At 65.3% G+C, this 453,620-nt stretch carries 429 protein-coding genes, 7 tRNA genes, 1 other RNA gene and 2 pseudogenes (1 of these 439 running past the window's edge); 181 read left to right on the forward strand and 258 right to left on the reverse strand.

Annotated features, from left to right (window positions below; all coding sequences use genetic code 11):
• The coding region (locus IP89_RS23695) for a hypothetical protein (protein WP_256203120.1) at positions 1-109 on the forward strand (109 nt) is incomplete at its 5' end.
• Here IP89_RS23695 and IP89_RS06600 read toward each other — a convergent pair.
• A complete protein-coding gene (locus IP89_RS06600) occupies positions 110-301 on the reverse strand; it encodes a hypothetical protein (RefSeq protein WP_043308539.1) in 192 nt (63 codons plus the stop codon).
• A gap of 16 nt (positions 302-317) precedes the next feature.
• Positions 318-1,169: a formyltetrahydrofolate deformylase gene (gene purU, locus IP89_RS06605; protein ID WP_043308541.1), complete on the reverse strand. Its 852-nt coding sequence runs from the start codon at positions 1,167-1,169 to the stop codon at positions 318-320.
• A 305-nt stretch (positions 1,170-1,474) separates the two neighbouring features.
• Between purU and mvaT the strand changes: the two genes are divergently transcribed.
• Entirely contained in the window at positions 1,475-1,852 is a 378-nt protein-coding gene (mvaT, locus tag IP89_RS06610) for a histone-like nucleoid-structuring protein MvaT (protein WP_043308542.1), read from the forward strand.
• Between the two features lie 50 nt (positions 1,853-1,902).
• Here the strand turns inward: mvaT and sbcB are convergent, their stop codons facing one another.
• Positions 1,903-3,333 carry an exodeoxyribonuclease I gene (gene sbcB, locus IP89_RS06615; protein WP_043308544.1) on the reverse strand — a complete coding sequence of 477 codons (1,431 nt, stop codon included), beginning with the start codon at positions 3,331-3,333 and terminating at the stop codon, positions 1,903-1,905.
• Positions 3,334-3,495: 162 nt separating this feature from the next.
• Between sbcB and IP89_RS06620 the strand changes: the two genes are divergently transcribed.
• From IP89_RS06620 to IP89_RS06650, 7 genes are all read left to right on the forward strand, one after another.
• Complete coding sequence (locus IP89_RS06620; RefSeq protein WP_043308545.1) at positions 3,496-4,260, forward strand: integral membrane protein; 765 nt, start codon at positions 3,496-3,498, stop codon at positions 4,258-4,260.
• 92 nt (positions 4,261-4,352) lie between these two features.
• Positions 4,353-5,066, forward strand: a complete 714-nt coding sequence (locus IP89_RS06625; protein ID WP_043308548.1) for an RDD family protein — start codon at positions 4,353-4,355, stop codon at positions 5,064-5,066.
• Positions 5,063-6,043: a stage II sporulation protein M gene (locus IP89_RS06630; RefSeq protein WP_043308549.1), complete on the forward strand. Its 981-nt coding sequence runs from the start codon at positions 5,063-5,065 to the stop codon at positions 6,041-6,043. Before IP89_RS06625 ends, IP89_RS06630 begins: the two co-directional genes overlap by 4 nt.
• Entirely contained in the window at positions 6,030-7,616 is a 1,587-nt protein-coding gene (locus tag IP89_RS06635; protein ID WP_043308551.1) for a DUF4129 domain-containing protein, read from the forward strand. The genes IP89_RS06630 and IP89_RS06635 overlap by 14 nt, the downstream gene beginning before the upstream one ends.
• Positions 7,613-8,899, forward strand: a complete 1,287-nt coding sequence (locus IP89_RS06640) for a DUF4350 domain-containing protein (protein ID WP_043308555.1) — start codon at positions 7,613-7,615, stop codon at positions 8,897-8,899. The genes IP89_RS06635 and IP89_RS06640 overlap by 4 nt, the downstream gene beginning before the upstream one ends.
• Complete coding sequence (locus tag IP89_RS06645; protein ID WP_256203117.1) at positions 8,896-9,972, forward strand: MoxR family ATPase; 1,077 nt, start codon at positions 8,896-8,898, stop codon at positions 9,970-9,972. The genes IP89_RS06640 and IP89_RS06645 overlap by 4 nt, the downstream gene beginning before the upstream one ends.
• Before the next feature lie 10 nt (positions 9,973-9,982).
• A complete protein-coding gene (locus IP89_RS06650; protein ID WP_043308556.1) occupies positions 9,983-11,314 on the forward strand; it encodes a DUF58 domain-containing protein in 1,332 nt (443 codons plus the stop codon).
• Between the two features lie 5 nt (positions 11,315-11,319).
• Here IP89_RS06650 and IP89_RS06655 read toward each other — a convergent pair whose 3' ends face one another.
• Positions 11,320-11,685 carry a diacylglycerol kinase gene (locus IP89_RS06655; RefSeq protein WP_043308557.1) on the reverse strand — a complete coding sequence of 122 codons (366 nt, stop codon included), beginning with the start codon at positions 11,683-11,685 and terminating at the stop codon, positions 11,320-11,322.
• Between the two features lie 68 nt (positions 11,686-11,753).
• A complete protein-coding gene (gene erdR / locus IP89_RS06660) occupies positions 11,754-12,404 on the reverse strand; it encodes a response regulator transcription factor ErdR (protein ID WP_043309017.1) in 651 nt (216 codons plus the stop codon).
• 127 nt (positions 12,405-12,531) lie between these two features.
• On the opposite strand from erdR, the gene IP89_RS06665 reads away from it, so the two are divergent.
• A complete protein-coding gene (locus IP89_RS06665; RefSeq protein ID WP_043308559.1) occupies positions 12,532-13,413 on the forward strand; it encodes a DMT family transporter in 882 nt (293 codons plus the stop codon).
• Between the two features lie 29 nt (positions 13,414-13,442).
• Here IP89_RS06665 and IP89_RS06670 read toward each other — a convergent pair whose 3' ends face one another.
• Positions 13,443-14,156 carry a tRNA-uridine aminocarboxypropyltransferase gene (locus IP89_RS06670; RefSeq protein WP_043308561.1) on the reverse strand — a complete coding sequence of 238 codons (714 nt, stop codon included), beginning with the start codon at positions 14,154-14,156 and terminating at the stop codon, positions 13,443-13,445.
• A 123-nt stretch (positions 14,157-14,279) separates the two neighbouring features.
• On the opposite strand from IP89_RS06670, the gene IP89_RS06675 reads away from it, so the two are divergent.
• Positions 14,280-14,681, forward strand: a complete 402-nt coding sequence (locus IP89_RS06675) for a quorum-sensing-regulated virulence factor family protein (RefSeq protein ID WP_043309019.1) — start codon at positions 14,280-14,282, stop codon at positions 14,679-14,681.
• A gap of 1 nt (position 14,682) precedes the next feature.
• Here IP89_RS06675 and IP89_RS06680 read toward each other — a convergent pair whose 3' ends face one another.
• The gene (locus tag IP89_RS06680) at positions 14,683-14,874 is read right to left on the reverse strand and encodes a hypothetical protein (RefSeq protein ID WP_043308563.1); all 192 of its coding nucleotides are present in this window, start codon (positions 14,872-14,874) and stop codon (positions 14,683-14,685) included.
• 195 nt (positions 14,875-15,069) lie between these two features.
• On the opposite strand from IP89_RS06680, the gene IP89_RS06685 reads away from it, so the two are divergent.
• On the forward strand, positions 15,070-16,149 hold the full coding sequence (locus IP89_RS06685) for an LOG family protein (protein WP_043308565.1): 1,080 nt from the start codon (positions 15,070-15,072) through the stop codon (positions 16,147-16,149).
• A 90-nt stretch (positions 16,150-16,239) separates the two neighbouring features.
• Here the strand turns inward: IP89_RS06685 and recX are convergent, their stop codons facing one another.
• From recX to IP89_RS06700, 3 genes are all read right to left on the reverse strand, one after another.
• Positions 16,240-16,695, reverse strand: coding sequence for a recombination regulator RecX (gene recX, locus IP89_RS06690; protein ID WP_043309020.1), 456 nt, complete (start codon positions 16,693-16,695; stop codon positions 16,240-16,242).
• 37 nt (positions 16,696-16,732) lie between these two features.
• Entirely contained in the window at positions 16,733-17,779 is a 1,047-nt protein-coding gene (recA, locus tag IP89_RS06695) for a recombinase RecA (protein ID WP_043308566.1), read from the reverse strand.
• Between the two features lie 87 nt (positions 17,780-17,866).
• Positions 17,867-18,367: a CinA family protein gene (locus IP89_RS06700; protein ID WP_043308568.1), complete on the reverse strand. Its 501-nt coding sequence runs from the start codon at positions 18,365-18,367 to the stop codon at positions 17,867-17,869.
• A gap of 76 nt (positions 18,368-18,443) precedes the next feature.
• On the opposite strand from IP89_RS06700, the gene mutS reads away from it, so the two are divergent.
• On the forward strand, positions 18,444-21,011 hold the full coding sequence (gene mutS / locus IP89_RS06705; protein WP_043308570.1) for a DNA mismatch repair protein MutS: 2,568 nt from the start codon (positions 18,444-18,446) through the stop codon (positions 21,009-21,011).
• 140 nt (positions 21,012-21,151) lie between these two features.
• Positions 21,152-21,475, forward strand: coding sequence for a ferredoxin FdxA (gene fdxA, locus IP89_RS06710; RefSeq protein ID WP_043308572.1), 324 nt, complete (start codon positions 21,152-21,154; stop codon positions 21,473-21,475).
• 439 nt (positions 21,476-21,914) lie between these two features.
• Here fdxA and rpoS read toward each other — a convergent pair whose 3' ends face one another.
• The 9 genes from rpoS to IP89_RS06755 form a co-directional block, all read right to left on the reverse strand.
• Complete coding sequence (gene rpoS, locus IP89_RS06715) at positions 21,915-22,919, reverse strand: RNA polymerase sigma factor RpoS (protein ID WP_043308573.1); 1,005 nt, start codon at positions 22,917-22,919, stop codon at positions 21,915-21,917.
• Between the two features lie 199 nt (positions 22,920-23,118).
• Entirely contained in the window at positions 23,119-24,024 is a 906-nt protein-coding gene (locus tag IP89_RS22965) for a peptidoglycan DD-metalloendopeptidase family protein (RefSeq protein ID WP_081963192.1), read from the reverse strand.
• Between the two features lie 109 nt (positions 24,025-24,133).
• On the reverse strand, positions 24,134-24,769 hold the full coding sequence (locus IP89_RS06725) for a protein-L-isoaspartate(D-aspartate) O-methyltransferase (protein ID WP_177326852.1): 636 nt from the start codon (positions 24,767-24,769) through the stop codon (positions 24,134-24,136).
• Between the two features lie 38 nt (positions 24,770-24,807).
• The gene (surE, locus tag IP89_RS06730) at positions 24,808-25,557 is read right to left on the reverse strand and encodes a 5'/3'-nucleotidase SurE (protein ID WP_043308578.1); all 750 of its coding nucleotides are present in this window, start codon (positions 25,555-25,557) and stop codon (positions 24,808-24,810) included.
• On the reverse strand, positions 25,545-26,603 hold the full coding sequence (gene truD, locus IP89_RS06735; RefSeq protein WP_043308579.1) for a tRNA pseudouridine(13) synthase TruD: 1,059 nt from the start codon (positions 26,601-26,603) through the stop codon (positions 25,545-25,547). The genes surE and truD overlap by 13 nt, the downstream gene beginning before the upstream one ends.
• A complete protein-coding gene (gene ispF, locus IP89_RS06740) occupies positions 26,600-27,073 on the reverse strand; it encodes a 2-C-methyl-D-erythritol 2,4-cyclodiphosphate synthase (protein ID WP_043308580.1) in 474 nt (157 codons plus the stop codon). Before ispF ends, truD begins: the two co-directional genes overlap by 4 nt.
• Before the next feature lie 89 nt (positions 27,074-27,162).
• Positions 27,163-27,414, reverse strand: coding sequence for a hypothetical protein (locus IP89_RS06745; RefSeq protein ID WP_043308581.1), 252 nt, complete (start codon positions 27,412-27,414; stop codon positions 27,163-27,165).
• A gap of 3 nt (positions 27,415-27,417) precedes the next feature.
• Positions 27,418-28,260 (reverse strand): S-formylglutathione hydrolase, encoded by an 843-nt coding sequence (gene fghA, locus IP89_RS06750; RefSeq protein WP_043308582.1) that lies wholly within the window; start codon positions 28,258-28,260, stop codon positions 27,418-27,420.
• A 42-nt stretch (positions 28,261-28,302) separates the two neighbouring features.
• Positions 28,303-29,415 (reverse strand): S-(hydroxymethyl)glutathione dehydrogenase/class III alcohol dehydrogenase, encoded by a 1,113-nt coding sequence (locus IP89_RS06755; RefSeq protein ID WP_043308583.1) that lies wholly within the window; start codon positions 29,413-29,415, stop codon positions 28,303-28,305.
• 103 nt (positions 29,416-29,518) lie between these two features.
• On the opposite strand from IP89_RS06755, the gene IP89_RS06760 reads away from it, so the two are divergent.
• Positions 29,519-30,418 (forward strand): LysR substrate-binding domain-containing protein, encoded by a 900-nt coding sequence (locus tag IP89_RS06760; RefSeq protein ID WP_043308584.1) that lies wholly within the window; start codon positions 29,519-29,521, stop codon positions 30,416-30,418.
• Here IP89_RS06760 and IP89_RS06765 read toward each other — a convergent pair.
• From IP89_RS06765 to IP89_RS06775, 3 genes are read right to left on the reverse strand one after another with little or no spacing between them, the layout of a single operon-like run.
• Positions 30,415-31,032, reverse strand: coding sequence for an SOS response-associated peptidase (locus IP89_RS06765; protein ID WP_043308585.1), 618 nt, complete (start codon positions 31,030-31,032; stop codon positions 30,415-30,417). The genes IP89_RS06760 and IP89_RS06765 overlap by 4 nt on opposite strands.
• A 45-nt stretch (positions 31,033-31,077) precedes the next feature.
• Positions 31,078-31,338: a putative signal transducing protein gene (locus IP89_RS06770; RefSeq protein ID WP_043308586.1), complete on the reverse strand. Its 261-nt coding sequence runs from the start codon at positions 31,336-31,338 to the stop codon at positions 31,078-31,080.
• A complete protein-coding gene (locus tag IP89_RS06775; RefSeq protein WP_043308587.1) occupies positions 31,338-31,520 on the reverse strand; it encodes a CPXCG motif-containing cysteine-rich protein in 183 nt (60 codons plus the stop codon). Before IP89_RS06775 ends, IP89_RS06770 begins: the two co-directional genes overlap by 1 nt.
• A gap of 86 nt (positions 31,521-31,606) precedes the next feature.
• Between IP89_RS06775 and IP89_RS06780 the strand changes: the two genes are divergently transcribed.
• Positions 31,607-32,773, forward strand: a complete 1,167-nt coding sequence (locus tag IP89_RS06780; protein ID WP_043308588.1) for a 1-acyl-sn-glycerol-3-phosphate acyltransferase — start codon at positions 31,607-31,609, stop codon at positions 32,771-32,773.
• Between the two features lie 58 nt (positions 32,774-32,831).
• Here IP89_RS06780 and IP89_RS06785 read toward each other — a convergent pair whose 3' ends face one another.
• Positions 32,832-33,119, reverse strand: a complete 288-nt coding sequence (locus IP89_RS06785) for a hypothetical protein (protein ID WP_043308589.1) — start codon at positions 33,117-33,119, stop codon at positions 32,832-32,834.
• A 343-nt stretch (positions 33,120-33,462) separates the two neighbouring features.
• On the opposite strand from IP89_RS06785, the gene IP89_RS06790 reads away from it, so the two are divergent.
• The gene (locus IP89_RS06790; protein WP_043308590.1) at positions 33,463-33,669 is read left to right on the forward strand and encodes a hypothetical protein; all 207 of its coding nucleotides are present in this window, start codon (positions 33,463-33,465) and stop codon (positions 33,667-33,669) included.
• 57 nt (positions 33,670-33,726) lie between these two features.
• On the opposite strand, the gene IP89_RS06795 is transcribed toward IP89_RS06790, so the two are convergent.
• Positions 33,727-34,314 (reverse strand): YajG family lipoprotein, encoded by a 588-nt coding sequence (locus IP89_RS06795; protein ID WP_043308591.1) that lies wholly within the window; start codon positions 34,312-34,314, stop codon positions 33,727-33,729.
• Between the two features lie 159 nt (positions 34,315-34,473).
• Here IP89_RS06795 and IP89_RS06800 point away from each other — a divergent pair, with 159 nt between their 5' ends.
• On the forward strand, positions 34,474-34,707 hold the full coding sequence (locus IP89_RS06800; RefSeq protein WP_043308592.1) for a hypothetical protein: 234 nt from the start codon (positions 34,474-34,476) through the stop codon (positions 34,705-34,707).
• Between the two features lie 23 nt (positions 34,708-34,730).
• Here the strand turns inward: IP89_RS06800 and mqo are convergent, their stop codons facing one another.
• From mqo to IP89_RS06820, 4 genes are all read right to left on the reverse strand, one after another.
• Entirely contained in the window at positions 34,731-36,215 is a 1,485-nt protein-coding gene (gene mqo, locus IP89_RS06805) for a malate dehydrogenase (quinone) (RefSeq protein WP_043308593.1), read from the reverse strand.
• 369 nt (positions 36,216-36,584) lie between these two features.
• A complete protein-coding gene (locus IP89_RS06810) occupies positions 36,585-36,872 on the reverse strand; it encodes a PA4642 family protein (protein ID WP_043308594.1) in 288 nt (95 codons plus the stop codon).
• An 83-nt stretch (positions 36,873-36,955) separates the two neighbouring features.
• Positions 36,956-37,432 carry a WbuC family cupin fold metalloprotein gene (locus tag IP89_RS06815; RefSeq protein ID WP_043308595.1) on the reverse strand — a complete coding sequence of 159 codons (477 nt, stop codon included), beginning with the start codon at positions 37,430-37,432 and terminating at the stop codon, positions 36,956-36,958.
• A gap of 143 nt (positions 37,433-37,575) precedes the next feature.
• Positions 37,576-38,133: a hypoxanthine-guanine phosphoribosyltransferase gene (locus tag IP89_RS06820; protein ID WP_043308596.1), complete on the reverse strand. Its 558-nt coding sequence runs from the start codon at positions 38,131-38,133 to the stop codon at positions 37,576-37,578.
• A gap of 196 nt (positions 38,134-38,329) precedes the next feature.
• Between IP89_RS06820 and upp the strand changes: the two genes are divergently transcribed.
• The 3 genes from upp (at position 38,330) to IP89_RS06835 (ending at position 41,888) form a co-directional block, all read left to right on the forward strand.
• Complete coding sequence (upp, locus tag IP89_RS06825; protein ID WP_043308597.1) at positions 38,330-38,968, forward strand: uracil phosphoribosyltransferase; 639 nt, start codon at positions 38,330-38,332, stop codon at positions 38,966-38,968.
• Positions 38,969-38,970: 2 nt separating this feature from the next.
• The gene (locus tag IP89_RS06830; protein ID WP_043308598.1) at positions 38,971-40,233 is read left to right on the forward strand and encodes a uracil-xanthine permease family protein; all 1,263 of its coding nucleotides are present in this window, start codon (positions 38,971-38,973) and stop codon (positions 40,231-40,233) included.
• Between the two features lie 167 nt (positions 40,234-40,400).
• On the forward strand, positions 40,401-41,888 hold the full coding sequence (locus IP89_RS06835; protein WP_043308599.1) for an NAD(P)/FAD-dependent oxidoreductase: 1,488 nt from the start codon (positions 40,401-40,403) through the stop codon (positions 41,886-41,888).
• On the opposite strand, the gene IP89_RS06840 is transcribed toward IP89_RS06835, so the two are convergent.
• From IP89_RS06840 to IP89_RS06860, 5 genes are all read right to left on the reverse strand, one after another.
• Positions 41,885-42,949, reverse strand: coding sequence for an SMP-30/gluconolactonase/LRE family protein (locus IP89_RS06840; RefSeq protein ID WP_052080986.1), 1,065 nt, complete (start codon positions 42,947-42,949; stop codon positions 41,885-41,887). The two genes, IP89_RS06835 and IP89_RS06840, sit on opposite strands and share 4 nt — an antisense overlap.
• 96 nt (positions 42,950-43,045) lie before the next feature.
• On the reverse strand, positions 43,046-45,115 hold the full coding sequence (locus IP89_RS06845) for a TonB-dependent receptor (RefSeq protein ID WP_156115002.1): 2,070 nt from the start codon (positions 45,113-45,115) through the stop codon (positions 43,046-43,048).
• Positions 45,116-45,119: 4 nt separating this feature from the next.
• Positions 45,120-46,427 carry a sorbosone dehydrogenase family protein gene (locus tag IP89_RS06850; protein WP_043308600.1) on the reverse strand — a complete coding sequence of 436 codons (1,308 nt, stop codon included), beginning with the start codon at positions 46,425-46,427 and terminating at the stop codon, positions 45,120-45,122.
• A 150-nt stretch (positions 46,428-46,577) separates the two neighbouring features.
• Positions 46,578-47,084 carry a hypothetical protein gene (locus tag IP89_RS06855; protein WP_043308601.1) on the reverse strand — a complete coding sequence of 169 codons (507 nt, stop codon included), beginning with the start codon at positions 47,082-47,084 and terminating at the stop codon, positions 46,578-46,580.
• A 282-nt stretch (positions 47,085-47,366) separates the two neighbouring features.
• Positions 47,367-48,266: a LysR family transcriptional regulator gene (locus IP89_RS06860; protein WP_043308602.1), complete on the reverse strand. Its 900-nt coding sequence runs from the start codon at positions 48,264-48,266 to the stop codon at positions 47,367-47,369.
• A gap of 95 nt (positions 48,267-48,361) precedes the next feature.
• On the opposite strand from IP89_RS06860, the gene IP89_RS06865 reads away from it, so the two are divergent.
• From IP89_RS06865 to IP89_RS06890, 6 genes are all read left to right on the forward strand, one after another.
• Complete coding sequence (locus IP89_RS06865) at positions 48,362-49,600, forward strand: 3-hydroxyacyl-CoA dehydrogenase (protein ID WP_043308603.1); 1,239 nt, start codon at positions 48,362-48,364, stop codon at positions 49,598-49,600.
• A complete protein-coding gene (locus tag IP89_RS06870; RefSeq protein WP_043308604.1) occupies positions 49,597-51,387 on the forward strand; it encodes an acyl-CoA dehydrogenase C-terminal domain-containing protein in 1,791 nt (596 codons plus the stop codon). The genes IP89_RS06865 and IP89_RS06870 overlap by 4 nt, the downstream gene beginning before the upstream one ends.
• Positions 51,388-51,468: 81 nt before the next feature.
• Positions 51,469-52,461, forward strand: coding sequence for a PHB depolymerase family esterase (locus tag IP89_RS06875; RefSeq protein ID WP_043308605.1), 993 nt, complete (start codon positions 51,469-51,471; stop codon positions 52,459-52,461).
• A gap of 17 nt (positions 52,462-52,478) precedes the next feature.
• The gene (locus tag IP89_RS06880) at positions 52,479-53,642 is read left to right on the forward strand and encodes an iron-containing alcohol dehydrogenase (protein ID WP_043308606.1); all 1,164 of its coding nucleotides are present in this window, start codon (positions 52,479-52,481) and stop codon (positions 53,640-53,642) included.
• Between the two features lie 144 nt (positions 53,643-53,786).
• A complete protein-coding gene (locus IP89_RS06885) occupies positions 53,787-54,221 on the forward strand; it encodes a thioesterase family protein (protein WP_043308607.1) in 435 nt (144 codons plus the stop codon).
• A 26-nt stretch (positions 54,222-54,247) separates the two neighbouring features.
• Positions 54,248-55,432 carry an acetyl-CoA C-acyltransferase gene (locus tag IP89_RS06890; protein WP_043308608.1) on the forward strand — a complete coding sequence of 395 codons (1,185 nt, stop codon included), beginning with the start codon at positions 54,248-54,250 and terminating at the stop codon, positions 55,430-55,432.
• Positions 55,433-55,475: 43 nt separating this feature from the next.
• On the opposite strand, the gene IP89_RS22720 is transcribed toward IP89_RS06890, so the two are convergent.
• The 3 genes from IP89_RS22720 to IP89_RS06905 are packed head-to-tail and all read right to left on the reverse strand — an operon-like array spanning position 55,476 to position 58,244.
• Entirely contained in the window at positions 55,476-56,318 is an 843-nt protein-coding gene (locus IP89_RS22720) for an ABC transporter substrate-binding protein (protein WP_052080988.1), read from the reverse strand.
• A gap of 1 nt (position 56,319) precedes the next feature.
• Entirely contained in the window at positions 56,320-57,342 is a 1,023-nt protein-coding gene (gene hemH / locus IP89_RS06900; protein WP_043308609.1) for a ferrochelatase, read from the reverse strand.
• Positions 57,339-58,244, reverse strand: coding sequence for a TIGR01777 family oxidoreductase (locus IP89_RS06905; protein WP_043308610.1), 906 nt, complete (start codon positions 58,242-58,244; stop codon positions 57,339-57,341). The genes hemH and IP89_RS06905 overlap by 4 nt, the downstream gene beginning before the upstream one ends.
• Before the next feature lie 209 nt (positions 58,245-58,453).
• On the opposite strand from IP89_RS06905, the gene IP89_RS06910 reads away from it, so the two are divergent.
• The 4 genes from IP89_RS06910 to IP89_RS06925 are packed head-to-tail and all read left to right on the forward strand — an operon-like array spanning position 58,454 to position 61,260.
• Positions 58,454-59,440, forward strand: coding sequence for an NAD(P)/FAD-dependent oxidoreductase (locus IP89_RS06910; protein ID WP_043308611.1), 987 nt, complete (start codon positions 58,454-58,456; stop codon positions 59,438-59,440).
• Positions 59,437-59,658, forward strand: a complete 222-nt coding sequence (locus IP89_RS06915; RefSeq protein ID WP_043308612.1) for a TIGR02450 family Trp-rich protein — start codon at positions 59,437-59,439, stop codon at positions 59,656-59,658. Before IP89_RS06910 ends, IP89_RS06915 begins: the two co-directional genes overlap by 4 nt.
• A 43-nt stretch (positions 59,659-59,701) precedes the next feature.
• A complete protein-coding gene (gene rlmF, locus IP89_RS06920) occupies positions 59,702-60,676 on the forward strand; it encodes a 23S rRNA (adenine(1618)-N(6))-methyltransferase RlmF (protein ID WP_043309027.1) in 975 nt (324 codons plus the stop codon).
• On the forward strand, positions 60,676-61,260 hold the full coding sequence (locus IP89_RS06925) for a YigZ family protein (protein ID WP_043308613.1): 585 nt from the start codon (positions 60,676-60,678) through the stop codon (positions 61,258-61,260). Before rlmF ends, IP89_RS06925 begins: the two co-directional genes overlap by 1 nt.
• A gap of 18 nt (positions 61,261-61,278) precedes the next feature.
• Here IP89_RS06925 and IP89_RS06930 read toward each other — a convergent pair whose 3' ends face one another.
• Positions 61,279-61,698 carry an Lrp/AsnC family transcriptional regulator gene (locus IP89_RS06930; RefSeq protein ID WP_043308614.1) on the reverse strand — a complete coding sequence of 140 codons (420 nt, stop codon included), beginning with the start codon at positions 61,696-61,698 and terminating at the stop codon, positions 61,279-61,281.
• A gap of 122 nt (positions 61,699-61,820) precedes the next feature.
• Between IP89_RS06930 and yjeH the strand changes: the two genes are divergently transcribed.
• Positions 61,821-63,086: an L-methionine/branched-chain amino acid transporter gene (gene yjeH / locus IP89_RS06935; protein WP_043308615.1), complete on the forward strand. Its 1,266-nt coding sequence runs from the start codon at positions 61,821-61,823 to the stop codon at positions 63,084-63,086.
• 190 nt (positions 63,087-63,276) lie between these two features.
• Positions 63,277-64,608, forward strand: a complete 1,332-nt coding sequence (locus IP89_RS06940; RefSeq protein ID WP_043308616.1) for a TAXI family TRAP transporter solute-binding subunit — start codon at positions 63,277-63,279, stop codon at positions 64,606-64,608.
• Positions 64,609-64,657: 49 nt separating this feature from the next.
• Here the strand turns inward: IP89_RS06940 and IP89_RS06945 are convergent, their stop codons facing one another.
• Positions 64,658-66,259: a M28 family metallopeptidase gene (locus IP89_RS06945; RefSeq protein WP_043308617.1), complete on the reverse strand. Its 1,602-nt coding sequence runs from the start codon at positions 66,257-66,259 to the stop codon at positions 64,658-64,660.
• Positions 66,260-66,536: 277 nt separating this feature from the next.
• Between IP89_RS06945 and yejK the strand changes: the two genes are divergently transcribed.
• Entirely contained in the window at positions 66,537-67,544 is a 1,008-nt protein-coding gene (yejK, locus tag IP89_RS06950; RefSeq protein WP_043308618.1) for a nucleoid-associated protein YejK, read from the forward strand.
• Between the two features lies 1 nt (position 67,545).
• Complete coding sequence (locus IP89_RS06955) at positions 67,546-67,887, forward strand: glutaredoxin family protein (protein ID WP_043308619.1); 342 nt, start codon at positions 67,546-67,548, stop codon at positions 67,885-67,887.
• 18 nt (positions 67,888-67,905) lie between these two features.
• Here IP89_RS06955 and IP89_RS06960 read toward each other — a convergent pair whose 3' ends face one another.
• From IP89_RS06960 to IP89_RS06970, 3 genes are all read right to left on the reverse strand, one after another.
• A complete protein-coding gene (locus tag IP89_RS06960; RefSeq protein WP_043308620.1) occupies positions 67,906-68,841 on the reverse strand; it encodes a glutathione S-transferase family protein in 936 nt (311 codons plus the stop codon).
• A gap of 66 nt (positions 68,842-68,907) precedes the next feature.
• The gene (locus IP89_RS06965; RefSeq protein ID WP_043308621.1) at positions 68,908-69,207 is read right to left on the reverse strand and encodes a GIY-YIG nuclease family protein; all 300 of its coding nucleotides are present in this window, start codon (positions 69,205-69,207) and stop codon (positions 68,908-68,910) included.
• A gap of 40 nt (positions 69,208-69,247) precedes the next feature.
• The gene (locus IP89_RS06970; protein ID WP_043308622.1) at positions 69,248-69,718 is read right to left on the reverse strand and encodes a nuclear transport factor 2 family protein; all 471 of its coding nucleotides are present in this window, start codon (positions 69,716-69,718) and stop codon (positions 69,248-69,250) included.
• Positions 69,719-69,812: 94 nt separating this feature from the next.
• On the opposite strand from IP89_RS06970, the gene IP89_RS06975 reads away from it, so the two are divergent.
• Positions 69,813-70,772, forward strand: a complete 960-nt coding sequence (locus tag IP89_RS06975; RefSeq protein WP_043308623.1) for a GlxA family transcriptional regulator — start codon at positions 69,813-69,815, stop codon at positions 70,770-70,772.
• A gap of 51 nt (positions 70,773-70,823) precedes the next feature.
• Here the strand turns inward: IP89_RS06975 and IP89_RS06980 are convergent, their stop codons facing one another.
• The 4 genes from IP89_RS06980 to IP89_RS06995 all read right to left on the reverse strand — a co-directional run bounded on the left by IP89_RS06980 (position 70,824) and on the right by IP89_RS06995 (position 75,018).
• Entirely contained in the window at positions 70,824-71,585 is a 762-nt protein-coding gene (locus tag IP89_RS06980; protein ID WP_043308624.1) for an amino acid ABC transporter ATP-binding protein, read from the reverse strand.
• Between the two features lie 12 nt (positions 71,586-71,597).
• Positions 71,598-72,695: an amino acid ABC transporter permease gene (locus tag IP89_RS06985; protein ID WP_043308625.1), complete on the reverse strand. Its 1,098-nt coding sequence runs from the start codon at positions 72,693-72,695 to the stop codon at positions 71,598-71,600.
• Between the two features lie 10 nt (positions 72,696-72,705).
• The gene (locus tag IP89_RS06990; protein ID WP_043308626.1) at positions 72,706-73,890 is read right to left on the reverse strand and encodes an amino acid ABC transporter permease; all 1,185 of its coding nucleotides are present in this window, start codon (positions 73,888-73,890) and stop codon (positions 72,706-72,708) included.
• A gap of 99 nt (positions 73,891-73,989) precedes the next feature.
• The gene (locus IP89_RS06995) at positions 73,990-75,018 is read right to left on the reverse strand and encodes an amino acid ABC transporter substrate-binding protein (RefSeq protein WP_043308627.1); all 1,029 of its coding nucleotides are present in this window, start codon (positions 75,016-75,018) and stop codon (positions 73,990-73,992) included.
• A gap of 390 nt (positions 75,019-75,408) precedes the next feature.
• Here IP89_RS06995 and IP89_RS07000 point away from each other — a divergent pair, with 390 nt between their 5' ends.
• From IP89_RS07000 to rhlB, 4 genes are all read left to right on the forward strand, one after another.
• Positions 75,409-76,068 carry an alpha/beta hydrolase gene (locus tag IP89_RS07000; RefSeq protein ID WP_043308628.1) on the forward strand — a complete coding sequence of 220 codons (660 nt, stop codon included), beginning with the start codon at positions 75,409-75,411 and terminating at the stop codon, positions 76,066-76,068.
• A gap of 246 nt (positions 76,069-76,314) precedes the next feature.
• Positions 76,315-77,253, forward strand: a complete 939-nt coding sequence (locus tag IP89_RS07005; protein ID WP_043308629.1) for a GGDEF domain-containing protein — start codon at positions 76,315-76,317, stop codon at positions 77,251-77,253.
• Positions 77,254-77,358: 105 nt separating this feature from the next.
• On the forward strand, positions 77,359-78,519 hold the full coding sequence (locus tag IP89_RS07010; RefSeq protein ID WP_043308630.1) for a dipeptidase: 1,161 nt from the start codon (positions 77,359-77,361) through the stop codon (positions 78,517-78,519).
• Between the two features lie 87 nt (positions 78,520-78,606).
• Positions 78,607-80,028 carry an ATP-dependent RNA helicase RhlB gene (rhlB, locus tag IP89_RS07015; RefSeq protein WP_043308631.1) on the forward strand — a complete coding sequence of 474 codons (1,422 nt, stop codon included), beginning with the start codon at positions 78,607-78,609 and terminating at the stop codon, positions 80,026-80,028.
• Between the two features lie 52 nt (positions 80,029-80,080).
• Here the strand turns inward: rhlB and IP89_RS07020 are convergent, their stop codons facing one another.
• The 6 genes from IP89_RS07020 to xerD all read right to left on the reverse strand — a co-directional run bounded on the left by IP89_RS07020 (position 80,081) and on the right by xerD (position 85,791).
• Positions 80,081-80,383 carry a ribbon-helix-helix domain-containing protein gene (locus tag IP89_RS07020; RefSeq protein WP_043308632.1) on the reverse strand — a complete coding sequence of 101 codons (303 nt, stop codon included), beginning with the start codon at positions 80,381-80,383 and terminating at the stop codon, positions 80,081-80,083.
• A 16-nt stretch (positions 80,384-80,399) separates the two neighbouring features.
• Positions 80,400-80,966, reverse strand: coding sequence for a DJ-1/PfpI family protein (locus IP89_RS07025; RefSeq protein ID WP_043308633.1), 567 nt, complete (start codon positions 80,964-80,966; stop codon positions 80,400-80,402).
• 138 nt (positions 80,967-81,104) lie between these two features.
• Positions 81,105-82,514: a threonine synthase gene (gene thrC, locus IP89_RS07030; protein ID WP_043308634.1), complete on the reverse strand. Its 1,410-nt coding sequence runs from the start codon at positions 82,512-82,514 to the stop codon at positions 81,105-81,107.
• Positions 82,515-82,526: 12 nt separating this feature from the next.
• On the reverse strand, positions 82,527-83,831 hold the full coding sequence (locus tag IP89_RS07035) for a homoserine dehydrogenase (RefSeq protein ID WP_043308635.1): 1,305 nt from the start codon (positions 83,829-83,831) through the stop codon (positions 82,527-82,529).
• A 110-nt stretch (positions 83,832-83,941) separates the two neighbouring features.
• Positions 83,942-84,670 carry a thioredoxin fold domain-containing protein gene (locus tag IP89_RS07040; protein ID WP_043308636.1) on the reverse strand — a complete coding sequence of 243 codons (729 nt, stop codon included), beginning with the start codon at positions 84,668-84,670 and terminating at the stop codon, positions 83,942-83,944.
• A 224-nt stretch (positions 84,671-84,894) separates the two neighbouring features.
• Positions 84,895-85,791 carry a site-specific tyrosine recombinase XerD gene (gene xerD, locus IP89_RS07045; protein ID WP_043308637.1) on the reverse strand — a complete coding sequence of 299 codons (897 nt, stop codon included), beginning with the start codon at positions 85,789-85,791 and terminating at the stop codon, positions 84,895-84,897.
• Positions 85,792-85,868: 77 nt separating this feature from the next.
• Between xerD and IP89_RS07050 the strand changes: the two genes are divergently transcribed.
• Positions 85,869-87,671, forward strand: a complete 1,803-nt coding sequence (locus tag IP89_RS07050) for a sodium:proton antiporter (RefSeq protein ID WP_043308638.1) — start codon at positions 85,869-85,871, stop codon at positions 87,669-87,671.
• Between the two features lie 26 nt (positions 87,672-87,697).
• On the opposite strand, the gene IP89_RS07055 is transcribed toward IP89_RS07050, so the two are convergent.
• The 6 genes from IP89_RS07055 to ffh form a co-directional block, all read right to left on the reverse strand.
• Positions 87,698-88,108: an acyl-CoA thioesterase gene (locus tag IP89_RS07055; protein WP_043308639.1), complete on the reverse strand. Its 411-nt coding sequence runs from the start codon at positions 88,106-88,108 to the stop codon at positions 87,698-87,700.
• 159 nt (positions 88,109-88,267) lie between these two features.
• Positions 88,268-88,618 (reverse strand): 50S ribosomal protein L19, encoded by a 351-nt coding sequence (gene rplS, locus IP89_RS07060; protein WP_043308640.1) that lies wholly within the window; start codon positions 88,616-88,618, stop codon positions 88,268-88,270.
• A gap of 39 nt (positions 88,619-88,657) precedes the next feature.
• The gene (gene trmD, locus IP89_RS07065) at positions 88,658-89,401 is read right to left on the reverse strand and encodes a tRNA (guanosine(37)-N1)-methyltransferase TrmD (protein ID WP_043308641.1); all 744 of its coding nucleotides are present in this window, start codon (positions 89,399-89,401) and stop codon (positions 88,658-88,660) included.
• Between the two features lie 28 nt (positions 89,402-89,429).
• The gene (gene rimM / locus IP89_RS07070) at positions 89,430-89,963 is read right to left on the reverse strand and encodes a ribosome maturation factor RimM (RefSeq protein WP_043308642.1); all 534 of its coding nucleotides are present in this window, start codon (positions 89,961-89,963) and stop codon (positions 89,430-89,432) included.
• Between the two features lie 5 nt (positions 89,964-89,968).
• Positions 89,969-90,220 carry a 30S ribosomal protein S16 gene (gene rpsP, locus IP89_RS07075; protein WP_021700306.1) on the reverse strand — a complete coding sequence of 84 codons (252 nt, stop codon included), beginning with the start codon at positions 90,218-90,220 and terminating at the stop codon, positions 89,969-89,971.
• A gap of 134 nt (positions 90,221-90,354) precedes the next feature.
• Positions 90,355-91,728 carry a signal recognition particle protein gene (ffh, locus tag IP89_RS07080; RefSeq protein WP_043308643.1) on the reverse strand — a complete coding sequence of 458 codons (1,374 nt, stop codon included), beginning with the start codon at positions 91,726-91,728 and terminating at the stop codon, positions 90,355-90,357.
• A gap of 143 nt (positions 91,729-91,871) precedes the next feature.
• On the opposite strand from ffh, the gene IP89_RS07085 reads away from it, so the two are divergent.
• The 3 genes from IP89_RS07085 to IP89_RS07095 all read left to right on the forward strand — a co-directional run bounded on the left by IP89_RS07085 (position 91,872) and on the right by IP89_RS07095 (position 95,116).
• On the forward strand, positions 91,872-92,672 hold the full coding sequence (locus tag IP89_RS07085; protein ID WP_043308644.1) for an inner membrane protein YpjD: 801 nt from the start codon (positions 91,872-91,874) through the stop codon (positions 92,670-92,672).
• A gap of 7 nt (positions 92,673-92,679) precedes the next feature.
• The gene (locus IP89_RS07090) at positions 92,680-93,561 is read left to right on the forward strand and encodes a transporter associated domain-containing protein (protein ID WP_052080989.1); all 882 of its coding nucleotides are present in this window, start codon (positions 92,680-92,682) and stop codon (positions 93,559-93,561) included.
• A gap of 235 nt (positions 93,562-93,796) precedes the next feature.
• Positions 93,797-95,116, forward strand: a complete 1,320-nt coding sequence (locus IP89_RS07095; protein ID WP_043308645.1) for an MFS transporter — start codon at positions 93,797-93,799, stop codon at positions 95,114-95,116.
• On the opposite strand, the gene IP89_RS07100 is transcribed toward IP89_RS07095, so the two are convergent.
• Genes IP89_RS07100 through IP89_RS07120 form a run of 5 tightly spaced genes read right to left on the reverse strand, consistent with a single transcriptional unit; the run spans position 95,100 to position 98,387 of the window.
• Entirely contained in the window at positions 95,100-95,828 is a 729-nt protein-coding gene (locus IP89_RS07100) for an SGNH/GDSL hydrolase family protein (protein ID WP_081963194.1), read from the reverse strand. The two genes, IP89_RS07095 and IP89_RS07100, sit on opposite strands and share 17 nt — an antisense overlap.
• On the reverse strand, positions 95,825-97,006 hold the full coding sequence (gene purT, locus IP89_RS07105) for a formate-dependent phosphoribosylglycinamide formyltransferase (RefSeq protein WP_043308646.1): 1,182 nt from the start codon (positions 97,004-97,006) through the stop codon (positions 95,825-95,827). The genes IP89_RS07100 and purT overlap by 4 nt, the downstream gene beginning before the upstream one ends.
• Before the next feature lie 32 nt (positions 97,007-97,038).
• On the reverse strand, positions 97,039-97,245 hold the full coding sequence (locus IP89_RS07110) for a DUF1289 domain-containing protein (protein WP_043308647.1): 207 nt from the start codon (positions 97,243-97,245) through the stop codon (positions 97,039-97,041).
• Complete coding sequence (locus IP89_RS07115; protein WP_043308648.1) at positions 97,242-97,766, reverse strand: gamma carbonic anhydrase family protein; 525 nt, start codon at positions 97,764-97,766, stop codon at positions 97,242-97,244. The genes IP89_RS07110 and IP89_RS07115 overlap by 4 nt, the downstream gene beginning before the upstream one ends.
• A gap of 12 nt (positions 97,767-97,778) precedes the next feature.
• Positions 97,779-98,387: a CoA pyrophosphatase gene (locus IP89_RS07120; RefSeq protein WP_043308649.1), complete on the reverse strand. Its 609-nt coding sequence runs from the start codon at positions 98,385-98,387 to the stop codon at positions 97,779-97,781.
• 136 nt (positions 98,388-98,523) lie between these two features.
• On the opposite strand from IP89_RS07120, the gene IP89_RS07125 reads away from it, so the two are divergent.
• Both IP89_RS07125 and IP89_RS07130 read left to right on the forward strand, forming a co-directional pair.
• Positions 98,524-99,069, forward strand: a complete 546-nt coding sequence (locus IP89_RS07125) for an NUDIX hydrolase (protein ID WP_043308650.1) — start codon at positions 98,524-98,526, stop codon at positions 99,067-99,069.
• A 197-nt stretch (positions 99,070-99,266) separates the two neighbouring features.
• Positions 99,267-99,497 (forward strand): DUF2789 domain-containing protein, encoded by a 231-nt coding sequence (locus IP89_RS07130; protein WP_043308651.1) that lies wholly within the window; start codon positions 99,267-99,269, stop codon positions 99,495-99,497.
• Position 99,498: 1 nt separating this feature from the next.
• Here the strand turns inward: IP89_RS07130 and IP89_RS07135 are convergent, their stop codons facing one another.
• On the reverse strand, positions 99,499-100,383 hold the full coding sequence (locus tag IP89_RS07135) for a hypothetical protein (RefSeq protein ID WP_052080990.1): 885 nt from the start codon (positions 100,381-100,383) through the stop codon (positions 99,499-99,501).
• A gap of 157 nt (positions 100,384-100,540) precedes the next feature.
• Here IP89_RS07135 and IP89_RS07140 point away from each other — a divergent pair, with 157 nt between their 5' ends.
• From IP89_RS07140 to IP89_RS07160, 5 genes are all read left to right on the forward strand, one after another.
• A complete protein-coding gene (locus tag IP89_RS07140; RefSeq protein ID WP_043308652.1) occupies positions 100,541-101,044 on the forward strand; it encodes a murein L,D-transpeptidase family protein in 504 nt (167 codons plus the stop codon).
• Positions 101,045-101,284: 240 nt separating this feature from the next.
• On the forward strand, positions 101,285-101,734 hold the full coding sequence (locus IP89_RS07145; protein WP_043308653.1) for a MarR family winged helix-turn-helix transcriptional regulator: 450 nt from the start codon (positions 101,285-101,287) through the stop codon (positions 101,732-101,734).
• Between the two features lie 190 nt (positions 101,735-101,924).
• The gene (locus IP89_RS07150) at positions 101,925-102,350 is read left to right on the forward strand and encodes an organic hydroperoxide resistance protein (RefSeq protein ID WP_043308654.1); all 426 of its coding nucleotides are present in this window, start codon (positions 101,925-101,927) and stop codon (positions 102,348-102,350) included.
• A gap of 25 nt (positions 102,351-102,375) precedes the next feature.
• The gene (locus IP89_RS07155; RefSeq protein ID WP_043308655.1) at positions 102,376-102,633 is read left to right on the forward strand and encodes a DUF2790 domain-containing protein; all 258 of its coding nucleotides are present in this window, start codon (positions 102,376-102,378) and stop codon (positions 102,631-102,633) included.
• A gap of 43 nt (positions 102,634-102,676) precedes the next feature.
• Positions 102,677-103,696, forward strand: coding sequence for an alpha/beta hydrolase (locus IP89_RS07160; protein WP_043308656.1), 1,020 nt, complete (start codon positions 102,677-102,679; stop codon positions 103,694-103,696).
• Positions 103,697-103,755: 59 nt separating this feature from the next.
• On the opposite strand, the gene IP89_RS07165 is transcribed toward IP89_RS07160, so the two are convergent.
• The 3 genes from IP89_RS07165 to purL form a co-directional block, all read right to left on the reverse strand.
• Positions 103,756-104,073 carry a YqfO family protein gene (locus IP89_RS07165; protein ID WP_043308657.1) on the reverse strand — a complete coding sequence of 106 codons (318 nt, stop codon included), beginning with the start codon at positions 104,071-104,073 and terminating at the stop codon, positions 103,756-103,758.
• Positions 104,074-104,247: 174 nt separating this feature from the next.
• Positions 104,248-104,511 (reverse strand): CDGSH iron-sulfur domain-containing protein, encoded by a 264-nt coding sequence (locus IP89_RS22970; protein WP_081963195.1) that lies wholly within the window; start codon positions 104,509-104,511, stop codon positions 104,248-104,250.
• Between the two features lie 48 nt (positions 104,512-104,559).
• Entirely contained in the window at positions 104,560-108,456 is a 3,897-nt protein-coding gene (gene purL / locus IP89_RS07170) for a phosphoribosylformylglycinamidine synthase (RefSeq protein WP_043308658.1), read from the reverse strand.
• 146 nt (positions 108,457-108,602) lie between these two features.
• On the opposite strand from purL, the gene mltF reads away from it, so the two are divergent.
• The gene (gene mltF, locus IP89_RS07175) at positions 108,603-110,075 is read left to right on the forward strand and encodes a membrane-bound lytic murein transglycosylase MltF (protein WP_043308659.1); all 1,473 of its coding nucleotides are present in this window, start codon (positions 108,603-108,605) and stop codon (positions 110,073-110,075) included.
• Here the strand turns inward: mltF and IP89_RS07180 are convergent, their stop codons facing one another.
• The 9 genes from IP89_RS07180 to IP89_RS07220 form a co-directional block, all read right to left on the reverse strand.
• A complete protein-coding gene (locus IP89_RS07180) occupies positions 110,076-110,543 on the reverse strand; it encodes a hypothetical protein (protein ID WP_043308660.1) in 468 nt (155 codons plus the stop codon).
• 69 nt (positions 110,544-110,612) lie between these two features.
• Complete coding sequence (gene tadA / locus IP89_RS07185) at positions 110,613-111,089, reverse strand: tRNA adenosine(34) deaminase TadA (protein ID WP_043308661.1); 477 nt, start codon at positions 111,087-111,089, stop codon at positions 110,613-110,615.
• Complete coding sequence (locus tag IP89_RS07190) at positions 111,089-112,459, reverse strand: multicopper oxidase family protein (RefSeq protein ID WP_043308662.1); 1,371 nt, start codon at positions 112,457-112,459, stop codon at positions 111,089-111,091. The genes tadA and IP89_RS07190 overlap by 1 nt, the downstream gene beginning before the upstream one ends.
• A gap of 132 nt (positions 112,460-112,591) precedes the next feature.
• Positions 112,592-114,169, reverse strand: coding sequence for an iron ABC transporter permease (locus tag IP89_RS07195; RefSeq protein ID WP_043308663.1), 1,578 nt, complete (start codon positions 114,167-114,169; stop codon positions 112,592-112,594).
• Between the two features lies 1 nt (position 114,170).
• On the reverse strand, positions 114,171-115,190 hold the full coding sequence (locus tag IP89_RS07200) for an extracellular solute-binding protein (RefSeq protein WP_043308664.1): 1,020 nt from the start codon (positions 115,188-115,190) through the stop codon (positions 114,171-114,173).
• 99 nt (positions 115,191-115,289) lie between these two features.
• Positions 115,290-115,904 carry a LysE family translocator gene (locus IP89_RS07205; RefSeq protein ID WP_043308665.1) on the reverse strand — a complete coding sequence of 205 codons (615 nt, stop codon included), beginning with the start codon at positions 115,902-115,904 and terminating at the stop codon, positions 115,290-115,292.
• Positions 115,905-115,969: 65 nt separating this feature from the next.
• Positions 115,970-117,547: a glutamine-hydrolyzing GMP synthase gene (gene guaA / locus IP89_RS07210; protein WP_043308666.1), complete on the reverse strand. Its 1,578-nt coding sequence runs from the start codon at positions 117,545-117,547 to the stop codon at positions 115,970-115,972.
• A 76-nt stretch (positions 117,548-117,623) separates the two neighbouring features.
• Positions 117,624-119,093, reverse strand: a complete 1,470-nt coding sequence (gene guaB, locus IP89_RS07215) for an IMP dehydrogenase (RefSeq protein ID WP_043308667.1) — start codon at positions 119,091-119,093, stop codon at positions 117,624-117,626.
• A gap of 73 nt (positions 119,094-119,166) precedes the next feature.
• A complete protein-coding gene (locus tag IP89_RS07220) occupies positions 119,167-119,715 on the reverse strand; it encodes a sugar ABC transporter ATPase (RefSeq protein WP_043308668.1) in 549 nt (182 codons plus the stop codon).
• Positions 119,716-119,814: 99 nt separating this feature from the next.
• Between IP89_RS07220 and xseA the strand changes: the two genes are divergently transcribed.
• Together xseA and IP89_RS07230 are read left to right on the forward strand one after the other, a co-directional pair.
• Positions 119,815-121,194 (forward strand): exodeoxyribonuclease VII large subunit, encoded by a 1,380-nt coding sequence (gene xseA / locus IP89_RS07225; protein WP_043308669.1) that lies wholly within the window; start codon positions 119,815-119,817, stop codon positions 121,192-121,194.
• A gap of 3 nt (positions 121,195-121,197) precedes the next feature.
• A complete protein-coding gene (locus tag IP89_RS07230; RefSeq protein ID WP_043308670.1) occupies positions 121,198-122,016 on the forward strand; it encodes a peptidoglycan DD-metalloendopeptidase family protein in 819 nt (272 codons plus the stop codon).
• 105 nt (positions 122,017-122,121) lie between these two features.
• Here IP89_RS07230 and IP89_RS07235 read toward each other — a convergent pair whose 3' ends face one another.
• From IP89_RS07235 to IP89_RS07250, 4 genes are all read right to left on the reverse strand, one after another.
• Positions 122,122-124,539: a TonB-dependent siderophore receptor gene (locus IP89_RS07235; protein WP_177326846.1), complete on the reverse strand. Its 2,418-nt coding sequence runs from the start codon at positions 124,537-124,539 to the stop codon at positions 122,122-122,124.
• Positions 124,540-124,705: 166 nt separating this feature from the next.
• Positions 124,706-125,695, reverse strand: coding sequence for a FecR domain-containing protein (locus IP89_RS07240; protein ID WP_043308671.1), 990 nt, complete (start codon positions 125,693-125,695; stop codon positions 124,706-124,708).
• Positions 125,695-126,249 (reverse strand): sigma-70 family RNA polymerase sigma factor, encoded by a 555-nt coding sequence (locus IP89_RS07245; RefSeq protein ID WP_043308672.1) that lies wholly within the window; start codon positions 126,247-126,249, stop codon positions 125,695-125,697. Before IP89_RS07245 ends, IP89_RS07240 begins: the two co-directional genes overlap by 1 nt.
• 181 nt (positions 126,250-126,430) lie before the next feature.
• Positions 126,431-126,835: a DUF6491 family protein gene (locus IP89_RS07250; protein WP_052080992.1), complete on the reverse strand. Its 405-nt coding sequence runs from the start codon at positions 126,833-126,835 to the stop codon at positions 126,431-126,433.
• Positions 126,836-126,967: 132 nt separating this feature from the next.
• On the opposite strand from IP89_RS07250, the gene IP89_RS07255 reads away from it, so the two are divergent.
• The 4 genes from IP89_RS07255 (at position 126,968) to IP89_RS07270 (ending at position 133,178) form a co-directional block, all read left to right on the forward strand.
• Entirely contained in the window at positions 126,968-128,221 is a 1,254-nt protein-coding gene (locus IP89_RS07255; protein WP_043308673.1) for a mechanosensitive ion channel family protein, read from the forward strand.
• A 74-nt stretch (positions 128,222-128,295) separates the two neighbouring features.
• On the forward strand, positions 128,296-129,981 hold the full coding sequence (locus tag IP89_RS07260) for a flagellinolysin (RefSeq protein ID WP_043308674.1): 1,686 nt from the start codon (positions 128,296-128,298) through the stop codon (positions 129,979-129,981).
• 281 nt (positions 129,982-130,262) lie between these two features.
• The gene (gene leuA, locus IP89_RS07265; protein ID WP_043308675.1) at positions 130,263-131,933 is read left to right on the forward strand and encodes a 2-isopropylmalate synthase; all 1,671 of its coding nucleotides are present in this window, start codon (positions 130,263-130,265) and stop codon (positions 131,931-131,933) included.
• Between the two features lie 195 nt (positions 131,934-132,128).
• Complete coding sequence (locus tag IP89_RS07270; protein WP_043308676.1) at positions 132,129-133,178, forward strand: NAD(P)-dependent alcohol dehydrogenase; 1,050 nt, start codon at positions 132,129-132,131, stop codon at positions 133,176-133,178.
• Between the two features lie 48 nt (positions 133,179-133,226).
• Here IP89_RS07270 and IP89_RS07275 read toward each other — a convergent pair whose 3' ends face one another.
• From IP89_RS07275 to trmJ, 22 genes are all read right to left on the reverse strand, one after another.
• Positions 133,227-133,673, reverse strand: a complete 447-nt coding sequence (locus IP89_RS07275; protein WP_043308677.1) for a hypothetical protein — start codon at positions 133,671-133,673, stop codon at positions 133,227-133,229.
• 15 nt (positions 133,674-133,688) lie between these two features.
• Positions 133,689-134,486, reverse strand: coding sequence for an amidohydrolase (locus tag IP89_RS07280; protein ID WP_177326847.1), 798 nt, complete (start codon positions 134,484-134,486; stop codon positions 133,689-133,691).
• Positions 134,474-135,622 (reverse strand): pyridoxal phosphate-dependent aminotransferase, encoded by a 1,149-nt coding sequence (locus IP89_RS07285; RefSeq protein ID WP_043308678.1) that lies wholly within the window; start codon positions 135,620-135,622, stop codon positions 134,474-134,476. The genes IP89_RS07280 and IP89_RS07285 overlap by 13 nt, the downstream gene beginning before the upstream one ends.
• A gap of 128 nt (positions 135,623-135,750) precedes the next feature.
• Positions 135,751-137,250: a ribosome biogenesis GTPase Der gene (der, locus tag IP89_RS07290; protein ID WP_043308679.1), complete on the reverse strand. Its 1,500-nt coding sequence runs from the start codon at positions 137,248-137,250 to the stop codon at positions 135,751-135,753.
• Positions 137,251-137,317: 67 nt separating this feature from the next.
• Positions 137,318-138,469, reverse strand: a complete 1,152-nt coding sequence (gene bamB / locus IP89_RS07295) for an outer membrane protein assembly factor BamB (RefSeq protein WP_043308680.1) — start codon at positions 138,467-138,469, stop codon at positions 137,318-137,320.
• Complete coding sequence (locus tag IP89_RS07300) at positions 138,462-139,103, reverse strand: tetratricopeptide repeat protein (protein ID WP_043308681.1); 642 nt, start codon at positions 139,101-139,103, stop codon at positions 138,462-138,464. Before IP89_RS07300 ends, bamB begins: the two co-directional genes overlap by 8 nt.
• Positions 139,104-139,131: 28 nt before the next feature.
• Positions 139,132-140,418 (reverse strand): histidine--tRNA ligase, encoded by a 1,287-nt coding sequence (gene hisS / locus IP89_RS07305; protein ID WP_043308682.1) that lies wholly within the window; start codon positions 140,416-140,418, stop codon positions 139,132-139,134.
• A 12-nt stretch (positions 140,419-140,430) separates the two neighbouring features.
• Positions 140,431-141,543, reverse strand: a complete 1,113-nt coding sequence (gene ispG / locus IP89_RS07310) for a flavodoxin-dependent (E)-4-hydroxy-3-methylbut-2-enyl-diphosphate synthase (RefSeq protein ID WP_043308683.1) — start codon at positions 141,541-141,543, stop codon at positions 140,431-140,433.
• Positions 141,544-141,551: 8 nt separating this feature from the next.
• Positions 141,552-142,598: a RodZ family helix-turn-helix domain-containing protein gene (locus IP89_RS07315; protein ID WP_043308684.1), complete on the reverse strand. Its 1,047-nt coding sequence runs from the start codon at positions 142,596-142,598 to the stop codon at positions 141,552-141,554.
• A complete protein-coding gene (gene pilW, locus IP89_RS07320) occupies positions 142,598-143,359 on the reverse strand; it encodes a type IV pilus biogenesis/stability protein PilW (protein ID WP_043308685.1) in 762 nt (253 codons plus the stop codon). The genes IP89_RS07315 and pilW overlap by 1 nt, the downstream gene beginning before the upstream one ends.
• Before the next feature lie 14 nt (positions 143,360-143,373).
• Positions 143,374-144,519, reverse strand: a complete 1,146-nt coding sequence (gene rlmN / locus IP89_RS07325; protein ID WP_043308686.1) for a 23S rRNA (adenine(2503)-C(2))-methyltransferase RlmN — start codon at positions 144,517-144,519, stop codon at positions 143,374-143,376.
• A 24-nt stretch (positions 144,520-144,543) separates the two neighbouring features.
• Positions 144,544-144,975, reverse strand: coding sequence for a nucleoside-diphosphate kinase (gene ndk / locus IP89_RS07330; RefSeq protein ID WP_043308688.1), 432 nt, complete (start codon positions 144,973-144,975; stop codon positions 144,544-144,546).
• A 93-nt stretch (positions 144,976-145,068) separates the two neighbouring features.
• A complete protein-coding gene (iscX, locus tag IP89_RS07335; RefSeq protein ID WP_043308690.1) occupies positions 145,069-145,269 on the reverse strand; it encodes a Fe-S cluster assembly protein IscX in 201 nt (66 codons plus the stop codon).
• Positions 145,270-145,283: 14 nt separating this feature from the next.
• Positions 145,284-145,625: an ISC system 2Fe-2S type ferredoxin gene (fdx, locus tag IP89_RS07340; protein WP_043308692.1), complete on the reverse strand. Its 342-nt coding sequence runs from the start codon at positions 145,623-145,625 to the stop codon at positions 145,284-145,286.
• Positions 145,625-147,493, reverse strand: coding sequence for a Fe-S protein assembly chaperone HscA (gene hscA, locus IP89_RS07345; RefSeq protein ID WP_043308693.1), 1,869 nt, complete (start codon positions 147,491-147,493; stop codon positions 145,625-145,627). The genes fdx and hscA overlap by 1 nt, the downstream gene beginning before the upstream one ends.
• Before the next feature lie 42 nt (positions 147,494-147,535).
• Complete coding sequence (gene hscB / locus IP89_RS07350; protein WP_043308695.1) at positions 147,536-148,057, reverse strand: co-chaperone HscB; 522 nt, start codon at positions 148,055-148,057, stop codon at positions 147,536-147,538.
• An 11-nt stretch (positions 148,058-148,068) separates the two neighbouring features.
• Positions 148,069-148,392: an iron-sulfur cluster assembly protein IscA gene (gene iscA / locus IP89_RS07355; RefSeq protein WP_043308696.1), complete on the reverse strand. Its 324-nt coding sequence runs from the start codon at positions 148,390-148,392 to the stop codon at positions 148,069-148,071.
• A 16-nt stretch (positions 148,393-148,408) separates the two neighbouring features.
• Positions 148,409-148,795 (reverse strand): Fe-S cluster assembly scaffold IscU, encoded by a 387-nt coding sequence (gene iscU / locus IP89_RS07360; RefSeq protein ID WP_043308698.1) that lies wholly within the window; start codon positions 148,793-148,795, stop codon positions 148,409-148,411.
• 48 nt (positions 148,796-148,843) lie between these two features.
• Positions 148,844-150,058 carry an IscS subfamily cysteine desulfurase gene (locus tag IP89_RS07365; RefSeq protein WP_043308701.1) on the reverse strand — a complete coding sequence of 405 codons (1,215 nt, stop codon included), beginning with the start codon at positions 150,056-150,058 and terminating at the stop codon, positions 148,844-148,846.
• A gap of 31 nt (positions 150,059-150,089) precedes the next feature.
• Positions 150,090-150,581, reverse strand: coding sequence for a Fe-S cluster assembly transcriptional regulator IscR (iscR, locus tag IP89_RS07370; protein ID WP_043308703.1), 492 nt, complete (start codon positions 150,579-150,581; stop codon positions 150,090-150,092).
• A gap of 135 nt (positions 150,582-150,716) precedes the next feature.
• Positions 150,717-151,496, reverse strand: coding sequence for a serine O-acetyltransferase (gene cysE, locus IP89_RS07375; RefSeq protein ID WP_043308704.1), 780 nt, complete (start codon positions 151,494-151,496; stop codon positions 150,717-150,719).
• Positions 151,489-152,268 (reverse strand): tRNA (cytosine(32)/uridine(32)-2'-O)-methyltransferase TrmJ, encoded by a 780-nt coding sequence (trmJ, locus tag IP89_RS07380; protein ID WP_043308705.1) that lies wholly within the window; start codon positions 152,266-152,268, stop codon positions 151,489-151,491. The genes cysE and trmJ overlap by 8 nt, the downstream gene beginning before the upstream one ends.
• 150 nt (positions 152,269-152,418) lie before the next feature.
• Here trmJ and suhB point away from each other — a divergent pair, with 150 nt between their 5' ends.
• Positions 152,419-153,234, forward strand: coding sequence for an inositol-phosphate phosphatase (suhB, locus tag IP89_RS07385; RefSeq protein ID WP_043308707.1), 816 nt, complete (start codon positions 152,419-152,421; stop codon positions 153,232-153,234).
• Positions 153,235-153,288: 54 nt separating this feature from the next.
• Here suhB and IP89_RS07390 read toward each other — a convergent pair whose 3' ends face one another.
• The 7 genes from IP89_RS07390 to IP89_RS07420 all read right to left on the reverse strand — a co-directional run bounded on the left by IP89_RS07390 (position 153,289) and on the right by IP89_RS07420 (position 161,340).
• Positions 153,289-153,828, reverse strand: coding sequence for a glycine zipper 2TM domain-containing protein (locus IP89_RS07390; RefSeq protein ID WP_043308709.1), 540 nt, complete (start codon positions 153,826-153,828; stop codon positions 153,289-153,291).
• Between the two features lie 178 nt (positions 153,829-154,006).
• Positions 154,007-154,921 carry a protein translocase subunit SecF gene (gene secF, locus IP89_RS07395; protein ID WP_043308710.1) on the reverse strand — a complete coding sequence of 305 codons (915 nt, stop codon included), beginning with the start codon at positions 154,919-154,921 and terminating at the stop codon, positions 154,007-154,009.
• A 9-nt stretch (positions 154,922-154,930) separates the two neighbouring features.
• Positions 154,931-156,802, reverse strand: a complete 1,872-nt coding sequence (gene secD, locus IP89_RS07400) for a protein translocase subunit SecD (protein WP_043308712.1) — start codon at positions 156,800-156,802, stop codon at positions 154,931-154,933.
• Between the two features lie 60 nt (positions 156,803-156,862).
• Positions 156,863-157,204: a preprotein translocase subunit YajC gene (gene yajC / locus IP89_RS07405; RefSeq protein WP_043308714.1), complete on the reverse strand. Its 342-nt coding sequence runs from the start codon at positions 157,202-157,204 to the stop codon at positions 156,863-156,865.
• Positions 157,205-157,323: 119 nt separating this feature from the next.
• On the reverse strand, positions 157,324-158,442 hold the full coding sequence (gene tgt / locus IP89_RS07410) for a tRNA guanosine(34) transglycosylase Tgt (protein WP_043309036.1): 1,119 nt from the start codon (positions 158,440-158,442) through the stop codon (positions 157,324-157,326).
• A 5-nt stretch (positions 158,443-158,447) separates the two neighbouring features.
• A complete protein-coding gene (queA, locus tag IP89_RS07415) occupies positions 158,448-159,503 on the reverse strand; it encodes a tRNA preQ1(34) S-adenosylmethionine ribosyltransferase-isomerase QueA (protein WP_043308715.1) in 1,056 nt (351 codons plus the stop codon).
• 76 nt (positions 159,504-159,579) lie between these two features.
• Positions 159,580-161,340 carry a cation:proton antiporter gene (locus IP89_RS07420; protein ID WP_043308717.1) on the reverse strand — a complete coding sequence of 587 codons (1,761 nt, stop codon included), beginning with the start codon at positions 161,338-161,340 and terminating at the stop codon, positions 159,580-159,582.
• Positions 161,341-161,531: 191 nt separating this feature from the next.
• Between IP89_RS07420 and IP89_RS07425 the strand changes: the two genes are divergently transcribed.
• The 3 genes from IP89_RS07425 to IP89_RS07435 all read left to right on the forward strand — a co-directional run bounded on the left by IP89_RS07425 (position 161,532) and on the right by IP89_RS07435 (position 162,759).
• Positions 161,532-161,616 (forward strand) — tRNA-Leu (locus tag IP89_RS07425).
• Between the two features lie 257 nt (positions 161,617-161,873).
• Positions 161,874-162,086: a cold-shock protein gene (locus IP89_RS07430; protein WP_021700367.1), complete on the forward strand. Its 213-nt coding sequence runs from the start codon at positions 161,874-161,876 to the stop codon at positions 162,084-162,086.
• Positions 162,087-162,258: 172 nt separating this feature from the next.
• On the forward strand, positions 162,259-162,759 hold the full coding sequence (locus IP89_RS07435) for an RDD family protein (RefSeq protein WP_043308720.1): 501 nt from the start codon (positions 162,259-162,261) through the stop codon (positions 162,757-162,759).
• Between the two features lie 3 nt (positions 162,760-162,762).
• Here IP89_RS07435 and IP89_RS07440 read toward each other — a convergent pair whose 3' ends face one another.
• Positions 162,763-163,680, reverse strand: coding sequence for a GIDE domain-containing protein (locus IP89_RS07440; RefSeq protein ID WP_043308723.1), 918 nt, complete (start codon positions 163,678-163,680; stop codon positions 162,763-162,765).
• 1 nt (position 163,681) lies between these two features.
• Entirely contained in the window at positions 163,682-164,251 is a 570-nt protein-coding gene (locus IP89_RS07445) for a LemA family protein (RefSeq protein WP_043308724.1), read from the reverse strand.
• A 155-nt stretch (positions 164,252-164,406) separates the two neighbouring features.
• On the opposite strand from IP89_RS07445, the gene IP89_RS07450 reads away from it, so the two are divergent.
• From IP89_RS07450 to IP89_RS07480, 7 genes are all read left to right on the forward strand, one after another.
• Positions 164,407-165,744, forward strand: coding sequence for an imelysin family protein (locus IP89_RS07450; RefSeq protein ID WP_043308725.1), 1,338 nt, complete (start codon positions 164,407-164,409; stop codon positions 165,742-165,744).
• Between the two features lie 229 nt (positions 165,745-165,973).
• Entirely contained in the window at positions 165,974-167,386 is a 1,413-nt protein-coding gene (locus IP89_RS07455; RefSeq protein ID WP_043308727.1) for a di-heme oxidoredictase family protein, read from the forward strand.
• An 11-nt stretch (positions 167,387-167,397) separates the two neighbouring features.
• Positions 167,398-168,462, forward strand: a complete 1,065-nt coding sequence (locus IP89_RS07460) for an imelysin family protein (RefSeq protein WP_043308729.1) — start codon at positions 167,398-167,400, stop codon at positions 168,460-168,462.
• Position 168,463: 1 nt separating this feature from the next.
• A complete protein-coding gene (locus IP89_RS07465) occupies positions 168,464-169,558 on the forward strand; it encodes a DUF1513 domain-containing protein (protein ID WP_043308731.1) in 1,095 nt (364 codons plus the stop codon).
• Between the two features lie 300 nt (positions 169,559-169,858).
• Positions 169,859-171,484 carry a methyl-accepting chemotaxis protein gene (locus tag IP89_RS07470; protein ID WP_043308733.1) on the forward strand — a complete coding sequence of 542 codons (1,626 nt, stop codon included), beginning with the start codon at positions 169,859-169,861 and terminating at the stop codon, positions 171,482-171,484.
• Between the two features lie 189 nt (positions 171,485-171,673).
• Positions 171,674-172,822 carry an efflux RND transporter periplasmic adaptor subunit gene (locus IP89_RS07475; protein WP_043308735.1) on the forward strand — a complete coding sequence of 383 codons (1,149 nt, stop codon included), beginning with the start codon at positions 171,674-171,676 and terminating at the stop codon, positions 172,820-172,822.
• A gap of 23 nt (positions 172,823-172,845) precedes the next feature.
• Complete coding sequence (locus tag IP89_RS07480) at positions 172,846-175,899, forward strand: multidrug efflux RND transporter permease subunit (RefSeq protein ID WP_043308737.1); 3,054 nt, start codon at positions 172,846-172,848, stop codon at positions 175,897-175,899.
• A gap of 63 nt (positions 175,900-175,962) precedes the next feature.
• On the opposite strand, the gene IP89_RS07485 is transcribed toward IP89_RS07480, so the two are convergent.
• The 4 genes from IP89_RS07485 to IP89_RS07500 all read right to left on the reverse strand — a co-directional run bounded on the left by IP89_RS07485 (position 175,963) and on the right by IP89_RS07500 (position 179,155).
• Positions 175,963-176,199 (reverse strand): hypothetical protein, encoded by a 237-nt coding sequence (locus IP89_RS07485; RefSeq protein WP_043308739.1) that lies wholly within the window; start codon positions 176,197-176,199, stop codon positions 175,963-175,965.
• A gap of 142 nt (positions 176,200-176,341) precedes the next feature.
• Complete coding sequence (locus IP89_RS07490) at positions 176,342-177,031, reverse strand: lipopolysaccharide kinase InaA family protein (RefSeq protein WP_052081003.1); 690 nt, start codon at positions 177,029-177,031, stop codon at positions 176,342-176,344.
• A gap of 185 nt (positions 177,032-177,216) precedes the next feature.
• Positions 177,217-178,482 carry a HAMP domain-containing sensor histidine kinase gene (locus tag IP89_RS07495; RefSeq protein ID WP_043308741.1) on the reverse strand — a complete coding sequence of 422 codons (1,266 nt, stop codon included), beginning with the start codon at positions 178,480-178,482 and terminating at the stop codon, positions 177,217-177,219.
• Positions 178,472-179,155 carry a response regulator transcription factor gene (locus IP89_RS07500; RefSeq protein ID WP_043308744.1) on the reverse strand — a complete coding sequence of 228 codons (684 nt, stop codon included), beginning with the start codon at positions 179,153-179,155 and terminating at the stop codon, positions 178,472-178,474. Before IP89_RS07500 ends, IP89_RS07495 begins: the two co-directional genes overlap by 11 nt.
• A 164-nt stretch (positions 179,156-179,319) precedes the next feature.
• On the opposite strand from IP89_RS07500, the gene IP89_RS07505 reads away from it, so the two are divergent.
• Entirely contained in the window at positions 179,320-181,266 is a 1,947-nt protein-coding gene (locus IP89_RS07505) for an LTA synthase family protein (protein WP_043308746.1), read from the forward strand.
• Positions 181,263-181,982, forward strand: coding sequence for a phosphatase PAP2 family protein (locus IP89_RS07510; RefSeq protein ID WP_043308748.1), 720 nt, complete (start codon positions 181,263-181,265; stop codon positions 181,980-181,982). Before IP89_RS07505 ends, IP89_RS07510 begins: the two co-directional genes overlap by 4 nt.
• 66 nt (positions 181,983-182,048) lie before the next feature.
• Here IP89_RS07510 and groL read toward each other — a convergent pair whose 3' ends face one another.
• The 4 genes from groL to IP89_RS07530 form a co-directional block, all read right to left on the reverse strand.
• Positions 182,049-183,689, reverse strand: a complete 1,641-nt coding sequence (groL, locus tag IP89_RS07515; RefSeq protein ID WP_043308750.1) for a chaperonin GroEL — start codon at positions 183,687-183,689, stop codon at positions 182,049-182,051.
• 47 nt (positions 183,690-183,736) lie between these two features.
• Positions 183,737-184,030, reverse strand: coding sequence for a co-chaperone GroES (locus IP89_RS07520; RefSeq protein WP_043308752.1), 294 nt, complete (start codon positions 184,028-184,030; stop codon positions 183,737-183,739).
• A 262-nt stretch (positions 184,031-184,292) separates the two neighbouring features.
• Positions 184,293-184,742 (reverse strand): FxsA family protein, encoded by a 450-nt coding sequence (locus IP89_RS07525; protein WP_043308754.1) that lies wholly within the window; start codon positions 184,740-184,742, stop codon positions 184,293-184,295.
• A gap of 64 nt (positions 184,743-184,806) precedes the next feature.
• Positions 184,807-185,538 (reverse strand): HugZ family protein, encoded by a 732-nt coding sequence (locus IP89_RS07530; RefSeq protein WP_043308756.1) that lies wholly within the window; start codon positions 185,536-185,538, stop codon positions 184,807-184,809.
• Between the two features lie 104 nt (positions 185,539-185,642).
• On the opposite strand from IP89_RS07530, the gene IP89_RS07535 reads away from it, so the two are divergent.
• On the forward strand, positions 185,643-186,401 hold the full coding sequence (locus tag IP89_RS07535; RefSeq protein WP_043308758.1) for an SDR family oxidoreductase: 759 nt from the start codon (positions 185,643-185,645) through the stop codon (positions 186,399-186,401).
• A gap of 192 nt (positions 186,402-186,593) precedes the next feature.
• Here the strand turns inward: IP89_RS07535 and IP89_RS07540 are convergent, their stop codons facing one another.
• Genes IP89_RS07540 through IP89_RS07560 form a run of 5 tightly spaced genes read right to left on the reverse strand, consistent with a single transcriptional unit; the run spans position 186,594 to position 191,252 of the window.
• Positions 186,594-187,481 carry a ChaN family lipoprotein gene (locus IP89_RS07540; RefSeq protein WP_043308760.1) on the reverse strand — a complete coding sequence of 296 codons (888 nt, stop codon included), beginning with the start codon at positions 187,479-187,481 and terminating at the stop codon, positions 186,594-186,596.
• A gap of 19 nt (positions 187,482-187,500) precedes the next feature.
• Positions 187,501-188,268 (reverse strand): heme ABC transporter ATP-binding protein, encoded by a 768-nt coding sequence (locus tag IP89_RS07545; protein WP_043308761.1) that lies wholly within the window; start codon positions 188,266-188,268, stop codon positions 187,501-187,503.
• On the reverse strand, positions 188,268-189,251 hold the full coding sequence (locus tag IP89_RS07550; RefSeq protein ID WP_177326855.1) for an iron ABC transporter permease: 984 nt from the start codon (positions 189,249-189,251) through the stop codon (positions 188,268-188,270). The genes IP89_RS07545 and IP89_RS07550 overlap by 1 nt, the downstream gene beginning before the upstream one ends.
• 50 nt (positions 189,252-189,301) lie before the next feature.
• The gene (locus IP89_RS07555; protein WP_043308763.1) at positions 189,302-190,189 is read right to left on the reverse strand and encodes a hemin ABC transporter substrate-binding protein; all 888 of its coding nucleotides are present in this window, start codon (positions 190,187-190,189) and stop codon (positions 189,302-189,304) included.
• Between the two features lies 1 nt (position 190,190).
• Positions 190,191-191,252 (reverse strand): hemin-degrading factor, encoded by a 1,062-nt coding sequence (locus tag IP89_RS07560; protein WP_043308764.1) that lies wholly within the window; start codon positions 191,250-191,252, stop codon positions 190,191-190,193.
• A 210-nt stretch (positions 191,253-191,462) separates the two neighbouring features.
• On the opposite strand from IP89_RS07560, the gene IP89_RS07565 reads away from it, so the two are divergent.
• The 7 genes from IP89_RS07565 to IP89_RS07595 all read left to right on the forward strand — a co-directional run bounded on the left by IP89_RS07565 (position 191,463) and on the right by IP89_RS07595 (position 199,681).
• Positions 191,463-193,679: a TonB-dependent hemoglobin/transferrin/lactoferrin family receptor gene (locus tag IP89_RS07565; RefSeq protein ID WP_043308765.1), complete on the forward strand. Its 2,217-nt coding sequence runs from the start codon at positions 191,463-191,465 to the stop codon at positions 193,677-193,679.
• Between the two features lie 208 nt (positions 193,680-193,887).
• Positions 193,888-194,409: an RNA polymerase sigma factor gene (locus tag IP89_RS07570; RefSeq protein WP_043308766.1), complete on the forward strand. Its 522-nt coding sequence runs from the start codon at positions 193,888-193,890 to the stop codon at positions 194,407-194,409.
• Between the two features lie 61 nt (positions 194,410-194,470).
• Positions 194,471-195,427, forward strand: coding sequence for a FecR family protein (locus tag IP89_RS07575; RefSeq protein WP_052080994.1), 957 nt, complete (start codon positions 194,471-194,473; stop codon positions 195,425-195,427).
• Between the two features lie 127 nt (positions 195,428-195,554).
• Positions 195,555-198,167 carry a TonB-dependent receptor gene (locus IP89_RS07580; RefSeq protein WP_043308767.1) on the forward strand — a complete coding sequence of 871 codons (2,613 nt, stop codon included), beginning with the start codon at positions 195,555-195,557 and terminating at the stop codon, positions 198,165-198,167.
• 130 nt (positions 198,168-198,297) lie between these two features.
• Positions 198,298-198,879 (forward strand): biliverdin-producing heme oxygenase, encoded by a 582-nt coding sequence (locus IP89_RS07585; RefSeq protein ID WP_043308768.1) that lies wholly within the window; start codon positions 198,298-198,300, stop codon positions 198,877-198,879.
• Positions 198,876-199,307 carry a YbaN family protein gene (locus IP89_RS07590; RefSeq protein WP_052080995.1) on the forward strand — a complete coding sequence of 144 codons (432 nt, stop codon included), beginning with the start codon at positions 198,876-198,878 and terminating at the stop codon, positions 199,305-199,307. Before IP89_RS07585 ends, IP89_RS07590 begins: the two co-directional genes overlap by 4 nt.
• 56 nt (positions 199,308-199,363) lie before the next feature.
• Positions 199,364-199,681 carry a Rieske 2Fe-2S domain-containing protein gene (locus IP89_RS07595; protein WP_043308769.1) on the forward strand — a complete coding sequence of 106 codons (318 nt, stop codon included), beginning with the start codon at positions 199,364-199,366 and terminating at the stop codon, positions 199,679-199,681.
• Here IP89_RS07595 and sfsA read toward each other — a convergent pair.
• Positions 199,678-200,385, reverse strand: coding sequence for a DNA/RNA nuclease SfsA (sfsA, locus tag IP89_RS07600; protein ID WP_043308770.1), 708 nt, complete (start codon positions 200,383-200,385; stop codon positions 199,678-199,680). The genes IP89_RS07595 and sfsA overlap by 4 nt on opposite strands.
• Positions 200,375-201,556, reverse strand: a complete 1,182-nt coding sequence (locus tag IP89_RS07605; RefSeq protein WP_043308771.1) for a pyridoxal phosphate-dependent aminotransferase — start codon at positions 201,554-201,556, stop codon at positions 200,375-200,377. The genes sfsA and IP89_RS07605 overlap by 11 nt, the downstream gene beginning before the upstream one ends.
• A gap of 197 nt (positions 201,557-201,753) precedes the next feature.
• On the opposite strand from IP89_RS07605, the gene dksA reads away from it, so the two are divergent.
• From dksA to IP89_RS07695, 18 genes are all read left to right on the forward strand, one after another.
• Entirely contained in the window at positions 201,754-202,197 is a 444-nt protein-coding gene (gene dksA, locus IP89_RS07610) for an RNA polymerase-binding protein DksA (RefSeq protein WP_043308772.1), read from the forward strand.
• A gap of 92 nt (positions 202,198-202,289) precedes the next feature.
• Positions 202,290-203,177, forward strand: a complete 888-nt coding sequence (gene gluQRS / locus IP89_RS07615; protein WP_043308773.1) for a tRNA glutamyl-Q(34) synthetase GluQRS — start codon at positions 202,290-202,292, stop codon at positions 203,175-203,177.
• A gap of 109 nt (positions 203,178-203,286) precedes the next feature.
• On the forward strand, positions 203,287-203,463 hold the full coding sequence (locus tag IP89_RS23300; protein ID WP_043308774.1) for a hypothetical protein: 177 nt from the start codon (positions 203,287-203,289) through the stop codon (positions 203,461-203,463).
• Positions 203,447-206,401 (forward strand): sensor histidine kinase, encoded by a 2,955-nt coding sequence (locus IP89_RS07625; protein ID WP_043308775.1) that lies wholly within the window; start codon positions 203,447-203,449, stop codon positions 206,399-206,401. The genes IP89_RS23300 and IP89_RS07625 overlap by 17 nt, the downstream gene beginning before the upstream one ends.
• Before the next feature lie 55 nt (positions 206,402-206,456).
• Entirely contained in the window at positions 206,457-207,872 is a 1,416-nt protein-coding gene (locus IP89_RS07630; protein WP_043308776.1) for a sigma-54 dependent transcriptional regulator, read from the forward strand.
• Between the two features lie 672 nt (positions 207,873-208,544).
• Positions 208,545-209,960, forward strand: a complete 1,416-nt coding sequence (locus tag IP89_RS07635) for a polynucleotide adenylyltransferase PcnB (RefSeq protein ID WP_043308778.1) — start codon at positions 208,545-208,547, stop codon at positions 209,958-209,960.
• Positions 209,960-210,448 (forward strand): 2-amino-4-hydroxy-6-hydroxymethyldihydropteridine diphosphokinase, encoded by a 489-nt coding sequence (folK, locus tag IP89_RS07640; protein ID WP_043308779.1) that lies wholly within the window; start codon positions 209,960-209,962, stop codon positions 210,446-210,448. Before IP89_RS07635 ends, folK begins: the two co-directional genes overlap by 1 nt.
• A gap of 176 nt (positions 210,449-210,624) precedes the next feature.
• The gene (panB, locus tag IP89_RS07645; protein WP_043308780.1) at positions 210,625-211,425 is read left to right on the forward strand and encodes a 3-methyl-2-oxobutanoate hydroxymethyltransferase; all 801 of its coding nucleotides are present in this window, start codon (positions 210,625-210,627) and stop codon (positions 211,423-211,425) included.
• On the forward strand, positions 211,422-212,270 hold the full coding sequence (gene panC, locus IP89_RS07650; protein WP_043308782.1) for a pantoate--beta-alanine ligase: 849 nt from the start codon (positions 211,422-211,424) through the stop codon (positions 212,268-212,270). The genes panB and panC overlap by 4 nt, the downstream gene beginning before the upstream one ends.
• A 71-nt stretch (positions 212,271-212,341) precedes the next feature.
• Entirely contained in the window at positions 212,342-212,722 is a 381-nt protein-coding gene (gene panD / locus IP89_RS07655; protein WP_021700408.1) for an aspartate 1-decarboxylase, read from the forward strand.
• An 87-nt stretch (positions 212,723-212,809) separates the two neighbouring features.
• The gene (pgi, locus tag IP89_RS07660) at positions 212,810-214,474 is read left to right on the forward strand and encodes a glucose-6-phosphate isomerase (RefSeq protein ID WP_043308783.1); all 1,665 of its coding nucleotides are present in this window, start codon (positions 212,810-212,812) and stop codon (positions 214,472-214,474) included.
• A 150-nt stretch (positions 214,475-214,624) separates the two neighbouring features.
• Positions 214,625-216,562: an acetate--CoA ligase gene (gene acs, locus IP89_RS07665; protein ID WP_043308784.1), complete on the forward strand. Its 1,938-nt coding sequence runs from the start codon at positions 214,625-214,627 to the stop codon at positions 216,560-216,562.
• Positions 216,563-216,619: 57 nt separating this feature from the next.
• A complete protein-coding gene (locus tag IP89_RS07670; protein ID WP_043308786.1) occupies positions 216,620-217,498 on the forward strand; it encodes an oxygenase MpaB family protein in 879 nt (292 codons plus the stop codon).
• 97 nt (positions 217,499-217,595) lie between these two features.
• Complete coding sequence (locus tag IP89_RS07675; RefSeq protein WP_043308788.1) at positions 217,596-218,777, forward strand: acetyl-CoA C-acetyltransferase; 1,182 nt, start codon at positions 217,596-217,598, stop codon at positions 218,775-218,777.
• Positions 218,778-218,862: 85 nt separating this feature from the next.
• Entirely contained in the window at positions 218,863-219,876 is a 1,014-nt protein-coding gene (locus IP89_RS07680) for a class I SAM-dependent rRNA methyltransferase (protein WP_043308790.1), read from the forward strand.
• Between the two features lie 118 nt (positions 219,877-219,994).
• Positions 219,995-223,042, forward strand: coding sequence for a DUF748 domain-containing protein (locus tag IP89_RS07685; RefSeq protein WP_043308792.1), 3,048 nt, complete (start codon positions 219,995-219,997; stop codon positions 223,040-223,042).
• Positions 223,042-223,332 carry a DUF2845 domain-containing protein gene (locus IP89_RS07690; protein WP_043308793.1) on the forward strand — a complete coding sequence of 97 codons (291 nt, stop codon included), beginning with the start codon at positions 223,042-223,044 and terminating at the stop codon, positions 223,330-223,332. Before IP89_RS07685 ends, IP89_RS07690 begins: the two co-directional genes overlap by 1 nt.
• A gap of 55 nt (positions 223,333-223,387) precedes the next feature.
• Complete coding sequence (locus IP89_RS07695; RefSeq protein ID WP_043308794.1) at positions 223,388-223,687, forward strand: DUF2845 domain-containing protein; 300 nt, start codon at positions 223,388-223,390, stop codon at positions 223,685-223,687.
• Positions 223,688-223,777: 90 nt separating this feature from the next.
• On the opposite strand, the gene IP89_RS07700 is transcribed toward IP89_RS07695, so the two are convergent.
• From IP89_RS07700 to ftsH, 16 genes are all read right to left on the reverse strand, one after another.
• Positions 223,778-223,975 (reverse strand): CsbD family protein, encoded by a 198-nt coding sequence (locus IP89_RS07700; protein ID WP_043308795.1) that lies wholly within the window; start codon positions 223,973-223,975, stop codon positions 223,778-223,780.
• 52 nt (positions 223,976-224,027) lie between these two features.
• Complete coding sequence (locus IP89_RS07705) at positions 224,028-224,405, reverse strand: BON domain-containing protein (RefSeq protein WP_043308796.1); 378 nt, start codon at positions 224,403-224,405, stop codon at positions 224,028-224,030.
• Between the two features lie 304 nt (positions 224,406-224,709).
• Entirely contained in the window at positions 224,710-226,815 is a 2,106-nt protein-coding gene (gene pnp / locus IP89_RS07710; RefSeq protein WP_043308797.1) for a polyribonucleotide nucleotidyltransferase, read from the reverse strand.
• A gap of 168 nt (positions 226,816-226,983) precedes the next feature.
• The gene (rpsO, locus tag IP89_RS07715) at positions 226,984-227,253 is read right to left on the reverse strand and encodes a 30S ribosomal protein S15 (protein WP_043308798.1); all 270 of its coding nucleotides are present in this window, start codon (positions 227,251-227,253) and stop codon (positions 226,984-226,986) included.
• 143 nt (positions 227,254-227,396) lie between these two features.
• Positions 227,397-228,317, reverse strand: a complete 921-nt coding sequence (gene truB, locus IP89_RS07720) for a tRNA pseudouridine(55) synthase TruB (protein ID WP_043308799.1) — start codon at positions 228,315-228,317, stop codon at positions 227,397-227,399.
• A 2-nt stretch (positions 228,318-228,319) separates the two neighbouring features.
• The gene (gene rbfA, locus IP89_RS07725; RefSeq protein ID WP_043308800.1) at positions 228,320-228,697 is read right to left on the reverse strand and encodes a 30S ribosome-binding factor RbfA; all 378 of its coding nucleotides are present in this window, start codon (positions 228,695-228,697) and stop codon (positions 228,320-228,322) included.
• A 102-nt stretch (positions 228,698-228,799) separates the two neighbouring features.
• A complete protein-coding gene (gene infB / locus IP89_RS07730) occupies positions 228,800-231,295 on the reverse strand; it encodes a translation initiation factor IF-2 (RefSeq protein ID WP_043308801.1) in 2,496 nt (831 codons plus the stop codon).
• Positions 231,296-231,322: 27 nt separating this feature from the next.
• Positions 231,323-232,804 carry a transcription termination factor NusA gene (nusA, locus tag IP89_RS07735; protein WP_043308802.1) on the reverse strand — a complete coding sequence of 494 codons (1,482 nt, stop codon included), beginning with the start codon at positions 232,802-232,804 and terminating at the stop codon, positions 231,323-231,325.
• Positions 232,805-232,851: 47 nt separating this feature from the next.
• The gene (gene rimP / locus IP89_RS07740; RefSeq protein ID WP_043308803.1) at positions 232,852-233,310 is read right to left on the reverse strand and encodes a ribosome maturation factor RimP; all 459 of its coding nucleotides are present in this window, start codon (positions 233,308-233,310) and stop codon (positions 232,852-232,854) included.
• A gap of 134 nt (positions 233,311-233,444) precedes the next feature.
• Positions 233,445-233,518, reverse strand: a tRNA-OTHER gene (locus IP89_RS07745).
• A 96-nt stretch (positions 233,519-233,614) separates the two neighbouring features.
• A tRNA-Leu gene (locus IP89_RS07750) sits at positions 233,615-233,700 on the reverse strand.
• A gap of 10 nt (positions 233,701-233,710) precedes the next feature.
• A complete protein-coding gene (gene secG / locus IP89_RS07755) occupies positions 233,711-234,091 on the reverse strand; it encodes a preprotein translocase subunit SecG (protein ID WP_043308804.1) in 381 nt (126 codons plus the stop codon).
• Positions 234,092-234,094: 3 nt separating this feature from the next.
• A complete protein-coding gene (tpiA, locus tag IP89_RS07760; protein ID WP_043308805.1) occupies positions 234,095-234,850 on the reverse strand; it encodes a triose-phosphate isomerase in 756 nt (251 codons plus the stop codon).
• A 66-nt stretch (positions 234,851-234,916) separates the two neighbouring features.
• Positions 234,917-236,254 (reverse strand): phosphoglucosamine mutase, encoded by a 1,338-nt coding sequence (glmM, locus tag IP89_RS07765; RefSeq protein WP_043308806.1) that lies wholly within the window; start codon positions 236,252-236,254, stop codon positions 234,917-234,919.
• A gap of 16 nt (positions 236,255-236,270) precedes the next feature.
• A complete protein-coding gene (folP, locus tag IP89_RS07770; RefSeq protein ID WP_043308807.1) occupies positions 236,271-237,122 on the reverse strand; it encodes a dihydropteroate synthase in 852 nt (283 codons plus the stop codon).
• Positions 237,123-237,131: 9 nt separating this feature from the next.
• Entirely contained in the window at positions 237,132-239,036 is a 1,905-nt protein-coding gene (gene ftsH / locus IP89_RS07775) for an ATP-dependent zinc metalloprotease FtsH (protein ID WP_043308808.1), read from the reverse strand.
• Between the two features lie 586 nt (positions 239,037-239,622).
• On the opposite strand from ftsH, the gene yhbY reads away from it, so the two are divergent.
• On the forward strand, positions 239,623-239,934 hold the full coding sequence (yhbY, locus tag IP89_RS07780) for a ribosome assembly RNA-binding protein YhbY (protein WP_043308809.1): 312 nt from the start codon (positions 239,623-239,625) through the stop codon (positions 239,932-239,934).
• 16 nt (positions 239,935-239,950) lie between these two features.
• Here the strand turns inward: yhbY and IP89_RS07785 are convergent, their stop codons facing one another.
• The 8 genes from IP89_RS07785 to grpE all read right to left on the reverse strand — a co-directional run bounded on the left by IP89_RS07785 (position 239,951) and on the right by grpE (position 250,112).
• Positions 239,951-240,349: a hypothetical protein gene (locus IP89_RS07785; protein ID WP_043309042.1), complete on the reverse strand. Its 399-nt coding sequence runs from the start codon at positions 240,347-240,349 to the stop codon at positions 239,951-239,953.
• Positions 240,350-240,359: 10 nt separating this feature from the next.
• Positions 240,360-240,836, reverse strand: coding sequence for a transcription elongation factor GreA (gene greA, locus IP89_RS07790; protein WP_043308810.1), 477 nt, complete (start codon positions 240,834-240,836; stop codon positions 240,360-240,362).
• Positions 240,833-244,054 (reverse strand): carbamoyl-phosphate synthase large subunit, encoded by a 3,222-nt coding sequence (carB, locus tag IP89_RS07795; protein ID WP_043308811.1) that lies wholly within the window; start codon positions 244,052-244,054, stop codon positions 240,833-240,835. Before carB ends, greA begins: the two co-directional genes overlap by 4 nt.
• 36 nt (positions 244,055-244,090) lie before the next feature.
• The gene (gene carA, locus IP89_RS07800) at positions 244,091-245,227 is read right to left on the reverse strand and encodes a glutamine-hydrolyzing carbamoyl-phosphate synthase small subunit (RefSeq protein WP_043308812.1); all 1,137 of its coding nucleotides are present in this window, start codon (positions 245,225-245,227) and stop codon (positions 244,091-244,093) included.
• Between the two features lie 185 nt (positions 245,228-245,412).
• The gene (dapB, locus tag IP89_RS07805; protein ID WP_043308813.1) at positions 245,413-246,216 is read right to left on the reverse strand and encodes a 4-hydroxy-tetrahydrodipicolinate reductase; all 804 of its coding nucleotides are present in this window, start codon (positions 246,214-246,216) and stop codon (positions 245,413-245,415) included.
• A 10-nt stretch (positions 246,217-246,226) separates the two neighbouring features.
• The gene (gene dnaJ / locus IP89_RS07810) at positions 246,227-247,357 is read right to left on the reverse strand and encodes a molecular chaperone DnaJ (protein ID WP_043308814.1); all 1,131 of its coding nucleotides are present in this window, start codon (positions 247,355-247,357) and stop codon (positions 246,227-246,229) included.
• Positions 247,358-247,471: 114 nt separating this feature from the next.
• A complete protein-coding gene (gene dnaK / locus IP89_RS07815) occupies positions 247,472-249,388 on the reverse strand; it encodes a molecular chaperone DnaK (RefSeq protein ID WP_043308815.1) in 1,917 nt (638 codons plus the stop codon).
• Between the two features lie 100 nt (positions 249,389-249,488).
• The gene (grpE, locus tag IP89_RS07820) at positions 249,489-250,112 is read right to left on the reverse strand and encodes a nucleotide exchange factor GrpE (protein WP_256203122.1); all 624 of its coding nucleotides are present in this window, start codon (positions 250,110-250,112) and stop codon (positions 249,489-249,491) included.
• Positions 250,113-250,204: 92 nt separating this feature from the next.
• Here grpE and recN point away from each other — a divergent pair, with 92 nt between their 5' ends.
• A complete protein-coding gene (gene recN / locus IP89_RS07825; RefSeq protein ID WP_043308817.1) occupies positions 250,205-251,875 on the forward strand; it encodes a DNA repair protein RecN in 1,671 nt (556 codons plus the stop codon).
• 63 nt (positions 251,876-251,938) lie between these two features.
• On the opposite strand, the gene fur is transcribed toward recN, so the two are convergent.
• Positions 251,939-252,349, reverse strand: a complete 411-nt coding sequence (gene fur / locus IP89_RS07830; RefSeq protein ID WP_043308818.1) for a ferric iron uptake transcriptional regulator — start codon at positions 252,347-252,349, stop codon at positions 251,939-251,941.
• 97 nt (positions 252,350-252,446) lie between these two features.
• Here fur and IP89_RS07835 point away from each other — a divergent pair, with 97 nt between their 5' ends.
• Positions 252,447-252,965: an outer membrane protein assembly factor BamE gene (locus IP89_RS07835; RefSeq protein WP_043308819.1), complete on the forward strand. Its 519-nt coding sequence runs from the start codon at positions 252,447-252,449 to the stop codon at positions 252,963-252,965.
• Positions 252,966-253,018: 53 nt separating this feature from the next.
• Here IP89_RS07835 and IP89_RS07840 read toward each other — a convergent pair whose 3' ends face one another.
• The gene (locus IP89_RS07840) at positions 253,019-253,324 is read right to left on the reverse strand and encodes an RnfH family protein (RefSeq protein WP_043308820.1); all 306 of its coding nucleotides are present in this window, start codon (positions 253,322-253,324) and stop codon (positions 253,019-253,021) included.
• On the reverse strand, positions 253,317-253,751 hold the full coding sequence (locus IP89_RS07845; RefSeq protein WP_043308821.1) for a type II toxin-antitoxin system RatA family toxin: 435 nt from the start codon (positions 253,749-253,751) through the stop codon (positions 253,317-253,319). The genes IP89_RS07840 and IP89_RS07845 overlap by 8 nt, the downstream gene beginning before the upstream one ends.
• A 129-nt stretch (positions 253,752-253,880) precedes the next feature.
• Here IP89_RS07845 and smpB point away from each other — a divergent pair, with 129 nt between their 5' ends.
• Positions 253,881-254,372 (forward strand): SsrA-binding protein SmpB, encoded by a 492-nt coding sequence (gene smpB, locus IP89_RS07850; protein WP_043308822.1) that lies wholly within the window; start codon positions 253,881-253,883, stop codon positions 254,370-254,372.
• 29 nt (positions 254,373-254,401) lie between these two features.
• Here the strand turns inward: smpB and IP89_RS07855 are convergent, their stop codons facing one another.
• A complete protein-coding gene (locus IP89_RS07855; RefSeq protein ID WP_043308823.1) occupies positions 254,402-255,166 on the reverse strand; it encodes an FCD domain-containing protein in 765 nt (254 codons plus the stop codon).
• Between the two features lie 301 nt (positions 255,167-255,467).
• On the opposite strand from IP89_RS07855, the gene IP89_RS07860 reads away from it, so the two are divergent.
• The 5 genes from IP89_RS07860 (at position 255,468) to IP89_RS07880 (ending at position 262,241) form a co-directional block, all read left to right on the forward strand.
• Positions 255,468-257,153, forward strand: a complete 1,686-nt coding sequence (locus IP89_RS07860) for a lactate permease LctP family transporter (protein ID WP_043308824.1) — start codon at positions 255,468-255,470, stop codon at positions 257,151-257,153.
• 170 nt (positions 257,154-257,323) lie between these two features.
• Positions 257,324-258,469 (forward strand): FMN-dependent L-lactate dehydrogenase LldD, encoded by a 1,146-nt coding sequence (lldD, locus tag IP89_RS07865; RefSeq protein WP_043308825.1) that lies wholly within the window; start codon positions 257,324-257,326, stop codon positions 258,467-258,469.
• A gap of 156 nt (positions 258,470-258,625) precedes the next feature.
• Entirely contained in the window at positions 258,626-261,442 is a 2,817-nt protein-coding gene (locus IP89_RS07870) for an FAD-binding and (Fe-S)-binding domain-containing protein (protein WP_043308826.1), read from the forward strand.
• Between the two features lie 191 nt (positions 261,443-261,633).
• A complete protein-coding gene (locus tag IP89_RS07875; protein WP_043308827.1) occupies positions 261,634-261,909 on the forward strand; it encodes a hypothetical protein in 276 nt (91 codons plus the stop codon).
• A gap of 86 nt (positions 261,910-261,995) precedes the next feature.
• Positions 261,996-262,241: a hypothetical protein gene (locus tag IP89_RS07880; protein WP_043308828.1), complete on the forward strand. Its 246-nt coding sequence runs from the start codon at positions 261,996-261,998 to the stop codon at positions 262,239-262,241.
• Between the two features lie 2 nt (positions 262,242-262,243).
• Here the strand turns inward: IP89_RS07880 and IP89_RS07885 are convergent, their stop codons facing one another.
• A complete protein-coding gene (locus IP89_RS07885) occupies positions 262,244-265,156 on the reverse strand; it encodes an ATP-binding protein (protein WP_043308829.1) in 2,913 nt (970 codons plus the stop codon).
• 145 nt (positions 265,157-265,301) lie between these two features.
• On the opposite strand from IP89_RS07885, the gene ssrA reads away from it, so the two are divergent.
• Positions 265,302-265,658, forward strand: a transfer-messenger RNA (tmRNA) gene (gene ssrA, locus IP89_RS22975).
• Positions 265,659-266,467: 809 nt separating this feature from the next.
• On the opposite strand, the gene IP89_RS07890 is transcribed toward ssrA, so the two are convergent.
• The 3 genes from IP89_RS07890 to IP89_RS07900 form a co-directional block, all read right to left on the reverse strand.
• Complete coding sequence (locus IP89_RS07890; RefSeq protein WP_043308830.1) at positions 266,468-268,828, reverse strand: DNA polymerase II; 2,361 nt, start codon at positions 268,826-268,828, stop codon at positions 266,468-266,470.
• 203 nt (positions 268,829-269,031) lie between these two features.
• Positions 269,032-270,873, reverse strand: coding sequence for a potassium transporter Kup (locus IP89_RS07895; protein WP_081963204.1), 1,842 nt, complete (start codon positions 270,871-270,873; stop codon positions 269,032-269,034).
• 217 nt (positions 270,874-271,090) lie between these two features.
• A complete protein-coding gene (locus tag IP89_RS07900; protein ID WP_052080996.1) occupies positions 271,091-271,618 on the reverse strand; it encodes a methylated-DNA--[protein]-cysteine S-methyltransferase in 528 nt (175 codons plus the stop codon).
• A 173-nt stretch (positions 271,619-271,791) separates the two neighbouring features.
• Here IP89_RS07900 and IP89_RS23870 point away from each other — a divergent pair.
• From IP89_RS23870 to IP89_RS07910, 3 genes and pseudogenes are all read left to right on the forward strand, one after another.
• Positions 271,792-272,862: pseudogene (locus IP89_RS23870) on the forward strand (methyl-accepting chemotaxis protein); the annotation flags it as partial.
• Positions 272,863-273,003: 141 nt separating this feature from the next.
• Positions 273,004-273,717 carry a methyl-accepting chemotaxis protein gene (locus IP89_RS23875; protein WP_371261939.1) on the forward strand — a complete coding sequence of 238 codons (714 nt, stop codon included), beginning with the start codon at positions 273,004-273,006 and terminating at the stop codon, positions 273,715-273,717.
• 70 nt (positions 273,718-273,787) lie between these two features.
• On the forward strand, positions 273,788-275,530 hold the full coding sequence (locus tag IP89_RS07910) for a S8/S53 family peptidase (protein WP_043308832.1): 1,743 nt from the start codon (positions 273,788-273,790) through the stop codon (positions 275,528-275,530).
• 105 nt (positions 275,531-275,635) lie between these two features.
• Here IP89_RS07910 and IP89_RS07915 read toward each other — a convergent pair whose 3' ends face one another.
• Complete coding sequence (locus IP89_RS07915; RefSeq protein WP_043308833.1) at positions 275,636-275,818, reverse strand: hypothetical protein; 183 nt, start codon at positions 275,816-275,818, stop codon at positions 275,636-275,638.
• Positions 275,819-275,925: 107 nt separating this feature from the next.
• Entirely contained in the window at positions 275,926-276,351 is a 426-nt protein-coding gene (locus tag IP89_RS07920) for a group II truncated hemoglobin (RefSeq protein ID WP_043308834.1), read from the reverse strand.
• A gap of 175 nt (positions 276,352-276,526) precedes the next feature.
• On the opposite strand from IP89_RS07920, the gene IP89_RS07925 reads away from it, so the two are divergent.
• Positions 276,527-277,903 carry an L-serine ammonia-lyase gene (locus IP89_RS07925; RefSeq protein WP_043308835.1) on the forward strand — a complete coding sequence of 459 codons (1,377 nt, stop codon included), beginning with the start codon at positions 276,527-276,529 and terminating at the stop codon, positions 277,901-277,903.
• Positions 277,904-277,905: 2 nt separating this feature from the next.
• Here IP89_RS07925 and IP89_RS07930 read toward each other — a convergent pair whose 3' ends face one another.
• Positions 277,906-278,298 (reverse strand): GFA family protein, encoded by a 393-nt coding sequence (locus IP89_RS07930; RefSeq protein ID WP_043308836.1) that lies wholly within the window; start codon positions 278,296-278,298, stop codon positions 277,906-277,908.
• Between the two features lie 312 nt (positions 278,299-278,610).
• Between IP89_RS07930 and IP89_RS07935 the strand changes: the two genes are divergently transcribed.
• The 4 genes from IP89_RS07935 to IP89_RS07950 all read left to right on the forward strand — a co-directional run bounded on the left by IP89_RS07935 (position 278,611) and on the right by IP89_RS07950 (position 283,348).
• Positions 278,611-279,126 (forward strand): sigma-70 family RNA polymerase sigma factor, encoded by a 516-nt coding sequence (locus IP89_RS07935; RefSeq protein ID WP_043308837.1) that lies wholly within the window; start codon positions 278,611-278,613, stop codon positions 279,124-279,126.
• Positions 279,123-280,052, forward strand: coding sequence for a DUF4880 domain-containing protein (locus IP89_RS07940; protein ID WP_043308838.1), 930 nt, complete (start codon positions 279,123-279,125; stop codon positions 280,050-280,052). Before IP89_RS07935 ends, IP89_RS07940 begins: the two co-directional genes overlap by 4 nt.
• Positions 280,053-280,136: 84 nt before the next feature.
• On the forward strand, positions 280,137-282,506 hold the full coding sequence (locus IP89_RS07945) for a TonB-dependent siderophore receptor (protein ID WP_043308839.1): 2,370 nt from the start codon (positions 280,137-280,139) through the stop codon (positions 282,504-282,506).
• Positions 282,503-283,348 (forward strand): alpha/beta hydrolase, encoded by an 846-nt coding sequence (locus IP89_RS07950; protein WP_177326848.1) that lies wholly within the window; start codon positions 282,503-282,505, stop codon positions 283,346-283,348. Before IP89_RS07945 ends, IP89_RS07950 begins: the two co-directional genes overlap by 4 nt.
• Before the next feature lie 46 nt (positions 283,349-283,394).
• Here IP89_RS07950 and IP89_RS07955 read toward each other — a convergent pair whose 3' ends face one another.
• The 8 genes from IP89_RS07955 to IP89_RS07990 all read right to left on the reverse strand — a co-directional run bounded on the left by IP89_RS07955 (position 283,395) and on the right by IP89_RS07990 (position 290,234).
• Entirely contained in the window at positions 283,395-284,156 is a 762-nt protein-coding gene (locus IP89_RS07955; protein WP_043308841.1) for an ABC transporter permease, read from the reverse strand.
• Positions 284,153-285,085, reverse strand: a complete 933-nt coding sequence (locus IP89_RS07960; RefSeq protein ID WP_043308842.1) for an ABC transporter ATP-binding protein — start codon at positions 285,083-285,085, stop codon at positions 284,153-284,155. The genes IP89_RS07955 and IP89_RS07960 overlap by 4 nt, the downstream gene beginning before the upstream one ends.
• A 49-nt stretch (positions 285,086-285,134) precedes the next feature.
• On the reverse strand, positions 285,135-285,659 hold the full coding sequence (locus tag IP89_RS07965) for an SRPBCC family protein (RefSeq protein WP_043308843.1): 525 nt from the start codon (positions 285,657-285,659) through the stop codon (positions 285,135-285,137).
• Between the two features lie 63 nt (positions 285,660-285,722).
• Positions 285,723-286,151 (reverse strand): nuclear transport factor 2 family protein, encoded by a 429-nt coding sequence (locus IP89_RS07970; RefSeq protein WP_043308844.1) that lies wholly within the window; start codon positions 286,149-286,151, stop codon positions 285,723-285,725.
• A gap of 17 nt (positions 286,152-286,168) precedes the next feature.
• Entirely contained in the window at positions 286,169-286,942 is a 774-nt protein-coding gene (locus IP89_RS07975) for a DUF899 domain-containing protein (RefSeq protein ID WP_043308845.1), read from the reverse strand.
• A 57-nt stretch (positions 286,943-286,999) separates the two neighbouring features.
• Positions 287,000-287,344 carry a YciI family protein gene (locus IP89_RS07980; protein WP_043308846.1) on the reverse strand — a complete coding sequence of 115 codons (345 nt, stop codon included), beginning with the start codon at positions 287,342-287,344 and terminating at the stop codon, positions 287,000-287,002.
• Between the two features lie 88 nt (positions 287,345-287,432).
• The gene (locus IP89_RS07985; protein WP_043308847.1) at positions 287,433-288,659 is read right to left on the reverse strand and encodes an RNA polymerase sigma factor; all 1,227 of its coding nucleotides are present in this window, start codon (positions 288,657-288,659) and stop codon (positions 287,433-287,435) included.
• Positions 288,660-288,794: 135 nt separating this feature from the next.
• Positions 288,795-290,234, reverse strand: coding sequence for a sodium:solute symporter family protein (locus IP89_RS07990; RefSeq protein WP_043308848.1), 1,440 nt, complete (start codon positions 290,232-290,234; stop codon positions 288,795-288,797).
• 496 nt (positions 290,235-290,730) lie between these two features.
• Here IP89_RS07990 and IP89_RS07995 point away from each other — a divergent pair, with 496 nt between their 5' ends.
• The 3 genes from IP89_RS07995 (at position 290,731) to IP89_RS08005 (ending at position 292,792) form a co-directional block, all read left to right on the forward strand.
• Positions 290,731-291,672 carry a YbhN family protein gene (locus IP89_RS07995; protein ID WP_043308849.1) on the forward strand — a complete coding sequence of 314 codons (942 nt, stop codon included), beginning with the start codon at positions 290,731-290,733 and terminating at the stop codon, positions 291,670-291,672.
• A 7-nt stretch (positions 291,673-291,679) separates the two neighbouring features.
• Positions 291,680-292,423 (forward strand): bifunctional 2-polyprenyl-6-hydroxyphenol methylase/3-demethylubiquinol 3-O-methyltransferase UbiG, encoded by a 744-nt coding sequence (locus IP89_RS08000; RefSeq protein ID WP_256203123.1) that lies wholly within the window; start codon positions 291,680-291,682, stop codon positions 292,421-292,423.
• Between the two features lie 132 nt (positions 292,424-292,555).
• Positions 292,556-292,792 carry a hypothetical protein gene (locus IP89_RS08005; RefSeq protein ID WP_043308850.1) on the forward strand — a complete coding sequence of 79 codons (237 nt, stop codon included), beginning with the start codon at positions 292,556-292,558 and terminating at the stop codon, positions 292,790-292,792.
• Between the two features lie 40 nt (positions 292,793-292,832).
• On the opposite strand, the gene IP89_RS08010 is transcribed toward IP89_RS08005, so the two are convergent.
• Positions 292,833-293,912 carry a fatty acid desaturase gene (locus IP89_RS08010; protein WP_043308851.1) on the reverse strand — a complete coding sequence of 360 codons (1,080 nt, stop codon included), beginning with the start codon at positions 293,910-293,912 and terminating at the stop codon, positions 292,833-292,835.
• Positions 293,913-293,922: 10 nt separating this feature from the next.
• Entirely contained in the window at positions 293,923-295,011 is a 1,089-nt protein-coding gene (locus IP89_RS08015) for a flavin reductase family protein (RefSeq protein ID WP_043308852.1), read from the reverse strand.
• 138 nt (positions 295,012-295,149) lie between these two features.
• Between IP89_RS08015 and fabR the strand changes: the two genes are divergently transcribed.
• The 7 genes from fabR to IP89_RS08050 all read left to right on the forward strand — a co-directional run bounded on the left by fabR (position 295,150) and on the right by IP89_RS08050 (position 300,111).
• Positions 295,150-295,785 (forward strand): HTH-type transcriptional repressor FabR, encoded by a 636-nt coding sequence (gene fabR, locus IP89_RS08020; protein WP_043308853.1) that lies wholly within the window; start codon positions 295,150-295,152, stop codon positions 295,783-295,785.
• Between the two features lie 152 nt (positions 295,786-295,937).
• Complete coding sequence (ureE, locus tag IP89_RS08025) at positions 295,938-296,438, forward strand: urease accessory protein UreE (RefSeq protein WP_043308854.1); 501 nt, start codon at positions 295,938-295,940, stop codon at positions 296,436-296,438.
• Positions 296,435-297,109: an urease accessory protein UreF gene (locus tag IP89_RS08030; RefSeq protein ID WP_043308855.1), complete on the forward strand. Its 675-nt coding sequence runs from the start codon at positions 296,435-296,437 to the stop codon at positions 297,107-297,109. Before ureE ends, IP89_RS08030 begins: the two co-directional genes overlap by 4 nt.
• Positions 297,110-297,125: 16 nt before the next feature.
• A complete protein-coding gene (gene ureG / locus IP89_RS08035) occupies positions 297,126-297,740 on the forward strand; it encodes an urease accessory protein UreG (protein WP_043308856.1) in 615 nt (204 codons plus the stop codon).
• Between the two features lie 10 nt (positions 297,741-297,750).
• On the forward strand, positions 297,751-298,323 hold the full coding sequence (locus IP89_RS08040; RefSeq protein ID WP_043308857.1) for a HupE/UreJ family protein: 573 nt from the start codon (positions 297,751-297,753) through the stop codon (positions 298,321-298,323).
• A 69-nt stretch (positions 298,324-298,392) separates the two neighbouring features.
• On the forward strand, positions 298,393-299,289 hold the full coding sequence (locus tag IP89_RS08045; RefSeq protein WP_043308858.1) for a hypothetical protein: 897 nt from the start codon (positions 298,393-298,395) through the stop codon (positions 299,287-299,289).
• A 234-nt stretch (positions 299,290-299,523) separates the two neighbouring features.
• Positions 299,524-300,111 (forward strand): TIGR00730 family Rossman fold protein, encoded by a 588-nt coding sequence (locus tag IP89_RS08050; RefSeq protein WP_043308859.1) that lies wholly within the window; start codon positions 299,524-299,526, stop codon positions 300,109-300,111.
• A 9-nt stretch (positions 300,112-300,120) separates the two neighbouring features.
• Here the strand turns inward: IP89_RS08050 and IP89_RS08055 are convergent, their stop codons facing one another.
• The gene (locus IP89_RS08055) at positions 300,121-300,972 is read right to left on the reverse strand and encodes a mechanosensitive ion channel family protein (RefSeq protein WP_043308860.1); all 852 of its coding nucleotides are present in this window, start codon (positions 300,970-300,972) and stop codon (positions 300,121-300,123) included.
• Positions 300,973-301,105: 133 nt separating this feature from the next.
• Between IP89_RS08055 and IP89_RS08060 the strand changes: the two genes are divergently transcribed.
• From IP89_RS08060 to IP89_RS08075, 4 genes are all read left to right on the forward strand, one after another.
• Positions 301,106-302,140: a PotD/PotF family extracellular solute-binding protein gene (locus IP89_RS08060; RefSeq protein ID WP_043308861.1), complete on the forward strand. Its 1,035-nt coding sequence runs from the start codon at positions 301,106-301,108 to the stop codon at positions 302,138-302,140.
• Positions 302,137-303,855, forward strand: coding sequence for a diguanylate cyclase domain-containing protein (locus IP89_RS08065; RefSeq protein ID WP_043308862.1), 1,719 nt, complete (start codon positions 302,137-302,139; stop codon positions 303,853-303,855). The genes IP89_RS08060 and IP89_RS08065 overlap by 4 nt, the downstream gene beginning before the upstream one ends.
• Before the next feature lie 80 nt (positions 303,856-303,935).
• Positions 303,936-304,955 carry a response regulator gene (locus tag IP89_RS08070; RefSeq protein WP_043308863.1) on the forward strand — a complete coding sequence of 340 codons (1,020 nt, stop codon included), beginning with the start codon at positions 303,936-303,938 and terminating at the stop codon, positions 304,953-304,955.
• A 3-nt stretch (positions 304,956-304,958) separates the two neighbouring features.
• Positions 304,959-305,411, forward strand: coding sequence for a PAS domain-containing protein (locus IP89_RS08075; RefSeq protein ID WP_043308864.1), 453 nt, complete (start codon positions 304,959-304,961; stop codon positions 305,409-305,411).
• 36 nt (positions 305,412-305,447) lie between these two features.
• Here IP89_RS08075 and IP89_RS08080 read toward each other — a convergent pair whose 3' ends face one another.
• The 10 genes from IP89_RS08080 to urtA form a co-directional block, all read right to left on the reverse strand.
• On the reverse strand, positions 305,448-306,779 hold the full coding sequence (locus IP89_RS08080; RefSeq protein WP_043308865.1) for a DEAD/DEAH box helicase: 1,332 nt from the start codon (positions 306,777-306,779) through the stop codon (positions 305,448-305,450).
• 188 nt (positions 306,780-306,967) lie between these two features.
• Positions 306,968-307,999: an AAA family ATPase gene (locus IP89_RS08085; RefSeq protein ID WP_043308866.1), complete on the reverse strand. Its 1,032-nt coding sequence runs from the start codon at positions 307,997-307,999 to the stop codon at positions 306,968-306,970.
• A 3-nt stretch (positions 308,000-308,002) separates the two neighbouring features.
• Complete coding sequence (locus tag IP89_RS08090; RefSeq protein ID WP_043308867.1) at positions 308,003-309,046, reverse strand: aliphatic amidase; 1,044 nt, start codon at positions 309,044-309,046, stop codon at positions 308,003-308,005.
• Between the two features lie 28 nt (positions 309,047-309,074).
• Positions 309,075-309,422, reverse strand: coding sequence for a zinc ribbon domain-containing protein (locus IP89_RS08095; RefSeq protein ID WP_043308868.1), 348 nt, complete (start codon positions 309,420-309,422; stop codon positions 309,075-309,077).
• A 55-nt stretch (positions 309,423-309,477) separates the two neighbouring features.
• Positions 309,478-310,707, reverse strand: a complete 1,230-nt coding sequence (gene fmdA, locus IP89_RS08100) for a formamidase (protein WP_043308869.1) — start codon at positions 310,705-310,707, stop codon at positions 309,478-309,480.
• A gap of 239 nt (positions 310,708-310,946) precedes the next feature.
• Complete coding sequence (urtE, locus tag IP89_RS08105) at positions 310,947-311,636, reverse strand: urea ABC transporter ATP-binding subunit UrtE (protein ID WP_043308870.1); 690 nt, start codon at positions 311,634-311,636, stop codon at positions 310,947-310,949.
• Positions 311,637-311,658: 22 nt separating this feature from the next.
• Entirely contained in the window at positions 311,659-312,423 is a 765-nt protein-coding gene (gene urtD / locus IP89_RS08110) for an urea ABC transporter ATP-binding protein UrtD (RefSeq protein WP_043308871.1), read from the reverse strand.
• Positions 312,420-313,592 carry an urea ABC transporter permease subunit UrtC gene (gene urtC, locus IP89_RS08115; RefSeq protein WP_043308872.1) on the reverse strand — a complete coding sequence of 391 codons (1,173 nt, stop codon included), beginning with the start codon at positions 313,590-313,592 and terminating at the stop codon, positions 312,420-312,422. The genes urtD and urtC overlap by 4 nt, the downstream gene beginning before the upstream one ends.
• 10 nt (positions 313,593-313,602) lie before the next feature.
• On the reverse strand, positions 313,603-314,520 hold the full coding sequence (gene urtB / locus IP89_RS08120) for an urea ABC transporter permease subunit UrtB (RefSeq protein ID WP_043308873.1): 918 nt from the start codon (positions 314,518-314,520) through the stop codon (positions 313,603-313,605).
• 69 nt (positions 314,521-314,589) lie between these two features.
• The gene (gene urtA, locus IP89_RS08125) at positions 314,590-315,825 is read right to left on the reverse strand and encodes an urea ABC transporter substrate-binding protein (RefSeq protein WP_043308874.1); all 1,236 of its coding nucleotides are present in this window, start codon (positions 315,823-315,825) and stop codon (positions 314,590-314,592) included.
• 232 nt (positions 315,826-316,057) lie between these two features.
• On the opposite strand from urtA, the gene IP89_RS08130 reads away from it, so the two are divergent.
• A complete protein-coding gene (locus IP89_RS08130; RefSeq protein WP_371261937.1) occupies positions 316,058-319,501 on the forward strand; it encodes an ATP-binding protein in 3,444 nt (1,147 codons plus the stop codon).
• Positions 319,476-320,150 carry a response regulator gene (locus IP89_RS08135; protein WP_043308876.1) on the forward strand — a complete coding sequence of 225 codons (675 nt, stop codon included), beginning with the start codon at positions 319,476-319,478 and terminating at the stop codon, positions 320,148-320,150. Before IP89_RS08130 ends, IP89_RS08135 begins: the two co-directional genes overlap by 26 nt.
• Here IP89_RS08135 and IP89_RS08140 read toward each other — a convergent pair.
• Positions 320,147-322,192 (reverse strand): AsmA family protein, encoded by a 2,046-nt coding sequence (locus IP89_RS08140; protein WP_043308877.1) that lies wholly within the window; start codon positions 322,190-322,192, stop codon positions 320,147-320,149. The two genes, IP89_RS08135 and IP89_RS08140, sit on opposite strands and share 4 nt — an antisense overlap.
• A 139-nt stretch (positions 322,193-322,331) precedes the next feature.
• Here IP89_RS08140 and IP89_RS08145 point away from each other — a divergent pair, with 139 nt between their 5' ends.
• Positions 322,332-323,114 (forward strand): TatD family hydrolase, encoded by a 783-nt coding sequence (locus tag IP89_RS08145; RefSeq protein WP_043309047.1) that lies wholly within the window; start codon positions 322,332-322,334, stop codon positions 323,112-323,114.
• Positions 323,115-323,173: 59 nt separating this feature from the next.
• Here IP89_RS08145 and IP89_RS23880 read toward each other — a convergent pair whose 3' ends face one another.
• Together IP89_RS23880 and IP89_RS23885 are read right to left on the reverse strand one after the other, a co-directional pair.
• On the reverse strand, positions 323,174-323,887 hold the full coding sequence (locus IP89_RS23880) for a methyl-accepting chemotaxis protein (RefSeq protein WP_371261940.1): 714 nt from the start codon (positions 323,885-323,887) through the stop codon (positions 323,174-323,176).
• Between the two features lie 141 nt (positions 323,888-324,028).
• Positions 324,029-325,171, reverse strand: a pseudogene (locus tag IP89_RS23885) (HAMP domain-containing protein); the annotation flags it as partial.
• A gap of 215 nt (positions 325,172-325,386) precedes the next feature.
• On the opposite strand from IP89_RS23885, the gene IP89_RS08155 reads away from it, so the two are divergent.
• Positions 325,387-326,277 carry an ROK family protein gene (locus IP89_RS08155; protein ID WP_043308879.1) on the forward strand — a complete coding sequence of 297 codons (891 nt, stop codon included), beginning with the start codon at positions 325,387-325,389 and terminating at the stop codon, positions 326,275-326,277.
• 1 nt (position 326,278) lies between these two features.
• On the opposite strand, the gene ampE is transcribed toward IP89_RS08155, so the two are convergent.
• The 3 genes from ampE to IP89_RS08170 form a co-directional block, all read right to left on the reverse strand.
• Positions 326,279-327,097 (reverse strand): regulatory signaling modulator protein AmpE, encoded by an 819-nt coding sequence (gene ampE / locus IP89_RS08160; RefSeq protein ID WP_043308880.1) that lies wholly within the window; start codon positions 327,095-327,097, stop codon positions 326,279-326,281.
• Positions 327,094-327,657, reverse strand: a complete 564-nt coding sequence (gene ampD, locus IP89_RS08165; protein WP_043308881.1) for a 1,6-anhydro-N-acetylmuramyl-L-alanine amidase AmpD — start codon at positions 327,655-327,657, stop codon at positions 327,094-327,096. The genes ampE and ampD overlap by 4 nt, the downstream gene beginning before the upstream one ends.
• 92 nt (positions 327,658-327,749) lie before the next feature.
• Positions 327,750-330,071 (reverse strand): DUF1631 domain-containing protein, encoded by a 2,322-nt coding sequence (locus IP89_RS08170; protein WP_043308882.1) that lies wholly within the window; start codon positions 330,069-330,071, stop codon positions 327,750-327,752.
• A gap of 302 nt (positions 330,072-330,373) precedes the next feature.
• Here IP89_RS08170 and nadC point away from each other — a divergent pair, with 302 nt between their 5' ends.
• The gene (gene nadC, locus IP89_RS08175; RefSeq protein WP_043308883.1) at positions 330,374-331,222 is read left to right on the forward strand and encodes a carboxylating nicotinate-nucleotide diphosphorylase; all 849 of its coding nucleotides are present in this window, start codon (positions 330,374-330,376) and stop codon (positions 331,220-331,222) included.
• A 56-nt stretch (positions 331,223-331,278) separates the two neighbouring features.
• Here the strand turns inward: nadC and IP89_RS08180 are convergent.
• The 7 genes from IP89_RS08180 to IP89_RS23820 all read right to left on the reverse strand — a co-directional run bounded on the left by IP89_RS08180 (position 331,279) and on the right by IP89_RS23820 (position 335,640).
• Positions 331,279-331,354 (reverse strand) — tRNA-Thr (locus IP89_RS08180).
• Positions 331,355-331,379: 25 nt separating this feature from the next.
• The gene (locus tag IP89_RS08185; protein WP_043308884.1) at positions 331,380-332,411 is read right to left on the reverse strand and encodes an acyltransferase; all 1,032 of its coding nucleotides are present in this window, start codon (positions 332,409-332,411) and stop codon (positions 331,380-331,382) included.
• A gap of 5 nt (positions 332,412-332,416) precedes the next feature.
• Positions 332,417-333,310: an ABC transporter ATP-binding protein gene (locus IP89_RS08190; protein ID WP_043308885.1), complete on the reverse strand. Its 894-nt coding sequence runs from the start codon at positions 333,308-333,310 to the stop codon at positions 332,417-332,419.
• Entirely contained in the window at positions 333,307-334,140 is an 834-nt protein-coding gene (locus IP89_RS08195; RefSeq protein WP_043308886.1) for a hypothetical protein, read from the reverse strand. The genes IP89_RS08190 and IP89_RS08195 overlap by 4 nt, the downstream gene beginning before the upstream one ends.
• Positions 334,137-334,934: an ABC transporter permease gene (locus IP89_RS08200; protein ID WP_177326850.1), complete on the reverse strand. Its 798-nt coding sequence runs from the start codon at positions 334,932-334,934 to the stop codon at positions 334,137-334,139. Before IP89_RS08200 ends, IP89_RS08195 begins: the two co-directional genes overlap by 4 nt.
• A 75-nt stretch (positions 334,935-335,009) precedes the next feature.
• Positions 335,010-335,441 carry a hypothetical protein gene (locus IP89_RS23305; RefSeq protein WP_156115004.1) on the reverse strand — a complete coding sequence of 144 codons (432 nt, stop codon included), beginning with the start codon at positions 335,439-335,441 and terminating at the stop codon, positions 335,010-335,012.
• Positions 335,442-335,457: 16 nt separating this feature from the next.
• On the reverse strand, positions 335,458-335,640 hold the full coding sequence (locus IP89_RS23820; protein ID WP_043308889.1) for a type IV pilin protein: 183 nt from the start codon (positions 335,638-335,640) through the stop codon (positions 335,458-335,460).
• Positions 335,641-335,880: 240 nt separating this feature from the next.
• Between IP89_RS23820 and pilB the strand changes: the two genes are divergently transcribed.
• The 5 genes from pilB to yacG are packed head-to-tail and all read left to right on the forward strand — an operon-like array spanning position 335,881 to position 340,483.
• Positions 335,881-337,584, forward strand: coding sequence for a type IV-A pilus assembly ATPase PilB (gene pilB / locus IP89_RS08215; protein WP_043308890.1), 1,704 nt, complete (start codon positions 335,881-335,883; stop codon positions 337,582-337,584).
• 4 nt (positions 337,585-337,588) lie between these two features.
• Entirely contained in the window at positions 337,589-338,812 is a 1,224-nt protein-coding gene (locus IP89_RS08220) for a type II secretion system F family protein (protein ID WP_043308891.1), read from the forward strand.
• Positions 338,812-339,684, forward strand: a complete 873-nt coding sequence (locus tag IP89_RS08225) for an A24 family peptidase (protein ID WP_156115005.1) — start codon at positions 338,812-338,814, stop codon at positions 339,682-339,684. Before IP89_RS08220 ends, IP89_RS08225 begins: the two co-directional genes overlap by 1 nt.
• Positions 339,681-340,292, forward strand: a complete 612-nt coding sequence (coaE, locus tag IP89_RS08230) for a dephospho-CoA kinase (RefSeq protein ID WP_043308892.1) — start codon at positions 339,681-339,683, stop codon at positions 340,290-340,292. The genes IP89_RS08225 and coaE overlap by 4 nt, the downstream gene beginning before the upstream one ends.
• Positions 340,289-340,483, forward strand: coding sequence for a DNA gyrase inhibitor YacG (gene yacG / locus IP89_RS08235; protein ID WP_043308893.1), 195 nt, complete (start codon positions 340,289-340,291; stop codon positions 340,481-340,483). The genes coaE and yacG overlap by 4 nt, the downstream gene beginning before the upstream one ends.
• A gap of 1 nt (position 340,484) precedes the next feature.
• Here yacG and IP89_RS08240 read toward each other — a convergent pair whose 3' ends face one another.
• The 4 genes from IP89_RS08240 to IP89_RS08255 all read right to left on the reverse strand — a co-directional run bounded on the left by IP89_RS08240 (position 340,485) and on the right by IP89_RS08255 (position 342,381).
• Positions 340,485-340,700: a hypothetical protein gene (locus IP89_RS08240; protein ID WP_043309051.1), complete on the reverse strand. Its 216-nt coding sequence runs from the start codon at positions 340,698-340,700 to the stop codon at positions 340,485-340,487.
• A 90-nt stretch (positions 340,701-340,790) separates the two neighbouring features.
• Positions 340,791-341,486, reverse strand: coding sequence for an energy-coupling factor ABC transporter permease (locus tag IP89_RS08245; RefSeq protein ID WP_043308894.1), 696 nt, complete (start codon positions 341,484-341,486; stop codon positions 340,791-340,793).
• Entirely contained in the window at positions 341,483-341,959 is a 477-nt protein-coding gene (locus IP89_RS08250) for an FAD/FMN-containing dehydrogenase (protein WP_156115006.1), read from the reverse strand. Before IP89_RS08250 ends, IP89_RS08245 begins: the two co-directional genes overlap by 4 nt.
• Before the next feature lie 2 nt (positions 341,960-341,961).
• Complete coding sequence (locus tag IP89_RS08255) at positions 341,962-342,381, reverse strand: GNAT family N-acetyltransferase (protein ID WP_043308895.1); 420 nt, start codon at positions 342,379-342,381, stop codon at positions 341,962-341,964.
• Positions 342,382-342,452: 71 nt separating this feature from the next.
• Here IP89_RS08255 and IP89_RS08260 point away from each other — a divergent pair, with 71 nt between their 5' ends.
• From IP89_RS08260 to IP89_RS08275, 4 genes are read left to right on the forward strand one after another with little or no spacing between them, the layout of a single operon-like run.
• A complete protein-coding gene (locus tag IP89_RS08260) occupies positions 342,453-343,079 on the forward strand; it encodes a DUF1780 domain-containing protein (RefSeq protein ID WP_043308896.1) in 627 nt (208 codons plus the stop codon).
• Complete coding sequence (locus tag IP89_RS08265) at positions 343,076-343,558, forward strand: MOSC domain-containing protein (RefSeq protein ID WP_043308897.1); 483 nt, start codon at positions 343,076-343,078, stop codon at positions 343,556-343,558. Before IP89_RS08260 ends, IP89_RS08265 begins: the two co-directional genes overlap by 4 nt.
• A gap of 41 nt (positions 343,559-343,599) precedes the next feature.
• On the forward strand, positions 343,600-343,773 hold the full coding sequence (locus IP89_RS08270) for a DUF3094 domain-containing protein (RefSeq protein WP_043309055.1): 174 nt from the start codon (positions 343,600-343,602) through the stop codon (positions 343,771-343,773).
• Between the two features lie 60 nt (positions 343,774-343,833).
• The gene (locus tag IP89_RS08275) at positions 343,834-345,132 is read left to right on the forward strand and encodes an NAD(P)/FAD-dependent oxidoreductase (protein ID WP_043308899.1); all 1,299 of its coding nucleotides are present in this window, start codon (positions 343,834-343,836) and stop codon (positions 345,130-345,132) included.
• A gap of 97 nt (positions 345,133-345,229) precedes the next feature.
• On the opposite strand, the gene IP89_RS08280 is transcribed toward IP89_RS08275, so the two are convergent.
• From IP89_RS08280 to IP89_RS08290, 3 genes are all read right to left on the reverse strand, one after another.
• Positions 345,230-345,305: transfer RNA gene (locus IP89_RS08280), tRNA-Lys, on the reverse strand.
• Between the two features lie 3 nt (positions 345,306-345,308).
• Positions 345,309-345,385 (reverse strand) — tRNA-Pro (locus IP89_RS08285).
• A 9-nt stretch (positions 345,386-345,394) separates the two neighbouring features.
• A tRNA-Asn gene (locus tag IP89_RS08290) sits at positions 345,395-345,470 on the reverse strand.
• A 210-nt stretch (positions 345,471-345,680) separates the two neighbouring features.
• On the opposite strand from IP89_RS08290, the gene IP89_RS08295 reads away from it, so the two are divergent.
• Positions 345,681-348,059, forward strand: a complete 2,379-nt coding sequence (locus tag IP89_RS08295; protein WP_043308900.1) for a DUF1631 domain-containing protein — start codon at positions 345,681-345,683, stop codon at positions 348,057-348,059.
• On the forward strand, positions 348,060-348,398 hold the full coding sequence (locus IP89_RS08300; protein WP_043308901.1) for a PilZ domain-containing protein: 339 nt from the start codon (positions 348,060-348,062) through the stop codon (positions 348,396-348,398). It begins immediately after the preceding gene.
• Positions 348,399-348,450: 52 nt separating this feature from the next.
• On the opposite strand, the gene clpB is transcribed toward IP89_RS08300, so the two are convergent.
• From clpB to rluD, 3 genes are all read right to left on the reverse strand, one after another.
• A complete protein-coding gene (gene clpB / locus IP89_RS08305; RefSeq protein WP_043308902.1) occupies positions 348,451-351,015 on the reverse strand; it encodes an ATP-dependent chaperone ClpB in 2,565 nt (854 codons plus the stop codon).
• A 133-nt stretch (positions 351,016-351,148) separates the two neighbouring features.
• On the reverse strand, positions 351,149-351,883 hold the full coding sequence (gene pgeF, locus IP89_RS08310) for a peptidoglycan editing factor PgeF (protein WP_043308903.1): 735 nt from the start codon (positions 351,881-351,883) through the stop codon (positions 351,149-351,151).
• The gene (gene rluD, locus IP89_RS08315; protein WP_043308905.1) at positions 351,867-352,838 is read right to left on the reverse strand and encodes a 23S rRNA pseudouridine(1911/1915/1917) synthase RluD; all 972 of its coding nucleotides are present in this window, start codon (positions 352,836-352,838) and stop codon (positions 351,867-351,869) included. The genes pgeF and rluD overlap by 17 nt, the downstream gene beginning before the upstream one ends.
• 148 nt (positions 352,839-352,986) lie before the next feature.
• Between rluD and IP89_RS08320 the strand changes: the two genes are divergently transcribed.
• The 4 genes from IP89_RS08320 (at position 352,987) to IP89_RS08335 (ending at position 357,331) form a co-directional block, all read left to right on the forward strand.
• Entirely contained in the window at positions 352,987-354,009 is a 1,023-nt protein-coding gene (locus IP89_RS08320; protein WP_043308906.1) for an outer membrane protein assembly factor BamD, read from the forward strand.
• A 167-nt stretch (positions 354,010-354,176) separates the two neighbouring features.
• Positions 354,177-354,401, forward strand: a complete 225-nt coding sequence (locus tag IP89_RS08325; protein WP_043308907.1) for a PP0621 family protein — start codon at positions 354,177-354,179, stop codon at positions 354,399-354,401.
• A gap of 44 nt (positions 354,402-354,445) precedes the next feature.
• The gene (locus tag IP89_RS08330; protein WP_052081004.1) at positions 354,446-355,987 is read left to right on the forward strand and encodes a PAS domain-containing sensor histidine kinase; all 1,542 of its coding nucleotides are present in this window, start codon (positions 354,446-354,448) and stop codon (positions 355,985-355,987) included.
• A gap of 3 nt (positions 355,988-355,990) precedes the next feature.
• Positions 355,991-357,331, forward strand: a complete 1,341-nt coding sequence (locus IP89_RS08335) for a sigma-54 dependent transcriptional regulator (protein ID WP_043308908.1) — start codon at positions 355,991-355,993, stop codon at positions 357,329-357,331.
• 33 nt (positions 357,332-357,364) lie between these two features.
• On the opposite strand, the gene thiO is transcribed toward IP89_RS08335, so the two are convergent.
• The gene (thiO, locus tag IP89_RS08340) at positions 357,365-358,459 is read right to left on the reverse strand and encodes a glycine oxidase ThiO (RefSeq protein ID WP_043308909.1); all 1,095 of its coding nucleotides are present in this window, start codon (positions 358,457-358,459) and stop codon (positions 357,365-357,367) included.
• Between the two features lie 83 nt (positions 358,460-358,542).
• On the opposite strand from thiO, the gene IP89_RS22980 reads away from it, so the two are divergent.
• The 7 genes from IP89_RS22980 to IP89_RS08370 all read left to right on the forward strand — a co-directional run bounded on the left by IP89_RS22980 (position 358,543) and on the right by IP89_RS08370 (position 365,880).
• A complete protein-coding gene (locus tag IP89_RS22980) occupies positions 358,543-359,049 on the forward strand; it encodes a GspH/FimT family pseudopilin (protein WP_081963198.1) in 507 nt (168 codons plus the stop codon).
• Between the two features lie 111 nt (positions 359,050-359,160).
• The gene (locus IP89_RS08345) at positions 359,161-359,655 is read left to right on the forward strand and encodes a GspH/FimT family pseudopilin (protein WP_043308910.1); all 495 of its coding nucleotides are present in this window, start codon (positions 359,161-359,163) and stop codon (positions 359,653-359,655) included.
• Positions 359,652-360,164, forward strand: a complete 513-nt coding sequence (pilV, locus tag IP89_RS08350; RefSeq protein WP_043308911.1) for a type IV pilus modification protein PilV — start codon at positions 359,652-359,654, stop codon at positions 360,162-360,164. Before IP89_RS08345 ends, pilV begins: the two co-directional genes overlap by 4 nt.
• A 2-nt stretch (positions 360,165-360,166) precedes the next feature.
• A complete protein-coding gene (locus IP89_RS08355) occupies positions 360,167-360,916 on the forward strand; it encodes a PilW family protein (RefSeq protein WP_043308912.1) in 750 nt (249 codons plus the stop codon).
• A complete protein-coding gene (locus IP89_RS08360; RefSeq protein ID WP_043308913.1) occupies positions 360,913-361,473 on the forward strand; it encodes a PilX N-terminal domain-containing pilus assembly protein in 561 nt (186 codons plus the stop codon). Before IP89_RS08355 ends, IP89_RS08360 begins: the two co-directional genes overlap by 4 nt.
• Before the next feature lie 37 nt (positions 361,474-361,510).
• The gene (locus IP89_RS08365) at positions 361,511-365,452 is read left to right on the forward strand and encodes a pilus assembly protein (RefSeq protein ID WP_043308914.1); all 3,942 of its coding nucleotides are present in this window, start codon (positions 361,511-361,513) and stop codon (positions 365,450-365,452) included.
• Complete coding sequence (locus IP89_RS08370; RefSeq protein WP_043308915.1) at positions 365,449-365,880, forward strand: type IV pilin protein; 432 nt, start codon at positions 365,449-365,451, stop codon at positions 365,878-365,880. The genes IP89_RS08365 and IP89_RS08370 overlap by 4 nt, the downstream gene beginning before the upstream one ends.
• Before the next feature lie 122 nt (positions 365,881-366,002).
• Here IP89_RS08370 and ispH read toward each other — a convergent pair whose 3' ends face one another.
• The 6 genes from ispH to murJ form a co-directional block, all read right to left on the reverse strand.
• The gene (gene ispH, locus IP89_RS08375) at positions 366,003-366,947 is read right to left on the reverse strand and encodes a 4-hydroxy-3-methylbut-2-enyl diphosphate reductase (RefSeq protein ID WP_043308916.1); all 945 of its coding nucleotides are present in this window, start codon (positions 366,945-366,947) and stop codon (positions 366,003-366,005) included.
• Positions 366,948-367,012: 65 nt separating this feature from the next.
• Positions 367,013-367,465 (reverse strand): FKBP-type peptidyl-prolyl cis-trans isomerase, encoded by a 453-nt coding sequence (gene fkpB / locus IP89_RS08380; protein ID WP_043308918.1) that lies wholly within the window; start codon positions 367,463-367,465, stop codon positions 367,013-367,015.
• The gene (lspA, locus tag IP89_RS08385; RefSeq protein ID WP_043308919.1) at positions 367,458-367,967 is read right to left on the reverse strand and encodes a signal peptidase II; all 510 of its coding nucleotides are present in this window, start codon (positions 367,965-367,967) and stop codon (positions 367,458-367,460) included. Before lspA ends, fkpB begins: the two co-directional genes overlap by 8 nt.
• On the reverse strand, positions 367,960-370,794 hold the full coding sequence (gene ileS, locus IP89_RS08390) for an isoleucine--tRNA ligase (protein WP_043308921.1): 2,835 nt from the start codon (positions 370,792-370,794) through the stop codon (positions 367,960-367,962). Before ileS ends, lspA begins: the two co-directional genes overlap by 8 nt.
• Positions 370,795-370,808: 14 nt before the next feature.
• Positions 370,809-371,747: a bifunctional riboflavin kinase/FAD synthetase gene (gene ribF, locus IP89_RS08395; RefSeq protein WP_043308922.1), complete on the reverse strand. Its 939-nt coding sequence runs from the start codon at positions 371,745-371,747 to the stop codon at positions 370,809-370,811.
• Positions 371,748-371,820: 73 nt separating this feature from the next.
• On the reverse strand, positions 371,821-373,365 hold the full coding sequence (gene murJ, locus IP89_RS08400) for a murein biosynthesis integral membrane protein MurJ (RefSeq protein WP_043308924.1): 1,545 nt from the start codon (positions 373,363-373,365) through the stop codon (positions 371,821-371,823).
• A gap of 182 nt (positions 373,366-373,547) precedes the next feature.
• On the opposite strand from murJ, the gene rpsT reads away from it, so the two are divergent.
• Positions 373,548-373,820: a 30S ribosomal protein S20 gene (rpsT, locus tag IP89_RS08405; RefSeq protein WP_021702933.1), complete on the forward strand. Its 273-nt coding sequence runs from the start codon at positions 373,548-373,550 to the stop codon at positions 373,818-373,820.
• Positions 373,821-373,933: 113 nt separating this feature from the next.
• Here the strand turns inward: rpsT and IP89_RS08410 are convergent, their stop codons facing one another.
• From IP89_RS08410 to rplU, 5 genes are all read right to left on the reverse strand, one after another.
• A complete protein-coding gene (locus IP89_RS08410) occupies positions 373,934-374,395 on the reverse strand; it encodes a CreA family protein (protein ID WP_043308925.1) in 462 nt (153 codons plus the stop codon).
• A 12-nt stretch (positions 374,396-374,407) separates the two neighbouring features.
• A complete protein-coding gene (proB, locus tag IP89_RS08415; protein ID WP_043309058.1) occupies positions 374,408-375,526 on the reverse strand; it encodes a glutamate 5-kinase in 1,119 nt (372 codons plus the stop codon).
• A gap of 68 nt (positions 375,527-375,594) precedes the next feature.
• Positions 375,595-376,818 (reverse strand): Obg family GTPase CgtA, encoded by a 1,224-nt coding sequence (gene cgtA / locus IP89_RS08420; protein ID WP_043308926.1) that lies wholly within the window; start codon positions 376,816-376,818, stop codon positions 375,595-375,597.
• Between the two features lie 107 nt (positions 376,819-376,925).
• Positions 376,926-377,183, reverse strand: coding sequence for a 50S ribosomal protein L27 (gene rpmA, locus IP89_RS08425; RefSeq protein ID WP_043308927.1), 258 nt, complete (start codon positions 377,181-377,183; stop codon positions 376,926-376,928).
• A 23-nt stretch (positions 377,184-377,206) separates the two neighbouring features.
• On the reverse strand, positions 377,207-377,518 hold the full coding sequence (rplU, locus tag IP89_RS08430; RefSeq protein WP_043308929.1) for a 50S ribosomal protein L21: 312 nt from the start codon (positions 377,516-377,518) through the stop codon (positions 377,207-377,209).
• A gap of 298 nt (positions 377,519-377,816) precedes the next feature.
• On the opposite strand from rplU, the gene IP89_RS08435 reads away from it, so the two are divergent.
• Complete coding sequence (locus tag IP89_RS08435) at positions 377,817-378,785, forward strand: polyprenyl synthetase family protein (protein ID WP_043308930.1); 969 nt, start codon at positions 377,817-377,819, stop codon at positions 378,783-378,785.
• A 129-nt stretch (positions 378,786-378,914) separates the two neighbouring features.
• Positions 378,915-379,157 carry a hypothetical protein gene (locus tag IP89_RS08440; protein ID WP_043308931.1) on the forward strand — a complete coding sequence of 81 codons (243 nt, stop codon included), beginning with the start codon at positions 378,915-378,917 and terminating at the stop codon, positions 379,155-379,157.
• Positions 379,158-379,293: 136 nt separating this feature from the next.
• On the opposite strand, the gene IP89_RS08445 is transcribed toward IP89_RS08440, so the two are convergent.
• From IP89_RS08445 to ettA, 6 genes are all read right to left on the reverse strand, one after another.
• Positions 379,294-379,911 (reverse strand): FKBP-type peptidyl-prolyl cis-trans isomerase, encoded by a 618-nt coding sequence (locus tag IP89_RS08445; protein ID WP_043308932.1) that lies wholly within the window; start codon positions 379,909-379,911, stop codon positions 379,294-379,296.
• Positions 379,912-380,025: 114 nt separating this feature from the next.
• Positions 380,026-380,514, reverse strand: a complete 489-nt coding sequence (locus tag IP89_RS08450; protein ID WP_043308933.1) for a TIGR00645 family protein — start codon at positions 380,512-380,514, stop codon at positions 380,026-380,028.
• A 182-nt stretch (positions 380,515-380,696) separates the two neighbouring features.
• The gene (locus IP89_RS08455; protein WP_043308934.1) at positions 380,697-381,038 is read right to left on the reverse strand and encodes a hypothetical protein; all 342 of its coding nucleotides are present in this window, start codon (positions 381,036-381,038) and stop codon (positions 380,697-380,699) included.
• A 178-nt stretch (positions 381,039-381,216) separates the two neighbouring features.
• Positions 381,217-383,667: a Lon protease family protein gene (locus tag IP89_RS08460; RefSeq protein ID WP_043308936.1), complete on the reverse strand. Its 2,451-nt coding sequence runs from the start codon at positions 383,665-383,667 to the stop codon at positions 381,217-381,219.
• Positions 383,668-383,746: 79 nt separating this feature from the next.
• Positions 383,747-384,073 (reverse strand): TraR/DksA C4-type zinc finger protein, encoded by a 327-nt coding sequence (locus tag IP89_RS08465; RefSeq protein ID WP_043308937.1) that lies wholly within the window; start codon positions 384,071-384,073, stop codon positions 383,747-383,749.
• Between the two features lie 131 nt (positions 384,074-384,204).
• Positions 384,205-385,872 (reverse strand): energy-dependent translational throttle protein EttA, encoded by a 1,668-nt coding sequence (gene ettA / locus IP89_RS08470; RefSeq protein WP_043308938.1) that lies wholly within the window; start codon positions 385,870-385,872, stop codon positions 384,205-384,207.
• Positions 385,873-386,232: 360 nt separating this feature from the next.
• Here ettA and IP89_RS08475 point away from each other — a divergent pair, with 360 nt between their 5' ends.
• The 3 genes from IP89_RS08475 (at position 386,233) to IP89_RS08485 (ending at position 396,805) form a co-directional block, all read left to right on the forward strand.
• On the forward strand, positions 386,233-390,306 hold the full coding sequence (locus IP89_RS08475; RefSeq protein ID WP_256203124.1) for a GGDEF and EAL domain-containing protein: 4,074 nt from the start codon (positions 386,233-386,235) through the stop codon (positions 390,304-390,306).
• Positions 390,307-390,755: 449 nt separating this feature from the next.
• Entirely contained in the window at positions 390,756-392,009 is a 1,254-nt protein-coding gene (gene glyA, locus IP89_RS08480) for a serine hydroxymethyltransferase (protein ID WP_043308939.1), read from the forward strand.
• 254 nt (positions 392,010-392,263) lie between these two features.
• A complete protein-coding gene (locus IP89_RS08485; RefSeq protein WP_043308940.1) occupies positions 392,264-396,805 on the forward strand; it encodes a M10 family metallopeptidase C-terminal domain-containing protein in 4,542 nt (1,513 codons plus the stop codon).
• A gap of 13 nt (positions 396,806-396,818) precedes the next feature.
• Here the strand turns inward: IP89_RS08485 and yjiA are convergent, their stop codons facing one another.
• The 3 genes from yjiA to IP89_RS08500 form a co-directional block, all read right to left on the reverse strand.
• Positions 396,819-397,793, reverse strand: a complete 975-nt coding sequence (gene yjiA, locus IP89_RS08490) for a GTPase (RefSeq protein ID WP_043308941.1) — start codon at positions 397,791-397,793, stop codon at positions 396,819-396,821.
• A gap of 63 nt (positions 397,794-397,856) precedes the next feature.
• The gene (locus IP89_RS08495) at positions 397,857-398,060 is read right to left on the reverse strand and encodes a YbdD/YjiX family protein (protein WP_043308942.1); all 204 of its coding nucleotides are present in this window, start codon (positions 398,058-398,060) and stop codon (positions 397,857-397,859) included.
• Position 398,061: 1 nt separating this feature from the next.
• Positions 398,062-400,128, reverse strand: coding sequence for a carbon starvation CstA family protein (locus tag IP89_RS08500; protein WP_043308944.1), 2,067 nt, complete (start codon positions 400,126-400,128; stop codon positions 398,062-398,064).
• 154 nt (positions 400,129-400,282) lie between these two features.
• On the opposite strand from IP89_RS08500, the gene IP89_RS08505 reads away from it, so the two are divergent.
• Genes IP89_RS08505 through IP89_RS08515 form a run of 3 tightly spaced genes read left to right on the forward strand, consistent with a single transcriptional unit; the run spans position 400,283 to position 404,007 of the window.
• The gene (locus IP89_RS08505) at positions 400,283-401,464 is read left to right on the forward strand and encodes a DUF3142 domain-containing protein (RefSeq protein ID WP_256203118.1); all 1,182 of its coding nucleotides are present in this window, start codon (positions 400,283-400,285) and stop codon (positions 401,462-401,464) included.
• Complete coding sequence (locus IP89_RS08510; protein WP_218185991.1) at positions 401,451-403,643, forward strand: hypothetical protein; 2,193 nt, start codon at positions 401,451-401,453, stop codon at positions 403,641-403,643. Before IP89_RS08505 ends, IP89_RS08510 begins: the two co-directional genes overlap by 14 nt.
• On the forward strand, positions 403,636-404,007 hold the full coding sequence (locus IP89_RS08515) for a PilZ domain-containing protein (protein WP_043308946.1): 372 nt from the start codon (positions 403,636-403,638) through the stop codon (positions 404,005-404,007). Before IP89_RS08510 ends, IP89_RS08515 begins: the two co-directional genes overlap by 8 nt.
• A 50-nt stretch (positions 404,008-404,057) precedes the next feature.
• On the opposite strand, the gene IP89_RS23310 is transcribed toward IP89_RS08515, so the two are convergent.
• Together IP89_RS23310 and radA are read right to left on the reverse strand one after the other, a co-directional pair.
• Positions 404,058-404,204, reverse strand: a complete 147-nt coding sequence (locus IP89_RS23310) for a hypothetical protein (RefSeq protein ID WP_156115007.1) — start codon at positions 404,202-404,204, stop codon at positions 404,058-404,060.
• Between the two features lie 111 nt (positions 404,205-404,315).
• Positions 404,316-405,683, reverse strand: a complete 1,368-nt coding sequence (radA, locus tag IP89_RS08520) for a DNA repair protein RadA (RefSeq protein WP_043308947.1) — start codon at positions 405,681-405,683, stop codon at positions 404,316-404,318.
• Between the two features lie 73 nt (positions 405,684-405,756).
• On the opposite strand from radA, the gene IP89_RS08525 reads away from it, so the two are divergent.
• Complete coding sequence (locus IP89_RS08525) at positions 405,757-406,248, forward strand: GNAT family N-acetyltransferase (protein WP_043308948.1); 492 nt, start codon at positions 405,757-405,759, stop codon at positions 406,246-406,248.
• An 8-nt stretch (positions 406,249-406,256) separates the two neighbouring features.
• Here the strand turns inward: IP89_RS08525 and IP89_RS08530 are convergent, their stop codons facing one another.
• On the reverse strand, positions 406,257-406,538 hold the full coding sequence (locus IP89_RS08530; RefSeq protein WP_043308949.1) for a YdcH family protein: 282 nt from the start codon (positions 406,536-406,538) through the stop codon (positions 406,257-406,259).
• 126 nt (positions 406,539-406,664) lie between these two features.
• On the opposite strand from IP89_RS08530, the gene IP89_RS08535 reads away from it, so the two are divergent.
• Complete coding sequence (locus IP89_RS08535; RefSeq protein WP_043308951.1) at positions 406,665-406,910, forward strand: YdcH family protein; 246 nt, start codon at positions 406,665-406,667, stop codon at positions 406,908-406,910.
• Between the two features lie 65 nt (positions 406,911-406,975).
• On the forward strand, positions 406,976-407,383 hold the full coding sequence (gene mscL, locus IP89_RS08540; RefSeq protein WP_043308952.1) for a large-conductance mechanosensitive channel protein MscL: 408 nt from the start codon (positions 406,976-406,978) through the stop codon (positions 407,381-407,383).
• A gap of 33 nt (positions 407,384-407,416) precedes the next feature.
• Here the strand turns inward: mscL and IP89_RS08545 are convergent, their stop codons facing one another.
• Together IP89_RS08545 and IP89_RS08550 are read right to left on the reverse strand one after the other, a co-directional pair.
• Positions 407,417-408,973 carry a TerC family protein gene (locus tag IP89_RS08545; protein ID WP_043308954.1) on the reverse strand — a complete coding sequence of 519 codons (1,557 nt, stop codon included), beginning with the start codon at positions 408,971-408,973 and terminating at the stop codon, positions 407,417-407,419.
• A gap of 247 nt (positions 408,974-409,220) precedes the next feature.
• A complete protein-coding gene (locus IP89_RS08550; protein ID WP_043308955.1) occupies positions 409,221-409,997 on the reverse strand; it encodes a ferredoxin--NADP reductase in 777 nt (258 codons plus the stop codon).
• A gap of 66 nt (positions 409,998-410,063) precedes the next feature.
• Here IP89_RS08550 and IP89_RS08555 point away from each other — a divergent pair, with 66 nt between their 5' ends.
• Positions 410,064-411,188 (forward strand): class I SAM-dependent methyltransferase, encoded by a 1,125-nt coding sequence (locus tag IP89_RS08555; protein ID WP_043308956.1) that lies wholly within the window; start codon positions 410,064-410,066, stop codon positions 411,186-411,188.
• 60 nt (positions 411,189-411,248) lie between these two features.
• On the opposite strand, the gene IP89_RS08560 is transcribed toward IP89_RS08555, so the two are convergent.
• From IP89_RS08560 to IP89_RS08595, 8 genes are all read right to left on the reverse strand, one after another.
• Positions 411,249-413,639 (reverse strand): TonB-dependent receptor, encoded by a 2,391-nt coding sequence (locus tag IP89_RS08560; RefSeq protein ID WP_043308957.1) that lies wholly within the window; start codon positions 413,637-413,639, stop codon positions 411,249-411,251.
• Between the two features lie 133 nt (positions 413,640-413,772).
• On the reverse strand, positions 413,773-414,699 hold the full coding sequence (locus tag IP89_RS08565) for a FecR family protein (protein ID WP_043308958.1): 927 nt from the start codon (positions 414,697-414,699) through the stop codon (positions 413,773-413,775).
• Positions 414,696-415,202, reverse strand: a complete 507-nt coding sequence (locus IP89_RS08570; RefSeq protein ID WP_043308960.1) for an RNA polymerase sigma factor — start codon at positions 415,200-415,202, stop codon at positions 414,696-414,698. The genes IP89_RS08565 and IP89_RS08570 overlap by 4 nt, the downstream gene beginning before the upstream one ends.
• Positions 415,203-415,328: 126 nt before the next feature.
• Positions 415,329-415,469 (reverse strand): DUF2474 domain-containing protein, encoded by a 141-nt coding sequence (locus IP89_RS08575; protein ID WP_043308962.1) that lies wholly within the window; start codon positions 415,467-415,469, stop codon positions 415,329-415,331.
• A 13-nt stretch (positions 415,470-415,482) separates the two neighbouring features.
• Positions 415,483-416,490, reverse strand: a complete 1,008-nt coding sequence (gene cydB, locus IP89_RS08580; protein WP_043308963.1) for a cytochrome d ubiquinol oxidase subunit II — start codon at positions 416,488-416,490, stop codon at positions 415,483-415,485.
• A 3-nt stretch (positions 416,491-416,493) separates the two neighbouring features.
• The gene (locus IP89_RS08585; RefSeq protein WP_043308964.1) at positions 416,494-417,936 is read right to left on the reverse strand and encodes a cytochrome ubiquinol oxidase subunit I; all 1,443 of its coding nucleotides are present in this window, start codon (positions 417,934-417,936) and stop codon (positions 416,494-416,496) included.
• A 345-nt stretch (positions 417,937-418,281) separates the two neighbouring features.
• Entirely contained in the window at positions 418,282-418,617 is a 336-nt protein-coding gene (locus IP89_RS08590) for a DUF3703 domain-containing protein (RefSeq protein ID WP_043308966.1), read from the reverse strand.
• A complete protein-coding gene (locus tag IP89_RS08595) occupies positions 418,607-419,236 on the reverse strand; it encodes a cation transporter (protein ID WP_043308969.1) in 630 nt (209 codons plus the stop codon). Before IP89_RS08595 ends, IP89_RS08590 begins: the two co-directional genes overlap by 11 nt.
• Positions 419,237-419,297: 61 nt before the next feature.
• Here IP89_RS08595 and IP89_RS08600 point away from each other — a divergent pair, with 61 nt between their 5' ends.
• Together IP89_RS08600 and IP89_RS08605 are read left to right on the forward strand one after the other, a co-directional pair.
• Positions 419,298-419,708, forward strand: a complete 411-nt coding sequence (locus IP89_RS08600) for a MerR family DNA-binding protein (protein WP_043308971.1) — start codon at positions 419,298-419,300, stop codon at positions 419,706-419,708.
• A gap of 150 nt (positions 419,709-419,858) precedes the next feature.
• Complete coding sequence (locus IP89_RS08605; RefSeq protein WP_043308974.1) at positions 419,859-420,554, forward strand: hypothetical protein; 696 nt, start codon at positions 419,859-419,861, stop codon at positions 420,552-420,554.
• 118 nt (positions 420,555-420,672) lie between these two features.
• Here IP89_RS08605 and IP89_RS08610 read toward each other — a convergent pair whose 3' ends face one another.
• Positions 420,673-421,122: a hypothetical protein gene (locus IP89_RS08610; protein WP_156115008.1), complete on the reverse strand. Its 450-nt coding sequence runs from the start codon at positions 421,120-421,122 to the stop codon at positions 420,673-420,675.
• On the reverse strand, positions 421,119-421,676 hold the full coding sequence (locus IP89_RS08615) for a DJ-1 family glyoxalase III (protein WP_043308976.1): 558 nt from the start codon (positions 421,674-421,676) through the stop codon (positions 421,119-421,121). Before IP89_RS08615 ends, IP89_RS08610 begins: the two co-directional genes overlap by 4 nt.
• A gap of 195 nt (positions 421,677-421,871) precedes the next feature.
• Between IP89_RS08615 and IP89_RS08620 the strand changes: the two genes are divergently transcribed.
• Both IP89_RS08620 and trmA read left to right on the forward strand, forming a co-directional pair.
• Entirely contained in the window at positions 421,872-423,170 is a 1,299-nt protein-coding gene (locus IP89_RS08620; protein ID WP_043308978.1) for an NCS2 family permease, read from the forward strand.
• Entirely contained in the window at positions 423,167-424,252 is a 1,086-nt protein-coding gene (gene trmA / locus IP89_RS08625; RefSeq protein WP_043308980.1) for a tRNA (uridine(54)-C5)-methyltransferase TrmA, read from the forward strand. The genes IP89_RS08620 and trmA overlap by 4 nt, the downstream gene beginning before the upstream one ends.
• Before the next feature lie 60 nt (positions 424,253-424,312).
• On the opposite strand, the gene IP89_RS08630 is transcribed toward trmA, so the two are convergent.
• The 3 genes from IP89_RS08630 to IP89_RS08640 are packed head-to-tail and all read right to left on the reverse strand — an operon-like array spanning position 424,313 to position 430,041.
• Positions 424,313-425,755, reverse strand: a complete 1,443-nt coding sequence (locus tag IP89_RS08630) for an AdeC/AdeK/OprM family multidrug efflux complex outer membrane factor (RefSeq protein WP_043308983.1) — start codon at positions 425,753-425,755, stop codon at positions 424,313-424,315.
• A complete protein-coding gene (locus tag IP89_RS08635) occupies positions 425,752-428,889 on the reverse strand; it encodes an efflux RND transporter permease subunit (protein WP_043308985.1) in 3,138 nt (1,045 codons plus the stop codon). Before IP89_RS08635 ends, IP89_RS08630 begins: the two co-directional genes overlap by 4 nt.
• Before the next feature lie 12 nt (positions 428,890-428,901).
• The gene (locus IP89_RS08640) at positions 428,902-430,041 is read right to left on the reverse strand and encodes an efflux RND transporter periplasmic adaptor subunit (RefSeq protein WP_043308987.1); all 1,140 of its coding nucleotides are present in this window, start codon (positions 430,039-430,041) and stop codon (positions 428,902-428,904) included.
• 169 nt (positions 430,042-430,210) lie between these two features.
• Between IP89_RS08640 and IP89_RS08645 the strand changes: the two genes are divergently transcribed.
• The gene (locus IP89_RS08645; protein ID WP_043308989.1) at positions 430,211-430,846 is read left to right on the forward strand and encodes a TetR family transcriptional regulator; all 636 of its coding nucleotides are present in this window, start codon (positions 430,211-430,213) and stop codon (positions 430,844-430,846) included.
• Here the strand turns inward: IP89_RS08645 and IP89_RS08650 are convergent.
• Positions 430,832-431,218 (reverse strand): DUF4345 domain-containing protein, encoded by a 387-nt coding sequence (locus IP89_RS08650; RefSeq protein WP_043308990.1) that lies wholly within the window; start codon positions 431,216-431,218, stop codon positions 430,832-430,834. The two genes, IP89_RS08645 and IP89_RS08650, sit on opposite strands and share 15 nt — an antisense overlap.
• Before the next feature lie 126 nt (positions 431,219-431,344).
• On the opposite strand from IP89_RS08650, the gene IP89_RS08655 reads away from it, so the two are divergent.
• The gene (locus IP89_RS08655; protein WP_043308991.1) at positions 431,345-431,776 is read left to right on the forward strand and encodes a DUF411 domain-containing protein; all 432 of its coding nucleotides are present in this window, start codon (positions 431,345-431,347) and stop codon (positions 431,774-431,776) included.
• A gap of 68 nt (positions 431,777-431,844) precedes the next feature.
• Positions 431,845-432,717 (forward strand): neutral zinc metallopeptidase, encoded by an 873-nt coding sequence (locus IP89_RS08660; RefSeq protein ID WP_043308992.1) that lies wholly within the window; start codon positions 431,845-431,847, stop codon positions 432,715-432,717.
• A gap of 13 nt (positions 432,718-432,730) precedes the next feature.
• On the opposite strand, the gene IP89_RS22725 is transcribed toward IP89_RS08660, so the two are convergent.
• Complete coding sequence (locus IP89_RS22725) at positions 432,731-433,747, reverse strand: AraC family transcriptional regulator (RefSeq protein WP_052081002.1); 1,017 nt, start codon at positions 433,745-433,747, stop codon at positions 432,731-432,733.
• 146 nt (positions 433,748-433,893) lie between these two features.
• Between IP89_RS22725 and IP89_RS08670 the strand changes: the two genes are divergently transcribed.
• Positions 433,894-435,723 carry a long-chain-acyl-CoA synthetase gene (locus IP89_RS08670; RefSeq protein WP_043308993.1) on the forward strand — a complete coding sequence of 610 codons (1,830 nt, stop codon included), beginning with the start codon at positions 433,894-433,896 and terminating at the stop codon, positions 435,721-435,723.
• Between the two features lie 12 nt (positions 435,724-435,735).
• Here IP89_RS08670 and IP89_RS22985 read toward each other — a convergent pair whose 3' ends face one another.
• The 5 genes from IP89_RS22985 to IP89_RS08695 are packed head-to-tail and all read right to left on the reverse strand — an operon-like array spanning position 435,736 to position 439,815.
• Positions 435,736-436,137, reverse strand: a complete 402-nt coding sequence (locus IP89_RS22985) for an endonuclease domain-containing protein (RefSeq protein ID WP_081963200.1) — start codon at positions 436,135-436,137, stop codon at positions 435,736-435,738.
• 43 nt (positions 436,138-436,180) lie between these two features.
• A complete protein-coding gene (locus tag IP89_RS08680; protein ID WP_177326856.1) occupies positions 436,181-436,762 on the reverse strand; it encodes an HAD family hydrolase in 582 nt (193 codons plus the stop codon).
• A gap of 32 nt (positions 436,763-436,794) precedes the next feature.
• Entirely contained in the window at positions 436,795-437,664 is an 870-nt protein-coding gene (gene tesB / locus IP89_RS08685) for an acyl-CoA thioesterase II (RefSeq protein WP_043308997.1), read from the reverse strand.
• Entirely contained in the window at positions 437,661-439,271 is a 1,611-nt protein-coding gene (locus IP89_RS08690) for a SagB/ThcOx family dehydrogenase (RefSeq protein ID WP_043308998.1), read from the reverse strand. Before IP89_RS08690 ends, tesB begins: the two co-directional genes overlap by 4 nt.
• Positions 439,261-439,815: a GNAT family N-acetyltransferase gene (locus IP89_RS08695; protein WP_043308999.1), complete on the reverse strand. Its 555-nt coding sequence runs from the start codon at positions 439,813-439,815 to the stop codon at positions 439,261-439,263. The genes IP89_RS08690 and IP89_RS08695 overlap by 11 nt, the downstream gene beginning before the upstream one ends.
• A gap of 31 nt (positions 439,816-439,846) precedes the next feature.
• On the opposite strand from IP89_RS08695, the gene IP89_RS08700 reads away from it, so the two are divergent.
• Positions 439,847-440,764, forward strand: a complete 918-nt coding sequence (locus IP89_RS08700; RefSeq protein WP_371261938.1) for a histone deacetylase — start codon at positions 439,847-439,849, stop codon at positions 440,762-440,764.
• On the opposite strand, the gene IP89_RS08705 is transcribed toward IP89_RS08700, so the two are convergent.
• Positions 440,761-441,894, reverse strand: coding sequence for an aminotransferase class V-fold PLP-dependent enzyme (locus tag IP89_RS08705; protein ID WP_043309001.1), 1,134 nt, complete (start codon positions 441,892-441,894; stop codon positions 440,761-440,763). The genes IP89_RS08700 and IP89_RS08705 overlap by 4 nt on opposite strands.
• Positions 441,895-442,043: 149 nt before the next feature.
• Between IP89_RS08705 and IP89_RS08710 the strand changes: the two genes are divergently transcribed.
• Positions 442,044-442,652: a hypothetical protein gene (locus IP89_RS08710; RefSeq protein WP_043309002.1), complete on the forward strand. Its 609-nt coding sequence runs from the start codon at positions 442,044-442,046 to the stop codon at positions 442,650-442,652.
• 46 nt (positions 442,653-442,698) lie between these two features.
• Positions 442,699-443,946, forward strand: coding sequence for a TIGR03862 family flavoprotein (locus tag IP89_RS08715; protein ID WP_043309004.1), 1,248 nt, complete (start codon positions 442,699-442,701; stop codon positions 443,944-443,946).
• 26 nt (positions 443,947-443,972) lie between these two features.
• Here IP89_RS08715 and IP89_RS08720 read toward each other — a convergent pair whose 3' ends face one another.
• The 6 genes from IP89_RS08720 to IP89_RS08745 form a co-directional block, all read right to left on the reverse strand.
• The gene (locus tag IP89_RS08720; RefSeq protein ID WP_156115009.1) at positions 443,973-444,479 is read right to left on the reverse strand and encodes a hypothetical protein; all 507 of its coding nucleotides are present in this window, start codon (positions 444,477-444,479) and stop codon (positions 443,973-443,975) included.
• A gap of 14 nt (positions 444,480-444,493) precedes the next feature.
• Positions 444,494-445,207 carry an alpha/beta hydrolase gene (locus tag IP89_RS08725; protein WP_043309007.1) on the reverse strand — a complete coding sequence of 238 codons (714 nt, stop codon included), beginning with the start codon at positions 445,205-445,207 and terminating at the stop codon, positions 444,494-444,496.
• Entirely contained in the window at positions 445,204-445,704 is a 501-nt protein-coding gene (locus IP89_RS08730; protein ID WP_043309008.1) for a PAAR domain-containing protein, read from the reverse strand. The genes IP89_RS08725 and IP89_RS08730 overlap by 4 nt, the downstream gene beginning before the upstream one ends.
• Before the next feature lie 161 nt (positions 445,705-445,865).
• On the reverse strand, positions 445,866-446,780 hold the full coding sequence (locus IP89_RS08735; RefSeq protein WP_043309009.1) for a transglutaminase family protein: 915 nt from the start codon (positions 446,778-446,780) through the stop codon (positions 445,866-445,868).
• The gene (locus IP89_RS08740; protein ID WP_043309010.1) at positions 446,777-449,269 is read right to left on the reverse strand and encodes a circularly permuted type 2 ATP-grasp protein; all 2,493 of its coding nucleotides are present in this window, start codon (positions 449,267-449,269) and stop codon (positions 446,777-446,779) included. The genes IP89_RS08735 and IP89_RS08740 overlap by 4 nt, the downstream gene beginning before the upstream one ends.
• A gap of 32 nt (positions 449,270-449,301) precedes the next feature.
• Entirely contained in the window at positions 449,302-452,613 is a 3,312-nt protein-coding gene (locus tag IP89_RS08745) for a DUF2126 domain-containing protein (RefSeq protein ID WP_043309012.1), read from the reverse strand.
• A gap of 131 nt (positions 452,614-452,744) precedes the next feature.
• Between IP89_RS08745 and IP89_RS08750 the strand changes: the two genes are divergently transcribed.
• On the forward strand, positions 452,745-453,149 hold the full coding sequence (locus tag IP89_RS08750; RefSeq protein ID WP_043309013.1) for a bacteriohemerythrin: 405 nt from the start codon (positions 452,745-452,747) through the stop codon (positions 453,147-453,149).
• Positions 453,150-453,191: 42 nt separating this feature from the next.
• Here the strand turns inward: IP89_RS08750 and IP89_RS08755 are convergent, their stop codons facing one another.
• Positions 453,192-453,620: the 3' end of a YgiQ family radical SAM protein gene (locus IP89_RS08755; protein WP_043309014.1), read on the reverse strand. The gene runs 1,878 nt beyond the window's last position; the window shows 429 of its 2,307 coding nt (coding positions 1,879-2,307); its start codon lies off the right edge, out of view — the gene reads right to left on this strand; the stop codon is at positions 453,192-453,194.

Genomic DNA, 453,620 nt, shown 5'->3' on the forward strand with positions numbered 1-453,620 from the left:
CCTCAACCAGGAAGGCGTGGAGAACCTGCAGGCGACCCTGCGCGCCTGTGGCGACCTGGAACAACAGGCCTCGCGCCTCAAGCAGCTGGTCGACAGCTTCCGCATCTGATCAGGCGGGCGCGGAATCCTCCGCGCCCTGCCCGTCTTCTTCGTTCTCGGCGGCATGGTCTTGCACCTGCCGCCAGAGCTCGGCGGCACCGGGGAACTCGGTGCCATCCGTGTCTTGCAAGGCTTCGGGATCGTAACGCTGCAGGCAACCCTCACCGAGAGTTGGCGGCGGTATGGCCTCGCCTCGTTTCATCCTCGCCTCCCGACGGTCAGTCGAACACCACCGTCTTGTTGTCGTGAATCAGCACGCGGTCTTCCAGGTGGAAGCGCAGGCCGCGCGACAGCGCGATCTTCTCCACGTCCTTGCCCAGACGCACCATGTCCTCGACGCTGTCGCGGTGGCTCACGCGCACCACGTCCTGCTCGATGATAGGGCCGGCATCCAGTTCCTCGGTGACGTAGTGACAAGTGGCGCCGATCAGCTTGACGCCACGCAGCGACGCCTGGTGATAGGGCTTGGCGCCGACGAAGGACGGCAGGAAGCTGTGGTGGATGTTGATGACCCGCCCGGCGTACTCCTGGCACAGCTGCGGCGGCAGGATCTGCATGTAACGCGCGAGCACCACTGCATCGGCCTGATATTCACCGACCAGGCGCGATACCTCGGCGAAGGCCGGGGCCTTGTCCTTGGGGTCGACCGGAACATGGTGGAAGGGAATGCCGTGCCACTCGACCATGCTGCGCAGGTCGTTGTGGTTGGACACCACGCAGGGGATCTCGCAATCCAGCTCATCGCTGTGCCAACGGTGCAGCAGGTCCGCCAGGCAGTGCGATTCGCGACTGGCCATCAGCACCACGCGCTTCTTCACCTCCGAATCGGTGACGCGCCACTCCATGGCGAATTCTTTGGCGATCGGGGCGAACGCCTGACGAAAACCGTCGAGGTCGAACGGCAGCGAGTCTGCGCGAATCTCGTGGCGCATGAAGAACCAGCCACTCTGGTTGTCCGAGTGGTGGCTCGCTTCGGTGATCCAGCCGTTGTAGGTAGCCAGGAAATTACTGACCTTGGCGACAATGCCGACGCGGTCCGGGCAGGCGATCACCAGCCGAAAAGTGCGCATGAGGGAAACTCCAGAAACTTCGCGAGGCGCCATTCTAGCCGCAGCGGGGGAAAACTTCAGTACTTCCCAGCTCCACAGAACCTAGCCTGGCGGCCGCATAATTTAAGGCCGAGCAACTAATTTCGCACTGCTACACCAGTGCAAGAATGCTGCAACAAACTCCCTACCACGGCGACTACTTGGGGATAATCGGAAAAATATGCAACAAACAACAAATAGAAACTTGTCCGATTTGTTTACTTGACCATTTTGCCTGTCTATTATTGCCCCACTTACATCTGCAACTGGCCATTAGGTAGAACAACATGTCCCTGATCACCGAATATCGCGCCACCGAAGAAGCCATCAAAGAGCTGCAAGAGCGCCTGAAGAACCTGTCGCAAGACAACAAGCTGCAGAAAGAACTCGAGTTCGAAGGCAAACTGCGCAGCCTGATGGGTGAATACCAGAAGTCGCTGCGTGACGTTATTGCCCTGCTCGATCCGGATGCAGCCAAGGGCGGTAAAGCTGCTCGTGCGGCCAAGCCTGCCAGCGGCAAGCGCGCGCGCAAGGTCAAGCAATACAAGAACCCGAACACCGGTGAAGTGATCGAGACCAAAGGCGGCAACCACAAGACGCTGAAAGAATGGAAAGCCAAATGGGGCGCTGCCACCGTTGAGAGCTGGGCCACCCTGCTGGGCTAATCCCCAGAGCAATACAAAAATGCCGGCTAAATGCCGGCATTTTTATGTCCTTAGAAATAGCGCTCCTGTAATAGCCCGGCATACTCGCTCCAGGCTCGCAATATATCTTGCTGGCCTTCCCCCGCCAGCGCCCATTCGGCCTGCATGGCCTGCTGGAAACCTTCCAGCGTATTGGGTGCCCCCGCATCAGCACTGCTCAGGCGCAGCCGGCAGAACTCCCGCCAACTCTCCAACTCGCTCGCCGACAATGAATCGGGGAAGTTGCGTGCCCGATAGCGGAACAACAATTCAGGCAAACGCTCATCACTGAATGCCCAATTACCGTGCACAAGTTGCTCGGCAGACGCATGTCGAACCTGCTCGCATAGGCGGCGATCCCGATCGCCGAGGAATCCGGAATAAAGTTGCTGTTCAGGATCGCTCGACCCCTCGAAGTCATCGGACGCATAGAGTTCCTGCAACTTCGCCTGCCATAGCGCCTGGTCGTTACGCAGTTGCTGAGCCCGCCGTTCACACTCATCCAGATCGAGCTGCAGGCGGGCAATATCCTCGCCACGCAGCACCTTGAGCGGCGCCACCACCGGGCACTTGTTGATATGCAGCAACTTGAGCGGCACCGACAACTCGCCGTCGACCAGTTCATCGCGCCGGGTATACAGGCGCCGACGCAGGCTCTCGGCATCCAGCTCCAGCAACGGTCGTGGATCGGATTGCAGATCGCAGACGATCAGCGCATTGCGATTGCGTGGGTGCCAGGCCAGCGGCAGGACCACCGCCAGGTAGTTGCGGCTGCCGGCAAAACGGCCAGAGATGTGCACCAGCGGCTGCAACAAGCGAATCTGCTCCGTCACCTTGGCCTTGCTGCGCAGCTGATAAAGGAAGTCGTAGAGACGCGGCTGGCGCTCCCGGATCAGGCGCGCCAGGCCGATGGTCGCCCGTACATCGGACAGAGCATCGTGGGCCTGCCCATGGTCGATGCCATTGGCCACCGTGAGCCGCTCGAGCTTGAGCGACACGCGCCCCTCCTCGTCCCGCGGCCACTCGATGCCTTCCGGGCGCAGCGCATAGGCCGCCCGCACCAGATCGATCAGATCCCAGCGGCTGTTGCCGCCCTGCCATTCGCGGGCATAAGGGTCATAGAAGTTGCGGTACAGGCTGTAGCGCGTGACCTCATCATCGAAGCGCAGGCTGTTGTAGCCGGCGCCACAGGTACCGGGCAGCGCCAGCTGCTCATGCACGCGCGCCATGAACTCGACCTCGGCCAGCCCTTTCTGCTCCAGCACCTGCGGCGTTATGCCGGTGATCCGGCAAGCGGCCGGGTGCGGCAGGATGTCGTCCGAGAGCCTGCAATAGAGATTGATCGGCTCGCCGATCTCGTTGAGATGCTCGTCGGTACGGATGCCCGCGACCTGCAGCGGTCGGTCGCAGCGCGGATTGATGCCGGTGGTCTCGTAGTCGTACCAGAAGATGCTCGCGGACAAGGTCGTTCCCCATGGAAAAGGCTGCGCCAGTCTAGCATCGCGCGACAGGTCGCCAGCCGCCGCCAAAGCTTGACGTGGCTCACGCGGCCCGACTTGCCGCTGATGGAGGGCGGCTATAGCATGGCGAGATCAGGATTTCCCCACCACAAGGACAGTCAGGCCATGAGTGAATCCACCACTCCCAATCCCTACGCAGCACCCACCAGCAATCTGCAGGAAGCGCCCAGCAACAGCCAGGTGCCGACTATCGAAGAAGCCCTCAGCCGCGGTTATGACTTCAGCATCGGCGACCTGATCGGCGAAGCCTGGCAACGCGTCAAAGGCACCAAGGGCATCATCTTCGGCGGCTTCCTGGTCTTCTATGTGGTGATGCTGGTCGCCACCACCGTCATCGGCGCCATCTTCGGCGTGCTGGGTCTGGCGGCCGAAACCAGCGTCACCGGCATGATCGTCGGCCAGCTGATCGTCTCCGTACTGGCCTCCGCGCTGACCTACCCCTTCCTCGCCGGCATCAACATGGTCGGCATCCGCCGCGCCGCCGACCAGCCCGTCAGCTTCAACGAAGTGTTCAGCGGCCTGAGCCTGTTCGTGCCGCTGCTGATCACCGCGCTGATCATGAGCGTGCTGGTCTATATCGGCACCCTGCTGCTGATCATCCCGGGCATCTACCTCGGCGTCGCCTACATGCTCGCCATGCCGCTGGTGATCGAGCGCGGTCTGACCCCGAGGCAAGCCCTGGAAGCCTCGCGCAAGGCCATCTCCCAGCACTGGTTCAAGGTCTTCGGCCTGTTCCTGCTGCTCGGCATCATCATGGCCATCAGCATGATCCCGCTGGGTATCGGCCTGGTCTGGACCCTGCCGCTGTTCATCATCAGCATGGGCGTCCTGTACCGCACCATCTTCGGCGTGCTGCCTCCGAGCAACTGATACGCCAATAAGTTCGGGCCGCCATGGGCGGCCCGATTGCTTTAGCGCCCTGCTGCTGGCTAGCATCAGGCTTTCCTCGATGCAGTCGACCGATGCAGCCTAACCCCGCCCTGCCCAGCACCGCCCTTCTGGACACCCGCCTGCAGGTGGAAACACCAGAAGGCATCGACCTGATTCTGCGCCCCGCCGGCCTCATGCCGCGCGCCCTGGCCTTCGGTATCGACCTGCTGATCCGCGGTGGCATCCTGATTGCCGCCTTCGTCGTGCTCGCCATCCTCGGCCAGTTCGGCGCAGGCCTCGGCACCATCCTCTACTTCCTGATCAACTGGTGGTACCCGGTGCTCTTCGAGGTCCTGTACCAGGGCCGCACCCCTGGCAAGAAAGCCATGGGCCTGCGCGTGGTACATGACGACGGCACCCCTGTGGGCTGGGCCGCCTCGCTGACCCGCAACCTGCTGCGCGCCGTGGACATGCTGCCGTTCGCCTACTGCGTCGGCGCCATCAGCAGCCTCAGCCACGCCTCCTTCAAGCGCCTCGGCGACCTGGCCGCCGGCACCCTGGTGGTCTATCGCGACGACGAACTGAAACGCCCACAGATTCCCGAAGCGGACGTCGAGCGTCCGCCCTTCACCCTCAACCTGGCCGAGCAGCGCGCCGTGCTGGACTTCGCCGAGCGCGGCACCAGTCTCTCCAGCGCCCGCCGCGCCGAGCTGGCCGGCATCCTCGCCGAGCCACTGGAAAGCCTGCCGGAGCATGCCGAGAAGCGCCTGCACGGCATCGCCCGCGGATTGGTGGGCTCGGCATGAAACAGCACCTGTTCGAACAACGTCACGGCGCCGACTGGCAACGCTTCGAGTCGCGCCTGGCCAGCCTGGAAAACGGCAAGGTGGAGCGCAAGGACTGCGAGAGTTTCGCCGCCGACTACCGGCATATCTGCCAGCATCTGGCCCTGGCCGCAGAGCGCGGCTACAGCAGCCACCTGATCGATCAGCTGCAGCAACTGGCCATGCGCGGCCACCAGCAGTTCTATCGTCACCGCAGCCACCTCGGTGCGCAGATCATCCGCTTCGTCATCGCCGGCTTCCCGCAACTGGTGCGCCGCGAATGGCGCGCCGTGGCGGCCGGCTGCCTGCTGTTCTTCGGCGCCCTGATCGGCATGGGCCTGCTGACCTGGCTGTTCCCCGAGATGATCTACAGCGTGATCGCACCGGAGCAAGTGCGCGAGATGGAGCAGATGTACGACCCGGGCGCCCGGCGCATCGGCCGCTTCTCCGAACGCGACTCCGGCGATGACTGGATGATGTTCGGCTTCTACATCATGAACAACATCGGCATCGCCTTTCAGACCTTTGCCAGCGGCCTGATCTTCGGCCTCGGCAGCCTGTTCTTCCTGCTCTACAACGGTCTGGTGATCGGCGCCGTCGCCGGCCACCTGACGCGCATCGGCTACAGCGAGACCTTCTGGTCCTTCGTCATCGGCCACGGCGCCTTCGAACTCACCGCCATCGGCCTCGCCGGTGCTGCCGGGCTCAAACTCGGCTGGGCCCTGCTCTCGCCGGGCCGCCTGAGCCGTGCCGAAGCGCTGCGCCAGGCCGCTGGCCAGGCCATACAGCTGGTCGCCGGGGTGATCCTGTTCCTGTTGATCGCCGCGTTCATCGAGGCCTACTGGTCGTCGATGACCTACGCCAGTGCCGTGACCAAGTACTGGGTCGGCGCCGGCCTGTGGCTGCTGGTGGTCGCCTACTTCCTGTTCGCTGGACGGAGCCGCCATGCGCCTGACTGACGCCAGCGTCGCCATCCGCCCGCGCACCGCCTGGGAAGCGATCGATCTCGGCGTGCTCCTGGCCCGCAGCCATGCCGGTCTGCTGATGCTCAGCTGGGCCGCCGTGACCCTGCCGCTGTTCGTCCTGCTCACCGCCCTGCTCTGGCAGTACCCGACCATCGTCGCGCTGCTGCTCTGGTGGCTGAAGCCGGCCTGGGAACGCCTGCCGCTGCACATTCTGTCGCGCTCGCTGTTCGGCGACGTGCCGACGCTCAAGGAGGCGCTGCGCGCCCTGCCGCGCCTGCTCAAGCCACAGCTGATCGCCAGCCTGACCTGGCGCCGCCTGAGCCCGACCCGCAGCTTCGACCTGCCGGTACTGCAACTCGAAGGCCTTGGCGGCGAGGCGCGCAGCAAGCGCCTGACCGTGCTCGGCCAGCGCCACGCCGGCGGCGCCACCTGGCTGACCGTGCTCGGCGTGCACTTGGAAATGCTGCTGTGGATGGGCGTGGCCACGCTGATCTGGTTGCTGGTGCCGCAACAGGTGGAGATCCAGCTGGACTGGGACAGCCTGATCGAGGCCAGCAGCGGCAACTGGCTGTGGCTGGAGCACCTGTCCAACCTGATCTACGCGCTGGTGCTGGTGTTCTGGGAGCCGATCTACGTCGCCTGTGGCTTCACCCTCTATCTCAACCGGCGTACCGATCTGGAAGCCTGGGACATCGAGCTGACCTTCCGCCGCCTGCGCCAGCGCCTGGTCGGCAGCGCCTACGCCCTGCTCCTCGCCTGCGCCGTGCTGACTCTGGCCCTGCCGGCCGGTGACGCTCTAGCCGACGAGCCCGTGGGCACCTGCCCGGTGCCGTTCGACGACCCCATCGGCCCCGATGCCGAGCGTCTGCTCAACCAACCGCTGACCAGCAAGGCCGCCCACGACGGCATCACCAAGCTGCTGGACAGCGCGCCCTTCGAGAACCGCGAGACCGTCACCCGCTGGCGCTTCGGCGACAAGGAAAAGGCCGAGGAGCCGAGCGAGGAAGATATCGAGGACTTCGCCGAGCTGCTGGATAAGCTGGCCGCGCTCGGCGACTGGTGGCGCAAGCTCGACCTGCTGGCGGTGGCCTTCGAGGTGCTGCTGTGGACTCTGCTGATCCTCGCCATCGCCCTGCTGCTGTGGCGCTACCGCGAGTGGCTGGAAACCTTCGTCGGCCGCCTCGGCCTGCCGCAGCGCCGCGTACGCGAGATGCCGAGCCAGCTGTTCGGCCTGGAAGTCGCCCCCGAAAGCCTGCCCGACGATGTTGCCGGCGAGGCCGAAAGACTCTGGGCGGAGCAGCCACGCGAGGCTCTCGGCCTGCTCTACCGCGCCCTGCTCAGCAGGCTGCTGCATGACTTCCGCCTGCCGCTCAAAGGCTCGCACACCGAGGGCGAGGTGCTGCGCCTGGTCGAGCGCCTGCAGCGCGACGAACTGAGCCGCTTCAGCCTGGTGCTGACCCGTCACTGGCAGAACCTCGCCTACGGTCATCGCCTGCCGCCTGACAACCTCAAGCGCGGTCTCTGCGAAGGCTGGCGGCGCCTGTTCAGCCAGGGGGCGGCCACATGAACCGCCCGCTGAAGATTGCCCTCGGCGGCCTGCTGCTGATCGTGCTCGGCTGGCTCGGCATGTACATCATGCAGAAGCTGCAGCCCTACGAGGAAACCATCAAGCACGGCCCCTCCCCCGAGGCACGCGCCAACGAATACCTGGCCGCGGAGATGTTCCTGCGCCAACAGAAGCTCAGCGTCAAACACGCTGACGGCCTGGACGTGCTCAACGGCCTGCCCTCCGCCGGCCAGACCCTGATGCTGTTCGCCCCGCGCAACAACATGACGCCGCGCCAGGCCAAGCAGGCGCTGGACTGGGCCGCCCAGGGCGGGCACCTGGTATTCGTCGCCGAAGAGGTGTGGGACGAAGAGGAAGGCCGCAGCGGCGACCTGCTGCTCGACGCCCTCGGCGTGCAGCAATACAGCGCCTACGACGATGAGGAAGAAGACGAGGACGCTGCCGAAGAGGCCGACAGCAGCGAAGAAGCGGCCGCTGAGAGTGACGACGAATCCAGCGACGAAGAAACCGCCACCGCAGACGAACAGGTCGAGAGCGAGCAGGACGCAGAAGCTACCGAGGAAGAAGAGGATCGCTACCCGGAGCTGACCAAGATCTACCTGGAAAACGAAGAAGCGCCGGCCTACGTCGAGTTCGACACCGACTACCACCTGCTGGACAGCGAGAACCGCGCCTACGCCTGGGCCAACAGCAGCGAGTCCACCCACATGCTGCAACTGGAACACGGCAAGGGCCTGGTCACGGTCCTCACCGATGCCTGGCTGTGGCAGAACGGCAGCATCGGCGACTACGACAATGCCTGGCTGCTCTGGTACCTGGGCCAGGACAGCGCCGTGACCCTGGTCTACAACGCCGAGCGCGACGACCTGTTCAGCCAGCTGCGCAAGCATTACCCGGCCGCCCTGGCCGCCCTGGCCCTGCTGATCGCCCTACTGTTGTGGCACGTCGGCATGCGCCACGGCCCGTTGCTGGCGCCGCCCGTACATGCCCGCCGCCAGCTCGAAGAACACCTGCGCGCTGGCGCCGACTTCCTCCTGCGTCGTGCGGGCCAACAGCATCTGCTGGGCAACCTGCAGCGCGACATACTGCGCCGCGCCCGCCATCGCCACCCCGGTTTCGAACGCCTGGCCGTGGCCGAGCAATGGCAGGTACTGGGCCGCCTCACCCGCTTGCCCAGCAGCGCCATCAGCGCGGCCATGCGCCCGCTGCCGGCACAACGTCTTTCCGCCGCCGACTTCACCCGCCAGGTCGCCAACCTGCAAACCCTCAGGAATTCCCTATGAGCGATCAGATCCCGCAGCAACCCGCCACTCCCGAAGAGCCTGTCGCCCCCGTCGCCCCAGTGGCGCAACCCGCAGCGCCTACCGCGCCCGCCGCCTCGGTGAATCCGGCCGTGCAGCAGCGCCAGCGCGCCAGCCAGATGCTCCAGGCCCTGCGCCAGGAACTGCAGAAGGCGGTGGTTGGCCAGCACGAGGTGATCGACGACGTGCTCACGGCCCTGATCGCCGGCGGCCACGTGCTGGTCGAGGGCGTGCCCGGCCTGGGCAAGACCCTGCTGGTACGCGCCCTGGCCAAGTGCTTCGGCGGCGAGTTCACACGCATCCAGTTCACCCCGGACCTGATGCCTAGCGACGTCACCGGCCACGCCGTGTATGACTTGCAGACCGAGCAATTCAAGCTGCGCAAGGGCCCGGCCTTCACCAACCTGCTGCTGGCCGACGAGATCAACCGCGCGCCGGCCAAGACCCAGGCCGCCCTGCTGGAAGTGATGCAGGAGCGCCAGATCACCCTGGAGGGCCGCGCCATGCCGGTGCCGCAGCCGTTCCTGGTGCTGGCCACGCAGAACCCGATCGAGCAGGAAGGCACCTACCCGCTGCCGGAAGCCGAGCTGGACCGCTTCATGCTCAAGCTGCGCATGGACTATCCACAGGCCGACGAGGAGCTGTCGCTGGTGCGCCAGGTGACCCGCTCGGCCAAGGCCGACATGCTCGAGGTGGCGCCGCTGCGCACCCTGCTGCAGGCCAAGGACGTGCTGGTCCTGCAGAAGATCGCCAGCGACCTGCCGATCGACGACCAGGTGCTCGACTACGCCGTGCGCCTGGCCCGCGCCACCCGCAGCTGGCCGGGCCTGGCCATGGGCGCCGGTCCGCGCGCCTCGATCGCCCTGGTCCGCGGCGGCCGTGCCCGCGCCCTGCTGCGCGGCGGCGACTTCGTGCTGCCGGACGACATCAAGAGCTGCGCCCTGGCCGTGCTGCGTCACCGCGTACGCCTGGCGCCGGAACTGGATATCGAGGGGCTGTCGGTAGATCAGGTGCTGCAGCAGCTGCTCGACCAGGTTCCGGCGCCGCGCCTGTGATCGCCCACGCATGAAGCCATCCCGCCTGTTCCTCGGCCTGCTCGGCGCCCTGCTGGCCCTGGCCATCGTCCTCGGCACGCTGCCCCTGCTCGGCATCAAGCTGCCGCAGACTCTGCAGCCGCTGTGGTGGGGCCTGCTGCTGGCCCTGCTGCTGATCGCCGGCCTGGACGCCGCCTGGCTGCGCCGCCTGCCTTCGCCGCGCCTGGAGCGCCAGCTGCCAGGCAACCTGCCGCTGGGGCGCTGGAGCGAGGTGCGCCTGACCCTGCATCACGACTATCGCCTGCCGCTGGCCGTGCAGGCCTTCGATCACCTGCCCGAGCACATGGACTTCGAGTTCCTACCGCAGCAGGTGGAGCTGCATCCGGGCGAGCAGACCGAGTTCGGCTACCGAGTACGCCCGCTCAAGCGCGGCCACTTCCACATCCCGCGCTGCGAGCTGCTGCTGCCCAGCCCGCTGCGCCTGTGGCAGTCGCGCCGCTTCATCGAGCAGGCCAGCGAGACCCGCGTCTACCCGGACTTCGCCCGCCTCTACGGCGCCCAGCTGATGGCGGTGGACGACTGGCTCAGCCAGATGGGTGTGCGCCAGCGCCAGCGCCGCGGCCTCGGCCTGGAGTTCCACCAGCTGCGCGAATTCCGTGACGGCGACACCCTGCGCCAGATCGACTGGAAGGCCACCGCGCGCAAGCGCACGCCGATCGCCCGCGAATACCAGGACGAACGCGACCAGCAGATCGTCTTCCTGATCGACTGCGGCCGCCGTATGCGCAGCCAGGACGACGAGCTGTCGCACTTCGACCACGCCCTCAATGCCTGCCTGCTGCTCAGCTACGTGGCCCTGCGCCAGGGCGATGCGGTGGGCCTGGCGACCTTCGCCGGCGAGCAGGACCAGTACCTCGCCCCGGTCAAGGGCCAGGCGCATATCAGCAACCTGCTCAACGCCGTGTACACCCTCGACAGCACCCGCCGCCCGGCCGACTACGCGGCGGCAATCAATGCCCTGCTCGCCCGCCAACGCCGCCGCGCCCTGGTAGTGCTGGTGACCAACCTGCGCGACGAGGACGACGAGGAACTGCTGGGTGCGGTCAAGCGCCTGGGCCGTCAGCACCGGGTGCTGATCGCCAGCCTGCGCGAGGAGGTGCTGGATCGCCTGCGCCACACCCAGGTGCAGGACTACGAACAGGCGCTGGCCTACTGCGGCACCGTGGATTACCTGAACGCCCGCGCTGGCCTGCACGAGCGCCTGCTGGCGCACGGCGTGCCGGTGCTGGATGCCAGACCCAAGGAGCTGGGGCCGGAGCTGGTCGGCCGTTATCTGGCCTGGAAGAAGGCCGGGGTGCTGTAAGGCCTTCAGCCGATCAGGATGATCGCCCAGACCAGAGCGATCACCGCCAGGGAAGTCAGCTGGGCAGCGCTGCCCATGTCCTTGGCGTTCTTCGACAGCGGGTGGCGCTCCAGCGAGATGCGGTCGATAGCTGCTTCCACCGCCGAATTGAGCAGCTCGACGATCAGCGAGAGCATGCTCACCGCCACCATCAGCGCCCGCTCCACGGGGCTGACATCGAGCCAGAAGGCCAGCGGAATCAGCACCACATTGAGCAGCACCAGTTGGCGGAAGGCGGCTTCGCCGGTGAAGGCCGCGCGCAGACCATCGAAGGAATAGCCGGCGGCGTTGAGGATACGTTTCAGGCCGGTCTGGCCCTTGAATGGCGACATGAGGTACTAGGGTCCTGTGACGGTGACGGCGGCACCTTAGGGCGCGCGCCGTCAAAAATGCGTGAAGGTCACTGCCCGGGAATCGATTCCATCTGCTGCAGCAGCAGCGCTGCCTGGGTGCGCGTGCGCACGCCGAGCTTGCGGAAGATGGCAGTGACGTGAGCCTTGATGGTGGCCTCGGAGACGTTCAGCTCGAAGGCGATCTGCTTGTTCAGCAGGCCCTCGCAGACCATGGTCAGCACACGGAACTGCTGCGGCGTCAGGCTGGCCAGCCCGGCACTGGCGGCCTTAGCCTCGGCCGACACGCTGGCTGTCTCGAAGGCCTGCGCCGGCCACCAGACGTCACCATCGAGCACCTGGCGCACCGCCTGCTGCAGGGTCTCCAGCGGGCTGGATTTGGGGATGAAGCCGCTGGCGCCGAACTCACGCGCGCGCGACACGACAGCCGCTTCTTCCTGCGCCGAGATCATCACCACCGGCACCTGCGGATACTGCCCGCGCAACAGCACTAGGCCGGAGAAGCCGTAGGCGCCTGGCATATTGAGGTCGAGCAGGACCAGATCCCAATCGCCCTTCTCGGCCAACCGCGCCTCCAGCTCGGCAATGCTGGCAGCCTCCACCAGGCGCACGTCCGGACCCAAACCCAGAGTCAGCGCCTGCTGCAGGGCGCTGCGGAACAGCGGGTGGTCGTCGGCGATGAGAATCTCGTATGCGGCCATGGCTTTCCTGTTCTTGTTGTCGAGCGGGCTGGCTGGCGAAGCGGCGCCCAGCATGCCCAGCCATGACGGGGTGGTCAAGCTTCCCGCTTTGCGGCAAAGTCGCCGACTTTTCCTGCCGAGAACCACCATGCGAAGCCAAGCCCTGCGTGCCGACCTGTTGATGTTGCTGACCGCGATGATCTGGGGCTCCGCCTTCGTCGCCCAGCGCCTGGGTATGGATGCGGTGGGGCCCTTCCTCTATACCGGTCTGCGCTTCACTCTCGCCAGCCTGGTGCTGCTGCCCCTGGTGCTGTGGCTCGGCCAGCGCGACAGCGAGCACAAGCCGGCGCCGGTCAACCGCGGCCTGCTGCTCGGCGGCCTGGCCATGGGCCTGGCCCTGTCGCTGGGGATCAATCTGCAGCAGGTCGGCCTGCTGTTCACCAGCGTGACCAACTCCGGCTTCATCACTGGTCTCTACGTCATCGTGGTGCCGCTGCTCGGTCTGCTGATCGGCCAACGCACCGGCATGGGAACCTGGCTGGGCGCCGGCCTGGCGGTGGTCGGCATGTTCCTGCTCAGCGTCGGTGAGGGCTTCCAGGTCGCCTCCGGCGACTGGCTGCAGCTGACCGGAGCCTTCGTCTGGGGCGTGCATGTACTGCTGGTGAGCTTCTTCGCCAGCCGCCATGACCCGCTGCGCCTGGCCCTGCTGCAGTTCGCCACCTGCGCCGTGCTGAGCCTGATCCTGGCGGTGGTATTCGAAGAGATTCGCCTGGACGCCATCCTCGCCGCGGGCCCGGCCATCCTCTATGGCGGCCTGTTCGGCGTGGCGGTCGGCTTCACCCTGCAGGTGGTGGCGCAGAAACACGCCATCGCCTCGCATGCGGCCATCATCCTCTCGCTGGAGGCGGTGTTCGCCGCCATCGCCGGCGCCCTGTTGCTCGGCGAGGCACTGGCATTCAAGGGCTACGTCGGCTGTGCGCTGATGTTCGCCGGCATGCTGCTGGCCCAGCTGTGGCCGAAGAAGGCCTGAAGACCTGCCACGGGACAGGCGTCGAGGCGTTAAAGGAAGGGCTTGAGCGCCTGGTGCGCCGGGCTCTGCTCGTCCAGCACGCGGCGGTGCTTGGCACTCAGGTAGTGCTCGGTGAACAGATCCAGCCAGGCATCCAGCGCCCCCGCGGCCTGCGACTCGCCGGCCAGCTCCAGGCACAGCGCGGCAACCTCGGCAGTACACAGGTGCTCGTCGCGCTTGGAGCGACGCAGGCGGTAGCGCGATAGCTGCTCCGGTCGCAAGCTGAGCACCGGGAAGCGGTTCAGGTACGGGCTCTTGCGGAACATCTTGCGCGCCTCGGTCCAGGTCGCGTCGAGCAGGATGAACAGCGGGAGCTTGCCGGCAACCGGCGCCGGCAGCTCCTCGATCACCCGCTCGGGCTCGGCATATTCGCCGGGGAACACTACGCAGGGCGCGTACTGCGGATCATCCAGCAGCGCCAGCAGGCGCGGGTCGACCGCGGTGCGCTGCCAGCCGAAGGCATGGGTATCGGCCACCAGGTCGGCGATCAGCCAGCCGGTATTGCTCGGCTTGAGCGCCTCCACGTCGTACATGATCAGGCACACGCCAGCCTGCACCTCGACCTTGGGTCGCCAGGCGCACAGGCAATAGCTGGGGATCACCCGGCAGCCGGGGCAGCGTTCGGAGCGCGAACCACGGGAAACGAAGGGCTTCAGGCTGCGCGCCAGGCGTTCGGCGCGCAGACGGGCGACGGCATGGCTCATGATCGACTCCACGGAAAAGGCGCGCAGTCTACCTTCGCCGCGGGCGGGGAGTAAGATGGGGGCCTGCTGAACCCGGGCAAGGAGCGCCGGTCGAAGGCAGCATCGCATTCTATGGAGATCACCATGCCCCGCCTCATCGCCCTGTTCGCCCTCGCCGCCCTCCTGCCTGTCGCGCAGGCCGCTTCGCTGCAGGAGCACGAGCTGACCCGCACACTGGAGCAGGTCGCCAAGGAAAGTAGCGTCGGCACCCCGCGGGCGATCAACGAGGACATTCTCGATCAGGGCTATACGGTGGAAGGCAAGGAGCTGGTCAACCATCTCAGCGTGCGCGCCGCGCATGCCGCGCAGATGCGCGCCAATCCGGACACGGTACGCCAGCAGCTGGCAGCCAGCGTCTGCCGCAACCCTGGCTATGTGCGCCTGCTGGACAGTGGCGCGGTCCTGCGTTACCAGTTCAGCGAATACAAGACCAACCGTCCGGTTACCGTCGAACGCTTCGCCAAGGCCGACTGCGGCCTGCAGTGATTCATCCCTTGCCGCGCTGCTGCTCGCCGTCGGCCCTGAGCTCGGCCAGCAGCGCCTGCATGTAGCTGGCGCGGCGCACACCGCCCTCCAGCCGGCGCAGACACTCTTCCTCCAGGCTAAGACCATTGGTACGCGCGGCCTGCGTCAGCAGGCGGTATAGATCCAGATCCAACTCCAGCGTCAACTTGGGCATACCTGCCCCTCCCTTCCTGCTCTGCACCGCACGCCAGGGCCTGCGGCAAACCTGTCGCTTCCAGCAAGTAAAACAGAGGGTCACGGCCTGTTCAGGCCGGCGGACGAACGGCAAAGATTCATCGGACGGGGCCATACTCAGTACAGGGCCGCCGCCATGTCAGCGGCCCGGCCTCAGTAGTGGAAGGAGATGTACATGCCTTACGAACCGGATGAATACCTGTCCCGCCACTTCCACACCAGCGGCGTCGACCTGACCAGCAAGGTAGAAGAGCTGGCCGCCCTGGTGGTCCCCGCCAACAGCCCCAATCTGCCGCTGTACCAGGAAATGCTCACCACAGTGATCCGCATGGCCCAGGCCGACCGCAATCGCTGGGACGCCAAGATCATGCTGCAGACCTTGCGCGAGATGGAGCAGGCCTTCAGCACCCTCGAACAGTTCAAGCGCCGGCGCAAAGTCACGGTCTTCGGCTCGGCGCGCACCCCGGCTGATCACCCCGTCTATCACCTGGCCCGCGAGCTGGGCCAGACCCTGGCGCGCCTCGACCTGATGGTGATCACCGGTGCCGGCGGCGGGGTGATGGCCGCCGCCCATGCCGGCGCAGGATTGGAGAACAGCCTGGGCTTCAATATCACCCTGCCCTTCGAGCAGAACGCCAATGCCACGGTGCACGGCACCAGCAACCTGCTGTCGTTCCACTTCTTCTTCCTGCGCAAACTGTTCTTCGTCAAGGAAGCCGATGCCCTGGTGCTCTGCCCAGGCGGCTTCGGCACCCTGGACGAGGCGCTGGAGGTGATGACCCTGGTGCAGACCGGCAAGAGCCCACTGGTGCCCATCGTTCTGCTCGACGAGCCGGGCAGTGACTACTGGCACCAGTTCCTCGAAGTGATCCGCGCCCAACTCCAGGAGCGCCGCTACATCCTGCCCAGCGACCTGCATTTGGTGCGACTGGTGCACAGCGCCGAAGAGGCCGGCCAGGAGATTGCCCGCTTCTACCGCAACTACCACTCCTCGCGCTGGCTCAAGGGGCAGTTCGTGATCCGCATGAACCACCCGCTCAGCACAGCAGCCCTGCACACCCTGGACAAGGAATTCGCCGACCTGTGCCTGAGTGGCGGCTACCAGCAGCAACCCGCCCAGGACAAGGAGCGCGATGAACCGGAGCTGTTCGACCTGATCCGCCTGGCCTTCCACTTCAACGCCCGCGACCACGGGCGGCTGCGCGAGCTGGTGGACTTCATCAACCTGCCACAGAACTGGGCAGCCAATAGCTGAACAGGCGAGGCCGGCGGGGCCTCGCCTAATCGGCGCTACAGCAGAAAAAACAGAGCCCGGAGAAGGGAACGCTCCGGGCTCAAGGGGAAATCAGTCCAGACTGGCACCGCGCAACAGGCGGCCGATCTGTTCCTGGGAAAAACCGCGATAGGCGAGAAAGCGCGCTTGTTTGGCCTTCTCACGCATATCCGCCGGCAGCTGACCGGCGAACTTGCGCTGCCACAGCTCGCGCAACTGCTCGCCCCAATCGATCTCGGCCTCACTCAGCGCCTGCTCGATATCCTGTCGGGGCAGGCCACGCTGCGCCAACTCCTCACGGATGCGTAGCGGACCATAGCCGGCACGTCCACGACTGGCGACGAAGCTCTCCAGGTAACGAGCCTCCGACAACAGACCTTCTTGCGTCAGACGGTCGAGGGCGCTGTCGATCAGCTCCTGCGGGGCGCCGCGCTGGCGCAGCTTGCGCACCAGCTCGACCCGACCATGCTCGCGCCGGGCCAGCAGGTCCATGGCAACCCGGCGCACGGCGACCGGGTTGTCGAGCATGCCGTTCACGGAGCCTTCCATGCCTCAGGCGCGCCGATCAGGCGTCCAGATCGGCCGTCTCGTCGGCATCCGCCTCGACCGCACCACGAGCTGCGGAGTCGACCAGCAGCTTCTCGCGGATGATCTTCTCGATGGCGCCGCCCACTTCCGGATTGTCTTCCAGGTACTTGGCGGCATTGGCCTTGCCCTGGCCGATCTTGTTGCCTTGGTAGCTGTACCAGGCACCGGATTTCTCCACCAGACCGAGTTGCACGCCCAGGTCGATGATCTCGCCGGTGCGGTAGATACCCTTGCCGTACATGATCTGGAACTCGGCCTGACGGAACGGCGGGGCCACCTTGTTCTTCACCACCTTGACGCGGGTCTCGCTGCCGACCACCTCGTCGCCTTCCTTCACTGCGCCGGTACGGCGGATGTCCAGGCGTACGGAGGCGTAGAACTTCAGGGCGTTACCACCGGTGGTGGTTTCCGGGTTGCCGAACATCACGCCGATCTTCATGCGGATCTGGTTGATGAAGATGACCAGGCAGTTGGCGTTCTTGATGTTGCCGGTGATCTTGCGCAGCGCCTGGCTCATCAGACGGGCCTGCAGGCCGACGTGGGCATCGCCCATTTCGCCTTCGATCTCGGCCTTGGGCACCAGGGCGGCCACGGAGTCGACGATGATCACGTCAACCGCGTTGGAGCGCACCAGCATGTCGGTGATTTCCAGGGCCTGCTCGCCGGTGTCCGGCTGCGAGACCAGCAGGTCGTCGACGTTGACGCCCAGCTTGCCGGCGTAGTCCGGGTCCAGGGCGTGTTCGGCATCGACGAAGGCGCAGGTGGCGCCGGCCTTCTGGGCTTCGGCAATCACCGACAGAGTCAGAGTGGTCTTACCCGAGGATTCCGGACCGTAGATCTCGACGATACGGCCCTTCGGCAGACCGCCGATGCCGAGCGCGATGTCCAGGCCGAGGGAGCCGGTGGAAATGGCGGGAATCGCCTGACGCTCGTGGTCGCCCATGCGCATCACGGCACCCTTGCCGAACTGCTTCTCGATCTGGCCCAGGGCAGCCGCCAACGCGCGCTTCTTGTTCTCGTCCATTTCCATCCTCACGTGATCAAAGGGAGCCTAGCGCTCACCAACAACTGTATAAGTAGACAGTAGTATTCCATAAGGCAAGTCACTCGCCTACCCCCGCTCGGGATTTTCTCCTGCCGCCAGTCGGAGCAGCCCCTGCAGAGCCCGCTGCACCGTATGCCGCCGCACCGCCTCGCGGTCGCCGGGGAACTGACAGCGCTCGGCGAAGCGCCGCTCGCCATCGCCCCAAGCCAGCCACACGGTGCCGACCGGCTTCTGCGGCGAACCACCACCAGGGCCGGCGACACCGCTGACCGCCACGGTGAACCGCGCACCGCTGCGTTTATGCGCCCCATCCACCATCGCCTCGACCACCTCGCGGCTGACCGCGCCGACGCTCGTGAACAGCTCTGCCGGCACGCCAAGCTGCGCGGTTTTCTGCGTATTGGAATAGGTGATGTAGCCCGCCTCGAACCAGGCCGAGCTGCCGGCGATACGAGTAATCGCCTCGGCGATGCCGCCACCAGTGCAGGACTCGGCGGTGCTGACCTGGGCACCAAGCCTCTGGAGCGCCGAGCCCAACTCTTCAGCCAACTGCGTGATGGAATCCATATGCTCTCCGGGGTGAAACGGGCAAGGGGGATACCCTACACTAGGCGCTTTTGCGATTTCAGCCGGACCGAACAGCATGAGCGATTTGTCAGCCCACACACCGATGATGCAGCAGTACTGGAAGCTGAAGAACCAGCACCCGGACATGCTGATGTTCTACCGCATGGGCGACTTCTATGAGCTGTTCTACGAGGACGCCAAGAAGGCCGCGGCCCTGCTCGACATCACCCTCACCGCCCGCGGCCAGTCGGCTGGCCAGGCCATTCCCATGGCCGGCATCCCCTTCCACTCGGCCGAAGGCTATCTGGCGCGCCTGGTGAAGTTCGGCGAGTCGGTGGCGATCTGCGAACAGATTGGCGACCCGGCCACCAGCAAGGGCCCGGTGGAGCGCCAGGTAGTGCGCATCATCACCCCCGGCACCATCAGCGACGAGGCCTTCCTCGACGAGCGCCGCGACAACCTGATCGGCGCCATCCTCGGTGACGAGAAGCTGTTCGGCCTGGCCGTGCTGGACATCACCAGCGGCCGTTTCAGCGTGCAGGAAATGAAAGGCTGGGAGAACCTGCTGGCCGAACTGGAACGCCTGAGCCCCGCCGAGCTACTGATCCCCGACGACTGGCCACAGGGCCTGCCGATCGAGAAGCGCCGTGGCGTACGCCGCCGTGCGCCCTGGGACTTCGAACGCGACAGCGCGCGCAAGAGCCTGTGCCAGCAGTTCGGCGTGCAGGATCTCAAGGGCTTCGGCTGCGAGGGCCTGACCCTGGCCATCGGCGCCGCCGGCTGCCTGCTGATCTACGCCAAGGAGACCCAGCGCACCGCCCTGCCGCACCTGCGCAACCTGCGCCATGAGCGCCTGGACGACACCGTCATCCTCGACGGCGCCAGCCGCCGCAACCTGGAGCTGGACACCAACCTCGCCGGTGGCCGCGACAACACCCTGCAATCAGTAGTCGACCGCTGCCAGACCGCCATGGGCTCGCGCCTGCTGACCCGCTGGCTGAACCGCCCGCTGCGTGACCGCAATGTGCTGGAGGCGCGTCAGGAGGCCATCGCCTGCCTGCTCGACCGCTACCGCTTCGAACTGCTGCAGCCGCAGCTCAAGGACATCGGCGACGTCGAGCGCATCCTCGCCCGTATCGGCCTGCGCAACGCCCGCCCACGCGATCTGGCGCGCCTGCGTGACGCCCTCGCGGCCCTACCGCAACTGCAAAGCGCGATGGCCGAGCTGGATGCCCCGCACCTGGCCGAGCTGGCGGTGAACATCCGTACCTACCCGGAACTGGCCGACCTGCTGGCCCGTGCCATCATCGACAACCCGCCGGCGGTGATCCGCGACGGTGGTGTGCTCAAGACCGGCTACGACGCCGAGCTAGACGAGCTGCAGTCGATCAGCGAGAACGCCGGCCAGTACCTGATGGACCTGGAGGCGCGCGAGAAGGAGCGCACCGGCCTGGCCAACCTCAAGGTCGGCTACAACCGCGTGCACGGCTACTTCATCGAGCTGCCGAGCAAGCAGGCCGAATCAGCCCCGGCCGACTACATCCGTCGCCAGACCCTGAAGGGCGCCGAGCGCTTCATCACCCCGGAACTGAAGACCTTCGAGGACAAGGCACTGTCGGCCAAGAGCCGCGCCCTGGCCCGCGAGAAACAGCTCTACGAAGAACTGCTGGAGCTGCTAATCGCCCAGCTGGCGCCGCTGCAGGACACCGCCGGCGCGCTGGCCGAGCTGGACGTGCTGGCCAACCTGGCCGAGCGTGCACTGAACCTCGACCTGAACCGCCCGCGCTTCGTCGAAGAGCCTTGCCTGCGCATCGACCAGGGTCGCCACCCGGTGGTCGAGCAGGTACTGGAAACGCCGTTCGTCGCCAACGACCTGGGGCTGGACGACAACACCCGCATGCTGATCATTACCGGCCCGAACATGGGCGGTAAATCGACCTATATGCGCCAGACCGCGCTGATCGTGCTGCTGGCCCATATCGGCAGTTTCGTCCCCGCGGCCGCCTGCGAGCTGTCGCTGGTCGACCGCATCTTCACCCGCATCGGCTCCTCGGACGACCTGGCCGGCGGCCGCTCCACCTTCATGGTGGAAATGAGCGAGACCGCCAACATCCTGCATAACGCCAGCGACCGCAGCCTGGTGCTGATGGACGAAGTGGGCCGCGGCACCAGCACCTTCGACGGCCTGTCGCTGGCCTGGTCGGCCGCAGAACACCTGGCCAAGCTGCGCGCCTGGACCTTGTTCGCCACCCACTACTTCGAGCTGACCGTGCTGCCGGAAAGCGAGCCGGTGGTGGCCAACGTGCACCTCAACGCCACCGAGCACAACGAGCGCATCGTCTTCCTGCACCATGTGCTACCCGGCCCGGCCAGCCAGAGCTACGGCCTGGCGGTGGCCCAGCTGGCCGGCGTTCCCGGCCCGGTGATCCAGCGCGCCCGCGAGCATCTGGCCCGCCTGGAGACCACCAGCCTGCCGCACGATGTGCCACGCAGCGAGCCGGGACAAATAGCCGCACCGATGCAGAGCGACATGTTTGCAGCCCTGCCACACCCGGTGCTGGAGGAGCTCGGCAAGGTCAATCCCGATGATCTGACCCCTCGCCGCGCCCTGGAGCTGTTATATACATGGAAGACACGCATCTGACAGAGAGCCGCTCAAGCTGTTAGAATCGCGCGCATTTTTCAGATCGCCCGGTTTACAGCCTGAGCCGCGGCCTTTATCGCGCACCTGCAAACCCTGCACAGACGGGGCCCAGGCGCCGCCGCCCGAGGAGAGAATCAGAGATGACCTTCGTCGTTACCGACAACTGCATCAAATGCAAATACACCGACTGTGTCGAAGTCTGCCCGGTGGACTGCTTCTACGAAGGTCCGAACTTCCTGGTAATCCACCCGGATGAGTGCATCGACTGCGCACTGTGCGAGCCGGAATGCCCAGCCCAGGCGATCTTCTCCGAAGACGAAGTGCCGGATGGCATGCAGGAGTTCATCGAGCTCAACGCCGAGCTGGCGGAAGTCTGGCCGAACATCACCGAGCGGAAGGACGCGCTGCCGGACGCCGAGGAGTGGGACGGCACCAAGGACAAACTGAAGCACCTGGAGCGCTAAGCGCCCCAAAAGCAAAAGGCCCGCATCTGCGGGCCTTTTCGTTTCTGGCGTTCCTGCGGGCAAAAAAAAGGGGCGGTGTTAGCCGCCCGCTCTTTCTTCCCTACTCCCTGAGAATCCTTTCATCTTCCTGATGAACTGCATCCTGCAGTGGTTCCTCGATCACCGTCCTGGCAACCGCGCCTTATCCCTAGGCACGGCTTCATATTAGCGTTTCGCCGGGACCGAACAAGCCCACCTAGACGCTAGAAAACCAATCACCCGCAACATGTAGACAGATTTAAATTATTTAAAATCAGATAGTTACCTAAAACCCATAGATAAGAATAGATCGCAACCAATGCATTTAGCCTGCGATTTCCTACACACAATGTAAGCAATCGCTTACATTGACCGGCAATAAAAAGCCCGGCGAAGGCCGGGCTTTTTATCTTGGGAGCCGCTACTGGAACAGTGCGTCGCTGGACAGGCCATTCTTCTCGAGTATCTCGCGCAGGCGCTTGAGAGCCTCAACCTGAATCTGCCGTACCCGCTCGCGAGTCAGACCGATCTCCTGGCCAACCTCTTCCAAGGTGCAGCTCTCATGGCCGCGCAGGCCGAAGCGGCGTACCACCACTTCGCGCTGCTTGTCGGTCAGCTCGGATAGCCACTGGTCGATGCTCTCCGAGAGATCATCGTCCTGCAGCAGCTCGCAAGGATCCGTAGGGCGCTCATCGGTCAAGGTATCGAGCAGCGTCTTGTCGGAGTCCGGGCCGAGGGAAACATCCACCGAGGTGACCCGCTCGTTGAGACCGAGCATGCGCTTGACCTCGTCGACCGGCTTCTCCAGCAGGTTGGCGATTTCTTCGGCAGAGGGTTCGTGGTCGAGCTTCTGAGTCAACTCACGAGCCGCGCGCAGATAGACGTTCAGCTCCTTCACCACATGAATCGGCAGGCGAATCGTCCGGGTCTGATTCATGATCGCCCGTTCAATGGTCTGACGGATCCACCAGGTGGCGTAGGTCGAGAAGCGGAAGCCACGCTCTGGATCGAACTTCTCCACCGCGCGGATCAGGCCGAGGTTGCCCTCTTCGATCAGATCCAGCAGGGACAAGCCGCGATTGACGTAGCGTCGGGCGATTTTCACCACCAGGCGCAGGTTGCTTTCGATCATGCGTTTGCGCCCAGCAGGATCGCCCTTCTGCGCCAGGCGCGCGAAGTGCACTTCTTCCTGTGGGGTAAGCAGCGGCGAGAATCCTATCTCGTTGAGATACAACTGGGTCGCGTCGAGCGCCCGGGTGTAGTCAATGTATTTGTGCTGCTTGAGTGTGGTGGTCGAGTTCTTGGATTTGGCGCTGGAAAGTGACAGTTCGGCTTCCTCTGTCAGTTCTTCCAGAACGATGTCCGGCTCCATGAGGAGCACCTCATCGTCGACGTCAAACTCCGGCGCTTCTTTGTTGAGTGCCATTGTTGTTGTCCCATGCTGAGTTCGACAACAAGCCTTGGCTATACCCAACCCAGTTCGACATCAGGGAGAACCGGCCCCCCAAGCCAGTTTGGAAACTGGCCTGCCGCCGATCAATGCGCACCTGATGAATAGCTGGATGACTCCCTGGCAACACCAAAGCCCGCTCCTCCTATGCTGCGAGGGCAGGTTGGCGGCAGAGTCAACGACGTGGCAGATACTGCAGAGGGTCTACCGGTTTACCTTGGCGGCGAATCTCAAAATGGAGCTTCACCCGATCGGCACCCGTGGATCCCATTTCGGCGATATGCTGTCCGACTTTGACCTGCTGTCCCTCCCGCACCAGCAACCTGCGGTTATGTCCGTAGGCGCTTACATAGGCATCGCTGTGCTTGATGATCACCAGTTCACCGTAGCCCCGCAAACCACTTCCGGCGTACACAACGGAACCATCAGCTGCAGCCAAAACAGGCTGGCCCAATTCTCCAGCGATATCAATTCCTTTATTCAAACTCCCGTTTGACGAGAATTTGCCGATCAGCGCACCACTGGCAGGCCAGGCCCAGCCTTGTGCAGAGCGCTGTACGGACTGCACCTTGCCGGCGGTGGCCGTGCCTCCCACCGTGGCCACCGGCGGTTGCGACTGGGCAACCGGCTGCGGCTGAGTTGGCGTCTTGACTGGCGTGGGAGTCTGTACCGGCGGCCGCGAGGCAGTCTGCGGCACGGAGGTCACCGGTACGCTGCTCACCGGCGGCCTATTCGCCTGAGCCACCACGGGGGCGCTGCCCTGCTGTGGCTGATCGAAGCGAATGCGCTGTCCTGGACGGATGGTGTAGGGCGCGGGAATGTTGTTGCGTGCGGCCAGGGCTTTCCAGTCCCAGCCGAAGCGGAAGGCGATCGAGTAGAGGGTATCGCCGCGCTGCACCAGGTATTCACCGGCGGTGGCCTGCGGACGCGCAGGCGTAGCGCTGCCACCGTGGGTGCGATCCACAACCTGTGGCTTCGTGGAAGGCGAGCTGCTGCAGCCCGACAGTATTGCCGCGAAAACCGCCGCCCCCAGGCCTAGGCCCTTCAGGCTCTTTCGCTGCTGTCCGCTCGTGAGACTCACCCCGTGCTCCCCTGCCGGTGTTTCTTGGAAATGTTGTGACGCATTGTGCCGGAATTATCCGGCACCGCCAGCATTGCTCGCCGGCACTGTGAAGCAGGGACGAGCAAACTCAGGCCAACGGGCCGTTGAGCAGCGGCACGAAGCGCACCAGGTCGAGCACATGGCGCGAGTAACCGTCCTCTTCGCGCACGATCAGCAGCAGTTCCTGGGTTTCCCCGGCCCCCACCGGGATCACCAGGCGACCGCCGATGGCCAGCTGGTCCAGCAGCGCCTGCGGCACCTCGGTAGCGGCGGCAGTGACGATGATGCCGTTGTACGGGCCGAGGGCATTCCAGCCTTCCCAGCCATCGCCCCAGCGGAATACCACGTTGCGCAGCTTGAGCTCGACCAGGCGCTCCTTGGCACGATCCTGCAGGGCCTGGATACGTTCCACCGAGAACACCCGCTCCACCAGTTGCGCCAGCACGGCGGTCTGGTAGCCGGAGCCGGTACCGATCTCCAGCACCTTGTCCAACGGGCCGCCAGCCAGCAGCAGCTCAGTCATGCGCCCGACTATATAAGGCTGGGAAATGGTCTGGTTGTGGCCGATGGGCAGCGCGGTGTCTTCGTAGGCGCGATGGGCCAGCGCCTCGTCGACGAACAGGTGACGCGGCGTGCGGCGGATGACTTCGAGCACGTGCGGGTTGGACAGGCCTTCCTCGTACAGGCGCTCGATCAGGCGCTCACGGGTGCGCTGCGAGGTCATGCCGACGCCCTGGCGCTGCAGGTGATCCTGGCCGCGCATCAGAGCAGGCCCTCCAGCCAACCATCGAGACCCTCGAAAGCCTCGTGGAAGGTGCGGTCCAGCTGCAGCGGAGTGATCGATACGTAGCCCTGCATCACCGCATGGAAGTCGGTGCCCGGGCCGCCGTCCTCGGCATCGCCGGAGACGGAGATCCAGTAGCCTTCCTTGCCCCGCGGGTTGACCTGCTTGACCGGCGCGGCTGCGCGCGCGCGATGACCGAGGCGGGTCAGCTGCACGCCACGGATATGCTCCAGCGGCAGGTTGGGCACGTTGACGTTGAGTACGGTGCGCGGCGGCAGATCGAGCCTGTCGTGCGCCTCCACCAGCTTGCGCGCGAAATAGGCGGCGGTAGCCAGGTTGTCGGTGCGGCGTGAGACCAACGAGAAGGCGAAGGCCGGCTTGCTCAGGAAGCGCCCTTCGAGCGCCGCGGCCACGGTGCCGGAATAGAGCACGTCGTCGCCGAGGTTGGCGCCCAGGTTGATGCCCGAGACCACCATGTCCGGTACCGGATCGAGCAAGGCATTAAGGCCCAGGTGCACGCAGTCGGTGGGCGTGCCGTTGAGGGCAATGAAGCCATTGGGCAGCGGCGCCGGGTGCAGCGGGCGGTCCAGGGTCAGCGAACTGCTGGTACCGCTCTTGTCTTCGGTCGGGGCGATGACCACGCACTCGGCATAGTCGTGCAGCGCGTCATGCAGCGCGGCGATGCCGGGTGCCATCACGCCGTCGTCGTTGGAGATCAGAATTCGCATGGAGAGTCCGTCTGCCCTGCCGGCAGCAGATCGACCAGTTCGCGCACCACGGCGGTGGCGAAGCAACCGGCCGGCAGGACGAATTGCAGTTGCACTATCTCAGGCTCCGGATAATGCCACGTCAGCCCGGCGATGGGGAGGCGCAGGATGCGCCGTTCGTGCGCCATGCCCGCCTTCGCCAGCCAGGCGACCAACGCCGGTTCGGCGGCGGCCAGTTTCTGCTCCAACTCCTGCGCGGTGCCCTCGGCCGACGATGCACCGTCGCCCCACAGCGGGCCGGTCGGATGCAGGTCGAGAATCGCCAGGCGTGGGTCGCTGCACTCGCTCTCCCCAGCCATAAAGAAGCTGCGACTGTCGGTGAAGGCCAGCAGGTCGCCGACCCGCGCCTGGTTCCAGCTGCCGTCGGCCACGCGCGCTGCCAGGGCGCGGTTGAACAGATAGCTGCGCGCCGACGAGAGCAGGCGCGAACGGGTATTGCGCTGCTCCGGCAGCTCGCTGCGTTCGGCGAAGGCGCGCGCATCAGCCACGTTGCCCCCCTGCCAGCCGAAGCGCTGCAGGCCGTAGTAGTTCGGCACGCCCTGCTCGCGGATGCTCTGCAGGCGTTGCTCCAGCAGCTCGCGGTCGGCCTTGAGGCCGGTCAGGCGCAGGGTGAAGCCATTGGCCGAATGCGCGCCGCGCTGCAGTTTGCGCGAGTGACGCACGGCCTTGAGGATGGCCAGGGTCTCGCCCTCGGCGGCGGACAGGTCGGGATCGGCCTTGCCCGGCAGATGCAGGCTGAACCACTGGCGGGTCAGCGCCTGGCGATCCTTCAGTCCGGCGTAGCTGATATTGCGCTGCGACACCCCGGCCGCACGAGCCAGGCGGCGCGCCGCCTCCTCGGTGTTGAGGCCGCGCTTCTCCACCCACAGCCACAGGTGCTCGCCATTGCCGGACAGCGGAATATCCAGCACCTCGTCGACCTGAAAGTCCTCGGCAGTGGCCTTGAGCACGGCCTGACCACAGGCCTCGCCATGGGCGCGCGGGCCCAGCAGTTCCAGCTCGGTCATGCTTTAACCAACAGCGCCACGGCGTGAACCGCGATGCCTTCCTCACGGCCGGTGAAACCGAGCTTTTCGGTGGTGGTGGCCTTGACGTTGACCGCGTCCAGTTCGACCTGCAGGTCCTCGGCGATCAGGCCGCGCATGGTCTCGATATGCGGCGCCATCTTCGGCGCCTGGGCGACGATGGTGGCGTCGACGTTGCCGACCACATAGCCCTTGGCATGGATCAGGCCGAGCACATGGCGCAGCAGCGCGCGGCTGTCAGCGCCCTTGAAGGTCGGGTCGGTGTCAGGGAAGTGCTTGCCGATATCGCCCAGGGCGCAGGCGCCGAGCAGCGCATCGCTGAGGGCATGCAGCAGCACGTCGCCATCGGAATGGGCGATCAGGCCGAACTTGTGCGGGATGCGCACGCCGCCGAGGGTAATGAAGTCGCCCTCGCCGAAGCGATGAACGTCGTAGCCGTGACCGATACGCATAGGGCTGCTCATGAAAACCTGGCCTAGAAAAAATCAGGGCGCGATTCTACCGCAGGCCAGCCCCCCGCGAACCCTTCTCATCCAGACCTTCAGTCGTCGGCGGATTCGTCGAAGGCACGGTGCCCGGCAAAGCCCCTGGCCTCACCGAGCACCAGCGGCCCCGAACGATCATCCACCTGCGCCATGCGGCGCGCCCGGCGTGCGCTGAAAAACAACGGCCCGCCGACACACACCAGCATCAGAGCGACGAACAACCAGCCCCGACTCAGCCACCAGGCGAAGGGCGCCAGCGCCACCCCGCCCAGCAGCAGAACCAGCCCGAGGCCCTCGAGCGGGCTCATCGATCAGCGCAGCGCCGCCGCATGGTGGCGCAAGTGATCGTCGATGAAGCTGGCGATGAAGTAGTAGCTGTGGTCGTAGCCCGGTTGCAGGCGCAGGGTCAGCGGATGCTCGGCGGCTTTGGCCGCGGCCTGCAGGGCCTGGGGCTTGAGCTGGATTTCGAGGAAGTCGTCGCGGTCGCCCTGATCGACCAGGATCGGCAGCTTCTCGCTCGCCTCGGCCAGCAGCACACAGGCATCCCACTCGCGCCAGCGCGAACGGTCGTCGCCCAGGTAGTTGGAAAACGCCTTCTCGCCCCAGGGGCAGTTGAGCGGGTTGCTGATCGGCGCAAAGGCCGACACCGACTGATAGCACCCCGGATTCTTCAGCGCGCAGACCAGCGCGCCGTGGCCGCCCATGGAGTGGCCGCTGATACCGCGCTTGTCCGATACCGGGAAGTTGGCCTCGATCAGCGCCGGCAGCTCCTGCACCACGTAGTCGTACATACGGTAGTGGCGCGCCCAGGGCTCCTGGGTGGCGTTGAGGTAGAAGCCGGCGCCGAGACCGAAGTCCCATGCCTTGTTGGCGTCATCTGGCACACCTTCGCCGCGCGGGCTGGTGTCCGGTGCGACGATGATCAAGCCGAGCTCGGCGGCCAGCTTCTGCGCGCCGGCCTTCTGCATGAAATTCTCGTCGGTGCAGGTCAGGCCGCTCAGCCAGTACAGCACCGGCAGCTTGGCGCCCTGCTCCGCCTGCGGCGGCAGGTACACGGCGAACACCATGTCGCAGTTGAGCGCGGTAGAGCGGTGGCGGTAACGCTTGTGCCAGCCGCCACAGCTCTTGTTGCTGGAAACGATCTCAAGAGTCATCACGATCTCCGTAGGGGGCGCCGCAGCGCCCCGCCCATGGATTTAGTAGTGGATAACGGTGCGGATGCTCTTGCCTTCGTGCATCAGGTCGAAGGCGCTGTTGATCTCGTCCAGGCCCATGGTGTGGGTGATGAAGGTGTCCAGCGGGATCTCGCCCTTCTGCGACTTCTCCACATAGCTCGGCAGCTCGGTACGGCCCTTGACACCACCGAAGGCCGAACCGCGCCAGACGCGCCCGGTCACCAGCTGGAACGGACGGGTGCTGATTTCCTCGCCGGCACCGGCCACACCGATAATCACGCTCTCGCCCCAACCCTTGTGCGCGCATTCCAGCGCGGCGCGCATCAGCTGCACGTTGCCGACGCACTCGAAGCTGTAGTCGACGCCACCGTCGGTCATCTCGACGATGACTTCCTGGATCGGCTTGGCGTGGTCCTTCGGATTGACGAAGTCGGTCGCGCCCAGCTCGCGGGCCACGCCGAACTTGGCCGGGTTGATGTCGACGGCGATGATGCGGCTGGCCTTGGCCATCTTGGCGCCGATGATCGCCGCCAGGCCGATGCCGCCGAGGCCAAAGATGGCGACGGTGGCGCCCTCTTCCACCTTGGCGGTGTTGAGCACGGCGCCGATACCGGTGGTGACGCCGCAGCCGAGCAGGCAGACCTTCTCCAGCGGCGCGTCCTTCGGGATCACCGCCAGGGAGATTTCCGGCAGCACGGTGTACTCGGAGAAGGTCGAGCAGCCCATGTAGTGGTAGATCGGCTCGCCGTTGTAGCTGAAGCGGCTGGTGCCGTCCGGCATCAGGCCCTTGCCCTGGGTGGCGCGCACCTTCTGGCACAGGTTGGTCTTGCCGGATTTGCAGAATTTGCACTCGCGGCATTCGGCGGTGTACAGCGGGATCACGTGGTCACCGACCTGCACCGAGGTCACGCCCTCGCCCACCGCCTCGACGATGCCACCACCCTCGTGGCCGAGGATCGACGGGAACACGCCCTCGGAGTCGGCACCGGACAGGGTGTAGGCGTCGGTGTGGCACACGCCGGTAGCGACGATGCGCACCAGCACTTCGCCGGCCTTCGGTGGAGCGACGTCCACTTCGACGATCTTGAGCGGCTGGTTGGGGCCGAACGCGACGGCGGCACGGGACTTGATCATGGACGTTCTCCAGTGGATGAAAAGTGCCGAGAGTGTAGACCTCGGCGTTTTTCTGGATAATCCAGGCAATCAGCAAAACATTATTGCCAACCAGGGATAATCGATGAGCAACTGGGAAGGCCTGGACGAGTTCGTCGCGGTCGCCGAATGCGGCCGCTTCGCCGCCGCCGCGCAGCGCCTGGGACTCTCTACCTCGCAGGTCAGCCGCCAGGTGGCGCGTCTCGAGGAGCGCCTGCAAACCCGCCTGTTCTACCGCAGCACACGCAAGGTGACGCTGACCGAGGCCGGACAGACCTTCCTGCAGCACTGCCAGCGCCTGCAGGACGCCCGCGAGGAAGCCCTGCGTGCCATCGGCGACCTCAACGACGAGCCCAAGGGCCTGCTGCGGATGACCTGTGCGGTGGCCTATGGCGAGCGTTTCATCGTGCCGCTGGTCAACGAATTCATGGCGCGCCATCCGCAGCTGCGCGTGGAGATCGAGCTGAGCAACCAGACCCTCGACCTGCTGCACAGCAGCATGGACCTGGCCATCCGCCTCGGCCGCCTGCAGGACTCACGACTGGTCGCCACCCGCCTGGCCCCGCGGGTCATGCACCTGTGCGCGGCGCCTGCCTATCTGGAACGCTACGGCCGGCCGCACTCGCTGTCCGAGCTGGGTCGGCATAACTGCCTGGTCGGCAGCAGCGATCAGTGGAGCTTCCAGCAGGACGGTCGCGAGCTGAGCCAACGGGTGCAAGGCAACTGGCGCTGCAACAGCGGCGAGGCAGTACTCGACGCCGCCCTGCGCGGCTTCGGCCTGTGCCAGTTGCCGGACTACTACGTGCAGCCGCACCTGCGCAGCGGCGCGCTGGTCGACCTGTTGCCACAACAGCGTCCGCCACACACCGCCGTGTGGGCGCTGTATCCGCAGCAGCGTCACCTCTCGCCCAAGGTGCGCCTGCTGGTGGAACTATTGAAGGAAGGGCTGGCGCGGCGGCCGGAGTATCAGGAAGTGCAAAACTAGGCCGGAGTCAGGCAATCCGGGCCTTCGAAGGCCGGATCGTTGATCAACGTACTCACTGCACGCTCGCGCAGCGGCGGTTGCGGCGCTGTCAGCAGCGCCTGCAGCTGCTCGACCGAGGCCTGCGGGTCGAGCCAGACACGGGTAGCAGCCTGGTCCAGCAGCACGGGCCGACGCAGGTAGCTGGCCGGCGCGGTGATCATCGCCACGCTCAGGTAGGTCTGCCCCGCCGTCGGATAGGCCTCCCACACCCCCGCGAAATACTGCAGCCCCTCGCTGCTCATCCAGTACGGGCGCTTGCGATTGGCCTGGCCGCGCCACTCGTAGAAGCCATTGGCCGGCAGTAGGCAACGGCGCTGGCGGAAGGCCTCGCGAAACATCGGCTGCTCGGCCAGGGTCTCGGCGCGTGCATGGGACGGCGCCTTGGAGAGGTCATCGAGCCAAGCCGGGGTCAGCCCCCAGCGCCCGGCCGCAGCCTGCAGCTCACCTTCGGGCTGGTGGATGAACAGCACCTGGGCACCGGGCGCCAGATTCCAGCGCTGCGGAAAGCCTTCGGGAAAGCCCGGCAGGCTCGACAGGGACTGGGGCCAACGGAACAGGGCGTAGCGTCCACTCATGGGCGGCGGTGTTTCCAGTAACAGAAGAGGCAGCGAAAGAAAGAATCAGCAGAGCAGCACGCCGGGGAAACCCTCGGGCTCTTCGCCCGGCAGCGGCGCGGCGGCATTGTACGCGGCGATCAAGCGCCGCGCGTGCTCGGCATCGTCGTCCTCCACCAGCAAACCGAGCAAGCCCAGCGCCGGCAACTCGCCCACTGCGCCGAGCAGATGCCGTCCGGCCAGGTGCGCCTCCACCCCCTCGCTGGCCAGCACACCCACCAGCAATTCGGCTTCCAACAGGTCCTGCGGCTCATAGATGCGCTGCATCAGTCGTTCTCCCCACGCACGTCCAGCGTCCAGGTTTCACCGTCGGTATGCAGCTCGAAAATGATCGGCCGACAGCACACCGGGCAGTCCTCGACATACTCCTGATCCCCCGCAGAGAGATCGAGCACCGCCTCGGCCTGTTCCCAACAATATGGGCACTGGTACAACTGTGTTTCCAGCATCACGGCCTCCATGTGACTTGCCGGTATAATCGCCGGTCTATTGCAGGCCCGCGCACGGGCATTCCGAGCAGCCTAACCACGAGAACATGATGGGCGAATTCGATTCCATCCGACCCTACGCCGACCACGAGGTCCCCGCCGTACTGGCGCGTCTGTTGAGCGACGACACCTTCCTCGGCGCCCTGACCCGCTTCCGCTTCCCGCGCCTGGCCGGGCCATTCGGTTGGTTGCTCAAACCTCTTATAGCCCATCGGCTGCGCAGCGAGACGGCCGGCATCACTTCGGTGGATGCCCTGCAGGCACGCATCGAGCCCTATATCGACCGTACCGTGGAGCGCGCCACCGATGGCATCAGCTTCTCCGGCATCGAGCAGCTGAAGGCCGGCACGCCCTATCTGTTCCTGGCCAACCACCGCGACATCGTGATGGACCCGGCCTTCGTCAACTACGCGGTGTTCCACGCCAAGCTGCCGACGCCGCGCATCGCCATCGGCGACAACCTGCTGCAGCGCCCCTTCGTCAGCGACCTGATGCGCCTGAACAAGAGTTTCATCGTGCACCGTAGCGTGGCCGGCCGGCGCGAGAAGCTGGCGGCCTTCCAGTTGCTGTCGGCCTACATCAACCACTCGATCCGCGAGGAAGGCCAGTCGATCTGGATCGCCCAGGCCGAGGGGCGGGCCAAGGACGGCGACGACCGTACCGACTCGGCGATCCTCAAGATGTTCCACATGAGCCGCAAGGACGAGCCGTTCGCCGAGGCCCTGGCCGCGCTGAACCTGATCCCGGTGTCGATCAGCTACGAGTACGACCCCTGCGACCAGGCCAAGGCCCACGAGCTGCAGATCCGTGCCAGCACCGGTAGCTACGAGAAGGCGCCGGGCGAGGACGATGCCAGCATCGCCCTCGGCATCACCGGCTACAAGGGCCGCGTCCATGTGCACTTCGGCGAGCCGGTACGCACCGGCTTCGAGGATGCCAAGCAACTGGCCGCCCTGATGGACCAGCGCATCCTTGGCGGCTACCGGCTGTTCCCGGTGCATCTGCTGGCCTACGCCCAGTGGGACGAGCGCGACACTGAGTTGCAGGTGCCGAGCGCCGAGCAGCTGTTCCCCGCCGCCGAAGTGGCCGCTGCTCGCACCGAGTGGCAGCGCCGCCTGGATGCCTGCCCTGCCGAGCAGCGCCCCTGGTTGATCCGCCAATACGCCACGCCGGTGCGCAACCAGTACCGGGTCAAGGCCGGCCTGCCGCTCTGAGCCCAGGCCACAAACGAAAAAGGCAGCCCCAGGGCTGCCTTTTTTCTTGCCGCGCCGTTTACAGGCTGGTGCTGTAGAACGACAGGACCAGCGCCGCCGCCAGGCAAGCGCTGGCGAAGTGGAAGAAGAAGCGGTTGATGCGCAGGGTGCGCTCGTCCAGCAGCGAAGCCTCGCCATCGACGTCGTCCAGTTCGCTGTCCGCAGCCAGACGAGCACCAGCGCGCTGTTCGCGCAGGCGAGTGGCGAGCAACAACCAGCTGCCGGCCAGGGCGAAGAACAGGGCCAGACCATTCACCACGTGCCCGGGATGGTCAGCAAACAGGCTCCAGAGGTACTGCAGGGTCACGCGAATCACCTCGACAACGGTAGCGGTGCACCATCAGCAGGAAATCGCCGGCACCAGCAGCAGGCAGCGACCGTCGGTCGGCTCTGGCTCGCGGCTCGCATCGGTTCGGGGGCGCACCAAAAATAGGCAGGATCGGGCCGCAGGCGGCGGGTGGCCTAGGCTTCGGCGGGCGGCAGTCTACTGAAAACGGGTCAGTTATAAATTCCGTTTCCGACGAACGTTGGTGCTAATCGCGAAATCGTCTGAAAACCGCAATATTCCTGGCCTAGGGTTTGATTCTCCCTTAGTGACTCACCAGTCACTGAAGTGACGGAGCGCCATCAACAATCGCGGAGGAACCGCCATGCTCAACCCGCAACCGGTAGACAAAGACTATCTGATCGATTCGCTGGACGAGGTCGAAGAGGTGATCGACGAGCTCTCCTTCAATGTGCAGGACCACCACTGGCTGGTGTACTGCGCCATGGGCGGCCATGAGCACTACGACCTGCCCGACATCGACGAACACACCGGCCTGTCGCTGCCGGAGCTCTACGCCGAAGCGGCCTGATTCCCCTGAAAAGAAAAAGCCCGGCGATTGCCGGGCTTTTTCATTAACGCACCATCCTCACTGCTGGCCGAGCAGCTGGCCGATGGTCGGGTCCTTGAAGGTGCGGGTCAGGGCGTCGCTGAGCACGTCGCTGATCAGCTTGGTGTTGGTTTCCTGGTTCGGCGCCATGCCGAAGCGCTGGTTCAGCGAGGCGCCGTAGCGGCCGCTGTAGCGACGGCTGCTGTTCTGCACGTCGGCACGGAAGGTGGCGCTGATGTCGGCCTCGGTGACGTACATGCCCTCTTTCGGCGACTGGTACTTCAGCTCGGCCAGGGTCAGGGTCAGCTGCGGCGCGTTGTAGGCATTCGGGCTCGGAGTGAAGCCGAGCAGGCGAACGGCGGCTTCGGCTTCGGTCTGCAGGCGCGGCAGGATGTCCTTGCCTTCGACGCTGATGTTGCTGGTCTCCGGATACAGGCCACCACGGGTGCCGAGCACCGGCGACGGACGACCATCGACCACGCGCACCACGACCGGCTGGCCCTGGCCTACGGCCGCCAGCGGCGCGTTGAGCTTGGGCTGTGGGCGCAGTTGCTGTGGGCTGTGGGCGCAACCGACGAGGGTGACGCCAAATACGGCAAGCAGACCGAACAGCAGGTGTTTCTTCATGGGCGATCTCCGAAAAGGTGGCGGCGGAAAATGGCCGGCAGTATACCCAGCGCTCCGCTGACTGTCTTTCCGACCACCGCAGCTGCTTTGCAGTTCCTGTAACGGCCCTGTCACCGGCCTGTGCGATAAAGCCTGGGCAGTCGTATGAGGAATGCTTCGATGATGAGTCTGTGGTCCCTGCTCACCCCGCGCGCCCGGATGCGCCGCTTCGCCCTGCTGGATGCCAAGGGCAACTGCCGCGCCCTGCGCGAGGCTAGCGAGATGCCCGGCGATGACGGCTGGGTGGAGGTGCACGAGCTGCGCAATCACTGGCTGGGCCAGCGCCTGCCAGCAGAAGCGCGAGTCATCCCGCAGCACCCTGCCAAGCGAGCGCAAAGCGCCCTGGCCGCCTGAATCCCAGGCATGAAAAAGCCGGATCAGGCCAGTTGCAGAGCCTGGGCGCTGCGCTCGGCGACCGAACGGTACAGCTCGGCGTCGTCTTCCAGGGCCTTTTCACGGGCCGGGAAGATTTCCTTGAGCTTGTCCGCCCACTCGCCCTTGGCCTTGTCGGCGAAGCAGCGCTCGATCAGGTTGAGCATGATCGACACGGTCACCGAGGCGCCTGGCGAGGCGCCCAGCAGTGCGGCGATGGAGCCGTCTTCGGCCGCCACCAGCTCGGTACCGAACTGCAGGATGCCGCCCTTCTTAGCGTCCTTCTTGATGATCTGCACGCGCTGACCCGCAATCTCCAGGCGCCAGTCGGCCGGATTCAGGTTCGGGTAGAACTTGCGCAGGGATTCCAGGCGCTGTTCCGGCGACTGCAGCACTTCCTTGATCAGGTAGCGGGTCAGGTCGAAGTTGTCGCGCGCCACGGCCAGCATCGGGCCGATGTTGCTCGGACGTACCGACAGCGGCAGGTCGAGGAACGAGCCGTACTTGAGGAACTTGGTGGTGAAGCCGGCGTAGGGGCCGAACAGCAGCGAGGTCTTACCGTCCACCACGCGGGTGTCCAGGTGCGGCACGGACATGGGCGGCGCGCCCACTTCGGCCTGGCTGTAGACCTTGGCCTGGTGCTGCTTGACCACTTCCGGGTTGTCGCAACGCAGCCACTGACCGCTGACCGGGAAGCCGCCGAAGCCCTTGCCTTCCGGAATGCCGGACATCTGCAGCAGCGGCAGTGCGCCGCCACCGGCGCCGAGGAAGACAAACTTGGCCTTGATTTCGCGCTGCTCGCCACTCTTGGTGTTCTTCACCTGGGCGGTCCAGCCATCACCGCTACGCTCGAGGCCGGTGACCTTCTGGCTGTAGCTGACGTTGATGCCGCCCTGGGTGGCGAGGAACTGCAGCAGTTGGTTGGTCAGCGCGCCGAAGTTGACGTCAGTACCGTTGGCGGAACGGGTCGCGGCGATGCGCTCGTTGGCATCGCGGCCCTGCATCATCAGCGGCATCCACTCGGCCATGGTGGCCTTGTCTTCGGTGTACTCCATGTCCGCGAAGGCATGGTGCTGGCTGATGGTGGCGTGACGGGTCTTGAGGAAGCCCACGTCCTTCTCGCCACGCACGAAGCTCAGGTGCGGCACCGGATTGATGAAGTCACGCGGCGAACCGAAGCCCTGCTTGCCGGCCAGGTGCGACCAGAACTGCTTGGACACTTCGAACTGGGCGTTGATCTGCACGGCCTTCTTGATGTCGATCGAGCCGTCTGCCGCCTGCGGCGTGTAGTTCAGCTCGCAGAGGCCGGCGTGACCGGTACCCGCGTTGTTCCACGGGTTGGAACTCTCGATGGCACCGGAGGAACGCAGTTCAGCGATCTCCAGCTTGAGGTTCGGGTCCAGCTCCTTGAGCAGCACCGCGAGGGTGGCGCTCATGATGCCGGCACCGACCAGCAGCACATCCACAGTTTCGTGATTGACTTGCGTCATTAACGCTTCTCCAAGATCTGCAGTACCAAGCCGCTGACATCGGCCTTTTGAGCCGCGCATCGACGTCTAATCACTGACAGCCAGACGGGTGTCTGGAGCTTCGGAGGGCTGGCACCGTGGCCGATGACTTGGCCTGACAGACACCGAGCAACCTCGTCCGGCACGTGCCGCCTGTGGGCGATCCGTGCGTTCAATTCTTCAATTCGCCGTCACTCCGCAACCGCTCTGCGCCGGCCTGAGGCCATGCGCGCCGAGGCTTTCAGGGCACTCGGGGCGGGAGTTTTCGGCGCGCACAATACCATTAATGCCGCTGACTCAGGCGCAAAAAATGAACGAACCCCGTCAGACGGTCACTTTTTCTACAAAGCCTCAGGCTTTCGCCGCTTTTACTGCCTCGACATAGGGCTCGGCCAGGCGCTGGTCCTGGATCAGGGCGATAAAATCCTGGCCCTGAGCGTCCTTGGCATCCAGGTCGTAACCGGCGTCCTTGAAGAAGGTCAGGAACTTCTCGAAGTCGTCGATGCGCAGGCCGCGGTAGGCCTTGACCAGCTTGTGCAGGGACGGCGGGGTGTCATCGGCCGGCTCGACATCCAAGAAAAGACGGATCGAGTCGTCGCTGATCTCTTCGCCAATCACCTGTTTCTTGTCTTTACGCATCACGCACTCCAGCTAGCGGGCATCACGGGGCCGGCAGTTTACCCCCGCCCAGGCCGCCGCTCAACGCGACTAAAGGTGCGTTTTCAGGCAGCGAAGTGCGACTTCATCCAGACCAGGTAGTCAGCGACGCCGGCTTCGCCCTCGCGCGGCGCCCAGGCGGCCTGCTCGGCCTCGACCAGTTGGCGGTAGGGACCGGCCTTGCATTCGAAGAGGATGCTGTCGTTTTCCAGCACCACCAGGGCGTGGAACTGGCCGGGCGCCAGGTCGACGCCGAGGCAATCACCACCGGCCTCGAGCAGGCGGGTCTGCTCGAGCGTACCGTCCTCGCCGAACAGCAGCAGGCCGATGCGGCCCTGCAGCACCAGCAGGGTCTCGGCCTTGTCGGCGGACAGGTGACGATGCGGCGGTATATAGGTGTCGGGCTGCAGCCCCACCGCCAGGCGGTGGCAGGGCTCACTCATCTCGTGCAGGTTGTGGTGGGCGCGCCGGCGCGGGCTCTCCTGCGCCTGGTCCACCAGGGCGGCGAACAGGGCGCGGTCGAGGAAAGTCGGCTTACTCATGGGTTGATCCTGTTTAGGATCTCGCGAGCTAGAGCCAGGCAAGGCAGAAGCGCGCGAGGACGCGGAGTTTACTGAGTGTAAATGAGCAGTCCGAGCGCGCTTCTAACGCAGCATGGCCGACGCGCAGCAGATCCTATACAGGATCAGAGGCCTTTGACGGCGTAGATGCCGGCGGCGTTGCGCCAGTAACCCTTGTAGTCCATGCCGTAGCCGAAGATGAAGCGGTCCTGGCAGGACAGGCCGACGTAGTCCGCCTTGAGGTCCGGACGGGCCTTGCGGTCGTGGTCCTTGTCGATCAGCACGGCGGTGTGCACGGCGCGGGCGCCGGCGTGCTTGCAGAACTCGATGATGGCCGACAGGGTGTGACCCTCGTCGAGGATGTCGTCGATGATCAGCACTTCACGGTCGATGAAGGAGATTTCCGGCTTGGCCTTCCAGAACAGCTCGCCGCCGGTGGTCTCGCTGCGATAGCGGGTGGCGTGCAGGTAGGACAGCTCCAGCGGGAAGTTCAGCTTGGTCAGCAGCTTGCCGGCAAAGATCAGGCCACCGTTCATCACACAGAACACCACCGGATTGGACTCGGCCAGCTCTGCGCTGATGGTCGCACCGACCTGGTCGATGGCCGCTTCGACCTCGGCCTCGGTGAACAGGCAATCGGCTTCGGCCATGATTTGGCGGATGTGGGCGAGATCGGCGGACATGGCGCGCTCCGGGTAGAAAATAGGGGCTGGTTAAAAAATGGTCGGCAAAGGTACTCAGATGGCTCGCACAGGGCAAGCCCGCGGGTACATTTTCTGACCACTCGCTCAGGTGAGCCGGTAAACTGCGCGGCTTCTAAGTGGCACGACCAGTGCTTTACTCTAGCCAGAATTTTTTGCCCGCCCCGGAGACCCCTGCATGCCCATCCGTGAGATCCGCCATCCGCTGATCCGCCACAAGATCGGTCTGATGCGCCGCGCCGACATCAGCACGAAGAACTTCCGCGAACTGGCCCAGGAAGTGGGCGCCCTGCTCACCTATGAGGCAACCAACGACCTGCCACTGGAAAACTACGAGATCCAGGGCTGGGCCGGGCCGGTGCAAGTGGAGAAGATCGCCGGCAAGAAGATCACCGTGGTGCCGATCCTGCGTGCCGGCATCGGCATGCTCGACGGCGTGCTCAGCCTGGTGCCGGGCGCCAAGGTCAGCGCGGTGGGCATCGCGCGTAACGAAGAGACCCTGCAGGCGCACACCTACCTGGAGAAGCTGGCACCGGAGATCGACGAGCGCCTGGCGCTGATCGTCGACCCGATGCTCGCCACCGGCGGCTCCATGGTCGCCACCATCGACCTGCTGAAGAAGGCCGGCTGCAAGGAAATCCGCGCCATGGTGCTGGTCGCCGCTCCCGAAGGCATCAAGAAGGTCGAGGACGCCCACCCCGACGTGACCATCTATACCGCCTCCATCGACCAGTGCCTCAACGAGCACGGCTACATCATTCCCGGCCTCGGTGATGCCGGCGACAAGATCTTCGGCACCAAGCAGAAGGACGCCTGAGCATGAGCGAGTACAACGATCCGCTACCGCGGCAGATCCTCTCGGGCGCGCAGATGCTGTTCGTCGCCTTCGGCGCCCTGGTGCTGATGCCGCTGATCACCGGCATGGACCCGAACGTGGCGCTGTTCACCGCCGGTATCGGCACCCTGCTGTTCCAGCTGGCTACCGGCCGCCAGGTACCGGTGTTCCTGGCCTCCTCCTTCGCCTTCATCGCGCCGATCATCGCCGCCAAGGGTGAGTTCGGCATGCCGGCGGTGCTCGGCGGCGTGGTCGCCGCCGGCTTCGTCTACACCTTCCTCGGCCTGGCCGTGAAGCTGAAAGGCCCAGGCTTCATCGACCGCGTCCTGCCGCCAGTGGTGATCGGTCCGGTGGTCATCTCCATCGGCCTGGCGCTGTCGCCGGTGGCGGTGAACATGGCCATGGGCAAGACCGGTGACGCCGCCGCGCAGCTGGTGCCCTACCAGACCGCCATGTTCATCTCCATGTCGGCGCTGGTCACCACCGTGCTGGTGGCCGTGCTCGGTCGCGGTCTGTTCCGCCTGGTGCCGATCCTCTCCGGCATCGCCGTGGGCTGCATCCTCTCGGCCTTCTTCGGCGTGATCGACACCACCGGCATCGCCGCCGCGCCCTGGCTGGCGATTCCCAAGTTCATGGCCCCCGAATTCCACCTCGGCGCCATCCTGTACATGGTGCCGGTGGCCCTGGCCCCGGCCATCGAGCACATCGGTGGGGTGATCGCCGTTGGCACCGTCACCGGCAAGGACTTCGTGCGCAAGCCCGGCCTGCACCGCACCCTGCTCGGTGACGGCCTGGCCACCTCGGCCGCCGGCCTGTTCGGTGGCCCGCCCAATACCACCTACGCCGAAGTCACCGGCGCGGTGATGCTGACCAAGAGCTTCAACCCCAAGGTGATGACCTGGGCGGCGATCTTCGCCATCACCCTGGCCTTCATCGGCAAGTTCGGCGCGGCGCTGCAGGCCATCCCGGTACCGGTGATGGGCGGCATCCTCTGCCTGCTGTTCGGCTCCATCGCCGTGGTCGGCCTGAACACCCTGATCCGCCACCAGGTCGACCTGTCCGAGGCGCGCAACCTGGTGATCGTCTCGGTGACCCTGGTATTCGGCATCGGCGGCATGGTCATCGGCGGCAAGGCCTTCGCCCTCTCCGGCATCTCCCTGTGCGCCATCAGCGCCCTGGCGCTGAACCTGCTGCTACCGGGCGGCAACGCCTGGCGCAAGCACCCGCCGATCGATCCCGAGATCTGATCGCCAAGGCCCCGCACTGCGGGGCCTTTTTCATTGCGCCGCAGTCGTCAGTTTGGCGCTTTTACCCTCCTCGCGGTTCGCTCAGAGCACCTTGCTGATGCCATGCTGCGTCCATGCACCCCACCGGGTTGGCTAGGCTTGCTGCACACATGGAATGAGGAGCCCGCATGTCCGTCGAAGAGCTGGATATCCTGATCGTTGGCGCCGGCCTGTCCGGCATCGGCGCCGCCTGCCACCTGCGCCGCGAGTGCCCGGACAAGCGCGTGGCGATCCTCGAAGGGCGCGCCGCCATGGGCGGTACCTGGGACCTGTTCCGCTACCCCGGCATCCGCTCCGACTCGGATATGTACACCCTGGGCTACAGCTTCCGCCCCTGGACCGATCCGCAGACCATCGCCGACGGCCCGTCGATCCGCCGCTATATCGAAGACACCGCCCGCGAGCACGACGTCGACTCGCTGATCCGCTACCAGCATCGCGTGCAGCGCGCACAGTGGGATAGCGAGCAAGCGCTGTGGACCCTCGACGTGCAGCGCGGCGATGCCGGCGAGCCACTGCAATTGCGCTGCCGCATGCTGATGCTGTGCACCGGCTACTACCGCTACGAGGCCGGCTACACCCCGTCCTTCCCCGGCCGCGAGCGCTTTGCTGGCAGCTTCATCCATCCACAACTCTGGCCGCAGGACTTCGACCCCAGCGGCAAGCGCATCCTGGTGATCGGCAGCGGCGCCACCGCCGTGACCTTGGTGCCGGCCCTGGCCGAGCAGGCCGCCAGCGTGACCATGCTGCAGCGCTCGCCGAGCTACGTGATCAACCTGCCGCAGCACGACCGCCTGCTTGCCGCGCTGCGCCGCTGGCTGCCGGCCACCTGGGTGTATCGCCTGGGGCGCACGCGCAACGTGGCCTTCCAGATGCTGTTCTATCGCTTGGCCAAGTCCTGCCCCGGCCTGATCCGCCGCCTGCTGCTCGGCCTTGCGCGCCGCCAGCTCGGCGAGGGCTACGACATGCGCCACTTCAGCCCGCGCTACAACCCGTGGGACCAGCGCGTCTGCGCGGTGCCCGACGGCGACCTGTTCGCCGCCCTGCGCCAGGGCCGCGCCGAGGTGGTCACCGACGAGATCGAAACCTTCACCGAGAGCGGCGTGCAGCTGCGCTCGGGCCGCGAGCTGCCGGCCGATGCCATCGTCAGCGCCACCGGCCTTGAGCTGCAGCTGTTCGGCGGCATGCAGCTGCTGGTCGACGGCCGGCCCTTCGTTGCGGCCGAGAGCATGGGCTATCGCGGCCTGATGCTGCGCGACCTGCCCAATGCCGCGGTGATCCTCGGCTACACCAACGCCAGCTGGACGCTCAAGGCGGACCTTTCCAGCCAGTACCTGTGCCGCCTGATCCAGCACATGGATGCGCTCGGCATGCGCCAGGTGACGCCGCGCCAGCACGGCGAGATCGGCAAGGAGCCGTTCCTCGACCTGCAGTCCGGCTACATCGACCGCGCCGCCCACCTGCTGCCCAGCCAGGGCGACCGCATGCCGTGGAAGCTGTATCAGAACTACCTGCTGGACCTGGCCCTGCTGCGCCACGGCCGCCTCGACGACGGCTGCCTGGAGTTCAGCTCGCCGCAGCCCGAGGCGCGCGACGAACTGGCGCTGACCGACTAGAGAGCAACACGGTAGGCGCGATCGGCATCGATCTCGCCTACGCCACCGGGAGTGCCGAGCAGCAGCTCGTTGCCCACCTGTACCACGCTGCTGAAGCTGGGCAGCTCGCTGTCCGGCGAGGCCTGCAGGCTCTCCAGCACGCGGCCCTCGCCGTCGAAGCGGAACACATGGGGATAGCGGCTGGGCCGCGCCAGCAGCGCCGGCGGCAGGCGCGAGGCGACCTTGCGCAGGAATGGCCAGGGCCCCAGCGCATCGAGCACGGTCTTGCGCGGCGAGAAGAACGAGCACCAGTAGCTGCCGTCCGGGGCGATGGACAGATCGCCGGGGAAGCCCGGCAGGTTGTCCACCAGCACCTCGCGCTGGCCACTGCGCGGGCCCTGTATCCACAGGCGCGTGATGCGATAGGCACCGGTCTCGGCGACCAGCAGGTAGGACTCGTCCGGGCTGAGCACCACGCCGTTGGCGAACTGCAGGCCATCCATCACCCGCTCGATGCGCCCGTCCACATAGCGCACGAACACACCACCGTCGCCGCCGTGTTCCAGCAGGGCGCGCTTGTTGTCGGCCAGGCCCCAGCGGCTGGAGGCCTCGGTGAAGAACAGGCGGCCATCGCGGGCGACGAACACATCGTTGAGGAAGGTAAAGCGCTGCTGGGCATCGCTCTGCACCACGACCTGCGCCTGCCCCTCGGGAGACACGCGCCAGACCTTGGCATTGGCTTCGTCCGCCGCGTACAGGCTGCCGTCCGGCCCGAAGTTCATGCCCACCGGACGCCCGGCCAGGCTGACGAAGGTCTGCGCCGCCTCCCCCGCCTGCCAGCGCAGGATGCGCCCATCGCCGATGCCGCTGTAGCGCCGGCCCTGGCCGTCCACCACCACGGTGTCCGGGCCGTCGAGGCCGGACTGTTCCAGCACCGCGCCATCCAGCCGGCCATTGGCGGCCCACACACCCTCGGCCTTGGGCACCGGGCCCGGCTGCCAGGCCCGTGGCTGCAACTCCGTGGGCCAGAACAGCAGGTGACTGCAGCCGGCGAGCAGGGCCAGTAACAACAGCTTGCGCATGGCGGTCTTCCTTATCGTTATTGTCCCTGCAGCCTAATCCACGGCACGCCACGCGGGGACCTTCCCGCTGTGCCAAAGCACTGGCCTTGCAGCCACTCAGAAGTTGAAGGCGAGATCGGCGCCGAGATACCAGTTACGCCCCGGCGCCGGCTCGTAATAACGACCGTTGCCCTCGGCCACGATGACCGAGCCGATGTAGTCGCGGTCCAGCAGGTTATCCAGGCGCAGGGTTTGGCCGAAGGTCCATTGCTGCAAGCTCTGCTCATGCCGTACGCGCCAGTTGAACACGGCATAGCCCGGTGCCGGGCGTTGCTGGTTGCTGTCCTCGACATACACCTTGCTGCGATACAGGCCCTCGATGGCCGTGGAGAGTGTTTCGCTCGGGCGCCAGAGCAGCTCGCCGTATAGGGTCGTGGTCGGCACGCCGGGCAGTCGATTGCCCGCCTCGATCTGCCGCCCGGCGCTGCTGAAGTCCTGGTCGTAGGTCGCCTGCAGGTAGGTGTAGGCCAGGCTGGCCTGCCACTGCTCGCCCCACTGCTGCTCCAGGCTCAGCTCGACACCACGGCGCAGGGTCTGCGCGGCATTCTGGTAGGTGCTGCGCCCGGAGGATGAGCCAGCCACGACCAGCTCGTCGTCGGTCTCGATCTGGAACAGCGCGGCGTTCAACCGCGTCGCTTCGCCGAGCAGGGCCTTGAGGCCCAGCTCGTACTGCAGGCTGGTCGCCGCATCGAGCTGCAGGTTGAAGCCGCCGGCATCGGGCGAATAGGCCAGCTCGTTCAGGGTCGGGGTCTCGAAACCCTGGCCGACGCTGAAATAGCCGTGCAGCTCGGGCGTGAAGGCGTAGAGCACGCCGAAGGCGGGCGTGCTCTGCTGGTAGGTGCGGCTGCCGCTGTCGTCGCCGTTGCTGCGGAAGTGATCGTCGACCTCCACCTCGACGCGGTTATGCCGCACACCCGCCTGCAGGGTCCAGTCGCCCAGGCGCCAGTTGGCCTGCAGGTAGGGGTCGAGGCTGGTGACCCGGTCGAGCTCGTCGCGGCGCAGCTGCCCCTTCACACCCAGCAGGCTGCCGACGAAGTTCTCGTAGCCTTGGCGGTCGTCCTCGCTATGGTCGTAATCGAGCCCCAGCACCCACTCGAACTCGCCGGGCAAGGCCTCAACCGGTTGCAGCCAGCGCAGGCTGCCGCCGTGGAACTCGCGGGAGAAGTCGATCACCCCGCCAGCATGTTTCGGGTTGCCCTGCACGGCGACGGGAATCGACTGGTACTGCACCACCCGCCGGGTTCCCGCATACAGCGTGCTCTGCAGGCTGGCCGCGCCGAACTGGCGCTCGTAGTTCAGGCCCAGCTGCTGCTGGTCGATGCTCTTGCGCGTATCGAACAGCTCGGCCACCGCCGGCGCCGCACGTGGGTCGGCCTGGTAGGCGTCCCAGGTCAGCCCCAGCGGATCGTCGCTCTGCTGGTTAAAGTCGCTGAAGCTCAGGGCCAGGCGGCTGTCGTCGTCCGGATGCAGGGTGAGCTTGGCGAAGGTCTGCTCGCGCAGGGCCGCGCTGTGGTCACGGTAGCCGTCGGTATCCAGCCGCGAGCTATCGACGAGAAAGCCACCCCACTGATTGCCACCCTCGGCACTGAGCCGCTGTCGGCTCAGCCGGTCGCTGCCCCAGGCCGTGCCGGCGGACACCTGCGGCGGCCCCTCGCCGTCGCGGGAGAACAGCTGGATCACACCGCCCGCGTTGCTGCCGTACATCGTCGCCATCGGCCCGCGCAGTACCTCGATGCGCTCGGCGCTGTCGAGGTCGAAGGTGGCCAGCTGACCCTGACCATCCGGCGTGCTGGCCGGGATACCGTCGGCGATCAGCTTGATGCCGCGCACGCCGAAGGTGGCACGCGAACCGAAGCCACGCGACGACACCTGCAGGTCCTGGGCGTAGTTCTGCCGGTTCTGCACCACCAACCCGGGCACCCGCTGTAGCACCTCGGAGGCATTGATGCCCGGCTGCCCTTCGCTGATGGTGCGCCGATCCAGGCTGTCGACCGAGAACGGCAGATCGAAGCTGCGCTCGGCGCTGCGCGAGCCGCTGATCACCGCGGGATCGAGCTGCACGGCCTCGCCGGCCAGCAACGGGCCGGGCAGTAGCAGCGCGAACAGGGAGGGCAGGCGCCGCGACACCCGCCTACTCACTCGCCTTGGCGCTGACGCGCCAGATCAGGTTGCCGACATCGTCCGCCACCAGCAGCGCGCCCTGCTTGTCGACCACCACGCCCACCGGGCGGCCCATGGCCTGCTCCTCGCCATCGAGGAAGCCGCTCAGCACATCCTGCGGCATGCCATCGGGCTTGCCGCCCTTGAACGGCACGAAGATCACCTTGTAGCCACTGTGCGGCTTGCGGTTCCACGAGCCGTGCTGACCGATGAACATGCCTTCCTTGAACGGCGGCAGCTGCGCCTGGTCGGCAAAGGCAATGCCCAGCGAGGCGGTGTGCGCGCCGAGGGCGTAGTCGGGGACGATGGCCTTGGCCACCAGCTCGGGCTGCTGCGGCTGCACCCGCGCATCGACATGCTGGCCGAAGTAGCTGTAGGGCCAGCCGTAGAAGCCGCCGTCCTGCACCGAGGTGATGTAGTCCGGCACCAGGTCATCGCCGATCTCGTCGCGCTCGTTGACCGAGGTCCACAGCTTGCCGCTCACCGGCTCCCAGGCCAGCCCGTTGGGGTTGCGCAGGCCGCTGGCGAACAGGCGCTTGGCGCCGCTGGCCGGGTCGACCTCCCAGATCGCCGCGCGCCCCTCCTCGATGTCCATGCCGTTCTCGCCGACATTGCTGTTGGAGCCGACGGTGACATACAGCTTGCTGCCATCGCGGCTGGCGATGACGTTCTTGGTCCAGTGGTGATTGATCCCGGCCGGCAGGTCGGTCAGCTTGGCGCCCTCACCTTCGATGTGGGTCTGGCCATCCCGGTAGGTGAAACGCAGCAGGGCATCGGCATTGGCCACATACAGCTGATCGCCAACCAGCACCATGCCGAACGGCGAGTGCAGCTGATCGAGGAACACCGTGCGCATCTCGGCGACGCCATCGCCGTCGGCATCGCGCAGCAGGCTGATGCGATCCGCGCTGGGCACCCCGGCGCCGGCCTTCTCCATCACTTTGCCGGCGATCCAGCCCTTGATCCCGCCACCATCACGCGCCGGCGCATTGCTCTCCGCCACCAGCACATCGCCGTTGGGCAGCACGTACAGCCAGCGCGGATGATCCAGGCCGGAGGCGAAGGCATTGACCTGGGTGCCAGCGGCGGCCACGGGTTTGCCACCGTCGGGCCAACCTACGGCGGGGGCGATATTGACGGTGGGCAGCAGCCCTTCGCTCGGCTTCGGCAATTGCGGCTGCGGGCCGTAGCCCTGCTCGATCGCCTGGTTCGAACCATCGCTGCAACCGGCGAGCGCAATCGCCACCAGCAGACCGGGCAGCAGTGAACGTGCGTGCATGGCGTCCTTCCTTTGTTGTTGTGCTCAGGCGTTGACCACCGCGTGCTGCGGGGATTCCGCTCCTCGTTTCGGCACAACACTACCAGCACACAGCCGCCACCGGCCGCCAAATCACAACAGATCGTGTCTCAGCGGCCCGCGCGGCGAACGTCACGCAATCAGATCACGGGTTTCCTGATAGGTGGTGATCGCCTCGATCGCGGTCCGCGTGGTCACCGTCTGCTGCGGACCGAAGGTCAGCTGGGTAGACGTCTGCTGCTGCACGGCATTCTGCGTCGTCAGTGGGTCGTCCTGTTCGGCGTTCATCTGCAACTGCTCGGCCCGCTGGGCCTCCAGCACCCGCTCAACCTGCTGCTGACGCAGCCGATCCTGCAGGTTGCTGGCGGCTTCATCTGCTGCCTGCCGCGCCTGCTCGGCCAGCTCTTCGCGCAGTAGCTCACGACGTTCCTCGGCCAGTTCCTGCTGCCGCGCGGAACGCTCAGCGGCCCGTTCACGGGCCAGTTCCAGACGATCCTGCAACCGCTCGGCGCTGGTCGGGTTGAGCTCGGTGTCGAAACGGTTACGCACCGGGCCCAGTGCGGTGTCACTGTCATCGATCGCCCGCAGCGGGCGCGATTCGTAGAGGCTGTTGCCAATCGGATTGATGGCGATAGGCATAGGGTTCTCCCTGGTTTCTCGGCCTGGGAGCCCCAGTCTACGGCGCTGCAACCCGCGGCTTTAGGCGGATGGGGCATAAGGCGCGGGAGCAGATGATCTAGCACTTTTTCCCCGGCAAACGGTCACTCCGTTCCGCCCGCGTGGCGCTCACTCCGTGCTATCGCCCATGGCAGAGGCGCTCGGCGCAGATCCCCCGCTGCGCTAGGCAAAACCTCGTCGTAGAGCCTTCGCGCCTCGCTTGCGCGGCGCCTGCGATGGAGAAAACACGACGAATGGTCGCGCTCAGGCCTGATCCAGCGCCTGGATCTGCTCGATCAGCCACTGCAACGGCGTATCGCGACTGCGCAGGTCGAGGCTGACGATCTCCAGATGGAAGGGCCCCAGCTCGAACGGCAGGTCGAACAGCTTCAGCGGCAGCAGACCGGCGAAGTAGCGCGCCAGGCGCGTCGGCAGCACCGCCACCAAATCGCCACCGGCGGCGATGTGCGCGGCCTGCAGGTAGTTCGGCGTGGTGTAGACGATCTCGCGGCTGAGGCCATGTTCGCCCAGCCACTGCTCGACCATGCCGCGGGTCTGCCCGCCGTGCACCCACAGGTGACGCAGACGCAGGAAGCCATCCAGGCTCAGGCCCTCCCGCAACTGTGGATGATCACGGCGCGCCACCAGTTGCAGGGTTTCGCTCATCCAGCGGCGACCGACGAAGCGTGGCGGCAGCGCCTCGAAGCGGCCCAAGGCGAGGTCGATCTCGCCCTTCTCCAGCGCCTCGGCTGGCAGGCGCGGCGACAGGTGACGCACGTCGATGCGGATGCCCGGCGCCAGCTCGGCCAGGCGCGCCAGCAGGCGCGGCATCAGCAGCATCTCGGCGTAGTCGGTCAGGGCGATGGTGAAGCGCTGGCGGCTGCGTGCCGGATCGAAGCGGCTGCCTTCACTGAGGCTCTCCTCGATCTGCCGCAGGGCGGCGCGGATCGGCGCTTCCAGCTCCAGCGCCCGTGGTGTCGGCTGCATGGCGCGGCCCACGCGCACCAGCAGCGGGTCGTCGAGCAGGTCGCGCAGGCGCCCCAGCGCGTTGCTCACCGCCGGCTGGCTGAGCGCCAGATGCTCGGCAGCGCGCGAGACATTGCGCTCGCGCAGCAGGGCATCGAGCACGCGCAGAAGGTTGAGGTCGAAGGTCGATATATTCACGAGAGGAATTCAACTTATCACAAGTCAAAATTTCTCAAATAGTACAGCGGTACTTAAGGTGCGTCAGTTTTCGCTATCGCGTTCGAGGAAAGGCTATGAGCAATAACTACAAGATCGAACAGGCCGCCGTGATCGGCGCCGGCACCATGGGCCGCGGCATCGTCATCAGCCTGGCCAACGCCGGCATCCCGGTCCTGTGGCTGGACAACAACCCGCAGATGGTCGAGGCCGGCCTGAAGATGGCCGAGGATACCTGGGCGCAGAACGTCGCCAAGGGCCGCATCACCACCGGCGAAGCCAGCCTGCGCCTGTCGCGTATCCAGGCGGTGAACGAGTATGCCGACCTGGCCGACGTCGATCTGGTGATCGAAGCCGTCTACGAGAACCTCGAACTCAAGCAGGAAATCTTCCGCACCCTCGACCGCATCGTGAAGCCGGGCGCGATCCTCGCCAGCAACACCTCGGCGCTGGATATCGACGCCATCGCCGCCGTCACCACTCGCCCGCAGGACGTGCTCGGCCTGCACTTCTTCAGCCCGGCGCACATCATGAAGCTGCTGGAGATCGTGCGTGGCGCCGAGACCGCACCGGCCGTGCTCGACGCCGCCGTGGCCCTCGGCCAGCGCATCGGCAAGATCAGCGTGGTGGCCGGCAACTGCGACGGCTTCATCGGCAACCGCATGCTGCACACCTACGTGTTCGAGGCGCGCAGCATGCTGCTGGAAGGCGCCTACCCGCATCAGGTCGACAGCGCCCTGCAGGGCTTCGGCTTCGCCATGGGTCCGTTCCGCATGTACGACGTGGTCGGCATCGACCTGGAGTGGCGTGCTCGCGAGCTGGCCGGCAAGGGCCAGGATGTGGCCCAGGTGCAGGTCGACAACCGCCTGTGCGAACTCGGCCGCTTCGGCCAGAAGTCCGGCAAGGGCTACTACAGCTACGCGCCGGGCAGCCGCCAGGCCGAGCACGATCCGTTGGTGGACGCGCTGGTGCAGCGCGAGGGCGAGCGCCTCGGCTACCAGCGCCGCAACGTCGGCCCGGAGGAGATCCTCGAGCGCTGCCTGCTGGCCCTGGTCAACGAGGGTGCGAAGATTCTCGAGGAGAACATCGCCGCCAACAGCCATGACGTCGACCTGGTCTATCTCAACGGCTACGGCTTCCCCGCCGACAAAGGCGGGCCGATGGCCTGGGCCGACGCCCAGGGCGTGGCCGCGATTCGCGAGCGCCTGCTGAACCTTACCGAGCGCTTCGGCGCGCACTGGCAGCCGGCCGGCCTGATCGACCGCCTGGTGGCAGACGGCAAGCGCTTCGCCGACGTACAGGAGGGCCGCGCATGAGCTACCAAGCCCCCCTGCGCGACATGCGCTTCGTGCTGCACGAACTGTTCGACGTCGCCGGCCACTGCGAGCGCCTGAACAACGGCCTCGACCGCGAGCTGATCGACGGCGTGCTAGAGGAGGCAGCGGCCTTCACCGGCAACGAGATCGCCCCGCTCAACCGCAACAGCGACGAGCAAGGCTGCCAGCTGGAGAACGGCGACGTCACTACGCCCACGGGCTTCCGTTCCGCCTACAAGCAGTACGTCGACAACGGCTGGGCAAGCATGACCGGACCGCTCGACTTCGGCGGCCAGGGCTTCCCGCAGCTGGTGTCCTTCGCCTTCCACGAGATGCTGATGGGCGCCTCGCTGTCGTTCCGTATCTACTCCGGCCTGACCGAGGGCGCCGTGCTGGCGCTCGACAAGCACGGCAGCAACGAGCTCAAGGACGCCTACCTGGCCAAGATGGTCGGCGGTCAGTGGACCGGCACCATGTGCCTGACCGAGCCGCAAGCCGGCACCGACCTGGCCCTGCTACGCACTCGCGCCGAACCGCAGGCCGACGGCAGCTACAAGGTCACCGGTAACAAGATCTTTATCAGCGGCGGCGAGCAGGACCTGTCCGAGAACATCGTCCACCTGGTGCTGGCGCGCCTGCCGGACGCACCGGCCGGCGTGAAGGGCATCAGCCTGCTGCTGGTACCCAAGTTCATCGCCACCGCCGAGGGCGGCCTGGGCCAGCGCAACGCGCTGTCCTGCGGCGCCATTGAGCACAAGATGGGCATCAAGGGCGCTTCCACCTGCGTGATGAACTTCGACGGCGCCACCGGCTGGCTGGTCGGCGAGGCCAACCAGGGCCTGGCCTGCATGTTCACCATGATGAACGACGCGCGCTTCCAGGTCGGCCTGCAGGGCCTGGGCCTGGGCGAGGCGGCGTTCCAGGGCGCGCTGCGCTATGCCCGCGAACGTCTGCAGTCGCGCGGCCTGAATGGCGCCGTGGCGCCGCAGCAGGCGGCCGATCCGATCATCGTGCATCCGGACGTGCGCCGTATGCTGCTGACCCAGAAGACCCTGGTCGAAGGCAGCCGCATGCTCGCCGCCTACACCGCGCGCCAGCTCGACCTGGAGCACGGCGCCGGCGAGGCTGCCGAGCGCAAGGCTGCGGCCAAGCGCGCCGCACTGCTGATCCCGATCGTCAAGGCGTTCTTCACCGACATGGGCCAGGAAGTGGCCAGCCATGCGGTGCAGGTCTATGGCGGCCATGGCTTCATCCGCGAGTGGGGCATGGAGCAGCTGATGCGCGACAGCCGCATCACCCAGCTCTACGAGGGCACCAACGGCATCCAGGCGCTCGACCTGATCCGCCGCAAGCTGCTCGGCGACGGTGGCGCGGAGCTCAACGCGCTGATCGACGAGTTCGCCGCCCTGGCCGACCGCAGCGCCAGCCAACCGGCCCTGGCCGAACTGGCCGGTGTGGTCAGCGCGCGCCTGCAGCAGTGGCGCGAACTGGCGGCGCAGGTGATCAGCCTGAGCCAGGCCGACTCCGAGGAAATCGGCGCCACTTCGGTGGACTTCCTGCAGTACTCGGCCTATGTGTTGCTGGCCGGTTTCTGGCTGCAGGCCGCCGCCACCGCCCAGCAGAAGCTCGACGCCGGCAGCGGCGAAGCGGCGTTCTACCAGGCCAAGCTGCACAGCGCCGCGTTCTACCTGCGCCGCGTGCTGCCGCGTGCCAGCGGCCACCGCGAGGCCCTGCTGGGCGGCGCGGCGTGCCTGATGGCGATGCCGGAGGACAGCTTCGCGTTCTGATTGGCGCTGCGTGCGGCGCTGCCCGATGATCGTTCTCGGGTAGCCCCGCACGCAGCCCCTTCCCCTCACCGAGAGGCACGGATGAAAACAACAAGAACTGTGCTGAAAATCCTGCTGGTGCTGGCCCTGATCCTGACCGGCCTGTATGGCTATTTCCTCTACGCGCCGAAACCGGCTGAACCCAGCCTGAGCGCCAGCCTGCAACAGGGCAGCCTCGAAGTCGGTGGCCGCGCGCGCGACTACGCCTACTACATTCCTGCCAAGCTGCCGGCCAATGCGCCGCTGCTGTTCGTCCTGCACGGCTCGCTGCAGACCATCGACGATATCCGCACCTTCAGCGCCTACGAGTTCGAACGCCTGGCCGACGAACACGGCTTCATCGTCGTCTACCCACAGGGCTACGAACGCAACTGGAACGACTGCCGCAGCACCGCCGACTACCCGGCGCGCCGGCAGAACATCGACGACGTCGGCCTGATCGCCGCGCTGATCCAGCGCTTCGCCACCCTGCACGGCGCCGACCCTCGCCGCGCCTTCCTCGCCGGCTACTCCAACGGCGGCCACCTGGGTCTGCGCATCGCCCTGCAACGCCCGCAGCTGCTGGCCGGCGTCGCCGCCGTGGCGGCCAACCTGCCGACGCCCGACAACCTCGCCTGCCGCCCGGTGGCCGGCGCCACGCCGGTGCTGTTCATGAACGGCACCCGTGACCCGATCAACCCCTACAACGGCGGCCGCGTCACCCTGTTCGGCTTCGGCGACCGCGGCACCGTGCATTCGTCCTACGAGTCGGCGCTGTACTTCGCCGAACGCGCCGGCTTCGCCGCCGCCGACATGCACCGCGAGCAGGCCTGGAGCGATGCCAGCAAGCCGGCGCAACGCGTCGAGTTCGACCACTGGCACGCCGATGGCCGTGCCGAGGTCGCCCTGTTCGCCGTGATCGGCGGCGGCCACCTGCTGCCCCAGGCCGGCTTCCGCGCGCCGCGCCTGCTCGGCCCCACCCTTTCCGGTTTCGACGGCCCACGGGCCATCTGGGACTTCTTCGCCCGCCAGCAGCCCGTGCCGGCGCAGCCCTGACCTTCGGAGGATTCGTCATGCAACCCTTCAGCTTCGCCACCACCGCGCAGATCCTCTGCGAATCCGGCTCCAGCGTGCGCCTCGCCAGCCTGTGCCAGGAGCGCGGCGCCCAGCGCGTGATGCTGGTCACCGACCCCGGCATCACCCGCTTCGGCCTGCTCAACGGCGTGCTGCCCGGCTTCGCCCAGGCCGGCGTGGCCGTGGAAGTGTTCGACCAGGTGATCGCCGACCCGCCCGAGGCCATCGTGCTCAACGCCGTGGAGCGCGCCCGCACCCTCGGCGCCGACCTGGTGATCGGCTTCGGCGGCGGCAGTTCGATGGACGTGGCCAAGCTGGTCGCCCTGCTCGCCCATCCCAACTGCCAGCAGGCGCTGAAAGACATCTACGGCGTGGGCAACGCGCGTGGCCAGCGCCTGCCGCTGATCCAGGTGCCGACCACCGCCGGCACCGGCTCGGAAGTAACCCAGATCGCCATCGTCACCACCGGCGAAACCACCAAGATGGGCGTGGTCTCGCCACTGCTGCTGCCGGACCTGGCGCTGCTCGATGCCGACCTGACCCTCGGCCTGCCTCCGGCGGTGACCGCCGCCACCGGCATCGACGCCATGGTCCACGCCATCGAGGCCTACACCAGCAAGATCAAGAAGAACCCGCTGTCCGACCTGCTGGCTCGCGAGGCCCTGCGCCTGCTCGCCGCCAACCTCGACCAGGCAGTGCACAACGGGCAGAACCGCGAGGCGCGCCAGGCCATGCTGCTCGGCGCCCTGCTCGCCGGCCAGGCCTTCGCCAACGCGCCGGTGGCGGCGGTGCACGCCCTGGCCTATCCGCTGGGCGGGCACTTCCATATTCCCCATGGCCTGTCCAACGCCCTGGTGCTGCCACAGGTGCTGCGCTTCAACGCCCCGGCCGCCATGCCGTTGTATGCCGAATTGACGCCGCTGCTGCTCGGCGAGCGCTTCCAGGGCGGCAGCACGGAACAACGTTGTGCAGCCTTTATCGACGAGCTGGCCGCGCTGAATCAACGTTGCGGCCTGCCCAGCCGCCTGCGCGATGCCGGCGTGCCGGAGGCCATGCTGAGCACCCTGGCCAGCGACGCCATGCTCCAGCAGCGCCTGTTGGTGAACAATCCGCGCGAGGTGAACGAGGCCGACGCCCTGGCCATCTACCAGGCGGCGTACTGATCACCTGCTGCCGGGTAGTTCGATAGCACGCGATCCACCCGGCGAATGCTGGAGCCGGCCAATAGGCCGCAATACAGCCGACGAATCAAAGTATCCCGCGCACCATCCAGGCCTTAGGGTGGTACGCAAGCACGAGGACCGAGCATGAACCCACCGCAGCACCTGCGCGGCGACTACGCCCACTTCCAGCCGATCACCACGCGCTGGCACGACAACGACGTCTACGGTCACGTCAACAACGTCGTGTACTACGGCTTCTTCGACAGCGCGGTGAACACCTACCTGATCGAAGTCGGCGGCCTGGATATCCACGAGGGCGAGGTGATCGGCTTCGTGGTCAGCTCGTCGTGCGACTACTTCGCCTCCATCGCCTTCCCCGAACGCATCGAGGTCGGCCTGCGCGTCGGCAAGCTGGGCAACAGCTCGGTGCAGTACGAGCTGGCCATCTTCAAGGCCGGCGAAGACGAAGCCTGCGCCGCCGGGCGCTTCGTCCACGTCTTCGTCGACCGCACCAGCAACCGCCCGGTGCCGATTCCCGAAACGCTGCGCGCGGCACTCGCCCGCCTGCTGCGCGACTGACACGACAACAACAGGAGCATTTCGCCATGCAAGACGCCGTCATCGTTTCCACCGCCCGTACGCCCATCGCCAAGGCCTTCCGCGGTGCCTTCAACGACCTCAAGTCGCCGTCCATGAGCGCCGTGGCCATTCGCGCCGCCGTCGAGCGCGCCGGCATCGAGCCGGGCGAGATCGAGGACCTGGTGATGGGCACCGCCATGCAGGGCGGCACCGCCGCGATCAACCTGGCGCGCCTGTCCGCCCTGGCCGCCGGCCTGCCGCTGTCGGTCAGCGGCCAGACCATCGACCGCCAGTGCGCCTCCGGCCTGATGGCCATCTCCATCGCCGCCAAGCAGATCATGGTCGACGGCATGGCCGTCACCGTCGGTGCCGGCCAGGAGCAGATCAGCCTGGTACAGAACACCCACATGAAATGGTCCGGCGCCGACTACGACCCGGCCGTGGTGAAGATGGCCGAGCATGCCTACATGCCGATGCTGCAGACCGCCGAGATCGTCGCCAAGCGCTACAACATCAGCCGCGAGGCCCAGGACGAATACGGCTTCCTGTCGCAGCAGCGCACCGCCGCCGCCCAGGCCGCCGGCCTGTTCGCCAACGAGATCGTCCCGGTTACCGCACGCAAGAAACTGGTGGATAAAGAAACCGGCGCGGTCAGCTTCGAAGACGTCACCCTCAGCCTCGACGAAGGCAACCGTCCGCAGACCGTGCTCGGCGACCTGCAGAACCTCAAGCCGGTGATCGAAGGCGGCTGCATCACCGCCGGCAACGCCAGCCAGCTGTCCGACGGCGCCAGCGCCAACGTGCTGATGAGCGGCGCCCTGGCCGCCCAGCGCGGCATTCAGCCGCTGGGCCTGTACCGCGGCATCGCCGTGGCCGGCCTGGCCCCGGAAGAGATGGGCATCGGCCCGGTATTCGCCGTACCCAAACTGCTCAAGCAGCACGGCCTGAGCGTCGACGACATCGGCCTGTGGGAGCTCAACGAAGCCTTCGCCTGCCAGGTGCTGTACAGCGCGCAGAAGCTCGGCATCGACCCGGCCAAGCTCAACGTCAACGGCGGCGCCATCGCCATCGGCCACCCCTACGGCATGAGCGGCGCGCGCATGGTCGGCCACGCCCTGCTGGAAGGTAAGCGGCGCGGCGTGAAGTACGTGGTAGTGACCATGTGCGTCGGCGGCGGCATGGGCGCAGCCGGTCTGTTCGAAGTGCTGTAAGCCTTACCCGCGGCCACGCTCAGTGGCCGCGGTTCCCTCCTGCCTAGCGCTGCAGCCAGAAACGGCTGTCCGCCGCGGGCAAGCCTTCCGGCAGATCGTTGCCGAGAATCAGCAGGCGCCGCTCGTGCAGGCGACTGCGCTCCAGCTCCCTGCCGAAATGGCGGAACAGCAACTGCTGGAAGCTGCCATCGAGCTGGATCAGGCGCAGACCGTCCTCGAAGCGCTCGCGCAGCTCGACATTCTGCCGATTGAAGGCGAAGTACACCGGCAGCGGGTAGACCAGCGCCAGGGTCGGCTCGACCATCAACTGCGGGTACTGTGCCGCCGCGCCATCGAACTCCGCCCAGACTTCGTGCGGTGCCCGGTGGTAGTAGTCGAAGCGGTGGCCAGCGAGCATCGCCAGCAGGTTTTCCGGGCGCGGCGTGCCGACCACCGGCAGGCCGTTGCGGGCAAACACGGAAAAATCGCTCCACTGGCTGACGAAGCCGCCGCGCAACTGGCGCAGGTCATCCAGAGTGCGCACCTGAGCGAAACGCGGTGCGTCTTCGCGGCGAATCAGTAGCAGGCGGTAGCCGAGCATGCCGGCGTGGATGTCGAAGGGCAGCATGTCGAACTGCTGCAGGCGCTCGGCATTGGGTGGCACGTAGGCCAGGTCCACCTCGCCATCGCGCAGCTGCAGCAGGCAGCGCTCCTGCGGCGGGTCTTCGACGAGAGCAGGGGCGATATGCAGCTCACCATGGGTGACCGCCGTACGCGCCAGGATCAGGTTGGCCAGCTCGATGCGATAGGCATAGCGCCCGACATCGTGCTGGCATACGCGCAGCTCTGCAGCCTGCGCGCTGAATGCCAGCGCCAGCAGGGCCAGCGCTGCGGCGACGATGTGCATTTCAGTTCGCCAGCGGCGCCCTCTCGCACAGCACTTTTAGCGCCTCGACCCACTGCGGGTGGTCGTTCAGGCACGGCACCAGCACCAGTTCCTCGCCGCCGGCCTCGCGGAACTGCTCCTGGCCGCGCTGACCAATCTCCTCGAGGGTCTCGATGCAGTCGGCGACGAAGGCCGGGCACATCACCAGTAGCTTCTTCACCCCGGCCTTGCCCAGCTCGTCCAGGCGCGCCTCGGTGTAGGGCTCGATCCACTTGGCGCGGCCCAGGCGCGATTGGAACGACACCGACCACTTGCCCGCCGGCAGCCCGGCGCGCTCGGCGAACAGCTCGGCGCTGCGCAGGCACTGGCTGCGGTAGCACACCGCCAAGGTCTCGTCGCTGACACCGGCGCTGCTGGTCGCGGTCAGGCTGTGATTGGGATCTTTCACCAGCTTGCGGATATGCCGCTCGGGCAGGCCGTGGAAGCTCAGCAGCAGGTGGTCGAAATCCTGCTCCAGATAGGGCTTGGCGCTGGCCACCAGGGCGTCGAGGTATTCTGGCTGGGCGAAGAACGGCGGCAGGCTGGCGAACTGCAGCGGCAGGTTCTGCTCGCGCACCACCCGGCGCACTTCTTCCAGTGCGGTGGTGGTGGTGCTGTCGGCGAACTGCGGGTAGAGCGGCGCCAGGGTCACCTTGCGCACACCCTGGGCCACCAGGCGGTTGAGCGCGCTGGCGATGGACGGCTCGCCGTAGCGCATGCCCAGTTCCACCGGGCCGTGCGGCCAGTGCGGCGCCATCGCCTCCTGCAGGCGGCGGCTGAGCACGATCAGCGGCGAGCCACCTTCCCACCAGATCGACGAGTAGGCATGCGCCGACTCGGCCGGGCGCTTGACCAGGATCAGCGACACCAGCAGCCGGCGCAGCGGCCAGGGCAAGTCGACCACATAGGGGTCCATGAGGAACTGGTCGAGGTAGCGGCGCACATCTGCCACCGAGGTAGAGGCCGGCGAACCCAGATTGAGCAACAGCAGGGCATGATCGGTCATGCGGTGTCCTTGAGCAGGTCGGCCAGGGCCGAGTCGAGATCGGTGAAACGAAATTCGTAGCCGGCGGCCAGAGCCCGCTGCGGCAGGGCCTTCTGCCCGCCGAGCAAGAGCCCGGACAGCTCGCCCAGGCCCAGCTTGAGCAACGGCCCGGGCAGCGGCAACAGCGCCGGGCGCTGCAGCACGCGACCGAGGGAGCGGGCAAACGCCTTGTTCCTGGCCGGCTGCGGCGCGCAGGCATTATAGGGACCGTGGGCGTCTTCCCGCTGCAAGAGAAAATCGATCAGGCCGATTTCATCGCGCAGGTGAATCCACGGCATCCATTGCCGACCGTTGCCGATCGGCCCACCCAGGCCCAGGCGGAACGGTAACAACAGGCGCTGGAGAAAGCCGCCGTCGCCAGCCAGGACCAGCCCGGTGCGCAACAGGACCACACGCAGGCCCAGCTCCTCGGCGCGCAGCGCGGTCTCTTCCCAAGCGCCGCACAGCTGGGCGGCGAAGTCCTCGATCACCGGCGGGCTGTCCTCGTGCAGCTCACGCTCGCCGCCGTCGCCATACCAGCCTACGGCGGAACCGTTGATCAGTACCTGCGGCCGCTGGTCGCGGCTGGCCAGCCAGGCCAGCAACTGCTCGGTGAGGCCGATGCGGCTGGCCCACAGCAGCGCCTTGCGCTTGTGCGTCCAGGGCCGGTCGGCGATGGGCGCGCCGGCCAGGTTGATCAGCGCATCCAGCGGGCCGTCGCCATACTCCTCGAGGCGGCCGATGCCGCGCACCGCAGTGCCACACAGCTCGGCGACGCGCTGCGGCGTGCGGCTCCACACGGTCAGCTGATGGCCCTTGGGCAACCAGTGTTGGCACAGGGCCCGGCCGATCAGACCTGTACCGCCAGTCAGCAAAATGTGCATGGCATCCTCCTCGCATGGCGTTAACCACCCGTCACCACCTAGTCTGAATCATGACGGTGCAACGTGCCTTCTTCCGGCCGGGCCGCCGTCCCAGTTTCAGCAGGCTCACGTACAAATACGTGAGATGGGTACCCCCAAATGCGTGTCCAACTTGTAACCGGCAGTACATCGCTCCGAGAAGCGACCGGTTCAGGGAAACGAGGCCCATCATGAACGCACCCATCGCAATAATCGGTACCGGCCTGGCGGGGCTCTCCGCCGCCCAGGCCCTGCATGCGGCAGGGCTGGAGGTCGAACTGTTCGACAAGGGCCGCGGCAGCGGCGGGCGCATGGCCAGCAAGCGCAGCGACGCCGGCTCGCTGGACCTCGGCGCGCAGTACTTCACCGCCCGCGACCGCCGCTTCGTCGAGGTGGTGCAGCAATGGCAGGCGCGCGGCTGGGTCGCCGAGTGGGACCCGCAGCTCTACCACTACAACGAGAACGGCCTATTGCCCTCGCCCGACGAGCAGGTGCGCTGGGTCGGCACGCCACGCATGAGCGCCGTCAGCCGCGCCCTGCTCGGCGCCCTGCCGGTGCACTTCTCCTGCCGCATCACCGAGGTGTTCCGCGGCGAACAGCACTGGAACCTGCAGGATGCCGACGGCAACAGCCACGGCCCGTACAGCAGCGTGATCATCGCCACCCCGGCGCCGCAGGCGACCAACCTGCTGGCCGCCGCACCCAAGCTGGCCAGTGCCGCCGCCGGGGTGATCATGGAGCCGACCTGGGCCGTGGCCCTGGGCTTCGCAACGCCGCTGGAGACCCGCGTCGAGGCCTGCTTCGTGCAGGGCGGCGCCATCGACTGGCTGGCGCGCAGCCGCAGCAAACCGGGCCGCGACGGCGCCTTCGACACCTGGGTGCTGCACGCCACCAGCGCCTGGAGCAAGCAGCACCTGGACCTGCCCAAGGAGGCGGTGATCGAACAGCTGCACGGCGCCTTCGCCGAGCTGATCGGCTGCGCCCTGCCCGCCCCGGCCTTCAGCCTGGCGCATCGCTGGCTCTACGCGCGGCCGGCCAGCGCCCACGAGTGGGGCGCGCTGGCCGACGCCGACCTGGGCCTGTACGCCTGCGGCGACTGGTGCCTGTCCGGCCGCGTGGAAGGCGCCTGGCTCAGCGGCCAGGAGGCGGCGCGGCGGCTGCTGGAACATCGCCAGTGAGGCCTGGCCGTATCAATCCGCGCAAGCTGCTGCTGTCGAAGTGGACGGCGCGCACGCCGCGTAATCGCGAGCGCCATTTTCTGGTCACCGAACTGCAGCGCAGCGACACCGGCGAGGTGCTGACGATCGACCTGCAGGCCGTGCTGACCGGGCGCAGCGAGCGCCTGGACTGGCACCTGCTGGAAGACACCGAGCGCTGGCAGATGGGCTGGAAGTAGCGTCTGTGGGACAATGCCAGCCCCGCTCGCCGAACAGCCCATCATGCGTCAGAAAGCCCAGCCCCCCCGCCAACCCAAGGCCGTCGCCAAGGGCCAGTTGCACCCGCGCAACCGCCACCAGGGGCGCTACGACTTCCCCAAGCTGATCGCCGCCAGTCCCGAGCTGGGCCGTTTCGTCATCCTCAATCCCTACGGCAAACAGAGCATCGACTTCGCCGATCCCGAGGCGGTACGGGTGTTCAACCGCGCGCTGCTGCGCCAGCTGTACGGCATCGCCCACTGGGACATTCCGGCCGGCTACCTGTGCCCGCCGATCCCCGGCCGCGCCGACTACCTGCACGGCCTGGCCGACCTGCTGAGCGAGACCGCCGGCGGCGAGATTCCTCGTGGCGAGCAGGTCCGCGTGCTGGACGTGGGCACCGGCGCCAACTGCATCTACCCGCTGCTCGGCCATAGCGACTATGGCTGGCGCTTCCTCGGCTCGGACATCGACCCGCAGGCCCTGGCCTCGGCCCAGTCGATCATTCAGGCCAACGGCCTGGACGCAGCCATCGAGCTGCGCCAACAGAACGAACCCAAGCACATCTTCCTCGGCCTGCTGGGCAACGAGGAACGCTTCGCCCTGAGCCTGTGCAACCCGCCCTTCCACGCCTCGTCGGCCGAGGCCGCCAGCGGCAGCACGCGCAAGTGGAAGAACCTCGGCAAGCTTGATCCCAAGCGCAAGCTGCCCAAGCTCAACTTCGGTGGGCAGAGCAACGAGCTGTGGTGCACTGGTGGTGAGGCCGCCTTCCTGCAGCGCATGGCCCGCGAGAGCGCGGCCGTGGCCGGCCAGGTGCTGTGGTTCAGCAGCCTGGTGTCCAAGGCCGGCAACCTGCCGATCCTGCAGAAAGCGCTGCAGCAGGCCGGCGCCGTGGAAGTGCGCCAGGTGGACATGGCCCAAGGCAACAAGCAGAGCCGCTTCCTGGCCTGGACCTTCCACGACGTGAACGCCCGCCGCGCCTGGCTGCAGGCCGGCTGATGGCCTTCACCCTCGGCGCGCCCTGCGAGTACCGCGAGGAAATCCGCAAGAGCCGCTTCATCGCCCTGGCCGCGCCTGTCGACTCGGCGGAGCAGGCGCTGGCCTTTATCGAGCAGCACAAGGACCTCGCCGCCTCGCACAACTGCTGGGCCTTCAAGTGCGGCCAGCAGTACCGCTTCAGCGACGATGGCGAACCCGGCGGCACCGCCGGCCGGCCGATCCTTGCCGCCATCGAGGGCCAGGACTGCGACCGCGTGGTGGTGCTGGTGATCCGCTGGTACGGCGGCATCCAGCTCGGCACCGGCGGCCTGGCCCGCGCCTATGGTGGTAGCGCGGCCAAGTGCCTGCAGAGCGGCGAGCGGGTCGAACTGGTGGCACGCGTGCAGGCGCGCTGCCATGTGCCCTTCGCCGAGCTGGCGCGGGTCAAGGCACGTCTGGGCGACTGGCAGGCGCAGCTGGAGAGCGAGAGTTTCGATGCCGAAGGTGCCGAGCTGCACCTGGCGCTGCCCAAGCAGCAGCTAGCGGTTGCCGCCGAGCAGTTGGCCAACCTGGGTCGCGGGCAGATCAGGCTGGAGTGGGACTGAGCCGTCTAGGTCAGGCGCTCACATGGCCCATTCGGTAACGACCATATGCGTCTTCACCCGCTGCATGCCGGGGAAGCCTTCGATCACGCCACGGATCTCGGCCAGGCGCGCCATGCTCGCCGCCTCCACCTGCACCAGCATGTCGGTCTCGCCGCTGATGCCGCAGCACTGGCGGATCTCCGGGTAGACGCGCATGCGTTCGACATAGTCCTGGCAGCGGCCGTCCTTGTAGAACAGCTCGAGGAAGGCCTTGACCCCACCAGCGCCTGGCTCGGCCACCTGGGCGTGGTAGCCGCGGATCACCCCGCCCTGCTCCAGCTGGCGGATGCGCTCGCTCACCGCCGAACGCGACAGGTTGACCTCGCGGGCGATCTGGCTGACGGAGGTGCGGGCGTCCTGGCGCAGCAGGGCGATGATCTGGCGATCGAACTTGTCCACGGTGGTTCTCGGCGGCAGGCAGTTTGACTACGGATTCCGCCAGTTTGCCGGTGATCGGCGGCGACCTGCGGCAGAGCGGCCGCTTAACATGGCGGGATCGAAAGAAGGAGCGAGCATACATCATGAGCCGGCTGAACAAGGAACTGGGGCTGCTGCAGGGCGTCGCGCTGCTGAGCACCTCGCTGCTCGGCACCGGCATCTTCGTGGTGCCGGCGCTGGCCGCCACCGCCGCCGGCCCCGCCTCGCTCTGGGCCTGGCTGATCCTGATCGCCCTGGTGCTGCCGGTGGCCTTCACCTTCGCCCAGTTGGGCAAGCGCTTCCCGCACGCCGGCGGCGCGCCGCACCTGATCGGCCGCGCCTTCGGCGGGCGCATGGAGCGGTTGATCGCCTTCCTGTTTCTCGCCGTTCTGCCGGTCGGCCTGCCCGCCGCGCTGAACATCGCCACCGGCTTCTGGCAGGCGCTACTGCCGATCGGCGCGGGTGGCGCACTGCTGATCCAGTTCGCCACCCTCGGCGCCATGCTCCTGCTCGGCCAGCGCCCGGCCCGCGCCAGCGGCATGGTGCAAGGTCTGATCGCCCTGGCGATCCTCGGCACCGTCGGCCTGATCTGGTGGGTTGGCGATCTGCCGCGCGCCAGCCAACCGCTGCTGCCGGCGATCGACGATTCCTGGCAACTGATTCCCGGAGCGCTGGGCGTGATGTTCTGGTGCTTCGTCGGCATTGAGGCCTTCACCCACCTGGGTGAGGAGTTCAAGCGTCCCGAGCGCGACTTTCCTCTGGCCCTGCTGCTCGGCGTGCTGCTGGCCGGCCTGGTGTACTGGGCCTTCTCGGTGGCGGTGCTGAGCTTCGGCGTGTACGGCGACGAGCACAGCGACGCCGCCTCGCTGCCGCGGCTAATGCACATGCTGCTCGGCGATGAGGCACGTGCGCTGGTCGCAGTGGTCGGCTACCTGGCCTGCTTCGCCTCGATGAACATCTACGTGCAGGGCTTCGCCCGCCTGATCTGGAGCCTGGCCGACGAAGGCAAGCTGCCGGCTGCCCTGGCTCCGCTCAACCGCCACGGCGTACCGGCGCGCGCGCTGCTGCTGGTGGTGCTGATCTGCTGCCTGTGCGCCAGCCTCGCCAGCGTGCTACAGCTGTCGGTGGACGACCTGATCCGCTACGCCAACGGCAACTTCATCGTCGTCTACCTGCTCAGCATGGCCGCCGGCTGGGTGCTGCTGCGCGGCGTCTGGCGCTGGATCGCCGGTTTCAGCACCCTGCTCTGCGCCCTGGTGCTGCTGGCCCTCGGTGTGGAAGCGCTATACGCCCTGGGCCTGCTCGCCGGCTTCGCGGTGATCGGCTACTGGCTGGAGCGCCAGCAGCGGCCGCAGGTCTCACGCAGCTAAGAACCGGTTTACGATCTCGCGAGCTAGAGATAAACGGCGGCGAAAGTGGCCGAGGAAGCGGAGTTTACGAGTGGTAAATGAGCATTCCGAGGGCGCTTTCAACTCCGTTTAGCCAACGCGCAGCAGATCGTAAACCGGTTCTGACCGGTCAAGGGCTATCCTCTGCCTGAGATAGCCTCAAGGACCGACCATGCGCCGCATTCTCCGCGACCTGAAAATCCTCATCCTCGCCAACCTGTGGATAGTGCCGGTGCTCGCCGGCCTGGTGGGCGCGCTGTTCTACTTCGTTGCCCCGCCGCCACCGATGCACGCACGCATGGCTACCGGCGCCGTGGGCGGTGGCTACCACACCTTCGCCGAGCGCCTGCGCGACGAGCTGGCCGAACAGGGCTTCGAGCTGGAGCTGGTGCAGAGCCTGGGCTCGCGCGACAACCTGGCCAAGCTGGGTGACGGCTCGGTGGAGCTGGCCCTGATCCAGAGCGGCCAGGAACTGACCCTGGACGACGAGGCACGCGGCAAGCTGGCCGGCCTCGGCGTGGTCTATCGCGAGCCGCTGTGGCTGTTCACCACGCGCAAGGTCAAGTTCGAACGCCTGGCCGACCTGCTCAAACTGCGCCTGGCCATCGGCTCGGAAGACAGCGGCACCCAGGCGGTGACCGCCGCGCTGTTCGCCGCCAACCGCATCGAGCCGGGCGCTTATCCCAAACAGTGGCAACAGTTGGGCGGCAGCCGCGCCGCCGACGCTCTGGTGGCTGGCGAACTGGACGCCGCCTTCTTCGTCGGCCCGGCGGAGAACCCGCTGATCCAGCGCCTGGCCGCCGAGCCCAAGCTGCGTCTGGTCAGCCTGCGCCGCACCGAAGCCTACCTGGCGCGCCTGCCCTACCTGAGCCGCCTGGCAGTCGGTGAAGGCATGCTCGACATGGCACAGAACACTCCGGATCGCGACATCGTCACCCTCGGCCCGGTCGCCACCCTAGTGGCCGGCGAGAGCTTCCACCCGTCGCTGACCCCACTGATCCTAGAGGCCGCGCGCGAGGTGCTGAAGAACGGCAGCCTGCTCGACCCCGCCGGCAGCTACCCGGCGCGTCCGCCGCTGTCGCTGCACATTCTGGACGAGGCCGACTACTACTACGAGAAAGGCCTGCCGATCCTGCAGCGCTACCTGCCGTTCCGCATCGCCTCGCTGGCCGACCGCTACATCATCCTCGCCATCCCGCTGCTGGTGCTGCTGTTCCCGCTGTTCAAGGCCATCGGGCCGATCTACCAGTGGCGCATCCGCGCGCGTATCTACCGCTGGTACAAGCACCTGCGCGAGATCGACCAGCAGCTGTACAAGGGCAGCCTCAACGGCGACATCGGCGCCGAGATCGAGCGCCTGGAAAAACTGGAAGACGAGTTGGCGCGGGTCGAGGTGCCGCTGTCCTACTCCAGCGAGCTGTACGAGCTGCACATGCACCTGCGCTACATGATCGAACGCCTGCACGCCGTGCAACGGCGCAAGGCCGCAGAACCAGCCGCATGAAAAAAGCCCCGCCAGGGCGAACCTGGCGGGGCTTCTGCTCAAGCCGGGGTCATTTGACCCAGTGCTTGCCCCAGTGGGTGATGTCGTAAGCCTTGGCCGCACGTTTCAGGCTGGGCGCCGCCTGGCTCGCCGCGATCTCGTCGTCGATGGCCTTGGTCGAGTGCGACAGCCAGCTGGTGACGAAGGCCATGGCATCGCCGTTGATCTCCAGCGCGCGCGCGTCGATGTTGCCCAGGTTGTCACAGGCCGCGTGATAGCAGGGATCGAGGGCGATGCCCGCGGTGCCGCCATAACGCGCCGCCTGCTCCTCGGTCTTCAGCACCTCGGCGCCGGTGAACAGCCCGCCGAAGGCGATGCCATCGGTGAAGAACTGCGCGTAGTCGGAGCGGAAGGTAATCTCGTCACCCTCGAACGGCAGGCCGCGCAGCTTGTAGTACTCCTCGAACAACTTCTCGATGGCGGCCGAGCCGGGCGGACCTTCCAGACCGTAGGCCGAGCCGTCGCCGTCATACACGAAGTAGGCGAAGTTCGGCGAAGCGATCATGTCGAAGTTCAGGTAGGCCTTGATCTTGCTCTTCTGCTCCGGCGGCAGCTGGGTGACGTAGTAGGTCGAGCCCACTAGCCCCGACTCCTCGGCGCCCCACCAGGCGAAGCGCAGCTTGTTGGTCGGCTTGACCTTGCGCAGTTGCACGGCCAGCTCCAGCAACGCGGCGCTGCCCGAACCGTTGTCGTTGATGCCCGCGCCCTCGTACACCGAGTCGAGGTGCGCGCCGGCCATCACCACATTGTTCGGGTTGCCGTGCTTGGACTCGGCCACCAGGTTGTAGGTCTGGGTCCGCTCGCGCACCACATCGGTGACCATGCGCAGGCGCAGCTCGGCGGTCTGCGCCAGGCTCACACCCACGTCATAGGTGGTGAACAGCACCGGAATGCCACCGGCATAGGCATCGCCCAGGGTGGCGCTGAGCAGGCCCTTGCGGTCCTCGCTGTCGCCCTGGTTGAACACCACCACGCCACTGGCGCCGGCATTGGCGGCGTTCTCCGCCTTGATCTGGAAGTTGCACGCACCGCGTTGCAGCAGGGCGATGGCACCGGCGGGGAAGCCGGCGAAGTCTTCCGCCTCGCAGCCACTGGTGGAGGTGTTGCCAGCACCGAGGGCGATGTCCACCGGCACCACGGCGGCGGTCACGTCACCGGCATCGGTCTGCGACAGGTAGGTGAAGTCCACCTCCCACTCGAAGCTGGCGGGTGCCGGAGCCACCGTCTGCAGCACGCCCGGCCCCTGGGGATAGAAGGCGCTGAACGGGAATGGCTGCAGCGTGACGCGGTAGCCGGCGCGCTCCAGGGTTTCCTTCACGTAGTTGAGCGAGCCGTCGTAGCCCGGCAGGCCGGCGGCGCGGTTGCCACCGTTGGCCAGGGCCACGTCGTGCAGCATCTGCAGGTGTTGCTGGGTGTTCTGCGCCTGCATGCAGCGCGGCAGCAGCAGCGGCGAGCTGTTCAGCAGCCCGGCGCGACACTCCAGCGGGCCGAGGCGCGTCGGGCTCCAGAGCTTGTCGAATACCTGCGAGAGATCCTGGGGACCGCCGGCGAGCGCCGGGGTGGCAGTGGCGGTGAGGAGCGAAGCGAACAGCAGCTTTTTCTTGTAATGCATGGGTTTTCTCCAATTCCGTTTTTGGAGCGCATGAATGCGGCGACACTTGTGGCACCACCGCGGGCCGTCCCTTTACTGCGTCGTGTGGACGCTGCAACAGTAGACGGCGGTTTTCCGGCAAGCGAAGCGGTTAGCTACTTTTTCTTCGAAATATTGCTGCAGTTCACCGACGATGGCAGCACATCGCCATCATCAAGAATGACGACCGACCCGCCGCGCGGCGTTGTCGGGTAGACTCCTCGCCCTGTTTCCCGCGAATCACCGAAGACCGATACCCATGCCGATCCGCCACTGCATCGTCCACCTGATCGACAAGAAGCCCGATGGCTCGCCCGCCGTACTGCATGCCCGCGACTCGGAGCTCGCCGCGTCCCAGGCCATGGAGAACCTGCTGGCCGACCTCAACGAGAGCTACAACGCCAAGCAGGGCAAGGCCTGGGGCCTGTTCCACGAGGAATCCGGCGCCTACCCGTTCAGCGGCTGGCTGAAGGCCTACCTGGACGGCGAGCAGGACTTCACCGCCTTCAGCCGTCAGGCCGTCGAGCAGCTGCAGAAGCTGATGGAAGAGTCCAACCTGTCGACTGGCGGCCACGTGCTGCTGGCCCACTACCAGCAAGGCATGACCGACTACCTGGCCATCGCCCTGCTGCACCACAGCGAAGGCGTGGCGGTGACCGAGGCGCTGGACGTGGCGCCAGCCAAGCACCTGGACCTCGGCCAGCTGCACCTGGCGGCACGCATCAACATCTCCGAGTGGCGCAACAACGCCCACTCCAAGCAGTACATTTCCTTTATCAAGGGCAAGAACGGCAAGAAGGTCTCGGACTACTTCCGCGACTTCATCGGCTGCCACGAAGGCGTGGATGCGCCGAGCGAGACGCGCACCCTGCTCAAGGCCTTCAGCGACTTCGTCGAAAGCGAGGACATGGCCGAGGAACAGGCTCGCGCCAAGACCGAGACGCTGGTCGACTACGCCACCAGCCAGGCCAAGATCGGCGAGCCGATCACCCTCGACGAGCTCTCCGGGCTGATCGACGAAGACCGCCCGCGGGCCTTCTTCGAACACATCCGCAACAAGGACTACGGCATGGCCCCGGAATTTCCGGCGGACAAGCGCACCCTCAACCAGTTCCGCCGCTTCACCGGCCGCGCCGAGGGCCTGTCGATTAGCTTCGAGGCCCACCTGCTGGGCTCGAAGATCGAATACGATGAGTCGCGCGACATGCTGATCATTCGCCAGGTACCCACCCAACTGAAGGACCAACTCAAGCGTCGCAAGGAGTGACATGGGTAAACGGATTTTCGTCCTGCTGGCGGCACTCGCCGCCTGGCAAAACTGGGAACGCATCGAGACCTTCACCGGCCTCAAGCCAGCGCCACAGGTAGCCGCCAGCAACGCGGACGCGCCAGTGGTGCTCTACGCCACGACCTGGTGCGGCTACTGCGCCAAGACCCGCAGCTTTCTCGCCGAACAGGGCATTCGCTACACCGAGTTCGACATCGAGAAGTCCAGCGAAGGCCGCCGCGCCTATGATGCGCTGGGTGGCAAGGGCATTCCGCTGATGACCATCGGCGATACCGTGATCCGCGGCTACAACCCGGAAGGGATCAAGGCGGCGCTGCGCTAGCGCCGCCCTGCTATCCGCTTACAGCGCTTCGATACGGAAGCCCAGGCGCGGGAAGTGCACATGCACGACGCCCGCGCGCTCGTCCTCACGGCGCAGGATCAGCTCCTCGGCGCCGGCGAACACCAGCTCACCTTCCACCGGATCGACGCCATAGTCGGTCGCAGCGATCTTCACCCGCTGGCCAGCCTGGAAGCCATTGGGCTCGGCGAAAGACTCGTCAGGTAGTGCTGCCGGGGTGGCCGCACGGGCGATCTCGATGGCCTCGGCGGCGCTCAGCTCGCTCGGCGCGCCATGGCCGAAGCCCAGCACGCGGCCAAGCCAGGCGCTGACATTGGGGTAGGCATCGACCAACGGCGCGGTGACCGGCGTGCCCTTGAGGAACCACAGGCAGTGGGCCAGGGAGAAGTCGGCCACCGACGGCTCGCCGAACAGGAAGTCGCCCTGCTCGCGCGCCAGCTGCTGCTCGACGCGGGCCATGATGCTCGGCCAGTTGTGCTTGGCCACATCGGCCGGAATGCGCGTCGCGGTGCCACCGCTGAACAGTCCGGCGCGGTCGGCAATGAACGCCTTGACCGCTTCCGGCGGCAGCTTGGCGAAGCGCAGCGCCACCGACTCAGGCTGGAACACCAGGCTCACCGCGTGCTGGAACACCACCGAGTCGACCCACTGGGCGAAGCTGGCGACGACGAATTCCTGGCCTTCCGGGAACAGCGCCGGAACGTTCTTCTCGGCCTCCAGGCGACGGGCGATCAGCGCGGTGTCGCAATAGATATCAGCGCCGATCTGCAGCACCGGGGTCTTGCGGTAGCCGCCGGTCAGCGCGGTCAGATCGGGCTTGGGCATCACCGGCGGGATCATCACCGAGCGCCAGGACAGCTGCTTGAAGCCCAGCAGCAGGCGCGCCTTCTCGGCGAACGGTGAAGTCGGGTAATGGTGCAGGATCAACTCGTGCATGACGGGCTCCGCGTCGGTGGCAGTGGAAGGGCAGCTTACCCTTGGGCAGCCACGCAGCCTACCCGTTCAGACTGATAGCGGGCTATCAGTTTTCTCCATGGCAAAAGCCTGCACCAGGCGCTCCTTGGCGACCTTGGCCAGCGCCTTGATCGCCCGCTCGCGGCGCAGCGCGGCGCTCTTGTCCACGCAACTCTCGATGTACACCAGCGCCTGCGCCGGACTGGAGTGGAAGAAGCGCGCGCCCTTGCCGCTGCAGTGCTGGGCGAAACGCCGCTCCGGATCGTCACTGATGCCGCAGTACAGCGCGCCGTTCTCGGCGCGGACCAGGTAGACGGACCAGGGCTTGGCAGGAGGCGTATCGGTCATGGCTCGGCAGCACAATGAAGGGCCGACGAGCTTACGCCAGTCAGCGCCCGCCCTGCCAGGCGCGCAGCCCGGCCATGGCCTGCTTGCGGATGGCGTCCTGTACCGGCGCCAGCCAGCCGAGCAGCACACCCTTGGTGCCCAGGGCCTGGCGCGCCCAGCGCCACAGGTCGAAGCGGTCGTGGTGCTCGACGATCTTGCCGCCGGCGAAGCGGAAGCTGGCCTCGATATGGTTCTCCACCATGCGCCCGGTCTGGCTGAACAGGTAGGTTGCCACCCAGCGCGCGCGGCCCTGCTCGTCGTCCGCCTCCAGCACTTCGTAGGTCAGGGAGAACTGCTTGGCGCGGGCACAGAGCATGCGCCACATATCGCCGGCGTCCGTGCCCTTGAGGTCACGGAACACCGGGTCGGAAAACGCCACATCGGCGGCGTAGCAGGCGGCCATGGTCTCGGCGTCCTGACGCTGGAAGGCCTGGTAGAAGCGGTCGATCAGTTCGGCATTGGGGTGGGCCATGAAGGCTGCTCCGGGTTGGGATGGGCAGAGTATGGTCGCCTAGGCGACGCCCGGCGATTGGCGATAAAGACAACTTTGTGTCAATAATCGCCAGATGATTCGCATCGCCCTCTACACCTGCCCGCAAACCGTGCTCTCCAGCCTGAGCATGGCCGACGACGCCTTTCGCCTGGCCAACCAGTTCGCCGGCGAAACCCTGTTCGAGCTGCAGCGGGTCAGCGCCGATGGCCAACCGGTGCAGCTGGGCTACGCACAGCTGCGAGTGAATGGCGACCTGAGCCTGGCCGAACAGGCCGACCTGCTGCTGATCCCCGCCACCGGCAGCGCCTTCGACCGTACCCTGGAAGGCAATACCGCCCTGCTCGCCTGGCTGGCCGCACGACCGCAGCACCAGCAGTTGGCCAGTCTGTGCAGCAGCGCCTGTCTACTGGCCGCCTCCGGCGTGCTGGACGGCCGCCGCGCCACCACCCACTGGGCCCTGGCGGATAACTTCCGCCAGCGCTTCCCACGGGTGCGCCTGCAGATCGACCAGCTGTTCACCGAGGACGGCAACCGCTTCTGTTCCGGCGGCGCCCAGGCCGGCCTCGACCTGTGCCTACACCTGATCGCCGTGCATGGCGGCGACTGGCTGGCCCAGCGCGTGGCCGGCGCCCTGGTGGTGGAGCGCGAGCGCGGCGGGCAGAGCCGCTTCGCCCCGCTGCTGCCAATGGCCGGGCAGGACGACCCGCTGATCGCCCCGCTGCTGCGCTGGCTGCAACAGCACCACGCCCAGGCCATCGACCTGCCACTGCTGGCCGAGCGCGCCAACTGCTCCACCCGCACCCTGCTACGGCGCTTCAAGGCAGCCACCGGGCTGACGCCCAACGACTATCTGCAGCGCCTGCGCATCAGCGCCGCGCAGAGCGCCCTGCGCAATCCGGCGCGTTCGCTGGAACAGGTGGCCGCGCAGGTGGGCTATGCCGACCGCGCCACCTTCGCCAAGCTGTTCAAGCAGCTCTGCGGCGAAACCCCAGGCGCCTTCCGCAAGCGCCTGCGTCAGCCGGCCACCGAATAACGCGCAAAGAAAAAGGAGCCCGAGGACTCCTTTCTTTTACCGCTGCGCCGATCAGTGCAGGATCTGGCCGAGGAACAGCTTGGTCCGCTCGTTCTGCGGGTTGTCGAAGAACGCGTTGGGCTCGTTCTGTTCGACGATCTCGCCGCGGTCCATGAAGATCACCCGATCCGCCACGGTGCGGGCGAAGCCCATCTCGTGGGTCACGCAGAGCATGGTCATGCCGTCCTGGGCCAGGCCAACCATGGTGTCCAGCACCTCCTTGACCATTTCCGGGTCGAGGGCCGAGGTCGGCTCGTCGAACAGCATGATCTTCGGCTTCATGCACAGGGCACGGGCGATGGCCACACGCTGCTGCTGGCCGCCGGAGAGCTGGCCCGGGTACTTGTGCGCCTGCTCGGGGATGCGCACGCGCTCGAGGAAGTGCATGGCGATCTCTTCGGCCTTGCGCTTGGGCATCTTGCGTACCCACATCGGCGCCAGGGTGCAGTTCTGCAGCACGGTCAGGTGCGGGAACAGGTTGAAGTGCTGGAACACCATGCCCACTTCGCTGCGGATCGCCTCGATGTGCTTGAGGTCACTGGTCAGCTCGGTGCCATCGACGATGATGCGCCCCTGCTGGTGCTCCTCCAGGCGGTTGATGCAGCGAATGGTGGTGGACTTGCCGGAACCCGACGGGCCGCAGAGGACGATGCGCTCGCCCTGCTGCACGTTGAGGTTGATGTCCTTGAGCACGTGGAACTGGCCGTACCACTTGTTCACGCCCTGCAGCTGAATGATCGGCTCGGCCGCGGCTTCTTTCTTAACTTCGGTCATGGTCTATGACTCCTAACGCTTGTGGCCGGTGTCCAGCTTGCGCTCCAGGCGCATGGAATAGCGGGACATGCCGAAACAGAAGATCCAGAACACCAGGGCGGCGAACACGTAGCCCTCGGTAGCCATACCCAGCCAGGCCGGGTCGGTGGTGGCTTGCTTGATGCTGTTGAGCAGGTCGAACAGGCCGATGATGATCACCAGGCTGGTGTCCTTGAACAGGGCGATGAAGGTATTGACGATGCCCGGGATCACCAGCTTGAGCGCCTGCGGCAGGATCACCAGACCCATCATCCGCCAGTAGCCCAGGCCCATGGCCGAAGCCGCCTCGTACTGCCCCTTGGGAATCGCCTGCAGGCCACCACGCACCACCTCAGCGATGTAGGCGGACTGGAACAGGATCACCCCGATCAGGGCACGCAGCAGCTTGTCGAAATGCAGCCCCTCGGGCAGGAACAGCGGCAGCATCACCGAGGACATGAACAGCACGGTGATCAGCGGCACGCCGCGCCAGAACTCGATGAAGGTCACGCAGATCACGCGGATCGCCGGCATCTTCGAGCGTCGGCCCAGCGCCAGCAGGATGCCCAGCGGCAAAGCGCCGGAGATACCGACGGCGGCGATCACCAGGGTCAGCATCAAGCCGCCCCATTGGCTGGTGGAGACCGTGGACAGACCGAGGAAGCCACCGTGCAGCAGCCAGTAGGCCAGCAGCGGGTAGATCACCAGGAACGCCAGACCATAGACGGCCTTGCGCGGCATCGCCGGGACGAACAGGGGCGCCGCGCCGATCACCGCCAGCCACACGGTGAGGTCGACGCGCCAGCGCAGCTCTTCCGGGTAGAAGCCGTACATGAACTGGCTGAAGCGCTCCTTGATGAACACCCAGCAGGCGCCTTCGCTGGTGCAGTCGGCGCGGGTAGTGCCGGTCCAGTCGGCCTCGAAGATCGCCCACTTCAAAAGCGGCGGGATGATCAGCCAGACCAGGTAGATGGCCAGCAGGGTCAACAGGGTGTTGAACCAGCTGGAGAACAGGTTGGATCGCAACCAGCCGACCACGCCCACGCTCATGCGTGGCGGCGGCAGGCTGGGGCGAAATTGATGAACTTCCATGCGCTTCTCCTTACCGCTCGATCAGCGCGATGCGCTTGTTGTACCAGTTCATCAGGATCGAAATGCTGATGCTAATGGCCAGGTACACACTCATGGTGATGGCGATGGCCTCGATGGCCTGGCCGGTCTGGTTCAGGGTCGTGCCGGCGAACAACGAGACCATGTCCGGATAGCCGATGCCGGCGGCCAGCGACGAGTTCTTCGCCAGGTTCAGGTACTGGCTGGTCAGCGGCGGGATGATCACGCGCAGGGCCTGCGGGATGATCACCAGACGCAGGGTCTTGCCGGCCGGCAGGCCGAGCGAACGAGCCGCCTCGGTCTGACCGTGGCTGACCGACTGGATGCCGGAGCGCACGATCTCGGCGATGAAGGCCGCGGTGTACACGGTCAGGGCCAGAGTCAGCGCCATCAGCTCAGGGATCATTACCCAGCCACCACGGAAGTTGAAACCCGTGAGCGCCGGCACCGTCCAGTGGAAGGGATCGCCGAACACCAGCATGGCCAGGCCCGGCAACGCGACGATCAGCAGCAGGCTGCTGATCAGGGTCGGGAAGCCCTGGCCGGTGGATTCGAAGCGCTGGCGCGCCCAGCGGGCGATGAACCAGATCGCCACCAGGGCGATGATCACGGCAATGAAGAACGGCCAGAAACCTTCGGCGATGGTCGGCGACGGCATGTTCAGGCCGCGGTTGCTGAGGAAGAAGGTGTCACCGATGTTGACGCTCTGCCGCGGACCGGGCAGTGGCAGGAACACGGCGAAATACCAGAAGAAGATCTGCAGCAGCGGCGGGATGTTGCGGAAGGTCTCGATATAGATCGTGGCCAACTTGTTGATCATCCAGTTTGGCGACAGCCGCGCCACCCCGAGAATAAAGCCGAGGATCGTCGCGAGCACGATGCCGATCCCAGCCACCAACAAGGTATTGAGCAGACCGATGACGAAGACGCGACCATAGGTGTCGCTCTCCTTGTAATCGATCAGGTGCTGGGAGATACCGAAGCCTGCGCTGTGATCAAGGAAACCGAAACCGGAGATGATCCCGCGCTGGGCGAGGTTGTGCTGGGTGTTGTGGAACAGGTACCAGCCGATCGCCACGACAGCGACCACGGCTATGAGCTGGAATAGCCAGCCGCGCACCTGCGGATCGGTCCAGACCGATGTCCGCGGGCGCGAAGAAATAGGGGGATTTTGCATAACGGCCCTCATGGAAACTCCGCGCCCATGAATTGCGGCGCGGAGTTCGCGAAATCAGGAACACCATCGCCCCTCACACGAGGGGCGATGGCATGGCGGTCAGCGCACCGGCGGTGCGTACTGCAGACCACCCTTGTTCCACAGGGCATTGAGACCACGCTCAATCTTCAGCTCGCTGCCGGCACCGACGTTGCGCTCGAAGATTTCGGCATAGTTACCGACTTGCTTGACGATCTGTACGGCCCAGTCCTTCGGCAGTTTCAGATCCTTGCCGAAATCACCCTCGGCGCCCAGCAGGCGGGCGATGTCCGGGTTCTTGGTGCTCTTGGCCATTTCTTCCACGTTGGCGGAAGTCACGCCCAGTTCCTCGGCGTTGAGCTGCGCGAACAGGCTCCAGCGCACGATATCGAACCACTCCTCGTCACCCTGACGTACGGATGGGCCGAGCGGCTCCTTGGAGATCACTTCCGGCAGAACGACGTAGTCGTCCGGCGCGGCCAGCTTGATGCGCTGGGCGTACAGCTGCGACTGGTCGGAAGTCAGCACGTCGCAACGGCCGGACTCCAGGGACTTGGCGCTCTCGTCGGAGGTGTCGTAAGTGATGGGGGTGTACTTCAGGCCATTGGCGCGGAAGTAGTCAGCCAGGTTCAGCTCGGTGGTGGTACCGGCCTGGATGCACACGGTGGCGCCGTCCAGTTCCTTGGCGCTGGAAACGCCGAGCTTCTTGTTCACCAGGAAGCCTTGACCGTCGTAGTAGGTCACACCGGTGAAGTTCAGGCCCATGGCCGCATCACGCGAGCTGGTCCAGGTGGTGTTGCGCGACAGCATGTCGACTTCGCCGGACTGCAGCGCGGTGAAGCGCTCCTTGGCGGTCAGCGGGCTGTATTTGACCTTGGAGGCGTCGCCGAATACGGCGGCGGCGACGGCGCGGCACACGTCCACGTCGATACCCAGGTAGTTGCCCTTGGCGTCGGCGTAGGAGAAGCCCGGCAGACCGTCACTGATACCGCACTGCACGAAGCCCTTCTTCTTCACCGCATCCAGGGTCGCACCGGCATGAGCGAAGCCGCTCACCCCGAGAACTGCGGCCGTGGTCAGTACTGCCAGGGTGGATTTCACCATCTTCATCAAAACCTCCAAGTGTTCTTGTTTGGTCGAGTCTCGGTCCTGCCGCCGTACCCTTGTGAGGCACGTTCGATCCCGCCACCATGGCGGGGTCAACCGGGGTGCGAACCTGGAGTGAGTCTAGATGCCGTTCTCGAGAGCGGCGAATGACTCATCCATCTCCGTAGGTCTTACGGAAAAGAGACGCAGCAGATTGTCCGGCTTTCCGCTCCATGGCGGCCCCCGCCGGACCCGCTCACTACAGCAAGCCGCGTACCACTTTCGCAGCCATGGCGCATTGACTGCAGGTCAATAGGCAAAGTTTTAGCCGTGCGACATCTTGTTAACGGATTCGCTGACAGAACATCGACGCCGCGCTCGCAAATGACGCGCGCGCACCATTTTGGAGCAAATATGCAAGACGCCCTGATACTCGACCCCGCACAAAGCGCAGACGCCTGCGTCATCTGGTTACACGGCCTGGGCGCCGACCGTTACGACTTCGAGCCCGTCGCGCAGATGTTGCAGCAGCGTCTGCCCACCACCCGCTTCGTCCTGCCGCAAGCGCCGAGCCGCCCGGTGACCATCAATGGCGGCTGGTCCATGCCCAGCTGGTACGACATTCTGGCCATGAGCCCGGCGCGGGCCATCGACAAGGAGCAGATGGAGGTCTCGGCGCAGACGGTGATCGACCTGATCGAGGCGCAGCGCGATGGCGGCATCGACCCGGCGCGCATCATCCTGGCCGGCTTCTCCCAGGGCGGCGCGGTGGTCTTCCATACCGCCTTCCTGCGCTGGCAGGGTCCGCTGGGCGGGCTGATGGCGCTCTCCACCTACGCCCCGACCTTCGCCGATGACCTGCAACTGGACGCGGCCCGGCGCCAGCTGCCGGTGCTCTGCCTGCACGGCAGCCAGGACGAGGTGGTGCCCCATTTCATGGGCCGCGCCGCGCACGATGCGCTGGCCGCACAGGGCGTGCCGGTCGGCTGGCGCGAATACCCGATGGGCCATGAGGTGGTGCTGGAGGAAATCCAGGATATCGGCGACTGGCTGCAACAACGCCTGGGCGCTTGAGCGCCGCGTCAAGCAGCCGTCGCAAGCAACGCGGATCGCTCTAAGTAGAGGCTGAAAGGTCAAGCGAATGGCATTGGTCACAACCCCGTCCATCGCTTGCGACCGCCGGTCGGGAGGCTCTGGGCTGAGCATTGCGTAGCCGATGTGGCCAAGCATATGGTCGCGGCAGGTGTTCGCCCTAAACAGGGAGTGTTACGCGATGCCCAGCTCAACCAGCAGCAGCCGGACAGGTCATTCATTTTCCCGATGAAAAACACCGACTGGCAGCAGGATCTCCAGCAGATCAGCCAATTGCGGCTGTTCCAGAACGTCGCGGCCAGCAATCTGCAACAGCTGCTGGAGGAGTTCCGCGCCTGCGAGCTGGAAGCCAGCGAGATCCTCCTCTCCCCCTTCAACCGCAACCAGCACCTCTACCTGCTGCTGGAAGGCGAGCTGAAGGTCTATCTCGGCTCACTCGACAACCAGCCAGTGAGCACCCTGCTCCCCGGCGACTGCGCCGGCGAAATCAGCTTCATCGACAACGACCGGCCTTCGGCCTATGTGGTCGCCACCCAGCCATCGCTGGTGTTGCGCCTGCACCGTGAGTCGCTGATCAAGCTGTTCAACCAGTCGCCCGAGCTGATGCAGAACCTGCTGGAGCTGCTTTGCGACCGCGTGCGCCAGGGCAATCGGCTGATCCTCGACAGCGAGCAGAGCGCCAACGTCGACATCCTCACCGGCTGCTTCAACCGCCGCTGGCTGGAGCATGTCTACGAGCGCGAGAGCACCCGCTGCGCCTTCAACGGCCAGCCGATGAGCATGCTGATGCTCGATGTCGACCACTTCAAGGCGTACAACGACCAGCACGGCCACCTGGCTGGCGACTATGCCCTGTGCCTGGTGGCGCATACCCTGCGCAACCAGCTGCGCCCCAAGGACAGCCTGGTGCGCTATGGCGGCGAGGAGTTCGTCATCCTCCTGCCGGAGCTGGACGCCATGGCCGCCCGCACCATCGGCGAACGCCTGCGCCAGAGCCTGGAGCAGATCGGCTCGTTCTACTCGCCGGTGGGCATTCTGCCAGGCGTCACCGTGTCCATCGGCATGACCCAGATGCAGGACAAGGACGGCCTCGAAAGCCTGATCGCCCGCGCCGACTCGGCGCTGTACAAGGCCAAGCAACAAGGGCGCAATCGCCTGTTCGGCTGAGCACGACAACCCCGCCAAAATCCCCGGCGAATCCGCCACCCCGGCACTACCGCAGGACTCGCCTTGTTAGAGTCAGGCGCATAACAACAACGACTGGATGTCTCCATGCGCAAGCTGCTGCTCGCCCTGCTGATCCTCGTGCCAGTGGGCGCGGGAATCTTCTTCACCGTGCCCACCCTGCTCGACCGCGCCATGAACGGCGTGACCAACCCCGCGCCCTACCCGGCCAGCGACAAGGCCGAGCAGCTGCACCAGCGCCTGTTCGTCGCCGACCTGCACGACGATGCCCTGCTCTGGCAGCGCGACCTGCTCGAACGCCACGACTACGGCCACTCCGACCTGCCGCGCCTGCTGGAAGGCCACGTCGGCCTGCAGGTGTTCTCCACCGTGACCAAGACCCCGCGCGGCATCAACTACGAGAGCAACCCCAGCGACACCGACAACATCACCATCCTGGCCATGGCCCAACGCTGGCCGAAAGAAACCTGGGGCAGCCTGCTGGCCCGCGCCTTGTACCAGGCCGACAAGCTGAAGCAGGCCGCGGCCGCCAGCGAAGGGAAACTGGTGCTGGTCCGCAACCGCGGCGAACTGGCTCGCTACCTCAAAGACTGGCAACGCGACCCGCAGCGCCTGGCCACCGTACTGGCCACCGAGGGCCTGCAGCCCATCGAGGGCAAGCTGGAGAACATCGACGTCCTGTACGACGCCGGCTTCCGCATCGCCGGCCTGACCCACTTCTTCGATAACGAAATCGGCGGCTCGGCCCACGGTCTGGACAAGGGTGGCCTGACCCCGCTGGGTCGCCAGGTGATCACCCGCCTGGAAGAGAAGCGCATGCTGGTCGACCTGGCCCACGCCTCCAAGCCGCTGATCGACGACGTACTGGCCATGGCCAAGCGCCCCGTGCTGGTCTCCCACACCGGTGTCGCCGGCACCTGCCCCGGCCCGCGCAACCTCACCGACGACCACCTGCAACGCATCGCCGCCACCGGCGGGGTGATTGGTATCGGCTACTGGGACGCCGCGGTCTGCGAGACCTCGGTCGGCGCCATCGTCCGCGCCATCCGCTACGCCGCGGACAAGGTCGGCGTGGCCCACGTGGCCCTGGGCTCGGACTTCAACGGCACGATCACCGCGCCCTTTGACAGCACCGGCCTGGCGCAGATCACCGAGGGGCTGCAGCGCGCCGGCTTCAGCGACGCCGACATCGCCGCGATCATGGGCGGCAACGTGCGCGACCTGCTCTTGGCCAACCTGCCCGATTGACCGGCTGCAGCCCGCGCAGCACTTCGCCGCGCGGGCTTCTTGCTTTACACTGGCGACCGTTCATTCCTTGACCAATACGAGACGGCCGTGCTCAAAGCACTCAAGAAAATCTTCAGCAAGGGCGAAGCCGAACAGCCCGCCAGCAGCATTCCCGCCACGCCTCCCAGCGCTCCCGCCAAACAGGACGGCCAGCGCGATGCCAAGCCAAAGCAGGCCAACGAGCCCCGCCCGGGCAAAGACACCAAGCCACGCACCGACAAGCCGCGCCGCGAACGCCCGGCCAAACCGGTGGATACCTGGAAGCTGGAAGACTTCGTGGTCGAGCCGCAGGAAGGCAAGACGCGCTTCCACGACTTCAAGCTGGCTCCCGAGCTGATGCACGCCATCCACGACCTCGGCTTCCCTTACTGCACGCCGATCCAGGCCCAGGTCCTCGGCCACACCCTGCGGGGCAAGGATGCCATCGGCCGCGCCCAGACCGGCACCGGCAAGACCGCCGCCTTCCTTATCTCGACCATCACCCAGCTGTTGCAGACCCAGGTGCCGAAAGAGCGCTACATGGGCGAGCCGCGCGCGCTGATCATCGCGCCGACCCGTGAGCTGGTGGTGCAGATCGCCAAGGACGCCGAGGCCCTGACCAAGTACACCGGCCTCAACGTCATGCAGTTCGTCGGCGGCATGGACTTCGACAAGCAACTCAAGCAGCTCGAGTCGCGCTACTGCGACATCCTGGTCGCCACTCCCGGCCGCCTGCTGGACTTCAACCAGCGCGGCGAAGTGCACCTGGACATGGTCGAAGTGATGGTGCTGGACGAAGCCGACCGCATGCTCGACATGGGCTTCATCCCGCAGGTGCGCCAGATCATCCGCCAGACCCCGATGAAGGGTGATCGCCAGACCCTGCTGTTCTCCGCCACCTTCACCGAAGACGTGATGAACCTGGCGCGGCAGTGGACGGTGAACCCGGCCATCGTCGAGATCGAGCCGGAAAACGTCGCCAGCGACACCGTCGAGCAGCACGTCTACGCCGTGTCCAGCCAGGACAAGTACAAACTGCTGTACAACCTGGTGACGCAGAACGACTGGCAGCGGGTGATGGTGTTCGCCAACCGCCGCGACGAAGTACGCCGTATCGAGGAGAAGCTGATCCGCGACGGCGTCAGCGCCGCGCAGATGTCCGGCGACGTGCCGCAGCACAAGCGGATCAAGACCCTGGAAGGCTTCCGCGAAGGCAAGATCCGCGTGATGGTCGCCACCGACGTCGCCGGCCGCGGCATCCACGTCGACGGCATCAGCCACGTGATCAACTTCACCCTGCCGGAAGTGCCGGACGACTACGTGCACCGCATCGGCCGTACCGGCCGCGCCGGCGCCAGCGGCACCTCGATCAGCTTCGCCGGCGAGGACGACGCCTTCGCCCTGCCGCCGATCGAAGAACTGCTCGGCCGCAAGATCAATTGCGAGATGCCACCGGAAGAACTGCTCAAACCGGTGCCACGCAAGCACTGATTGGCAGCCATAAAAAAGCCCGCTCGACGCGGGCTTTTTTATGGGCGCTCACTTAGCGCGACTGCACCAGACTGAGCACCTCGGCGCTCGGCTGCGGGCGCTGCGCCAGGAAACGCGTGCAGCTGACGCGCAGGAAGGAGGCGAAGTTGACCACTTCGCCGCGGTAGTCCATGACCTCCTCATACAGCTTGGTGATCAGCTGATTGGTGGTCATGCCGTCGACCTCGGCGATCTCGCGCAGGATGTCCCAGAACTGATTTTCTAAACGCAGGGTGGTGACCACCCCGCGGATGCGCAGGGAGCGCGAGCGCGACTCGTAGAGGATCGGATCGGCCTTTACATACAACTCGCACATTCCCTGCTCTCCTCTCTCAGCCCAGCACTTTCAGGAACGCCGCCAGCCAGGCCGGATGCGCCGGCCAGGCCGGGGCAGTGACCAGGTTGCCGTCGACGTGCACGCCATCCATCGGCACCTCCACGTACTCGCCACCGGCCAGACGCACTTCCGGCGCGCAGGCCGGATAGGCGCTGCAGCCGCGGCCCTTGAGCACATCGGCGGCGGCCAGCAGCTGGGCGCCGTGGCACACCGCGGCAATCGGCTTGCCGGCCTTGGCGAAGGCCTGTACCAGGGCGATCACCTCGCCATTCAGGCGCAGGTATTCGGGGGCGCGGCCACCGGGAATCAGCAGGCCGTCGTAGGCACCTTCCGTGACCTTGGCGAAGTCGAAGTTGAGGGCGAAATTATGCCCCGGTTTCTCGCTGTAGGTCTGGTCGCCCTCGAAGTCGTGGATCGCGGTGCGCACGCTCTGCCCGGCGCTCTTGCCGGGGCAGACCGCATGCACGGTGTGGCCGACCATCTGCAGGGCCTGGAACGGCACCATGGTCTCGTAGTCTTCGACGTAGTCGCCGACCAGCATCAGGATCTTCTTCGCCGTCATGACAGCAGCCTCCTCTGTGAATGTGGCGCCAGTCTGCGCCGCCTCACCCGAGCCAGGGTAACAGCTGGCTACTACAGGGCCATGCGCCGCCCATAAAAAAGCCCCGCACCAGGCGGGGCTCTTCATCACGGTGCAGCCTTACAGCGGCTTGCCGCGATTGCCGTGGGCGGCGACGAACTGCTGTACGGTCTTCAGGTCGTTGGCCAGCACGGTGCAGCGCTCGTCGCGCTGGAACAGGTCGGTCAGGTGCGGCGGCAGGGCCGGAACCGCGTCGATGCCGGCCTTCTCCACCGCTTCCGGGAACTTGACCGGGTGCGCGGTACCCAGGGTGACCATCGGCACCGCCAGGCTGCGACGGCACTCACGCGCGGCACGCACGCCGATGGCGGTGTGCGGGTCGAGCAGCTCGCCGCACTCCTGGTACACCTCGGCGATGGTCTCGCAGGTCTGCTCGTCGTTGACGGCCAGGGAATCGAACAGCTTGCGCGCCTCGGTCCAGCGGTCTTCCTCGACGCTGAAACCGCCGCCCAGCTTGAAGGTGTCCATCAGGTTGGCGATGGCGGCGCCGTTGCGGCCGTGCAGGTCGAACAGCAGGCGCTCGAAGTTGGACGAAACCATGATGTCCATCGACGGCGACAGGGTCGGGTGCAGGGTGTCCTTCACATACTGATTGCCGCTCATGAAGCGGTGCAGGATGTCGTTGCGGTTGGTGGCGACGATCAGCTGGCTGATCGGCAGGCCCATGTTGCGTGCCAGGTAGCCGGCGAAGATGTCGCCGAAGTTGCCAGTCGGCACCGAGAACGCGATGGAGCGCGCCGGGCCACCCAGCTGCAGAGCAGCGTGGAAGTAGTAGACGATCTGGGCCATGATCCGCGCCCAGTTGATCGAGTTGACTGCCACCAGACGGGTGCCCTTGAGGAAGCTCTGGTCGGCGAAGCTGGCCTTGACCATCTCCTGGCAATCATCGAAGTTGCCTTCGATGGCAATGTTGTGGATGTTCTCGCCGAGGATGGTGGTCATCTGCCGGCGCTGCACCTCGGACACACGGTTGTGCGGGTGCATGATGAAGATATCGACGTGCTCGCAGGCCTTGCAGCCTTCGATGGCGGCCGAACCGGTGTCACCGGAGGTGGCGCCCATGATCACCACGCGCTCGCCGCGCTTGCTCAGCACATGGTCGAGCAGGCGGCCGAGCAGCTGCAGGGCGAAGTCCTTGAAGGCCAGGGTCGGGCCGTGGAACAGCTCCAGTACCCACTCGTTGCCGTTGAGCTGGCGCAGCGGCGCCACGGCGTTGTGGGCGAACACGCCGTAGGTTTCTTCGAGGATCTTCTTGAAGTCGGCATCGGCGATCGAGCCGGCGACGAACGGGCGCATCACGCGGAAGGCCAGCTCGTGGTATGGCAGGCCGGCCCAGGAGGCGATCTCCTCCTGGGTGAAGCGCGGCAGGTTTTCCGGAACGTAGAGGCCGCCGTCGCTGGCCAGGCCAGCGAGCAGGACGTCTTCGAAGTTGAGGGCCGGGGCCTGGCCGCGGGTGCTGATATAACGCATGACTTTCTTACCTCAGACCAGTTGCTCGACGCGGATACGCACGACTTTACCGACCACGTCGGCCAGCCCTTCGAGGGCGGCGATGGCGTCGTCGATGCGCGATTCGACGACCCGGTGGGTGACCAGGATCATCGGTACCAGACCGTCTTGCTCTTCGGCCTCTTTCTGCATGATCGATTCAATGTTGATGCCGCGCTCGGACAGGATGCTCGCCACCTGGGCCAGTACGCCCGGATGGTCCTTGGCCTGGATGCGCAGGTAGTAGGCGCTCTCGCTCTCGGCGATCGGCAGGATCGGGTGGTCGCTCAGGGCATCCGGCTGGAAGGCCAGGTGCGGCACGCGGTTGGTCGGATCGCTGGTCAGGGCACGCACCACGTCGACCAGGTCGGCCACCACGGCGGACGCGGTGGCGTCCATGCCGGCGCCGGCGCCGTAGTAGAGGGTCGAACCGGAGGCGTCACCGTTGACCATCACCGCGTTCATCACGCCGTTGACGTTGGCGATCAGGCGGTCGGCCGGGATCAGGGTCGGGTGCACGCGCAACTCGATGCCAGCCTCGGTGCGGCGAGCCACGCCGAGGTGCTTGATGCGGTAGCCCAGGGCCTCGGCGTAGTTCACGTCAGCGCTGGTCAGCTTGCTGATGCCTTCGGTGTAGGCCTTGTCGAACTGCAGCGGGATGCCGAAGGCGATGGACGCGAGGATGGTCAGCTTGTGCGCGGCGTCGATGCCTTCCACGTCGAAGGTCGGATCAGCCTCGGCGTAGCCCAGAGCCTGGGCCTCCTTGAGCACGTCCTCGAAGGCACGGCCTTTCTCGCGCATCTCGGTGAGGATGAAGTTGCCGGTGCCGTTGATGATGCCGGCCAGCCAGTTGATACGGTTGCCGGCCAGGCCCTCGCGGATCGCCTTGATCACCGGGATGCCACCGGCCACGGCGGCTTCGAAGGCGACGATCACGCCCTTCTCGCGGGCCTTGGCGAAGATCTCGTTGCCGTGCACGGCGATCAGCGCCTTGTTGGCGGTGACCACGTGCTTGCCGTTCTCGATGGCCTTGAGCACCAGCTCGTGGGCCAGGGTGTAGCCACCGATCAGCTCGATGACCACGTCGATTTCCGGGTTGTTGGCCACGTCGAAGATGTCGGCGGTGATGGGGGTGGCACCGGTTTCACACTTCGGGTTGGGGCGACGAGCGGCAATCTGCGCGACTTCGATTCCACGCCCGGCACGGCGGGCAATCTCCTCGGCGTTGCGCTTGAGTACGTTGAAGGTACCGCCACCGACGGTACCCAGCCCACAGATGCCCACTTTCACCGGTTTCACGTTGTTTTCCCCATCTGCTACACGAAACGGCCGGGGCACGCCCCGGCCGCACAAAAGAGCCGCACTTTACGAAGCGCCAGTACCTTAGGTCAATCGGCGCGCAGGCCGAATTACTGGGCCTTCAGGGCAATTTCGGCCAGTTGCGGGGCCGGCTGATAGCCCGGAATCATCTCGCCATTGCCGAGAATGATCGAAGGGGTGCCGCTGACGCCGACCATCTGGCCCAATTCGTACTGCTTGGCCACCGGGTTGGTGCAGGTCGCCGCCGGTACATCCTCACGCGACTTGGCCAGGTTCATGGCCGCCTGGCGGTCCTTGGCGCACCAGACGCTGACCAGGGTGTTGTAACCGTGGCTGCCGATACCCTGACGCGGGAAAGCCATGTAACGCACCTCGATGCCACGGCGATTGAGCTCCGGCACTTCGCTGTGCAGCTTCTGGCAGTAGCCGCAGTCGGTATCGGTGAACACGGTGATATGCGCCTTGGCCGGCTCTTTGGGCGAGAACACCACCATCTCGCTGGTAGGAATCGCGTTGATTTCCTTGGCGATGCCTTTGCTCTCGGCCTGGCGAGTCAGGTTGACTGCCTCGTCGCCCTTCATCTGATAGAGATTGCCCTGCATCAGGAACTGGCCATCGGCGCTGGCATACAGCAGGCGACCGCCCTTGAGGTGAACCTGAAACAGACCGGTGAACGGGCTCTCGGCGATGGCCTCGATCGGCATGTCGGGCTGCAGCTTGGTCAGGCTGGCGCGGATGGCCTGATCGGGATCGGCGGCCAGGGCAACGGAAGCAGCGAGGCCGAGAATGGCACCACTCAGTACACGGAAAGCGGACATGAAGTACTCCTGTGACAGTGGCGCCAGACTACCACAGCAGGCCCGCAGCGCCGACCGCAGACGCTGGGCGGCCATCTCAGACGGATGGACGCGTAGAACTCGCACTACGCGGTATTCCGCAACCGTGATGACATCCCTGTCGAGATAGCGTGGCACCACCAATCCCCGGCCCGGCCATCCATGGCCGGTCGTTCGCCTTTGCGACGCAGTGCGTCGCAAGAGGCTCACCCCCTCGGGTGATGCTGAGCGTGCAGTTCCTGCAGGCGCGCACGGGCGATATGGGTGTAGATCTGCGTGGTGGACAGGTCGCTGTGACCCAGCAGCATCTGCACCACGCGCAGGTCGGCGCCATGGTTGAGCAGGTGGGTGGCGAAGGCGTGACGCAGAGTATGCGGCGACAGCGGCTTGAGAATGCCCGCCACCCTGGCCTGGTGCTTGATGCGGTGCCAGAAGGTCTGCCGCGTCATCTGCTCGCCGCGCAGGCTGGGAAACAGCACGTCGCTGGGCTTGCCGTCGAGCAGGAATGGCCGCGCCTCGCGGGTATAGCGCTCGACCCAGGCGATGGCCTCCTCGCCCAGCGGCACCAGGCGCTCCTTGCTGCCCTTGCCGAACACCCGCAGCACGCCCTGGCGCAGGTTGACCTGCTCCAGGGTCAGCGACACCAACTCGGTGACGCGTAGACCGCAGGCATAGAGGACCTCGAGCATGGCGCGGTCGCGCAGGCCGATCGGGTCCTCCAGCTCCGGCGCCGCCAGCAGCGCCTCGACGTCGGCCTCGGACAACGACTTAGGCAGCGGCCTGCCGAGCTGCGGCAACTCCACCTGCAGGGTCGGGTCCTCGCCGATCAGCCCCTCGCGCAGCAGGTAGCGATAGAAGCCGCGCAGCCCCGACAGCAGGCGCGCCGTGGAACGCGCCTTGTAGCCCTGCTCCAGGCGCCAGCCAAGGTGATCGAGGATGCTCTCGCGCCCGGCGTGCTGCAGTTCGCCGCCACGCGCCTGCAGCCAGACGTGGAAGTGGCCGAGATCGCTGCGGTAGGCGGAACGCGTGTGCGGCGACAGGCCCTTCTCCAGCCACAGGGCATCGAGAAAGCGGTCGATCAGGGGGTGGTCTAGGACAGGCATCGAAGCACTTTGAACGGACGAAACTCGGGCTAGTCTTCCATAGCCTCCCCCGCCTTCACCAGAGATAAGGACTCCTGATGAGCGAAACCCACATCCTGCTCGGTCTCGGCGGCATCGGTGCCGCCGCGCTGCTCAGCCAGTGGCTGGCCTGGCGCCTGCGCCTGCCGGCAATCCTCTTCCTGCTGCTCTGCGGTATCGGCGCAGGCCCAGTGCTGGGCTGGCTGCAGCCGGAGCAGCTGTTCGGCCCACTGCTGTTCCCGCTGGTCTCGCTGTCGGTAGCGATCATCCTGTTCGAGGGCAGCCTGACCCTCAAGCTCGCCGAATGGCGCGAAATCGGCAGCGTTGTGCAGCGCATGGTGACCGTGGGTGCCCTCGCCACCTGGATAGTGATCACCCTGAGCACCCACTACCTGCTGAACTTCCCCTGGGACATGGCGGTACTGTTCGGCAGCCTGACCCTGGTCACCGGCCCGACGGTGATCGTGCCCATGCTACGGGTCATGCGCCCCAATGCCGCGGTGGCCAACATCCTGCGCTGGGAAGGCATCGTCATCGATCCTATCGGCGCGCTGCTGGCGGTGGTGGTGTTCAGCTTCATCGTCAGCCAGGACGGCCATGGCGGCGCCGTGAGCGCAGGCCTCTCGACCTTCGCCGCGGTGATTGCCTGCGGCTGCCTGCTGGGTGCAGCCGGTGGCTGGCTGTTCGGCGTTGCCCTGCGCCGCCACTGGCTGCCGGAATATCTGCAGAACCTGGCAGCCCTGGCGGCGGTGCTGGGCATCTTCATCGCCGCCAACCTGCTGGTCAGCGAGTCCGGCCTGCTGGCGGTGACGGTGATGGGCATGTGGCTGGCCAACATGCGTGGCGTCGATGTGCAGCACATCCTGCACTTCAAGGAGAACCTCAGCGTGCTGCTGATCTCCGGCCTGTTCATCCTGCTCGCAGCGCGCCTGGACCTGGACGCGCTGATCGCCCTCGGCCCCGTCACCCTGGCAGTGCTGGCGATCATCCAGCTGATCGCCCGCCCGCTGTGCGTGGCTCTGAGCACAGCCGGCTCGAGCCTGAACTGGCGCGAGCGCGCCCTGCTGTCCTGGATCGCCCCGCGTGGCATTGTCGCGGCGGCGGTCTCGGCCATCTTCGCCGAGCGCCTGGCGCACCACGGCTACAGTCAGGCGCACCTGCTGGTACCGCTGACCTTCCTGGTGATCATCGGCACCGTGGTGCTGCAGAGCGCCACCGCACGCCCGCTGGCCCATTTGCTGAAAGTCTCCGAGCCATCTCCGCGCGGTTTCCTGATCATCGGTGCCAACCCGCTGGCCAGGGCGGTCGGCAAGGCCCTGCAGCAGCGCGAACAGCGCGTGCTGTTGACCGACTCCAGCTGGGAGAACATCAGCGCCGCGCGCATGGACGGCCTGCCGACCTATTTCGGCAACCCGGCCTCGCAGCATGCCGACGCCCACCTGGACATGGTCGGCCTCGGCCAGCTGCTCGCCCTGTCACCCTCCAGCGAACAGAACAGCCTGGCCTGCACGCGCTTTCGCCCGGACTTCGGCAAGGCCAATCTGTACTACCTGCCGAGCCAGCGCGAACAGCGCCTGAGCGAGAAACACAGAACCAGCGACAAACACCGCGGCCAGCCCCTCGGCTACCCGTCGCAGACCTACGGCCAGTTGGCCAGCGCCCTGGCCCGTGGCGCCGAGATCCGCAGCACCACGCTGTCGGAGAGCTTCACCTGGGGGCACTACCGCAGCCTGCACGGAGATGCCGCCACCCTGCTGATGGCCTTCGATACCCGTGGCTGGTTCCACATCGCCAGCGCCACGCTGGACTTCACCCCCGGGCCGGGCTGGACCCTGCTCGCCCTGATCGACGCCGAGGAATGAAAAAGGCGCCTCGCGGCGCCTTCTCCTTACTCGATGCCCGGCAGGACCGGCACCGGCTTCTTGTCGTCGCCGATGGCGACGAAGCTGAACACGCCACTGATAGCCTTCTCGCGATCGCCGCAGTACATGCCCTCGACATACACCTCGACCTCGACCTTGAGGCTGGTGTTGCCCACGGCGATCACCCGGCCGATCAGTTCGACCAGTGAGCCGGCAGGGATCGCATGCTTGAAGTCGATGCGGTCGCTGGACACGGTCACCAGCGGCAAACGGCAGAAACGCGTGGCGGCGATGAAGGACACTTCGTCCATCCAGGCCAGCGCGGTGCCGCCGAACAGGGTGTTGTGGTGATTGGTGGTCGGCGGGAACACCGCCTTGACGACGCGGGTTTCCGACAGCTCGGTACGGCGCTGGATCTCTTGCTCTCTGGGGGTCATGCCACTACTGCTCCAAGGGAATGTGGCCGCCTGTGCCGCGCTCTTGTCTTTGTTGTCACGCTGCCCGTACGGCAGGGCTCTGGACCCGTCGGTCAGCGGGTCCCGAAAACGAAAAAAGCAGCCCGGAGGCTGCTTCTTTCAGGTCGGAAGACCGTCCTATCAGGACAGTTTTTCCTTGATACGAGCTGCCTTGCCGGACAGGTCGCGGAGGTAGTACAGCTTGGCCTTGCGCACGTCGCCGCGACGCTTGACGCTCACGCTGTCGATCAGCGGAGAGTAGGTCTGGAAGGTACGCTCAACGCCAACGCCGTTGGAGATTTTACGCACGGTGAAAGCGCTGTTCAGGCCGCGGTTACGCTTGCCGATTACCACGCCTTCGAAGGCCTGCAGACGCGAACGGTCGCCTTCCTTTACCTTCACCTGAACGATGATGGTGTCACCCGGGGCGAAAGCCGGGATTTCTTTGTTCATCTGCTCGGCTTCGAGCATCTGGATAATTTTGTTGGTCATGCTGCGCTCCTAAGACAGACTCTGTCTGCCATCGATACGTTAACTATCGTCCCGCTGGCGGATGTACTCCTCCAGCAGCTTCTTCTCTTCTCCAGAAAGCGAGCGGCTATCCAGAAGATCGACACGGCGTTCCCAGGTTCGCCCGAGGGCTTGCTGCAGGCGCCAGCGCCGGATGTGTTCATGGTTGCCGCTAAGCAGCACGTCCGGAACACGCTTGCCTTCGTACACCTCAGGTCGGGTGTAGTGCGGGCAATCGAGGAGGCCATCGCTGAACGAGTCCTCCTCGGCGGAATCTGCATGCCCGAGCGCACCCGGGAGCAGCCGCGTAACAGCATCGATCAGCACCATCGCCGGAAGCTCACCGCCGGAGAGGACGTAATCGCCGATCGACCATTCCTCATCGACATGCGTCTCGATGAAACGCTCGTCGATGCCTTCGTAGCGGCCGGCGATGAGAATCAGCGCCTGCTCGCTAGCCAGTTCACGAACCCCCTGCTGAGACAGCTGGCGGCCCTGCGGCGACAGGTAGATGACCTTCGCCGCCTCCCCGGCAGCTGCCTTGGCCGTAGCCAGTGCAAGTTCCAGGGGCTTGATCTTCATCACCATGCCGGGGCCACCGCCGAAGGGGCGATCGTCCACCGTCTGATGACGGTCGTCGGTGAAATCACGCAGCTGGTGGCAGTTCAACTGCAACAAGCCCTGCTTCACTGCACGACTGGTAATACCGTACTGACTGATAGCGGCGAACATCTCCGGGAAGATGCTGATGACTTCGACACGCATGGCACTCGCTCGGGCAAGAGCCTGGGGCTCAGAAATCCGCGTCCCAGTCGACCCGCATCTCGCCGGCGGCCAGGTCGATCTGCTGCACACACTGCTCGGTATAGGGCAGTAGGCGCTCGCGATCATCCAGGCTGCCCGGACAGGGCTTGACCACCATCACATCGTTGGAGCCGGTTTCCAGCAGGTGATCGAGGCGCCCGAGCAGTTGCCCTTGCAGATCGATCACTTTCAGTCCTTCCAGCTGGTGCCAGTAGAACTCGCCATCTTCCAGGTCGGGTAGCAATGCACGCGGCACGCAAATATCGAAACCCGCAAAGGTACGTGCTACCTCGCGGTCATCGAGCCCCTTGAGCTTGGCCACCAGGACTTTGCCCTGGAGGCGGCCGCTGACCAGCTCCACCTGCTTGACCTCACCCTCGCGCTTGAGCGTCCAGGGGCTGTAATCGAGCAGGTTGTCGATCGGGTCGGTGAAGGAATAGATCTTCACTTCCCCACGCACGCCGTGCACCGAAGTGATCTTGCCGAGGACGATCAGGTCCTCAGCGGACGGCGTAGCGTTCATATTGCTTAGGCAGCAGCCTTGGCAGCTTCCTTCAGCAGCTGAGCAACGCGCTCAGACGGCTGGGCGCCCTGGCTCAGCCAGTAGGTAGCGCGCTCTTGGTTCACGGAGAGCTTCACTTCGGCACCAGTGGCGACCGGGTTGAAGAAACCGATGCGCTCAACAAAGCGACCGTCGCGCGCATTGCGGCTGTTGGTCACGGTCAGGTGGTAGAAGGGGCGCTTCTTGGAGCCGCCACGAGCAAGACGGATGGTTACCATTGAACTTCGTTCCTGTAATCGGTGCTAACTTAAAGGCACACACTTTGATGGGCCTAGGCCCGAAAGGCCGCATATTCTAAGGATTATCCGGCCATTTGCAAATCTCTTTTTCGGGCCATCCATCGGCCCCGGGCTCACAGCTTCGGCAGCCCGCCCGGCATCATGCCGCCAAGGCCGCGCATCATCTTGGCCATGCCGCCCTTGGCGGTGAATTTCTTCATCATTTTCTGCATCTGCTTGTGCTGCTTGATCAGCCGCCCGACATCCTGCACCTGAGTGCCGGAGCCAAGGGCGATGCGGCGCTTGCGCGAGCCACTGATGATTTCCGGATCGCGACGCTCGGAAGGCGTCATGGAGTCGATGATCGCCTCCATCTGCTTGAACTGTTTCTCCGCCGCGCCCTGGGCACCGCCCATCTGCGACAGATTGACCCCGCCGATGGACGGCAGCTTGTCCATCAGGCCGCCGAGGCCGCCCATGTTCTTCATCTGCTGCAGCTGATCGCGGAAGTCTTCGAGGTCGAAGCCCTTGCCCTTCTTCAGCTTCTTGGTGAGCTTCTCGGCCTTCTCGCGGTCGAGGGTCTGCTCGGCCTGCTCGATCAGGCTGAGCACGTCGCCCATGCCGAGGATGCGCGAGGCGATACGGTCCGGATGGAACGGCTCCAGCGCCTCGCTCTTCTCACCCATACCGATGAACTTGATCGGTTTGCCGGTGATGTGGCGCACGGACAGCGCGGCACCACCACGGGCGTCGCCGTCGACCTTGGTCAGCACCACGCCGGTCAGCGGCAGCGCATCGCCGAAGGCCTTGGCGGTGTTGGCAGCGTCCTGGCCGGTCATGGCATCCACCACGAACAGGGTCTCTGCCGGGTTGATCGCCGCGTGCACGGCCTGGATCTCGGCCATCATCTCGGCATCGATGGCCAGACGGCCGGCGGTGTCGACGATGACCACGTCGATGAACTTCAGCTTGGCCTCGGCGATCGCCGCCTGGGCGATGGCTACCGGCTTCTGACTGATGTCGGAGGGGAAGAAGGTCACGCCGATGTCGCTGGCCAGGGTTTCCAGCTGCTTGATCGCCGCCGGGCGGTAGACGTCCGCGGACACCACCATCACCGTCTTCTTCTTGCGCTCCTTGAGGAAGCGCGCCAGCTTGCCGGCGGTGGTGGTCTTACCAGCACCCTGCAGGCCCGCCATCAGCACCACGGCCGGCGGCGTCACAGCCAGGCTGAGGTCTTCGTTGGCCGCGCCCATCAGCTCTTCCAGCTCGGCGCGGACGATCTTCACGAAGGCCTGGCCCGGAGTCAGGCTCTTCGACACCTCGGTGCCGACCGCACGCTCCTTGACCTTGTTGACGAAGTCCTTGACCACCGGCAGGGCGACGTCGGCCTCGAGCAGGGCCATGCGCACTTCGCGCAGGGTGTCCTTGATGTTGTCCTCGGTCAGCTTGGCCTTGCCGGTGACATGGCGCAGCGTCTGTGACAGGCGGTCGGTTAGGTTCTCGAACATGCGCGATCCTTTGAGCGGGGTACTTGCAGCAAGCCGCGGAGTATAACGAACTGACCGAGCCGCCGACACCGCCGGCGGTCTTTCGTGAAACGCTTCTTATGTGCCACACTCACGACCTTTCGGGCCCAGCCATACACGGATTTATGCACCCTCTGCTGCCCAGTCTCGCCGCCGCCGGCCTGTATGCCGGTGCCACCCTTTATCACGGGTTGCGCTTCTCCCGCCGCCAGGCGCCGGACAAACGCCTGCTAGGCCTGCTCGGCGGCCTCGCCCTGATCGCCCACATCCTCAGCCTGGGCATCCAGCTGCTGCCGGGCAGCGGCCTCAACCTGGACTTCTTCAACGCCTCCAGCCTGATCGCCTGCGCGGTCATCGCGCTGATCCTGATTGGCACCACGCGCATCCCGGTGGAAAACCTGCTGCTGCCGCTGTTCCCACTTGGCGCGCTGACCGTACTGCTGGCGCAGTTCGCCCCGGCCGGCACCAGCCAGCCGATCAACGAGGCGCCAGGCATCCTCGCGCACATTCTGCTGTCGATCCTCGCCTACGGCCTGCTGACCATCGCCATGGTCCAGGCCCTGCTGCTGTCACTGCAGGACCACCAGCTCAAGCACAAGCACCCGTCCGGACTGATCCGCAACTTCCCGCCGCTGCAGACCATGGAAAGCCTGCTGTTCGGCTTCCTCTGGGCTGGCTGGCTGCTGCTGTCGCTGTCGCTACTGTCCGGCTGGCTGTTCTTCGAGGACCTGTTCGCCCAGCACCTGGTGCACAAGACCGTGCTGTCGTGCATCGCCTGGGTGGTGTTCGCCGTGCTCCTGTGGGGCCGCCACCAGCTCGGCTGGCGCGGGCACAAGGCTATCCGCTGGACCCTGGCCGGCTTCTGCCTGCTGATGCTGGCCTACTTCGGCAGCAAGCTGGTCCGCGAATTCATCCTGCACATCTGACCTCGACATGAACCTCGCCCCCTTCGAGTGGTGGCTCGGCGCCGCAATACTGCTGGCCGGCGCCCTGCTCCTGCTGCGCGAGCGCAATCTGCTGCCCTCCTCCATGCGCCGCACCAGCCGCCAGGACCGCGCCGCCGGTGCGCCGCGCATCGAGCGCCGGCGCACACCGCGCAACGGCACGCCGCAGGAAGGACGCCTGCAACGCCAGCACGCCCTGTTGCAGCTGCTGGAACTGGAGCGGGTTACGGTCGACGACATCATGATCCCGCGCAGCGAGATCGTCGGCATCGACCTGGACGACGAACTGCCACAGCTGATCGAGCAACTGCGCGGCGTCAGCCACACCCGCCTGCCGGTGTACCGCGGCGACATCAACCAGATCGAAGGCATCACCCACATGCGCCGCCTGGCCGCCCTGCTGACACAGAACCGGCTGAGCCACGCGACCCTGCAGGAAAGCTGCATCGCCCCCTACTTCGTGCCCAAGGGCACGCCGCTGGGCACCCAGCTGATGAACTTCCAGAAGGAGAAGCGCCGCCTCGGCCTGGTGGTCGACGAGTATGGCGACGTGCAGGGTGTGGTCACTCTGGAGGACCTGCTGGACGAGATCATCGGCGACTTCAGCCACATCGAGGGCGAAGAGAACCCGGATATCCACACCCAGGAAGATGGCTCGCGCATCATCGACGGCACCGCGAGCATCCGCGAGATCAACAAGGCCCTCGGCTGGCACCTGCCCAGCGAAGGCCCGAAGACGCTCAACGGCCTGGTCACCGAGGCCCTGGAGAGCATTCCGGACAGCCCGGTGTGCCTGAAGATCGGCCCCTACCGCCTGGAAATCCTCGAAGCCAGCGAGAACCGCGTACTGCGCGTACGCGCCTGGCACTAGCGGAAAGTCGTAGCGCGCGGCGGTTGTCCGCGCTTTGCGCCGCTTCCTATAATCGCCGCACCGCTTATCCAGCCTCCCGCCTGCCGATCCGCTACCCGCGGCCATCGCGCCGGCATTTAGGGACCCTGCGCGCGCCTCATCTCGCCACGCGCAGCCTGCATGCCTTTCCCGCCTACCCGGCAGCACTCCCCCGCCGTTTTCCGCTCCTGCGCGAGCGACAGTCCGGGAATACCAGATGACCAGCTCCACCTACGACAGCCCGCTCGAAGCGCCTGCCGCGCCGACCAATTCACCGGCGCGCGTGGCCACCGCCAGCTTCATCGGCACCGCCATCGAGTTCTATGATTTCTACGTCTACGCCACCGCCGCCGCGCTGGTGATCGGCCCGGTGTTCTTTCCGCAGGGTTCGGGCACCGCGCAGATGCTCGCCTCGTTCATCACCTTCGGCATCGCCTTCCTCGCCCGCCCGCTGGGTTCGGTGCTGTTCGGCCACTTCGGCGACCGCATCGGGCGCAAGTCGACGCTGGTCGCCTCACTGCTGCTGATGGGCATCTCCACCACCCTGATCGGCGTGCTGCCCGGCTACGACAGCATCGGCTTCTGGGCCCCCTTGCTGCTCTGTGTGCTGCGCTTCGGCCAGGGCCTGGGCCTGGGTGGCGAATGGGGTGGTGCGGCGCTGCTGGCCACCGAGAACGCGCCGCCGGGCAAGCGCGCCTGGTTCGGCATGTTCCCCCAGCTCGGCCCGTCGATCGGCTTCCTCGCCGCCAACGGCCTGTTCCTCGGTCTGGCCATGGTCCTCGATGACCAGCAGTTCCGCGACTGGGGCTGGCGCATTCCCTTCCTGCTCAGCGCCGCACTGGTGGTGGTCGGCCTCTATGTACGCCTGAAGCTGGAAGAGTCGCCGGTATTCGCCGAGGCGGCCGCGCGCGAGGAGCGCACCAAGCTGCCACTGGTGGAGACCTTCGCCCACTACTGGCTGCCGGTGACTCTCGGCGCCCTGGCGATGGTGGTGTGCTACGCGCTGTTCTACATCTCCACCGTGTTCTCGCTCAGCCACGGCACCAGCGTGCTCGGCTACAGCCGCGAGAGCTTCCTCGGCATGCTGTGCTTCGCCGTGCTGTTCATGGCCCTGGCCACGCCGATTTCGGCCTGGCTCAGCGACCGCTACGGGCGCAAGCCGGTGTTGCTGTTCGGCTGCGTGCTGGCGATCCTCTCCGGTTTCACCATGCAGCCGCTGCTGAGCCACGGCACGCCGGAAGCGGTGGCGCTGTTCCTGGCCATCGAGCTGTTCCTCATGGGCTTCACCTTCGCCCCCATGGGCGCGCTGCTGCCGGAGCTGTTCCCCACCCGCGTGCGCTACACCGGCGCCTCGGCGGCCTACAACCTGGGCGGCATCATCGGCGCCTCGGCGGCGCCCTTCTTCGCCCAGAAGCTGGTGACCCTGGGCGGCCTCGGTTATGTCGGTGGTTATGTATCGGTGGCGGCGGCGCTGAGCCTGGGCGCCGTGCTGTTCATCCGCGAGACCCGCGACCAGTCGCTCAGCGAGATTCGCTGAGGCGCTCGGCCAACTGCTCGGCCCACACGCGATAGCCCAGGGCCGAGGGGTGGTAGCCGTCGCGCGCCAGGTAATCGGGGCTGAAACGCAGCGCCACCGGCGCATAGCTGGCGCGTTCCTCGGCACTGACCCGGCGCAGCTCGGCGTCGAGCAGCGCGGCACGCCGCCCGAGTAGCTGGCGCAGCAGCCAGGGCAAGGCGCTGAAATGCTGGATCGGCGGCACGCCGGTGAACGCCACCCGCTCGCCTCGCGCGCTCAAGGCCCGGCTCAGCGCACGCAGCGACTGCTGCCAGCGCGCCAGCGAGCTGAGATGGGTAGTGTCGTTGACGCCGAATACCAGCAGCACCAGGTCCGCCGACTCGCTCAGGGCCAGCGGCAGCAGGCGCTCGCAAGCCTCGCCTGCGGTAATGCCGTTCTCGCCGCAGGCGCGCCAGGCCACCGGGCGCTGCAGACGTGCAGACAATGCCTGCGCCAGTTGCCCAGCCAGGGCAGCCTCCTGCACTTCGACACCGACACCGGCCACCGTCGACTCACCGATCAGCAGCAGCCGCAGCGGCTCACTCGCTAGCTCGACACCGACCAGACCACTCTGCGCGCCCGCCGCCTCCGGCAGGCGCAGCGCCGTGCGCCGGGTCCACAGGGCCTGCGGCAGGGCAATCGGCGCCAGGGCCAGCAGCAGCCCCCACCACAGCCCTGCGCGCAGGCGGCTCACAGCTCGACCTTGACCGCCTCGGACGCGCGCACGGCCTTGGCCCGCGCCGCCTCGATGCTCTCGTCGCGGGCCAGGGTCACGCCCATGCGCCGTTGGCCGCTGACCTCCGGCTTGCCGAACAGGCGCAGCGCGGTATCTGGCTCGGCCAGAACCGCACCGAGATTGGCGAAGGCCACCTGGCGCGACTCACCCTCGACCAGGATCACCGAGGAGGCGGACGGACCGAACTGGCGAATGCTCGGGATCGGCAGGCCGAGGATGGCCCGCGCATGCAGGGCGAACTCGGACAGGTCCTGGGAGATCAGGGTGACTAGGCCGGTGTCGTGCGGGCGCGGCGAGACTTCGCTGAACCACACCTGATCGCCTTTGACGAACAGCTCCACGCCGAACAGACCGCGGCCACCGAGGGCCTCGGTCACCGCCAGCGCCACGCGCTCGGACTCGGCCAGGGCCTTGGCGCTCATCGCCTGTGGCTGCCAGGACTCGTGGTAGTCGCCCTTGACCTGGCGGTGGCCGACCGGCGCGCAGAACGAGGTGCCGCCAATGTGGCGCACGGTGAGCAGGGTGATCTCGTAATCGAAGTCGATGAAGCCCTCGACTATCACCCGGCCCTTGCCGGCACGACCGCCTTCCTGGGCGTAATCCCAGGAAGCCTGCAGGTCGGCGTCGCTCTTCAGCACGCTCTGGCCCTTGCCGGAGGAGCTCATGATCGGCTTGACCACGCAGGGATAGCCGACCGACTGCACTGCCTCGGCGTAGGCCTCGTAGGTATCGGCAAAGTGGTAAGGCGAGGTCGGAAGACCCAGCTCTTCGGCGGCCAGGCGGCGGATGCCCTCGCGGTTCATGGTCAGCTTGGCGGCGCGCGCGGTGGGCACCACGGTGAAGCCTTCGGCCTCCAGCTCGACCAGGGTGTCGGTGGCGATCGCCTCGATCTCCGGCACGATGTAGTGCGGTTTTTCCGCCTCGATCACCGCGCGCAGGGCGGCGCCGTCGAGCATGCTGATCACGTGACTGCGGTGCGCCACCTGCATGGCCGGAGCATCGGCGTAACGGTCGACGGCGATCACTTCGCAGCCCAGGCGCTGCAGTTCTATCACCACTTCCTTGCCCAGCTCGCCGGAGCCACAGAGCAGGACGCGGGTCGCGGTAGGCGACAAGGGGGTACCGATACGGGGCATGCGGATGTCCTCGGAGAAGGGAGAAAAGGAATTCAGTGGCGCGCAGGCTGCTGCAAAAACTGCCCGGCGGCGCGTGTGCGCTCGATGCAGTGCTGCAGCACTTCACGGCGCTCGTCGTTGCTCATGCGGCCCCAGCGGGTGATCTCGTCCGCCGTGCGCTGGCAGCCGATGCAGATGTCGTGGTCGTCCAGCGCGCAGACGCTGACGCAGGGCGACTTGACCGGGCGTTCGTCGCTCACGCGTCGTCCTCGACCAGGTCGCGAGCGTAGCGCTGAGCGTTGTGCACGTAATGGGCGGCGCTGCCTTCGAGCATCTTCTTCTGCTGCTCGGTGAGTTCGCGCACCACCTTGCCTGGGCTGCCCATCACCAGGCTGCCGTCGGGAATGACCTTGCCTTCGGGGATCAGGCTGTTGGCGCCGATGATGCAGTACTTGCCGATCTTGGCGCCGTTGAGGATCACCGCGTTGATGCCGATCAGGCTGTAATCGTCCACGCTGCAGCCGTGCATCATCACGTTGTGACCAACGGTGACGCCCTTGCCGAGAGTCAGCGGGAAGCCCATGTCGGTGTGCATCACGGTGCCGTCCTGCACGTTGCTGTTCTCACCGATGTGGATCAGCTCGTTGTCGCCACGCAGCACGGCGCCGAACCAGACGTTGGCGCCTTGGTCCAGGCGCACCTTGCCGATCACCGCCGCAGTCGGGGCAATCCAGCTCTCGGGATGGGCTTCGACGCGGACGTCACCCAGGCGATATTTCATCGGGAAATCCTCTCAGACCTTGATGATCCGGACCGAAGGCTGCGGTGGCCGCTCCAGGTCGATGCCGGCGTCGAACGCCAGGTTGACCAGTTCGACGATCATCACCGCCGTCAGGCCCCAGATCTTGTAGTTGTCGTAGTGGTAGCAGGGCACGTACCAGCTGCGCCCCTCGTAATCGATGCGGTGGGTGACCTCGCGCGGACTGTCGAGGAAGAAGCGCAGCGGCACGGAGAACACCGCGGCGATCTCGTCGTCGTTGGGCCGGTACTCGACGTAGTCCGGCACCACGCCGACCCAGGGCGTGACCTGGATACCGAAGCGCGACACCAGCGGGCTGAGCGGGCCGACCATTTCCACCAGGCCGGGCGGCAGGCCCACCTCCTCCTCCGCCTCGCGCAGGGCGGTGAAGGCCAGGTCGGGGTCGGTGGCATCGCGGCGGCCACCGGGGAAGGCCACCTCGCCGCCGTGGGTGGACAAGCCGCTGGCGCGCAGGGTCAGCACCAGTTCCGGCTCGTCACTGCGGGTCAGCGGCACCAGCACGGCCGCCTCGGGATGGCGCTGGTCGGTCTCCAGGATGCGCGGGCTGTGGCCGCGCACACGCTGCAGGAGCTCGTCGAGCATGATCGTTCTCGGTTCTTTTCTTCTGCCCGGCATCATGGCACGAAGGCGCAGCCTGCCCAAGACCCGCAGATCGTCGATGCGCTTGCCGCCGTCCCGACGCGGCGCCAAGATGGGCGACGATCCAGGAGAAATCGACATGAAGTTCTGCAGCCAGTGCGGCGGCCCGGTGGAGCAGCGTATTCCCCAGGGCGACAACCGCCTGCGCTTCGTCTGCCCGCAGTGCCAGACCATCCACTACCAGAACCCGCGCATCGTCGCCGGCTGCCTGCCGGTGTGGGGCGAGCAGGTGCTGCTGTGCCGCCGCGCCATCGAGCCGCGCCGCGGCTACTGGACGCTGCCGGCCGGCTTCATGGAGAACGGCGAGACCATGGCCGAGGCGGCCATGCGCGAGACCGACGAGGAAGCCTGCGCGCGGGTGCGCGACCTGCACCTATATACCCTGTTCGACCTGCCGCACATCAGCCAGCTCTACGTGTTCTTCCGTGCCGAACTGGTCGACCTGGACTTCTGCGCCGGCGAGGAGAGCCTGGAGGTACAGCTGTTCCACGAGCATGAAGTGCCGTGGAAGGAACTGGCCTTCCCCACCGTGGGTCGGACCCTTAAGTGCTACTTCGCCGATCGCCGCGAGCAGCACTATCCGATCCGCAACGAAGGGATGGCAGCGCTGCGCCCAGGCAACTGACGGCGTCTATAGTCCTTTCTGCAGCGTCAGAACCTGTTCAAGGTCTCGCGAGCTAGAGCCAAAGGGTGGCGGAAAGGGCCGAGGAAGCGGAGTTTACGAGTGGTAAATGAGCATTCCGAGGCTGTTTCCAACGCCGTTTAGCCGACGCGCAGCAGACCTTGAGCAGGTTCTCAGATCGACCACACCGGGAGGGACTCATGGACACCAGCAAGCACAACTTCAGCGGCCTGTTCAAACAGCTCGGCCTGCCCAACGGTAAGGCCGATATCGAGACCTTCCTGCGCGAGCACCGCCTGGCCGAGGGTCAGGCCCTGCCCAAGGCGCCGTTCTGGAACAAGGCCCAGTCGCAGTTCCTCAGCGAGGCCCTGGCCAACGACTCGGACTGGGCGGAGGTCGTCGACGAGCTGGCCGTACTGCTCTCGCCCTGAGTCAGAGCTCCAGGGGCAGGCGCAACAGGCTGGCGGCGACCTGCGGGTCGTCGGCGTCGGTGACCAGCAGCAGGCTGCCGTCTTGCGCCAGGGCAATGCCCTCCACCTTCCACTGCCCATCCAGCTGCGCCAGGCATCGCACCTGGCCATCGTGCTCCACCAGGCCGATCATCGCGCCCAGACAGGCGCCATCGTTGTAGCTGTCCGCCGTATTCTCGGCCACCGCACTGAACAGCCAGCGGCCATCGGCCAGTGCCGCACCATCGGTGAAACCCAGAGCTACGCCGTTCAGCTCACCCAGTTGCAGCGGCTGGATGGCTCGCGGCAACGGCGCAGCAGCGCGCCCCAGCAGCCAGTCGCGCAACTCGCTCCAGCCATATTGCACGGCGGCATTGCTCGCCTGGCCCTGGTTACCGCGCTGCAGCAGGAGGAACTCCTCGCCGAGCAGGAAGCCGCCCTCGATATTCAGCTCGCTGAAGTGCGTGTGCAGCGGCTGGTAGAGAGGCGCCAGGTCGATCAGCCGTGACTGGCTACTCGCCTCCAGCCCCAGCAGCACGCCACGCTGGCGCCCCTCCGTGGAGCCAGACCCTAGAGCTAGCAACGCCCCCGCCGCAAAGCCATCCATGGCCGGCAGCAGCGCCAGCACCTCAAGATCCGGCTTGGCCGCCTTGCGCGCCTTCTTCTCCGCGGGCAGCTCGCCCTCGAACAGGCGCAGCAGGCTGCCGCCGTGCATATCGTCGAGGTTGAACTGGCCCAGGTGCAGTTCGTCGTCGGCCACCACGAACAGGTTACGGTCCACACGCACCAGGGCGCTGGCTGCGCTCAGATGATCGCCCTGCGCCCCAGGGGGCAGACGCAGGTGACGCAGCAGTTCGGGTTGGGACATCGCCTACTCCTTGGGCAGATTGCTCTTCGCGGCTGATCCTAACCAGCACACCATCCGACTGGCGAGGATTGAACATCACCGGCGGCATAGGCAGACTCTCGCGCTATAACAACCTGATCCATCAGGGCCAACACTGATACACCCCCGGAACATCGCAATGCGCTGGCTGCTCGCCCTACTCTGCATCACCCTCACCGGCCTGTCCCAGGCCACCCCGGCCCCCGCGCCCAGCGGCAAGCCGGTGGACAAGGTGCTGGTCGTCAAATCCGAACGCAAGCTGCACCTGATGGGGCGCGGCGAGGTGCTCAAGTCCTACCGCATCTCGCTGGGCAAAATCCCCACCGGCGCCAAGGTGCGCGAGGGCGACCTGCGCACGCCGGAAGGCTTCTACTGGATCGACTGGCGCAAGACCAGCGACAAGTACAACCTGTCCATGCACATCTCCTACCCCAACGCCCGCGATGCCGCCAATGCGCGCAAGAAAGGCGTCTCGGCTGGCGGCATGATCATGATCCACGGCACCCCGCTGGACGATGAGTACCCCGAGTGGTTCTTCAACACCTTGGACTGGACCGAGGGCTGCATCGCCATGCGCAACGCCGACATGCGCGAAGTCTGGAGCATGGTGCAGGACGGCACGCTGATCGAGATCCGCCCCTGACGATTTGCTGCGCGTCGGCCGGGCGTTGTTGGGAGAAGGCCTCGGGTGCTCATTTACCCTATGTAAACTCCGCGCCCTCGGCCTCCTCCCGCCTAGCCCGGCTCTAGCTCGCAGAATCGTGTAGTCCCTGCGTCCAGTAACGAATGAGGCGCCTACGGGCGCCTTTTTCATGCGCGGGATTTGCCGGAAGATAATTTGCGCGATAAATTATTGTGCAAATATTGAACAGAGGTACCCGTCATGAAAGCTCCACAGTCCTGTGCAGCCCTGCAGCTGGACAACCAGCTCTGCTTCGCCCTGCACTCCACCTCGCTGCTGATGACCAAGGCCTACAAGCCCTTGTTGCAGAGCATCGGCCTGACCTACCCGCAATACCTGGCCATGCTGGTGCTGTGGGAAGGCGACGGCATCACCGTGGGCGAGATCAGCGCGCGCCTGCTCACCGACCCCGGCTCGCTGACGCCGCTGCTCAAGCGCCTTGAAGCCGAAGGCATGATCACCCGCACCCGCAGCAGCGCCGACGAGCGCGTGGTGGAACTGCGCCTGACCGACAAGGGCCGCAGTCTGCAGCAGGAGGCCGAACGCTTCCCCGCCTGCATCCTCGAAGCCAGTGGCCAGACCCTGGAGCAGATTGGCGCCCTCAAGGACCAGATCGTCGCCCTGCGTAGCGAGCTACAGAAGTCCGTCTGACCCCCGCTGCCGCCCGCTCGGGCGGCACCTGGCGCCCATCGCCGCCTCGCTTATTTCCAATCGATCGAATCTTCAGAGCTAATTCATCTAACAATTAACTTGCGCGCAAAATTAAATCGCACTAGATTTCTCATCACGCACTTACTTGGCGCGCAAAACTTTAGACAGCAAGCTACCAGGAGATACCACCATGCAAACCATCAAAGCTCTCTACACCGCTACCGCTACTGCCACCGGAGGCCGCGACGGCCGTGCCGTTTCCTCCGACGGTTTCCTCGACGTCAAGCTGACCACCCCGCGTGAACTGGGCGGCGCCGGCGGCGAAGCCACCAACCCCGAGCAACTGTTTGCCGCCGGCTACTCGGCCTGCTTCATCGGCGCCCTGAAGTTTGTCGCCAGCCAGAAGAAACAAGCCTTCCCGGCTGACGCCTCGATCACCGGCAAAGTCGGCATCGGCCAGATCCCCGGCGGTTTCGGTCTGGAAGTAGAACTGAACATCAGCCTGCCGGGCATCGAGCGCACCACCGCCGAAGAACTGATCGCCGCAGCCCACCAGGTCTGCCCTTACTCCAACGCCACCCGCGGCAACATCGACGTCCGCCTGGTACTGGTCTGAGCCAGCACTCAATAGGAGAACAGCCATGAACATTCGTCATATCGCCAGCAGCAGCCTCGCCGCACTCGCCCTCGTCGCCAGCTCGCTGACCTTCGCCGGGCAGCCGGCCAGCGAATACCGCTACGGCCAGGCGCTGGATGTCAAAGAAGTGATCAGCCTGCAGGAAGCCGATGCGCGCTACTGCGAAGTGGTTGAGGCGCGCATGGTCTACCTCGATTCCGCCGGTGCCGTGCAAGCCGTGACCTACCTCAAGCAAGCCGACAACTGCCACAACCAGGGCTGAGGCCCTGGTTCACCCCCAAATTCGATTCGCCAGGAGAATGATCATGAACATCAAGCAACTCGTTGGAAGCGGCCTGCTCACCCTGGCCATCACTCAAGCCTTCGCCGCCGGCAGCCCCGGCGTGGAACACAACACCCAGGCCTTCCTCCAGGCCCTGGAAGCCGGCGGCGGCAAGCCGCTGGAAACCCTCAGCCCGCAAGACGCCCGCGCCGTGCTGGTCGGCGCCCAGGCCTCGGTCAAGGTCGATCTGTCCGGCGTGAGCGTGTCGGAGAAGACCGTCCAGGCTGGCGGCCAGTCGATCGCCCTGACCATCGTCCGCCCCGAGGGCGTGAAGGGTGAGCTGCCGGTATTCATGTTCTTCCACGGCGGCGGCTGGGTGCTGGGTGACTATCCGACCCATGCCCGCCTGATCCGCGACCTGGTAGTGAACTCCGGAGCCGTGGCCGTCTACGTCGGCTACACGCCGTCGCCGGAAGCCAAGTACCCGACTGCCATCGACCAGGCCTACGCGGCGACCAAATGGGTCGGCGAACACGGCAAGGAAATCAACGTGGACAGCTCGCGCCTGGCCGTGGCCGGCAACAGCGTCGGCGGCAACATGGCCGCGGTGGTCGCGCTCAAGGCGAAAGAGGCCGGCGTGCCGAAACTGCGCTTCCAGCTGCTGCTGTGGCCGGTGACCGATGCAAGCTTCGAGACGGCGTCCTACAACCAGTTCGCCCAGGGCCACTTCCTGACCAAGCCGATGATGCAATGGTTCTGGGACAGCTACACCACCGACCCAAAACAGCGTGCCGAACGTTTCGCCTCACCGCTGCGCGCCACCCCGGAACAGCTGAAAGGACTTCCGCCGACCCTGATCCAGACCGCCGAGTTCGACGTGCTGCGTGACGAGGGCGAGGCCTACGCGCGCAAACTGGACGCCGCCGGAGTCACCGTCACCGCGGTGCGCTACAACGGCATGATCCACGACTACGGCCTGCTCAACCCGCAGGCCCATGTTCCGGCCGTGCAGGCCGCCATGCGTCAGGCCGGTGTCGAGCTGAAGCAGCACCTGCAGAAGTAATCCACAGGCGCAAAACAAAAGCCCCGGTCATTGGCCGGGGCTTTTTTATGGGCAGCTTGCTAAAACTGCAGGTCGGACAGGCGCCACACATCGAAGGCCGGCGTCTCGTAGGGATGGGCCTTCTTCATGGCCTTGACCGTGTCGTGGATCAGCTCATCGGCCACCACCATCTCCACCTTCCACTCCGCCACTTCCTCGACGCGCTCGAGCTGGCCGAGGAACGGGTTGCTGCCGGCCAGGGCGCGGAACTGGCCCTTGCCCAGGGTCTGCCAGCAGCAGCTGTCGTATTGCCCAATGCGTCCTGCACCCGCCGCGAACACCGCGGCCTTCACTTCATCCAGATGACTTTCCGGTACGTAGAAACAGAACTTGTACATCCAGCCCCTCCGAGCTTCGACGAATACAGCGACACGCAGGCCGCACTGCCAGGGAGATACTGGCATTTTGCCTCAACCCTGTTACACGGCCTAGCTCGTGACTTGTGCTTGGAGTACGGCGCCAGCGATTCGTCCCATGACCGGCTAGAGCCTTTAGCCATAAAACGAAGCGGCTTAATCACCCTTGGAGAAGCGCTGCCAGCGCGCCTTGAGGCCCACTGCAGGCGGATTGTGGCTACCGTCGCAATAGGGCATGCGCGCGGACAAACCACAGCGGCACAGCAGCACGAACTGCTGACGAACGGGCTGCAGGAGCAGACCATCGGTGCAGCCAGCGGAGCAATCGGGAAGGGCGGAAGAGCGTCCGCAGCGGCACAGCAGATGAGTCTCGCCGGGAGAAACCTGGCGGACTTCAGGAAGGAGGGGATCGTCGGCCATCACGCCGCACGGCGTGCCCCTCCCCCGTGCGGGAGAGGGGCGCAGCCATCAGTCGACCCAGACGCGCGCGTTGCGGAACATGCGCATCCAGCCGGCATCTTCCTGCCACTCATCCGGGCGCCAGGAGTTCTGCACGGCGCGGAACACCCGCTCCGGGTGCGGCATCATGATGGTCACGCGGCCGTCGCGGCTGCACAGACCGGTGATACCACGCGGCGAGCCGTTCGGGTTGGCCGGGTAGGTCTCGGTGACCTTGCCGTGGTTGTCGATGAAACGCAGGGCCACGGTGCCGGACAGGTCCGACTCCAGCAGTGCCTCCTCGCTCTCGAACTCGGCATGGCCTTCGCCGTGGGCGATGGCGATCGGCATGCGCGAACCGGCCATGCCCTGCAGGAAGATCGACGCCGACTCCTGCACCTGGACCATGGCTACACGCGCCTCGAACTGCTCCGAGCGGTTGCGCACGAAGTGCGGCCAGAACTCGGTACCCGGAATCAGCTCGTGCAGGTTGCTCATCATCTGGCAGCCGTTGCACACGCCGAGGGCGAAGCTGTCCTTGCGCTCGAAGAAGGCCTGGAAGCCATCACGGGCGCGGCTGTTGAACAGCACCGACTTGGCCCAGCCCTCACCGGCGCCGAGCACGTCGCCGTAGGAGAAGCCACCGCAGGCCACCAGGCCCTTGAAGTCTTCCAGGCTGATGCGGCCGGCGAGGATGTCGCTCATGTGCACGTCGATGGCCGAGAAGCCGGCGCGGTCGAAGGCCGCGGCCATTTCCACCTGGCCGTTGACGCCCTGCTCACGCAGGATCGCAACCTGCGGACGCACACCCTTTTTGATGTAGGGCGCGGCGATGTCCTGGTTGACGTCGAACGACAGCTTGGTCGACAGGCCCGGGTTGTCCTCGTCGAGGATCAGGTCGAATTCCTGGTCGGCGCAGTCGGCGTTGTCGCGCAGGCGCTGGATCTGGTAGCTGGTCTCGGCCCACTGACGCTGCAGCAGACGGCGCTGGCCGCCGAACACCGGCTCGCCATTGAAGCTGATGGCCACGTCGCTGCCGTTGATCGGCTGGCCGATCACCGCCACGCAATCGCCGAGGCCGGCGGCGCTGAACTGGGCGAGGATTTCCGGGGTAGCGTCCTGACGCACCTGGATCACCGCACCCAGCTCCTCGTTGAACAGCACGGCGGCCAGTTCGGAGGCGTCGTCGGCCAGACCGTCGAGGAACAGGTTGAGGCCGCAGTGGCCGGCGAAGGCCATTTCCAGGGCAGTGGTCAGCAGGCCACCGTCGGAGCGGTCGTGGTAGGACAGGATATGGCCGTCGGCATTCAGCCCCTGGATCACGGCGAAGAAGGCCTTGAGGTCTTCGGCGTCGTCGACGTCCGGCACGCTTTGGCCGAGCTGGGCAAAGGTCTGCGCCAGGATCGAGCCGCCCAGGCGGTTCTGCCCGCGGCCGAGGTCGATCAGGATCAGGTCAGTCTCGCCCTTGTCCAGGCGCAGCTGCGGAGTCAGGGTCTGACGAATGTCGGCGACCGGTGCGAAGCCTGTGATCACCAGCGACAGCGGCGAGGTCACGCTCTTCTCTGCGCCCTCCTCGCTCCACTTGGTCTTCATCGACATCGAGTCCTTGCCCACCGGAATGGTGATGCCCAGCGCCGGGCACAGCTCCATGCCGACCGCTTTCACGGTGTCGTACAGGCGCGCGTCTTCGCCCGGGTGGCCGGCGGCGGCCATCCAGTTGGCGGACAGTTTGATGTCGGACAGCTTCTCGATGCGCGAAGCGGCCAGGTTGGTAATGGTCTCGCCGACCGCCATGCGCCCGGAGGCCGGAGCGTCGAGCAGGGCCAGCGGGGTGCGCTCGCCCATGGCCATGGCTTCACCGGTGTAGACGTCGAAGCTGGTGGCGGTCACGGCGCAGTCGGCCACCGGCACCTGCCACGGGCCAACCATCTGGTCGCGGTTGACCAGGCCAGTGATGGTGCGGTCGCCGATGGTGATCAGGAAGCTCTTGCTGGCCACGGCCGGGTGACGCAGCACGCGGGTCGCCGCTTCTTCGATATCGATGGTGGAAGCGTCGAAGTCATCGCCCTGCTCCGCCTCGCGAGCCACGCTGCGGTGCATGCGCGGCGGCTTGCCGAGCAGCACTTCCAGCGGCATGTCCACCGGCTTGTTGCCGAAGTGGCTGTCGGACACGGTCAGGTGCGGCTCGGCGATGGCCTCGCCGACCACGGCGAACGGGCAGCGTTCACGCTCGCAGATGGCCTTGAAGCGCTCGAAGTCCGCGGCGTCCACGCTCATCACGTAGCGTTCCTGCGACTCGTTGCACCAGATCTCGTGCGGGGCCATGCCCGGCTCGTCGTTCGGCACGGCGCGCAGCTCGAAGCGACCACCACGGCCGCCGTCGTTGATCAGCTCCGGCAGGGCGTTGGAGATGCCGCCGGCGCCGACGTCGTGAATGAACTTGATCGGGTTGTCGGCGCCCAGCTGCCAGCAGCGGTCGATCACTTCCTGGCAGCGACGCTCCATTTCCGGGTTGTCGCGCTGTACCGAGGCGAAGTCCAGGTCGGCGGAGCTGGCACCGGTAGCCATCGAGGAAGCGGCGCCGCCGCCCAGGCCGATAAGCATGGCCGGGCCGCCGAGCACGATCAGCTTGGCGCCGACCGAGATCTCACCCTTCTGCACATGATCTTCACGGATGTTACCCATGCCACCGGCCAGCATGATCGGCTTGTGGTAGCCGCGGACTTCTTCGCCACGCGGGCTCTGCACCGCCTGCTCGAAGGTACGGAAGTAGCCGTTCAGCGCCGGGCGACCGAATTCGTTGTTGAACGCGGCGCCGCCCAGCGGGCCCTCGATCATGATGTCCAGCGCGGTAACGATGCGCTCGGGCTTGCCGTAGGGCTTCTCCCAGGGCTGCACGAAACCGGGGATGTTCAGGTTGGACACGGTGAAACCGGTCAGGCCGGCCTTCGGCTTGGCGCCGCGGCCGGTAGCACCTTCGTCGCGAATCTCGCCGCCGGAGCCGGTGGAGGCGCCAGGGAACGGGGCGATGGCGGTCGGGTGGTTGTGGGTTTCCACCTTCATCAGGATGTGCACCGGCTCGACGGTCGCGCCGTATTCGCGGGTGGCCGGGTTGGGGAAGAAACGCCCGGCCTGGTGGCCGACGATCACCGAGGCGTTGTCCTTGTAGGCGGACAGCACGCCGTCGCTGTGCATCTGGTAGGTGTTCTTGATCATGCCGAACAGCGACTTGTCCTGGCTCTCGCCGTCGATGTCCCAGCTGGCATTGAAGATCTTGTGGCGGCAGTGCTCGGAGTTGGCCTGGGCGAACATCATCAGTTCGACGTCGTGCGGGTTGCGGCCCAGGGCGGTGAAGTTCTTCACCAGGTAGTCGATCTCGTCTTCGGCCAGGGCCAGGCCCAGCTGCACGTTGGCCTGCTCCAGGGCGGCGCGGCCGCCACCGAGCACGTCCACCGCGGTCAGCGGCTTGGGCTGGGCATGGCTGAACAGGCCGGCGGCCTCTTCCTGGCTGCCCAGCACCAGCTGGGTCATGCGGTCGTGCAGCACGGCGGCGACGGCCTGGCGGTCGGTTTCGCTCAACTCACCGCTGACGTAATAGGCGATGCCGCGCTCAAGGCGTTCGATCTTGGCCAGGCCGCAGTTACGGGCGATGTCGGTAGCCTTGCTCGACCAGGGCGAAATGGTGCCGAAGCGCGGAATGACCAGGAACAGCTGGCCGCTGGGTTCCTGCACCGGAACACTCGGGCCGTACTTCAGCAGCCGGGCCAGTACCTGCTCTTCGCTGGCGTCGAGCAGGCCGGTCACTTCGGCGAAGTGGGCGAACTCGGCGTACAGCCCGGTCACGGCAGGGACCTTGGTGGTCAGTTGCGAAAGCAGTTTGCCGTGGCGGAAGGCGGAAAGAGCGGGCGTGCCGCGCAGGATCAACATCGTGAACAGCCTCTGGGAAGGGGTGTGCTTAGAGGCCGTGCATTCTAGCCTAAAGCGCCCGCCGACGGCACCCTCGGCGGCATCTAGCAGAGCGCCGCAATACTGTCGAGATATGGCACCCGTTGGGCTTTGCGTATACTGCGCCGATGTTTGCCCACATTGCGTTGCGCATCCGCACGACCGCCGGCTTGTTGGCGACCTCTATCCTCCTGCTGCTCGCGGGCTGCGACGGTTCTGCCGCCAAGCAGCCCAGCACTCTCGAGCGCGTGCAAGAGGAGGGTGTGCTACGCGTGGTCACCCGCAACAGCCCGACCACCTATTTCCAGGATCGCAACGGCGAGACCGGCTTCGAGTACGAACTGGTCAAGCGCTTCGCCGACAACCTGGGCGTCGAGCTGAAGGTCGAGACCGCCGACAACCTCGATGACCTGTTCGCCCGCCTCAACCAGCCGGGCGGCCCGGTGCTGGCCGCCGCCGGCCTGGTCGCCAGCGACGGGCGCAAGGCCCAGGCCAACTTCTCTCGCGCCTACCTGGATGTCACCCCGCAGATCATCTACCGCGACGGCCAACGCCGCCCCAGCCGCCCCGAAGAGCTGATCGGCCGGCGCATCCTGGTGCTCAAGGGCAGCAGCCACGCCGAACAGCTGGCCGAGCTGAAGAAGACCTTGCCAGAGCTGCAGTACGAGGAGTCTTCCGACGTCGAGGTGGTCGATCTGCTGCGCATGGTCGATGAGGGCCAGGTCGACCTGACCCTGGTCGACTCCAACGAACTGGCGATGAACCAGGTATATTTCCCCAACGTGCGCGTCGCCTTCGACCTGGGCGAGCCGCGCAGCCTGGGCTGGGCGGTGGCCGCCGGCGAGGACGACAGCCTGCTGCGCGAGGCCAACCACTTCCTCAACCTGGTCGAGGAAAACGGCAGCCTGCAGCGCCTCAAGGAGCGTTACTACGGCCACGTCGACGTGCTCGGCTACGTCGGTGCCTACACCTTCGCCAAGCATCTGCAGCAGCGCCTGCCGCGCTACGAGCAGCACTTCAAGAAGGCGGCCGAGAAGCACAAGGTGGACTGGCGCCTGCTGGCCGCCATCGGCTACCAGGAATCGCTATGGACCCCCGACGCCACCTCCAAGACCGGCGTACGCGGTCTGATGATGCTGACCCAGAGCACTGCCCAAGCCATGGGCGTGGTCAACCGCCTGGACCCGAAACAGAGCATCGCCGGCGGAGCCAAGTACTTCACCCTGGTGCACGGCGGCCTGACCGAGGACATGAGCGAGCCGGACCGCACCTGGTTCGCCCTCGCCGCCTACAACATCGGCATCGCCCACCTGTCGGACGCACGCAAGATGGCCCAGGCCGAAGGCCTCGACCCGAACAAGTGGCTGGATGTGCAGAAGATGCTGCCACGCCTGTCGCAGAAGCGCTGGTACAGCAAGACCCGCTACGGCTATGCCCGCGGCGGCGAGACCGTGCACTTCGTGCGCAACGTGCGGCGCTACTACGACATTCTCAACTGGGTGACCCAGCCGCAGCTGGAAGGCAGCCGCGTCGCCGAGAGCAACCTGCACGTCCCCGGCGTGGACAAGACCGTGCCGAAGGACGAGCCGAGCCAGCTCTGATCAGCGCACCCGCTGGTTGCCCTTGGTGCAATGCTGACGCGCCTGCTCCGCGGCGGACAGGCTGCGATACGCGCCCATGCAAGCGGCCATGTTGTCCATCGGCTGCACACTCAGGCGCGACTCCGCGTCGACCCCGACCAGATAGGCATGGTCATAGCGCGAGCGCTCGTACCAGGGCTCGATCTCCTGCGCGCTGGTCACGCAGTGGTACTGCATCTGCACGCTGAAGCCCTTCATCTTGTCCTTGCGCAGGATGTGGTGGTACTTCAGCCAGTCGCCATCGCGCTGGCCCTGGCGCAACGCCTCCTGGCAACCCGCCAGGTCGGTGATGTCCGGTTCGTTGAGGAAGATGGTCTGCGCCATGGTGCTGGCATTGAGCCCCGCGGTCGCCAGCAGATAGACCTTGTCCTGCTCGGCCTGCGCCGCAGAACCGAGCAACAGCAGCGACAACCACAATCCCTGTTTCACAGACACGCTCTCCAATAGTCACGATGCGCCGCAGCCTAGCAGCATGGCGGCGCCGAAAGAACAATTGCGCTAGGCGCGGCGCGCCTTGAAGAAGGCGCTGAGCATCTCGCTGCACTCCGCAGCCAGCACACCACCCTCGATCAGCACGCGGTGATTGAGGAAGCTCTGCTCGAAGAACTGGCCGCGACTGATCGCCACCCCGGCCTTGGGCTCAGTGGTGCCGTAGACCACCCGCCCCACTCGCGAGTGCACGATCAAACCCGCGCACATACTGCAGGGCTCCAGGGTCACGTACAGGGTGCTGCCGGGCAGGCGGTAGTTCTGCAGGGCGGCGGCGGCGGCGCGGATCGCCACCATCTCGGCATGGGCGCTGGGATCACTGGTCGAGATCGGGCAGTTGAAGCCGCGCCCTATCACCTCGCCATCCTGCACCAGTACTGCGCCCACCGGCACCTCGCCGCGCTGCGCGCCTTCGGCGGCCAGCGTCAGGGCCTCACGCATGAAGCGCTCATCCTGGCTGCGGTCGATGATCTTCGGTTGGCGCATCAGACCACCTCGATGGCGGCCATCAGGCCGGTCTCCATGTGATCGATCACATGGCAGTGGAACATCCATACCCCGGGATTATCGGCGACCAGCGCGATGCGCGCCGTCTCGTTCTTACCCAGCAGGTAGGTATCGGTGTAGTACGGGATGATCTGCTTGCGATCGGAATCCAGCACCTTGAAGGTCATGCCGTGCAGGTGGATCGGGTGCAGGTACTGCGCCATGTTGCGCAGTTCGAAGATGTAGCTGCCGCCCTTGCGCAGGGTGGCGATGGGCCGCTCCGCGCAGCGCTTGTCGTTGATGTCCCAGGCCTGGCCGTTGATCTGCCAATAGCTCGCCGGCCCCTGCTGCTGCGGGCTGGCCAGCAGCGCCGACCATTCGAAGTTGAAACGCAGGCTTTCCGCAGCAGCCAGATCGGGCTCTGCCACCGGATTGGCGGGCAGCGCGGCCGGCCAGTCTCCAGGCGCCTCGGCGCTGGCCACACTGCGCAGGGTGGCCAGGCGCAGCGGGCCGTTGCGCAGGGCGATCTCCTCGCTCGCGGCCGGCACCTTGATCGCCAGGTCGATGCGCATGCCGGCGCCGAGCAGATACTCCTTACCCAACGGGCGCGGCGCCACCGGATGGCCGTCCAGCGCGTAGATGCGCGCCTCGCCAGCGCCCTTGAGGTTGAGCCGGTAGCTGATGGTGTTGTCCAGGTTGAGCAGGCGCAGACGCACCACCTGCCCCGCCGGCAGATCAAGCACCGGCAGGCTCTGCCCGTTGATGGTCGACAGGCGGCCACGCGTGCCCTCGCGCGCAGCCAGGCGCGGCACCGAGAAGGCGGTGAAGGCGCCCTGTTCGTCCACGTGCCAGGACTTCAGGCTCAGCGTGCGTTCATGGCGAAAGCCCGTAGGCTGGCGCTCCTCGACGATCAGCGGGCCGACCAGGCCGCGGCCGAGCTGCTCGGAACTGGCGGTGTGCGGGTGATACCAGAAGCTGCCGGCGTCATGGCAGACGAACTGGTAGTCGAAGAACTCGCCCGGCTTGACCGGCAATTGCGAAACATAAGGCACGCCGTCCATGTCCAGCGGCAGGCGGATGCCGTGCCAGTGGATGGTGGTCTCCACCTCGAGGCGGTTGATGAAGCGCACGCGCAGCATGTCGCCCTGGCGCACGCGCAGCTCAAGGCCAGGCGCCTGGCCGCCATAGGCCCAGACCGGGGTCTTGTGGCCGGGCACCAGCTCCATGTCGAGCGGCGCGGCGATCAGTTCGTAGTCGTGGGTCGCGACGTTCTCCGGGCGGCCCAGCCAGTAGCGCACGCCACCAGCACCGAGGCCGACCACACCGAGACCGGCGAGGCCGGCGAGAACTTGTCTGCGGGTGAAGCTCATGATTCAGGCTCCTGAAGCGGAAACGGCACGGGCGCTAATCAGGTGGGCGGCGCGCCTCTGCGGGCACTGCCCCGGCGCGCACGATAACGCGTCGGGCCGGCCGCGGCGGCGGACAATTCGTCGCACCGTTTGTCAGGCACCGCGCCGCGCATAGGCGCGGGTGGTCAGCAGGTACACCGGCAGGCCGGACACCAGCACCAGCAGCGCGGCATAGGGCGCCGCCGCGGCATATTCGAGATTGCCGGTGTGCGACCACACAGCGGTGGCCAGGGTATCCAGACCGGTCGGGCCGAGGATCAGCGTGGCGGTCAGCTCCTTCATGCAGTCGAGGAACACCAGCACGAAACCGGCGCCAATGGCCGGGAAGATGATTGGCAGGGTGACCTTGAAGAAGGTCGCCAGCGGCGTGTGGCCGAGAGTGCGTGAGGCCTCCTCCAGCTGCGGCGAAGCCTTTTCCAATGCGGTGCGGATCGAGCCCTGAGCCATCGGCATGAACAGCAGCGCGTAACACACCAGCAGCAACAGGCTGGTCTGGTACAGCGCCGGCACGTAGCCGAGGGCGAAGAACACCAGCGACAGGGCGATCACCAGGCCCGGCAGCGCATGCAGCAGGTACGGCAGGCGATCAGCCAGCCAGGCCATGCGCCCGTAGTAGCGCACCACTACCAGGCACACCGGCAGCGCCAGCAGGCAGCTGAGCAGCGCGCCACCGAAGGACAGCGACAACGACGACCACAGGGCGCTGAGGATGTCCTCCACCGGGAAGCTGGCCGAGCTGCCGTCGACGATCCAGAAGCCGAGCATGCTCAGCGGCGTGCCACAGCCCACCGCCACCAGCACCAGCAGCAGCGCCTGCAGCGGCCAGCCCCAGGCGCCCAGGCGCACGCGCGGCGCCTGGCGTGCCACGCCCTGGCCGGTACGCGCATAGCCGCGGCCACGCAGGCGGAACTCGCCCCACAGCATGATCAGGCACAGGCCCAGCAGCAGCGCCGAAAGCATGGCCGCGTTGGTATTGGAGAACTCCAGCTCGAACTGCTGGTAGATCGCCGTGGTGAAGGTCTGGTAACGCATGATCGACGGCGCGCCGAACTCCACCAACATGTGCACCGCCACCAGCAAGCTGGTGGCCATCAGCACCGGGCGCACCAGCGGCAAGGTCACCTTCCAGAAGATCTGCCGGCGGTTGTAGCCGAGCATGCGTGCCGACTCTTCCAGGGCCGGGTCGAGGCTGCGCAGGGTAGCGGCCACCGGCAGGTACACCAGCGGATACTTCGACAGGATCATCACCAGCACCGTGCCACCCAGGCCCTCGAACATCGGCCCGATGGAGATCCAGGTGAAGCCGGCGACGAAGGACGGAATGGCGAACGGCAGGCACAGCAGCACGTTCCACTGCCGGCGCCAGCGCAGGTCGCTGCGCTCGATCAGCCAGGCCAGCGCCATGCCGATCACCGCGCAGCCGACGGTGACCAGCACCATCAGCTTCATGGTGTTGGCCAGCAGGCCGAATACGAAGGGACGCCAGAGCAGGTGCCAGGCCTCGTGCCAGCCGGCCTGGGCGGTGCGCGCCACCACGTAGAACAGCGGCAGCGCGGCGACCAGCAGCAACGCCAGCACCGGCAGCTGCAGCCACAGCGGCGGCGCCTTGCGCCGGCGGCGGCCGACATACAGCGGCGCCGGCAGCTCCTGCTCGAGCACATCCACCTGCATATCAGTTCATCCCGGCTTCGCGCTGCAGGTCCAGGGCGTCCTCGGCCAGGCCGATTTCGGAGGCGGTGATGGCCGGCGGCTTGAGCTGATCGAGCGGCTTGAGCAGCGGGTCGGCGGCCACGGCCTTGTTCACCGGGTACTCCGGCGACTTGCTCAGCACCACCTTCTGCCCTTCTTCACTGATCATGAAGGCGAGGAACTGCTGGGCTTCCTTGGGATGCTTGGTCGACTTCACCACTGCCGCACCGGAGACGCTGGCCAGGCCGCCGGCATCACCGTCGGCGAAGTAGTGCAACTTGGACTTTAGCTCGCCCTTCTCGCGCTTGAGCGCCATCCAGTAGTAGCTGTTGATCAGCGCCGCACCGACCTCACCGTTTTCCACCGCCTTCATGGCGATGACGTTGTTGGTGTAGGTGGAGCCGAACGCCTTCAGCCCGACCAGCCACTCCTCGGCGGCTTCGCGGCCGTTGAGGCGGATCACCGCAGCCGTCTGGCCGACGAATTCGCCGCTGCTGGGGACGAAGGCGATCTTGCCGTCCCACTCTGGCTCGGCCACTTCCAGCACGCTCTTCGGCAGCTCGGCCTCGCTGACCAGCTCCGGGTTAAAGGCCAGCACCCGCACGCGGGTGGTGATGCCCAGCCAGCGACCCTGGTCATCCGACAGCTTGGGGTCGATCTGCGCAAGAGTGGCCGGGTCGACCTGGGCCAGCAGGCCCTGGCTGGCCAGCTTGACCAGCGGCGGAGCTTCTTCGGTGTAGATCACGTCAGCCGGCGAGCGCTCGCCTTCCTCGGCGATCTGGTTGGCCAGTTGGCCGCCACCGCCCTTGCGGATCAGTACCTTGATCCCGGTCTTCTTCTCGAAGGCCGCCGCCACCGCCTTGCCGGTAGCCTCGTGCTGGCCGTTGTAGAGGGTCAGGGTCACCGGGTCGTCGGCGCGCGCGCCACAGGCGAACAGCATGCCGCAGGACAGAACGGCGGCGCCGATCGCGCGCGCCAACCCGGTTACTCGATGTGCCGACATAAGCCACTTTCCTCTGAAACAAACAGTTACCGGGACGATTATACGGACCAATTGCATCTGATTCTCAAGAAATGGCTGCGACAGATCGCGCAGCCCGGCTCAGCGAGTCAGCGCGAGCTTCAGTCCGAAGCCCACCAGGCACAGCCCAGCCAGGCGTTCCAGCGCCTTGCCCAACTGCGGACGAGCACGCATGCGCTCGATCAGTTGACGGGTCAGCAGGGTCACCACCAGGCCGTAGACGAAGGTCAGCAGGGCCACCGTCAGCGCCATCACGGCGAAGGTCAGCAGCCCCTGGTGCCGCGCCGGGTCGATGAACAGCGGGAAGAAGGCCATGTAGAAGACGATGGCCTTGGGATTGAACAGGGTGATCACCGCCGTCTGGCGCAGATAGTGGCCGGCGCTGATATGCACCGCCGGGGCGCTGCCCGGCTTGGCCAGCAGCATGCGCGCACCGAGCCAGACCAGATAGCCCGCGCCCAGCCACTGCACGGCATGGAAGGCCGTCGGGTAAGCAGCCAGCAGCGCCGCCACGCCGGCCACTGCCAGCCACATCAGCACCTGATCGCCGAGGATGATGCCGAAGGTCGAGGCCAATCCACCGCGCACACCGCCCTTGCCGGTAGAGGTGATCAGCGCCAGATTACCCGGCCCCGGAATCATCAGCAGCACCACGAAGGCGACCACGAAGGCGCCGTAGTCGGTGATCCCGAACATCGCGCTTCTCCTTATCAACTGTCAGATACGAAAAGGGCAGCCATGGCTGCCCTCTGCGTCGCGGATCACTCCCACTCGATGGTGGCAGGCGGCTTGCTCGACACGTCGTAGGTGACGCGGGAGATGCCGGAGATCTCGTTGATGATGCGGTTGGAGACCTTCTCCAGCAGCTCGTAGGGCAGGTGTGCCCAGCGTGCGGTCATGAAGTCGATGGTTTCCACGGCGCGCAGGGCCACGACCCAGGCGTAGCGACGGCCGTCGCCGACCACGCCGACCGATTTCACCGGCTGGAACACCACGAAGGCCTGGCTGGTCTTGTGGTACCAGTCGAAGTTGCGCAGCTCCTCGATGAAGATGTGGTCGGCCAGGCGCAGCAGGTCGGCGTACTCCTTCTTCACCTCGCCGAGGATGCGCACGCCCAGGCCCGGGCCCGGGAAGGGGTGGCGGTAGACCATGTCGTAGGGCAGGCCCAGCTCCAGGCCGATCTTGCGCACCTCGTCCTTGAACAGCTCGCGCAGCGGCTCGACCAGGGAGAACTGCATGTCCTCCGGCAGGCCGCCGACGTTGTGGTGGGACTTGATCACGTGGGCCTTGCCGGTCTTGGCGCCGGCCGACTCGATCACGTCCGGGTAGATGGTGCCCTGGGCGAGGAACTTCACGTCCTTGAGCTTGGTGGCTTCCTCATCGAACACTTCGATGAAGCTGCGGCCGATGATCTTGCGCTTCTCTTCCGGATCGCTGACGCCGGCCAGGCGGCCGAGGAACAGCTCTTCGGCGTTGGCGCGGATCACCTTGACACCCATGTTCTCGGCGAACATGGCCATCACCTGGTCGCCTTCCTTGTGGCGCAGCAGGCCGTTGTCGACGAACACGCAGGTCAGCTGGTCGCCGATGGCCTTGTGCAGCAGGGCTGCGACCACCGAGGAGTCGACGCCGCCGGACAGGCCCAGCAGCACCTTGTTCGAGCCGACCTGGGCACGCACGGTGGCGATGGCGTCTTCGACGATGTTGGCCGGGGTCCACAGGGCTTCGCAGCCGCAGATGTCGAGGATGAAGCGCGAGAGGATGCGACCACCCTGCTTGGTGTGGGTCACTTCCGGGTGGAACTGCACGCCGTAGTAGGCGCGGCTGTCGTCAGCCATGGCGGCGATCGGGCAGCTCGGGGTGCTGGCCAGGATATGGAAGCCGGCAGGCATGGCGGTGACCTTGTCGCCGTGGCTCATCCACACGTCCAGACCCAGTACACCGTCGGTGTCCACGTGGTCTTCGATACCGTCGAGCAGGCGGGCCTTGCCGACCACGTCGACGCGGGCGTAGCCGAACTCACGCAGGTCGGAACCCTCGACCTTGCCGCCGAGCTGCTCGGCCATGGTCTGCATGCCGTAGCAGATGCCGAACAGCGGCACGTTGAGGTCAAACACCGCCTGCGGCGCGCGCGGGCTGTTGGCTTCATGCACCGACTCCGGGCCGCCGGCGAGGATGATGCCGCGCGGGGCGAAGGCGCGGATCGCCTCGTTGTCCATGTCGAACGGGTGGATTTCGCAGTACACACCGATCTCGCGCACGCGGCGGGCGATCAGCTGGGTGTACTGGGAACCGAAGTCGAGGATGAGGATGCGGTGGGCGTGAATGTCGTGGGCCATGGCCGTCTCTCGTAGCGAAGTCACAAATGACACGGGGCTGGTTAGTCAGCCCCGTGTTTACAGCGTCTTTCTGGAATCAGCCAACGCGATAGTTGGGCGCTTCCTTGGTGATCTGTACGTCATGTACGTGCGACTCGGCCATGCCGGCGCCGGTGATGCGCACGAACTGCGGCTTGGTGCGCATGTCCTCGATGGAGGCGCTGCCGGTGTAGCCCATGGAGGCACGCAGGCCGCCCATCAGCTGATGCACGATGGCGCCCATCGCGCCCTTGTACGGCACGCGACCTTCGATGCCTTCCGGCACCAGCTTCTCGGCACCGGCCGAGGAGTCCTGGAAGTAACGGTCCGAGGAGCCCTGGGCCTGGGCCATGGCACCCAGCGAGCCCATGCCGCGGTAGGCCTTGTAGGAACGGCCCTGGAACAGCTCGACCTCGCCCGGCGCCTCTTCGGTACCGGCCAGCATGGAGCCGATCATCACGGCGGAGGCACCAGCGGCGATGGCCTTGGCCAGGTCGCCGGAGAAGCGGATGCCACCGTCGGCGATCAGCGGTACGCCGGTGCCGGCCAGAGCGGCGGCAACGTTGGCGACTGCGGAAATCTGCGGTACGCCGACGCCGGCGACGATACGGGTGGTGCAGATCGAACCCGGACCGATACCGACCTTGACGCCGTCAGCGCCAGCCTCGGCCAGAGCCTTGGCGGCTTCGCCGGTGGCGATGTTGCCGCCGATCACCTGCACCTCGGGGAAGTTCTGCTTGACCCAGCGCACGCGGTCGATCACGCCCTTGGAGTGGCCGTGGGCGGTGTCGACGATGATCACGTCGACGCCGGCGGCGACCAGTGCACCAACGCGGTCACCGGTGTCGGCACCGGTACCGACGGCAGCGCCGACGCGCAGGCGACCCTGGTCGTCCTTGCTGGCCAGCGGGTAGGCCTTGGCCTTCTCGATGTCGGTGACGGTCATCATGCCCTTGAGGGCGAAGGCGTCGTCGACGATCAGCACTTTCTCGATGCGGTTCTTGTGCAGCAGCTCGCGTACGACTTCCTTGGCGGCGCCTTCCTTGACGGTGACCAGGCGCTCTTTCGGCGTCATCACGTCACGCACCAGGGCGTCCAGGCGGTTCTCGAAACGTACGTCGCGGGAGGTGACGATGCCGACCAGGTCGCCGTTGGACAGCACCGGCACGCCGGAGATGTTGTGCTGGCGGGTCAGCTCGAACAGGTCACGCACGGTGGCGTTGGCCTCGATGGTGATCGGGTCCTTGACCACGCCGGCCTCGAATTTCTTGACCTTGCGCACCTCGGCAGCCTGCTGCTCGATGGTCATGTTCTTGTGGATGATGCCGATGCCGCCTTCCTGAGCCATGGCGATGGCCAGACGCGCCTCGGTGACGGTATCCATCGCTGCGGACAGCAGCGGGATGTTCAGCTCGATGCCACGGGTCAGGCGGGTCTTGAGACTGACGTCCTTGGGCAGGACCTCGGAGTAACCGGGGATGAGCAGAACGTCGTCGAAGGTGAGTGCTTCTTGGCTGATGCGCAGCATGGCGGGGCTCCCGGGAGGGAAAAATAAGAAGCGCGGCATTATACCCAGCCGAGCGGCTTCTCTCAATGCGCGCTCAGCGCTTTACCGACACTTGTGCCAAGGGATAACCCAGGCGCTCGACGAATTCATCGATAAAGGCCTGACGGAATCCCGCCCGGCCCCAGCCATTGAAGACGAACCCCAGGTTGGAGAAGGCGCAGGGCTGCAGGAACAGGAAGCCGTTGACGTCGTCCTCGTGGCCGCATTGCGGGCAGGTGAAGTTGTCGGTATCACCCGGCATCCACTCGTCGAGGCCGTCGAACAGTACCTCGCCGATCTCCTGGCGGCACTCGGGGCAACCGGCTTCCTCGAGAAAACCCTCGGTCGGCGTATAGATGCAGCGCTTGCTGACGATCTGCAGGCCATTGAGCGGCTGGTCGAACGGCAGCAGCTCCGGACGCTCGGCGATCCGCCGCGCGCCCGCGCCGATGGCATGGGCCATGCCGTTGCCCAGCGCGCCGCAGGTGCTCGGCAGCTCCGCCACGATGTCGCGCTTGACCAGCCAGCGCAGCAGCAGGCGCGCCCGTGCCTCATGCTCGGGCAAGCTGGAGATACGGGGGACGAGGATGATCTGCTCGCTCATGGGCCTAGCCTGACATGGAAAGGTCGCGCAGCTTAATCGCGCCGACGGAGCGGTCAAGTGCGCCTATGGCCGGCCGGGCAAAGCCTTTATCATGCGGCCATGCTCAACGATCCCTTCCAGCGCCTCGGTCTCGACCGCGAAGCGCTCAGCGTCAGCCAACTGAACAACCGCGCCCGCCTGCTGCTGGAGGACGTGTTCGCCCAGGTCTGGGTCGAAGGCGAGATCTCCAACCTGGCGCGGCCGGCCTCCGGCCACCTCTATTTCACCCTCAAGGACAGCCAGGCCCAGGTGCGCTGTGCGCTGTTCCGGCAGAACGCCGCCCGCGTGCGCCAGGCCCTGCGTGATGGCCTGGCGGTGAAGGTACGCGGCAAGGTTTCGCTGTTCGAGGGCCGTGGCGACTACCAGCTGATCCTCGACACCGTGGAGCCGGCCGGCGACGGCGCCCTGCGCCTGGCCTTCGAGGCGCTCAAGGAGAAGCTCGCCGCCGAGGGCCTGTTCGCCAGCGAGCGCAAGCGCGCCCTGCCCGCCCACCCGCAGCGCATCGGCATCGTCAGCTCGCCGACCGGCGCGGTGATTCGCGACATCATCAGCGTGTTCCGCCGCCGCGCACCGCAGGTGGCGCTGACCCTGATCCCCACTGCCGTGCAGGGCCGCGAGGCCACCGCGCAGATCGTCCGAGGCCTGCAGCTGGCCGACCGCGCCGGCTTCGACGCGATCATCCTGGCTCGCGGCGGCGGCTCGCTGGAAGACCTGTGGTGCTTCAACGAGGAGGCCGTGGCACGCGCGGTGGCCGCCTGCGTCACGCCGTTGGTCAGCGCTGTCGGCCACGAGACCGACGTATCGATCAGCGACTTCGTCGCCGACGTGCGCGCGCCGACGCCCTCGGCCGCCGCCGAGCTGCTGGCCCCGGACAGTTCCGATCTGCAACGCCGCCTGGACGGCCTCACCCGCCGCCTGGCGCTGAGCCTGCAAAGCCGCCTGAGCCGCGAGCAGCTGCGCCTGGGAGGCCTGACCCGGCGCCTGCGCCACCCTGGCGAGCGCCTGCGCCAGCAGGCCCAGCGCCTGGACGACCTGGATATGCGTCTGCGTCGCGCCTTCGCCCAGCAGTCCACCAGCCGTCACGAACGCCTGGCGCGCCTCGACGGCCGCCTGCACGCGCAGCATCCGGGCCGCGCCCTGGCCCTGCTGCGCCAACGCCTGGACAGCCTGGGCGAGCGCCTGCCGCGCGCCATCGAGCTGCAGCTGCGCCAACAGCGCCAGCAACTCGCAGCTCTCGGCCAGCAACTGCACATCGTCAGCCCGCTGGCCACCCTCGGCCGCGGCTACAGCATCCTCCTCGACGAACGCGGCCAAGCCATACGTAACGCCAGCCAGACCCACCCTGGCCAGCGCCTCAAGGCGCGCCTGGGCGAAGGCGAGCTGGATGTGCGCGTCGAAGACAATCACCTCACCCCGGTCACCCTCTCGCTGCTGGACTGACACGTGCGCCCGCTTATCGCCCTGCTGCTCTGCCTCGCCCTCCCCGCTCATGCTGATGGCTTCATCACCCGCCTGCTGAACAAGCCGGTGCCTGGCGGCGTGGCCGTGCTCGACCTGGGTGACGGCCCTGCTGCACCGCAGGCGCGCTACCAGGGCAAGCCGGTGCTGGTGGTCAAGGAGGAAGGCAAGCGCTGGATCGCCATCGTCGGCATCCCGCTGACGGTCAAACCGGGCCAGCAGCAGATCGAGGCGAACGGCCAGACGCTGAGCTTCCAGGTCGGCGCCAAGCACTATCGCGAGCAGCGCATCACCCTGAAGAACCAGGAGCAGGTCAATCCGAGCGCGAAGAACCTGGGGCGCATCGAGCGCGAGCTGGCCGAGCAGACCCGCGCCTACCAGCAGTTCAGCGCCCGCCAGCCGAGCAACCTGCTGTTCGACAAGCCGGTCAACGGCCCGCTGTCCTCGCCCTTCGGCCTGCGCCGCTTCTTCAACGGCGAGGAACGCAATCCGCACTCCGGGCTGGACTTCGCCGTCGGCGCCGGCACACCAATCAAGGCTCCGGCGGCTGGCAAGGTGATTCTGATCGGCGACTATTTCTTCAATGGCAAGACGGTGTTCGTCGACCACGGCCAGGGCCTGATCAGCATGTTCTGCCATATGTCCAAGATCGACGTGCAGCTGGGCCAGGAGCTGCCGCGCGGCGGAGTGGTCGGCAAGGTCGGCGCCACCGGCCGTGCTACCGGGCCGCACATGCACTGGAATGTCAGCCTCAACGACGCGCGGGTCGACCCGGCGATCTTCATCGGCGCGTTCAAGCCCTGAAGGCATACGCCAGCAGAGCCCCAATAAAAAAGACCGCCGGGTTGCCCCAGGCGGTCTTTTCATTTCACGGCATCGCGCGCTACCCGAGGGCAGCGCGTCGCCGGCTTACCAGTTGTAGCTCACCTTGGCCGTGATCTCGCGACCCGGGTTGTAATAGTCCGCGCTACCGCGGCCGACCACATGCTGCTCATCAAACAGGTTGCTGACGTTGATGGCCAGGTCAGTGCCCTTGACGATCTGGTAGTTGAACGCGGCGTCGAACAGCGTGGTGGCATCGCTCTTGCCGGTATTATTGAAGTCGCCGAAGTAGTAGGCGCCGACATAACGGGCGCCCAGGCCGACACTGACATCGGTGCCCGGCACGCTGTAATAGCTCCACAGCGAGGCCGAATGCTTGGGCGCCGAAACCATCTCGTTACCCTTGATAGATACAGCTTCATACGCCAACTTCGTCGGCGACCATGACTGCAGCGCACCACGCAGCACTTCGGTGTCCATGTAGGAGTAGCCGCCGACCAGGATGAGGTTCTCGGTCAGCTCGGCCTTGGCCTCCAGGTCGAGGCCGCGCACGCGCTGCTCGCCCACGGTCTGCTGATCGATCAGTCCGTTCGACTGCACGACAGCAGTGGAGATGTCTTCCTGGGTCAGCTCGTAGATGGCGGCGGAGAACAGCGCATTCATCTCCAGCGGCGAATACTTCACGCCCACTTCGTACTGCTTGCCGCGCTCCGGGGTCACACCGACTTCAGGCGGGGACACCGACTCCACCATGCTGACGTAGGTGGAAACCTCGTCGTTGACGATGTAGGTCAACGCGCCGCGGAAAGAGTTTTCCGAGAAATTATCCGAAGCCTTGGTGCTGTACAGGTGGTCGGTCTCGGAGACGTCCATCGAGTCATGACGCATGCCGGCCGTGACGATGAAACGCTCGTAGAACGACAGGTTCTGCTGCAGGAATACCGATTTGGTGGTGTTATCCCGATCCTTGTCCTCGTAGACGATCGCCGGCGAAACGCCACGGTAGACCGGGTTGGTCACGTCGATGGGATCGGCGTCGCCATAGACCGAGACGTTCTCGGCGGATGCATCGAGATACTCCACGCCGACGATGCTGCTGCTGTCGATATTTTCGAAGCGCGCGTCGTACTGCAGCATCACGTTGCCGTTGAACTGCTCGGCTTCGCTATCGGAGCCCAGGTAGCCACGATTGACCACGTTGCCGACATGCCCGGCAGCATCGCTGATATAGACGTAGCCGTACTCATCGCTCAGATCGCTGTGGCGCATGTTGCTGCGCAGGGTGAAGCCGTTGTCGAAGTCGTGGCTGAAGTTGGCGCTGACGTTGGTGCGCTCGACATCGTGGAAGTTGTAGCTCGGCTCGCCGAAGAACTCGTCGCGGTCGTACTCGCGGTCCATCGGGTAACCGCCGCTGTTGGGCGTGTTGTCCTGTCGCAGGTGGTCCACCACCAGGGTGGCCGAGGTATAGGCCGTCGGCGCCCAGGTCAGGCCGCCCATCAAGAAGTTGTTGTCGTCCTGGGAGTGGTCGTACTCGCGATCGCTGTCCTGGAACTTGCCGGTGAAGCGGTAGGCCAGGGTCTGTTCCTCGTTCGCATCACCGGTATCCAGGCCAGATTCCATGTGGTTGAACGAGCCGTAGGTGGCATAGACCTGGCCGAACTTGCTGAAGCGCGGCTGCTTGGTCACGAAGTTCACCGAGCCGCCCGGGTCGGCCGGGCCGAACAGCGTGGAGTTGGCGCCACGCAGCACTTCGACACGCTCGTAGGCGAACGGCTCCTCGCGCACACCGCGCATCGAGCCCAGGGTCAGGCCGTCACGGTAGGTGGTGGCCTGGAAGCCGCGAATCTGGAAGTAGTCGTTACGGTCATCGGTGCCGTAGTAGTCGGTGATCACACCCGGGGTGTACTGCAGGATCTCCTCGGTGGTGCTGGCGCTGCGCTGCTCGACTTCCTTCTGGGTCACCACGGAAACCGACGCCGGGGTGTTGAGGATGTTGGTCGCCACCTTGCCGCCGACCCACAGCTCCTGGGTCACCACCGAGGCAGCAGGGTCCTCTGCGGCCGCCTGGGAGTTGATCAGGATGGGCGCCAGGCGATAGGTCTCCTCGGCTTGCGCCACCTGCAACCCGTAGCTGCCATCGTCCTGCTGCACCGCCACCAGGCCGGTACCGGACAGCAGCGCGGCCAGGCCGTCCGCTACCGCATAGCTGCCCTGCAGGCCTGGGCTGGTCACGCCCTCGGCCAGGCTGCCGGCGCCAACCAGGTACACGCCCGCCTCGCGGGAGAAGCGCGTCAGCGCGCTGGCCAGCGGACCTGCCGGAATGTCGTAGCTGCGCTCGGCGGCAACTGCGGCGCTGTCTTCGGCCATGGCGAGCGGCGACCAGCTGGCCAGGCTCACGGCACTGCCCAACAGCGCCAGGTGAAGCGCCAGGCTCAGCGGGCGCAGGGCAAAGACGTGTGCGGCGACACCCGGACGGGCAACGCGCTGGTGACAGCGGTGGGACATGGACGGCATTCCTCTGGAGCAAGGGTTGATGAGCGAAGACCCTCAACAGGCAATGCCACGCGGCCGCTCGAGGCGCCGATTCGGCGATGTTTCATGTCTTCTTACTGGGTAAACCAGCGAGCAGACAAAACCCGGAACCCCTTTCCTGAAATTTTTCTGGCCTGGCTCAGCGCCGGGCTTCGATGCTCGCCCACCAAGGCATGGGCTGCTCGATACGGATCGGCAACGCCGAGGCCAGCATGCGCAGCACGCGCTCGGAATCCTGGATGGGGAAGTTGCCGTACACCCGCAGCTCGGCCACCTCGTCGGCCACGCCGAGGTGGCCGTGGCGATAGCGACGCAGCTCCTGCACCACCTCGCGCAGGGAGATGTTGTCGGCCAGCAGCGTGCCCTGGGTCCAGGCTTCGCGGGCCGCATCAGCGGCCAGACTGTCGCCGATGCGCTCGGCGTCGAACTGGGCCTGCTGGCCGGCGCCGACCACGCGGACTTCTCCACTGGCAGTGCGGATTTCCACGGCGCCTTCATAGACGGCCAGCCAGGTGCGTTCACTATCACCGCGTACGTTGAAACGCGTGCCCAGGGCCTGCAGGCGCCCGTGCTCGGTCTCGACATAGAAGGGCCGCGCGTCCTTGGCGGTGGCGATGAACACCTCGCCGCGCAGCAGCGTGACGACACGCGCACGGGCGCTGAAGGTAAGGTCGATGGCGCTGGCGGTGTTGAGCCAGGCGCGCGAGCCATCGGCCAGGGTCATTTCACGCTGCTCGCCAGTGACGGTACGGTGATCCGCGCCCATGGCCATCAGGCTCGACGGCAGCAGCGCTTCGCGCCAGCCCAACCAGCCGCACAGGCTGCCGGTGGTAATGACCGCCATCCCGGTCAGCAAACGGCGCCGCGAGTGCATGCGCCCGGCGGCGATATCCAGCGCATCGGCAGCCAGGCGCGTATCGGGCCGGCCACGCAGCGGTTCGAAATCACGGCTGATGCCTTCGACATAGCGCCAGGCCTGCTCGTGCAGCAGGTCCTCGCCCAACCAGGCCTGCCAGTGGGCACGCTGCTGGGCACTGGCCTGGCCGTCACGCAGGGTGGCGTACCAGTAGGCCGCCTGCTCCAGCACGGCATGCGACGGCAAGCTTGGCTCGTAGGCACGGCTCTCCATCAGCCGAGCGGCTCCTGGCGCAACGCGGCGACCGTTGCACTGGCGCGCAGGGTCAGACAGGCGAGCATGGCCTGGGCCACGTACTTGCGCACCATGCGCCCGGAAACCCCCAGCTCTGCCCCAACCTCGTCGTCGGTCATCTCGCACACCACGGCCAGGATGAAGCCGCGCGCGGCCTTGGCCGACAGCGTCTGCAGCATGCCGCTGATTTCTTCCAGGGCTTGCAGCACCGCAGCCTGGCGCTCGGCGGAGGGGTATTGGTCTTCCGGCAACGCGGCCAGGGTGTCGAGCCAGGCGCGTTCGATCTCCTGGCGCCGCCACAGGTTGATGCACAGGTTCTTAGCGGTGGTGCGCAGGTAGGCGCGGGCCTCGCCCATGCTGGTGAAACGTGGCTGGCTGGCTCCGCCGATCAGGCGCAGGAAGGTGTCCTGGGCCAGGTCCGCGGCATCGCAGGCGTGCCCCAGGCGCCGGCGCAACCAGGCCTGCAACCAACCGTGATGGTCGCAGTACAGGGTCTCCAGCGTTGGAGGGGTGGCATAGGCAGATGAGCTCACAGGCAGTCACCACGCCGCTGGGTGGCGTCCCGCGGGCATCAAGATCTTTAGAGCAAATGAGAATTGCTATTAATCATCACACAACTAGCCATCTGCCAGCAACTCGGCCTCCCCTTGCCGGCGGCGCTACTGGTCCATCAGCTCAAAGCGCGTTGCCAGAAATGACTCGGTGAGATGCCGATCAGGGCGCCGGCTTTTCCACCCGCTCCAGCTTGTACAGCTTGTCGATCTGGCAGATCTGCGGCACGCCGCCCATGCCGTCGAACACCGTCACATGGTCAAGGTGGGTCAGCAGGCCGACGGTCGAGCTGTAGCCGATGGTGCTGCTGAAATTGAGGCGATCGCAGTCGCGGGAGAATTCGAGCAGGTAGCGCCGTCCCGGCGCACGGCCGAGCACGATATGGCGCTTGTCCAAGTAGTCCCAGTCGTCGATCTCGTAGCGACTGATCGACTCCTGCGGCTCGCCCTGGACCAGCCCCAGCTTGGCCAGGTGCTGGTCTAGCGGCAGTTGTGCATCACGCACATGCTCGCTGGAGGCACAGCCGGCCAGCGTCAGCAACGCACACAGCGCCAGGGTCGATTTCATGGGCACCTCCATTCGACAGAAACACCTCAGGACACAAGCATGGCCCACGCCCAGCCGCCAGGTTTGTTAGGGTAATGCGCTGCGCTTACCTTCCGCCGCCTGCGGAAAACCACGAACCGCTCGAGGAGCTCCATGCCCGAACAGTATCGCGAAGCCCTGCAGTGGCTCGAACAGCACCAGCAACTCTACACCCTGATCAGCCTCAGCCTGCTGGCCCTGGCCGCCTGGATCGCCAACTGGCTGGTCAAGCGCATCCTCCTGCGCGCTCTGTACCGCGGCCTGCGCGCCACCCAGCTGGACCGCAGCATCGCCGACTCGCCGGTGATCTCGCGTCTGGCCAACATAGTGCCGGCGCTGATCCTGTCGCTGGGCATCGCCCTGATCCCCAACCTGCCGGGCGAAGTGACGGAGATCGTGCGCAACGTCTGCGGCGCCTTCGTGGTCCTGACCCTGGCGCTGGCCATCAGCGAAGTGCTGAACCTGATCAACACGCTCTACCAGCGCCGCCCGGACGCCAATCTGCGGCCGATCAAGGGCTATGTGCAGGTGCTCAAGATCGCGGTCTTCGCCATCGCCACCATCCTCATCATCGCCGCCCTGGTCGACCGCTCGCCGCTGATCCTGCTGTCGGGACTCGGCGCCATGGCCGCGGTGCTGCTGCTGATCTTCCAGGACACCCTGCTGTCGCTGGTGGCCAGCGTGCAGATCAGCTCCAACGACATCATCCGCGTCGGCGACTGGGTCGAGATGCCCCAGCTCAACGCCGATGGCGACGTGATCGACATCGCCCTGCACACGGTAAAGGTGCAGAACTGGGACAAGACCATCACCACCATCCCGACCAAGCGCTTCATCACCGACTCGTTCAAGAACTGGCGCGGCATGCAGGAATCCGGCGGCCGCCGGATCAAGCGCAGCCTGCATCTGGACCAGAACAGCGTGCGCTTCCTGGATGCCGAAACCCAGGCGCAGTTGCACCGCTTCGACCTGCTCGGCGACTACCTCGACAACAAACAGGCCGAACTGCAGCAATACAACGCCAGCCTCAGCGACCCGCTCAACGGCCGCCAGCTGACCAACCTCGGCACCTTCCGCGCCTACGTCGAACACTACCTGCGCACAAATCCGGAAGTACACCAGCAGATGACCCTGCTGGTGCGCCACCAGCAGCCCAACGAGAACGGCCTGCCGCTGGAGATCTACTGCTTCACCAATACCGTGGCCTGGGCCCAGTACGAGCGCATCCAGGCGGACATCTTCGACCACCTGCTGGCGATCCTGCCGGCCTTCGGCCTGCGTGTGTTTCAGAACCCTAGTGGCGGCGACCTACGCATACTGGCAGGCAACTTCCCTACCGTTCGTCGCCAGGAGCCGGACTCGGTTTAAGTCCGATTAAGCGCAGCCGATCTACACACTGAAGCCAGACTGCCGTTTGGCTGACTTGCGTGTGAGCCGACTAGATGCTGACGGTCAATACCAACATCGCCTCGTCGTTCACGCGTCGCCAACTGGAAAGCAACAGTTCGGGGTTGAATACGGCATTGCAGCGCCTGTCCACAGGGCAGCGCATCAATAGTGCTAAAGACGATGCCGCCGGACTGCAGATATCCAACCGTCTGACCTCGCAAGTGCGAGGGCTGAATGTAGCGACGCGGAATGCCAACGACGGCATATCGCTGCTGCAGGTGGCAGAAGGTGCGCTACAAAGCGTGACCGACGCTCTGCAGCGTGTTCGCGCGCTCGGCCTACAGGCAATGAACGGCTCCAACGGTCCGGAGGAGCGCCAAGCGCTGAACCAAGAGGCTCAGCAGCTGCTGCAGGAAATCAACAGAGTCAACGAGACCACCACCTTCGCCGGCCGCAAGATATTCGACCAGGGCGAGTTTTCCGTACTCGGCGACCTGGACAAGCGAGCAGCCCTCAATTCGCTTAAGGGCTTCTGGATCAGCGAAGGCGAGCAACGCGTGTTCGACGCCTTCGGGCTGCGTGCCGATGGCGCGGAGCTGGAAATCACCTTCAGCGACAATCCCGCGAGCCAAGCCCTTGCATCAGTCTCCTACTCGGGAGCAGACGGCAGCGGCCGCGTCCTGAACCAGGTCATGGACGTCAATCTGGCCTATTTCGATGCCTCTACCCTGCCCAACGGGGGCACCAACTCTGCGCAGTACACCGACCGCGTCATTGCCCACGAGATGGCCCACGCGGTGATGGGCCGCACCATGAATTTCGCAGCGGGCCTGCCCAGCTGGTTCATAGAGGGTGCCGCCGAAGCAGTACACGGTGCCGATGAGCGCCTCGCCGGCGATACGGCTGGCGGCACCAACGTTGCTGGCATTCTGGCTGCCTTCAACGCTGACGATGTCAGCGCCAGCCCCGGCTACTCGGGCGGCTATGCCGCCATTCGCTATATGCATGACCAGGTCAAGGCTGCAGGCGGCAAGGGCATCAAGGACATCATGGGCTATCTGCAGTCCCACGCCGGCTCGACACTCGATCAGGCCCTGACCAATGCCAGCCGCGGCGCCTTCGCCAGCCTCAATGACTTCGAAACCCAGTTCAACGCCGACGCCGCCACCTATGTGGCAGCAATGGATCTGACCAATAGCGATACGGGCGCCATTGGCGGCCTCGATGCCGACGGCGGGCCCGAGTTGTCCGCAGAGGATGTTCTACCCAACCAGGGAACAGGCTCCCCTGGATCGCAAGGGTTCAGCCTGGTCGAACCCGAGCTGTTCAGCGAGAACGGAGTGGGCGGCAATAACCTGACCCAGTTCCAGGTTGGCGCAGAGGCCTACGAAACCATCCAGTTCGGCTTCAGCTCCTTTAGCGCCGACGCCCTCGCATTGAGCCGCCTCGACCTCACGGACACCCCTGGACTGGCAGTCATGGATATCGACGACGCCCTGGCTTATATCGACCGCCAACGTGCTTACATGGGTGCTATCCAGAACCGCCTGCAAAGCACCGTCGAGAACCTGCAAAGCATTGCGGAAAATGCCGCGGCCAGCCGCTCCCGCATTGTGGACACCGACTTCGCCTCCGAAACCGCCACCCTGGTTTCCAAGCAGATCATTCAACAAGCAGCCCAGAGCGTGCTGGCTCAGGCCAACCAGCAACCACAAGCGGTGCTCAGTCTCTTGGCATAATGCCGCGCAAGCTTGAGTCACACCCAATCCAATCCCCGCAATAAAAACTCGCCCAATAGCAAAACCAGCACTTAAATAGCGTTTTACCGACAACCCTTGCCATCATTTACCTTCGGCATTAGGGTTGTCAGCATGAACATCGCCCACACCCTCATTCTGCTGCGTCAACACGCCTGCCTACGCCTGGTCAGCCCGCGACTGCGTGGCTGAATCCCGCCTCCGACGCACACCTTTCGATTTCGCGATTCGCCCGGCCTGCCGCCGACCCAAGGATTAGTTCGATGACCATGCTCAAAGACCCTTCGAAGAAGTACCGCCCGTTCACCCAGGTGCAACTCCCTGACCGCACCTGGCCGGACCAGATCATCGACAAGGCGCCGATCTGGCTGTCCACCGACCTGCGCGACGGTAACCAGTCGCTGATCGAGCCGATGGACGCCGAGAAGAAGATGCGCTTCTTCAAGTGCCTGGTCGCCGTGGGCCTGAAGGAAATCGAAGTGGGCTTCCCGTCCGCCTCGCAGACCGACTTCGACTTCGTTCGCGAGCTGATCGAAGGTGGCCACATTCCTGACGACGTGACCATCCAGGTGCTGACCCAGGCCCGCGAGGACCTGATCACCCGCACCTTCGAGTCGCTCAAGGGCGCCAAGAAAGCCATCGTCCACTACTACAACGCCACCGCGCCGAGCTTCCGCCGCATCGTCTTCAACCAAGACAAGGCCGGCGTGGTCGAGATCGCCACCAGCGCCGCGCGGATCATCAAGCGCCTGGCCGCCACCCAGCCGGAAACCCAGTGGGGCTTCGAGTATTCGCCTGAAGTGTTCAGCTCCACCGAAATCGACTTCGCCGTCGAGGTGTGCAACGCGGTGATCGGCGTGTTCGAGCCGACTCCGGCGCAGAAGCTGATCCTCAACCTGCCGGCCACCATCGAGTGCGCCACGCCGAACAACTATGCCGACCAGATCGAGTGGTTCGGCCGCCACGTCGCCCGCCGCGACAGCGTGCTGATCAGCGTGCACACCCACAACGACCGCGGCACCGGCGTAGCCGCCTCGGAACTGGCGGTGATGGCTGGCGCCGACCGCGTCGAAGGCTGCCTGTTCGGCAATGGCGAGCGCACCGGCAACGTCTGTCTGGTGACCCTGGCGCTCAACCTCTACACCCAGGGTGTCGACCCCGAGCTGGACTTCTCCGACATCGATGCCGTGCGCAAGGTGGTGGAAGAGTGCAACCAGCTGCCGGTGCACCCGCGCCACCCTTACGTTGGAGATCTGGTCCACACCGCCTTCTCCGGCTCGCACCAGGATGCGATCCGCAAGGGCTTCGCCCAGCAGGACCCGGAAGGCGTCTGGGAAGTGCCGTACCTGCCGATCGACCCAGCCGATATCGGTCGCGACTACGAAGCGGTGATTCGGGTGAACAGCCAGTCCGGCAAGGGCGGCATCACCTTCCTGCTCGAGCAGGAATACGGTATCAGCCTGCCGCGCCGCATGCAGATCGAGTTCAGCCAGGTGGTACAGCGCGAGACCGACCGTCTCGGCCTGGAGATGACCGCCCAGCAGATCTACGGCCTGCTGCAGAGCGAATACCTGCAAGCCGACAGCCCGTACGTACTCAAGGGCCATCGCCTGCAGGAAGAGAACGGCATCTGCACCGTCGACGTCGACGTTACCTACGACGGCGAGGCGCGCCGCAAGCACGGCACCGGCAAGGGCCCGCTGGAGGCGCTGGTCGCCGCCCTGCCACAGAACATCGAGATCATGGACTACCACGAGCACGCCATCAGCGCCGGCACCAACGCCCAGGCCGTGGCCTATATCGAGGTACGCCTGAACGGTGGCCGCCCGCTGCACGGCATCGGCATCGACGAGAACCTGACCACCGCGACCTTCCGCGCCCTGTTCAGCGCGCTCAACCGCGCCCTGGAGCAGGCCGAGGCCCAGGCCGCCTGATCGCAGGCCGCCTGATCGGTCAGCCGTGAATGAAAACGCCGGGCACTGCCCGGCGTTTTCGTTTGTGCTCCCAGGCTCAAGCGGCAGGCCCAGTTCCGCACCTCTGGGCATGCATCCGGCAGTATTGGGCAAGCTGCCTGTCACACCCGCGCTCTACTCTCTCCTGCGCTTACTGATCCGCTTCGGGAGAACTCCATGAGCAAGACCCTCGCCTTCGCCGCCCAAGCGCCACATACCCCGCTGGCCCCGGTGGAAATCCAGCGCCGCGCCGTCGGCCCGGACGATGTGGCCATCGACATTCTCTACTGCGGCGTCTGCCACTCCGACCTGCACACCGCGCGCAACGAGTGGAACAACACCCTCTACCCTTCGGTGCCGGGCCACGAGATCGTCGGCAAGGTCACGGCCGTCGGCAGCAACGTCAGCAAGTTCAAGGTCGGCGACGTCGCCGGCGTCGGCTGCATGGTCGACAGCTGCCGGCATTGCGCGTCCTGCGGCGAGAGCCTGGAGCAGTACTGCGATAGCGGTTTCACCGCGACTTACAACGGTCCAGTATTCGGTGGCGAGAACACCTTCGGCGGCTACTCCCAGCACATCGTGGTCGACCAGCGCTTCGTCCTGCGCATCAGCCACACCGACAACTTCGCTGCCGTCGCCCCGCTTCTATGCGCCGGCATCACCACCTACTCGCCGCTGCGCCAGTGGAATGTCGGCCCGGGGCAGAAGGTCGGCATCGTCGGCCTCGGTGGCCTGGGCCACATGGGCGTGAAGATCGCCGCCGCCATGGGTGCTCGCGTGGTGCTGTTCACCACCTCGCCGAACAAGCGCGAGGACGCCCTGCGCCTGGGCGCCAGCGAAGTGGTGGTCTCGAAGAATGCCGAAGAGATGGGCGCCCATGCCGGTAGCTTTGACTTCATCCTCAACACCGTGGCCGCGCCGCACGACCTCAACCCCTTCCTCAACCTGCTCAAGCGCGACGCCACCCTGTGCCTGGTCGGTGCACCGGACTCGCCGCATCCGCCGGCGGATGTGTTCGGCCTGATCTTCAAGCGTCGGCGTATCGCCGGCTCGCTGATCGGTGGTATCGCCGAGACCCAGGAGATGCTCGACTTCTGCGCCGCGCACAACATCGTCTCGGATATCGAGATGATCCCCATGCAGGCGATCAATCAAGCCTACGAACGCATGCTCAAGAGCGATGTGAAGTACCGCTTCGTGATCGATATGGCCACGCTCGGACAATAACCCCCGCGCATGAAAAAGCCCGCCGATTGGCGGGCTTTTTCTGGCTGCTCAGACCAGCAGCAGGCCGATGGGGATCAACGCCACTATCACGGCGATCAGGAACAGCAGCGAGATGCCAAAGGCCCGCCAGTTGGACAGAAACGGACCACCGTGCCCCGCCACCGCATCGCCGAACAGGTTCTTGGCGTAGTAGTGCATGGTGAATACCTGCGCGACGGTCATGCCGACGCCGCCGGCGCCCTCCGGCAGCCAGTAACCGACCAGCATGAACGCCACGAAGATGCCGAGGCCCATGCCCCAGGCGCTGCGCACCTGCTCGCCACGGCCGAAGGCGCGCAGGTTGTGGGCGATGATGTAGGCGCCGGCCAGTGGCGTACCGAAGAAGGTCGCGATACCGACGGCGCTCATCCGATAGAGCGCGCCGACGACGAGGTTCTCGCCAGCGAGCAGCTCGGCATCGGGGGCGCGATAAGGATTGTCGTGATTGGCTTCCATGCACAGAGCTCCGGATCAGTGGGGGTCGAGGTGAAACGTATCGGCGTCGAGGTTGGCCGGGAAGCGCTGCCGATAAGCCGCCAGCTCGCTGGCCGAGAGGCGCACGCGGAACACGCCGGCGGCATCGCCCGGTGCCAGCAGGGTCTCACCCTGGAAATCCAGCACCTGCGAGTCGCCGCTGTAAGGATGGCCGTTGCCGTCGCTGCCGATGCGGTTCACCGCGGCGACGTAGCACAGGTTCTCGATGGCCCGCGCCGGCAGCAGGCGGTTCCAGTGATGGCGGCGCGCGCCCGGCCAGTTGGCGGTGTAGAGCAGCAGGTCGGTGTTGTGCGGGTCACGGCTCCACACCGGGAAGCGCAGGTCATAGCAGATCAGCGGGCGCACCTGCCAACCCTTGAGCTCCAGCAGCACCTGTTCCTCGCCGGCGCTGTAGTGCTTGTGTTCGCCGGCCATGCGGAACAGGTGACGCTTGTCGTAATGCGCCAGCGAACCGTCCGGGCGCGCCCACAGCAGACGGTTGCGGTAACTGCCATCGGCGGCCTGGATGATCAGGCTGCCGGTGACCACCGCGCCGATGCGCTGGGCCTGCTCGCGCAGCCAGGCCGTGGTCGGGCCGTCCTCCGCCTCGGCTAGCTCGGCCGAGTGCATGGAGAAGCCGGTGCTGAACATCTCCGGCAGCACCACCAGGTCGGCGCCACGCGCCTGCTCCAACAGCGGCTCGAAACGCGCGCGGTTGGCGGCTGCGTCATGCCAGTCCAGTTCGCTCTGGATCAGCGCCAGTTCGAGGTCGGGCAGTTGGCTCAGATCGCGCATAGTTTTTCCGCTGCCAGGCGCAGCGTCTCCTCGCGTTTGGCGAAGCAGAAGCGCACCAGGCGCAGTTCGGCCGGTGCCTGCTGGTAGAACACCGACACCGGGATGGCCGCCACGCCATGTTCGCGGGTCAGCCATTCGGCCATGGCCACGTCATCCAGATCCGGGCGGATCGCCGAATAGTCGGCCAACTGGAAATAGGTGCCGGGCGCGCGGGTGAAGCGGAAGCGCGAGCCGGCCAGCAGGTCGCAGAATAGGTCGCGCTTGGCCTGGTAGAAAGCCGGCAGCTCCTCGACGTGTTCGGGACTCGATGCCATGAAATCGGCCAGCGCATGCTGCAACGGAGTCACGCCGCAGAAGTTCACGTACTGGTGGATCTTGCGCAGCTCGGCGGTGAGTGCCGGCGGCGCCACCACGTAGCCGGTCTTCCAGCCGGTGACGTGGTAGGTCTTGCCGAATGAGCTGACCACGAAGGCCCTGGCATACAGCTCCTCGTGGGCCAGCACGCTGGCGTGGCGGACGCCGTCGAAGATCAGGTGCTCGTAGACCTCGTCGCTGATGATGTGGATGTCGCGGCCGCGGATCAGCGTCGCCAGCTGGTCGAGATCGGCGCGAGTGAGCAGCGCGCCGCTGGGGTTGTGCGGCGAGTTGAGGAAGATCAGGCGGGTGCGCAGGGTGATGGCGTCACTCAGGCGCTGCCAGTCCACGGCGAAGTCCGGCAGGGCCAGCGGCACATGCACGCAGCGACCGCCGGCCAGCTCCACCGAGGGCTCGTAGCTGTCGTAGCAAGGGTCGAGGACGATGGCCTCGTCGCCCGGATGGATCAGCGCCTGCACCGCGCAGAAAATCGCCTCGGTGGCGCCGGGGGTGATGGTGATCTCGCTGTCGGCATCGCGCTGCACGCCATAACTGCGCGCGATCTTGGCCGCCACCTGCTGACGCAGGGCCGGCAGACCGGTCATCGGGCAGTACTGGTTGCGCCCCTCCAGCACATGGCGGGCTACCGCCTCGCGCAGGGCCTGCGGGCCGTCGAAGTCGGGAAAACCCTGGGACAGGTTGATGGCGCCGACTTCCGCGGCGAGCTGGGACATGCGGGTGAAGATGGTGGTGCCGACATTGGGCAGCTTGCTGGCGAGCATCGGGACTTCCTGCTGGCGTGGTGCGAGCCGCGAGAATAGCCGATGGCCCGCTCAGGATGCAGCAGCGGCACCAATGAAAAAGGCGCAGAAGCTGTTGCTCCTGCGCCTTCGGGTAGAACGGCGGTGAATCAGCGCTTCTTGTCCTTGCGCTTCTTCTCGGCCTTCTTGTGGTGGCTCATCAGGCGCTTCTTGCGGTTCACCTGGCGCTCGGTGAGCTTGTTCTTCTTGCCCTCGTAGGGGTTGTCGCCGCCCTTGTACTCGATGCGGATCGGCGTGCCGACCAGCTTGAGCACGCGGCGGTAGGTGTTTTCCAGGTAGCGCGTGTAGGTCTTCGGTACCGAGTCGACCTGGTTGCCGTGGATCACGATCAGCGGCGGGTTGGCGCCACCGAGGTGGGCATAGCGCAGCTTGATGCGGCGGCCGTTGACGGTCGGCGGCTGGTGCTCCTGCACGCAGTCTTCGAGGATCTGCGTCAGGCGGTTGGTCGGCCAACGGGTGACGGCGGCCTTGAAGGCGGTCTGCACCGACTTGTACAGGTGGCCGACGCCGGTGCCGTGCTTGGCGGAGATGAAGTGGATGTCGGCCCAGTCGACGAACATCAACCGGCGCTCCAGCTCGGTCTTCACGTAGTCCTTCTCGCCCTGCTCCATGCCGTCCCACTTGTTCAGGGCGATGACCAGCGCGCGGCCGGTCTCCAGCACGAAGCCGAGCAGGTTGAGGTCGTGCTCGACCACGCCCTCGCGGGCGTCCATCACGAAGATCACCACGTTGGCGTCCTGGATGGCCTGCAGGGTCTTGACCACCGAGAACTTCTCGACGGCCTCGAAGATCTTGCCGCGGCGACGCACGCCGGCGGTGTCGATCAGGGTGTACTTCTCTTCGTCACGCTCGAAGGGAATGTAGATGCTGTCACGGGTGGTGCCGGCCTGGTCATAGACGATCACCCGCTCTTCACCGAGCATGCGGTTGACCAGGGTCGACTTGCCGACGTTGGGACGGCCGATGATGGCGATCTTGATGCCATCCTTCTCGCTCGGACCGGGAATGCGCTTGGCTTCCTGGCCCTCGGCGACCACTTCCTCGGCCGGGGCTTCTACGCCCTCCTCGCCTTCGACCGGCTCAGGCTCGCCATCGTCACGCGGGAAGATGCCCAGCGCGGCTTCCAGCATCTGGCTGACGCCACGACCGTGGGCGGCGGCGATCGGCAGGGCGTCGCCCAGGCCCAGCGGGCTGAACTCGGCACGGGCGATGTCCGGATCGACGGTGTCGACCTTGTTGGCGATCAGGAAGCTGCGCTTGTTCCGCTTGCGCAGGTGCTCGGCGATCATCTGGTCGGAGGCGGTCATGCCCGCGCGCGAGTCGACCAGGAACAGCACGGCATCGGCTTCCTCGATGGCCTGCAGCGACTGCTCGGCCATCTTCGCATCGATGCCCTCCTCGTCGCCGGAGATGCCGCCGGTATCGATGACGATGTAGGTACGCCCCTGCCACTTGGCCTCGCCGTACTGGCGATCGCGGGTCAGGCCCGCGTATTCGGCCACGATGGCGTCACGGGTCTTGGTCAAGCGGTTGAACAGCGTCGACTTGCCGACGTTGGGGCGGCCCACAAGGGCGATTACCGGAACCATTGGCTCCTCCTCAAAAACACAAAGGCCGCTGCCGTCGAACGGCAGCGGCCGGACATTGCAGAACAGCTTAGCGGATGGTCAGACCAACCAGCTTGCCGCTGTTGCCGTAGGCGTAGATCCAGTCACCGATCACCAGCGGGCGAACACGCACGCCGTCGCCGTCGATCTTCTCGCGACCGACGAAGTGACCGTCCACCTGGCTGAGCAGGTGCAGGTAACCCTCGAAGTCACCGACCGCCACGTAGCTGGAGAACACCTCCGGCGCGGACAGCTGGCGACGCAGCAGGGCATCGTTGTTCCACAGTGCGGAGTTGGAACGCTCGTCGACGCTTTCCACGGCACCGTTGGCCTGGCTCACGTAGACGTTGCCGAAGCCCTGGGCCAGGCCCACGTAGCTGGAGGCATCGCGGTTCCACAGCGGGCGGCCGCTTTCTGCGTCGATAGCGGCGACCTTACCCTGGTAGCTGACCACGTACAGGGTGCCACCGGAGAGCAGCAGGTTGCCGTCGATGTCGACCACGCGCTCCAGCTCGGAACGGCCTTGCGGCACGGCCACGCGCTGTTCCCAGACCGGGATGCCGCGGCTGGCGTCCAGCGCCAGGACCTTGCCGGAGGACAGGCCAGCCATCACCAGGCGATTGGTCATCACCGGGCTGCTGGTGCCACGCAGGGTCAGCACGGCCGGGCTGTTCTCGTAGATCCAGCGCTGCGCGCCGGTCACGGCGTCGAAGCCGATCAGACGGTCATCCTGGGTCTGCACCACCACCACGTCACCGTTGGTGGCCGGGGCGGACAGCACTTCGCTGGTGACGCGGGCGCGCCACTTTTCTTCGCCAGTGCTGGCGTCGAGGGCAATCACTTCACCTTTCAGGGTGCCGACCAGCACCAGGCCGTAGCCGGCGCCGACACCACCGGAAACCGGCAGGTCGAGGTCCACTTCCCAGAACTTGTCGCCGGTCAGACGATCGACGGCCACCACCTCGCCATCGGCGGCGGCGGCATACAGGCGATCACCATCGGCGGCGGGGGTCAGCAGGTTGTACAGCTCACCCTGGCCATCACCGACGGAAACGCTCCACTGCTTGTCCAGGGTCAGTTCTTCCTGGATGTCCGGCAGCTCGTTCGGCGGCAGTTCCTTCTTGCTGTTGCTGCTGCAACCCACGGCCATCACGGCCAGGGCCAGCACGGCGGCATTCTTCCAACGCATCACGTCAGGCATCCCCTTTCGCCAGGTCGTCGAGTTTCATCTGCAGGCCACCGACAGCGGCAGCTTCGTCCAGAGAATCCTTGGCCTTCTGATAGGCCGCGTGGGCCTCGTCGGCACGGCCGAGCTGCACCAGCAGGTCGCCCTTGAGTTCTTCGCGGCTGGCTACCCAGGCCTTGTCGGTCTTGCCGTCGAGCAGCTTGAGGCCATCTTCGGCCTTGCCCTGCGCAGCCAGAACACGGGCCAGACGCTGACGAGCCAGCTCACCAACGGTGCTGTCGGCTGGCTTGTCCACCAGCGGCTTGAGCTCGGCGACCGCGTCGTCCAGCTTGCCGCTGTCGACCGCGACCTTGGCCACGAACAGGCTGCCGTACTGGGCGTAGGCGCTGCCCGGGAACTCGCTGTTCAGCTTGTCGGCCAGCTCGGTGACCTTGCCGGCATCCGGCTGGCCAGTCGGCGTCAGCGTGGTTTCCAGCAGCGCCTGGTACAGCGCGCCGCCACCCTGGGCCTGATTCTTTTCATAGTGCTGCCAGGCCTGCCAGCCGAACACCAGGGCCAGCGCCAGCGCGCCGCCGGTCAGCAGGGGTTTGCCATTGCGCTGCCACCAGTCCTTCAGCTGCGCAATCTGTTCTTCTTCGGTCATGCTCACCCCAATAACTCCTTAATTCTCTTTGTTCTCAGGCCTGCAGGCAGGCGGCCAGATGCGCCGGCAGCGCATCCCAGCCAATGGTCTCTTGCTGTGCGTCGTCGCGCAGGGGCTTGCAACCTACCACGCGGGCGGTCAGTTCGTCCTCACCCAGAATCAGGGCGTAGCGCGCGCCGCTCTTGTCAGCCTTCTTGAACTGGCTCTTGAAGCTGCCGCCACCGGAGTTCACTAGCAGGCGTACACCGGGAATGGCGTCACGCAGGCGCTCGGCCAGGCCCAGGCCAGCCAGCTCGGCGGCCTCGCCGAAGGCGCACAGGTACAGGTCCGCCGGGCTGTGCAGCTCTTCCGGCAGCAGTTCGAGGGTTTCCAGCAGCAGCACCAGGCGCTCGACGCCCATGGCGAAGCCGACACCCGGAGTAGCCTTGCCGCCCAGCTGGGTGACCAAACCGTCGTAACGGCCGCCGGCACACACGGTGCCCTGGGCACCGAGCTTGTCGGTGACCCACTCGAACACGGTGCGGTTGTAGTAGTCGAGGCCACGGACCAGCTTGTTGTTGATCTCGTAGCGGATGCCCACGGCGTCCAGGCGTGCCTTGACGCCTTCGAAGTGAATGCGGGACTCCTCGTCCAGGTAATCGGCCAGGGTCGGCGCGCCGACCAGCAGGGCCTGGGTTTCGGCGTTCTTGCTGTCGAGGATGCGCAGCGGGTTGGTGGTCATGCGCCGCTGGCTGTCTTCGTCGAGACGCTCGAAGCGCTCCTGCAGGTAGGCGACCAGAGCGTCACGATAGGCAGCACGCGCCTCGGACGAGCCTAGGCTGTTGAGCTGCAGGGTCACCGCATCGGCCAGGCCGAGCTTCTGCCACAGGCGCCAGGTCAGCACGATCAGCTCGGCATCGACGTCAGGACCGGGCAGGTTGAAGGCTTCCACACCGACCTGATGGAACTGGCGGTAGCGCCCCTTCTGCGGCTTCTCGTAGCGGAACATGGGGCCAGCGTACCACAGCTTCTGCACCTGGCCGCCACCGGACAGGCCATGCTCGAGCACGGCGCGCACGCAGCCGGCGGTACCTTCCGGACGCAGGGTCAGGGACTCTTCGTTGCGGTCGAGGAAGGTGTACATCTCCTTGTCGACCACGTCGGTGCCCTCGCCGATACCGCGCGCGAACAGCTCGGTGTATTCGACGATGGGCAGGCGGATTTCCTTGTAGCCATAGCCGTCGAGCAGGCTGGCCAGGGTGCCTTCCAGGTAGCGCCAGGCAGGCGTCTGCTCCGGCAGGATGTCGTTCATGCCACGAATGGCTTGCAGGGACTTGCTCACGAATATTCCTTGTCAGCCGCGGGCGATCACGGCCGCTTCGGCCTCGACCTTCTCGGCCGCCTTGCGGCGGATGAGCTTCTCCAGCTCGTCCACCAGATTGTCGTTGGTCAGTTTCGAGGCAGGCGCGCCGTCGATATAGACCAGGTTGTTGGGGGTGCCGCCGGTGAGGCCGATATGCGCCTCCTTGGCTTCACCCGGGCCATTGACCACGCAGCCGATCACGGCGACGTCGAGCGGCACCAACAGGTCTTCGACCCGCGCCTCCAGCTCGTTCATGGTCTTGACCACATCGAAGTTCTGCCGCGAGCAGCTCGGGCAGGCGATGAAGTTGATGCCGCGCGAGCGCAGGCGCAGCGACTTGAGGATGTCGAAACCGACCTTGATCTCCTCCACCGGATCGGCGGCCAGGGAGATGCGGATGGTGTCGCCGATGCCATCGGCCAGCAGCATGCCCAAACCCACCGCCGACTTCACAGTGCCGGAGCGCAGGCCACCGGCCTCGGTGATGCCCAAGTGCAGCGGCTGCTCGATCTGCTTGGCCAGCAGACGGTAGGCCTCGACGGCCATGAACACGTCGGAAGCCTTCACGCTGACTTTGAAGTCAGGGAAGTTCAGCCGATCCAAGTGTTCGACATGGCGCAGCGCGGACTCGACCAGCGCCTCGGGTGTCGGCTCGCCGTACTTCTTCTGCAGGTCCTTCTCCAGCGAACCGGCGTTGACGCCGATGCGGATCGGGATGCCCTTGTCGCGCGCCGCCTCGACCACCGCCTTGACGCGATCTTCGCGACCGATATTGCCGGGATTGATGCGCAGGCAGTCGACACCCAGCTCGGCCACACGCAGGGCGATCTGGTAGTCGAAGTGAATGTCGGCCACCAGCGGCAAGTTGACCTGGCGCTTGATCTGACCGAAGGCCTCGGCGGCCTCCATGGACGGTACCGAGACACGCACGATATCGGCGCCGGCGGCTTCGAGACGCTGGATCTGGCCGACGGTAGCGGCAACATCACAGGTCTCGGTGTTGGTCATGCTCTGCACGGCGATCGGCGCATCGCCGCCGACCGGAACCGAGCCGACCCAGATCTTGCGGGACAGGCGACGCTTGATGGGGGATTCGCAATGCATGTTCTGGCTCACTGCCCCAGCTTGAGGCGGGCGGTCTCACCGTGGGTGGAGGAAGCGACATCGACTGGCTGACCATTGACCAGCACTACCGCGCCGCGGGCATAGCCCAGGCGTAGCTCCAGCGGAGCCTTGCCGACCAGCTCGACACTGTCGCCACGGCGCTTGAGGGCGCTGAGCAGCACCTTGCCGTTGGCATCGGTCAACTGCGTCCAGCAATCGGCAGTGAACTGCAGATTGACCAGCGCCTCGCCCGCCGCCGGAGCGACTGGAGCGGCGGCTGCCGGTGCAGTAGGAGCGGTAGTCTCTGTGGCCGGCGCGACAGGCGGAACCTGGGCCGTGGCCGGTGCGGGAGTCACAGGCGCTGTCGGTGCGGTCGGAGCGGTCGGTGCTACGGGCTGCTCGCTGGCAGCAGGTGCCTGAGGCGCCTCGGCCTGAGCGGTAGACTCAACAGCTGCGCCCTCTTCTTCGGGCTGCTGCGCGGGATCGACCACCGGAGGCACCTCTTCGAGCGGCGCTTCGGCCTGAGCCTCGGCTACGGCCTGATCTTCCGGCTCGGCCAGCGGGTGAATCTCGGTAGTGCCATCGGCACCTTCAACCTCGACGTGCTCGATACCCGCACCTGCGGTATCGGCGCCCAGGCGCTGGCTCTGACCTTGCCACCAGACGAAGCCGACACCACCCAGCGCGACCAGTGCAACCACGCTGAACAGCTTCACCAGGCTCTGCGATACACGAGCCGGCTCCTCAATGCGGGCCAAACTGGAAACACTGCTGCCAGTAGCATCGGTGCCGGTGTACTGATCGAACTCGGTGACCAGTTGATCCGACTCCATCCCCATTAGCTTGGCGTAGGCACGCACATAGCCGCGAGCGAAGGTGTGCCCCGGCAGCTGATCGAAGGCACCAGCCTCGAGATTACGCAGGGCCTGCGCCGTCAGATTGAGCTGCACGGCCACATCACTGAGCCCCAGGCCCTTGCTTTCGCGTACCTTGCGCAGCGTCTCCCCAGGGTTGGCCCGGTGCGCGGCTACAACTTCAGGATGCGAGGCTTTCATCACTGCTCCGACAGGTATTGCTGGTATTCCGGGGTACCCGGATAGAGGCGTTTCATCTGCAAGCCGAGGCTGGCGGCCTGGTCACGGTCTTCGAAGACCTTGGCAAGGCGGATGCCCAGCAGCAGGCTTTGTGGAGTCTGCTTGGCATGTTTGCCATATTCCACGTAATAGCTACGCGCAGGCACATACTGCCCGCTATCGAATGACAGCTGCGCCATCTGCAGGAGTGCAGTGGGGCGATTGCTGTTCATGCGCAAAGCTCGTTCGAAATAGGCTTTGGCCTGATCGCGCTTACCCATCTGCAGTGAGGTCAGTCCAAGGTTTTCAAATACTCGGGAACGCTCAGGGTAGAGAGTATCCTGAGAGGCGATGGTGAACTGCTCCAAGGCGTCTGCGTAGCGCTTCTGCTCATAGAGGAAGCCGCCATAGTTGTTGTGCAGGCGGGCCTCGCCCCGGCTCAGAGAAATAGCCTTCTTGTAGTGCTGGTCGGCAAGCCCCGGCTCCATCTCCTGCTGGAAGACCAGTGCCAGCATCGCATGAGCATCGGAACTGGACGGGTCCAGTTCAAGCGCCTTTTTCAGGGGTTCCTTGGCCTTCTCCGTGGCGCCTTGCTGGAGGTGCCCCAGAGCGAGTTGGATATAGGCATCACGCGCCGCATCCCGTCCTTTGTCCGTGGTTAGCGGATCAACCGCCCCGCCGATTCTCACACACCCTGCCAGCAGGCAGACAAGAGACAGATAGAGCGCAGCGCGCAAGGTCATGGAGTTCCTCCCCTTCAGTTTCGGTTGGCAGCATCGCGAGGCTCTGCGGCCTCGCTGCCCAGCTGACGTACGGCGATGTAACGCTCGCTGCGCCGGGTGCGGTCCTGCACCTGGCCGACCAGCTGACCGCAGGCGGCGTCGATATCGTCACCGCGCGTGGTACGCACGGTGACGTTGAAGCCGGCCTTGTGCAGCAGGTCCTGGAAGCGACGGATAGCGTTGTTGCTCGGCCGTTCGTAACCGGAGAAGGGGAAGGGATTAAACGGAATCAGATTGATCTTGCAAGGAAAATCCTTGAGAAGTGCGATCATCTGCGCAGCGTGTTCCGGCTGGTCGTTGACGTCCTTGAGCAGGGTGTACTCGATGGTCAGGAAGCGTTTCTCGCCCAGACCCTCGATGTAGCGGCGGCAAGCCGCCAGCAACACTTCCAGCGGATATTTCTTGTTGAGCGGCACCAACTGGTTGCGCAGCTCGTCGTTCGGTGCGTGCAGCGACAGGGCCAGAGACACGTCGGTGACGGTCGCCAGCTTGTCGATCATGGGCACCACACCAGAGGTGGACAGGGTCACCTTGCGCTTGGAAATGCCGTAGCCCAGATCATCCATCATGATCTGCATGGCCGGTACGACATTGTCGAAATTCAGTAGAGGCTCGCCCATGCCCATCATCACCACGTTGGTGATGGCACGGTCGATCTTGGCCGGCACGGTGCCGAAGGATTTGTTGGCGATCCACACCTGGCCGATGATTTCCGCGGCAGTCAGGTCGCTGTTGAAGCCCTGCTTACCGGTGGAACAGAAACTGCAATCCAGCGCACAGCCGGCCTGGGACGACACGCAGAGGGTGCCACGGCCGCCTTGCGGGATATACACGGTCTCGACGCAGCTGCCGGACGCCACGCGCACCACCCACTTGCGGGTGCCGTCGCTGGAGATGTCCTGGCTGACGATCTCGGGACCGCGAATCTCGGCGCAGGCACTGAGCTTTTCGCGCAGAGCCTTGCCGAGATTGCTCATGGCGTCGAAGTCCTCGACGCCAAAATGGTGAATCCATTTCATGACCTGACCGGCGCGGAAGCGCTTCTCTCCGATACTCTCGAAGAAGCTTTCCATCTCGGACTGGGTCAGCCCCAGCAGATTGGTCTTGGCTACATCAGTCATGGATTCACCCTCGCTGGTTCGCGCTTAGCGAATGCGAGCGCACACCTCGGTGGCGGAGAAGAAGTACGCGATCTCGCGAGCGGCGGAAGCCTCGGAGTCGGAACCGTGTACGGCGTTCTCGTCGATGGAAACGGCGAAGTCGGCGCGGATGGTGCCGGCAGCAGCTTCTTTCGGGTTGGTGGCGCCCATCAGTTCACGGTTTTTCAGGACGGCGTCTTCGCCTTCCAGAACCTGGACGATGACCGGACCGGAGGTCATGAAGGCAACCAGATCCTTGAAGAAGCCACGCTCGCTGTGCTCGGCGTAGAAGCCAGCAGCTTCGCGCTCGGACAGCTGAACCATTTTGGAAGCGACGACGCGCAGGCCGGCCTTCTCGAAACGGGTGGTGATTTCACCGATGACGTTCTTGGCAACGGCATCCGGCTTGATGATGGAGAAAGTACGTTGAACAGCCATTTGAAGCTCCAGAGTTAAAGCGAAAAATTAAACCCGCGAATTATACGCGGGTTAGAGGGAAATGCGTAGGGCAGCGCCCTGAGGCGGTGCGACTCAGTCGAGTTCGTCGATCCAGGCCGCCTGGATGGCTTCCAGCACCTTCTCGCCGCCACGCTGCGGGTCGTCGCTGAAATCCGGCAGGGCCAGCACCCAGCGATGCAGATCGACGAAATTGACATAACGCGGATCGGTATCCGGACGGCTTTCCGCCAGTTCGATGGCGATATCCAGCACATCAGCCCATTTCAGACTCATGACAGCTCCTTGGATCAGTGCGGCGCCTCAGCGGCGTGGTTGAGCGAGTATTTCGGGATTTCCACAGTCAGGTCTTCCGTGCCGACTATCGCCTGGCAGGCCAGGCGCGACTGAGCCTCAAGACCCCAGGCGCGATCGAGGAAGTCCTCTTCCAGCTCGTCCGCCTCCTCCAGCGAAGCGAACCCTTCGCGGATGATGCAGTGACAGGTGGTGCAGGCGCAGACGCCGCCACAGGCGCTCTCCATCTCGATATGGTGTTCATGCGCCAGTTCGAGAATGGAAGTACCCGGCTCGGCCTCTACGACCATGCCCTCAGGGCAGAACTTCTCGTGGGGCAGAAAAATGACCTGCGGCATCAGTTGTCCTCGATTTCATTGAGTCGACGCCCGGACAGGGCCGCCTTGACGGTGGCATCCATCCGCCGGGCGGCGAAGGCATCGGTGATCTGCGACAGACGCTTGGTCTGCTGCTCGATGGCATGGGTTTCGGCACCCACAGCCAGGCTGCGCAGCTCGTCCATGGCAGACAGGATAGCGATCCGCTCATCCTCGCCGAGCAGGCGCTCGCCATCAGCGTCCAGCGCCGCCTGCACGGCTTCGAGCAGGCGCTCGGCCTCGACCTGCTGCTCACGCAGTGCGCGGGCAGCCTTGTCGCCACCGGCATTGCTGAACGAATCCTGCAGCATGCGGGCGATCTCGCCATCGGTCAGGCCATACGACGGCTTGACCTGAATACTAGCCTCCACGCCCGAGCCCAGCTCGCGCGCCGCGACGCTGAGCAGGCCGTCGGCGTCGACCTGGAAGGTCACGCGAATCTTCGCTGCGCCGGCGACCATCGGTGGAATACCGCGCAGCTCGAAGCGCGCCAGGGAGCGGCAGTCCTTGACCAGCTCACGCTCGCCCTGCAGCACCTGGATGGCCATGGCAGTCTGGCCGTCTTTGTAAGTCGTGAAGTCCTGAGCCCGCGCAACCGGAATGGTGGTGTTGCGCGGAATCACCTTTTCCATCAGGCCGCCCATGGTCTCCAGCCCCAGGGACAGCGGAATCACGTCGAGCAGCAACAGCTCCTCACCATTGCCGCGCTGATTACCAGCCAGGGTATCGGCCTGGATGGCGGCACCGATGGCCACGACTTGGTCCGGATCGATATCGGTCAGCGGCGCACGGCCAAACAGCTCGCCCACCGCCTCGCGCACACGCGGCACGCGGGTGGAACCGCCGACCATGACCACCGCCTCGACCTCATCGATCTCGATGCCCGCGTCGCGCACAGCGCGGCGGCAAGCCTTGAGGCTGCGCGCGATCATCGGCTCGATCAGCGCCTCGAACTGGCTGCGAGTCAGCTCGCCGGACCAGCCATCATGGGCCACGGCAACCTGATCGACGTCGGTCAGCGCCTCTTTCGCCGCACAGGCGGCCTGCAACAAGCGGCGCTGCGCTGCCGGGTCGAGGTCATGGGACAAGCCTGCCTGCTCAATGATCCAGCCAGCGATGGCATGGTCGAAGTCGTCGCCACCCAAAGCGCTATCACCACCGGTCGCCAGCACCTCGAACACACCGCGAGACAGACGCAACACGGAAATATCGAAAGTACCGCCACCCAGGTCGTAGATCGCGACCACGCCCTCGGCGCCCTTGTCCAGGCCATAGGCCACGGCGGCAGCGGTGGGCTCGTTGAGCAGGCGCAACACACTCAGGCCGGCGAGGCGCGCCGCATCCTTGGTCGCCTGACGCTGAGCGTCATCAAAATAGGCCGGCACGGTGATCACCGCCCCGACCAGCTCGCCACCCAGACTGGCTTCGGCGCGCAGGCGCAGGGCCTTGAGAATCTCGGCCGAAATCTCCACCGGGCTCTTGGCCCCCTGCACCGTCTCGATGAACGGCATGTGCGACTCGCCTTCGGCGAAGCGGTAGGGCAGCTGATCACCGAGCTGCTTGACGTCCTCGACGCCCCGCCCCATCAGGCGCTTGACCGACAGCACGGTATTCAGCGGATCCTGCGCGGCAGCGGACTTGGCAATCGCGCCAACCTCGACGCGATCGGCGTGATAGCGCACAGCGGAAGGCAGAATGACCTGCCCCTCGGCATCGGCCAGCGGCGCAGAGAGACCGCTGCGCACCGCAGCGACCAGCGAATTGGTAGTACCCAGGTCGATGCCCACGGCCAGGCGACGCTGGTGGGGTTGCGGGCTCTGCCCGGGCTCGGCGATCTGCAATAGGGCCATGGTGCTCTATGTATTCAGGCGCGCAGCGCGGGCTGCGCCGGGTTAGTCGTCGAGGCGCTCTTCCAGATCGCGCACTTCGTGGGCCAGCTTGTCGAGAAACTGCATGCGGCGCACCAGGCGCTCGGCGTCTTCGCGGCGCGCGGCATCGTTCCAGCAAGCGGCAAAATCTTCGTCCAGCTCATCCTGAGCAGCCTTCAGGCGCTTCTTGAACAGCGCCACGCCTGCCAGGTCGGCACTGTCCTGCAGATCCTCCAGCTCCTCGCGCCAGCGCATCTGCTGCAAGAGGAACTCGGGGTCCTGCACCGTCACTTCCAGCGGCAACTCACGACCGCCCAGCGCCAGCAGGTAGAGCGCACGCCGCGGCGCACTCTTCAGGGTCTGATAGGCCTCATTGAGGCGCGCCGACTGCTCCAGCGCCAGGCGCTGCTCGCGCTCGCTGGCGTCGGCGAAACGGTCCGGATGCACGGCCTTGGCCAGCTCGCGATAGCGAGAGGACAGCTGCGCCTGATCCAGGCGGAACGCCGGCTGCAGTTCGAACAGGGCGAAATGACAGGGACTACCCACAACAACCAGCCTCAGACGTTGAAGCTCTCGCCGCAGCCGCATTCGCCGCGCACGTTGGGGTTGTTGAACTTGAAGCCCTCGTTGAGGCCTTCACGGACGAAGTCCAGCTCGGTGCCGTCCAGGTAGCTCAGGCTCTTCGGATCGATGATCACCTTGACGCCGAAGCTTTCGAAGACCTGATCCTCGCCCGCTACTTCGTCGACGAACTCCAGCACATAGGCCAGGCCGGAGCAGCCGGTGGTGCGCACGCCGAGGCGAATGCCCTCGCCCTTGCCGCGCCCATCGATGGAACGCTGCACGTGGCGGGCGGCGGCTTCAGTCATGGTGATGGCCATAGCGACTCCTTAAGACTCAGAGCAGACCTTTCTTCTGCTTGTAGTCGCGCACGGCCGCCTTGATGGCGTCCTCGGCGAGCACGGAGCAGTGGATCTTCACCGGCGGCAGGGCCAGTTCTTCGGCCAGCTGGGTGTTCTTGATCGACTCGGCCTCATCCAGGGTCTTGCCCTTCATCCACTCGGTAGCGAGGGAGCTGGAGGCGATGGCCGAACCGCAGCCATAGGTCTTGAACTTGGCGTCTTCGATCACGCCCTGCTCGTTGACCTTGATCTGCAGACGCATCACGTCGCCGCAGGCCGGTGCACCGACCATGCCGGTGCCAACGTCCGGGTCCTCGGAATCCATCTTGCCGACGTTCCGCGGGTTTTCGTAATGGTCGATGACCTTTTCACTGTATGCCATGTTGCAAATCCTCTCTCATCAGGTGCCGCTCTACAGGCGACTCGAAAATCAGTGTGCCTGCCATTCGACCTTGGAGATGTCGACACCCTCTTTGAACATGTCCCACAGCGGCGATAGCTCACGCAGCTTGCTCACCGCATCGGCCACTTTGCTGGCCGCGTAATCGACTTCTTCCTCGGTGGTGAAGCGACCGAAGGTGAAACGGATCGAGCTGTGCGCCAGCTCGTCGTTGCGCCCCAGTGCACGCAGCACGTAGGACGGCTCCAGCGAGGCGGAGGTACAGGCGGAACCGGAGGAAACCGCCAGGTCCTTGAGCGCCATGATCAGCGACTCGCCCTCGACGTAGTTGAAGCTGAGGTTCAGGTTGTGCGGCACGCGCTGAGTCAGGCTGCCGTTGACGTACAGCTCTTCCATGCCTTCGAGCTGCTTGTAGAAGCGATCGCGCAGCGCCAGAACACGCTGGTTTTCCTGCGCCATCTCTTGCTTGGCAATACGGAACGCCTCACCCATGCCGACGCACTGGTGGGTCGCCAGGGTACCGGAGCGCATGCCGCGCTCGTGACCGCCACCATGGGTCTGGGCTTCCAGACGCACGCGCGGCTTGCGGCGCACATACAGGGCGCCAACGCCTTTCGGGCCGTAGGTCTTGTGCGCGGAGAAGGACATCAGGTCGACCTTCATCTTCTCCAGGTCGATCTCCACCTTGCCGGTGGACTGCGCCGCATCGACGTGGAACAGCACGCCACGCGAGCGGGTCAGCTCGCCGATGGCAGTGATGTCATTGATGGTGCCGATCTCGTTGTTGACGTGCATCACCGACACCAGAATGGTGTCCTCGCGCAGCGCCGCCTCGATCATTGCCGGAGTGATCAGGCCGTCTTCGCCCGGCTCGATATAGGTCACTTCGAAGCCTTCGCGCTCCAGCTGGCGGGTGGTGTCCAGCACCGCCTTGTGCTCGATCTTCGAGGTGATGATGTGCTTGCCCTTGGTGCTGTAGAAGTGCGCGACACCCTTGATGGCCAGGTTGTCGGACTCGGTGGCACCGGAGGTCCAGACGATCTCGCGCGGGTCGGCATTGACCAGCTCGGCCACCTGGCGACGAGCATTCTCCACCGCCTCTTCGGCCTTCCAGCCAAATACGTGGGAACGCGATGCCGGGTTGCCAAAGTTGCCATCCACCAGCAGGCACTCACTCATCTTCTGCGCCACGCGCGGGTCGACCGGAGTGGTGGCGGAATAGTCGAGGTAAATCGGCAATCTCATCAGGTATCTCCTATTCAGGCAGGCGCCCTGCTCACTCGATGGCGGACGCTTCGATCTTGTCCAGCTGCGGCATCCTGCCGTTGCGGCGGCGCTGATCCTGACGCTGTGCAACTTCCTGCACTTCGCGCCGGGTCACCAAATCAGCCAGGCTGATGCCGCTGAGGAATTCGTGAATCTGCTGACTGAGGTCGCACCACAGATGGTGGGTCAGACAGGTGTCGCCGGAGTGGCAATCGCCCATGCCCTGGCAACGGGTGGCATCGACCGACTCGTTGACCGCGTCGATCACCTGGGCCACCTGGATCACTCGCATGTCGCGCGACAGCTGATAGCCACCACCCGGGCCACGCACGCTGCTGACCAGGTTGCCACGGCGCAACTTGGCGAACAGCTGCTCCAGATAGGACAGGGAAATACCCTGCCGCTCGGAGATGTCCGCCAGCGACACAGGCCCGCTCTGGGCATGCAGCGCCAGGTCGAGCATGGCAGTGACGGCGTAGCGACCTTTGGTGGTCAGACGCATGGCATTCGCACCACGAGTTAGCTGAGTTGCCGCAAGTATCGCCTTTTCCGACTATTTAGGTCAACTATAAGACCGATTAAAACAGTCGGATTTAGGCGCAGTTCGGGGCGCGAATGATAGCAGACTATTTAGTAGTCAGGCAGCCGGCTTGTCGCCCTGCTCCTTGCAGACATCGGCGAAGTCTTCGTCGCGCAGCGCCGGCAGATCCTTGGCGCAGTAGTCGCTACCCAGCTCCTTCAGCGCCGAGCACATGCCTTCCAAGCGCCCATCCACCGCATGCAGGTGGTCGAGTAACTGGCCAATGGCGCGCGCCACCGGGTCCGGCATGTCCTGGCCGACGCCGTAGGCATCGAAACCGAGCTTCTCGGCCATGGCCTGGCGCTTGGCTTCCTGCTCGTCGTCGCTCTTGGCGATGATGCGTCCCGGAATACCGACCACGGTCGCACCTGGCGGCACCTCCTTGGTCACCACTGCATTGGAGCCGACCTTGGCACCGGCGCCGACCGTGAACGGACCGAGCACCTTGGCACCAGCACCGACCACCACGCCATCACCTAGGGTCGGGTGGCGCTTGCCCTTGTTCCAGCTAGTGCCACCCAGGGTCACACCCTGGTAGAGAGTGACGTCATCACCGATCTCGGCAGTTTCGCCTATGACGATGCCCATGCCGTGGTCAATGAAGAAGCGCCGACCGATCTTCGCGCCCGGATGGATTTCGATACCGGTCATCCAGCGCCCGAAGTTCGACACCAGGCGCGCCAACCACTTCCAGCCACGCACCCACAGCGCGTGAGCGACACGGTGCAACCAGACGGCGTGCAGCCCCGGGTAGCAGGTGACCACTTCGAAGGCATTACGCGCCGCCGGATCGCGATGGAATACGCTCTGGATATCTTCGCGCACACGCTCAAACATCGTCTTTTCTCCGCTTGGGGGACTCGCCACGCACCGCCTTCTGGGTTTCGGTCAGGATGCCGCGCAGGATGTTCATTTCCAGCTTGCTCACTTCGGCGCGACCATACAGGCGACGCAGACGAGACATCAGATGACGCGGACTGGCGGGATCGAGGAAGCCGATCTCGACCAGAGTACCCTCCAGATGACCGTAGAACAGCTCGAGCTCATCCGTGGTCACCGGCTGAGTATTGAGCATCGCCGTGGTTTCCAGCTTGTTCATCTTGGTCGGCTGCCCCTCAGCAGCCAGCCAGGCCATACGCACCTCGTAGGCCAGCACCTGCACCGCAGCCGCTAGATTCAGCGAACTGAACTCCGGATTGGACGGAATGTGCACATGGAACTGGCAACGCTGCAGCTCGTCATTGGTAAGGCCGGCATATTCGCGACCGAACACCAGCGCCACTTCGCCGCCCTGCGCCACGTGTTGCAACGAGGTGGTCGCGCACTCGCGCGGGTCGAGCAGCGGCCAAGGAATGCGCCGATCGCGCGCGCTGGTGCCGAGAGCCACGCTGCAGCCGACCAGCGCCTCCTCCAGCGTTTTGACCACCACGGCATTGTCGAGAATATCGGTAGCACCAGAGGCGCGGGCAACCGCCTCGCTACTGGGAAAGTCTTCCGGATCGACCAGCACGAGACGCGACAGGCCCATGTTCTTCATGGCCCGCGCGGCACCGCCAATATTGCCGGGGTGACTGGTGTTAACCAGGACGACGCGAATGTTCTGCAGCAACGCCAGCTCCGCTTGAAAATGCGAAAAGGGCCATGAATGTTACAGAATGCCTCCGCACTGCGCCATGCACGGAAACACCCTGGCTGCACAGAAAAAGCTAGTCTGCTAGAATGGCCGGCTTTCCTCTTTAACGACCCCAGGTAACCTTCCATGCAGCCCATGCTGAATATCGCGCTGCGCGCTGCGCGCAGTGCCGGCGAACTGATCATCCGCTCCGTCGAACGCCTGGACGTCATCTCGGTCAACGAGAAGGATGCCCACGACTACGTCAGCGAAGTCGATCGTGCCGCCGAGCAGACCATCATCCAGGCGCTGCAGAAGGCCTACCCGACCCACGGCTTCCTCGGCGAGGAAGGCGGCAGCATCGCCGGCACCGGCGAAGGCGCCGACTACCAGTGGATCATCGACCCGCTGGACGGCACCACCAACTTCCTGCGCGGCGTACCGCACTTCGCCGTGAGCATCGCCTGCAAATATCGCGGCCGCCTGGAGCACGCGGTGGTGCTCGACCCGGTCCGCCAGGAAGAGTTCACCGCCAGCCGCGGCCGTGGCGCCGCCGTTAACGGCCGCCGCATTCGTGTCAGCAACCGCAAGAGCCTGGACGGCGCGCTGCTCGGCACCGGCTTCCCCTTCCGTAACGACCAGGTCGACAACCTGGACAACTACCTGGGCATGTTCCGCAGCCTGGTCGGCCAGACCGCCGGCATCCGCCGCGCCGGCGCCGCCAGCCTGGACCTGGCCTATGTCGCCTCCGGTCGTTACGACGCTTTCTGGGAGTTCGGCCTGTCCGAATGGGACATGGCGGCCGGCGCCCTGCTGATCCAGGAAGCAGGCGGCTTGGTCAGCGACTTCAATGGCGGCCACGACTTCCTCGACAAGGGCCAGATCGTCGCCGGCAACACCAAGTGCTTCAAGGCCGTGCTGACCGCTATCCAGCCGCACCTGGCGCCATCGATGAAGCGCTGATCGCCAGCCAATGAAAAAGCCGCCCGAGGGCGGCTTTTTTGTTTCTGCCAGAACTTACTGGGCAGCCTGCGTCAGCACCAGTTGACCCTCCTTGTTGACCGGGATCTGCGAGCCCGGATCACGATCCATGCGCACCTGGCCAACCTTGCCGTCCAGCTGATACTTCACGTCGTAGCCCACCAGCTTCTGACTGGTATCGGTCACGGTGTGGCAGCGGGTTTCGGTAGTGGTGTAGGTGTCGCGTTCCTGCATGCCTTCCTGCACTTTGTTACCGGCATAGCCGCCACCCACAGCGCCCGCCACGGTGGCGATCTTCTTGCCGTTGCCGCCGCCGATCTGGTTACCCAGCAGGCCGCCAGCCACGGCACCGAGCACGGTACCGGCGATCTGATGCTGATCCTTGACCGGCGCCTGGCGAGTCACCGCCACGTCCTGGCAGACTTCGCGCGGGGTCTTGATGGTTTCATTGATCGGCTGCACGGCCAGCACCTCGGCGTACTGGGGGCCGCCCACCAGGCTATAGGTGGCCACTGCGCCGCCGGCGGTCACGCCCACTGCACCCAGCACTGCACCTACGATCATCGACTTATTCATGGGGTCCTCCACAGACTTCGGTTGCCGGGCTTTCATGCCCTACTCCCTGCCTTGGATCGACTCGATCAAGGCGAGTTCCCGGCTCGCTGCAGCACAGCGCGACAACTGCGACGAAGCGCACACCAGTAAAGCACGAAGCCCGGCACTGGGCCGGGCTTCGGATATACGGGAGAGCGACTCAGGGACGCTCGTCCACCTCTTCGGCAACCGCCGGCGGGATCAGATCCTCGCTGGTCAGGTTCAGCCAGATCAGCACCACGTTGGCGATGTAGATCGACGAGTAGGTACCGGCCAGCACACCGACGAACAGGGCGATGGAGAAGCCCCATAGGTTGTCGCCGGCGAACACCAGCAGAGCGACGATCGCCAGCAGGGTGGACACCGAGGTAGCGATGGTGCGCAGCAGGGTCTGGGTGGTCGAGATGTTGATGTTCTCGATCAGCGTCGCCTTGCGCAGCACGCGGAAGTTCTCGCGCACCCGGTCGAATACCACAATGGTGTCGTTCAGCGAGTAACCGATGATCGCCAACACCGCCGCCAGCACCGTCAGGTCGAAGGTGATCTGGAAGAACGACAGAATGCCCATGGTCACGACCACGTCGTGCACCAGCGAGAGGATGGCGCCGACGGCGAACTTCCACTGGAAGCGGAAGGCCACGTAGATGAGGATGCCGCCGAGAGCCAGCAGCATGCCCAGGCCGCCCTGGTCACGCAGCTCTTCACCGACTGCCGGGCCTACGAACTCGACCTTCTTCACCTGCAGCGAGCTGTCACCGCTAGCCGCTTGCAGGGCCGAAGCCACCTTGTTGCCGAGCTGCGGGTCATCGCCCTGCAGACGCACCACTACATCGGTGGTGGCGCCGAAGTTCTGCACTACCGCATCAGCAAAGCCGGCAGCAGCCAGCTGCTCGCGCACCTGACCGAGGTCGGCAGGCTTGTCGTAGCTCAGTTCGATCTGGCTACCGCCAGTGAAGTCGAGACCGAAGTTGAGCCCCTTGAAGAACCAGCTACCAAGGGCGACAAGGGTCAGGATCATGGTCAGGGCAAACGCAAGGTTGCGGATGCCCATGAAGTTGATAGTTCCGAGTTTCATGGCTGCCCCTTAGATCCACAGCTTCTTGAAGTCACGACCACCGAAGATCAGGTTGACCATCGCGCGGGTCACCATGATGGCGGTGAACATCGAAGTGACGATACCCAGCGACATGGTCACGGCGAAGCCCTTGACCGGGCCGCTGCCCATGGCGAACAGGATGCCGCCGACCAGCAGAGTGGTCAGGTTGGCGTCGAGAATCGCCGAGTAGGCACGATCGAAGCCTTCGTGGATGGCGCGCTGCACCGACATGCCATTGGCGATCTCTTCGCGTATCCGCGAGAAGATCAGCACGTTGGCGTCTACCGCCATACCCATGGTCAACACGATACCGGCGATACCCGGAAGGGTCAGGGTCGCGCTCAGCGCCGACATCAGTGCCAGCAGCAGGACCATGTTGAAGCCCAGGGCCACGGTCGCCAGCACGCCGAAGAAGCGGTAGATGGCGATGATGAAGATGGACACGAAGATCATGCCCCAGATCGACGCATCGATACCCTTGGCGATGTTGTCGGCACCCAGGCTCGGGCCGATGGTACGTTCTTCGGCGAAGTACATCGGCGCCGCCAGGCCACCGGCACGCAGCAGCAGGGCCAGTTCGGAGGATTCGCCCTGGCCGTTCAGGCCGGTGATGCGGAACTGGCTACCCAGCGCGGACTGAATGGTGGCCAGGCTGATGATCTTCTTCTCTTCCTTGAAGGAGGGCACCGCCACTTCCTTCTCGACGCCGTCGACCATCTGCTTGACGTAGCGGGTCATCGGCTTCTGCTCGATGAAGATCACCGCCATGCTGCGCCCGACGTTGTTGCGGGTGGCGCGGTTCATCAGCTCGCCGCCATGGCCATCGAGGCGAATGTTCACCTGCGGTCGGCCATTCTCGTCATAACTGGCCTGGGCATCGGTGACCTGGTCACCGGTGATGATCAGGCTGCGCTCCAGCGCCACGGCCGGACGGCCCGACTCGCGGAACTCGAAGGGCTCGGTGGACGCGCGCGCGGCATCAGGCTCTGCCTGCAGACGGAACTCCAGGTTGGCGGTCTTGCCGAGAATACGCTTGGCCTCGGCAGTGTCCTGCACGCCCGGCAGCTCGACCACGATGCGGTTGGCACCCTGGCGCTGTACCAGCGGCTCGGCCACGCCCAGCTCGTTGACCCGGTTACGTACGGTGGTCAGGTTCTGCTTGATCGAGTATTCGCGGATTTCCGCGCGCTTGGCCTCGGTCAGCGCCAGACGCAGCACCTGCTGACCATTACGCTCTACGGCGGTCAGCGCAAAGTCATTGAAGCTCTTGCGGATCAGGGCTTGCGCCTGCTCCAGCGTCTCGCTGTCGGCGAAGCCCAGCTGAACGGCGCCATCCTGTTGCGGCAGGCTGCGGTAACGGATCCGCTCCTTGCGCAGCAGGCTCTTGAGCTCGCTCTCGTAGACCTTCATGCGCGCGTCCATGGCCTTGTCCATGTCCACTTCCAGCAGGAAGTGCACACCACCGGACAGGTCCAGACCGAGCTTCATCGGGCCTGCGCCCAGGTTACGCAGCCACTGCGGAGTGGTCGGCGCCAGGTTGAGGGCGACCACGTAGTCGTCACCCAGCAGCTTGCGCACCAGCTCTTTGGCCGGCAGCTGGTCTTCCTGCTTGGTCAGACGCAGCAGCGCACCCTGGCCCTGCTTCTCGCCGAGGCTGGCGGACTTCACGGCGAGGCCGCCATCGGCCAGCGCCTGGCTGACGCGATCCAGGTCGGCCTGGCCGATCTCCAGCGCCGAGCTGGCACCGGTGATCTGGATGGCCGGATCGTCCGGATACAGGTTGGGTGCGGAATAGATGAAGCCGACCGCCAGTACAGCCAGGATCAGCAGGTACTTCCACAGAGGATATTTGTTGAGCATGACGCCGCCCGTTATGACACGGGGCGCCTTAGGCGCCCCGTAATGGTGAACGAAGAATCGTTAGATGGACTTCAGAGTGCCCTTGGGCAGGGTCGCTGCGATGGCCTGCTTCTGGAACTTCAGCTCGACGTTGTCGGCGATCTCGACCACCACGAAGTCATCGGTGACCTTGGTGACCTTGCCAACGATGCCGCCGCTGGTCACTACCTCGTCGCCCTTCTGCAGGCCGCCGAGCAGGTTCTTGTGCTCCTTGGCGCGCTTGGCCTGGGGACGCCAGATCATCAGATAGAAGATGACCAGGAAGCCGATCAGGAACACCCACTCGAAACCGGTGCCAGCAGGGCCGGCGGCAGCAGCCGGAGCGGCGGCGTCAGCGTAGGCGGCGGGAATCAGAAAGCTCATGCAAAACTCCTAGTTACGAGGTCTTGAAACTGTTGTTGTCGGCGCCCGCTCGTGAGGCGGGCGTTGGCGGAAACTGGATCACCCTCTAGATGGGGTGCGTCCGGCCGTTTTCAATCCCGTCAGGGCTCCAGCGGCGGCGTCGGCAGGCCGCGCCGGGCGTAGAAGGCATCGACAAAGGCGGCCAATGTACCCTGTTGAATTGCCTCGCGCAAACCAGCCATCAGGCGCTGGTAATGGCGCAAGTTGTGGATGGTATTCAGCATGCTTCCCAGCATTTCGCCGCATTTATCCAGGTGATGCAGATAGGCGCGGGAGAAGTGCTTGCAGGTGTAGCAGTCGCAGGCCGGATCCAGTGGCGAGTCGTCGAGCTTGTGCACGGCATTGCGAATCTTGATCACGCCGCTGTCGATGAACAGGTGGCCGTTGCGCGCGTTGCGGGTCGGCATCACGCAGTCGAACATGTCCACGCCACGGCGCACGCCCTCGACCAGGTCTTCCGGCTTGCCCACGCCCATCAGGTAGCGCGGCTTGTCGCTCGGCATATGCGGCGGCAGGAAGTCCAGCACGCGGATCATCTCTTCCTTCGGCTCGCCCACCGACAGGCCGCCGATGGCCAGGCCGTCGAAGCCGATTTCCATCAGCCCTTCCAGCGAGCGCAGGCGCAGCTCTTCGTGCATGCCACCCTGGACGATGCCGAACAGCGCCGAGGGGTTACCCTCGTGGGCGTTCTTCGAGCGCTTGGCCCAGCGCAGCGACAGCTCCATGGAGCGCCTGGCGGTATCGACATCGGCCGGGTACGGGGTGCACTCGTCGAAGATCATCACGATGTCCGAGCCCAGGTCGCGCTGTACCTGCATCGACTCTTCCGGGCCCATGAACACCTTGGCGCCATCCACCGGCGAGGAGAAGTACACGCCCTCCTCCTTGATCTTGCGCATGGCGCCCAGGCTGAACACCTGGAAGCCGCCGGAGTCGGTGAGGATCGGCCCCTGCCACTGCATGAAGTCGTGCAGGTCACCGTGCTTCTTGATCACCTCGGTGCCCGGACGCAGCCACAGGTGGAAGGTGTTGCCGAGGATGATCTGCGCGCCGATGTCGCCGACATCGCGCGGCAGCATGCCCTTGACCGTGCCGTAGGTACCCACCGGCATGAACGCCGGGGTCTCCACCACGCCACGCGGGAAGGTCAGGCGGCCGCGACGGGCACGGCCGTCGGTGGCCAGCAGCTCGAAGGACATATGGCTCATGGGGTCTCCTCGGGACCGCGCGGGTCGGGATTGCGGGTGATGAACATGGCATCACCGTAGCTGAAGAAGCGGTACTGCTGCTCCACGGCTGCGGCATAGGCGGCCATGGTCTGCGGGTAACCGGCGAAGGCCGAGACCAGCATCAGCAGGGTCGACTCCGGCAGGTGGAAGTTGGTGACCAGGGCATCGACCACATGGAAGCGCTTGCCCGGGTAGAGAAAGATGTCGGTGTCGCCACTGAAGGCCTTCAGCTCGCCATCGCGGGCCGCGCTCTCCAGCGAACGCACACTGGTGGTGCCGACGGCGATCACCCGGCCTCCGCGCGCACGGCAGGCCGCCACCGCATCGACCACGTCCTGGCCGACCTGCAGCCACTCGCGATGCATGTGGTGGTCTTCGATGCGCTCCACGCGCACCGGCTGGAAGGTGCCGGCGCCGACATGCAGGGTGACGAAGGCACTCTCCACGCCCTTGGCACGCACCGCCGCCAGCAAGGCCTCGTCGAAGTGCAGACCGGCGGTGGGCGCAGCCACGGCACCGGCCTTGTCGCGGTCGGAATAGACGGTCTGGTAACGCTCGCGATCGTCGGCCTCGTCGGCGCGATCGATATAGGGCGGCAGCGGCATGTGACCGACACGATCGAGCAGCGGCAGCACTTCTTCGCCAAAGCGCAGCTCGAACAGCGCATCATGACGGGCGACCATCTCAGCCTCGCCGCCACCTTCTATATGGATCAGCGAGCCCGGCTTGGGCGACTTGCTCGAACGCACGTGAGCCAGCACGCGATGGCTGTCCAGTACGCGCTCGACGAGGATTTCCAGCTTGCCGCCGGAGGCCTTCTGGCCGAACAGGCGCGCCGGGATCACTCGGGTGTCGTTGAACACCATCAGGTCACCGGGGCGCAGGTACTCCAGCAGGTCGGCGAACTGCCGGTGCGCCAGCTCGCCACTCACCCCATCCAGCACCAGCAGGCGGCTGGCGCTGCGCTCGGCCAGCGGGTGGCGGGCAATCAGGGCATCGGGCAGGTCGAAGTGGAAATCGGCAACGCGCATGACGGGTCGGTCTCAAAGGGGGCGCAGAGCTTACCGGAAAGCGGCCCGACCGGCCACGCGCAGCGACTGAAGGCGTTCAGTGCGAGCCATGCTTGTCCTGCTCCAGCGTCTCCAGCAGGGCGATCTGCATGCGCGAATGCAGGCGGATCAACCAGCGCCAGAACAGGGTGATGGCCGCCACCGCCACCAGGGCGATCACCAGCAGCGCCTCGCCGGTAGGCAGGATGCTGGCCGACAGCGCGGCGAGCATCAGCATGATCACCGCCAGCGACAGCAGCGGGATCAGCTCGGCGATCACCTTGCGCACCCGCACCGTATGCCGGCCGGCCTTCTCCGGGCGCACGCCGAGTTCGGCCAGCAGCATGGCCAGGGCCTTGAGCTTGCGGTAGGCCGCCACCAGGAACGGCAGCGACAGCAGCAGTGCACCACCCCAGACCAGCGCCTTCTGCACGTTCAGCGCCTGCACCCAGGGCTCCAGGTAGGCAGCCAGCGGCGCGGCGAAATAGGCGGCGCTGAGGAAGATCGCCACCACCAGGGCGATGTTCACCCCGACCTGCAGCAGGATGCGCCGGATCATGCCGAGCAACATGACGTTCTGCCCCTGTGGCTGGATGCTGCGCAGCCAGTCGCCGTACATGCCGAAGACCCGCGCGATGCGCTCCGGCATCAGACTGGCCAGCCTGTGGGAGAAGGGATCGGCGGCGCGAATCAGATAGGGCGTGGTCAGGGTGGTGATGGCCGACACGGCGACCGCCACCGGGTAGAGGAAGTCGCTGGTCACCTGCAGGGTCATGCCCAGCGCGGCGATGATGAAAGAGAACTCGCCGATCTGCGACAGGCCCATGCCCACGCGCAACGATGTGCGCCCGTCGTTGCCGGCGATGAAGGCACCGAGACTGCAGGACACTACCTTGCCGACGATCACCGCGACGGTGATCACCAGGATCGGGATCGCGTACTCGACCAGCACGGCCGGGTCGATCAGCAGGCCGATGGCGACGAAGAAGATCGCGCTGAACATGTCGCGCACCGGCTCGATCAGTCGCTCGATCTGCGGCAACTGGCGCGACTCGGCCATGATCGCGCCGATCAGGAAGGCGCCCAGCACCATGCTGTATTCCAGCTTGACCACCAGCAGGCAGAAGCCGAAGCACAGACCGAGCACGGTGACCAGGAGCATCTCGTTGCTCTCGAACTTGGCCACATAGGAAAGGATGCGCGGCACCAGGAGGATACCGATGACCAGCGCCACCACCATGAACAGCGACAGCTTGCCGACGGTGGCAAACACTTCGCCGGTTTCCACCGAGCCGCTGACGGCGATGCCGGACAGCAGGGCGATGATACCGATGCCGAGGATGTCCTCGACAATCAGCACGCCGAAGATCAGCTGGGCGAAGCGCTCGTTCTTCAGCTTCAGGTCGCTGAGCGCCTTGACGATGATGGTGGTCGAGGAGATCGCCAGGATGCCGCCGAGGAACAGCGAATCCATCTTGCTCCAACCGAAGAAGCTGCCGATCTCGTAGCCGATCCACAGCATCAGCGCGATCTCCAGCGCCGCCGCGATGAATGCCGTGGAGCCCACGTTGAACAGCTTGCGCAGGCTGAACTCGAGGCCGAGGAAGAACATCAGGAAGATCACCCCGAGCTCGGCGAGGATCTTGATCGTTTCCTCGTCGTGGATCAGCCCGAAAGGCGGTGTGTGCGGCCCGATGATGAAGCCGGCAAGGATGTAGCCGAGCACCACCGGCTGACGCATGCGGTGGAACAGTACGGTAACCACGCCGGCGACCAGCATGATCACGGCCAGATCCTGAATGAAGCTGATGGCATGCATCGCGGCGCTCTCCTTTTACTGCACAACCTCCCCCGAGACGCCGGCATGGCGCCACGAAACCCGATGGCACAGCCTAACACCTTGATTTGGCGCGCTAATCGACGTGCAAATCAAATTTTGTAAGCTCCGATGGCAAAGCATGCCTGCAATTGACCGCCCAAGGCCTCCTCCATATACTGCGCGGCCATCGTGCCTCGGTGGCGGAATCGGTAGACGCGGCGGATTCAAAATCCGTTTTCGAAAGGAGTGAGAGTTCGAGTCTCTCCCGGGGCACCACGATATTTTCCTCCCCCCTCAAATTGCCTGCAAAGCCTCTGGAATCAGCTGTTTCAGGGGGGTTGGCAAATTCATTTGAGTTAGCTAGAGTGGGTCAACTGTGTTTGCTTGGGTCGCCTTGAATCGTGACCTGGTGCAGTAGATCCTAGATCCGCTACATCCCGCTCGACTTCTCTTACTCTCTGCAACCAGTTCCAGCCCTCTCGCGCCATATGCCGGGAGGCTGTCATCAACTCTAGTTTCAAGGAAATAAGACAATGTCGAATCGTCAAACCGGCACCGTCAAATGGTTCAACGACGAGAAGGGCTTCGGCTTCATCACCCCCGAGAGCGGTCCGGATCTGTTCGTGCACTTCCGCGCTATCGAAGGTTCGGGCTTCCGCAGCCTGAAAGAAGGCCAGAAGGTCACCTTCGAAGCCGTGCAAGGCCAGAAAGGCATGCAAGCTGACAAGGTCCAGGTTCTGGGCTAATCGCTGCTGCTACTAAAGAGCCCCTGATGGCAACATCAGGGGCTTTTTTGTGCCTGCTCGCCAGAGCCCTCGACTCTTTGCCCCGCGACAACACCTGGTCACACCCTGCGCTTTTGTACCCACCGTCTTCAGCCCGTACAATCGCGCGCAGTTTTCTTCCGCCGAGCCCTCCATGCCCAAGCATCTACTGCGCCCCCAGGGCGATTTCCCTGCCGCCGGCCTGATCCGCCGCTTCGCCGCGATGTTCTACGACTTCCTGCTGTGCGTCGCCATGCTGATGGTGGTGACCCTGCTGTACAAGGTTGCGCAGATGGGCATCTTCGGCGAGGAGCAACTGCGGCAGATGTCGGATGCCGGCAAGCTGGACGGCGACCCCCTGCTCTCCACGCTGCTGGTGATGAGCCTGTTCGGCTTCTTCGCCAAGTTCTGGACCCACAATGGCCAGACCCTCGGCATGCAGGTCTGGGGCCTGCGCATCCAGAACGCCGACGGCAGTGCGATCAGCCTGTGGCAGGCGCTGCTGCGCTTCGTAGTGGCCATCGGCTCCTGGCTGTCCTGCGGCCTGGGCTTCTTCTGGGCCCTGTGGGACAAGCAGAAGCGCAGCTGGCACGACATCTATTCGGACAGCCAGGTCGTGCAGCTGCCGAAGAACATCCACAAGCAGAGCAAGTAAGCCTCAGGCGCCAGCCAACCCTGGCAACAGCACGTTGCTGACCAGCCAGGTGGTGGCCAGGGCGCCGACCAGGCAGATCAGCGCACCGCCGGCGGCCTGCCAGTAGAAGCCGCGAGCCAGTTCATCCTCCCCACCATTCGACAGAATGAAGGGATAGGACTCGCCCGGCTTGGCCAACTGGTGATGCACCGGCGCCTCGCCCCGCGCCAACTGCCGACGCTGCGCCTCGGCCCGCGCCGATTCGCGCATGCGCTCCCATTCCTGCGAGTCCAGCTGGCCATCGCCATTGCTGTCGAAGCGCTGCAGCATGCCGGCGAAATCGCTCTTCCACTCGCGCACCACCGCGCCCTGCGCCAGTGTCAGGTCGAACGCCTCCGCACCGCCGCGGGTACGAAAATCGCCGATGGCATACAGCGGCTGCCCGACGTGCAGGCGCTCTTCGGTATAGCGGTACTGGCTGTTGGCAGATAGCAGCATGCCCAGCAACCCACCACCACCGCTGAGCCCCCGCGGATGGCGCTCGCTGCCACTCCACACCTGGCGGGTACTGGGTCGCACCTCGGCGCCACGCGGATTGATCAGACACTCCCCCGTCGCGTCCTTGAGGCGCACCAGCGCCTCGCTGGTACCGCTCTCGACCACGCGCCAGCGGCGGTTCTTGCCATCGCCGGAATACTCCTCGATCTTGAAGCGCCACCACAGGCAGGGCGTGCCGGTCAGCGGCGCCTGTTGCTGGCCACCGGGCAATTCGTCCAGCACGCCATACAGTTCGACATAGCCCTGCGCGGCGGAACGAATCTTCGAGGTCGGCGTATTGAGCAGAAAGCGCGCCTCGGACAGACGCTTGATGCACCACCAGCCACCGCCGGCGCAGGCGCCGACGCTGAAGGCCATGCTGATGGCCAGACCAGGCACATCCATCTCAGTTGAACAGCGACTTGAGGTCGACGTCGGCCTTCTCTTCCTCGCTGAACTGCAGCAGCTCGGCCTCCTTGAAGGCAAACATGCGCGCCAGGATCACATCAGGGAACTGCTCGATACGCACGTTGTTCAGGTTGACCGCCTCGTTGTACAGCTCGCGGCGATCGGCGATGGCATTCTCCAGCCCGGAGATGCGCTGCTGCAGATGCTGGAAGCTGTCATTGGCCTTGAGGTCGGGGTAATTCTCGGCCAGGGCGAACAGCTGGCCGAGGCCGGCGCGCAGGCTGCTCTCAGCCTTGCCCAGGGCGCCCACGTCGTGCTGCTCGCGGGCACTGGCCACGGCGCTACGCGCGGCGATCACTCGCTCCAGGGTGGTGCGCTCGTGCTGCATGTACTGCTTGCAGGTCTCCACCAGCTTGGGCAGCTCGTCATGACGCTGCTTGAGCAACACGTCGATGTTCGACCAGGCCTTGGTCACCCCGTGCTTGAGGCGCACCAGGCCGTTGTAGAGAACTACCGCCCAGGCGGCAACGAGGAACAGCACGACAATCACGGCAACGGTGACAAGCATGGGACGACACTCCTTGTGAACTGCCGGCATTCTAGCGATAGCCCGCGCTGCGTCCACAAGGCGACGAACGGAAATCGCCTTTGCATTTAATGAAAATCTTTCGCATCATTGAGCGGTTTTCCCGCCTTCCAACACTAGAAGCAAAGGACTCCGCCATGACTCGCATGCCCCTGGCCACCGCCAGCCTGCTGGCCCTCGCCATTTCCCTCGCCGGCTGCGGCGACGACAAGAAAGAGGCCGCTGCTCCGCAAGCCGCCGCTCCGGCCGCTGCCACCGCTCCCGTAGCCGCTGCGGGCAAGGTCGACGAAGCCGCCGCCAAGGCCGTGGTCAACCACTACGCCGAACTGGCCTTCACCGTGTTCAGCGATGCCGCCAGCACCGGCAAGCAACTGCAGAGCGCCATCGACGCCTTCCTCGCCAAGCCCAGCGAAGAGACCCTGAAAGCCGCCAAGGAAGCCTGGCTGGCCGCACGCGTACCGTACATGCAGACCGAAGTGTTCCGCTTCGGCAACGCCGTGGTCGACGACTGGGAAGGCCAGCTGAACGCCTGGCCGCTGGACGAAGGCCTGATCGACTACGTCGCCAAGGACTACCAGCACGCTCTGGGCAACCCGGGCGCCAGCGCCAACATCATCGCCAACACCACCATCCAGGTCGGCGAAGACAAGATCGACGTCACCGAGATCACCAGCGAGAAGCTGGCCGAGCTGAACGAGCTGGGCGGTTCCGAAGCCAACGTCGCCACCGGCTACCACGCCATCGAGTTCCTGCTCTGGGGCCAGGACCTGAACGGCACCGGCCCGGGCGCTGGTCAGCGTCCGTACACCGACTACCTGGTTGGCGACGGCGCCACCGGCGAGCACAACGAGCGCCGCCGCGCCTTCCTCAAGGCCGCTACCGACCTGCTGGTCAGCGACCTGGACGAGATGGTCGGCCAGTGGAAAGCCGGCGTTGCCGACAACTACCGCGCCAAGCTGGAAGCCGAATCGGCCGAGAGCGGCCTGCGCAAGATGCTGTTCGGCATGGGCAGCCTGTCCCTCGGCGAGCTGGCTGGCGAGCGCATGAAGGTCGCCCTGGAAGCCAACTCTACCGAAGACGAGCACGACTGCTTCAGCGACAACACCCACAACTCGCACTTCTACAACGGCAAGGGCATCCGCAACGTCTACCTGGGCGAGTACAAGAAGGTCGACGGCACCACCCTGACCGGCCCGAGCCTGTCCTCGCTGGTGGCCAAGGCTGACGCCGCTGCCGACACCACCCTGAAGGCCGACCTGGAAGCCACCGAAGCCAAGCTGCAGGTGCTGGTCGACAGCGCCGAGAAGGACAACGTGCACTTCGACCAACTGATCGCCGCCGACAACACCGAAGGCCAGCAGAAGGTCCGTGACGCCATCGCCGCCCTGGTCAAGCAGACTGGCGCCATCGAGAAGGCCTCGAGCGTTCTGGGCATCAGCGACCTGAACCCGGACACCGCCGATCACCAGTTCTGATACCCGCAGAGCTGTCCAGGACGGGAGCGCCCACAAGGCGCTCCCGTTTTTTTTATGCGCCGCCTTTGTTGGCAGCCGTCCCTTTGACCGCTGCTACGCGCTACCGAATCGCTGCCGCCCATTCTTATCCCGCGACAATCTGCATCGGGCACAAACGCTAATTCCTCTTATTTGAACTCCCTTAGCCTGCTAAGATTGCCCGCCTTGTTCGGCTGTCCAGGCTTTCTCGATGCCCTTCCCGCTGCGCTTCTGCCTCCTGCCGCTGGCCCTGCTCCTCTCGGCCTGCGAGCGCACGCCGGCGCCTGCCGAACCCGGTGAAGCGCTGTCCGGTGGCGCCACCACGGTGAGCCAGAGCGACCAGAACGCCTTCTCCCTGCCCTCCGCCAACCTTGCGCCATCGCGGCGCCTGGACTTCGCCGTGGGCAACAGCTTCTTCCGCAATCCCTGGGTGATCGCGCCGTCCACCACCACCGCGCGTGACGGACTCGGCCCGCTGTTCAACACCAACGCCTGCCAGAACTGCCATATCAAGGATGGCCGCGGCCATCCGCCGGAGAGCGGCGCCATCAGCTCCGTTTCCATGCTGGTGCGCCTGTCCGTGCCGGGTGACGACTCGCCGGCCCATGCCGAGCTGCGCCAGCGTCTGGGCGTGGTGCCCGAGCCGGTGTACGGCGGTCAACTGCAGGACATGAGCAACCCCGGCGTCGCGCCCGAGGGCAAGGTGCGGGTCGAGTACGACAACCACTCGGTCAGCCTCGCCGACGGCACAGTCGTGGAGCTGCGCAAGCCGCGCCTGCAGATCAGCAACCTCGGCTACGGCGAGATGCAGGCGGACACCCTGTTCTCTGCCCGTATCGCTCCGCCGATGATCGGCCTGGGCCTGCTCGAAGCGATTCCCGAGGCGGCGATCCTCGCCGGCGCCGACCCCGAGGACCGCGACGGCGACGGCATTCGCGGCGTGGCCAACCAGGTCTGGGACGACGCCCGTGGCGAGACCGTGCTCGGCCGCTTCGGCTGGAAGGCCGGCCAGCCCAACCTCAACCAGCAGAATATGCATGCCTTCTCCAGCGACATGGGCCTGACCACCAGCCTGTTGCCGCATGACGAATGCACCGCCGCGCAGACCGACTGCCGCGCCATGCCGCATGGCGGCGAGCCCGAGGTCAGCGACAACATCCTGGCCAACGTGCTGTTCTATACCCGCAACCTGGCGGTGCCGGCACGGCGTGGCGTCGACGATCTGGAAGTGCGCCGCGGCAAGCATCTGTTCAGCGATGCCGGCTGCGCCAAGTGCCACACCCCCAGCTTCGTCACCGCGGCCGATGCCGCCGAGCCGGAGCTGGCCAAGCAGACCATTCGCCCCTATACCGATATGCTGCTGCACGACATGGGCGAAGGCCTGGCCGATGGCCGCAGCGAGTTCCAGGCCAATGGCCGCCAATGGCGCACTGCTCCGCTGTGGGGCATCGGCCTGACCGAGCGCGTCAACGGCCACACCCAGTTCCTGCATGACGGTCGCGCGCGCAACCTGCTGGAGGCCATTCTCTGGCACGGCGGTGAAGCGGAAAGCGCCAAGCAGGCCGTCATCGACTTCGATACCAGCGAGCGCGGCGCGCTGCTGGCCTTCCTGAACTCACTCTGAGGAGCCCCTGCATGTTCCGACCCAAACTCCTGTTCACCAGCCTCGCCGCCCTCGCCCTCGGCGCCTGCGCCCCGCAGGACCCGCAGGCCCAGGTCACCGCTGCCCTGACCGAACAGGTGATCCTGCCGACCTACAACCGCTGGGTCGAGGCCGACCGCGCGCTGGCCAAGAGCGCCATCGCCTACTGCGCCGGGCAGATCGAACTGCAGCAGGCACATGCCGATTTCTTCGCCGCACAAAAGGCCTGGGCCGAGCTGCAACCGCTGCTGGTCGGCCCGCTGGCCGAGGGCAACCAGGCCTGGCGCGTGCAGTTCTGGCCGGACAAGAAGAACCTGGTGCAGCGCCAGGTCGAACAGCTGATCAAGGCCAACCCGGGCATCGATGCCGCCGGTCTGGAGAAGGCCAGCGTCGTGGTGCAGGGCCTGACCGCCTACGAGTACATCCTCTTCGACCCGCAGATCGACCAGACCGACGCCGCCACGCGTGAGCGCTACTGCCCGCTGCTGGAAGCCATTGGTGCGCGCCAACAGCACCTGGCCGAAGCCATCCTCGCCGGCTGGACGGCCAAGGACGGCATGGCCGAGCAGTTGAGCAAGTTCCCCAACAACCGCTACGCAGAATCCAAGGAAGCCATCGCCGAACTGCTGCGCGTGCAGATCACCGCCATCGACACGCTGAAGAAGAAGCTCGGTGCACCGCTGGGCCGCCAGTCCAAGGGCATTCCTCAGCCTTACCAGGCCGAGGCCTGGCGTAGCGCCACCTCGCTGTCCAACGTCGGCGCGGTCCTGGCCAGCGCCGAGTCGCTGTGGCACGGCAAGGACGGCAAGGGCCTGCGCGACCTGCTCGGCAGCGAGCACAAGGAACTCGCCGGGCGCGTCGATGCCGCCTACACCGAGGCCATCAACAAACTGGAAGCGCTGGAGCCGCCACTGGTCGAACTGCTCTCCAGCAAGGACGGCGTGACCCAGGCCAACGACTTCTACGACAGTCTCAACCGCCTGCATCGCTTGCAGGAAGGCGAGCTGGCCAAGGCGCTGAACGTGCAGCTCGGCTTCAACGCCAACGATGGTGACTAGCATGTTGCGCCGTCATGTCCTGGCGCTCGGCAGTACGCTGCTCGGCGCCCTCGCCCTGGGTGGCTGGAGCCTCAGCCGGCGCAGTGGCATGCCGCTGCTGCTGTCGGCGCGCGACGATGACAACGGCCGCCACTATGCGGTGGCCTACCGCCTGGATGGCGAGCAGGTGTTCGCCACCCAGGTCGCCCAGCGCTGCCACGACATCATCGAACACCCCAGCCTGCCGCTGGCGTTCTACGTGGCGCGCCGCCCCGGCACCGAGAGCTACCTGATCGACCTGCGCGACGGCCGCCTGCTGCAGACCGTGACCTCGCAGACCGACCGCCACTTCTATGGCCACGCCGCGATCCACAAGGATGGCGAGTGGCTCTACGCCACCGAGAACGATACCAGCGACCCTGGCCGCGGCCTGCTCGGAGTGTACCGCTTCGACAACGAGCGACTGGTGCGCGAGGGCGAGCTGTCGACCCATGGCCTGGGCCCGCACCAGGTCAGCTGGATGCCCGATGGCGAGACTCTGATCGTCGCCAATGGCGGCATCCGCACCGAGGCCGAGAGCCGTGTCGAGATGAACCTCGACGCCATGGAGCCGAGCCTGGTGCTGATGCGCCGCGACGGCACGCTGCTGTCCAAGGAAACCCTGCCGCAGCAGATGAACAGCGTGCGCCATCTGGCGGTCGCCGCCGACGGCACCATAGTCGCCGGCCAGCAGTACATGGGCGATGCCCACGAGCGCTCCGACCTGCTGGCGATCAAGCGTCCCGGCCAAGCCTTCACGCCCTTCCCGCTCGGCGATGCGCAGTGGGCAGCGATGAACCAGTACACCGCCAGCGTCGCCATCCATGACGAACTGCGCCTGGTGGCCCTGACCGCGCCACGCGGCAACCGCTTCTTCATCTGGGACCTGGACAGCGGCGCCGTGCGCCTCGATGCGCCCCTGCCCGACTGCGCCGGGGTCGGTGCGATCAAGGAAGGCTTCGTCGTCACCTCCGGCCAGGGCCGCTGCCGTCGCTACGATTGCCGCGGCGGCGAGATCGCCATGCAGCCCCTGCAACTGCCCGCCGCTTTCTGGGACAACCACCTGCACCTCGCCTGAGGCCGGTTGTCGCGTCGGGAAACCGACGCGGCAACGCAATTGCAACAAAAACGTCATCTACAGCGGGCAAACTGCCAAAGTTCCTGCGCTATTCGGCTGTTCCTCGCGGCAGCCGGGGCCTGGAGCGAACTGACGGCTAAAGGCCATCCCGTCTCGGCCGACCTATACTGAACGGCACGTCACACGCGCCCGCCTCGCGGCAGGCCTGTGCCCCGGCCCTGTGGCCGGCGATAGGGATATCCGCATTCCGGCGCCCCTGGTGGGCTCCGAGGATTCACCACCTCAAGAGGCGCCCTCGCCATGTCCCTACAGAAGTCCCTGCGTGCGCAGATTCTCACCCTGCTCGGCGGCAGCCTGGCCCTGATCCTGGTCACCGCCCTGGCCTGCTTCAGCTTCCTCTCCAGCGGCATGCAGGCCTATCGCGGCCTGCTCGACGGCCCGCTGCAGGCCGCCCGCCTGATCGATGCCGCCAACGTCGAATTCAAGATCCAGGTACAGGAATGGAAGAACGTCCTGCTGCGCGGCCAGGACAGCGAGAACCTGAACAAGTACTGGAACCAGTTCGAGGTTCAGGAGCGCAAGGTGCAGGACATCCTCGGCGAGCTGTCCAAGGAAGCCGCGGACGATGCTGCCCTGAAATCCCAGGTGGATCGCCTGCGCAGCGAACACCAGACCCTCGGCGCCAATTACCGCAAGGGCCGCGACGCCTTCGTCGCCGCCGGTGGTGACGTCAAGGCCGGCGACGCCGCGGTCAAGGGCATCGACCGTGCCGCCAGCGAACAGATGACCGCCCTGGTCGACCAGCTGCGCGAGCAGAGCCTGAAGCAGGCGGAACTGATCAATGCCAGCGCCGAGCGCACCATCACCCTCGGCACGGTGGTGATGCTGGCTGCCAGCGTGGTGATCGGCCTGTTCAGCCTGTGGCTGGTCAACCGCCACCTGATCATCCCCATCCGCCACCTGATCAGCCATGTCGACCAACTCAGCCACGGCCGCTTCGGCCAGCGCGTGGAAGTGGAGCGCAAGGACGAGCTGGGCCTGCTGGCCCGTGCCGCCAACACCTTGCGCGACTTCCTCGCCAGCACCACCGACAGCCTGCGCCTGAGCAGCGGCAACCTGGACACCGCCAGCGGCGAGCTGAACCAGATCGCCTCGCGCATGACCATGGGCATCAACGAGCAGTTCGAGCGCACCGACCAGGTCGCCACCGCCATGCACGAGATGTCCGCCACCGCCCAGGAAGTGGCGCGCCACGCTGCCGAGGCGGCACACGCGGCGGACGACGCCGACAACTCGGCGCGCCAGGGCGGCCGCGTGATGGAGTCGACCATCCAGACCATCACCGGCATGCGCGGCGAGATCGCCAACACCGCCGAAGTGATCCGTCGCCTGGAGGCCGACAGCGGACGCATCGGCAAGGTGCTGGAAGTGATCCGCGGCATCGCCGAGCAGACCAACCTGCTGGCCCTCAACGCCGCCATCGAGGCCGCCCGCGCCGGCGAGCAGGGCCGCGGCTTCGCCGTGGTGGCCGACGAGGTACGCACCCTAGCCCAGCGCACCGCCGAATCCACCGCCGAGATCCACCAGATCATCGACACCGTGCAGTCCGGCGCGATCAACGCGGTACGCGCCATCGAGAGCGGGCAGAGCCGCAGCGAAGAAGGCGTGACCCAGGTGACCGAGGCCGGCGCCATGCTCGAACGCATCACCGGCGCAGTGGAAGCCATCCGCGATATGAACCGGCAGATCGCCACCGCCGCCGAGGAGCAGACCTCGGTAGCCGAGGACATCTCGCGCAACCTCACCGAAATCACCGCCATCGCCAGCTCCAACCAGGAGAACGTCGAGCGCACCCAGGCGGCCAGTCAGAACCTGCAGAGCCTGTCCGGCGAGCTGAACCAAGTGACCCAGCGCCTCGGCGCCTGAGCCACCCTGCAACGGCACAGGGAAGTGCCGATTCTGCCGCCATCTGTGCGGTTTCCTGCGGCGATCCTTGCGCGATAATGCCTTGGCAAAGCTTTGTAAACGCCAAGCTTTTGACTTGACCGGCAAGCGGCACTAAGGTGCCTGCTTCGCCTATTCCAGGCTCTCTCTGCCTCGCCAAGGATTCGGAATATGTTGCTCCGCCGCATGCTCATCATGCTGGGCGTCGTGCTCGTCGTGGTGCTCGCCCTCGCCGCCTACAAAGGCTTCTCCATCTACCAGCAGATCCAGATGTTCTCGGCCCCGCAGCCGGCCATCAGCGTGTCTGCCGCCAGCGCCGAAGAGAAGCCCTGGCAGAGCCGCCTGCCGGCCATCGGCACGCTCAAGGCCTACCAGGGCGTGGACCTGACCGCCGAGGTCGAGGGCACCGTGGAAGCCGTGCTGTTCCAATCGGGTGAGAAGGTCACCCTGGGCCAGCCGCTGCTGCAGCTGGACGGCAAGGTGGAGCGCGCCATCCTGGCCACCGCCGAGGCGGTGCGCAGCCTGGCTCGCGTCGAGTTCGAGCGTGGCCAGAACCTGGTCAAGCGCCAGGCCATCTCCAAGAGCGAATACGACCGCCTCAACGCCGAGGTGCTCAAGGCCGAGGCCAGCGTCACCCAACTCAAGGCCCAGCTGGACAAGAAGCGCATCCTCGCGCCCTTCGCCGGCACCATCGGCATCCGCCAGGTGGATACCGGCGACTACCTGAGCCCGGGTAATCCGTTCGCTACCCTGCAGGACCTGTCCAAGCTCTACGTCGACTTCTTCCTGCCCGAGCAGGACTACCCGCAGCTGGCCATCGGCCAACGCGTGCGTATCAGCGTGGCGGCCTATCCGGGCGAGGTGTTCGAGGGCGAAGTCAACGCACTCAACCCCAAGGTCGAGGTCACCACCCGTAACGTGCAGGTCCGCGCCCTGCTGCCGAACCCGGACAACAAGCTGCTGCCGGGCATGTTCGCCAACCTCGAAGTGCTGCTGCCGGGCGAGAAGCCGCAGGTGGTCGTACCGGAAACCGCCATCACCTACACCCTTTACGGCAACTCGGTGTACGTGATCGGCGAGCAGAAGGACGACAAGGGCGCCGTGGTCAAAGACGACAAGGGCCAGGCCCAACTGGTGGTCGAGCGCCGCTTCATCGAGACCGGCGAACGCCGCGATGGCGTGGTGCTGGTGCTCAAGGGCCTCAAGGCCGGCGAGCAGGTGGTCACCGCCGGCCAGCTCAAGCTGGACAATGGCTCGCATGTGACCATCGTCGCTGACCAGGCCCTGACCCAGGACAAACAAGCCAGCGTCGAGCAGTAAGGCCCGACGCCAAGGAATCCGTTATGGCTTTCACAGATCCGTTCATCCGGCGCCCGGTCCTGGCGACCGTGGTCAGCCTGCTGATCATCCTGCTGGGCTTCCAGGCCTTCAGCAAACTGGTGATCCGCCAGTACCCGCAGATGGAAAACGCCCTGATCACGGTGTCCACCGCTTACCCCGGGGCCAACGCCGAGACCATCCAGGGCTACATCACCCAGCCGCTGCAGCAGAGCCTGGCCAGCGCCGAAGGCATCGACTACATGACGTCGTCGAGCCAGCAGAACGTCTCCACCATCTCCATCTACGCCCGTATCGGCGCGGATACCGACCGGCTGTTCACCGAACTGCTGGCCAAGGCCAACGAGGTGAAGAACCAGCTGCCGCAGGACGCCGAAGACCCGGTGCTGTCCAAGGAGGCGGCCGACGCTTCGGCGCTGATGTACGTCAGCTTCTACAGCGACGAGCTGTCCAACCCGCAGATCACCGACTACCTGTCGCGGGTGATCCAGCCCAAGCTGGCCACCCTGCCCGGCATGGCCGAGGCCGAGATCCTCGGCAACCAGGTATTCGCCATGCGCCTGTGGCTGGACCCGGTGAAGATGGCCGCCTATGGCATCACCGCCGTGGACGTGACCAGCGCCGTGCAGCGCTACAACTTCCTCGCCGCCGCCGGCCAGGTGAAGGGCGAGTACGTGGTCACCAGCATCAACGCCACCACCGACCTCAAGTCGGCCGAGGCCTTCGCCGCGATTCCGGTGAAGACCGATGGCGACAGCCGCATCCTGGTGCGTGACATCGCACGAGTGGAGATGGGCGCGGAGAACTACGATTCGATCAGCTCGTTCGACGGCATCCCGTCGGTCTACATCGCCATCAAGGGCACGCCCAGCGCCAACCCGCTGGACGTGATCAAGCATGTGCGCGGCGCCCTGCCGGAGCTGGAGGCGCAGCTGCCACCGAACCTCAAGGTGTCCATCGCCTACGACGCCACCGAGTTCATCCGCGCCTCCATCGAGGAAGTGGTGAAGACTCTGGGCGAGGCGGTGCTGATCGTCATCGTGGTGGTGTTCCTGTTCCTCGGCGCGTTCCGCTCGGTGCTGATCCCGGTGATTACCATCCCGCTGTCGATGATCGGCGTGCTGTTCTTCATGCAGCTGATGGGCTACTCGATCAACCTGCTGACCCTGCTGGCGATGGTGTTGGCCATCGGTCTGGTGGTGGACGACGCCATCGTGGTGGTGGAAAACATCCACCGCCATATCGAGGAGGGCAAGACGCCGTTCAACGCCGCCCTCGACGGCGCCCGCGAGATTGCCATCCCGGTGGTCTCGATGACCATCACCCTGGCTGCGGTGTACGCCCCCATCGGCTTCCTCGAGGGCCTGACCGGCGCGCTGTTCAAGGAGTTCGCCCTGACCCTGGCCGGCGCGGTGATCATCTCCGGCATCGTCGCCCTGACCCTGTCGCCGATGATGTGCGCCAAGCTGCTGCGCCATGAAGAGAACCCCACGGGCCTGGCGCACAAGCTCGACCAGATCTTCGACAAGCTCAAGCGTCGTTATCAGAAGGCCCTGCACGGCACCCTCAACACCCGCCCGGTGGTGATCGTGTTCGGCGTGATCGTGCTGTGCCTGATCCCGGTGCTGCTGATGTTCAGCAAGAACGAGCTGGCGCCGGACGAGGACCAGGGCATCGTGTTCCTGTTCGCCAACGCGCCGCAGCCGACCAACCTGGACTACATGAACGCCTACACCGACCAGTTCGTGAAGATCTTCAAGGAGTTCCCCGAGTACTACTCGTCCTTCCAGATCAACGGCTTCGACGGCGTACAGTCCGGCATCGGCGGCTTCCTGCTCAAGCCCTGGAGCGAGCGCGAACGCACGCAGATGGAGCTGTTGCCGATCGTCCAGCATCGCCTCAACGACATCCCCGGCCTGCAGATCTTCGGCTTCAACCTGCCATCGCTGCCGGGTACCGGTGAGGGCCTGCCGTTCCAGTTCATCGTCAACACGCCGAACGACTACGAGTCGCTGCTGCAGGTCGCCGAGCGCATCGAGCAGCGCGCCATGGAGTCCGGCAAGTTCGCCTTCCTCAACGTCGACCTGGCGTTCGACAAGCCGGAAGTGGTGGTCGACATCGACCGCGCCAAGGCGGCGCAGATGGGCGTGTCCATGCAGGACCTCGGCGCGACCCTGGCGATCCTGCTCGGCGAGGGCGAGGTCAACCGCTTCACCATCGACGGTCGCAGCTACAAGGTGATCGCCCAGGTCGAACGCCCGTACCGCGACAATCCGGGCTGGCTGAGCAACTACTACGTGAAGAGCGAGAGCGGGCAGATGGTGCCGCTAGGCACGCTGATCAAGGTCAGCGACCGCGCACGGCCGACCAAGCTCAAGCAGTTCCAGCAGCTCAACGCGGCGACCATCGAGGGCGTGCCTATCGTCAGCATGGGCGAAGCGGCCGAGACCATCGCGCAGATCGCTCGCGAGGAAGCACCGCGCGGCTACACCTTCGACTACGCTGGCGCCACCCGCCAGTACGTCCAGGAAGGCAGCGCGCTGTATGTCACCTTCGGCCTGGCCCTGGCGATCATCTTCCTGGTGCTGGCCGCGCAGTTCGAGAGCTTCCGCGACCCGCTGGTGATCCTGGTCACCGTGCCGCTGTCGATCTGCGGCGCGCTGATCCCGATCTTCCTCGGCTTCTCCAGCATGAACATCTACACCCAGGTGGGCCTGGTGACGCTGATCGGCCTGATCAGCAAGCACGGCATCCTGATCGTCGAGTTCGCCAACCAGCTGCGCCACGACAAGGGCCTGTCGGTGCGCGAGGCGATCGAGGAAGCCGCGTCGATCCGCCTGCGCCCGGTGCTGATGACCACCGCGGCGATGGTCTTCGGCATGGTGCCGCTGATCCTCGCCACCGGCGCCGGTGCGGTGAGCCGCTTCGACATCGGTCTGGTGATCGCCACCGGCATGTCGATCGGCACGCTATTCACCCTGTTCGTGCTGCCCTGCGTCTACACCCTGCTGGCCAGCCCGGACAAGGCACCAGACACAGTGGGCGCGCCGGCGCACTAAGCCACCAGCAACAACGAAAAAGCCCCGCATTCGCGGGGCTTTTTCTTGGAGCGGGATTCGTCGCTACTGCTCGGCCTTCATCGCATGCGACAGACCGAACATCAGCAGCACCAGGTTATCGCTGTCAGCCTCGATCGCATTGAGATCGGTATGGTGGGTGGAAACTGCCGGGCATTTCTGCGCGGCGCAGCTGACCGCATCGAGCACCTGCGGCGCGGGCTCCTGCCAGGCAGCGGCAGCCAGGGCCGTGACGCTCAGGGCACCGACGAGGAACAATCCTCTAGCGATTTCTAATTTCATTTCGATAACCCCTTGATAGCGCTGCCAAACGCCTGAAAAGTAAAACTAGTCCAGACCATTCCTTGGCAACACTTAACCCGACGAGCGGCGATCCACCGCGGGCCAGGGCGCTCATCAGAGCGCACGTTATATACGAAGTTCCTCAACCCAGCTGCGGCAGCTCGTCGCCCCACTGCTGGCGATAGCCCTGCAACAACACCTGCCACTCGGCCTCGCTCCAGGGCGAATGACGGCGCAACTGGCGCAAGTCATGCTGAGCAGCACGCTGGCGGCTGAAGCGCCGGCGGCTCTTCTCCAGATCGAGCAGCGCCACTTCCACACTGTCTGCCGTGACCTTCACGAACACATGCTTGGCGTACAGGCAGCCATGCTGCCAGCGACCCAAGTGCATCCGCGCCAGTGTTGCACCTATTTGTTGCAGTAATACGGCATGCTGCTCGCCCGTGCGCTCACCACCAGAGGCGTACCACTGCTCGATGTCGCAGAAGCCTTCCAGCGCCTCGCTGACCAGCAGGCCGCGCCAGCCCTGCTCGGCTTGGTAGCTGGCACCGCAGTAGATCAGGCGCGGCACGCGAATACCCAGGCGGCTCAGGCCTGCCAACGCATCGCGTTCGCGCAACACCGTGGGCCGGCCGAATGGATGGGCCAGGCTGCGGCACAGATGCCCGACCTGGCGCTTGGCATACAGCAGATGCCCCTCGGCGTTGTGCAGGCGCTGCACCCCGCTCTCCCCACCCCTACGCTGATTGGGCTCTTCGACCCATTCACCCTGCAGTTGCCACCAGTGCTCGAACTGAGCGCCACCGACAACACCCGCGAAAGACAGCTGCAACAATGTCGACTCTCCAGAACCGAGTGCTTCCCACGTCCATGGCCCCGGCATGGTAACGCTGGGTAACACAGTGCTTCTGGCGGCCGCAGATCGGTGCTGAATTCGGGCAATTGGCCGCCGGTTGCGCGGAGACTGCAAGAGCCGTACCCGCGCAACCGGTGGGCAGATCGCCATACTCGCCACGGCTAGCCCAGGCTCACCTGGAAGCGACAGCCACGAGGCTCGGCGTCAGACAACTCGACACTCCAGCCCTGGCTCTCGCAGATGCGCTGCACCAGCGACAACCCCAGGCCCAGACCTTCGCCCCGCGCCGCGCCACCACGCACGAAGGGTTGGAACATCGCCTCGCGCTCGGCCGCGGGAATGCCCACGCCGCTGTCCTCGACCAGGAAACCCTGCTCGCCGAGGCGCAGGACGATGTGCCCCTGCTCGGTGTAGTGCCAGGCATTGCGCAGCAGGTTGCCCAGCACCGAGCGCAGCAACGGCCCGTTGTACAGTGCTGTGCCGGCCTGCTGCGGCTGGTAGTCAAAGCTCAGGCCCTTGGCCTCGATGGAGGGTCGCCACTGTTCGACCAGCGCATCGGCGACTTCGCGCAGGCTGGTCTGGGCGGCGCTGCTCTCGTCCTGGCGCGAGCGCGCCAGCAGCAGGAAGGTCTGCACCAGGCCACGCATCTCCTCGGTGGCGGCAGCCATGCGCCGCACCCGGTCCTTGCCCCGCTCATCCAGGCCCGGGCTTTCCAGCAGCAGTTCGCAGGAGCTGGCCAGCACCATCAGCGGGGTACGCAGCTCGTGGCTGACGTCGCTGGTAAACAGCCGCTCGCGCATCAGCGCGCGGCGCAGCAGCCCCAGGGTGGTATCGAAGGCGGCCGCCAGCTGGCCCACCTCGTCACCGGCATAGTCGCGCGCCAGCTGCGGCGCCTCGTCGAGCAATTGATCGGGCTGGCGCACCTGGCGCGACAGGCGCACCACCGGCTCGATCACCTTGCGCGCCAGCAACCAGCCGAGCAGGCCGGACAGTGCCAGACTGAGCAGGAAGCCCACCAGCACCACGGCGAACAGCAGCTGCTCACGTTCTTCGAAACCGCTCTGGTCCTGCAGCAACAGGTAGCGGCGGCCGTCGACCAGCTCCATGAAGGCGTGATAGGAGATGTCGTCGCGGAACACCTCGTGGAAGCCCGGCGCCAGCTCGCCCAGGTCCGCCGGCAGGGCGAAGTCGTCGCGGCCGTCGCTGAAGTAGAACAGCTGCCCCGGTTCGGGCACATGGCGCCAGTCGTCCATGCTCTCCATCTTCAGCAGACGCCCGAGATCGCCGCCCAGCTCGCTGGAAATCAGGCGCTCCTCGACCTGGTGCACCGTCTCGACAATACCGACTGCGAAGGTGCCGCCGACCAGCGCCGTCATCAGCACGAAGGCGATGACGATGCGTCGCGACAGGCTCTGTTTAAACTCCATCAATCGGCTCCGCCAGGCGATAGCCGACGCCGTGCACGGTCTGCAGCAGGGGCTTGTCGAAAGGCTTGTCGATCACCTGGCGCAGCTGGTGCACATGGCTGCGCAGGCTGTCGCTGTCCGGGCAGTCGTCGCCCCACAGCGCCTCTTCCAGCACCTCGCGGCGCACCACGTGCGGGCTCTTCTGCATCAGCAGGGCGAGCAGCTTGAGGCCGACCGGGTTGAGCTTGAGCGGCTTGCCGGCACGGGTGATCTCCAGGGTGTCGAGGTCGTAGCTGAGGTCAGCGACTTCCAGCAGGCGCTTGCCGCCACCCAGGCTACGGCGCAGCACCGCCTCGATGCGCGCGGCCAGTTCGGACAGGGCGAACGGCTTGACCAGGTAATCGTCAGCGCCGGCCTGGAAGCCCTGCAGGCGGTCATCCAGCTGGTCGCGTGCGGTGAGCATGATCACCGGCGTGTCGCGCCGCGCCTCTTCGCGCAGGCGCTTGCACAGGGTGTAGCCGTCGATGCCCGGCAGCATGATGTCCAGCACCAGCAGGTCGTAGTGCTCGCTGCTGGCCAGACGCAGGCCGGACAGGCCGTCCAGGGCACAGTCCACCGTGTAGCCCTTGATCTGCAGGTAGTCGGCCATGTTGGTCAGGATGTCGCGGTTGTCCTCGACCAGGAGGATGCGCATGAAAAACTCCAATTCGGCCCATGGCCGCTGAAAAAGTGGCGCAACGATAACCCGCCAAGGCGCCGAACGACGCCAATTGACGGCTTTTTCACACCTTCTTCACCAGACGTCGACAAAGCCGTCGCCAGACTCCGCGACATCTTCAACTACCCGTGGAAACTAGCATGCGTCTACATCGCACTGCGCCCCTGCGTTATCTGTTCCTGCTGCTGGCCTGTTGGCTGGCGGTGTTCCTCGCCACCCGCGGTGTGCTGCTCGCCACGCACCTGCACGAAGCTGGTGGTGTTGCCCCCGGCGTGTTCGCCGTCGGCCTGCTGTATGACCTGGGCTTCCTCGCCTACGCCGCCCTGCCGCTGGGCCTCTACCTGCTGCTCTGCCCGCCAGCCCTGTGGCGCCGCCCGGGCCATCGCCTGTGGCTGGGCCTGCTCCTGCTCGCCAGCCTGTTCCTTATGCTGTTCGTCGCCACCGCCGAATGGCTGTTCTGGGACGAGTTCGGCGTGCGCTTCAACTTCATCGCGGTCGACTATCTGGTGTACTCCGACGAGGTGCTGAACAACCTGCTGGAGTCCTACCCCATCGGCCTGCTGCTGTCCTGCCTGGGCGTGTTCGCCGCGCTCTTCGCCCTGGCCCTGCACCGCCCGCTCACCACAGCCCTGCTGGCGCCGTTGCCGAGCTGGCGCCAGCGCGGCATGGCCGTGGCCGGCCTGTTGCTGGCGGCAGGCCTGTCCCTCGCCCTGCTCGACCAGGACAGCCCGCGCGGCCTGGGCGGCAATGCCTATCGCCACGAGTTGGCGAGCAACGGCCCGTACCAGTTCTTCGCCGCCTTCCGTAACAACGAACTGGATTACCAGCAGTTCTACAGCAGCTTGCCGGATCGGCAGATCGGCCCGATCCTGCGCCGCGAGCTGGCCGAACCGAACGCCACCTTCGTCGGCAGCGACCCGCTGGATGTGCGCCGGCAGATCGACAACCCCGGCACACCGCGCAAGCTGAACATCGTGCTGGTGACCATCGAGAGCCTGTCGGCCAAGTACCTGGGCAGCTTCGGCGACCCGCGCGGGCTGACCCCGAACCTCGACCAGCTGCGCCAGCAGAGCCTGTTCTTCAACAACTTCTACGCCACCGGCACCCGCACCGACCGCGGTCTGGAGGCCATCACCCTGGCGATCCCGCCGACCCCGGGGCGCTCCATCGTCAAGCGCATCGGCCGTGAGAGCGGCTACGCCAGCCTCGGCCAGCAACTCGCCGCCCAGGGCTACGACAGCGCCTTCGTCTATGGCGGGCGCGGCTACTTCGACAACATGAATGCCTTCTTCGCCGGCAATGGCTATCGGGTGGTCGACCAGAGCAGCGTCGCGGAGAGCGATATCCACTTCAAGAACGCCTGGGGCATGGCCGACGAGGACCTCTACGCCCAGGCCATCAAGCTGGCCGACGCCGACCACGCCGCCGGCAAGCCTTTCCTGCTGCAGCTGATGACCACCTCCAACCACCGTCCCTACACCTACCCGGACGGGCGCATCGACATCCTCTCCGGCGAAGGCCGCGAGGGCGCGGTGAAGTACACCGATTACGCCATCGGCCAGTTCCTCGCCGCAGCACGCGCCAAACCCTGGTTCGACGACACCCTGTTCGTCTTCGTCGCCGACCACTGCGCCGGTAGCGCCGGTATGGAGGACCTACCGGTGGCCAACTATCACATCCCGCTGTTCATCTATGCGCCCAAGTGGCTGCAGCCACGCGAGGACGACCAGCTGGCTAGCCAGATCGACCTGGCACCGACCCTGCTCGGGCTGCTCAACCTCGACTACCAGTCGACCTTCTTCGGCCGCGACCTGCTCAAGCCCAACGCCGCGCCACCGCGCGTGCTGATCGGCAACTACCAGCACCTCGGCCTGTTCGACGGCAACGACCTGGCAATCCTCAGCCCGCGTCAGCACCTGCGCCGCCACGATGATGCGCTGAATACCAGCCGCGAATCCTCGGTCGACAGCAGCGACCCGCTGCTGCAGCGCGACATCGCCTATTACCAGGCCGCCAGCCATGACTTCCAGAGCCGCCTGCTGGGCTGGCACGGGCCGCGTGGCGAGCTGGAGATCGGCCAGCAATGAACACCTCCCCCTACTTCGACCGGCGCTGGTGGTACGGCGTCCCCCTGGCGCTGCTCGCCCTCCTCCTGCTGTTCGAACCGAGCCACCTGGACTTCGCCGTGGCCGACCTGTTCTACGTCAAAGGCCTGGGCTTCATCGGCCGGCACAACGACTTCCTCGAAGACGTGCTGCACGACCGCGCCAAGCAACTGGTCATCGCCGTCGGCGTGCTGGCATTGGTCGGCTTCCTGCTCAGCCTGCTGCCGACCCGCCTGCGCCCGTTGCGCCGTACCCTGGGCTACCTGGTGCTGGCCATGGGGCTGTCCACCGGCATCATCACCCCGCTGAAGAAGGCCACCCAGATGCACTGCCCCTGGAGCCTGGAGCAGTACGGCGGCGTCGAGCACTTCTCGCCGCTGCTCGGCCCGCGTGCCGAACCGGTGGAGAAACCCGGCAGCTGCTGGCCCGGCGGGCATGCCGCAGCCGGCTTTGCCCTGTTCGCGCTGTTCTTCGCCCTGCGTGATCGCCACCCACGCAGTGCCCGGACGGCGCTGATCGTGGCGTTCAGCCTGGGCACCCTGTTCTCGCTGGTGCGCATGGCCCAGGGCGCGCACTTCCTCTCGCACAACCTGTGGACGGCAGCGCTGTGCTGGCTGGTCTGCCTCGGCCTGTACGACTGGCTGCTGTATCGCCCACAGGCCCTCGCGAACCCCGTCGCCGCTGACACCCGCTACTGAATCGCGGCCATGAAAAAGCCCCGCACTAGGCGGGGCTTTTTTGCTACAGCTCGGGAGCCGGTCGGCTTACATCATGCCGCCCATGCCGCCCATGCCACCCATGTCCGGCATGGCCGGAGCGGCCTTGTCTTCCGGAACATCGGCGACCATGGCTTCGGTGGTGATCATCAGGCTGCCGATGGAAGCAGCGGCCTGCAGCGCGGAACGGGTGACTTTGGCCGGATCGAGAATACCCATCTCGATCATGTCGCCGTACACGCCGGTAGCAGCGTTGTAGCCGTAGTTGCCGGAACCTTGCTTGACCTTGTCGACCACTACGCTCGGCTCATCGCCGGCGTTGGCCACGATCTGACGCAGCGGGGCTTCAACGGCGCGGCGCAGCAGGGCGATACCGACGTTCTGGTCGTCGTTGTCGCCTTTCAGGCCTTCGATGGCCAGCAGGGCACGGACCAGAGCCACGCCACCGCCAGGTACCACGCCTTCTTCGACGGCTGCGCGGGTCGCGTGCAGGGCGTCTTCAACGCGGGCCTTCTTCTCTTTCATCTCGACTTCGGTACCGGCACCGACCTTGATCACGGCAACACCGCCGGCCAGTTTGGCCAGACGCTCTTGCAGCTTCTCTTTGTCGTAGTCGGAGGAAGTGTCTTCGACCTGCTTGCGGATCTGCGCAACGCGGGCTTCGATGTCGGCCTGCTGGCCGGCGCCGTCGATGATGGTGGTGTTTTCCTTGCTCAGCTGAACGCGCTTGGCGTTACCCAGGTGCTCCAGGGTGGCGCTTTCCAGGCTCAGGCCGACTTCTTCGGAAATAACGGTACCGCCGGTGAGGATGGCGATGTCCTGCAGCATGGCCTTGCGGCGGTCGCCGAAGCCCGGAGCCTTGACGGCTGCGACTTTGACAATGCCACGCATGTTGTTGACGACCAGGGTAGCCAGGGCTTCGCCTTCGACGTCTTCAGCCACGATCAGCAGCGGACGGCCGGACTTGGCAACGGCTTCCAGCACCGGCAGCAGTTCGCGGATGTTGGAGATCTTCTTGTCGACCAGCAGCAGCAGCGGGCCGTCGAGCTCGGCCACCATGGTGTCCGGCTTGTTGATGAAGTACGGGGACAGGTAGCCGCGGTCGAACTGCATGCCTTCTACGACGGACAGTTCGTTTTCCAGGCCGGAGCCTTCTTCAACGGTGATCACGCCTTCTTTACCAACTTTCTCCATGGCTTCGGCAATGATGTTGCCGATGGAGTCGTCGGAGTTGGCGGAGATGGTGCCGACCTGGGCGATGGCCTTGGTGTCGGTGCACGGCTTGGACAGCTCTTTCAGCTGGGCAACGATGGCGATGGTGGCCTTGTCGATGCCGCGCTTCAGGTCCATCGGGTTCATGCCGGCAGCAACGGCTTTCAGGCCTTCGCTGACGATGGCCTGGGCCAGAACGGTAGCGGTGGTGGTGCCGTCACCAGCAGCGTCGTTGGCCTTGGAGGCAACGTCTTTCACCAGCTGGGCGCCCATGTTCTCGAACTTGTCTTTCAGCTCGATTTCTTTGGCAACGGACACGCCGTCCTTGGTGATCAGCGGAGCGCCGAAGCTGCGGTCCAGGACCACGTTACGGCCTTTCGGGCCGAGGGTGGCTTTGACGGCGTCGGCTAGGACGTTGACGCCAACCAGCATTTTCTTGCGAGCGGAATCGCCGAATTTGACTTCTTTAGCAGCCATTTTGCTTGTTCCTCAATTCTGTAGGTTTAGACGGAGATCGCTTCGAATCAGGCTTCGATGACGGCGAGGATTTCGTGCTCGCCCATCACCAGCAGGTCTTCGCCGTCGACCTTGACGGTGTTGCTGCCGCTGTACGGGCCGAACACCACTTTGTCACCGACCTTGACGGCCAGCGCGCGGACTTCGCCATTGTCCAGAACCTTGCCAGCGCCAACAGCGACGATCACGCCCTGGTTCGGCTTCTCGGCGGCGGAGCCCGGCAGCACGATGCCACCAGCGGTCTTGGTCTCTTCTTCGCTGCGACGGATTACAACGCGGTCGTGCAGAGGACGAAGCTTCATTGTCGATCTCTCCTGATAGTTGTTTTCACTGGCCGGCGACTGCGCCGGCGGGGTTAGGCAATGTCCGGTCGGGGCCGGGTCGCGGCACGCCTGGGCGAGCCGCGCGAGTCTGTTCTGCCTGGGGCAGAAACCTTGCGGTGAAGGCTAGATAGGGGCGTTCCAGGGCATTTCAAGGGCGAACTGTGAAATTTTTTACACAGCTGCGGAATCCGCAGCAGGTCCCAGGCTGCCAGGCCTGGGGCCTGGGCTCCGCCGGTGCGCCTTAGTCGCGGCGCTGGTACTCGCCCTCGATCACGTGCGGGTGAGTCTGGCCAGTGCGGGCCGCCGGATCGTCGAAGAAGGCACGCTGGCGCGCCGCCTGCTCCTGAGCGCGACGCTGCAGCTTGCCGATCAGCAGGCGACGGGTGAAGGGAATCAGGCAGAGCAGGCCGAACACGTCGCTGATGAAGCCCGGCAGCAGCAGCAGGCCGCCACCGACGGCGATCAGCAGGCCCTCGAACATCTCCTGCTCGGGCATCTCGCCACGGGCCAGCTTCTCGCGGGCACGCCAGGCGGTGGCCACACCGGCCACGCGCAGCAGGATGCTGCCAAGTATCGCGGTACCGATCACCAGCAACAGCGTCGGCAGTACGCCGATGGCGCTGCCGACCTGGATCAGCACGGCCAGTTCGATGATGGGGAACAGCAGAAACAGAAAGAGAAAAGCGCGCATTGCTAGGGTCCTTGACGGAAGAACGGCTCCCGATAGGGATGAAGTATGGGGTCTGCGGCTTAATTCAAGCTGACGCCTGCTCGGCGGTCGGCCAGGCCTCGGCGCGAGCCAGCAATACCAGGGCCTGCCGCACTGCACCTGGGTTGTTACAGGATGTTGGGAAGGCCAGCCAATACAGGCCCTTGCCGATGCGTAGGTGGAAACCCTCGCTGTCGATACCTGCCAACTGCGCCGATTCGTGGTCCGGCAGGTTGGCCAGTTGCACATAGTGGGCGATCGCCGAGGCATGGTCGTCGTTCATGTGCTCGACCATGCTGCGCTCCGGCTCGCCGGCATGCGGGTTGGCCAAGTTGACCGCCTGCAGCCAGTGGATGGCGCCGAAACCACCGATGAAGCGCCAGCGCACGGGCTCCAGCACCCAGAAATCGAAGTCATGGGCGGTGTGGTAGTCGCGTGAATCGGGGAAGTAGCGGTAGTAGCGCTCGGCGGCCGCGACGATGGCGCCTTCCTCGGTCAATTGGCGCGCTTCGGCCAGCAGGGTCAGGCGCCCGGCGGCCTGCACATCCTCGGCACCACGCTCGCCAACCAGCAGCGAGCACTTGGCGTCCTTCTGCAGATTGTGGGTGTGCTGGGCGATGCGGCTGATCAGGATCAGCGGCCGGCCCTGCTCGTCCAGGCAGTAGGGCACCACTGATCCGAAAGGAAAGCCCGGCATGCTCTTGGAGTGGGTGGAAAGCACCCCGCGGTATTCCTTGAGCAACAATTCTCGGGCATGCTTCTCGGCTGTCATGCTCAATTTATGACTCCTCGCTAAGAATTCGTCGAAAACAAAACGGACAGGCGCCCAAAATAACCGTGGTGCCGGCGAGGCCATCTGCCAGACCTTCGAGGAGCAGTGTTATGGAACTCAAAGACAAAGTCATCATCATCACCGGCGGCTGCCAGGGCCTGGGTCGCGCCATGGGCGAATACCTGGCCGGCAAGGGCGCCAAGCTGGCGCTGGTCGACCTGAACCAGGAAAAACTCGACGAAGCCGTGGCTGCCTGCAAGGCCGCCGGCGGTGACGCCCGTGCCTACCTGTGCAACGTGGCCAATGAAGAGCAGGTGACCCACATGGTCGCCCAGGTGGCCGAGGACTTCGGCGCCATCAATGGCCTGGTCAACAACGCCGGCATCCTGCGCGATGGCCTGACCATCAAGATCAAGGACGGCGAGATGACCAAGATGAGCCTGGCCCAGTGGCAGGCGGTGATCGACGTCAACCTGACCGGCGTGTTCCTCTGCACCCGTGAAGTGGCGGCGAAGATGATCGAGCTGAAGAACACCGGCGCCATCGTCAACATCTCCTCCATCTCCCGCGCCGGCAACATGGGCCAGGCCAACTACTCCGCGGCCAAGGCCGGCGTCGCCGCCGACACCGTGGTGTGGGCCAAGGAACTGGCGCGCTATGGCATCCGTGTCGCGGGCGTCGCGCCGGGCTTCATCGAGACCGAGATGACCGGCGGCATGAAGCCGGAAGCCCTGGAGAAGATGACCGCCGGCATCCCGCTGCGCCGCATGGGCAAGCCGACCGAGATCGCTCACTCCGTGGCCTACATCATGGAGAACGACTACTACACCGGTCGTATCCTCGAGCTCGACGGCGGCCTGCGCCTCTGATTGGGTTTCGATCTGCTGCGCGTCGGCCAGGCGTTGTTGGAGAAGGGCCTCGGGTGCTCATTTACAGCTCGTAAACTCCGCGCCCTCGGCCCTCCTCCGCCTAGCCTGGCGCTAGCTCGCTAGATCGATTCTTCAGCCCGTAAAAAAGCCCCGCATTGCGGGGCTTTTTGTTGTGTGTAGACCGAGGCTATCTCACTTCTTGCGCAGCTTGGCGCAGTGATCCTCAGGCACATTGGCAGCGGTGTACCAGACATAGTCGGCACTGCCGGCAGCCGGTTCTTTACCGACTTCGGCGAGAACCAGCACGGCATTGCCCTCGCCCGCACCGAGGTCGGCCAGGTGCAGTGGTACGCCCAGGTCCTTGCGTACATGGAAGGCACCGGCAAACAGCATGGCCGGCTGCGGCGCGGCAGCCAGGCGCTCGGCCATGCGCCGGTCACGTTGCTGCTGCACGGCGAGCATCGAAGGGATCTGGCTGTCCGGCAGCAGGCCGCAGTGCGACTCGCGGATGTCTTCGCGCAGCTTGTCCTGCACCGTTTTGGCAGCGGAGGCCTGACCCTGCAGGACCGGCGGCTTGCCATAGATCTGCATGATCTCGGCACGGTCCAAGTTGGCCGACAGCAACGGATAGGGCTGGCGCAGCTGGTACTGCACCAGCGCGCCGTACAGGCCCCAGTCCCAGTTCGGCAGCCAGGCCAGCGCGGCGAAGGTGTCAGCCGGCGCCTGCCCGGCGCGGGTCTGCGCCTGTACCTGTTCGACCTTGGCCTGCTGGTTGGGGTTGAGCATTTCCATCAGCACGCTGCCCTGCGGCCGCTGTGCAGACAGCTCGCGCGACAGCCACAGCTGCAGGGCGTGGTGGTCGGGGTTGTCGTGTTGCTCGCCGACCAGCACGCGCGGCGCCTTGGCCAGGCGCTCGACCAGTTGTTCCGGCGTGATGCTTTCACCGCTGGCCAGATCGACGATCTGGCCCAGCTCGGCGTGATCACGGCCCTCAGGGGCGATGGGCGCCGGGGGCGGCAGCACGCCGCGGGACTGGCAGGCGGCCAGCAGCGCAAAACAGCACAGCAGAAGAATACGCATGAAGAATTCCTGAATGGGTTCAGCGCGCCACGATCAACGGGTGGCCGCGCTCCGGATGACGCTGGATCAGTACGTCGAGGCCGAACACCGCGCGCAGCGGTTCGGCCTGCAGTACCTCGTCGGGGCTGCCGAAGGCATGTGGGCGGCCATCCTGCAACAGCAGGATGCGGTCGCAGTAACGGGCGGCCAGGTTGAGGTCATGCAGGATCACCAGCACCGCCGCGCCCTGGCCAGCGAAGTCGCGCACGGCCTGCAAGGTGGTGTGCTGATGCAGCGGGTCGAGGGCCGAGGTCGGCTCGTCGAGCAGCAGCACCTGCCCTTCCCCGCCCGGCCACAGCTGCGCCAGCACCCGCGCCAGGTGCACACGCTGACGCTCGCCACCGGACAAGGCTAGATAGCTGCGCCCACGCAGGTGTTCGGCATCCGCCGCGCGCAGCGCCGCGTCGATAATCTCGGCATCGCGTACGCGGCCGGTGTCGTGCGGCAGGCGCCCCATGGCGACCACCTCGGCCACCGGGAAGGCGAAGCTCAGGGTCGAACTCTGCGGTAGTACCGCCAGGCGTCGCGCCCGCTCCTGGCCGGCCCAGGCGCCGAGGGCTTGGCCGTCCAGAGTCACGCTGCCGTCATCGGCATCCAGCTCGCCGCACAGGGCGCCGAGCAGCGTGCTCTTGCCGGCGCCGTTAGGGCCGAGCACGCCGAGTACCTCGCCGGGCTGCAGGGCCAGGTCGACGCCTTCCAGCACGGTGGCGCCGCCACGGCGCACACTCAAATCTTGCGCGCGCAACATCAGGCCCGCCCTCGCACCAGCAGATAAAGGAAGAACGGCGCGCCGATCAGCGCCGTGACGATACCGATCGGCAACTCCGCCGGTGCCAGCACCAGGCGCGCTACCAAGTCGGCTAGCAGCAGCAGGCTGGCACCAGCGAGCAAGGACGCCGGCAGCAGCACGCGGTGATCGGGGCCTACCAGCAGGCGCATCAGGTGCGGCACCACCAGGCCGATGAAGCCGATCAGACCGGCCGCCGCTACTGCGGCGCCGACGCCGAGGGCGGTGCACAGCACCAGCTCCAGCTTGATCCGCTCGACGTTGAAGCCCAGGTGGCGCGCCTCCGACTCGCCGAGCAGCAGCGCGTTGAGCGCCGAGGCGCGGCGCGGCAACCAGATGGCCACGCCGAGGGTCACCAGCAGCAGCGGCCACAACCGAGGATAACTGGCGCCGTTGAGGCTGCCGAGGTTCCAGAAGGTCAGGCTGCGCAGCGTGGCGTCGTCGGCCAGGTAGGTGAACAGGCCGACACCGGCACCGGACATGGCGGTCAGCGCCACGCCGGCGAGGAGCATGGTGGCGACATTGGTCTGCCCGTCACGGCGGCCGAAGCGATAGACCACGGCGGTCACGATCAGGCCGCCGGAGAAGGCGCAGATCGACAGCAGGTACGGCGCCAGTGCCGGCGGCAAACCGCCGATCATGCTGCCGCCGACGATGGCGATGGCCGCACCCAGCGCCGCACCACCGGCGACACCGACCAGGCCGGGGTCGGCCAGCGGATTACGGAACAGGCCCTGCATGGCCACGCCGGACAGCGCCAGCACGATTCCCACACACAGGCCCAACAGGCTGCGCGGCAGGCGGATCTGCCCGAGGATCAGCTCGGCCTGCTGCAGCCCCTCGCCATCGATGGGCAGGCCCATCAGGCGCAAGGCGGCCAGCAGAGTGTCACCCAGCGGCAGGCTCACCGGCCCGAGGGCCAGCGACAGCCAGAACGCGAGCAGCAGAAGAACGCCCATTGCCAACAGCAATGGGCGGGGTCGAAAAACAGGATTCATCGATCGAGTTCGGCCGTCAGTGCTTGCTCGGAAGGATAAAAGGCCGCCGACAGCTCGGCCAGCCCTTCAGGCAGACGCGGGCCGAGGCCACCGACCAGCAGGGTCGGGTCGAGGGTCAGCAGGCGACCTTCACGCGCGGCACTGGTCTGCTGCAGGACCGGGTTCTGCTGCAGCAGCGCCTGCCGTGCTTCCTCGCCGTGCAGGCTGCGGTCGGCGAAGATAACCACCTGCGGGTCCATGGCCAGCAGCGCCTCGTTGGAGATCGGCTTGTAGCCATTGTGCTCGGTGCGGCTCTCGCCACCGGCCCGCTCGATCAACCATACCGCCAGGCTGTCCTTGCCCGCCGCCATGATGTTGTTGCCGGCATGGCCGAGCAGCATCAGCACACGCGGTGCCTGCTGTTTCTTGCTCACCTGGGCGACCCAGTCGGCCTGGCGCTGCAGACCCTGGCGATAGGCGGCCATCTCCTCGCGAGCGCGCTCGGGCGTACCGAGCAGTTCGCCCAGACGCAGCACGTTACGCTCCAGGGTATCCAGATCCGGCTTGGCCGACAGGGTCTCGATGCGGATGCCAGCAGCCTTGATCTGCGCGATCACCGGCGGCGGGCCCATCTCCTCGCTGCCGATGAGGATGTCCGGGCGCAGCGACAGCACGCCCTCGGCAGACAGCGCGCGCTGGTAACCGACGCTCGGCAGCTTGCGCAGGGTCTGCGGGTGCAGGCTGGTGGTGTCGACACCGACCAGCTTGCTCTCACCACCCAGGCGCACCACCCACTCGCTCAGCGAGCCACCGGAGCTGACCCAGCGTTGCGGCAGATCGGCGGCCGCGGCGGCGTGGCTGAACAGCAGACTGCCGCACAGCAACAGATACTTGGACAGGCGCATCTCAGGCCTCCAGGGCGGCGATGGATTCGGCCAGCTCGCGCCACTCGACCAGCTCCGGTACGCCCGGCTTGCGCGCACCGAACAGCTGCACGACCAGCTCGCCATCGGCGTCGAAGGCCTCATAGCTGGTGATGATGCCGTCGCTGCTCGGCTTGCGTACGCGCCACAGCTCGACCACGCCCGGAGTCTTCAGGTGCAGGTTGAATTCGGGGTCGAGCACGTTGAACCAGTCGCCCATCCAGCGCAGGTTGCTTACGGTACCGGAGTGGATCTGGATGCAGTGCTGGTTGCCGACGAAGACCATGATCGGCACCTGACGACTACCGGCTTCTTCCAGCAGTTTGGGCAGCTCAGCGGTGGCCAGCGGCTCGGCCCACTCGCGACCGGCCAGGCGCAGGGCCTGGGTACGGGCGACGTCGTGGCCCTTGAGCATGGCGAAGAAGTGGTGGGTGTCCTTCAGCTCGGCCCAGTCGGCGCGCAGAGCGGCGGCGTCCACCTCGGCGTCGGCGCGCGGCGCCTTGCGCTCGGCCAGCGGCTGCAGGTCCAGCTCGGCGCTCTGCTCTGCGACGCGGAAGCGCTCGACCAGCGGCACCCAGGCAGCCTCCTCGCTCTTGGCGGTCAGGTAGACCTTGTGCACGGCAGTGCCCTGACGGTCGAAGATCTGGATGCTGCGCTGCACGCCGCGCTCGGTGTCTTCGGCGACGGCGAACACGCTGGCCCATTGGGTCATGAACAGGCGCAGGTCGATGTCCGGGGAAACCACCAGGCCCATGGCGCCGTTGGCCATCACCGACACCTCGCGGTAGTAGCCCTTGCGCTCGTGCACGCAATGCTCGTTGCGGGTCAGCGCCATGATGTAACCCAGCTCACCCAGCGCCGGCAGCAGCTCGGCCCACTCGGTGCGCAGGCGCACGGCATCCACGCCCAGGCGGCTGGCGGTCAGCTCGGCCTCGCTGACGCCGAGCTTGGCAGCGGCATCACGGGCGCGCAGGCCGGACTGTTCGGCGCGCAGTTGCTGCCAGCGCTGGTAAAGGGAGGACGTGGGCTGACTGAGATTGCTCATTGCGTTTCCTTGGGGCAGATACTGCTTATGTATTTATCTATGACGAATGACCCGGTGCGGGTCAGGAAAAATAGGCAAAGAAGCCTAACGCGAATGAATTTGAAAATCTAATTCCTTTGAGAATTATTTGCATTTGATATTGACTTTAATTACCTTCCCGCCGCCAAAACTAAATACACCGGCCAGAGAGCCACTCGCGGGAGTAATGCTATGTCCACCCCACCCTTCGCCTTGCGCTCATGGATGGCGCTGCTGTTGCTCAGCCCTTCGCTGGCATTCGCACAGACCACGGACAGCAACACCGAGCTCGCCCCGACTCAGGTCACCGGTAACGTCGTGCAGGAAGCGCTGCCGACCACCACCAAGACCGACGCCAAAACCCTCGAAGAGCGCCAGATCCGCAGCTTCGACGACCTCGGCAAGCGCGCCGAACCCGGCGTGAACTACAGCCGCAGCAGCGAGAGCATCAACATCCGCGGCCTGGATCGCGATCGCGTGCTGATCACCATCGACGGCATCCGCGTGCCGTGGCTGACCGACGGCGCCCGCAGCCAGGGCCCGACCGGTGGCGCTCAGGGCGGCCTCGATTCGGTCGACTTCAACGGCCTGTCCTCGGTGGACATCGTGCGCGGCTCCAACTCCAGCGTGGTCGGCTCCGGCGCCCTGGGTGGCGCGGTTCAGCTGCACACCCTCAACCCCGAGGACCTGCTGGGCAGGGACAAGGACTTCGGCAGCCTGATCAAGACCGACTACGACAGCGCCGACAACAGCTGGGGCCTGAACGGCGCCCTCGCCGGCCGCTACCAGGACACCTCCTGGCTGCTGCAGGCCGGCCAGCGTCAGGGCCATGAGCTGGAAAGCGGTGGCAACGACGATACCTACGGCACCAGCCGCACCGAGGCCAACCCGGCCGATACCGATCAGCAGAGCCTGCTGGTCAAGCTGCAGCAGCGCTTCGACGGCGGCCACAAGGTCGGCTTCACCGGCGAGCTGTTCCAGCGCGAGAACGACATCGATACCCGCACCGGCCAAGGCACTACCTACCGGATCGGTGAAAATGGCACGAATGAACACACCAAGCGCCAACGCCTATCCGCTGACTACTCCTTCCGCGCGGAAGACGGCGAAAGCCTCATCGACAGCGCCAACGCCATCGCCTACTGGCAGAAACTACGTCGTAACGATGACCAAGATGGCATCCGCCGGACGACTCCAATCGGGGCCTTTGGCCGTGACAATCAAATAGAAAAAGAGATGTACGGCATCTCTGGCGATATCGGCAAAAGTCTAGAAATCGCTGGGCTTGCGAACAAACTGACGCTGGGAGCCGAGCTCTACCAGATCAATACCGAACAAGTCTCCGAGGGCTATGACAACTGCCCGCCGGTCTACGGCCCATTCCACACTTGCAACTTCCTGCACACCAACCAGGCGGACATGCCGAAGGCCGAAGGCACCCAGTGGGCAATATATGCCACCGACGAAATCGCTTTCGCTGATGGGCGCATCAAGCTGACCCCTGGCCTGCGCTACGACCACTACAAGCAAGAGCCAAAGGCAACCAGCGACTTCGACAACAACGTCAATCCGGCCAACGACCAGACCCTGTCGTCGACCAAGGACCACAAACTGTCCGGCAGCTTGCTTGCCACCTGGCAGGTCGCCGAAGAAGCCATGCTTTATGCGCAGTGGGCCCAGGGCTTCAAAGCTCCGGACGCCACTCAGCTGTACATGAACTACGGCGCCGAAAGTAGCTACCTGCGCCTGGGTAACACCGATCTCAAGCCAGAGGAAAGCAACGGTTACGAGATTGGCGCACAACTGGGTAACGAAAAGCTGGGCGGGTCGATCAGTCTGTTCGACAACCACTACAAGAACTTTATCGACGATGATGTAGCAGTCGATGCGGCGACCCTTGCTGCAATCGGCCTGTCCCTATCAGATTACCCGATGGGTGTGACCCGTACCGAGAACCGCGCCAAGGTGCAGATCTACGGTGCCGAACTGGCCGCCCACTGGGAGTTCGTGCCGCACTGGAAAGTCTGGGGTTCCGTGGCCTGGGCCAACGGCGAAGACCTGCAGACCAACCAGCGCCTAAGCTCGGTAGCCCCGATCACCAGCTTGCTGGGCCTGAGCTACGAGCGCGACCAGTACGGCGCCGACCTGATGCTGCGCGCCGCTGCGGCACGCAACAAGGTCGAGAACGATAGCGATTTCGAGGCCCCCGGCTACGGCGTGGTCGACATGACCGGCTGGTGGCAGCCCGCAGAGCTGAAAGGCGTGAAGCTGCAGGCCGGCCTGTTCAACGCCCTGGGCAAGAAATACTGGAGCGCCCTGAACGTGCCTACCGGCAACCTGGCTCAGCCGGACGACTACTACAGCGAGGTCGGCCGCAACTTCCGCGTCTCCGCTTCCTGGCAGTACTGAGTTCCACTTCGCGCAGGGACGCGCGCCCTCTTCAACGCCTCGGATGCATCGGTCGAAAGACCGGGCTCCGGGGCGTTTTCGTCTGCGCCCGAATCATTCCATGGCAATCCAGCCGTAGCTCAGCACATTACCAAGCCAGTTCGGCCTTGTGCCCAGCCCTCGAACTCAACAATAATAATTATCATTTGATTCAGAGAATGGATATCCAGTGAGCAGTTCCAATCTCGACGCCGTCTTTGTCGCTCAGCGCACCAGCCTGCTGCGCACCCTGGCGAGAATGGTGAAGAACCCCAGCATCGCCGAAGAGCTGGTCCAGGAGACCTACCTGCGAGTAGCGCGCACCTTGCTACAGCGTCCGGTGGAACATCTGGAACCCTTCCTTTTCCAGACCGGTCGCAACCTCGCCCTCGATCACCTGCGGCGCCTGCGCATGCAATCGCGCACGCTGATGGAGGATGTCTCCGACGAGGAACTGCAGGCCGTGCCCTCCAGCGCTCCTACGGTCGAAGAAGGCCTGCATGCAGAGCAACTGCTCGAGCGCCTGGGTTCCACGATCGAGCGTCTGACCCCACGCCAGCAGCAGATCTTCATCCTCAGCCGCCTGCATGGCTGTGGCTATGCCGAGATCGCCGAGCAGCTCGGCGTGTCGTCGAGCACCGTGCAGAAAGAGCTGAAACTGATTATGGCCATCTGCTTTGACCTGCTGGCCCGCCTGGACCAGCCAACGTGACAGGCTACCCATCCGCTATCCCCTGGACGACAATAGCCATCCCCGTCCCGAGGATTCCGGCGTGACCGTCCCATCCCAGCAACCCGCAGCCGATCACGAGTGCCTATCCCAGGCGCTGGACTGGTTGATTCGCCTGGACGATGCCGACGAGACCACCCGCGCCGAGTTCGACGCCTGGCTGCAAGCCAGCGAAGAAAATGCTCGCGCCTACCGGCAAGCCAGCCAGATGTGGGGTTCGCCGCTGCTCGGCGCAGCCGCCTCCGGGCTGAATCAAATCAACCAGCAGCGCCAACGCCGTCGTCGCCGCGTGACCCGGCGCGCCGCAGCGTCTGCCGCCGCTCTACTGCTGAGCATCGCCGGCGTGCTGCAGAGTGATCTGCCACAGCGCCTGCAGGCCGACCATGTCACAGCCGTGGGCCAGCGCCAGCAATTGCAACTGGCCGACGGCTCACGTGTGTTACTCAACACCGATACCGCGCTAGCCAGCCAGATGGATGACTACCGCCGCAGCACTCGGCTGCTGTACGGCGAGGCCTACTTCAACGTGGCCCATGACCATAGCCGCCCGTTCGAAGTGGAGGCCGGGCCGGTGCAGGTCAGCGTGCGCGGCACTGCATTCGCTGTGCGCTACCTGGATGACGAAGCCGAAGTCAGCGTAGAGCGCGGCGAAGTCGACCTGCGCACTCCGCGTGGTGACACCAGCATCAGCCTCGGCGCCGGCGATAGCATCCGCATCGGCCCAAACGGCTTCGGCCCGCGTCGGCACAAGCCGCAGGAGCAGTCGCCGCTGGCCTGGGTGCAGGGCCGCCTGGTGTTCGAGAACTGCCCTCTGCATGAAGTGCTCGCCGAACTACGGCGCTACTACCCCGGCTGGATCGTCAACACCGACGAACGCCTGGCCAACCTCAGTGTCACCGGCAACTACCGTCTGGATGATCCCGTTGGCGCCATGCGCTCGTTGGCCCTCGTCACTTCGGCCCACCTGCATGAACTGCCCCGCGTACTGATCCTCGACTGACCCGTTCACCATCGCCGCAAAGATTTCCGAAGTTTTTTTACGCGCTTCGCTGCACTCGTTCGTTTCGTTAAATGCCAATGCTATTAATTCGCATTAATAGACAAATAACGACCAGAAGAGAGCTCCGATGCCCGCCCCCTCCCGACGCTCCACCCTCGATCGCCTGCGCGCACCGACTGCCCTGTCGCTGCTGACTCTGTCCATCGCCGTGGCATTCGTACCGGCCACCCAGGCCGTGGCCGCCGAGACCAACGCCCAGGCCGAAGCCGGTTTCCGCTTCGATATCCAGCGCCAGCCGCTGAACAGCGCGCTCAACGCCTTCAGTGCGGTCACCGGCTGGCAGGTGGGCCTGCAGGCGGATCTGGCCGAGAACGTCACCTCGCCGGGCGTCAACGGCACTCTTCCAGCCGAACAGGCCCTGCATCGCCTACTCGCCGGCAGCGACCTGGATTTCGTCCAGGTTGGACCGAACAACGTCGTACTGCAGCGCATCCCGCGTAGTGAGGCGTTTGAGCTGCAACCGCAGACCATCACGGCCACCCTGCACGCCCGTGACCTCGACGATGTACCGGTCACCGTCAGCGTTCAGGATCGCGCCAGCCTCGACCGCAACAACGTCAACGACATCAAGGAATTGGTGCGCTACGAGCCTGGCGTGTCGGTCGGCGGCACCGGCCAGCGCTCCGGGATCACCGGCTACAACATCCGCGGTATCGATGGTAACCGCGTGTTGACCCAGGTCGATGGCGTCGAAATCCCAGCCAGCTTCTACTACGGCCCCTACGCCAACACGCAGCGCAACTATGTCGACCCGGAGATCATCAAGCGCGTAGAAGTCCTCCGCGGCCCGGCCTCAGCCCTGTATGGCAGCAACGCCATCGGCGGCGCGGTGAGTTACTTCACCCTGGATGCCAGCGACATCATCAAGGACGGCAGCGACGTCGGCGCCCGCCTGAAGACCGGCTACAGCTCCGCCGACGACAGCTGGCTGAAATCGGCCACCGTTGCCGGCCGCCAGGGACAGTTCGACGCCCTGTTGCATCTGTCCCGTCGTGACGGTCATGAGACCGAGTCTTACGGTAATGACGGCGGCATCGGTCTGGCCCGCACCGAAGCCAACCCCGAAGACGTTCGCACGACCAACGTCCTGGCCAAACTGGGCTGGAACTACAACGACAGTGACCGCCTGCAGTTGACGTACGAAAAATACAAGGACGACCGCGACAGTAATCAACTCAGCGCCGTCGGCGGGCCATTCAACGCCCCGACCATAGGTGCGGGACAGAATTACTACGCAGGTCGCAGCGGCAATGACACCATCACCCGCGAGCGCTTCGGCCTGGCGCACAGCCTGGCTCTGGACAGCCTGCTGGCCGACAGCCTGGAGTGGAGCCTGAACTACCAGATTGCCAAGACTGACCAGAGCACCCAAGAGCACTACACCGCCAGGAACTTCTTTACGCAGGCCATCACCCGCGACGTGATGCGCTATCGCAGCACCGACTACAAAGATCGCCAGTGGGTACTCAACGCCCAGCTGGACAAGGCCTTCACTCTGGGTGAGACCGATCACCTGCTGACCTACGGCCTCAGCCTCAAACGCCAGGATGTCACCGGCCAACGCAGCGGCTACGGCGTGTGCCTGCGCGCCCTGAGCGTCAACTGTCCCACCGCTGGCGCGATCAGCAACAATACGGCCGATACCCTCACCACCCAGAGCGACTTCCCGGATCCGACCGTGGATGTCTACGGCGTATTTCTGCAAGACGAAATCCGCTGGAACCAGTGGACCTTCCTGCCAGGCCTGCGCTACGACCGCACCAAGCTCAAACCCGAGCTGACCGACGAGTACCTTGCCAGTGCTGTAGCAGGCAGCACCTTCGAGGCCACTGAAGAGAGCAAGACCTGGCAACGTGTTTCACCCAAGCTCGGTGTCACCTACGCTTTCGATGAAAGCTACACCGGCTTCGCCCAGTACGCAGAAGGCTTCCGCACACCTACGGCCAAGGAGATGTATGGCCGCTTCCGAAACAGCAACCCGCCCTACATCGTGGAGCCCAACCCGAACCTCGACCCGGAAACCAGCCGCAGCCTGGAAGCCGGTCTGCGCGGCAATTTCGATGGTGGCAACTTCAGCCTGGCCGTGTTCTACAACCGTTATCGTGACTTCATCGACGAGGATGCCGTGGGTGCAACTGGCGGCCTAACCGTGTTCCAGAGCCGCAATATCAGCCGCGCCAGCATTCGCGGGGCGGAAGCCAAGGGCCGCCTGAACCTGGACAACTTCGGCGCCCTGCCAGGGCTGTACACCCAAGGTTCTATCGCCTATGCCCGTGGTCGCGACGAGGAAACCGGCGAACCGCTAAACAGCGTGAATCCGCTGACCGGCGTTTTCGGCCTGGGCTACGAGCAGGAGCGTTTCGGCGGCCTGCTGAACTGGACATTGGTCAAACACAAGAGCCGCATCGACCACAGCGGCTTCAACTCCCCGACCGGCGACGGCAGCCAGTTCGCCACGCCCGGCTACGGCATCCTCGACCTGAGTGGCTACTACAAGCTGAGCGACGACCTGACTGTCAACGCCGGCCTGTACAACCTGACCGACAAGAAGTACTGGCTGTGGGATGACGTGCGCGGCTACGACGGTAACGGCGAGGCTGGCGTAACGGCCCCCGCCAACCTCGACCGCCTGACCCAGCCGGGCCGCAACTTCTCCATCAACCTGGTGTGGGACATCTGACCCACGCCTGAACGCCCCGTCCCGGCCGTTGCCCACACGCAGCGAACGGGACGGGGCGTTGTCGTTTACGCGCTTTGCCCACCTTATTCGTCACGTCTTCTGACATCCCTATTGCAAGGACCCGGTTCCGATGAGCACCCTGCGTTCCCAGCGTCTAAATCAGGCCACCCACGCCCCTCATGCGCGCCTCGACAGCACCGTCAAGGCGCAAGACCCGTTCTCCAGTCGCGAGAACTTCAGCCCCTTCGTTCAGGCCCAATACCTGTTCCAGTCCGAACTGCAGGCGCTGTATCAGAACGCCGAACTGATCGCCACCTTCCCCGACCTCGCCGCCCGCTGCCGCGCCCGCCAGGCCGAGGCCGACCTCGCTGACCTCGGCGCCGCCGTACCGGCTGCAGTAGAGGGTGCTCCTGCCAACCTGTCGCGCGCCGAAGCCCTGGGTTGGCTGTTCGTCTCCGAGGGCTCCAAGCTGGGCGCCGCCTTCCTGATCAAGCGCGTCGCCGCGCTGGGCCTGACCGAGACCTTCGGCGCTCGCCACTTGGCCGAGCCGGAAGGCGGTCGCGCCGCGGGCTGGAAGCTGTTCACCCACACCCTCGACGCCCTGGAGCTCAGCGAAGAAGAAGACCGCGCGGCAGAGGCCGGCGCCCTGGCGGCCTTCGAGCGCTTCGCCGACCTGCTGCAACACAGCTACGCCCAGGCCAAGGCTGCTTGAACCACGCCCCACGCTCGCGCCTGGTGCGCCTGCTCTATGCCCTGCTGGCCTACACCTCCCTCGGTGTCGGCCTGGTGGGGCTGGTGCTGCCCGGCCTGCCGACTACCGAGTTCGTGCTGCTCGCCGCCTGGGCCGCCTCACGCAGCTCGCCACGGCTCAGCCAGTGGCTGGAGAATCACCGCCTGTTCGGCCCGATCCTGGCCAACTGGCGTAACGGCCGGGCCATCGCCCGCCGCGCCAAGCTCGCCGCCAGCGCCTCGATGCTGATGGCCCTGGCGATCATGCTGCTCACTCTGCCCCACGGTTACTGGCTGTATGCAGTGATCGCCGGCATGGCTGTCGGCAACCTGTGGATCTGGTCGCGTCCCGACCGCAATGCCGAACCCTCCCCGCTCCTGCCGCCAGTTAGCGTGCATCCCGACGCCTGAGCGCGACAGGCCGGCCACGCCTGCGGGATAATCCCGGCTCTGGCGTGGAGAGACTCATGATTCATCTGTGCGCCCCGCATGAGCTGGCCGAGGGCCAGAGCCGGGGCTTTATCGTTGCCGGGCGCAAACTGCTGGCGGTACGCCGCGACGGCCGTGCCTACGTCTACCTGAACAGCTGTCCGCACCGCGGCCTGACCCTGGAGTGGCGCGCCGACGACTTCCTCGACGCCAGCGGCAGCCTGCTGCAGTGCGCCCACCACGGCGCGCTGTTCCTCATCGAGAATGGCGAATGCGTGACCGGCCCCTGCGCCGGCCAGTCGCTGCAGGCGCTTGCCTGCCGGGAAAACGCCGCCGGCCTGTGGGTCGAGGCCTAGGCCAGCACTTCGAGGCACCGCACCAGGCGCACTTCCTGCGGGTCGATATCGACGCCGTAGGCCAACACCTCTACTCCCGCCGCACGCGCCTCGCGCAGGCCCGCGGCATAGGCCGGGTCGATCTCCTCGGCGGCGCGCACCGCGTCGATGCCGGCCAGGTTCACGCAATACAGCAGCACCGCACGCACACCCTGGCGCGCCAGGGCGGCCAGCTCGCGCAGATGCTTGGCGCCACGCTCGGTCACCGCATCGGGAAAGGCGGCGACAGTGGAATCGGCGAAGCCCAGGGTCACACTCTTCACCTCAAGGAACAGCGAGCCGCTCAGGTAGTCCAGGCGAAAGTCCGCACGGCTGCCTTCGCTGCCGTAAGCCACCTCGCGCTTGAGACCGGTGAAGCCGGCCAGCTCGGTGATGATGCCGGCGCGCAGCGCCTCCTCCACCAGCGCATTGGCCCGCCCGGTATTCAGGCAGGCCAGCCGCCCGTGCGGCGTCTCACCCAGCTCCCAGGTGCCCGGCAGCTTGCGCTTGGGGTCGTTGGAGCGGCTGAACCAGACCCGCCCGCCCTCGCTCAGGCAATTGAGCATGGAGCCGGTATTGGGGCAGTGGATGGTCAACGCCTCACCGCCGCTCGTCTCGATGTCGGCGAGGAAGCGCTTGTAGCGGCGCAGCAGGCGCCCCTCTTCCAGCGGCGGATCAAAGCGCATCGGGATTCCAGGTCTTCAGGCCGCGGGCGATACGCTCGACCGCCTGCTGCAGGCGCTCGACGTTCTGCGTGTAGGCGAAACGCACATGGTGGCCGGCCAGGTGGCGACCGAAGTCCAGCCCTGGGGTGAAGGCCACGTGCTCGGTCTCGATGAAGTGCCGGCAGAAGGCGAAGGCATCGCCGCCGAAGGCCGAGATGTCCGCATATAAATAGAAGGCGCCTTCCGGTTCCACGGCGATGCGGAAGCCCAGCTCGCGCAGGGCTGGCAACAGGTAGTCGCGGCGGCGCTGGAACTCGTGGCGGCGCTCCTCGAAGATCGCCAGGGTCTGCGGTTCGAAACAGGCCAGAGCGGCATGCTGGGCCATGGAGGGAGCGCTGATGTAGAGGTTCTGCGCCAGCTTCTCCAGCTCCGGCACCGCCTGTTGCGGCGCCACCAGCCAACCCAGACGCCAGCCGGTCATACCGAAATATTTGGAGAAACTGTTGAGGACGAAGGCGTCGTCGTCCACCTCCAGCACGCTGGCTGCATCGCAGCCGTAGGTCAGGCCGTGGTAGATCTCGTCCACCACCAGGTGGCCACCGCGCTGCTTGAGGGTGCTCGCCAGTGCCGCCAGCTCATCCTTGTGCAGCAGGGTGCCGGTCGGGTTGGCCGGCGAGGCGACCAAGGCGCCGACGCTGTCGCCGTCCCAGTGCCGCTCGACCAGCTGCGGGGTGAGTTGGTAACGGCTCTCGGGACCAACCGGCACCAGCTGCGCGGCGCCTTCGACCAGGCGCAGGAAGTGGCGATTGCAGGGGTAGCCCGGATCGGCCAGCAGCCAGTGCTTGCCTGGATCGACCAGCAGGCTGGAGGCCAGCAACAGGGCGCCGGAACCACCGGGAGTAATCAGCACGCGCTCGGGGTCGATATCCACACCGTAGCGACTGGCGTAGAAACCGGCGATGGCCTGGCGCAACTGTGGAATGCCGCGCGCCGCGGTGTAGCGGGTGTGCCCGGCGGCCAGCGCGGCCTGACCAGCGCGCACGATGGGTTCGGCGGTAGTGAAGTCCGGCTCGCCGATCTCCAGATGGATCACATCATGGCCGGCGGCCTGCAGCTCGTTGGCACGGGCCAGCAGGGCCATGACGTGGAAAGGTTCGATGGCGCGACTGCGCGCACTGAAGGGCTGGGCCATTGGCCTTCCTTTATCCAGGAAAAGGGGGGATTCTAACCAACTGACCTGCAACCCCGTAACAAGCGAGACAACCGGGAGTAGCATCGCCGGAATCGATCTGGTAAGTTCGCCCGCTTGCAGCCGCAGGCCCGGTGCACTTGCCCGGCAAAGGAACAGATCCTGCGCAATGGATCAGAGAAAGTGAGAGGCGGTCATCCATGCCCACCAAAGCAAAACAGAACGGCAACCAGCTGATTCGTGGCTTCGAACCCTATAAAGAGAAGAAGGGTGAGGAGTACATGAGCGATCCGATGCGTGCTCACTTCACCAGCATCCTCAACAAGTGGAAGCTGGAGCTGATGCAGGAAGTGGATCGCACCGTGCACCACATGCAGGACGAAGCTGCCAACTTCCCGGACCCGGCCGACCGTGCCAGCCAGGAAGAAGAGTTCAGCCTGGAACTGCGCGCCCGCGATCGCGAGCGCAAGCTGATCAAGAAAATCGACGAGACGCTGCAGCTGATCGAAGACAACGAGTACGGCTGGTGCGACTCGTGTGGCGTGGAAATCGGCATCCGCCGTCTGGAAGCCCGCCCCACTGCGACCCTGTGCATCGATTGCAAGACCCTCGCGGAAATCAAAGAGAAGCAGCTCGGTTCCTGAGTTGCACACGGGGCGCCAAGGCGCCCCGTTTCATTTTCGGCGACCGATAAGCGGACTGGCGCCGCACGCGCCCAGCCGATAGCCTCGCTGCAATGAACGATTCCCCCTACATCGGGCGCTTCGCCCCCACCCCCAGTGGCTACCTGCACTTAGGCTCGCTGGTGGCCGCGCTCGCCTCCTATCTGGACGCACGCAGTGTCGGTGGCCAGTGGCTGCTGCGCATGGAAGACCTCGACCCGCCACGCGAGATGCCTGGCGCCCAGGACGCCATCCTGCACAGCCTGGAAACCTACGGCTTCGAGTGGGACGGCACGCTGGTGCGCCAGAGCGAGCGCCACGATGAATATGCTGCGCTGATCCGCCGCCTGTTCGAGCAGGGCCTGGCCTACGCCTGCACCTGCTCGCGCAAGCAGCTGGAGGGGGGGGGCGGCATCTATCCGGGCACCTGCCGCAACGCCGGGCATCCTGACCACGACGCGGCCATCCGCCTGCGTGTGCCTGAGTTGGAGTACCGCTTCACTGATCGCGTGCAGGGCGAATTCCGCCAGCACCTGGGTCGCGAGGTCGGCGATTTCGTCATCCGCCGCCGCGATGGCCTGTTCGCCTACCAACTGGCCGTGGTGCTGGATGACGCCTGGCAGGGCGTCACCGACGTGGTGCGCGGTGCCGACCTGCTCGACTCCACGCCACGCCAGCTCTACCTGCAGGAGCTGCTCGGCCTGTCGCAGCCGCGCTACCTGCACGTGCCGCTGATCATTCAGCCGGACGGCCACAAGCTGGGTAAAAGCTACCGCTCGCCACCGCTGCCGACCGACCAGGCGCCACCGCTGCTGATCCGCGCCCTGCGCGCCCTCGGCCAGCGTCCGCCGGCCGAGCTGGCCGGAGCCACCCCGCGCGAAGTGCTGACCTGGGGTGTGGCGCACTGGGACGCCAACAACATTCCGCACAGCCGCACCCTGGCCGAAGCCCAGTTGCGCTGAACAACGCCACGACAGCGAAAACGGCCAGCCGCACTCACCGATGGAGCCAGCGGCTTCCCCGCCATCGTGCGCTCCCGTACCATCCGGCCATCCCGTACGGACCCGAACTATGTACATCTACCGACTGGTACTGATCCTGGTGGTGGGCATCTACCTGTTCTCCCCCGCCATCATGGACTGGTGGATCGACCCCGATGGCGCCTGGTACAGGCCCTACCTGCTGTGGCTGATCCTCATCGTCGTCACCCTGATACTGCAGAGCCAGCGCGATGCCGACGAGCTTTGATCTCAGCCAGCTGATCCTGATCAGCTGCGCCTACCTACTGTTGCTGTTCGGCGTGGCCTGGGTCAGCGAGAAGGGCCTGATCCCGCGTTGGGTGATCCGCCATCCGCTGACCTACACCCTGTCGCTCGGTGTCTACGCCAGTGCCTGGGCCTTCTATGGCACGGTCGGCCTGGCCTACCAGTACGGCTTCGGCTTCCTTGCCAGTTACCTGGGGGTGACCGGCGCCTTCCTCCTGGCGCCGGTGCTGCTCTACCCGATCCTGCGTATCACCCGCACCTATCAGCTGTCGTCGCTGGCCGACCTGTTCGCCTTCCGCTTCCGCAGCACCTGGGCCGGCGTGCTCACCACACTGTTCATGCTGGTCGGCGTGCTGCCGCTGCTGGCCCTGCAGATCCAGGCGGTGGCCGACTCCATCGGCATCCTCACCCGCGAGCCGCTGCAGTACCGCTTCGCCCTCGGCTACTGTGCGCTGATCACCCTGTTCACCATCCTCTTTGGCGCCCGCCATATCGCCACCCGCGAGAAGCACGAGGGCCTGGTGTTCGCCATCGCCTTCGAGTCGGTGGTCAAGCTGCTGGCCCTCGGCGGCATCGGCCTGTACGCCCTGTACCAGGTGTTCGGCGGCCCCAGCGAACTGGAGCAGTGGCTGCTGCAGAACCAGCACGCGCTGAACGAGCTGCACACGCCGCTGCAGGAAGGCCCCTGGCGCACCCTGCTGCTGGTGTTCTTCGCCTCGGCCATCGTCATGCCGCACATGTACCACATGACCTTCACCGAGAACCTCAACCCGCGCGCCATCGTCAGCGCCAGCTGGGGCCTGCCGCTACTCCTGCTGTTGATGAGCCTGTCGGTGCCGCTGATCCTCTGGGCCAGCCTGAAGATCGGCGCCACCACCAACCCGGAATACTTCACCCTGGGCCTGGGCCTGGCCATGGGCAATCGCGAGCTGGCGCTGCTGGCCTATGTCGGCGGCCTGTCGGCGTCTAGCGGACTGATCATCGTCAGCACCCTGGCACTGTCCGGCATGGCCCTCAACCACCTGGTGCTGCCGCTCTATCAACCTCCCGCGGAAGGCAATATCTACCGCTGGCTGAAGTGGACCCGCCGCGGCCTGATCCTCGCCATCATCGCCGCCGCCTACGGCTTCTACCTGCTGCTCGGCGCCGAGCAGGACCTGGCCAACCTCGGCATCGTCGCCTTCGTCGCCACCCTGCAGTTCCTCCCCGGCGTGCTCTCGGTGCTGTACTGGCCCACCGCCAACCACCGCGGCTTCATCGCCGGTCTGCTCGCCGGCATCGCGGTCTGGGCGCTGAGCATGCTGGTACCGCTGGTCAGCAACCTGCAGGGCGTGCACCTGCCATGGTTCGACATCGTCTACGTGCTCGACGAGAACAGCTGGCACCTGGCCGCCGTCGGCTCGCTGGCGGCCAACGTACTGGTGTTCACCCTGGTCTCGCTGTTCACCGAAGCCAGCGACGAAGAGAAGAGCGCGGCCGAGGCCTGCACCGTGGACAACGTACGCCGTCCGCAGCGCCGCGAGCTGCTGGCCGGCTCGCCGCAGGAGTTCGCTGCAGAGCTGGCCAAGCCGCTCGGCGCGGTCACCGCACAGAAGGAAGTGGAACGCGCCCTGCGCGATCTGCACCTGCCGTTCGACGAGCGCCGTCCCTATGCCCTGCGCCGTCTGCGCGACCGCCTCGAGGCCAACCTCTCAGGCCTGATGGGCCCCAGCGTGGCGCAGGACATCGTCGAGACCTTCCTGCCCTACAAGTCCGGCAGCGCGGCCTATGTCAGCGAGGACATCCACTTCATCGAGAGCCGCCTGGAGGACTACCAGTCGCGCCTCACTGGCCTGGCCGCCGAGCTCGACGCCCTGCGCCGTTTCCACCGCCAGACCCTGCAGGAGCTGCCGATGGGCGTGTGCTCCCTGGCCAAGGACCAGGAAGTACTGATGTGGAACCGCGCCATGGAAGAGCTCACCGGCATCAGCGCGCAGCGCGTGGTCGGCTCGCGCCTGCAGAGCATCGAGGAACCCTGGCATAGCCTGTTGCAGGAGTTCATCGCCCAGGACGGCGAGCACCTGCACAAACAGCATCTGCAGCTGGATGGCGAAGTGCGCTGGCTCAACCTGCACAAGGCCGCCATCGAGGAGCCGCTGGCCCCGGGTAACAGTGGCCTGGTGTTACTGGTCGAGGACGTTACCGAGACTCGCGTGCTGGAAGACCAACTGGTGCACTCCGAGCGCCTGGCCAGCATCGGCCGCCTGGCCGCCGGGGTAGCCCACGAGATCGGCAACCCGGTCACCGGCATTGCCTGCCTGGCGCAGAACCTGCGCGAAGAGCGCGAGGGCGACGAAGAGGTCGACGAGATCAGCAACCAGATTCTCGACCAGACCAAGCGCATCTCGCGCATCGTCCAGTCGCTGATGAACTTCGCCCATGCCGGCCAGCAGGAACGCGCCGAATATCCGGTGAGCCTGGCCGACGTGGCGCAGGACGCCATCGGCCTGCTGTCGTTGAACCGCAACAGCACCGAGGTGCAGTTCTTCAACCTGTGCGATCCGGAACACCTGGCCAAGGGCGACCCCCAGCGCCTGGCCCAGGTACTGATCAACCTGCTGTCGAACGCGCGCGATGCCTCGCCGGTCGGCGGCGCCATCCGCGTGCGCAGCGAAATGGCGGAACACAGCGTCGAACTGATAGTCGAGGATGAAGGCACAGGCATACCGCAGGCGATCATGGACCGCCTGTTCGAACCCTTCTTCACCACCAAGGACCCGGGCAAAGGCACCGGTTTGGGGCTCGCACTGGTCTATTCGATCGTGGAAGAGCATTATGGACAGATCACCATCGACAGCCCGGCCGATCCGGAACGCCAACGCGGGACCCGATTCCGCGTTACTCTGCCGCGCTATGTCGAAGCGACGTCCGTAGCGACCTGAGTAGTGACCTAGAACCGCCCCAGGGGCAGGTTCGGAGACCGTCGAGAGAGAATCAATGCCGCACATCCTCATCGTCGAAGACGAAACCATCATCCGCTCCGCCCTGCGCCGCCTGCTGGAACGCAACCAGTATCAGGTCAGCGAGGCCGGTTCGGTGCAGGAGGCTCAGGAGCGCTACAGCATCCCGTCCTTCGACTTGGTAGTCAGCGACCTGCGCCTGCCCGGTGCCCCCGGTACCGAGCTGATCAAACTGGCCGAAGGCACGCCGGTGCTGATCATGACCAGCTATGCCAGCCTGCGCTCGGCGGTGGACTCGATGAAGATGGGCGCGGTGGACTACATCGCCAAGCCCTTCGACCACGACGAGATGCTGCAGGCCGTGGCGCGCATCCTGCGCGATCACCAGGAAGCCCGGCGCACCCCGCCGAGCGAGGCACCGAGCAAATCCGCCGGCAAGGCCGGGGCCGCCGCCGAAGGCGACATCGGCATCATCGGCTCCTGCGCCGCCATGCAGGACCTCTACAGCAAGATTCGCAAGGTCGCCCCCACCGACTCCAACGTGCTGGTGCAGGGAGAGTCCGGCACCGGCAAGGAGCTGGTCGCCCGCGCCCTGCACAACCTGTCCAAGCGCGCCAAGGCGCCGCTGATCTCGGTGAACTGCGCGGCCATTCCGGAAACCCTGATCGAGTCCGAACTGTTCGGCCACGAAAAAGGCGCCTTCACCGGCGCCAGCGCCGGCCGTGCCGGCCTGGTGGAAGCAGCCGATGGCGGCACCCTGTTCCTCGACGAGATCGGTGAGCTGCCGCTGGAGGCCCAGGCCCGCCTGCTGCGCGTACTGCAGGAAGGCGAGATTCGCCGGGTCGGTTCGGTGCAGTCGCAGAAGGTCGACGTGCGCCTGATCGCCGCCACCCACCGCGACCTCAAGACGCTGGCCAAGACCGGCCAGTTCCGCGAGGACCTTTATTACCGCCTGCACGTCATCGCGCTCAAACTGCCGCCGCTGCGCGAGCGTGGCAGCGACGTAGTGGAGATCGCCCAGTCCTTCCTGGCCCGCCAGTGCCAGCGCATGGGCCGCGACAACCTGCGCTTCGCCCATGACGCCGAGCAGGCGATCCGCCACTACTCCTGGCCCGGCAACGTGCGCGAGCTGGAAAATGCCATCGAGCGTTCGGTGATCCTCTGCGAGGGCAACGAGATTTCCGCCGAGCTGCTGGGCATCGACATTGAGCTCGACGACCTGAGCGATGACGACTTCAGCGAGCAACCCTCGCTACAGGCCGCCGCCAACAGCCACGAGCCGACCGAGGACCTGTCGCTGGAGGACTACTTCCAGCACTTCGTGCTCGAGCACCAGGACCACATGACCGAGACCGAGCTGGCACGCAAGCTCGGCATCAGCCGCAAGTGCCTGTGGGAACGCCGTCAGCGCCTGGGCATCCCGCGGCGCAAGTCGGGAGCCGCCGCAGGCTAGAACGAGGCGGCGGGGTGACACTCGCACGCAAGGCGAGTTCCCCCACTGTTACCTCCAGACAAACATCGCGTAACAAAGCCGGGTTCATCGGTAACGAGAACCCGGCTTTTTTCTGCCCGCAAGCAATGCACGAAAACGCTAAACCATTGAAAACAAAGGAATCATAAAAACTGGCACGGGTTCTGCTTTATCTCTGGCACAACAACAATAAGAACGCTTGACCTCAACAATAAAAACAATACAGAACGACTCCAGCACAACAAAAACAACAACGCGGAGGCGCAGCTAACTGATTCTTTTGGAGAGGATTTGCCTTTGGGGTTCGCCCCACGACCAGGCCGAGAACAATAAAAACTGCACTAAAGCAGTGCCTGCACTGGTTGGATCACGGAATGATCTTGGCAGCATCAGCATCCAAAGCAATCCGTTTGCTACTGGTACCCGGTTTGGGATACCTAAAACGGGCCTACAACAAGAACAACAGGCCCGCTATAACAATAAAAACAAAGCACGCACCAATTTGGGGGGGAGCTTCGGCTCCCCCAGTAGCTTCAGTCCCCTCGTCATCCCCAGCCTGCCTTTACCATCCTTCCTGCTCCCGATGCTAGAATCCGCGCCAATCGTGCGGTTACCGGTATTTCCGGCCGCTTATCCCTGCAAACAGTGCCTCCCATGCTGAAAAAGCTGTTCAAGTCCCTCCGTTCGCCGCTTTCGCTCAAGCGCCAAGCTCGTCATCGCAGCACGCCGGAAGTGCTCGGCCCGCGCCAGCACTCGCTGCAACGCGGCCAGTTCAGCCGCAACGCGGTGGGCGTGGTCGACCGCCTGCAGAAGGCTGGCTACCAGGCCTACCTGGTCGGCGGTTGCGTCCGTGACCTGCTGATCGGCGTGCAGCCCAAGGACTTCGACGTGGCTACCAGTGCCACCCCCGAGCAGGTCCGCGCCGAGTTCCGCAATGCTCGGGTGATCGGCCGCCGCTTCAAGCTGGCCCACGTGCACTTCGGCCGCGAGATCATCGAGGTCGCCACTTTCCGCAGCAACCACCCGCAGGGCGACGACGAGGAAGACAGCCACCTGTCCTCGCGCAACGAGAGCGGGCGCATCCTGCGCGACAACGTCTATGGCACCCAGGAGAGCGACGCCCAGCGCCGCGACTTCACCATCAATGCCCTGTACTTCGATATCAGTGGCGAGCGCGTGCTGGACTACGCGCATGGCGTGCACGACATCCGCAACCGCCTGATCCGCCTGATCGGCGATCCCGAGCAGCGCTACCTGGAAGACCCGGTGCGCATGCTCCGTGCCGTGCGTTTCGCCGCCAAGCTGGACTTCGAGATCGAGAAGCACAGCGCCGCGCCGATCCGCCGTCTGGCGCCGATGCTGCGCGACATCCCCGCCGCCCGCCTGTTCGAGGAAGTGCTCAAGCTGTTCCTCTCCGGCTACGCCGAACGCACCTTCGAGCTGCTGGTCGAGTACGACCTGTTCGCCCCGCTGTTCCCGGCCAGTGCCAAGGCGCTGGAACGTGATCCCGACTACACCGGTGACCTGATCCGTCAGGCCCTGGCCAACACCGACGAGCGCATCGCCCTGGGCAAGCCGGTGACTCCAGCCTTCCTCTTCGCCGCCCTGCTCTGGCCAGCCATTCCAGCTCGCGCGGCGCAGCTGCAGGCGCGCGGCATGCCGCCGATCCCGGCCATGCAGGAAGCGGCGCACGACCTGATCGTCGAGCAGTGCAAGCGCATCGCCATTCCCAAGCGCTTCACCATCCCGATCCGCGAGATCTGGGACATGCAGGAACGCCTGCCACGCCGCAGTGGCAAGCGTGCCGACCTGCTGCTGGAGAACCCGCGTTTCCGCGCTGGCTACGACTTCCTGCTGCTGCGCGAAGACGCCGGCGAGCAGACCGACGGCCTCGGCGACTGGTGGACCGACTACCAGGACGCCACCGATAGCGAGCGCCGCAGCATGATCCGCGACCTCGGCAATCGCCAGGAAGAAGACGGCGAAGGCAGTGCGCCTGCACGCAAGCGTCGTCGCGGTGGGCGCAATCGCCGTCGCGGCCCGCGTAGCGACGCCCCCGCCAGCGAATAATGGAAAGGGTCTACATCGGTCTCGGCAGCAACCTGGCCGAGCCGCGCCAGCAGCTCGAGGCGGCACTTGCCGCCATCGCCGCGCTGCCCAGCAGCCAGCTGGCCGCTACCTCCTCCCTGTATGCCAGCGACCCGCTGGGCCCACCCGACCAGCCCCGCTACGTCAACGCCGTGGCGGCCCTGGACACCGAGCTTGCGCCGCTGCAGCTACTCGATGCCCTGCAGCGCATCGAGCTGGAACAGGGCCGCGTGCGCAAGGCCGAGCGCTGGGGCCCACGCACGCTTGACCTGGACATCCTACTGTTCGGCGACCGCCTGCTCAGCGAGGAACGCCTGACGGTGCCGCACTACCATATGCACGCCCGCGCCTTCGTGCTGTATCCGCTGGCGGAGATCGCTCCCGCAGATCTGCAACTGGCCGACGGGCGCAACCTGCCTGCGCTGCTCGCAGTCTGCCCCTACCTCGGGCTGGAGCGCCTGCCGCGCTGATTCGCGGACTGCCGGTAACGCCGTAACAGCGCGGTAACACCCGTGATTGACTTCACGCCCCCCCATCTGGACTATAGGCGTCCCGTTGCCCCGAGGCGGTGCAGAGAGCGCCGCCCAAGAGGCCGAGAGCAGGCGCCACAAGCGCCGGAATCCGGCCCGCTGATGAGGAATCTCCCATGCCTGATGTAACCGTAAGCACCCTGCTGGGCCTGAAGCAAAAGGGCGAGAAGATCGCCATGCTGACCGCCTATGACGCCACCTTCGCCCAGGCAGCCTGCCAGGCCGGCGTGGAAGTGCTGCTGGTAGGAGACTCCCTGGGCATGGTCCTGCAGGGCCACGACAGCACTCTGCCGGTGTCGCTGGCCGACATGGCCTATCACACCGCCGCCGTGAAACGCGGCAACCAGGGCGCGCTGATCCTCGCCGATCTGCCGTTCATGGCCTACGCCACCCTCGAACAGACCTTCGCCAGCGCCGCCACCCTGATGCAGGCCGGCGCCCATATGATCAAGCTGGAAGGTGCCGCCTGGCTGGCCGAGCCGATCCGCCAGCTGGCCGAGCGCGGCGTGCCGGTGTGCGCCCACCTGGGCCTGACCCCACAGGCGGTCAATGTCTTCGGTGGCTACAAGGTACAAGGCCGTGGCGATGCTGCCGCGCGCCAGCTGCGCGCCGATGCCATGGCCCTGGAGCAGGCCGGCGCCGCCATGCTGCTGCTCGAATGCGTGCCCAGCGAGCTGGCCGCCGAGATCAGCCAGTCGGTGAAGATCCCGGTGATCGGCATCGGCGCCGGCCCGGCCACCGACGGCCAGGTGCTGGTGATGCACGACATGCTCGGCCTTTCCCTGACTGGCCGCGCGCCGAAGTTCGTGAAGAATTTCATGGAAGGCCAGCTGAACATCCAGGCGGCCTTCGCCGCCTACGTGAGTGCGGTGAAAGACGTCAGCTTCCCCGCCGAGGAGCACGGTTTCTCCGCATGAATACCGTCAAGACCGTACTGGAATTGCGCGCCGCCGTGGCGCGCGCGCGCGGCGAGGGCAAGCGCATCGCCTTCGTGCCGACCATGGGCAACCTGCACGAGGGCCACGTCGCTCTGGTGGAGAAGGCCGGCCAGCGCGCTGACTTCGTGGTCGCCAGCATCTTCGTCAATCCGCTGCAGTTCGGCCCCAACGAAGACCTGGCCAAGTACCCGCGCACCCTGGTCGCCGACCAGGACAAGCTGGTTGCCGCCGGTTGCCACCTGCTGTTCCACCCGGACGTGGAAGAGATGTACCCGCATGGTCAGGCCGGGCAGACCCGCGTCAGCGTGCCCGGCGTCTCCGAGGGCCTGTGTGGCGCCAGCCGCCCCGGCCACTTCGAGGGCGTCGCCACGGTGGTCAACAAGCTGTTCAACATGGTCCAGCCGGACCTCGCCATCTTCGGCGAGAAGGACTTCCAGCAACTGGCGGTGATCCGCACCCTGGTCCGCGACCTGAACATGCCGATCCAGATCATCGGCGAGCCGACCGTGCGCGCCGACGACGGCCTGGCGCTGTCCTCGCGCAACGGCTACCTGAGCGAGGAACAGCGCGCCCAGGCCCCGGCCCTGTATCGCACCCTGCAGCAACTGGCCGAGGCTGTACGCGAGGGTGAGCGCAACTTCGTCCAGCTGGCCGAGACCGGCAAGGCCAGCCTGCTGAGCGCCGGCCTGCGCCCGGACTATCTGGAAGTCCGCGAAGCCCTGAGCCTGCGTCCGGCTACCGCCGAGGATCGCGAACTGGTCATCCTGGCCGCGGCCTATCTCGGCACCACGCGCCTGATCGACAACCTCGCCTTCGCGCTGTAAGCCCCGCCAATCTTGAAGCCCCCAGGGGCTTCGGGCACACTCTGCCGCCCATTTTCCCAGGAGCCTCCGCCATGCACGCCATCATGCTCAAGGCCAAGCTGCACCGCGCCATCGTCACCCATGCGGTGCTCGACTACGAAGGCTCCTGCGCCATCGACGGCGAGTGGCTGGATCTGTCCGGCATCCGCGAATACGAGCAGATCCAGATCTACAACGTGGACAATGGCGAGCGCTTCACCACCTATGCCATCCGCGGCGAGGAGGGCTCGAAGATCATCTCGGTCAACGGCGCCGCCGCGCACAAGGCCGGCGTCGGCCACCGCGTGATCATCTGTGCCTACGCCCACTACAGCGAAGCCGAGCTGGCCAACTTCCAGCCACGCGTGCTGTACATGGGCGCCGATGGCGAGCTGAGCCACACCAGCAACGCGATTCCGGTGCAGGTCGCCTGACCCAGGCCTGTACCGCTAAACTCCAAGCCCGGAACCCTCCGGGCTTTTTAATGCCCGAAACGCCGTACAACAAGGAAATCTCCGCCCATGGCGTACTACCAGCATCCGCTCGACGTCACCACCCTGAAAGCCTGGCAGGACCTGCGCCAGCATCGCCAGGCCATGCAGGGCTTCAGCATGCGCGAGGCCTTCGCCAGCAATGCGCAGCGCTTCGAGCACTTCTCCATGAGCACCAGCGGCATCTTCCTCGACTACTCGAAGAACCTGCTCAGCGAAGAAACCCGTGCTCTGCTGGTCGCCCTGGCGCGCGAAGCCGGCCTGCAGGATGCCATCGAGGCGCTGTTCAACGGCGAGCAGCTGAATGCCTCGGAGGGCCGCCCTGCCCTGCACACCGCGCTGCGTCGGCCGATCGGCGACTGCGTCAAGGTCAACGGCGTCAACGTGATGCCGGAAGTGCACCGCGTGCTCAACCAGATGACCGACATCGTCGGCCGCATCCACAGCAACCAGTGGCGCGGCTACAGCGAGAAGACCATCACCGACGTGGTCAACATCGGCATCGGCGGCTCCTTCCTCGGCCCGCAGCTGGTCTCCGAGGCCCTGCTGCCGTTCACCCAGAACGGCGTGCGCTGCCACTACCTGGCCAATATCGACGGCAGCGAATTCCACGACGTGACGGCCAAGCTGAACGCCGAGACCACCCTGTTCATCGTCTCCAGCAAGTCGTTCGGCACCCTGGAAACCCTGAAGAACGCCCAGGCCGCGCGCTCCTGGTACCTGGCCCGTGGCGGCACCGAGGAGAAGCTGTACCGCCACTTCATCGCGGTCACCAGCAACAACAAAGCGGCCATCGAGTTCGGCATCCGCGAGAAGAACATCTTCCCGATGTGGGACTGGGTCGGCGGGCGCTACTCGCTGTGGTCGGCCATCGGCCTGCCGATCGCCCTGGCCGTGGGCATGTCCAACTTCAAGGAGCTGCTGTCCGGCGCCTACAGCATGGACACCCACTTCCGCACCGCACCGTTCGAGAAGAACATGCCGGTGCTGCTGGCCCTGCTCGGCGTCTGGTACGGCAACTTCTGGGGTGCGCAGAGCCACGCGATCCTGCCCTACGACCACTACCTGCGGAACATCACCAAGCACCTGCAACAGCTGGACATGGAGTCCAACGGCAAGAGCGTGCGCCAGGACGGCAGCCCGGTGAGCACCGAGACCGGTCCGGTGATCTGGGGCGGCGTCGGCTGCAATGGCCAGCACGCCTACCATCAGCTGCTGCACCAGGGCACCCCGCTGATTCCGGCGGACTTCATCGTGCCGGTGGTCAGCTACAACCCGGTGGCCGACCACCACCAGTGGCTGTACGCCAACTGCCTGTCGCAGAGCCAGGCACTGATGCTCGGCAAGTGCCGCCAGGAGGCCGAGGCGGAGCTGCGCGGCATGGGCCTGGGCGAAGACGAAGTGCAGCGCCTGGCGCCGCACAAGGTCATCCCCGGCAACCGCCCGAGCAACACCCTGGTGCTCGAACGCATCAGCCCGCGCCGCCTCGGCGCGCTGGTGGCGATGTACGAGCACAAGGTGTTCGTGCAGAGCGTGATCTGGGGCATCAACGCCTTCGACCAGTGGGGTGTGGAGCTGGGCAAGGAGCTCGGCAAGGGCGTCTACCAGCGCCTGACCGGCTGGGACCAGCCGCCAGCCGAGGATGCCTCGACCCAGGGCCTGATCGACTTCTTCCGCGGCCGTCACCGCGGCTGAGCCATCGGCGCTCCCCCAAACCCGGCCCAGTGCCGGGTTTGTGCATTCTGGGCCACGGCGAGGTCGGATATTGCATAGACAGGCTTGAACCAAGCAGGTGCTTGGTCCACCCTGATGCCACTTCGAACCCACAATAACAAAGGCCCCGCCATGTTCGAGATCACCCGCCATGCCGTGCCCGCCGCCGTACGCAAGCGTGCCCACCTGGATAACGAGGGCTATCAGCGCCTCTACCAGCAATCCATTGAGCAGCCAGAGGCGTTCTGGAGCGAGCAGGCGAAAGCCTTCCTGCACTGGTTCAAGCCCTGGGACGAGCTGCACCACAGCGACCTGGCCAAGGGCGAGGCGCGCTGGTTCAAGGGCGGCCAGCTCAACGTCGCCTACAACTGCATCGACCGCCATCTAGAGAAGCGCGGCGAACAGATCGCCATCATCTGGGAAGGCGACAACCCGGCCGAGTCGGCGCACATCACCTACAACAAGCTGCACCACAACGTCAGCCGCCTGGCCAACGTGCTGAAGAGCCGCGGCGTGAAGAAGGGCGACCGGGTGTGCATCTACATGCCCATGGTGCCGGAGGCGGCCTACGCCATGCTGGCCTGCACGCGCATCGGCGCCATCCACTCGGTGGTGTTCGGCGGCTTCTCCCCGGACGCCCTGCGCGACCGCATCCTCGATGCCGACTGCCGCACGGTGATCACCGCCGACGAGGGCGTGCGCGGCGGCAAGTACATCCCGCTGAAGAACAACGTCGACAAGGCCCTGCAGAGCTGCTCGAACGTCAGCACCGTACTGGTGGTCGAGCGCACCCAGGGCGAGATCGCCTGGGTGGAAGGCCGCGACCTCTGGTACCACCAGGCGCTCAAGGAGGTCAGCGCCGACTGCCCGGCCGAGCCGATGGACGCCGAGGACCCGCTGTTCATCCTCTACACCTCGGGCAGCACCGGCAAACCCAAGGGCGTGCTGCACACCACCGGCGGCTATCTGCTGGGCGCGGCGCTGACTCACAAGTACGTGTTCGACTACCACGAGGGCGACATCTACTGGTGCACCGCCGACGTCGGCTGGGTCACCGGGCACAGCTACATCGTCTACGGCCCGCTGGCCAACGGCGCCATCACCCTGATGTTCGAGGGCGTACCCAACTACCCGGACGCATCGCGCTTCTGGCAGGTGATCGACAAGCACCAGGTCAACATCTTCTACACCGCACCGACCGCCCTGCGCGCGCTGATGCGCGAAGGCGAGGCCGCGGTGAAGGCCACCGACCGCAGCAGCCTGCGCCTGCTCGGCTCGGTGGGCGAGCCGATCAACCCCGAAGCCTGGGAGTGGTACTACAACGTGGTCGGCGAGCAGCGCTGCCCGATCGTCGACACCTGGTGGCAGACCGAAACCGGCTCGATCCTGATCACGCCCCTGCCCGGCGCCACCGACCTGAAACCCGGCTCGGCCACTCGCCCGTTCTTCGGCGTGCAGCCGGTGCTGCTCGACGAGCAGGGCAAGGAGATCAGCGGCCCCGGCGCCGGCGTGCTGGCGATCAAGGCCAGCTGGCCGAGCCAGATCCGCAGCGTCTACGGCGACCATCAGCGCATGATCGACACCTACTTCAAGCCCTACCCCGGCTACTACTTCACCGGCGACGGCGCGCGCCGCGACGAGGACGGCTATTGGTGGATCACCGGCCGCGTGGACGACGTGATCAACGTCTCCGGCCACCGTATCGGCACCGCCGAGGTGGAAAGCGCCCTGGTGCTGCACGACGCGGTGGCCGAGGCCGCCGTGGTCGGCTATCCGCACGATCTCAAGGGCCAGGGCATCTACGCCTTCGTCACCACCATGAAGGGCCTGGAGCCTTCCGACGAGCTGAAGAAGGAACTACTGGCCCTGGTCGGCAAGGAGATCGGCAGCTTCGCCAAGCCGGAAATGATCCAGTGGGCGCCAGGCCTGCCCAAGACCCGCTCGGGCAAGATCATGCGCCGTATCCTGCGCAAGATCGCCTGCAACGAGCTGGACAACATGGGCGACACCTCGACCCTGGCCGATCCGTCGGTAGTGGACAGCCTGATCGAGCAGCGCCTGAACCAGTAGAATTGCGGCACAGTGCGGGAGCCGCCCGGCTCCCGCCCCTTCGCCGAGCCGTACCCCATGGAATTCCTCCGCCAGCGCATCGAGCAGCAGGTCCTCAGCCTCAGCGGCATCGCCCTCGGGCAGATCGACTTCAGCCAGCCCCAGGGCGACCCCGGCCTGTTCGGCCCCGATGCAGTGTGCTGGCGCGTGCATGGCGACTTCACCAGCATGATGGTCGGCGGCATCAGCGCCCTGCTGCTGCAGGCCCTGCACCCTCTCGCGCTGGCCGGCGTGTGGGACCACTCGAATTTTCGCGAAGACCTGATCGGCCGCCTGCGCCGTACTGGCCAGTTCATCTCCGGTACCACCTTCGGCTCGCGCCGCGATGCCGAGTGGCTGATCGACAAGGTGCGCACCATCCACCTCAAGGTGGTCGGCACCGCGCCGGATGGCCGCCCCTACGCAGCCAGCGACCCGGCATTGCTGACCTGGGTGCATGTGGCCGAGGTCTCCAGCTTCCTCGCCGCCCACCTGCGCTACCGCAACCCGCAGCTCAGCGAGGCCGACCAGGACCGCTACTACGCCGAGGTGGCGCTGATCGCCGAGCGCCTCGGCGCCGAGAACGTGCCACGCTCGCGCGCCGAAGTCGCCGCCTACCTCGCCGCCGTGCGCCCGCAGTTGCTGTGTGATGAGCGCTCGCGGGAGATCCTGCGCATCCTGCAGGGCGCGCCGGCCCCGAGCGCCCTGGCCGTGCCAGTGGGCAAGCTGCTGATGCAGGCCGGCTTCGATCTGCTGCCGGAGTGGGCCCAGGCCATGCTCGGCACGCCGCTGGGTTCGGCCCGCAGCCGCGCCATTCGCGCCGGGGTGAACAGCCTGGCACCGACGCTGCGCTGGGCCGTGCGCGGCGGTGCAGTACATCGCGCGCGCCAGCGCATGGGCCTGCCGCCGCGCGACTGAGCGGTCGCACCCTGCACTGGCCGGGTTCCAAACGGCTATGCCAACATAATGCCCCCGTCGCGCCCACCGTGCGCGCCCCGATTTCGAGGAGCCCGTCATGCAAGAAGTCGTCATCGTCGCCGCCACCCGCACCGCCATCGGCAGCTTCCAGGGCTCCCTGGCCAGCGTCCCCGCCGTCGAGCTGGGCGCCGCCGTGATCAAGCGCCTGCTGGAACAGACCGGCCTCAACGGCAGCGAAGTGGACGAGGTGATCCTCGGCCACGTGCTCACCGCCGGCGCCGGGCAGAACACCGCGCGCCAGGCCTCGATCAAGGCCGGCCTGCCGAATGCCGTGCCGGCACTGACCCTGAACAAGGTCTGCGGCTCCGGCCTCAAGGCCCTGCACCTGGGCGCCCAGGCGATTCGCTGCGGCGATGCCGACGTCATCATCGCCGGCGGCATGGAGAACATGAGCCTGGCGCCCTACGTCATGCCCGCTGCCCGCACCGGCCAGCGCATGGGCCACGGCAAGCTGGTCGACACCATGATCCAGGACGGCCTGTGGGACGCCTTCAACGACTACCACATGGGCATCACCGCCGAGAACCTGGTGGAGAAATACGGCATCAGCCGCGAGCAGCAGGACGCCTTCGCCGCCGCCTCGCAGCAGAAAGCCGTGGCCGCCATCGAGGCCGGCCGCTTCAATGACGAGATCACGCCGATCCTGATCCCGTCGCGCAAGGGCGACCCGGTCAGCTTCGCCAAGGACGAGCAGCCGCGCGCCGGCACCACCGCAGAAAGCCTGGCTGGCCTCAAGCCGGCGTTCAAGAAGGACGGCAGCGTCACCGCCGGCAACGCCTCCAGCCTCAACGACGGCGCCGCTGCCGTGTTGCTGACGAGCGCCGAGAAAGCTAAGTCCCTGGGTCTGCCGGTACTGGCCAAGATCGCCGCCTACGCCAACGCCGGCGTCGATCCGGCGATCATGGGCATCGGCCCGGTCTCGGCGACCAAGCGCTGCCTGGAGAAAGCTGGCTGGCAGCTGGCCGACCTCGACCTGATCGAGGCCAACGAAGCCTTCGCCGCCCAGGCCCTGTCGGTGGGCAAGGAGCTGGGCTGGGATGCGGCCAAGGTCAACGTCAACGGCGGCGCCATCGCCCTCGGCCACCCCATCGGCGCCTCCGGTTGCCGCGTGCTGGTGACCCTGCTGCACGAGATGATCAAGCGTGACGCCAAGAAGGGCCTGGCCACCCTGTGCATCGGCGGCGGTCAAGGTGTGGCGCTGGCGATCGAACGCACCTGATCCGACTCGCGACGAGACTAACGCCGGCCTAGAGCCGGCGTTTTTCTTGGTAAACTGCGCGCCCTCCCGCTCCGAGACGCCGCGCATGTCCTCTCTCGACCAGGCGCTCCGTGCCGCCCTCGATGCCCGCCAGCCACTGTTGGCCGAACTGCACCAGCAGCAGACCGACTGCTACCGGCTGTTCCATGGCAGCCAGGAAGGCGCACCCGGCCTCACCGCCGACCGCTACGGCCCGCAGCTGATGGTGCAGAGCTTCCATCAGACGCTGGAAACCGATGCCCTACTCGCCCTGCACGCGACCATCAACCAGCACCTCGGCCTCGGCCTGCAGCTGGTCTACAACGACCGCTCCGGCGGCAACTCTCGCGTCGACCGCCGCGATGCGGTGTACCAACCTGCGCCAGAAGCGCTGGTGGATATGATCGGCCAGGAGTGGGGCCTCAACTACCGGGTCCGCGGGCGCCATCCGGGCCAGGACCCGCTGCTGTTCCTCGACCTGCGCAACGCCCGCGGCTGGGTCAAGGCCAACAGCGCCGGCAAGAGCGTACTCAACCTGTTCGCCTACACCTGCGGCGTCGGCCTTTGCGCTGCGGCGGGCGGCGCGCGCGAGGTACTCAACCTGGACTTCGCCGAGGGCAACCTGGCGGTAGGCCGCGAAAACGTGGCGCTCAACCCGGGCCTGGCGATGGACTTCGTGCAGTCCGACTACTTCCCTGCCATCCGCCAGCTGGCCGGGCTGCCCATCGCCTCTCGCCGCGGACAGAAGCTGCCGAGCTACCCGCGCCTGGAACAGCGCCAGTTCGACCTGGTGCTGCTCGACCCGCCGGCCTGGGCCAAGAGCGCCTTCGGCACCGTCGACCTGCTGCGCGACTACCAGAGCCTGCTCAAGCCAGCGATCCTCGCCACCGCCGAGGATGGCGTGCTGATCTGCTGCAACAACCTGGCGAAGGTCGAGCTGGAGAAGTGGCGCAGCCAGGTGCTGCGCTGCGCCGAGAAACTCGGCCGACCAGTGCGTGACTGCGAGCAATTGCTGCCGGCTGCCGACTTCCCCTCGCGTGATGGCAAGCCGCCGCTGAAGACGCTGATCCTGCGCTTCTGATCCCACTGCAAGCGGGCGCAGGCTCTGCGGCGCGTCACAGCGCCGCCCTGATGGCCCACAAAGCGGCGAGGCCCATGCCATACTCCAGACTCCTCAGTCTGGAAGAAGACGCTGCCTCATGCTCAAAGGATTGCAACGCATCGCCTACGCCGTCGCGATCGTACTCGGCCTCTACGCCCTGCTCGGTTTCCTGATCCTGCCCGGTATCGGCCAGCGCGTGGCCAACCAGCAGCTGAGCCAATTGGCCACCGTGCCGGCGCGCCTGGAGCGCGTTGAGCTGAACCCCTTCAGCCTGGAGCTGCAGCTCTGGGGCCTGCATATCGGCGAGGCAGACAAGCCGCAGGTGGCCTTCCAGCGCCTGTACGCCAACCTGCAGCTGGACAGCTTGTGGAGCGGCGCCCTGCATCTGGCCGACGTGGAGCTGGAGAAGGCGCATACCGAGGTGCTGTTCGCCAAGGACGGCAAGCTCAACCTGACCGGCCTGTTCAAGCTGCCGCCCAGCGAGCCGAAGCCAGCCCAGGAAGAGCCGAGCGAGCCCTTCCCCCTGCGTATCACCCGTATCGCCCTGATCGAGAACGGCCTGCACTTCGAGGACCTGCGCCCGAGCGAGCCGGTCGAGTTCGTCTACGACTCGCTGAACCTGGAACTGAAGAACCTCAGCACTCTGCCCGACGACAGCGCCGACATGCAGCTGGTCGCCACCGGCCCCTATGGCGGGCGCATCGACTGGCATGGCCAGGTCGGCCTCACCCCGATCACCTCCAAGGGCCAACTGAAGGTCACCGACGGCCGTCTCAAGGGCGTGTGGCCCTATGTCCGCGACGCCGTGCCGCTGGTACTGGAAGACGGCGTGCTCGACCTCAGCGCCGACTACTCGCTGAACCTGGCCAAGGGCACCGAGCTGCAGCTGAGCAACGTCAGCGCTGACCTCAGCAAGTTCGCCATCAAGAGCCCCGAGGACAAGCCGCTGGTGCGCCTGGAGCGCCTGGAGGTCGGCGAGACCAGCCTGGACCTGGCCAAGCAGCAGGTGGTGATCGGAACGATCCGCAGCCACAAGCTGGAAACCTGGGCCGCCCGCGAGAAAGATGGCCAGCTCGACTGGCAGAAGCTGTTCGCCAGCCATAGCAAACCGACGCCGGCAGCCATGCCTGCCGTAGAGCCGGCGCCCGATACCGCTCCCGAAGCTCCGGCTCCGACAGCAAACGAAGGTGGCACTGGCTCCACGCCCACACCAGCGTCTGCGGAGAAAACCGAACCCGCGCCTACGGATGCACCGCAGCAAACCGCCAGCACCACGACATCAGCAGAGCCGGCAAAACCGGAAGAGCCAGCCAAGCCCTGGCAGGTGCTGCTGCGCGATGTACAGCTGCGCGAATACCAGATCCACCTAGCCGACCGCGCCGCAGGCAGCCAGGAGGTCAAGCTCGACCTGGCGCCACTCAACCTCGACATCAAGGACTTCGACAGCCTCGGCACCTCGCCCTTCGGCCTCAAGCTGGAGACGGGAGTGAACAAGCGCGGCCAGCTCAAGGCCGAGGGCCAGGTCCAGCTGCAGCCGACCACCGCCAAGCTGCAACTGGTCACCCGCGACATCGACCTGCGCCTGGCGCAGTCCTACATCAGTCCCTTCGTGCGCCTGGAGCTACGCAGCGGCCAGCTCGGCAGCGACCTGGCGGTGGACCTGAAGAGCGTCGAGCCGCTGGCCTTCAGCATTGGCGGGCGCGCCGAGGTCAACCAGCTGCACACCCTGGACACCATCAAGGACCGCGACTTCCTCAAGTGGCAGCAACTGGTGGTCGAGGGCCTGGACTATCGCCACGGCGAAGGCCTGGCGATCAAGCAGATCAACCTGCAGCAGCCCTATGCGCGCTTCATCATCAACGAAGACCTGACCACCAACGTCAACGACCTGATGATCCCGCAGCCGGCGCAGCCCAATGCCAAGGCCGAACCGGCGGGCAAGCCGCTGCCGATCCGCATCGGCGGCGTCGCCATCAAGGACGGCTCGGCCAACTTCGCCGACTTCAGCCTGACACCCGACTTCGCCACCGCGATCCAGCAGCTCAATGGCCAGATCGGCACCCTGGACAACCAGAGCCCGCAGGCCGCCAGCGTCAATATCACCGGCAAGGTCGACAAGTACGCGCCGGTCAGCATCAAGGGCAAGCTGACCCCCTTCGACCCGATGAACAGCCTGGATATCGCCACCAGCTTCAAGAACGTCGAGCTGACCACCCTCACCCCCTACTCCGGCAAGTTCGCCGGCTACCGCATCAAGAAGGGCCGCCTCAATCTCGACCTGCGCTACCAGATCGAGAAGGGCCAGTTGAACGCCGAGAACAAGCTGCTGCTGGAAGACCTGCAGCTGGGCGAGAAGGTCGACAGCAAGGACGCCGTGGACTTGCCGATCCGCCTGGCCGTGGCCCTGCTCAAGGACACCAAGGGCAACATCGATATCCAGCTGCCGCTGCAGGGCAACCTCAACGACCCGCAGTTCAGCGTCATGCCCATCGTCTGGCAGACCCTGCGCAACCTGGTACTGCGCGCCGCCCAGGCACCGTTCAAGTTCATCGCCGGCCTGGTCGGCGGCAGCAACGACGACCTCAGCCAGGTGCAGTTCGCCGCCGGCAGCAGCGAGCTAGACGGCGCTGCGCAGAAGTCCCTGGATACCCTCGCAGCAGCACTCAAGGAACGCCCGGTGCTGCGTCTGGAGGTGGAAGGCGGCAGCGCCCAGGCCAGCGATGGCCCCCTGGTCGCCGCACAGCGCCTGGAGCGCGAGTACCAGACCACCCAGTACAAGATCATGCAGCGCAATGGCGATACGGTGCCCGCCGCGCCCGAACAACTGGTGGTGGACGAGGACGACAAGCAGGTGCTGCTGGAAGGCATCTACCGCGCACGCCTGAAGCAGCAGCCCCCGGCCGAGTGGAAAGAACTGTCAAACGACGAGCGCACAGCGAAGATGCGCGACGCCGTGCTGCAATCCTGGAGCAGCAACGAAGTACTGCTGCGCCGGCTCGGCCAGGCCAGGGCCGCCAGCATCAAGGATTACCTGGTAGAACGCGGCGGCCTGGAAGACCAGCGCATCCACCTGCTCGATGTCAGCCTGAGCCAGAGCCCAGCCGCCGCTCAAGTGCCCACCGTACTGCATCTGGGAAGCATGTAATGAGCCGCAGTCTCCAAGCTCTCTCCCTGCTGCTGGCCTGCGGCCTGGCCGAGGCCGGCACGCTGCGTTGCGGCAGCAAGCTAGTCAACGAAGGTGATCGTGCCTTCGAGGTCGAGCGCAAGTGCGGCCCACCCGCCCATCGTGATCTCGTTGGCTATACCGGCGGCTACTACGGTGGACGGGAAATGGTGATCGAGGAATGGGTATACGGCCCCACCAACGGCATGCTCAGCATCCTCACCTTCCAGGGCAATCGCCTGACCCGCATCGAAACCAAACGCGCCGACTGACAGGCAGCCGATCATGGATGTAGGCTGCTAGAAACACTCTGAGCAGCCGCCCAAGATGTACAAGCTATTCCTTCTCGCCTCCCTGCTACTGACCGGCATCGCCGAAGCCGGCTCTACCCTGCGCTGCGGCAATCGATTGATCAGTACCCAGGACCTGGCCAGTGAGATCGAAAGCAAATGCGGAGAACCGAGCAGCCGCTCGTTCCTCGGCTATCGAGAAGTGGTGGACTACTACGGAATCGTCTCGGAGATACCAATCGAAGAGTGGAGCTACGGCCCGAAGAACGGCATGTATTACTTTCTCCGTCTAGAGGGCAATCGCCTGATCAAGATTGAGAGTAAACGCGGCGACTAAAGCGCACGCCAATCAACCTTTCATCCACCATCGATGTGCAGGGCGACCACAAAAAAGCCCCGCATTGCGGGGCTTTTTCAAATCAGGCAGCTACAGCTTGCTGCTGAAATCGCGCACTTCCTGTTGCGCCCGCTCCTTGGTCCAGCCGTAGCGCTCCTGGAGTTTGCCTTCCAGATATTCGCTATGGCCTTCGACGATATCCAGATCGTCGTTGGTCAGGTTGCCCCAGCGCTCCTGGATACGACCGGAGAGCTGCTTCCACTTACCTTTGATCACATCGGAATTCATGAGTCTGACTCCTTCTGAGGAGCCGCCGGCATCAAGCCGGCAGCTCATTGGGTCATTCGGTGGATTTCAGGCCGTCGGCAGACACTGCGGTCACACCCTTGATGGCCTTGGCCTTCTCTACAGCCAGGTCACGCTCGGCATCGGTCGGCACCACACCGGACAGGGCTACCACGCCCTGGTTGGTTTCCACCTTGATATCCAGGCCGCTGATACTGTCATCAGCCAGGAAGCTGGCCTTCACCTTGCTGGTAATCCAGGTATCGCTGACAGCCTCTTCTGCGTTGTCGACGGTTTCGCTGGCAGCCAGCTGCATCGATTGCACGGAGGCCGGAGCAGTGAGCTCATCGGCAAAGGCCGCATTGCTCAGCGGCAGGCTCAGGGCGGCGGCAGTGAGGGCGGCAAGGGTCCACTTATTGAACTGCTGTTTCATGGCGATCTACTCCTGATTGCTTCTGACGTATCGGCAGCCAACTCCTGGCTGCGCTTGCACTAGGGATATCGCAAGCGCTGTGCCAGACCGCAATCAAAAATAAATTCATTTAAATTCAATTAGTTATAAATATACGCCGCTAGGCTTCGGCATGCAGAATGCCGAGATGCGCAAAACTTGTCGTGCATATTGCAATATCTACCGACCACGATGCTCGGCCACCCCGGTCCTCTAGCAGCCCAGAAAGTCCGGACAAAAAAAGAGGGCCCCGAAGGGCCCTCTTTTCTTACTGCGCGGATACGACTTAGACGCCGGAAGCCTTGGCAGCGGCAACGTCCTTGATCGACAGCTTGATGCGGCCGCGGTTGTCCACGTCCAGTACCAGCACTTCGACTTCCTGACCCTCCTTCAGCACGTCGGTCACTTTCTCTACGCGAGCGTCGCTCAGCATGGAGATGTGTACCAGACCGTCCTTGCCCGGCAGGATATTGACGAAGGCGCCGAAGTCGACGATGCGCTCGACCTTGCCGACGTAGATCTTGCCGATCTCGGCTTCCGCGGTGATCGCCAGTACGCGCTGTTTGGCAGCGTCAGCGGCTTCCTTGGTTTCGCCGAAGATCTTGATCGAGCCGTCGTCTTCGATGTCGATCGAGGCCTTGGTCTCTTCGCAGATGGCGCGGATGGTGGCGCCACCCTTGCCGATGACGTCGCGGATCTTGTCCTGGTCGATCTTCATCGCCAGCATGGTCGGGGCGTTGGCCGACAGCTCGCTGCGCGATTGGGCGATGACCTGGTTCATCTGGCCGAGGATGTTCAGACGGGCTTCCAGAGCCTGACCCAGGGCGATCTCCATGATCTCCTCGGTGATGCCTTGGATCTTGATGTCCATCTGCAGCGCGGTGACGCCATTGGCGGTACCGGCCACTTTGAAGTCCATGTCGCCCAGGTGGTCTTCGTCACCGAGGATGTCGGTCAGTACAGCGAACTTGTCGCCTTCCTTGACCAGACCCATGGCGATACCGGCAACCGGCGCCTTCATCGGCACACCAGCGTCCATCAGGGCCAGGGAAGCGCCGCACACGGAAGCCATGGAGGACGAACCGTTGGACTCGGTGATTTCCGAGACGATACGGATGGTGTACGGGAAGTCGTCATTGCTCGGCAGCATGGCAGCAACGCCACGACGAGCCAGGCGGCCGTGGCCGATTTCGCGGCGGCCGGTAGCGCCCATGCGACCACACTCGCCCACCGAGTACGGCGGGAAGTTGTAGTGCAGCATGAAGGGGTCACGCTTCTCGCCTTCCAGGGTGTCCAGCAGTTGGGCATCGCGGGCGGTGCCGAGGGTGGCAACGACCAGGGCCTGGGTTTCGCCACGGGTGAACAGGGCCGAACCGTGGGTCTTGTCGAGTACACCGACTTCGATGTTCAGACCACGCACGGTGCGGGTGTCACGACCGTCGATACGCGGCTTGCCGTCGACGATGTTCTGGCGCACGGTGCGGTATTCGATCAGACCGAAAGCGTCTTTGACTTCACCGGAGGACGGCTGGCCTTCTTCGCCGGAGAACTTGGCAACGACCTGGTCGCGCAGCTCGTCCAGACGGTTGTAGCGGTCCTGCTTGATGGTGATGGTGTAGGCCTGGGAGATGGCCTCGCCGAACTCGGCCTTGATGGCGCTGAGCAGAGCGGTGTTCTCGGCCGGGGCGGTCCAGTTCCAGCGCGGCTTGCCGGCTTCGGCAGCCAGCTCGCCAACGGCCTTGATCACGGCCTGGAACTCGTCATGGGCAAACAGTACGGCACCCAGCATCTGGTCTTCGGTCAGCTCTTTGGCTTCGGATTCGACCATGAGCACGGCGTCTTTGGTACCGGCCACGACCATGTCCAGGCTGGAAGCCTTGAGCTGCTCGTAGGTCGGGTTCAGCAGATAGCCGGTTTCCGGATGGTAGGCCACGCGAGCGGCACCGATCGGGCCGTCGAACGGGATACCGGAGATGGCCAGGGCGGCCGAGGTACCGATCATGGCGGCGATGTCCGGGTCGGTCTTCTTACTGGTGGAGACCACGGTGCAGATGACCTGCACTTCGTTGAGGAAGCCTTCCGGGAACAGCGGACGGATCGGACGGTCGATCAGGCGCGAAGTCAGGGTCTCTTTCTCAGAAGGGCGCGCTTCACGCTTGAAGAAGCCGCCGGGGATCTTGCCGGCGGCGTAGGTTTTTTCCTGGTAGTGCACGGACAGCGGGAAGAAGCCCTTGCCCGGATCGGCTTGCTTGGCACCGACCACGGTGACCAGCACGCTGACGTCGTTGTCGACGGTGACCAGCACGGCGCCGGAGGCCTGACGGGCAATGCGCCCGGTTTCCAGGGTGACGGTCGACTGACCGAACTTGAATTGCTTGATTACCGGATTCACGGAGTTTTCCTTCTCTTTGTTGCCTTGGGGAAATCGGTGGAAGGTACGGGAGTCGGCCCGTGACATTCCTGCAGATAGCTAAAAGCTGAAAGCCCGAAGCCGAAAGTGGGAGGGTATCCCGACTTTCAGCTCCGAGCTTCCAGCTTCAAGCGTGCGGCTCGCGCGCTATTAGCGACGCAGACCCAGGCGACCGATCAGGGCGCTGTAACGACTGGTGTCCTTACCCTTCAGGTAGTCCAGCAGCTTGCGGCGCTGGTTAACCATGCGGATCAGACCACGACGGGAGTGGTGGTCTTTGCCGTTGGCCTTGAAGTGGTCTTGCAGCTTGTTGATGTTGGCGGTCAGCAGGGCAACCTGCACTTCCGGAGAACCGGTATCGCCTTCAGCTTGCTTGTAGTCGGTTACGATCTGGGCTTTTTCTTCAACGCTCAGTGCCATGGTAATGGGCTCCTTGAGTGAACAGGCCGGGAACCAGTCCCGTGTTTTAAAAAGAGGTATGACCGTGCCTGCTGACAGCCACCCTCGTTTCGGTCCTGCGACCGAATTCTGGTCCCGGAGCCTCGCTCCAGGGCCTACCCGCGTCAGGCGCCGGTAGAGATCAATCGTTTCGGCGCTATGCGCCCGTCTTCGCTCATTTCACCGATACCGATGAAACGGCCAGTATGGTCGGTCACCCGCACCATGCCGAATTTCGGTGCCTCCGGCGCGCGTACCGGCTGGCCGTGCAGCCAGTAGTAGGCGCTGTGCTCGGACAGCTGCAGCAGTGGCCAGTGCTCAAGGCCGCTGTCTACCGGCAGGAGGAACTGGTCCAGCGCCTCGTTGCCGCCATCGGCGTGAGCCTTCTCCAGCGCCTCCAGACTCACGGTCTGGGCCAGCACGAAGGGCCCTGCCTGAGTTCGGCGCAGCTCGGCGACGTGGCCACCGCAACCCAACTCACGCCCCAGGTCCTCGACCAGGGTGCGGATATAGGTGCCTTTGCTGCAGGCCACCGACAGACGCAGCTGCGCGTCGTCCAGGGCCAGCAATTCCAGGCGCGCGATAGTAACAGATCGCGCCTCGCGCTCCACTACTTCGCCGGCACGGGCCAGCTTGTACAGCGGCTGGCCATCCTTCTTCAGGGCCGAGTACATTGGCGGTATCTGCTTGATTTCACCGCGAAAACGCGGCAGCAGCGCCTCAATGGCCTCCCGACCGACGGTAACCTCGCGGCGCTCGACGACTTCACCCTCGGCATCGCCAGTGGTGGTAGTCACGCCCAGCTGGGCGACGGTCTCGTAGCCCTTGTCGGCATCCAGCAGGTACTGGGAGAACTTGGTAGCCTCACCGAAGCACAGCGGCAGCACGCCGGTGGCCAGCGGGTCGAGGCTGCCGGTGTGGCCGGCCTTCTCGGCATTGAGCAGCCAGCGCACCTTCTGCAGGGCCTGGTTGGAGCTCATACCGCGCGGCTTGTCGAGAATCAGGATGCCGCTGACATTGCGACGAATGCGTTTAACCTGCGCCACTGTCAGTCTTCCTGGTGCTTGCTGTCTTCGGACACTGCACGGTCAATCAAGGCCGACAAGTGGGTACCGCGCGAGACGCTCTCGTCATAGTGGAAGTGCAACTGCGGCACGCTGCGCAGCTTCATCGCCTTGCCCAGCAGCATGCGCAGATAGCCAGCAGCATCATTCAGCACACGCACGTTCTGAGTGATTTTCTCGGCATCGTTCTCGCCCATCACGGTGATGAACACCTTGGCGTGACCGACATCGCGACTGACATCCACGGCAGTGACGGTAACGAAGCCGAGGCGCGGGTCCTTGACCTCACGCGGGATCATCTGCGCCAGCTCACGCTGGATCTGGTCGCCAATGCGCTGAGTACGACTATAAATTTTTGCCATTTTTTCCTACCTCAACCCACCGCCAACAGCAGCGGGCTCACAAGCGGCAAACGCCCGGCCGCGCTGATGCGGGGCCGGGCGTCCGGTGTTGCGGGCCGTCCCTTACAGGGTACGAGCCACCTGGACCTTCTCGAACACTTCGATCTTGTCCCCGACCTTGACGTCGTTGTAGCTCTTCACCGCGATACCGCACTCCATGCCGTTACGCACTTCGCCGACGTCGTCCTTGAAGCGACGCAGGGATTCCAGCTCACCTTCGAAGATCACCACGTCGTCGCGCAGTACGCGGATCGGACGGTTACGGTGAACGGTACCCTCGATGACCATACAGCCAGCGACAGCGCCGAACTTCGGCGAACGGAACACGTCACGCACTTCGGCGGTGCCGAGGATGTTCTCGCGAACATCGCTGCCGAGCATACCGGTGAGCGCCTTCTTGACGTCTTCGATGATGTCGTAGATGACGTTGTAGTAACGCATGTCGATGCCTTCAGCCTCGACGATCTTGCGCGCACCGGCATCGGCACGCACGTTGAAGCCGAACAGCACGGCGTTGGAGGCCAGCGCCAGGTTGGCATCGGACTCGGTGATACCACCGACGCCGCCGCCGACCACGCGAACCTGCACTTCGTCGTTGCCCAGGCCACTGAGCGAGCCTTGCAGAGCTTCCAGGGAGCCACGGACGTCGGATTTGAGGACGATGTTGAGCGTCTTCTTCTCTTCCTGGCCCATGTTCTCGAAGATGTTTTCCAGCTTGCCGGCGTGAGCACGGGCCAGCTTGACCTCGCGGAACTTGCCTTGACGGAACAGGGCCACTTCGCGGGCCTTCTTCTCGTCGGCAACCACGGTCATGTCGTCGCCGGCATCCGGGGTGCCGTCCAGGCCGAGGATCTCGACCGGAATCGACGGACCGGCTTCCTTGATCGGCTTGCCGTTCTCGTCGAGCATGGCGCGCACGCGGCCATAGTTGACGCCGACCAGGACCATGTCGCCCTGACGCAGGGTACCGTCCTGAACCAGCACGGTGGCTACCGGGCCACGGCCCTTGTCCAGGCGGGACTCGACCACTACGCCGCGGCCAGGAGCCGACGGGGTGGCTTTCAGCTCGAGAACCTCGGCCTGCAGCAGCACGGCCTCCAGCAGTTCGTCGACGCCGGTACCGGCCTTGGCCGAAACACCTACGAACGGAGCATCGCCGCCCCACTCTTCCGGGATCACATCTAGCGCGGCCAGGCCGTTCTTGATGTTGTCCGGGTTGGCGTCCGGCTTGTCCATCTTGTTGATCGCGACCACGATCGGCACGCCAGCCGCTTTCGCGTGCTGCACGGCTTCCTGGGTCTGCGGCATAACGCCGTCGTCGGCCGCCACTACCAGGATGACGATGTCGGTGGCCTTGGCACCGCGAGCACGCATCTGGGTAAACGCAGCGTGGCCCGGGGTATCGAGGAAGGTGACCATGCCGCGGTCGGTTTCCACGTGGTAGGCACCAATGTGCTGGGTGATACCACCGGCTTCGCCAGCGGCTACCTTGGCACGACGGATGTAGTCGAGCAGCGAGGTCTTACCGTGGTCGACGTGACCCATGACGGTCACTACCGGCGCGCGGTGGAAGGCTTCACCTTCGAACTTCAGCGATTCGGCCAGTTGCTCTTCCAGGGCGTTGTCGCTGACCAGCTTGACCTTGTGGCCAAACTCTTCGGCGATCAGCTGGGCAGTTTCCTGGTCCAGTACCTGGTTGATGGTCACCGGAGTGCCCATCTTGAACATGAACTTGACCACTTCGGCACCCTTGACCGCCATCTGGGCAGCCAGGTCACCAACGGTAATGGTCTCGCCGATTGCTACATCGCGCACAATAGGTCCTGTCGGGCTCTGGAACCCGTGCTGGTTACGCTTCTTCGGCTTCATCCGGCCGCCGCGACCGCGGTAACCATCAACTTCTTCGTCGGTACTACGTGGAGCGACGCGCGGAGTCGGCGCCTTGTCCTTCGGAGCAGGACGATGCTGGGCATGCTTGCGATCGCGACGCTCGTCGTCATCGCTGCGAGCCGGCTTCTCTTTTTCCTTCTCGACGCGGCGCGGCTCTTCCTTCTTGCGCTCGACGGCAGCCGGCGCGACTTCGGCAGCCACAGCGGCTGGAGTCTCGTCGGCGGCTGGAGCCACAACGGCCAGAACGGCGGCGTCCTGTTGCTTGCGGGCTTCGACCTCAGCCTGCTTGCGCGCTTCTTCCTCGGCCTTCAGGCGTGCGGCCTCTTCGACAGCACGCTGCTCTTCCAGCTCGCGCTGCTTCTCGGCTTCGATCTCGTCCGGGCTGCGCTTGACGTAGGTTTTCTTCTTGCGCACTTCCACGCTGATGGTCTTGCTACCGGCAACCTTCAGGGTGGTGGTGGTCTTGCGCTGCAGGGTGATCTTGCGCGGCTCTTCTACCTTCTCGCCGTGGCTACCTTTCAGGTGCGCGAGCAGGGCCTGCTTTTCATTGTCAGTTACCACTTGCTCGGCACTGGTGTGAGGCAAACCTGCCTCACGCATCTGCTGCAGCAGGCGCTCCACTGGTGTATCGACCACTTGGGCCAGTTCTTTCACCGTGACTTGCGTCATGCATCTCTCTCCTCAGGCCGCAACCGCTTACTCGAACCAGTGGGCTCGGGCGGCCATGATCAGCTTGCCGGCACGCTCTTCGTCGATGCCGTCGATGTCGAGCAGGTCGTCAATCGACTGCTCGGCCAGATCTTCGCGGGTAACTACGCCACGCACTGCCAGTTCCTGAGCCAGGCCCTTGTCCATACCGTCCAGCGACAGCAGGTCTTCGGCAGGCTGGGCGTCGGCCAGCTTCTCTTCAGTGGCAATGGCTTTGGTCAGCAGACGGTCCTTGGCACGAGCACGCAGCTCGTTGACGATGTCCTCGTCGAAACCGTCGATGCTGAGCATCTCTTCCATCGGTACGTAGGCGATCTCTTCCAGGCTGGTGAAGCCCTCCTCGACCAGTACCTGAGCCAGCTCTTCGTCCACATCGAGCTCGTCGACGAAGTTCTGCAGGATGTCGCCGGTCTCGGCTTGCTGCTTGGCCTGGATGTCGGCCTCGGTCATCACGTTCAGGGTCCAGCCGGTCAGCTGGCTGGCCAGACGCACGTTCTGACCACCGCGGCCAATGGCCTGAGCCAGGTTGTCTTCACCGACCGCGATGTCCATGGCATGGGTATCTTCGTCGACGATGATCGCCGCCACTTCGGCCGGAGCCATGGCGTTGATCACGAACTGAGCGACGTTCTCGTCCCACAGCACGATGTCCACACGCTCGCCACCGATCTCACCGGAAACGGCCTGTACGCGCGAGCCGCGCATACCGATGCACGCGCCCTGCGGGTCGATGCGCTTGTCTTTGGAGCGCACGGCGATCTTGGCGCGCGAACCCGGATCACGGGAGGCAGCCATCACTTCGATCAGGCCTTCGGCGATTTCCGGCACTTCGATGGTGAACAGCTCGATCAACATCTGCGGCGCGGTACGCGACAGGATCAGCTGCGGACCGCGGTTCTCGGTGCGGATTTCCTTGAGCAGGGCACGCATGCGGGCACCTACACGGAAGGTTTCGCGCGGGATGATGTCTTCGCGAGCCAGCAGCGCTTCGGCGTTATTGCCGAGGTCGACGATCACGCTGTCACGGGTGACCTTCTTCACGGTGCCGGAGATGATCTCACCGACGCGCTCGCGATAAGCATCGACCACCTGGGCGCGCTCGGCCTCACGGACCTTCTGCACGATCACCTGTTTGGCGGTCTGCGCGGCGATACGACCGAACTCGATCGACTCGACCGGCTCCTCGACGAAATCACCGACCTTGGCGCCGGGCTCACGCTCTTGAGCTTCTTCGACGCTCAGCTGAGCGGACGGGTTTTCCAGATCGTCTTCAGCGACCACTTCCCAGCGACGGAAAGTCTCGTAGTTGCCGCTCTGGCGATTGATCGCCACGCGCAGCTCGACTTCGTCGTCAAAACGCTTCTTGGTCGCCGTCGCCAGAGCCAGCTCCAGCGCTTCGAAAATGACAGCTGCCGGTACACCCTTCTCGTTGGATACCGACTCTACAACCAGCAGTACTTCTTTACTCATCGTACGCCTCGCCTTTCGCAATCCATTGGATCCGCGGGATCCGCGTCTCAGTCAAAACGGGGAATAATGTTGGCCTTGTCGATCAGATCGATCGGCAACAGGAATTCGTGGTCATCCACCAGCACCACCACGTCCTGCTCCTCCACACCGCGAAGGAAGCCCTGGAAATTGCGCCGCCCGTCGAAGGGCGAACGCAGCTTGATCTTCACCTGCTCACCGACATGGGCAGCGAACTGCTCGAGGGTGAACAACGGCCGATCCATGCCAGGCGACGACACCTCGAGGGTGTATTCGCTGGTGATCGGATCCTCGACATCCAGTACCGCGCTGACCTGACGGCTCACCGCCTCGCAGTCCTCGACCAGGATGCCGTTGGCATGATCGATATACACGCGCAGCAGGGAATGCCGCCCCTGGGAGATGAACTCGATTCCCCAGCATTGGTAGCCGAGCGACTCGACTACCGGGGCCAACATGGCCTGCAACTGTTCCAGCTTGCTCGACACCCGAAGCCCTCCGCGCATGTCGTAGAAATAAAAAATGGGCGAAACGCCCATCCATCGTGCCACCCGACTACAAATGCCGGTGGCGGACTTGTCCAGCTAACAAAAAGCCCCTGAAAAGGGGCTCTTACATCCGGTTGCGGGGGCTGGATGAACCAACGACCTTCGGGTTTTATGGGCCCGACGAGCTACCAGACTACTCCACCCCGCACCAAAGCTGGGCCAAGAGTATACGGACCTAACCCAGGAGGGTCAACCAAACACCAGGAAACGACAAGGCCCGCAAACTGCGGGCCTTGTCGAGATATGGTACCGAGGAGGGGACTCGAACCCCTACAGCCTATGGCCACTACCACCTCAAGGTAGCGTGTCTACCAATTCCACCACCTCGGCAAAGAGGGTATTACTTTTGCTCCGGAGCTGCCGGGACGTCGGATTTCTCCACCCCCGAACCTTGCTCTTGAAGCACCGGAACGTCTTCGACGGCCGGCTTCTGCTGCACTTCAAGTACTGCCGGATCCGGCAAACCTGCCTGCGTCAGATTATCAGCTTTTTCTTTAGCAAAGAAGGCTAAACCCAAGCTGGTAATGAAAAAAATCGCTGCGAGTATAGCAGTGAAGCGACTCAGGAAGGTAGCAGAACCTTGGCTACCGAAGACGGTCGCCGAGGCACCAGCACCAAAGGAAGCACCCGCATCGGCACCCTTGCCCTGCTGCAGCAGAACCAGACCGACAACACCGATGGCGCCCAGCAGATGTACGACGATTACGACTGTTTCCAGCATTTATCAGTTTCCTGCGGCGCGACAGATCGCACCAAACTCATCTGCATTCAAGGAGGCTCCACCAATGAGCCCCCCATCGATATCCTGCATGCCGAACAACTCGGCAGCATTGGCAGCCTTGACACTGCCGCCGTACAGAATTCTTACACCGCGCGCCACTTCTGCATTCTCTGCATCCAGTTGCGCACGAATGGCTGCGTGAACCTCTTGCGCCTGCTGAGGCGAAGCAGTCAGCCCAGTACCAATGGCCCAGACCGGCTCATACGCCACAACAGCCCTGGAGAAGGCACCTACACCCAACTCCTCGATCACACTACCCAACTGAGCAGACACCACTTCGAGCGTCTTGCCCGCCTGACGCTGCTCAAGGGTCTCACCGATGCACAGCACCGGAATCAGACCACAGGATTGCGCAGCGGCAAACTTACGACTGATCTGCTCGTCACGCTCACCCAGAATCAGGCGACGCTCAGAGTGCCCCACCAGCACCATGCTGCAACCAGCATCAGCAAGCTGACTTGGTGCAATCTCGCCAGTCAGAGCACCCTGCATGGGCTCCACAGCACAGTTCTGCGAACCTACTGCAATCGCCTTGCCTTCGAGACCAACCAGCACCTGATTGATGTACAGACAAGGCGGCATGACTGCCACTTCAACGCCGCTAGGCAGCGCCAACTGACGAAGCCCCTTGATCAGCTCTGCGACGCTGGCGCGGGTACCGTGCATTTTCCAGTTACCAGCTACCAGGGGGCGACGCATGCCTGACCTCGTCGTTCAAAGTGGGCGCAGATGTTACCCAAGAGCACATGCACTAGCAAGCCGAAATCAGGCACAGACTTCAGTAACGACCTTGGCCAGCTCCTCGGCATAGCCGCGCACCTGAGCCTCGTCGTCGCCTTCCACCATGACCCGCACCAGCGGCTCGGTACCCGACTTACGCAGCAGTACGCGACCGCGCCCCGCCATCAGGTCCGTGACACGTGCGCAAGCATCCTTGACCGCCACATGCTCGACCGGATCGACATCACCAGAGAAACGCACATTGATCAGGACCTGCGGGCACTTGCGTAATGCCAGCCGCGCCTCCGCCAACGCCTTGTCGGCACGCTTGAGCGCCATCAGCACCTGCAACGCGGCGATGACCGCATCACCCGTGGTGGTGTGCTGACAGCACAATAGATGCCCGGAGTTCTCGCCACCCAGCAACCAGCCGCGCTCCTGCAGCTCAGCCACTACATAGCGATCGCCGACCTTGGCACGCACAAACGGAATGCCTAGCTCACCCAGGGCCAACTCGAGCCCCAGATTACTCATCAGCGTCCCCACCACTCCGCCCTGCAACTTGCCACGCTCGTGCAGATCACGCGCCATGATGTACAGCAGCTCATCGCCATCGACCATCGCCCCCGTGTGGTCGACCATCAGCACCCGATCACCATCGCCATCGAAAGCGATCCCGAGATCAGCCTGCTGCGCCAGCACTTCAGCCTGCAGCACCTCGACATGGGTCGAGCCACAGTTGTCGTTGATGTTCAAGCCATTAGGCTGAGCAGCAATCACCGAGACCTGCGCACCCAGCTCACGGAACACGCTGGGAGCCACTTTATAGGTGGCGCCGTGGGCGCAATCGAGCACTACCTTAAGGCCGGCGAAGCTGGTGTGGTTAGGCACACTGGCCTTGCAGAATTCGATGTAGCGACCGGCAGCATCATTGATCCGAGTGACCTTGCCGAGCTGCTCGGACTCCACCACCGTCATGGGTTGATCCAGCAATTCCTCGATCATCAGCTCGATCTCATCCGGCAGCTTGGTGCCCAGACCGGAAAAGAACTTGAAGCCATTGTCATGATGCGGATTGTGCGAGGCGCTGATGACGATGCCCGCTTCGGCCTGGAAGGTACGCGTGAGGTAGGCGATCGCTGGGGTCGGCATAGGACCGAGCAGCATCACGTCCGCGCCCGCCGCCAACAAGCCGGACTCCAGCGCGGATTCGAACATATAGCCCGAAATACGCGTGTCCTTACCGATCAGAATTCGGCATTTACCCTGCTTGCGGAAGGCCATGCCGGCCGCCCAGCCCAGCTTGAGAATGAACTCGGGAGTGATAGGGAACTGGCCAACACGGCCGCGGATACCATCGGTACCGAAATACTTTCTGCTCATAACCACTCCAATTTTCTTATTCGGCAGCCTGTACGGCAGCGACCATGCGTACCGCATCAACCGTCTCGGCAACATCATGGACGCGCAGAATGCACGCGCCCTTCGCCACAGCCAAAGCGGCCAGCGCCAAACCGCCGGGAAGGCGCTCATGCACCTCGCGCCCCAGGACCTGGCCAATCATGCTCTTGCGCGACACGCCGACCAATAGCGGTCGCCCGAAAGCATGCAACGCTTCCAGATCCTTGAACAGGCTCAGGTTGTGGGCAAGCGTCTTGGCGAAACCGAAGCCCGGATCAAGGATAATCCGCTCGGAGACGATACCCGCTTCCACACATGCGTCGATGCGCTGCGACAGAAACTCGCACACCTCACCCACTACATCGACGTAGTGAGGGTCATGCTGCATGGTGCCGGGCTCGCCGAGCATGTGCATCAAACACACGGGAAGACCGCTATCGGCTGCCGCCTCCAGCGCACCTTCACGACGCAGCGAACGCACGTCATTGATCAGGCCAGCCCCCAGGCGCGCGCCCTCGCGCATGACCGCCGGGGTCGAGGTATCCAGAGAGATGACCACATCCAGCTCGGACGCAATCGCCTCCACAACGGGCGCGACGCGCTCCAGCTCCTCCACGGGCGATACCGAACGGGCGCCCGGCCGAGTCGACTCGCCACCGACATCGATCAGCGTCGCGCCAGCGGCAACCATTTCAGCCGCGTGACGCAATGCTGCGTCATGTGCAGCGAAGCGGCCGCCGTCGGAAAAAGAGTCGGGAGTTACGTTGAGAATGCCCATGACATGCGGGGCGGAAAGATCAAGAACCCGACTGCCGCAAGGCAGTCGGGTCGGGTACTGCGGAAACGTCATGAGTGGACCTTAGTGCTCGCCCGCCGGACCACCGATGGGGGTCTCTGGGCGCTCCACCTGCTCCTTCGGAGTAGGAGTACCGGAACCACCCTGCCAGTCACGCGGCTCACGCGGAGTACGGCCCGCCATGATGTCGTCGATCTGCTCGGCATCGATGGTTTCGTACTTCATCAGCGCGTCGGCCATCATGTCCAGCTTGTCGCGATTCTCTTCCAACAGACGCTTGGCCGTGCCGTAGCAACCATCGATGATGCTGCGCACCTCCTCGTCGATCGCCTTGGCAGTTTCACCCGACACATTGGCCTGCTGACTACCAGCGCTACGACCGAGGAACACCTCGCCTTCCTCTTCCGCGTACATCAGCGGGCCGAGTCGCTCGGACAGGCCCCACTTGGTGACCATGTTCCGAGCGAGACGGGTCGCACGCATGATGTCGTTGGACGCGCCGGTAGTGACGCCATCGAAGCCCAGAGTCATCTCTTCGGCGATACGACCACCGAACAGCGAGCAGATCTGGCTGGTTAGCGTCCGCTTGGACAGACTGTAGCGATCCTCTTCCGGCAGGAACATGGTGACGCCCAGGGCGCGACCGCGCGGAATGATCGACACCTTGTAGACCGGGTCATGCTCGGGCACCAGGCGACCGACGATGGCGTGACCAGCCTCGTGGTAGGCTGTGTTGAGCTTTTCCTTCTCGGACATGACCATGGATTTGCGCTCGGCGCCCATCATGATCTTGTCCTTGGCCAGCTCGAATTCCTTCATTTCCACCAGGCGCTTGCTGGCGCGGGCAGCGAACAGCGAAGCCTCGTTGACCAGGTTGGCTAGGTCGGCACCCGAGAAGCCCGGAGTACCGCGCGCAATGACCGCCGGCTCGACGTTGTCGCCGATCGGCACCTTGCGCATATGCACCTTGAGGATCTGCTCGCGGCCACGGATGTCCGGCAGGCCGACCACCACCTGGCGATCGAAACGACCTGGACGCAGCAGCGCCGGGTCCAGCACGTCAGGACGGTTGGTGGCGGCGATAACGATGATGCCATCGTTCATCTCGAAGCCATCCATCTCCACCAACAACTGGTTGAGTGTCTGCTCACGCTCATCATGGCCGCCACCCAGACCGGCACCACGATGGCGACCAACGGCGTCGATCTCGTCGATGAAGATGATGCAGGGAGCATGCTTCTTGGCCTGCTCGAACATGTCGCGCACGCGACTGGCACCAACACCGACGAACATCTCGACGAAGTCGGAACCAGAAATGGTGAAGAACGGCACCTTGGCCTCGCCGGCGATGGCCTTGGCTAGCAGGGTCTTACCGGTACCAGGCGGACCGACCATCAGCACACCGCGCGGAATGCGGCCACCGAGGCGCTGGAACTTGCCCGGATCACGCAGGAACTCGACCAACTCACCCACTTCTTCCTTGGCCTCGTCGCAACCGGCAACGTCAGCCAGGGTGGTCTTGACCTGATCCTCGGAGAGCAGGCGCGCCTTGGACTTGCCGAAGCTCATCGGACCACCGCGACCACCGCCGCCGCCCTGCATCTGGCGCATGAAGAACATGAATACGGCGATAATCACCAGGATCGGGAAACTGGCTACCAGCAGCTGGGTCCAGATGCTCTGACGCTCTGGCTGCTTGCCGACGATTTCGACGTTATTGTCGATTAGATCCTTGATCAGGCCACGATCCTCGATGGCCGGACGCACGGTTTCGAAGGTGGTGCCGTCGAGATTCTTGCCGCTGATGATGTAGCCATCGACAGTGACTTGCTTGACCTTGCCTTCCTGCACCTGCTGGATGAACTCGGAGTAGTTCAGCTTGCCGGTGTCACTCGGGCTGGAGAAGTTATTCATCACAGTGACCAGGACGGCTGCGATGATCAGCCACAGGATCAGGTTCTTTGCCATGTCGTTCAATTCGCTACCCTCTGAAGCCAGCCTCGTCCTGAAACGCGCTTCGCATGACGGCTGGTGGATTACCAGCCTAACTTACTACACAACCCCTACCCCAGGCAGGAGCCGTCTGTAACCCTTTATGAGACTCGGACATCCGACTCGGCCGTGCCTCACCGGTTCCAGTCTAGGTGCCTCGACATCCCCGGGCCAGCGGACACCGGACATTCGGCGCAAGAGGCCGACATGCCCTTGCCTCTCCGAGGATCACTCAGCCTAGAGCCCATCGTCACTCATTTGGGGGCCAAATCTGAAATCACAAGGCCTGGCCGATAATCAGTGAGCGCAACGCCATGAAATAGCCGTCAGGCAGCGCCAGAGGGTGAAAGAGTGCCAAGGCCTCAAAATGCTGTTTCCGCCACTCCGGACTAGTCTTGCAGCGAGCCGGGCGGCTACCCGTCGGAAATAGAAAAGGGGCGCGCCCGAGCCGGGTCAGGTAGACTACGCCGTTTTTGCCGCCGGCATACCGGCAACGGAATGGGTAGAGGCCAAGGCCGACCCACCGTGCGGTGGCCGACTTTCACAGCAGCAGGGTCAGATTATGGCGCTTACCAACGAACAGAAGAAACACTTCAAATCTATCGGCCACCACCTGAAACCGGTATTGATCGTGGCCGAGAACGGCCTGACCGAAGGCGTACTGGCCGAACTGGAGCGCGCGCTCAACGACCATGAGCTGATCAAAGTGCAGTTCCGCCTGACCGAGCGTGACGATCGCCGCGCCCTGATCGACGAGCTGGCCGCCGCCGGGCGCTGCGAGCTGGTTCAGGTGATCGGCAAGATGGCCCTGATCTATCGCAAGAACCCCAAGCCGAACAAGAACCTGTCCAACATCCATCGCTATCAGGCCTGATAGCGATCCTGCCGCGCTAGCGCCGCTGCCCAGGCAGCGGCTGCATCACCAGCACCAGCCCGCACAGGGCCAGCACCAAGTAGTTGAACAGCAGCCAACGCTCGGCGCCTGGCAACCAGTGACGCACGGCGAAAAACGCCAGCGCCATGACCAGCACCATCAACAGCAGTTGACCGCGCAGATCGCTCCACAGGCTGCGCAGGCCCTCGACCTGGACCAGCACCATCCCCTGCAACAGCACACAGAACGCGGCAAAGCCCACCAGCAGCGGACTGAGCGCCGCCTTGACCTCTTCGATCAGCAGCGGCGCCAGGCCCATCTTCTCCAGCACCGGCAGCATGACGAAGTGCAGCAGCCACAGGCCGCCGACCCAGAAGGTCTGAGCCAGCTGCCAGCTGATGGCACCCGCCCGCAGCGATTGGCGCTTAAATATGGCGGACTTCGACAATCTCGTACTCGACCAGACCGCTGGGGGTCTTCACCGCCACCACGTCACCCTCTTCCTTGCCCACCAGGGCACGGGCGATGGGCGAGCTGACCGACAGCTTACCGATCTTGATATCGGCCTCGTCCTCACCAACGATTTGGTAGGTCACGGTCTCGTCGGTCTCGCAGTTGGCGATATCCACGGTAGTGCCGAAGATCACCTTGCCGGTGTGGGCGATGCTGGTGACGTCGATGACCACTGCATGTTGCAGGCGGCCCTCGATGTCACGGATACGCGCCTCGACCATGCCCTGCTGTTCGCGGGCAGCATGGTATTCGGCGTTTTCCTTGAGGTCGCCCAGTTCGCGCGCCTCGCCGATGTCCTGGCTGAGCTTGGGACGCACCACCTTGGTCAGGTGAGCCAGCTCGTCCTCCAGGGCGCGAGCGCCCTGGACGGTCATGGGGTACTTGTTCATGCCTTGATTCCTGCATGCAGATCCTGCAGGCGGCGCACGGTCTTCTCGGGACCGAACTTGAGCGCTTCGCAGATCGCCTGACCAGCCGCGATGGTGGTGGTGCAGTAGATCTTGTGCTGCAGGGCGTTACGACGGATGGAGTAGGAGTCAGCGATGGACTGACGGCCTTCGGTGGTGTTGATGATCAGGGTGACTTCGTCATTTTTGATCATGTCGACCACGTGCGGACGACCCTCGGTCACCTTGTTCACGCGACGCACCGGTAGACCGGCGGCCTCGATCACCTTGGCGGTACCGGCGGTGGCGACCACTTCGAAGCCCAGGCTGACCAGATCGCGCGCGACCTCGACGGCCTGCGCCTTGTCGTCTTCGCGCACGCTGATGAAGGCGCAACCGGAGTTCGGCAGGATTTCGCTGGCACCCAGCTGCGCCTTGGCGAAGGCCTCGCCGAAGCTGTCGCCGACACCCATCACTTCACCGGTGGATTTCATTTCTGGGCCGAGGATCGGGTCGACGCCAGGGAACTTGGCGAACGGGAACACCGCTTCCTTGACGCTGAAGTACGGCGGAATCACTTCCTCGGCGTAGCCAGCTTCGGCCAGCGACTTGCCCGCCATGACGCGGGCAGCCACCTTGGCCAGCGACTCGCCGACGCACTTGGAGACGAATGGCACGGTACGCGAGGCGCGCGGGTTCACTTCGATGACGTAGATGTCCTCGCCCTGCACAGCCATCTGCACGTTCATCAGACCGACCACGCCGAGCTCCAGAGCCATTTTCTTGACCTGGTCGCGGATCTCGTCCTGGATGTGCGCCGGCAGCGAGTACGGCGGCAGCGAGCAGGCGGAGTCACCGGAGTGCACGCCGGCCTGTTCGATGTGCTGCATGATCGCGCCGATCACCACGGTCTCGCCGTCGCACACCGCATCGATGTCGACTTCGATGGCGCAGTTGAGGAAGCGGTCCAGCAGCACCGGGCTGTCGTTGGACACTTTCACCGCTTCGCGCATGTAGCGCTTGAGCTCTTCTTCCTGGTAGACGATTTCCATCGCGCGGCCGCCCAGTACGTAGGACGGGCGCACCACCATCGGGTAGCCGATGGCCTTGGACAGAGCCAGGGCCTCATCTTCGCTGCGCGCGGTGGCGTTGGCCGGCTGGCGCAGGTTCAGACGCTGCACCATCTGCTGGAAGCGCTCGCGGTCTTCGGCGCGGTCGATGGCGTCCGGCGAGGTACCGATGATCGGCACACCAGCTTCTTCCAGGGCGCGGCAGAGTTTCAGCGGGGTCTGCCCGCCGTACTGCACGATCACGCCTTTCGGCTGCTCGACGCGGACGATTTCCAGCACGTCTTCCAGGGTCACCGGCTCGAAGTACAGGCGGTCGGAAGTGTCGTAGTCGGTGGAGACGGTTTCCGGGTTGCAGTTGACCATGATGGTCTCGTAACCGTCTTCACGCATGGCCAGCGCGGCGTGCACGCAGCAGTAGTCGAACTCGATGCCCTGGCCGATACGGTTGGGGCCGCCGCCGAGGATCATGATCTTGTCGCGGCCGCTCGGGTTGGCCTCGCACTCTTCCTCGTAGGTCGAGTACATGTAGGCGGTGTCGGTGGCGAACTCGGCGGCGCAGGTGTCGACGCGCTTGTACACCGGCAGCACTTTCAGCTTATGGCGGTGGCTGCGCAGGGTCTTCTCGGTCACGCCCAGCAGCTTGGCCAGACGGATGTCGGAGAAGCCTTTGCGCTTGAGCTTGAACATCAGGTCACGGTCGATGGCCGACAGAGCCAGAGTCTTGATGCGCTCCTCGTCCTTGACCAAGTCTTCGATCTGCACCAGGAACCACTCGTCAATGCGAGTCAGGTCGAACACTTCGGCGACGGTCTTGCCGGCGCGGAAGGCGTCGGCCACGTACCAGACGCGGTCGGCGCTCGGCACGGTCAGTTCGCGACGCAGGGTGCTCTCGGCTTCCGGGTCGTTCAGGTCGAGTTTCTCGTCGAAACCGGCGACGCCGACTTCCAGGCCGCGCAGGGCTTTCTGCATGGACTCCTGGAAGGTGCGGCCGATGGCCATGACTTCACCGACGGACTTCATCTGGGTGGTCAGGCGAGCGTCGGCTTTCGGGAACTTCTCGAAGGCGAAGCGCGGGATCTTGGTCACGACGTAGTCGATGGCCGGCTCGAACGATGCCGGGGTGCGACCGCCGGTGATGTCGTTCTGCAGCTCGTCGAGGGTGTAACCCACGGCCAGCTTGGCAGCGATCTTGGCAATCGGGAAGCCGGTGGCCTTGGAGGCCAGGGCCGAGGAACGCGACACGCGCGGGTTCATCTCGATGACGACCATGCGACCAGTGTTCGGGCAGATGCCGAACTGCACGTTGGAGCCGCCGGTTTCCACGCCGATCTCGCGCAGCACCGCCAGGGAGGCGTTACGCAGGATCTGGTATTCCTTGTCGGTCAGGGTCTGGGCCGGAGCAACGGTGATCGAATCACCGGTGTGCACGCCCATAGGGTCGAAGTTCTCGATGGAGCAGACGATGATGCAGTTGTCCTTCTTGTCGCGGACCACCTCCATCTCGTATTCCTTCCAGCCGATCAGCGATTCATCGATCAGCAGCTCGCTGGTCGGCGACAGATCCAGGCCGCGAGCGCAGATCTCTTCGAACTCTTCACGGTTGTAGGCGATGCCGCCGCCGGTGCCGCCCATGGTGAAGGACGGACGGATGATGCAGGGGAAGCCGACCTTCTCCAGCACGCCGTAGGCTTCTTCCATGTTGTGCGCGATGCCGGAAACCGGGCAGGCCAGGCCGATGTCTTTCATCGCCTTGTCGAAGCGCGAACGGTCTTCGGCCTTGTCGATGGTGTCGGCGTTGGCGCCGATCATCTCGACGCCGAATTTCTCCAGGATGCCGTGCTTTTCCAGGTCCAGCGCGCAGTTCAGCGCGGTCTGGCCACCCATGGTCGGCAGCAGCGCATCCGGACGCTCCTTCTCGATGATCTTGGCCACGGTGGCCCACTTGATCGGCTCGATGTAGGTGGCGTCGGCCATGGCCGGGTCGGTCATGATGGTGGCCGGGTTGGAGTTCACCAGGATGACGCGGAAGCCTTCTTCCTTCAGGGCCTTGCAGGCCTGGGCGCCGGAGTAGTCGAACTCGCAGGCCTGGCCGATGACGATGGGGCCGGCGCCGAGGATCAGGATGCTTTTGATGTCTGTACGTTTTGGCATGGTTCTTACTCGAATCCTTGGGTCAGTCGGCGTGGCTTAGCGGCGCTTGGCCATGGCTTCGATGAAGCGGTCGAACAGCGGGGCGACGTCGTGCGGGCCTGGGCTGGCTTCCGGGTGACCCTGGAAGCTGAAGGCGTCCTTGTCGGTACGCTCGATACCCTGCAGGGTGCCGTCGAACAGCGACTTGTGGGTAGCGCGCAGGTTGGCCGGCAGGCTCGGCTCGTCCACGGCGAAACCGTGGTTCTGACTGGTGATCATCACCACGCCGGAATCCAGATCCTGAACCGGGTGGTTGGCGCCGTGGTGACCGGTGCCCATCTTCACGGTCTTGGCGCCGGAGGCCAGGGCCAGCAGCTGGTGGCCGAGGCAGATGCCGAAGACCGGAATCTCGGTCTGCAGCACTTCCTTGATCGCAGCGATGGCGTAGTCGCACGGCTCGGGGTCACCAGGGCCGTTGGAGAGGAACACGCCGTCCGGGTTCAGCGCCAGCACGTCCTTGGCCGGAGTCTGCGCCGGCACCACGGTCAGGCGGCAGCCGCGCTCGACCAGCATGCGCAGGATGTTGGTCTTGACCCCGTAGTCGTAGGCGACCACGTGGTAAGGCAGCTCGCTGGCAGCGATTTCCGGGTGGCTGTCGCTCTTCAGGTTCCACACGCTGGTGCGCCACTCGTAGCGCTCGGTGCAGCTGACCACCTTGGCCAGGTCCATGCCTTTCAGGCCGGGGAAGCTGCGCGCCAGTTCCAGGGCTTTCTCCTCGGTGGCGTCTTCGCCGGCCAGGATGCAGCCGTTCTGCGAACCCTTCTCACGCAGGATGCGGGTCAGGCGACGGGTGTCGATGCCGGCGATGGCGACGGTACCGTTCTCTTTCAGGTACTCGTCCAGCGGCTGCTTGTCGCGCCAGTTGCTGGAGATCAGCGGCAGGTCGCGAATGATCAGGCCGGCGGCCCACACGCGGTTGGATTCGGCGTCTTCCGGCGTGGTGCCGGTGTTGCCGATGTGCGGGTAGGTCAGGGTAACAATCTGCTGGGCATAGGAAGGATCGGTGAGGATTTCCTGATAGCCGGTCATGGCGGTGTTGAACACCACCTCACCAATGGTATGGCCATCGGCACCAATGGCTTCGCCGCGAAAAATGCTGCCGTCGGCGAGTGCGAGTATGGCTGGCTTAGTCAAGAAGACCTCCCTTAGATCTGCTGCTTGTTCAAACGCAGGTTGTAAAAAAGCGGGATGACGTATTGACCGTCACCCCGCTTCTTTATCTGATTCATTCTGCGTTACTTTTAGTGGACACACTAAAGCGGGCAGCTTACAGGAAAAGCCCTTTTCGGTCCAGCAATTGCATGGACCGAAAAGGTATTTCAGTTCAGACCCAGCACGTCCTGCATGTCATAAAGACCGGCCGGCTGCGCCTGCAGCCAGAGCGCCGCGCGCACCGCACCCTTGGCGAAGGTCATGCGACTGGAGGCCTTGTGGGTGATCTCCACGCGCTCGCCGTCGGCAGCGAACAGCACAGTGTGATCGCCGACCACATCACCGGCACGCACGGTGGCGAAGCCGATGGTCTCGCGCTCGCGGGCGCCGGTCTGGCCTTCGCGGCCGTAGACCGCGACTTTCTGCAGATCACGCCCCAGGGCATTGGCCACCACTTCGCCCATACGCAGCGCGGTACCGGACGGCGCGTCGACCTTGTGCCGGTGGTGCGCCTCGATGATCTCGATATCGACATCATCGCCCAGCACACGGGCGGCGGTATCCAGCAGCTTCAGGCACAGATTGACGCCGACGCTGTAGTTGGCAGCGAAGACGATCGGGATCTGCTTGGCCGCCTCGCTCAGCAGCTGCTTCTCCTCCGGCGAGAAGCCGGTGGTGCCGATGACCATGGCCTTGCCCGCCTGGCGGCAGATTTCCAGGTTCTTCAGGGTCACCGAGGGATGGGTGAAGTCGATCAGCACATCGAACTGATCCAGCACCGCATTCAGGTCACCCGCCAGGGTCACGCCGATCTTGCCCAGCGCCGCCAGCTCGCCGGCATCGGCGCCGATCAGGCTGCTGTCCGGACGATCAATGGCAGCGGTCAGCTGCGCGCCTTGCGCCTGACCGACCGCCTCGATGAGGATCTTGCCCATGCGCCCGGCGGCGCCCATCACTGCAATACGTCGCATAGCCGACTCCTTAGATATCGCCGAAGAAGCGCTTCATGCCATCGAACCAGCCGCTGGCCTTGGGCGAGTGGGAGCTGTCACCTTCCAGCGACTTGCGGAACTCTTCCAGCAGCTCGCGCTGACGCTTGTCCAGGTTGACCGGGGTTTCCACCGCCACCTTGCACAGCAGGTCACCAGCACCGCCACCACGCACCGGCGCCACGCCCTTGCCGCGCAGGCGGAACAGCTTGCCGGTCTGGGTGCCTTCCGGAATCTTCAGCTTGACCCGGCCATCCAGGGTCGGCACTTCCAGCTCGCCGCCCAGCGCCGCGTCGGCGAAGCTGATCGGCACTTCGCAGTACAGGTGCTTGCCGTCACGCTGGAAGATCGGGTGCTCGCGCACGTTGACCACCACGTAGAGGTCGCCGGCCGGGCCACCATGGGAGCCCGCCTCGCCCTCGCCGGTCAGGCGAATGCGGTCGCCGGTATCGACGCCCGCAGGCACCTTGACCGACAGGGTCTTGCTCTCTTCCACTCGGCCCTGGCCGTGGCACGAACCACAGGGGTCGGTGATCATCTTGCCGCTGCCGTGGCAGCGCGGGCAGGTCTGCTGCACTGAGAAGAAGCCCTGCTGCATGCGCACCTGACCGATGCCGCCGCAGGTGGTACAGGTCACCGGGCTGGTGCCCTTCTTGGCACCCGAGCCATCGCAGGTCTTGCAGCCGACCAGGGTCGGCACACGGATGGTCACGGTGGTGCCGCGCACCGCCTCTTCCAGATCCAGCTCGAGGGTGTAGCGCAGGTCCGAGCCGCGCTGAGCGCCGCCACGCGAGCCGCCACGACCGCCGCCGCCGAAGAAATCGCTGAACACATCACCGAAGATGTCGGAGAAGTTGGCGCCACCGAAGCCGCCGGCACCGCCGCCGCCCATCTGCGGATCGACGCCCGCATGGCCGTACTGGTCGTAGGCCGAGCGCTTGCCGGCATCGGAGAGCACTTCATAGGCCTCGTTGGCCTCCTTGAATTTCTCTTCCGCGGCCTTGTCGTCCGGATTGCGGTCCGGGTGGTACTTCATCGCCAGGCGGCGATAGGCCTTCTTCAGGTCCGCCTCGCTGGCGCCGCGCTCCACACCGAGCACTTCGTAAAAGTCACGTTTGGCCATAAATCCTCAATACCTCTGATTCACAGGCTCCAGACACGCCAACGCGGGAGCAAGCCCCCGCGCGGAGAATCGCCAGCCGCATGGGCGGCTGGCTGGCACCTCAGTAAGCGGGGCTTACTTGTTGTCCTTGACCTCTTCGAACTCGGCGTCGACCACGTCGTCACCGGCGTCCTTGGCATCATCCGCGCCCTGGGCGGCAGCGCCCGGCTGCGGCTGCTCGGCGTACATCTTCTGCGCCAGCGGAGTGGTGGCCTCGGACAGGGCGTTGATCTTGGCCTCGATGGCCTCCTTGTCGTCGCCCTTCAGCGCAACTTCCAGCTCGCCAATGGCCTTCTCGATCGCCGCCTTCTCGTCGGCAGTGGCCTTGTCGCCAGCCTCGGTGATCATCTTGCGAGTGGCGTGCACCAGACCGTCGCCCTGGTTGCGGGCCGCGGCCAGCTCCTCGAACTTGCGGTCTTCCTCGGCGTTGGCCTCGGCATCACGCACCATGCGCTCGATCTCGTCATCGGACAGGCCGGAGTTGGCCTTGATCACGATGGACTGCTGCTTGCCGGTGGCCTTGTCTTTGGCGCCGACATGCAGGATGCCGTTGGCGTCGATGTCGAAGGTCACTTCAATCTGCGGCACGCCACGCGGAGCCGGCGGGATCTCGGCCAGGTCGAACTTGCCCAGCGACTTGTTCTGCGCGGCTTGCTTGCGCTCGCCCTGCAGCACGTGAATGGTCACGGCGCCCTGGTTGTCGTCGGCGGTGGAGAACACCTGCGACTTCTTGGTCGGGATGGTGGTGTTCTTCTCGATCAGCGCGGTCATCACGCCACCCATGGTTTCGATACCCAGGGTCAGCGGGGAAACGTCGAGCAGCAGTACGTCTTTCACGTCACCAGCCAGCACGGCGCCCTGAATCGCAGCACCGATGGCCACGGCTTCGTCCGGGTTGACGTCCTTGCGCGCTTCCTTGCCGAAGAACTCGGCAACTTTCTGCTGTACCAGCGGCATGCGGGTCTGACCGCCAACCAGAATCACTTCGTCGATGCTGCCAACGTCCAGACCGGAGTCCTTCAGCGCGATGCGGCACGGCTCGATGGTACGGGTGACCAGCTCTTCAACCAGGGCTTCCAGCTTGGCGCGGGAAATCTTCACATTGAGGTGCTTCGGACCGGTCGCATCGGCAGTGATGTACGGCAGGTTGACGTCGGTCTGCTGCGCGGACGACAGCTCGATCTTGGCCTTCTCGGCAGCCTCTTTCAGACGCTGCATGGCCAGCGGATCGCCCTTCAGGTCGATGCCGGACTCTTTCTTGAATTCGTCGACGAGGTAGTCGATCAGGCGAATGTCGAAGTCCTCACCACCGAGGAAGGTGTCACCGTTGGTGGCCAGTACTTCGAACTGGTGCTCGCCATCGACTTCGGCGATCTCGATCACCGACACGTCGAAGGTACCGCCGCCCAGGTCATAGACGATCACGGTGTGGTCGCCCTTGGCCTTGTCCATGCCGTAGGCCAGCGCAGCCGCGGTCGGCTCGTTGATGATGCGCTTGACCTCGAGACCGGCGATGCGGCCGGCGTCTTTGGTAGCCTGGCGCTGGCTGTCGTTGAAGTAGGCCGGAACGGTGATGACCGCCTCGGTCACTGGCTCGCCGAGGTAGTCTTCGGCGGTCTTCTTCATCTTCTTCAGCACTTCCGCGGAGATTTGCGGCGGTGCCATTTTCTGGCCCTTCACTTCCACCCAGGCGTCACCGTTGTCGGCCTTGGCGATCTTGTACGGGACCATCTTGATGTCTTTCTGCACGACGTCTTCATCGAAGCGACGGCCGATCAGGCGCTTCACCGCATACAGGGTGTTGTGCGGGTTGGTCACGGCCTGACGCTTGGCGGACTGGCCAGCGAGGATCTCGCCATCATTGGTGTAGGCGATGATCGACGGCGTGGTGCGCGCACCTTCGGCGTTTTCGATGACCTTGACGTTACCGTTTTCCAGAACTGCGACGCAGGAGTTGGTAGTCCCCAGGTCGATACCGATGATTTTGCCCATATTCTTTCTCCCGAAACTTTGGATTCTCCGCAGCCCTGCTTCAGTGGCTGCGGCAGCAAATAAACGCTTGATCTAACAGATGGGGCTGATCGCCCGGATTTCAAGCCTGCTCGTCGATGGACGGCGGCGGCGCGATCGGCGCCTTGCTCACCACGACCATGGCCGGGCGCAGCAGACGGCCGCTGAGCAGATAGCCCTTCTGGAACACCTTGAGCACGGTATTCGGCTCGACGTGGGTGCTCTCTTCCATGGCCATGGCCTGGTGGTGCTCCGGATTGAACGGCGTGCCGTGCGGATCGACCGCCTCCAGCTGGTAACGCTTGAGGGTGTCGTGGAACAGCTTGAGGGTCAGTTCCATGCCTTCGCGGATCGCCTTGCTCGATTCGTCGCTGGCACTGGTCAGTTCCAGGCCGCGCTCCAGGCTGTCGACTACCGGCAGCAGGTCGTTGGCGAATTTTTCCAGGGCGAACTTGTGCGCCTTTTCCACATCCTGCTCGGCGCGGCGGCGCACGTTCTGCAGGTCGGCGGCCATGCGCAGGGATTGATCCTGGGCGGCGGCCAGCTGCTCTTCGAGGGTCTGCACACGGGCAGCCAGCTCGTCGCCAGCGGGCGCTACGCCTGCCAGTTGCTCTTCTGCGGTTGCCGTATCCAGGTTCTGTTCGTCTGCCATTGGGTCCTCCTGTGATTGCTTGGCGGGTTCTGACCCGCGCTTCTGTTCACCTATATGGGGGCCGAGCACAGGGTTTCAAGGGTTATTGCCCAGACAAAACAAAACACTGTATAAATAGCCAGCACAAACTTTTGGGAGCGCTCTCCATGCTGGTGCACCTGTCCGTTCACAACTACGCCATCGTCGAACACCTGGATCTCGAACTGCAGCGCGGCATGTCGGTGATCACCGGCGAGACCGGCGCCGGCAAGTCGATCATGCTCGACGCGCTCGGCCTGGCCCTCGGCGACCGCGCCGACAGCGGCGTGGTGCGGCCCGGAGCGGACAAAGCCGACATCCTCGCCAGCTTCGACCTGGAAGACATCGCCGAGGCCCGCGCCTGGCTGGCCGAGCGCGACCTGGACAACGACGGACCGTGCATCCTGCGCCGCGTCATCACCAGCGAAGGCCGCTCGCGCGGCTACATCAATGGCGCGCCCTGCCCGCTCGGTGACCTCAAGGCTCTGGGCGAGCTGCTGATCGATATCCACAGCCAGCACGAACACCAGTCGCTGCTCAAACCCGACACCCATCGCCGTCTGCTCGACGAGTACGCCGGCAGCCAGGAGCTGGCGCGCCAGGTGCAGCTAGCCGCGCAGCGCTGGCGCCAGACCCGCCAGGAACTGCAGCGCCTGTCCTCGACTGGCGATGAGCAGCGCGCCCGTCACCAGTTGCTCAGCTACCAGCTGGAAGAGCTGGAAAACCTGGCCCTGGGCGACAACGAGCTGGAGCAGCTGGAGCAGGAACACAAGGCCCTGAGCAATTCCGAGCAGTTGCTCGGTGCCTGTCGCCAGGTGCTCGAGCTGTGCAGCGAAAGCGACGCCGGCAACGTGCTGTCAGCCCTCACCGCCAGCCTCAACCGCCTCGGCGGCTTCGCCGATCAACCCGCTCTGGGCGAGGCCACCAACCTGCTGGCCAGCGCGCAGATTCAGGTGGAAGAAGCCGTCGGTGAACTGAACCGCTTCATCGATCACTTCGACGCCGACCCGCAGCGCCAGCAGTTCCTCGAAGAGCGCCTGGACGCCATCTACGGCCTGGCGCGCAAGCACCGCGTGCAACCCTTCGAACTGGGCGAACTGCAGCAGCGCCTGCTGGAAGAACTGGAAGGCCTGAACGCCGACGACGAGGCGGTCGAGCGCCTGGGCGAGGAGCTGGCCGCCTACTCCCGCCACTACCAGGACAAGGCCGGAGAGCTGAGCACCCTGCGCCAGCAAGCTGCCACCCGCCTGGCCGCCGCAGTGCAGGAAGAAATGCAGGCGCTGGGCATGCCCGGCGGGCGCTTCAATATCGAACTATTCAGCGGCAGCAGCGACGAACCACAGCCCCAAGGCCTGGAGCAGGTGGAGTTCCTGGTCAGCGCCAACCCCGGTCAGCCGCTGAAATCCCTGGCCAAGGTCGCTTCGGGTGGCGAGCTGTCGCGTATCAGCCTGGCCATCCAGGTGATCACCGCACAGACCTCGCGGGTGCCGACCCTGGTGTTCGACGAAGTCGACGTCGGCATCGGCGGCCCCACCGCCGAAGTGGTCGGTCAGCTGCTGCGTCGCCTCGGCGAGCGCGGCCAGGTGTTGACCGTGACCCACCTGCCGCAAGTCGCGGCCCAGGGTCACCAGCACCTGTTCGTGCACAAGGCGCGCGGCAAGGACAGCACGCAGACGGCGGTGGCCAACCTGGCACCGGAAGGCCGCGTGGAAGAGATCGCGCGCATGCTCGGCGGTGTCGACCTCACCGAGGAGTCCCTGGCCCACGCGCGCAAGATGGTGACCAAGGCCCAGGCCTGAACCATCCCGCAACGAAAAAGGCGCCCCATGGGGCGCCTTTTCTTTATCTGGGCTGGATTGTGCTTACTTCTTCTTGCGCACGTACAGCACCAGATTGTGATCGACCAGCTCGAAACCGTGCTGCTTGACGATTTCTTTCTGCAGCTTCTCGATCTCCGGATCGAAGAACTCGATCACCTCACCGGAATCCACGCAGACCATGTGGTCGTGGTGGCCGCCATCGGCCAGCTCGAACACGGCATGGCCGCCATCGAAGTTGTGGCGCTCGACCAGGCCGGCAGCCTCGAACTGGGTCAGGACGCGGTAGACGGTGGCCAGACCCACGTCTTCGCCGGCCTCCATCAGGGCCTTGTACACATCTTCGGCACTCATGTGGCGCTGACCGGAGACGGTCGAGTCGAGCATCTGCAGAATCTTCACGCGCGGCAGGGTGACCTTCAGGCCAGCTTTACGCAGTTCGTTGTTTTCAACCATGGTCGGCTTTCTCGTGCTTGCTGCTTCGCAGCTCCCGTTTATGCGGGTATGATCGGGGTTTAATTTGCCCAGCCAAGATAGTGGAAGTCACCCACCGATGCAAAACACCAAGCTCTTGCTGCCCAGCCTCACCCTCGTGGGTCTGCTCGCACTCGCCGGCTGTTCGTTTCCCGGGGTTTACAAAATCGACATCCAGCAGGGCAATGTCGTTACGCAGGACATGATAGACCAGTTGAAGCCTGGAATGACCCAGCGACAAGTGCGGTTTATCATGGGCAACCCCATGATCACCGACACTTTCCACGCCAAGCGCTGGGATTACCTGTACAGCATCCAGCCGGGCGGTCGTCAGCGCTACCAAGAGCGCATCAGCCTGGAGTTCGACGCCAATGATCAACTGATCGGCCTGGCCGGCGACTTCATGCCGGGCGTCAGCCGCGACCAAGAAATCCTCGGCGAAGACACCGACACCACCACTCCGCAGAGCCAGCCGCAACCGCAGGCCGAAGAGCCAGCCAAGCCGGGCTCGCTGCTGGAGCAGATCCAGAACGAAGTCGACTCCGCCGAGCCGATTCCGGTGCCGATTCCGGAGCCGCTGGACCCGCAGCCGCAATAAGCGCGGCGCAGAAAAAAGCCCGGCCAATGCCGGGCTTTTTCATGTCTGCTCGATTACTCGCCCTGCTGCGCCGCCCTGGCCTTGGCTGCCCGCGCCTTGCGCACTTCCTTGGGGTCAGCCAGCAGCGGTCGGTAGATCTCCACTCGCTCACCCGCTTCCAGCACACGCTCTTCCGGCTTGGCCAGCGCCTTGCCGAAAATGCCCAGCGCAGCGCTGGCCAGGTCGAGACCGGGAAAATGCTCGTGCAGCGCCGAACGCAGCGCCGCCTCGCGCGCCGTGGTGCCGGGCGGGACGCTCAGGCTCAGCAGCTTCTGCTCGCCGGCCAGGGCGTACACCACCTCGACCACGATCTCAGCCATTGAGCTGCTTGGCCCGCTGGCAGAAGGCGTCGACCATGGTGTTGGCGGCCTGGGTGAACAGCGGACCGAGCGTCGCCTTGACCAGCGCACCGGCGTAATCGAAGGTCAGGTCCAGGCTGATCTTGCAGGCCTTGTCGCCCAGCGCCTTGAACTCCCACAGGCCATGCAACTGGGAGAACGGGCCGCTTTCCAGACGCATCTCGATGGACTTGCCCGGCACTAGCTGGTTGCAGGTGGTGAACTGCTGACTGACGCCGCCCTTGGCCACGGTCAGGGTCGCGCGCATCTCGCTCTCGCTGGCTTCCAGCACCTCGGACGCCGCGCACCAGGGCAGAAACTGCGGGTAACTGGCCACGTCGTTGACCAGGTCGTAGAGGGCCTGCGCCGGGTAGGGCAACAGGGCCGAGCGTTGAATGCGGGTGCTCATCAGTCTTGGGTTCCTGAACTGCTGCACCGGCCTGCCGGCGCCACGGAGCGCGCATTGTGCGGAATTCGACTTGCCCCCTCAAGCGCACCTGTCGCCACGGGCGCATCGACTCCCTATAATGCGCGCCCTATGGCCAAGCAGAAGAAACACCCCACCGGGACCATCGCGCTGAACAAAAAGGCGCTGCACGATTACTTCATCGAACACAAGTTCGAGGCCGGCCTGGTCCTGTCCGGCTGGGAAGTGAAGAGCCTGCGCGCCGGCAAGGCGCAGCTGGTAGACAGCTACATCCTGCTCAAGGATGACGAAGCCTGGCTGATGGGTTGCCACATCACCCCACTGAAGACTGCCAGCACCCACGTCATCGCCGACCCGACGCGCACCCGCAAGCTGCTGCTGAACAAGCGCGAGCTGGACAAGCTGTTCGGCTCGGTGCAGCAGAAGGGCTACACCTGCGTGGCCCTGTCGATCTACTGGAAGGCGCACCTGATCAAGTGCGAAATCGCCCTGGCCAAGGGCAAGAAGGATTTCGACAAGCGCCATACCGAGAAAGAGCGGGATGCCGACCGCGAGGTCCAGCGTGCCATGCGCACCAAGGGCAAAGGCAATCAGGACGACTAAGGGCGCTAAGGCGCCCTTTCTTCTGCCCGCTAGAAACCTCGGCGCTGCGACCTGGCCAGGCGCTTGGCCTCCTGCTGCGCCTCCTCCAGCACTTCCTGCACGTAATGAATGTGCCGGTGCGACAGCTCCCGAGCCTCCTCGGCGCGGCGCCCGATGATCGCCTCGAACAGCGCCTGGTGCTGCTCGCGCAACTGGTCGCGGGTCTCGCTGCGCTGCAGGTACATGCCGCCGATATTGGTCACCACGTTGTGCTTGAGCAGGTCGAACAGGCCGCGAATGGTGTGCAGCAGTACTGCGTTGTGACTGGCCTCGGCAATGGCCAGATGGAAGCGCGCGTCAGCCGCGCCCTCCTCCGCCCGACTGGCCTTGCTGTTCGGCGCATAGCAGCGCTGCAGCTCGTCGAAGGCGGCCTGCAGGCGCTCGTGATCGACCGGCGTGGCACGCTGCGCCGCATAGAAGGCGCAGGAGCCCTCCAGCGTATGGCGGAACTCCAGCAGGTCGCGCTGCGCATCCGGATTGCTCTCCAGCAGATGCAGCAGCGGGTCACTGAAGGTCGAGCCCAGCTCGGCCGCCACATAGTTGCCGCCACCCTGGCGACTGACCAGCAGGCCCTTGGCCGCCAGCTTCTGGATCGCCTCGCGCAGCGACGGGCGTGACACGCCGAACTGCTCGGCCAGTACCCGCTCCGCCGGCAGGCGCTCGCCCGGCTTGAGCGTGCCCTCGAGGATCATCGATTCGAGCTGACTGACGATGTCGTCCGACAGGCGGCGCTGCCGCACCTGACCGAATGTCATACCACTTTCACCTTCAATTCCCAGCACGCCGCAGCTTGTGCCACGGCATTTGCCGGGCAGCCTAACCAGCCCCGTCCAGCGCCACAAGCGGCGCGGCGCGAGCGCACTACTCGACCAAAGTCGCAGGCCGACAAATTGACACGGCCGAAGCCAGGCTTTTACCCTGAGCGCCTGGCTTTGTAAATTGGTATTACCAATTATCCCAAAGTCATCGAGTCGCTCGACCTGCCGCCGCCGGGCCAGAAGCCTGAGGACCACCGAGCGCGAGGCACCTCCAAAAACAATTAGGGAGCCACCCGCAATGCAAACCTGGCAACAGCTCTATACCCCGCTCGGCAGCCTCGGCCTGTCGGCGCTCGCCGCACTGATCCCGATCATCTTCTTCTTCCTCGCCCTGGCCGTGTTCCGCCTCAAGGGCCACATCGCCGGCACCATCACCCTGGCGCTGTCGCTGCTGGTGGCGATCTTCGCCTTCGGCATGCCCGCCGAGAAAGCCTTCGCCGCCGCCGGCTACGGCTTCGCCTACGGCCTGTGGCCAATCGCCTGGATCATCGTCGCCGCGGTGTTCCTCTACAAACTCGCGGTCAAGAGTGGCCAGTTCGAGGTAATCCGCAGCTCGGTGCTGTCGATCACCGATGACCAGCGCCTGCAGGTGCTGCTGATCGGCTTCTCCTTCGGCGCCTTCCTCGAAGGCGCGGCCGGCTTCGGCGCACCGGTGGCGATCACCGCCGCCCTGCTCGTCGGCCTCGGCTTCAACCCGCTGTATGCCGCCGGCCTGTGCCTGATCGCCAACACCGCGCCGGTGGCCTTCGGCGCCCTGGGCATTCCGATCACCGTGGCCGGCCAGGTCACCGGCATCGACCCGTTCAAGATCGGCGCCATGACCGGCCGCCAACTACCGCTGCTGTCGATCATCGTGCCGTTCTGGCTGGTAGCGATGATGGATGGCTGGAAAGGCATCAAGGAAACCTGGCCGGCCGCGCTGGTCGCCGGTGGCAGCTTCGCCGTCACCCAGTACTTCACCTCCAACTTCATCGGCCCGGAACTGCCGGACATCACCTCGGCCCTGGTCAGCCTGGTCAGCCTGACCCTGTTCCTCAAGGTCTGGAGTCCGCGCCGCGCCGAAGACAGCGAAGTGGTCAGCATCACCGGCGGCGCCGCGACCCTCGGCGGCTTCGGCGGCCAGAGCGGAGCTACCCCGTCGCCCTACAGCTTCGGCGAGATCCTCAAGGCCTGGTCGCCGTTCCTGGTGCTGACCGTGCTGGTCACCATCTGGACCCTCAAGCCGTTCAAGGCCATGTTCGCCCCGGGCGGAGCGCTGGAGAGCTTCGTCTTCCTGTTCGCCATCCCGCACCTGGACCAGCTGGTGCTGAAGGTCGCGCCGATCGTCGCCAACCCCACGCCGATCCCGGCCGTGTTCAAACTGGACCCGATCTCCGCCACCGGCACCGCGATCTTCTTCTCGGCACTGATCTCCATGCTGATCCTGAAGATCGATTTCAAAACTGGTCTGACCACTTTCAAGGAAACCTTCATCGAGCTGAAGTGGCCGATCCTGTCCATCGGCATGGTGCTGGCCTTCGCCTTCGTCACCAACTTCTCCGGCATGTCCACCACCATGGCCCTGGTCCTGGCTGGCACCGGCTCGCTGTTCCCGTTCTTCTCGCCGTTCCTCGGCTGGCTGGGCGTATTCCTGACCGGCTCGGACACCTCGTCCAACGCCCTGTTCGGCTCGCTGCAGGCCACCACCGCGCACCAGATCGGGGTCAACGACACCCTGCTGGTGGCCGCCAACACCAGCGGCGGCGTGACCGGCAAGATGATCTCGCCGCAATCCATCGCCGTGGCCTGCGCCGCCACCGGCATGGTCGGCAAGGAATCCGACCTGTTCCGCTTCACCCTCAAGCACAGCCTGATCTTCGCCACCTTCGTCGGCCTGATCACCCTGGTCCAGGCCTATTGGCTGACCGGCATGCTCGTGCACTGAGGACATTCGGATCTGCTGCGCGTCGGCGATACAGCGTTAGACATGGCCTCGGGCTGCTCATTTACAGCTCGTAAACTCCGCGCCCTCGGCCATGTCTGCCTTGTCTCGCTCTAGCTCGCGAGATCCGTCCGCAACATCGTTGTTCCCATTTTCCAACGGATGAGAAGCCAATGATCATCTCCGCCTCCACCGACTACCGCGCCGCGGCCCAACGCCGGCTGCCGCCGTTCCTGTTCCACTACATCGACGGCGGCGCCTACGCCGAGTACACGATGCGGCGCAACGTCGAGGACCTGGCCGGCATCGCCCTGCGTCAGCGCGTGCTGAAGAACATGTCCGAGCTGGACCTGTCCACCGAGCTGTTCGGCGAGAAGCTGGCCATGCCGGTGGCCCTGGCTCCGGTCGGCCTGACCGGCATGTACGCCCGCCGTGGCGAGGTGCAGGCGGCCAAGGCGGCGGCGGCCAAGGGCATTCCCTTCACCCTGTCCACCGTCTCGGTCTGCCCGATCGAGGAAGTGGCTCCAAGCATCGACCGGCCGATGTGGTTCCAGCTCTACGTGCTGAAGGACCGCGGCTTCATGCGTAACGCCCTGGAGCGGGCCAAGGCCGCCGGCGTCACCACCCTGGTGTTCACCGTCGACATGCCCACCCCCGGCGCCCGCTACCGCGACGCCCATTCCGGCATGAGCGGCCCGAATGCAGCCGCACGGCGCATGCTGCAAGCCGTCACCCACCCGGCCTGGGCCTGGGACGTCGGCGTGCTGGGCAAGCCACACGACCTCGGCAATATCTCCACCTACCGTGGCAACCCCACCGGCCTGGCCGACTACATCGGCTGGCTGGGGGCCAATTTCGACCCGTCGATCTCCTGGAAGGACCTGGAATGGATCCGTGAATTCTGGGACGGCCCGATGGTGATCAAGGGCATCCTCGACCCCGAGGATGCCAAGGACGCGGTGAAATTCGGCGCCGACGGCATCGTCGTGTCCAACCACGGCGGCCGCCAGCTCGACGGCGTGCTGTCCAGCGCCCGCGCCCTGCCGGCCATCGCCGACGCGGTGAAGGGCGAACTGAAGATCCTCGCCGACTCCGGCATCCGCACCGGCCTCGACGTGGTGCGCATGCTCGCCCTCGGCGCCGACGGCGTGATGCTCGGCCGCGCTTTCGTCTACGCCCTGGCCGCCGCCGGCGGTACCGGGGTGAGCAACCTGCTCGAGCTGTTCGAGAAGGAGATGCGCGTGGCCATGGTCCTCACCGGCGCCAAGTCGATCGCGGATATCAGCCGCGACTCGCTGGTGCGTGAACTGGGCGTCTGACGCCCAGCCCTCCACGCCCTACCCAGGCGTGGAAACGCTGCAAGCGCACACCCGCGCCGCAGTGCAGCCAGGCGGGCACGCCCGTCCGGTGTAGCCGACAATAACAAGCAGGGCCGCCACAAGCGGCCCGCACCTACCGTGATACATGGAGCACGCATGAGCCTGCCCGCCGCCTTCCTCGCCGAAGTCCACCGCCTGATCCCGCGCGAGCGCCTGTTCGACGACCCGCTGTCGACCCTGGCCTTCGGCACCGATGCCAGCTTCTACCGGCTGATTCCCAAGCTGGTGGTGCGGGTCGAATCCGAGGCCGAGGTAGTGCGCCTATTGGAGCTGGCCAGCGTCGAGCGCGTACCGGTGACCTTCCGCGCCGCCGGCACCAGCCTCTCCGGTCAGGCCATCAGCGACTCGGTACTGATCGTCCTCGGCGACAGCTGGAATGGCCGCGACATTCGCGCAGGCGGCGCACAGATCCGCCTGCAGCCCGGCGTGATTGGCGCCCAGGCCAACGCCTGGCTGGCCCCGCTGGGGCGCAAGATCGGCCCCGACCCGGCCTCGATCAACGCAGCGAAGATCGGCGGCATCGTCGCCAACAATTCCAGTGGCATGTGCTGCGGCACGGCGCAGAACAGCTACAAGACCCTCGCCGGCCTGCGCGTGGTGCTGGCCGACGGCAGCGTGCTGGACAGCGAGGATGCCGCCAGCATCGCAGCCTTCCGCGCCCGCCACGGCGCCCTGCTCGATCAGTTGGCCCAGCTAGGTCGAGAAACCCGCGCCAACACCGCGCTGGCCGACAAGATCCGACACAAGTACCGGCTGAAGAACACCACCGGCTTCTCGCTCAACGCGCTGGTCGACTTCGACGAGCCGCTCGACATCCTCAACCACCTGATGGTCGGCTCCGAGGGCACCCTCGGTTTCATCAGCGCGGTGACCTACGACACCGTGCCGGAGCACCCGCACAAGGCCAGCGCACTGATCGTCTTCCCCGACGTGGAGAGCTGCTGCCAGGCCGTGCCGCTGCTCAAACAGCAGCCGGTGTCGGCGGTGGAGCTGCTCGACCGCCGCAGCCTGCGCTCGGTGGAGAACATGAAGGGCATGCCCGAGTGGGTACAGAACCTGTCGGGCGGCGCCTGCGCCCTGCTGATCGAATCGCGCGCCGCCAGCCAGTCGCTGCTGCACGAACAGATCGGCCAGATCATGGCCTCCATCGCCCACTTCCCGGTGGAGAAGCAGGTCGACTTCAGCGAGGACCCGATCGTCTACAACCAGCTGTGGAAGATCCGCAAGGAGACCTTCCCCGCCGTCGGCGCGGTGCGCCAGACCGGCACCACGGTGATCATCGAGGACGTCACCTTCCCGGTGGAGCGCCTGGCCGAGGGCGTCAACCGCCTGATCGAACTGCTGGAGAAGCACCGCTACGACGAGGCCATCCTGTTCGGCCACGCCCTGGAGGGCAACCTGCACTTCGTCTTCACCCAGGGCTTCGATGATCCGGTGCAGGTCGCACGTTACGAAGCCTTCATGCAGGACGTGGCGCAGCTGGTGGCCGTGGAGTTCGGCGGCGCGCTCAAGGCCGAACACGGCACCGGGCGCAACATGGCACCCTTCGTCGAGCTGGAATGGGGCAGCGAGGCCTACCAGCTGATGTGGACCATCAAGCGCCTGTTCGACCCGCTGGGCATCCTCAACCCGGACGTGGTGCTGTCGGAAGATCCGCAGATCCACCTGAAAAACCTCAAGCCGCTGCCGGCCGCCGACGAGATCGTCGACAAGTGCATCGAGTGCGGTTTCTGCGAGCCGGTCTGCCCGTCCAAGGGGCTGACCCTGACGCCGCGCCAGCGCATCGTCATCTGGCGCGATATCCAGGCGCGCAAGCGTGCCGGCATCGACACCACGGAGCTGGAAGCCGCCTACCACTACCAGGGCGTGGACACCTGCGCCGCCACCGGCCTGTGCTCGCAGCGCTGCCCGGTGGGCATCAACACCGGCGACCTGGTGCGCAAGCTACGCGCCCGCGACGCCGAGCACGGGCGCAGCGCCGACTGGCTGGCCGCGCACTTCCACCGCACCCTGCAGGGCGCGCGAATGCTGCTGCACGTGGCCAACGGCGCGCGCATGCTGCTGGGCGCGCCGCTGCTGGGCAAGACCTCGGCCCTGCTGCACAAGGCCAGCGCCGGGCGCGTGCCGCAGTGGACGCCGGCCATGCCGCAGCCGGTGCGCAACCTCGCCCTGCCGACCTTCAGCAACGATGCGCGGCCGCGCGTGGTCTACCTCGCCGCCTGCATCTCTCGCGCCATGGGCCCGGCCTTCGCCGATGCCGAGCAGACACCGCTGATCGACAAGACCCGCCGCCTGTTGGAAAAAGCCGGCTTCCAGGTGGTGTTCCCCGAGGACGCAGACAACCTCTGCTGCGGCCAGCCGTTCGCCTCCAAGGGTTACCCGGAGCAGGCCGAGCGCAAGAAGCAGGAGCTGGTCGACGCGCTGCTCAAGGCCAGCCGCGGCGGCCTCGACCCGATCTACTGCGACACCAGCCCCTGCACCCTGCGCCTGGTCCAGGACGGCCTCGACCCGCGGCTGCAACTGCACGACCCGGTGAGGTTCATCCGCGAGCATCTGTTCGAGCGCCTGGAATTCACCCCGCAGGACAAACCGGTGGCGGTGCACGTCACCTGCTCCACCCAGCATCTGGGCGAGGCCCAGGGACTGATCGACATCGCCCGCCGCTGCGCCAAGGAAGTGGTGATCCCCGAGGGCATCCACTGCTGCGGTTTCGCCGGCGACAAGGGCTTCACCACGCCCGAGCTGAACGCCCACTCGCTGCGCTCGCTGAAGGACGCGGTGCAGTACTGCGAGGAAGGCATCTCCACCAGCCGCACCTGCGAGATCGGTCTGTCCAGCCACAGCGGCATCGACTACCACGGCCTGGTCTACCTGGTGGATCGCGTCACCCGCCCGCGCGCCCTGGCGCGCTGAGGTGCCGAGATGAGAAAGGTGGAACCCTGCGGCGCGCGCTCACGTCCACTTAACTAGAGCCCGGCGTACCGGGCTCCTGCCATCCCGGATGCATCGCCCCGCCATGGGCACTCATCAGAGCGCCCAGGCCAACCGCGCCGCGCAAGCAGCCGGCACGCTCCGGGCACGACTGGACGATAGAGGACCACCTCATGAAACGTACTGCCCTGCTCTTCACCTGCGCCCTGCTGACCGCCCCGGCCTTCGCCGCCGAAGACCTGTGCACGGTCAATCTGCAGAAGCTGGACGACTCCGCCGCGACCATGGCGACCATGACCGACCCGCTCAAATCGCAGGTCGCCGACCTGCAGGCCAAGGCCAAGATGGACCAGGCCGCCGGCAAGGTCGAAGACTGCGCGAGCAACGCCGAACAGGCGCTGAACCTGCTGCAGAAGGCCGAGTCCGGTAACGGCGGCGCCTCCAACTGACGCGCCGGCGGAGCCTGCGGGCTCCGCCCTGCCCGCTACACCGGGCCGCCTATACTCAGGGCTACCCCGCCCAGGAGGTCCGCCCCATGCGCCGCGCCACCCTACTGCTCGCCGCCCTGCTGCTCAGCACTCCGCTCTACGCCATGCATTGTCCGCAAGACATGGCCAAAATCGATCAACTTCTGAAGACCGACCCGCCCGCCGATCCCGAGGTACTGGCCGAGGTGCAGCGCCTGCGCGCCGAAGGCGAGCAGCTGCACAAGGCCGGCAATCACAGCGAGTCGGTGAAGGTGCTGGACGAAGCGCTGAACCTGCTGCAGGCCAGCGAGTAGCCTCAGGCCAGTTCGCTGAGCAGCGACACGGCAACCTGCCGCAGCTGCTGCAGGTCCACCGGCTTGAGCATGCAGGCCTGCGCGCCCTTGGCGCGGGCCTCGTCGAGCACGTCCTCGTCGGACGCCGCGCTGACCACCAGCACCGGCACCTCGGCCAGGCGTGGATCGGCGCGCATGGCATCGAGAATCTCCAGGCCGCTGCCGTCCGGCAGGTCGAGATCCAGCAGCACCAGCGCCGGCACCTGCTCGGACAGCTGCAACAGCGCCCGCCGCACCGACCCTGCGCCCGCCACCTCAGCGATGCCCCGCAGTCCTTCCTGCAGTACACGCAAGCAGGCCGGATGGTCCTCGACGCAGAGCACCTGAGCCAATGCCTCTGGCGTTTCGACCTGCCCCGCCTCGTCAACACGCTCGGCGGAAGCCGGCGCGGCCGCGCTGGGCAACTCGATCCAGAAGCGGCTGCCCAAGCCCACGTCGCTGGAGAAGCCCATCTCGCCGCCCATCAGCTCGGCCAACTCGCGGCACAGCACCAGGCCGATGCCGGTACCGGGGATGTTGGAGTTCTCCCGCCCCAGGCGCTGGAACGGCTGGAACAGCTGGGCCTGCTGCTCCGGGCTGAGTCCTGGCCCGGTGTCATCGACCGACAGGCGCACGCCGCCGGCGCGCACCTCGTAGCCCAGGCGAATCATGCCCTGCGGGCTGTTGTACTTGACCGCGTTGGACAGCAGGTTGAGCACCACCTGGCGCAAGCGCCGCGGGTCTGCCAATACGAACAGCGGCGGGTGCGCCTCGGCCTGCAATTGCAACTGCAGGCGACGCTGCTGCACCTCGGGCTGAATCAGTTCAGCACAACTGCGCAGCAGCGGGCCGATGTCGACCGGCTGCAGCTGCAGCTGCTGCTGGCGGCTCTCGATGCTGGAAAGGTCGAGGATGTCGTCCACCAGGGAGGTGAGGTGGCGGCTGGCATGGACGATCTCCCGCGCGTATTCGGCTTCCTGGTCGCGCTCGCCGCGCTCCTGGGTTTCCAGTTCGATCAGCTGGGCGAAACCATGGATGGCGTTGAGCGGCGTGCGCAGCTCGTGGCTCATGCTCGACAGGAAACGGCTCTTGGCCTGGCTGGCGGCCTGAGCGTCGAGGCTGGCGCGGCGCAATTCCTCCTGCACTTGCTTGAGACGGGTGATATCGACATGGGTACCGGCGGCGCGCACCGCGCGGCCCTGCTCGTTGCGCTCGATCACCTTGCCGCGGCTGAGCAGCCACACATAACGGCCCTGAGCATCGGCATAGCGGTACTCGGCCTCGAAGAAATCCTCGGCGCTTTCGTCAGCCATGCTCAGGCGCAGATGGCGCACACGCGGCAGGTCGTCCGGGTGTACGCGCTGGTTGAATTCGGCAAAGGGCATGCACTCGCCGGGCAAGCCAAAACGCCGCACGAAGCGCTCGCTGATGCGGATGCACAGGTCGTGGGCATCCACCTCCCACAAGCTCTCGGTGGTGCTTTCCAGCACCAGCTCCAGGGTGCGCTGCACGTACTGACGGCTCTCCTCGGCGGTCTGCAGCTGCTGCCCCGCATGCTGCACCTCGGTGGCCAGCTCGGCCATCTCGGCGATCCCCGTCGGCGGCGCCGCCGGCTTGCGCTCGCCGGCGGCCAGACTGCGCATCATGCCGACGATGCCCGCCACCGGCTCGGCCAGCTCGCTGCTCAGGCGCCGCGAACGCAGCCACATCCAGGTACCGAACAGCAGGTAGAAGAACACCAGGCCGGCGATCATCAGGTAGCCGATGGTCTGGTACTGCGCGGCCAGGCGGTTGGTCTCGCTGAAGATGTTGGTCTCGTCCACCACCAGCAGCAGGCGCCAGCCGGTCTGCGGAATCTCGCTCCAGGCCATCAACTGGCCACGGCCGCCAAGCTGCACCTCAACCACGCCGTGGCGCTTGGCCGCCATGCCTTCGAGCAGCGGCTGTAGACCCGCCTGGCGATTGAGCTTGAAGTCGGCCGGCTTGAGCACCTCGCGACGCACCGCCTCGGCATAGGAGTAGCTGGTCAGCTCGCGCAGGCCGAAGTCCTTCTCGCCGGCCGCCGGCAGCGCCATGATCGCGTTGTCGCCGCTCACCAGCAGCGCATAGCCCTGCCAGGGCACCTGCAGGTTGCCGATCTCGGTCAGCATCTGGCCCACCGTCACGTCCAGGCCGGCGACGCCCTCGAGGAAATTGTCGCGGTACACCGGGGCGATGGCCGACATCATCCAGCCCTGCCCGGCCGGGTCGAGGTAGACCTCGGTCCACACCGTGCCGCGCGCCGGGTTGTGCTCGCCGTCCGCCAGGTAATAGAAGTTGTACTGCGGAATGACCATGTCGTGCGGGTACTGCTGCAACACGTCGAAGTATGGGTAGATGCGGTTGTAGCTATCCCAGCTGTTGAAGTAGACCGCGGCCACCAGCGGGTCGGCCTGGCGGATCGAGCGCATCAGCGGGTCGACCCGCGACAGGCGCAAGGCCTTGTCGCGGTCCTGGTCCTTGGTCGAGGCGGAATAGAAGGAGGCGGCGCGGCTGTCGTCGCTGCGGCTGTAGTACACCCCTTCGGTGGTGCTGGCGTGGCGCTGGCGTTCCAGCTCGTCCGGCTCGTAGCGGCGGTCGCCCAGCGCCTCGGCCACCGCGTCGCGGTACACGCCGACCTGCGCCTCGATGGCGCGCAGGCGGCTGTCGATCACCTGGCCTTCGCGACGCACGGCGCTGTCCAGGTCCTGCAGAGCGCTGCTCTGCAGGTAGCCGACCTGCGACTCGCGGATGGATTCATTGGTATAGAGGTAGACACCGATCAGCACCGACTCCACCAGCACCAGTGGGATCAGCGCACTCTGCAAAAACGCCCGCCAGATCCAGCGGCGCAAGGGCTTGAGCGGTGCGAGCGGCATCCAGGGCTCCTCGAATTCCAATCTGAAGAGAATGGCACAGGCCCAGTGAACAGCCAGCCCGAGCCGGCATTGTAGCGGCAGAAGCGAGGTCGACGCTGGTGAACCTTTGCCGTACACTGCGCGTCCAACCTCGCAAGAGCGTTCTGGGGCCGATTAGGATTCGACGCCGGTAGCGAAACTTGAGGGGCATGCCGAGTAGGTGACAGTTCTCGTAAATCCGCTGCCACAACTTCATAGTTGCCAACGACGACAACTACGCTCTGGCCGCCTAAGGGCGCCAGCAGACCCTAGGGGATGCCTGTAAACCCGAAGATTTGGTCTGTCAGATAGAACAGGATCGCCGCCAAGCACGCTGCAGGTGTAACGGCTAAAACTTATGCAGCTCGCTCCAAGCACCCTGCCACTCGGGCGGCGCGGAGTTAACTCAGTAGAGATGGCTAAGCATGTAGAACCGATAGCGGAGAGCTGGCGGACGGGGGTTCAAATCCCCCCGGCTCCACCAAACAGGCCCTTGGAAATCGACAGATTTTCAGGGGCTTTTTCTTTGCTGGTCAAAAAACAGTCGAACCGTGGTAGACTCCCGGCCCCGCAAGGTGATAGGCGCAGATGGCAGCCGCCATCCTGATCTATGCGGTATGCAGTCCTACCAGGACATGGCTGGTATCCGGAACACCGTTCCACTTGAGCGCACGCTCTGCTTTCTTGAGATCAGAAGCAGGTCCGCTGCGCAGCACTGATAACAAGCCGACTCTCCCTCCTGCAGTTCCTTGTTCTCCAAGGTTCATGCAGCTGTTCTGCTCGATCTCAATCGTCCCTACTGGCGTCACCTCCTGTCGAGACAACAACCTGCCGGAATATCGGTATGCGAACGCATGCCTGGATTTCCGGTCATAAAACACGCGCGCTCAGGCAAAACGCCGGCGCGCCCGACACGAGTAATTCTTATGACCACACCTATTATCTGCCGCACCTATCGGCAACCCATCAGCCAATGTGCATGCTTCCGCTGCCGCCCACTTGGAGCTGATGTACAGCTCAAATCCTCGGCAAACAGACCAGTCGCCCATTAAATGCCTCTGCGGTATCAGCTCATTGCACCAGGGGATATGCGAGAGCATGGCGAAAGCACAAGCTCTGTTGGAATCCCTCTTCCCTTCGTTAGGGACTGAGTACGCAGATGAACAGGTACGACTTTTATCTGGCCAAAGCGAAGTAGCCCAGGATTCTGGGCTGGTTCCAACGCGCTGAATGAAGAGCCTGCCGAAGGCCATGCGCAGCCTGCTGTCTCGGCATCCCGGCCAATTTAGCGGCTCAGAACAAGCCCATCTGCCGATCAATCATTGCCGCAAAGTCATCCCCTACGAACGGCAGAATGGCATCCGCCACCGGCTGCAGCTGGCGCGTCAGGTAGTGTTCGTAATCGATGGCTGAGCTGCGGGTTTCCAGGGGCTCGGGGCCGGCGGTGGTGATCAGGTAGCTGATCCAGCCACCGCGCTGGTACTGGCGTGGGCGGCCGAGACGGTCGTTGTGTTCGTCGGCCAGGCGTGCAGCGCGCACGTGGGGTGGGACGTTGCGTTCGTAGTCGCTGAGCTTGCGGCGCAGGCGTTTGCGGTAGATCAGCAGGTCGTCCAGCTCGCCAGCCAGGGTGCGGCGCACGTAGTCGCGCACGTATTCCTGATGGGGGCGTTCCTCGAAGATCAGCCGGTACAGCTCCTGCTGGAACTGCTGGGCCAGCGGCGACCAGTCGGTGCGCACCGTCTCCAGGCCCTTGAACACCATCTCCTCGTTGCCGTCGGCGCGGCGTACCAGGCCGGCGTAGCGTTTCTTGCTGCCCTCCTCCGCGCCGCGCACGGTGGGCATCAGGAAGCGCCGGTAGTGGCTCTCGTACTGCAGCTCCAGTGCGCTCTCCAGGCCCATCTCGTCGCGCAGGTGTTCGCTCCACCACTGGTTGACCCGCGCCACCAGCGCGCGGCCGATGCGCGCGGCGTCTTCCTCGGCGTGTTCGTGGCCGAGCCAGACGAAGGTGGAGTCGGTGTCGCCGTAGATCACCTTGTAGCCCTCGGCTTCGATCAGCTCGCGGGTGCGGCGCATGATGGCGTGGCCGCGCAGGGTGATGGACGAAGCCAGGCGGGTGTCGAAGAAGCGGCAGCCGCTGGAGCCGAGCACGCCGTAGAAGGCGTTCATGATGATTTTCAGCGCCTGTGACAGCGCCGCGTTGCCGTCGCGTTTGGCCGCCTCGCGGCCCTGCCAGACGCGCTCGACGATGGCTGGCAGGCAGTGCTGGGTGCGCGAGAAGCGCCCACCGCGGAAGCCTTCCACCGAGTGCTCATCGTCCGGCTGGCGCAGGCCTTCGATCAGGCCCACCGGGTCGATCAGGAAGGTGCGGATGATCGAGGGGTACAGGCTCTTGTAGTCGAGCACCAGCACCGACTCGTAGAGGCCCGGGCGCGAGTCCATGACGAAGCCGCCAGGGCTGGCCTGGGGCGCCTTCTCGCCGAGATTGGGCGCAACAAAACCCATGCGGTGCATCGGCGGCAGGTACAGATGGGTGAAGGCCGCCACCGAGCCGCCGCTGCGGTCCGCCGGCAGGCCGGTAGTGGCGGCGCGCTCGAGGAGGAAGTCGATCAACCGGGTGTGGGCGAAGATGCGCGTGACCAGCTCGCAGTCCTTGAGGTTGTAGCGGGCCAGGGCCGGCTTGTCCTCGGCGAACATGCGGTTGATCTCGTCCATCCGCTGATACGGCGTGTCGATCGCCTTGCCCTCGCCGAGCAAGGTCTGGGACACGCTTTCCAAACTGAACGAGGGGAAGTTCCAGGTGGCCGAGCGCAGCGCCTCGATGCCATCGATGATCAGGCGGCCGGCGGCTGCGGCGAAGTAGTGGTTGTGGCTGGCGTGTTCGCGCCACTCCATCACCTCGCCGCCGCGACCGAACAGCAGTGGCACCTTGAGGTCGACGGAGTGGCGCTGCAGCACGCGCAGGTCGAACTGCACCAGGTTCCAGCCGATGATCGCGTCCGGGTCATGCTCGGCCAGCCAGGCGTTGAGCCGCTCCAGCAACTGCGCGCGTTCGGTGCAGTACTCCAGGTCGAAGTCGACGTCGGGGGCCGCGTCCGGCTGCGCGCCGAGCATATACACCTGGCGCTGGCCGCAGCCTTCCAGGGCGATGGAGTAGAGCTCGCCGCGCTCGCTGGTCTCGATGTCCAGCGACACCAGGCGCAGCTTGGGGCGATAGTCCTCGGCCGGCTTGAGACGGCCATCGAGCAACACGCCGTTGTCGTCCGGGGTGCCGGCGAACCACACCGGCGCGGTGATGAAGCGTTCCATGAGGAAACGCTCCGGCGGGCGGATATCGGCCTCGTAGACGTCCACGCCGGCCTTGCGCAGCTGCTTGTCGAGCTTGATCAGCTGGCGATGCGAGTTGCAGTACAGGCCGAGCACCGGGCGCTGGCGGAAGTCGCGCAGGCCCAGCGGGCGCAGCTCCACGTCACGCTCACTACGCAGCTGCGCCTCGGCGCGCTCGCGCTGCACGGCAGGGACGAAGGCCACCGAGGGCTGGTGCGCCAGGCGCAGCAGGCGCGGGCCGGCGTCGCTGGCCAGCCAGAATTCGACCTCGGTGCCGGCCGGCGTGTCACGCCAGTGACGGGTCAGGACGAAGCCCTGTTGCAGATCCACGCGGTTGTCCCGGAAAGCTGTTCTCGGCGTGATTCTACCGGGCGCAGCACCGCTCCGGGCTCAGAGTCTGTTTACGATCTTTTGAGCTAGAGCCAGGCAAGGCGAAATGGGGCGAGGGCGCGGAGTTTACGAGGTGTAAATGAGCAGCCCGAGCCCCATTTCAACGCAGCATGGCCGACGATCAAGGGATCGTAGACAGGCTCTCAGATCTCTACTTGGGTACCCAGTTCTATCACCCGATTAACCGGCAGCTGGAAGTAGCTCATGCTGCTGTTGGCGTTCTTCTGCAGGAAGGCGAACAGGCGCTCGCGCCAAGGTGCCATGCCGAAGCGCTTGGTCGGGATCACCGTCTCGCGGCTGAGGAAGTAGGTGGTGCGCATCGGCGAGAAGTCCAGGCCCTCGGCGTTGCACAGGCTCAGCGCCTGCGGCACGTTGGGCTCCTCCATGAAGCCGAAGTGCAGCAGCACGCGGTAGAAGCCGTCGCCATAGCTGGTCACCTCGATGCGCTCACGCACCGCTACCCGCGGGCTGTCCTCGCTGAGCACGGTGAGCAGCACCACCTGCTCGTGCAGCACCTGGTTATGCAGCAGATTGTGCAGCAGCGCGTGGGGCACGGCGTCCGGCCGCGCACTGAGGAAGATGGCGGTGCCGCCGACGCGGTGCGGCGGCTGGATACGGATGCTGTCGAGGAAGGCCGGCAGCGGCAGCGCCGTTTCGTCCAGGCGGGCGAAGAGCATCTGCTTGCCGCGCTTCCAGGTAGTCATCAGCAGGAACAGGGCGATGCCGGCCACCACCGGGAAGGCGCCACCCTGGAAGATCTTCGGCACGTTGGCGCTGAAGAACAGGCTGTCGACCAGGAGGAAGCCGAGCAGTACCGGGATCGCCAGCCAGCGCGGCGTGCGCCACAGCAGAAGCACCACGGCGGCGACCAGCAGGGTATCGATCAGCATGGTGGTGGTCACCGCCACGCCGTAGGCGGCGGCCAGCGCGCCGGAGGAGCCGAAGCCGATCACCAGCAGCACCACGGCGACCATCAGCGCCCAGTTGACCAGGCCGATATAGATCTGCCCCTGGGCCGCGCTGGAGGTGTGCTGCACCTGCATGCGCGGGATGTAGCCGAGCTGCATGGCCTGCTGGCTGAGGGAGAAGGCGCCGGAGATCACCGCCTGCGAGGCGATGATGGTGGCCAGGGTGGCCAGGCCGATCATCGGCAACAGCGCCCAGGACGGCGCCAGTAGGTAGAAGGGGTTGCGCGCCGCCGCGGGGTTCTCCAGCAAGAGAGCGCCCTGGCCGAAGTAGTTGAGCACCAGGCCCGGCAGCACCAGGGCGAACCAGGCGCGGGCGATGGGCTTGCGCCCGAAGTGACCCATGTCGGCGTACAGCGCCTCGGCGCCGGTCAGCGCCAGCACCACCGCGCCGAGGATGGTCACGCCCACGCCCGGGTGATCGATGAAGAAGCGCACCGCCCACCAGGGATTGAGCGCCTGCAGCACCTCGGGGCGCTGGATGATGCCGTGGATGCCGAGCACGCCGAGCACGACGAACCACAGCACCATCACCGGACCGAACAGGATGCCGATACGCGCGGTGCCGTGCTTCTGGATCAGGAACAGGCCGATCAGCAGCACCACGGTGACCGGCACCACCCAGTGGCTCAGGCCCGGCAATGCCACTTCCAGGCCTTCGACGGCGGAGAGTACCGAGATGGCCGGAGTGATCATGCTATCGCCGTAGAACAGCGCGGTACCGAACAGGCCGAGCAGCACCAGCACGCCGCTCAGCCGCGGGTAACCGGCGGTGGCGCGACGGGCAAGCGCGGTGAGCGCCATCACCCCACCCTCGCCGCCGTTGTCGGCGCGCAGGATGAACAGCACATACTTGAGCGAGACCACCCAGAGCAGCGACCAGAGGATCAGCGAGAGGATGCCGAACACGCCTTGCGCATCGACCTGCACGCCATAGTGGCCGGCGAAGACTTCCTTGAGGGTGTACAGCGGACTAGTGCCGATATCGCCGTAGACCACGCCGATGGCGGCCACCAACAGGCCGAACGACGACGAAGAGCCATGGGCCTCGCCGCCCAGCTCCGCAACCTTGGAACTCAATCCAGACACCTCGACAGAGAAGCGCGGCAAGGCCACGCGAGAGACCGATCGGCGCAGCGCCGGGCCAACCGGCCAGCGCAACACACCTGGCCGTCAATTCTCGCGTGCCGCGCCCTGCCCGGCCGTTAAGAATGCGTAAAGAATGCGGAAGTGGTTTTTACAACAGCGATTGCTGCGGCGAGGGACCGAGCACGCCCTCCAGCTCCAGCAGCGCCTGCTTGCGATGCAGGCCGCCGGCGTAGCCGGTGAGCTTGCCGTCGGCGCCGATGATGCGGTGGCAAGGCACGATGATGGCGATGGGATTGACCGCATTGGCGCGGCCCACGGCGCGCGCCGAGGTCTTGCGCTCCAGCTTCAGGGCCAGGGCGCCGTAGGTCAGGGTGGTGCCGTAGGGCACCTGGCGCAGGTGCTTCCAGGCCTCGTGCAGGAAGGCGTTGCCCAGCGGTGCCAGCGGCAGGTCGAAGACCTTGCGCTGGCCGGCGAAGTACTCCTCCAGCTGACGTGCCACCGCAGCCACCAGCGTGGCATCGCGCTGCAGCAGGTAGCCGCGCCAGATTAGCGGCTCATGCACCTCGTCATCGAGAAACTCCAGGCGCTGCAGGGCACCCTGGGCATCCACCAGGGCGATCATCACACCCAGCGGGGTGTCGATCAGGTCGCCACGGACCGGCGTCGGTGCAGTCATGAAGCTCTCCTTGAATCCGGCCACCGACTATCGCGCCGCCGACGCGCGCGATCAAGGCATGCCTGGCGAGAACCTTTCTGCGGACTTCGGTCACAGAACCGACATACGGTCTTAACCGTTGCGCTTGCCGGGTCGACTTGTATCGGCATACCCGTCGTTTCAGGAAGACCTCCATGACCCGCTGGCTCGCCAACCTCAACGTCAGTCGCAAACTCACCCTGGGCTTCGCCCTGGTGCTGCTGCTGACCACCCTGATCACCCTTATCAGCTGGATCAGCGCCGACAAGATCATCGCGCGCAGCACCAAGCTCAGCGAGATCGCCGAGCTCAACTTGCTGACCAAGGAACTGCGCATCGCCCGCCTGAGCTACCAGGCCGACCGCGATCAGGAGAGCCGCGATGAGGCCCTCGCCGCGCTGCGCAAGCTGCAGGAACAACAGCAGGATCTGGGCCGCCAGCTCAGCGATCCGTACGACCTGGACCTGCTGCGCCAGCAGAGCGAGCACGCCGCCCGCTACCAGCGTCTGTTCGAACAACTGGTGAGTACGGTGGACAACCGCGCCGCCGCGCACCGCGACCTGACCGCCCGTGCCGAGCGCATCGGCCAGGGCCTCGACCAGTTGATGGACCAGCTGACCCAGGGCAGCGGCGAGATTCTCGAAGAACAGCGCCTGCCGCTGCTGCGCGAGATCAGCGCCGCCTCGCTGCAGGTGCAGGCCGCCCGCCGCCTGGTGCTGAGCTACATCGGCCGCGAAGACAGCCAGGCCGAAGCCGCTGCGAGCAAGGCGGTGGCCGATGTCGAAGCGCAACTGAGCCAGCACCAGCAGAGCATGCCGGCCGGCTTCCAGGACGAGCTGAGCATGTCCGTCGAGGAGATCAAGAACTATTCGGCCAGCCTGCAGCAGTTCACCCGCGAGCTGAACTCCAGCCTCGACCTGCGCAAGCAGATGGTCGAAATCGGCAACCAGCTGGAATCGCTCAGCGGCCAGCTGAGCAGCAGCCAGATGAACAAGCGCAGCAAGGAAACCGCCAGCAGCCGCACGCTGATGATCGGCGCCGCGCTGTTCGCCCTGCTGCTGGGTAGCGCCGCCGCCGTCGTCATCACCCGCCTGATCGTGCAGCCGCTGCGCGCCACCCTGAGCGCCGCCGAACGCATCGCCGCCGGCGATCTCAGCCAGGACCTGCGCGTCAACCGCGCGGACGAACTCGGCCAGCTGCAGCGCAGCATGCAGGACATGACCCTGAGCCTGCGCGAGCTGATCGGCCATATCCGCGACAGCGTCACGCAGATCGCCAGCGCCGCCGAGGAACTGTCCGCGGTCACCGAGCAGACCAGCGCCGGGGTCACCAGCCAGAAGGACGAGACCGACCAGGTCGCCACCGCGATGAACGAGATGACCGCCACCGTGCAGGAAGTCGCGCGCAACGCCGAGCAGGCCTCGCACGCGGCCAACGACGCCGACCGCCAGGCCAAGGAGGGCGAGAGCGCGGTCAACGATGCGGTGCAGCAGATGGACCGCCTGGCCGGCGAGGTGCAGCGCTCCAGTGCGGCGGTCAACCAGCTGCGCGACGAGAGCGACAAGATCGGCAGCGTGCTCGACGTGATCAAGGCGGTGGCCGAGCAGACCAACCTGCTGGCGCTCAACGCCGCCATCGAAGCCGCACGCGCCGGTGAAGCCGGGCGCGGCTTCGCCGTGGTCGCCGACGAGGTGCGCGGCCTGGCTCAGCGTACGCAGAAATCCACCGAGGAAATCGAGGCGCTGATCGGCAGCCTGCAGCAGGGCAGCCAGCAGGCTGCCGGGCTGATGGACAGCAGCCGCTCGCTGACCGAGGCCACGGTCGACCTGACCCGCCGTGCCGGCAGCCGCCTGGGCGAGATCGCCGACGCGGTCTCGGCCATCCAGGCGATGAACCAGCAGATCGCCGCAGCCGCCGAGGAGCAGACTGCGGTGGCCGAGGAGATCAACCGCAGCGTGATCAACGTGCGCGATATCTCCGAGCAGACCGCCTCCGCCAGCGAGGAGACCGCCGCCTCGAGCATCGAGCTGGCGCGCCTGGGCAACGACCTGCAGATCCTGGTCAGCCGCTTCCGCACCTGAACGCACGCGGGCTGAACGCGGCACGGGGGCGGCCTGTCCCAATCCGAAACGTCTCGCTTCGGAGGTTGCCGTGTTCGCCCGTGCCGGCCTGCTCACCCTGCTCTTCAGCGCGCCCCTCGCCCACGCCGAGGAGGCGCTGCGCATCGTGCAGCTGCAGCGCTGCGGCGCCGCTTTCGACGCCGCGCCGCAGTACTGCCTGCGTGCCAGCGGCCTGCAACCCGGCGAGCTGCGCGTGCACCTGGGCCAGACCCAGCTGGACGCCGCCAGCATCCAGCGCGACCGGCAAAACCTGCGCCTGACGCCACCAGCCGGGCCCAGCGCGCCGCTGTGGCTGCAGCAGGGCGAGCGGCGCAGCAACCCGGTGTGGCTGTCGCGCGGCAGCAGCCAAGTGGTGGCGGCCGGCCCGGACGAGGTGGCGAAGAACATGGACGGCCTGACCACCTACCTGGACCTGGTCAGCCTGCTGATCGAGGAGAAACACGACGGGCGCCAGGAAGCCGATCGCCTGGCCAAGCGCTACGGCGCCAAGGTGGTCGGCGCCATCCCGCCACTGAACGTCTACCAGCTGCGCCTGCCGGCCAAGAACCTGATCGAGCGTGATGCGCTGATCCTGCGCCTGGGCAGCGAGGCCAGCGTGGACGCGGTAATAGTCGAGGAGTCGGCGCCGGAGAAAGGCGAGGAAAGCGAGCGCAGCCAGGTGCCGCAGCAGCCCAGCGACGACGAGTGGGCGGCCAACCGCTTCGCCGACGCGGTGAACTACTACCAGCGGCGCATTCCCGCCAAACAGGCGCCAATCGAGACCAAGCCCGTGCGTATCGGCGTGATCGAGCGCAACGTAGATTTCGACGCGCCGGACTTCGCCGACCATCTTGGCGGCTGCACGCCGGACAAGCGCACCTGCCTCTACGCCCGCGACTCGGACAAGCCCGACAACCACGGCAGCAGCGTGGCCGGCATCCTCGCCGCGCACCCGGCGCGCGGCGGCAACAGTGGTTTCCTGCAGGCACTGGACGGCGCCGGGCCGGGCTTCGAGGTGATCGTCGAGCGCAACTCCGATGCCGGCATCACCGCCAACGTCGCCGCCTCGGTCAATCTGGTCGAGGACGGCGTGCGGGTGCTCAACTGGAGCTGGGGCATTCATCGGGTCGGGGCGAAGAACGTCGAGGGCGACGAGGTCGACTCGCTGATCCGCTCGGGCCTGGCCATGAGCGGCTACGAGGAGCTGCTGGAAGAGTTCTTCCTCTGGCTGCGCCGCGAGCACCCGGACGTGGTGGTGATCAACTCGGCCGGCAATGGCGCAGCCTTCTCCGGTACCGACGAGTATCGCCTGCCCTCCTCCTTCATCACCGATCAATTGCTCGTCGTCGGCGGGCACCAGCGCAGCCAGAAGGCCGGCGTGGCGGTGGACGATCCGGCCTACGTGATCAAGCGCAGCTCGTCGAACATCGACATGCGCGTGGATATCACCGCCTCGGCCTGTACCCGCGCCTCGACCCTGCGCGAGGGCGAGCGCGGCGAGGTGCACTGCGGCACGTCCTACGCCACACCGATGGTCGCCGGGGTGGTGGCGGCCATGCTGTCGATCAATCCCGAACTGCAGCCGGACCAGTTGCGCATGCTGCTGCGGCGCAGCGCCATGACCATCGGCGGCGACTACGACTTCGAGCCAATGGACGCCGAGGACCTGACCGCGCCGATCCTGCCTTCCGAGCGCAACTATCAGCTGGACGACAAGGACGTCGGCCGCTCCGCACGGCTGGACATGCAGAAGGCCCTGGACCTGGCCGTGCAGAGTCGCGATCGGGTGCGCTGAGGGCAAAAAAAAGCCCGCCAGGGGAGTGGCGGGCATGGTCGGACGGCATGAGGAGACCGTCCAGGAGAGCGCCAGTGATGGCGCAGGAGCAATTCGGGCAGAAGATCAGTGCAGGCGAAACTCGCGCTGGCAACGCTGGCTAGCCATGTGGGCCAGGTCACGCGAAACGAAGGGCCCCTGCTGCGGCACACCATCCACCACTACATACCAGCAGGCGATATGGCCTTCGGCTCGCAGCGGTTGCGGTACGGCACTGCCGACCATGGACATGATGTCGATTCGGGGCATCGCGTGATCTCCTCTGAACGTGGGACCACTGTATGCAGCCAGGCGTTCAGGCGGAAATCGCTAGTCTCGATAGTGGGCATGTGCGCGGCCGATAACGGCCGCCAGGCTCACTCGGGCGTAGCGCCGTGGCGTGCGCTGCTGGCCTGGACGATGCGCTGCGCCGGCACGCGCAGCTGGGCGAGCAGGTACTCGGCGAACTCCGGCGCATAGTCCTGTTTGGCCACGGCGTGAGCCATGCAGCTCAGCCAGGCCTCGGCCTGGGCGTTGCCGATCGGCCACTGCGCATGGAAGCTGGGGATGCCGATGGAGCCGTACTTCTCGGCAAACAGGCGCGGGCCGCCGAGCCAGCCACTGAGGAAGCAGGTCAGCTTGTCGCGCGCCAGCTCCAGGTTCTCGGCGTGCATGGCGCGCACCTCGGCGGCCGCGGGCAGCTCGTCCATATGGCGATAGAAGTCGTCGACCAGCCGGCGCAGCCCGTCCAGGCCGCCCGCGGCCCGATAGGATGCATCGCCCTCACCATAACGCTCGCTCATGTGCCGACCCTCGTGGAAAAGGCCGGCATTCTAGCGCCGCGTCGGCAGGCGAACATTGCTGCTCGTCAGTACCGCCGTCGCGCAGACGAATCGAGACAACTGTGGGTCGCTTTGCTGACCTTATCGGCCGCGACATCCGGTGTACTCTGTGACTATCAAGTCACGGGATTCACCTATGGCCCTCAGCACCTTCGACCTGTTCAAGATCGGCATCGGCCCTTCCAGCTCGCACACGGTCGGACCGATGCGCGCCGCCGCGCGCTTCGTCGAGGGCCTGCGCCGCGAGGACCTGTTCGACGCCACCGCCAGCCTCAAGGTCGAGCTGTACGGTTCGCTCGGTGCCACCGGCAAGGGCCACGGCAGCGACAAGGCGGTGCTGCTGGGCCTGGAGGGCGAGCAGCCGGACAGCGTCGACACTTCGACCATCGACGAACGCCTCAAGGCCATGCGCGCCAGCGGCGAGCTGCATCTGGGCGGCGATAAGCCGATCCGCTTCGTCGAGAAGGAACACCTGGCGATGATCCGCAAGCCGCTGGACTACCACCCCAACGGCATGATCTTCCGCGCCTTCGACGCCGCCGGCCTGCAGATTCGCTCACGCGAGTACTACTCGGTGGGCGGCGGCTTCGTGGTCGACGAGGAAGCCGCCGGTGCCGACCGCATCGTCGAGGACCAGACCAAACTCGCCTACCCGTTCAAGACCGGCAAGGAACTGCTCAGCCAGTGCGCCGAGCACAACCTCTCCATCAGCCAGCTGATGCTGGCCAACGAGGCGGCCTGGCGTCCGGAGGCCGAGACCCGCGCCGGCCTGCTGGCCATCTGGCAGGTCATGCAGGATTGCGTGAACGCCGGCTGCCGCAACGAGGGCATCATGCCCGGCGGGCTCAAGGTGCGCCGCCGCGCCGCCGCCCTGCACCGCCAGCTGAGCCAGAACCCCGAGGCCAGCCTGCGCGACCCGCTGACGGTGATGGACTGGGTCAACCTCTACGCCCTGGCGGTGAACGAGGAAAACGCCAGCGGCGGGCGCGTGGTCACCGCGCCCACCAACGGCGCGGCCGGCATCGTGCCGGCGGTGCTGCACTACTACCGGCGCTTCGTGCCCGGCGCCTCGGACGACGGCGTGGTGCGCTTCCTACTCACCGCCGCGGCCATCGGCATCCTGTACAAGGAAAACGCCTCCATCTCCGGCGCCGAGGTTGGCTGCCAGGGCGAGGTCGGCGTGGCCTGTTCGATGGCTGCCGGCGCCCTCTGCGAGGTGCTTGGCGGCACTATCCAGCAGGTGGAGAACGCCGCCGAAATCGGCATGGAACACAACCTCGGCCTGACCTGCGACCCGGTCGGCGGGCTGGTCCAGGTGCCGTGCATCGAGCGCAACGCCATGGGTTCGGTGAAGGCGATCAACGCCGCGCGCATGGCCCTGCGCGGCGACGGCCAGCATTTCATCTCGCTGGACCGGGTAATCCGCACCATGCGCGAGACCGGCGCGGACATGAAGAGCAAGTACAAGGAAACCGCGCGCGGCGGCCTGGCGGTGAACATCATCGAGTGCTGACGCTAGCCCTCGCTGCGCTCGCTCGACTCGCGGTCACCCACGTAGCTGCGTCTGAGCGGAAAGGCCGGCAGCCAGGTTTCGCGCCGGCAAGTCCACAGCTCGTAGGTCGGCTGCAGCTGGTCCGGCGCATCCAGCGCGCCCAGGCTCACCTCTACCTCATCGCCCGTGCGGGCGAACACCTGCGAGCCGCAGCGCGGGCAGAAATGCCGGCCGGCGTAGCTGTGGGTCTCGCCCTCGATGCTCACCGCATCCTCGGCGAAGATCGCCGAGGCATGGAACAGCGCGCCGTGCTGCTTGCGGCAGTCCAGGCAATGGCAGATGCCGGTGCGATAGGGCCGCCCCAGCGCCAGCAGCCGCACGGCGCCGCACAGGCAGCCACCCGTGAACCTGTCCATATCCACCTCCTCCACCGCTAGCTATTACTCATGCTGACCACGTCCGGCCATCTGCATTCACCCAGCAGCAACCCAGGATGAAGCATAGGGCGCCAGGCGAAACGGAGAGCGCATGCAAGCGCGACTGATGCGCTCATCGCCCATGGCGACACCGATCCAGGCATGGCCAGGAACAGAAGCTCCAGCACCAATGAGCGCACCCGTCAGGCGGCAGAATCACGCAAAGAGTTGAAATGCGAATGATTCGCGAATAATGTGCGCGCTTTCGCCGTGCCCTGCATGGCGCTTACGCCTCTCGCTACGGAGCGCGCCATGCCGCCACATGAAGAGTCCTTCGTCCCGCTCGACCTGCTGTACGGCGCGCATCACGGCTGGCTGCAAGGCTGGCTGCGGCGCTCGGTCGGCTGCTCGCAGCAGGCGGCGGACCTGGCGCAGGACACCTTCGTACGCCTGCTGGTGCGCAACAAGCCGATCAGCGACCAGGCGCCGCGCGCCCTGCTGACACGCATCGCCCGTGGCCTGGTGATAGACCACTGGCGACGTAACGCACTGGAGCGAGCATACCTCGAAGCGCTGGCGCAGTTGCCCGAGGCTAGCCATCCCTCGCCGGAAGTACGCCACGAGGCGCTGCAGTGCCTGGAGCGCATCGCCCAGCTGCTCGACGGCCTCAAGCCCAAGGTGCGCGAGGCCTTCCTGCTGTATCAGCTCGGCGGTTTGAACCACGCCGAAGTGGCAGAGCAGCTGGGCGTCTCCAGCCGTACCGTCGAGCGTCATGTGGCCAGCGCCCTGCTGCACTGCTACCGCGCCTGTTTCGAGGCCACGGCATGAACCGCGGCGAACGCCTCCCGGCCATTCCCGAGGCCATCGTCCGCGTAGCCATCGACTGGCAGATGCGCCTGCGCGCGGGTGCCGGCAATCCCGAGTTGCAGCGCCAATGGCAGGATTGGCTACAGCACGACTCACGCCATCAGTTGGCCTGGCAACGCCTGCAGCAGATGGGCGGATTGTTCCAGCCCGGCCAGCTACCCGCCGCGCAGGCCATTCCCCTGCTGCAATGGGCCGAGGCCGACCTCGGCCGCCGACGTACCCTCAAGCTGCTCGGCCTCGGTCTGGCCGTCGGTGGCAGCGGCCTGCTGGCCACCCAGGTACCACGTACCTGGCACGCCGACTTCGCCACCCGCACCGGCGAGCGCCGCCAGGTGGCGCTGCCGGGCGATGCCGAGGCGCTGCTCAATACCGGCAGCTCGCTGGATGTGGTGAATGACGAGCTGCGCCTGCGCGGCGGCGAAGTGTTGGTGCAGGGCAATGACTGGCGCGCGCGCTGCCGCTTCGCCCACTGCAGCGCGCGCGATGCCAGCGTGCTGCTGCGCGAGCATGACGACTACAGCGAAATCCGCGTGCAGCGCGGCGAGGCACTGGTCAGCAGCGCCAGCGGCGAGCAGCGCCTGCAGGCAGGCCAGGGCCTGGCCGTCTCGGCCGCAGGCACCCGCGAGTTGGGCAAGGGCCCGCTCGACCCCTTCGGCTGGACCCGCGGCCTGCTGGTGGTCAACGACATCCGCCTGGCCGACTTCCTCGCCGAAGCCGCGCGCTATCGCCAGGGCTGGCTGGGCTGCGAGCCGGCGGTGGCCGACCTGCGCCTGTCCGGCGTGTTCCACCTCGACGAGCCCGCGGCGATGCTGACCAACATCAGCTACCTGCTGCCGGTGAAGGTCGTCGAACGCACCCGCTGGTGGGTGCGCGTGGTGCCGGCCTAGGGCGAATCGCCGATCGCGAATTTTTTTGTCGGACTTTTCCACCTCATCCGGTTTGAGGGGATCACTCCCTCAATGGACACCGTCATGCGCTCTGCCAGCTTCGCACCATTGCCCTTCCGCCCCCGCTCCCTGCCCGCCGCCATCTGCCTGGCGCTGACGCTCAACGCCGGCCTGGCCAGCCTGCCGGCGCAGGCCGCCGAGCCGGCACCGGCGGCAGTTGCACCGAGTATCCCGGCCGGGCCGCTGGGCCAGGCGCTGAGCACCTTCGCCGAGCGCGCCGGCATCACCCTGTCCTACTCACCCGACCAGGTGCGTGACCTGCGCAGCCCCGGCCTGGCCGGTGGCGGTTCGCTGGAAGACGGCCTGACCGCCCTGCTCGCCGGCAGCGGCCTGGTCGCACACAAGACGCCGACTGGCTACGTGGTGCTGCCGAGCAAGAGCGGTTCGAGCCTGCAGCTGGAAGACACCGACATCGAGGCCAGCGCCGAGCGCAGTGCCTTCGAGCCAGCCAACGGCTACTTCGCCAGCAACTCCAGCACGGCGACCAAGACCGACCGGCCGATCCTGGAAACCGCGCAAGCCATCAGCGTGGTCACCGCCGAGCAGATCGCCGACCGCAATGTCGACCGCGTGCAGGACGCCGTCGCCTACAGCGCCGGCGTGCGCGTGGGCAGCTCGGGCCTCGACCCGCGCTTCGACACCATCAGCGTGCGCGGCTTCGACACCACCATGTCCGCCGACTTCCTCGACGGCCTGCGCCAGCCGTACAACGGCTGGCTGTCGATCTACGGCACCGAGGCCTACACCCTGGAGCGCATCGAAGTGCTCAAGGGCCCGGCATCGGTACTCTACGGCCAGATCAGCCCCGGCGGCATGGTCAACCGGGTGAGCAAGCGTCCCAGCCTGCTGGCCAAGAACCAGGTGGAAATCCAGGGTGGCAACAACGACCACCAGCAGGGCCAGTTCGATGTCGGCGGCAAGCTGAGCGAAGACGGCTCGGTGCTGTTCCGCACCGTCGGCGTGTACCGCGACGCGGAGAACTACATCGAGCAGCTGAACAACGACGTGCGCCTGATCGCGCCCTCGCTGAGCTGGCAGATCGACCCGGACACCAGCCTGACCCTGCTCGCCCAGTACCAGGAACGCGAGACCGCTGCCTCGCCGATGCTCTACCAGGACGGCGACCACCTCACCGACTTCTGGCAGGGCGACGAGTACTTCGACAAGCTCGAACAGCGCCAGTGGACCGTCGGCTACGAGTTCGAACACGCCTTCAACGACACCTTCACCCTGCAGCAGAACCTGCGCTACGGCCAGCTGGACACCACCAACCAGTACCTGCAGCCCGACGGCAACATCAGCAACGGCGTGATGGATCGCTACGCGGTCGGCGTGTACGAGGACATGGACTCGGTGACCAGCGACACCCGCCTGGTCAGCCGCTTCGCCACCGGCGAGCTGCAGCACACCCTGCTCAGCGGCTGGGACTACAGCTGGTTCGACAGCTCGGTGCTGTACGCCTGGGGCCCTGCACCGTCGATCGACATGAACGCGCCGGACTACCACCAACTGGTAACCAAGCCGACCGATCCGCTGGCCAACCAGGACAGCCTGACCCAGCGCAGCGGCATCTACCTGCAGGACCAGATCGACCTCGACCGCTGGCGCCTGTCCGCCGGCGTGCGCCGCGACTGGGTGCATGTACGCAGCAACGACAACCTGTACGGCGCCGACAGCAAGACCAGCGACTCCGCCACCACCTACCAGCTCGGCGCGCTGTACCTGTTCGACAATGGCCTGGCGCCCTACGCCAGCTACGCCGAGTCGTTCCTGCCGCAGAGCGGAAGCAACGCCGGCGGCCCGCTCAAGCCGACCGAGGGCAAGCAGTACGAAGTCGGCCTCAAGTACCAGCCGCCGGGCACCAGCGCGCTGTTCACCGCCTCGCTGTACCACCTGACCCAGCAGAACGTGACCACCCGCGATCCGTACGATCCGCTCAACACCGTGCAGACCGGCGAGCAGGTTTCCCGCGGCCTGGAACTGGAAGCCGTCGCCGACCTCAGCGAGCGTCTGCACCTGACCGCCAGCTACAGCTACAACGACCCGGAAATCACCAAGAGCAACGACGGTGACGAGGGCAACGATCCGAAGGACGTACCGCGCCACCTGGCCTCGCTGTGGCTGGACTACAACCTGCCGTTCGGCCTGGGCTTCGGCGCTGGCGCGCGCTACACCGGCAGCGTGTACGGCGACGACGCCAACAGCATGAAGAACGAGGACTACACCCTGTTCGACGCCGGCGTGCACTACGACTTCGCTGGTGGCCTGGACGGCGTGCGCCTGGCGGTCAACGCGCGCAACCTGACCGACAAACAGTACATCAACTGCCAGGACGGCTACTGCTACCGCGGTGAGGCGCGCAGCGTGGTCACCAGCCTGAGCTACAGCTGGTGAGTGCGCTGAACTGGCTGCGCAGCGCCGTAACGGCGCTGCTGCTGGGCGGCCTGGCCGCCGCCCACGCCGACCAGGTCAACCTGGACGGCAGCGAGCAGTGGCTGATGAAGAGCGCCGAGGGCCGCGACTACCGGATCATGGTCAGCCTGCCGGAGGGCGACGTGCCCTGGACCGGCGGCTACCCGGTGATCTACCTGCTCGACGGCAACGCCTACTTCCCGGCCTTCCACGCCGCCAAGCGCGCGCAGGATCGCTGGCGTGCCTCGATCGTGGTCGCCATCGGCTACCCGAGCGATACGCCGCTGGACTTCAACCGCCGCGCCTTCGACCTATCGCCGCCACAACCGCCGGAGCGCAACAACCCGCCACAGGGCGGCCAGGACCTGTTCCTCGACTTCATCGCGCAGCGCCTGATGCCCAAGGTGAACGAGCGCTTCAAGGTCGACCAGGACCAGGTCAGCCTGGTCGGTCACTCGTTCGGCGGCATGTTCGGCATCTACGCGCTGTTCACCCGCCCGCAGCTGTTCCAGCACGTGGTGGCGATCAGCCCGAGCCTGTGGTGGCGCGACCGTTATCTGCTGGCGCATGAGAAGGCGTTCACCGAGCAGGCGCACGCCGGCAAGCTGGACCTGACGCATCGCAGCCTGTCGATGTGGGTCGGTGATCGCGAGATGCCGCAGGAGATCCAGGACGTGCGCTCGCTGCAGCTGCGCCTGGAACAGCTGTCGCAGTACGGGCTGCGCAGCGACTTCCAACTCGAACGCGGCGAGGACCACATGTCGATCCCCTTCCGCGTCACCACCCGGGTCCTGGAAGAACTGCTCAGCACCCGGCGCTTCTGATCCATTCCCTCACGGCTGCCGCCGGGCAGCCGTGCCCTTCTCGACCTCAGTGACGCAGACGGTAGCCGGTCTTGAAGATCCAGCTCACCACCAGCACGCAGGCCAGCAGGAAGCCGAGGATCATGCCGATGCTCAGGCCGAGGTTGACGTCGGCGACGCCGAAGAAGGCCCAGCGGAACGCGCTGATCAGGTACACCACCGGGTTGAACAGGGTCAGCTTCTGCCACAGTTCCGGCAGCATGCTGATCGAGTAGAAGCTGCCGCCGAGGAAGGCCAGTGGCGTGACGATCAGCGCCGGCACTACCTGCAGCTTTTCCCAGCCATCGGCCCACACGCCGATGATGAAGCCGAACAGGCAGAAGGTGACCGCCGTCAGCACCAGGAAGACCAGCGCCCAGACCGGATGCGCCACCTCGAAATCGACGAACAGGCGCGAGGTGGCGAAGATGATCAGGCCGAGAATGATCGACTTGGTCGCCGCCGCGCCGACGTAGCCGAGCAGGATCTCGAAGAACGACACCGGCGCCGACAGTAACTCGTAGATGGTCCCCGAGTACTTGGGCATGTAGATGCCGAACGAGGCGTTGCCGATGCTCTCGGTGAGCAGCGCCAGCATGATCAGGCCGGGCACGATGAAGGCGCCGTAGCTGACGCCGTGCACCTCGGTCATGCTCGAACCGATGGCCGAGCCGAACACCACGAAGTACAGCGAGGTGCTGATCACCGGAGTGGCGATGCTCTGCAGCAGGGTGCGCCAGGTGCGGTGCAGCTCGAACAGGTAGATGGACTTGATGGCGTAGAGGTTCATACGCGCTCCTTTTCGTGGACCAGGCTGACGAAGATGTCTTCCAGCGAGCTCTCGCTGGACTGCAGGTCCTTGAAGTCGATGCCGTGCTGGGCCAGGTCCTTGAGCAGCTCGGCGATGCCGGTGTGCTCGCGCTGGGCGTCGAAGGTGTAGACCAGCGCATGGCCCTCGTCAGCCAGCTCCAGGCCATGGCTGGCCAGCTCGGCCGGCACGCAGGACAGCGGGTGCTTGAGCTGCAGGGTCAGCTGCTTCTTGCCCAGCTTGTGCATCAGCACGTGCTTGTCCTCCACCAGGATGATCTCGCCCTTGCGGATCACCCCGATGCGGTCGGCCATCTCCTCGGCTTCCTCGATGTAGTGGGTGGTGAGGATGATGGTCACGCCGCGCTCGCGCAGACGGCGGACCATGTTCCACATGTCGCGGCGCAGCTCGACGTCCACGCCCGCGGTGGGCTCGTCGAGGAACAGGATCGACGGCTCGTGGGAGAGCGCCTTGGCGATCATCACCCGGCGCTTCATGCCGCCGGACAGTTCGAAGATCTTGGCGTCACGCTTGTCCCACAGCGACAGGTCCTTGAGCAGTTGCTCCAGGTACTCGGGATTCGGTTTCTTGCCGAACAGGCCACGGCTGAACTTGACCGTGGCCCAGACGCTTTCGAACACGTCGTTGACCAGCTCCTGCGGCACCAGGCCGATGGCCGAACGCGCAGCGCGGTAGTCGGCCTTGATGTCGTTGCCGGCCACGCGCACTTGGCCTTCGCCCGGATTGACGATGCCGCAGATGATGCTGATCAGGGTGGTCTTGCCGGCGCCGTTGGGGCCCAGTAGGGCGAAGATCTCGCCCTGGCGGATATTCAGGTTGATGTTGCTCAGCGCCGGATGGCCGGACTTGTAGGTCTTGCTCAGGTTCTCGACGGAAATCACCGATTCCACGGTTACTCCTTAGCCAGGCAGTAAAAACAGAAGCGCGATTGTACGCCGATCAGCTCTCCTCGACGCGCATACGCAGCTGCTGCAGGCCCTGCTCGAAGTCGCCGCCGACCATCTTGTCCATGTTGAACACCAGGCCCATGGCCTTGCCGATGAAGCCGTTGCGGCCGGTCATGCTCCAGTTCACCCGCGTGCCGGAGCCCTCGGGCTGAAAGCTGAACTCGGCCAGGTTGCTGGCACGGAAGGGTTCGAGGAACTCCAGCTGGATCAGCACCCGCTCGCCCGGCACGCTTTCCAGGATGGTCGCGCTGCCCTTACCCACTTCCTTGTTGCCAGCCCAGTGCTGGGTGGCGCCGACGCCGCGCTCGGCGCCCGTGTAATCCACCTTCATCGCCGGGTCGCGACGCGCCCAGGGCGACCAGTGCGGCCACTGGTGGAAATCCTCGATCTGCGCCTGCAACGCAGCAGGTGGCGCCTGGATCAGCGCCGAGCGCTCGACGCGGAACTGGTCCGGGCGCGTGGCGATGAACACCGCCAGGCCGGCGACCAGCAGTACCAGGATCATCAAAATGCTCATGCTTCTCTTCCCTTGCATAGTTGTTGTCTCCTGCGGGGCCCGCGCGAACAGGCCCCGTTCACCTCAAGGCTGCAGCTCGAACAGCGCCTGGCCGCTCTCCGGGTCGAAGGGCGCGGAGAAGTGGTCATGCACGATGCGCCACTGCCCGCCAATGCGCCGGTAGCCCTGGGTCACGCGCATCCAGCAGTTGTGCGTATTGCCCTCGGCATCGCTGCCGCCGCAGTGGCAGAGGAAATGGCCGAAACCGACATCGCCCTCGCCCCACTGCTGCAGCTGGTGCACCTCAAAGGTCACCGGCCCCGGACACATCTCCAGGCAGGCATTCCAGTGCGCCTTGTAGACCTCGCGGCCCTTGAACTGCAGCTGCAGGATGGCATCGAAGGCGACCAGATCGTCGGCGTAGTGGCCGAGGATGGCGTCGACGTCGCGGGCCTGGTTGGCCGCTTCCCAGCTGCCGACCAGGGTTTTCAGTTCGCTCTGTACGTTGCTCATGGGTTCGCTCCTCGCGCTCAGGCGCAGCAATCGTGTTTGGTGGGTTTGCCGCCGTCGTACTGGTCGTGCAGGCGCACCCAGTTCAGGCCCTTGCCCTCCAGGTTGGCCATGCCGTCCCAGCCCTCGCCACGACCGAAGGGCGTGAGGTCGAGGAAGTGATGGGCGTTCATCAGGATGTCCAGGCCACGGGCGTAGGTGGAATAGGTATGGAACACCTGCTCGCCATCGCGCAGGAACACACTGGCGCCGGGCAGTTCGCCCTTGACCATGTCCAGCTGGCCCATGCGTTTAAGTTCGGCTTCGTCCTGGTAGTTGTACTCGACCGGCGCCTGGCTGGCGTCGATGGTGACGTGGAAGTCGTAGTTGAAGCGGCTGCCAAACGACGAGTACCAGGGCAGCTTCCAGCCCATACGTTTCTTGAAGGCCTCCAGCTCCGCCAGCGGCGCGTTGGAGACCAGCACCAGGTTGGTGTCGCGGGCATGCAGGTGGGCCGGGTGGCCGATGTTGTCGGTAAGGAAGGAGCAGCCGGGGCAGCCCTCGCCTTTGTCGCGGTGGTACATAAAGTGGTAGACGATCAGCTGACGGCGCCCGGCGAACAACTCGGCCAGGCCGACCTCGCCCTCGGGGCCGGTGAAGCAGTAGTCGGCAGTGACCTCCACCATTGGCAGCGCGCGGCGCTGCACGTTGAGCGCGTCGAGCTGGTGGGTCAGGGCCTTCTCCTGTTCCAGCAGTTGGCGGCGCGCGGCCAGCCACTCCTCGTGGCTGGCGACTTTCGGATATTCAGGATTCATCGCAACTCCTCCCTACATGGATGGCACCCTCCTCCCTAATAAGAAGAGGGGAAAGCCTCAGACCTGCAGCTGGCGCACCGGCCGCACCTCGACGCTGCCGACCCGCGCTGCCGGGATGCCGCCGGCGATTTGCAGCGCCTCGTTGAGGTCGCGCGCCTCGATCAGATAGAAGCCGGCCAGTTGCTCCTTGGTCTCGGCGAAGGGGCCGTCGGTGATGCTCAGCTTGCCGCCGCGCACGCGCACGGTGGTGGCGGTGGCGACCGGCTCCAGCGGTTCGGCGGCGAGCATGCGCCCGCTCTGCTGCACGGTTTGCGCGTAGTCCAGGCATTCGGCATCGCGCGGGCTGTCCGGTGAGTCGTGCAGGACCTTCTCGTCGCTATAGATAAGGCACAGGTATTTCATCGCTCTCCTCCCTGGCAGCGTTTTTCGCTGCGGTCATCCATTGGTCGAGCGGCGCATCGACAATTCGACAGGGCCGCGAGAAAAATTTTCAGGCGCTCGGCAACTCGGCCAGACGGCGCTCGAGAAACAGGCGATCGGCGCCCTGCTGGCTCAATTGCAGGGCCCGCTGGTAGGCGCTACGTGCCTCGCCCCAGCGGCCCAGGCGACGGTTGAGATCGGCGCGCGCGGCGTGGGCCAGGTGGTAGTCACCCAGCTCGCCACGTTCGAGTATGGCCTCGACCTGGCGCAAACCGGCCTCGGCACCGTCGCGCATGGCCAGGGCCACGGCGCGGTTGAGTTCGATCACCGGCGACGGCGCGGCGCCCTGCAGCACGTCGTACAGGCCGACGATCTGCGCCCAGTCGGTGGCCTCCACGCTCGGCGCCTCGGCATGCACGGCAGCGATGGCGGCCTGCAGGCAGTAAGGGCCGATCTCACCGGAGGCGAAGGCGGCCTGCACCTGCGCCTCGCCCTCGGCGATCAGCGCACGGTCCCACAGGCCGCGGTCCTGCTCTTCCAGCAGCACCGGCTGGCCCTCGGCATCGCTGCGTGCGGCGCGGCGCGACTCCTGCAGCAGCATCAGCGCCAGCAGGCCGCGCACTTCGGCCTCCGGTAGCAGCTCGCAAAGCAGGCGACCGAGACGGATGGCTTCGGCGCACAGGTGTTGGCGGGTCAGGCTCTCGCCGCTGCTGGCGAAGTAGCCCTCGTTGAACACCAGGTAGACCACCCGCAGCACCGCCTCCAGCCGCTCGGGCAACTCGCGCCGGCCCGGCACCTCATAAGGAATGCGCGCGTCGCGAATCTTGTTCTTGGCGCGCACGATGCGCTGGGCAATGGTCGGCGGGGTGGCCAGGAAGGCGCTGGCGATTTCCTCGGTGGTGAGGTCGCAGACTTCGCGCAGGGTCAGCGCCACCTGGGCGTCGGGCGCCAGGGCCGGGTGGCAGCAGGTGAAGATCAGGCGCAGGCGGTCGTCTTCCAGCAACTCGCCATCCCAGGCTTCGCCGCCGACCGGCTCGTCCACATCGTCGAGGGCCTGGAAGCGCGCTTGGCGACGCAACTGGTCGATGGCCTTGAAGCGCCCGGCGGACACCAGCCAGGCGCGCGGGTTGTCCGGCACGCCCTGCTCCGGCCACTGCTCCATGGCGGCACGGAAGGCTTCGTGCAGGGCCTCCTCGGCCAGGTCGAAGTCGCCCAGCAGGCGAATCAGGGTGGCCAGTACCCGGCGCGACTCCTCGCGGTACAAACGCGTCAGCAGCGCCTCGCTGTTCAGATCCATCTGCGCTCTCGTCGTGGTGATTGCCCGACTGAGCCTACTCATGGATCGCGCCGGCGGCCACCGGATCGACGGGCGGTCGCCGCCCTATAAATGCAAAACCCCGCCGGAGGGCGGGGTTCTGTCGAGCGCGAAAGCTTACTCGGGCTGGGCCACCAGCGCCTCGCTCGGATTGCGGTGCCACTGCGGCAGCAGCGAGCCGATGATCATGCCGGACAGGCTGAACAGCAGACCGGCCAGTTGCGGCGGCCAGAAGGCCTCGTCGGTCAGGCTGTATTCCAGGTACAGCCAGGAACTCAGGCCGAAGACGATGGCCAGCATGGCGCCCTGGGTGGTGGCACGCTTCCAGAACAGGCCGGCGAACAGCGGTACCACGGCGGCGACCAGGGTCACCTTGTAAGCGTTACCGACCATCTCGTAGATGCTGGCGTCGGAATACATGGCGAAGGTCAGGGTGGCGGCGGCGCAAACCACGATGCTGATACGCATGGCCAGGAGGAACTGCTTGTCGCTCATCACCGGCACGAAGCGCTTGAGCACGTTCTCGGTGAAGGTCACCGACGGCGCCAGCAGGGTGCCGGAGGCGGTGGACATGATCGCCGACAGCAGCGCACCGAAGAACATGATCTGGGCGAACAGCGGCGTCTTCTCCAGGATCAGGTGCGGCAGGATCATCTGCGAGTCTTCGGCCAGCCAGCGCTTGACCATTTCCGGATCGATGATCGAAGCGGCGTAGGCCAGGAAGATCGGCAGCATGCAGAAGCACAGGTAGAAGGCGGCACCGAACATCGAGGCGCGCGCGGCGATGTTCTCGGTCTTGGCCGACATCACGCGGGCGTATACGTCCTGCTGCGGGATGGAGCCGAGCATCAGGGTCACCGCGGCGCCGATGAAGGCGACGATGTCCTTGGGCTCGAAGCTGTGCATGAAGGTGAACTTGCCTTCGCTGGCGGCCTTGGTGATGACCACGTCGGCACCGCCGGCCATGTCACCGATCAGCCAGGTCAGGTAGATCAGACCGGCGACGATGATCAGCATCTGGAAGAAGTCGGTCAGGGCCACCGACCACATGCCACCGAACAGGGTGTAGAGCAGCACGATGAAGGTGCCCAGCAGCATGCCCTGGGTGGTGCTGATGGCGCCATCGGAGATCACGTTGAACACCACACCCAGCGCGGTCAGCTGCGCGGCGATCCAGCCCAGGTAGGAGAAGACGATGACCAGACTGACGATCAGCTCGACGTTGCTGCCGTAGCGCTTCTTGAAGTAGTCGCCGATGGTCAGCAGGTTCATGCGATACAGCGGGCGGGCGATGATCAGGCCGACCAGCATCAGGCAGCCGAAGGAGCCGAACGGGTCTTCGATGATCCCGGCGAAACCTTCCTCGATGAAGGTCGCAGGAATGCCCAGTACTGCCTCCGAGCCGAACCAGGTGGCGAACACCATGGCCGCGACGATCGGGAAGCCCATGCTGCGTCCACCTGCAGCGAAATCCTTGGAGTTCTTGACCCGGGTAGCGGCGTAGAAGCCGATGCCCACGGTGACCAGCAGGTAGAGCGCAACGAACCAGATCAGCATTGTTATCCCGTCCAGATACATCGGTCCGCGCGGTGGTCTTGGTGCAAGGCAGTGACCGGCGGACAACAGGTGGTGTTTTGTTATTGATTTCGGGCAATCGCGGGCGGGGTTGGAACCGGGCCTGCGACGCGGTGGCGCAGTCTGGCAAAATCGTAAAATATGTCAAACGAAAATGACGAAATGCCTGAACATTTAGACGAGAGTCAGTCGAGATACGTCGATAAGCCCCTGAGAAAGCATGCTTTTTGCTACCGTAATCTATCGACACAGTTTTATATTTTTGACACTAAGCTTCTCGGCACCCGCAGCCCGCAGCCCGCGTCCTAGCCGCCCCGCCTTGTAATAGACAGTTACGCCCGGCGCATACTCATTGCTTGAGCCGGAGGGCCTCCTCCGGGATACTGCACGCCGATTTGCGCACCCGACCTGCCATACTGCGGATGCGCCCAGCGGCCAATGGATTGCCTTCAGTAGAGAGACGAGGAGCCATCGTCTGATGATGAAAAGAAGCGACTGGATCTGGACCGTCATAGGTTTGGCCGCAGTCGTATTTTCCTGCTACCTGCTCTACAAGGAGATACGCACTATCTCCCTGGACGAGCTGTCCGACAGCCTGCACGCCATTCGTTCGCACAACTGGCTGATGGCCGCCGGGGCGACGCTGGGTGCCTACTTCGCCCTCGCCTGGTACGACCGCATCGCGATTGCCCACCTGGGCAAGAAGATCTCCTGGTGGTTCATCACCCTCTGCTCCTTCACCACCTATGCCCTGGCCCACAACATCGGCGCCTCGGTGTTCTCCGGTGCCGTGGTGCGCTACCGCGCCTATAGCAGCAAGGGTCTGATCCCCGCCGAGATCGGCGTGCTGATCGTGTTCTGCTCCTTCACCTTCGCCCTCGGCGTGCTGTTCTCCGGCGGTGCGGTATTGCTCTGCAAACCCGACCTGATCCAGCGTGTGGTCGATGTCGGGCCCTGGATCTCGATGGCCATCGGCCTGATCCTGCTCGGCCTGGTGGCGCTCTACGTGCTCGGTTCCTGGCGCCAGTTCAAGCCGTGGAAGTGGGGCAAGCTGCATGTCGAATACCCGCGCCTGGGCATAGTCGCCCGGCAGTTGCTGGCGGGTCCGCTGGAGTTGGCCTGCGCTGCGGCGATCATCTATTTCGCCCTGCCGACTGAAGGCAACCCGGGTTACCTGGTGGTGCTCGGCGTGTTCCTTGCCTCCTTCTCCCTGGCCCTGCTGTCCCACGCACCGGGCGGCCTCGGCGTGCTGGAAGTGACCTTCCTCGCGGCGATGCCGGAGCTGCCCAAGGTCGACGTGCTGGCCGCGCTGATCGTGTTCCGCGCTTTCTATCTGCTGCTGCCGTTCGCCCTGTCACTGCTGGTGGTGGTGGGCTTCGAATGGAGCCAGTGGAGCCAGAAGCGCCTGCGGCGCAGCTGAGGTGAATATGGTCGAGGCCGGTATGCACAGCATCGAGCGGATCTACCCGCCGGACCTCGACCCCGACAACCCCGCCGACCAGGCCACCCTGCGCATCCACCTGGAGCGCTACGAGTTCGCCGCCAGCCATCTGAGCGGCAGCCGCGTACTGGATATGGCCTGCGGCTGCGGCTACGGCACGGCCCTGTTGGCCGAGCGCCATCCGGACAAGCAGGTGACCGGCGTCGATATCGATCCCGACGCCATCGCCTACGCCCAGCGTCACTATCGCCTGCCCAACCTGAACTACGTCTGCGCCGACGCCGAAGCCTTCGCCAGTGAGCAGGGCTTCGACAACATCGTCAGCCTGGAGACCATCGAACACCTGCCCCATCCGCCGCGCCTGGTAGCCAACTACGCGCGCCTGCTGGCCAGCGGCGGCCGGGTGATCGCCTCGGTGCCGATCACCCCGACCCTGGACGGCAACCCGCACCACCTGCACGACTTCAGCCGGCGCTCGTTCCTCGCCCTGTTCCGTCGCCATAGCCTGCGGGCCGGCGTGCAGGAGCTGGAGCAGATCCAGCACTGGCAGTTCCGCGGCCTGTTCTCCAAGCGCCCGGACCACGCCAAGCAGCATCGCTCGGAAGGGGTCGGCAACGCAGTGCTCGACTACTACCGGCGCCACCCCACCTACCTGCTCGCGCGCCTCGCCGCGATGCTGCGCTACGGTTTCAGCAACCGCTACCTGACCTGCCTGTTCACCGCCGAATAGCCTATTCCAGAGCGGTCCAGACCAGCCATTACTGGCGTCGATGGTCACCATCAGGACGTTCGACTTCTGTCTCGGCGCTGCGTGAGTACCCTTTGCTCCGTAGCCACTTTCCGCCCCTTCGAGGAGCCCGAGATGAAAAAGCAACTGATCGCCAGCCTGATCCTGTCCACCCTGACCAGCGTCGCCTTCGCCCTGCCGGGCGGCGAGCAACCGCCACTGACCGAGCAACGCACCAGCAAGAAGCCGGTGAGCCTGTTCGAACTGAGCAAGAGCCGCCACGACCAGCAGCCCTTCGCGGCCAAGTCCGAGCAGAGCCAGCAGCTGTTCGCCAAGGGTCAGCAACGCAAGCCGCACAAACCGCGCGGCTGATAGCAGGCACCATCCGAAGCCCGGCAGACGCCGGGCTTTTTTATTGCGCCGGCAACTGCGGCGGCAGGCGGTAGATCCAGATGCGCTTGAGCACGCCGGCGAACTGATCGGACAGCCAGCCGGTGTTGTAGACCTGGCCATAGCGCGCGGCAATCTCGCGCACCTGTGGCGCCAACTCGGCATAGCGCCGCGCCGGCAGGTCGGGGAACAGGTGGTGTTCGATCTGGTGGCTGAGGTTGCCGGTGAGGATGTGGAACAGCTTGCCGCCCTGCAGGTTGCTCGAGCCGCGCAACTGGCGCAGATACCAGTGGCCACGGCTCTCCCCCACCACCGAATCCTTGGTGAACACCGCGGCGCGTTCGGTGAAGTGGCCGCAGAAGATCACCAGGAAGGTCCACAGGTTGCGCAGCAGGTTGGCGAGCGCATTGCCGGCCAGCACGGCCAGGGCATTGGCACCGATAAGCAGCGCCAGCAGCGGGAACAGCGCGTAGTCCTTGAGCCACTGGCGCAGCAGCTTGAAGCCGAACTGACGCAGCAGCGGACGCACTTCCGCGCCGCTGATGCGGCCCTTGTACCACTTGTCCAGACGCAGATGCTGAATGGCCACGGCGTACTGGAACAACAGCGCCTGCAGCGTCACCCACAGCGGCTGCCAACGGTAGAACGGCTTCCAGCGCTGCTCCGGGAACAGACGCAGCAGGCCGTAGCCGACGTCGTCGTCCATGCCGATGACGTTGGTCCAGGTGTGATGCAGGTGGTTGTGGGTGTGCCGCCAGAAGTCGCCCGGGCCGACGATGTCCCACTCGTACTGGCGCCCGCGCAGCTCCGGATCGTTCATCCAGTCGTACTGGCCGTGCATCACGTTGTGGCCCAGTTCCATGTTCTCGAGGATCTTACCCAGGCCCAGCAGCAGGCTGCCGAGCAGCCAGGTCGGCGGGAACCAGCCCAGCATCAGCAGCGCACGGCCGCTCCAGCAGCACAGCCGCACCACGCTGCGCACCCGCCGGATATAGCGCGCATCGGCCTCGCCGAGGTCGGCCAAGGTGGTGCGGCGCAGCGCGTCCAGTTCACCAGCGAAAGCCTCCAGCTCGGCAGGGGTCAGCTCACGGTCCAGTCGCATGGTGGCTCTCCTAGAGATCGATTTGCACATCGCCCAGCGGCGCACTGACGCACAGGCGGATCGGTTGGCCCGGCTCGGCGAAGGTCGTGCCGCTGCGCAGGTCGCGCACCGCACCGCCGAGCAGCAGGCAGGTGCAGCTGGCGCAGATGCCCTGGCGGCAGCCATGGGCCGGGCGCAGACCACTGGCCTCAGCCTGCTCCAGCAGACTGCGACTGCTATCACCCGCCGCCTGCAGGCGACTGCGGGCGAAGTCCAGGCGCACCGCCGAGCCCGGCTCGCTCAGCCGCTGCAGCGGACTGAAGGCCTCGACCTGCAGGCCGCCGCCCCAGCTCTGCCGCACCGCCTCAATGAAACCCGCCGGACCGCAGGCCAGCAGCTCGAAGCCACTCATGCCGAGCAGGTGCGCCGCCTGGAAGCGCCCACCGAGCACACCGGGTTCTGGCTCCTGGCCGGTCAGTAGCCAGCGCACCTGCAGGTTGGGGTGACGTAGCATCAGTTGCTGCAGCTCCTCGCGGTAGGCGCACTGGCCCGCCTCGCGCACGTAATGCAGCAGCGTTACCGGCGCCGCATAGCCCTGCACCAGCGCCGCGCGCAGCAGGCCGAGCAGCGCGGTGATGCCACTGCCGGCGGCCAGCAGGCCGACGCCGGCGCCCTGCTCTGGCCAATACAGCTCGCCATCGGCCTGGCCCAACTCCAGCAGCGCCCCCACCGGCAAATGATCGAGGATGTGATTGGACATCCGTCCGCCCGCCTGGCGCCGCACGCCCAATTCGATCAGCCCGCCCGCATCCACCCGGGTCAGGCTGTAGCTGCGCCCGTGGCGCACGCCATCCATCTCTAGATACAGCTGCACGTGCTGACCGGCACGCCAACCCCGCGCATTGCCGTTGCAGCGCAGACGCACGGCGAGCAGATCGTCGCTGACCCACTCGCGCCCCACCACAGGGGCAAACACGCGATTCAGGCGCCAGGCCGGATGCAGCCAGGCCAGCACGACATCGACTTCCGCCTCGCGCAGCCAGCCACGCGCCACCAGGACGCGTAAAGGGCGCAGCAGCGGCGACAGGACGCGCACGAGACGCATGGGGAACAGGGGCATCGGCAAATTCCAGTGAACAAGTGTTCACAAAATGCCAGAAGCATGCCAATTCAGTCAACACTTGTTCACTGAACGTCATTCGACGCCGGTAAAACGCTTTTGTTAGAGTGCGCCGCAGTCCTTTAGCCGTCCGAACCCATGCCACCACGCGCCGAACAAAAACAGCAGACCCGCCAGGCCCTGATGGATGCCGCCCGCAGCCTGATGGATAGCGGACGCGGCTTCGGCAGCCTGAGCCTGCGCGAAGTCAGCCGCACCGCCGGCATCGTGCCCACCGGCTTCTACCGCCACTTTCAGGACATGGACGAGCTGGGCCTGGCCCTGGTCGCCGAGGTCGACGCGACCTTCCGCAGCACCCTGCGCGTGGTGCGCCGCAGCCAGTTCGAGATGGGCAGCATCATCGAAGCCAGCACGCGCATCTTCCTCGATGCGGTGAGCGACAACCGTAGTCAGTTCCTCTTCCTCGCCCGCGAGCAGTACGGCGGCTCGCAGCCGGTGCGCCAGGCCATCGGCCGCCTGCGCCAGCAGATCACCGACGACCTGGCCGCCGACCTCAAGCTGATGAGCCGCACCCCGCACCTGGACGATGCCGCGCTGGACGTGGTCTCCGACCTGGTGGTGAAGACGGTGTTCGCCACCCTGCCCGAGCTGATCGACGCGCCCGCCGAGGCGCTGCCGGCGCACCTCACCCCCGAAGCGAAGATGACCCAGCAGCTGCGCTTCATCTTCATCGGCGCCAAGCACTGGCGCGGCCTGGGCCACGGCCGCGAGTGACCGCACCACAAAGCAGCAATTAGCAATCAAAAGCACCAAAACAAGGCATCGCCAAGCCCCAATTTCTGGCATAGCGCCGCCAGCCGTGGGCCGGGCAGGCTTGGCAAGGGCCTTGCTCTAGCGACAGGGTCATTCCTGGCCGGAAGCCCAACATGCTGGTGATCCATCACCGCCTAGAACCCCAGCCCTACTGGGACGAAGAACTGCACCTGACCTTCGACGCCCGCAGCAAGAGTCGCCTGCGCTGCTTCAGCGCGGCTGGCGAGGACGTCGGCCTGTTCCTCGAACGCGGCCAGGGGCCGCTGCACGACGGCGACTGCCTGCGCGCCGAGGACGGGCGCATCGTCCGCGTGGTCGCCCGTAGCGAGCCGCTGCTGCACGTCACCTGCGAATCCAGCTTCGAGCTGATGCGCGCCGCCTACCACCTGGGCAACCGCCACGTCGCCCTGCAGATCGGCGACGGCTGGCTGCGCCTGCTCGACGACCATGTGCTGCGCGCCATGCTCGACCAGCTCGGTGCCAACACCTGCACGGTAGAAGCCGCCTTCCAGCCCGAACACGGCGCCTATGGCGGCGGCCATCACCATTCCCACCATGGCGACGCCGAGTTCAACTACGGCCCGCGCCTGCACCAGTTCGGCGTACGCCTGTGAACAAGGCCTGGGCCCTCCTCCGGCTGGCCAGCCCGCAGCTGCCCATTGGCGGCTACAGCTATTCCCAAGGCCTGGAGATGGCCGTCGATCAGGGCCTGGTGCACGACCCACTGAGCGCCCAGCGCTGGATCGCCGATCAGTTGCTGCTCAACCTGGCTCGCTTCGAGGCGCCGCTGCTGCTCGCCCACTGTCGCGCCGCGATCGACGGCGACTGGCCGGCCCTGGCCGAACTGGCCGAACAGCACCGCGCCAGCCGCGAGACCCGCGAGCTGGCCCTGGAGAGCCGGCAGATGGGCTATTCGCTACGCCAACTGCTCGAAGGCCTACCAGAGCTCGACGAGCCAGCCCGTGAATTCCTCACCGCCCAGTCGGAGGTCGGCCTGGCGCCGGCCTGGGCGCTGGCCGCACGCGCCTGGTCGATCAGCGCCGAAGAAGCCCTGGCCGCCTGGCTGTGGGGCTGGCTGGAAAACCAGCTGGCGGTGCTGATGAAGACCCTACCCCTGGGCCAGCAAGCCGCCCAGCGCCTGACTTCGGAGCTGCTACCGCTGCTGGAACAGGCGCAGCAGGAAGCCCAGATCGCCACACCCGAACACTGGGGCAGTGCCGCCTTCGGCCTGGCCCTGGCGAGCATGGCGCACGAGCGCCAGTACAGCCGTTTATTCCGCTCATGAAACAAGGAAACCTGCCATGAACAGCCAACCCCTGCGCGTCGGTATCGGCGGCCCGGTCGGATCGGGCAAGACCGCCCTGACCCTGGCCCTGTGCCAGGCCCTGCGCGAGCGCTACAACATCGCCGTGGTCACCAACGACATCTACACCCAGGAAGACGCCCAGTTCCTGGTGCGCAACGAGGCCCTGGCGCCCGAGCGGATCATCGGCGTGGAGACCGGCGGCTGCCCGCACACGGCGATCCGCGAGGACGCCTCGATCAACCTGGAGGCGGTCGACCAGCTCAACCGGCGTTTCCCCGGTCTCGACCTGATCATCGTCGAATCCGGCGGCGATAACCTCTCCGCCACCTTCAGCCCGGAGCTGTCGGACCTGACCCTGTATGTGATCGACGTCTCCGCCGGCGACAAGCTGCCGCGCAAGGGCGGCCCCGGCATCTGCAAGTCCGACCTGCTGGTGATCAACAAGGTCGACCTGGCACCCATGGTCGGTGCCTCGCTGGAAGTGATGGACCGCGACGCCCGCAAGATGCGCGGCGACAAGCCCTTCGTCTTCAGCAACCAGAAAGTCGGCCAGGGTCTGGACCAGATCATCGCCTTCATCGAACGCCACGGCATGCTCGGCGCCGCCTAAGGAGAATTCCATGCAACTGCGCAAAACCCTGTTCGCCATCGCCCTGTTCCTCAGCCCGGCACTGGCCTTCGCCCACACCGGCCACGACCACTCCGGGCTGATGGCTGGCGTCGCCCACCCCATCACCGGCCTCGACCACCTGCTGGCGATGCTCGCCGTCGGCCTGTGGGCCGCGCAGCAGAACGGTGCCGCACGCTGGGCGCTGCCGCTCACCTTCGTCGGCAGCATGCTGCTGGGCGGCCTGCTCGGCTTCGCCGGTGTGGAAATCCCGCTGATGGAGACCGGCATCGCCGGCTCGGTGCTGGCCTTCGGCCTGTTGGTGGCAGTCGCCGCGCGCCTGCCGATGGCCCTGTCGGTCGGCCTGACCGCGCTGTTCGCCCTCACCCACGGCGTGGCCCACGGCCTGGAACTGCCGGACCTGGCCAGCCCCTGGGGCTACGCCGCCGGCTTCGTCGCTGCCACCGCCGCCCTGCATGGCCTGGGCTATGTGGTCGTGCGCTACCTGCCGCGCGCTGCCGCGCCGCTGGTGCGCATCGCCGGCGCAGCCGGGGCCGGTGCCGGCGTCTGGCTGCTGGCCAGCTGAGACCCCGCTCACGGGCGTGCCCGGCACACCCTTGCTAGACTCTCGGGGACCACGACCACGGTTCCCCGCATGTTCCCCAGCCGCCTTTTCCGTCCCCTGCTCGGCCTGCTGATGCTGTGCGCCACGCTGGCCAGCGCCGAGGAAGCGGACAAGCCGGAGGTGTTCTGGAACATGAGCGCCTGGCCGGGCCTGATCAACATGCGTGACGGCCACCCGGACGACGGCATCATCGTCGACCTGCTGCGGCAGATGACCGAGCGCTTGCCGCAATACCGCCACAGCTACCGCCTGAACAACCTCACCCGCGGCCTGGAACAGCTCAAGCGCGAGCCGCTCAGCTGCTTCCTGCCGACCTTCCCCACGCCCGAGCGTGACCGCCACGGCTACTACGTCGGCCTGTTCGTCGCCACGCCTCACCAGCTGATAGTGCGCACCGCTGACGTGCCACGCTTCGCGCCCCAGGGCGGCGAGGTATCACTACGCGAGATCCTGCGCGACAAGCAGCTGCGTGGCGGCCTGGTGCGCGACCGCAGCTATGGCCCAGTGCTCGATCCGCTGCTGCAAGCTCCCGATGCCCTACCGCAACTGCAGCGCATCCAGACCAGCAGCGCCGGCACCAACCTCTACGGCATGCTCGAACACCAGCGTATCGACTACATCCTTGATTACGCGGAAGTGCTGCAGTACGTGCAGCGCGAGCAGGGTGTCGCCCAGGAGCTGAGCCTGTTACCGCTGGCCGAGGCCAGCTCGCCCTACCTCAGTGGCATCTACTGCAGCAAGAACGCCGAAGGTGCCGAGCTGATCCGCCGCCTCGACCAGGTGGCGCGCCAGCCTGACTTCATCGCGCTGTTCATCGAGGCGCAGAAGGCCTACATCCCGGCACCGACCCTGCAGCACTACCAAGCCTGGCTGGAGCGCTTCTTCGCCGAGCGACCGTACAAGGACCTGACCTCGCTGCCGCGTTGAGAGTTTGCTGCTACAGCTATCGGCATCATCGAAACAATCAACCGGCCAAGCCCGCGTCGGCGGCCTAGTCTGACGGCTCATCACCCGGAGAGCCGAACATGCCCATTCACGACTTCGTCCGCGCCCTGCTCGCGGCTTATGCAGCAGGCGCCAGCGGCAATTGCCCTGAGCGACTCGCCTGACCGATCGGACAGGGTTACCCTGTGCTCCCTTTCGATAACGGGAGCCCCCAGCATGAGCCTGAAGTCCGTCTGCGTGTTCTGTGGCGCCAGTCCAGGCGCACGCCCGATCTACCATGAAGCAGCCGCCAACCTCGGCCGCAGCCTGGCCGAACGCGGCCTGACCCTGGTCTACGGCGGTGGCGCGGTGGGCCTGATGGGTGTGGTGGCTGACGCGGCCCTGGCCGCTGGTGGCGAGGTGATCGGCATCATCCCGCAGAGCCTGGAGCGCGCCGAGATCGGCCACAAGGGCCTGACGCGTCTGGAGGTAGTGGACGGCATGCACGCGCGCAAAGCGCGCATGGCCGAACTGGCCGACGCTTTCATCGCCCTGCCTGGTGGTCTGGGCACCCTGGAAGAACTGTTCGAGGTGTGGACCTGGGGCCAGCTCGGCTACCACGCCAAACCGCTGGGCCTGCTCGAAGTGGACGGTTTCTACTCGCGCCTGACCGACTTCCTCGACCACCTGGTGGCCGAGCGCTTCGTCCGTGAACAGCACCGCAGCATTCTGCAGGTCAGCGAATCGCCGACGGCGCTGCTCGAGCTGATGAACGACTGGCAGCCCACGGCCGCGCCCAAGTGGGTCGACCGCGAGCCGAAGTAAGCGCCAGGCTCAGCCCGACTGCTGCACGATCACCGTCTGCGTAGGCATCGGCGCCGGGAAACCGGCCTCGCCGAGGGCGTCCTTGATCACCTTGTTGGTGTCGAAGTAGACCTGCCAGTAGTGATCGGTATGGCAGTAGGGGCGCACCGCCAGCACCGGGCCGACCAGGTTGAACTCGAGAATCTCGACGTCCACCGCCGGCTCGGCCAGCACGTTGTCCAGCGTCGCGATGCGCTGCTTGAGCAGGGCGGCGGCGCCTTTCCAGTCGGCCGCGCCGGACAGCTGCGCGGTCAGATCGACACGGCGGAAGGCGTTGTGCGAGTAGTTCTGGATGGTGTCGCTGAAGATCTTGTTGTTGCCCACCAGGGTCAGCACGTTGTCCGGCGTATTGATCGCGGTGACGAACAGGCCGATCTCGGTGACCGTGCCGGTAACGCCGCCGGCAGTGACGAAGTCGCCGACCTTGAACGGCCGTAGCACAATGATGAAACCGCCCGCCGCAAGGTTGGCTAGCAGCCCCGACCAGGCCATGCCGATGGCCAGGCCGACTGCGGCGATCAGCGCAGCGAAGGTGGTGGTCTGTACCCCGAAGTAGCCGAGGATGCCGATCACCAGCAGGATGTTCAGGGTGACGGTGACGAAGTTGCCCAGGTAGCGCAGCACGGTCGGGTCGACGCGCTGTTTGCCGAGGGCCTTCTGCAACAGACTGACGGCAAAGCCGATCAGCCAGCGGCCAATCACCCAGAAGGCGATGGCGGCCAATATCTTCACCGCGAATTCGGCGCCGTATTGCGCCACCACGTCCATCAGTTGGTTGACCTTGGTGGTGCCCACCGTGATCAGTTCTTGACCCTCTTCCATGGCGCTTCCCCATATGCGGTGAATGACTGGAAGAACGCTAGCACGCCGTCAGCGAAACGCCGGCCCAGCGAGCCGGCAAGGCACTTGGCCATCTTCTACACTGCATAGGCGCCCCCTCTCCCGGTTTCGCCCCATGCGCCCGCTCCTGGTGTTGCTCGCAGTTCTGCTTCCCCTGGCTCCGGGCATTGCCGCCGGTGCTGACGTGCTGCGCCTGCTCACCTGGCCCGGTTATGCCGATGCCGACCTGGTGGCCGAGTTCGAACAGCGCCACAACGTGAAAGTGGAAGTCACCCTGGTCGGTAGCGACGACCTGATGCGCGACAAGCTCAGCGCCAACAACGGCGCCGATTACGACCTGATCACCGCCAATACTGCGGAGATCGAGCACTATATCCAGCAGAACCTGCTGCAGCCGCTGCAACCGCCACGCATCCCCAACACCGCGCGCCAGCTGTGGCGCTTCCGCGACTACCCGAAGATTCCCGGCATCAGCGTCGCCGGCAAGGTCTACGCGATTCCCTACACCTACTCGGAAATCGGTCTGATCTATGACCGCACTCAGCTGAGCAGCCCGCCGCAGTCCATCACCAGCCTGTGGGACCCGCAGCTGCAAGGCCGGGTGCTGGCCTTCAACGGCAGCAGCCACAACTTCTCCCTGGCCAGCCAGTCCCGGGGCCGCGACCCATTCAGGATCAGCGACGACGACTTCCCGCAACTCACCGAACAGCTGATCGCCCTGCGCCGCAACGTGCTGACCTTCTATTCGCAGCCCGAAGAGGCCGCCAGCCTGTTCAAGGAACACCATATCGCCCTGCTGCTGGCCAACTACGGGCGCCAGCAGCTCAAGCAGTTGCGCGATGCCGGCGCCGATGTCGGCTACGTGATTCCCCGCGAAGGTGCACTGGCCTGGCTGGACTGCTGGGCGATCAGCCGTGGGGCGCGTGATGTGGCGCTGGCCGAGGCGTGGATCGACTTCACCCTGGAGGCGCCGATGAGCCGCGCCCTGGTCGAGCGCCAGGGCCTGTCCAACACCGTGGAGGAGCCGGAGAGCCTGGACGTGCCCGGCCGCCTGATCTGGCTGCGCCCGGTCGAGGACGCCGAGCGCCGCACGCGCCTGTGGGAACGCGTGCTGTCCGGCGAGCGACCGCCGCTGGTGGAGACGCCATGAAGATCGGCATCGCCTTCAAGCTCGGCTGCCTGCTGACCCTGTTCGGCGTGCTGGTCTGCGGCCTGACCGGTTACTACTCCTACAGCAGCAGCCGCGCCATGCTGCTGAAGTCCGCCGAACGCGACCTGCTCACCGCCACCCAGGTGCTCGGCCGCAACCTGCGCGGCACCATCGACGGCGTGGCGCGCGACGCCCTGCTCATGGCCAAGGTCGCCCAGTCGCGGCAACTGCCCACCCTCAACGACGATGCACGCCGGCACAGCGAGCGCGACCTGGTCGAGCTGTTCCGTGCGCAGATGCAGGTGCACCCGGAATACATGCAGATCCGCCTGATCAGCGCCGCCGGCCACGGCCTGGAACAGGTGCGGGTCGACCGCGACGGCCAGCGCCTGCTCAACATCGGCGGCCTCAAGCTGCAGGAGAAGGGCCACTACGCCTACGTGTTCGAGACCCTGCGCCTGCCGCCGGGAGAAGTACGTCTGTCGCCCATCGTCATCAACCACGAGCTGGGCGCCCACTCCGGGCTGGGCAAGCCGACCCTGCACGTCTCCACCCCGGTGGCCGGCCTGGACGGCAAGCTGTACGGGGTGATGGTGATCAACATCGACCTCGACCAGCTGTTCGACCAGCTCAAGAGCGACCTGCCCAGCTACTACCAGATCTACCTGAGCAACCGCTGGGGCGACCTGCTGATCCACCCCGACCAGCGCCGCACCTTCGGCTTCGACCTGGGCCGACGCATCTTCCTGCAGGAGGAGTTCCCCGACGTCACCCAGTTGCTGGAGGGCGGCAAGCTGGACAGCCTGGTCAGCCATGCCGAACAGCGGCAGAACGCCCTGGTCGCCGCCTTCGTCCGCCTCGACGTCAACGCCAGCACGCCGGAGCGCTTCATCGTCCTCGGCCTGGCCGTGCCGGAGAGCCAGGTGCTGGCCGAGACCTCACGGCTGGGCCAGCGCATCATCCAGGTCGTGCTGCTGTCGAGCCTGCTGGCCCTGGCCATCGCCGTGTTCGGCTCACGGGCCATGACCCGCTCGCTGAAGAGCATCACCCTGGCCGTGCAGCAGTTCGCCCAGGAGCGCCGCATCAGCCCGCTGCCGACCCAGCGCAAGGACGAGCTCGGCCAGCTGGCGCGCAGCTTCGCGCGCATGCAGGAGGAGATCGTCGACCAGCTGGACGAGCTCAACCAGCGCCGCGATGCCCTGGAGCACCTGGCCCGCCACGACCCGCTGACCGGCCTGCCCAACCGCCGAGTGTTCTTCGAGCGCCTGGAACATGCCCTGGCCAGCGCGCGGCGCAGCACCAGGCCGCTGGCGGTGCTGTTCGTCGACCTCGACCACTTCAAGGAACTCAACGACAGCCTCGGCCACGGTGTCGGCGACCGCGTGTTGCAGGCAGTGGCCAACCTGCTGCGTTCGGCCACCCGCGAGAGCGACACGGTGGCGCGCCTGGGCGGCGACGAGTTCGTCATCCTCATCGAGCAGCTGGACGACCCACAACAGGTCATCGCCGTACTGCAGAAGCTGCACGAACGCTTCCAGTTGCCCATGCGCCTGGAAGGGCGCGATATTCAGGTACAGGCCAGCATGGGCGTCAGCCTGTTCCCGCGCGACGGCGACGACGTCGAATCGCTGCTGCAACAAGCCGACCGCGCCATGTACGCGGCCAAGAATTCGGGGCGCAACACCTACAGCTACGAGGCCAAGAACCCGTACTGAGTTAGCCAGGGTGAAACCTCCGGCGTTTTCGCGGCGTCTATGCTTTCGCTATCGCAATCCCTCTCGATCTGGAGAATCCGGTGCTTCCATTGCTGGTCTGTGACGACTCGACCATGGCGCGCAAGCAGCTGATCCGCGCCCTGCCCCCCGACTGGCCTGTTTCCATCACCCAGGCCGCCCACGGCGAAGAGGCCATGGCCGCAATCCGCCAGGGCCTGGGCCAGGTGGTGCTGCTGGACCTGACCATGCCGGTGATGGACGGCTATCAGGTGCTGGCCAAGGTCCAGGAGGAAGGCCACAGCTGCCGCATTCTGGTGGTCTCCGGCGACGTGCAGGACGAGGCGCGCCGCCGTGTCACCGAGCTGGGCGCCCTGGCCTTCATCCGCAAACCGGCGCCGGCCGAAGAACTGCGCGCGATCCTCGACGAGCTCGGCCTGCTACAGCTCAGCGCTGATGCGGATGTCGCGGCTCCTGCTGCCGTACCCGCCCCAGCTGCCCCAGTAGATACCAAGGTCGGTTTCCGCGATGCCCTGCGCGAGGTCAGCAACGTCGCCATGGGCCGCGCCGCCGCACTATTGGCGGAGGAGCTGGGCGTATTCGTGCAGCTGCCGATCCCGGCGGTGAACCTGTTCGAGGCCAGCGAGCTGCACATGGCCCTGGCCGACGCCAACCGTGGCGAGCAGCTCAGCGCGGTGTGCCAGGGCTTCGTCGGCGAGGCCATCGCCGGCGAGGCGCTGCTGCTGTTCCACGACTCACAGGTCGCCGACATCGCCCACCTGCTCGGCCTGCGCCCGGGCGGCGATGTCGCCACCTCGGAGATGCTGCTGGATCTGGCCAGCGTGCTGATCGGCGCCTGCCTGTCGGGCATCGCCGAGCAGCTCGACATCCGCTTCTCCCAGGGCCACCCGCAACTGCTGGGCCAGCATGCGCGCAGCATCGACGAGCTGATCCAGTTCAACGGCGCGCGCTGGCGCAAGACCCTGGCGGTGGAGATCAGCTACGGCCTGGAGGATCACGCGGTGAACTTCGACCTGCTGATCCTGTTCACCGAGAACTCGGTGCCCCGGCTGACCGCCAAAATTCAGTACCTGATGGAGTAAGCCATGCCCAGCGAAGCCCAGATCGACCTGCGCGAACTGCACTGGCTGCTCGACATCGTCCAGTGCCTGGACGTCGGCGTGCTGGTGATGGACCGCAACTTCCGCGTCGAGGTGTGGAACAGTTTCATGGAGAACCACTCGGGGCTTGGCGCCGACCAGGTGCAGGGCCGCAGCCTGTTCCAGCTGTTTCCCGAGATCGACCGCCCCTGGCTGGAGCGCAAGGTCGGCACCGTACTGCGCCTGGGCACCCGTGCCTTCAGCCTGTGGCAGCAGCGCCCGTATCTGCTGCGCTTCGAGACCTACCGACCGATCACCGGCCAGGCCGACTTCATGTACCAGAACCTGACCATCCTGCCGCTGGCCGCCACCGGCGGCGAGGTGCAGCACGTGTGCATGGTGATCTACGACATGACCGAAGCCGCCGAGGCGCAACTGCGCCAGACCAGCGAGCCGTAACAACGCGCGCGCCGACCCTGAGCGGTCGGCGCGGCGTTACTTCTTCTTAGGGCGAGGCTTCTCGCCGAACTTGGGCACCGCGCGCACGGCCTTGGCCTTGGGCTTGTCGTCGTCGGCCTCGAACCAGTTGCCCATGTGAATCTTGCCCTTGCCGGCACCAGGGATCACCTTGACCTTGGGTTTCTTCGGTTTCTTCAGTACCGCGCCGCCGGGGGCGGTCTGCGGCACCCGGTGATCCGGCACAAAGCCCGGTTCGTCCTCGCGGCGGATGATCTGGCCGATCAGCGTCTCGATGGCCGCCAGCAGCTCGACTTCGTCGGCGCAGACCAGCGACACCGCCTCACCGGTGGCGCCAGCACGGCCGGTACGGCCGATGCGGTGCACGTAGTCCTCGGCGACGATCGGCAGGTCGAGGTTGACCACCCGTGGCAGCTCGCTGATGTCCAGGCCGCGCGCAGCCACGTCGGTGGCAGCCAGCACCCGCACTTCGCCGGCCTTGAAGCGCTGCAGGGCACGCAGGCGCGACGGTTGCGGCTTGTCGCCGTGGATCGAGTCGGCGGCGATGCCTTCAGACAGCAGCAACTGCTCCAGCTCGTCGACACCCTTGCGGGTCTTGGCGAATACCAGCAGCTGGTCCCAGCCACGCTCGCGGTACAGGTGCAGCAATAGCTCGCTCTTGCGCTTCTTGTCCACCGTCACCAGCCACTGTTTGACGCTCTTGGCCGCCGCGTTGCGCGGGCTGACCTCGATGGACAGCGGGTCGCGCAGCAGCTCCTTGGCCATCAGGCGGATGGCGTCAGAGAAGGTGGCGGAGAACAGCAGAGTCTGGCGCTTGCGCGGCAGTGCGCTGAACAGCTCGTCCAGCTCCTTGGCGAAGCCCAGGTCGAGCATGCGGTCGGCCTCGTCCAGCACCAGCGCCTGCAGCTGGTCGAAGCGCACCGCGTTCTGCCGGTACAGGTCGAGCAGGCGGCCGGGGGTGGCCACCAGCAGGTCGATGCCCTTGCGCAGCTTCATCATCTGCGGGTTGATGCTGACCCCGCCGTACACCGAGTAGGTACGCAGCGGCAGGTTTTGCGCGTACTGCTGCACCGCCTGCGCCACCTGCTCGGCCAGTTCGCGGGTCGGCACCAGCACCAGCGCGCGCACCGAGTTGGCCGCTACCTGGCTGCCTTCCATGGTCAGCTTCTGCAGCAGCGGCAGGGCGAAGCCGGCGGTCTTGCCGGTGCCGGTCTGCGCCGCGGCGAGCACGTCGCGCCCCTTGAGCACGGCGGGAATGGCCTGCTTCTGCACCGGCGTGGGCTCGCGGTAGTCGAGCGCCTCCAGGGTACGCAGCAGGGGTTCGATCAGGCCGAGGGGTTCGAAGGACATGGCGGAGCAACCAGAAACGGAAAGACGCAAGTTTAACCGTTCGCTTCAGAACCTGTTCAAAGTCTCGCTAGCTAGAGTCAGGCTAGGCAAAAACAAGCGAAGAAGCGCAGTTTACGAGTGGTAAATGAGCATTCTGAGCTTGTTTTTAACAACGCATGGCCGACGCGCAGCAGGCTTTGGGCAGGTTCTCAGTCGTGCTCGACTACCACGCGCAATCCGTCGTCATCGGCTTGTGCGCGCAGACGAATCGCCGCCGGGTCCTGCAGTACGCAGTCGGCGATGGCCGGCTCCAGTTCGGTACGCACCCGCCGCGCCAGGGCACGGGCGCCATAGCGCGCGTCGTGGGCGCGGCACAGCCACTCGACCGCGCCCTCCTCCAGCCACAGCGAGCGACCCTGGCGGCCCAGGCGCTGGTTGAGCTTGGTCAGCTCGATCTCCAGCAGCGCCTCCAGCCAGTCGTCGTCGAGGCTCTGGAAGTCGAGGATGCGGTCGATGCGATTGAGGAACTCCGGGTCGAAGCTGCGCGTAAGCGCCCGCTCGCGCTCACCGGCCTCGTCGGCGCGCAGGCCCAGCCAGCTGCGCCAGCCACGGGCGAAACGCTCACGCAGACGCTGCACCGGCTGGGCGCCGACGTTGCTGGTCATGAAGATCAGGCTGTTGCGGAAATCCAGGGTGCGGCTGCCGGCGGTGAGGGTCAGGCGGCCGTTCTCCAGCACGCCGAGCAGGCTGCGCAGCACCTCGGGGCTGGCCTTCTCCAGCTCGTCGAACAGCACGATGCCGGGGCGCCCGAATGTGCCGGCGATGGCCTCGGCGTCGAACAGGGTGGTGCCCTCCTTGCTACCGACATAGCCCGGCGGCGCGCCGGTCAAGGCGGCAGCGTAGTGCTCCTGGGCCAGGGTGTGCATGTCGATACGGCAGAAGGCGTCGGCGCGACCATGAATGGCCTGGGCCAGCAGGCGCACCACCTCGGTCTTGCCGACGCCGGTGGGGCCCATGAACAGGTTGACCGACAGCGGCCGCTCGCGCTCGCCGATGTCGGCCTTGACCACCTTGAGCAGTGCCTCGACCTGCTCCAGCACCGCGTCCTGGCCGACGATGCGCTCGCGCAGCAGGGCCATGACCTTGCCCGGCTCGAACAGGAAGCGCGATTGCAGGGTGGCTGGCGCCGCCTCGGTCAGGCGCTGGCGGTTGTGTTCGAGCAGGTCGTTGGCGAAGGGCATGGTTCAGCCTGCGACCTTTTCCTTGCCGGGGTGCGGCAGTTCGCCCACCGGGCAATCGGCCACGCCGATGGTCGAGCGGGTCAGCTTCTCAACGTCCTCCTGGGCCTTCTGCGCGTCCAGCACCCAGGTGCGGTAGAACTCGAACGGGCAGTCGGCCACGCCCTTGTCGCCGTCGCCGGAGTTGTACACGCCGGTGTAGCCACGATGCAGCAGCTTGAACAGGTGGTTCTGCGACTGGTCGTTGGCCCGTGCATCACGGATCTGCGACACCGACAGCTGGGCGTACTGGATGCCCATCTCCTCCTCGCCACATTCGCCAAGAGTGCGGCCGTCGAAACCGATCAGCGCGGAGTGGCCGAAGTAGCTGTACACGCCGTCGAAGCCGGTGGCGTTGGCCACCGCCACGTAGCAGTTGTTGGCCCAGGCCATGGTCTTGGCCATCAGCACCTGCTGCTCCTTCGCCGGGTACATGTAGCCCTGGCAGCGCACGATCAGCTCGGCGCCCTTCATCGCGCAGTCGCGCCAGATTTCCGGGTAGTTGCCGTCATCGCAGATGATCAGGCTGATCTGCATGCCCTTGGGGCCTTCGGACACGTAGGTGCGGTCGCCCGGATACCAGCCCTCGATGGGGCACCAGGGGATGCACTTGCGGTACTTCTGCACGATCTCGCCCGCATCGTTGACCAGGATGAGGGTGTTGTACGGCGCCTTGTGCGGGTGCTCCTCGTGGCGCTCGCCGGTGAGCGAGAAGATGCCCCAGGTCTTCGCCTCGCGGCAGGCGGCGGAGAAGATCGCCGTCTCCTCGCCCGGGACCGTGGCGGCGGTGGCCATCATCTCGTCCTTGTCGTACATGATGCCCATGGTGCTGTACTCGGGGAACACCACCAGGTCCATGCCCGGCAGGCCAAGCTTCATGCCCTTGATCATCTCGGCGATCTTGCGCGCGTTGTCGAGCACTTCAGCCTTGCTGTGCAGGCGCGGCATCTTGTAGTTGACGACGGCGACGCCGACGGTATCGGGGCTGCTGGAAATATCGCCGTGACGCATGACGGAACTCCTGTGTTGAGGCTGGAAACTAGTGGCTGATCATCCACGGCCGCGCCGAGGGGCTGGCCTTGAGGCCGTGGGGGTTGGCCTTGGTCCGCTCGACCGGCTTGCTCGGACCGCAGCAGCTGCAGCCGGCCGGGTGCTTGCGGTTGGCCTTGTACTCTTCGAGGGTCTGCGGCGCGTGGCGCGAGCGCTCGTTGGTCTCGTGCACGCGGCGCTGGCTGCCGGGCATGGTGGCCAGGCCGGGGGCGCTGAGAATCACCCGCTCGCTGGTGGTCTCGCAGTAGGGGCAGGCGCAGGGCGTGTCGCGCTCGGCCATCGGCCGTAGCACGGTGAAGTCGCCGCACTGCGGGCAGTCGTATTCGTAGATCGGCATATCGACCTCCTGGGAAGCGGAGCGCACGGCGCACGCGGCGCCGTGCGCGGGGGCATCACTTGTCGTAGGCGATGGGCATGTCGATGCTGCCGTCCAGGTACTTGGTCGGGCCGCTCGCGCTGGGGTTGATGTCGAACTCGAAGATGTCAGTCGGCAGCCACAGGGTGGCGCAGGCGTTGGGGATGTCGACCACGCCGCTGATATGCCCCTGCACCGGCGCCGAGCCGAGCAGCGAGTAACCCTGGGCCGGCGAGTAGCCGAACTTGGTCAGGTAGTTGATGGCATTGAGGCAGGCCTGCTGGTAGGCCAGGTTGACGTCCAGGTAGTGCTGCTTGCCGGCGTCGTCGACCGAGATGCCTTCGAAGATCAGGAAGTTGTTGTAGTTCGGCACGATCGGGCTGGGCTTGAAGATCGGGTTCTTGATGCCGTACTTGGCCATGCCGCCCTTGATCAGTTCGACCTTCATGTGCACCCAGCCGGCCATCTCGATGGCGCCGCAGAAGGTGATTTCACCGTCACCCTGGCTGAAGTGCAGGTCGCCCACCGACAGGCCGGCGCCGTCTACGTAGACCGGGAAGAAGATCTTCGAGCCGCGCGACAGATCCTTGATGTCGCAGTTGCCGCCGTGTTCACGCGGCGGCACGGTGCGCGCGCCGGTGGCGGCGGCCATGTCGCGCTCGGAGCCTTTCATCTTGCCCATGTGCGCGGTGCTGGCGAACGGCGGGTTGGCCAGCGGCGGCACGCGGGTCGGGTTGGTGTCGATCAGTTCCTGCTCGCGCTTGTTCCAGTCGGCGAGCATCTTATGGTCCGGCAGGCAGCCTATCAGGCCGGGGTGGATCAGGCCGGCGAAGCGCACACCGGGAATGTGCCGGCTCTTGGTGAACATGCCCTCGAAGTCCCAAATCGACTTCTGCGCGGACGGGAAGTAGTCGGTCAGGAAGCCGCCGCCGTTGTTCTTCGAGAAGAAGCCGTTGAAGCCCCACTGCGACTCGGCCTTGGCGCCGATATCGAGCAGCTCGACCACCAGTAGGTCACCCGGTTGTGCGCCATGCACGCCGACCGGGCCGGACAGGTAGTGCACGGTGGACAGGTCGACATCGCGCACGTCGCTGGCGTCGTCGTCATTCTTGATCGCACCGCCGGTCCAGTCATAGGTTTCCAGGATGAAGTCGTCGCCCGGCTTGACCCAGCAGGCCATCGGGATGTCCGGGTGCCAGCGGTTGTGGACTTGTTCGTTCTCGGTGGCGGCCTGGTTGAGGTCGACCTTGATCAGGGTGTCGGTCATGGCAGTGCTCCTGGGACCTGTGGTGGGTGCCTGGCGCATTGATGCGCCGGGGTACGGTGGCCAGTCTCGGGGAGCGCAGCGAGGGCGAAAATACGTTGGATGACGTATGCGTGGCGCCAGCAATGACGCGGCTTGCAGCGGCCTTTACGCAGACACGAAAAAGCGGCCGGCGCATGGAGAACACGCCGGCCGTAAACAGGTGAAACGTTGCCCTCCCCCGAGCGGGAGATGGGTTGAAATCACACCGACAAGTAGCGGCTGATGGTCGCCTCATCGACCTTGTCGCGCGCCTCCTCGATGACGAACTTGCCCTTCTCGATGACCAGGAAGCGGTCGGCGATTTCCATGGTGAAGGACAGCACCTGCTCGGAGACGATGATGGTCAGGTCACGCAGGTTGCGGATCTCCTTCAGGGTGCGGGCGATGTCCTTGATGATCGACGGCTGGATGCCCTCGGTCGGCTCGTCGAGCAGCAGCACCTTGGGGTTGGTGGCCAGCGCACGGGCGATGGCCAGCTGTTGCTGCTGGCCGCCGGAGAGGTTGCCGCCCTTGCGGTGACGCATCTCCTGCAGCACCGGGAACAGCGCGTAAAGGTCGTCCGGCACCTGGCCCTTGGCCGACGCCGGCAGGCCAGTCTGGATGTTCTCCAGCACGGTCATGCTGGGGAAGATCATCCGCCCCTGCGGCACGTAGGCGATGCCGGCCTCGACGCGCTGGTGGGTCTCCAGCTTGGAGATGTCCTGGCCGTCGACGCTGATCTGCCCGCCCCACTGTGGCAGCACGCCCATCAGGCTCTTGAACAGGGTGGTCTTGCCCATGCCGTTGCGGCCCATCACGGCGACGATTTCCTTCTTCGCCACGTCGAGGTTGAGTTCGTGGAGGATCTGGCTCTGGCCGTAGCCGGAGACGAGGTTATTGATCTGGAACATGCTGGACTCCTTGACCCGGGGCTCAGTGCCCCAGGTACACCTCGATGACCTTGGGATTACTCTGCACCGCGTCCATGCTGCCCTCGGCCAGCACTTTGCCCTGGTGCAGCACGGTGACCTTGTGCGCGATGCTCTTGACGAACTCCATGTCGTGCTCGATGACCAGCACCGAGCGCCCCTGGCTGATGCGCTTGAGCAGTTCGGCGGTGGCCACGCGCTCGCTGACGCTCATGCCGGCCACCGGCTCGTCGAGCATCAGCAGCTGCGGGTCCTGCATCAGCAGCATGCCGATCTCCAGCCACTGCTTCTGGCCGTGCGAGAGCAGATCGGCCTGCATGTGCAGGTGCTCGCCGAGCATGATCTCGGTGGCCACCTGCTCGACCCGCTCGATCACCGCCTGCGAGCGTTTGAAGAACAGCGCGCCGAACACCTTGCGCCCGGCCGGGTAGGACATCTCCAGGTTCTCGAACACCGTCAGGTTCTCGTAGATCGACGGGTTCTGGAACTTGCGCCCGACACCGGCGCGGACGATGTCGAACTCGCGCATCTTGGTCAGCTCGCGGTTCTCGAACTGGATGCTGCCGGCGGTGGCCTTGGTCTTGCCGCAGATCAGGTCGAGCACCGTGGTCTTGCCGGCGCCGTTGGGGCCGATGACCACGCGCACCTCGTTGCGGTCGATGTACAGGTTGAGGTCATCGACCGCCTTGAAGCCGTCGAACGACACGGTCAGACCCTCGATGGCCAGCACCGGTTTGGGCATCTGGAAGCCAGCAGGATTGGCGCTCATGGGGTGGTCTCCAGTTCGGGAGTGGGTGCGGCCTTGGCGACCGGCTTGGCCACCGGCTCAGTCTTCACCGGCGCCTTGGCCTGCGGCTTGATGCGCGCCAGCCAGCGCTTGCCGTGGCTGTCCCACAGGCCGGCGAGGCCGTTGGGGAAGTACATGACCACGGCGATGAACAGGCCGCCCATCAGGTACAGCCACAGCTCGGGGAAGCTCTCGGAGAAGTAGGTCTTGCCGAAGTTGACCAGCAACGCGCCGTACACCGCGCCGAGCAGCGACAGGCGCCCGCCGACGGCGGCGAAGATGACCATCTCGATCGACGGCACGATGCCGACGAAGCTCGGCGACATGAAGCCGACCTGCAGGGTGAACATCGCCCCGCCGATGGCGGCGAAGGCGGCGCCGACGCAGAACACGAAGATCTTGAAGCTGGCCACGTCGTAGCCGGAGAAGCGCACGCGTTCCTCCTTGTCGCGCATGGCCAGCAGCAGGCGGCCGAGCTTGGAGGCGATGATGAAACGCGCCAGCAGGATGCAGCCGAACAGCAGGAAGGCACTGACGAAGTACAGGATCAGCTTGGCCTCGTCGGTACGGATGTCCCAGCCCATCAGGGTCTTCAGGTCGGTGATGCCGTTGACCCCGCCGGTGTAGCCCTGCTGGCCGATGATCAGCACGGTGAGGATCAGCGCGATGGCCTGGGTGACGATGGAGAAGTACACGTCACCGACGCGGCGCTTGAACATGGTCAGGCCGATCACCAGGGCCAGCAGCACCGGCACCGCGATCACCGCCAGCATGGTGAAACCGAAGCTGTGGAACGGCTGCCAGAGCATCGGCAGCTCGGTGATCTGGTTCCAGTCCATGAAGTCCGGGATGCCGGGGGTGGATTGGATCTTGGTGCTTTCCGGATCGGATGCCTCGAGCTTGAGGAACATCGCCATGCAGTAGCCGCCGAGGCCGAAGAAGATGCCCTGGCCGAGGCTGAGGATGCCGCCGTAGCCCCAGCACAGCACCAGGCCGACGGCGACGAAGGCGTAGGTCAGGTACTTGCCGACCATGTTCAGGCGGAAGGCGTCGAGCGCTAGCGGGAACACCACCAGGATCAGCACGGCGAGCACCGCCAGGCCAATGGCGCCCTGCTTGCCGCCCAGGAGTTTGTCGAGAGTCGGGTTCATGGGCGGCTCCTTACTTACGAACCTTGATGGAGAACAGGCCCTGCGGGCGCATCATCAGAATCAGGATCACCGCCGACAGGGTCAGCACCTTGGCCATCGAGCCGCTCATGAAGAACTCCATGATCGACTGGGCCTGGGCGATGGAGAACGCCGAGGCGATGGTGCCGAACAGGCTGGCCGCGCCACCGAAGACCACCACCAGGAAGGTGTCGACGATATACAGCGAACCGGCAGTCGGGCCGGTGGAGCCGATGGTGGTGAAGGCCGCACCAGCCACACCGGCCACGCCGCAGCCGAGGGCGAAGGTCATGCGGTCGACGCGCTTGGTGTTGATGCCCACCGCACGGCTCATCACCCGGTTCTGCATGGTGGCGCGCACCTGCAGGCCCCAGCGCGAGCGGTACAGCATGAGGAAGATGGTGGCGGTGAGGAGAATGGTCAGGCCCATGACGAACAGGCCGTTACGCGGGATGTCGATGGCCTCGGTGGGGTTCCACGAACCCATCAGCCACTCCGGCAGGGTGGCGCTGACCTCGCGCGCACCGAAGATCGAGCGGAACGCCTGCTGCATCACCAGGGACAGACCCCAGGTGGCCAGCAGGGTATCCAGCGGACGCTGGTACAGCTTGCTGATCATCGCCCATTCCACCAGCCAGCCGATGGCACCGGCGATGACGAAAGACAAGGCGATGGCGAAGAAGAAGTAATAGGGCCCGAAGGCCGGGGCGTACTGTTCGGTCAGCGAGGACACCACGAAGGTGGTGTAGGCGCCGATGGTGAGGAACTCGCCGTGGGCCATGTTGATCACGCCCATCTGGCCGAAGATGATCGCCAGCCCCAGAGCCATCAGCAGCAGGACGCAGAACACGGACAAGCCGTTGAAGCCCTGCATGGCCGCGATGGCACCAAATTCCGATAGCCATTCCATGTTGATGGTCTCCTGGAGGAAGAATGCGAGAGCCCCTCCCCCGCTAGGCGGGAGAGGGGTTCGGTTGGCTTACTGGTAGCCTTTCGGGAAGGGGTTCGGCTCGATCAGGCCAGACTCGTAGACCACCTTGAACTGACCGTCTTTCTGCACTTGGCCGATGCGGGTCTTGCTCCACAGGTGATGGTTGTCGTGGACCTTCACGTAGCTTTCCGGAGCGCTGTTCAGCTCGATGCCTGGCGAGGCGGCGGCGACCTTGTCGACGTCGAAGCTGCCGGCTTTCTCGACCGCGGCCTTCCACAGCCACGGGCCGAGGTAGGCGGCCTGGGTCACGTCACCGATGACCGCGTCCTTGCCGTACTTGGCCTTGAAGGCCTCGACGAAGGCGGCGTTGTTCGGGTTGTCCAGGCTCTGGAAGTACTTCATGGAGGCGTAGAAGCCTTCCATGTTCTCGCCGCCGATGCCGAGCAGTTCGTCCTCGGTGACCGACAGGGTCAGCACGTTCTGCTTGGCGGCGGTGACGCCGGCGGCTTTCATCTGCTTGTAGAAGGCCACGTTGGAACCACCAACCACGGCAGTGAACACCACGTCAGGCTTCTTCAGCTTGACCTTGTTGATCAGCGAGCCGAACTGGGTGTTGCCCAGCGGGTAGTACTCCTCGCCCACCACCTTGCCACCGAGCACGTTCTCGATGTGCTTGCGCGCGATCTTCATCGAGGTACGCGGCCAGATGTAGTCGGAGCCGATCAGGTAGAAGGTCTTGGCGCCCTTCTCCTTGGCGATCCAGTCGAGGCCGGCGAGGATCTGCTGGGTCGCTTCCTGGCCGGTGTAGATGACGTTCTTCGACTGCTCCAGGCCCTCGTAGAAGGTCGGGTAGTAGAGCAGGCCGTTTTCCTTCTCGAACACCGGCAGCACAGCCTTGCGCGAGGCCGAGGTCCAGCAGCCGAACACGGCGGCGACCTTGTCGCCCACCAGCAGCTTCTTGGCCTTCTCGGCGAAGGTCGGCCAGTCGGAGGCGCCGTCTTCCTGGATCACCTTGATCTGCCGACCGAGGATGCCGCCGGAGGCGTTGATCTGCTCGATGGCCAGGCGCTCGGCCTGGATCGAACCGGTTTCCGAGATGGCCATGGTGCCGGTGGCCGAGTGCAGCTGGCCGACGGTCACTTCGGTGTCGGTCACGGCCAGGCCGGTGGTGTTGGCGCTATCGGCCATGACGCCCTGGCTGAATACGCTGGCGGCCAGCAGCGAGAGCGCGGCGGCGCCCAGCGCCAGCCGGCGGGGTAGAAGTCGGGTCGGTTGTGCATCCATCGTCGTGCTCCTCGTGCGGTTGGGTCGTTGCCGGCCTGTCTGCGCAGGTCTGCTCCGGGTTCGCCGCAAGAATGCGGGCGCCCTCCCCGCCGGGGTATACGCAGCATGACGTAAGCGCATACGTCATCTGACGTACAGCGCCAGGCACCAGCCTGGTGCACTCTCGAGCCCGAGCAGGAAGCCAGACAGAAGCCCGGGCGCGCACGCACGCGGCCCGCAGCTGGGGGCATGGATGTTGCAAATTCGCAGAGCAAACGGCACCACCAGGAGCAATGGCGTGCAACCCACCGGAACCCAGCGCATCGTCAAGATCCGCCGCGACTACAACAGCTGGGTCGCCGACGAGACCATGGAGGACTACGCCCTGCGTTTCACTCCGCGGGCGTTCCGCAAATGGTCGGAGCTGCGCATCGCCAACACCGCCCTCGGCGCCGTGTCGTTCCTCGCCCTGGAAGCCATCGGCGGCGCCCTGGCGCTGTCCTACGGCTTCACCAACACCCTGTGGGCGATCCTCGCGGTGAGCCTGGTGATCTTCCTCACCGGCCTGCCGATCAGCTACTACGCGGCGCGCTACGGCGTGGACATGGACCTGCTGACTCGCGGTGCCGGCTTCGGCTACATCGGCTCGACCATCACCTCGCTGATCTACGCCAGCTTCACCTTCCTGTTCTTCGCCCTCGAGGCGGCGATCATGGCCCTGGCCCTGGAGCTGTACTTCGACATCCCGCTGGCGCTGGCCTACGTGATCTGTTCGGTGATCATCATTCCCCTGGTGGCCTACGGCATCACCCTGATCAACCGCCTGCAGACCTGGACCCAGCCGGTGTGGCTGGTGCTGCTGTTCCTGCCCTACATCTTCGTCATCGCCAAGAACCCCGAGGCGATTGGCGACTGGACCAGCTTCGCCGGGCGCGAGGGTGAGGCCGGCAACTTCAACCTGCTGCACTTTGGCGCTGCCTGCACCGTGGCCCTGGCCCTGGTCACGCAGATCGGCGAGCAGGTCGACTACCTGCGCTTCCTGCCGGAAAAGACCGCGCAGAACCGCAAGCGCTGGTGGGCCGCACTGCTCATGGCCGGGCCCGGCTGGATCATCCCAGGCGCGCTGAAGATGCTCGCCGGCGCCTTCCTCGCCTTCCTCGCCCTGCAGCACGAGATCCCCATCGAGCGCGCCGCCGAGCCGACGCAGATGTACCTGGTGGCCTTCCACTACGTGTTCGCCTCGCCACAGTGGGCGCTCGGCGCCATGGTGCTGTTCGTCATCGTCAGCCAGGTGAAGATCAACCTGACCAACGCCTACGCCGGCTCGCTGGCCTGGTCCAACTTCTTTGCCCGCGTCACCCACAGCCATCCGGGCCGCGTGGTGTGGCTGGTGTTCAACGTGGCCATCGCCCTGATGCTGATGGAGCTGGGCGTGTTCGAGGCGATCGAGGAGGTGCTCGGCCTCTACGCCAACATCGCCATCGCCTGGATCGGCGCGCTGGTCGCCGACCTGGTGATCAACAAGCCGCTGGGCCTGTCGCCGCGCTACATCGAGTTCAAGCGCGCGCACCTGTACGACATCAACCCGGTCGGCGTCGGCGCCATGCTGTTCGCCTCGCTGCTCTCGGTGCTCGCTCACTTCGGCCTGTTCGGCGCCCTGGCCCAGGCCGCCTCGCCGCTGGTGGCGCTGTTCTCCGCGTTCATCTGCGCGCCGCTGCTGGCCTGGCTCACCGGCGGGCGCTTCTACATCGCCCGGACCAGCACGGCGGCGCTGATCCATCCGCCAAACGCCAGCCACGCACGCAATTGCGGCCTGTGCAACAACGCCTTCGAGAGCGAGGACATGGCCTTCTGCCCGGCCTACAGCACGCCGATCTGCTCGCTGTGCTGCTCGCTGGACGCGCGCTGCGGCGACGCCTGCAAGCCACACGCGCGGCTCAGCCGGCAGGTCGACGCGCTGCTGCACTGGCTGCTGCCCTGGGCCAGCATCCCGCGCCTGCACAGCCGCCTGGCGCAGTACCTGGGCTTCCTCGCTCTGCTGGTGCTGATGCTGTTCGGCGCCCTGGCGCTGATCTACAGCCAGGTCTCCCACGGCCTGGTGCCGCACTCACCGGAGGTGCAGCAGACGCTGTACCAGGCCTTCCTCAAGGCCTTCCTCACTCTCTCGCTGTTCGCCGGCATGCTCGCCTGGTGGATCGTCCTGACCCGCGAGAGCCGTCAGGTGGCGCAGCAGGAGTCGGACCGCCAGACCCTGCTGCTGATGCAGGAGATCGAGGCCCACGGCAAGACCGACGAGGCGCTGCAGAAGGCCAAGGTGCTGGCCGAGAACGCCAACGCGGCGAAGAGCCGCTACGTCACCGGCCTGTCCCACGAGCTGCGCACGCCGCTCAACAGCATCCTCGGTTACACGCAGATCCTGCAGCGCGACGCGGCCATGCCCGAGCGCCACCACGACGCCCTGGCGACCATCTACCGCAGCGGCTCGCATCTGTTGTCGCTGATCGACGGCCTGCTCGACGTAGCCAAGATCGAGGCCGGCAAGCTGCACCTGGAACTCTCGGAGATCGCCCTGCCCGAGTTCGTCGGCCAGCTCGAACGCATGTTCGCCCCGCAGGCCGCCGAGAAGGGCCTGGCTTTCCGCCTGGAGACGGCCGGACGGATTCCCGCGGTGGTGCGCGGCGACGAGAAGCGCGTGCGGCAGATCCTGATCAACCTGCTCGGCAACGCCGTGCGCTTCACCGAGCAGGGCGAGGTGCGCCTGCGCGTCAGCTACCTGCGCGAGACCGCCTGCTTCGAAATCGTCGACACCGGCATCGGCATCGACCCGCAACAGATCGAGCGCATCTTCCAGCCCTTCGAGCGCGGCGACCTGATGCGCCAGGACAACGGCGTCGGCCTCGGCCTGACCATCACCCGCATGCTCACCGCGCTGATGGGCGGCGAGCTGTCGGTGCACAGTGAGCCGGGCAAGGGCACGCGCTTCCAGGTGCGCCTGTTCCTCTCCGAGGTGCGCGCGCCGCAGGCGGTGGTGCATGTGGCGCACGACATCATCGGCTACCAGGGCCCGCGCCGTCTGGTGCTGGTGGTGGACGACCACCTGGAACACCGCCGCGTGCTGGCCGGCATGTTGGAACCGCTGGGCTTTCGCGTCGAGCAGGCGGCCAGCGGCCAGGAGGCAATTCGCCAGGCCGCGCTGCTCAGCCCCGACCTGATCCTCATGGACCTGTCGATGCCGCAAATGGACGGCTTCGAGACCAGCCGCCTGATCCGCCGCAATGCCCTGTGCCAGGCGCCGATCATCGTCATCTCGGCGAATGCCTTCGCCGACGACCGCGAACGCAGCATCGCCGCCTACTGCAACGACTACCTGGCCAAGCCGGTGCACACCCCGGCGCTGCTCGAACGCATCCAGCAGCAGCTCGACCTGCAGTGGCTGCACCGCGTCGCCGAGCCGGAAGCGCCGCAGCCACAGGTCGAGACACTGCCCAGCGCCAGCGAACTGGCCGAGCTGCGCGAGCTGGCAGCGCTCGGCTACATGCGCGGCATCCAGGACAAGCTGGACACCATCGAACGCCAGACCCCGGCCTGCGCGCCCTTCACCAAACGCCTGCGGGCCCTGGCCAAGGGCTTCCGCCTGGATGAACTCAACCGCCAACTCAAGGAGGCCGAACATGAATGCAGCCACGCAGCTTGCTGAGCGCGGCACCGTGCTGATCGTCGACGACACGCCGGACAACCTCGCCCTGCTCTCCGACGCCCTCGACGCCCAGGGCTACATGGTGCTGGTGGCGCTGGACGGCCAGAGCGCGCTGAACCGCATCCAGCGTCGGCGCCCCGACCTGATCCTGCTCGACGCGATGATGCCCGGCCTCGATGGCTTCGAGACCTGCCGGCGGATCAAGGCCGAACCGGACAGCGCCGACATCCCGGTGCTGTTCATGACCGCGCTGACCGACAGCGAGCACGTAGTGGAAGGCTTCGCCGCCGGCGGCAGCGACTACGTGACCAAGCCGATCCACACCGACGAGGTGCTGGCGCGGGTCGCCGCCCACCTGCGCACCGCGCGCACCTTGCAGTCGGCACGCGCCGCCGCGCAGCCGGTGGACCTGACCCTGAGCAACGAGCCGACCTTCGAGACCCTCTCGGCGCGCTTCCAGCTCACCGAACGCGAAGTTGAGGTGCTGCGCTGGGTGGCCTGCGGCAAGACCAACCGCGACATCGGCGACATCCTCGGCCTGTCGCCACGCACGGTGAACAAGCACCTGGAGCACGTCTACGTGAAGCTCGGCGTGGAAACCCGCACCGCCGCCGCGGCGGTGGCGATCTCCGCCAGCGTGGCGCGTTAGCCCTTGCCACCACTCTTTTGCATCTGCCGCAGCAACGGCGCGCACTGGCTGGGCTCGTCGCCACCACTGGGCGCTACCAGCGCCAGCAGACCGGCCACCGGCGCTACCGCCACGCCCAGCGCCACCAGGCCGACGCCGCGCAGCGCCAGCGGCGTGGCCTGCACCCCGGCATTCGGCTCTTTGAAGGTGCCGCGCACATAGAGCGGCGAGCGCAGGGAGAAGATGCGCAGGCCCTTGCTCGCCGGGGTCACGTCGAAGTCCAGGCGCTCACTGGCGAAGTTGGCGCTGCCGTCGACGCGGATCACCGAGTTCTCGGTATCGACCACGAACAGCCGCGTGCTCATCAGGCCCTGCTTGATGCCGAGGTCGGCAGCCGCGCAGTTGATGGTCACCTCGTCGTCGCCGAACAGCTTGCCGACCAGATAGTTGCCGACGTTGAGCCCGGCGATCTCCAGCAGGCCACGGCTCACCGCGCCATCGTTGATCAGCATCTTCAACTCGCCATTGGCGGTGCCGAGCAGGGCCGCCACCGAGTTGCCGGTGCCGCTGAGCTTGGCGTCGCCATTCAGCGCGCCGAGGCTGGTCTGCATCGGCGCGAAGGTGGGGAACAGCTGCTTCAGCTTCAGCTCGCGCGCACTCAGGCGTACCTGGCCCTGCATCGGAGCGACGGCGCCGTTGAGGCGGATCTGTGCATCCAGGCTGCCGCCGGCCACGCCGAAACGCAGCGGCTCCAGGCTGAGCTGGCCGTCGTTGAGCACCACGTGGGTGTCCATATCGTTGATCGGCAGCTGGTCGGAGTGAACGATGCGCTTGCCGGTGAAGCGCACGTCGGCGTCCATGCTGCGCCAGCGCTCGGTGCGGAACTGCTCCACCGGCAGCACCTTGTTCGCCGGCTGGCTGGCGGCCGCGCCGCGCTCCTGCTTCTCGGCATTGGAGTCGGCGCCGATCAGCGGCGCCAGGTCGGCGAACAGCAGCTGGTTGGAGGTGAGCTGGCCGGACAACTTGGGCCGCGGCTGGCGGGCGACGAAGGTGAGGTCGCCGTGGATGTCGCTGTCGCCGATGCGGCCATTGAAGTCCTGATAGCGGAAGCTGGCGCCGCCGGCATCGCGCAGGTCGGCCTGCAGGCGGCCATCGGTGGCATAGGGCGGCGTGTCCGGCAGGGTCACCCCGGTCAGCGGGTAGAGCTGGCTGAGGCTGGCGCCAGCCAGGCGCAGACGCAGGTCGAGGGCGCCCAGGCGCTGCGGATCGGTAAGGCTGCCGGCGACGCGAATGCGCGTGGCGCCGATGCGCACATCGGCCTGCAGCGGGAACGGCAGGTTGGCGCTGTGCAACGCCAGCAGGCCGCCGACCTTGCCACTGCCACTCACCGCCTGGCCCTGGAAGCGCCCCTTGGCACGCCAGGCGAAGGCGTAGTCCTGGGCCGCCGCGTGTTCCTCGGCCAGGCGCTGGGCGGCGTTCTCGCCGACGATCTGGGCAAAGGGAATGGGCGCGCCGAGCGGGTCGATCTGCGCCTCGATGCGGGTCTTGGACACCTGGTCGTCGAGGCTGACCACGCCCTGGTCGAAACCGATGGTGCCGATATCCAGGGTCCAGGGGCTGGGCTCCGCAGCTTGGTCGGGCTGCTGGCTGCCGAGGTCGAAGGTCCAGTTGGCACGGCCATCGGCCAGGCGCTGCAGGTTGGCGAACGGCGCTCCGAGTTCGATGCGCGGGATGCTCACGGTCTTCCACAACAGCGGCAGCGGCGCCAAGCGGAAGCGCACGCGGTCGAGGCTGACGAAGGTGTCGCCCTCGGCCCACTCCGGATTGCCCAGCACCAGCTGTTCGGCGGCGAAGTGCGGCCACGGCAGCCAGGCGCGCCAGCCACCCTCCTCCGGCTCGCGCTGCCACACCACGCTGAGGTTGCCCTCGATGGCGAACGGCCGGTTCAGCGCCGCCGAGACCTTCTCGTTGATGGTCGGCCGCAGCAGGTTCCAGTCGAACAACACGAGAAACAGCCACAACCCCGCCACCACCAGCAGCGACACGGCGAACGCCCCACTCAACCACTTGCGTAACCGCACCCTTACCTCCGGTGTGCATCTACTTCATTGGTTGTTTCGACTGACGAAACGCGGGAATGCTCCCCAACTGGCGCACTCGAATGAAATGCCCGATGCTGACTGCCCCGACGCGGACGCCGCCATGCAACTGATCGACACCCACACCCACCTGGATTTTCCCGACTTCGACGCCGACCGCGGCGAGCTGCTCGCCCGCAGCCGCGACCTGGGCGTGGAGCGGCTGGTGGTGCTCGGCGTGTACCGCGACAACTGGCAGCGCCTGTGGCAGCTGTGCCAGCAGGAGGCTGGCCTGTACGCCGCCTTCGGCCTGCACCCGGTGTATCTCGAGCAGCATAGCCCCGAGCACCTGGGCGAGCTGCGCGACTGGCTGCAGCGCCTGGCGGGCCATCCAAAACTCTGTGCGGTGGGCGAGTTCGGCCTGGACTACTACGTGGAGACGCTGGACCGCGAGCAGCAGCAAGCGCTGTTCGAAGCGCAACTGCAGCTGGCCGCCGAATTCGAGCTGCCGGTGCTGCTCCACGTGCGCCGCGCCCATGCCGCCACCATCGCCACGCTCAAGCGCCTCAAGCCGCCACGCGGCGGGGTGATCCACGCCTTCGCCGGCAGCTACGAGGAAGCCCGCGAGTACATCCGCCTGGGCTTCAAGCTGGGCCTGGGCGGCGCGCCGACCTGGCCGCAGGCGTTGCGCCTGCGCAAGGTGATCCCGCGCCTACCGCTGGAAGCCATAGTGCTGGAGACCGACGCCCCCGACATGGCGCCAGCCATGTACCCGGGCCTGCGCAACAGCCCGGAGCACCTGCCGGCCATCTGCGCGGCGCTGGCGGAGCTGTGCGGTGTGACGCCCGAGGAGTTGGCCAGCGCCAGCAGCCGCAACGCCGCCGAGCTGTTCGGCTGGCAGCTGTGAAGCCGCCAGAAACGACGAGGCCCGCCAATTGGCGGGCCTCGCTGCTTGCAGGCTGAGGATCAGACGCGGAAGGCGCTGATCAGCTCCTTCAGACGCGCGACCTGGTCGGACAGCTGGCGGCTGGCCTGCTCGGTCTGCACCGCACCTTCGGCAGTACGCTCGCCGGCCTGGTTGATCTCGACGATGTTCATGTCGATATCGTGGGCCACGGCGGTCTGCTGCTCGGCGGCGGCGGCGATCTGCTGGTTCTGGTCGACGATCATGCCGACCGCGCCGAGGATGTTCTCCAGCGCCAGCTGCACCTGAGCCGACTGGCTGACAGTGCTCTCGACCATCTGGTGACTGCCGTTCATCGCGGTCACCGTGGCGCCCACACCGTTCTGCAGGCGACCGATCATCTGCTCGATCTCCTCGGTGGACTGGTGGGTACGCTTGGCCAGGTTGCGCACCTCGTCGGCCACCACGGCGAAGCCGCGGCCCTGCTCACCGGCACGTGCCGCCTCGATGGCCGCGTTGAGCGCCAGCAGGTTGGTCTGCCCGGCGATGCCCTTGATCACGTCCAGCACCTGGCTGATCGAGGCGCTGTCGGCAGCCAGCTGGTTGATCACACCCACCGACTGGTCGATCTCGCTGGCCAGGCGCTGGATGCTGCCGACCTGCGACTCGACCATGGCGCGGCCGCTGACCGTCTCGTCATTCACGCTCTGCGCGCTACCCACGGCGGCGGCGGCGCTGCGCGCCACCTCCTGGGCGGTAGCGGACATCTGGTTCATTGCCGTGGCCACCTGTTCGATCTGGCCGCGCTGGGCGGTCACCGCCTGGCTGCTTTCGCCGGAGACCAGTTCGACACGATCGGCCTGGCGCTCCACTTCCTTCACGGTCTGGCCAACCAGCTCGATCAGGTCGCGAATCTTCGCCACGGTGCCGTTGAACACTTCACCCAGCTCGCCCAGCTCGTCCTGGCTGCGCACGTTGACGCGCACGGTCATGTCGCCACCGGCCACCTGACCGAGGGTCTTGCCAAAGCCCTTAAGGGTGGTGCGGGTGGAGACGTAGAAGCCGCCGTAGAGATAGCCGATGGCGAGGAACAGGCCGACCAGGGCGACCACCAGCAACACCATCTGCGTGCGCTTCTCGCCCAGGCGCTGGCTGAGGTCCTGGTCGAGGAAGCCGAGAATGGCGTCGTTGAACTGGTAGGTCTTGTCGATGGCCGTGCTCAGCTGGTCGAAATAGCCCTGCCAGGGCGCGTCCAGGCTGTCGGCCATGAGCAGCTGCTCTTCCAGCACGGTGCTGATCTCGGTCAGCGTGGCGCGGCTGGCCTCGGCCAGGCTGCCCAGCTCGCTCTTGGCGCGCGGGCTGTCTTCCAGCGAGCTCTGGATCTTGAAGCCGTACTCGGCGTGGCGCTTCTCCAGGTCGGCCAGCAGCTCGTCGAGCTTGGTGCTGTCGGCGGAACCGAGGATGCCCTGACCCAGCGAGTAGGAGCCCAGGGCGCGGCCCTTGCTCAGGGTCTTGGTGATCGGCGGAGTGACGGAGGTCAGCAGCTCGGTCAGCTGGCGCACGGTGGTGTCGCTGTCCTGGCTCAGGCCCGACTGGCTGGCGACGAACTTGATGAACACCTCGGCGTTATCCAGCGCCTTGACCACCAGGCCCGCCTTGCTACGCAGGGACGACTCGGCCGCCACCGCGTCCATGGCGGACTTGACGGCATCGCGCTGGGCGTTGAATTCCTCGATCTTCTGCGCATCGTCGCTGGGCGACTGCAGGCTGCCGAGGATGTCACCGATGCTCTTCTCCAGCGGCGCGATCATGGCGGCCAGCTTGTCCGATTCACCGGACTGGCCGAGCACAGCATTGATCTCGTAAAGATCGTTCAGGCGCTCCAGTTCCTGACGCATCTTCTGGCTGCTCTTGAGCAATTCCAGGCTCTGCAGCTCGGTGCGGGTATCGACGAAGGCGTCGTAGGACTCGCGCACCAGGAAGTAGTTGGTGACCAGCATGGGAAGGAAGAACAGCACACTGATCAGGCTGAACTTCATACCGAAGCTCATTCGGTTCATCAATGCGATGGCAGGGTACAACACGCTATTCACTAGACGTCTCCTGTTGCCATTATTGTTTTATGCCAGCCGGGAGCAGGCTGGTCGATTGAACGGCAAGGTGTCGTTTGTTTTCTGATTACTCGTGGGAATGGCCATTTGCCAGGCCAGGATCCCCCACAGCCTGTATACCGGATATCGGCCCAGCCCTGTGTAACTTAAGGTTAAGAATGCGCATGTCACTTCGCCTCGGTATTGATCTGGGTGGGACAAAGACCGAAATCATCGCGCTCGAAGGTTCCGACGAGCGGTTACGGCGGCGCCTGCCCACACCACAGCACGACTACCAGGCCAGCCTGCACAACATGGTGCGCCTGGTCCGGGAAGCCGAAGCCGAACTGGGCGCCCAAGGTAGTCTGGGCGTGGGCATTCCCGGCACGCGCTCGCCGGACCACGGGCGAATCAAGAACGCCAACTCCACCTACCTGATCGGTCAGGACCTGCAGGGCGACCTCGAGCGCCTGCTGCAGCGTCCGGTGCGCCTGGCCAACGACGCCGACTGCTTCACCCTGTCGGAAGCCTGCGATGGGGCGGGTGCCGGGGCGGCCAGCGTGTTCGGGGGGATCCTCGGTACCGGCGTCGGCGGCGGCATCGTCATCCACGGCCGCCTGCTCGGCGGGCCCAACGCCATCGTCGGCGAATGGGGGCACAACGCCCTGCCCTGGCGAACCGAGGCAGACGGCCCGGCACGGCGCTGCTACTGCGGCCTGAACGACTGCATCGAGACCTTCCTCAGCGGCCCCGGCTGGGCGGCGCGCAGCGATCTGGGCCTGAGCGCGGCCGCACTGGCCGATGCGGCGCGCCAGGGCGAGCCGGCCGCCGACGAGGCGCTGAACACCTATTGCGAGCAGCTGGCCCGGGCGCTGGCCTCGGTGATCAACGTGATCGACCCGGAGGTGATAGTGCTGGGCGGCGGCCTGTCGAACATTCCCGCGCTGTACGAGCGGGTGCCGCCACTGCTGGTCCGCCATGTGTTCTCGGATCGGGTCAACACGCGTCTGGTGCAGGCCCGCTATGGCGACTCCAGCGGTGTACGTGGCGCCGCCTGGTTGTGGCCGGCCGACTGAACTAGAGCAGCAGAATCCACACGGCGAAGGCGGCATACCAGAGCACCGCGGAGCGGATCAGCAGCTGCCACAGCTCGTCCAGGCTGTTGGCCCCGGACTCGCCCGGCTGCGGCTCGGCCAGCTCGCTGGCGGCACGCCCGGCATTGGCGACCAAGCGGGCGGCGGGCAGGTCCCAGGCCAGCAGGTCATGCAGCACCGCGCGGCTGACGGCGGCGAAGTTGCCAACCAGGGCGAAGCTGGCTGCCAGCACCCGCACCGGCAGCCAGTCGAAAGCATGCCGCAGCTGCGCCGCGCGCTCGGCCACTGCGGGCTGACCGTGCTCGGCGCTCAGCGCCAGCAGGCGATAGGCCAGGGCCGGCAGCGGCCCGAGCAGGGCGTACCAGAAGATCACTGCGAAGAAGCCCTGGTAGGCCTGCCACAGCTCATAGTCCTGCACGCGCTCGAGCAGCTCTGCCTCGCCGTCGGCAGCGACACCGAGATCGCGCTCGGCCACATGCAGGGCGGCCTGGTCATCACCACGGCGCCAGGCGTCACGGAACGGCCCGAGCGCCGCCAGCACATCGCCGCGCCCCAGGCTGTAGACCAGCACCAGCAGATGCACCGGCAGCGCCAGCCAGCCATAGGCCAGCGGCTGCAGAATCAACAGCGCCACACCGAGCAGGGCCACCGGCAGCAACACGGCGAGCGCCAGCGCCCGCCAGGGCGAGCCGCCCTCGTTACTGGCCAGCCACTGCAGCCAGGGACCATCCTGCTGAATGCGTTGGCGCCCGGAGGAGAACTTCTCCACCCAGAGCACCAGCAGCAGAACCAGGAAATTCATCGTTTGCTCTCCTCGCCTTGCAGGGCAGCGCGCAGGCGCGCCCAGTCGAAACAGGGGCCCGGGTCGGTCTTGCGCCCCGGGGCGATGTCGCTGTGGCCACAGATGCGCTCGACGCTCATCTGAGGATAGGCGCGCAGCAACTCGCGGGTGAGGCCCACCAGGGCCTGGTACTGGGCATCGCTGAACGGCAGCTCGTCGGTGCCCTCCAGCTCGATGCCGACGGAGAAGTCGTTGCAGTTCTCGCGCCCGGCGAAATTCGACACGCCGGCATGCCAGGCGCGCTGGTTGCAGGAAACGAACTGGGTGACGCCGCCATCACGCTCGATCAGGAAATGCGCGGACACCGTCAGATGAGCGATGCCGGCGAAATAGGGATGCTCATCGATCGGCAGGCAGTTCTGGAAGAACTGCTGCACCTTGCCGGTGGCGAACTGCCCCGGCGGCAGGCTGATGTTGTGGATCACCAGCAGGGAAACCTCCCCTTGCGGGCGCTCGTTGAAGTTCGGCGAAGGGCAGTGACGGGCTCCATCACACCAGCCGCTGGCAGGGTCCAGCTGCATTGCAGGCTCCTTGAAGACTGGCGCCACTCTAGCAGAAGTGCAGGAACGAAAACGCCCGGCGCAAGGCCGGGCGTTTTCATGATGCGCTGGGCTCAGGCGCCCTTGAGTCTGCGCAGGTTGCCGATCACCGATTCCAGCGCGCGGTCGAACAGCAGCGCATCGTCGAGCAGGCGGATGGCGCCACGGCGGAACTCCACGGCCAGGCCCATACGGGTCTTCTCCATCACCTTCATGCCGGTGCGGTTGACGAAGATGTACTTGCCAGTCGGCTTGATGATGGCCGCCAGCTTGCCGCGCAGCTTGTGCTCCTCATCCTCCTGAATCTCCACCCAGCTGCCGACACGCAGGCTGTCCACATGCTGCAGCGCCTCGTCGTCGTCCGGCAGGCTGGCCTCGGGCTCCTGCTGGCGGCTCTCGCCGGGGGCGAGCAGGACGATCTCCTCGACCACCTCGACCATCGCCGGAGCGTCGACCTCGGCCTCAATCTCCTGCGGCGGCAGCTCCAGCAGCGCCACTTCGCCGAACTCCGACGCGGACTCGGCGAGAAACTCGGTAGGCTGCTCCTCGACCGGCTCGGTGACTTCGCGTTTGAAGCGCTGGAAGGCCTGGACGTGTACTGCCTCCAGCTTGCTGAAGAACTCGCTGGTGATGAACGGATCGATCGCCGCGCTGGTCAGGCCATCACGCAGCGACTTGAGCAGGCTCGGCACCAGTTCCAGCAGGCGCAGACGATCTTCTGGCGACTCGTGCAGCTCGACGCTCCACACCAGATCGTCCATCACCGCCAGCGCGGCATCCCACTCGGCAGACTCGGCGCCATGCTTGAGGCTGGTCAGCTGCAGCACCTTACTCCAACCTTCCTGCAGCAGGCGCACGACCACTTCGGGCAGGGTCTTGCCGAGCAGCCGCGAATTCAGCGCCTGCTCGACCTGCTGGCGGGCCAGCTCGGCCTTGGCGCGACCTTCTTCGGCGTCGCGGGTGCGCTGTTCGAGCAGCTCGCTGCGGCGCTTCTCGTCTCCGGTGAAGGCGAGGAATTCAGCCAACACATCGGAGAAGATCGCCGGATCGTCGGTGAAATCGTTGAGCAGGCGTTGCACCACCTGCTCGATACGCTGATACAGGGCGTCGCGCTGCTCGTCGCCCTGGGCGCTCCAGCCGAGCGCCGCGGTGGCGATCTCGTTGAGCAGGCGGCGCGCCGGGTGGCTACCGCGACTGAAGAAGGTCTTGTCCAGCACCGCGACCTTGAGCATGGGGATCTGCAGGCGGCCGATCAGGGCCTTGAGCGAATCCGGCAGGGTGCGGTCGTCGAGGATGAACTCGAAGAGCATGGCGACCAGGTTGATCACATCCTCGTCGACTTCACCCACCACGCGGGACTTGCCACTCTTGGCACTGGCGCGCGCCAGCAGGCCTTCCAGCTGATTGCGCAGATCGTAGTCGTCACTAACCTGCTGGCTCGCCACCGGGAAATGCTGCTGCATGTGCGAGAGCAGGCGCATCAGATCGTTGCTAGAGATCGGCACCGCGTCGACCGGAACCTCGCGGCGTGGCATCGCCGAGCTGCCACGGACCTGAGACAGCAGCTCCTGCAGAGCGCCGAAGACCTCCTGCACGTTTTCATCGGCGTAGCCGGCAGCTGCTGGAGCCCCAGCAGAGTCTTCACGGCCGCCGCGCGCGGAAGTTTGAGAACGTCCTGGCTGACGACGCACCGGCGGCGCCGACTTCAGCTCTGGCAGCACACCGGCCTCGACCAGTTGCTGGTTGGCGTTGGCATACAGCTGGTCCAGATCGCCCAGCACGTACTTCTCGAACAGCTTGAGGATGATCAGCTTGACGCGGATCTCCACGCCCAGCCCTTCGCAGGCCGACATGAACTGCTCGCAGAGCACGCGCGGACCGAGCGGATTGCTCTTGTCCTCGAGCTTCTTGCTGATCATCGCGTTGAGACGGGTGGTGAGGTGACCGAGAGCGACGCCATCACGGTTCACCACGCGGGAAACCATAGCATCGAGTGCTACCGACTCTTCGAGCACATCGTCCTGGACCAGCGACAGGCTCTCGAAGGAAACGGTACCCAGCTGCGGTGCCGGGCTGCCGATTTCGTATTGGTTGAGGGTGGAGAAACTCTCGAAGACTTTCTGCAGGAAGCCGCGCTCGATGCTCTTGCGCTTCAGACGCAGGTCGCGCATTGCCTCGAAGAAGGCGTTCTGCTCGGCGTTGCTGGACGCGCGATCGGCCATCTCGAACAGGGTGTCGTCCGCATTATCGAACAGCCCCTGGAGGGCCAGCTTGAGCTGCTGGGCAGCCTTGTCGCGCACCTGGGTAAGGGCCACGGGAAGCCTTCCTGCCGGCGAAGTTGGCGATTGCTCGGGGGCGACCTTGTTCAGGTGCACCACTTTCGCGTCGGTCTTCATTATGAGTCTCCCGCAGACTGCTTGATCAGAACAGGCTGCATACGATCAGCTGGGCGTCATCCGTAGCGCCAAGGAGATGGCGTCAAAAATCACGGTAGACCTGAGTATAGGGGGATGCGAAGCATGACCAAATACCCCCTGTCGCATACATGACCCAGATCACAGAGCGCAGAGATCGAAGGTACGAACGGTCGTCATAGGGCGACCACCTTCGCTTAGTGGTCTAGCAGAAAGCCCCGCGAGGCACTGCACCAAACGTCGGCTATCCCTATAATCGCGCCACCTGCCTGTAGGAGGCCCCGATGCCCAACCTGATCCTCGCCAATCTCGGCGCCGAAATCGAAGCCAATGTACGCACTGCCCTTCGCGAGGACATCGGTAGCGGCGACATCACTGCGCAGCTGATCCCCACCGAACGCCTGGCCAACGCCACCGCCATCACCCGCGAAGCCGCAGTGATCTGTGGGACAGCGTGGGTAGACACTGTGTTCCGTCAGCTCGATCCTCGCGTGGCAGTCCACTGGCAGGTCGCTGACGGTGAGCGCGTACAACCCAACCAGCCACTCTTCCATCTGGAAGGCCCAGCCCGCGCGCTGCTCAGCGGCGAACGCAGTGCCCTGAACTTCCTGCAGACCCTGTCCGCCGTCGCCACCCGCTGCCGCCACTTCGCCGACCTGGTGGCAGACACCTCGGTGAAACTGCTCGATACCCGCAAGACCCTGCCCGGCCTGCGCCTGGCGCAGAAGTACGCAGTCACCCAGGGCGGCTGTCACAACCACCGCATCGGCCTGTACGACGCCTTCCTGATCAAGGAAAACCACATCGCCGCCTGCGGCGGCATCGCCCAGGCCATCACCACCGCCCATGGCATAGCCCCCGGCAAGCCGGTGGAAATCGAAGTGGAAAGCCTGGAGGAACTGCAGCAAGCCCTGGCTGCCGGCGCCGACATCGTCATGCTCGACGAACTGAGCCTGGACGACATGCGCACCGCCGTTTCCCTCACCGCCGGCCGCGCCAAACTGGAAGCCTCCGGCGGTATCAACGAAAGCACCCTGCGCACCATCGCCGAAACCGGCGTCGACTACATCTCCATCGGCAGCCTGACCAAGGACGTCAAGGCCATCGACTTGTCGATGCGACTGAGCCTGTAATCAGACAAACGCCAGAAAAACAAAAGCCCTGCCAAATGCGGGGCTTTTGTTTTATATGGTGCCGGAGACAGGAATCGAACCTGCGACCTTCGCGTTACGAGTGCGCTGCTCTACCAACTGAGCTACACCGGCGCGGCCAACCTTATAGCAACCTCTTCTATCGCAACTCAAGAGCTGCAGACTGCGGGCTCGGCCACAGGCGCTCGCGATATCGACGAGCCGCAGCCTCCACGGTATTGAAGCTTACCCAGGCAAGAGCATAGGACAACACGCCCCCGATACAGAAAACCACGAGCCAATGCAGGCGACACTGCACCAGATAAAGCATGATCGGGTAATGGAAGAGATAGAGTCCGTAAGACAATTTGCCAATATGGGTCACCAGCCGCCCCGCAAACAGCGTCTGCTTTCCAAGCAAAATGGAAACAATCAATAGAGCGGTACCAATCTCCGCGAGCGGGACAAATAGAGCGAGATGGAGCTCATCCGACTGAGGCGAGATCAAGGCAACGACCAATGAAAGCCAACCCAACTTCGCCATCCACGCATTACCGCCAACTTCTTTCTGCTGTCTCCACCAGGCAGCAAGCGCAGCTCCTAGAACCAGCCCTCCTGCATGTAAATCCGGGCGGTAATAGGCCAGGCCGCCCGGAGCACCCATACCGTAAAGGCACCAAATCCGCCACGCACAAAGCAGGACATACAACCCCAGCAAAGCCCGCCAAAGCATGCCCCTACTCAACAGTCTGAAAACAGCAAGCAACACCAGAGGCCAAATCAGGTAGAACTGCTCTTCAAGCCCAAGCGACCAACCATGCAGCAACTTCTCCGGCGCATATCCCGCAGCAGCGGCCAAATTGGCCACATACCACAAGACAGCCAGTACATCTCGCAAATGAAAGAAGTATTCCGGCCAAAGCAGCGGCGCAAACAACGAATAGAGAAAAAGCATCAATAACAGCGCTGGCGTTAAACGCCAGGCCCGCCTCAGATAGAAGCGTTTTAACCCAATCGTTCCGCTGCGATCCTGCTCATCCAACAGCAACGAGGTAATCAGAAAACCGCTAAGAACCAGGAACAGATCGACGCCAACATTGCCACCTGGCAACCCCGGCACCTTTGAGTGGAAGAACAGCACCAGCAGGATGGCCAACGCCCTCAGACCATCCAACCCAGCAACGTAGCGCATATCTCTTAGGCCTGTGCTGCCTCACCCACCACGCTATCGAACAACTCCTCAAGGGAATTGAGCGGATGGATATTCAGCAGAACTCCTTGCATGGCCTCGATCTGCGCCAGCACCTCAGGTAATGCGGGGCGAGGCAGGAGGCCCTTCCAGACCTGCCCGGCATCGCGCTCGAAGCCCGGCAACCCAGCGTCACCCAGATAGCGAATCACCATATCGCCCTGACTCGCCAAGAGCTCGGCAACGCCTTGCTGCGCCCGCACCTTGCCTCGATCGATCATCACGAAATAGTCCGCCAGACGCTCCACGTCATGCAGGATATGCGTACAGAAGAACAGCGTCCCCCCTGCCAAACGATACTCCTGCATCAGGTCAGCCACCTGGCGGCGTCCTACCGGGTCCAGACCTGACATAGGCTCGTCGAGCACCAACAACTTGGGCTCAATGGCAAAGGCATGAGCCAACGCCGTACGCTGTGTCATACCCTTGGACAAGTTGCGAATACGCTTGTCGGCTGCGTAGGCAATGCCCAGCTTCTCGAGCCAAAGCTCCGTGCGCCGCACGTTCTCGACACCGCGAACGCCATGCAAGCGCAAACCGCTGCTAACCACCTCGCGCGGAGTTAGCTGCTCGTACAGATAAGGATTTTCCGGCACATACCCTACCCCCAGCCGCGAGGAAGAATCATCTGCCGGCAACCCCATCAAGCGCGCATCGCCCGAGTCGGCACGCAAAGCACCAAACAGAATTTTGATAGTGGTGCTCTTGCCAGCCCCGTTCTGCCCGATAAAGCCAACCGACTGCCCCAGCTCCACAGAGAAGCTCACATCATCGAGCGCCTTGATAGCCTTGCCCTTGAGCTTGAAGGCCTTGTGTAACCCAGTAACTTCGATCGCCTTCATTTCACATTCCGCTGAACTACATGATCGGCCAGCTGCGGCTGACCCTGTTGGTCTAAGCCATAACCAATTTGCAGAGGGTCCTGCGGTAACTGCTCTAGCCCGGCATAGCCAAGGAGCTGCTTCAGACCCTGCGCAACCCTACCATTGCGAGATCGATACTCAGCGGCAGCGTCACGCAACGCTGCCAAACCAGCGAGGCGCTGCATACGCGCCTGCAACAGGGCACGGAAATTTTCATCGCTACTCTGATCATGCATAGCCTGCAGGATACCCATCGCATCTCGCGGATCGTCACCCCGCTCATACCAAGCCGCCGCCATGCTGCGCAGGGCTGCCGCATTACGCGGATGGCGCTGAGCTGCCACCTCAGCCCAATGTCCAGCGCGGGCCATATCGCGCTCGAAATACATGGCATTGAAGGCGTAGTAAAAGGCCGGCCACATGTCCCAATCACGGGAGTTGGCCGCATTCAGCAGTACGAACTGCCCGGCTTCGACCTGGCCATTCCAAGGCAGAATCGCCGCGCCGACGTAGTAGTTGTCCTCGTGCCAGGGATTGAAGCGCGCCGCATCCACCTGCAATTGCCCCTGAATTCGATAGGTCTCACCCTCGGTCACCTTCGCGTCCACCATCAGGCTGCGAAATACGTTAGTGTTGGCTGCCAGGAAGGGATCACCACCCGAATATGCCAGCTGCACTAGCAGCGGCAGACGGACTCTGAGCAATTCGCTCTGCACTTCCAGCCGCTGACTTTCACGCTGAACATACCCAGCCCCGGCAAACACTCCCCACGCTAAGACCACGCACAACAAGCCACGCCAAAGACTCATGTGAAATTGCGCCGCTGAAAGATCAGACTGGCCAGCCCAAGCATGATTCCCGCAAACCCCAGAGCATTGACTACCGCCAGCCCTAGGCCAGCCCATGGTACCGGCAGGTCATACAGCGCCAGTGGGCGCCAGTCTAGTCGAGACAGATCGGGCAACCAGACGTAGGAGTATTCCAACACTGGCCCAAACAGCGAGGCATGCAGCGGATCGGAGCGCGCGCCATGCAGCGCCCCGATCGCCGGCCCCAAGCCACGAGCCGCCAGGCCGAAGGCAAAGCCCAGCAGTAATGGCAGGAAGGGTGTAGTCGATAGACTGGCCAGAAACAGCGCGAAACTGCAAATCACCAACGCATCCAGCCAGATGGAAAGCATGACTAACAGGTACTTACCACCGAGATTCACCGGCCGCAGCTGCTCGTACTCCACCTCACGCTGAAGTGACAGCCACAACAAACCACCGATCACCAGCAGGGCCAGCAGGGCCAGCAGGGCCACTGTGACAAAACGCGACAACAGGTATTGCCAGCGGGTAATGGGGTAGGCAAGCACGAAGTAGACTGTCTTACGCTCGATGTCACGAGCAAACATATCCTGCACCCAGAGCAGAACCAGAATCAGCATGGCAAAGCGCAGACCACTGAGTCCCACATCCAAGGCCACGGTAGTGGGCTGCCGGCCCGAAAAGCCCGCCGCCAGCAGACTGACCACCAGCACCAAACTGGCCACCATCAGCAAGACTCGCAGACCAACCCCACGAATGCCTGCCTTGACCCCCAGCCGCACCAGCTCACTCATCACAACGCCCTGCATTAATCCAAGACAAAAAAAGACAGGCCGCTTGGGCCTGTCTTTTGAGACACTAACGCTCGATTAGCGATTGCAACCGTTAGCTTTAGTCACATCCAGGGTACCGGTAACCGCCAGGGCAGCCGCCTTACCTGCTTTATCCAGAGCACCGCACTGGCTGATGCTGCCGCCCAGCGAGGTACCAGTGTATACGCCGTAGCCTTTATTGTTACCTACAACCACACCGAATACGGTCGGGTTATCGACGACGCCGACCGCATTGTTGGCGGAAATCACGAAATCAAATTCGTTCTTAACAAAACCACCGCGGTTGGCAACCGGCAGCAAGGTACCGATAGAAGGAATATTCGCAACTGCAGCAGCGGCAATAATGCTGTTGTAGCCGTTATTCAGCTGAATATCACCCAAGTCTTTAGAGTTTTCAGTAGTGGCAAAAGCACCCGAAGAAGCCACAACACTCAGCGCAGCCAGAGAAGAAATCAGAATCTTTTTCATATCAATATCCTCAGGCTTAGTTAGATTGAGCGATAGCGCCGGTCATGATGTTACGGGCATCGGACTGAGCCGATTTGTCATAGCCCTTTGCCTGGTATTCCTGGAACTGCGGAATGGCAACGGCAGCGAGGATACCGATGATCGCAACCACGATCATCAGCTCGATGAGGGTAAAGCCCTTCTGAACTTTCTTCGACATTTCGACGGTCTCCTAGTGACTGCTTTAACGGAGCCTACTGCCCCGCTTATGAATGACCGATACAAAGTGCATGCCAACTTCTCGAAGTCCACGTCCAGCAGGCTTCCCCTACCTCCCCCTTCGCCAGCACATCCACATTCGGCCCATAACTGACAATTAGCGTCACACGCGTCCCCTTAAGTGGCAGCCCTTCTCCTTCTCGGTTATAAATTTGGTCATTTGCCACCAAGCCAGTATCCCATGACCAATACTCCCGTTTTGACAGGCCTAGCCAGGCAACTTGTACTCGCCGAGCTGCTAGACGAGGCCACCGCCAGCCGTGCGGCACAACAGGCGCAGCGCAACCAGATCCCTCTGGTCAGCTATCTGGTGCAAAACAAGCTGGTCAGCGGCAAGGCCCTCGCCAGTCAGGCAGCAGAGCAGTTTGGCGTCCCCTATTTTGACCTTGGATCACTGGACAAGGAACAGCAACCCAGGGATTTGATCAGCGAGAAGCTAGCGCGACAACACCGAGCCATTCCTCTCTGGCGGCGCGGCAACAAGCTTTACATTGGTATGTCGGACCCCACGCTGCAGCAGGCTGTGACCGACATTCAATTCAGCACCGGTCTAAATACCGAACTGGTGTTGGTCGAGGATGACCGCCTGGACGCCGCCATCGATCGCTACTTTGAAAGCGACAACAAAGCCATGGAGGGGCTTGGCGATATCGACCTTGAGGACGGACTCGAGATCGAAAGCGGCACCAACGATCAGGACGATAGCCCAACCATGGATGCGGATGACGCCCCCGTGGTGAAGTTCGTTAACAAGATGCTTCTAGACGCCATCAAAGGCGGCTCATCGGACCTGCACTTCGAACCTTACGAAAAACTCTACCGAGTTCGCTTCCGCACCGACGGCGTCCTTCATGAGGTCGCCAAGCCCCCGATCCAGCTAGCCTCACGCATCTCGGCACGCCTAAAAGTAATGGCAAGCATGGATATTTCCGAGAGAAGAAAACCGCAGGACGGGCGCATCAAGATGCGCATCTCGAAGACCAAATCCATCGACTTTCGTGTCAATACCTGCCCCACGCTATGGGGTGAGAAGATCGTGATGCGGATCCTCGACCCCACAAGTGCGCAGATGGGCATCGACGCGCTGGGTTACGAAGAAAACCAGCGCCAGCTTTATATGGACGCCCTGGCAAAACCGCAGGGCATGATTCTGGTGACCGGCCCAACCGGCTCCGGCAAAACCGTATCGCTTTATACCGGCCTGAACATCCTCAACACGGTAGACGTGAATATTTCTACTGCGGAAGACCCCGTGGAAATCAACCTGGAGGGTATCAACCAGGTCAACGTCAACCCCAAGCAAGGCATGGACTTCGCCCAAGCGCTACGCGCATTCCTCCGCCAGGACCCGGACGTGATCATGGTCGGCGAGATTCGCGACCTCGAGACCGCATCCATCGCTGTCAAAGCCGCGCAGACGGGCCACATGGTGATGTCTACGCTGCACACCAACAGCGCTTCGGAAACCCTGACACGCTTACGCAACATGGGCGTCCCCTCGTTCAACATTGCGACATCCGTGAACCTGATCATCGCGCAGCGCCTGGCACGCAAGCTCTGCAGCAGCTGCAAGAAAGAAGTAACGGTCCCCCCCGAAACCCAGGCCGCCGAAGGCTTCCCCGCCGACAAGGTGGGCACCCTCAAGCTCTTCGGCCCAGTTGGTTGCGAGCACTGTAAAGGCGGTTACAAAGGGCGCGTGGGGATTTATGAAGTAGTTAAAATCACGCCCGCGCTGCAAAGAATTATCATGGAGGAAGGTAACTCCATCGATATTGCCGAGCAGATGCGCAAAGACGGCTTTAACGACCTGCGCACCTCCGGACTACTAAAGGCCATGAACGGCCTTACCAGTCTTGAGGAAATCAACCGCGTAACCAAGGATTAAAAAAATGGCGGAGAAAGCGCTCAAGACCACTACTTTCCAGTGGGAAGGTAAGGACAAGAGAGGCAACAAGCTCAAGGGCGAAGTGTCCAGTACAGCCATGCCTCTGGTGCGCGCGCAGCTACGCTCGCAGGGCATCATCGTCGACAAGGTTAAAAAGAAGCCGAAACCGCTCTTCGGCGGCGGAGGAAAAAAGATCAAGCCGATGGACATCGCCCTGTTCACCCGGCAAATGGCAACGATGCTGGGGGCAGGTGTTCCGCTACTGCAGTCCTTCGACATCATTTCCGAAGGTTGTGAAAACCCTAACGTCCGAACCCTCATCGAAAACGTGAAACAGGAAGTGGCTGCTGGTAACAGCCTGGCCAACTCCTTGCGTAAATTCCCGCTCTATTTCGATGATCTGTACTGCAACTTGGTCGATTCCGGTGAACAGTCCGGCGCCTTGGAGCAACTGCTCGACCGAGTAGCCACCTACAAAGAAAAGACAGAAGCACTTAAAGCAAAGATCAAAAAAGCAATGACCTACCCAATCTCGGTAGTCGTCGTTGCAGTGATCGTCACCGCAATCCTGCTCATCAAGGTCGTTCCGACCTTCCAGGGTGTATTTGCCGGCTTTGGTGCGGAATTACCCGCATTCACGATGATGGTGATTCACCTTTCCGAATTCATGCAGGAATGGTGGTTCCTGATTCTCATCGCAATCATTGGCTCTATTTTCGGATTCAAAGCCATACACCGGCGCAGCGAGAAATTCCGCGATGGGCTCGATCGGACGATGCTCAAGCTCCCCATCTTTGGCGGCATCCTCTACAAAGCGGTGGTCGCACGCTTCGGCCGCACCCTGGCAACCACCTTCGCAGCAGGCGTGCCGCTGGTTGACGCCTTGGACTCGGTCGCAGGGGCCACGGGCAACGTGGTTTTCCGCAATGCAGTGCAGAAGATCAAGCAGGATGTTTCGACAGGTATGCAATTGAACTTCTCAATGCGCACTACCGGCGTTTTCCCTGCCATGGCCATTCAGATGACTGCCATCGGTGAAGAGTCCGGCGCCCTGGATGAAATGCTCGACAAGGTTGCCTCTTACTATGAGGCCGAGGTCGACAATGCCGTGGACAACCTCACCACACTCCTTGAGCCATTGATCATGGCTGTCCTGGGCATACTCGTTGGCGGCCTCATTATCGCAATGTACCTGCCGATCTTCAGCCTCGGCGGCGTTATTGGATAATGACCCTAGTTGAATTCATGGCCGGCAATTTGCCGGCCTTTGTTTTGTGTTCTGCCGTGCTAGGCATGCTCATCGGCAGCTTCCTCAACGTAGTCATCTATCGCCTCCCGGTGATGATGCAGCGCGATTGGCGGCAACAGGCTCGGGAGATTCTCGAACTGCCAGAGGAGCCCAACCAGGGCACCTTCAATCTGGTGCTGCCGAACTCTTGCTGCCCCAACTGCGGCCATCAGATTCGTCCCTGGGAGAACATCCCGGTAGTCAGCTACCTGTTCTTGCGAGGCAAATGCGCCAGTTGCAAGACTCCGATCAGTAAGCGCTATCCGCTGATCGAACTAGCCTGCGGTCTGCTCTCCGGCTATGTGGCATACCACTTCGGCTTTGGCTGGCAGGCAGCCGGTGTGCTGGTGCTGACATGGGGTCTGCTGGCGATGAGCATGATCGACTGCGATCACCAGCTGCTGCCGGACGCTCTGGTGCTGCCGCTGCTCTGGCTCGGCCTGATCGTCAACCAGTTCGGCCTGTTCGCCAGCCTGGAAGATGCCCTGTGGGGTGCGATTGCCGGCTATCTGAGTCTGTGGTCGGTGTACTGGCTGTTCAAGCTGCTGACCGGCAAGGAAGGCATGGGCTATGGCGACTTCAAGCTGCTGGCCATGCTCGGCGCCTGGGGTGGCTGGCAGATCCTGCCACTGACCATCCTGCTGTCGTCGCTGGTCGGCGCAGTGCTTGGCGTCATCATGCTGCGCCTGCGTAACCAGGAAACCAGCACGCCCATCCCCTTCGGTCCGTACCTGGCCATTGCCGGCTGGATTGCATTGCTCTGGGGTGATCAAATAACCGGGACCTATCTGCAGTTCGCCGGTTTTAGATGAGCAAACCCTGGATTCTCGGCCTCGCCGGAGGCATAGGCAGCGGCAAGAGTGCCGCTGCCCAGCATTTCATTGATCTCGGCGTGCATCTGGTAGATGCCGATCATGCCGCCCGCTGGGTAGTCGAGCCTGGGCGCCCTGCCCTGGCGAAGATCGCCGAGCGCTTCGGCGATCAGATCCTGATGACCGATGGCAGCCTGAACCGCGCCGCCCTGCGCCAGCAGGTATTCCAAGACGAAGCCCAGCGCCGCTGGCTGGAAGGCCTGCTGCATCCGCTAATCTTCCAGGAGATCAACCAGCACCTGGCCCGCGCCGAATCGCCCTACTCCATTCTGGTCTCGCCACTGCTGATCGAGTCCGGCCAGCACAAGATGACCCAACGCGTACTGGTGGTGGATGCTCCCGAGCAGCTGCAACTCGAGCGCAGCATGAGCCGTGATGGCGCCAGCGAGGAACAGATCCGCGCCATCCTCAAGGCACAGAGCAGCCGCGATGAACGCCTGCGCCACGCCAACGATGTACTGGTCAACGACCGCGACCTGGCCTGGCTACACAGCGAGGTCGAGCGCCTGCACCACTTCTACCTGACCCTGAACGGAGGCCAAGCATGAGCAGCACCGTCGAATGCCCGACCTGCGGCGCCCCCGTCGAATGGGGCCCGCAGAGCTCCAATCGGCCCTTCTGTAGCGAGCGCTGCAAACTGATCGACCTCGGCGCCTGGGCCTCCGAAGCCCACGCCATTCCCGGCGACTCGCTGGAAGATTCGCCCTTCTCCGAAGACCTGCCGCCCCGCGAGCACTGAGTCAGGGGCGCATGAAGGCGTAGTCGCGTTCCGGGTCCAGGTTGTCGGCGAGAAATTGCAGCTCCTGGGCCAAGTCGGCCACTTCGCGCTCCAGTCGATTCAGCTCCACCGCCTCACTAAGCAGCGCCCGCAGACTGAGCAGCGGATCGAAGCCCTGCTCCTGCGCCCGCCCGAGGCTAGCCTCCAGTTCCTGCCGCGCCCACTGATGTACGCCCATGCTGATGCCCTCCTGAATTTGCTCCAGCATGAGCGCTGCCCGCCATGAATTCTTGACCTGGATCAGCTGCAGCCGCGGGATAGATGGCGCTTATGGGCGCCCATCGGTGTCGCTGTCCTTCCACGGTGCCGACAGGTAGCGCGTGCGATTGAAGGTCTCCAGCCAGTCCGGATAGAACACCACCAGGCCGGTGACCAGCATGCCGTTGATGAAAGCCTCGGGGAACATCACCAGCCACAGGTAGCCGACGAAGTCGTCCAGCCACGGCGGCATCACGTACAGGCCGTCATGCCAGAGCAGCGCCAGCCCGCCAAGGAGGCAGACCAGTGCGGTCAGCGCGGCCGGGAAGAAGCCGCAGCAGAAGATGTAGACGAACAGGTTACGCGGCTGGCGGCGCTCCACCTGCACGGCGAAGAACTCGGTGATCGCCACCGGCGTCACCACCAGCAGCAGGCCGTTGACGCCCAGCGCCGCCAGATCCAGGCGACCGAAGGCGAGCAGGCCGAGTTGCGCGGCGAAACCGCCGAGCAGTGCCAGCGGCCAGTCCAGCAGCAAGGTCACGGCAGTCATGCCGATGAAGTGGAAGGATAGGCCCGAGGCGAAATCGCGCCGCACCAGCCATAGCAGGAACAACGCGAGCACGGTACCGAACAGCAAGTGCTGGCGGCGCTGGTCGCTGAACAGCTCGACCCAGGGCGTGCGCCAGACTGCCCACAGAAGAATCGCGGTATAGAGCATCCAGCCCAACCAATGGCTGAGCGGCAACAACAGCTCGGCGGCGATCACCGCGCCAGCCCATCCAGCGCCGCGCGCAAGTCATCGGTCTGGGTGAAACGGCGCAGCTCGAGCAAACGACCAGCATCCAGCTGCAGCCAGAGCAGCTCGGCCTTGGCGCCCGGGTAGCGCGATGCGACACGCCCCGTGCGGTCGAGCATCACGCGATAGTTGTAATCACGCATCGCCGGAATGGCAAACAGACTGGCGATCGGCGCCGGCATCGCACTGATATCGGCGAGAAACACCACACGATGCTGCTCCAGATAGCCCGGCTCGCGACCGCTCAGCGCCTGCTGCACCAGCTCGGCAGCCTCCATGCCACGCGCCACCAGCAGCACCTGCAACTGGTCATCGAGGGTATAGGCCTGGTCATGCTGATCCAGCAGCGTCCAGGGTGCCAGCCGCTCACCAGGCTCCAGCGCCATGGCGGCGCCCAACCAGCCGCACAGCAGAGGCAGCAGCCACCAGCGCAGTTGCTTCATGCTCATTCACTCCTCGTGGAAAACACGGCGATATCCTCGCGCTCGCCCCAACCCGCCTGGGCGAGCCAGAACGCCAGCGCCTCGGGCGCATCGCGCAGCACGAAGACATGCGATTTGTGCACCCCAAGATCCGCCAAGCGGGCCAACGCCTCATCCAGCAACGCACGGGCCAGGCTGCGGCCACGCCAGGACTCATCGACCAACAGATGCTGCAGATAGCCACGGCGGCCATCATGGCCCACCAGCAGACAGGCAACCGCAGCACCTTCGTCTTCGACCAGCAAGCTCAGCCCCGGGTTGCGCGCCAGATAACGACAGAACGGCGCGTACTCATCCTCGGCGCGCAGCTGGATGCCCGGCGTGCGCTGCCACAGCGCGAACAGGGCAGCATGATCGTCAGGGGTGATGGCGCGGATCTGCATGGAGGCTCCTCGGCAAGCCGGCGCAGTTTACACCGGCCGGTCGGCTGCGGCTTTTACGCTATGCTGCGGCCATGGACGACTCCGACTACCTGCGCCTGCTCACACGCCAGGCGGAACAGGCCAACGATTTCCTCTCCAACGCGCGCAAATGGGAGCGCGAGCGCTGGGTCTGCCAGCGTCTGCTGGCGGCGCTCAACCTGCGCCATCGCCAGGAAGAATTCAGCCCCGGCCAGGAGCCGCCGGACGTGCTGTTCCGCGACGCCAACTTCGAGGTGTTCTTCGTCCTCGACAAGGGCCGCCGCCTCAACGATGAATGGAAGGAAGAATTGCAGCGCAGGCGCAGCGCCCTCTCCCTCAGCCAGTTGCTGCGCCGCGAGACGCGCCCGCGACGCATTCCTGCCGTGGAGCTGCAGGCACGCTTGGCGCCCACCCTGCGCAAGAAGGCGCACAACTACCGCGAGCGTGACCTCGATCTGAGCGAGTTGGACCTGCTCGCCTATGTCAGCCTCAAGCGCGATGTGCTGGATCTCAACAGCCCGTTTCCACCGCCCAGCGAGTACCTGCGCCAGGGCTGGCGCTCGCTGTCGCTGGTCGGCCCCAACTACGCGCGGGTGCTGTTCGCCCACCGCGACGCGCCGGACTTCCTGCGCCACAACCTGGGCCGCACCGTGCTGTTCGATGTCGGTATCGCCCTGTGACTCCTCTGCCAGAACTGATCGCCCACGTGCCGCAACGCGGACGCGTGCGCTGGCTCGGCGTGCGCCCACTGGCGCGCGAAGCGATGCTCGAGCTGCAGGCCGTGGAGGCCAGGCGAGAGGCCGGGCTGACCGGTGACCACGCCCGCCCCGGGCCACGCAATGCCCGCCAGGTGACGCTGATTCAGTGGGAACACCTGGCCGTGATCCGCGCTCTGATCGGTCGAGAGCTGAGCCCGGCCGACCTGCGCCGTAATATTGCGGTCAGCGACATCAACCTGTTCAGCCTCAAGGGCCGGCGCTTTCGTATCGGCCAGGCGCTGCTGGAAACCACCGGCTGGTGCCAGCCCTGCGCCCGCCTGGAGGAGCGCCTCGGCCCCGGCACCTTCCAGGCCGTGCGTGGCCACGGCGGCATCACCGCACGAGTGATCGAGGGCGGCGTGATTCGCCTGGACGACGAAGTACGCGTTGAGCAGGCCTGACCGCCAAGTCTAGAATGAAGGCATTCATCGAGAGGACCACCATGTCCAGCCGTCTCAGCCCGGAAGACCAGCAACGCGTCGAGCAGTACCTCAGCGCTCCGCAGCATCAGGTGGAGCGCAAGCCGTTCCGCCCCTGGCGTCTTCTATTGATGGTCGTCGCCGTGACTATCGGGCTCGGCCTGCTCTCCCGCCTACTCGCCGGACTGGTGCTATGAGCTGCCTCGCGCTCGCCCAGCCGGGCCTACCGATTTCCTTAAGCCTTGTGAGATATCCCCATGACTCATCGCATCGTGATCGTCGGCGGCGGCGCCGGCGGCTTGGAGCTTGCTACCCGCCTGGGTAGAACCCTGGGCAAGCGCAAGCAGGCCAGCATCGTGCTGGTCGACGCCAACCTCACCCACATCTGGAAACCTCTGCTGCACGAAGTCGCTGCCGGCTCGCTGAACTCCTCCGAGGACGAGCTGAACTATGTGGCCCAGGGCAAATGGAACCATTTCGAGTTCCAGCTCGGGCGCATGAGTGGCCTCGATCGTTCGCGCAAGATGATTCGCCTGGCGGCCACCCTCGATGAAGATGGCGGCGAGCTGTTGCCCGAGCGCGAGCTGGCCTACGACAGCCTGGTGATCGCCGTCGGCAGCACCACCAACGACTTCGGCACCACCGGCGCCGCCGAGCACTGCATCTTCCTCGACACCCGCGAGCAGGCCGAACGCTTCCACCGGCAGATGCTCAGCCACTATCTGCGCGCGCATGCCGGTAAGAATGACGACGGCCGCATCAGCGTGGCCATAGTCGGCGCGGGCGCCACCGGCGTGGAGCTGGCCGCCGAACTGCACCATGCTGCCCACGAGCTGGCCGCCTACGGCCTGGATCGCATCCAGCCGCAGAACATGCGCATCACCCTGATCGAGGCGGGCCCGCGCGTACTGCCGGCGCTGCCGGAGCGCATCAGCGGCCCGGTACACAAGACCCTGGAGAAGCTTGGCGTGACCGTGCTCACCGGCACCGCAGTCAGCCAGGTGACCGCCGAGGCCCTGCATACCGCCCAGGGCATGGAAGTGCCTGCCGGGCTCAAGGTGTGGGCCGCAGGCATTCGCGCACCGGCGTTCCTCAAGGACCTGGATGGCCTGGAGAGCAACCGCATCAACCAGCTGCAGGTGCGACCGACGCTACAGACCACGCTGGACGACAACATCTTCGCCTTCGGCGACTGCGCCGCCTGCCCGCTCGGCGACGGCAGCGAGCGCACCGTGCCGCCGCGCGCCCAGGCCGCGCACCAGCAGGCCTCGCTGCTGGCCAAGTCGCTCAAGCTGCGCCTGAGCGGCCAGGCGCTGCCGGAGTTCCAGTACCGCGACTACGGCTCGCTGATCTCGCTGTCGCGTTTCTCGGCGGTCGGCAACCTGATGGGCAACCTGATGGGCAGCGTCAAACTGGAGGGCTGGCTGGCGCGGATGTTCTACGTCTCGCTGTATCGCATGCACCAGATGGCGCTGTATGGCGTGCTGCGCACCGCCCTGCTGATGCTCGGCGACCGCATCGGCCGCAGCACCGAGCCACGCCTGAAGTTGCACTAAGCGTACGAGGGGCGGTTCGCCGCCCCTTCCTGCACAGCCGGGACCTTTCTCGCAGACAACAAAAAGCCCGCACTAGGCGGGCTTCTCGTTTAAATGATGGTGGGTCGTGTAGGATTCGAACCTACGACCAATTGGTTAAAAGCCAACTGCTCTACCGACTGAGCTAACGACCCAAATGGTCGGGGTAGGGGGATTCGAACTCCCGACATCTTGCTCCCAAAGCAAGCGCGCTACCGGACTGCGCTATACCCCGATTGGAATTTGGCTCCGCGACCTGGACTCGAACCAGGGACCCAATGATTAACAGTCATTTGCTCTACCGACTGAGCTATCGCGGAACTACTAACTCCAACCTCTTCTACGGTTGGCTTTCGCCGTTTCCCGTATCAGAGGCGCGCCATTTTACGTAGCCGAACATTTATGTCAACCCTGGCAACGACTTATTTGATTCACGCCTTGCCACGGCAGCCTGCAACGCGAGAAACGGCTAGGATATTGCGTATCCAGTTTGACACGGCGGCAGCCCTCCGCCACCAGGACTACTCCGCATGAGTTCACAGGACGCGCCACCACCTCCCTCCCAACCGGGCGTCGCCAACCGCGCCATCCAGCCGCGCTTCGGCGCACTGGTACAAGACTGTCGCAAGCTGGTGATGAACAACCTCGCCGAGCACCTGGCCGGGCTGTTCGCCCAGGTCGACGACACGCTCTTCGAAGGTGCGGAAAAAGCCGAGAACAACAAGGTCCAGACCCTGTTCTTCGACGCCATGCGCGATCTGCGCAAACTGCGCCCACAGATCGAGCGCAGCTATCACCAGCGCATCGCGCAGAACTTCTCCGACTTCCTCGAAGGCAAGCTCAAGGCTCGCCCCCAGGTCAGCGAGGCCGATACCGAGAGCCTGGCCCTGGTACATAACGACGAATATGAAGAAAGCCTGCAGATCACCAATATGGTCAGCAAGGTCAGGGCGCGCAGCGCACGCACCCTGTTCGCCCTGGAGCAGCGCCTGGCCCTGCTCAACAACGGCCAGAAGCTGGTCGAGGACACCAACCCCTTCGGCCCCCAGGCGCTGGCCGAGGCCTTCCGCGAGGCGCTGACACCACATCCATTGCCGCTGCGGATCAAGGTGATCCTCTACATGCTGTTCGACCGGCATGTGATGCAGGGCCTGGACACCCTCTACGAGATGCTCAACCAGCGCCTGATCAACGCCGGCATCCTGCCCAACCTCAAATTCACCGCGCAGCGCACGGCCACCGCCACTGCACCGTCGAAACCAGCAGAGCCTACGCCGACTACGGCAGCTCAGCCAGGTACCAGCGCCTCACCGGCAACCTCTAATAACAGCACGACAACCGGCAGCGCCCAGCCGGCATATGCCCCGGCGCCAGTGATCCAGGCCCCGGCCGATCTCGGCGCCCCGCCGCCGCTGGACCCCGGCCAGTTGCTCGGCGGCCTGGCCGCCCTGCTCGGCGAGCGCCGCCAGCAGGATCTGGACGCCCCGCTGCCCGGCGGCGCCCGCAGCATCGCCAGCTTCGCCCCGCGCACGGCCACCAGCACCTATAGTGCCGGCGAGTTGCTGGAGGCACTGACCCGCCTGCAACAGCAGTCCGCCAGCACCCTGGCCCAGCGCCTGCAAGGGCCGCAGCCGGTGGAAGAACTCAAGGTCAGCCTGCAGCAGCAACTGGATTCCCATAGCAGCCTGCCCGGCCAGCAGAAGCTGGCCGACCAGGAAGCCGACGTGATCGACCTGGTCGGCATGCTGTTCGATTTCATCCTCGATGACGACAACCTGCCACACACCTGCAAGACCGCCCTCTCCCACCTGCACACGCCTTATTTGAAGGTGGCGCTGCAGGACAAGGCGCTGTTCACCCAGCACCACCACCCGGCGCGCCGCCTGCTCAACAGCATGGCGCAGGCCGGCGTGCTCTACGGTGGCGAGGGCGACGAGCGCGGCCTGGTGGCGAAGATCCACTGGGTCGTGGAGCGGGTGATCCACGGCTTCAGCGGCGACCTGCAGCTGTTCGACAACCTGCTCGAAGAGTTCAACGAGTACGTCGCCACCCTGCGGCATAAGGTCGAGCTGCGCGAGAAGCGCGCGGTGGAAGCGGCCAAGGGCCGTGATCGTCTGCTCGGCGCGCGTCAGCAGGCGGTCGACGTGATCCAGGGCGTGCTACGCGACCGCCAGTTGCCCAGCGTGATCCACAACTTCCTCGAACTGACCTGGGCCGACGTGCTGGTCTTCATCCTGCTGCGCCATGGCGAGCGCAGCCCCGAATGGCAGCGCGCCGGCGAGGTCGCCGAGCAACTGGCCTGGAGCGGTTCGCCACTGGATGCCGAGGGCCGCACGCGCCTGCAGAGCCTGCGCGTGCCGCTGCTCGACGAGCTGCGCAAGGGCCTGGAGCTGCTCGGCGGCTACCACGAGGACGGCATTCGCCGCCTGCTGCAGGACATCGTCGCCTGCCAGCACGCCGTGCAGAACCAGCAGCCGCAGCTGGCCGCGCAGATCAAGACCCAACTGCAGGAAAGCCCGCTGGGCGCCATGCTAGGCGAGGACGCGGCGCTAGCCCAGCCAGTCAAGGCCAATACGCCACCGCCATCAGCGCGTGCTCAGGCGCTGATCAAGGAGCTACAGCAGCTGGAGTTCGGCACCTGGTTCGAGTTCGTGCAGGGCAGCAGCAGTGTCATGCTCAAGCTGTCCTGGTTCAGCCCGACCACCCACAACTACATGTTCGTCGATCACAGCGGCCAGCGCGTGGCGGTCAAGCCGATCCGCCAGCTGGCCAACGAAATGGAACAGGGCCTGGCGCGCATTGTCACACCAGAGCGCAATGCGCCCCTGGTGGATCGCGCCCTGGGCGCCATTTACCGGGTCTTGCAGCGCTTCACTGGGCGCGCCACCGAAGTCGGACAAGGAGCTTGAATGGACGACCGTCGCCAGCACAGCCGCCACACCACGCAACTGGGCATTGATGTACTCGACCTGCATAGCGGGCGCCGCCTCGGTCGCGTGGTCGACCTCTCGGAAGAGGGTTTCATGCTGATCAGTGACCTGCCCCCCGAGGCCGATTCGGTCTGGGAGTGCCGCCTGGTCCTGGACCAGCCACTGAATGACATCCACGAAATCCGCGTCGGCGCCGACTGCCTGTGGAGCCGCCCTGGCGAGGCCGGGCACAGCGGCTGGTGCGGCTTCCAGATCATTGACCTGGCCGAAGACCAGGTCGCCCCGCTCGCCCTGCTGCTGCGCCAGCTGGAAGCCTGAAAACAAAAAGCCCCGGCAAATGCCGGGGCTTTTTTCGTCCACCACCTTAGCCTCAGGCGAAGACGATCTCCTCGCCTTCGACACGCGCCTGGATGGCCATGCCAGGCAGGAAGGTACCCGCGAGGATCTGCTGCGCCAGCGGGTTCTCGATCCAGCGCTGGATCGCACGCTTGAGCGGCCGCGCGCCGTATACCGGGTCGAAGCCAACCGCCACCAGCTTGTCCAGCGCCTCGGGCGACAGCTCCAGGCTCAAATCGCGCTCGGCCAGACGCTGACGCAGGCGTGCCAGTTGGATCTCGGCGATGCCGGCGATCTGCTCGCGACCCAGCGGCTCGAACACCACCACCTCGTCGATACGGTTGATGAACTCGGGGCGGAAGTGGCTGCTCACCGCATCCATCACCGCCGCGCGCTGCGCCTCGCGGTCGCCGACCAGCTCCTGGATCTGCGCCGAACCGAGGTTGGAGGTCATCGCCACCACCGCGTTGCGGAAGTCCACGGTGCGCCCCTGGCTATCGGTCAGGCGGCCATCTTCCAGCACCTGCAGCAGCACGTTGAACACGTCCGGGTGGGCTTTCTCCACCTCATCCAGCAACACCACCGAGTAGGGTTTGCGGCGGATCGCCTCGGTCAGGTAACCGCCCTCTTCGTAGCCGACATAGCCTGGCGGAGCGCCGATCAGGCGGGCCACCGAGTGCTTCTCCATGAACTCGGACATGTCGATGCGCACCATGGCGTCTTCGGTATCGAAGAGGAACTCAGCCAGCGCCTTGCACAGCTCGGTCTTGCCCACCCCGGTCGGGCCGAGGAAGAGGAACGAGCCACTGGGGCGATTCGGATCGGCCAGGCCGGCGCGCGAACGACGCACGGCATTGGCCACCGCCACCACCGCCTCGTGCTGGCCGATGACGCGCTTGTGCAGCTCGTCTTCCATGCGCAGCAGCTTGTCGCGCTCGCCCTCGAGCATCTTGGCCACCGGAATGCCGGTCCACTTGGAGACCACCTCGGCGATTTCCTCGTCGGTCACCTTGTTGCGCAGCAGCTGGTTCTCGCTCTTGCCGTGCTGGTCGACCATCTGCAGGCTGCGCTCCAGGTCCGGGATCACCCCGTACTGCAGCTCGGCCATGCGTTGCAGATCGCTCTTGCGCCGCGCCGCCTCGAGGTCGACCTTGGCCTGCTCGATCTTCTGCTGGATCTGCGCCGAGCCTTGCACCTCGGCCTTCTCCGACTTCCAGATGTCCTCCAGATCGGCGTATTCCAGCTCCAGCTTGGCGATGTCGTCCTCGAGCTTCTCCAGACGCTTGCGGGTTGCCTCGTCGTCTTCTTTCTTCAGCGCCTCGCGCTCGATCTTCAGCTGGATCAGGCGGCGATCCAGGCGATCCAGTTCCTCCGGCTTGGAGTCGATCTCCATGCGGATGCGGCTGCCAGCCTCGTCGACCAGATCGATGGCCTTGTCCGGCAGCTGGCGATCGGTGATGTAGCGGTGCGACAACTTGGCGGCAGCGATGATCGCGCCGTCAGTGATGGTCACGCCGTGGTGCACCTCGTAGCGCTCCTTGAGGCCGCGCAGGATGGCGATGGTGTCCTCTTCGGACGGCTCGTCCACCAGCACCTTCTGGAAGCGGCGCTCCAGCGCGGCATCCTTCTCGATGAACTGGCGGTACTCATCCAGCGTGGTGGCGCCGACGCAGTGCAGCTCGCCGCGGGCCAGGGCCGGCTTGAGCATGTTGCCGGCGTCCATCGCGCCCTCAGCCTTGCCGGCACCGACCATGGTGTGCAGCTCGTCGATGAACAGGATGATGCGCCCTTCCTGCTTGCCCAGCTCGTTGAGCACCGCCTTCAGGCGCTCCTCGAACTCGCCGCGGAACTTGGCGCCGGCGATCAGCGAGCCCATGTCCAACGACAGCAGGCGCTTGTCCTTGAGCCCGTCCGGCACCTCGCCATTGACGATGCGCTGGGCCAGGCCTTCGGCGATCGCGGTCTTGCCGACGCCGGGCTCGCCGATCAGCACCGGGTTGTTCTTGGTGCGGCGCTGCAGGACCTGAATGGTGCGGCGGATCTCGTCGTCGCGGCCGATCACCGGGTCGAGCTTGCCGTCCTCGGCACGCTTGGTCAGGTCAACGCAGTACTTGTCGAGCGCCTGGCGCGACTCCTCGATGTTGGGGTCATTCACCGCCTGGCCGCCGCGCAGGTTGGCCACGGCGTTCTCCAGCGCTTTCTTCGAAACACCCTGACCGAGCAGCAGCTTGCCCAGGCGGGTGTTCTCGTCCATGGCGGCGAGCAGCACCAGCTCGCTGGAGATGAACTGATCGCCCTTTTGCTGGGCCAGGCGGTCGGCCTGGTTGAGCAGGCGCGCCAGGTCCTGCGATAGATTCACATCGCCGGTAGGGTTCTGCAGCTTGGGCAGCGCGTCCAGCTCCTTGGTCAGGGCCTGGCGCAGGCTGTTGATATCGAAGCCGACCTGCATCAGCAGCGGCTTGATCGAGCCGCCCTGCTGCTCCAGCAGGGCCTGCATCAGGTGCAGGGGCTCGATGGCGGAATGGTCCAGGCCCACCGCGACGGATTGGGCGTCGGACAGGGCAAGCTGGAGCTTGCTGGTCAAACGGTCGATTCGCATGAATATGTCCTTCCTTCTGAAAGCGGGCCGGAGCGCTGAACTGCTCCCGATAGTGAAGCCCGCAATTGCTTTCTAGATGCTCTCTAGATAAGGACAGTTTTCACCGATTCAAGCACCGGCGAATTGATGCTGGTCAGTCGACCAGCCAGACCAACGAGGCGAAACGGCCAGTGCGCGCGGCGCGGCGGTAGGAGAAGAAGCGCGGATCGGTGAAGGTATCCAGCCCACCGCCAGATACGGCGGTGACGCCGATGGCAGCCAAGCGAATGCGCGCCAGCGCATAGATGTCGGCCATGTACTTACCGGCGTTGCGGCTGGCGCGGAAGGCCGTCTCAGCCTGGGCATGCTGCGCCAGGAAGGCCTCGCGCACTTCGGGGCCGACCTCGAAAGAGTCCGGGCCGATGGCCGGGCCCAGCCAGACCAGCAGCTCGCCAGGCTCTACGCCCATGGCAGCCACCGTGTTCTCCAGCACGCCACCGACCAACCCGCGCCAACCGGCATGCGCCGCAGCTACGCGGGTGCCGGCGCGATCACAGAACAGCGCCGGCAGACAGTCGGCGGTCAGCACCGTGCAGGCGGTGCCGGGAGTGGCGCTCCAGCTGGCGTCGGCGGTCGGCACGGTAGCAGGGTCGGCCTCGACCGCATCCGGGCTGTGCACCTGCTTGAGCCAGGCCGGCTGACAGCCAAGGCTCTCGACCAGGCGCTGGCGATTGGCGGCAACGGCCGCCGGCGCGTCCTCGACATGGTCGCCGAGATTCAGGCCATCGAACGGCGTCGGGCTGATGCCACCGGCGCGGCTGGTGACACAGGCGCGGACATTGGCCGGCGCCGGCCAGTCCGGCAGCAGCCAGTCAGACGAAGGATTCATTGTCCTGGCGCAGCAGCGAGAGCATCCACACCAGATCTTCGGGCAACGGCGAGACCCACTTCATGCGCTGGCCAGTGGCCGGGTGCTCGAGCTCGAGGAAGCGCGCATGCAGGGCCTGACGCGGGAATTCCTTGAGGGTCTGCACCAGGGTCGGGCTGGCCGCTGGTGGAATGCGGAAGCGCCCGGCATACAGCGGGTCGCCCACCAGCGGGTAGCCGGCATGGGTCATGTGCACGCGAATTTGGTGGGTACGGCCGGTCTCCAGCTTGACCCGCACGTGGGTGTGCGAGCGGAAGCGCTCCAGCACCCGGTAGTGGGTCACGGCCGGCTTGCCGCCGTCGATCACCGCCATGCGCTGGCGGTTGGCCGAGCTGCGGCCGATCGGTGCGTCGATGGTGGCGCCGGAGGTGATCACGCCGATGCAGATGCATTCATAGATGCGGCTGACGGTGCGTTTCTGCAGCTGGTCGACCAGCTTGGTCTGCGCCTGCAGGGTCTTGGCCACCACCATCAGGCCGGTGGTGTCCTTGTCCAGGCGATGGACGATACCGGCGCGCGGCACGTTGACGATATCCGGCACGTGATGCAGCAAGGCGTTGAGCAGGGTGCCATCGGCATGCCCGGCCGCCGGGTGCACGACCAGCCCGGCGGGCTTGTCGATCACCAGGATGTGCTCGTCCTCATAGACGATGTTCAGCGGGATGTCCTGCGCCACCCACTCGCCCTGTGCCTCCTGCTCGGCCTCCAGGCTGAGCACGGCGCCACTGTGGACGATGTCGCGCGGACGAATCACGGCGCCATCGACGGTCAGGCGGCCGTCCTTGATCCAGGCGGACAGGCGCGAGCGCGAGTACTCGTCGAACAGCTGGGCGGCGACCTGGTCGAGGCGCTGGCCACCGAGGTCGGAAGGCACTTCGGCGGTGAGTTGGATGAGCTGATCGGAATCTTCGGACATGGGCTGCTGCGGAGGGCGGTGCGGCTTTTGGTTTCGGCGGCACGCTGTGGTTAAATACGGCGTCTTTGTCCCGGCCTTTTTCCGGGGCGCTCATCATAACAGGACGGCCGAGGCCTAGACAGCCGCCGTCACAGGGACGCAAGCCACCATGCAAGTGAAACACCTGCTGCTGATCGCCACCCTCGCCTTCGTTGCCGCATGCTCCTCCAACAAGCCGGAAGTGGATGAGAACCTGAGCGAGACCGAGCTCTACCAGCAGGCCCAGGAAGACCTCAACAACAACAGCTACACCAACGCTGTAGCCAAGCTGAAGGCCCTGGAGTCGCGCTATCCGTTCGGTCGCTATGCCGAGCAGGCCCAGCTCGAGCTGATCTACGCCTACTACAAGAACGTCGAGCCGGAGGCCGCCAAGTCCGCCGCCGAGCGCTTCATCCGCCTGCATCCGCAGCACGCCAACGTCGACTACGCCTACTACCTCAAGGGCCTGGCCGCGTTCGACCAGGACCGTGGTCTGATCGCCCGCTTCATCCCGCTGGACCTGACCAAGCGTGACCCGGGCGCCGCGCGCGACTCCTACAACGAGTTCGCCCAGCTCACCAGCCGCTACCCCAACAGCCGCTACTCGCCGGACGCCAAGGCGCGCATGATCTACCTGCGCAACCTGCTGGCCGCCTACGAGATCCACGCCGGCCAGTACTACCTGACCCGCCAGGCCTATGTCGCCGCCGCCAACCGTGGCCGCTACGTGGTGGAAAACTTCCAGGAGACCCCGTCTGTAGGTGACGGCCTGGCCCTGATGGTCGAGGCCTACCAGCGCCTGGAGCTGAACGACCTGGCCAGCACCAGCCTGGAAACCCTGAAACTGAACTACCCGGATCACCCGACCCTGGTCGACGGCCAGTTCGTGCCGCTCGAAGAAGAAGCCGACAACCGCTCCTGGCTGGCCAAGGCCACCCTCGGCCTGATCGAGTCCGACGCGCCGCTGCCGCCGGGCGAGACTCGCGCCAGCCAGGACGTGATCAAGCAGTACGAAGACGCCAAGGAACAGATTCCGGAAGAGCTGCTGCCGGAGAATCAGGAAGAAGCTCAGGAAGACCTGAGCAGCGAGGCCGAAGGCAACGCCGACGACCGCTCCTGGTTCAGCTACATGACCTTCGGCCTGTTCGACTGAGACAGTCCCGCGAGACAAGAAAGGGAGGCGCCAAGCCTCCCTTTTTCATTTCCGCATGGTCATGCCTAGAACCGACACTGGAAATACCGCACAGGATGGCAGCCAACGGCTGCGCCCGGCCCGCCTCTTTGGCTAAACTGCCCGCCTGCCAACAAGAAGAGCACATCATGTTCCGTCTGCTGTTCTGGATCGCCCTGATCGCCGCCGCCGTCTGGCTATGGCGCCGCTTCAACCGCCCCGCCCGCCCCACGCCGAGCGCGACGCAGGAGCACGAGGCCGCCCCGATGGTGCGCTGCGCTCAATGCGGCGTGCACGTACCGCAGGACAAGGCGCTGCCACAGGGCGCGCAGTGGTATTGCAGCCAGGCGCATCTGGACCAGCACCAGCAGTGAACGCCGAGCAGCTGTCCCTGCACGAGGTGCCCGGCCGCCGCATCATGCGCCTGTACCACCTGTACCGGGTGACCGTCGGCCTGGCACTGGTGGTGCTGATCTCCAGCCAGCTGGACAAGGAACTGCTCGAGTTGGCCCATGCCCCGCTGTTCCGTTACGGCAGCTGGGCCTACCTGATCCTGAACATCCTGGTCGCCGTGCTGATGCAGCGGCCACGCCACCTGGCCCAGGTGTTCACCCTAGCCCTGATCGACGTGCTGCTGCTCTGCGCCCTGTTCTATGCGGCTGGTGGCACGCCCAGCGGCATCGGCAACCTGCTGGTCATCGCGGTGGCCATCGCCAACATGCTACTGCGCGGGCGCATCGGTCTGCTGATTGCCGCCGTCGCCGCCATCGGCATGCTGGTGCTGACTTTTTATCTAGGATTGCAGCGCCCCTCTGCCGCGCAGTTCGTCCAGGCCGGCGCGCTAGGCGCGCTGTGCTTTGCAGCCGCACTCTTCCTGCAGGGTCTGACCAAGCGCCTGCAACAGAGTGAGAGCCTGGCCGAGCAGCGCGCAGTCGACGTCGCCAGCCTGGAGGCGCTCAACTCGCTGATCCTGCAGCGCATGCGCACTGGCATCCTGGTGCTGGACAAGCAGCAGAAGGTGCTCCTGGCCAACCAGGGCGCCCTCGGCATGCTCGGTCGCAATAAGCTGGAGAACAAGCTGCTAACCCCAAACTGCCCGGAGCTGGTCCAGCGACTGCAGCAGTGGCAACACAACCCCACCCTGCGCCCACAAAGCCTGCAGGCGATACCCGACGGCCCGCTGCTGCAACCAAGCTTCATCCCCCTGCAGCGCGGCGAAGAGCGCCACACCCTGGTGTTCCTTGACGACATCTCGCAGATCACCCAGCAAGCCCAGCAGCTGAAGCTGGCCTCTCTAGGCCGCCTGACCGCCGGCATCGCCCACGAGATTCGCAACCCGCTGGGCGCGATCAGCCACGCCGCGCAGCTGTTGCAGGAGTCCGAAGATCTGGAGGAGCCAGACCGCCGTCTGGCGCAGATCATCCAGGACCACTCGCGACGCATGAACATGGTGATCGAGAACGTGCTGCAGCTGTCGCGTCGCCGTCAGGCCGAGCCACAGCTGCTCGATCTGCGTTACTGGCTGCACCGCTTCGCCAGCGAGTTCCGCAACTCGGCGCGCCTGGACCAGAGCCTGCACCTGGAAACCGTCAGCGGCAGCCTGCAGACCCGCATGGACCCACACCAGCTGACGCAGGTGCTGACCAACCTGGTACAGAACGGCCTGCGCTACAGTGCTCAGGTACACCAGTTGGGACAGGTCTGGCTGCGACTCTACCGCGACGCAGAGAGCGACCTGCCGGTGCTCGAGATACTCGACGACGGCCCCGGCGTGCCAGCCGAGCAGCTCCAGCACATCTTCGAGCCCTTCTACACCACGGATAACAAGGGCACCGGCCTGGGCCTGTATATTTCCCGCGAGCTGTGCGAAAGCAACCAGGCTCGCCTCGACTACAAACCGCGCGAGGGCGGTGGCAGCTGCTTCCGCATCACCTTCGCCCACCCACGCAAGCTGAGCTGAATCATGAGCACCCGGCAGAGAGCCCTGATCGTCGACGACGAACCCGACATCCGCGAACTCCTCGAGATCACCCTGGGGCGCATGAAGCTCGATACGCGCAGCGCACGCAACGTCAAGGAAGCCCGCGAGTGGCTGGCCCGCGAACCCTTCGACCTGTGCCTCACCGACATGCGCCTGCCCGATGGCACCGGCCTCGATCTGGTGCAGCACATCCAGCAGCGCCACGCCCAGGTGCCGGTGGCCATGATCACCGCCTACGGCAGCCTGGACACCGCAATTAATGCACTGAAAGCAGGCGCCTTCGACTTCCTGACCAAGCCGGTCGACCTCGGCCGCCTGCGTGAACTGGTCGCCACCGCCTTGCGCCTGCGTAGCGGTGAGGCCGAAGAAGGCCCGGTAGACACACGTCTGCTCGGTGATTCGCCACCGATGAAGTCCCTGCGCAACCAGATTCAGAAGCTCGCACGCAGCCAGGCCCCGGTCTATATCAGCGGCGAATCAGGCAGCGGCAAGGAACTGGTGGCCCGCCTGATCCACGAACAGGGGCCGCGCATCGAACGCCCCTTCGTGCCAGTGAACTGCGGCGCAATCCCATCCGAGCTGATGGAAAGCGAGTTCTTCGGCCACAAGAAGGGCAGCTTCACCGGTGCCATCGAGGACAAACAGGGGCTGTTCCAGGCCGCCAACGGCGGCACCCTGTTCCTCGACGAAGTGGCCGACCTGCCGCTAAGCATGCAGGTCAAGCTGCTGCGCGCCATCCAGGAAAAAGCCGTGCGCGCCGTCGGCGGCCAGCAGGAGGTGGTGGTGGACGTGCGCATCCTCTGCGCCACCCACAAGGACCTGGCCGCCGAAGTGACCGCCGGCCGCTTCCGCCAGGACCTGTTCTACCGCCTGAACGTCATTGAGCTGCGCGTACCGCCACTACGCGAGCGCCGCGAAGACATCCCGCTGCTGGCTGAGACCATGCTGCGCCGCCTGGCAGAAGGCAGCGGGCTGCCGGCAGCCCGACTGAGCAGCGAAGCGCTGGACAAGCTCAAGTGCTACCGCTTCCCGGGTAATGTGCGCGAGCTGGAGAACATGCTCGAGCGTGCCTACACCCTGTGCGAAAACGACCAGATCCAGGCCGCCGACCTGCGCCTGGCCGATGCCGCCCCTGCTGGAGAAACCGGTGAGGCCTCGCTGGCGCAGATCGACAACCTGGAGGACTACCTCGAGGAAATCGAACGCAAGCTGATCATGCAGGCATTGGAAGAAACGCGCTGGAACCGCACCGCGGCGGCTCAGCGCCTGGGCCTTACCTTCCGCTCCATGCGCTATCGCCTGAAAAAGCTGGGGATCGACTGAGCCCGAAGCGGAAACCGCCCGCCTCTGACCAACTCAGCCCAGACGCCCTGCCGGCGAGTAGGGTGCCGGATCGACAATCGGCGTCTCACCGAGCATCAGGTTCTTCAACAGCTCACAGGACGCTGGCGCCAGCACCAGACCATTGCGGTAATGCCCACAGTTCAACCACAGGCCAGGGTACTGCGGCACCTCACCGATAAAGGGGATTCCCTCCGGCGAACCAGGCCGCAATCCCGCCCAATGCCCAACCACCTCGGCATCGGCCAGCGCCGGCAACAGCTCCTCGGCCGAAGCCTTGAGGCTGACTAGCGCTTCTTCCGTCGGCGTCTTGTCGAAGCCGACATGCTCCAGGGTGCTCCCCACGAGGATGTGCCCATCCTTGCGCGGAATCGCATAACGCCCCTTGGCCAACACCATGGCCGGCAGGAAGTCCTCGGCACACTTGTAGAGAATCATCTGGCCCTTGACCGGCTCGACAGGGAGATGGATCCCCAGGGGCGCCAGCAGCTCACCGCTCCAGGCACCCGCAGCGAGGACCACGTGATCGGCCTGAATACTCCCGGCCGTCGTCATCACTCCAGTGACTCGGCCACCATTGAGCAAAAAGGAACTCACTGCACAGTGCTCCAGCACCTGCACGCCGGAGCTGTCAGCCAATGACATTCGCAACGCCTGCAAAAGTCGCGGATTTCTGACATTGGCGACGTCCGCCATATGCACCGCTCGCTGAAAGCCATTGCCTACTTGAGGTAACCGCTGAAGTACCTCCGACCTGGACACCGAGCATAAAGCCCCCCCCTCTTGAGCTGACCACTCCAGGGCACGCTGCTCATCCTCAAGATCAAGCCAATAAAGGCCTGTCTGTCGCACCTCAGGGTCCACCCCCGTAGCGCCATACAAACGAGCCCCCAGCGCTGGATAGTAGGCACGCGACCAATTCGATAGAGCGCTTACGGCAGCGCCGTAACGCCACGGGTAGAGCGGAGAAACAATTCCGCCACCAGCCCAAGAAGCTTCACTACCCAGCCCGAGGCGGTCGATCAACTGCACCACCCAACCCTCTGCAGCCAGCAAGCTCGCTGCCAGCATCCCAGCGACGCCGCCCCCCACAACCAGAACCTTCCCCACTCTTCCTCCAACTTGCAAAAGTAAAACTCGAAAGCTAAACCCTGTGACTGCCAGGACGGCACTTCAAAAAATGGACGAACAACATGCACAAACGCTCCCAACATGCGTTCAGCCTGGCTGAACAGATGCTCACCCTTGCCCTCATTTCCATTGCATGCGGCATCGCACTACCCAGCTTGAGTGCTGCAGTACAGAAAAATCAAAGCGAAGCCCTTCGCGACAGACTGCAGGCATCACTACATGCGGCTCGCACCTACGCCGTCGTGCATCGCAGCCCAGTAGAAATTTGCGCCAGTCAGAATGGCACGCAGTGCAGCTCGAACTGGGATGATGGCTGGATGACTCGTCTCAGCAAAAGCCCGAATAACCTCATCGAACGCCATCAGATACTCCAAGACACGCAATTGAACTGGCACGGGTTTGGATCGAATGTCAGGTTTCTTGCCAACGGCACCAGTCCGGCCAGCGCCGGCAAGTTCTATCAATGCCATGAGGGAATAGTCCTCTGGCAGCTAGTCATCAACCGGCAGGGCCGTGTCCGCCCCGGAACCATCGCCGAAAACCAAGCCCTGTCGACAAGATGCCTGTAGTCCGGGACTAACAACCAGTCATCCCGCTCGAAACGCCAGTCGTCCACGCTACTGCGACATGCAATGCAAGCTCAGTAGATTATGCCGGCGGAAGACTATCAGGAGTACACCATGTCTCGACCTCTAGGCATGAGAGGATTCAGCCTTATCGAATTGCTGGCAGCAATTGTCCTCATGGGCATTGCATTAGCCATTGCGGTCCCTAACTTTGCGTTCCTGATTCGCAAGAGTCACATCGAGACCCAGGCCCAGACGCTCAATAGCCTTCTCCAGTTTGCCAGGTCGGAAGCAGTAGTCCGCCGCGCCCCCATTACAGTTAGCAGAGCCGGTAATGTCTGGAGGGTCTCGACCGCCACGCAAACACTTCGCGAGGAAACATTCAACTCCGAGCAGGCAACCATCAAGTCGAATCCGGATCCGCTGGCATTGACCTACACATCCAGCGGCACATCCTCTCTTGCCGCAACCGCCAACATCACCATCTGCCGCGACAATGACCTGACTACAGCCTTCGTACTCACAGTCGATCGTAGTGGCAGCAGCAGACTGCACACCCGCGGTCTGAAGAGTGATAACAAAACAGTCCTAGCGAGCTGCAATCCATGAAAACAGCCAACTCAAGGCCGAATGGCTTCACCTTGATTGAAGTCTTGGTCACGCTCGTACTCCTGACGATTGGCATGCTTGGATTGGTTGCCATGCAGGGGCGTGGAATCCAGTACACCAGCGACTCGGCTCAGCGTAACAACGCTGTCATGCTGGCAAATGAGTTGCTCGAGCAAATTCGTGCAAACCCGTCCGCGCTGTCCAGTTACGTGATGACAAAATTACCCGCGGTAGGAACCTGTGACACATCAACGGCCATCCAGGCAAATGATGTGGATAAGCAGCTGACCTGCTGGGCCAATAAAGTCCGCCTGATCCTCCCGGAGGCAGAGGCGCTCAAAAGCGAATTCTACGTTTGCCGCTCCGGCACACCCGGAGTCTGCTCTGCCGGCTCGACCGTCGAGATTCAACTGGCATGGAGAGCGGCCGGCGGCAATTGCCTGGATGCATCAGCCGCTGCCAATGCCGACACCAGCATTTGCCGCTTTCGTCTACGTGGGGAGCTTTAACAATGCCCAAGCAATCTGGCATGTCCATGATCGAAGTCATGGTCGCCCTACTCATCAGCAGCTTCCTGATTCTTGGCATTACCCAGGTATATCTGGATAACAAGCAGAACAATCTCTTCCAGCAGAGCCAGGGCAACAACATCGAGAACGCCCGCTTTTCTATCTTGATTCTCGAGCAGGAGCTGGCCAAAGCTGGCTATAGACGCCTGCCTGACTACCCAATGGAAAGCGCCTTCCCACAACTCGCTCATGCAGACTGCGGAACGCTAGCAGCCGGCCAAGTGGTCAAGAGGATCAGCGACACATCCTTCTGCATTCGCTATCAGCCTGCGTTTACCGGCGCCAAAACATGCGACGGCAATGACATCGTCGGAATTCCCACCACGCCCTACGAAAAGGCCGAGCCGGTAGTCGAGATATTCACACTCAAAGACCTCGATACGACAGATGGCGTTACCGCGCCTCAACTGACTTGCAACAACCAAGTTATCGCCAGCAACATCTCCGCCATTCGTTTCGAATACGGCGTTAACAACAGTAACGAGAAAGTCGTCACAAAGTATACGAACACCCCGGCAACCACTGAAAATGTTCGTGCCATTCAGTTCTCTGTTCTGAGCGCCAGTCCGACAGAGGTAACTAAAGAGGCCAGCAGCACGGTATACAAGCACTGGTTCGGCAGTGACCCTGCAGACAAGAAGCTCTACACCATGTTCTCCAGTACTTCCAGCATGAGGAACCTGATGCCATGAACACCAAACCTCATAGCTCTTACAGCAGTAAAGCTAAGCAGTCAGGCGTCAGCTTGGTTATCGCTCTCGTCTTCCTCCTGATTATTACTATCCTGGCCGTCGCCAACTTGCGCGAAGCAACGCTGGAATCCCGCATCACAGGCAACATGATCGAGAGCAGGCAACTCCTGAATGCTGCCGACGCCGCGGTACGTGATGGCGAGCGCCGCACAGTCGAACGAGGAGCACAGGAGCCAAAAGACAACTGCACCAACATCGCGCTGCATAAGCTCTGCCTGCTGAATCGCACGCCAGCCTATGCGCTCAACACGACGAACATGCAGGTCTACTCCCCCAATGACGGCACCACACTGTATAGCACCGCCCAGTGGTACGCCCAACCCGCTCCCGGTGGAGACGCCATTGGCACTTCAGAAAACCCCGAGTACGGAAACATGGCGATGGGGATTGGCGTATTCCGCTACGAAGTAAACGGCCTCGCATCGAAAAATGCAGCCAAAGCGGCCATTCGCTCGACAGTTGCCTTGAATTCGAAAGGCCTGATCGAAAGCAAATAATTCCAACCCCACCCTATATAGATCGGGGGAGAAACACATGAAAAAATATAACGCCAATGCCATAGCTAGCACGCTGGGCTTTTTCCTGTACTTCGCTGGCTCTCTTCATGCCAGCGCAGCAGCGCTTAATATCAGCCAGAAACCCCTGATTCTCAGCGAAACAGTAGCGCCTAACCTGTTACTTACTATCGATGACTCGGGGAGTATGCGCTGGGCCTTCGTGCCAGACGGCATTAGCAACACAAATACAACGCGCCGCGGGAAATCGGCAGACTTCAACCCGATGTATTACAACCCCGGTGTCACCTATCGTATTCCGACCCGCTATGACTCAAGTGGTAACGCATCCAGCACACCATACAGCACCAGCTTTACCAACGCGTACAACAACGGATTCAACAATACTCGGGGCAGCTATGATCTCTCTAGCAACTATCGAGTAACATGGACATACAACCCCAAAGGCAGCCTAGATTCCGCCACCACCTATACGTACAACAGTACAAATAATGCATTTGCAGCAAATGCTGCGACAGACTTCAACTTCAATAGCGGAAGCTTTGCTGGCCCAACAACAAATGGCTCATCACTCTCAAGAACCGTGTCAGATGTTAGCTTTACTGTCACCAGAACTAGCGGAGGCTGCACCGTCAGCGTGTCGTCAGCCCCAACCACTCTGAGCGGAGTAGCCGCTAGCTGTAGCCGCAGCAGTAACAACTACACGGTAACCATTGATGCGCGACAAGTTGGCCGCCCTGCTTATTACTATGTTCGCGATACAAGCCTGAGCAATTGTACCGCAACGGATAAGACCGACGAAGATTGCTACAAGCTGGTATTCGTATCCTCTACATCCGGAAAGTTACGGGCGGACGATACAGCATCTGGAACCGATGAACGCAACAACTTCGCCATCTGGTACTCTTTCTACCGCAACCGTGCTCTTGCCACACAATCGGCCGCCCAAATCGCCTTTGCCACACTGCCTCCCGAAATCCGCCTGACCTGGCAGAATCTGTCCGACTGCACCACCCTTGACGGCAGCGACACGACTAACTGCAAAGATAACAAGTTCCGCGAATACACAACCGCTCATCGCGGGCGCCTGATGTCTTGGCTACAAGATCCACCTTTCGATGGAAGCACCCCTCTGCGTTCAGCCATGTATCGCGCAGGAGAGTTTTTCAAAACTGAAACACCATGGCAGAAGTACCCAAACGACAGCGCCCAGACCAACACAACAGCCAATACCTACGCCTGCCGCCCCAGCTACCACATTTTGATGACCGACGGCATCTGGAACCAAGGTTTTACCTATCCAAGTAGCTACCTGCAGGACACCGATCCCACCAACAAAAACGTTATCGCAACGCTGCCTGACAGTATCAAATATGACGGCAAGACAAAGCCTTTTGCCGATACGCAAACTGCAACACTTGCCGACTTAGCATTCCACTACTGGGCCACCGACCTACGTAGCGGACTAGACAACAAGCTACAGCCTTACTACCCCTTCAAAAACAATGACACCACCAAGAGCTATTGGGATCCACGCAATGATCCTGCAAGCTGGCAGCATATGGTCAACTTCACCATGGGCTTAGGGCTCTCGAGCTCTCTGAGTCAATCAGGTCTTGAGTGGGACTCAGGAAAGGGAACCTTTGGAGGCACTGGATACGAGAATTTAGTCAGCGGAGCCAAGTCCTGGCCACCCGCAACTGACGGTAGCACCAATAACGTCTACGACCTATGGCATGCCGCAATCAACTCGCGCGGCGAGTTCTTCAGCGTCGACAGCCCGGACGCCATGGTTCAGGCCTTTAAGGATATCCTCAACCGCATTGCCGACCGTACTACCTCGGCGGCACGCCCAGCAGTTTCCGCCTCGTTCGTGTCCGACTCCGACACCAGCATCGAGAGTAATGTTTACGCCACCCAATTCTCCAGCAACGACTGGAGTGGCGAGATCATCAAAACTTGGATCGATGGCAGTGGCGCACAGAGCGTGAAGTGGAAGGCGCAAGCCGCCAACCAGAACATTGCCCACTCCAGCCGTACGGTGATGATGAAAGACCTCACCAACACTACTAGCAAGCTCAAAAGCTTCACTTGGTCCAACTTAGGCACACTGCAACCATTGCTGAGCGTCAACCCGGAAAGCTTAGTCGGAGCAACAGACTCCCTAGGCGAGGCTCGCGTAGCCTATATTCGCGGTGATCGCAGCAAAGAAGGCACTGCCTCCCCAGCCTTCCGCACTCGTAGCACCGTACTGGGTGACATTATTAACTCCAGCCCAGTGATTGTTGGCACCCCCGGCTATCTCGCTTATCTGGCGGATAAGATCGAGAACCCCACTGGAACCAATAGCGGCTACCAGAGCTACGCCAACTTCAAGGCCGCAAACAAGAAAACCCTCCGCAAGGAGATGATCTATGTCGGCGGTAACGACGGCATGCTCCATGGCTTCAATGCCACCACGGGCGCCGAAGAGTTTGCATATGTCCCGACCGAGGTCATCAAGAATCTTTACCGGCTAACCGGGCAAAACTACACGGGGGCGGAACACCGTTACTTTGTTGACGGCACACCAATCGTTCGCGATGTTTATTTCGGCAACGGGGCTAACGAAGGCTGGCGCACTATTCTGATCGGCACCCTGCGCGCCGGTGGGAAGTCGCTCTTTGCTCTGGATATCACCGACCCCAACAGCATCAAACTGCTCTGGGAGTTCGACTCCACCACCGATACCGACCTTGGTTTTACCTTTGCTCAACCAGAGATCGTTCGTCTGCATAGCGGGCAATGGGCGGTCCTCATGGGCAATGGCTATAACAGTACCAATGACAAAGCCGCCATGATGATCATCGATATCAAAACCGGCGGTCTTCTGAAAAAATTGACAGTACCTGACGTTGTCGAGAATGGCGTGACACTGCCGAATGGCCTTTCCAGCGTGCGCGGCGCCGACAACAATGGCGACGGTTTAGTCGATTACGCCTATGCCGGCGACCTCCAAGGTAATATGTGGCGCTTCGACTTGGTACCCACCACCACTGCCACGCTGACAGGCGACCCATTTGCCCGCAGCACTTTCACCACCACAGTAAATGACTTCAAGCTGGGTTACGGTGGCAATCCCCTGTTCACTGCTCGTGATTCAAAAACCGGTGTACTCAAGCGCCAGGCGATTACCATTCAGCCATCGCTGGTTCGTCACCCATCGACTCGCGGTTACCTCGTCCTATTTGGCACTGGGAAATATATAGAGAGCAGCGACGCCAACGTAGATACCAGCCGAGCCATGACCATCTACGGCGTCTGGGACAGAAATACTAAGCGTCAGAGCACATCCACCTCTACGGCTCGCGCTACGGACCGTAGCAAGACCCAGAACCAAAACTTCACTGCGCAAATTGATAACGCCGTGATCGGAGAAGACGGGCAGACCGATATCAACGATATTCGCCTGTTAAGTCAGAACACAGTGAAGTGGCGTAAGGACTACAACACCGCCAACCCCAGCGACCCTGCAAATGATGCGGATAACGATGCATCCGTTAACCTGTGGGGCTGGTCGCTTGATCTGTCCGTCAACAGCCAGTTGTTTGGCGAAATGATCATCAACAACATGGCTGCACGCGGACAAACTCTGTTCCTCAGCAGCCTGACGCCTAACCAGGACCCTTGCGCTGCAGGCGCAGACACTTGGCTCTATGCAATAGACGCCTACACGGGTGGACGTACTCCATACAACGTGCTCGACCTCAACAACGACAAAGTTGTCAGCAGCAAAGACACTTACGGTGCGAATAAAGATATCGTGTCTGGCAGGCGCTTCCCGGCCATCGGCGGATTCACTTTGGCCCCCGGCAATCAGGCCTATGGCAGCGACGGTGCTACTGATCCTGCCACCGTTGGTGATGACCCTAACAACAGCGGCCGCCAGAGCTGGCACATCATCCCAGAGGAGTTCCAATGAGTAAGCAGCAAAAAGCATTTACCCTCTTAGAGGTGATGGTCGTAGTAGCCATCATTGGGATTCTGGCTGCTATTGCCATCCCTAACTACCAAGAGTATTTGCTGCGCAGTAAGCGATCAGAAGGCATGTCCTTACTTACAGACGCAGCAGCGCAGCAAGAGCGTTTCTATGCACAGAACAACTCTTACGTCACCAGCACCAACGATATAACTAGGCTCGGCCTGCGCAATACCGATGCAGCCACCAAGAAGGTCGTGTCGGATAATAGCTACTACACACTGACGATAAGCTCAGCGGCCGGAGATGGCGGCTATACGCTGACAGCAACCCAATCATTTGGCGATACCGGGTGTGGAAATCTCACGCTCAATGCTCTTGGCACAAAAGGTGAGAACGGCACGAAAACGCTTGAAGAATGCTGGAAGTAATAAAAAAGCCCGGGCAATCCGGGCTTTTTTATTTTCAAATCTCACTGCGTAGAAAACAGACCAATATCCCTTGCACAAAAGCTCAATCAAGACACCGAAGCGCAGTTTAACTTGCTGAGCCTTTAGAGCGTTTTGACTCTCAGCTCTTTGGGCATAGAGAAAGTCACATTCTCCGGCCGCCCCTCCAGTTCCTCGGCTCCTACCGCGCCCCACTCTCGGAGCTGCGCGACTACACCAAGCACCAGAACCTCTGGTGCCGATGCACCGGCGGTAATGCCAATACGCGTCTTACCCTCAAACCACTCCAGCTTGAGGTCTTCAGCTCCATCAATCAGATAGGACGGCGTATCCATACGCTCTGCCAACTCGCGTAGGCGGTTGGAGTTGGAGCTGTTGGGGCTGCCCACTACCAGCACTACATCGCATTCACTGGCTAGCTGCTTGACCGCATCCTGACGGTTCTGGGTGGCGTAGCAGATATCGTCCTTGCGCGGCCCACCGATGGCAGGAAACTTAGCGCGCAGGGCGTCGATGACCTTGCTGGTGTCGTCCATGGACAGGGTAGTCTGGGTAACGAAAGCCAGGTTCTCAGGGTTACGTACCTGCAGGGCAGCCACATCCTCTTCATCTTCGACCAGGTAGATGGAGCCACCATTGCTGGCGTCGTACTGCCCCATGGTGCCTTCAACTTCCGGATGGCCCTCGTGGCCGATCAGGATGCATTCGCGGCCATCGCGGCTGTAGCGGGTGACTTCCATGTGCACCTTGGTCACCAGCGGGCAAGTCGCATCGAACACCTTGAGGCCACGGCGCTCGGCCTCCTGGCGCACGGCCTGGGACACGCCGTGGGCGCTGAAGATGACGATGGTGTCGTCCGGCACCTGATCAAGCTCCTCGACGAATACCGCACCACGAGCGCGCAGGTCCTCGACCACGAACTTGTTGTGGACCACTTCGTGGCGCACGTAGATCGGCGCACCGAACACTTCCAGGGCGCGGTTGACGATCTCGATGGCGCGATCGACGCCGGCGCAGAAGCCGCGGGGGTTAGCGAGTTTGATTTGCATGCTGGGAATCTCGGCGCGCGAAGGAGGCGATGAGGAGAGTGTACGCCTCTCCCCGGCGAAGCAGGTCAGGCCGAACGAACCTCAATGATCTCCACATCGAAGCTCAGGGTCTTGCCAGCCAGGGGATGGTTGAAATCGATGGTCACCTGCGACTCGTCGAAGGCTTTGACCACCCCCGGCAGCTCGGTATTGGCCGCGTCGTTGAAGATGATCAACAGCCCCTCGGACAGCTCCATATCCTGGAACTGGCTGCGCGGCATCACCTGCACGTTCTGCGGATTGGGCTGACCGAAGGCGCTCTCCGGCGCGATCTGCAGGCTGCGCTTGTCACCGGCCTTGAAGCCGTAGAGTGCGGCCTCGAAACCCGGCAGCAAGTTGCCGTCGCCGACCTTGAAGGTGGCCGGCTGCTTGTCGAAAGTGCTGTCGACCACATCGCCGTTTTCCAGCTTGAGGGCGAAATGCAGGGTGACTTCCTTGTCCGGCCCGATACGCAGCTCTTGGGGGAGTGGATCAGTCATGGGCGGGTTCTCCGGACTTCTTGCTCTTGAACATGTCCAGCGCCAGCATCAGGGCGCCGACGGTGATACCGCTGTCGGCCAGGTTAAAGGCCGGGAAACGGTGGCGATCCTGCCAGTGCACCAGGATGAAATCGACCACGTGGCCGAGCACGATGCGGTCGTACAGGTTGCCCAGCGCACCGCCGAGGACCAGGGCCAGGGCGATGGCCAGCCAGGTCTCGTCATGCTTGAGGCGCTTCATCCACACCACCAGCACGGCACTGACACCGATGGCGATGGCGGCGAACAGCCAACGCTGCCAGCCGGACTCACCGGCCAGGAAGCTGAAGGCGGCACCACGGTTATAGACGTGGACCCAGTCGAAGTAGCCATCGATCACGGTGACGCGTTGGCCGTACTCCAGCACCTGCAGCACGATCTGCTTGCTGCCCTGGTCGAGGACGAATACCAGTACCGCCAGCCATAGCCAGGCCAGGCGACCGAAGCGCGAGGCATCAGACATGCTTGCGCACCTCACCCGCACCTTCGATGTTGCTCACGCAACGCTCGCACAGCTCCGGATGGGCGGCATTGCTGCCGACATCGGCGCGGAAATGCCAGCAACGACCGCACTTGGCGTGGGCCGACTTGACGATCTTCAGTTTCAGGCCGGAGACCTCGGTAACCACCGCATCGGCCGGCGCATCGGCCAGCGGCGCGATAGTCGCGGCAGAGGTGATCAGGGCGAAGCGCAGCTCGTCGTCGAGCTTGGCCAGGGACTGCTGCAGCGCGTCGTCACCGTACAGGGTGACCTCGGCCTGCAGGTTGCCGCCGATAGCCTTGCTGTTGCGCAGGTTCTCCAGCTCCTTGTTCACCGCGGCGCGAACGGCGGTGAGCTGCTCCCAGTAGGCGCGATCCAGTTCGAAGCCTTCCGGCAGGCGATCGAGACCTTCGTACCAGGTATTCAGCATCACCGACTCGTTACGCTCGCCCGGCAGGAACGACCAGATCTCGTCGGCGGTGAAGGCCAGGATCGGCGCGATCCAGCGCACCAGCGCCTCTGCGATGTGGTACTGCGCGCTCTGGCAGGAGCGGCGCGCGGAGCTGTCGGCGGCGGTGGTGTACTGGCGGTCCTTGATCACGTCCAGGTAGAAGCCGCCCAGCTCCTGCACACAGAAGTTGTGCACCTTGGAATAGACGTTCCAGAAGCGGTACTCGGAATAGGCTTCGATGATTTCGGCCTGCATGCGCGCGGTAGCGTCCACCGCCCAGCGGTCCAGATCCAGCATCTGCTCGACGGGCAGCAGATCCTTGGCCGGATCGAAGTCACCGAGGTTGGCCAGCAGGAAGCGCATGGTGTTGCGGATACGCCGGTAGGCATCGGCACTGCGCTGCAGGATCTGATCGGAGACCGCCATCTCACCGGAATAGTCGGTGGACGCGACCCACAAACGCAGGATATCGGCGCCCAGGCTATCGATCACCTTCTGCGGGGCCACCACGTTGCCGAGGGACTTGGACTGCTTGCGACCCTGCTCGTCGACGGTGAAGCCGTGGGTCAGCAGTTCCTTGTACGGCGCGTGACCGTCGATGGCGCAGCCGGTCAGCAACGAAGAGTGGAACCAGCCGCGATGCTGGTCGGAGCCTTCCAGGTACAGGTCCGCGACCGGGCCGGTGGCATGCGCCAGCTCGGCATGGGAGCCACGCAGCACGTGCCAGTGGGTGGTACCGGAGTCGAACCACACGTCCAGGGTGTCACGGCTCTTGTCGTAATCGGCGGCCTCGGCACCGAGCAATTCGGCAGCGTCCAGCTTGAACCAGGCCTCGATGCCTTCCTGCTCAACACGCTTGGCCACGTCCTCCATCAGCTCGACGGTGCGTGGGTGCAGCTCGCCGGTCTGCTTGTGGGTGAAGAACGGAATCGGCACGCCCCAGTTGCGCTGACGCGAGATGCACCAGTCGGGGCGACCGGCGATCATGCTGTGCAGGCGCGCCTGGCCCCAGGCCGGAACGAACTTGGTTTCCTCGATGGCCTTCAGCGAGCGCTCACGCAGGGTGGCACCCTGCTTCGGCTGGGTATCCATACCGACAAACCATTGCGCGGTGGCGCGATAGATCAGCGGCGTCTTGTGGCGCCAGCAGTGCATGTAGCTGTGCTGGATGGTTTCGTGCTTGAGCAGCGCACCCACTTCTTCGAGCTTGGTGACGATGGCCGGGTTGGCCTTCCAGATGAACTGGCCACCGAAGAACGGCAGCGATTCGACATACACACCGTTGCTTTGCACCGGGTTGAGGATGTCGTCATTGTGCATGCCGTACTGCTTGCAGGTACGGAAGTCGTCCTCGCCATAGGCTGGCGCCGAGTGAACGACACCAGTGCCCGCGCCCAGCTCGACGTACTCGGCCAGGTAAACCGGCGACAGACGCTCGTAGAATGGATGGCGGAAACGGATGTTTTCCAAAGCCGCGCCAGGGGCAGTGGCAATCACCTCGCCCTGCAGGCCATAACGTCCGAGGCAGCTCTCGACCAGTTCCTCGGCCAGCACCAGCAGGCGCTCGCCGGTATCGACCAGCGCGTAGGTGAACTCCGGATGGACGTTGAGCGCCTGGTTGGCGGGGATGGTCCACGGCGTGGTGGTCCAGATCACGATGCTGGCCGGCTTGGCCAGGCTATCGAGCCCGAAGGCAGCAGCCAGTTGGCCGGCATCCTCGACGACGAAGGCCACATCGATGGCTTCGGACTTCTTGTCCTGGTACTCGACCTCGGCCTCGGCCAGAGCGGAGCCACAGTCGAAGCAGAAGTTGACGGGCTTCAGGCCCTTGAACACGAAGCCGTTCTTGACCATCTCGGCCAGGGCGCGGATTTCACCCGCCTCGTTGGCGAAGTTCATGGTCAGGTAGGGATTGCCCCACTCGCCCAGCACACCCAGGCGCACGAAACCGGCCTTCTGCTCCTCCACCTGCTCGGCGGCGTAGGTGCGGCAGCGCTCGCGGGTCAGGTCGGCAGGCTGATTCTTGCCGAAGGTGGTCTCGACCTTGTGCTCGATCGGCAGGCCATGGCAGTCCCAGCCCGGCACGTAGGGGGCATCGAAGCCAGCCATGGTCTTGGAGCGGGTGATGATGTCCTTGAGAATCTTGTTCAGCGCATGACCGATATGGATGCTGCCGTTGGCGTAGGGCGGGCCGTCGTGCAGGACGAACTTCGGCCGGTTGGCGCCAATCTCCCGCAGCTTCTGGTACAGGCCAATGCTGTCCCAGCGCGCCAGGGTTTCCGGCTCGCGCTGCGGCAGGCCGGCTTTCATCGGGAAGGCAGTTTCCGGGAGGTTCAGCGTGGCTTTGTAGTCGGTCATCTCAGGCTCTTCGATCAATCAAGCGGTTGGCCAAGCCAGTAGGCCCGGGCGGCGGCGACATCCGCGTCGATCGCCGTCTTCAGCGCCTCCAGGGAGGCGAAACGCTGCTCATCGCGCAGCTTGTGGTGGAATTCCACCGTCAGGCGCTGGCCATACAGATCGCCAGCGAACTCCAGCAGATGCACCTCCAGGTGCGGGCTGCCGTCCCCTTGTACCGTCGGGCGCTGGCCGATATTGCCAACGCCGTGAAAATGTCGTGCACCATCGCGCACGCTGACCAGGAACACCCCACGCAGTGGCGGCTTGCGCCGCTTGAGTTGCACGTTGGCGGTCGGCGTGCCGAGCTGGCGCGCCAGCTTCTGGCCATGCAGCACCCGCCCGGTCAGGGCATAAGGGCGGCCCAGCAGGCGCTCCGTCAGCTCCAGCTCGCCAGCCTGCAGGGCCTCGCGCACGCGGGTGCTGCTGATGCGTTCGCCGTCCAGTTCGACGGTCAACGCTGCCTCGACACTGAAGCCGTGGCGCTCACCGGCCTCGACCAGGAAGGCGAAATCGCCGGTGCGGCCGGCACCGAAGCGGAAGTCGTCACCGACCTCCAGGTGCTTCACGTGCAGGCCATCCACCAGCACCTGGCGCACGAACTCATCGGCCGACAGCTCGCGCAGACGGCGGTTGAAAGCCAGGCACAGCACTCGGTCGACACCCTGGGCCGCGAGCAGCTCGAGCTTCTCGCGCAGGCGGGTCAGACGCGCCGGAGCGCTGTCCGGGGCGAAGAACTCACGCGGTTGCGGCTCGAAGATCACCACGCAGCTCGGCACGCCGAGTTCGATCGAACGCTCGCGCAGACGCGCCAGAATTGCCTGGTGACCACGGTGCACGCCATCGAAATTGCCGATGGTGGCAACGCATCCCTGGGTGAGGGGTAGCAGATTGTGGAGACCTCGAACCAGCTGCATAGCGCGCTTCTTGCTTACAAAGTGGTCGATTATACGCACAGCCGCCGGGCGGCGACAGGCGAAGCCATTGCCATCAGCTCACCGCGCGACGGGCGAAATCCCGCGGACGGAAACCGAGCAGCGCGAGCATGACGAAATAGGCCAGCGCACCGGCCGCCACCAGCACGCCGAGGCGCAGCAGGCGCCAGAACATATCGCCCTCGCCCCAAGCCGGCATCTGCGCCATCACCAGCAGCAGCACGCCCACCATCACCGCCACGGCCAACACCAGCTTGCCGAGAAACTTCGGCCAGCCCGGCTGCGGCTGATACATGCGCTTGCTGCGCAGCTGCCAATACAGCAACCCAGCGTTGAGGCAGGCGGCCAGACTAATGGCCAGGGCCAGGCCGGCGTGGCGCATGTCCAGGCCGAAGACGAGCAGCGCATTCATCGCCTGAGTCGCCAGCAGGCTGACGATGGCGATGCGCACCGGCGTCTTGATGTTCTGCTGGGCATAGAAGCCGGGCGCCAGGATCTTCACCAAGATCAGCGCCAGCAGACCCACCGAGTAGGCGACCAGGGCCTGCTGGGTCATGGCCGAATCGTGAGCGGTGAACTTACCGTACTGAAACAGCGAAACGATCAGCGGCTCGGCGATCAGCGCCAGCGCCAGGGTGCAGGGCAGCACCAGCAGGAAGCACAGGCGCAGCCCCCAATCGAGCAGCTTCGAATACTCCTCGCGATCGGCGCTGGCGTAGGTCTTGGCCAACGCCGGCAACAGGATGGTGCCGAGCGCCACGCCGAGCACACCGGACGGCAGCTCCATCAGACGGTCGGCGTAATACATCCAGGACACCGAGCCGGCCACCAGGAACGAGGCGAAGATGGTGTTGATGATCAGCGAGATCTGGCTCACCGACACACCGAAGATCGCCGGCCCCATCTGTTTGAGTACGCGCCACACCCCAGTGTCGCGCAGGCTCAGACGCGGCAGCACCAGCATGCCGACACGTTTCAGCGCCGGCAGCTGCCAGAGCAGCTGCGCCAGGCCGCCGACCAGCACCGCCCAGCCCAGCGCCATGATCGGCGGGTCGAAATAAGGCGCCAGCCAGACGGCGAAGACGATCATACTGAGGTTCAACAGAGTCGGCACGAAGGCCGGCACCGAGAAACGGTTCCAAGTATTGAGCACCGCCCCGACCAGCGACGACAGCGAGATCAGCAAGATATAGGGGAAGGTCACCCGTAGCAGATCGGTGGTCAGGGCGAAGCGCTCGGGCTCGTCGGCGAAACCCGGGGCGCTAATCCAGACGATCCAGGGCGCCGCGATGATGCCCAGCAGCGTGACCAGCGCCAGCACCAGGGTCAGCAGACCGGCGACATAGGCCAGGAAAGTGCGAGTCGCCTCCTCGCCCTGCTGGGTCTTGTACTCGGCAAGAATTGGCACGAAGGCCTGGGAGAAGGCGCCCTCGGCGAAGATACGGCGCAGCAGGTTGGGCAACTTGAACGCGACGACGAAGGCGTCCGAAGCTACCCCGGCACCGAAGGTGCGTGCGATGATGGTGTCGCGAACGAAGCCCAGCACGCGGGAAAGCATGGTCAGGGAACTGACAGCGGCCAGGGATTTGAGCAGGTTCATGAAGTCTCGGCGCTACAAGAAGCCGGCTCAGGGGCTCGGCGGGCGAAGGCGACGAGTGTAACCAGCCGCCATCGGTCAGGCCAGCACACCGAGGCACTTCTGCACTTGACATGTGCTTTCCGCATCGGCATGATTCGCGGCCTTATTTGTTTGCTATCCCCTAGTTTTCGAGGAGCTTGACGGTGGCCAATACACCTTCTGCCAAAAAACGCGCCAAACAGGCTGAGAAGCGTCGTAGCCATAACGCCAGCCTGCGCTCCATGGTTCGTACCTACATCAAAAACGTGGTCAAGGCTATCGACGCCAAAGACCTCGCCAAGGCACAAACCGCTTACACCCTGGCTGTTCCGGTTATCGACCGCATGGCCGACAAAGGCATCATCCACAAGAACAAGGCCGCTCGCCACAAGAGCCGCCTGAACGGCCACATCAAGGCACTGGCTACCGCCGCCTGATTGGTTGAGTTCTTGAAAAGACCGGCCCCAGGGCCGGTTTTTTATTGCCCGCGATTTACTCAGCCGAGAATCGCACACAGAAAAAAGCCGGAGCATGCTCCGGCTTTTTTTGCTTAGCGAGTCGCCCAGGGCAGGATCGGAATGGCCGTCACCGCATTCTGCGGACTACCCTCGATCACCCGATCGCTATACACCAGATAGACCAGGGTGTTGCGCTTCTGATCGAAGAAACGCACCACCTGCATGGTCTTGAACACCAGAGAAGTGCGCTCCTTGAACACCTCCTCGCCATCCTTCAGCTGACCACTGAAGCGAATGGGCCCGACCTGGCGACAGGCAATCGATGCCTCGGCGCGATCCTCAGCCAAGCCCAGGCCACCCTTCACCCCGCCCGTCTTGGCGCGCGACAGGTAGCAGGTCACACCCTCCACTTTCGGATCATCGAAGGCCTCGACCACGATCTTGTCGTTCGGGCCGACCCACTTGAACACAGTGGAAACCTCACCAATCTCCTCGGCCTGCACCACCAGCGGCAGCGCCAGACATACCGCCAGCAATCCCTTTGCAATGCGCATCGCGCAACCTCCTCAGACCAGAATCAGATTGTCCCGGTGCACCAGCTCCGGCTCATCGACGTAGCCCAGCAGCCTCTCGATGGCATCGGAAGGCTGGCCGACAATCTTCTGCGCCTCGAGCGCACTGTAGTTGGCCAGACCGCGCGCGATCTCGCGACCATCGGGACCAACGCAGACCACCATCTCGCCACGACGGAAGCTGCCCTGCACCTCACGCACCCCCACCGGCAACAGACTCTTGCGATCAGCCGTCAGCGCCTTGACCGCCCCCGCATCCAGCACCAGGGTGCCGCGCGTCTGCAGATGACCCGCCAGCCACTGCTTGCGCGCCGCCAGCAGGCCGCGCTCGGGCGCCAGCAGGGTACCCAGACGCTCGCCCGCCTTGAGGCGATCCAGCACACGCTCGATACGCCCACCAACGATCACGGTATGCGCGCCGGAACGTGCCGCCAAGCGCGCCGCGCGCAGCTTGGTCTGCATGCCGCCGCGCCCCAGGGCACCGCCGGTACCGCCCGCCACCGCATCCAGGGAAGGATCATCAGCGCGCGCCTCGAAGATCAGCTGCGCATCGGGATTGTGCCGCGGATCGGCATCGAACATGCCGTCGCGATCGGTGAGGATCACCAGCAGGTCGGCCTCCACCAGGTTGGCTACCAGAGCAGCCAGGGTGTCGTTGTCACCGAAGCGGATCTCATCGGTAACGACGGTATCGTTCTCGTTGATCACCGGCACCACACCCAGATCGACCAGGGTACGCAGGGTGCTGCGGGCATTCAGGTAGCGCTTGCGATCCGAAAGATCATCGTGAGTCAGCAGCACCTGAGCAGTGTGCTTGCCATGCTCGGCAAAGCTGGACTCCCAGGCCTGCACCAGCACCATCTGGCCGATGGCCGCCGCAGCCTGCAGCTCATGCATCGCGCTCGGCCTGGCAGCCCAGCCCAGACGACTCATACCCGCCGCCACTGCGCCGGACGATACCAGCACCAGCTCGACGCCCGCCTCGCGCAGGGCCACCATCTGCTCGACCCATACCGCCATGGCGGAACGGTCCAGACCACGCCCGTCAGCAGTCAGCAGCGCACTACCGATCTTCACCACCCAGCGCTGCGCGCCGGTCACCTTGTCCCGCATGATGCCCTCTGCATTCAAGCCAATCAGCACAACGCCGCTGTAAAAGCGGCGCTGCACGATACCCAGTCTCAGTCCCGAACGTAAATGATCTCGGGACCGTCTTCGTCATCTTCGAAGTCGCCCCAATCATCATCCTCGCCGACATCATCGACGCTCTTCAGCCCCGCCTTACGCAAGGCACGCTTGTCATCCAGCGCCTGCAGACGGGCACGCGCCTCGTCCTCGATGCGCCGATCCAGCTCGGCCAGCTCGGCGGCGTAGTCTTCCTCTTCCTCGATGCGCACGGCGCGCTCGTCCATGTAACGCATGATCGCCTGGCTCAACGCCTCGGTACCTTCGCGCTCCAGGGCGGAGATGACGAACACCGGACCTTGCCAGTCCAGGCGCTCGACCACCGCACGCATGCGCTCCTCGCGCTCGCCGTCGAGCAGCTGGTCAGCCTTGTTCAGCACCAGCCAGCGCTCGCGCTCGGCCAGCGCAGGACTGAACTTCTCCAGCTCGCGGATGATGATCTCGGCCGCCTCGGCCGGATCGCTTTCATCCAGCGGCGCCATATCCACCAGATGCAGGAGCAGACGAGTACGCGCCAGGTGCTTGAGGAAGCGGATACCCAGACCAGCGCCCTCGGAAGCACCCTCGATCAGACCCGGGATATCGGCGATGACGAAGCTCTTGTAGCGCCCGACACTGACCACACCCAGGTTCGGCACCAGAGTGGTGAAGGGATAGTCGGCGACTTTCGGCTTGGCCGCGGACACCGAGCGGATGAAGGTACTCTTGCCGGCATTCGGCAGACCGAGCAGACCGACATCGGCCAACACCTTCAGCTCCAGCTTGAGGTCACGCTGCTCGCCCGGCTTGCCCGGCGTGGTCTGGCGCGGCGCGCGGTTGGTACTGGACTTGAAGCGGGTGTTGCCCAGACCATGCCAACCACCCTGAGCGACCATCAGGCGCTGACCGGCACGGGTCAGATCACCGATGACCTCCTGGGTCGCCGCATCGATGATCGTGGTGCCGACCGGCACCGGCAGGATCAGATCCTCACCCTTGGCACCAGTACACTCAGTGCTGCCGCCCTTCTCACCATTCTGCGCATTGAAGCGACGGGTGTAGCGGTAGTCCACCAGGGTATTGAGGTTCTCGTCGGCCTCGAGGAACACCGAGCCGCCGTCACCGCCGTCGCCGCCGTTGGGACCACCCTTCTCGATGAACTTCTCACGACGGAAGCTCATCATGCCGTTACCGCCGTCGCCGGCTTTTACAAATATCGAAACTTCGTCGACGAATTTCATTAGGGCTGCCTCCCACCGCGACGGCGGGCCAGTTAACTCAGGAATACAGGATACACAGAAACAAAAAAGCCCCGTCGCGAGACAGGGCTTTTTCAGCAAACGCGACCTTAGGCGGTCACGATGCTCACGTAACGGCGATTGAACTCACCTTTTACGTCGAACTTGATCACGCCGTCCACTTTCGCGAACAGGGTGTGATCCTTGCCCATGCCAACGCCGTAGCCAGCGTGGAATTGGGTGCCGCGCTGACGCACGATGATGTTGCCGGCCTTGATGACCTGACCACCGTACATTTTCACGCCAAGGCGTTTACTTTCTGAGTCGCGGCCGTTACGAGTACTACCGCCAGCTTTTTTGTGTGCCATGAGTCATAGCTCCTAAAAAGGGATCAGGCCTGAATGCCGGTGATCTTGATTTCGGTGAACCACTGACGGTGGCCCTGACGCTTCATGTGGTGCTTACGACGGCGGAACTTGATGATGGTCACTTTGTCGTGACGGCCTTGGGAGACCACCTCGGCAACAACCTTGGCACCATCAACCACCGGAGCGCCGATTTTCACGTCGTCACCGTTGCCAACCAGCAGAACGCGATCGAAAGTCACGGATTCGCCGGTAGCGACTTCCAGTTTCTCGACCTTGAGGAATTCACCTTCGGCGACTTTGTATTGCTTGCCACCGGTAACAATTACTGCGTACATGGATTTTTCTCCGTTAAACCTGCTCACCCGACTCTTTATAGGAAGAGTTATTGGCCGGCATGGCTGCATGGGGCCGGACTGACACCCGTGCAATTGCGTAAGGCAGGGAGTTGCCCATAGAAGTTTGGGGCCGCGATTGTACGGAAAGCGCCGCCGCGAGGCAAGCCCCGCCTGGCCTCGCCTTGACAGCCCCCACCCCGCCCCCTAGCATGCCGCGCAGCCCGGTCGGCCACGCCCGACCCGACTTTCGCCGCCTCCCGCCCGGGAGCGCCGCCCGATCCAGGAGCTCCCCTCACCCATGCAAGCCCAGGCCTTCCAAAGCGTGGTCGCGGACGATTTCGTCGCCGTCGACGGCATCATTCGCCAACAGCTGAAGTCCCGTGTGCCTCTGGTAGAGAAGATCGGCGACTACATCATCTCCGCCGGCGGCAAGCGCTTGCGCCCGCTGCTGGTACTGCTCAGCGGCAAAGCCCTGGGCTACCAGGCCGACGACCTGCGCCTGCTGGCCGCCACCATCGAGTTCCTGCACACCGCCACCCTGCTGCATGACGACGTGGTCGACATGTCCGGCATGCGCCGTGGCCGCGCCACCGCCAACGCCCAGTGGGGCAACGCACCGAGCGTACTGGTCGGCGACTTCCTCTATTCGCGCTCCTTCGAGATGATGGTCGAGCTCGGCTCCATGCCGGTAATGAAGATCCTCTCCCACGCTACCCGAGTGATCGCCGAGGGCGAAGTACTGCAGCTGTCCAAGGTGCGCGACGCCAGCACCACCGAGGAGACCTACATGGAGGTCATCCGCGGCAAGACCGCCATGCTGTTCGAAGCCTCGACCCATAGCGCCGCGGCGCTGGCCGGCGCTTCCGAAGCCCAGCGCGACGCCCTGCAGCGCTTCGGTGACCACCTCGGCATCGCCTTCCAGCTGGTCGACGACCTGCTCGACTACCAGGGCGACGCTACCACCCTGGGCAAGAACGTCGGCGACGACCTGGCCGAAGGCAAACCGACCCTGCCGCTGATCTACACCATGCGCGAAGGCAGCGCCGAGCAGGCCGCCCTGGTGCGTACCGCCATTCAGAAGGGCGGTATCGAGGACCTGGAAAGCATTCGCGGCGCCGTTCAGGCCTCCGGCGCCCTGGACTACACCGCACGCCTGGCCCGCGAGCACGCCGAACTCGCCATCGCCTGCCTCGACGCCCTGCCGGGCAACGCCTACCGCGACGCGCTGATAGAGCTGAGCCGCTTCGCCGTCGCCCGCACTCACTGAGGCGCAGTGAAATCCAAGAGCCCGTCCTCGTGACGGGCTTTTTGTTTTTGCCCACAAGAGACGATTGGCACTTGCTATTTTGATAATAGGAATTATTCTCATCTCAATGCTATTCAAAGGAGATGAGCCATGACCTATCTGATCGACGCCTGGCTGGATCGCCCCCACCCCTACCTGCGCATCCTCAACCGCGAGACCGGCGAAGTCTGCGCCGTGCTGCACGAGGATGCCCTCTGCGAACTGCGCGAGCAGGGTGATCTGGACCTGCACGACTTCGGTTCCAGCGAGCCGGGTGTATTGAAGGAGCTGGTGCGCGGGCTGTTCCTGTTCTGCTATGCACGGGCACTGCGACCCCAGGGCGAGCTGCACTGAGCGATGCGCGACGAGAGCAGCCAACGGCGGTCGCCTCGTCGGCAGCCCCGACGCCAGGACGGCATCGAGAGATGCGGGAGCACAGCTGCTCCCGCAGGTGCCCGGCGCGGTCAGGACGACCGCCCGGGCATCGCTTTTACAGGATGTCGAGCAGCTCGACGTCGAACACCAGCACGCTGTGCGGCGGGATGCTGCCAACAGCCTGGCCACCGTAGGCCAGCTCGCTCGGCACGTGCAGGCGCCACTTGCTGCCGGTGTTCATCAGCTGCAGGGCCTCGACCCAGCCAGCGATCACGCCACCGACAGGGAATTCGGCCGGCTGGCCACGCTCGTAGGAGCTGTCGAACACGGTGCCGTCGATCAGGGTGCCGTGGTAGTGGGTGCGTACCTGGTCGTCACGGGACGGCTTGGCGCCCTCGCCCGCTACCAGCACTTCGTACTGCAAGCCGGACGGCAGCTGGGTCACGCCTTCACGCTTGGCGTTCTCGACCAGGTACTCGCGACCAGCACCGGCAGCAGCTTCGGCCTTGGCAGCGGCTTCGGCCTGCATGACTTCGCGGATCACGCGGAAGCTGGCGTTCAGCTCCTCGGCAGATACTCGGCTCGCCTCACCGTTGAAGGCGTCGCGCAGGCCGGCAACGATGGCTTCCAGGCTGGCGCCGGGCGGCGGGTTGTCACGCAGCTGGTCGCCCAGCTGGCGGCCGATGCCGTAGCTGACACGGGTTTCGTCGGTGGACAGATTGAGTTCGGACATGGCCGGGCTCCACTAGGGGTCGAAAAAGGCCGGCCAGACTAGCACAGCCACCCACAAACGAAACCGCCCGGGCGTCTCGCGACAGCCGGGCGGCAATCATACAGCCGAACGGACTCAGTGCTTGGTCAGCTTGTCCAGGTAACCCATGGCGAAGGCCGAGACCACGAACGCCATATGGATGATCACGTACCACATCAGATGGTCTGTGTTGATGTTCTGCGCATCCATGAAGATCTTCAGCAGGTGGATCGAGGAAATGGCCACGATCGAGGCCGCTACCTTCATCTTCAGCGAGCCGGAGTCCATCTTGCCCAGCCAGCTGAGCTTCTCCTTGCCCTCGTCGATATCCAGCTGGGACACGAAGTTCTCGTAACCGGAGATCATCACCATCACCAGCAGGCCACCGACCAGGGCCATGTCGATCAGCGACAGGATCACCAGGATCAGATCGGCCTCCGCCATGGCGAAGACGTTCGGCAAGATGTGGAAGATCTCCTGGAAGAACTTCAGCACCAGGGCCAGCAGGCCCAGCGACAGGCCGAAGTAGATGGGAGCCAGCAGCCAGCGCGAGGCGTACATCGCGTTCTCGATAATGCGTTCCATGGGTTCTCGCCAAATGGGTAAAAACTGGCCGCGAGTATACCCAGCCAGGCCCGCCGGGCAAGGCGACAAGCGTTGCCGATTTTTTATCCCCGCTTACTGTGGATAACCTTGTGGGCAGGGGCGGGAAGGATGGCTGCACGCCCCTGCTCGCGGGCGAGCGCTACAGGTTGGGCAAAAACCGCTCAGCTTTCCGGGCGAAACTGATAATCGCCGAGACGGCGGCTGTGCTCACCGTTGAGCTTGCGCAGCTCGGCCTGCAGATGCAGGCGCCAGATCATCGGCTCGACGCAGGGCTCGTAACCCTGCACGGCCAGGCACTGGGCAATCGAGTCGAGCACCGCTTCGGCCACGAAAGGCCCGTGGAATGGGCCCTGCGCCTTGATCGCCGAGGGTTGTGCGCCAGACATACCGGCCGCACACAGCAGCGTCCACAGACCTCTCTCGCCGGCCAGCGGACGAATCTCGCACTCGATACGGGTGATCAGGCCGAGGCACTGACGGGTGAGACAGAGGCTGCGCGGCATGACGGCGGTCCTCGCAAGGTCTGAACCTCAGCCTACACCCCGCCGCGCCGCTTCGGGAAGGTAAAAGTTATCCCCGCGCACTGTGGATAACTCTGTGGATGGTGCGGGGGAAAAACCGCAGCGGCAGCGCCCGTCGCGGGCGCCACTGAAATGGACAGCGACTGACCAGTTGTCGCCGTTACTCCTTGGCCGCTTTGGGTGCCGGTTTGGCACGAGTCTTCACTTCCTTGATCTTCGGCTCCTTGTCCTTCTCGTCCTCCTCCAGGCCCATCTCGGCGATGCTGCGCAGGCGCTCAACCACACGAGCGTTGACGCTGCCCTTGGGGAACTGGCCCTTGGCGTCCGGCGCACCGGCTGGCTCGCCGAGCAGCAGGCCCAGCGCCTCGTCGACATGGCGCACGGCATAGACATGGAACTGGCCGTTGCGCACCGCCTGCAACACGCGCTCGTCGAGCATCAGGTTGCTGACGTTGGAGTGCGGGATGATCACGCCCTGCTCGCCGGTCAGGCCGCGCGCCTCGCAGAGACGGAAGAAGCCCTCGATCTTCTCGTTGACCCCACCGACCGCCTGCACCTCGCCGAACTGGTTGATCGAGCCGGTGATGGCGAAGCACTGCTTGAGCGGCGTGCGCGACAGGGCCGAGATCAGGGTGCAGACCTCGCCCAGCGAGGCGCTGTCGCCGTCGACGTAACCGTAGGACTGCTCCAGGGCGATGCTCGCGGATATCTCCAGGGGGAATTCCTGGGCGTAGCGGCTGCCGAGGAAGCCGGTGAGGATCATCACGCCCTTGGAGTGGATCGACTGACCCAGGCTGACCTCGCGCTCGATGTCGACGATGCCGCTGCCGCCCGGATAGACAGTGGCGGAAATCCGCGCCGGCACGCCGAAGGATGAGTCGCCGACCTGCAGCACGGTGAGGCCGTTGCACTTGCCGATGGCCTCGCCGGCGCTGTCGATCAGGATGATGCCGGCCAGCATGTCGTCGATGATCCGCGCCGAAACCCGCCCGGTACGGTCGGACTTGGCCTTGAGCGCACGCTCGATATGGCCGACGTCGGTGATCGCATCGCCAGCCAGCTGGCGCACGAAGTCGGCCTCGCTGACCAACTGGAACAGGTCGCCGATGCGCGCCGACAAGCGCCCCTGGTGCTCGGCCAGGCGCGCACTGTAGGTGGCCAGGCGCGCCACCGCGGCGGCGGTCAGCGACGCCAGCCCCTCCTCCGAGGTGCGGGTCTTGAGCAGTTGGGCGAACTGTTCGAGGCTGTCGTCGCCGACGGCGATCTCCTCGTCGAAGTCGACCAGCACGCGGAACATCTCCTGGAAGTCGGAATCCAGGTCCTGCAGCGTGTAGTAGAGCTGGCGCGAGCCGATGATGATGACCTTGAGCTGCAGCGGGATCATCTGCGGGCTCAGGGTCACGGTGGCGATGCGGCCGAGGTCGCCCAGCGGCGACTCCATCTTCAGCTGGCGCGAGTGCAGGGCGCGCTTGAGCGCGTCCCAGACGAACGGCTCGCTGAGCAGTTTCTCCGCCTCGACGATCAGGTAACCGCCGTTGGCGCGGTGCAAAGCGCCCGGGCGCAGCTGGCGATAGCTGGTGTAGAGCGCGCCCTGGTCGGTGCTGTACTCGATGCGGCCGAACAGATTGTCGTAGGTCGGGTGCGACTCGAACACCACCGGCGCACCACCGTCGGCGTGGTGACCAACCACCAGGCAGGGGCTGTACTGCTCCTCGAGCATCTCGCGGCGCTGCAGGTCCGGCTTGTCGTCGAGCAGCTGGTCGACCACGGTGCGCAGCAGGTTGACCTGCACCGCCTGCAGATAAGCGCAGACCCCGGCATTCTCCGCGTACTGCGCCGACAGCGGCGACAGTAGCGGCTGCAGGGCCAGAGTAATGGTTTCCTCGTTGAGCTGACGCAGCTGGTTGCTGGTCTCGCGCTTCCACTGCGGCAGGCTGGCCAGCTCCTCGTTGAGGCGCTCCTCCAGCCCGGAAATGTCCTCATGGAAGCGCTCGCGCTCGGCCTCGGGCAGCTGGGCGAAGTCCGCCTCGTCGAGGGCCTTGCCGTCCTTCATCGGGGTGAAGGCGATATTGCTGCTGTCGCGATAGAGGGCGACGTCCTTCTCCAGCGCCAGCTTCTCGATCAGGTCCAGCGCCTTGTCGTAACGCTGGTTGAAGACGCGGTCGATGGCACTCTTCTTCTGCTGATAGGTGGGCGTCTCGAACACCGCCGGGAAGGTCGCCAGCAGGTTGTCGATCAGGTGACCGATATCGGCGATGAAGGCCGCCGCAGTGCCGGCCGGCAGCTCCACCGCGCGCGGCTCGCGCGACTCCTCGAAATGATTGACGTAGACCCGGTCCACCGGCGTGGCCTGGCGCTTGGCCTCGGCCTTGAGATAACGCTGCACGAAGGAGAAGCGGCCGGTACCCGGCTCGCCCATGACATAGACGTTGTAGCCCGGCCGCGGCATGGCCACACCGAACTGCAGGGCCTCGACGGCGCGCTCCTGGCCGAGCACACCGCGGAACGGCTCGAGGTCGTCGGTGGTGGTGAAGTTGAACTGGTCGGGGGCGCAGGGACGGGTCAGGGCATCGGGCGCCAGGCGCAGGCTGGCAGCGAAGGATTCGGGCATCGGAAGTCCTTATCGAAGCGGTCTAGCCGCGAGGTGACTCCATAATGGCGCCGCCCCGACGCCGCTGGCAAGGCGCCGTTTAGACCTGCGCGCGGTCGGCGCAGGCCAGGCAGAACTCGGCCGCCGGCAGAGCCTGCAAGCGCGCTGGCTCGATCGTTTCACCGCAGCGCTGACACAGCCCGTAACTGCCGTCAGCCAGGCGCAGACGGGCCAGCCCGACCAGGCGCAGCCCCGCCTCGGCCTCCACCAGCAGAGCATTCAGCACCTCGTCGTTCTGCCGCTCGCCGGCCTGCTCGGCGAAATCGGCACTGCGCTGCAGACCGAGGTCGTGGCGGATGGCGTTGGCGCGGCGGCTGTACTCGTCGTACAGCGCATCGAGGGCGCGGCTGGGATCTGAACTGGTCATGACGGCCTCCTCACAGGTGACCCTGTCAGTGTGGACCGCCGCACTGCTTCTGTATTGGTCGGGAGCAAGGCGCGCCGTGCGCAGAAATGAAAACGGGGCCCACAGGCCCCGTTTTCTTTTGCAACGAACGCTTACTGCGCCAGCTTCTTGTAACGCACGCGGTGCGGCTGCGCGGCGGCGTCGCCCAGGCGTTTCTTGCGGTCGGCTTCGTACTCGGTGTAGTTGCCTTCGAAGAACTCGATGTGCGAGTCGTCCTCGTACGCCAGGATGTGGGTAGCCACGCGGTCCAGGAACCAGCGATCGTGGGAAATCACGATGGCGGCGCCAGGGAAGTCGAGCAGTGCTTCTTCCAGCGAACGCAGGGTTTCCACGTCGAGGTCGTTGGACGGTTCGTCGAGCAGCAGCACGTTGGCGCCCTGCTTGAGGGTCAGGGCCAGGTGCAGACGGCCACGCTCACCACCGGAGAGGTCCTTGACGAACTTCTGCTGGTCGCCGCCCTTGAAGTTGAAGCGCCCGACGTAGCCGCGCGACGGTACTTCGTAGTTGCCGATCTTGATCATGTCGAAGCCGTCGGACACGGCTTCCCACACGGTCTTGCTGCCGTCCAGGTCGTCGCGGCTCTGGTCGACGCAGGCCAGCTGCACGGTATCGCCCAGCTCGATGCTGCCTGAGTCCGGGGTTTCCTTGCCCATCAGCATGCGGAACAGGGTCGACTTACCGGCACCGTTACCGCCGATCACGCCGACGATGGCGCCTTTGGGGATGCTGAACGACAGGTTGTCGATCAGCACGCGGTCGCCATAGCCCTTGGTGACGTTGACGAAGTCGATGACCTTGTCGCCCAGGCGCGGACCGGCCGGGATGTAGATCTCGTTGGTCTCGGCGCGTTTCTGGAATTCCTGCGACTGCATTTCTTCGAAACGCTGCAGACGGGCCTTGGACTTGGACTGGCGGGCCTTGGCGCCTTTGCGCACCCACTCCAGTTCGTCCTTCATGGCCTTCTCGTGGGCCGACTGCTGCTTGGATTCCTGGGCCAGACGCTCGGACTTGGCTTCCAGCCAGCCAGAGTAGTTACCTTCGTATGGAATACCGGCGCCGCGGTCGAGTTCGAGAATCCAGCCGGCGACGTTGTCGAGGAAGTAACGGTCGTGGGTGATCGCTACCACGGTGCCCGGGAAGTCGTGCAGGAAGTGCTCCAGCCAGGCCACCGAGTCGGCGTCCAGGTGGTTGGTCGGTTCGTCCAGCAGCAGCATGTCGGGGGCCGACAGCAGCAGGCGGCACAGCGCCACACGGCGCTTCTCGCCACCGGACAGGTGTTCGATGCGCGCGTCCCAGGCCGGCAGGCGCAGGGCGTCGGCGGCGACTTCCAGCTGGCGCTCCAGGTTGTGGCCGTCGCTGGCCTGCAGGATGGCTTCCAGCTTGGCCTGCTCGGCGGCCAGGGCGTCGAAGTCGGCATCCGGCTCGGCGTAGGCGGCGTACACCTCGTCCAGGCGGGCCTGGGCCTGTTTGATCTGGCCTACGGCCTCCTCGACGATCTCGCGCACGCTCTTGCTCGGGTCGAGCTGAGGCTCCTGCGGCAGGTAGCCGACATTGATGCCGGGCATGGCGCGGGCTTCGCCGTCGAACTCGGTGTCGACGCCGGCCATGATGCGCAGCAGGGTGGACTTACCGGCACCGTTCAGGCCGAGTACGCCGATCTTGGCGCCCGGGAAGAACGACAGGGAGATGTTCTTGAGGATTTCCCGCTTCGGCGGCACGACCTTGCCGAGCCGATGCATGGTGTAGACGTATTGAGCCATGATGACCTTGGTGCTTTATAGCTGGGGAGTATGAAGAGGGAAGCCTGCCGCCAAGCCGTGTGGCGGGGCTAAACTCAGGGCAAGGGAGCATGATAGCTCCGCGCGCCCACGCGTGTGCGGCAAAGCTACCGGAATGCACCCTGCGGGGCAAACCGAGCGATGGACAGTAATGGCACTCTGCCGCTTTTCCGGGCATGCTTGCAGATTGTTCCGCCCGCTCCTCGCCACTCCTTTGGCAGCCATATCAGCAGGGTTAGAAGCTTGCCCCTATCGCGCTCCCCCTCCACCGCCAGCAGCGACCCGCTCGTCCGGTCCGCACGCGGCTCGCTGAAAGGCATCCTGGCGCTGCTGGTCGCGCTGATGCTCGGCCTGCTGCTGTGGCAGCTGCAGCAGGAGGTGAGCAACCAGGAGCAGAACGAACGCCAGCGCCACCTGGACCATGCCAGCCAGCTCAGCGACTACCTGAGCCTGGCCATGCGCATGAAAGCCGAGGCCGGCCGGGCCTTTCTCTCCAGCAACGCCCCGCAGCCGCTGGACACCAGCGCCCAGGCCGAGATGCTCACGCACCTGCGCGGCGTCTTCCCGGCCCTGCACAGCCTGGCCTGGTTCGATGCCAATGGCCGCGAGCTGAGCGACAGCCAGCCCGATCTGCACGACAGCACGCCCTTCACCAGCGATCACCCGTACCACTTTTCCCTGGCCGGCGAACTGATCCAACTCGACCTGCCCAAGCCCGATGGCAGCGGCGGCTGGCGCCTGCGTCTGACCCACGCGGCCCTGTACAACTGGCTGCCGTCGCAGTCCGAGCGGCTGCCCTGGCTGCTGCAGGACGTACGCAGCAAGCAGGTGCTGCTGCGCCAGCCGAGCGACGACAGCGCAAACCACGGTAGCGCGCAACTGACCAACGGCATCGCCGCCCTGCCGCTGGCGCAGAGCGACTGGCTGCTGGTGCCGCTGTTCGATGCCGCCGCCCTGCGCGCCCAGATGTTGCCGCGCCAGGCCAGCAAGCTGCTGCTGTTCATCCTCTGCGGCGCCCTGGCCCTGCTCGCCCTGTTCGGCCTGTTGCGCGAGCAGAACCGCCTGCGCGCCTACCACGCCCTGTCACGGCGCTCGATGGAAGACGCCATCGGCGCTCTCGGCGCGATCGACGAGCGCGTGCTGGTGACCCAGCCGGACGGCCATATCAGCTACCTCAACCCGCGCGCCGAGCGCATGTTCGGCCTGGACCTGGCCACCGCCAGCGAAATGCACGTACTGGAGCTGCTGCCAGCCCTGGCGCCGTGGCTGGACAGCGCCTTCCACGAGCAGACCGAGCCGGTAGAAGTGCTGCTGGACGGCGAGCGCCGCCTGTTCGACGTCACCTGCCACGCGCTCTACACCGACAACTCCGAGCCGAGCCGCGCCTGGGTCCTGCGCGACGTCACCGCGCAGCACCAGGCCCTGCGTGTGCTGCAGGACACCCGTCGGCGCTACCAGGACATTTTCGAGGGCAGCGGCGTGGCCCTCTGCGTGCTCGACCTGTTCGAACTCAAGGCCTTCCTCGAGGCCCAGGACCTGCAGCACAGCAGCCAGCTGCAGCCCTGGCTGGCCGAGGACGAGTCGCGCCACGCCGCGCTGCTGCGCTGCATCCGCATCAGCGAAGTGAACAAGGTCGCCCTGCAGCTGCTCGGCGTGGAAAACTCGCAGCAGGTCTGGGAACACCTGATCGGCTCGGAACCGCTGCGCCAGGGTGGCGCCCGCCATGCGCTGGTCGCCGCCCTGCTCGACGGCGACCACGACATGATGGTCGAGAGCCGCATGCGTACGCCGCAGGGCCACGAGCGCTATGTCTGGCTCAGCCTGCAGTTCCCGCAAAGCCGCGAGGAGCTGCACGCGGTGACCCTCAGCGTGCACGACATCACCAGCCGCAAGCGCGTCGAGCTGTCGCTGGTGGAGCGCGAACGCTTCTGGTCCGATGTGCTGCGCGCGGTGCCGGACACCCTCTACGTGCACGACATGAGCACCATGCGGGTGATGTTCAGCAACAACCGCCTGGGCCCCGACCTTGGTTACAGCAAGGAAGAGATGTTCCGCCTCGGCGACAAGCTGTGGGAGAAGATCCTCCACCCGGACGATGTCGAGCTGTACCAGCGCATGCGCAACCTGCAGAAGGTGGTCGGCAAGGGCCAGCTGCTGCAGTTCCAGCTGCGCTGGCGGCATCGCGACGGCAGCTGGCACTGGTTCGACGTGCGCGAGCATGCGCTCAACCGTGACCGCCACGGCCGGGTCAGCCGCCTGATCGGCGTGGCCAAGGACATCACCGGCGAGATCGCCGCCCAGGCCAGCCTGCGTGACAGCGAACGGCGCTACCGCATGCTCGCCGAGGGCATCAGCGACCTGATCCTCTCCAGCAACAGCGAGCTGCAGCTCAACTACGTCAGCCCCTCGGCCCAGACCTTCTTCGGCTACAGCCCGGAATGGTTCCTGGAAAACGGCGTATTCAGCGCCGTCAGCAACTCGCGCCAGCTCAGCGGCCTGCTGCAGCTGATGGCCGAGATGCGCAGCTCGCTGACCGACCACGACAAGCTGCTGGGCATGCAGGAACGCCTGGCCGGCAAACCGTTCGTGGTCGACTGCCTGCGCGCCGACGGGCGCAAGATCACCGTGGAGATGCGCCTGTCGCTGATGTGGGACGAGCAGGAGCACTTCGAGGGCATCCTCGGCATCGGCCGCGACATCACCCAGCAGCGCCGCGCCGAACGCGACCTGCGCATGGCCGCCACGGTATTCGAGCACTCCACCGCGGCCATCCTGGTGACCGACCCGGCCGGCTACATCGTGCGCATCAACGAAACCTTCCAGCGCATCACCGGTTACGCCGGCAAGGACGTGCTCGACCAGATGCCCGGCATGCTCACCGCCGACCGCCAACAGGCCGCCCAGCTCAACTACATCGTCAACCAGCTCAACCAGCACGGCAGCTGGGAGGGTGAGCTGTGGCTCAAGCGCCAGGGCGGCGAGCAGTTCCCGGCCTGGGTTGGCATCACCGCCGTGCATGACGACGACGGCGACCTGTCCAGCTACGTGTGCTTCTTCAACGACATCAGCGAGCGCAAGGCCAGCGAGCAGCGCATCCACCGCCTGGCCTACTACGACGCTCTGACCCTGCTGCCCAACCGCACCCTGTTCCAAGACCGCCTGCACACTGCCCTGCAGCACGCCGAGCGGCACGAGGAGTGGGTGGTGTTGATGTTCCTCGACCTCGACCGCTTCAAGCCGATCAACGACTCCCTCGGCCACGCCGCCGGCGACCGCATGCTCAAGGACGTGGCCGTGCGCCTGGCCGCCTGCGTCGCCGAAGACGACACCGTGGCGCGCATGGGCGGCGACGAGTTCACCCTGCTGCTGCAACCGCGCAACACCCGCGCCGGCGCGCTGAACCGGGCCATCCACGTGGCCGAACAGATCCTCGCCAGCCTGGCCCAGCCGTTCGTCCTGCAGGGCCGCGAGTTTTTCGTCACCGCCTCCATCGGCATCGCCCTGGCGCCGCAGGACGGCAACGAGCTGAGCCAGCTGATGAAGAACGCCGACACGGCGATGTACCACGCCAAGGAACGCGGCAAGAACAACTTCCAGTTCTACCAGGCGGAGATGAACGCCACCGCACTGCAGCGCCTGGAGCTGGAGAGCGATCTGCGCCACGCCCTGGAGCAGGGCCAGTTCACCCTTTATTACCAGCCGCAGCTGGCCAGCGACGGCAAGCGCCTGACCGGTGTCGAGGCGCTGCTGCGCTGGAACCACCCGCGCCGCGGCCTGGTGGCGCCCTACGAGTTCATCCCGGTGCTCGAAGAGCTGGGCCTGATCGTCCAGGTCGGCGACTGGGTGATCGCCGAGGCCTGCCGCCAACTCAAGGCCTGGCACGAGGCCATGGTGCGCGTGCCCAAGGTCTCGGTGAACCTGTCCGCCCGCCAGTTCGGCGACGGCCAACTGGGCATGCGCATCTCGCGCATCCTCAGTGAGAGCGGCCTGCCGCCGGCCTGCCTGGAGCTGGAACTGACCGAATCGATCCTGATGCGCGACATCAGTGAGACCCTGCAGATGCTAGCCAGCCTGAAGCGGCTCGGCCTGTGCATCGCGGTGGACGACTTCGGCACCGGCTACAGCTCGCTCAACTACCTCAAGCAGTTCCCCATCGACGTGCTGAAGATCGACCGCAGCTTCGTCGACGGCGTGCCGGGTGGCGAGCAGGACGCGCAGATCGCCCGCGCCATCATCGCCATGGCTCACAGCCTGAACCTGGCGGTGATCGCCGAGGGCGTGGAGACCCAGGAACAGCTCGATTTCCTGCGCGAACACGGCTGCGACGAGGTGCAGGGCTATCTGTTCGGCAAGCCGATGCCGGCTGAGCAGTTCGAGACCCAGTTCGGCGGCAACGCCCTGTTCGTCCTGAACTAGGGTCTGTTCCCGCTTCATTCGTGGCCGCGCCGGAGCCAGTTTTTACGCGAGGCAAGGCACGAGATGCGAAGTTTAGTGAGCTAAATGAGCCATCGAGTAACGCAGCATCGCGTAAAAACTGGCCCGGCCCTTCGGGCTGCGCGCAAAATCTCGCCAGGCGTTGTTGGAGGACTTGGCAAGGGAACAACCATTACCTGCGTCCTCCGCCTAGCCTGGCGAGATTTTGCGCAGCAACGCGGCTCACGAATGAAGCGGGAACAGACCCTAGACCTGCCGCGGGCTGCTTGAGGCCCGCTTGTCCGCCACTTGACCGCCTTTCATGTGCCAGGCGGTGGGACATCGGGTAGAATGCGCGCCTTCCTTAGAACCTGTTTGCGATCCGCCGCTCGCCGGCCATGGGTCGTCAGACAGACTCTTACTACCGCCCGCTGATAGATCAGGTGACCACCATGTTCAGCCGTGATTTGACCATTGCCCGCTACGATGCCGAACTCTTTGCCGCCATGGAGCAAGAAGCCCAGCGCCAGGAGCATCACATCGAGCTGATCGCCTCCGAGAACTACACCAGCCCGGCGGTGATGGAAGCCCAGGGCAGCGTGCTGACCAACAAGTACGCCGAAGGCTACCCGGGCAAGCGCTACTACGGTGGCTGCGAGTACGTCGACATCGTCGAGCAGCTGGCCATCGACCGCGCCAAGGAACTGTTCGGCGCCGACTACGCCAACGTCCAGCCGCACGCCGGCTCCCAGGCCAACGCCGCCGTCTACCTGGCCCTGCTGTCGGCCGGTGACACCATCCTCGGCATGAGCCTGGCCCACGGCGGTCACCTGACCCACGGCGCCAGCGTTTCCTCCTCCGGCAAGCTGTACAACGCCGTGCAGTACGGCATCACCGACGCCGGCCTGATCGACTACGACGAAGTCGAGCGCCTGGCCGTCGAGCACAAGCCGAAGATGATCGTTGCCGGCTTCTCCGCCTACTCGCAGGTACTGGACTTCGCCCGCTTCCGCGCCATCGCCGACAAGGTCGGTGCCTACCTGTTCGTCGACATGGCCCACGTAGCCGGTCTGGTTGCCGCTGGCGTGTACCCGAACCCGGTACCGTTCGCCGACGTGGTCACCACCACCACCCACAAGACCCTGCGCGGCCCGCGCGGCGGCCTGATCCTCGCTCGCAAGAACGAAGAGATCGAGAAGAAGCTGAACTCCGCCGTCTTCCCGGGCGCCCAGGGCGGCCCGCTGGAGCACGTGATCGCCGCCAAGGCCATCTGCTTCAAGGAAGCCCTGCAGCCTGAGTTCAAGGCCTACCAGCAGCAAGTGGTGAAGAACGCCCAGGCCATGGCCAGCGTGTTCATCGAGCGCGGTTTCGATGTCGTCTCCGGCGGCACCCAGAACCACCTGTTCCTGCTCTCGCTGATCAAGCAAGACATCACCGGTAAAGACGCCGACGCCGCCCTGGGTCGCGCCTTCATCACCGTGAACAAGAACAGTGTGCCGAACGACCCGCGTTCGCCGTTCGTCACCTCCGGTCTGCGCATCGGTACCCCGGCCGTCACCACTCGTGGCTTCAAGGAAGCCGAGTGCAAGGAACTGGCTGGCTGGATCTGCGACATCCTGCAGAACATGGGCGACGAGTCCGTGGTCGACGCCGTACGCGAGAAGGTCAAGGCCGTCTGCGCCAAGCTGCCGGTATACGGCAACTAACGTCTTTCTGGCGTCAAAAGAGCCCGGCATTGCCGGGCTTTTTTATGCCTGCCAGAACGCATCGCCAGTTTCCCGGCGGGGCCTCGACAAAAGAATCAATAATCTTTGATTTCAATTAGTTATTTCCAAAACAGGCCTTATGAAGGCTAGTTCGCCACTTTCATGACGAACGGTGGGTTCCCGCCAGTGTCCACAGCGCCTACAAGGTCTTTCGGCCATGTTCGCGTCAGGCACTCACCAGGGGGGATTCACCGATGACATTCGATGTGAAGGACTATGGGGCGCTGGGCGACGGCGTCAGCGACGATACGGCCGCCATCCAGGCTGCCATCGATGCGGCGCATGCTGCAGGCGGCGGCGTGGTGTACATGCCGGAAGGCACCTACCGGGTCAGCGGCGGCGAGGAGGCTTCCGACGGCTGCCTGATGCTCAAGAGCAACGTCTACCTGCAAGGCGCCGGAATGGGCGAGACGGTGGTCAAGGTGGTCGACGGCTGGGACGCGAAGATCACCGGGGTGATCCGCTCGGCGTACGGCGAGGAGACCCACGACTTCGGCGTCAGCGACCTGACCATCGACGGCAACCGCGACAACAATGCCGGCAAGGTCGATGGCTGGTTCAACGGCTACATCCCGGGCCAGGATGGCGCCGACTACAACGTGACCCTGCAGCGCGTGGAGATCCGCGACTGCTCGGGCTACGGCTTCGACCCGCACGAGCAGACGGTCAATATCCTGATCCAGGATTGCGTGGCCCACGGCAACGGCCTCGACGGCTTCGTCGCCGACTACATGATCGACGGCGCCTTCATCGGCAACGTCGCCTACGACAACGACCGCCACGGCTTCAACGTCGTCACCAGCACCCACGACTTCGTCCTGCAGGACAACATCGCCTATGGCAATGGTGGCAACGGCGTGGTGGTGCAACGCGGCTCGGACAACATCCCCTCGCCGGAGAACATCCTCATTCAGGGCGGCGAGTACTACGGCAACGGCAAGGAAGGCATCCTGATCAAGCTGTCCAGCGACGTGACGGTCGATGGCGTCAACGTGCACGGCAACGGCAGCGTCGGTGTGCGCATCTACGGCAGCAGCGATGTTCAGCTGATCAACAGCGAGATCCACGGCAACGCGCTGGCCGCCGCCAACCCGGAAGTGCTGGTGCAGTCCTACGACGACACCGGCGGCGTCTCCGGCCTGTACTGGACGGCCGCCAACAACCTTATCGAAGGCAACGTCATCACGCCTGCCGGGCCCTCGACCTACGCGGTGCAGGAGCGCAACGACGGCACCGGGCCGACCCTGATCCACGACAACAGCCTGGCCGCCGGCAGCAAGGGCACCACCCTGCTCTACGGCAACGGTAGCCTGGTGTCCGACGACCCAAGCGGCCAGCTGCTCGAACTCATCGAGGGTACCGCGGCCAATAACCTGCTGGTGGGTGGCTTCGGCGATCAGCACCTGCTCGGCCTGGCCGGCGCCGATACGCTGCAGGGCGGCTCCGGCCGCGATCAGCTGGAAGGCGGCCTGGGCCGTGACCGCCTGGAAGGCGGCAGCGGCGCTGACATCTTCCGCTTCAGCGCCAGCACCGACAGCTATGTGCAGGGCGGCGTCAACCACAGCGACAACATTCTCGACTTCGACCGCAGCGAGGATCGCATCGACGTCAGCGCGCTGGGCTTCACCGGCTTCGGCAGTGGCGCCGGCCAGCTGCAGCTGGTGTACAACGCCGCCATCGACCGCACCTACCTGCAGGCCGCCCAGGCCAATGCCGACGGGCAGCGCTTCTCGCTCTCGCTGGACGGCGATCACCGCGCCCTGGGCACCGCCAACCTGATCTTCGCCGCGCCCAGCCAGACACCTGGCGAAATCATCGGTACGGCGGGCAACGACAACCTCGGCGGCACCAGCGCTGGCGAAACCCTCAGCGGCCTGGCCGGCGACGACCAGCTGTCCGCTGGCGCCGGTAGTGATCTGCTGATCGGTGGTGCCGGGCGCGACAGACTCACCGGCGGCAGCGAAGCGGATACCTTCCGCTTCACCGCCATCGGCGACAGCTACCGCAGCGCGGCCGGCAACTTCACCGACATCATCCATGACTTCGACCCGACGCAGGATCGCATCGACCTCAGCGGCCTCGGCTTCAGCGGGCTCGGCAACGGCCTGGGCGGCACCCTGCAGGTGGTCTACAGCAGCGCCGGCAATCGCACCTACCTGCGCTCGCAGGAGGCCGACGACGAAGGCCGGTTGTTCGAACTCGGCCTCGACGGTGACCACCGCGCCACGCTGAATGCCGGCAACCTGCAGTTCGTCGTGACCCTGCCCACCCTGAGCGGCGACGAGCACGGCAACCTGCTGGTCGGCGGCGCGGCGGATGAACAGCTGCTCGGCCTGGGTGGCGATGACAACCTGAGCGGCGGCGCGGGCGACGATCGCCTCAATGGCGGCGCCGGTATCGACAGCCTCACCGGCGGCGTGGGCAGCGACACCTTCGTCTTCAGCGCACCATCGCACAGCTATCGCAACTACGACGCGGGCGGCGTCAGCGCCACCGATACCATCACCGACTTCACGCCGGGCGTGGACAAGATCGACGTCTCGGCCCTGGGCATCTACGGCCTCGGCAACGGCTACAACGACAGCCTGTACATCACCCTCAGCGACAGCGGCAACAAGACCTACATCAAGTCAGCGGAAAGCGACAGCGACGGCAACCGCTTCGAGATCGCCCTGGAAGGCGACCTCACCGGCCAGCTCGGCGCCAGCGACTTCATCTTCAGCCAGGACGACGACAAGCAGATCCTGTTCGTCCCCACCCTCGGCCAATCCAACGCACGCCTGCTGCGCATCTACGAGGACGATCACCAGTCCGGTGTGTCGCAGATGCTCGGCGACCTGCAGCGCTACACCGACTTCGACTCGGTCGAGAGCCTGTTCTATGACGAGGAAGGCAACGCCATCGACATCGCCGAAGGCGGCAGCACGGTGACCGGCAACTCCACCGACACGCCGGAGCAGCTGCTACTGAACTGGTGGCATGTCGATACCGACAGCCCGGGATATCTCACCCTCAATGCGCTGGCCCAACTGCAGGGCCAGATGGCCACCCTGCAGGAGCGCGGCGAGGTCACCTTCGCCATGATCTGGGGCCAGGGCGAAGAAGCCGCGCAGACGCTGGTCGCCAGCAGCGACCAGCAGGCCTACCTGGAGCTGTACAAGAGCAGCACCCTCAAGGTCTTCGACTATCTGAAAGACCAGCTCGGCGTGCCCAACGCCAACATCTACATGATGCACACCGGCCGCTACCAGGAAGAGGCGGCGGCGGTGCGCGGCGCCAATCCGCTGAAAGTAGAGCAACTGATCGCCGCCACCGAGTTGATACGCCAGGCCCAGGACGAAATGGCCGCCGCCCGTGACGACATCAAGATCGCCGTGGACTACCGCGACCTGCCGTTGCGCTACGAGGTCGACCCGGTGCTGTCCCACGATGATGTCTGGCACCTGCACGAGGAGTCCGCCGAGATAGTCGGGCAGCGCCTGGCCGACTTCATCGCCAACGACCTCGGCTACCAGAGCGACCCCGACGACAACGCCTCGCCGGCCAGCATCAGCAAGTACCCGGAGAAGCACATCGTCGGCTACGTCGACGGACCGCTCTTCGGTAGCGACGGCGCGGAAACGCTCGACGGCCGCAACGGCGAGTTCACCCTGATCGGTGGCGAGGGCGAGGACTACTACATCGTCGACAGCGCAGGCGACCAGATCAACGAGACCGGGCTCAACGGCGAAGAGCCGGCAGACCTGGAAATCGACCGGGTCGACAGCAGCATCAGCTGGACCCTGGGCGCCAATCTAGAGGTGCTGACCCTGACCGGCACTGCGCCCATCGACGGCACCGGCAACGAGCTGAACAACATCATCGGCGGCAACGCCGCGGCCAATGTCATCGACGGCGCCGGCGGAGCCGACAAGATGCTCGGCGGCGACGGCTCCGACACCTACTACGTCGACAACCTCGGCGACCGCGCCATCGAAACCGAAGCCGACGCCGCCAAGGGCGGCAGCGACCTGGTGATCGCCAGCGTCAGCTACACCCTCGGCGCCAACCTGGAATCTCTGGTATTGGTCGGCGACGACTACCTCAGCGGCCTGGGCAACGCGCTGAACAATACGATCTACGCCAGCAACGGCGACAACCTGCTGAATGGCGCCGCCGGCATCGATACGGTGTCCTACGCCTTCGCCCAGGCCGGCGTCAGCGTCAGCCTGTCCACCGGGCTGGCGCAAGCTACCGGCGGCTCCGGCAACGATGTCCTGAAGGGCTTCGAAAACCTCGAAGGCAGCGCCTATGCCGACACGCTGAATGGCAACAGCGCCAGCAACCTGCTGATTGGTGGTGCCGGCGATGACACCCTGAACGGCGGCGCCGGCAACGACGTACTGCATGGCGGCGCCGGCACAGACACGCTGATCGGCGGAACGGGCGCGGACCGCTACGTATTCGACGCGCTGGAGGACCTGGGGCTGGGCGAGCTGGCCGACATGATCTCCGGCTTCAGCGCCAGCCAGGGCGACCGGCTGGACTTCTCCGCGCTGGACGCCAACCCGCTGACCGCCGCTCGGGAAGCCTTCGAGTTCATCAACAACGAGGCCTTCAGCACGACGGACGCCACCGGCCAGCTGCGCTTCGCCGACGGCACCCTGTACGGCAGCATCAACTCCGACAGTGCTGCCGAATTCTCCATCAGGCTGCTGGGGGTGACTGCGCTCTCACAGAACGAACTGCTGACCTGAACGCCGCGCTGGCTCAAGCCGAAAGCGCGGCGAAGCCGGCGCGGATCTCGTCTTCCGGCAGGTCGTCGCCGATGAACACCAGCACGCTCTCGCGCGCTTCGCCCTCGGCCCAAGGTTCGTCCCAGTCGAAGCCGTACAGGCGCAGCACGCCCTGGAACACCAGGCGGCGCTCGTCACCGGCGACGTTGAGCACTCCCTTGTAGCGCAGCAGCGCGTTGCCGTGGCGTTCCAGCAGGTCTTCCATGTAGGCGCTCAGGCGCTCCATATCCAGCGCCTGGTCGCTGTGCAGCACCAGCGTGCGGATGCGGTCCACCGACTGGCCGACCGGCGCCAGCGGGCGCAGCAGCGGCGCCGGGGCGACATCGGCATTGAGGTTGAAGCCGCGGATATCCAGCAGCTCGGCCAGGTCGATGCGTCCATGCTCGACCACGCGCAGCGGCGCACGGCGGTTGATCCGCGCCAGGCGCGCACTCAGTGCCTCGACCTGTTCGGCGCTGGCCAGGTCGGTCTTGCTCAGCAGGATGCGGTCGGCAAAGCCGACCTGGGCCTGGGCGATGGCTTCCTGCAGGTGGCGCTCGGCGTTCACCGCATCGACCAGGGTGACGATGCCGTCGAGCACATAGCGCTGAGCCAGCTCCTCGTCGGCGAAGAAGGTCTGCGCCACCGGCGCCGGGTCGGCCAGGCCGGTGCACTCGATCACCAGGCGGTCGAAGGCCAGCTCGCCGGCGTCCAGCTTGTCCAGCAGCAGGTACAGGGCCTTCTCCAGCTCGACATGGATCGAGCAGCAGACGCAGCCGTTGGCCAGGGTCAGCAGCTCGACCGGCTTGTCGCCGAGCAGTTGGCCGTCGATCGGCGTGTCGCTGAATTCGTTCTCGATGACCGCCAGCTTGAGGCCATGCTCGGCCTGCAGCATGTGGCGCAGCAGGGTGGTCTTGCCGGCACCGAGGAAGCCGGTGAGCACGGTGACGGGAATGGGTTCGGGATACATCGCGATCTCCAAAATGACACGCGCCACGACTAGGCGTGGCGCGTGGATAGTGCGAGGAGTCTATCAGCAGCAGCGGATAGGCCTGCCTTTACCGCCGCCGTAACGAGCTTCCTGGCGTTCGCGGAAGAACGCCTCGTAGCTCATCACCGGCTTGTCCGGATGCTTCTTGGCCATGTGCTCCACATAGTTGTCGTAGTCGGGCATGCCCACCAGCATGCGGGCGGCCTGCCCGAGATACTTACCCATGCGACTCAGGTCATTGAACATATCAGGCGTCCGGAATCGGCTGGAACGGGGTTTCCTTGTCCGTGCGCTCAGGCTTGATCCAGGCGGCGCGGCCGACCTTGATCGCGTAGAACAGCACGCTGAGCACCACGAACAGGAACAGCACGGTCAGCACCGAGTTGGTGTAGGCGTTGAAGATCACGTGCTGCATCTGGCCGATGTCCTTGGCCGGGGCCAGGACCTGACCGGCGTCCAGCGCATCGCTGTACTTCTTGGCCAGAGCCAGGAAGCCAACGGCCGGGTTCGGGTCGAGCAGCTTGATCAGGCCGGCGGTGGTGGTGCAGATCAGCAGCCAGCAGGCCGGCACCAGGGTGACCCAGACGTAGCGCTGACGCTTCATCTTGATCAGCACCACGCTGCCGAGCATCAGGGCGATACCGGCAAGCATCTGGTTGGAGATGCCGAACAGCGGCCACAGGGTGTTGATGCCGCCCAGCGGATCGACCACGCCCTGGTACAGCAGCCAGCCCCACATCGCCACACAGCCGGCGGTGGCGATCACGTTGGCGCCCCAGGATTCGGTCTTCTTCAGGGCCGGCACGAAGTTGCCGAGCAGGTCCTGCAGCATGAAGCGACCGGCACGGGTACCGGCGTCCACCGCGGTGAGGATGAACAGCGCCTCGAACAGAATGGCGAAGTGGTACCAGAACGCCATGGTGTTCTCGCCCGGCAGCACGCTGTGGAGGATCTGCGCGATACCTACGGCGAGGGTCGGCGCACCACCGGCACGGGCCAGGATGGTGTGTTCGCCAATGTCCTTGGCCACGGCTTCCAGCGCGTCAGGCGTGATGGCGAAGCCCCAGCTGCTGACGGTAGCGGCCACAGCAGCGGCGTCGGAGCCGACCACAGCGGCCGGACTGTTCATGGCGAAGTACACGCCCGGCTCGATCACCGAGGCAGCAACCATGGCCATGATGGCGACGAACGATTCCATCAGCATGCCGCCATAGCCGATGTAGCGGGCATGCGACTCGTTGGCCAGCAGCTTGGGCGTGGTGCCCGAGCTGATCAGCGCGTGGAAGCCGGACACCGCGCCGCAGGCGATGGTGATGAACAGGAACGGGAACAAGGTGCCCTTCCACACCGGGCCGGTGCCGTCGGTGAACTGGGTCAGCGCCGGCATTTTCAGCTCGGGCATGACCACCAGAATGCCGATGGCCAGGGCGATGATGGTGCCGATCTTGAGGAAGGTCGACAGGTAGTCACGCGGGGCAAGAATCAGCCACACCGGCAGCACAGCGGCGACGAAGCCGTAGCCGATCAGCATCCAGGTGATCTGCACGCCGGTGAAGGTGAAGGCCGGGCCCCAGGTCGGGTCGGCAGCCACCTGGCCGCCGGCCCAGATCGAGGCCAGCAGCAGCACCACGCCGATCACCGAAATCTCGCCGATGCGGCCCGGGCGGATGTAGCGCATGTACACGCCCATGAACACCGCGATGGGGATGGTCGCCATCACCGTGAACATGCCCCACGGGCTTTCGGCGAGGGCCTTGACCACGATCAGCGAGAGCACCGCGAGGATGATGATCATGATCAGGAAGGCGCCGAACAGGGCGATGGTGCCCGGAATCTGGCCCATCTCCTCACGCACCAGCTCGCCCAGCGAGCGGCCGTTACGGCGGGTGGAGATGAACAGGACCATGAAGTCCTGCACCGCACCGGCCAGCACCACGCCGGCGATCAGCCACAGCGTGCCGGGCAGGTAGCCCATCTGCGCGGCGAGTACCGGGCCGACCAGCGGGCCGGCGCCGGCGATGGCGGCGAAGTGGTGACCGAAGAGGATGTGCTTGTTGGTCGGCACATAGTCCAGACCGTCGTTATTGAGCAGCGCCGGGGTAGCGCGGGTGGGGTCCAGTTGCATCACCTTGGTGGCGATGAACAGGCTGTAGTAGCGGTAGGCAACGAGATAGAGGGAGACGGCCGCCACCACTATCCACAACGCGTTGATGGCTTCGCCGCGGCGCAGCGCCACGACACCCAAGGCACAGGCACCCACCACTGCCAGCACTGCCCAGGGCAGGTGGCGCAGCAGGCTATTGTTATTGTTCATGATTACTCCTAACGGAAAGACAGACAGGCTGCCGCTCAAGCTTAGACCCTGGATGGCAACTGCATTATTCGACCTAGGTCTAGTGCGCAATTTGTATCGGCGCCAGCGGTTACACTCCGAGCTCTTTTCGGCGACCGCCAGGATGCTACGCCGCATGTTGCATAGCCTTTACCGCACGCTCATTGTCCTGCTGCTCGCCGGCCTGGCCGGCTGCAGCGAGGAAAACACGCCGCTCGACCAGCAGCTCTATATCTGGCAGCGCCAGTGGTTGCCCAGCCACGCCGAGGCCCTGACCCGCAGTCGCGCCGACTTCTCCACCCTGCGCGTGCTGGCCCTGCAGGCCCATCCACAGGCCGGCTGGAGCCGCGCCCTGGTCGATGCCGAGCTGCTCAAACGCGACGGCCGTCCGCTGATCGCCGTGGTGCGCCTGGACGGCCAGCTGCCGCAACTGGATCGCGCCGAGATCACCCGGCAGATCGACCGCCTGCTGGCCGACTGGCGCGCCGCCGGGCTCAATCCACGCGGCCTGGAGATCGACCACGACTGCGCCAGTGCGCGTCTGCCGGCCTATGCCGAGCTGCTGCGCGAGCTGCGTCGCCAGCTGCCGACTGAGCTGCAACTGAGCATCACCGCCCTGCCCGCCTGGCTCTCCAGCCCGGCGCTGGACCAAGTGCTGGCCACCGTCGACAGTTCGGTGCTGCAGGTACACGCGGTGAATGCCCCGCAGGATGGGCTGTTCGACCCCGAGCAGGCACAGGACTGGACCGAACGCTATGCCCAGCGCAGCGGCAAGCCCTTCCTCCTGGCGCTGCCGGCCTATGGCGTCGCCCTCACCGAGAATGGCCAGGTGGAGAGTGAGGTGCCGCTGCGCCAGGGCGGCCCGCGCCGCGAGCTGCGCGCCGATCCCGAGCAGGTCGGCGAACTGCTCGGCGAACTGCGCGCCTCACCGCCCAACCAGCTGGCCGGGATCATCTGGTTCCGCCTGCCCCTGTCCGGCGACCGCCGCGCCTGGCCGATGCCGACCCTGCTCGCAGTAGCGCGCGGCCAACCATTGGCCCCTGCCATCGCACTGCAGCGCCAGCAGCGCGATGGCTTCAGCCAGCTGCAGCTGTTCAACAACGGCACCCTGGCCAGCCAGCTGCCACGGCGCATCGAACTCCCGGCCCGTGCCTGCTCGGCGGCCGACGGCCTGGGCGACTACCGGGTGGAACGCAGCGACGACCTGCTGGCGTTCGTCCGCCGCAGCAACGGCCGGCTGGATGCCGGCGAGCATCGCGCCCTGGGTTGGGCGCGCTGCGCACAAATCGATCAAGGAGGCATGCATGTCGTTTTCTAGAACCCTGCTCAGCGCCGCCATCGGCGTCCTGCTGCCGCTGGGCGCCGCCCAGGCCTGTGGCCCGGACTTCCCCTATCGCCTGCTGTCCGACCGCGCCGGCGCGCTGAACGAACTGCCGGAAGGCAACTTCGCCTTCGAGATCACCCGCATCGGCCCGGCCATCACGGGCCTGGCCAAGGCCGGGCCGGCCACCCTCGAGCTGTATTGGGACGAAGACAGCCAGCGCTATGTGGATGCACGCATCGGCGTCGAGAAGGAACAGTTCGATGCCGCGCGCTACGCCCTGATCAGTCGCCTGCGCGCCCTGACCGACGCGCGCCAGGCCGAGGCCGAAGGCGCCGAGCTGCCGCCCGAGCTGCGCCTGTACACCGCCGGCGCCGTGGCTTTCGGCGAACACGACATGGCCCTGGCCGCCGACTACTTCCGCCGCGTTCTGGCCCTGCCCGAAGCCGAGCGCCCGCTGCGCGGCACCTGGGCCGCCTATTCGCTGGGCCGCGCCCTGGCCGAACTGGCCGCCAGCGCACCGGACACCGTGCTGGACGATGCCGCCGCTCTGCAGCGCCAGCGCGATCTGCGCCAACAGGCCGTGCAGGCCTTCCAGCAGGCCCGCGCGCTGAGCATCGCCGGCAGCTCCGATCCGTTGGACCTGGGTGTCGCCAGCCTCGGCGAGGAAGCCCGCCTGGTCCTGGAGGACGGCGACTGGAACAGCGCCATCCGCCTCTATGCCAGCCAGGCTCGCCAAGGGTCGACCACAGGCTACAGCTCGCTGCGCCAGCTCAGCAGCCGCCTCGCGCGCCTGGATGACCAGCAACTGCGCCCGCTGCTGGCCGGTAGCGAGGTCCAGCAACTGCTGGCCGCTCAACTGTTCAGCCGCCTGGACGCCTACGACAGCGAGGGCAAGCCCAGCCAACGCCTGCTCGGGCTGCTGCAGAACGCACCGATCCAGGCCGAGGTGGCCGACCGCCTGGCCGCGCTGAGCTACCAACAGGGCGACTACCAGGCCACCCGCAACCTGCTCGAACGCGCCGGCGACAGCGGCCTGGCCTGGTGGCTGCGTGCCAAGCTGGCGCTGCAGGCCGGCGACAAGGCGGCGGCCGTCAACGCCTACGCCCAGGCGGCCAAGGCCTTCCCCGCCGATGAGGACTGGGGCTGGCGGCGCACCACCGACTGGGACTACGAGACGCTCAAACCGCGCTGCCGCATCGAGGGCGAGATGGCCATCCTGGCTCTGGAGCGCGGCGACTATCTGGAGGCCTTCGACCAGCTCTACCGCAGCGGCGAAATCTACTGGCAGGACGCCGCCCAGGTCGCCGAACGCGTGCTGAGCAGCGACGAACTGAAAGGCTATGTCGACGCCCAGGTGGCGGCAGCACCGCCAAGCGCAGAAGGCACCGAGCAGGGCTACTGGAACCGCCAGCCGGCGACCTCCCTGCGCGAGCTGCTCGGTCGCCGCCTGCTGCGCGAGGGCCGTTACGCCGACGCCCCCGCCTACTTCGCCACGGCCGAACTGCAACAGGCGGCCCGCGCCTATGGCGAGGCCCGCGAACAGGCCGAGGACGCCTGGACCGCCACCGGCCGCGCCGAGGGCTATTACCGCGCCGCCAAGCTAGCGCGCACACAGGGCCTGGAGCTGCTCGGCTACGAGCTGTCCCCGGACGAAGCCTGGGCCGGCGGCAACTTCGGCGCGGACACTCCGCAGCCGGTGCAGGCCGGCGGCCTGTTCAGCGCCGCCGAGGCGGCCCTGTACAACGCCAATGGCGCCCAGCCGAACAAGCGCTTCCACTACCGCTGGGTCGCCGCCGACCTGGCCAACCGCGCCGCCGACCTGCTGTCACCGCGCAGCCAGGCCTTCGCCGCCGTGCTGTGCAAGGCCAGTGGCTGGATCAACTATCGCGACCTGGAAGGCGCCCGCGCCTACTACCGGCGCTACGTGCAGCAGGGCCCCTATGTGGAATGGGCGGGCAACTTCGGTTTCGAATGTCCGGAACCGGACTTCGCCGGCGCCCGTCAACGTCTATGGGAGGACCGCGAACAGGCCGTGCGCCAGGCGCTGCGCCCGTTCAAGTACTGGCTGGCATTCGGCCTGCCGCTGCTGCTCGCCGCGACCATCTACTGGCAGCGCCGGCGGCGTGCCTTGGCTATAGTGGACAAAACCGCAGAGGAAAACCGTCATGAGTGATACGACCACCGAGCGTCGGCGCTTCCAGCGCATCGCCTTCGACGCCGCCACCGAACTCGTCCAGGGCGAGCGACGCTGGACGGTTGAGCTGCACGATGTGTCGCTGAAAGGTCTGCTGGTCAAACGCCCGCGCGACTGGAACGGCGACCCCGACCAGCCCTTCACTGCCACCCTGACTCTGGATGACACCACCCGCCTGCAGATGGAAGTGGTGCTGACCCGCACCCGCGACGAGCTGCTCGGCTTCGTCTGCCGGCATATCGACCTGGAGTCGATCAGCCACCTGCGCCGCCTGGTCGAACTCAACCTGGGCGACGAGAGCCTGCTGGAGCGTGAGCTCGCGGCCCTCGGCGACGAGGACTGAAACACCGCTAGCAGACAGCAGAAGGGCGCCATATGGCGCCCTCGTCGTATCTAGCGCTGCGCGCCGTTACCTCGGCGCCGCCGCTCCTGCACTCGCCGTGCGCCCAGGCTCGCCTCGCGGCGCTCCTCGGCACTGTCACGCGGCCGCCCCGTCTCGTAGCTGAGGCTCTTGGCGAAGAAATCGAAGAACAGGAACATGGGGCATCTCCGTTATGAACACGGGGCCATGCTCCTCCTCGTCTGTTACCGAATGATTGATCTGCGACAAGCGCCGCGGGTCGCTGGCAGCGGCAGAGCGCCGCAGGGGCGTCACTCGAACAGGGCGTCCAGCGCCTGTTCCAGACGCGTCACAGCGATGATCTGCAGGCCGGCCGGCGCCTCCTTGGGCGCATTGCCCTTAGGCACGATGGCACGCTTGAAGCCGTGCTTGGCCGCCTCCTTCAGGCGCTCCTGGCCGCTCGGCACCGGGCGGATCTCGCCGGACAGGCCGATCTCGCCGAACACCAGCAGGTCATGCGGCAACGGCTTGTTGCGCAGGCTGGAAATCACCGCCGCCATCAGCGCCAGGTCCGAGGCGGTCTCCAGCACCTTGACTCCGCCGACCACGTTGAGGAACACGTCCTGGTCGTAGGTCGGGATACCGCCGTGGCGGTGCAGCACGGCCAGCAGCATGGCCAGGCGGTTCTGGTCCAGGCCCAGGGTCACGCGCTTGGGGTTGGCCATATGGCTGGTGTCGACCAGCGCCTGCACTTCCACCAGCATCGGTCGGGTGCCTTCCCAAGTGGCCATCACCACGCTGCCGGGCACCGCTTCCTGGGCGCGGGTGAGGAAGATCGCCGAGGGGTTGGTGACTTCCTTGAGGCCCTTGTCGGTCATGCCGAACACGCCCAGCTCGTTGACCGCGCCGAAGCGGTTCTTCACCGCGCGCAGCAGGCGCAGGCGGCCGTCGGACTCGCCCTCGAAATACAGCACGGTGTCGACCATATGTTCGAGCACGCGCGGGCCAGCCAGGGCGCCCTCCTTGGTCACGTGGCCGACCAGGAAGATTGCCGTGCCGCTCTGCTTGGCGAAACGAACCAGCAGCGCCGCACTCTCGCGCACCTGGGCCACGCCGCCGGGGGCGGACTGCAGTTGCTCGGTGAAGATGGTCTGGATCGAGTCGATCACCATCACCTTGGGCTGCTCGCGGCGCGCCACGTCGATGATCGACTCGATACAGGTCTCGGTCATCACCTTGAGCTTGTCCTGCGGCAGTTCCAGGCGCCGCGCGCGCATGGCCACCTGCTGCTGCGATTCCTCACCGGTGACGTACAGGGCCGGCAGGCGCTGGGCGATATTGCACAGGGTCTGCAGCAGGATGGTCGACTTGCCGATACCCGGGTCACCGCCGATCAGCACCACCGAGCCGTCCACCAGGCCACCGCCGAGCACCCGATCCAGCTCCCCGGAAACGGTGGAGAAGCGCGGCACTTCCTCGACGCTGACTTCGGCCAGGGTCTTGATCTGCGCCTGCTGCCCGGCCCAGCCACCACGCCCGGACGGCGCAGCGGCGCCACCGCTTTCGATCATGGTCTCGGTCAGAGTGTTCCAGGCCCCGCACTCGCCGCACTGCCCGGCCCACTTGGGAAAGGTGGCGCCGCACTCGGTGCAGCCATACATGCGCTTGGCCTTGGCCATGGAAATCTCCGCCCGCTGAAAAACGGCGATAATAGCGTCCGCACCGCCCCTAGTCGCCCTTGCGAGCCCGCCCATGCAGATCGAACTTGTCCCGACCACGGTCGACCAGCTCCCGCTGATCGCCAACCTCTATCAGTTCTACGCCTACGAGTCGTCGGACTGGGAGGAGGAAGAGATCGAGGCCGACGGCCGCTTCTATATCCACGAGCCGCATCTGGCACGCTACTGGCACGACGCGGGCTGGAGCGCCAACCTGATCCTCGCCGATGGCTTCATCGCCGGTTTCCTGCTGATCGAGCGCAGCGAGCTGCCGGGCATCGACGCCCGCGAATTCGCTGACCTGTTCATCCTCAAGAAGTACCGCCGCCACGGCATCGGCCGCGCCCTGGCGGAACAGGTAATGAACGATGGCGGCACCTGGCTGGTCCGTTTCTATGCCGGTGACGAGCCGGCCGCGGCTTTCTGGCGCAACGTGCTGGCCAACCTGCCGCTAGGTGTGCGGCAGGTCTGGCCGGATGATGAGCCCGGGCTGCTCAGCTACCTGATCAACCCGCCGCTGCACTGAAGGACGATCTAGCGCGGCCCGCAGGCGTTACCGCAGCCGCAGCACTGGCCGATGGCACGGCGGAAGTGACGGGACAGGGTCTCGCGGTAGACCAGGCGCGTGCGTTTCAGGCGGCCGAGGGACAGCTCGTCGAGCCGCTCCAGGCCGTTCTCGACCCGTTCGATACGGGCATCGAGCACATCGAACTGCTCGACCAGGCGGGCGAAGTGGATGTCGTTCTGACGCAGACGCTGCAACTCCATGCGCAGCTGGGGAAGCTCCTGGGGCAAAGGCTGGGGATGGCTCTTCATGGCTCTGCTCCTGAAAATATGGTTAGATTTTAACCAGCCACGCCGACCACCCCATTGACCGAGGTCAAGGCTGCCTCGCCCACTGGGCTAGGCTGAACAGGACACGTACGAAGAGGAGGACCCGCTATGCCACTCGAACACCATCCCCTGGCCCGTGAATTCCCCGAGTATCGCGAGCAGCTGCAGGCCCTGTACGCCAGCGACGCGCACTTCGCCCAGCAGGCGCAGCACTACGAGAGCCTGGACAAGCGCATCTATGAAGTGGAGGACGGCCGCGCGGCGCTGGACGACCAGGCCCTGCATGCGCTGAAGAACGAACGGGTAACTCTCAAGGACCAGATCGCCGCACGCCTGCGCCAGGCCAAGGGCTGATACACCGCAGGCGCACCAGTGCTGGGGTACACTCCAGCCCATAACCAGAAACCAGGGAGTGAAACATGGGTATTCTCAACGAGTTCAAGGCCTTCGCGGTCAAGGGCAACGTGGTCGACATGGCCGTCGGTATCATCATCGGCGCGGCGTTCGGCAAGATCGTCAGCTCCTTCGTCGGTGACGTGGTCATGCCACCGATCGGCCTGCTGATCGGCGGGGTCGACTTCTCCGACCTGGCCATCACCCTCAAGGCCGCCGAGGGCGACATTCCGGCGGTGGTACTGAGCTACGGCAAGTTCATCCAGACCGTGCTCGACTTCGTCATCGTCGCCTTCGCCATCTTCATGGGCGTCAAGGTGATCAACAAACTCAAGCGCGAAGAGGCCGAGGCACCGACCGTGCCGCCGGTGCCGACGGCAGAGGAAGTGCTGCTGACGGAGATTCGTGATCTGCTCAAGCAGCAGAAGCAATAAGAAAAACGGCGCCCGAGGGCGCCGTTTTCATCTTCACTGCTCGCGGGTGAGCAGCAGGCGGTTGACCCGCCGTTCGTGCACTTCTTCCACGCGCATGCGCCAGCCGGCGAACTGCACCTCGTCGCCCACTGCAGGCAGGCGGTCGAGCAGGCTCATCACCAGGCCGGCGAGGGTCTGGTAGTCCTCGGTGGCCTGGGCCTGCAGGCCGATGCGCGAACGCAGCAGAGCCAGGTTGAGCGCACCGCTGACGCGGAAGCCCGCACCCTCCGGCTCGATGTCCGGGCCGTCCACCTCGCTGGCGTCCGGCAGCTCGCCAGCGATGGCCTCGAGGATGTCGGTCAGGGTCAGCAGGCCGACGAAGCCACCGAACTCGTTGACCACGAAGGCCACGTGGGTCGAAGCCTGGCGCATCTGCTCCAGGGCGCCGAGCACCGCGCAGCTGTCCGGCAGGTTGAGCGGCTGACGCAGCAGGCCCTCGATATCCGGTTCACGCTGGTCCAGCAGTTCCTTGAGCAGTTCCTTCTTGTGCACGAAGCCCAGCGGCTCGTCGACCTGGCCGTCGCGGATCACCAGCAGACGCGAGTGCGGCGACTCCAGCAGGGCCTGGCGGATCTGCTCGGGGGAATGGCCCAGGTCGATATGGTCGACCTCCATGCGCCCGGTCATCACCTCGGTGATCGGCTGCTCGGCCAGGCCCAGCACGCCGCGGATCATCACCCGTTCACGGCGGTCGAACAGCGCGGCCTCGCCGGCACCACCCTCGAGCATGTCGGCGATCTCCTCGCCCACTTCGTCGGCCTCGACCTTGCCGCCAAGCAGGCGCAGCACGGCGTGTGCGGTGCGCTCACGCATGCCACGGCCGTTCTGCATCTGCCGTTTGCGCTTGTGCCGTACCAGCTGGTTGGCCACCTCGATGAGGATCGAGAAGCCGATGGCCGCGTACAGGTAACCCTTGGGAATGTGGAAGCCCAGGCCTTCGGCGGTGAGGCTGAAGCCGATCATCATCAGGAAGCCCAGGCACAGCATGATCACCGTCGGATGGGCGTTGACGAAGGCGGTCAGCGGCTTGCTGGCGACGATCATCAGGCCGATCGAGATGATCACGGCGATCATCATCACTTCCAGGTGCTCGACCATGCCCACGGCGGTAATTACCGCGTCTAGCGAGAACACCGCGTCGAGCACGACGATCTGCGCCACCACCGGCCAGAACAGCGCATAGGTGCGGCTGCCGCCCGGCTGATGGGTGCGGCCTTCGAGACGCTCGTGCAGCTCCATGGTGGCCTTGAACAGCAGGAACACACCACCGAACAGCATGATCAGGTCACGTCCGGAGAAGCTGTGGCCGAACACCTCGATCAGCGGCTCGGTCAGGGTCACCAACCAGGAAATACTGGCCAGCAGGCCCAGGCGCATGATCAGCGCCAGGCTCAGGCCGATCAGACGCGCGCGGTCACGCAGGTGCGGCGGCAGCTTGTCGGCGAGGATCGCGATGAACACCAGGTTGTCGATGCCCAGGACGATCTCCAGGACGATCAGCGTCAGCAGGCCGAGCCACGCGGTCGGGTCGGCCATCCATTCGAAGATCATGCGTTCCTCCGGGCAGGCGTCGACGCTGCGCAGGCACGGTAGACGTGGCGCAGGGCGTATCGTTCAGGCGAAATCAGGGGCAGACGCGCGCGGGCGTCGAGGGAAGGGAGGCCACTCGGGGGTGGCTGGCAACTGTCGCTGTCCATGGGTTCCATCAGGGAAAAAGGGACGGCCATCCTAGCGGTGCTGCCGCCAATCCCTAAGCGGCAAAGCGTTACCAATTCTTAACGCCGGGCAACTAACCGCTCTACCAGTAGTTCTCCACGGCCACCGCGCCGGGCCTGCGGCTCAAGGATAGCTGCATGTCGCGCGCCTTGAGCACGGCGCGGGTGTCATCGATCATCTGCGGGTTGCCGCAGAGCATCACCCGCGAGTGCTCGGGGCTCAGCGCCAGGCCGGCGGCACGCTCCAGCTCGCCGTTCTCGATCAGCGTGGTGACCCGCGCATTGAGTGCACCTGGCACCTGCTCGCGCGTCACCACCGGGATGTACTGCAGCTTATGCCCCGCCCCTTCCAGCCACTCACGCTGCGGCAGCTCGGCGATCAGTTCCTGATAGGCCAGCTCGCCACGATCACGCGCGCTGTACACCAGCACGATGCGCTCGAAGCGCTGCCACACCTCCAGGTCCTGAAGGATCGACAGGAACGGAGCCAGGCCGGTGCCGGTGCCGATCAGCCACAGGTCGCGGCCGTCAGGGAAACGGTCGAGAGTGAGGAAGCCGGTGGCCTGCTTCTCCACCAGCAGCTCGTCGCCGGCCGCCAAGCGACTCAGCTCGCTGGTGAACTCGCCGCCGGGCACCACGATGGAGAAGAACTCCAGGTACTCGTCGTGCGGCGCCGAGACCACCGAATAGGCGCGCCAGACCACTCGCCCGTCAGCCTTGCGCACGCCCAGGCGGACGAACTGGCCGGCACGGAAACGGAAACCGGCGTCGCGGGTGCAGACCAGGCTGAACAGGCTGGGCGACCAGACGCGCACCTCGGTGAGCGTCTGGCGGGTGAACTTCTCTTCGCTGGCGGTCATACTTTCCCCTTTCTCGTACCCCGGCAGTCTGGCGCAAAGCGCCGGCGGCTAACACCGACAGTTTTCATGCCTATTCTCGCTACCCCCTTCGCCCAGCTCGACCTGATCCGCCAACCGGAAATGGCCAACGAGCCGCTGCAGGCCTTCGACGCCGCCGACGAGTACCTGCTCGCCCATGTCCATGAACTGGGCCTGCCGGCGGACAGCCGCGTGCTGCTGCTCAACGACAGCTTCGGCGCCCTGGCCTGCTCGCTGGCCGCGCACTGCCGGGTGACCAGCAGCGGCGACTCGCACCTCGGCCACCTGGCCCTGCAGAAGAACCTGGCGCGCAACGGCCTGGATGCCGACAGCGTGCACTTCGTGCCGGCCAGCGAGACCGCACAAGGTCCGTTCGACCTGGTGCTGCTGCGCGTACCCAAGACCCTGGCCCTGCTCGAAGAGCAGCTGATCCGCCTGCACGGCCAGCTGGCGCCCGGCGCCACAGTGATAGCCGGCGCCATGATCAAGCATTTGCCGCGCAGCGCCGGCGAACTGATGGAGCAGTACATCGGCCCGCTGCAGGCCTCGCTGGCGGTGAAGAAGGCGCGCCTGCTGACCGCCACGCCGAAAAGCAAACTGGCGCCGCGCTCGCCCTACCCGACCCGCTACCGGCTGGACAAGCCGGCCATCGAGCTGGTCAACCACGCCAACGTGTTCTGCCGCGAAGACCTGGACATCGGCACCCGCGCCTTCCTGCCACATCTGCCCAAGCGCCTGCAAGCGCAGCGCGTGGCCGATCTCGGCTGTGGCAACGGCGTGCTGGCCATCGCCTACGCCCTGGCCAACCCGGCGGCCGAGCTGACCCTGGTGGACGAGTCCTACATGGCCGTGCAGTCGGCCGCTGAGAACTGGCGTGCGGCGCTCGGTGAGCGCGCGGCGACCTTCCGCGCCGCCGATGGCCTGGCCGACCAGCCCGCCGACTCGCTCGACCTGGTGCTGTGCAACCCGCCCTTCCACCAGCAACAGGTGGTCGGCGACTTCCTCGCCTGGCGCATGTTCCAGCAGGCCCGCACGGCGCTGGTCACCGGCGGCGAGCTGTGGATCGTCGGCAACCGCCACCTGGGCTACCACGCCAAACTCAAGCGCCTGTTCCGCGGCGTGGAACAGGTCGCGGCCACGCCCAAGTTCGTGGTGCTCAAGGCCACCAAATAGGCCGGTCTGAGAAAAGCAAAAGGGCGCCCATAGGCGCCCTTTTTCATGCGGCGCAGAGACTCAGAAATCGACGGTCGCCGATACCTTGAAGGTGCGCGGCGCGCCCTGGGTCAGATAGCCGCCGTTGGTCGAGGCCCAGTAGTCCTTGCCGGCGACGTTCTCCACGCCGGCGCGCAGGGTCACCTCATGCTGCTCGACCGCGAAGGCGTAGCGTGCGCCCAGGTCGACACGGGTCCAGGCCGGAATGCTGTAGATGTTGGTGGTGTCGTAATACTGCCCGCCGGTGCGCAGCAGCATGCCGTTGAGCGCCAGGCCCTGCACGCCCGGCACATCCCAGTCGGCACTCAGGTTGAACTGGAACTCCGGCACGCCCACCGCGCGCTTGCCCTCGGTGGCGCTGGCCCCGCCGCTGAGCTCGGAGTCGATCCAGGTGCCGCCGGCGATCACGCGCAGGCCGGCCAGCGGCTCGCCGAACAGGTTCAGCTCCACGCCACGGTTACGCTGCTGCGCGTCGACGCGATAGAAGTTGTCACTGCCGAGCACGCCCTGCGGCAACTCGATCTCGTAGATGCCCAGGCCACCGCCGTAGGTGCCCCAATCCAGCTTGATGCCGGCTTCGGTCTGCTTGGCCCGGTAGGGAGCGAACATCTCGCCGGGGTTGTTCGCGGTGTTCGGCGCCGTCTGCCCCTGCTGCAGCGACTCGATGCGGTTGGCGTACAGCGACAGGTACTCGGTCGGTTTGATCACCAGGCCATAAGCCGGCGTGGTGATGCTCTCCTGATAGTTGGCGGTGCGCGCGCCGTTGAGGGCACTCCAGGCATCCGAGCCTACGATCTGATGGCGCGCGCCCAGGGTCAGCAGCACGCGGTCATCGAAGAAGCCCAGCGTGTCAGAGACCGCAAAGCTGCGGGTCGCCACCTTGGCGGTGGTGTCGGGATCATGGATATCGCCGGCGCGGGTATTCGCAGGCGGCGGCGCCACCACTACCGGATCATAGAGATTGCCGAAGCGACGGTTGCCCGCCAGGGTCGACTCGTAGGCGTTGCGCTTCTCCTGCCACAGTCCGTTGTACGCCAGATTGAGCTGGTGGCTGACCGGGCCGGTGACCAGGTTGCCGCGCAGGCCGGCGGCGGTGCTGAGGGTTTCCTGATCGAGCGGCGAATACAGGCGACCGATACGGGTGGCACCGCTCGAGTTGTAGATATAGGAAGAGCCGTAGACGCCGTTTTCACGCGTGTACTTGCCGCCGGCGGCCAGGTAGGCGGTCCAGTTGTCGCTCAGGTCGTACTCGGCGTTGAACATCGCGTAGGTGTCTTCGAGCTGCGACCAGCTCCAGGGCTGCGCGTAGTTGGTCTTCGAATCCGGCGCATCCGGAATCTTGCCGCCCAGCGCCGGGCCCGTGGTCAGGTAGACCGGCGAGCGGCCCTCGTTGACACGCTGCTTCTGGTAGCCGAAGTCGGTGGACAGGCGCAGGCGCTCGCCGCGATAGTCCAGGCCGAAGGCGGCCAGGGCGAAGCGACTGCTTTCATCGTCGACGCCGGTCTCGCCCTCGCGCTGCGCCAGGTTGGCACGCACGCCGAAACGGTTGTCCTCGCCAAAGCGCTGTCCCAGGTCGACATGGCCCCCCACGCGGGTATCGCTGGCGTAATCCAGGGTCACGCTGCGGGTGGGGGTGTCCTCGGCATGCTTGGACACCACGTTGATCGCACCGCCAATACCACTACCGCCTGGCGCAAAACCGTTGAGAAAGGCATTGGCGCCCTTGAACACCTCGACCCGCTCGACCGCCTCGGTGGAGATGATCTGCCGCGGCAAGATGCCGTACAGGCCGTTGAAGGCGATGTCATCGGTGTACAGCTGGAAGCCACGTACCACGAAGACCTGGGCAAAGTTGCCGAAGCCGTAGGACTGGCGCACCGCCGGATCGCTGTTGAGCACATCGCCCAGGCTCTGCGCCTGGCGGTTCTCGATAAGCTCACTGGTGTAGCTGCTGAAACTGAACGGCACATCCTGCATGTCCTGGTTGCCCAACATGCCCATGCGCGCGCCACGGGCCACCTGGCCCCCGGCGTATTCGGCCGGCAGGTCGGTACGACCGTCGGCGACGCCGCTGATGGTGCTGGAACCCAGCTCGACGGCGCCCTGCTCGGCCGGCAGCGGCACCAGGGTAACGGTGCCGTCGGCGCCGACCTGGAAGGTCAGGCCGCTACCCTGCAGTAGGCGCTGCAAGCCCTCGCTCACCGAGTAGTCGCCCTTCAGCGCCGGCGCCTCGCCACTGCTGCGGGTCAGGCCAGCGTCATACAGCAGGCGCACGTTGGCCTGCTCGGCGAAGTCGGTCAGTGCCGCGTCGAGACGCTGAGCCGGCACGTCGAGTTCGACTGCCTGCGCGTGAGCGGCGGCGAGTGCCAGGGGAAGGGCGGCGAGTGCCGGGAAGTAAGAGATCGACCGCATGCTGGGTGTCCTTGGCTATTTCATGCGAAGAAGTCGCATTTGCAGGGACAGAAGACGAAAGCGCCGTCGATTTCTGAACCGACGTCGCGAAAATATTTTCTGCTCTCTCTGAAACCCAGGCGCGCCGCAGGTTCTAGCTGCGCGAAGCGACCAGGATCAGCCCCGGCAAGCGCACCAGGCGCACCGGCAAGGCGGTCTCCACGGCGTTCAACACCGCTTGCGGATCGTCGAGGGCGAACACGCCGGTCACCTGCAGCGCACGCACCGCATCGTCGACGAACAGCACCCGCGCCCCCTGGCTGCGTTCGAGCTCGGCGAACACCTGCTCCAGCGGCCGGTCGCGGAACACCAGCTTGCCGCGCTGCCAGGCCAGGCGCTGGCGAGCGTCCAGTGCCTGCACGGCTTGCAGTTCACCAGCGCGCCACTGCACCTGCTGGCCAGCCACCACCGGCTGTGGCTCGCGGCCCTCGCTGGTGGCCAGCACCCGGCCCTCGCTCACCGCCAGGTCGACGCCGCCCTCCTCCAGGCGCACGTCGAAGCGTGTTCCGGTGACGCGGATACGCGCCTCGCCAGCGCTGACCGTGAATGGCCGCTCCGGGTCATGAGCCACCTGGAAATCCGCTTCGCCGCGGTACAGCTTGACCTCGCGGTGGCCGTCGACGAATTGCCAGTCCAGTGCCGAGTCGCCGTTAAGAGTGAGCAGCGAGCCGTCCTCCAGGCGCAGCTCGCGCACCTCGCCAGGTCGGGTGCTGACATCGGCATACAGGCCGACCCAGGTACCCTGCGGCAACCACAGGGCGAGCAGCAGCACGGCCGCGCTGGCCAGTGGAATCGCCCAGCGTCGCGGGCGGCGTACCGCACGCACCTGCGGCAGCTCGACCGGACGCTCGATCTGACCAAGCAGCCCCCACAGCCCTTCCACCTCGCGCAGCGCCTGCTCGTGCTCGGGTGCAGCCTGGCGCCAGGCCTGCACAGCGTCGCGGTCTGCGGCAGTGGCACGGCCGGAGTGCAGTAGCACCTGCCATTGCCGGGCCTGGTCGAGGAGCGAGGAATGAGTCACGGCTGCGGGTCCATCTGCTGCTGGCAGTGTTCGAGGGCCTTCAGGATATAGCGTCCGGCCATGCTTTCCGAGACACCGAGGCGCTCGCCGATCTCACGCTGGGTCAGCCCGTCCAGGCGATTCCATAACAGGGCTTGGCGCAGATGCGGCGGCAGGCCCTGCACCACGCGCTGCAGTTGCTCCAGGCGTTGGGCATCGCTGGCCGCCCGCTCCGGGCCTGGCTGGGCGCTGACCAGCTCGGCGGAGATTTCCTCCTCGAGCGGGCGCGACTCCTGCTGGCGGTGATGGTCGATGATCAGGTTGCGTGCGATGCGGTAGAGAAAGGCGCGCAGGTTGCCGATCTCCTCACCCGAATCACGCCGCCGAAAGCGCAGCCAGGTTTCCTGGCGCAGGTCGGCCGCCAGTTCCGCACACTTGACCCGCCGCGTGAGGAAACGCAGCAGCTCGGCGGAATGGCTCTCGAACTGGCCGTCGGCGGATTGGGGATCGGTGGGCGCGGACACAGCAGACTCTTACATCTCGCGAAAGGCGAGAAAATATATCCACTGAGAACAATTTTCAATTGCTGCCGATTTTCGGTAGGACAGTGCACCTGGCCCAACCGCATTGCGGTCGGGCCAGAATGACCGTTACGGCGTACTCAGCCCCGCCGCATTCATGAACAGGCGCAGCAGGTAGGACAGCGCACCGAGCGCCAGCACGCTGGCGCTCCAGATCAGTACCAACCAGCCCAGGCGCTGCCACAGGGGTTTCTTCTCGACGTTATCCATCGCGGGCCCGCCTCTAGTGGTAGCCATGGTCAGGGGTGATCTTGCCGCGGAACACGTAGTAGCTCCACGCGGTGTACATCAGGATGAACGGGATGATGAACAGCGCGCCGACCAGGGCGAAGCCCTGACTCTGGGGCGGTGCGGCGGCCTGCCAGATGGTCAGCGAGCCGGGCACGATGTTCGGCCACAGGCTGATGCCCAGGCCGCTGTAGCCGAGGAAGATGAGGATCAGGGTGAGCACGAAGGGCTTGATGTCATCGTCGTTGGCCACCGAGCGCAGCAGGTAGAAGAAGGTCACCAGCACCAGCAGCGGCACCGGCATGAACCAGAACAGGTTGGGCATGCTGAACCAGCGTTGGGCGATGGCCTCATGCGACAGCGGGGTCCAGATGCTGACGATGCCGATCACTCCCAGCAGCACCAGCGCCAATGGCCGCGCCATGTCATGCATCTGCCGCTGCAGGCGGCCTTCGGTCTTCATGATCAGCCAGGTGCAGCCGAGCAGTGCGTAGGCTGCGACCAGGCCCAGGCCGCTGAACAGCGGGAACGGCGACAGCCAGTTCAGCGAATCCCCGGCGAAGGCACGGTTCTCCACCGGGATGCCTTCGATGAAGGTGCCCAGCGCCACGCCCTGGAAGAAGGTCGCCATCAGCGAGCCGCCGATGAACGCCTTGTCCCAGATGTGCCGCTTGTGGTCCTTGGCCTTGAAGCGGAACTCGAAGGCCACGCCGCGGAACACCAGGCCGATGAGCATGAACATCAGCGGCAGGTACAGCGCGCTGAGCACTACCGAGTAGGCCAGCGGGAAGGCCGCGAACAGCCCCGCACCGCCGAGCACCAGCCAGGTCTCGTTGCCGTCCCAGACCGGCGCCACGGTGTTCATCATGATGTCGCGTTCGCCCTTGTCCGGCACGAACGGGAAGAGGATGCCGATACCCAGATCGAAGCCATCCATCACCACATACATCATCACGCCGAAGACGATGATGACGGCCCAGATCAGTGAAAGGTCGATGCCCATGGTTCAGTTCCTCTCGCCCAGGTCGTCTTTGCTGTCGTCATCTTCCATGCCCTCGTCGGCCGCCGAGATCGGCCGCGCCGGAGTGCGTTGCTGGCCGGGGCCACCGATGCCCTGCTCCTTGCCTTCGTTGGTGATTGGGCCCTTGCGCACCAGGCGCATGACGTAGCTGAAGCCCGCGCCGAACACGGCGAAATACACCACCACGAACATCACCAGGGTCAGCCCCATCTGCGCCACGCTATGCCCGGAGGAGGCGTCGGCGGTGCGCATCAGGCCGTAGACCACCCAAGGCTGGCGGCCGATCTCGGTGGTGAACCAGCCGGCGAGGATGGCCAGCACCCCGGACGGGCCCATCCACAGCACCAATAAAAGGAAGGGGCGCGAGATGAAGAGCCGGCCGCGCAGGCGCAGCCACAGGCTCCACACGCCGACCAGGATCATCAGCATGCCCAGGCCGACCATGATGCGGAACGACCAGAACACGATGGTCGAGTTAGGCCGATCCTCCTTGGCGAACTCCTTCAGCGCCGGCACCTGCTTGTCCAGGCTGTGGGTCAGGATCAGGCTGCCGAGGTAGGGAATCTCCACCTTGAAGCGGGTTTCCTCGCGCTCCATGTCCGGCCAGCCGAACAGGATCAGCGGGGTCGCCTCGCCGGGCCGGTTCTCCCAGTGGCCCTCGATGGCGGCGATCTTGGCCGGCTGGTGCTCCAGGGTATTGAGGCCATGGAAGTCGCCGATCACTGCCTGGATCGGCGCGACGATCAGCGCCATCCACATGGCCATCGACAGCATCTGGCGTATCGCCGGGTTGTCGCGCTTGCGCAGCAGGTGCCAGGCCGCCGAGGCGCCGACGAAGAAGGCCGTGGCGAGGAACGCCGCGGTGGCCATGTGCATCAGGCGATAGGGGAACGAGGGGTTGAACACCACGGCGAACCAGTCGGTGGGGATCACCCGGCCGTCGACGATCTCGAAGCCCTGCGGGGTCTGCATCCAGCTGTTGGAAGCGAGGATCCAGAAGGTCGAGATCAGCGTGCCGACCGCCACCATCACCGTGGAGAAGAAGTGCAGGCCGGGGCCGACGCGGTTCCAGCCGAACAGCATGACGCCGAGGAAGCCGGCCTCGAGGAAGAATGCGGTGAGCACCTCGTAGGCCAGCAGCGGCCCGGTGACCGAGCCGGCGAAGTCGGAGAAGGCGCTCCAGTTGGTGCCGAACTGGTAGGCCATGACCAGGCCGGAGACCACGCCCATGCCGAAGTTGACGGCGAAGATCTTCGACCAGAAGTGATAGAGGTCGCGATAGACCTCCTGACCGGTCTTCAGCCACAACCCCTCGAGCACCGCCAGATAGCTGGCAAGACCGATGGTGATGGCCGGGAAGATGATGTGGAACGAGATGGTGAAGGCGAACTGTATTCGCGCCAGGTCCAGGGCTTCTAAGCCGAACATGGGACTTCCTCGGTCAGGTTGTATCCGCGGCTGGCAGGCGTCGAATCCGCGCCGCGTGAGCGCACAACGCGACTCACGGGCTGGCGATGCCTCCAGACCGTCCGACGGCTCCAGGTTTTTTGGAGTCCGCTGTTGGAAAATTGTTCTTATGGAAATGGGGTGCCGCGCGCAGCAGGCCAAGGTAGCCAGCATGCCGTCCCGAGCGGGTCATTGACCTGGATCAAGGGACAGTTGAAGAGTAGCGCGGCGCCACTGCGGCAACCCTGTGGTGGATTGCCACTGCGGTGGATTGCCACTGTGGCGGACTGTCGCTGCGGCGCCGCCCGAGGAAGCCGCGGGGCCTTATCAGCCCAGCAGCCGGCGCAGCTCCGGGTCGATAGGCAGCGGCTGGAACGCGCTGACCCGCGCCCTGCCCGTATTGCCCAGCGGTACCCAGATCCGCGAGAACAGCAGCGCGGCGACGATGCGCGGCAGCTGCCCGAGCACCTCGCGCCAGTCACCGAGCATCCAGCCGGCGCGCAGCATCAGCCAATGGGCCCGTGCATGCGGCAGCGCCAGGCGCTGGCCGAGGATATGCGCCCGCTCCAGCCAGGCCAGCGCCGCTTGCGCATCGCCCCGGCCCAGCGCTGCCTCGCCTTCGACGAAGGCCTGCCGCAGCGCGGCCTCAAGTTCAGTGCGCATGGCCGTGATGATCCTTCAGTTCGCCATCGGCCTGGCGCAGCACCTGGATGGCGGCGGTGATTGCCAGTGCAGCCATGATGCTGGCGACGATCAGGTCCGGCCAGGCGCTGCCGGTACCGAACACGCCCAGCGCCGCCGCCAGCACGGCGAGGTTGCCGAGGGCGTCGTTGCGGGTACACAGCCAGACGCTGCGCATATTGCTGTCACCCTCGCGGTAGGCATACAGCAGCACCGCCACACCGAGGTTGGCCAGCAGCGCCAGCGTACCCACCACACCCATGGTCGGCGCGCTCGGCACCTCGCCCTGCCACCAGTGCCACAGCGCCGCGCCCAGCACGCCGACACCGAACAGCAGCATGCATGCAGCCTTGAACTGCGCGGCGCGGGCACGCAGCGCCAGGCTCATGCCCAGCACCCAGAGGCTGATAGCGTAGTTGGCAGCGTCGCCCATGAAGTCCAGCGAATCGGCCAGCAGCGAGACCGAGCCGGCCTTGAGGCCCGCACCGATCTCGACCACGAACATCGCCAGGTTGACCAGCAGCGCGATCCACAGGATGCGCCGGTAGCGCCCGTCGTTGTGTGCGGGGCCGGTATCGTGATTGCAGCAGTGAGCACCCATTTGGCATCTCCTTCTTCAAGGTGCAGACTAGGCTAAACCCTGTAGTCGCTACGGAGTCAACATGAGCAAGCCCATCACCATCGGCGTGCTGGCCCGCGACAGCGGCGTCAACCTGGAAACCATCCGCTTCTACGAGCGTAGCGGCCTGCTGCCGGCGCCACAGCGCAGCCCCTCGGGCTACCGCCACTACCAGGCGGTGGATGTCAGACGTCTGCGTTTCATCCGTCGCGGCCGCGAACTGGGCTTCAGCCTGGAGGAGATTCGTGGCTTGCTCGACCTGGCCGCCCATCCCGAGAGCCCTTGCGACGCGGCCGACCGCATGGCCCGCGAGCACCTCGACGCCATCGAGGCACGCATCCGCGACCTGCAGAACATGCGCGCCGAATTGAGCAAACTGGCCGATTGTCACAGCGGCCATGCCGAACATTGCCGCCTGCTGGAGGCCCTCGACGAGCGCGACTGCTGCCACTGACCGCGCTGAAACGCAGCGCTGGCAAGGGTTGCTTCAATCATTAGCGAGATCGATTCCTACTATGGAAAAGGCTGACTTCCGTCGGGACGGGTCAGCCACGACCATAGGCCCCGTACTCCTCAACCACCCCCCAGTACGAGGTCACCGATCATGAAAAAGCTTCTTCTCACCACCGCCCTGATTACCGCCACCCTGTCCGCCGGCGCCTATGCCGACAGCGGCTACTTCAACACCCAACAAGGCCGCAATGTCGCTGACAGTGGCTACTTCCAGACCAAGCAAGGTCGTGACGTTGCCGACAGCGGCTACTTCCAGACCAAGCAAGGTCGTGACGTCGCCGACAGCGGTTACTTCCAGACCAAACAAGGTCGCGATGTTGCCGACAGTGGCTACTTCCAGACCAAGCAAGGTCGCGACGTTGCCGACAGCGGTTACTTCCAGACCAAACAAGGTCGTGATGTTGCCGACAGCGGCTACTTCCAGACCAAACAAGGCCGTGACGTCGCCGACAGCGGTTACTTCCAGACCAAGCAAGGTCGCGATGTTGCCGACAGTGGCTACTTCCAGACCAAGCAAGGTCGCGATGTTGCCGGCAGTGGCTACTTCCAGACCAAGCAAGGTCGTGACGTTGCCGACAGCGGTTACTTCCAGACCAAGCAAGGCCGCGATGTTGCCGACAGCGGTTACTTCCAGACCAAACAAGGTCGTGATGTTGCCGACAGTGGCTACTTCCAAACCAAGCAAGGCCGTGACGTCGCCGACAGCGGCTACTTCCAGACCAAGCAAGGTCGCGATGTTGCCGACAGCGGTTACTTCCAGACCAAGCAAGGTCGTGACGTCGCCTGATCCCAGGCCGGCTACCCACACAGAACAGGCGTTCCTCGTACTGCAGAAGGATGTTCGCGTGAAGTGCCCCAGACGAACCGGTGATCGTCCCGCGCTCACCGGTTCTTTGTTTTCGGGCTCAGCGATTCCAGTCCTGCACCAGTGATTCGGCTTCCTGCAGCGAATCGAACCCGGTCAGTGCCACGCGGCCATCGACCACCGGCTCCTCAATGATCGGCGCCAGGCGCAGCTCACCATCGACTAAGAAGGCCAATGGCTGGCCGACCTGGGCCCGAGTCAGCTCGGCCAGGGTGTCGCGCCCGCCGTCCGTCAGGGTCAGCACCACCGCCGGCTCGCCCGCCGGGGTGATCGCCATCTCCGCCAATTGCACATCCGCCTCGGTCAGCACCGCTTGCGGGGTTATCCACAAGCGCACGCCGCTGTGGCGATCGGTCATGGCCTGCAGGCCATCGGCGCTGGCGCTGCGCGCCGTATGAATGCCCAGGCGGTGCTCCGCCGAAGACAGGCGCGCCTCGCTGGCGCAGCCGGCCAGAAGAGTCAGCGACAATGCCGCGAGCAGCGCCCTCATGCCGGCACCAGCATGGCTTCGGCCACTGCCTTGCGCGTGCCCCGGCCGACCAGTTGCTCGACCAGGGTCAGGGCAAACTCCAGCGCGGCGGCCGGGCCCTGGGCGGTGATGCAGTTACCATCGACCACCACCGGCGCATCGACGAAGGTGCAGCCGGACAGACGATCGCTGAAGGCCGGGTAGCAGGTCATGCGCCGCTGGCGCAGCACGCCGTAGCCCTGCAGGGCCAGGGCCGGGGCGGCGCAGATGGCGGCGAACAGCTTGCCGGCGCGGGCCTGCTCGCGCACCTTGTCGGCCAGCGGCACATGCTCGGCCAGGTGCTGCGCGCCGGGCATGCCGCCGGGCAGCGCGATCAGGTCGAAGTCCTGGGCCAGCACGTCGACCAGCATGGTGTCGGCGGTCACCCGGGTGCCACGGGCGCAGGTGAACATGCGCCGGCTCTCGATGCTGGCGACCACCACCTCCACTTCGGCGCGGCGCAGCACGTCGATCAGGGTGATGGTTTCGATGTCTTCCACGCCGTCGGCGACGGCGATCAGGGCGCGGCGAGTCATCTGCTTCCTCCACGGACGGAAACCGATACTGTCCGTCCGGTCATAAATTCACCGTTCGAGGGTGAGCTGGTATAGTGCGCGGCTTTTCCGGACCCGGCCCAAATTCGCCCTCGTGATCCTTCGAGATGGCGGCCTTTGTGCTTTGCTTTCGCAGTCCGCAGACCATTGCCGCACCAGCCCCAAGGGGAGTTCACCATGCTGGAAAAGCTGTTCCAACTCAAGGCACACAACACCAACGTGCGCACCGAGATCCTGGCCGGGATCACCACCTTCCTGACCATGGCCTACATCCTCTTCGTCAACCCGGCGATCCTCGGTGAAACCGGCATGGACAAGGGCGCGGTGTTCGTCGCCACCTGCCTGGCCGCAGCCATCGGCTCGGCGGTAATGGGCCTGATCGCCAACTACCCGATCGCCCTGGCGCCCGGCATGGGCCTCAACGCCTTCTTCACCTACACCGTGGTGCTGCACATGGGGTACACCTGGCAGACCGCACTGGGCGCGGTATTCATCTCCGCCACCCTGTTCTTCCTGCTGTCGATCTTCCGCATCCGCGAGTGGATCGTGAACAGCATCCCGCTGCCGCTGCGCTCGGCCATCGCCGCCGGTATCGGCCTGTTCCTGGCGCTGATCGCGCTGAAGGAAGCCGGCCTGGTGGTAGACAACCCGGCGACCCTGGTCGGCCTCGGTGACCTCACCTCCCCCGGCCCGCTGCTGGCGATCCTCGGCTTCTTCCTGATCGTCGCCCTGGAAGCCCGTCGCGTTACCGGCGCAGTGATGATCGGCATCCTGGTGGTCACCGCCATCGCCATCGCCATCGGCGTCACCCCATTCGGCGGCATCGTCTCCATGCCGCCGTCGCTGGCCCCGACCTTCCTCCAGCTGGATCTGGCCGGCGCCTTCGAAGTGGGCATGATCAGCGTGATCTTCGCCTTCCTGTTCGTCGACCTGTTCGACAACACCGGCACCCTGATCGGCGTAGCCAAGCGCGCCGGCCTGATGGACAAGGACGGCAACCTGCCGAAGATGGGCCGCGCCCTGATCGCTGACAGCACCGCGGCCATGGGCGGTTCGCTGCTCGGCACCAGCACCACCACCAGCTACATCGAGTCCGCTTCGGGCGTGGCCGCCGGTGGCCGCACCGGTCTGACCGCCATCGTGGTCGCCGTGCTGTTCCTGCTGGCGCTGTTCTTCGCCCCGCTGGCCGGCACCGTACCCGCATTTGCTACCGCGCCGGCGCTGCTGTTCGTCGCCGTGCTGATGACCTCCGGCCTGGCCGAAATCGACTGGGACGACATCACCGTCGCCGCCCCGGTCGTGATCACCGCCCTGGCCATGCCGCTGACTTTCTCCATCGCCAACGGCATCGCCTTCGGCTTCATCGCCTGGGTAGTGATCAAGGCCATGGCTGGTCGCTTCAAGGAGATCAACCCGGCGCTGGCCATCCTCGCCGCGATCTTCATCGCCAAGTTCGCCTTCGGCGTCAACGCATGATCCGCATCGGTGACCAGGCGGCCTACGCCGCCCAGCTGGACGACAAGGTCGCCCGCCTGCGCGAGCTGCTGGCACCCTTCGCGGCGCCGGAGCCGGCAGTGTTCGATTCGCCGCGCGAGCACTACCGCCTGCGCGCCGAGTTCCGCCTGTGGCGCGAGCAGGACGAGCGCCACTACGCGATGTTCGAGGCCGGCGACAAACACACGCCGATCCTGATCGACGAGTTCCCCATCGCCAGCGCGCGCATCAATCAGTTGATGCCCCAGCTCAAGGCCGCCTGGCAGGCGAGCAAGGTACTGGCGTTCAAGCTGTTCCAGGTCGAGTTCCTCACCACCCTGAGCGGCGATGCACTGATCACCCTGTGCTACCACCGCCCGCTCGACGCCGAGTGGCAGGCCGAGGCCGAGCAACTGGCGGCCCAGCTGGGCGTCAGCCTGGTCGGCCGTTCGCGCGGCCAGCGCCTGGTGATCGGTCGCGATTACGTACAGGAAGAAATGACCGTGGCCGGTCGCACCTTCAGCTACCGCCAGCCGGAGGGTGCCTTCACCCAGCCCAACGGCACGGTCTGCCAGAAGATGCTGCAGTGGGCCTATGACGCCCTCGGCGAGCGCCAGGACGACCTACTCGAGCTGTACTGCGGCAACGGCAACTTCACCCTGCCGCTGTCCACCCGCGTGCGCAAGGTGCTGGCCACCGAGATCAGCAAGACCTCGGTGAATGCCGCCCTGGCCAACCTGGCCGACAACGGCATCGACAGCATCGAGCTGGTGCGTCTGTCCGCCGAGGAGCTGACCCAGGCCCTCAACGAGGTGCGCCCGTTCCGCCGCCTGGCCGGTACCGACCTGAAGTCCTACGACTTCGGCACCGTGTTCGTCGACCCGCCGCGCGCCGGCATGGACCCGGACACCTGCGAGCTGACCCGGCGCTTCGACAACATCCTGTACATCTCCTGCAACCCGGAGACCCTGGCCGCCAACATCGCCCAGCTCAACGATACCCACCGTATCGAACGCTGCGCGCTGTTCGACCAGTTCCCCTGGACGCACCACATGGAGTCTGGAGTGCTATTGGTCCGTCGTTGACCGACAAGCGCCCATAAAAAAGCCCCGGCATGCCGGGGCTTTTTCATTTCAGGCTGACGCTCAGTCCGCAGGGGCCGTGGCCACCTGGGTCTGCTCGTTCCAACCACCGCCGAGGGCCTTGTACAGGTTGACCTCGCTGGTCAGCTGGTTGAGGCGATCGCTGATCAGCTGCTGCTGGGTGTTGAACAGCTGGCGCTGGGCGTCGAGCAGGGTCAGGTAGCTGTCCACCCCGGTGCGGAAGCGGCGTTCGGCGAGGCGGTAGTACTCCTCGCTGGTGCTCACCAGGGCGCGCTGGGCGTCCAGCTGCTGGGCGTAGGTGGTCCGCGCGGCGAGGCCGTCGGCGACTTCCTGGAAGGCGGTCTGGATGGCCTTCTCGTATGTCGCTACCTGGATATCCTTCTGCACCTCGGCATAGTCGAGGCTGGCCTTCAGGCTGCCGGCGGTGAAGATCGGCAGGCTGATCTGCGGCTGGAACAACCAGGTGCCGGAGCCACCGTCGAACAGGCCGGACAGCTCGCTGCTGGCGCTGCCGGCATTGGCGGTCAGACTGATGTTCGGGAAGAACGCCGCGCGCGCCGCACCGATGCTGGCGTTGGCCGCCTTGAGCGAGTGCTCGGCCTGGAGCAGGTCCGGGCGACGCTGCAGGATGTCCGACGGCAGACCGGCCGGCACTTCGGCCAGCAGATCCTGATCGAGCACCGCGCCTTGCGGCAGGTCACCCGGCACACCGCCACCCAACAGCAGCGCCAGGGCGTTGCGGTCCTGGGCAACCAGGCGGGTGTACTGCGCCAGGCTGGCCTCGGCGCCCTGCACCGCGGTGCGCGCCTGGCTCAGCGACAGGGCATCGGCCACGCCGACGTTGAAGCTGCGCTCGGTGAGGGCGTAGCTCTTGCGGTAGGTGTCGAGAGTGTCGCGGGTCAGCTGCAGGCGCTGCTGGTCGGCCTGCAGGGTCAGGTAGGCGTTGGCCACGCTGGCCACCAGGCTGATCTGCGCGCTGCGCTGCGCCTCTTCGCTGGCGAAGTACTGTTCCAGGGCCTGCTCGTTGAGGCTGCGCAGACGCCCGAAGAAGTCGATCTCCCAGGCGTTGACGCCAACAGTGGCGCTGTACTGACCGCTGGTTGCGGCCTCGCCAGTGCTGGACAAGTCAGCAGGCAGGCGCTGACGGGTGCCGCTACCGGAGGCGGAAACGCTGGGGAACAGCTCAGCACGCTGGATGCGGTGCTGGGCGCGGTAGGCCTCGACATTGAGCGCGGCGATGCGCAGGTCGCGGTTGTTGGCCAGAGCGGTCTGCACCAGGCTCTGCAGCGCCGGGTCGCGGAAGAACTCGCGCCAGCCCAGGGCATCCGCCGCGGTATTGGTTTCGCTGACACCGCTGGCGGTGTAGGCCTCACCGACCGGCCACAGGCCGTCTACCGGCGCCTGCGGGCGCTGGTAGTCGGGGATCATGCTGCAGCCGCCGAGCAGGACGCTGGCGACGGCGAGGGACAACAGGGACTGCCTCACTGGACGGCCTCCTTCGACTCGGTTGCTTGGGCGCGCTTGTCCTTGAACATCGCGCTGACCACTACGTAGAACAGCGGCACCCAGAAGATCGCCAGCACCGCCGCGGTGAGCATGCCGCCGATCACGCCGGTACCGATGGCGTGCTTGCTGCCGGCACCGGCACCGCTGGAGATGGCTAGCGGCACGACGCCGAGGATGAACGCCAGCGAGGTCATGATGATCGGGCGCAGACGCATGCGGCAGGCCTCCACGGCCGCCTCGACGTAGCTCTTGCCCTGCTCGTGCAGCGCCTTGGCGAACTCGACGATGAGGATCGCGTTACGCGCCGACAGACCGATAGTGGTGATCAGGCCGACCTGGAAGAACACGTCGTTGGATAGCCCGCGGCCCAGGGTGAACAGCAGTGCGCCCAACACGCCGAGCGGCACCACCAGCATCACCGAGAACGGGATCGACCAGCTCTCGTACAGCGCCGCCAGGCAGAGGAACACCACCAGCAGCGACAGGGCGTAGAGCGCCGGTGCCTGGGAGCCGGACAGGCGCTCCTCGTAGGACTGGCCGGTCCACGAGTAGCCGACGCCGGCCGGCAGCTGCTTGGTGATCTCCTCGACCGCGGCCATGGCATCACCCGAGCTGTAGCCCGGAGCCGGCTCGCCGAGGATCTCGATGGCGCTGACGCCGTTGTAGCGCGACAGCTTCGGCGCGCCGTAGACCCACTTGCCGCTGGCGAAGGCGCTGAACGGCACCATCTGGTCGGCGTCGTTGCGCACGAACCACTTGTTCAGGTCTTCCGGGTTCATCCGCGCGTTGGACACGCCCTGCAGGTAAACCTTCTTCACCCGTCCCTGGTCGATGAAGTCGTTGACGTAGCTGCCACCCCAGCCGATGGACAGGGTGTTGTTGACGTCGGACAGCGACACGCCGAGGGCGCGCACCTTCTCGTCGTCGATCAGCAGCTGGTACTGCGGCTCGTCGCGCAGGCCGTTGGCGCGCACGCGGGTCAGCACAGGGTTCTGCCCGGCCAGTTCGAGGAACTTGTCGCGCGCCTGGTTGAGCGTCTCGTGGCCGACACCGGCACGGTCCTGGAGGAACAGGTTGAAGCCGGTGGCGTTACCCAGCTCCATCACCGCCGGCGGGGCGAAGGCGAACACCATGGCGTCGCGGAAGCCGAAGAAGTGCTGCTGGGCGCGCTGCGCCAGCTCGGCCACGTTCTGCCCGGCGGCAGTACGCTCGCCCCAGGGGCGCAGCATGATGAAGGCCATACCCGAGCTCTGCCCACGACCGGCGAAGTTGAAGCCGGTCACGGTGAACACCGATTTGACCGTGTCGCCCTCGTCATCGAGCAGGTACTCGCGCATGTCGTCGACCACCGCCTGGGTGCGCTCGGCACTGGCGCCGGACGGCGTCTGCACCTGGGCGAACAGCACGCCCTGGTCTTCCTCGGGGAGGAAGGCGGTAGGGATCTTGGTGAACATCCAGGCCATCACCGCGACCAGCACCGCGTACACCAGCAGGTACGGCGTCTTGCGCTTGAGCATGGCGCGCACGCCGCGCTCGTAGCCGTCGACGCTGCGTTCGAAGTTGCGGTTGAACCAGCCGAAGAAGCCGCGCTTCTCGTGGTGCTCGCCCTTGGCGATGGGCTTGAGCAGGGTGGCGCACAGCGCCGGGGTGAAGATCAGGGCGAGGATCACCGAGATCACCATGGCCGAGACGATGGTGATGGAGAACTGCCGGTAGATCACACCCACCGAGCCGCCGAAGAAGGCCATCGGCAGCAGTACCGCCGAGAGCACCACACCGATACCGACCAGCGCGCCCTGGATCTGGCCCATGGACTTGCGCGTCGCCTCCAGTGGCGACAGGCCCTCCTCGCGCATCACCCGCTCGACGTTCTCCACCACCACGATGGCGTCGTCCACCAGCAGGCCGATGGCCAGGATCATGGCGAACATGGTCAGGGTGTTGATGCTGTAGCCGAACATCGCCAGCACGCCAAAGGTGCCGAGCAGTACCACTGGCACCGCCAGGGTCGGGATGATGGTGGCGCGGAAGTTCTGCAGGAACAGGAACATCACCAGGAACACCAGGACGAAGGCCTCGACCAGGGTGCTGACCACACCCTCGATGGACGCCGAGATCACCGGCGTGGTGTCGTAGGGGTAGACCACCTTCATGCCCGCCGGGAAGAACGGCTCCAGGTCACTGATGGTCTGGCGCAGCGCCTTGGCGGTATCCAGCGCGTTGGCACCGGTGGCCAGTTTGACCGCCAGACCGGAGGCCGGCATGCCGTTGAACTGCGCGTTGATGCTGTAGTTCTCGCCGCCCAGCTCGACCTTGGCCACGTCGCCCAGGCGCACCTGGGAGCCATCGCGGTTGACCTTGAGGAGGATGTTGCTGAACTCCTCGGCGGTCTGCAGGCGGGTCTTGCCGATGATGGTGGCGTTGAGCTGCTGGCCCTCGCCAGCCGGCAGGCCGCCGAACTGGCCGGAGGAAATCTGCACGTTCTGCGCCTGTATCGCCGTCTTCACGTCGATCGGGGTCAGCTGGAAGTTGTTCAGCTTGGCCGGATCGAGCCAGATGCGCATGGCGTATTGCGCGCCGAACACCTGGAAGTCGCCGACGCCCTTGGTCCGCGAGATCGGGTCCTGCATGTTGGACACGATGTAGTTGGCCAGGTCGTTACGGTCCATCGAACCGTCTTCGGAGACCACGCCGATGACCATCAGGAAGTTCTTCACCGCCTTAGTCACGCGGATGCCCTGCTGCTGCACTTCTTGCGGCAGCAACGGGGTGGCCAGCTGCAGCTTGTTCTGCACCTGGACCTGGGCGATGTCGGGGTTGGTGCCCTGGTCGAAGGTCACGGTGATGGTCATGCTGCCGTCGGAGTTGCTCTCCGAGGACATGTAGCGCAGACCGTCGATGCCGTTCATCTGCTGCTCGATCACCTGCACCACGGTGTCCTGCACGGTCTGTGCGGAGGCGCCCGGGTAGCTGACCTGGATGCCCACGGCGGGCGCGGCGATGCTCGGGTACTGGTTGATCGGTAGCTTGAGCACGGACAGGCCGCCCGCCAGCATGATCACCAGCGCGATCACCCAGGCGAAGATCGGCCGGTCGATAAAGAAGTTAACCATGGTCGTCGTTCCTTAGCGGCTGGCCTGATCCGGCTTGGCGGACGGTGCGTCGGCGACGTTCTTCGCCGGGCTGGCCTCGACCTCGTCGCCCGGACGGACGAACTGCAGGCCTTCGGTGATCAGCTTGTCGCCCGGCTTGAGGCCTTCGGTCACCAGCCAGCGGTTGCCACTGGTGCGCTCGGCAGCCAGGGTGCGCAACTCGACCTTGTTCTCGCCATTGACCACCAGCGCGGTGGGCTGGCCCTGACCGTTGCGGGTCACGCCCTGCTGCGGCGCGAGGATGGCCTGCTGGTTGACCCCGGCATTCAGGCGGGCGTGGACGAACATGCCCGGCAGCAGGCTGTGCTCGGGGTTGGGGAACACGGCGCGCAGGGTCACCGAGCCGGTGCCTTCGTCGACCGTCGCCTCGGCGACTTCCAGGGTGCCTTCGTGCTCGTACTCGCTGCCGTCTTCCAGCTTCAGGGTGACCTTGGCGGCGTTGTCGCCGGCCTTCTCCAGCTGCCCGTTGGCCAGCTCGCGGCGCAGGCGCAGCAGATCCTTGATCGGCTGAGTGACGTCGACGTAGATCGGGTCGAGCTGCTGGATGGTCGCTAGGGCGGAGGCCTGGCCATTGCTGACCAGCGCGCCTTCGGTCACCGCCGAGCGGCCAACGCGACCGGAGATCGGCGCCAGCACCTTGGTGTAACGCAGGTCGATACGCGCCTTCTCCAGCGCCGCCTCGGCGGAGAGCTGGGCAGCACGCGCCTCGTCATAGGACTGCTTGCTCACGGCCTGGTCGGTCACCAGGTCCTTGTAGCGCTCGGCCAGCGAGCCGGCCGAGGCCAGGGTGGCCTGGGCGCTCTTGTAGCTGGCTTGGTAGACGGCGGCATCGATCTGATACAGCTGCTGCCCGGCCTTGACCTCGGAGCCTTCCTTGAACAGGCGCTTCTGCAGGATGCCATCGACCTGCGGGCGAACCTCGGCGACGCGGAAGGCGGCGGTGCGCCCCGGCAGCTCGGAGGTCAGGGTGTAGGGCTGGGCCTGCAGGGTCACCACGCCCACCGCGGGCTTGTGGTTGGCCGGCGGCGGGGTGCTCTCCTGGCAACCGGCGAGAATGAGCGTAGCCAGAGCGACGGCGGGAGCCATCACTGTCAGGGCAGGCTTCTTGGACATCTGAATCGACCTCATGTCAGGGACGGCCCGGTCGTGGGAGGACCGGGCGCGGGGGCACGAAAGGACTGTTTAGCTGGCTAACGAATATACTTACATACTAGAATGTTTGTAAACGAGCAGAACTGCCGTATTCGTAACTTTTCTCATCCTTTACATAACTGCCCAACCCATGGTCCGACGCACCAAAGAGGAAGCCGAAGAAACCCGCCAGCGGATACTGGATGCCGCCGAGCACCTGTTCCACGAACGGGGCGTTTCGCGTACCTCGCTGGCCGATATCGCCAGCGGCGCCGGGGTCACCCGTGGCGCCATCTATTGGCATTTCCAGAACAAGGTCGATCTGTTCCAGGCCATGCTCGAGCGCCTGCACCTGCCGCTCGAGGAACTGGCCCAGGCCAGCGAGCGCGAGGACGAACCCAACCCGCTGGGGCAGACCCGCGAGCTGCTGGTGCGCCTGCTGCGCAACGTGGAGCTGGACGAGCAGAGCCGGCGCATCCAGGAAATCCTCGCGCACAAGTGCGAGTACACCGACGACCTCGGCGACCTGCGGCAGAAGATGCAGGCCCTGCATGTGGAGTGCGATGAGCGTATCGAGAAATCGTTACGCAATGCGGTCAGCAAGGGGCAGCTGCCGGCCGACCTCGACTGCCGCCGCGCCACCCTGTGCCTGCACGGCTATATCCATGGCCTGCAGGCCAACTGGCTACTGGCGCCGGGCGGCGACTCGCTGGCGGCCCAGGCCGAGCCACTGGTCGACGCCCTGCTCGACATGCTGCGCTGCAGCCATGCCCTACGTCGGCGCTGAACTGCGCAACAGCCAGAACGCCAGGCCGGCCGAGACACCCTCGAACAGCATGGCGTAGAGGTTGAAGGTCTGCTGCGCGCCGCCGTCCAGCCACATGCCGCCGATCCGCGCGACACACAGGCTGGCGTAGAGCAGCACCAGCAGCATCAGCGCCGGGCGCAGCAGCTCGCCGCGCATTAGCGCCAGGCCCAGCCACGCCGCCAGCCCCAGTTGCAGGCCGCCGTAATAGGCACGCACGTCGGTGATGGCGGCAGGCTCCATCAGCAGCATGCCACTGAGGTTGGCGGTCTCCTGCGGGCGGATGAAATAGGCCAGGCCGAAGCCGGCGAGCAGCAGGATCTGGACGATCAGGAACAGGCGAACAGGCAGCATCGGCGGTCTCCGTGACAGGCGCAGGGCGAGCATAGGCCGAGCCGACGCAGACGGAAACAGTCACGGCCTGGGACTGGCGACTACCCCGCGCTATCCTGCCGCCCATCTCTTTTAGAGGAATTCGCCATGCGCCTCCTGCCTCTCGCCACCCTCCTCTTCGCCACTGCCGCCCAGGCCGCCGAACCGGTGACCATGGACGTGCACCGCGACGCCAACTGCGGCTGCTGCAAGGCCTGGATCAGCCATCTGCAAGACAACGGCATCCAGGTCAACGACCACGTCGAAGACGACATGAGCGCGGTCAAACAACGCCTCGGCGTGCCGCCGCGCCTGGCCTCGTGCCACACCGGGGTGATCGACGGCAAGTTCGTCGAGGGCCATGTACCGGCCCGCGACGTGCTCGCCCTGCAGGGCCGTCCTGACCTGCTCGGTGCTGCGGTGCCGGGCATGCCGCACGGCTCGCCAGGCATGGAAACCGGCCGCGTGGACGCCTACCAGGTGATCGGCCTGGACAAGAGCGGCAAGGAAAGCGTGCTCGCCGACTATCCGGCCAAATAAGTACGGGCTGGCGCCCTTCGCCGACGAGGACGACACTGTCAGCCTCGGACGAATGAAGGAGCACGGCCATGCGCTGGGAACGAGGTAGACGCAGCGACAACGTGGTGGATACCCGTGGCGGCGGTGGCGGCATGCGCTTCGGCGGCGGCAAGGGCCTGAGCCTGGGCGGCATCGCCATCGTCGTGGTGGTCGGTCTGCTGATGGGCCAGGACCCGCTGACCATCCTTGGCAACGTGGTCAACCAAGGCGTGCAACAGGGCGCCCCGGTGCAAGAACAGCGTCCCCCGGCAGCCAACGACCCGCAGACCGAATTCGTCCGCGCCGTGCTCGGCGACACCGAGGACACCTGGCGCGCGCTGTTCCAGGCCGCCGGCAAGCAATACCAGGACCCCAAGCTCGTGCTGTTCAGCGGCGGCGTGCGCTCGGCCTGCGGCTTCGCCGATGCTGCCGTCGGCCCCTTCTACTGCCCCGGTGATCGTCAGGTCTATCTCGACCTGTCGTTCTTCCGCGAGATGGAGACACGCTTCTCCGCCGCCGGCGACTTCGCTCAGGCCTACGTGATCGCCCACGAGGTTGGCCACCACGTGCAGACCCTGCTCGGCGTCTCGGCCAAGGTCAACGCGGCGCGCCAGCGTGGCGAGCGGGTGGAGGGCGACAACGGTCTGCTGGTACGCCAGGAGCTGCAGGCCGACTGCCTGGCCGGGGTCTGGGCGCATCACGCCCAGCAACGCCTGAACTGGCTGGAGCCGGGCGACCTGGAAGAGGCACTGAACGCCGCCAACGCCATCGGCGACGACCGCCTGCAGAAACAGAGTCGTGGCACCGTAGTGCCGGACTCCTTCACCCACGGCACCTCGGCGCAGCGCATGCGCTGGTTCAGCGCCGGCTTCGACAGCGGCCAGCCGGGGCGCTGCGATACCTTCAAGGCGGCGAAGTTATAGCGCGCGCCGGGAACTAGGCGCGCTGTTGCTGCTCCTGGTAAGCCTTGGGTGATACGCCGAACCAGCCCTTGAACGCCTTGTAGAAGGCACTCGGCTCGGCGAAACCCAGCTCGCGGCTGAGCTGCTCGACCCGGCAACCCGGCTGCTGCAGGCTGCGCAGCGCATGCTCGCGGCGCACTTCGGCCAGCAGTTCGGAGAAGCTGCAGCCCTCCTCGCGCAAATGCCGGTGCAGGGTCTGCCGGCTGGTGCGCAGGCGGCGCGCCACCGCCTGCACCGAGAAGCCCCCATCGAGCAGTCCCAGCTCGATCAGATGCAGTACCTGCTGGCGCAGGCTGTGCTGACTGGGCAGATGCGCCTGCATGTCGCGGACCCGCTGCAACAGCAGGCCCTTGATGTAGTCGTTGCCGCCGAGCAGCGGCAGCTGCATGTCCGCCGCCGCCATTTCGAGGTAATCCAGCGGCTCGCCGAAGCGCACCGGGCAACCGAGGATCTGCCGGTAGCTGGCCGAGCCGGCCAGCGGCATATGACGGAAGCCCACGCGCAGCGGCACCAGCCGTGTGCCGCTCATCTGCCGGCCCCAGCACAGGGCAGAACTCAGACTGTATTCGCAGGCGGGCGGATGGCTGGCCAAGGGAGCTGTGAACAGGAAGTCGATGCGTACACGGTCGGCGCCCTGCTCGACCCGCAGATTCTCGCACTCGCTCATCACCGGGCTGTGCTGGCGGAACAGCTCCAGCGCCTCGCCGAGGGTGGCGCTCATCGCCGCCAGGTTGGCCACCGGGCCACGGCTCTGCAAACCGCGCTGCTGACCCAGCTGCAGGCCGAGATCGGCCGGCGCGCCGCGCTCGGCGGCCAGCTGCCACAGGCGCAGCAGCCAGGCCACCGGGATGCGCGCCTCCAGGTCCAGCTGCGTGTTCGGCGCCAGGCCCAGCTCGACCAGATCGGCCGGGCCAGCCAGCTGCAGGCGGCGCAGGCTCTGGTACAGGTCGAGGAGCAGCGAGGCGGTGGCGCTGGGGGAGGTGTCCAGCATGACGGCAAATCCTTTCACCTACGGGATGGCCGATTGTGCGGCGCCGGTGAGACGAATTGCCAGTCCGTTGCGACCTGTGGCTATCAACAGCTCAGGCATGCCTTGCGTAGATTGCGGCGAATAACAACAACATCGCAGGTCCCCCCATGAACCATGCCGCCGTTCTCACCTTGCCACGCCTGCTGTCCCGCGTGCCCTACATGCTCGCCGGGCTACCCGGCATCCTCCGCGGCCTGAGCCTGGCCAGCCGCGCCCGTGGCAGCGCCGTCGGAGGCCTGGCCCAATGCGTGGAGAGCGCCGCGCGTAGCAACCCACTAGGCGCCGCGCTGATCCAGGGCGACGAGCAGCTGAATTACACCGGGCTCGACCAGTGGGCCAACCGCCTGGCCCATCGCCTGCGCGTCGGCGGCCTGGCCCAGGGCGACTGCGCCGTACTGCTGCTGGAGAACCGCCTGGAGCTGCTGGCCTGCGTGATCGCCTGCGCCAAGCTCGGCGTAGTCGTCGCGCTGCTCAACAGCAGCCAGCGCGGCCAGGTACTGGCGCATAGCATCAACCTGGTCAAGCCACGCATTGCCCTGGTCGGCGAGGAGCTGCTGAGCGCCTTCGAGGAAGTGCAGGAGCAGCTGCAACTGCCGGCCGACGGCCGCTACTACTTCGCCGACCGCCCGACCTGGCGCGACCCCGGCCAAGCCCCGGCCGGCTGGCAGCACCCGGCCGCCGAACTGGCCGCACAACCGGACACGGCGCCGCCGCTGGCGCGCCCGGTGCAGGCAGAGGATCCCTGCTTCTACATCTACACCTCGGGTACCACCGGCCTGCCCAAGGCCGTGGTGTTCAACCACGGGCGCTTCCTCAAGGGCTACGGCATCTTCGGCTACGGCGCCGTGCGCCTGAGCCGCGACGACCGCATTTACTGCAGCCTGCCCTTCTATCACGCCACCGCCATGGTGGTGTGCTGGGGCTCGGCGCTGTCCGCCGGCGCGGCGTTGATCATGGTGCGCAAGTTCAGCGCCAGCCGCTTCCTCAACGAGGTGCGCCGCCACGGTGCCACCGCCTTCGGCTATGTCGGCGAACTGTGCCGCTACCTGCTGGAACGCCCAGCGCTAGCAGACGACGCCGACAACCCGCTGCGCATCATGGTCGGCAACGGCATGCGCCCGGCCATCTGGGGCACCTTCAAGCAGCGCTTCGGCATCCAACGGGTGATCGAGTTCTACGCCTCCAGCGAGGGCAACATCGGCTTCACCAACCTGCTCAACCTGGACAACACGGTGGGCTTCACCCCCTACCCCTACGCCATCGTCCGCTACGACCGCGACAGCGAGGCACCGCTGCGCGACGAGCGCGGCCACCTGCAGAAGGTCAGCCCCGGCGAGCCCGGCCTGCTGATCGGCGAGATCACCGAGAAAACGCCGTTCCACGGCTACACCGACCCGGCCAAGACCGAGAGCTGCATCTTGCGCGACGTGTTCAAGCCCGGCGACGCCTGGTTCAACACCGGCGACCTGATGCTGCACCAGGGCTGGCGCCACGCGCAGTTCGTCGATCGCCTGGGCGACACCTTCCGCTGGAAGGGCGAGAACGTTTCCACTACCGAGGTGGAGGCGGTGCTGGATGGCATCGACGGCGTCGGCGAGGCGGTGGTCTACGGGGTGGAAATCGCCGGCACCAACGGCCGCGCCGGCATGGCCTGCATCCGCCTCGACCGCGCCCCGGCCGACTTCGACTTCCAGGGCCTGCTCGCCGAGCTGCGCCGCGAGCTGCCGCACTACGCGGTGCCGCTGTTCCTGCGCCTGAGCGAGAAGATGGAGACCACCGGCACCTTCAAACACAAGAAGGCACCACTCAAGGACCAGGGCTTCGACCCGGCGCGCTGCGCCGACCCACTGTACGCCTGGCTACCCGGCGCCGAACGCTACGTGCCGGTGAGCGCCGAGCTGCATGCGGCGATCCAGGGCGGTGAGTACCGTTACTGAAGCCGGACGCTCTTACCCCTCTACCTCCGGGAGAGGGGCCAGGGGTGAGGGAGCAACAGCCTCCAGGTAGATCCGCTCCAGCACGGAGGGCAACTCCAGCAGTACCTCACGATTACTGAAGCGCAGCAGCCGGATACCACTGCCGAGCAAGCACTCAGCTCGGTATTGATCGTACTTCGCACCTTCATCCGCATAGTGCTGACCACCATCCAGCTCGATACCGAGTTGCAGCTCCTCACAATAAAAATCCATTACATAAGGTGGCAGTGGATGCTGGCGGCGGAACTTGCAACCAGCCAACTGACGACCACGCAAGTGTCGCCAGAGCAGCATCTCGGCATCGGTGGCATCGCGCCTAAGCTGACGAGCAAATTCGAGCTGGCCTGGCTCAAACGGAGATTTGTGGCGGGGCATGGCAGGAGTCCTTTCCTGATGGTCCGTGCAGCCTAGCAGCCCCTCACCCCTGCCCCTCTCCCACTGGGAGAGGGGTAATCTGCGCCAGCAGCTCGGAGCAGTCTGCGGCATGCAAGGCCGTCAGCTCCGGCCAGGGGTTGCCCGGCAGGTTGACCAGCACGCCCTGGGCACCGGCGGCCTGGGCGCATTCCAGGTCGAAGCGGTAGTCGCCGACCATCACCAGCGCGCTCGGCGCCACGCCCCAGCGCGCCGCCAACTGCAGCAGGCCGTCGGCATCGGGCTTGGGAATCGCCTCGCCGCGACCGATCACATCGTGCGATGCGAAGCAGTCACCGAGGCCGATGGCGGCCAAGGTCACCAGCGCCAGTTCGTGGGCGTTGCGGGTGAGGATGCCGAGGCGGCAGCCGCGCTCGTGCAGCGCGCGCACCAGCTCCACCGCGCCGACCGCGGCCACCGAGCCGATGGCCAGCTCGCGCTCGTGCTCCAGCAGCCAGGCGTGCTTGGCCGCAGCCTCGTCCGCCGGCAGCGCGGCCAGGTGATGGAGGATGTCGTCTTCCTGGGGAATATTCAGCGCGCGCTTGATCGCCGGGAAGTCATGCACGGCCACCGTCAGGGTGCCGTCCATGTCGAAGACCCAGTGGCGGAAGTCCTGCAAACTCACTTCCAATCCTCACGCAGGCGAGTCAGCCCCTCCTGCGCCGAGGAGGCGACCAGGCGGCCGCTGCGATCGAAGATGCTGGCGCGCGAGAAGCCGCGGGCATTACCGGACCAGGGGCTGTCCATGGCGTACAGCAGCCAGTCGTCCATGCGCAGGTCGGCGTGGAACCACAGCGAGTGGTCGAGGCTGGCCACCTGCATGAACTTCTGGAACACCGACACGCCGTGCGGCTGCATCGAGGTGGTCAGCAGGTTGAAGTCGCTGGCGTAGGCCAGCAGCAGCTTGTGCAGCTGCGGCTCGTCCGGCAGCTGGCCGTTGGCGCGGAACCACACGTACTTGATCGGCTCGCACGGCTCGGGGGCGAAGGGGTTGATGCGGGTGACCGGGCGGATCTCGATCGGCTTCTCGCTGATCATGCGGTCGCGCATGCGCTCGGGGATCAGGTGCGCCACCTGGCGGGCGATGTCGGTCTCCGAGGGCAGGTTCTCCGGCCCCGGCACGTCGGGCATCGGCAGCTGGTGGTGGAAGCCCTCCTCGTCGGCCTGGAACGAGGCCGAGCAGAAGAAGATCGGCTGGCCCTTCTGCACCGCGGTGACCCGGCGGGTGCTGAAGCTGCCGCCGTCGCGCACGCGGTCGACGTGGTAGACGATCGGCAGGCTGGCATCGCCGGGGCGCAGGAAGTAACCGTGCAGCGAATGCACATGGCGCGCCTGCTCGACCGTCTGGTTGGCCGCCGACACGCACTGGCCGAGCACCTGGCCGCCGAACAGCTGGCGGAAGCCCAGGTCCTGGCTGCGCCCACGGAACAGGTTTTCCTCGATCTGCTCCATGCTCAGCAGGGACACCAGATCATCCAGCACTTGGCTCATACATCGCTCCTCGGCGGCACACGCAATTCGTTATAGGCCGGCGCGCTGGTGAGGCGCTCATCCCACACCGCGCGGCCGATGGTGAAATGGTAAAGGCTTTGCCAGCGGCTGTCGGCCAGTTCCAGCAATTCGTGTACCTGATCATCGAAGAAACAGCCGATGCCGGTACCGGACAGCCCCGCCGCCTCGGCCTCCAGGTAGAGCAACTGGCCGATCTGCCCACACTCCCAGTACAGCCGCGGGTAGTGACAGGCGCCAGCGGCCAGCGCCGCGTCGAAGCGCGCCAGCATGGCCAGGGCCACGCAGCCGTCGCTGGCGATGTCCTGGCCGCAGGAGAGGAAACCGGCCAGGCCACGGGCATCGCCTTCGAGCAGGCGGTACAGCGGCAGCTCGTCATGCATGCGCTGCCAGGCGAAGTCGCCACGCAGCCCCTCCGGCTGCGGCTGACCATCGCAGCGCGCCAGCCAGTACAGCCCCGGCTCCAGGCCCTGCACGCGGTGGACGAACAGCAGCAGGTCGACCTGCGCCGGCGCAGCGCTCAGCGCGAAAGGCACTGGAGAATTTTCCGGCAACAGCCGGCGTAGCCAGGCGAACAGCAGCTCGGCCTGGATGCCACTGCGACCGTCGAAGGCCTGAGCACTGCGCCGCCGATGCAGGATCGGCCGCAGTGGCAGGCCGGGATTGTCGTTGCCACTATGCCCGCTCGGTGCCGGCCAGCTCAGAGCTGGCTGAGCCGGTGCCCGGCACAGCGCATGCACCCGCGCCAGCTCCGGCCAGTCACGGTACTGGCGCGACAGGCGATTGGGCGCGCCGCTCAGCTCCAGCGCCGCCAGGCCGCGCAACAGCGTTTCGGGCAGGGCGAACTCTGCGCTCGGCGGACCAACCCACAGCAGGCAATCGCCACGCTCGGCCTCGTGAAAACCCTCGCGATCCAGCCCCAGCAGGCCGTCCAGGCGCGCCTCAGCCACACCACGCAGCAGGCGCACCTGCCAGCCCTGAATGGCGGCGGCGATGCTCAGACAAGCCAATGCGTGGCCGAGATCGTGCTGGCAGTAGCGATAGGCGCGCTCGCCGTACTTCCAGGCCTCGCGCCAGGGGATGCTGGCCAGTCCGAGCAGGAAGCCGCCGGCCGGCAACGCTGCCTGTAGCTGTTCACCCAGCGGAGCCGGCAGCTCGGCGCGCACCTCCAGGCCGTGCACATCCGGCGCGTAATGCGCCAGCAGCCCCATCTCCTCGATGCTGCCCGGCGGCAACAGCAGGTAGGCTTCGGTCGGATGCAGATTGCCGGATGAGGGATTGACCCTAAGCGCCCAGCGATTGCCGCCAGATTCCTTCCAGGCCGAAAGGGCCAGACTGTCGTACAGCAACTGCGAGAGGCTGGCGTGACGCAGCGGCTGCGCTTTGCCAATAGGGCCAGCGAAGGGCACGTCGTAGCCTGGCGTCTCTTCCAGCGGGCGCTGCCACAGCTCGATCAGACGGCTACCAGCGTAGCGGCGGAACGGCGCCGGCTGGGTCGCCCAGTCCAGTTGACCGGGGCCTGGCGCATAGGCGTTCGGCGCGTGCTTGCTGAGTTCGTGATAGGCACGCACCTGCTGCTCAGCGTCCATGCCAGTCCTCCCGTTTGCTGCGATAGAGCAGATGCGGACGTAGCGGATGGCCAACCGGCAGGCCGGGATGTTCGAAGTCATCGGCCGGATCGCGCTGCATGCCCAGGCGCTCCATCACGCCCCAGGATCGTTGGTTGGCCGGCACGGTGAAAGCCACCACTTCGTCCAGCGCCAAATCCTCGAAGGCGAACTGCAACGAACGCTGCGCCGCCTCCAGGGCATAACCCTGGCCCCAGTAGGACCGAGCCAGGCGCCAACCGGTCTCCACCGCCGGCACGAAGGGCGCATCGAAGCCAACCCGCGCCAGCCCGGTAAAGCCGATAAAGGCACCATCCTCGCGGCGCTGCAGTGCCCAGAAGGTGAAGCCATGCTCGGCCTGGTGCGCCATCAACTTGCCGAGCAGCGCGGCGCTGCCGGCGCGGTCCAGCACGGCGGGAAAATGCGCCATCACCTCGGGGTCAGCGCACAGCTGGGCCAGGGCGTCGAGATCGTCTTCGCGCCAGGGCCGCAGGATCAGGCGCTCGCTGCTCAGGGGCTTGGTCATATACTGCGCTCGAATTCGTGAGTTACTCATTATGCTGCCGCTGGTCTACCACGACGACTACAGCCCGCCCTTTCCGGCCAACCACCGCTTCCCCATGGAGAAGTTTCGCCTGCTGCGCGACCACCTGGTGGAAAGCGGCCTGGTGCGCGACGAAGAGCTGCATCGCCCGCAGATCTGCCCACCGGAGATCCTCGCCCTGGCGCATTGCAGGGACTATATCGAGCGCTTCGCCAGCGGCGAGCTGACCTACCAGGAACAGCGCCGCCTGGGCCTACCCTGGAGTCCGGCGCTGGCCCGGCGCACCGTGCGCGCTGTGGGTGGCTCGCTGCTGGCCGCCGACCTGGCCCTCGAACACGGCATGGCCTGCCACCTGGCCGGCGGCACCCACCACGCGCACTTCGACGAGGCCTCCGGCTTCTGCATCTTCAACGACCTGGCGGTGATCGCCCGCTACCTGCTGGAGAGCGGCCGCGTCAGCCGGGTGCTGATCTACGACTGTGACGTGCACCAGGGCGACGGCACCGCGCGCCTGCTGGAAAACGTGCCGGACGCCATCACCGTATCACTGCACTGCGAAAAGAACTTCCCAACGCGCAAGGCCAGAAGCGACTGGGATATCGGCCTGCCGATCGGCATGGGCGACGCCGACTATCTGCAGGTGGTGCACGACAGCCTGGGCTACCTGCTGGCCCTGTACCAGCCGGATATCGTGCTTTACGACGGCGGCGTCGATGTGCACAAGGACGACCGCCTCGGCTACCTACAGCTGACCGACACCGGCATCGCCGCCCGCGACGAGGCGGTGTTCCGCCACTGTCTGGAGCGCGACATTCCGGTAGTCGGGGTGATCGGCGGCGGCTACGACCAGGATCGAGCCCTGCTCGCCCGCCGCCACGGCATTCTGCATCACAGCGCCGCGCGGGTATGGCGCGCGGCGGGGCTGCGTTAGCCGGCCAGAACTTTATTCAGCGCCTGCTCCAGCGTAGCGACGGTGCGCTCGACATTACCCAGCTTGTCCAGGCCGAACAGGCCGAGGCGGAAGGTCTGGAAGTCCGCCGGCTCATCGCACTGCAGCGGTACGCCGGCGGCAGTCTGCAGGCCCTGGGCGGCGAACTTGCTGCCGTTCTTGATCTGCGCATCGTCGGTGTAGCAGACCACCACGCCGGGCGCCTCGAAGCCTTCTGCCGCAACGCTCTTGAAGCCCTTGGCCGCCAACAGAGCACGTACGCGTCGGCCCAGCTCACGCTGCTGCTCGCAGACCTTGGCGAAGCCCTTGGCTTCGGCCTCCTGCATCGCGTCGCGGAAGCGCGCCAGGGCATCGCTGGGCATGGTCGCGTGGTAGGCATGGCCGCCCTGCTCGTATGCCTGCATGATCTGCAGCCACTTCTTCAGGTCACAGGCGAAGCTGCTGCTCTGGGTCGCCTCGACGCGCGCCTGGGCAGCTTCGCTGAGCATCACCAGGGCGCAGCAGGGCGAGGCGCTCCAGCCCTTCTGCGGCGCGCTGATCAGCACGTCGATGCCGCAGGCCTGCATGTCTACCCAGAGCGTGCCGGAGGCGATGCAATCGAGCACGAACAGGCCACCCACCGCATGCACGGCATCGGCCACGGCGCGCAAATAGTCGTCTGGCAGGATCATCCCCGAGGCGGTCTCCACATGGGGCGCGAACACCACCTGCGGCTTCTCGGCGGCGATGGTCGCCAACACTTCGTCCAGCGGCGCCGGCGCAAAAGCCGCTTGCGAACCTTCACTGACCGGACGCGCCTTGAGCACGGTGGAGGAAGCGGGAATCTGGCCCATCTCGAAGATCTGCGTCCAGCGGTAGCTGAACCAGCCATTGCGGATCACCAGGGTCTTCTGCCCGGTCGCCAGCTGGCGTGCCACCGCCTCCATGCCGAAGGTGCCGCTACCGGGCACCACGGCCACGGCGTGGGCGTTGTAGACCTGCTTCAGGGTGCTGGAAATGTCCCGCATCACGCCCTGGAACGACTGCGACATATGATTGAGAGAGCGGTCGGTGTAAACCACCGAATATTCGAGCAGACCTTCGGGGTCGACGCTGGGATAGAGGCCGGACATGACACAGGCTCCTGCTGGGATTAAAGCCCCAGACCCTGCCCGAAGCCCGCGCAGATGACAAGGCTGGCGACCGGCTCCGTGCCTGCCGGCATGCAGCAGATGATCCAGCGACTAGGCTCAAGCGCAAACCTATCCAAGGGAATGCAACCATGCTGCGATTCATCAAGACCACCGTGGTAGGCGGCCTGCTGTTCATCCTGCCGTTGATCCTCATTGTCGTGCTGGTGCAGAAGGGTGTGCACCTGCTGCGCCCTCTGGTCGCCAAGCTGCTGCCGATGTTCCCCGACCACGCCATCGCCGGGGTCACGGCAGTCAGCATGCTGGCGCTGCTGGCACTGCTGCTGGTGTGTTTCTTCGCCGGGCTGCTGGCGCGTACCGGCTTCGCCAAGCGCCTGATGCACCCGGTGGAAAACGGCATCCTGGCCAATATCCCCGGTTACCAGATGATCAAGGACACGGCGACCCGCGTCGCCGGCATCGAGCACGCGGAAGGCCTGGTCATCTGCCTACTGGAAGACGACGGGCGCTATGTGTTCTGCCTGACTCGCGAGGAGCCGGTCAACGGCATGATCGCGGTCTATCGCCCCGATGCCGGCCCCGCTGGCGGCACGGCAGGCGAGCTGCTGATCGTTCCCGCCGACAGCGTGATCCGCACCGACCTGACCTGGCTGCAGATGCTCGCCTGCCTGCGCCGCTGCGGCCTGGGCGGCCTGGAGTTGGCCAGCCCCTGGCTAGCCAAGGCTGCCGCGCGCGAGTGAGCCTCGGCTAGAATGCCGGCCCCAGCCAGTCGCCTTCCGGATCAGCATGCAATCAGCGCAGCCCGCCACCTCTCCCCTGGTCGCCATCATCGGCGGCGGTCCCGCCGGCCTGATGGCCGCCGAGGTGCTGGCCGCCGGTGGTGCGCGGGTCGAGCTGTTCGACGCCATGCCCTCGGTCGGGCGCAAGTTCCTCCTGGCCGGCGTCGGCGGCATGAACATCACCCACTCGGAGGCCAAGGCGCCGTTCCTTGCCCGCTACCGCGAGCGTGAACAGGAGATCGCCGCGCTGCTGGCGGACTTCGACGCCGCAGCCCTGCGCGAGTGGATTCACGGCCTCGGCATCGACACTTTCGTCGGCACCTCTGGCCGCGTGTTCCCCTCCGATATGAAGGCCGCGCCGCTGTTGCGCGCCTGGCTTAAGCGCCTGCGCGAGGCCGGCGTGGCCATCCATACGCGCAGCCGCTGGCTGGGCTGGAATGATCAGGGTGAGTCGCGTATCGCCACGCCGGATGGTGAGCGCCTGGTTGTAGCCGATGCCTGCGTGCTGGCCCTCGGCGGCGGCAGCTGGGCCCGACTTGGCTCGGACGGCGCCTGGGTGCCGCTGCTGGAGCAGCGCGGAGTCGAAATCTCGCCACTGCGGCCGGCCAACAGCGGCTGCGAAGTCGCCGGCTGGAGCGAGCACCTGCGTGGCAAGTTCGCCGGTGCACCGCTGAAGAACGTCACCCTGGCGCTGGACGGCGAGGCACCGCGGCGTGGCGAATTCGTCCTCACCGAACACGGCATCGAAGGCAGTCTGGTCTATGCGCTGTCCGCCGCCATCCGCCAGCGCATCGAGCAGCACGGCCGCGCACGGATTTATCTGGATCTACAGCCGGATCGTGATCTGGAGAAAGTCGAGGCACTGCTAAGCAAGCCGCGCGGCTCGGCCTCGATGGCCAAGCACCTGCACCGCCAGCTCGGCCTGGATGGCGCCAAGGCCGCACTGCTGCGCGAGCTGACCAGTGCCGACGACTTCGCCGACCTGCGCCGCCTGGCACAGGCGATCAAGGCGCTGCCCATCGAACTGCTGCGCACCCGCCCACTGGACGAGGCCATCTCCAGCGCCGGCGGCGTGACCTTCGCCGCGCTCGACCAGAACCTGATGCTCCGTGCCCTGCCCGGCACCTTCTGCGCCGGCGAGATGCTCGACTGGGAGGCGCCTACCGGCGGCTACCTGCTCACCGCCTGCTTCGCCAGCGGGCGAGTGGCGGGGTTAGGTGCGCTGGAGTGGCTGCGCCAGCGCGGCACGCTGTAACTCGCAGCGTGGCCGCAACGGCGCAATCACTGCCGAGGCAATAGCGGCAGCAACTCGGCAGCCGGCAGCGTCAGGGTGTTGGAGAAGTAGGCCCGATAGCCATAGGCGGTCATCACCACCTTGCACGGCACGGTCGTACGCCCGGCCAGAGCCTCAGTGAAACGCCGCTGATCGATGAAGCGTTCCGATCGCCCCTCATCTGTGGTTTCCGCAAAATGCAGGCTGGAGCGGTAGAGAAAGCGCCCCGACTCCTGACCGGCTCGTTCCAGCGTGCCGGAGCCAAAAATTGGAATCACATGGTCCATGGCAAACACCGGCTCGCGCTCCAGGGAACAGCTGAGCGATTGGCCGATCTTGCCGCTGCCGTCCAGGCGCGAATAGACCTGGTCAAAATCGAGATCGGAAGCGAAGAACAGGTTGAAGCTGACGCGCCCAGCCTCGGGTTCTGCGCGCAGATAGGCGAGATTGGCGATCGGCTGGTGATGGTCCTTCATGCAGGCCGAGCAGCTCAGCGCGATCAGCAGCGAAGCCACGATCTTTCTCAGGCTCATGGCCCCAGGTACTCCTGAATAGAGCGTTTCACATAGTCGTACGGCGAGTACCCCTCGGGCATCATCACGCTGAACATCCGCCCCGCATCGTAATGATGGATATCGGCGACCACGCTGATATTGGCGCCCTGAGGAATCCAGCGCTCACCGAAGTCGGCAACGCCATCGGAGCTGTCGGGCTTCTTGGCGTCGGCGCGGACATTGATCCAGAACTCAGCCTTGGGCGCGGGTTTGCTCATGTAAATATCCGAGCCCACCCACACCATCATGCCCTCGCCTACCGGGTCCAGGGTGACCAGAGCCTTCACCTTGTAGCCTTTCTCCGCGAGGATCTGCGACAGATGGGCGCCGTTCCAGCCCCCCAGGCTGTGCCCCACCAGGTAGACCGGCAAGGCCTTGGTGGTGAGCGGCTTCAGCACATATTCGTCGATGTCGAAGCGGCCGCGCACATCGCTGTAACCCAGATGGTAGGAGACGTAGTTTCCCGCCTGCTTGTGCGTCTCAAAGTCCGCATCCAGCTTGTTTCTGGCCTCGGCCACGTTGTTGTTGGGGCCCTGCAGGTAATAGGACTCCTTGTCCGCAGCGCCGCCGATGAAGAACACCACGGCCTTCTTCACCTCCACTGGCACCGTCTTCACCGTCTGGTTTGCGGCCGGGGTCAGCGTGTGCGATCCGGCGATCTTGGTGCATTCCTTGTCAGCACTGCTCATGGCTGATTACCCACGAGAATCTGCACCGTCTCGGCCTTCCCCATCTGGCTCACCACATGGGTGAAACCCTGCGCATCGGTAACGCCTTTCTCCATGGCGCCGCTGGCGCGGCGAATGGCATAGGGGTAATTGGCCAACGGTTCGCCCGTTTGCGAGCAGACCAGTTGCACGCTGTCTTGAAACAGACCCGCCAGCGGTGCAGGTGCCACGAAAGGGGCTGAAGCATGCTGCGTGCCGACCAGTACGTCCCCCGAGCCGCTGATGATCACGCCACCATGCGCGGTGCTGCTGCCCAGGAAGGCGACGGGACGGCCATTGACCAGAATGCTGCCGATACCTTCGGCGACGGAGTCGCCGCAGGCGCTGGCGTCGCCCACGCGCAGCGTCGGTAAACCGTTGATGATTACATTGGGGGAACCGGTGACTGTCGGGTTAACGCCGTGCCCCGTCTTGGGACACGCATTGCTATCGCTCTGGCGAGCGGCGGGCTTGCTCATGGACGACTCCTTGTCGGGATCTAAGGCGCCTTCCCGGCGCACCGGCCGCATTATGCCGCCACCCAACAAGAGGTTCCGCGTACTGGGTCAGTTTTGCGACATGCGCGTTGGCGACATATACGCCTGTCGCAGCAGTGTCACCTCAGGCCCTCGCCAGCCTGTCAGCCCACCGCCGGCAACGGCGCATCCAGCGGCGTCACCGTCACCCGCACGTCCGGATCGTGGCTGCCGCCGCCGAGGATCACCCCGCGCAGCGGCGAGACGTCGGCGAAGTCGCGGCCCCAACCGAGGGTGATGTGTTCCAGGTTGGGCAGCAGGTTGTTGGTCGGGTCGAAGTCGATCCAGCCCTGCCGCGGGCAGTACAGCGAGATCCACGCATGCGAGGCGTCGGCGCCGATCAGCCGGGGTTGGCCGGGGGGCGGTTGGGTCAGCAGGTAGCCACTGACGTAGCGCGCCGACAGGCCCAGCGAGCGCAAGCAGGCCAGCATCAGGTGGGCGAAGTCCTGGCACACGCCGCGGCGCTCCTCCAGCACCTGGATCAGCGGAGTCGCCACCTGGGTGGCGGCGGCGTCGAAGCTGAACTCGCGGAAGATCTTCTGCATCAGCGCCGAGGCCGCCTGCAGCAGCGGCCGGCCAGGCGGGAAGCAATCGGCAGCGAACTCGGCGAACACCCGCTTGATATGCACATAAGGCGACTGGTAGCGGTAGCGCGCCGCCTCCAGCAGCTCGGCGGACAGTGGCTGGCCGCTGTAACCGAGGGCTGCTGCCACTTCCTCCCAGGGCGGCGAGTCGTCCAGCAGCAGGCTGTCGCGAGCGCGCACCTCGATGCGCAGCCAGGCGATCACCCGCAGCTCGTCGTGGGGGCGCTCGAAGGCCAGGCGGGTCAGCGGGTTGCCGAACAGATCGAGGCCGTCCTGGCGCACGGTCGGCTGCGGAGTGATGGTCAGGTGCCGTTCGTGGCAGATCTGTCGGGCACTGTCGCGCGGCCACAGGTGGGCCAGCTGCTGGGCCAGGGAGACCGGCGCCGAGTAGCGGTAGTGGGTGTCGTGTAAGACTTGGTAATGCGCCTGCTTCATGACGACAGTGTCCCGCGGCTGGCGTCCACATGCACGAAGAAGCGCAGGGCCAGTTGATCGGAGACCTCACCGGCGACGGCACTGATCTGCAGCAGCAGGTCGGCCAGCCCGGTGAGCACGGCGCGCTGGCCGGAGCTGCCGAACAGCGGATTCTCTAGGGTGCCAAGGCGGAAGCCGGCGAGCTTGGCGCTCAGCTCGGCCAGGGCGGCGCCGCTGGCGAAGGCGAAGTTTTCCTCCAGGCGCTCCAGCGAGCGCAGCAACTGGCGCAGCTGGAACAGCACGGCATGCGGGTTCTGCTCGTCGAGCAGCAGCAGGTCGAGCACCGGGATCAGTTGCGGCGCGGCCAGGTAGCGGGTGCGGTAGGTGATGATGCTGTTGCCCAGTTCCAGCAGCCATTCCAGCGCCGACTGGTCGTGCACCGCATGGCTGCGCAGCAGCTCGGCGATGCTCTCGCAGAGGAATTGCAAGCGCTCCATGCAGCGACCGAGCATGAGGAAGCGCCAGCCGTCGTCGCGGGTCATGTCGTCGAGGGCGAAGCCGGACAGCGCCGCCAGCGACATCAGCAGGCGTTCGAGAAAATCCAACTGGTCGCCGAAATCAGCGCCTTCGCGCTCCAGGCTCTGCGCCTCGCGCTGCAGCTCGACCAGGGCCTGCCAGTTGGCCTGGGACAGCTTGCCGCGCACGCTGCCGGCGGCCCACTGCAGGCGCTGCAGATTGGCGCGCAGGCTGGTCGGCCAGTCGGCGCCGAGCAGGGCCTGGTGCAGGCGCTCCTCCAGCGAACCCTGGGCCGCACCGGGCAGCAGGCCGAGGCTCTCGGCCAGGGCCAAGGCGGCCTGCAGCGCCTGCGGGTCGTCGTCATCATCGACATAGCGGTCGAGCAGGATGCGCAGCAGACGTGCGCCATCCTCGCAGCGTTCGCTGTAGCGGCCGAACCAGAACAGGTTCTCCACCACTCGCGACGGCAGGTAGGGGTCGCTGCGCACCAGGTCGGCCACGCCGAGCGGGCGCAGCCACTGCCAGGGCTCGCCACCGGGATTGCGCTCGCCGAGCACCCAGGTGTCCTTGCTCGCGCCGCCGCGCTGCATCGACACCACCTCGGCGTCGGCATCGGCGGCGACGCGGGTCAGACCGCCAGGTAGCACGCGGTAGCCGTCGGCGCTGGCCACGGCGTACACGCGCATGCCGATGGCGCGCGGCACCACGCCGCCCTCCTCGGCCTGCCACACCGGCGCCTGCGACAGCTGGGCGCGCGCCTGCGCCACGTAGGCATAGGGGCGCGCCTGGATGCGTTCGGCCAGGGCTTCGCGCTGCGCCTCGTCGAGGTCGCGGCCGAACACCGGAGCGAAGCTTTGCGAGGGGAAGGATGGCCGCACCAGCAGCTCGTCGAGCTTGTCCAGCGCCTCGTCCAGCACCGGTTCCTCGCCGCACCACCAGCTGGCGACGGTGGGCAACAGCAGTTCCTCGCCGAGCAGTTTCTCGGCAATCGCCGGCAGGAAGCCGGGCAGCCCTGGCGACTCCAGCACACCGCTGCCGAGGGCGTTGGCCACCAGCACGTTGCCCTGGCGCACGGCCTCGAGCAGGCCGGGCACGCCAAGGGCGGAGTCGGTGCGCAGCTCCAGCGGGTCGCAGTAGTCGTCGTCGAGGCGGCGCAGCACTGCATGTACGCGGCGCAGGCCGGCCAGGGTCTTCAGGTAGAGCTTGGCGTCGCGCACGGTGAGGTCGCTGCCCTCGACCAGCGGGTAGCCGAGCTGGCGTGCCAGGTACAGGTGCTCGAAGTAGCTCTCGTTGAAGCGCCCGGGAGTGAGCAGTACCACCAGCGGCGTCTCGCCTTCGGCCGGGGCCTGGCGCGCCAGAGTGTCCTGCAGGGTGCGGAAGAAGCCGGCCAGGTACTGCACGCGCAGGTCGCGGTACAGCTCGGGGAAGGCGCGCGAGAGGATCTGCCGGTTCTCCAGCGCGTAACCGGCACCGGAGGGCGCCTGAGTGCGGTCGGCGGTGACCCACCAGCGGCCGTCCGGCGCACGCGCCAGGTCCACCGCATACAGGTGCAGGAAGGTGCCGCCCGGCGGCTGGATGCCCTGGCAGGGCCAGAGGAAATTGTCGTGACCGAACACCAGCTCGGTCGGCAGCAGGCCCTCGGCGAGCAGCTGCTGCGGGCCGTACAGGTCGGCCAATACACTGTTCAGCAAGCCGGCGCGCTGAGCCACACCGGCGGCGATCTGCTGCCATTCTTCGGCGGGAATCAGGTTGGGCAGCAGGTCCAGCTCCCAGGGGCGGTCGGCGCCCTCCGGGTCGGCGTAGACGTTGTAGGTGACGCCATTCTCCTGGATCTGCCGCGCCAGCATGGCCTGGCGCTGCTGCAGCTGCGCCGGGCTGCTGCGCTGCAGCTGGTCGAACAGGCGGCGCCAGTGCGGGCGCACCTGGCCCTGGGCGTCGAGCAATTCGTGGTAGGCCGCGCCGGGGCGCGGGTAATCGGCAAGCAGATCAGGCATGCAAGTCTCGCAAGGCGCCCTGGCGCCGGGCATCAGCCGCGGCGCAGGTCCAGGGTCATGGGCAATTCATTATTGTTGATCGCTGCCTCCACCGACAGCTCGCCCGGGCTGTGCCCGTGACGGAAGAAGCGCGCCATGCGCCGGCTTTCGGCGGCGTAGGCGTTGACCGGCAGCGCCTCGAAGTTGCGCCCGCCGGGATGCGCCACATGGTACTGGCAGCCACCCAGGGAGCGCTGCATCCAGGTATCGACCAGGTCGAACACCAGTGGTGCGTGCACGCCGATGGTCGGTTGCAGGCAGTTGGCCGGCTGCCAGGCGCGGTAGCGCACGCCGCCGACGAACTCGCCGACCTTGCCGGTCGGGCGCAGCGGTACCGGCACGCCATTGCAGGTGAGCAGGTAGCGATCCGGGGCCAGGCCGTCGAGGCGCACCTGTACGCGCTCCAGCGAGGAGTCCACGTAACGCACGGTGCCGCCGACGGCGCCCTCCTCGCCCAGTACGTGCCAGGGTTCCAGGGCCTGGCGCAGCTCCAGCTCGATGCCCTTCACCGCGTAGTCGCCCAGCTTGGGGAAGCGGAATTCCAGGTGCGGGGCGAACCACTCGGCGCGCAGCGGATAGCCGGCGGCGTTGAGGTCGAAGATGACGTCGGCGAAGTCCTGCTCGACGAAGTGCGGCAGCAGGAAGCGGTCGTGCAGCTCGGTGCCCCAGCGCGCCAGCTTGGCCGGGCGGTAGGGTTCGTTCCAGAAGCGCGCGATCAGCGCACGCAGCAGCAGTTGCTGGACCAGGCTCATGCGCGCATGCGGCGGCATCTCGAAGGCACGCAGTTCGAGCAGGCCGAGGCGGCCGCTGCTGGAGTCCGGCGAGTACAGCTTGTCGATGCAGAACTCGGCGCGGTGGGTGTTGCCGGTGACGTCCACCAGCAGGTTGCGCAGCAGGCGGTCGATCAGCCAGGGCGGGCACTCGCGGCCCGGCTCGGGCATCTGCGCGAAGGCGATCTCCAGCTCGTAGAGGGCGTCGTTGCGCGCCTCGTCGACTCTGGGCGCTTGTGACGTTGGGCCGATAAACAGGCCGCTGAACAGGTAGGACAACGATGGGTGGTTGTGCCAGTAGCTGATCAGGCTGCGCAGCAGGTCCGGGCGACGCAGGAACGGCGACTCGGCCGGCGTGGCGCCGCCAAGGACGAAGTGGTTGCCGCCGCCGGTGCCGGTGTGGCGGCCGTCGAGCATGAACTTCTCGCTGGAGAGCCGGCACTGGCGTGCGGCCTCGTAGAGAAACTCGGTGCGCTCGACCAGCTCGTCCCAGTTGGCGGCCGGGTGGATGTTCACCTCGATCACGCCGGGGTCCGGGGTAACGCGGAAATAGGTCAGACGCGGGTCCTGCGGCGGCTCGTAGCCTTCCAGCAGCACCGGACAACGCAGCTCGCGAGCGGTGGCCTCGATGGCGGTGACCAGCTCCAGGTAGTCGTCCAGGCGCTGCAGCGGCGGCATGAACAGGTACAAGCGGCCGTCGCGCGGTTCGGCGCACAGCGCGGTGCGCACGATGCCGGATGCAGACTCGTTGAGCCCTGGCGCCTGCGGCCCTTCACCTTCAAGCAGCGGCTTGCCGTTGCCAGCGGGGTGCAGCGGCCGGCGCAGCTGTTGCTGGATGCTCTGCCGGCTGGGCAACGGCGGGAACGGCTGGTGCGGGTCCTGGCCGGTGACATAGGGGTAGTCCAGTTCGCCGACCCAGGGTTGCGAGTCCAGCGGCAGACGGTAGCCCAACGCCGAGTCGCCGGGAATCAGCCGGCAGTGTTCGTCGCGCAGGAACCAGGGGCCGGTCAGCCAGGCGTCGTCGCCGGCGCTGCGCATCAACGGCAGCACATGCCCGACCACCTCGCCCAGACCGCGGCAGAACACCTTGCGCAGGCGCTCGCGCTCCAGCGGATCACTCAGGCGTGCGTCATCCGGAGCGACGTTGGCCGGCAGGCGGCGTTCGCGCCACAGGTAGTAGAGCCAGTCTTCGTAGGCCGGGAACACGTGCTCGGCCTCCAGGCCCAGGTGCCCGGCCAGGGTGCCGAGGAAGCGCGCGGCCAGGCGCGCATCGGCGCCGTAATAGCGGGTCTCGTCGGCGTACAGCGCCGGGTCCTGCCAGATCGGCTCGCCGTCCTTGCGCCAGAAGCAGTTGAGCGACCAGCGCGGCAGCTGCTCGCCGGGGTACCACTTGCCCTGGCCAAAATGCACCAGGGCCTGCGGCGCGTAGTGCGCACGCAGGCGATGGAACAGGTCGGCGGCCAGGGCGCGCTTGTTCGGGCCCATGGCCGCGGTGTTCCACTCGGCGTCGTCCGGGTAGTCGAGGGAAACGAAGGTCGGCTCGCCGCCCATGGTCAGGCGCACGTCGCCGTAGGTCAGCTCGGCATCGACCTGGCGGCCGAGGTTGAGGATGTCCTGCCACTGCTCCTCGTCGTACGGTTTGGTGACCCGCGGCGCCTCCCAGATGCGCTCGACGCGCATGTCGTGTTCGAACTCGCATTCGCACTCATCGAGCACGCCGCTGATCGGCGCCGCCGAGGACGGCTCCGGGCTGCAGGCCAGCGGCACGTGACCCTCGCCGGCGAACAGGCCGGAAGTCGGATCGAGGCCGATCCAGCCGGCGCCGGGCAGGTACACCTCGCACCAGGCGTGCAGGTCGGTGAAGTCCTGTTCGGTGCCGCTGGGGCCGTCGAGGGATTTGACGTCGGCGGTGAGCTGGATCAGGTAGCCGGAGACGAAACGCGCGGCGAGGCCCAGGTGGCGCAGCAACTGCACCAGCAGCCAGGCCGAATCGCGGCACGAGCCGGAGGCCAGCTCCAGGGTCTCCTCGGGCGTCTGCACGCCGGGCTCCATGCGGATCAGGTAGCGGATGTCGTGGGACAGGCGCTGGTTCAGCGCTACCAGGAAGTCGACGCTGGGCGTCGGCTTGCGGTCGACGCCGGCCAGGTATTTGGTGAACAACGCGCCGCCAGCCTCGGTGACCAGGTAGGGCGCCAGTTCGCGCTGCTCGCCCTCGACATAGGCGAAGGGGATCTTCTCGGCATGCGGTTCGAGGAAGAAGTCGAAGGGGTTGAACACCGCCATCTCGGCGACCAGGTCGACGGTGACCCGCAGCTCCTCGGTCTTCTCCGGGAACACCAGGCGCGCCAGGTAGTTGCCCTGCGGGTCCTGCTGCCAGTTGACGAAGTGCTCGCCCGGCGAGACCTGCAGCGCATAGGAGAGGATGCGCGTGCGGCTGTGCGGGGCGGGGCGCAGGCGGACTACCTGCGGGCCGAGGTTGATCGGGTGATCGTAGCGGTAATGCGTGACGTGCTGCAGTGCGACATGGATCGACACGGCGTGCCTCCTGCGAGCCAGGGCGATACCTGGCAGGGGCAAGAGTTGTGCCACCGGCATTGACCGGGATCAACGAGCCCGCGCCGCTGGCGGGCAAGATCGGCAAAAAACCAAGAAGGGAGCAGGAACGCATGACCTTCATGCCGTGGACGCAAGCGCTAGAGGTGGGGATAGCGGAGATCGACGAACAGCACCGCTGGCTGGTGGAGCAGACCAACGCCCTGCACGACGCGCTGCAGGCCGGGGCCTCGCGGGCGCAGGTGGGCGCGCTGCTGGAGGGGCTGATGGACTACGTGATCAACCACTTCATCGCCGAGGAGAACCTGTTCGCCCGCCTGGGCTACCCCGAGGCCGAGGCGCATCAGGCCCAGCATGATCTGTTCAACGGTCAGGTGATGTCGCTACTGGATCGCCACGAGGCCGGCGAAGCCGTGGGCGCAGACGCTCTGGAGCTGCTCAAGGACTGGCTGGTGCACCACATCCTCAAGGTCGACAAGGCCTATGTGGCGCATTTCCGCGCCCACGGCCTGGGCTGAGAGCGCCGCGCACCAACAAGGTGCGGGCGCTCGCCGCCCGACTCAGCGCGGGGCAACCGGGCGCTTGGCCGGCTTCTTGTCCTTGCCGGCGCCGGACTTCTCCGCCTTGCGCCGTGCCTCGGCAGCGGCCTTGGCCTGCTCGCGCTTGTCCCAGCTCTTGCTGCCGTCGCTGCCACGCGGTGGTAGGCCGGTGTGCTGGGTGAGGATGCGCCCGGTGGTCTGCGGCTTGCCGCCACCGTTGCCGGCGACCTTCTTGCTGCCGGCCGGGGTCGAGTTCTTGCGCCGTGCGCTCTGGTACTCGTCGGTCTGCGGCTGGTAGGTCGGGATCAACTGGTGCTTGCCGTTGCCGATCAGGTCGCTGCGGCCCATGCGCTCCAGCGCCTCGCGCAGCATCGGCCAGCCCTTCGGATCGTGGTAGCGCAGGAAGGCCTTGTGCAGGCGGCGCTGCTGCTCGCTCTTGACGATGGTTAC

The organism is Pseudomonas sp. ML96 (assembly GCF_000761545.1).
Classification (GTDB): domain Bacteria; phylum Pseudomonadota; class Gammaproteobacteria; order Pseudomonadales; family Pseudomonadaceae; genus Aquipseudomonas.

Excerpts from the sequence above, each read along its gene's own strand:
- IP89_RS06600 (WP_043308539.1), bottom strand. The coding sequence starts at position 301 with ATGAAACGAGGCGAGGCCATACCGCCGCCAACTCTCGGTGAGGGTTGC.
- purU (WP_043308541.1), bottom strand. The coding sequence starts at position 1,169 with ATGCGCACTTTTCGGCTGGTGATCGCCTGCCCGGACCGCGTCGGCATT.
- mvaT (WP_043308542.1), top strand. The coding sequence starts at position 1,475 with ATGTCCCTGATCACCGAATATCGCGCCACCGAAGAAGCCATCAAAGAG.
- IP89_RS06620 (WP_043308545.1), top strand. The coding sequence starts at position 3,496 with ATGAGTGAATCCACCACTCCCAATCCCTACGCAGCACCCACCAGCAAT.
- IP89_RS06625 (WP_043308548.1), top strand. The coding sequence starts at position 4,353 with ATGCAGCCTAACCCCGCCCTGCCCAGCACCGCCCTTCTGGACACCCGC.
- IP89_RS06630 (WP_043308549.1), top strand. The coding sequence starts at position 5,063 with ATGAAACAGCACCTGTTCGAACAACGTCACGGCGCCGACTGGCAACGC.
- IP89_RS06635 (WP_043308551.1), top strand. The coding sequence starts at position 6,030 with ATGCGCCTGACTGACGCCAGCGTCGCCATCCGCCCGCGCACCGCCTGG.
- IP89_RS06640 (WP_043308555.1), top strand. The coding sequence starts at position 7,613 with ATGAACCGCCCGCTGAAGATTGCCCTCGGCGGCCTGCTGCTGATCGTG.
- IP89_RS06645 (WP_256203117.1), top strand. The coding sequence starts at position 8,896 with ATGAGCGATCAGATCCCGCAGCAACCCGCCACTCCCGAAGAGCCTGTC.
- IP89_RS06650 (WP_043308556.1), top strand. The coding sequence starts at position 9,983 with ATGAAGCCATCCCGCCTGTTCCTCGGCCTGCTCGGCGCCCTGCTGGCC.
- IP89_RS06655 (WP_043308557.1), bottom strand. The coding sequence starts at position 11,685 with ATGTCGCCATTCAAGGGCCAGACCGGCCTGAAACGTATCCTCAACGCC.
- erdR (WP_043309017.1), bottom strand. The coding sequence starts at position 12,404 with ATGGCCGCATACGAGATTCTCATCGCCGACGACCACCCGCTGTTCCGC.
- IP89_RS06665 (WP_043308559.1), top strand. The coding sequence starts at position 12,532 with ATGCGAAGCCAAGCCCTGCGTGCCGACCTGTTGATGTTGCTGACCGCG.
- IP89_RS06670 (WP_043308561.1), bottom strand. The coding sequence starts at position 14,156 with ATGAGCCATGCCGTCGCCCGTCTGCGCGCCGAACGCCTGGCGCGCAGC.
- IP89_RS06675 (WP_043309019.1), top strand. The coding sequence starts at position 14,280 with ATGCCCCGCCTCATCGCCCTGTTCGCCCTCGCCGCCCTCCTGCCTGTC.
- IP89_RS06680 (WP_043308563.1), bottom strand. The coding sequence starts at position 14,874 with ATGCCCAAGTTGACGCTGGAGTTGGATCTGGATCTATACCGCCTGCTG.
- IP89_RS06685 (WP_043308565.1), top strand. The coding sequence starts at position 15,070 with ATGCCTTACGAACCGGATGAATACCTGTCCCGCCACTTCCACACCAGC.
- recX (WP_043309020.1), bottom strand. The coding sequence starts at position 16,695 with ATGCTCGACAACCCGGTCGCCGTGCGCCGGGTTGCCATGGACCTGCTG.
- recA (WP_043308566.1), bottom strand. The coding sequence starts at position 17,779 with ATGGACGAGAACAAGAAGCGCGCGTTGGCGGCTGCCCTGGGCCAGATC.
- IP89_RS06700 (WP_043308568.1), bottom strand. The coding sequence starts at position 18,367 with ATGGATTCCATCACGCAGTTGGCTGAAGAGTTGGGCTCGGCGCTCCAG.
- mutS (WP_043308570.1), top strand. The coding sequence starts at position 18,444 with ATGAGCGATTTGTCAGCCCACACACCGATGATGCAGCAGTACTGGAAG.
- fdxA (WP_043308572.1), top strand. The coding sequence starts at position 21,152 with ATGACCTTCGTCGTTACCGACAACTGCATCAAATGCAAATACACCGAC.
- rpoS (WP_043308573.1), bottom strand. The coding sequence starts at position 22,919 with ATGGCACTCAACAAAGAAGCGCCGGAGTTTGACGTCGACGATGAGGTG.
- IP89_RS06725 (WP_177326852.1), bottom strand. The coding sequence starts at position 24,769 with ATGACCTCGCAGCGCACCCGTGAGCGCCTGATCGAGCGCCTGTACGAG.
- surE (WP_043308578.1), bottom strand. The coding sequence starts at position 25,557 with ATGCGAATTCTGATCTCCAACGACGACGGCGTGATGGCACCCGGCATC.
- truD (WP_043308579.1), bottom strand. The coding sequence starts at position 26,603 with ATGACCGAGCTGGAACTGCTGGGCCCGCGCGCCCATGGCGAGGCCTGT.
- ispF (WP_043308580.1), bottom strand. The coding sequence starts at position 27,073 with ATGCGTATCGGTCACGGCTACGACGTTCATCGCTTCGGCGAGGGCGAC.
- IP89_RS06745 (WP_043308581.1), bottom strand. The coding sequence starts at position 27,414 with ATGAGCCCGCTCGAGGGCCTCGGGCTGGTTCTGCTGCTGGGCGGGGTG.
- fghA (WP_043308582.1), bottom strand. The coding sequence starts at position 28,260 with ATGACTCTTGAGATCGTTTCCAGCAACAAGAGCTGTGGCGGCTGGCAC.
- IP89_RS06755 (WP_043308583.1), bottom strand. The coding sequence starts at position 29,415 with ATGATCAAGTCCCGTGCCGCCGTCGCGTTCGGCCCCAACCAGCCGCTC.
- IP89_RS06760 (WP_043308584.1), top strand. The coding sequence starts at position 29,519 with ATGAGCAACTGGGAAGGCCTGGACGAGTTCGTCGCGGTCGCCGAATGC.
- IP89_RS06765 (WP_043308585.1), bottom strand. The coding sequence starts at position 31,032 with ATGAGTGGACGCTACGCCCTGTTCCGTTGGCCCCAGTCCCTGTCGAGC.
- IP89_RS06770 (WP_043308586.1), bottom strand. The coding sequence starts at position 31,338 with ATGCAGCGCATCTATGAGCCGCAGGACCTGTTGGAAGCCGAATTGCTG.
- IP89_RS06775 (WP_043308587.1), bottom strand. The coding sequence starts at position 31,520 with ATGCTGGAAACACAGTTGTACCAGTGCCCATATTGTTGGGAACAGGCC.
- IP89_RS06780 (WP_043308588.1), top strand. The coding sequence starts at position 31,607 with ATGATGGGCGAATTCGATTCCATCCGACCCTACGCCGACCACGAGGTC.
- IP89_RS06790 (WP_043308590.1), top strand. The coding sequence starts at position 33,463 with ATGCTCAACCCGCAACCGGTAGACAAAGACTATCTGATCGATTCGCTG.
- IP89_RS06795 (WP_043308591.1), bottom strand. The coding sequence starts at position 34,314 with ATGAAGAAACACCTGCTGTTCGGTCTGCTTGCCGTATTTGGCGTCACC.
- IP89_RS06800 (WP_043308592.1), top strand. The coding sequence starts at position 34,474 with ATGATGAGTCTGTGGTCCCTGCTCACCCCGCGCGCCCGGATGCGCCGC.
- mqo (WP_043308593.1), bottom strand. The coding sequence starts at position 36,215 with ATGACGCAAGTCAATCACGAAACTGTGGATGTGCTGCTGGTCGGTGCC.
- IP89_RS06810 (WP_043308594.1), bottom strand. The coding sequence starts at position 36,872 with ATGCGTAAAGACAAGAAACAGGTGATTGGCGAAGAGATCAGCGACGAC.
- IP89_RS06815 (WP_043308595.1), bottom strand. The coding sequence starts at position 37,432 with ATGAGTAAGCCGACTTTCCTCGACCGCGCCCTGTTCGCCGCCCTGGTG.
- IP89_RS06820 (WP_043308596.1), bottom strand. The coding sequence starts at position 38,133 with ATGTCCGCCGATCTCGCCCACATCCGCCAAATCATGGCCGAAGCCGAT.
- upp (WP_043308597.1), top strand. The coding sequence starts at position 38,330 with ATGCCCATCCGTGAGATCCGCCATCCGCTGATCCGCCACAAGATCGGT.
- IP89_RS06830 (WP_043308598.1), top strand. The coding sequence starts at position 38,971 with ATGAGCGAGTACAACGATCCGCTACCGCGGCAGATCCTCTCGGGCGCG.
- IP89_RS06835 (WP_043308599.1), top strand. The coding sequence starts at position 40,401 with ATGTCCGTCGAAGAGCTGGATATCCTGATCGTTGGCGCCGGCCTGTCC.
- IP89_RS06840 (WP_052080986.1), bottom strand. The coding sequence starts at position 42,949 with ATGCGCAAGCTGTTGTTACTGGCCCTGCTCGCCGGCTGCAGTCACCTG.
- IP89_RS06850 (WP_043308600.1), bottom strand. The coding sequence starts at position 46,427 with ATGCACGCACGTTCACTGCTGCCCGGTCTGCTGGTGGCGATTGCGCTC.
- IP89_RS06855 (WP_043308601.1), bottom strand. The coding sequence starts at position 47,084 with ATGCCTATCGCCATCAATCCGATTGGCAACAGCCTCTACGAATCGCGC.
- IP89_RS06865 (WP_043308603.1), top strand. The coding sequence starts at position 48,362 with ATGAGCAATAACTACAAGATCGAACAGGCCGCCGTGATCGGCGCCGGC.
- IP89_RS06870 (WP_043308604.1), top strand. The coding sequence starts at position 49,597 with ATGAGCTACCAAGCCCCCCTGCGCGACATGCGCTTCGTGCTGCACGAA.
- IP89_RS06875 (WP_043308605.1), top strand. The coding sequence starts at position 51,469 with ATGAAAACAACAAGAACTGTGCTGAAAATCCTGCTGGTGCTGGCCCTG.
- IP89_RS06880 (WP_043308606.1), top strand. The coding sequence starts at position 52,479 with ATGCAACCCTTCAGCTTCGCCACCACCGCGCAGATCCTCTGCGAATCC.
- IP89_RS06885 (WP_043308607.1), top strand. The coding sequence starts at position 53,787 with ATGAACCCACCGCAGCACCTGCGCGGCGACTACGCCCACTTCCAGCCG.
- IP89_RS06890 (WP_043308608.1), top strand. The coding sequence starts at position 54,248 with ATGCAAGACGCCGTCATCGTTTCCACCGCCCGTACGCCCATCGCCAAG.
- IP89_RS22720 (WP_052080988.1), bottom strand. The coding sequence starts at position 56,318 with ATGCACATCGTCGCCGCAGCGCTGGCCCTGCTGGCGCTGGCATTCAGC.
- hemH (WP_043308609.1), bottom strand. The coding sequence starts at position 57,342 with ATGACCGATCATGCCCTGCTGTTGCTCAATCTGGGTTCGCCGGCCTCT.
- IP89_RS06905 (WP_043308610.1), bottom strand. The coding sequence starts at position 58,244 with ATGCACATTTTGCTGACTGGCGGTACAGGTCTGATCGGCCGGGCCCTG.
- IP89_RS06910 (WP_043308611.1), top strand. The coding sequence starts at position 58,454 with ATGAACGCACCCATCGCAATAATCGGTACCGGCCTGGCGGGGCTCTCC.
- rlmF (WP_043309027.1), top strand. The coding sequence starts at position 59,702 with ATGCGTCAGAAAGCCCAGCCCCCCCGCCAACCCAAGGCCGTCGCCAAG.
- IP89_RS06925 (WP_043308613.1), top strand. The coding sequence starts at position 60,676 with ATGGCCTTCACCCTCGGCGCGCCCTGCGAGTACCGCGAGGAAATCCGC.
- yjeH (WP_043308615.1), top strand. The coding sequence starts at position 61,821 with ATGAGCCGGCTGAACAAGGAACTGGGGCTGCTGCAGGGCGTCGCGCTG.
- IP89_RS06940 (WP_043308616.1), top strand. The coding sequence starts at position 63,277 with ATGCGCCGCATTCTCCGCGACCTGAAAATCCTCATCCTCGCCAACCTG.
- IP89_RS06945 (WP_043308617.1), bottom strand. The coding sequence starts at position 66,259 with ATGCATTACAAGAAAAAGCTGCTGTTCGCTTCGCTCCTCACCGCCACT.
- yejK (WP_043308618.1), top strand. The coding sequence starts at position 66,537 with ATGCCGATCCGCCACTGCATCGTCCACCTGATCGACAAGAAGCCCGAT.
- IP89_RS06955 (WP_043308619.1), top strand. The coding sequence starts at position 67,546 with ATGGGTAAACGGATTTTCGTCCTGCTGGCGGCACTCGCCGCCTGGCAA.
- IP89_RS06960 (WP_043308620.1), bottom strand. The coding sequence starts at position 68,841 with ATGCACGAGTTGATCCTGCACCATTACCCGACTTCACCGTTCGCCGAG.
- IP89_RS06965 (WP_043308621.1), bottom strand. The coding sequence starts at position 69,207 with ATGACCGATACGCCTCCTGCCAAGCCCTGGTCCGTCTACCTGGTCCGC.
- IP89_RS06970 (WP_043308622.1), bottom strand. The coding sequence starts at position 69,718 with ATGGCCCACCCCAATGCCGAACTGATCGACCGCTTCTACCAGGCCTTC.
- IP89_RS06975 (WP_043308623.1), top strand. The coding sequence starts at position 69,813 with ATGATTCGCATCGCCCTCTACACCTGCCCGCAAACCGTGCTCTCCAGC.
- IP89_RS06980 (WP_043308624.1), bottom strand. The coding sequence starts at position 71,585 with ATGACCGAAGTTAAGAAAGAAGCCGCGGCCGAGCCGATCATTCAGCTG.
- IP89_RS06985 (WP_043308625.1), bottom strand. The coding sequence starts at position 72,695 with ATGGAAGTTCATCAATTTCGCCCCAGCCTGCCGCCGCCACGCATGAGC.
- IP89_RS06990 (WP_043308626.1), bottom strand. The coding sequence starts at position 73,890 with ATGCAAAATCCCCCTATTTCTTCGCGCCCGCGGACATCGGTCTGGACC.
- IP89_RS06995 (WP_043308627.1), bottom strand. The coding sequence starts at position 75,018 with ATGAAGATGGTGAAATCCACCCTGGCAGTACTGACCACGGCCGCAGTT.
- IP89_RS07000 (WP_043308628.1), top strand. The coding sequence starts at position 75,409 with ATGCAAGACGCCCTGATACTCGACCCCGCACAAAGCGCAGACGCCTGC.
- IP89_RS07005 (WP_043308629.1), top strand. The coding sequence starts at position 76,315 with ATGAAAAACACCGACTGGCAGCAGGATCTCCAGCAGATCAGCCAATTG.
- IP89_RS07010 (WP_043308630.1), top strand. The coding sequence starts at position 77,359 with ATGCGCAAGCTGCTGCTCGCCCTGCTGATCCTCGTGCCAGTGGGCGCG.
- IP89_RS07020 (WP_043308632.1), bottom strand. The coding sequence starts at position 80,383 with ATGTGCGAGTTGTATGTAAAGGCCGATCCGATCCTCTACGAGTCGCGC.
- IP89_RS07025 (WP_043308633.1), bottom strand. The coding sequence starts at position 80,966 with ATGACGGCGAAGAAGATCCTGATGCTGGTCGGCGACTACGTCGAAGAC.
- thrC (WP_043308634.1), bottom strand. The coding sequence starts at position 82,514 with ATGCGTTATATCAGCACCCGCGGCCAGGCCCCGGCCCTCAACTTCGAA.
- IP89_RS07040 (WP_043308636.1), bottom strand. The coding sequence starts at position 84,670 with ATGTCCGCTTTCCGTGTACTGAGTGGTGCCATTCTCGGCCTCGCTGCT.
- xerD (WP_043308637.1), bottom strand. The coding sequence starts at position 85,791 with ATGCCTGTCCTAGACCACCCCCTGATCGACCGCTTTCTCGATGCCCTG.
- IP89_RS07050 (WP_043308638.1), top strand. The coding sequence starts at position 85,869 with ATGAGCGAAACCCACATCCTGCTCGGTCTCGGCGGCATCGGTGCCGCC.
- IP89_RS07055 (WP_043308639.1), bottom strand. The coding sequence starts at position 88,108 with ATGACCCCCAGAGAGCAAGAGATCCAGCGCCGTACCGAGCTGTCGGAA.
- rplS (WP_043308640.1), bottom strand. The coding sequence starts at position 88,618 with ATGACCAACAAAATTATCCAGATGCTCGAAGCCGAGCAGATGAACAAA.
- trmD (WP_043308641.1), bottom strand. The coding sequence starts at position 89,401 with ATGCGTGTCGAAGTCATCAGCATCTTCCCGGAGATGTTCGCCGCTATC.
- rimM (WP_043308642.1), bottom strand. The coding sequence starts at position 89,963 with ATGAACGCTACGCCGTCCGCTGAGGACCTGATCGTCCTCGGCAAGATC.
- rpsP (WP_021700306.1), bottom strand. The coding sequence starts at position 90,220 with ATGGTAACCATCCGTCTTGCTCGTGGCGGCTCCAAGAAGCGCCCCTTC.
- ffh (WP_043308643.1), bottom strand. The coding sequence starts at position 91,728 with ATGTTCGAGAACCTAACCGACCGCCTGTCACAGACGCTGCGCCATGTC.
- IP89_RS07085 (WP_043308644.1), top strand. The coding sequence starts at position 91,872 with ATGCACCCTCTGCTGCCCAGTCTCGCCGCCGCCGGCCTGTATGCCGGT.
- IP89_RS07090 (WP_052080989.1), top strand. The coding sequence starts at position 92,680 with ATGAACCTCGCCCCCTTCGAGTGGTGGCTCGGCGCCGCAATACTGCTG.
- IP89_RS07095 (WP_043308645.1), top strand. The coding sequence starts at position 93,797 with ATGACCAGCTCCACCTACGACAGCCCGCTCGAAGCGCCTGCCGCGCCG.
- purT (WP_043308646.1), bottom strand. The coding sequence starts at position 97,006 with ATGCCCCGTATCGGTACCCCCTTGTCGCCTACCGCGACCCGCGTCCTG.
- IP89_RS07115 (WP_043308648.1), bottom strand. The coding sequence starts at position 97,766 with ATGAAATATCGCCTGGGTGACGTCCGCGTCGAAGCCCATCCCGAGAGC.
- IP89_RS07120 (WP_043308649.1), bottom strand. The coding sequence starts at position 98,387 with ATGCTCGACGAGCTCCTGCAGCGTGTGCGCGGCCACAGCCCGCGCATC.
- IP89_RS07125 (WP_043308650.1), top strand. The coding sequence starts at position 98,524 with ATGAAGTTCTGCAGCCAGTGCGGCGGCCCGGTGGAGCAGCGTATTCCC.
- IP89_RS07130 (WP_043308651.1), top strand. The coding sequence starts at position 99,267 with ATGGACACCAGCAAGCACAACTTCAGCGGCCTGTTCAAACAGCTCGGC.
- IP89_RS07135 (WP_052080990.1), bottom strand. The coding sequence starts at position 100,383 with ATGTCCCAACCCGAACTGCTGCGTCACCTGCGTCTGCCCCCTGGGGCG.
- IP89_RS07140 (WP_043308652.1), top strand. The coding sequence starts at position 100,541 with ATGCGCTGGCTGCTCGCCCTACTCTGCATCACCCTCACCGGCCTGTCC.
- IP89_RS07145 (WP_043308653.1), top strand. The coding sequence starts at position 101,285 with ATGAAAGCTCCACAGTCCTGTGCAGCCCTGCAGCTGGACAACCAGCTC.
- IP89_RS07150 (WP_043308654.1), top strand. The coding sequence starts at position 101,925 with ATGCAAACCATCAAAGCTCTCTACACCGCTACCGCTACTGCCACCGGA.
- IP89_RS07155 (WP_043308655.1), top strand. The coding sequence starts at position 102,376 with ATGAACATTCGTCATATCGCCAGCAGCAGCCTCGCCGCACTCGCCCTC.
- IP89_RS07160 (WP_043308656.1), top strand. The coding sequence starts at position 102,677 with ATGAACATCAAGCAACTCGTTGGAAGCGGCCTGCTCACCCTGGCCATC.
- IP89_RS07165 (WP_043308657.1), bottom strand. The coding sequence starts at position 104,073 with ATGTACAAGTTCTGTTTCTACGTACCGGAAAGTCATCTGGATGAAGTG.
- IP89_RS22970 (WP_081963195.1), bottom strand. The coding sequence starts at position 104,511 with ATGGCCGACGATCCCCTCCTTCCTGAAGTCCGCCAGGTTTCTCCCGGC.
- purL (WP_043308658.1), bottom strand. The coding sequence starts at position 108,456 with ATGTTGATCCTGCGCGGCACGCCCGCTCTTTCCGCCTTCCGCCACGGC.
- mltF (WP_043308659.1), top strand. The coding sequence starts at position 108,603 with ATGTTTGCCCACATTGCGTTGCGCATCCGCACGACCGCCGGCTTGTTG.
- tadA (WP_043308661.1), bottom strand. The coding sequence starts at position 111,089 with ATGCGCCAACCGAAGATCATCGACCGCAGCCAGGATGAGCGCTTCATG.
- IP89_RS07190 (WP_043308662.1), bottom strand. The coding sequence starts at position 112,459 with ATGAGCTTCACCCGCAGACAAGTTCTCGCCGGCCTCGCCGGTCTCGGT.
- IP89_RS07195 (WP_043308663.1), bottom strand. The coding sequence starts at position 114,169 with ATGCAGGTGGATGTGCTCGAGCAGGAGCTGCCGGCGCCGCTGTATGTC.
- IP89_RS07200 (WP_043308664.1), bottom strand. The coding sequence starts at position 115,190 with ATGTCGGCACATCGAGTAACCGGGTTGGCGCGCGCGATCGGCGCCGCC.
- IP89_RS07205 (WP_043308665.1), bottom strand. The coding sequence starts at position 115,904 with ATGTTCGGGATCACCGACTACGGCGCCTTCGTGGTCGCCTTCGTGGTG.
- guaA (WP_043308666.1), bottom strand. The coding sequence starts at position 117,547 with ATGGCCCACGACATTCACGCCCACCGCATCCTCATCCTCGACTTCGGT.
- guaB (WP_043308667.1), bottom strand. The coding sequence starts at position 119,093 with ATGCTGCGCATCAGCCAAGAAGCACTCACCTTCGACGACGTTCTGCTC.
- IP89_RS07220 (WP_043308668.1), bottom strand. The coding sequence starts at position 119,715 with ATGAGCGAGCAGATCATCCTCGTCCCCCGTATCTCCAGCTTGCCCGAG.
- xseA (WP_043308669.1), top strand. The coding sequence starts at position 119,815 with ATGCTCAACGATCCCTTCCAGCGCCTCGGTCTCGACCGCGAAGCGCTC.
- IP89_RS07235 (WP_177326846.1), bottom strand. The coding sequence starts at position 124,539 with ATGTCCCACCGCTGTCACCAGCGCGTTGCCCGTCCGGGTGTCGCCGCA.
- IP89_RS07240 (WP_043308671.1), bottom strand. The coding sequence starts at position 125,695 with ATGGAGAGCCGTGCCTACGAGCCAAGCTTGCCGTCGCATGCCGTGCTG.
- IP89_RS07250 (WP_052080992.1), bottom strand. The coding sequence starts at position 126,835 with ATGAAATCGACCCTGGCGCTGTGTGCGTTGCTGACGCTGGCCGGCTGT.
- IP89_RS07255 (WP_043308673.1), top strand. The coding sequence starts at position 126,968 with ATGCCCGAACAGTATCGCGAAGCCCTGCAGTGGCTCGAACAGCACCAG.
- IP89_RS07260 (WP_043308674.1), top strand. The coding sequence starts at position 128,296 with ATGCTGACGGTCAATACCAACATCGCCTCGTCGTTCACGCGTCGCCAA.
- leuA (WP_043308675.1), top strand. The coding sequence starts at position 130,263 with ATGACCATGCTCAAAGACCCTTCGAAGAAGTACCGCCCGTTCACCCAG.
- IP89_RS07270 (WP_043308676.1), top strand. The coding sequence starts at position 132,129 with ATGAGCAAGACCCTCGCCTTCGCCGCCCAAGCGCCACATACCCCGCTG.
- IP89_RS07275 (WP_043308677.1), bottom strand. The coding sequence starts at position 133,673 with ATGGAAGCCAATCACGACAATCCTTATCGCGCCCCCGATGCCGAGCTG.
- IP89_RS07280 (WP_177326847.1), bottom strand. The coding sequence starts at position 134,486 with ATGCGCGATCTGAGCCAACTGCCCGACCTCGAACTGGCGCTGATCCAG.
- IP89_RS07285 (WP_043308678.1), bottom strand. The coding sequence starts at position 135,622 with ATGCTCGCCAGCAAGCTGCCCAATGTCGGCACCACCATCTTCACCCGC.
- der (WP_043308679.1), bottom strand. The coding sequence starts at position 137,250 with ATGGTTCCGGTAATCGCCCTTGTGGGCCGCCCCAACGTCGGCAAGTCG.
- bamB (WP_043308680.1), bottom strand. The coding sequence starts at position 138,469 with ATGCCTGACGTGATGCGTTGGAAGAATGCCGCCGTGCTGGCCCTGGCC.
- ispG (WP_043308683.1), bottom strand. The coding sequence starts at position 141,543 with ATGCATTGCGAATCCCCCATCAAGCGTCGCCTGTCCCGCAAGATCTGG.
- IP89_RS07315 (WP_043308684.1), bottom strand. The coding sequence starts at position 142,598 with ATGAAAGCCTCGCATCCTGAAGTTGTAGCCGCGCACCGGGCCAACCCT.
- pilW (WP_043308685.1), bottom strand. The coding sequence starts at position 143,359 with ATGACCTTGCGCGCTGCGCTCTATCTGTCTCTTGTCTGCCTGCTGGCA.
- rlmN (WP_043308686.1), bottom strand. The coding sequence starts at position 144,519 with ATGACTGATGTAGCCAAGACCAATCTGCTGGGGCTGACCCAGTCCGAG.
- ndk (WP_043308688.1), bottom strand. The coding sequence starts at position 144,975 with ATGGCTGTTCAACGTACTTTCTCCATCATCAAGCCGGATGCCGTTGCC.
- iscX (WP_043308690.1), bottom strand. The coding sequence starts at position 145,269 with ATGAGTCTGAAATGGGCTGATGTGCTGGATATCGCCATCGAACTGGCG.
- fdx (WP_043308692.1), bottom strand. The coding sequence starts at position 145,625 with ATGCCGCAGGTCATTTTTCTGCCCCACGAGAAGTTCTGCCCTGAGGGC.
- hscA (WP_043308693.1), bottom strand. The coding sequence starts at position 147,493 with ATGGCCCTATTGCAGATCGCCGAGCCCGGGCAGAGCCCGCAACCCCAC.
- iscA (WP_043308696.1), bottom strand. The coding sequence starts at position 148,392 with ATGGCCATCACCATGACTGAAGCCGCCGCCCGCCACGTGCAGCGTTCC.
- iscU (WP_043308698.1), bottom strand. The coding sequence starts at position 148,795 with ATGGCATACAGTGAAAAGGTCATCGACCATTACGAAAACCCGCGGAAC.
- IP89_RS07365 (WP_043308701.1), bottom strand. The coding sequence starts at position 150,058 with ATGAGATTGCCGATTTACCTCGACTATTCCGCCACCACTCCGGTCGAC.
- iscR (WP_043308703.1), bottom strand. The coding sequence starts at position 150,581 with ATGCGTCTGACCACCAAAGGTCGCTACGCCGTCACTGCCATGCTCGAC.
- cysE (WP_043308704.1), bottom strand. The coding sequence starts at position 151,496 with ATGTTTGAGCGTGTGCGCGAAGATATCCAGAGCGTATTCCATCGCGAT.
- suhB (WP_043308707.1), top strand. The coding sequence starts at position 152,419 with ATGCAGCCCATGCTGAATATCGCGCTGCGCGCTGCGCGCAGTGCCGGC.
- IP89_RS07390 (WP_043308709.1), bottom strand. The coding sequence starts at position 153,828 with ATGAATAAGTCGATGATCGTAGGTGCAGTGCTGGGTGCAGTGGGCGTG.
- secF (WP_043308710.1), bottom strand. The coding sequence starts at position 154,921 with ATGAAACTCGGAACTATCAACTTCATGGGCATCCGCAACCTTGCGTTT.
- secD (WP_043308712.1), bottom strand. The coding sequence starts at position 156,802 with ATGCTCAACAAATATCCTCTGTGGAAGTACCTGCTGATCCTGGCTGTA.
- yajC (WP_043308714.1), bottom strand. The coding sequence starts at position 157,204 with ATGAGCTTTCTGATTCCCGCCGCCTACGCTGACGCCGCCGCTCCGGCT.
- tgt (WP_043309036.1), bottom strand. The coding sequence starts at position 158,442 with ATGTCCTTCGAGCTGCTGGCCACCGACGGCCGTGCCCGTCGCGGCCGC.
- queA (WP_043308715.1), bottom strand. The coding sequence starts at position 159,503 with ATGCGCGTTGCCGATTTCCACTTCGACCTGCCCGATGCCCTGATTGCC.
- IP89_RS07420 (WP_043308717.1), bottom strand. The coding sequence starts at position 161,340 with ATGCATGCCATCAGCTTCATTCAGGATCTGGCCGTGATCATGCTGGTC.
- IP89_RS07430 (WP_021700367.1), top strand. The coding sequence starts at position 161,874 with ATGTCGAATCGTCAAACCGGCACCGTCAAATGGTTCAACGACGAGAAG.
- IP89_RS07435 (WP_043308720.1), top strand. The coding sequence starts at position 162,259 with ATGCCCAAGCATCTACTGCGCCCCCAGGGCGATTTCCCTGCCGCCGGC.
- IP89_RS07440 (WP_043308723.1), bottom strand. The coding sequence starts at position 163,680 with ATGGATGTGCCTGGTCTGGCCATCAGCATGGCCTTCAGCGTCGGCGCC.
- IP89_RS07445 (WP_043308724.1), bottom strand. The coding sequence starts at position 164,251 with ATGCTTGTCACCGTTGCCGTGATTGTCGTGCTGTTCCTCGTTGCCGCC.
- IP89_RS07450 (WP_043308725.1), top strand. The coding sequence starts at position 164,407 with ATGACTCGCATGCCCCTGGCCACCGCCAGCCTGCTGGCCCTCGCCATT.
- IP89_RS07455 (WP_043308727.1), top strand. The coding sequence starts at position 165,974 with ATGCCCTTCCCGCTGCGCTTCTGCCTCCTGCCGCTGGCCCTGCTCCTC.
- IP89_RS07460 (WP_043308729.1), top strand. The coding sequence starts at position 167,398 with ATGTTCCGACCCAAACTCCTGTTCACCAGCCTCGCCGCCCTCGCCCTC.
- IP89_RS07465 (WP_043308731.1), top strand. The coding sequence starts at position 168,464 with ATGTTGCGCCGTCATGTCCTGGCGCTCGGCAGTACGCTGCTCGGCGCC.
- IP89_RS07470 (WP_043308733.1), top strand. The coding sequence starts at position 169,859 with ATGTCCCTACAGAAGTCCCTGCGTGCGCAGATTCTCACCCTGCTCGGC.
- IP89_RS07475 (WP_043308735.1), top strand. The coding sequence starts at position 171,674 with ATGTTGCTCCGCCGCATGCTCATCATGCTGGGCGTCGTGCTCGTCGTG.
- IP89_RS07480 (WP_043308737.1), top strand. The coding sequence starts at position 172,846 with ATGGCTTTCACAGATCCGTTCATCCGGCGCCCGGTCCTGGCGACCGTG.
- IP89_RS07485 (WP_043308739.1), bottom strand. The coding sequence starts at position 176,199 with ATGAAATTAGAAATCGCTAGAGGATTGTTCCTCGTCGGTGCCCTGAGC.
- IP89_RS07495 (WP_043308741.1), bottom strand. The coding sequence starts at position 178,482 with ATGGAGTTTAAACAGAGCCTGTCGCGACGCATCGTCATCGCCTTCGTG.
- IP89_RS07500 (WP_043308744.1), bottom strand. The coding sequence starts at position 179,155 with ATGCGCATCCTCCTGGTCGAGGACAACCGCGACATCCTGACCAACATG.
- IP89_RS07505 (WP_043308746.1), top strand. The coding sequence starts at position 179,320 with ATGCGTCTACATCGCACTGCGCCCCTGCGTTATCTGTTCCTGCTGCTG.
- IP89_RS07510 (WP_043308748.1), top strand. The coding sequence starts at position 181,263 with ATGAACACCTCCCCCTACTTCGACCGGCGCTGGTGGTACGGCGTCCCC.
- groL (WP_043308750.1), bottom strand. The coding sequence starts at position 183,689 with ATGGCTGCTAAAGAAGTCAAATTCGGCGATTCCGCTCGCAAGAAAATG.
- IP89_RS07520 (WP_043308752.1), bottom strand. The coding sequence starts at position 184,030 with ATGAAGCTTCGTCCTCTGCACGACCGCGTTGTAATCCGTCGCAGCGAA.
- IP89_RS07525 (WP_043308754.1), bottom strand. The coding sequence starts at position 184,742 with ATGCGCGCTTTTCTCTTTCTGTTTCTGCTGTTCCCCATCATCGAACTG.
- IP89_RS07535 (WP_043308758.1), top strand. The coding sequence starts at position 185,643 with ATGGAACTCAAAGACAAAGTCATCATCATCACCGGCGGCTGCCAGGGC.
- IP89_RS07540 (WP_043308760.1), bottom strand. The coding sequence starts at position 187,481 with ATGCGTATTCTTCTGCTGTGCTGTTTTGCGCTGCTGGCCGCCTGCCAG.
- IP89_RS07545 (WP_043308761.1), bottom strand. The coding sequence starts at position 188,268 with ATGTTGCGCGCGCAAGATTTGAGTGTGCGCCGTGGCGGCGCCACCGTG.
- IP89_RS07555 (WP_043308763.1), bottom strand. The coding sequence starts at position 190,189 with ATGCGCCTGTCCAAGTATCTGTTGCTGTGCGGCAGTCTGCTGTTCAGC.
- IP89_RS07560 (WP_043308764.1), bottom strand. The coding sequence starts at position 191,252 with ATGAGCAATCTCAGTCAGCCCACGTCCTCCCTTTACCAGCGCTGGCAG.
- IP89_RS07565 (WP_043308765.1), top strand. The coding sequence starts at position 191,463 with ATGTCCACCCCACCCTTCGCCTTGCGCTCATGGATGGCGCTGCTGTTG.
- IP89_RS07580 (WP_043308767.1), top strand. The coding sequence starts at position 195,555 with ATGCCCGCCCCCTCCCGACGCTCCACCCTCGATCGCCTGCGCGCACCG.
- IP89_RS07585 (WP_043308768.1), top strand. The coding sequence starts at position 198,298 with ATGAGCACCCTGCGTTCCCAGCGTCTAAATCAGGCCACCCACGCCCCT.
- IP89_RS07595 (WP_043308769.1), top strand. The coding sequence starts at position 199,364 with ATGATTCATCTGTGCGCCCCGCATGAGCTGGCCGAGGGCCAGAGCCGG.
- sfsA (WP_043308770.1), bottom strand. The coding sequence starts at position 200,385 with ATGCGCTTTGATCCGCCGCTGGAAGAGGGGCGCCTGCTGCGCCGCTAC.
- IP89_RS07605 (WP_043308771.1), bottom strand. The coding sequence starts at position 201,556 with ATGGCCCAGCCCTTCAGTGCGCGCAGTCGCGCCATCGAACCTTTCCAC.
- dksA (WP_043308772.1), top strand. The coding sequence starts at position 201,754 with ATGCCCACCAAAGCAAAACAGAACGGCAACCAGCTGATTCGTGGCTTC.
- gluQRS (WP_043308773.1), top strand. The coding sequence starts at position 202,290 with ATGAACGATTCCCCCTACATCGGGCGCTTCGCCCCCACCCCCAGTGGC.
- IP89_RS23300 (WP_043308774.1), top strand. The coding sequence starts at position 203,287 with ATGTACATCTACCGACTGGTACTGATCCTGGTGGTGGGCATCTACCTG.
- IP89_RS07625 (WP_043308775.1), top strand. The coding sequence starts at position 203,447 with ATGCCGACGAGCTTTGATCTCAGCCAGCTGATCCTGATCAGCTGCGCC.
- IP89_RS07630 (WP_043308776.1), top strand. The coding sequence starts at position 206,457 with ATGCCGCACATCCTCATCGTCGAAGACGAAACCATCATCCGCTCCGCC.
- IP89_RS07635 (WP_043308778.1), top strand. The coding sequence starts at position 208,545 with ATGCTGAAAAAGCTGTTCAAGTCCCTCCGTTCGCCGCTTTCGCTCAAG.
- folK (WP_043308779.1), top strand. The coding sequence starts at position 209,960 with ATGGAAAGGGTCTACATCGGTCTCGGCAGCAACCTGGCCGAGCCGCGC.
- panB (WP_043308780.1), top strand. The coding sequence starts at position 210,625 with ATGCCTGATGTAACCGTAAGCACCCTGCTGGGCCTGAAGCAAAAGGGC.
- panC (WP_043308782.1), top strand. The coding sequence starts at position 211,422 with ATGAATACCGTCAAGACCGTACTGGAATTGCGCGCCGCCGTGGCGCGC.
- panD (WP_021700408.1), top strand. The coding sequence starts at position 212,342 with ATGCACGCCATCATGCTCAAGGCCAAGCTGCACCGCGCCATCGTCACC.
- pgi (WP_043308783.1), top strand. The coding sequence starts at position 212,810 with ATGGCGTACTACCAGCATCCGCTCGACGTCACCACCCTGAAAGCCTGG.
- acs (WP_043308784.1), top strand. The coding sequence starts at position 214,625 with ATGTTCGAGATCACCCGCCATGCCGTGCCCGCCGCCGTACGCAAGCGT.
- IP89_RS07670 (WP_043308786.1), top strand. The coding sequence starts at position 216,620 with ATGGAATTCCTCCGCCAGCGCATCGAGCAGCAGGTCCTCAGCCTCAGC.
- IP89_RS07675 (WP_043308788.1), top strand. The coding sequence starts at position 217,596 with ATGCAAGAAGTCGTCATCGTCGCCGCCACCCGCACCGCCATCGGCAGC.
- IP89_RS07680 (WP_043308790.1), top strand. The coding sequence starts at position 218,863 with ATGTCCTCTCTCGACCAGGCGCTCCGTGCCGCCCTCGATGCCCGCCAG.
- IP89_RS07685 (WP_043308792.1), top strand. The coding sequence starts at position 219,995 with ATGCTCAAAGGATTGCAACGCATCGCCTACGCCGTCGCGATCGTACTC.
- IP89_RS07690 (WP_043308793.1), top strand. The coding sequence starts at position 223,042 with ATGAGCCGCAGTCTCCAAGCTCTCTCCCTGCTGCTGGCCTGCGGCCTG.
- IP89_RS07695 (WP_043308794.1), top strand. The coding sequence starts at position 223,388 with ATGTACAAGCTATTCCTTCTCGCCTCCCTGCTACTGACCGGCATCGCC.
- IP89_RS07700 (WP_043308795.1), bottom strand. The coding sequence starts at position 223,975 with ATGAATTCCGATGTGATCAAAGGTAAGTGGAAGCAGCTCTCCGGTCGT.
- IP89_RS07705 (WP_043308796.1), bottom strand. The coding sequence starts at position 224,405 with ATGAAACAGCAGTTCAATAAGTGGACCCTTGCCGCCCTCACTGCCGCC.
- rpsO (WP_043308798.1), bottom strand. The coding sequence starts at position 227,253 with ATGGCACTGAGCGTTGAAGAAAAAGCCCAGATCGTAACCGACTACAAG.
- rbfA (WP_043308800.1), bottom strand. The coding sequence starts at position 228,697 with ATGGCAAAAATTTATAGTCGTACTCAGCGCATTGGCGACCAGATCCAG.
- infB (WP_043308801.1), bottom strand. The coding sequence starts at position 231,295 with ATGACGCAAGTCACGGTGAAAGAACTGGCCCAAGTGGTCGATACACCA.
- nusA (WP_043308802.1), bottom strand. The coding sequence starts at position 232,804 with ATGAGTAAAGAAGTACTGCTGGTTGTAGAGTCGGTATCCAACGAGAAG.
- secG (WP_043308804.1), bottom strand. The coding sequence starts at position 234,091 with ATGCTGGAAACAGTCGTAATCGTCGTACATCTGCTGGGCGCCATCGGT.
- tpiA (WP_043308805.1), bottom strand. The coding sequence starts at position 234,850 with ATGCGTCGCCCCCTGGTAGCTGGTAACTGGAAAATGCACGGTACCCGC.
- glmM (WP_043308806.1), bottom strand. The coding sequence starts at position 236,254 with ATGAGCAGAAAGTATTTCGGTACCGATGGTATCCGCGGCCGTGTTGGC.
- folP (WP_043308807.1), bottom strand. The coding sequence starts at position 237,122 with ATGACGTTTCCGCAGTACCCGACCCGACTGCCTTGCGGCAGTCGGGTT.
- ftsH (WP_043308808.1), bottom strand. The coding sequence starts at position 239,036 with ATGGCAAAGAACCTGATCCTGTGGCTGATCATCGCAGCCGTCCTGGTC.
- yhbY (WP_043308809.1), top strand. The coding sequence starts at position 239,623 with ATGGCGCTTACCAACGAACAGAAGAAACACTTCAAATCTATCGGCCAC.
- greA (WP_043308810.1), bottom strand. The coding sequence starts at position 240,836 with ATGAACAAGTACCCCATGACCGTCCAGGGCGCTCGCGCCCTGGAGGAC.
- carB (WP_043308811.1), bottom strand. The coding sequence starts at position 244,054 with ATGCCAAAACGTACAGACATCAAAAGCATCCTGATCCTCGGCGCCGGC.
- dapB (WP_043308813.1), bottom strand. The coding sequence starts at position 246,216 with ATGCGACGTATTGCAGTGATGGGCGCCGCCGGGCGCATGGGCAAGATC.
- dnaJ (WP_043308814.1), bottom strand. The coding sequence starts at position 247,357 with ATGGCCAAACGTGACTTTTACGAAGTGCTCGGTGTGGAGCGCGGCGCC.
- dnaK (WP_043308815.1), bottom strand. The coding sequence starts at position 249,388 with ATGGGCAAAATCATCGGTATCGACCTGGGGACTACCAACTCCTGCGTC.
- recN (WP_043308817.1), top strand. The coding sequence starts at position 250,205 with ATGCTGGTGCACCTGTCCGTTCACAACTACGCCATCGTCGAACACCTG.
- fur (WP_043308818.1), bottom strand. The coding sequence starts at position 252,349 with ATGGTTGAAAACAACGAACTGCGTAAAGCTGGCCTGAAGGTCACCCTG.
- IP89_RS07835 (WP_043308819.1), top strand. The coding sequence starts at position 252,447 with ATGCAAAACACCAAGCTCTTGCTGCCCAGCCTCACCCTCGTGGGTCTG.
- IP89_RS07840 (WP_043308820.1), bottom strand. The coding sequence starts at position 253,324 with ATGGCTGAGATCGTGGTCGAGGTGGTGTACGCCCTGGCCGGCGAGCAG.
- IP89_RS07845 (WP_043308821.1), bottom strand. The coding sequence starts at position 253,751 with ATGAGCACCCGCATTCAACGCTCGGCCCTGTTGCCCTACCCGGCGCAG.
- smpB (WP_043308822.1), top strand. The coding sequence starts at position 253,881 with ATGGCCAAGCAGAAGAAACACCCCACCGGGACCATCGCGCTGAACAAA.
- IP89_RS07855 (WP_043308823.1), bottom strand. The coding sequence starts at position 255,166 with ATGACATTCGGTCAGGTGCGGCAGCGCCGCCTGTCGGACGACATCGTC.
- IP89_RS07860 (WP_043308824.1), top strand. The coding sequence starts at position 255,468 with ATGCAAACCTGGCAACAGCTCTATACCCCGCTCGGCAGCCTCGGCCTG.
- lldD (WP_043308825.1), top strand. The coding sequence starts at position 257,324 with ATGATCATCTCCGCCTCCACCGACTACCGCGCCGCGGCCCAACGCCGG.
- IP89_RS07870 (WP_043308826.1), top strand. The coding sequence starts at position 258,626 with ATGAGCCTGCCCGCCGCCTTCCTCGCCGAAGTCCACCGCCTGATCCCG.
- IP89_RS07875 (WP_043308827.1), top strand. The coding sequence starts at position 261,634 with ATGAAACGTACTGCCCTGCTCTTCACCTGCGCCCTGCTGACCGCCCCG.
- IP89_RS07880 (WP_043308828.1), top strand. The coding sequence starts at position 261,996 with ATGCGCCGCGCCACCCTACTGCTCGCCGCCCTGCTGCTCAGCACTCCG.
- IP89_RS07885 (WP_043308829.1), bottom strand. The coding sequence starts at position 265,156 with ATGCCGCTCGCACCGCTCAAGCCCTTGCGCCGCTGGATCTGGCGGGCG.
- IP89_RS07900 (WP_052080996.1), bottom strand. The coding sequence starts at position 271,618 with ATGACTGCACCGACGCCGGTCCGTGGCGACCTGATCGACACCCCGCTG.
- IP89_RS23875 (WP_371261939.1), top strand. The coding sequence starts at position 273,004 with ATGAACGAGATGACCGCCACCGTGCAGGAAGTCGCGCGCAACGCCGAG.
- IP89_RS07915 (WP_043308833.1), bottom strand. The coding sequence starts at position 275,818 with ATGCCCCGAATCGACATCATGTCCATGGTCGGCAGTGCCGTACCGCAA.
- IP89_RS07920 (WP_043308834.1), bottom strand. The coding sequence starts at position 276,351 with ATGAGCGAGCGTTATGGTGAGGGCGATGCATCCTATCGGGCCGCGGGC.
- IP89_RS07925 (WP_043308835.1), top strand. The coding sequence starts at position 276,527 with ATGGCCCTCAGCACCTTCGACCTGTTCAAGATCGGCATCGGCCCTTCC.
- IP89_RS07930 (WP_043308836.1), bottom strand. The coding sequence starts at position 278,298 with ATGGACAGGTTCACGGGTGGCTGCCTGTGCGGCGCCGTGCGGCTGCTG.
- IP89_RS07935 (WP_043308837.1), top strand. The coding sequence starts at position 278,611 with ATGCCGCCACATGAAGAGTCCTTCGTCCCGCTCGACCTGCTGTACGGC.
- IP89_RS07940 (WP_043308838.1), top strand. The coding sequence starts at position 279,123 with ATGAACCGCGGCGAACGCCTCCCGGCCATTCCCGAGGCCATCGTCCGC.
- IP89_RS07945 (WP_043308839.1), top strand. The coding sequence starts at position 280,137 with ATGCGCTCTGCCAGCTTCGCACCATTGCCCTTCCGCCCCCGCTCCCTG.
- IP89_RS07955 (WP_043308841.1), bottom strand. The coding sequence starts at position 284,156 with ATGAACCTCTACGCCATCAAGTCCATCTACCTGTTCGAGCTGCACCGC.
- IP89_RS07965 (WP_043308843.1), bottom strand. The coding sequence starts at position 285,659 with ATGAGCATTTTGATGATCCTGGTACTGCTGGTCGCCGGCCTGGCGGTG.
- IP89_RS07970 (WP_043308844.1), bottom strand. The coding sequence starts at position 286,151 with ATGAGCAACGTACAGAGCGAACTGAAAACCCTGGTCGGCAGCTGGGAA.
- IP89_RS07975 (WP_043308845.1), bottom strand. The coding sequence starts at position 286,942 with ATGAATCCTGAATATCCGAAAGTCGCCAGCCACGAGGAGTGGCTGGCC.
- IP89_RS07980 (WP_043308846.1), bottom strand. The coding sequence starts at position 287,344 with ATGAAATACCTGTGCCTTATCTATAGCGACGAGAAGGTCCTGCACGAC.
- IP89_RS07985 (WP_043308847.1), bottom strand. The coding sequence starts at position 288,659 with ATGGATCTGAACAGCGAGGCGCTGCTGACGCGTTTGTACCGCGAGGAG.
- IP89_RS07990 (WP_043308848.1), bottom strand. The coding sequence starts at position 290,234 with ATGCTGATCTGGTTCGTTGCGCTCTACCTGCTGGTCACCGTGGGCATC.
- IP89_RS07995 (WP_043308849.1), top strand. The coding sequence starts at position 290,731 with ATGATGAAAAGAAGCGACTGGATCTGGACCGTCATAGGTTTGGCCGCA.
- IP89_RS08000 (WP_256203123.1), top strand. The coding sequence starts at position 291,680 with ATGGTCGAGGCCGGTATGCACAGCATCGAGCGGATCTACCCGCCGGAC.
- IP89_RS08005 (WP_043308850.1), top strand. The coding sequence starts at position 292,556 with ATGAAAAAGCAACTGATCGCCAGCCTGATCCTGTCCACCCTGACCAGC.
- IP89_RS08010 (WP_043308851.1), bottom strand. The coding sequence starts at position 293,912 with ATGCGACTGGACCGTGAGCTGACCCCTGCCGAGCTGGAGGCTTTCGCT.
- IP89_RS08015 (WP_043308852.1), bottom strand. The coding sequence starts at position 295,011 with ATGCCCCTGTTCCCCATGCGTCTCGTGCGCGTCCTGTCGCCGCTGCTG.
- fabR (WP_043308853.1), top strand. The coding sequence starts at position 295,150 with ATGCCACCACGCGCCGAACAAAAACAGCAGACCCGCCAGGCCCTGATG.
- ureE (WP_043308854.1), top strand. The coding sequence starts at position 295,938 with ATGCTGGTGATCCATCACCGCCTAGAACCCCAGCCCTACTGGGACGAA.
- ureG (WP_043308856.1), top strand. The coding sequence starts at position 297,126 with ATGAACAGCCAACCCCTGCGCGTCGGTATCGGCGGCCCGGTCGGATCG.
- IP89_RS08040 (WP_043308857.1), top strand. The coding sequence starts at position 297,751 with ATGCAACTGCGCAAAACCCTGTTCGCCATCGCCCTGTTCCTCAGCCCG.
- IP89_RS08045 (WP_043308858.1), top strand. The coding sequence starts at position 298,393 with ATGTTCCCCAGCCGCCTTTTCCGTCCCCTGCTCGGCCTGCTGATGCTG.
- IP89_RS08050 (WP_043308859.1), top strand. The coding sequence starts at position 299,524 with ATGAGCCTGAAGTCCGTCTGCGTGTTCTGTGGCGCCAGTCCAGGCGCA.
- IP89_RS08055 (WP_043308860.1), bottom strand. The coding sequence starts at position 300,972 with ATGGAAGAGGGTCAAGAACTGATCACGGTGGGCACCACCAAGGTCAAC.
- IP89_RS08060 (WP_043308861.1), top strand. The coding sequence starts at position 301,106 with ATGCGCCCGCTCCTGGTGTTGCTCGCAGTTCTGCTTCCCCTGGCTCCG.
- IP89_RS08065 (WP_043308862.1), top strand. The coding sequence starts at position 302,137 with ATGAAGATCGGCATCGCCTTCAAGCTCGGCTGCCTGCTGACCCTGTTC.
- IP89_RS08075 (WP_043308864.1), top strand. The coding sequence starts at position 304,959 with ATGCCCAGCGAAGCCCAGATCGACCTGCGCGAACTGCACTGGCTGCTC.
- IP89_RS08080 (WP_043308865.1), bottom strand. The coding sequence starts at position 306,779 with ATGTCCTTCGAACCCCTCGGCCTGATCGAACCCCTGCTGCGTACCCTG.
- IP89_RS08085 (WP_043308866.1), bottom strand. The coding sequence starts at position 307,999 with ATGCCCTTCGCCAACGACCTGCTCGAACACAACCGCCAGCGCCTGACC.
- IP89_RS08090 (WP_043308867.1), bottom strand. The coding sequence starts at position 309,046 with ATGCGTCACGGCGATATTTCCAGCAGCCCCGATACCGTCGGCGTCGCC.
- IP89_RS08095 (WP_043308868.1), bottom strand. The coding sequence starts at position 309,422 with ATGCCGATCTACGAATACGACTGCCCGCAGTGCGGCGACTTCACCGTG.
- fmdA (WP_043308869.1), bottom strand. The coding sequence starts at position 310,707 with ATGACCGACACCCTGATCAAGGTCGACCTCAACCAGGCCGCCACCGAG.
- urtE (WP_043308870.1), bottom strand. The coding sequence starts at position 311,636 with ATGTTCCAGATCAATAACCTCGTCTCCGGCTACGGCCAGAGCCAGATC.
- urtD (WP_043308871.1), bottom strand. The coding sequence starts at position 312,423 with ATGAGCGCCAATCCTGCTGGCTTCCAGATGCCCAAACCGGTGCTGGCC.
- urtC (WP_043308872.1), bottom strand. The coding sequence starts at position 313,592 with ATGAACCCGACTCTCGACAAACTCCTGGGCGGCAAGCAGGGCGCCATT.
- urtB (WP_043308873.1), bottom strand. The coding sequence starts at position 314,520 with ATGGAATGGCTATCGGAATTTGGTGCCATCGCGGCCATGCAGGGCTTC.
- urtA (WP_043308874.1), bottom strand. The coding sequence starts at position 315,825 with ATGGATGCACAACCGACCCGACTTCTACCCCGCCGGCTGGCGCTGGGC.
- IP89_RS08130 (WP_371261937.1), top strand. The coding sequence starts at position 316,058 with ATGTTGCAAATTCGCAGAGCAAACGGCACCACCAGGAGCAATGGCGTG.
- IP89_RS08135 (WP_043308876.1), top strand. The coding sequence starts at position 319,476 with ATGAATGCAGCCACGCAGCTTGCTGAGCGCGGCACCGTGCTGATCGTC.
- IP89_RS08145 (WP_043309047.1), top strand. The coding sequence starts at position 322,332 with ATGCAACTGATCGACACCCACACCCACCTGGATTTTCCCGACTTCGAC.
- IP89_RS23880 (WP_371261940.1), bottom strand. The coding sequence starts at position 323,887 with ATGAACCAGATGTCCGCTACCGCCCAGGAGGTGGCGCGCAGCGCCGCC.
- IP89_RS08155 (WP_043308879.1), top strand. The coding sequence starts at position 325,387 with ATGTCACTTCGCCTCGGTATTGATCTGGGTGGGACAAAGACCGAAATC.
- ampE (WP_043308880.1), bottom strand. The coding sequence starts at position 327,097 with ATGAATTTCCTGGTTCTGCTGCTGGTGCTCTGGGTGGAGAAGTTCTCC.
- ampD (WP_043308881.1), bottom strand. The coding sequence starts at position 327,657 with ATGCAGCTGGACCCTGCCAGCGGCTGGTGTGATGGAGCCCGTCACTGC.
- IP89_RS08170 (WP_043308882.1), bottom strand. The coding sequence starts at position 330,071 with ATGAAGACCGACGCGAAAGTGGTGCACCTGAACAAGGTCGCCCCCGAG.
- nadC (WP_043308883.1), top strand. The coding sequence starts at position 330,374 with ATGCCCAACCTGATCCTCGCCAATCTCGGCGCCGAAATCGAAGCCAAT.
- IP89_RS08185 (WP_043308884.1), bottom strand. The coding sequence starts at position 332,411 with ATGCGCTACGTTGCTGGGTTGGATGGTCTGAGGGCGTTGGCCATCCTG.
- IP89_RS08190 (WP_043308885.1), bottom strand. The coding sequence starts at position 333,310 with ATGAAGGCGATCGAAGTTACTGGGTTACACAAGGCCTTCAAGCTCAAG.
- IP89_RS08195 (WP_043308886.1), bottom strand. The coding sequence starts at position 334,140 with ATGAGTCTTTGGCGTGGCTTGTTGTGCGTGGTCTTAGCGTGGGGAGTG.
- IP89_RS08200 (WP_177326850.1), bottom strand. The coding sequence starts at position 334,934 with ATGAGTGAGCTGGTGCGGCTGGGGGTCAAGGCAGGCATTCGTGGGGTT.
- IP89_RS23305 (WP_156115004.1), bottom strand. The coding sequence starts at position 335,441 with ATGAAAAAGATTCTGATTTCTTCTCTGGCTGCGCTGAGTGTTGTGGCT.
- IP89_RS23820 (WP_043308889.1), bottom strand. The coding sequence starts at position 335,640 with ATGTCGAAGAAAGTTCAGAAGGGCTTTACCCTCATCGAGCTGATGATC.
- pilB (WP_043308890.1), top strand. The coding sequence starts at position 335,881 with ATGACCAATACTCCCGTTTTGACAGGCCTAGCCAGGCAACTTGTACTC.
- IP89_RS08220 (WP_043308891.1), top strand. The coding sequence starts at position 337,589 with ATGGCGGAGAAAGCGCTCAAGACCACTACTTTCCAGTGGGAAGGTAAG.
- IP89_RS08225 (WP_156115005.1), top strand. The coding sequence starts at position 338,812 with ATGACCCTAGTTGAATTCATGGCCGGCAATTTGCCGGCCTTTGTTTTG.
- coaE (WP_043308892.1), top strand. The coding sequence starts at position 339,681 with ATGAGCAAACCCTGGATTCTCGGCCTCGCCGGAGGCATAGGCAGCGGC.
- yacG (WP_043308893.1), top strand. The coding sequence starts at position 340,289 with ATGAGCAGCACCGTCGAATGCCCGACCTGCGGCGCCCCCGTCGAATGG.
- IP89_RS08240 (WP_043309051.1), bottom strand. The coding sequence starts at position 340,700 with ATGGGCGTACATCAGTGGGCGCGGCAGGAACTGGAGGCTAGCCTCGGG.
- IP89_RS08250 (WP_156115006.1), bottom strand. The coding sequence starts at position 341,959 with ATGAAGCAACTGCGCTGGTGGCTGCTGCCTCTGCTGTGCGGCTGGTTG.
- IP89_RS08255 (WP_043308895.1), bottom strand. The coding sequence starts at position 342,381 with ATGCAGATCCGCGCCATCACCCCTGACGATCATGCTGCCCTGTTCGCG.
- IP89_RS08260 (WP_043308896.1), top strand. The coding sequence starts at position 342,453 with ATGGACGACTCCGACTACCTGCGCCTGCTCACACGCCAGGCGGAACAG.
- IP89_RS08270 (WP_043309055.1), top strand. The coding sequence starts at position 343,600 with ATGTCCAGCCGTCTCAGCCCGGAAGACCAGCAACGCGTCGAGCAGTAC.
- IP89_RS08275 (WP_043308899.1), top strand. The coding sequence starts at position 343,834 with ATGACTCATCGCATCGTGATCGTCGGCGGCGGCGCCGGCGGCTTGGAG.
- IP89_RS08295 (WP_043308900.1), top strand. The coding sequence starts at position 345,681 with ATGAGTTCACAGGACGCGCCACCACCTCCCTCCCAACCGGGCGTCGCC.
- IP89_RS08300 (WP_043308901.1), top strand. The coding sequence starts at position 348,060 with ATGGACGACCGTCGCCAGCACAGCCGCCACACCACGCAACTGGGCATT.
- clpB (WP_043308902.1), bottom strand. The coding sequence starts at position 351,015 with ATGCGAATCGACCGTTTGACCAGCAAGCTCCAGCTTGCCCTGTCCGAC.
- pgeF (WP_043308903.1), bottom strand. The coding sequence starts at position 351,883 with ATGAATCCTTCGTCTGACTGGCTGCTGCCGGACTGGCCGGCGCCGGCC.
- rluD (WP_043308905.1), bottom strand. The coding sequence starts at position 352,838 with ATGTCCGAAGATTCCGATCAGCTCATCCAACTCACCGCCGAAGTGCCT.
- IP89_RS08320 (WP_043308906.1), top strand. The coding sequence starts at position 352,987 with ATGCAAGTGAAACACCTGCTGCTGATCGCCACCCTCGCCTTCGTTGCC.
- IP89_RS08325 (WP_043308907.1), top strand. The coding sequence starts at position 354,177 with ATGTTCCGTCTGCTGTTCTGGATCGCCCTGATCGCCGCCGCCGTCTGG.
- IP89_RS08330 (WP_052081004.1), top strand. The coding sequence starts at position 354,446 with ATGCGCCTGTACCACCTGTACCGGGTGACCGTCGGCCTGGCACTGGTG.
- IP89_RS08335 (WP_043308908.1), top strand. The coding sequence starts at position 355,991 with ATGAGCACCCGGCAGAGAGCCCTGATCGTCGACGACGAACCCGACATC.
- IP89_RS22980 (WP_081963198.1), top strand. The coding sequence starts at position 358,543 with ATGCACAAACGCTCCCAACATGCGTTCAGCCTGGCTGAACAGATGCTC.
- IP89_RS08345 (WP_043308910.1), top strand. The coding sequence starts at position 359,161 with ATGTCTCGACCTCTAGGCATGAGAGGATTCAGCCTTATCGAATTGCTG.
- pilV (WP_043308911.1), top strand. The coding sequence starts at position 359,652 with ATGAAAACAGCCAACTCAAGGCCGAATGGCTTCACCTTGATTGAAGTC.
- IP89_RS08355 (WP_043308912.1), top strand. The coding sequence starts at position 360,167 with ATGCCCAAGCAATCTGGCATGTCCATGATCGAAGTCATGGTCGCCCTA.
- IP89_RS08360 (WP_043308913.1), top strand. The coding sequence starts at position 360,913 with ATGAACACCAAACCTCATAGCTCTTACAGCAGTAAAGCTAAGCAGTCA.
- IP89_RS08365 (WP_043308914.1), top strand. The coding sequence starts at position 361,511 with ATGAAAAAATATAACGCCAATGCCATAGCTAGCACGCTGGGCTTTTTC.
- IP89_RS08370 (WP_043308915.1), top strand. The coding sequence starts at position 365,449 with ATGAGTAAGCAGCAAAAAGCATTTACCCTCTTAGAGGTGATGGTCGTA.
- ispH (WP_043308916.1), bottom strand. The coding sequence starts at position 366,947 with ATGCAAATCAAACTCGCTAACCCCCGCGGCTTCTGCGCCGGCGTCGAT.
- fkpB (WP_043308918.1), bottom strand. The coding sequence starts at position 367,465 with ATGACTGATCCACTCCCCCAAGAGCTGCGTATCGGGCCGGACAAGGAA.
- lspA (WP_043308919.1), bottom strand. The coding sequence starts at position 367,967 with ATGTCTGATGCCTCGCGCTTCGGTCGCCTGGCCTGGCTATGGCTGGCG.
- ileS (WP_043308921.1), bottom strand. The coding sequence starts at position 370,794 with ATGACCGACTACAAAGCCACGCTGAACCTCCCGGAAACTGCCTTCCCG.
- ribF (WP_043308922.1), bottom strand. The coding sequence starts at position 371,747 with ATGCAGCTGGTTCGAGGTCTCCACAATCTGCTACCCCTCACCCAGGGA.
- murJ (WP_043308924.1), bottom strand. The coding sequence starts at position 373,365 with ATGAACCTGCTCAAATCCCTGGCCGCTGTCAGTTCCCTGACCATGCTT.
- IP89_RS08410 (WP_043308925.1), bottom strand. The coding sequence starts at position 374,395 with ATGCGCATTGCAAAGGGATTGCTGGCGGTATGTCTGGCGCTGCCGCTG.
- proB (WP_043309058.1), bottom strand. The coding sequence starts at position 375,526 with ATGCGGGACAAGGTGACCGGCGCGCAGCGCTGGGTGGTGAAGATCGGT.
- cgtA (WP_043308926.1), bottom strand. The coding sequence starts at position 376,818 with ATGAAATTCGTCGACGAAGTTTCGATATTTGTAAAAGCCGGCGACGGC.
- rpmA (WP_043308927.1), bottom strand. The coding sequence starts at position 377,183 with ATGGCACACAAAAAAGCTGGCGGTAGTACTCGTAACGGCCGCGACTCA.
- rplU (WP_043308929.1), bottom strand. The coding sequence starts at position 377,518 with ATGTACGCAGTAATTGTTACCGGTGGCAAGCAATACAAAGTCGCCGAA.
- IP89_RS08435 (WP_043308930.1), top strand. The coding sequence starts at position 377,817 with ATGCAAGCCCAGGCCTTCCAAAGCGTGGTCGCGGACGATTTCGTCGCC.
- IP89_RS08440 (WP_043308931.1), top strand. The coding sequence starts at position 378,915 with ATGACCTATCTGATCGACGCCTGGCTGGATCGCCCCCACCCCTACCTG.
- IP89_RS08445 (WP_043308932.1), bottom strand. The coding sequence starts at position 379,911 with ATGTCCGAACTCAATCTGTCCACCGACGAAACCCGTGTCAGCTACGGC.
- IP89_RS08450 (WP_043308933.1), bottom strand. The coding sequence starts at position 380,514 with ATGGAACGCATTATCGAGAACGCGATGTACGCCTCGCGCTGGCTGCTG.
- IP89_RS08455 (WP_043308934.1), bottom strand. The coding sequence starts at position 381,038 with ATGCCGCGCAGCCTCTGTCTCACCCGTCAGTGCCTCGGCCTGATCACC.
- IP89_RS08460 (WP_043308936.1), bottom strand. The coding sequence starts at position 383,667 with ATGCCCGAATCCTTCGCTGCCAGCCTGCGCCTGGCGCCCGATGCCCTG.
- IP89_RS08465 (WP_043308937.1), bottom strand. The coding sequence starts at position 384,073 with ATGACCAGTTCAGATCCCAGCCGCGCCCTCGATGCGCTGTACGACGAG.
- ettA (WP_043308938.1), bottom strand. The coding sequence starts at position 385,872 with ATGGCTCAATACGTCTACACCATGCATCGGCTCGGCAAGGTCGTGCCG.
- IP89_RS08475 (WP_256203124.1), top strand. The coding sequence starts at position 386,233 with ATGCTCGGCCTGCTGCTGTGGCAGCTGCAGCAGGAGGTGAGCAACCAG.
- glyA (WP_043308939.1), top strand. The coding sequence starts at position 390,756 with ATGTTCAGCCGTGATTTGACCATTGCCCGCTACGATGCCGAACTCTTT.
- IP89_RS08485 (WP_043308940.1), top strand. The coding sequence starts at position 392,264 with ATGACATTCGATGTGAAGGACTATGGGGCGCTGGGCGACGGCGTCAGC.
- yjiA (WP_043308941.1), bottom strand. The coding sequence starts at position 397,793 with ATGTATCCCGAACCCATTCCCGTCACCGTGCTCACCGGCTTCCTCGGT.
- IP89_RS08495 (WP_043308942.1), bottom strand. The coding sequence starts at position 398,060 with ATGTTCAATGACCTGAGTCGCATGGGTAAGTATCTCGGGCAGGCCGCC.
- IP89_RS08500 (WP_043308944.1), bottom strand. The coding sequence starts at position 400,128 with ATGAACAATAACAATAGCCTGCTGCGCCACCTGCCCTGGGCAGTGCTG.
- IP89_RS08505 (WP_256203118.1), top strand. The coding sequence starts at position 400,283 with ATGTTGCATAGCCTTTACCGCACGCTCATTGTCCTGCTGCTCGCCGGC.
- IP89_RS08510 (WP_218185991.1), top strand. The coding sequence starts at position 401,451 with ATGTCGTTTTCTAGAACCCTGCTCAGCGCCGCCATCGGCGTCCTGCTG.
- IP89_RS08515 (WP_043308946.1), top strand. The coding sequence starts at position 403,636 with ATGAGTGATACGACCACCGAGCGTCGGCGCTTCCAGCGCATCGCCTTC.
- IP89_RS23310 (WP_156115007.1), bottom strand. The coding sequence starts at position 404,204 with ATGTTCCTGTTCTTCGATTTCTTCGCCAAGAGCCTCAGCTACGAGACG.
- radA (WP_043308947.1), bottom strand. The coding sequence starts at position 405,683 with ATGGCCAAGGCCAAGCGCATGTATGGCTGCACCGAGTGCGGCGCCACC.
- IP89_RS08525 (WP_043308948.1), top strand. The coding sequence starts at position 405,757 with ATGCAGATCGAACTTGTCCCGACCACGGTCGACCAGCTCCCGCTGATC.
- IP89_RS08530 (WP_043308949.1), bottom strand. The coding sequence starts at position 406,538 with ATGAAGAGCCATCCCCAGCCTTTGCCCCAGGAGCTTCCCCAGCTGCGC.
- IP89_RS08535 (WP_043308951.1), top strand. The coding sequence starts at position 406,665 with ATGCCACTCGAACACCATCCCCTGGCCCGTGAATTCCCCGAGTATCGC.
- mscL (WP_043308952.1), top strand. The coding sequence starts at position 406,976 with ATGGGTATTCTCAACGAGTTCAAGGCCTTCGCGGTCAAGGGCAACGTG.
- IP89_RS08545 (WP_043308954.1), bottom strand. The coding sequence starts at position 408,973 with ATGATCTTCGAATGGATGGCCGACCCGACCGCGTGGCTCGGCCTGCTG.
- IP89_RS08550 (WP_043308955.1), bottom strand. The coding sequence starts at position 409,997 with ATGACCGCCAGCGAAGAGAAGTTCACCCGCCAGACGCTCACCGAGGTG.
- IP89_RS08555 (WP_043308956.1), top strand. The coding sequence starts at position 410,064 with ATGCCTATTCTCGCTACCCCCTTCGCCCAGCTCGACCTGATCCGCCAA.
- IP89_RS08560 (WP_043308957.1), bottom strand. The coding sequence starts at position 413,639 with ATGCGGTCGATCTCTTACTTCCCGGCACTCGCCGCCCTTCCCCTGGCA.
- IP89_RS08575 (WP_043308962.1), bottom strand. The coding sequence starts at position 415,469 with ATGGATAACGTCGAGAAGAAACCCCTGTGGCAGCGCCTGGGCTGGTTG.
- cydB (WP_043308963.1), bottom strand. The coding sequence starts at position 416,490 with ATGGGCATCGACCTTTCACTGATCTGGGCCGTCATCATCGTCTTCGGC.
- IP89_RS08585 (WP_043308964.1), bottom strand. The coding sequence starts at position 417,936 with ATGTTCGGCTTAGAAGCCCTGGACCTGGCGCGAATACAGTTCGCCTTC.
- IP89_RS08590 (WP_043308966.1), bottom strand. The coding sequence starts at position 418,617 with ATGCGCACTGAACTTGAGGCCGCGCTGCGGCAGGCCTTCGTCGAAGGC.
- IP89_RS08595 (WP_043308969.1), bottom strand. The coding sequence starts at position 419,236 with ATGGGTGCTCACTGCTGCAATCACGATACCGGCCCCGCACACAACGAC.
- IP89_RS08600 (WP_043308971.1), top strand. The coding sequence starts at position 419,298 with ATGAGCAAGCCCATCACCATCGGCGTGCTGGCCCGCGACAGCGGCGTC.
- IP89_RS08605 (WP_043308974.1), top strand. The coding sequence starts at position 419,859 with ATGAAAAAGCTTCTTCTCACCACCGCCCTGATTACCGCCACCCTGTCC.
- IP89_RS08610 (WP_156115008.1), bottom strand. The coding sequence starts at position 421,122 with ATGAGGGCGCTGCTCGCGGCATTGTCGCTGACTCTTCTGGCCGGCTGC.
- IP89_RS08615 (WP_043308976.1), bottom strand. The coding sequence starts at position 421,676 with ATGACTCGCCGCGCCCTGATCGCCGTCGCCGACGGCGTGGAAGACATC.
- IP89_RS08620 (WP_043308978.1), top strand. The coding sequence starts at position 421,872 with ATGCTGGAAAAGCTGTTCCAACTCAAGGCACACAACACCAACGTGCGC.
- trmA (WP_043308980.1), top strand. The coding sequence starts at position 423,167 with ATGATCCGCATCGGTGACCAGGCGGCCTACGCCGCCCAGCTGGACGAC.
- IP89_RS08635 (WP_043308985.1), bottom strand. The coding sequence starts at position 428,889 with ATGGTTAACTTCTTTATCGACCGGCCGATCTTCGCCTGGGTGATCGCG.
- IP89_RS08640 (WP_043308987.1), bottom strand. The coding sequence starts at position 430,041 with ATGTCCAAGAAGCCTGCCCTGACAGTGATGGCTCCCGCCGTCGCTCTG.
- IP89_RS08645 (WP_043308989.1), top strand. The coding sequence starts at position 430,211 with ATGGTCCGACGCACCAAAGAGGAAGCCGAAGAAACCCGCCAGCGGATA.
- IP89_RS08650 (WP_043308990.1), bottom strand. The coding sequence starts at position 431,218 with ATGCTGCCTGTTCGCCTGTTCCTGATCGTCCAGATCCTGCTGCTCGCC.
- IP89_RS08655 (WP_043308991.1), top strand. The coding sequence starts at position 431,345 with ATGCGCCTCCTGCCTCTCGCCACCCTCCTCTTCGCCACTGCCGCCCAG.
- IP89_RS08660 (WP_043308992.1), top strand. The coding sequence starts at position 431,845 with ATGCGCTGGGAACGAGGTAGACGCAGCGACAACGTGGTGGATACCCGT.
- IP89_RS22725 (WP_052081002.1), bottom strand. The coding sequence starts at position 433,747 with ATGCTGGACACCTCCCCCAGCGCCACCGCCTCGCTGCTCCTCGACCTG.
- IP89_RS08670 (WP_043308993.1), top strand. The coding sequence starts at position 433,894 with ATGAACCATGCCGCCGTTCTCACCTTGCCACGCCTGCTGTCCCGCGTG.
- IP89_RS22985 (WP_081963200.1), bottom strand. The coding sequence starts at position 436,137 with ATGCCCCGCCACAAATCTCCGTTTGAGCCAGGCCAGCTCGAATTTGCT.
- IP89_RS08680 (WP_177326856.1), bottom strand. The coding sequence starts at position 436,762 with ATGGACGGCACCCTGACGGTGGCCGTGCATGACTTCCCGGCGATCAAG.
- tesB (WP_043308997.1), bottom strand. The coding sequence starts at position 437,664 with ATGAGCCAAGTGCTGGATGATCTGGTGTCCCTGCTGAGCATGGAGCAG.
- IP89_RS08690 (WP_043308998.1), bottom strand. The coding sequence starts at position 439,271 with ATGGACGCTGAGCAGCAGGTGCGTGCCTATCACGAACTCAGCAAGCAC.
- IP89_RS08695 (WP_043308999.1), bottom strand. The coding sequence starts at position 439,815 with ATGACCAAGCCCCTGAGCAGCGAGCGCCTGATCCTGCGGCCCTGGCGC.
- IP89_RS08700 (WP_371261938.1), top strand. The coding sequence starts at position 439,847 with ATGCTGCCGCTGGTCTACCACGACGACTACAGCCCGCCCTTTCCGGCC.
- IP89_RS08705 (WP_043309001.1), bottom strand. The coding sequence starts at position 441,894 with ATGTCCGGCCTCTATCCCAGCGTCGACCCCGAAGGTCTGCTCGAATAT.
- IP89_RS08710 (WP_043309002.1), top strand. The coding sequence starts at position 442,044 with ATGCTGCGATTCATCAAGACCACCGTGGTAGGCGGCCTGCTGTTCATC.
- IP89_RS08715 (WP_043309004.1), top strand. The coding sequence starts at position 442,699 with ATGCAATCAGCGCAGCCCGCCACCTCTCCCCTGGTCGCCATCATCGGC.
- IP89_RS08725 (WP_043309007.1), bottom strand. The coding sequence starts at position 445,207 with ATGAGCAGTGCTGACAAGGAATGCACCAAGATCGCCGGATCGCACACG.
- IP89_RS08730 (WP_043309008.1), bottom strand. The coding sequence starts at position 445,704 with ATGAGCAAGCCCGCCGCTCGCCAGAGCGATAGCAATGCGTGTCCCAAG.
- IP89_RS08735 (WP_043309009.1), bottom strand. The coding sequence starts at position 446,780 with ATGAAGCAGGCGCATTACCAAGTCTTACACGACACCCACTACCGCTAC.
- IP89_RS08740 (WP_043309010.1), bottom strand. The coding sequence starts at position 449,269 with ATGCCTGATCTGCTTGCCGATTACCCGCGCCCCGGCGCGGCCTACCAC.
- IP89_RS08750 (WP_043309013.1), top strand. The coding sequence starts at position 452,745 with ATGACCTTCATGCCGTGGACGCAAGCGCTAGAGGTGGGGATAGCGGAG.